This window comes from Shewanella mangrovisoli, from assembly GCF_019457635.1.
Taxonomy (GTDB): Bacteria; Pseudomonadota; Gammaproteobacteria; order Enterobacterales; family Shewanellaceae; genus Shewanella; species Shewanella mangrovisoli.
This window is the reverse complement of sequence record NZ_CP080412.1, coordinates 3,974,867-4,436,239: the sequence shown is the minus strand read 5'-3', so window position 1 is coordinate 4,436,239 and position 461,373 is coordinate 3,974,867. Positions and strand designations below refer to the sequence as shown.

Here is a 461,373-nt window from a genome sequence, read left to right as displayed (position 1 = left end):
GCGTTATGCTTACAACAACCGATAGGCTGATACCTAAACCTACGCAAACGATTTCACGCTCGGTCGATTTTGCCTGGAATGCGTTATTGCACAGCCTTACCTTGGAGCTACCCACGTCGGTGCAGATGCATTATTTAGCCGCCTTGCTGCTCAGTCTACCGCAGCAAGCGAGCGTCAATTGGCTCTACAGTCATAAACCTGTGAATGTGAGTCAAGCTGTGCTGGGCTTATTGGGGCAGCATCCTTCAGCCCCATGGCAGCAAGAGGAAATCGCCGATAAGTTGCATATGAGCAGTGCCAGTTTAAGACGTAAACTGGCGCAGGAAGACACTAGCTTTAGGCAATTGCTCGCCGAAGTGCGTTTGTGTCAGGGCCTAACCCTATTGCAAAAATCTACGGATTCCGTGCTGCAAATCGCCTTGGCCTGCGGCTATTTGTCGGCAGAAAAATTCTCGGCGCGCTTTAAACAGGCCTTTGGCCTGACACCCGCCGCGTATCGCCGTACACTGTGAGCAACGTTAATCGTCATTACAAGGAGTCGACATGGCAGAAGAACAATTCACTGAAACTGGTTTTTGGAACAAAATCAAACTGTTTGGTCGCCAAGCTGGGCGTGAAGTGGTTGAGCGTGCCCTGTGGCTTTATTATGCGGCGCAAAAGCCTAATACGCCTAAGTGGGCCAAGTCGGTGATTTTTGGAGCCTTGGCTTACTTTATCTCGCCCTTGGATGCGATCCCGGATTTGACACCTTTGGTGGGCTTTACCGATGACTTGGGCGCCTTAGCGGCGGCGCTCACTATGGTTATGCTCTATATTGATGATGAAGTGAAATCCCAAGCGGCGGATAAGTTGGCGCTGTGGTTTGGCGATGAGCCAGCTGAGCCTAAGCCTTAGTCGCGAAAATGGTGGCATCTTTTAGGCTAAAAATATGATTTTATTAGTGGTTAATGAATAGGCTTTACCCACGTTTTTTAAGGGTAAAAATTTTTTTTGTGAAACGTTTCACTATTGGTTAATTGCGCTATATGCTAGCGCTGTTTTGTGAACCCATTGTGTGTGTTTAGGCAATTAAATGAAAAATATTATGGCGGTGATCCTGTGGTTTTTAGGAGTCTCTGCCGCCACCCCCGTGTTCGCCGATAAGGCCTCGCCAGAACAACTCGCCCGCCTGTACCTCGATTTTATGGCTCAGACCAGTCGCCAGAGTGAAGCCCTGTGGCCAGGATTTCGTCTCGACGATAAAGTGCACCTCTTCAGCTATGCAGGCAATGTGTGGTTACGCCAACCCGGCGGCGAAATTATCCAAGACAACAGCGTGTTAGAGTCGGTTAACTTGCACTCTGGGTTGTCGATTAACTTTGGTTTCCCGCAATATCAAGGGCAAGCGGGTGTGCTTATCCAGCTCGAGTCGCCGACGATTCAATTCGATAGTACGACTAAAACCGCCGATTTACCTTTTGTGATTTGGGCTGGCAACAGTGTGCACGAGGCGTTTCATTTTTATGCCCAATCCGAGTGGCGGGTGTTAGAGGATGCGCGTCGATATGAAGGCGAGGTTTATCCACTTAACCTAGATGCTCGCTATTACCGTTTACAACTGTTTAATGCCTTGATGGCGGCCTTAAAACAACCCGAGCAGCAGGCGCAGTATTTAGGCTATGCCGCTTACTGGTTGCAAGTGTGGCGGCAAACGGCGCCTAACGAAGATAAAGTCAGTTATGTAAATGACTTAGTCGAAGGCAGCGCGCGTTATGTCGAGTTAATTGCGGGTGCGCGCTTCTTAAGTCAAAACCAGTCCTACCTCGGCTATCAGCAAATCCTGTTGCAGTACGTGCAGGATTATTATCAACAGCAGCAAATGCTTGGTGGCTGGACCGCCGAGGCTGAGAATATCGGCGCGCTGGCTGGCATATTGCTTGATAGCACTCAAGATGCCTATGTGTGGAAAGAGTCGGTGATGTCGGGCATGTTGCCCGTGGATTTACTGCTGAGCCGCATCAAGCCGATTGCTCCGCCCGTTGCCCAGAATATGGCGCAGAAGAAACGGCTGCAGGACATGCTGGCCTACTATCCGGCGACGGAGCAAAAACTGACCCAGTTACTTAAGGATGTGCAAGACCCGAAAGTGCCGTTATTGGTGATGCCGAGTGTGAGCGATAGCAGCAGTTTTATCGACGTGGGTGAGGTGCGTTCTGGGTTTTATGTGGTGCCCTATCAAGAGGAAATGACCCAAGCCTATTTAGGTATGAGTTCACAATTCAGTAACTTAAATGTGAGTGGTAGTCCGTTGTTGGATGTGCCATTACAGAATTATTGTGAGGGCATTGAAGCCGCAACTCTGTTACCTTTGGGGTTCACCTTTCAGCGCGAAGGTCAGTATTTGGTGTTCAATGAGCCGGAAATCCATGGCACCATCCGGGTTTCTGCAAGTGTTGTTGAGGGAAGAACCCTCTACTGTGCGATGAATTAATATGAGAAAAAATCAGCTCGAATTTACCTACATGCGCGGCATCGCGATTATTTTTATCGTGCTTGGCCACAGTATTTATAACTCTGGGGAAGGGTTTCCGTTATTGCTGGAAAATTTACTCAGGGGGGGCACGGCGTTGTTCGTGTTTATCTCTGGCTATTTTTTCCATCGGATTTTTTATAAGGACTTCGATTACGGCAAGTTTATGAAGAATAAAGTGCAAAACGTACTTTATCCCTTTTTGGTCGTCTCTGCCGTTGGCTTGTTCTTCTTGTGTTTACGTTGGTTTTTCTTGGAACATCAGTCGCTTGATAAGCTACTGTTGAGCGTTTTCTATACCGTGCGTAACGGCTATATCCTGTATCCGCACTGGTATATCCCTTTTATCATGGCGGTGTTTTTATTCTCGCCAGTGTTTTTGTGGTTTATCCGCTGCTCGCAGCAGATGCGTTGGACCCTATTCGTGCTGAGTTGTGTGGTGGCGATTCTGCTCCACCGACCCATAGGTAACGTCAACTTTATCCACTCGGTGGTGTATTTTATGCCTTTCTATTTGATTGGTATTTTATATTCCCAAGATGAACATATTGTGACGCGCTATGGCTCTATTTTCAGTGCGTTAGCGGTGATCTTCCTGATTGTGAGTCTGGTTGAGCAAAGTTACATAGTGCAGCACATTGGTAACTACCATAAGGCGCCGTTTGAATATAACGGTATCGATTGGCAGTTTATCCAAAAGCTGAGTCTGTGTGTGCTAGTGCTTAACTTCTGTGATTGGTTGTCGAAACGCAGCCGCATCCCTTGGTTAGTGGAAACCGCCGAGATGAGCTTTGCAATTTTCTTCATCCACCCGTTATTCGACATGTTGTTTAATACAGTCGCCACAGTGTTACGTTATCGCTTACCGCCGGGGTCTTGGGTCACCAGTATCCTGTTCTCGGCGGCGATTTTTACCTTCCTGATGGTGGGCAGTATTATCACGGCTCGCTTTATCAAAAAACGTTTAGGCAACCGTTCACGTCTGTATATCGGTTGGTAACGCCTCTAAGCTAAACAGGGGAATTAAGTTTAAATTTATTCCCCTGTGTTAGCGTGTTTTTCATCGAATTTTCCATGGAAAACATAATGAAAACTATCACCCTACCACGCCTTGGAATCGTCGGCCTTATGATGGCTACGCCGGTATTTGCTCATGCGTCGACCGAACCTGCACTTGCCATGGCGCAAGAGACTTTCTTCAATCAATTAGCATCCCATTGCGGTAAAGCCTTTGCGGGTAAAGTAGTGTCAACGGACAGTGCAGATGCGGCTTTTCGTGATAAAGCACTGGTGATGCATGTGCGCGAATGCAGTGATACTGAGCTGAAAATCCCGTTCCATGTGGGTGATGACCACTCCCGTACTTGGGTGATCACGAAAACGACTCAAGGTTTAAGGTTAAAGCATGATCACCGCCATCAAGACGGAACGGAAGATAAAGTGACTATGTATGGCGGCGATACGGCGAGTGTCGGCAGCAGCCAAAAACAGTCATTCCCTATCGATCAGGCATCGATTGATAACTTTATGCAAAATGGCCTGACTCAGTCTGTCACCAATGTGTGGCATATGGAGGTTACGCCAAGTACCTTCAGCTACCTGTTGACCCGCGAGAATCGTCATTTTCAAGTAGATTTTGACTTGAGCCAACCGCAGCCGTTGCCGCCGACCCCTTGGGGACATGAGTAATCGCTATCGGGGATAAAAGAAAACCTCCTAATCCTATGGAATAGGAGGTTTTTTAATGGGGACGACATGGACTAAAACTTAGTTGCCTCTGGGCTCGAAGGAGAAGGATTGTCCCGCCAGCGCCGCTTCAAACATTAATCCACCCTTGGCAACGGTAAATACCGCCATACCATTGATATAGGCGGCAGTTGCCGATTGATTACCACCCGCTTGGCCTGCGCCTGCCGAGTTGCCTGTGGTGCCTGCTTTAGCATTTGCGCCCATGTTAATCGCAACAGCCGAGGCCTGTGCATCGAACTCGAAACTGCCACTGGTAAACTCGTTGTAGGATTTGGCATCCTTAAAGAAGATGATTTCGCTATAGGCTTGTCCGCCTAGCTGAAAACCAATGGAGAGCTGGGTCAGGCTAGAGTCTCCCATATATTGACCTGCTTGAAAGACGCGACCTTTGCCGTAGGCGGCGCCAATACCTATTCCGCCTTTACCGACAGTGGGGAAAAGGGCATAACCATAGGCGGTATTAAAAAATTTGCGGGTTTCCTTTGCTTGGTGAAAATTATTTAAAGCCTCGGTGTAGCTATCGTCGGCCTGAGCTGCGGGTGCCATAAAGCTGGCAATCAGACAGGTTGATGCGACGATAAGGGATAAAAATGATTTCATGGCGTTCCTCCTTAATGCTTAGGTTCCATCAGACTACCCTTTGTTTTAACAAATGACAGCCTAAAGCTGAGTTCATGTCAGCTGGGGTTCAGTTTTTACTGGGTGACAGTGTGCCAGTTTTGAGTGTTTTAGGGTGAATTAGTTCTTCGAGCGAGAGGGCGTATTGGTGATTTTTTCAGAGCCTTCATTCGATTCCTGCTGTAGTTGTTGAATAAATTCAAATTCTTCAGGAGTGAGTATCTCTCCCGCCTGAGGCTCTGCCTTTGGCTGCGGGGCCGACATATGTCCCCTGAGATAGGCGGTGCGGGTGATTTGCTTGAGGCCATAAGCTGCCAGCAGGTAAAAGCTTAACAGCAGGCTTAAGCGTGGCAGCGCATGGGATAGGGTCGAGAGTGAATCCCCAAGATAAAAGGGGAGTACTACCACAAATACCCTTAACAACCAGTTAAATAGCATGGCTAAGGTCAGGCCGAACAACCAGCGGAAACGGATCAGCTTTAAGGTTTGCTGCGGTGCATCGTTATTCTGTTGCTGGCGTAGTTTATGCCGTTGGAACAGTCGCCAGAGCGCAACAAAATAGGTTGCCGTTTGGATAAACAGCAGCAGAGGCAAGGCCAGACTCCAATGGCTGAAATCGATATCTTGCCGATATTTAAAGAATTCTGCCTGAAACCAAATCGCATTTTTGTGTAGATTCAACCGCACCGCGATATCAATCATGGCCAAGCATAGGGTGACTAGTGCTGGCCAATAATGCCGCGAAAAGCCAATGGGTGAGGTGTTTTGTTCTAGACTGCGTTTGCAGTAGAGGTAGAGCAGCGGCATGAGTAAGAAGTAAATTGGGGTGATCAGGTTAAATAACACATGGATAGGGATCGGCGTGTTATCGCGATTGAGCATACCCGTCAGGAAGTACAAGCCGATAAGACTCAAGAAGCCAGCAAGCAGTTTTTGGTTATTGTTTGAGTGGTAGAAGTAGCGAATATAAATAGCTAGCGCGAGGCAATGTAAGCCACCAAATAGGGATAACCACCAATAGGCTTGAGCAAAAAACGTATTAAATTCGTTCATTTTAAGCACCTCGACGCCTTGTTATAACAGGGAATTTCGAGGTGCAAAAGTGTTACTAAAGGTTTTTCTGTGAAATTGCGATGCGTTGATGGCGATTAGATGCCGCCTCAGGTACAGATGCGGGTACAGGCTGACGCTCTGCCAGTAAGTGTTTGATTGCGCGAATGGGATGCGGTAACAGCATTCGTGGGCCGGCGAAAATCATGATCTCTTTGACCTGCGCCTTTTGCGCCGGTTTATAGCAGTGCACTGGGCACTTACTGCAGGTGGGTTTATCTTGTCCGTAGGGGCAACGATCGAGGCGAACGGCGGCATATTCTAGCAGCGCTAAACACTCTTCACACAGGCCGGATGCCGTTTGGCCTTGGTGCTTAGCTTTACAATAAATCTTCGCCATCGCGCTAATGGTTTCATGTTCGTAGCGCAGTTTACCTGTGAGTAGTGCCGCTGAGTCCATGGGAATACCTTAGTCTGTTACTCGGATAATTCCATCATAAGCAGCGGCGCGGGCTTGTTCAAAATTGAAGTGTCAATTTATGAAGGTGCGCACAAAATGAGACTTTAAATATGCATCACCTTATCGGCGGCCAGCGTCCAGCGGGTGAGATCCTGTAAAGTGCCAATTTCGGCGCCCTCGAGCAGCATCTCGGGGTTAACGCCCCGCGCTTGGGCGCAGGTTTTACAGAGTAAAATCGGGACTTGCTGAGCGCTTAGGATCTCAAACATCTGTTGTAGGTTGTAACTGAGGTCTGGAGTCGTTTGATGCTTAAGGGCGCCAAACACCGCATCTGACATTAAAAAGATTTTTAAATCAACTTGTTGCTCGGTTTGGTCCTTCAGCGCCAACGCGATACGTAGGCTATTGAAGAGCTTTTCTGTGCCATAGGGGCTGGCGTGGGCAACGATCAGAATGTTTTGCATTAGGCTTTCCTTAATTTTTGCAAATGGTCATAAACCCTAACAGTCTAGCCGAATTGCGCCTATCGATTTGCGTGCAAGATCGGATAAAACGGCATAAATACTTGATTTACACAGACACTATGGACTTTAATAGCGGTTAATCTCTGCTCAACTTTTGGACAGAATCCCTTGTCAGCTTCAGGTTATTGAGTCGCCCTGGCAAGCCAACTGCAATCGCTTCTGATGGGAAGCAGCCATTAAAGGTGAAGAAGAATGAAGGTCGTTGTCGTTTTTATACTGATCGCTATCGGAGTGTTTTTATTTCGTCGTGCCCAGCGCTTGGCGAAGGAAGAACAAGAAGCAATGATGGCGAAGAAATCAACCGAAAAGACAAGGGATACAAGCGCTTCGCCCGATGAGGCTGAACCTACGCCTGACATTGCTCCTGCTGCGACGAACGAGTCAGCGGCCGATTCTGCGGCCAAAGCACCCGAAGTTGAATTAATGCCAAGGGACGTTGAGCCAGCGAGTCGGGTCGAGATAAGCGAAGATATTATCGATGTCGAGCTCCCCACTGCTAGTAATGAAAAGAGTGTGATTATCCTTGCCGATGTCCATTCTGCCGATGCCGATAAAGACTCTGCAATCCCTAAGGATGAAGCTCCGGTCACCCAGGCGAGTGAGGCCCAAGAAGAGCCGGTAGTCGTCGACACCCCAGTTAAGGCAAAAGAAAGCGCCGAGAGTTCGCCTGAGGTGGCAAGCACTCGTTTGGCAAAAGACGAACCACTTGCAGCACTTGGTTCATGGGCGAATGTCACACTGCAACGCGCAGCAGAAGAATACCAAAGTGCAGAGACGGCGCAGGCGCGCTATAACGCGTTACAAAACGTGATTGCCGAGTGCTACAAGCAGCGAAAATCGACCGAATATTTAACCTATGGTGCAGCGCTGCATGGGTTGTATCTTGCGTTATTCCACAGTGTGAATGCCGAAAAGTCCAAAGATCTTGAGCTTAAAACCCCTGGTTTTATGCAGCTTGCGACCTTGTTAAACGATACCCAAGACTTTGATAAAGCGATTGCACTCTGCCAAGAGGCGATCAAATTTGGTTTAACCGATGGCACAGTCACGGGATTTGAAGGGCGAATTAGCCGTATAGAGAAGGCGCAGGCGAAAGCGGCAACGGCCTAAGGTCGTTGTCTGCTTGCGATTGTAGGATTCTAGCCTTTGGCGCTCCAACGCGATTAACACTGCGCTTGAGATACCCTTAGCCGAAAAGCGGTTATTTAACCGAGTAAAGCCGTGTAGAATCTTGATACTTACCGCGCAAAAGGCGAACTAAGGTTCGCTTTTTTTATGGGCTATTTTTATGAAGTGTGTTGCGAGCTGTTTTAACCGAATTGTCAAAATGAAATTATCCTTGGCCATCTTGTTTGCCTGCCTCAGCCTTGGCTTGAGTGGTTGCACTAAAACCCCCGAATGGACGCTATTCTATTATCCAGCGGCGACCTCACTGCCAACGACGCCATTACAAACCGATGATATCAATGGTTATTACGACACCCTCGAACAATGCCAACGCAAAGCCCAAGGGTTACAACGCTTAACGGGATCGGGTGTGAGTGGCTTCGAGGCCAGCGGTGCCGGCGTCTATCAATGTGGCCTGCAGTGCGAGTTTAACGACAAGTCCGTGCTCGTGTGTAAGCAGCTCGTTCAATAGGAAAAGCATTGATGAAGTTTAAACAGGATTTTTTTACCCAGTTGCCTGAGTTTTACGCTCAAGTCTATCCGCAGGGGATAAGCAATCCCCATTGGCTGGCGTGGAGTGAAGATGCCGCCAAGTTAATCGACTTACAGCAGCCGACGGATGCCTTATTGCAGGGATTATCGGGTAACGCGGCCGTTGAGGGCGCAAGTTATTATGCGCAGGTGTACAGTGGCCATCAGTTTGGTGGCTACACGCCCAGATTAGGCGATGGTCGCTCGATTATTTTGGGTGAGGCATTAGGTCCCCAAGGCGCTTGGGATGTGGCACTAAAAGGCGGCGGGCCGACGCCCTATTCTCGCCATGGCGATGGCAGAGCCGTGATGCGCTCTGCGGTGCGGGAGTTCCTTGTCTCCGAAGCACTGCATCATTTAGGTGTGCCGACGACTCGAGCCCTGGCGGTAATCGGCTCTGATATGCCCGTCTGGCGTGAGAGCCAAGAAACCGCAGCCATTACCGTACGTTTGGCGCGCAGCCATATCCGTTTTGGTCATTTCGAATTTTTCTGCCATAGCGAGCGTGGCCAAGCCGATAAGCTCACGCAGTTACTCAACTTTACCTTGAGGCAGCATTATCCACATTTGAGCTGCGATCTGGCGGGCTATAAAGCCTGGTTTTTGCAGGTGGTGCAAGATACCGCTAAGCTCATCGCCCATTGGCAGGCTATTGGCTTTGCCCACGGGGTGATGAATACCGACAATATGTCGATTCTGGGGGACAGTTTCGATTTTGGCCCGTTTGCCTTCCTTGATACCTTCCAAGAAGACTTTATTTGCAATCATTCCGACCCAGAAGGGCGTTATGCCTTTGGTCAGCAGCCCGGCATTGGCCTGTGGAACCTGCAACGTTTAGCGCAGGCGTTGACGCCTGTGATCCCCTCCGATGATTTAATTGCCGCCTTGAATCAATATCAACATGCTCTGGTGCAACATTATTTGATGCTGATGCGCGCTAAGTTGGGATTGACTGAGCGAGTGGATTCGACAGCCGAGCAGGATCAGCAGGACTTAGAACTGATTGGCCGCTTTACCGTGCTGATGGAGAAAAATCAGCTGGATTACAGCAACACGTGGCGCCGCTTCGGTCAACTTGACCCAAGCAGTGTGCACTCGTCGCTGCGGGATGATTTTATCGACCTTAATGAATTTGATGCTTGGTATCAGACCTATCAGGCGCGGCTGGGTAAAGTTACCGATATTGAGGCCTGGCAACAGGCGCGTAATAACGTCAATCCCAAGTACATTCTTCGCAACTATTTGGCTCAAGAGGCCATTATTGCCGTGGAGGAGGGAAATCTTGCGCCGCTAGAGCGTTTGCATCAAGTATTGTGCCAGCCATTTGCCGAACAAGTTGAGCATGAAGATCTAGCCAAGCGTCCACCCGATTGGGGACAAGGGCTGATTATGTCGTGCAGCAGTTGATGGAAGTAAAGATGAAATTAGAAGCCATTCAGTTAGATAGAGCCGCGTTAAGCTTAAGTGTGAGCGGCGATATCGATTTTGACCATTTCGAGGCCTTTGCCGAACCATTAGCCCATGCCTTAGACTGCCGAGTGCGCGAGCGCCAATGGGGCGCGGATCGCCATCAATGGCTATTGGAGTTTGAGGGTACCTCGCTTTGGCTCAATTATGAGTTTTACGGCAATATCTGTTGGCTGAATGTGGAACGTGAGGCCGATTTTGAGGTGCTGGAATACCTTGCCACACTGTTAAAGTCCTATGTATGAGAGAGTCACAATGAGCCAAGATAAGTTAGCCCCATCTCAGGGCGTCGTCGATGATACGCATTCGGGCGCAGCCTTTGACTTTCAAGCCTTAACGCCGGATTTGATTTTAGATGCGATCGAGAGTCTTGGGGTGTATCCAGAGACAGGTCTACTCGCGCTCAATAGCTACGAAAACCGCGTGTATCAATTTCGCAGCGATGAAGGGCAACGTTATGTGGTGAAGTTTTACCGCCCCGATCGTTGGACCGATGCGCAGATCCAAGAAGAACACGACTATGCCATCGCGCTTGCCGAACAGGAAATCCCAATGGCGGTGCCCGCATCTGTGCAAGGGCAGACCTTACATCATTTCCATGGCTTTCGCTTTGCACTGTTTCCCTCCATCGGCGGTCGTCCCTTTGAAGTGGATAATTTAGAGCAGTTGGAATTTGTTGGGCGTTTTATCGGTCGTATACACCAGTTCGGTGCTCAGTCGACGTTTAAGGCCCGTGAGCCACTGAATCCCCAGATCTTAGGCGATGAACCTTTCGCCTGGTTAAAGCAGTCAGACTTAGTACCAAACACACTGCGCCCCGCGTTTTTTACCGTGGTAGAGCAAGTGCTGGCGAAGGTGAATCAGCTTTGGGCGCAGCAATCCTTTACGGCTATTCGTCTGCATGGGGATTTACACCCGGGGAATATTCTTTGGACACCCGATGGGCCGGGGTTTGTGGATTTAGACGATGCTCGCATGGGACCGGCTATTCAAGATTTATGGATGATGCTGACGGGCGATAGAGCGCAGCAGCAACTGCAACTCGAGGTATTACTCGAGGCCTATGAAGAGTTTTGTGAGTTCGATACTCGGCAGTTGGCGTTGATTGAACCCCTACGCGCATTACGGATGGTGCACTATAACGCTTGGATTGGCAGGCGTTGGCAGGATCCTGCTTTTCCTATGCATTTCCCCTGGTTTGGGGATGAAAAGTATTGGGAGCAGCAGATCTTGGCTTTTAAGGAGCAACTCGCGGCACTCGATGAACCGCCGCTGAGCCTGATCCCCTACTAAATGTGTGAACAGGGTGGAATTACGCGCCTATTAGCCCAAACCGATTGAACTCTCGGCTTGAGTTACACTCAAAAAATGAAATATGTTAGGCTCCAGCTAGTTTTGAAAATTGATTTAAGGAAAATTCATGAAAAAAGCATTACTTATGGTGGCAGCGCTGTTATTGGCTCCATTAACTGTATCGGCAGTTGAGTACAAAGAAGGCGTACACTACACAGTGATTAACGACGGCCCAGCGACAGCTAAGCCTGAAATCACCGAGTTTTTCTCTTTCTATTGCCCACATTGCTTCAACTTCTCTAAAACTGTGGTGCCTAAAATTTTGGCTGAGAAGCCAGAAGGTGTGGCATTTAACCAAGCCCACGTTGACTTTATTGGTAAGGAAATGGGCGTAGAAATGTCACGCGCTTTTGCCGTTGCACACCAATTGAACGTGGACGAGAAAATGGATGCAGCTCTATTTTCTGCCATCCATGAGAAGAAACAACACTTCACTAACCGTGATGACGTGCGCGCCTTGTTCGTGGCTAATGGCGTAGACGGCAAGGCCTTCGATGCGGCCGCTGACTCTTTTATGGTGAAAGCGCAAATGGCAAAAATGAAGCGTGATACTGAAAACGCGAAGATTTCAGGTGTGCCTGCCTTAGTGGTGAATGGCAAGTACCGCGTCGAAACCGGTGCCATCAAGTCTTACGATGAACTGTTAGATATCGCTTACTACTTAGCCAAGAAACAGTAATGATCACCAGATTGCCGCCGTTTTATCATCATTTTGTAATCTAACTGATTGATACTTCGAACATAAAATTAAAGGAGCCTAGCGCTCCTTTTTTATTGGCTGAAGCTTGAGCCCTTGGTAGTGACAGTTAAACTCGCCGCTTGCGGACTTAGGTGTTTGGCAAAAAAGAGTAAAAAAAAACCGTACTTCCGATAATCGGAAAGTACGGACTTGAGCCAGAGGGCTCATTTTTACCCTGAGTAACCTGACTAATCTAACAATGCGTCAAAATAATGTCAATAGTCAATTTTTTGACGATTGTTTATTGTGAAATAAACTGAACTGATTATTTAATTAAATCATTTGGTTAAGCTGTTTGAATTGTAAATCTTGAAAAAAATCTATCAGAGATGAAACTCAATAGGTAATGCTTCTGTCAAACAACTGTAATCAATAACAACAAGAATGCATGTAGGGGGTTGTATGAGAGTTTTCCCTGTATACGCACCGAAGCTTATTGCAAAGCATGCGCGTATTTTTCTCACTGGCGTGATATGGGTTAAAGACTTAGGTCGATTAGAATTTGAAAAGGGGCGTTTTTTATTGCCAAGAAAAAGCCTGCCAAAAGTGAAGCAGGCTATCTTAGAGCTGAACGAACTGATTGAATCGCAGAATCATCAAACTAAAACAGCTTAGATTTCACTGTTGAGCAGGCCAACAAGTCCAGTGACTTTGTCGTTCCAAGAAGCGAGTTCTTGTTGCAGTTGTTGGTTCTGCTCAGATAATTGTTGATTTTGCTCATTCAAGGTCGACGTCTTTTGCTTCTCTTCCTCTAGCTCCATTTTTAGAAGCTCGATGGTTTCGAGTGTAGCCTGGATCTTGGTTTCCAGTTTGGACAGTAATTCAAGGCTCATCTGGAGAGTCCTATAGTTTCTGGATGGGACTGTGATTCTAGCAGTGCCAAGAGCATAAGGAATAGCAGTCTTTTTCGTTTGGTCAAAAAATGCCCGATAACCGCGTGCGAATTTAAGTTTTTTTGCATTTGTTACTAACTCGTTAGTATTCTTGGGTTTATTTATTATCGGAAAGGCCCATGTCGCCGAATCTGCTTGCGATACTTCCCCTGTTATTAACCCTAGTGTTAGCCCTTTGGCTGCGGCGTACCTTAGTGGCGCTAGGTGTCGGTATCCTCTCGGGCGCCTTAATCATTACCCACTTCGATATCCTGCAAAGCTTGGGCTATCTGCTGGAGATTGGCGCTAAGCAGTTTTACAGCCAAGACGCTTGGCAGTGGTGGCATTTAAACGTGCTGATGGCCATGTTACTGCTGGGCAGCATGACGCAGCTCCTCGCCAGAAGCGGTGCGGTCGAGCAATTTGGTGATTGGCTATATCGACGTATTCGCACGGGGCGACAGGCGCGTATTGGCGTGGTGCTGCTGGGCTGGCTGGTCTTTATCGACGGTATTTTTAGTTGCCTCGCCGTGGGGCATGTGTGCCAACCTTTGAGCCAGCGTTATGGCATCCGGCAGACGCAGCTGGCCTATTTAGTCGACTCTAATGCGTCACCGCTCTGTTCACTCTTGCCTTTTTCTAGCTGGGGTCCCTATGTGATGGCACTGTTGGCGGGACTCAGTTTTTTACCCGTTTCCGCCCTTGAAGCCTTTATCGACGTCGCCTTATTCAATTTTTATGCGATAACCACCTTAGGCTTGTCGCTGATTGTTGCTTGGTTTGGGATGGGGTTTCACCCCATCGAGAATGCGCTATTGGCGGCTGAGCCCGTTGAGCCAAATTTAACGCCCTCACAAGGGAATCCTTGGTTGCTTGCGATCCCTATGCTGACCTTGCTGGCCGCTTCAGTCGGTTTAACTCTCTGGTCTGGCGCGCAGCAGGTGCCGTCATGGGATATTTCGGCTTGGTTAACCAAAGCCGATATTGGCGCAGCGATGCGCGATGCCTGTCTGTTATCGACCTTAGTGACGCTAGTGTTGTTGATGCTGTCGGGTCGAAGCATAGGGAAACTGCTGGCGGATTTGGCGCATGGGGTGCGGATGATCGCCTTTGCCATCGCGATTTTACTCTGTACTTGGATGATAGGCGCGGTGATCCAAGATCTGGGCGTGGCGAGCTTGTTAGCGAGTTGGGCTAAATTGTATTTATCCCCGAGTTTGCTGGTGGCGGGGATGTTCCTGCTCTGCGCTATCATGGCCTTTGCCACTGGCTCAAGCTGGGGCACCTTTGCGATTATGATCCCCATCAGCGGGGAAATTGCCCATAACATGGATGCTAGCTTGCTGTTACCTGTATTGAGTGCAGTGATGGCGGGCTCGGTGTTTGGCGATCATTGCTCGCCGATTTCCGATACTAGCGTGCTGAGCGCGACGAGCTCAGGCTGCTTACCCCATGACCATGTGGTGACTCAACTGCCCTTTGCGTTAATCGGGGCGGGTGCGGCATTAGTGGGATTTCAGTTAGTTAACTTATCCGTTGCAACCCTATTCGTGTGGTGTGGGGTTATAGGTACTGCGCTTGGGTTATTGGCTTTAATGACACGCTTTTATCCACCTTGGGTGAGCGCACGTTCGCAGACAAACTGAGCCTTTCGGGTTAGAATGCCCGCAGAATTAACCATTTGATGTAAGAGATTATCCCTATGAGCATTACCCGTTTAGATGTTGGTACACGTATGAGCAGCATAGTGATCCACCAAGGCACAGTGTACTTATGTGGCCAAGTGGCAAAGGATAAGTATCAAAACATCACCGAACAAACGACGACTATGCTAGAGGAAGTCGACACCCTGTTAGCGCAGGCGGGCAGTTCTCGGGAGCACTTGTTGTCAGCCACTATCTATTTAAAAGATATGAATGACTACGATGCCATGAATGCCGTTTGGGATGCTTGGGTGCCACAGGGTCATGCGCCAGCCCGTGCCTGTGTGCAGGCGGCGATTGCCGAGCCAGAATACCTGGTTGAAATTTCTGTGATTGCCGCAGTCGCTAAGGCGTAACTCGCTATCTTATCTCAGTAAGTAGTAAAGCTAAGTTGAACTTGGCTTTACTCGTCCTCAACCATTGCAGCCTCAAATGATGCTGCACATCTATCGTGACAAAGTGACGCAACGCAACCTTCAATTAGAACGCGATCTTTAGTTATAACAATCGCTTCAGTTAGAAATAGCGGGCTAAGTTTGCCGGAATATTGGGGCTGTGCGAGGGATACTGCGCCTGCAAGCCTTGGGAAATGGCCTCAATATCCAGCGTTGGTAAACTTTGCTCTATGATGCTCGCAGCCCAAGGTGCGTGGAGCTTGAGTTGATGATAATCCTCAGTTTCGACAAACCGTGCCAACGAATAACGGCTGCCGCCTAATCCGTGTCCCCAACCTTCGCTAACATCAAAGGGGGAATCGAGTCGCTCGCTATCAAACTCCACCAAGTAGGGGGACTGACCGTGGTGACCTCCAGCCCAATCGCCTAATTCCAGTAACAGTATCATCCTTGTCATTTATTTATGCTCCTTTACTACCAGCTCGCAATCATAACACGGCCAAAACTGGCATGGGGATCCGTGGGCGTGATGGCGATAATGCTATCTAGCCGCAGTGTTTGCTGGCCAGCTTGATGTTCGACGACCAGCCATTCAGTCTTATCGGCGTGGGTCTGGGTCGTAATTGCCCGTGCTTGGCATAGGCTGCCGTCCTGCAGCTCAATGTCGAGGCGATAGCCGTGCATACAAGCTAGCTCAAGGTAGTCGTAGTGGGCACAGGGGATCATTTTGTAGTCAGACATCATCTTTCCTCTGGTGTGAATGATTTGGATGCGATTCAAGGTCTTCTTCTCTATTGAGGGAGGAGAAATTATGAAACGCATCCTATTAGCGAGTATTTTTTTCTGGCAGCTGTTGCAACCCGTGCTTGCTCAAACCTTGGCACCTTTTGAAGCGCAGAGTACCGTGGCTCGCCCCTATATTATCGAACTTTATACGTCACAGGGCTGCAGTAGTTGCCCGCCCGCTGAAGCTTGGTTAGCTGAGCAATTTAATAAGACCGACCTATGGCAGAAATATTTTCCGTTAGCCTTTCATGTGACCTATTGGGATTACCTCGGGTGGAAGGATATTTTTGGCCAAAGGGCTTTCAGTGAGCGCCAATATCAGCATTTAAACCAAAAGCATACGCGGCAAGTGTATACGCCACAGTTTGTGATTAATGCTAAGGAGTGGCGTGGTTGGTTCTCGGGTGAGTTAAACGGGATATTTGCTATGCCTCAGCCTGAGGTCGGTGTGCTTAAGGTGCGCATCGCCAATCAGCAACTTGAGGCGAGTTTTGCACCGCAGCCCAGTTGGGCGCAGGATAAAGACTTACATCGAGCGCGTTTGCACTTGGCCTTGGTCGGTTCAGGTTTTACGACTGAGATCAAACGCGGCGAGAATCGCCATAAACAATTACCCCATGATTTTGTGGTGCTGAGTTTGCAATCTTTGCCCGCGACGGCTTTGTTTGCGGGCGCCACAGACCCAGCGCTACAGTTTACCCAATCCCTCGATGCCATTCCCGCATCAGCGCTTAACGCGCCCCGTTTGGCGTGGGTGGTCTGGTTAACGCTAAATGAAGAACCCGCACAAGCCGTGGGCGGCTGGCTTGAGGCGCCGCAGGGCTAAATCCAAAGTCAATAAGGGGAGGTGAATGAGGCGATTTGCCTTAACGGCAAGTTGTTAAGACATCTTTTTAACAGCTTATTTTATCGGCTAAGACTTTTAGATGAATCTCACCTATTGACTTTATTCCTGCCGCTACCTAGTCTGCTTGTTCAGTAATCAAGGTGGTATGCGATGGAAATAAAATACGATTTAAAACCTGCGTCCGAACGCCGTACTGAGCAATTCAAGCCCGAAGGAAATGTGGGCTTCGGTAGCCTCAGAACCGATCATATGTTTTTAATGGATTATCGCGATGGTGAATGGCGCGATCCGCGTATTGTGCCCTACGGTCCGTTTGAAATGGCACCGGGCGCGATGGCCCTGCATTATGGTCAGTCAATCTTCGAAGGCGCCAAGGCCTTTATGCATGAAGATGGTGAAATTTACACTTTCCGTATCAACAAAAACGCTGAGCGTATGAATCGCTCTGCGGATATTGTCTGTATTCCTAATATCGATGAGCAGATGCAAATCGATGCGATCAACGCCTTGATCGACGTAGACCGTCTCTGGTTCCCGATGCAAGAAGGTGCTTGTTTATACATTCGCCCCTTTATTTTTGCGACTGAAGATCGTCTGTCTGTGAGTCCAAGTGCGCGCTACACCTTCTGCGTGGTGTTAAGCCCAAGTGGTGCTTACTACGCGGCGGGTGTGAATAAAGGCATTCGTCTGCTGATCAGCAAGACTTACCATCGCGCCGTGTCGGGTGGTACTGGTGCCTCTAAAGCGGCGGGTAACTATGCCGCCTCATTGCGTGCCGGTAAGGCTGCCGCGCAGTTTGGGGCTTCGCAGGTGCTGTATTTAGATGCCAACAACCAACAGATTGAAGAAGCTGGCGCCATGAACCACTTCCACATTCTGAAAGACGGCACAGTGATTATTCCAACCTTCACCGATACCATCTTAAAATCCATTACCTCGCAATCCATTATGGAGCTGGGTGAGTTACTCGGCTGCGAAGTGCGCCAAGAGACTGTTATGCTGGATAAGTTTATTGCCGATATCGAGTCCGGTGAGATTATCGAAGCAGGTGGTTTTGGTACGGCCGCCGTAGTGTCTGCTGTCGGTTCCTATATTTTTGAAGATGGTCGAGTGGTGACCGTGGGCAACGGTGAAGTGGGTGAGCATATTCAGCGCATCTATAAGCTGTATACCGATATCCAAAAAGGCCATATCCAGGGCCCGGATGGCTGGGTGAAACGTGTTGAGCGTGTAGCACCTTAATCGTCAGATTAATCAATAAAATAAGGCTCCTTTAGGGAGCCTTATTTTTTATCTGGTTTTATTTTATCCGTTGTTGCAACAGCGCTAAGCAATCTTGGGTACTGAGCGGTTTACTCAGCAGGAAGCCCTGTACCTGATCGCAACCTTGTAGCGCTAAGAAGTTTAGCTGCTCTTGGGTTTCTACCCCTTCCGCCACCACATTTAACTCTAGGCTGTGGGCGAGGGCGATAATCGCACTGGTAATGGCAGCATCATCTGGGTCATTAGTAATGTCGCGCACAAACTCACGGTCAATCTTTAAGGTGTCGATGGGGAAACGTTTTAGGTAACTCAAGCTTGAGTAACCTGTACCGAAATCATCCACGGCGATGGTTAAACCTAACGCCTTGAGTTTAGAGAGGATATTTACCGATTCCTGCGGATTACCCATGATCATCGACTCGGTTAATTCCAGCTCGAGCGCCTTGGCGGGCAGGCCCGATACCGCAAGAGCGACTTCGATGGTCGAGATAATATCGGCCTTCAATTGCCGCGCAGACAGGTTCACTGCCATGCTGATATCGCCAAAACCTAACTCACTCCACTCGGCAAGCTGTTGGCAGGCGTGGTTGATCACCCAATGGCCAATCTGGTTAATAATGCCGGTTTCCTCCGCCAGCGGAATAAACTCGGCGGGCGAGATCGGGCCTAATTCGGAATGATGCCAGCGTAGCAGCGCCTCGAGTCCGGTCAGAGAACCTTTGCGCAGGCAGAATTTGGGCTGATACACCAAGCTTAACTCGTTGCGAGAAATAGCCTGCTTAAGCCCCGCCTCGAGTTGCACATGGCGTGTTGCCATCTCATTGAGTTTATTAGTATAAAACTGGAAGTTATTCCGCCCGAGCGCCTTAGCGTGGTACATGGCTGTGTCGGCAAATTTAATCAGCGAATCCACATCTTCCGCATCGTTGGGATAGAGGCTGATACCAATCGAGGTTGAAATGGTCAGGGACTTATCATCGAGTAAGAAGGGCGCCTGAAAGGCCTTGAGCACTTTCTCGGAGATCAGCGTCGCCGCTTTGGTTTTCGCCACGCCTTCTAAAATAATAGTAAATTCATCGCCACCTAAGCGGGCCACAGTGTCCCCTTCGCGGACGGCATTTTGCAGTCTGTGGGCCACGGCTTTGAGGAGCAGATCGCCAATATGGTGCCCCATGGAGTCATTGATATGCTTAAAGCGGTCGAGATCTAAAAACAGCAGTGCGACGATATTATTCGACCTATGGGCTTGAGATATGGCGTGGTTGAGCCTGTCCTGGAATAAGGTGCGATTCGGCAGTCCAGTCAAGGTGTCGAAACTGGCAAGGAAGCGGAGATCCTCTTCGGCCTTTTTACGCTCTGTGATATCGGTAAACACCGCCACAAAGTGGCTAGTTTCGCCTTTTACATCGATCACTTGGTTGATCTCAAGCCACACCAGAATCGCCTTACGCGCCCTGTTGCGGATCCAAATTTCACCCGCCCAATGTTTATGGCGTAGCAGTTGCTGCTCAATACTGTTGAACAGATCTCGCTGCTGCCGGCTGTAGGCTAAGTGAATTAAATATTTATCACTGATTTGCCGCTCCGAATATCCGGTAATCGCGCTAAAGGCGGGGTTTACCGAGCGGATACGATAGTCTAAACCTGCTACCACAACGGCTTCGTTCATGCTGTTAAGCACTTGGGAGGAGAGCACCAGCTCATTCTCGATCAGCTTGCGGGAGGTGATATTACGGGTGGTGCCCGTCATCCGCATGGGCTGTTCCTGGTTATTGGTCTCAACCACTTTGCCGCGCTCGAGGATCCACAGCCAGTTGCCCGGTGAGTGTTCGATGCGATATTCCATTTCAAAAAACGGTGTGCGCCCTTGTAAATGGTCGGTCAAGACTTGTTTAAATCGCTCTCTATCCTCTGGGTGAGCATTGTCGTGCAGTAGCGTGTGGCTGCTCCACTGGGAAACCGGAATATCCGTATGAGTACGATAGACCTGCTGTTCTTGGATATTCCAGTCCCACATGCCATCGCCCGAGGCCCACAGCGCCAGTTTGAGTCGTTCTTCAGAGGCACGAATGCTGGTTTCAAACTCTTGTTGCTGTTCGCGCTTCTGTTTACGCCACAACACTATCCAGCCCAGTAGACCAAGTGCTAGCAGGACATAGAGTGCATAGGCAATTTGCGAGCGATAGAAGGGCGCTTTGACCGTTAAATCGACCAGCAGCGCATAGCTGCCCTCGCTGTTGTACTCCAAAGAATGGCGAACATGGAGCACATAGTGGCCGGGATTGATATTGGTAAAGGTGATTTCATTCCCCGAGGGCAGATCATGCCATTGGTTATCAAACCCTTCGAGATAATAACTAAAGCGATTTTTCCCCGTGTAACTGAAATCGAGTGAGGTGACCTCAAAGCTGACGAGCTGGTCGTCATAGTTCATCAGGATTTTAGGCGGATGGCTAAGATCGAGGATAGTGTGTCGCTTACCCGCAATTTTATAGGCCGTTAGGGCGACTTTGGCTTCGCTTCTTTGGTCGGGTATCGCCTTAGGACTAAAGCGGTTGATGCCGTTAATGCCACCAAACCAGAGGTCGCCATCGCTGTCTTTGAGTTTGACGCCACCGTTAAACTCTAACGCCTGCAAACCTTCTTGCTCGTTGAAGTTGATGATTTTGCCATTGGTCGGATTCAACTTGCCGATGCCCGCATTGCTGCTGAACCAAATATGGTGCTCATCGTCTTCGAGCAGGGCGTAAATCGTGTCGCTCGGCAGGCCTTGTTCGCGGGTGTAATCCCTAAAAACCATATCCTCGGCTTGAGCCGATAGCCTGCTAATACCGCCGTGGGTCGCGAACCAGACGTCACCATTACTTGCGACTAAAACGTCTCGAATCCGATTGTTAATAATGGTGTTTTTATTTTCTGGGTCATGGTAAAAGGCTTGGCCTTGACCCGTTTGCATATCGAGTTTAACTAAACCATTGAGTGAACCAATCCACAGAGTATTGCCGTCGGCTCTGAGCATCAGCAGCAGGTTTTGTGTGGGATGAAAATTCTCAATATCTGTGAGTGGAACAGAGGTAAACTCATCCTTTTCAAGCGCTTTTCGATACAAGGCGTGGAAGGTCGCTACCCAGAGTTGGCCCTGAGCATCTAGCTCTAAGCTACGAATATAGTTCGCTTCTGAGGCCGGATCTTGGCTTTGAGTAAGCTTAAGCAGAGTAAATTCACCGCTCGGGGTTAAACGTCCTAAGCCATAATTGCTGGCAAACCAGAGTACACCTTGTCTGTCTTGGGTGAGCGCACGCAGGACAAGATTTAAATGGCGCGTTTCTTTACCGAGCGCCTTAGCAAAAGCCGAAGTGTAATGCTCATATTGTTTAGCATTAAAGGCTAAGCGCTTGAGGCCTGCGCCTTCGGTACCTATCCACAGTGCTTTATCCTGACTACGAAACATGGTGCGGATATTATTGCTCTGCTGAGGTAATTCGGTTGTATATTCAAATAGATGTTGGAAGTACTGCCGACGGGTGTTGATCTTGTTCAAGCCAGAATAACTTCCCCCGAGCCAGAGATTGCCGAAGGTGTCTTGCAATAAACAGAGGATATTATTGTCGCTGATACTGTTGGGACGCTGCATATCGTATTTATGATAAGCCGCAACGAAACGCCCCGCCTCACGCTCCAGCTGAATAAGACCCGCTTCGGGGCCGACCACCCAAAACTGTCCTTGGGGTGTTTGAATAAAATCCTTGAGGTAAGGAATATCGTCCTCTGCCTGCCAGAGAATACTCCCTTGGTGTGAAACCAAATCGTAATGCCAAAGCTGATTGCCCAGCGCTAAGGTGATGGCGCGAGTCGAATTCGCTTTAATCTGGTAGGCGGTCAGATCCTGCGGCACATTCAGCCTAGTGATGGCATTTGAACTCAACGCAAAGGTGCCGCTGGCCCTTGTTCCCGCTAGTAGATAGGTGTTTTCAACATTGGCGAGGCTAGTGATATGTGGCTCGACGCTGTTGCCGAGGGAGACTTGCGTGATCCGCTGAGTTTTTATCGACAGTGAAAACAACCCGCCTTGGGTACCAATCCACAACGTATTGCCGACAATATTGAGTTTGGTCACTCTAGGATCGGTTAGGCCCTGTTCAAGGCCAAAGCGCTCAAAGGTACCCGTATTGAGATCGAGCCGATTAACTCCTTGGCTAAAGGTGCCAATCCACAGATAGCCTTCCGCATCTTGAATAATGTCGGAGATAAAGCTTTCTGAAATGCTGCTGGGATTATTTGGCGAATGAATAAAGAGATTGAAATTATAGCCATTGTAACTATGTAGGCCGTCCTGAGTTCCAATCCAAAGCATACCCGCGCTGTCCATAAACAGGCTGGTAATTGTATTCTGATTTAAGCCTTCTTCGCTGCGGATATGTTCAAATTTCAGCTGTGTGTTAGCCGCATTTAAAGGTAATGCTGAGCCTGTGAGCGGCGCCCCGCACAAGCTTAGTAAGCAGAGCGCGCCGAAGAAAAGTTTAAGGACTGGATGGCTCAAAATTACCCCTATCAAAACCCATTAACCCATTACTGGGAGGTATTATGCATTTACCTTGGGGATGCCGCGTGTAGTGCAACGAAAGACGCAGCTCAGTTAAAAGTTCAAAATTAATAATCAGTATATTCACGGATTTATAGGACGCAAAATGCTTGTTGTTATTATTTGCTGTCGGGGGGATTTTAGCAGTTTTTACCGTATGTCGACACAAGCTGGTAACACGATGAGACAAATAAAAAAAGACCTTGCCGGAAGGGGGAGAAGCAAGGTCTTTGGTTGAACTCTTTTCTTGGCTTAAGCCGTAGGTACGCGAACAAAGCCTTCCATTAGCACGCGGGCACTGCGGCTCATAATGGCTTTGACGACAGTCCATTCGCCGTTTGTTTGCATGGCCTGCGCGCCGACGCGAAGGGTGCCTGATGGGTGACCAAAGCGCACTGCTTCTTTTTCACCACCGCCTGCCGCGAGATTCACTAAAGTGCCAGGAATCGCCGCCGCTGTGCCAATCGCCACAGCAGCCGTGCCCATCATCGCATGGTGTAATTTACCCATGGAAAGGGCGCGAACCAGCAGGTCGATTTCCTCTGCTGCGACAGCTTTACCACTCGATGAAACATAGCTTTTCGGCTTAGCCACAAACGCTACCTTTGGCGTGTGTTGGCGTGCGGCCGCTTCATCAATATGCTTGATTAGCCCCATACGCACCGCGCCATGGGCGCGAATGGTTTCAAACTTGGCAAGGGCGGTGTTATCGCTGTTGATATCGTCCTGCAGCTCAGTGCCCGTGTAACCTAAGTCTTCGGCATTGATAAAGATGGTCGGGATGCCCGCGTTAATCATGGTCGCCTTAAAGCTGCCAACGCCCGGTACTTCGAGCACATCCACTAAGTTACCCGTGGGGAACATGCTGCCACCATCTCCGTCTTCATCGGCTGCGGGATTCATAAATTCGATTTGCACTTCGGCGGCGGGGAAAGTCACGCCATCGAGCTCAAAATCACCAGTCTCCTGCACTTCACCATTGGTGATAGGGACGTGGGCAATAATGGTTTTAGCGATATTGGCCTGCCAAATACGCACGGTACAGATACCGTTTTGCGGGATGCGCTCGGCATCAATCAGGCCATTGCTAATGGCAAAGGCGCCGACGGCGGCGGTTAAGTTGCCACAATTTCCGCTCCAATCCACAAAGGGTTTGTCGATTGATACTTGGCCGAATAGATAGTCAACATCGTGGTCTGCTTGGGTGCTTTTAGACAGAATCACGGTTTTGCTGGTGCTTGAGGTAGCGCCGCCCATACCATCAATCTGTTTACCATAGGGATCTGGGCTGCCAATCACGCGCAGCAGCAGGGCATCTCGAGCTGGGCCGGGTACTTGGGCCGCCTCAGGTAAGTCCTGTAAACGGAAAAACACCCCTTTGCTGGTACCGCCGCGCATATAAGTTGCGGCTACTTTAATCTGGGGCGGAAACGGATTCTTGCTCATGCTATTAACTCCAAGGGGAATAGCGAAAAGGTTAGCGTTGATATAGGCGGCAAGCTTGTCGGCATTGCCGCCTTTTAGCGCGAGTCTTACTTCAGATTTGACTCTAAAAAGTCCTGCGCAAAACGTTGCAGCACGCCGCCAGCCGAGTAGATAGACACTTCTTCTGCGGTATCTAAACGGCAGGTCACTGGCACTTCGACACGCTCACCGTTTTTACGGGTGATGATCACAGTCAGATCTGCACGTGGTGCTATGTCACCATAAACGTCAAACACTTCAGTACCATCGATGCCGTAGGTCGCGCGATTCTCGCCCGCTTTGAATTCCAGCGGTAATACACCCATACCCACTAAGTTAGTGCGGTGAATACGCTCGAAGCCTTCGGCAACAATGGCCTCAACGCCCGCTAAACGCACGCCCTTGGCGGCCCAGTCACGGGATGATCCCTGACCATAGTCGGCGCCGGCGATAATGATCAGCGGCTGCTTACGATCCATATAGGTTTCAATAGCTTCCCACATACGAGTCACTTGACCTTCTGGTTCGATACGCGCCAGTGAGCCCTGTTTCACCTTACCATCGACTATCGCCATCTCGTTTTTAAGTTTAGGGTTGGCAAAGGTCGCGCGCTGGGCGGTTAAGTGGTCGCCCCTGTGGGTGGCATAGGAGTTAAAATCTTCCTCTGGCAGACCCATCTTATGCAGGTATTCACCCGCCGCACTGTCCATCATAATCGCGTTCGATGGCGATAAATGGTCGGTGGTGATGTTGTCGCCTAATACGGCTAGAGGACGCATGCCCTTGAGGGTACGCTCGCCCGCTAATGCGCCTTCCCAGTAAGGTGGTCGGCGGATATAGGTCGATTGTGGACGCCAGTCGTACAGTGGCGTGACCTTATCGCCGTAGTCGACGCTTAGATCAAACATCGGCTCGTAGACTTTGCGGAACTGCTCCGGCTTAACGCTTTTCGCTATCACGGCATCGATTTCAGCGTCGCTTGGCCAAATGTCGATGAGGCGAACTGGGTTGCCGTCTTTATCGTGACCTAACACATCCTTCTCGATATCGAAGCGGATGGTACCTGCGATCGCATAGGCCACCACTAACGGCGGGGATGCGAGGAAGGCTTGCTTAGCATAAGGATGGATACGACCGTCGAAGTTACGGTTACCAGATAACACGGCGGTGGCGTAAAGGTCGCGGTCAATCACTTCCTGCTGGATAACAGGGTCGAGCGCGCCGCTCATGCCGTTACAGGTAGTACAGGCAAAACCGACGATACCGAAGCCTAGGGATTCAAGTTCTGGCAGCAAATTGGCTTCTTCTAAATACAGTTGCACTGCTTTAGAGCCGGGGGCTAAAGAGCTCTTAACCCAAGGTTTACGGCTTAAGCCCTTGGCATTGGCGTTGCGTGCCAGTAGGCCCGCCGCAATCACGTTGCGTGGGTTACTGGTGTTGGTGCAGCTGGTGATAGCGGCAATAATCACTGCGCCATCTGGCATTAGGCCGGGTTCGTTTTCAACCACGCCGCTGATGCCGCGTGCGGCAAGCTCAGAGGTTGGCACGCGGGCGTGTGGGTTAGAAGGGCCTGCGATAGTGCGCACTACCGATGACAGATCAAAGTGCAGGGTACGTGGGTATTCTGCATGTTTAAGATCATCGCTCCACAAACCAGTTGTCTTCGCATAGGTCTCAACCAATTTAACTTGCTCGTCGCTACGGCCCGTCAGGGTTAAGTAGTCCAGCGTTTGTTGGTCGATGTAGAACATGGCGGCGGTGGCGCCAAATTCAGGGGTCATGTTAGAGATAGTTGCGCGATCGCCGAGTGTTAAGGCCTCTGCGCCTTCACCGAAGAACTCTAAGTAGGATGAAACCACTTTTTCCTTACGCAGGAATTCGGTCAGGGCTAAAACGATATCGGTGGCAGTAATGCCAGGCTGCGGTTTGCCCGTTAACTCAACGCCGATAATGTCTGGCAGACGCATATAAGAGGCGCGGCCTAACATTACGCTTTCGGCTTCGAGTCCACCCACACCAATAGCGATAACGCCCAGCGCATCTACGTGTGGCGTGTGACTGTCGGTGCCCACTAAGGTATCTGGGAAGGCAACGCCATCGCGCGCATGTACCACAGGTGACATACGTTCTAGGTTAATTTGGTGCATGATGCCGTTACCCTGTGGGATAACATCAATGTTTTTAAAGGCTTTTTGCGTCCAGTTGATAAAGTGGAACCTGTCTTCGTTGCGTCTGTCTTCGATGGCGCGGTTTTTTGCAAAGGCGTCCTTATCGAAGCCGCCGTATTCCACTGCCAGCGAGTGGTCAACAATCAGCTGCGTTGGCACCACAGGGTTAACCTGCGCTGGATCGCCACCCTTAGCGGCAATCGCATCACGCAGACCCGCAAGATCAACCAGCGCAGTTTGGCCCAAAATATCGTGGCACACGACGCGGGCTGGGAACCAAGGGAAATCCAGTTCTTGTTTTGATTCAATAATTTGTTTTAGTGAGGCGGTGAGCGCCTCTGGCTCGCAGCGACGGACTAAGTTTTCAGCGAGTACTCGAGAGGTGTAGGGCAGTTTCGCGTAGGCGCCGGGGCTGATGGCTTCAACGGCTTCACGGGTGTCGAAATAGTCGAGCGCTGTGCCTGGTAAGGGCTTGCGATATAAGGTATTCATGGCTGTGGTCATAACCTAACCTATTACTTCAGTTTTTATTGCTTCAGAGCGTAAGTATTTGTGTTTGCAGAATATTTACGCCAGGGGCTTATATTGAAACTGACGCCTAGGCGCCAGTTTCTGTTGTATCGATTAACGGTCCGAAATTGGCACGACTTTACGTAACGCCACACCCACATAATCAGCACTTGGGCGAATAATGCGGTTATTTGAGCGTTGCTCCATCACGTGTGCAGTCCAACCCGTTACACGCGAACATACGAAGATCGGGGTAAATAACTTAGTTGGAATGCCCATGAAGTGGTAAGCGCTGGCGTGGAAGAAGTCAGCGTTACAGAAGAGTTTTTTCTGTTCCCACATCAGTTCTTCACAGGCGACTGATACGCGGTAGAGGCGATCGTCACCGAAGTCGGCAGCCAGTTTCTCTGACCATTCTTTAATGATGGCGTTACGTGGATCCGATTCACGGTAGATGGCGTGGCCAAAGCCCATGATCTTCTCTTTACGCTCGAGTTTACCCATCAGCACATCACGGGCATCGGCTTCGTCTTTCATGTCTTGGATCAGTTCCATCGCCGCTTCGTTAGCGCCGCCGTGCAGCGGGCCACGCAGTGAACCGATAGCACCAGTCACACAGGAATGCATATCCGACAGGGTTGATGCACACACACGGGCGGTAAAGGTAGAAGCGTTAAACTCATGCTCTGCATACAGAATTAACGATACATCCATCACCTTAGCGTGCAGTGCCGATGGCGCTTTGCCATGCAGCAGGTGCAGGAAGTGGGCACCGATTTGCTCGTCGTTAGTTTCAGTCTCGATACGCACGCCATCGTGGCTAAAGCGATACCAGTAGCAGATGATCGATGGGAACGCCGCCAGTAAACGGTCGGCAATGGCGCTTTGCTCGTTAAAGCTGTGCTCGGCTTCAAGGTTACCCAGCATAGAACAACCGGTACGCATTACATCCATTGGATGGGCGTCGGCTGGAATGCGTTCCAACACTTCTTTTAATGCTTGCGGCAGGCCGCGCATGCCTTTTAATTTGGTTTTATAGGCTTCGAGTTGTGCAGTGGTTGGCAGTTCGCCGTAAAGGATGAGGTGAGCGACTTCTTCGAAGGTCGCGTTTTCAGCCAGATCCTTTACATCGTAACCGCGGTAGGTCAGGCCGCTGCCCGATACACCGACTGTACTTAATGCGGTTTCACCCGCGCTTTGTCCACGTAAACCAGCACCTGATAATTTTTTTGCGTCTGACATAATCCTTCCCTTCCGTTAACTCTATGTGATTATTGCGGGTGCGCGTTTAACGCTGGCCCTCTTTATGGGTTAAAGCTGCAATCTGGGCGGGTGTTCCTGCCTCTGTAGGGTTGCAGCATTGCGGTGATGGTTGCCTGTCCTTTGAGGTCATAAAATAACAGTGGCAATCCATCTGGGTATCAGTAACTACATGAAGCTTGAGCTTCTACTGACCATCCATTGTCTCTTTCTTGCTGTTCAGTTGCCTCAGTATGAGAGGCTTTAGCCGCCTTACTTATCTTGGCTAAACAGTTGATCTAACTTGTCTTCAAAGGCGTGGTAGCCCAAGTATTGGTACAGCTCTTTACGGGTCTGCATGGTGTCGACCACGTTGCGTTGATGACCGTCATTCATCAAGGCTTGCATCACTTTCAGTGCAGCTTGGTTGGCCGCGCGGAAAGTACTTAATGGGTACAGCACCATGTCGGCCCCAGCTTCAGCCAGTTCTTCTTTGTTGAACAGCTGGGTTTGGCCAAATTCGGTCATGTTCGCCAGGATCGGCGCGTTAACATGGGCTTTAAAGTGGCGATATTGGTCAAGTTCAGTTAAGGCTTCGGCGAAAATCATATCGGCACCCGCAGCAATATAAGCCTTAGCACGCTCGATACCTGCTTCTAATCCTTCAACGGCAACCGCATCGGTACGCGCCATGATCACAAAGTTAGGATCGGTACGGGCATCGACGGCAGCCTTGATACGGTCAACCATTTCCTCTGTGCTCACCACGGCTTTGTTCGGTCTGTGGCCGCAGCGTTTTTGCGACACTTGGTCTTCCATGTGAACGGCGGCAACGCCTACTTTTTCAAACTCTTTAATGGTGCGTGCGATGTTAAACGCGCCGCCCCAACCTGTGTCGATATCGACCAGTAATGGCAGCTTGGTTGCAGAGGTAATACGGCCCGCATCGATTAGCACGTCGTTCATTGAGGTCATGCCTAAATCCGGTAAACCGTAGGAGGCGTTCGCCACGCCAGCGCCCGATAAGTACAGGGCTTGAACACCGGTTTGCTCCGCCATCAGGGCGAAATAGGCGTTAGTGGTACCTACGATTTGCAGGGGGTTTGAATTGGCTAGGGCTTGGCGGAAACGGAGTCCGGCGCTTTGAGTCATGGTCTTGTCCTTATCTTTATCAGTATTTGTATCGACGCTCAGCGAGCATCGTGAGTTGCTTTTGCCGCCTATCAGCTGGCGGCATTGGCTTGTAATTCAATCAAGCGTAATTCGGTATTTTTACGGCCTTGCTCAATGTGGCGGCGCATCAGTAGCCCAGCTAATTCGCCGTCTCGTTGGGCGATGGCTTCGACAATACGTCTATGTTCGGCAATCGCTTTTACTGGGCGATTCTGGTTGGTGCATTGGTAGCGGTACATCCGCAGCAGGTGGTAGAGACCACCGATCAGGGTTTCCTGCAGGTGCTTATTGCCGCTGGCTTGAATGATTTGGTAGTGGAAGTCGACATCGCCTTCCTCCTGAAAATAGGTGTCGCCATTGGCTAAGGCCGCTTCTTGTACGGCGAGCAGGTCTTGCAACTTCGCAAGCTGTTCAGGGGTGATGCGGCTGGCGGCGAGTTCACAGGCCATACCTTCGAGCACACTACGTAATTGGTAGAGATCGTTCAGTTCACTCACTGTGAGCTGGGCAACGCGGGCGCCAACATGCGGTACACGTACGACTAAGCGTTGTCTCTCAAGGGTTTGCAGCGCTTCACGGGTAGGGCCGCGGCTGATGCCGTATTTTTCGGCCAGAGCTTGCTCGTTGATTTTACTTCCAGCAGGCAGTTCACCCTTAATGATGCTGGTTTGAATTTGCACCAAAATTTGGTCGGCTAAAGTGGTCGACGATTTTTCGCTGGCGAGGGATTTCACCTTATTCGTTGTGCTCGTCGCGGCATGGGCCACTGAGCTTGGGGTGTCATCTGTGGGGAATATGGTCTCTTGCTTCAACATACTTCGCATCACTCGTTGATTGCTGGATTGTCGACAATGGGTAAAAAATAGTCCCGTTAAAGATTATTGTCAACAATGTGTTTACTTAGACGTAAGTCTATATATTTAGCTTAAATAATGTTAATCGCTGTATTTATTAATTGTTTTGTGGTTTTTTTGATTTTGATTATTTTTTATTCTCTATTTTGTAATTGATAATTGTCGACAATTTTGGTGTTGAGTGATGTCTGATAGTGCTATAAAACGCAGCTTTTACCCCATTGCGACTTATTGAGTACAATGCTGAGAAGGTATTGGTTGGCACTCATAGGGTTAAGGCTCTCGGGGTTAAGGCATTAGGGGGACAATATGGAGAAAATCCTCATTAGCAGTTGTTTGCTCGGGCAGGCGGTACGTTATGACGGTGGTCATAATCTGCTGCAAGACGAGTGGATGCAGCGATGGCAGCGAGAAGGCCGCATAGTGGCGTTTTGTCCTGAATGTGCGGGCGGATTACCCACACCAAGGCCTGCGGCCGAACGTGTCGGCGAGGCAGTGCTAACGGCGCAGGGGGAGGATGTAACAGCGGCCTTTAGGCTGGGAGCACAAAAGGCGCTTGTTCTGGCTCAGGATCAAGGTATTAAGATTGCGATTTTAAAGGCGCGTAGTCCTTCCTGTGGCAATCAACATATTTATGATGGCACTTTCAGTAAACGTTTAATCGCAGGACAGGGAATGACGGCGGAATTACTGCAGGCGGCGGGTGTGAGCGTGTTTAATGAAACCGAATTAGCGCAAGCGGCAACGAGGTTGGCACAGCTTGAGGCGGAATCAGCGGGCTAGGTAAGCCTAACCCGCTATCGACTCACTTTACGTTAGTGAAGCTGTATTCGTAAATCTGTATCAGTGAAGCTGTGTGTGGGTGCTGGTGGCGCTATCCGTCAGCTGTCGATGTTGCAGTAATAACGCATCGATTTGCTCGTCCTTCTCGACCCAAATTTGGTTTAACCAACGCTGAAACTCGACGCGGTACTCGGATTCGGCAAAGTAGCGAGTCGCATCGACTTGCGGCACAGGTAAGGCGCGAACTCGCACTACAATCTTATGCACTTTGCCGTTCATCACGCCGAATAACACATCATCCGGTGCATCGGGATACACTAAGGTCACATCCAACAGATTGGTAAATTGCTCACCCATGGCCGACAGGGTAAAGGCAATACCGCCCGCCTTAGGACGGAGTAAATGGCGGTAAGGCGAATCCTGACGCTGGCGCTTGTCTTCGGTAAAGCGGCTGCCCTCAACATAGTTAATGATCGAGGTGGGCATATTTTTAAACTTCTCACAGGCGCGGCGAGTGGTGGCTAAATCTTTACCCTTAAGCTTTGGATTTTTCTTGAGTTTTGCCGGGCTGGTTCTGTCCATAAAGGGCATGTCGAGCGCCCAGCAACCTAGGCCCATAATGGGGACATAGATCAGCTCTTTCTTGAGGAAGAACTTCAGCATAGGGATATGGTTACGCAGCAGATAGGTTTGCGCGGCAATATCAAAGCCACTGAGGTGGTTACTGATCAACAAGTACCAGCCGTTTTTATCCAATCCTTCGAGGCCTTGGACATCCCACTCGATTTTGGCAATCAAATATAAAATGCCACCATTGCAGCTCGCCCATGCCCACATAAAACGGTTCATCAGTGCGGTCACGGCGTTGCGTGCACTTGGGACTGGCATCAGCATTTTCACTACACCACCGAGGCAAACCAAGGTTCCCCAAAGAGCGGTGTTAATGATCAGCAGGCTCAGACTGAGAATAAACAGCACTGGGCCGGGAAGGAAATTCAACATAGAGGTTTTACCTTACTTCTTGGTCCGCTTGGCCAGCCAGTTGGCTGAGCACTTGGTCTTTAGCGAGCCAAATGTCGTTCAATTGTTCTTGGAAGCCAATTTTGAAATCACGGTCATTCATGTAGTCGCCACGCATGTCCGGCGCGATATCACTCACTTTGATGTGTACTTTAACCTTTGGCAGCTTGCCTGTCAGGTAGTCCCAAAAGCTAGGGACTGGCCCCGGGTAGTAAATCGCAACATCCACTAACTTGTGGATCTGTTCTCCCATCGCCGATAGCGCGAAGGCCATGCCGCCCGCTTTGGGTTTTAACAGATGTTGGAACTGTGAGTTTTGCTTTTTATGTTTAGCCTTAGTAAAGCGCGTGCCCTCGACAAAGTTCATCACACTGACGGGTTTTGTCTTAAATTTCGCGCAGGCTTTACGTGTAATTTCAATATCTTTGCCTTTAAGCTTTGGATTTTTCTTCAGCTGTGCCGTGCTATAACGGCGCATAAAGGGAAAGTCCAATGCCCACCACGCCAGTCCTAATACTGGTACATAAAGCAGTTCCTGTTTGAGGAAGAACTTCAGGAAGGGAATGCGGCGGTTAAACACCCGTTGCAGGATTAAAATATCTACCCAAGACTGATGGTTAGCAATCACCATATACCATTCTTTGGTCGAGAATTGGGTGTCACCCGTGAGTTCGACGTCGACTGGGTGCAGCACACGTTCAATCACACCATTGACGCTGATCCAGGCACTCGCGCAAAAGTCGAGAAAGTAGCTGATGGCCGTTCTCAGTGGTGGCAGAGGGATAAGCTTTATCAGGCTGCCGAGCACTATAGGTATAACCCAAAACAAGGTATTCACGACATAGCCTAAGAAGGCAATGCAGCCTTTTAATTGTGAAAACAGCGTCCCCATTAGTGCCTCCTGATAAAAATTGGAGGCCTATGTTACTCGGTGTCGGCGTTTGGCTCAATCTTACGGCAGCTGGTCGGGGCATTTGTTAACATTTTGAGCCTCAATACTGCTGGGATAAGCGAGCTAATAGCTTGTCCATGGCGCGATAACCTAAGGCTTGGGCGAGGTGGCGCCGTTCGGTATTGGGGGCTTGCTCCAGATCGGCAATGGTGCGGGCAACACGTTGAATGCGATGAAAGCTGCGAACGGATAACCCAAGCTTGACGACACTCTGCTCTAAAAAGCCTAAGTCGGCGTCGCTGAGGCCGCCGAATTGTTTTAGTTGTTTTCCCGAGAGTTCACTGTTGAGCACGCCAGCTCGCGCCAGTTGACTATCGCGGGCGCGTTTGACTCGCTTAGCGATTTCATCACTGGTTTCGCTGGCACTTGTTGGTTGTGTGAGTGTGCCCGCGGGGAGTTTGGGGACTTCGATGGTGAGGTCGAACCTATCTAAGAAAGGCCCCGACAGTCTGGCGAGATAACGCTGAACCTGATCGGGTGTGGCGCGGTTCGCCCCTTCAATATCGCCGCTGGGACTGGGATTCATGGCGGCGATCAACTGAAAGCGGCTCAAAAAGGTTAACTTAGCGGCGGCGCGGGAGATCACTACTTCGCCCGTTTCCATGGGTTCACGCAGGCAATCGAGCACCTTACGGGGGAACTCGGCGACTTCATCCAAAAACAACACCCCGCGATGGGCGAGGGAGATTTCCCCCGGTTTAGGAATGCTGCCACCGCCGACCAAGGAGATGGACGAACTGGTATGGTGCGGCGCGCGAAATGGCCGCTTCAAAAAATCCTGCGGTTTGATATTAATGCCCGCCACCGAATGAATGGCGGCGACCTCTAATGCCTCTTCGTAATTGAGTATGGGCAATAAGGCCATAATTCGGCTGGCTAACATGGTTTTGCCTGTGCCCGGCGGGCCAAGCATCAATAGGTTATGGTTTCCGGCCGCGGCGATTTCGAGGGCTTGTTTGGCTTGATACTGGCCTATGACGTCGCTCAGGCAAGGCGGGGTGGTTGGCGCCTCATCGCTAATCCATTCGAGCTGTTGCTCGAGCATAGGCAATGGCGCCTGTCCGTGGAGAAACGCGGCTAAGCTTTGCAGATGGGAAGCAAAATAGACGCTGTGATAGCCCACAAGCTCGGCATCGTGGCGATTCTCTAAGGGAAGAATTAGCTGATTGTTATGACGTTTAGCCGCAATGATGGCGGGCAGTAACCCTTGGCAATGGCGTATCTGCCCGGAGAGCGCGAGCTCACCGACAAATTCGGTATTTTTAAGGCTGCTGGCGGGGATTTGCTCCGAAGCCGCCAGAATGCCTATGGCAATGGGCAGATCATAACGCCCCCCTTGTTTGGGTAAGTCCGCCGGCGCGAGATTAACCGTTATCCGGCGCATGGGGAATTCAAATCCCGCATTAATCAAGGCGCTGCGTACGCGCTCACGCGCTTCTTTGACCGAGGCTTCGGGTAAGCCCACCAGATTAAAGGCGGGCAGACCATTACTGAGATGCACTTCAACGATGACTTCTGGAGCCTCAACACCGCAACTGGCTCGGGTATGCACGCAGGCTATCGCCATAAACAAATCCTTTTGTTGATCTTTTTGCGCAGAATTTGAGTGTAGCAGTAATTCGCCTAAGGGTTTTCAATTCACATGGCCGTTGTCCGCCTGCGCCGCAAGCGGCTGACTCAGGCGGTAGCGTTAGCGTGACAGCATTGGCAGCTTGAACGGTTAAGCGATAGCAAATATTTGATAGAAATGATAAAAAGCCCATATTGGAGCAGTGAGGTAAATATGGATATGTTGTTAGCAGAAAATTCCCCCATCCGTCAGCGGTTGCTTGAGCAAAAGCTGGCACAGTTTAAAGACCCCAAGCTTGCTAACGTTCTCTCGGCGTTTATTCGCAGTAGTGTCGATCTCTATCCCTGCGCAAATGAAGACTATACCCAGTTAGGTAACAGCCGATTGGGTGGATTGCCGGATTTGCCTGATGGTATGGATTATCCGGTGACTTTGGTCGGACGGGAGGAGATGTTGGATGCTTACGCTGAGGAATTCGACCACACTCGCGAGTATGTCGAGGAGCATTATTGTTGGTCGCAAGATTGGGACTGGGATGAGGCGGCGCAGGCCTTCCGTGTGCCCATGCAATTTATCGCACAGCTCAACTGTAGCGAACTGAAGGCGTTTCAATCTTACTTGCCTCGAGAAGGGCGATTGTTGTTCTTTTTGGAGCGCTGGAGATTCTCGGAAATGCTTCGCGGCCATGTCTATTATGTCGCTGAAGATCAGCAGCTTAACTCTGGGAAAGCGATTGCCGAACCTAAGTTCGACGATGCTATATGTGCAAACTATGAGTATGAAGCGGCTTATCAACTTCAGGGGATTGCCAGCATTAAGATGATAGCCACTGACATGGTTAATAGTGACAACCCGCATTTATTAAAGTTAGCCAAGGCGCGTTTACAAGCGCTACCAGAACCGCAACAAGCCATGGTGCTGGAGGCCCTAGCGGTTGTAGATGATGAATTGGTACCAGAGTGGCAAGATCAGCTCTATTTCTTTGATCTAATGAAAATGAATAAACACGGGTTAATCCCCGGTCAGATTCTTACTCAAACACAATGGTCTGCGCTACCTGACTGGCAGTCATCCAACTTGCAGGCATTGCTCGTCCCCGAGCAGCCGCTGCCGTATTACAATGGTATCGCCAGCATTAATGGTCATGGTGATAGCCGCTATAAAGCCCCGGAGCTCCACGCCGCGGCTGAATTAGGCGGTAATGCCGAAGATTATCTGGTGCTGCTTAAAGTCGTCTATAGTGAGCACTCTATGCAGTTGAATTTTATTATCCACCAAGCGGATTTAGCGCTAGGCAAATTCGATCGCATTTACTGCATTTATGATTATTAGCGTTTTGAAAGGTTGGCTATAACCAACCTTTTTGCTTGGCGATGCGGGCGGCATCGATTCGGTTGCTCGCATTGAGTTTGGCAATGGCTTCGGATAGATAGTTACGTACCGTGCCTTCGGCAATAAACAGCATCTCGGCTATCTCGGCGGTGGATTTGCCTTCACTGGCAAAACGTAGGGCGCGGCGCTCTTTATCATTGAGGGGATCGATATCGCCAATCGCCATGATTGCCAGCTCAGGATCGATAACCCGCTTACCCGCGCTCACCTGTTGGATGGCGTTGACTAAGGTTTCCGAGGGCGCATCCTTCAGTAAAAAACCACCTACGCCCGCTTCAATGGCGCGTTTGATGTAACCTGCGCGGCCAAAGGTAGTGATAACCACGACCTTGGTATGGCTATGTTGTTCTTTCAACCAAGACGCTAATTCCAGGCCGGTGCGCCCTGGCATTTCGATATCCGTCAGGAGTAGATCGAAATGTTGTTGTTTCAGCAGGCTTAAGGCTTCATCGCCATTGCTGGCTTGGGTGATGGTAAAACCACCCGCTAGGGTTAACAGTGCTGCGAGCGCGCCGCGTACCATGGCCTGATCTTCCGCGAGAAGAATGTGCATTAATCTGTTGCTCCCTGCAAAGGTAAACTGACGCTAAAGGCGTATCCCTGTTCAAGATCATAGCTTAAATGTCCCCCAAGGCTAGCGAGCCGCTCGCGGATCCCTGTTAGGCCGTTACCCTCGATAATAGGGCTTGTTGGGGCGTTATCTTGCACATCGACGATAAGGCTATCGGCCTGCTCGCGAAACTGAATGCGACATTGGCTGGCGCTGCTGTGGCGCAGAATATTATTCACCAGCTCAGTGAGCACTAAGCCGAGCTGACTCTCTGCTCTGGCGGATAATTTGGGTAACTCGCCTAGTAGCTCCACTGCGATGCCCTTGTCCCTTAGGGTGTTACATAATTGAGTGACGCAGCTGGCCAGCCCTTTATGTTTATAATCTGAGACCGTATGCCTAATTTGGCTCAAGCTCTCCCGGGCGATTTGTCCTAGCTCCTGCAGCTGAGTGGTCGCTAATTGATATTCTTGTTTGGCGAGCAGTTTTTCCGCTAGTTCAGCTTTTAGGGCAATCGATGACAGACTGTGTCCCATGATATCGTGCAAGTCTCTGGCGATGCGCTCCCGTTCGACCATGGTCGCTAAGGTGCTGATCTCCTGCGCGCTTTGTCGCTCCTTCAATCTATGCTGATAACGTTTTTGCTCGGCAATCCCCAGCATGCCAACGCCGAAAACTAACGCCGAGCCATACACTGGGAAATACAGATTATTGAACTGGCTAAAGTGGTTGAGTAGGAACAGTAAAACCAAAATCCCAAACCAACTTAACAGGCTGACCCTGAGCGGATAGAAGAAGCCAATAAAGAAACTGGCAAAGGTAAAGAAAGAAATAGAACCAGGATTGATGGGGGTGATGGCAATCGCCAACAATAGCATGACGCTGATGGGTCGATAAGCCACTCGAGTATGGCAGCGATAGGCCCAAAAGTAGCTGTAAATAAAGGGAATAAGTACGGCTAAAATGAGTCCTATTTGCCAGCTCGGATAGGGCGTGACAAACAGCGGGATCAGATAAAACGCCAAATTTATCAGGTAAACCCATGCGATTTTTTGTTCTATTTGCACTGAGTGTTGAGTCATAACGCTTCGCCTAAGGCCAATAGCTGGCTACCGATGGCAGGATTGGCCGCAAACGTCAGCCAATCCTTTTGCCTGTTCTGGGGTTATTTTGCACTTATTTGCTGATTTTGTTGAAGTAAAAACTTAGCCCAACCATAATCTTTTTCCACTTGCAGTGCCTGTTGCCAATCTTCGATAGCCCCTTGGGCGTCACCTAACTCCTGTTTTGCGAGTCCGCGCCAAGTGTAAGCCTCAGCCTCACCCCAGCAAATGTTCTCGCAAGGTTGATTAAACCGCTCAATGGCGCTGCTGGCGAGGGTCTTTGCATGCTGCATGCTGCCACCAAACATGGCGGGCGTATTATAGGCGGCAATTGCTTTCACTAATGCCACCCGCGGGTTAAGCGGTGCCAGCTGTTCGGCTTGGGCGATGACATTGGCGGATTTAATCCCAAGCTCGGCACCTTTACTGTTGTCCAAGGCTATTTGCATGCCATACACGGATGATAATAGCGCGAGGGATTCGGCATCGGCTTGGGTATTATTGAGGGTTTCTAAGCTGGTTTGCGCTGAGGCTAAGGCCTGATCCGCTAAGTTTTTTTGTCCCATCACATTGGCGCTGATGGCTAAGCGGTAGTTGGCATAAGCCGCTTCGTAATCCTGTATTGTCGTGCTGAGTTGTTGCAATTTTTCGATATTCAAGGTGCTTGCCGCCTTGTCTACTTCTGCGATATTGAGGCTCGAGTTGGAAGCGGCGAATACCGGCGTGCAGGCGAGGGCAAGACTTGATAATAGTAAGAGTGTTTTCATGGTATTTCCTTATTGAAGTGATAACCCATTGCTTGGGAACGGCTTCATTATCAGAAATAGCTTGGCCTGAGTGCAGGCACAAAGGTCATCAATTGGGCATGACAAATGTCATGTCTTAAGCCTAAAAGCAAAACACCGGAGAAGCTCCGGTGTTTTGTAAGATGAGGCGCAGCGCGTTATACGACCGCTTGGGTGCTGGCTTGGTTGACGAGGTACACCATGTAACCTAAGTAAGCGACAAGCAGTGTGGCACCTTCACGGCGACCGATACGCAGGCCTGACCAAGCGAAGGGTAAAATCACCATGGCTAAGGCGAGCATCACGATAAAGTCGAAGGATTGGAAACCTAGTGCCGATACTGGGTGCACAATCGCAGTTACACCTAAAATACCTAAAATATTGAATAGATTAGAGCCAACCACGTTACCGATAGCAATATCGCTCTCACCTTTGAGCGCCGCTAAAACAGAGGTCACTAACTCTGGCATACTGGTGCCGATAGCGACAATGGTTAAGCCGATAATGACTTCGCTCACGCCAAATACCTTGGCTAAATCGACAGCGCCGTTCACAAATAAAATCCCGCCACCGACTAACATGCTGATACCCACGACAATAAATGCCACTGATAGTAATGGGTTTTTAGGGCCTTCTTCGATGATCTCGCCGTCGGCATCTGTGGTATTTTTCGAGCTGAAATAGCTGAATACGAGGTAGCCAACAAGCAGTGATAATAAGATCACGCCGTCAATCAGGCTGAGTTCGCCATCAAATAACAATCCCCAAAACAGCATAGAGGCGAGGATCATCAAGGGGATATCCCGTCTTACCATTTGTGACTGTACTTGAATCGGGCGAATAAGCGCAGTTATCGCCAAAATCAAACCAATGTTGGCAATGTTAGAGCCAATCACGTTACCCAGTGCAATGCCGCTATTGCCCGCCAGTGCTGACTTTACACTCACCGCAAGTTCGGGCGCGCTGGTACCAAAGGCCACAATGGTTAAGCCGATGATGAGGGGCGTGATGCCAAGACGTAGGGCGATCGAACTTGCGCCACGGACTAAGGCTTCTGCGCCCAAGGTTAAAATGATAAAGCCGCCGATAATTGAAAGTGCAATGAGCATTTTAGACTCTGTTAAACCTGATTGAGTGAATTGATTTAAGGTGTATCAGCTTACGCTGACAGGCGCACATGATACGTGTTTTTTAACCGTTTTGACAGAATATGTCATAAAAAAGCACACCGAAAAGGTGTGCTTTAGAGGTGAGTGTCATTACTTCAAGATTCGATGGGTTATTTTGCAGATAACTCATCTTCCCAGCGTACTTGCGCGCCGCGAATACCGTCGACACGTTCGCTAAACGCCTTCTCCAGCACATGGCGTTTGATCTTCAGCGTCGGAGTTAACACATCGTTTTCGATGGTCCAAGGCTCGTTCACGACCACAATCGCATCCACATGCTCATGGGATTCTAAATGTGGGTTCACGCTATCGAGTGTCGCTTTTAAGGATGCGCGAACTTCTTCGCGGGCTTGTAAGGTTGCGCCCTCGGAAAGTTGCACTAACGCGACGGGATGCGGCAGGCCGGAACCAATGACGCAAATCAGCTCCACATGGGGATCCTGCGCGAGCTTACGTTCAATCGGTACTGGAGCGACGTATTTGCCCTTGGCGGTTTTAAAGTTGTCCTTCACGCGGCCAGTAATTGTCACGCAACCATCGGCGTCGATAGCGCAGAGATCGCCAGTATGGAAGAAACCATCGGGATCGAAGGCCGCCGCTGTCGCTTCGGGTTGCAGATAATAGGCCGTCATCAGGCCGGGACTCTTCAGCAGCAGTTCGCCGTCTTCACCCTGGCGGATTTGGCAATCCTGCACAGGTTTACCCACAGTGCCAATTTTACGCGCATCGAAGGGATAGTTGATGATGGAGTAAGCACAGTTTTCCGTCATGCCCCAGGCTTCACAAATATCCAAGCCAATGCTGTGGTACCAATGAATGAGTGAAGGCGGAATAGGCGCCGAGCCAGAGCCGAGTAAGCGGCAATGGTTGAGTCCTAACCCTTTGTGGATCTTGTGTTTTACTAGGCTGCTAATCAGTGGAATTTTAAGCAGTAGATTGAGTTTACCAACACCAATCTTGTCGATAATGTTCTTCTGGAACAGGCTCCACAGGCGCGGAACCGAGAAAAATACCGTTGGTTTAGCGCGCTGCACATCGGCAACGAAGGAGTCTAAGCTTTCGACGAAGGCGACTGTGCTGCCAGAATAAAAAGATGAGCCTTCGATCGCCACGCGCTCGGTAATATGGGCTAAAGGTAAGTAGGACAATAATCTGTCGTTACCATTGGTACGCAGATCGCGCACCACCGCTTGGCAAGTCCAGCCATAGCTGGCAAACGTCTGAATCGCGCCCTTAGGTTGGCCCGTTGAGCCCGAGGTGTAAATCAGGGTCATGGTCTGATCAAGCTCAGGTAACGGCGCTTCAATCAGAGGGTTGCCCATCTTGAGCAGTTGTTCCCATTGATATTGAGCCGGCATGGTCTCATAGGGCATGGCAAGGCGGAGTAATTCGCCGCCGACGCCGGCTTCTTGATCGGCCCAGTGGTCGAGCTTGCCGAGGAAAATCGCTTTGGCACCACTATGTTGCAACACATAGCGGATAGTATCTGTATTGGCGGTGGGGTAGATGGGAACGCTGATATAGCCGCCGTGCATCAGGGCGAGGTCGGTAATAAACCATTCGGCACAGTTTTTAGAGAGCACGGCAATCTTATCGCCCGGCTCTAGGCCTAAATGGCGCAGTGCACCCGCGAGTTGCTGCACTTTTTCTTGCACTTCATTCCACGTGAAATCAAGGTATTGACCCTTGATGGGCTGGCGCAAATAGATTTCATCCCCACGCGTATTCGCCCAGTGCGCCAACATTTCGATTGGCGTCTTAATCGCATTATCCATAGGCAATTCCCTGTTCTTTATTGTTATTTTAACCCCAACATAGGTGCCCAGTATGGCGAGTTTTGTGAGGCCACGCAAATAGTTTGCAAGATTGTAAAATCTTAAAATTGGCGGACTAGCCTATCGTTTGAGTATGAAATGAAAATGAACTTAATCACAGGTCAGAGCAGGAGCCGCGGGCGCATTAGGCAATAAAAAAGGCGCCTAAGCGCCTCTTAACATCGGTGGAAGCTTACAGCTCCATCACGCCGTCCATTTCGACTTGCGCATCCTTAGGCAGTTGCTTCACACCGATAGCGGCGCGAGCTGGGTAAGGTTGGCTAAAGTAACGGCTCATGATTTCATTCACTTTCGCGAAGTGGCTTAAGTCCGTCAGGAAGATATTGAGCTTAACGATATCGTTGATCGTGCCGCCAGCTGCAGTACAAACGGCGGTTAAGTTTTCAAACACTTGCACTACCTGCGCCTCAAAATCATCGCTCACGATTTGCATTGTGCTTGGCACCAGTGGGATTTGGCCGGATAAATACACTGTATTGCCGACTTTAACCGCTTGAGAATAAGTGCCAATTGCCGCTGGGGCGTTTTCGGTCGCGATAATGATTTTTTCTGCCATGACGCTCTCTCTAAAGTAATGATTAACGATTACGGGATGTACGCAACACCTCGGGGAGTACCCGGATACGGCGCATCACGTTAGCTAAATGGATCCTGTCCTTCACCGAAATCCGCAGGTTAATCAAGTAAACGCGGCCATCGCGCTCTTCGGTGCTAAGGTTGTGAATGTTCGAGCCTTCGGCGGCGATAATCGAGGTGATCTTCGCCAGCGCGCCTTGGTGGTTAACAATTTCCACCCGCAGATTGGCTTGATACTCGACGCCTTCGACATTGTCCCACTGTACGGGAATGTATTTATCTGGCTCGCCCTGGTAACCGCGAATGTTAGCGCAGTTTTCCATGTGGACGACTAAGCCTTTACCTTGGCTCACGTGGGCTATCACCGCATCACCTGGAATAGGGCGGCAGCAGTTGGCGAAGGTTACTAACATGCCTTCGGCGCCACGGATTGGCATCAGGTGAGAATCGCGGCTCTCTTGATTCTCTAAATTATCGCCAATCAAACGTTGGGCGATGACTATGCTCATGGCATTGCCAAGGCCTATGTCGGCGAGTAAGGAATTTAAATTGGCGTGCTTAGTATCGCGCACGACTTTATCAATCTGCTCGGCTGGAATGCTATCGAGTTTGGTTTTACCCAGCGCATGGTTAAGCAAGCGGCGGCCAAGGGCGATAGCATCGTCCGCTTTTAGGCTCTTAAGCACTTGGCGGATTTTGGCGCGGGCTTTACCCGTCACCACAAAGTTAAGCCAAGCAGCATTCGGCCGCGCGCCTTTGGCGGTAATGATCTCAACGGTTTGGCCGGAGATTAATGGTTGGCTTAACGGATAAGCTTGGCGGTTAACGCGGGCGCCGACACAGGTATTGCCCACATCGGTGTGGACTTCATAGGCAAAGTCGACGGCGGTGGCGTTAACCGGTAATTCTAAAATGCGACCTTCGGGGGTAAAGACGTAAATCTCTTCGGGGAAGAGTTCGGTTTTAACGTTCTCCACGAATTCGAAGGAAGTGCTGGCGCTCTGTTGCAGTTCCAGCAAACTTTGCATCCACTTGCGGGCACGCACTTGCGTGGTGGTGCCTTGGCCATCGGCGCCGCCTTTGTAGGCCCAATGGGCCGCAACCCCTTTGTCGGCCATTTGATCCATATCTTCGGTACGAATTTGGATCTCGACGGGCACACCGTGGGGGCCGAATAACGAGGTATGTAGCGACTGATAACCGTTGGCTTTGGGGATAGCGATATAATCTTTAAAGCGACCCGGACGCGGTTTATACAGACCGTGCATGGCACCGAGCACGCGGTAGCAAGTATCGATGGAGTCGACGATGACGCGAAAGGCGTAGATATCCATTACCTCTTGGAACTGGAGTTCCTTGCTCTGCATCTTGTTGTAGATGGAGTAGAGGTTTTTCTCGCGACCTTTGACTTTGCCTTTAATGCCCGCATCGTTTAGGCGAGTGAGTACCGCAGCCTCAATGCCTTGAATGAGCTCTTTACGGTTGCCACGGGCAGCTTTAACCACTTCCTTCAACACCCGATAGCGCATCGGATAATAGGCTTGGAAGCCTAAATCCTCTAACTCGGTCTTGATATTGTGAATACCGAGTCGGTTGGCAATCGGCGCGTAAATCTCTAAGGTTTCGCGGGCAATGCGGCGGCGTTTATCGGGGCGCAACGCACCTAAGGTACGCATGTTGTGGGTACGGTCGGCAAGCTTGATGAGAATAACGCGGATATCCTGCGTCATCGCCATCATCATTTTGCGAAAGTTTTCCGCTTGGGCTTCTTTTTTGTCGCGAAATTTCAGCTTGTCGAGCTTAGACACCCCTTCAACCAGTTCTGCCACGGCTTCGCCAAATTGTTCGGCCAAGTCCTCTTTGGTGACATAGGTATCTTCGATGGTGTCGTGCAACAAGGCCGCCATCAGCGTCTCGTGATCGAGACGCATCTCGGCGAGGATGCGGGCAACCGCAACCGGATGGGTAATATAAGGTTCGCCGCTGGTGCGCATTTGCCCTTCATGGGCATCACGCGCAACTTGGTACGCCTGCTTGAGCAATTCTACCTGTTCGGGTTCTAAGTAACCGGAAGCAGACTCCTTTAGACCTTCAAACAGATACAAGTGGCAGCTCTCCTTTACCCAAACAGGTGTGACTCAATTAGACTTATAGTGAACGGCCTTCAGCGATGGCGGCAACAGCTGCTATTTCAGCTGCTTCACGCTCACGCACTGATTGACGCTCGTCAGCATCTAAAGTGTGAGCATTCACTAAACCTAGTTCGATTTCACGCAGGGCGATAACCGTTGGCTTGTCGTTCATCTCTTCAACCATAGGGTCTTTACCCTGCACGGCGATTTGGCGAGCACGACGCGCCGCAACCAGGATCATATCAAAACGGTTGCCGATTTGTTCTACGGCGTCTTCTACAGTTACGCGAGCCATGTGTTGAAACTCCAGTTTATCTAGGGAAAAAATGACGCAAAATTGTACACTAAGGCAGTTAGCCTGCCAACAGATCGTTAAGCATATCATTTTGCGCGTGGATCTGACTAGCACCCGTTAAGCGTTGGCTGCGAATGATCGCCCGCAGATCCGCCAGTGCTGTGTCAAAATCGTCATTGACGATAATAAAATCATATTCTTTATAGTGCGACATTTCAGAAACCGCCTGTGCCATACGGCTAGCGATCACATCAGCACTGTCTTGGCCACGGCCTGTGAGACGACGCTCTAGCTCATCCCTTGAGGGCGGTAGAATAAATACACCAATGGCCTCTGGCATCACGGCTTTGACTTGCTGGGCGCCTTGCCAGTCGATATCGAGGAAAACATCGATACCTTGGGTCAAAGTGTGCTCTATGACGTGGCGTGATGTGCCATAGTAGTTACCGAAGACTTCGGCCCACTCGAAAAAGGCATTTTGCGCGATCAGCGCTTTAAATTCTTCAACATTAACAAAATGGTAGTGCTGACCATTCACTTCACCGGGGCGAGGCGCACGGGTAGTGTGCGACACTGAAACCTGCATGTCGGCGGGTTTGTCTTTCAGCAGCGCCGAAATCAGCGAGGATTTACCAGCACCACTCGGGGCTGAAACAATAAATAAATTTCCGCGTGCGGTCATGAGCAAAATATCCAGTTGGTTAACGCAAGAAGGGCCCAGAAAGCCGAGCATTATACAGATTTTGACCTTAAAAACGCTAGGGCTAGTTAGTCGGCAATTGTAGTCTATGGCGGTTTTTATTGAAGGACGTTGTCCCGATTGGCGAATTTCACTCTTCACCGTTACTGCGTGGGCCAAGGTTTGAAATCGCAGTGCTTAGACACAGAGCCGTTGACCTGAGATTCAAGCCTGATTTAGTTTTAGATAGATATTATCGGCATTTTTATCCGTCTAGCGCCTTATTGCACTGACAATTGCGGCTAAATTCGTTACGCTCGTGCCTATGCGACATTGAGAGTCGTGTGCGCTAGGATAATTTCACTATAAAGGAAGGGTCGTGCTGTTAAAATCTCTTTTCTGCCTTCATGGGCGTGATTCCCGTCCCCGCTTTGTGGCCATCAGTGTTGGTGTGTATTTGGGCATATCACTGGCTGTCGCCGCGTTTGGGCCGAACTTTTTAATGTATCTTTTAGCGCTAGTGGGCTTACCTTTGCTCGCCCTTACGGCGCTGCGCCGTTTAAATGATGCGGCTAAGCCTAAGGCCTTGGTTGCGGTATTTATTTTGCCGCTACTGATTTTACTGGTGCTGTATATAGTGGCTGCGCCGCCCGTAGTCGCCATTCTAGGGCTGGTTTTGGGCGCTGGCGCGACCTTTTGGGGCACGCGTTTAACCTCTCCCACGTTAGTGGAATACCGTTTGGGCTATTATGGCCCAGCATTAGATACCCCTACCTCGCAGGCTATTCCCCGTCGCCGAGTCGAGCCCGTATTAACACCAAAGGCCGCAGCGGCACAGAATGCCACTGTCTCCCATGCTGCGCCGGATATTCCGGTATCGACAGCGGCCGAAACCTATTCCCATACTGAGCCTACGAGTGCTTCCCCCGTTGTGGACGCCGAGTTGGATGCCTTGCGCCAAGATGAACTACGCTTCGATGCGTTAACGAAAATGACGCAAAATCCAGCTGACTTCGTCGTGCAAGATGCGTTACTCGAGGGCCACGCCGATTTTCGCCCTGCTAATCAGAGCCGAGTAGAGCAAACTCGTATCGACATTGCCGATGTCGATTTAGCCCAAGTCGATTTACAGGGCGCGGAGTTTAAACGGGCACCGCTCGACCCTGCCGAGCACAGTGATGAGCCAGTATGGCGTTTCGATCCCGATGAAGATACCGCAGCCTTTAACGATACAGAGCATGCTGAAGAAGTGCGTCGTCGCCGCGCCGAGGCGAAAGAGTCGGGCTCGATGACAGAGCTGTTTAGAGGTGTGGCTGAGTTTTTTGCCCCCTATAGACGTTTTATTAAGTTGCCTTCTTTACCCAAGCTTGAGCGCCGTTATTGGCTGCCCGTCGGCGGCGGTGTGGGGGCGGTATTGTTAGTGCTGTTAGTGTGGGGATTATGGCCCAATAGTGATGAGTCACAGGCTGAGGAGGCTGTTCCTGTCGTGCCCTCGGCGCCTATTGCTGCAAGCGATCGTGTGACCTTAGATATGCCCGACGGTTTTTCGGTAGCGTTAGAGCAAGATGTGTTAATTATTCGCTGGTTAGGTGAACGTGGTAAGCCGCAAAACCTGTGGTCTATTGCCACGGCCAAGGGCGATAAGAGTTGTAGTGCGCTGGTGTTTAATAATGGTACTGAGTATCGCACTATCAGCGTAGACTTGCTGGATGATTCGGCAACGGAGGCGCGTTTCACGCCGCTGGATACCGCCAGTATTATCACTGATTTGGCCCGTCGTGGCAGCATCGGTTTGTGTGGTTACAAGTTCAGCCTCAAGGGCAGCCAAGCGGTTTTAGAGCCTAATCGCAATTTTGGTAATTATTTAGCCCGTTAAATCGATAAAATTCTAGTCAGGACTAGAGGGGTAGATTACACTTTTGCTCCTCTTTTTCTCCAATCTTGTTTTAAATGTGCTCGCAAAGCCGATTGCGGCGAGGTTCGGGAAAATATCTTTAATACGAACTGAACACTAATCCCACATGAATACAGATTTGACCTTAGTCATTATGGCGGCAGGGCTAGGTAGTCGTTTTGGCGGCGATAAGCAATTGGCCTCCCTCGGTCCTGCGGGCGAACCCATGTTGGTGTTATCGATACAGTCGGCGATCCGCAGCGGGTTTAAGCGTGCCGTGCTGGTGATCCGCCCCGAATTAGAAGCGGAACTCCACGAACTGTTGATACGCTTTTTACCAGCTCACTTTGAGTATCACTTTTGTTATCAGTCACTCACCGATTTGCCCGCCGAAGCGCAGCTTGCGGATGTGAGCCATCGTTTAAAGCCCTGGGGAACGGCACATGCCCTGTGGTGCGCCCGTGATAGTGTCAATGGGCCAATGGCGGTGATCAATGCCGATGATTTTTACGGCGACAGCGCCTTTGCTTCTTTAGCGAAGGGATTAACCGCCAGACCCCATGATTGGATGATGGTGGCTTATCCGATTGAGCTGACGTTATCTGAGCACGGTGGCGTGAATCGTGGCTTATGCCAAGTGGAGCAGGGGCAACTGCGCTCAGTCGCCGAATGGTTGAATATTCAAGCTCAAGATTATGGTTTTATCGGCGAAGGCCCTGAGGGATTGGCACCGCTTCCTTCGCAGTCGCTGGTCTCAATGACCTGTTGGGGCTTCTCGCCAAGCATATTTGATGTTATTAAACGTGAATTAACGGTATTTATCGAACAACAAGGCCAATTGCCTAAATCTGAATGCTATTTGCCCGCCGTGGTTCAGGCGGGAATTGAGCAAGGTGTGCCCGTGTTTGTTGATGTGGCCAGCGAACCTTGGCTCGGTGTGACCTATCCGCAGGATACTGTCTGGGTAAAGCAAAAATTAATGGAGTTATTGAGTGATTAAACTCATCAGGCAGTCAGTGTTGCCTCATTTTGGAATTGAAGCCGACGAAGCAAAAATCTCAGCGTTAGGGAATGGTCATATTAACGATACCTTGTTAGTGCGTTGGCCTACGGGTGAGTTAGTGCTGCAACGTATTAATACCCAAGTGTTCAAGACGCCGCAGGCATTGGTGAGTAATGCCGATAAAATTAGCCATCATTTGTGTGCTAAGGCATTACAACAGCAATATGGCTTGCAGGTTGTGAGTCCTTGCCTTACCCAAGAGGGTGAGCTGGCTATTGACTTGGGTGAGCAGGGATTTTGGCGCGCTATCAGTTATTTGCCCCACAGTTTAAGTATCGAAGTGGTCAAGTCCGAAGCCGAAGCCGAAATGGCGGCTAAGGCCTTTGGTCATTTTGCCTGTGCCTTGAGTGATTTCGACGCCACTCAACTTGAGGATGTGATCCCGCAGTTTCACCATTTGCCGGGACGGATGGAAATGCTGCGCCAAGCGGTACAGCAGGATAAAGCTAAGCGGTTGGATTTATGCCGTAACTGGGTCGATTATGCCCTGTCACAGCAGAGTTTATTGGATGAGCTGGCTGATATTTCGCCACAGCTTCCGCTACGTATTTGCCACAACGACACTAAAATCAACAACATGCTGTTTGATAAGCGCGACATGTCGAGCATGGCAATTATCGACCTCGATACTTGCATGAAAGGGCATTTGATGTATGACTTTGGCGATATGGTGCGTACCTTCTGCTCGCCTGAAGCCGAAGATTCGACCGCCCTCGAGAATGTTAAAGTGCGCCAATCCATCTTTGCCGCCATTTGCCGTGGTTATTTAAGTGAGCTGGGTGAAGTGTTAACTGAGGTTGAAAAACGTAGCCTCTGGCTCGGGGCGCGGGTGATTTGTCTGATGATCGGCGTGCGTTTTTTAACGGATTATCTCAATGGCGACGTGTATTTCCATGTGCACCGTGAGGGCCATAATTTGGATAGGGCTGCGAATCAATTTACCTTGTATCAAAGCCTGTTAGATCAAGAAGCCGAGTTGAAGGCTTACTTCTAACCCTGAAATGTCAACACACCCTAATCAAACGCCCCATTTGGGGCGTTTTGTTTTTGGCTTATATACGACATAATTGCAACATCAAAACCCCTCAGTCTCATATGGATTTGGCTTGGAATGGGCACCCTCGAAGCTCCCACAGCATTAACGTGTTCGCGCCGTAGCGCTAGAAATCTCTGGTTAAGATGCACTCTGCGCCGCTCGCAGCAGGAAGCCGTGGCTTCGTCGATGATGACGGCGACGAGTGATAACTTTTTCAATGCTTACGCAATTTTTCTCGGTGCCAGTCTTGCACAAATGGGCTTTGTTACTGGTTTACCGCAGCTTTTTGGGGCGATGTCGCAGCTGGTTTCTGTATGGTTAGCGAGTCACTTTTCCCGCCGTAGTTTTATCGTTTACTGCGCGGCTTTGCAGGCGTTGGTGGTATTGGGCATGGGCGCGTTAGCGGCCTTTCGTCCCGATAACTCAGTGTGGATATTTATCGGGCTCGCCGTGGGATATCACGGATTTATTAATCTTATCCAACCCCATTGGCGTGCGTGGATGGGGTCTATTGTGCCCGAGCGTCGTCGTGGTGCCTTTTTTGCGGCGCGCACTCGCTTAACCATGGGCGCATCCTTAAGCGTATTTTTTATTGGAGGTGGGATTCTTACCTTTACCGATTCGCTTCAAATGGCCTGGTTAGGCTTTACTTTACTGTTTTGGATAGCGGCCATGGGACGTTTTGTCTCGGCTTGGTTGTTATTGCAAATGCACGACCCGGATCCGCGCGAAGCCAAGCAGCGGGGCGTATTTATCCAAACCATCCGCAATTTTCGCGGAGCATGGAAGGATAAAACTTTCCGCCAATACAGCCTATTTGTGGCCAGTATGCAGGCGATGGTGGCCATCTCGGCACCGTTTTTCGCCGTGTATATGCTGGAAGACTTGAAGTTTAGCTACATCGAATTTGTGCTCGCGAGCGTGGCATCGATAGCCACCCAGTTTGTGACGCTGAAGTTTTGGGGGCGATTTAGCGATCAATTCGGCAATCGTTTGGTGATGATTATCACCAGCTGCATGATCCCAAGCCTGCCGCTGCTGTGGTTGTTCTCGGATAACTATCTGTATATTCTCCTCATTCAGGCATTTTCGGGCCTAGCGTGGAGCGGCTTTACCCTAAGCACCGCCAATTACCTTTATGATATTCGTCCCTTTCGCAGTGATTTTGCCACCTATGCGGCGCTGCAGGCATCACTGAGCGCGGGATTGGTGTTTGTTGGGGCCATGGTCGGTGGCACGATAGCTTCCCATGCGGCAGACTTTTTAGTCTGGTCAGGTTGGAATACTTGGCTCAGTAGCCCGATTTTTGTGGTGTTTTTAGTGTCGACCATACTGCGCGCATTTGTGACACTATGGTTTATTCCGCGTTCGGTCGAACCCAAAGTCAGGCCTCGGCCGCAGTTACTGCAGCTTATCTTCCGTATCCGCGGCTTTAACGCGATCTCGGGCGTGAGTCTTGACTGGTTAACTGTGGTAAAACGCCGAAATACCCCTGATTAGCTTTACTATCCGTTAGGGGGTTAAAGCTTATAATCGAAGAACTTACGTTTTTCAGGCCCCGAGGCATTAGCGCTGATCTTATTTGGGTGTTTATATTCATCCCAACTGGCGACATTGCGGCCGACATTGAGTTTAGGAAAGTTCTGTTGGTTTGTGGCGCTGGCTAATCCCATAAATGTTAATAGCTGGCCGAGGGCGCCTTGGCGGCTGACATCGATACAGAGGAAGTTGTGTCTACCCGCAAAGTAGTCCAATACCTCTGTTTTATGGCGCTGATAGCAATCGATAAGATGTTGTTCATCTTGCGGGTTTTCAACCAAACCGACACCAAAGCTATGGCGAAAACTGCGCTTCATGATTGGGTGGAATCGACCGGTTTTGGCATCTAAATGTGGCAGCATTCGACTCAGTAACATCTGCATCGATGGCACCCAAACGCTTAACTCACGGTCAAGATAAACAAATTTGGTCTCGGGGAATAATCCATCCAACTGTTTGAAATCGCTAAAACAAGGTGCATCGGAAATCGCATCAGCCTGCATAAAGGCCTCTTTGGTAAACGCCATATGCGCCACTTTTAAGCCTTGTTCTAATAGTGCCACACTCACGCTCGTCGTCCCTGTACGGGGCAAGCCGATAAAAATAACCTTCTGTTTTTGCTTGGCAGCCACCGATTCATGCTTAACTGCACTCGGCTCGATTGCACTCGGCTTAATTGCATTTGGCCTGATGTCATTGGGTTTAGTCGAATCGCACTGTGGCTGATTGAGCTGCACATCTTCACTATGGTTATGCCCTTGAGAATCGGGAAGGGTGGCAATAGTTAGGTAATCAGGCATGGATTGGGCTCAGCATTCTTGTCAGCGTGGTCGTGATGGCTGTGTAAATGGGGTTTTAACATTAGCGTTTTATCAACGTTGGCAGTATATCGCAGCCAGCGGGTTTTGGCTGCGTAAAGCTGGAGTTGCGTCGGTATTGCTTTGTAGAGGCAATCAACAGCATAAATCCCTTTATGCTAGAAGCATTTGGGCAAGATGAGGCGATTACTTGTATTATTTGCCTCGTCTTGTGAGGCAAATAGGTTTGTTAATTGACTCATTGTGTGAGTAGAATAGGCTTGTTATTTGACTCATGGGGTAAGATATGTGGATTTGGCAGCAAGTCGATTGGCCTAAATTTCATTGGAATATCAGCAGAGTTGATGCCCTGATACGTCAGGTATATTTCAATCAGGGCCAACTGCTCGGCAAGCAAATGCTAAGTCACGACGACAGCCAGTTAACCTCAGCGGCGGCACTCGACACCTTACTCGCTAACATTATCCACTCCAGTGCCATTGAAGGTGAAAAGCTCAATGCGGCTTCGGTGCGCTCATCCTTGGCTAAAAAACTCGGTGTGTCCGAAGACAAACCGTATCCGACCACTGCGCAAACCGATGGTTTGGCTGACATTATGCTCGATGCCTTAAAAAATTTAGATACAGAGTTAACCCTTGAGCGGATATTAGGTTGGCATAAACAGTTATTTCCCCAGGGTTATACGCTCTTTAACCCCGTTATTGGTGGAGTGCTACGTGGCGATACGCCTATGCAGGTTGTCTCAGGCCGGATTGATAAACCAACGGTACATTTTGAGGCACCTTCTCGAGCGACTTTGGATGCTGAACTCTCACAGTTTATTGAATGGTTTAATGCATCAAGGCAAGATCTGGGTTTAGATCCGCTTATCCGTGCGGCGATAACTCACCTATGGTTTGTGACTCTACACCCGCTTGATGATGGAAATGGACGCATCACGCGTTTATTGACTGATTTAGCTTTGGCGCAAGCGGAAAAACGCTCAATTCGCTTTTACGCTATGTCGGTCAGTATTCTGGCCCGTCGCCAAGCCTACTATGACATTTTAGAGTCCACCCAAAGGGGCGATGTCGATATTACTCCTTGGTTAGTATGGTTTTTTGAAACCCTCAATGATTGCTTACTCAATGCGATGGGAGAGGTGAACAAGACTCTTCGGAAAACGCAGTATTGGCAAAATCTCGATCAATCCTTATTGAGTCAAGAGCAAGCCAAAGTGCTCAATCGGATGTTAGATGGCGATTTTGAATTAGGGATGAATAGTAGCCAGTATCAAAAGGTCGCTAAGGTGAGCCGCGCCACAGCCACCCGTCACCTTGCGCAAATGGTCGAGCAAGGCTTTTTAGTAAAAGCCGACGCCGGCGGCCGAAGTACGAGGTACTTATTGCCGAGTGGGCTGTAGAGGCTAGTTTGCCTTGTGGAGAATATGCTCACCTGCCGAACATATTTACCGCGTGGAATTACGGCCTTTATCGTAAGTAATCGATTAGTTTAAAGCCTAGGTTGTATTAACTCTCTATCGTAAAAGATAAAGCCATCCCACAAATCGCAATTTGAATCAAATTGTTATGTGATATATTCGCTACAACTTTGATTGTTAGTGTTGGGGTATATCTGGCTATGGAACAGGTCGGGATTTACGAAAAGCTTATTACTCAACTCGTTGAGCAGCGCTTAGATAAGGACATATTTTTTGTTGGAGAAAGGAAGCTAGAAGTTGCTGAGGCAAGTATTTGGCTCTCACGTTTTCTGACTAAAGTAATTGAATATGTGATTAATTCAGTTCCCGCCGATGAAAACCAAGTCTTCAATCAAATCAGTTTGGCTAACCGGTTAGTGATGTGGCTCAAAGAGCACATTAACGATGATGATTTTATTAATGAAAATCTTATCGATAGCCAAGGTCGAATACTCACGGCTCTTTTTAACAAACAAAACCCGATAGCGACTGACTTACCTAAATATACGGCCGCCATATTTCCATTAACGGGGCTAACTCAAAGCGAGCTTTTTTGCGGGAGTAATGCGGGATTATCACTTGAAAGTGAGCTTAAACGTGAGATCCGTTCATCGGATAAAATCTATTGGCTGGTGTCATTTATCAAGTGGGCGGGGATTCGCATCTTCAAGCATGAACTTGAGGAATTTACACGTAGTGGTAAAGAGTTACGCATCATCACTACATCGTATATGGGCGCGACTGATGCGAAAGCCGTCGAGTTTCTAGCTGGTTTACCTAATACCCAAGTCAAATTAAGTTACAATACTAAACGCGAAAGGTTGCATGCAAAGTCCTATTTATTTCTACGAAATACGGGTTTTCATACCGGTTACATCGGTTCTTCAAATTTATCGCATTCTGCATTGACTAGTGGGCTTGAGTGGAACCTTAAGATCACCACCCAAGAAATTCCACACATCATTGATAAATCGCTCAGTACCTTTGAAACTTACTGGGAATCGAACGAATTTGAGCTTTTTAGCGGTGATGTGAGCAGCAAAGAAAAGTTAAACAATGCGCTCAAAGAAGCGAAAGGCAGTGGCACTGAACCGAGCTCATTTCATTTTGACATTAAGCCGTTTGCGCATCAGCGAGAAATCCTCGAACAGCTTGCAGTAGAACGAAGCGTTCATGGTCGTTTTAAAAACCTTATTGTTGCAGCAACCGGCACGGGTAAGACGATTATTTCCGCATTCGATTTCGCGCAGTTTTATAAACAACATCCAGAAGCAAATTTCCTATTTGTTGCCCATAGGCAAGAAATTTTACAGCAAGCCCTCGGCGCTTATCGCGGTGTGTTAAAGAACAATCAATTTGGCGAGCTATGGGTGGCAGAGCATAAACCTAATAGTTACAAACATTTATTTGCATCTATCCAAAGTTTGAATCTGCAACTTGATAACTTGCCATTAGCAACTGATTTTTATGATTATATTGTTATTGATGAAGTCCATCACGTTGCTGCGAATAGTTACCGTGGGCTATTAGAACATTTTGAGCCGACGATTTTACTTGGGTTGACGGCTACACCAGAGCGTCATGATGGTGTTGATATTTTAGTGGACTTTTGCGGTGTGATTGCCGCAGAAATACGTTTACCCGAAGCCATCAATCAACGGCTTTTATGCCCTTTTCAATATTTTGCGATCGATGATGAGACAGATCTTCGTAAGTTAAGTTGGAGCCGTGGCCGATACGACGTTGCTGAACTGAACAATTTATATACTCACAATGAACAGCGTGTGACGCGTATTATTCGCAGCCTAGCTGAAACCGTAACCGATATAGACAATATTAAGGCGTTAGCCTTTTGCGTAAGTAAGGAACACGCCGAGTATATGGCGAAAAAGTTCAAATTATCAAAGATTAGCGCCGATGTTCTGACCAGTGATAATAGTGAAGAGCGCCACGAAAAGCGGCAGAACTTAGTTAGTGGCAAATTATCCATTTTGTGTGTGGTGGATATTTTCAACGAAGGTGTCGACATCCCAGAGGTGGATACTTTGTTATTTTTACGGCCAACGGAAAGTTTGACCATATTCCTGCAACAACTTGGCCGAGGTTTGCGTCTCACCGATGATAAGCAGTGTTGTACTGTATTAGATTTTGTTGGCAATTCACGCGATGAATACGATTTTTCTCAGAAATTTAGAGCGTTAGTCGGTAAAACCAATCAGTCGATTAAAGATGAAATTCTCAATGATTTTCCGCATCTACCGCTAGGGTGCCGAATTGAACTTGAAGAGAAAGCGCAGTCGATGATTTTGCGTAATATTAGCCGCGCAACGCTCAATGCCAATCGATTAACCAGTCTAATGGCAAACTTTAAACATCAAACTGACTTGTCGCTCACGCTAGGCAATTTTTTACGCATGAACCCGCAAGTGAGCCTTGAAGATATTTATCGCATAAAGATTAATGGCCAAAGTGGATGGACCTTATTAGTCGAGGCCGTACAGGGGAATAAGATTGCAGAACCTGCAGTTCAGCCCGATTTAGCCAAGGCATATTATCGCGCGATTAACTTCCACTTACTCAGTTGCACGTCATTATCCTATTTAAAATTTATCAAGCAGTTATGCGAAAATGATTTTGTCTTTAATGGGTTGGATCCTATTCAAAATCAGTTTGCTTTGATGTGTCATTACAACTTTTGGGATAAATCAGGTACGGCTTTAAACGTTAACAGTTTAGCGGCTAGCTTGCTGATGTTACGCAATAAGCCGTTGCAAGAAGAGTTGTTGTCTGTCTTGGCGATACTGATTAACCGGATACACCATCAAGAAATGGATTTGGAATTACTCCAACCCACAGCGTTGAAAGTGCACTCTCGTTATACTCGTGAGCAAATTTTAGCGGCGATGGGTGCAAGCACATTTGCAGCTAAATCACCTTCAAGGGAAGGTGTACTTGCGATTAGTGAGCAAAACCTTGAGTGTTTATTTGTTACGTTAAATAAATCAGAGAAGCAGTTTTCACCGACAACCATGTATCACGACTATGCGATTAGTGAACATCTATTCCACTGGCAATCGCAAAATAGTGCACGGCCAGAACGTGGTCGAGGTCTGAGTTATATTAAGCAACAAAAGCTGGGGAAAACCGTGCTGTTGTTTGTTCGAGAGCAATCAAAAGATGAAAATGGCCGCACTATGGGATTCGTGAATTTTGGCAAAGTGCATTATGTCAGCCATAACGGTTCACAACCCATGAATGTTACATGGAGATTAGAGCAGCCAATCCCTGATGTAATGTGGCATGACGCGGCCAAACTGGCAGTGGGTTAAATATTACTTCCTAGATTTTTCCCAACTGCTCCATCAAAAACTCAATCAATACCGTTACTTTGGTTGGGAGATATTTTCGCTGTGGATACACAGCATAAATACCATGTTCGGGGAGTGGAAAGTCAGTCAGTATCGTTTGTAAACGCCCAGCCTGTAGGTCGGACTCTACGATAAAGCGTGGCAGATTGGCAATACCAAGGCCATCAAGACAGGCTTGGTGGATAGCATCGCTATTATTCACCTGATAATTGCCTTTGGGTTGAACACGTTGCACGCCATAGGGACTGTGGAAACTCCATTCCACACCATCTTGAAAGTAACTGTAAAACAAACAGTTGTGCTGAGTTAACCCGCTAGGAGTCATGGGTGAACCGTGCTGCGCTAGATAGGCGGGGGATGCGCAAATCACGCTCAAACAAGGGGCAATTTTGCGGGCTATAAGGCTGGAGTCGGGCAGTTCGCCGATGCGAATGGCTAAATCGAAGCCGCCTGCGATTAAATCCGTGGTCTTATCATCCATTTGCATTTGCAGCTGAATATCGGGGTAACGTTTTAAAAACTCAGCGATTAAAGGTGCAATATACAAGCGGCCAAACACCATAGGCACGGAAATTCGCAGATTGCCTTTAGGTGTTTGCTGCAATTCGGAGATGGCATCCAATCCTTCTTGGGTGAGCTGTACCGCCGGGCGAATATATTCGAAATAGCGCGCGCCAGCACCCGTTAGGCTCAAACTGCGAGTGGTGCGTTGTAACAATTGAATCCCTAAGTGTTGCTCCAACTGTGTGATTCGTTTGCTGATGGCTGATTTACTCAGCCCAAGTTTTTGTCCCGCAGCGGAAAAGCTACCGCATTCCACCACGGTGACGAAAATGGGCAGGGCGGAAAAATGTTCCATGCAGGGCTTCCTTTATCAAACGATGATGTAACAGCCGAGACTTGGCTGTAGGTCTTGTTTATATCACTTTAAGCTGAGTATGAGGGGATTTAGGGCCTCACTTGCATCTCGCTTTTCGCTTAAAGCGGAAATCATCAACATTAATTGTCAGCTAAAGCTCAACAATAAGTTTCTATTACGGTGGATTATAAGGCCTAAACTATCACTGTAGACTATTTTGCAACAAAAATGGATGGACTGTTTTGATGCAAACGTCAAACAAACTGACCTTATTTATGCCCTTTGTGGCGCTCTGTTCCGGCGTTTTACTGGCATTAATGATTAAGCTCAATAGTCAGCTTGCTATGTATAGCTCACCGCTTTTGGCATCTTGGATGGCTCATGGTATTGGCGCAATAACAGTGTTGTTGGTGCTGTTTTTACTGAGAAAAAAGCTGATGAGTAAAGAAGCCAAGTTGGCTTTGAATGCCGATGCGAGTCGATCATTATTACCTTGGTGGGCGTATTTAGGTGGTGTTACTGGTGCTGCGACGGTTGTGTTGGCCGCTGTCACAGTCAACAGTGAATTAGCCTTAGCTGGCACCTTAGCCTTGATGCTCGTGGGGCAGTTAATCTTGAGCTGTATATTTGACTGCTGTGGTTATTTCGGTGTCGTTAAACGGCGCATTCGATTCACAGAAGCTATTGCTATGGTAATGATTTTGTTGGGAGCCATGTTAGTGATTTATTCACATTAGCTGGCGTAGCAGGGGAAATTGAATGGAATTGATGGTACTTATCGCACTGCTTAATGGCGGTTTAATTGCCTTAAGCCGAACCTTTAATGGTGCTTTGGCAAAACATAGCCATGCGTTAATTGCATCTTGCTGTAATCATATTGTGGGCTTTGTAGTCTTGAGTGCATGGATAATCTGCCTAGAGAGTGGCGCAAATCAGCTACAAGGGCAGCCGCCAGTGTATTTGTACCTTGGTGGAGTCATTGGTGCTTTATTTGTCGTGCTAAATAGTTGGGCATTGCCATCGTTAGGGGTGATGCGTTGTACTTTGCTGGTGATATGTGGGCAGATGCTGACAGGCGTTGTTCTGGATATAATATCTCGCGCCAGCGGTATTCATTGGGCGTCGCTCGTTGGAGTATGTTTGATGTTAGCGGGTGTCGTGTTCCTTAATCGAGCGAAGCAATCTACGCCGAAGGTAAAGCATGCGAATTGGTCGTTGTGATATGGCGTTAATCGCCGTTCAACCTCATCATATCGTAGCGAACAGGTTGCTTTGTCATTCTCGGGTATGTGAAAACCGAGCCAAGTTGGGATTGGCTGTTGTGTTGATCATTTTTGGGGTTGTCGCATCGTTTTTTCATGCTTAGCATTTGATTTTTTTGTTTGTTATTAGGAGTGTTATGTCGTTCTCAAGCCAGACTAATTCTTCGGCCGCACCTTACTCTTGGGTGCTTTTCGATGCCGATGAAACCCTCTTTTATTTCGATGCTTTCGAAGGACTGAAACTGATGTTTTCAGGCTTTGGGGTCGATTTTACTCGGGCTGATTTCGAAGAATATCAAAGTGTAAATAAGCCGCTGTGGGTTGAGTATCAGGATGGCAAGATCAGCGCCGCCGAACTGCAAACCATACGCTTCGAGCCTTGGGCGGCAAAGCTTACTGTGACCCCACAAACCCTAAACAGTGCATTTTTAACGGCTATGGCCGAGATTTGTGCGCCCTTGCCCGGCGCCCGTGAATTGTTGGCCGCGCTGCAGGGAAAAGCCAAAATGGGGATCATCACCAATGGTTTTACCGAGTTGCAGACAGTGCGTTTAGAGCGTACTGGTTTACAGCATCATTTTGATATTTTGGTGATTTCAGAAAAAGTGGGTATCGCAAAACCCGATGTCGGTATTTTTGAATATGCCCTTGAATTGATGGGTCAGCCTGCGCGCGAGCAAGTGTTGATGGTGGGCGATAACCCACATTCAGACATTCAAGGCGGCATCAATGCGGGATTCCACACCTGTTGGTATAACGTCCATGGACACGCGGCCCCCGCAGGTATTCGTCCCCACTTTCAAGTCGCCTCCCACCATGAGCTACAGCAGAAGCTAATTTCATTACTCGGCTAGCCTCCAGAAACCAAAAGCCCTTAAAAAGGGCTTTTGGTTTTAGATAACACAAATATCACTATTCCACGTTTTGGATCTGAATATTGATTTCTTTTATTTTTATTTTAAATACATATACTTGTCTTTTGCTATTTAGTCTGTTAGTTGTTTTAGTCACCAAGTTAGTCCCGTTTTGATTGGTGTCTACGAAGCATTAAAGTTGGTTTCAATCTTTTGGTTTTAATACGTTTCGCGTTTTTGTCGTAAAGGCATTCTTCTTTGTGCTGCTTCAAAATACCAGTTTTACCTGTTATAGCGTGTAACTGTCATTTTACCGGCTATAGCGTGTAAGTGTTGAATTACCGGTTATAGCGTGTAATATGTGATTGTTGGTATCTAAGTTAATGAAGGGCTTGATATGAAAGTGACAACAGCTAAACAGCTAAGTAATTATCTTAAAGATACTCGTCTATCCTTGAAGCTTTCTCAAAGCAAAGTGGCTAATAAAGTTGGCATTCGCCAAGATACAGTATCAAGCTTCGAGCAAAACCCCGATTCCACAAAGCTGGAGACGCTTTTTAAGCTCCTGGCGTCGCTCAATCTTGAATTAGAGGTTAAGAAGAGAGGAGTTAGCATTGATAATATTCGCTTGGATAACACCTCATTAGATGGCCAAGACTGGAAAGAGGAGTGGTAATGGCGGCGTTAGATGTCTACATGAATGGTTATCTAGTTGGCGAATTTATCAAAACTCCGACAGGTGCCCACCAATTCAAGTATCACGAGGATTGGCTTGCATTGGCAGGTAGCCGCCCCATATCACTATCAATGCCACTACGAAGGCAAGCTTATATCGGCGATGAGGTTTACAACTTCTTCGATAACCTATTGCCCGATAATCCCGAAGTTCGTAACCGCATTGTTGCTCGCCATCAAGCCGCTTCCTCGCAGCCTTTTGACTTGCTTGCAAAGATTGGACAAGACAGTGTTGGTGCATTGCAATTAATTCCTCAAGGCGAGTTGCCCATTAATGTTAGGCAGATAGATGCTAAACCGCTGTCTTCTGCCGAGCTAGAAAAGGTATTGAAAGGTTATTTGTCTGGTATCCCGTTAGGCATGCTTAGGGAGCAAGATGATTTCAGGATCTCTATAGCAGGTGCCCAGGAAAAAACTGCGCTGCTCAATATAGATGGGAAGTGGTGTTTGCCGCTTCATGCAACACCGACAACACATATTATTAAATTGCCCATTGGTACTATAAAGGGTCATTCGTTTGATATAGATATGTCTGATAGCGTGGAAAACGAATATCTTTGTATGAAGATCGCTAAGGCATTTGGCCTTGCTGTAGCTGGATGTAACATCATGAAAGTCGGTGATATTAAAGCGCTTGTTGTTGAGCGATTTGATCGACGTTTAGCATCCGATGGCAGTTGGTTAATGCGTCTTCCACAAGAGGATTTTTGTCAGGTTCTGAATGTACCACCAGCAAAAAAATATGAAAGCGATGGTGGGCCAGGAATCCAAGCCATCATGGCTCAACTACTGGGGTCCGCAATGCCAGAACGAGACAGATATGATTTCATGAAGGCTCAAGTCTTGTTTTGGTTACTGGGTGCTATTGATGGTCACGCTAAAAACTTCTCAATTTTTATTGATGCTGGTGGCGGTTATCGATTAACCCCCCTTTACGATATTTTATCGATCTATCCGGCTCTTGGGGGTAAAGGGCCTAACATTCGCGATGTAAAGCTGGCAATGGCGTTGAAGGGCAGTAAAGGTAAAAAGGTACTGCTAGAAAGCATATTTCCAAGACACTTTATTCAGACTGCTAAAACTGTGGGATTTGATACTGACAGTATGGTAGGGATTATGACTGAAATGGCCGATATGCTCGATTTTGTGATCATGAAAGTCAGCAGAGAGCTTCCCGATGATTTTCCTGTTCAAATACGCGATTCGATTATCAGTGGATTAAAGAAAAGGGCTCAGCGCCTGGGCATCGAAAATCTTACACGATTTTAGAAAAGCTTGTCCTTAACAAAATGTTATTTATCTCAGAACACATAATTATTGGTGTTTAGAATATCGATAAGCGTAGTCTAGTAAGTCTAAGCTTCATTCCCTTGAATTAAGCTTAGACAGGTTGGGAATTTGACAATCTCAGATGAAAAACATTGTATGAATCGTCCTAATTCACTAGACAAGTTTGAGCATAAGGCCTTTGTGGATCATTCCTGAAGGCTAAAGCATTAATGCTCATACACTATACAAACCCTGATAAACCGGAATGAACAATTTTACAGTTAGGTTGTTTTTTTAGCGGTCAGCACTAGATGTTGGGCAGTGGGATTGTCATAGCTCAAGATTGTCATCGATACTTCAACTGCTTGATTAATGGTTAGATAGACTGAAAATTTTGCAATCAGATATCAATCTAATGTAGTTGAAGTAAAAATAAGGTGCACAATGAATATACCTGCCACTGTCAAATATAGCCGTAGTAGCGACTTAACAAGGGTTTTGTTGCCAGACAGTTCGAGTTAGTGGGTGAAGCACTCTCTGAAGAAATACCTAATCAATTGAACTTTATCAAAGATTGCAAGAATCCGGGGATGGAACTCCTCTTGTTAATTGGTGCAAGGGCTCACCGATTGAGGCAAAGTGGATGCGAGCTTTTTGCAGATAGGGCGTCAAAGCGAAACCCCTCTCAACTTGGATTAGTCATAGATAATACTGACATTTTTGTGAAGCAAGCATCTGCGTTGCTAAGCCTCTTAGAGGGTCCCATAGCAGAAGAGGTATTATCACAAGTTGACCGTATTATTGAGACAAGTTTTCACCTCGGTTATTACGCGGGAAGTAATGATTCACTAGCTATAACTGAACGGTATACTAATTTAGGTTATGCAGCTATAGTCGATAAACCACAGAAAGGTGGTCTGGCAAAAGCTAATGCTGTTGAACCATTGAAAATACTAGTCTGCGACATGGCTAATCACATATATGGGACTCCAAACTTATCAAATACACCTAAATCTATGTTAGCAAAGGCAATCGACGCCATACTTATAGATTTTTCTAAACATGGCGACAATAAAAACATTCCTTCACTAATGAAATTTAGTGCTCGCTCTCCTGAAGCTACAACATTACATTCTTGGCTTAAGACAATTAAGAAACCAGACAATCTCAAGCATCAACCCAAACCAAGTTTTGTAGTGGTACGTCAGGCCTTAAATTCTGCTTATTCGATGCAAAAGATTAAAAAAGCATTAAATGTTAATAATGTTTAAAAACAATTGATTAGACGTCAAAAAAAGTTTCTGCTAAGTAGAGCTACTTTTTTTAGTTTTTAGCCTTTATCACAATCACTCCCGAACAACATTGAACGGGAGTGAGCATGAACTCATTAAATAAACCATCTACAGACCGTATCGTTCGTGAAGCCGAGCGTAAAGCAATCACTTCTATTTCTCGCACTACAGCGTGGTCACTTGAGCGTAAGGGGCTTTTTCCTAAGCGTAGACGACTCTATCCGCAAAGTACTTCAGTCGGTTGGCTGTTATCTGAACTAACGGAATGGGTAGCTTCCCGCCAAACAGCCGAAGGTGGAAAGTACTAATGCAAACATCCAATACCGATCACTTAGCTCATTTTATTGATGAATATCGTGTCGTTAGGAAGCCAGAAATCCAGAGATTACTCGGCATTAGCCGCTCAACCTTGGGGCGAAGAATTAAAGCAGGGAAATTTCCCAAACCAGCCTCAATAGAGAATGGACGTTCATGCTGGCTATTCAAAGATGTGCGTGAGTGGCTATTAAAGTGAATGAGCACGCTACTTTCTGGTGTAAAGCAGGCTTCGCCTGCTTTTTTTAACGAGTGTAGTGACGCAGTTTGACGCACTACACCTACAAATCAAAACCGACTGAAAAGCCTTAAAACCCCTAGGGGCTTAATCGAACACTATCGATCAAGCCCGATAAATCGGCGGATATTAAATATTATATGGCCGCCTGTTTTCAGTATGTCAAAAATAGAAGGTTAAACGATGTTCTGTATCAACAAACATAATTCACTACTAATGACGTATAAGGATCATGCTTACCATGTCTACAAACCCAAATCTCAAGGGCTTAAGCCACAACTCGTGGAGAAAATCATTTCCAGATGTGAAGTCATGTTAAGTCACTATAGTAAAGTCATGGTGATTAGGATTGATTTACACCCAAAGCAGTATTCTGCTGATAACAATCTAATTAATCAGTTCCTTAAGCAGCAGGCCGGTGCACTATCTCAACAATACAAATGTAAGGTGCAATACCTATGTGCTAGAGAGCGGCATCACTCTGAAATACAACACTATCATGTCGCCCTTATGCTCAGTGGACATAAAATTAACTATCCACACAAACTGTTAAGTCAGCTTAAATCACAATGGGAGCGAACTGGTGGAACAGCGTCATTAGTCGATAATCCTTTCAACATCATGTGTCGTGGGAATAAGCCCTCACTCAAGCATGCTATTTACCGTCTCAGTTCCTTTGCCAAAACAGTGACAAAGGAACTCGGTATCAAAGCGCGTTCGTTTCTGAGCAATAAAATCCAACCAGCAGCATCATTTGACGATAGTAAAGATACGCTCTTGGTTGACCCTTTTATTACAGCTCAAATCAATCAGCGCAGAGTAAAGCCCAGCATGCTGAGAGCACGATAAGAGAAGCAGTTAAACCCATCAAGCCTGCCTTTGCTTGGTTTACCGAAAGAAGCCATGCCCAGCAACTGAAAGAATCTATTCTGACTAGGACATCCAGTTTACATCACCTTGTAGATCCACTTTGTAGTGGATCACACCTGAGTACCCCATGAACCGATAAAAACTCAAGATCCATTAATGGCAATTGATCCACCAGCAAAGGGGACTGAAACACACTCAAACACAGAAAAACGTAGGACTTTAGGCGTTTAATGCACTTTGATGACCCGAATTCAAAATGCCTCTCATCAAAATGCAAAACAAAGTCCATGAACCGAAGCAGATCCACCTATTACAGATCCACGCTTGTTGATCAAAAGAGGGAATAGCCATGGGCCGATTTGATTTAGAAACACTACCACGTTGTGGAGCAAAGACTCGCAGTGGTCACCCTTGCCAGCGTTATGGTAATAAAGCTAATGGCCGCTGCAAGCTCCATGGCGGTCGCTCTACTGGAGCCAAAACAAAAGAGGGAAAATTAGCCGTAAGGGTGAATGCTCTTGTTAATGCTTTCATGTGGCATTTCTATAAACGCCTTGACCTAAAAATAAAAAAAATAGACGTAGAAAATGCTCTCCATGCCTATTGGCGGTTGATAGGACTAAGTGAAATGCAAACTCGCAACTTAGATAAAGTTATCGAAATTGTTCGTCAATATCGATTTGAGCTAGAAACCGTTAAATACTATATTGCTGAATATGAAGGACCAGAGGCACTGCTTTTGATCCAGTCCGCACTGGATCATTACTATAAAGACACCGCTGCTGAACACCTCAAATTCCATATCTACTCGGCAGTCTTCCCAACTCCTTATTTCAATAGATTAAGCGGCTCTCATGCGGAGTTAGCACATGAAATGAGGATATTTTCTAAAACTGAACGGAAAAAGGGTTTTGGTTACACAGCCCGAATGCCAATGGACCCAGTCCAAAAAGTGCTCAACAAATACTTAAAGAAGCTCAAAACATCCAATAAAAGCTAATTAATCCTCATACCTTAACGTGACATCCGCGATTGAAGTCACTGCATGTAATGGGCTTAGTTTAGGTTCATGGAATTTCGCCACGCTTTAATACGCTTCTTGGTTTCATCAGTGAACCCAACTCGCGTTTTGTTAATCACAATATTTGCAGAACCATGTGGAGTCTGTAATCCCCACAATTGAGAAGAACGGCACATCACCAATAGAATTTCTTCTCTCAAAGCTTGCGGGATTAGTGTCCGCCTAAGGTATTCTTGTGCCGCCCAAACACTTAGCAAGCTGGTGGCAAAACTTTGTACTTGGTCCATATTGGTAGAGGCATAAGGGACTAAATTAAACACACAGATATGCTTTGATGCCAGTTCACAATTCCCATCAAACAAACTATTGGCAACTGGCTTAAACCATTTATCCCAACCCTGTATCTGATAAGGATAAGACTGTAAACCATCAAGTTGAGCAAACAACTTATCCTTCAATTCCTGCGACGCAACAACCTCAGCGGTTTTTGCATCACGACTAGGGTTAGCATAACAAAGCACAATTTTTGCGGTTTTTAATGGCCCAAAGAATGGTCCCGGCGGTAAACCAAATTCAAATTCACCATCAATATCTATGGACTTTTTCAGCCCCTCAAGCACAACAAGGTCATCGGTATGAGTGTTCGCTTGCTCAGTTAAGCAGGAATACCAGTAACTGAATAGATTCATTTGGGTCCATTCTTCTCTTTTAACTAAGCTTATCTGCTGGTTATTGCTTATCAAACTAACCAGCAACACATTTTAAACAGCCGCAGTCCAACCATCCGCCAGCGCTTCGGCTTGCTCCAATATCAACTGAATGGCGGCGTCGGCTTGGTCAGGTGGATACTTCCAACGGCGTAATAGACGGCGCACAAGGTTGCGCATTCTGGCTCGTACACTCTCCCGCTTCTGCCAATCAACACTCGCAGATTGGCGTAGCTGCTTAGTCAACTCAATGGCGAGCAGACGTAAGTTATCATCACCAAGCTCACGAACCGAAGCCTCATTCACCACCAGCGCGCGGTAGAAGGCGATTTCATCAATAGAAAGATTAAGCTTTGCCGTCATTTCAGCATCAGCTTGCATCTCTTTCGCCCACTTAATCAGCTCTTCAATCACCTGTGCAGTTTCAATGCTGCGATTGTGGTATTTCCGCAGGGTTTCAGTGATCCGCTCAGAGTAGGTTCGCTCTTGAACCACATCATTCTTCATACTGGATTTCACTTCATCACGCAGCAGCTTTTCCAACAACTCTACGGCAAGGTTCTTCTCTTTCATGTTTTTCACATCTTCGAGAAATTCCTCAGATAACAATCCGATATTGGGCTTATCGAGTCCAACGGTTTTGAAGATATCTTCAACACCTTCAGCCACAATGGCGTTATTTAAGATCCGCTGAAGTGCAAAGTTTTTCTCTTCATCACTGCGTTTACTATCTACGTTGGAATGCTTAAGAAACGCAGTTTTAATGGCAGCGAAAAAAGCGATTTCTTCGCGATACTGCTTGGCCTCATCAAGGGTATTACATAGCGAATACGCTTTAGATAAAGCGGCCATTACATCCAAAAAGCGACGCTTGCCATCACGGACTTGTTCACCTTTGCTGGTGGAATGGCTCAGCCCCGCAATATGGTTAACCGCTCCCGGTAAAAGTTGCAGCGGCTTGGTTTCAAACTCTGGCCGATAGTTAAATACATGGCCATCCATCGGTGTCGCAAACATGCCTCGGATGATGTCGATTTTTTCTTCCAGCACGGCAAAGGCTTCAGCCGCATCAACCGTTGGCGCACCTTTACCTTGGCTGTTGGTGTAGGTTTTCAGCGCGTTTTTAAGCTCATTGGCAATACCGATGTAATCCACGACCAAACCGCCGGGCTTATCTTTAAACACGCGGTTAACACGGGCAATCGCCTGCATGAGGTTATGGCCTTTCATCGGTTTATCAACGTACATGGTGTGGCAACATGGGGCATCAAACCCCGTTAACCACATGTCACGTACAATCACCAATTGCAGCGCGTCGTTGGTATCTTTAAATCGCTTCTCAAACAGCTTTTTGGTTTTCTTGTCATAGATGTGCGGTTGCAACTTGGCTTTATCGGCCGCACTGCCAGTCATAACAACTTTGATAGCACCTTGCAGCGGATCCTCGCTATGCCATTCCGGTTTAATCGCCACAATGGCATTGTATAAATCCACGCAAATTTCGCGGCTCATCGCCACTATCATAGCTTTGCCGGGGAAGGGTTCGGTACGGGTAGTAAAATGCGTCACTAAATCTGCTGCAACTTGATCAATTCGCGGCTTAGCACCGACCAGCTTCTCTAATGTTGACCATTGCGATTTGAGTTTTTCGCGCGCCGAGGTTTCTTCCTCTTCACCGATTTCCTCTTCCACTTGGTCATTAAGCGCCTCAATCTCATCTTGATTGATGGTCAGCTTGGCCAAACGAGATTCGTAATAGATGGGCACGGTCGCGCCATCGTCCACCGCATCTTGAATATCATAGATAGACACGTAATCGCCAAACACACCACGAGTGTCTTTATCATCTAGTGAAATCGGCGTTCCGGTAAAACCAATAAATGCAGCATTGGGTAAAGCATCACGCATATATTTGGAATAGCCGTAAACATAGCGTTGGCCAATCACATTGCCCTGCTCGTCCTTCACATTGCTTAGGCGCGCTTTATTACCGTATTGGCTACGATGGGCCTCATCCGAAACCACCACAATGTTACTGCGTGCTGACAATGTTGGATGTTCCGTTTCATCATCCAGCAAGGCAAATTTCTGTACTGTGGTAAAAATGATGCCGCCCGACTGTCTATTGAGCAACAAGTCGCGCAAGGTATCTCTATCAGTGGCTTGCTGGGGTATCTGTTTAAGCGTGTCTTGCGCCATCATAAAGGTGTTATACAACTGGCCATCTAAATCGTTACGGTCAGTCACAATCACTAACGTGGGGTTATTCATTTCCGGCTGTTGCAGTAATTTGCTGGCGTAACACACCATCGAGATACTTTTACCACTGCCCTGCGTATGCCACACCACCCCAGCTTTTTTACTGCCGGGCACCACCTTGTTGGCGTAATTCGCGCGTGGTTCTTTTATGCCCTCGCCATTGGCGGCAGCAATCACTGTCGCTTTAACGGCGGCCCGTACCGCATGGAATTGGTGATAACCGGCAATCTTTTTGATCAGCGTTTCGTTATCGTTCTCAAACAAAATGAAGTAACGAATGTAATCCAGCAGCAACTCCGGCTTAAAAAAGCCACGTACCATGGTTTCTAGCTGCATCTCTAACAGCGGTTTATCGTCTTCACTGTTAATGGTCTTCCACGGCAGGTAGCGCTCTTTATTCGCCGTGAGTGAGCCTACGCGCGCCAACCAACCATCACTCAGCACCGTCGCCTCGTTAAACACAAACAGATCGGCAATTTCTTCTTTGTAAGTCTGGATCTGGTTATAAGCTTGCCAAATATCGGTGTGCTCATTTGCGGGATTTTTCAGCTCAATCACCGCAATCGGCAAGCCATTGATAAACACCACCACATCAGGGCGACGATTCCCTTTAGTGCCAATAATGGTGAATTGATTAACCACTAAAAACTCGTTGTTCGCCACATTATCAAAGTCGATTAGGCGCACATGAGTATGTTTGGTTACCCGCTGATCCTCTTCAATCACCGAGTACTCTAATGGCACGCCTTCAATAAGGTATTGATGAAAGCAGCGGTTATTTTTGATCAGCACCGGCGTATCGGGCGTTGCTACGGTATTAGCAATTTCCAACAGCGAATCTGCTGGAATTTCTGGATTTAATAACGTGAGCTTGTCGAGCAGCCGCTGCTTGAGGATCACTTGGTGGAAGTTTTCTCGTTCTGGAGTATCGCCATCTGGCGCTATGTCATAGCCATTTTGATACAGGTAGCCCAGATCAATAAACCAGTTAATAGATTGCACTTCCAATTGTTCTTCACTGATCACGAAACACTCCTCAAACTATATTTTTTAGAAGCGACATCAAGAGCCAACTCTAAACATTTTTCTAGCATCGAATGGTCATGTTCCTTGACCTCATACCAAATCGGCTTGATATTGAGGCTTAAGAGACGACCTTTTTTATCAGCTACATCGCTTGGTTTTGGTAGAGGAAGAAAAGCAAAATGATCAGGAATTTCAAAATGACCTTCCTGCTTAACAGATTCAAATAATTCTAGTGTTCTATCTTTTTCAAGAGAACATCCGAGAAACAATAAAGAATGGCTGATATAAATTTGACGTAGAGATCGTGGAAGTTGCTTGGAAAAGTCGATACCATTAATTCCATAAGCCTCATCATACTGCGACTCGGTAAACACATATGACTTAGGTTGCGCTGCATCACCGTGTAGCTTCATCAAACAACGCTCGCCTTTTAGCAGTTGGCTTATAAAGCCATTTTGTTCCTGCTTCCCATACATATAACCATTTAATGAACTCCCCTTTGTCTGATCGAATTTTTTCTCTATCAACCGATCAAAGTTAGTAGTTATCACACATGACGACGCCAACGTTGGCAACAAGTCGATAACAGGGGGAAAAAGAGGCCTATCATCTTCCTGTGCTGCTTTTAAACGAAATTCTGTTTGAACAAAATTGTCAAAATAAGCTTCATTTTTTTGATACAGTAACTCAGCTACTTCAAGGTAGTGATTGTTCGATAACTCGTGCTTTATTTGAGCTAGCAATTCTTCGCCACCTATCTGTTTGGCAAGCCTTTCTAATGCCTTTCCCCATAGAGGATAACCAGCAGCTAAAGCGACTCCCGCACCGACAAAAGGTGCAACACGTTGTCGTTTGATAGCATCGATTAAATCCAAAAACAAAGGTACTTGTTCAGTTTCCTTCAAAAATTTAACGGCCAAATAATGCTTTTCTTCGAGCTTTATACCATTCCACTTTTCTAATTCATCAAAATATGTATCTCGCTCAACCCAATATAATATGTCACTAACATCATACTGATAAACAACTGAGGAATCATTCATGCTATGAATACTGACTTTAGGTCCTTCTGACTCGACAGTAACAGTCGCACTTAAATTTAATTCATTATTAAAGTCAGCATACTCACCTAACTTTGTACTTAAATACTGCTCCACTCGTTCAATAACAAAGTGACTATCCTGAAATAGCTTACTCATTGTCGCCCCCTAATTTTTTCAGCTCAATTTCGCCGGAAAGCAAATTAGGAAGCAGTGTGTCACGGAGTGTTGCAAGCTCTATATTTTGTCGTACATTCGCCTCAATTTTTTGAAGAAGAGGAGCGACTATCGCGTCAAATTTATTTGCAAGCTCTACTCCACTAAATGCCATAGAATAGGTGTCAAATGTCTTTGTGGTGATCGTGTCAAAGACACCTCCGTGAGTATTCCGTTGAAGGGTGCTTACCGCTTCCTTTAGGTTGAAGTAATTGTAGTAATCGCCAATATCTTTACCTCGAATCCCGTAACACGATTGGTTCATGCACATGTCCGTACCAACAAGGGCTAATTTACCAACAGTACCGCGAGCCGTAATAATTGTTGTTCCTTTTGGAAGTAGCTTCGTCGATGATTTTTTTAGACCAAGTTCAGTAATCTTCTCCTCAGTATCGACAACAAATACGTTGCTTGCTGATGGCACATCTCTAACTGAAAACCAAGGAATATCGCCATTCCAATATGTTTCTTCCGAACGTTTTGGAGTTCCGCCACCAGTAAGTTGTATCAAGCTAGATAAGGTGCTTACTTCCCAACCCTCAGGAATCAAACCTAGCTCAGATTCAACGAACTTTTCGGGGAAAAGTGAGGCAGTCGCAGCATCCATGCCTTCCGGTTGCTCGCCATTCATTTTGGCTTTCACTGGTTCGAAGTCGACAAACCATGATTTGAAGATAGCTTGCGCCATTTGTTCTAGGGTTTGGTTGGTTTCTGAATTCAACGCCACCTTATACTTAAAGCTATTGAGGATATTATTGAGTTTTATCCTCTCATCTTTAGGAGGGATTGGAATCTCAATTTTATCTAGGTTAGCTTTATTTAACTTCGGCTGAACCGCCCCGGTGATATACGCACCAATGTTCAATACAGAGAAATAGTATTCTAAGTAGTCAAGAATACCTTCCTCTTTTTCAGACAGTATGTGAGCATGGTTGTTGACCCAAAACTTACCACTAGCTTGGAAAGCAATTGGTGTATTTCTTGTGCGAAGATTTTCTCCATCTTCTGAAATCAAAAGATAGCGACCATCAAAAATGAAATCGTCTATATGATCAACAACACCTGATGCCCCATAGTATGGATAAATACCTTGCCTTTTTTCTCGGTCAAGGCTCTTCAAAGGGATCCGTTTGTTATTTTCAAAGTTGGCAACTTCAGAGATGCGTTTTAAAGGCCAATTACAACTCATAGCCTAACCCCGCTAGGTTCTTTTTGATTTCAGCCTCTAGCATTGCTGACTCAGCAAACTGCTCACTGAGTTTGTCGGTCAAGGTCGCCATCTTTTCCGCAAACGGAATGCCGTCATCTAGCTCTTCAGTTGCGCCAACATAACGCCCCGGCGTTAGCACAAAATCGTGCTTTTCAATCAGCGCTAAATCGGCTGACATACAGAAGCCTGCTTGGTCTTGGTAAGCCACACCATTTACTTCAACGCCAGTTTTCCAGGCATGAAAAACATCAGCTACCTTCTGGATATCATCCATGGTGAAGTCACGTAGCACACGGTCTTTCATATAACCAAGGTTACGCGCATCAATAAACAGCACTTCGCCTTTGCGGTTGCGCAGTTGACGACCGGCTTTATCGGTTCGTGCACCTTTGTTGTTGGTTAAAAACCAGATACAGGCGGGAATTTGGGTGTTGGTAAACAGTTGCCCCGGCAGTGCTACCATACATTCCACTAAGTCGTTGGTGACCAGATTTTTACGGATTTCACCTTCGTTATTGGTGGTGGAACTCATGGAGCCATTCGCCAGCAATAGCGCTTGTGAGCCGTTGGGTGCAAGGTGTGACAGCATATGCTGCAACCAAGCAAAGTTAGCATTGCCTGATGGCGGCTTGCCGTATTTCCAGCGAGGGTCGTTATCATCCACACCGGTGTCCCACTCTTTCATGTTGAATGGTGGGTTGGCCATAATGAAGTCGGCGCGTAAATCAGGGTGTTGGTCATGGGTATAGGTGCTGGCGGGCTCTTTACCAAAATCGTAATCGAGGCCACGAATGGCCATGTTCATTGCAGCCAATTGCCATGTGGTGTAGTTATATTCTTGGCCGTAAATGGAGATTTTTTGCTTTTGTGTGAGCGGGTCAATCGCGTGTTTACCGGCGTAACGCTCAATAAACTTTTCTGACTGCACAAAGAAGCCGCCAGAGCCCATGGCTGGGTCATACACGCGGCCTTCAAATGGTTCAATCATTTCAACGATAAGGGTGACAATAGAAGCTGGGGTATAGAACTGACCGCCTTTTTTACCTTCAGCAAGCGCAAACTGGCCGAGAAAATACTCGTACACATGGCCAAGAATATCTTTACTGTTGAGGGTCTTGTGATTAAACGGAATGGTGGCAATTAAGTTAATCAGCTCCACCAGCTTGGCTTGGTCGATACGCAGGGCTGAGTAGCTTTTGTTAAGCACCCCTTTCAGTTTGGGATTATCGCGCTCAATGCCTTCAAGGGCGGTATCAATCAAGTGACCGACTGAAGTGATTTTTTTCGGTTTACCAGCAATGGTGAGCTCGACAGAACCAATCGCTAGCGGCGCGTTGTTTTGCAAGAACTGCCAGCGGGATTCAGGCGGTAACCAAAATACGTTTTTCTCGGTGTAGTAATCGCGCTGTTCTAACTCTGCGGCGATTTCTTCGGCTAGGTCTTCAGCGCTTAAGCCTTGTGGGTCGAGGTAGTATTCGTGCTCAGGATTGGCGAGCTCGGCTTTGATGTCATCTTGGCGCAGGCTAAAAGAATCCGACACATATTTAACGAAAATCAGCCCAAGTACGGCGTGTTTGTATTGTGCTGCATCTAAGCTGGCGCGCAGTTTGTCAGCGGCATTCCTAACTTGTTTTCAAGTTGCTGCAAAAATTGTTGTTCGAGTTCGTTCATTGCAAGGTGATGTCCGTTTATTGCTGAGCCAAGACAGGTATTCGCTAGCTCAGCGTGTCCTTAAAGGAAGATAACTTTGTGCTATGGCGGGCCAATGGTGTTAGCACAAGCCACAGTAATGCACTGATTCTGCCACGCATTATGGCGGCATATCTATAAAAACTAATTGAAGTGTATCAAGATTTGAGGATTTGGGATGGTTTGCGAGCGATTGGCTGGATTTAAGCGGGTCTTAGCACCTAACAAGGCGGAAGTCCACCACCAACATGGCTGGTGGACTCTAGCTTTCACCAAGGCGGTTAACTGTTTTCTAAGATTCGGCGTAACAGTGCGGGTGAATCCAGTTTGATTTTGCCATCGTAAATATATGACTGGTACTCTTCAGTATCTTCAATCTCATCTTCGATAAGATCACAAACCGACATATAAGTGTTTAACCAAAGTTTTTTGGTGCCAGCGCTAATTCTAAAGCCACTATAGTTTCTACCTTGGAAACTATCAGGCAAAGCCCATCCCATTTTTTGAAGTTGGGCTACAGTTAAAATCAGGTGTGCTAACACTGGTTGTTCTGGTGCAATGTTTTCATGAAAATTAGTCCAGTAACTCAAATCACCATCTTCGCCTGATGCCTCCCAACCGCGAATGTCGTTTACTTCATCTAATGAATCGTAAGGATGAGAGTGGAATGTGCCAACCAATTCCAAATGTGGCCAATATTGTTGAATAAGCGCTTTCTTAGTCTCAATACTTTCGATATCTGGTTGGACGTAGTTTTCATGACGGATTGCAGAAGTCTCAATTGTCGCAGAGGTAACGATGACTTTGTTCTCACCATCCTCACTTTTTGCAGGAACAACATATCCCCACAGCAAACCATATGTTTCTATCTTTTTCTTGCCTTTGGAACGTTCAGTAGCTTTGTGAACGATGTCGTAAGCCTCAATGGCTGCGGACATTAGCACTGGCATAACATGATCTTCAATAACCACTCTCATTGATGTAACTCCTTGTGTGAAAGACCCTTTGTTCTGTTTGCCAGTATACATGAAGTGGTGGATACGCATTATGTAGTAGTTCAAGAATAATCACTTTAAGATGACTCAAGTGAAACAGTGGCTATTCACATTAGAACGCTAGGATGTGGACGATGCCAATATGGAATTAGTGGGCAATTAGTTCATTTATGATCATTACTCTGTGACAGAGTGTCACCGTGATAAATAGCCACTTACACAGGTCTCCATTAGACTTTGGAATCGCTCATGGGATGTTTTTTGTCATTGCTCATATATGAACTTAAGCCCGTCGACTAAATGGAGTTATATTGTTACTGGTGCCATCAATAATTGGGCTTAATAACCCTGCTAAAAGGGACAAAGCTTCTCTACGCTCTTCTAAGTAATCGTGCTTGTTATACACAGCCTCAATTCCTTTCAGTTTGTGGTTTAGGCAGCGTTCAGCGATGTGTGGGAGTACCTTTAGTTCGGCTAACAAACTGCGGCAGGTTCTGCGTAGATCGTGGATAGTAAAGTGTTCAATGCCAGCTTGACCTAAAAGGTTATCTAAGGGTTGTTTATTACTATCAACTTTTTGGCCGAACATTTTTGATAGAGCATGGTTTAAAGTGTCACTAGATATATAGCCCCTACGTTTACTGGCTCGACGATTTGGGAATACGTATTTAGAACCTCCTGCCCGTGAATGAAGTTCTTCAAACCAAGTGATTGTTTGAGGCGGCAGAGGGATAGTGATAGGTACTTGAGTTTTAGTATTGCCTTTGGGCAAGCGCCACTCGAGACATTCAAAATCAAAGTCACTCCATCTAGCGGAAATCAGTTCTCCTTTGCGAACTCCCAATGTCAGTAATAAAGCAAGTGCTAAATAATTATCTCGTGTGAAAACCGTACTGTAATTCCTTAATACCTCAAAGAGTTTAACTAATTCAGAAATCTTTAGCGCTCGATCTCTACTCTTCTCGACGCCTCCGGCATCAACTGGCTTAAATGCGGTAGCGGGATTTCCTGACACGAGATCTAACTTACACGCATGATTAAAGAGTTGTTTGCACAGTAGCAGTGTTTTATTCGCAACGGTGGGGCGATTGCTCTTTGCCACTTTGTGAATAATTGCTCTTATGTCTCTGGCGTTAACATCTACAACTTTTAATTGACCAATCGTAGGCTTAATCTCTTTTTTATACATTCGCATGGGAATTTCAGGATGTTTCAAGCGAGCGGATGTGCATTTGTACCAATCGTCGAAAAGGTCATTGACAGTTTTGATTGTTTCTTCTTGTTGCCGTTCTCGTTCCGCAAGGGGGTCTATTCCTTGTTTTGCTAATAGTTTGATCCTTGCAGCTTCTGCTTTAGCCTCAACTAAAGGCATTGCAGGGTATATCCCACCATCAAGCATCATTGAGCGGCGTTTACCGTTAACGCTGTATCTTACTTCCCAGTATGCGACGCCCTCAGTTTGCACGCGGAGATACAGCCCATCACCAATTGCTTTGCGTCCTAGTTCCTTGCTCTTTAAAAAAGCCTTAATTTGCTTGTCATTCATACGGTTAAGTCCAAATTGGTGACTAAACTTAAAAATGGCCTATTTTTGGCCATTTTTAGTGGTTTCAAGCGATTTTAGTCACCACTTTAGTCCCACTTTTTCATAAACAATAGCAAACAATGGCGAACATGTAAAAACATAAAACCATGCAAGTGTATGGTTTTATAATGGTTTTTAAACGGTATTAAACCCCTGAAAACACTATTCAACGTTCTGGATCTGCTCGCGCATTTGTTCGATGAGCACTTTGAGCTCGACAGCGGCGGCGGTGATTTCTGTGCTGATGGATTTTGAGGCGAGGGTGTTAGATTCGCGGTTAAATTCCTGCATCATAAAATCTAAGCGACGGCCTTCGCTGCCGCCTTTTTTGAGGATGCGGCGCGCTTCGTTAACATGGGCTTCGAGTCTGTCCATTTCTTCGGCCACATCTTGTTTTTGTGCTAACAGGATCATCTCCTGCTCGATGCGGGCAGGGTCGAGTTCACCTTTGATTTCCGCGAGGCGATTGGTGAGTTTATCACGTTGATATTCCATCACTCTAGGCATGTGTTCGCGCACGATAGCGATTTGCTCTTCGACGCCTTCTAAACGGCTTAACAACATTTCTTTAATCGCTGCACCTTCGCGGCCACGGGCTTCGATAAACTGGTCTATTGCTAAATCGAAAGCCGTTAATAGCTCGGCGCCAATGGCATCCATATCTTGCTCAGAGCTTGAGAGCACTCCTGGCCAGCGCAAAATGTCAGTCAGGCTCACTTCGCCTTGGCCGGCTTCTTGTTTTAACCAGCTGGCGGCGTCGAGCAACTGCTTGGCTAGCCCTTGGTTTAATTTGAGTTCGTTATTGCTGTTGTCGGCTAACTCATAGCGTAAATTGACCTCGACTTTACCGCGGCTTAAACGTTTACGCAGACGGTCGCGCAGTACGGGCTCGAAGCTGCGGAATTGTTCTGGCAGACGTAGGTAAGTTTCGAGGTAACGCTGGTTGACTGAGCGAATTTCCCAAGAGGCGGTGCCCCATTGTGCTTTGTGCTCGATGCGAGCGTAGGCTGTCATGCTTTGGATCATGGGATTGTCCTAATGGTTGAATCGTCATATTGATAGGCGATTATAGAGTCAATGGCTTTAGGATTAAAGGCATACAATATACTGCTAGGGGTTAAGCTAGCATTTAAAGATGGGGAGTTTGTCAGAGAATGGCCCTAGGCATGGCATCCTCAGGCACAAATCCCTATAATATGCAGCCAAAATCGGTCAATGACTCAGAATACAGGAATCTCGCATGCGTCCAAGTAACAGAACGCCAGCACAAACACGTCCCATCACTATCACTCGCCAGTTTACGGCCCACGCCGAAGGTTCTGTGTTAGTGGAGTTTGGCGAAACCAAAGTACTTTGTACCGCCAGTTTTACTGAGGGTGTGCCACGTTTCCTAAAAGGTCAGGGACAAGGCTGGGTGACGGCAGAATACGGTATGTTGCCACGTTCAACCCACAGCCGTATGGACCGTGAAGCGGCTCGCGGCAAGCAATCTGGCCGTACTCAAGAGATCCAACGTCTGATTGGTCGTGCACTGCGTGCTTGCGTCGATATGAAAGCTCTTGGCGAAAACACTATCGTTATCGATTGCGATGTGATCCAAGCCGATGGCGGTACTCGTACCGCGTCTATCACAGGTGCCTGTGTGGCTCTAGTGGATGCGCTGAACTGGGCCCGCGGTAAGGGCATTATCAAGTCTAACCCGCTGAAGTTTTTGATTGCGGCGGTCAGCGTTGGTATCTACAACGGCGAAGCGATCAGCGATCTCGAATATGTGGAAGACAGCGCGGCCGAAACCGATATGAATGTAGTCATGACGGAAACCGGTAAGATTATTGAAATTCAAGGTACGGCCGAAGGTGAGCCATTTAGCCATGAAGAATTGATTGAGCTACTCGGGTTGGCGAAGAATAGTATTCGTGAAATCGTCGATGTGCAGAAAGCCGCATTGAATTAATTGTTGTTGATAAGAAGCCCCGTTATGGGGCTTTTTATTAAATCAATATTGCTATAACCCAATAAAAATACAACGTTAAAGTCGTAAGGAGAGATTGTGAAAGCCTATCAACGAGAGTTTATTGAATTTGCCCTAGAGCGTCAGGTACTGCGATTCGGTGAGTTTACCCTTAAATCGGGCCGTATCAGTCCTTATTTCTTTAATGCGGGTTTATTCAATACAGGACGGGACCTTGCGCGCTTAGGGCGTTTTTACGCTGCGGCGTTAGTGGATTCAGGCATAGAGTACGATCTGTTGTTTGGCCCAGCTTACAAAGGTATTCCGATTGCGACCACGACAGCGGTGGCCTTGTGCGAACACCACGATATCGATATTCCCTACTGCTTTAACCGTAAAGAGAAAAAAGATCACGGTGAAGGCGGCAGCTTAGTCGGTAGCGAGCTTAAAGGTCGTGTGATGTTGGTGGACGATGTGATCACTGCGGGTACGGCAATTCGTGAGTCGATGGAAATCATCGAGACCCATCAGGCGCAGCTGGCTGGCGTATTAATCGCGCTGGATAGACAAGAGAAGGGCAAGGGCGAACTGTCGGCCATCCAAGAGGTTGAGCGTGATTTTGGCTGCGGTATTGTGGCGATCATCAAGCTTGCGGATCTGATCAGCTACTTGTCAGAAAAACCGGGTATGGAAGCGCAATTGGCGGCGGTAAGCCAGTACCGTGAGCAGTATGGCATCGAGGCCTAATGAGGCTTAAGCGGGTTATAAACCGCTAAAACAAAAACGCTGCGATTCAATAAGAATGGCAGCGTTTTTTTATGCCCTGATTAAATCTAACAGCTTATTTGGATTGATTTAAAAACTCGGCACGGGTGGCGGGGTTAGATTTAAAAATGCCCCCTAAGGCGGTGGTCGTGGTGGAGCTGGTGGAGTCCATCACGCCGCGTGATTTGACGCAGTAATGCACCGCATCCATTTTCACTGCTACGTCTTTGGTTTCGAGCAGGGTTTGCAAGGCTACTAACACTTGCTGAGTTAAGCGCTCTTGCACCTGTGGACGCTGGGAGAAGAAACGCACTATGCGGTTAATCTTTGATAAACCTATAATTTTCTTACGAGGAATATAAGCGATCGTCGCTGTGCCATCGATAGTGACTAAGTGATGCTCACAGGTACTGGTCAGGCTGATATCCTGCACGCGCACCATCTCATCGAAACCCATTTTATTATCAATGACAGTGATCTTCGGGAAGTTTTCATAGTCGAGGCCTGAGAAAATCTCATCGACATACATTTTGGCGATGCGGCGTGGAGTATCGGCAAGACTGTCGTCGGAAAGATCCAGTGACATTAGCGTCAGGATTTCCTTCATATGGAATTCAATCTTGTCCTTACGCTCTTCAGGCGTAAACACATTGGGGAGCATGGGGGTTTCAAGTCCGCGTTCTTGTAGGGCGGCTTGTACTTTTACTGCTGCTTCACTTAATGCCATCTTATCCTCCACTACTGCAGTAGCGGCTATCACTGAAAACCTAGCACCCTAAACTGAGTTTGTACAATGGGTGAACTCAGGTACAAATCGACTGGTTCTTATCTGGGTAAGAACAAGGTGGGGGAGAATAGCGCGAATTGCGGATAATTCATACCAAAAAACGCTCACGCTGAAGATGAAAAAGCCGATAGTCCTTATCGATTATCGGCTCATCGGGGCGCCAAAACATCATTATCTTGATGAAGATAATGGTTATTTTAGTGAGTACTAAAGTTTTAAGTTGGTTTTTAAGAAACTCAGCATCTGATCGTAATACTTGGCTCTATGCTCATCGTTATAAAAACCATGGCCTTCGTTATCCATCACCAGTTTTTGATAGGGATAATTATGGGCTTTGAGGGCTTTTTCGAGTGATTCGAGCTGTTCAATCGGCGCTCGCTCATCGTCACCACCGTGCACCAGTAAGAGGTTCGCTTTTAATTTAGCAACGTTCTCTGAGGGAGACATGGCTTTTAGGATGGCTTTGTCTTGGCCGAGTACGTCCTTAAGATAGCTTGTGCCTGAACGTGTTCTAGCGACGTCACCTTCATCAAACATCAACTCTAGATCATAAACACCGGCAAACCCAACCGCGCATTTAAACATATCGGGCGCTAATACGGCGCTTTGTAGTGCGCTATAGCCGCCAAAGCTACCGCCTGCGATACACACCCGTCCCTTATCGGCAAAGCCTTGATCAATCACATATTGAGTTGCATCGATAATGTCGTGCTGAATATCCGATCCCCACTTTTGATAGCCTGCTTGCTCGAAACGCTCGCCATAACCACCTGAACCGCGGAAGTTAACCTGCAACACCGCCATACCATTTTGAGCAAGTAGTTGGTTTTGTGGGTCAAAGCCCCACCAGTCACGAATGCCGTGGGGACCACCATGGGGATTGACGACCAAAGGGAGATTTTTGGCTTCTTTGCCGAAGGGTAAGGTTAAGTAGCCATGGATTTTCTGGCCATCACGGTTGGTGAAACTAATAGGTTTAACCTCCGCCATTTTTTCGGGGTCGAGCCATTTGCGGGCGGCGGCTAGATACTCTAGCTTGAGCTTTTTCGTATCAAACACATAGTAATCACCAGGATTGCGATCGTTAAATGCAATCACCACCAGTTGCTCGCCATTACGGGTTTCGCTGACAATTCGTACTTGATGCCCGGGTAGAGCTGCAATTAAATCCTTAAGTAGTTTGGCGTGGTTGTCGTTATTATCGACAAAGGCATAACTGGGATAGCCATTTTCAAATTCAACGGCATAGAGCTGCTTATTGGTGCCATTGATCCAGAAGTTGCTGGGATCAACCACCTCATCTTGAATGATCTCGGCCTTCTCGCCTGTTTCGAGATTGATGCGATAGACGCCTAAGGTTTCGTTACCCACTCGGCCTGCGGCGTAAATACTATTTTTATTATCAGCAAAAGAGATAGGTGTAAAATCACTTAAGCCAAGGTTAAGTTTATCGGTGTTTATCCATTCGCCATCTTTGCGGTAAAAGACTTTAGTGATGTTTTTGCCATCTTCCCCTGCCACAAAGCGGACTTCACCATCATGGTCAGTCATAAAGCGTGCTCGGCCAATGGGGGAGCCAGTTATGCGTTTACGAACCCCGCTAAAAAGGTCAACGCGGTAGACATCCTGAGGAGTTTCACTCAAGTCTGGGGCACCAGTCCACGGGAGCGCATTGACCAGCATATAGCGTTCATCATCCGGTAGAGGATCCAGAATGAATGCTGTGGCACTTATGGCTGTGTTTTTCTTGATATTTGAGCCTGTCTGTTGCTCGCCGCTGTTATATCCAAATAGATATTTAGGGCGAGAACCATCGGCGTTGACCGCCATTAATTCGCCGTAGTATTGGGGTACATCGGTCCAACCCTTAAGGTATTCTTTGGCCAGTACAATGCGCTCGCTATTGGCCCATTCATAGGTGCCTACCTGTGCGTTACCTGGGAAGCGGATCGCATTCAGCAGTTTTTTGGTTTGAGCATCCAATACTATAAGTACATTTTTCCCCTCAACACTGGTAATTGCACTTAAGTATTTGCCGGTAGGTGAGATCTTGACGTTAGAGTACTCGTTACCGCGACTGAATAATTGGGATTGTGACAGGGCATTTGCCGCCGAGGTTTCGGCCGCGAATGTGCTGAAAGGCATAATAGGCAAGCAAATTACGGCCAATGCAGCAAATGGCAAAGATTTCATCTGACATCCTTGTAATATTATTGTGGTTTTTGTTTTGAAAATGTTTACTTGAGATTAAAACAAAAGAAATACCGATACAAGGCGTGGGGGATAAAAGAAAGGACGGTGATTACCGTCCTTTGTATTGAAAAATCATTAGCTTTGTAACAGCTGATGCTGAATAAAGCGCCACTGTTCATCGAAGTGCTGCGTTGGTTTGAGTTTAAACTCGCTGCGGACAAATTGAGCAATTCGTCCCTCAGCGAAAGCTAACAGCAAATTAGCTAAAATAGCCTCATCTAAATTAAAGCCTTTCCCTTCACGTAGGGTTTTTTCTCGCAGAATTTGCTTGAGTTGAGTTTCAATTTTGGCAAATAGGGTGCTGATACGACTGCGTAGACGCTCGTTTTCACCTAAGAGTGCATCGCCATTGAGTACCCGAGAGATCCCAGGGTTGCGCTCGGCGAAAATCAACAGCAGTTGTAGCACTAATTGGCAACGTCTCATGGTGTCTTTTTCATCGTCCATGATGATATTGATGCGGGAGAGTAATGACTCTTCAATAAATTCAATTAACCCTTCAAACATCCGCGCCTTACTCGGAAAGTGGCGATAGAGGGCCGCTTCCGATACACCGACCTCAGAGGCGAGTTTAGCGGTGGTAATACGTTGTCCTGGGCTGGTTTCTAGCATTTGCGCTAGGCATTGCAGTATGTGTTCACGACGATTAATTTTTGGGCTTACAGCCATTGCAGTATCCTTGCTCAATATCGATGCCGGTTATTTAGTGCCAGAATGGCCAAATCCACCTTCACCACGATCTGAGCTGTCGAACTCATCAACGAGTTTGAATTGTGCTTGTACCACTGGAACAAACACGAGTTGTGCGAGACGATCACCAATTTCTAACGTAAATGGGGTATCGCTGCGGTTCCAGCAAGAAACCATCAAGGGACCTTGATAATCTGAATCGATAAGCCCAACTAGATTGCCGAGTACGATACCGTGCTTATGGCCAAGGCCTGAACGGGGCAGGATCACGGCGGCAAGTCCAGGGTCTGCCACGTGGATGGCGATGCCTGTAGGGATTAACTGAGTCTCACCTGGGGCTATCGTCATTGTGGTATCTATCATGGCGCGAAGATCCATTCCCGCGCTGCCAGGCGTGGCATAGGCGGGCAGGGGAAATTCAGAGCCAATACGGGAATCGAGGATCTTTAATTCAATCGGTGTTTTCATTTATTTTGTTTTTTCTTTCACTATCAACGAAAGTAATTGCCGAGCCAACGTGAGCTTATCGGTAGCAGGCAAATCTTGACTACCCTGCGGCCAGAATACACGCAGGGCATTGGCATCGGCATTAAAGCCAAGGCCAGCAACGGATACATCGTTTGCGGCGATCATATTCAAGTTTTTGCGTTTGAGTTTATCGCGGGCGTAGGTTTCTACATCATGGGTTTCGGCGGCAAATCCCACCACAAAAGGACGGTTTGCCAAGCTTGCGACCGTCGCTAAGATATCAGGATTCCTCACCAGCGCAAGTTGCATTTCTTCGGCGGACTTTTTGATCTTACAGTCCGCAATATCGCTGACGCGATAGTCGGCAACCGCCGCGCAGCCAATGAAAATATCTTTTTTATCAACATTATCCATCACAGCGTCGAGCATGTTTTGCGCGGATTCGACATTGATTCGCGTCACCCCCTCAGGGGTTGCTAAATTTACTGGACCTGAGACCAAGGTCACAGCGGCGCCCATGTCGGCGGCGGCTTTTGCTAAGGCGAATCCCATCTTGCCTGAGCTGTGATTAGAGATATAACGCACCGGATCGATGGCTTCGCGGGTTGGTCCTGCGGTAATGAGCACCGACTGGCCCGCTAGCGGCTGAGTTTCCTGTTCAGCATAGACATCTTTTGTTGCAAAAAAGCGACTGGCTAATTCTGCGATTTCTAACGGTTCGAGCATACGACCAGGGCCTACTTCGCCACAGGCTTGGCTGCCGCTGGCGGGGCCCCACAGGGTATAACCTCGGCCTTGTAAACTCGCTAAATTGGCTTGAGTGGCCGCATTGCGATACATCTGCTGATTCATCGCGGGACACAGGGCTATCGGCGCTTCGGTCGCAAGGCAAGTGGTGGTGATAAGCTCATCCGCCATGCCCGTATTGATACGGGCCAGCAAATTCGCGGTGGCGGGGGCGATAATCATTAAATCCGCCCAGCGCGCGAGCTCGATATGACCCATTGCCGCTTCGGCAGCCGGATCGAGTAAACTTGATGCCACGGGATGGCCTGATAAGGCTTGCAGAGTGAGAGGGGTAATAAATTCCATGGCGCTTTGGCTCATCACCACGCGCACATCAAAGCCGCGTTCTTTTAAGCGGCGCACTAAATCCGCACTTTTGTAGGCCGCTATGCCGCCACCAATACCCAGTAGGACGTTTTTCGTTATCAGGCTCACAGACATCATCCGAGATTGAAATAATGTTGCCAACCATACCACAAAGCGACTAATTGGCGTGACTGTCCCAGTTCAAAAAATCTCGTCCATACTTGTCTAAAGTGAAAATTCGCGCTGACAGGGAGGTCGTATGGCGATTAAGGATTGGCCCGAGGGTGAAGGTCCGCGGGATAAATTATTGGTAAAAGGCGCCGCCCATCTCTCGGATGCAGAATTACTGGCCGTTTTACTGCGAAATGGGCTGAGCGGTTTGAATGCGGTCGACCTTGCACGCTCACTCATTCATGAATTTGGTGGATTAAGAAGCTTACTTTGCGCACCAAAGCATCAGGTGTGTCGACTTCCGGGCGTGGGGCCTGTAAAATACGCCCAGCTTCAAGCCGCGGCTGAATTAGCGAGGCGTGTGGCACAAGAAAACCTGCAGAGAGGTCAGGTTTTGACAAATCCCGATTTAACTCGGGATTATTTAATGAGACAATTAGCTGACCGCTCCTATGAAGTGTTCGCAATTTTGCTGCTGGATAGCCAGCATAGAGTGATTCAATTCGTCGAATTATTCCGCGGAACAATAGATTCAGCTTCGGTGTATCCACGTGAAGTGGTGAGCCTAGTGCTGGAGAAAAAGGCTGCTGCCGTCATAGTGTGTCACAATCATCCGTCTGGTATTGCCGAGCCCAGTCAGGCTGACAGACGAATAACTGAGCGATTAAAAAATGCGTTAGCAACCATAGACGTATCCTTACTGGACCATATGGTTGTTGGTGATCGAGAGATAGTTTCCTTCGCGGAACGAGGCTGGATTAATTAATCTAACGCTTGATCTTACCTCTATGATCGTGTATAAAATGCGCCCTCTTTGTGCCTCGGGCGACGGCCATACGAGGTACATTAATGCTCGAGCGTTAAAATTGTTTTTTGGAGAAGACTGACATGTCAAGAGTATGCCAAGTTACTGGCAAGAAGCCGATGGTTGGTAACAACCGTTCGCACGCAAAAAACGCGACCCGTCGTCGTTTTTTACCTAACCTGCAAAACCACCGTTTCTGGTTAGAAGAAGAAAAACGTTTCGTACAGTTACGTGTATCTACTAAAGGTATCCGTCTGATCGATAAGAAAGGTATTGAAGTTGTTGTTGCTGAACTTCGTGCCCGTGGCGAGAAGGTGTAATAGATCATGGCTAAAGCTAAAGGTAATCGTGAGAAGATCAAATTAGTTTCTACAGCTAAAACTGGTCACTTCTACACAACTGAAAAAAACAAGCGTAACATGCCAGAAAAAATGGAAATCAAAAAATTTGATCCAGTTATTCGTCAGCACGTTATCTACAAAGAAGCAAAAATCAAGTAATCCTTGTTTAGTGTTTCGAGAAAAGCCCCTTATCTAAGGGGCTTTTTTTTGGTCTTTTTTCGGCTTCTCGTCATCAAGTTGAGATAAATCTGTCCCATGCTCGGCAGTGCTACGAAATCGCATTTGGTTAAAAAAATGTGATCATTTATCAAAAATGCAATTTTTTGAAAATATAAGCACTTTATTGTATTAAAACTGCATTTTAATGAGAATAAATTCTTTATTGGTGAATTAAAATGCAATACTATACGCGTGATTTAGTCATTCATTCCTGGTGTGCCATATCGGCTTTGCCAGCTCAAATATGAGGTGTAAACAACGCGTGCGTACCACTGAACTGGTTGATGGATTTCGTCATTCTGCCCCTTACGTCAATGCCCATAGAGGGAAAACCTTTGTGGTGATGTTGGGTGGCGAGGCTTTAGCACAAAATCAATTTCGCGGCATTTTAAATGACGTGGCCCTGTTGCACAGTTTAGGCATTAAAGTGGTGTTAGTGTATGGTGCGAGGCCGCAAATCGATGCGGCATTGGCAGCCAATGGGATTGAACCCGCCTACCACGAAGGTGTACGTATCACCGATGAAGACTCGCTTAAAGTGATCAAACAGGTCGCTGGCGCATTGCAGTTTGATATCACCGCGCGTTTATCGATGAGCCTCAGTAATACGCCGATGCAAGGCGCGCAAATCAACTTAGTCAGCGGTAACTTTGTGATCGCCCAGCCTCTGGGGGTCGATAATGGCGTGGATTTTTGTTTAAGCGGCAAAGTGCGCCGTATCGATACTCAAGGGCTTAAGCGTCAGCTCGATAACCACTGTATCGTGTTGATGGGGCCGATTGCCGCATCGGTCACTGGCGAAAGCTTTAACCTCACCGCCGAAGAGATTGCCACTCAAGTCGCGATCAAGCTGAAGGCCGACAAGATGATTGGCTTTAGTTCGCAAAACGGCATCCTCGATCGCAATGGCGATGTGATTGCCGAATTAATGCCAAATGACGCGCAAAACATTCTGACTAAGCTTGCTGAGCAAGGTTCGGCCTGTGTGGGCACTATGGCTTTCCTCAAGGCGAGTATTGATGCGTGCCGTAATGGGGTGCCACGTTGTCATTTGGTCAGTTACCTCGATGACGGTGCTTTGCTGCAGGAGTTGTTCTCCCGTGAGGGCATAGGTACGCAAATCGTAACAGAAAGCGCTGAGCGTCTGCGCCGCGCGTCGATTAGCGATATTGGTGGCGTACTAAACTTAATTCGTCCATTGGAAGAACAAGGCATTTTGGTGCGCCGCAGTCGTGAGCAGCTTGAGATTGAGATCGAGCAGTTTATGTTGATTGAGCGTGATGGTTTAGTGATTGGCTGCGCTGCCCTGTATCCCTTCGAGGAAGATAACGCCGGGGAGTTTGCCTGTTTGGTAGTGCACCCAGATTATCGCGATGCAGATAGGGGTAGTTTACTGCTGAAAAACATCATAGGTCAGGCGCGTAGCCGTGGTTATTCCCGTTTGTTTGCCTTGACTACCCGCAGCATTCACTGGTTCTTAGAGCATGGCTTTGTGATTGAAGATGTGGAAGCCTTACCGCAGAAGAAAAAGCAGCTGTATAACTATCAGCGCCGCTCTAAAATTCTCGCCCTCGATCTGTAAGCATTTCACGCTTGATAAGATGCCAGCCTAGCGCTGGCATTTTTGTTGACATAATATGTCTTTGTTGGCAGATTAAGCTTTTCTACCTTAAGGACTGCCCACCATGGTGACTCAGTTTTTCTCCCTCGCGCCTCTGACTCAAACCTCCATTTTAAGCTTTATTATCTTGCTGCTAGGTTTGGCTGGTGTGCTGTGGATGTTGTGGGTTAAACCTATGCCGAAAGTGGCGAAATCGGCGAGCTTAGGTATTTTGTTCGTGATGATTGGCGGATTTTCTTGGGTGTTTTATCAATCCCATAATGCTGAAATCGCGCTAACCGACACAGAGCTAAAACTCGATATTCCCTTCTATAAAGTGCAGTTAGCGCGCTCCGAGCTGCTGGTCGAGCAGGCACGCATTATCGACTTGAAGCAGGAACAGGATTTAACGCCCAGCTTTAAAACCAATGGTATAGGTATGCCAGGGTTTCAACTCGGCTGGTTTAATCTAAAAGGGAAGTGTAAGGCATTTGTGGCTGTGACGGATAAATCCGAGCTAGTGCTAGTGCCAACGAAGCGAGGCTACAATCTGCTTTTGTCTGTGCCCGAGGGCGAAAGGTTTATTACCCAGCTACAAAAATAGCTGTTAAGTACACGCTCACTTAACCACTATTTTTGCAACTGTCGGCTGCGGCGTGATGTTATCGCGCCGTTTTGCGTTTATAGGCCATATCGAATGTGAACACCAACAGGGCGCTCCAGATAAAACCAAAGGTGATGCTCTTCTCGGCATCGAAGGGTTCATTGAATAAGGTTACCGCGAGGATAAACATAATACTCGGGCCGATATATTGGAAAAAGCCGAGCATAGACAATGGAATGCGTACCGCTGCACCGGCAAAACACAATAGTGGAATTGTGGTAACAATCCCCGCCGCCATCAATAACAAATTAAGATGCCAATCGTTGGTGAGCATATTCGCCGTGGCGCTATCTAAAGTCGCGACCAGATAAACCAATGCGACCGGTAGCAGGATAGCGGTTTCGACTAGCAGACCCGATTTTGCATCCACGTTGACCTTTTTACGCAGCAGCGCATACACCCCGAAGGTGCCCGCCAAGGCGAGGGAAACAATGGGGATTGAACCGAATGAAATCAACTGAATAAGCACGCCAGCACTCGCCAGCGCGACGGCAAACCATTGCAACTTGCGTAATCTTTCACCTAAAAACAGCATGCCGAGCAGCACATTCAGTAGGGGGTTAATAAAGTAACCCAAGCTGGCATCGAGCATATGATCGTTATTCACGGCCCAGATAAAAATCAACCAGTTGGCGGCAATCAGCAGGGAGGTGATGGTGAGCACGAGTAACTGCTTTGGCTGTTTAAACAGTTGGCGCAGCTTTCCAAAGCCACCGATAAACAGCATGATGATCACCATAAACACAAATGACCAGATCACCCGATGCAGTAAAATTTCGGTCGCCGAAACATGGTGGAGTAGTTTGAAATATAAGGGCGCAAATCCCCACATACAGTAAGCACTGACGGCGAGTAGGATCCCTTTGCGGTATTCAGTATCAGGCATGAGACATCTTCGAAGGACAACAGGACGGCGATTGTAGGAGGCTATGGGAATTGACTCAAGGTGTGTGCGGTCGCCTTTTTCGTTACAGGATGTCTCTAATAACCTGTGCTCAGCAAAAAGCAGAGGGAAACACCTGAATAATCAAGGTGTTTTCCTTTAACTTATCGATGATGAATGCGGTAAAAAATTTCTAAAAAACGATGTGTGACAACGGACTAGCCAACCATATAAGTGCCAGTGCCGAAGGCGATATGGGTTCCTTGCTCGTTGTGAAGCTCCATGCGACACACTGAGACGCGATTGCCGGCACGGATCACGCTGCCCGTGCCAGTGAAAACCTGTCCACGTCCAGGACGCAGATAATCGACGCGCATATCGATAGTGCCTAAGGTCTGCAACCGTTGTTGTAACTCCTCCACAGTCCAATCATCACGACTAGCGACCAGTCCTGCAAAGGCGGTGAGCCCTCCGACCACATCGAGTACAGTGGCGGTGACCCCACCGTGGAGAATTTGTTGGTGAATATTGCCAATGAGTTCTGGCTTCATATTAATCACCACTTCGACGCCATCTATGTCGTAGCGTTTGATATCTAGACCCAATAAATTATGAAACGGCACGTGTTGATCAAATACTTCGGCAACACGTTTGAGTACTTCGGCTTGAATTGGGTTTGTCATGCTGTTCGTCCTTGTAGGCTGTAGGGCTTCTTAGAATAGGGTTGAAGCGTGCGCAATGGCGTTCGACTTAGAGCAATTAATCTACAGCCAAGCCTATGCCTAATGCAACTTAAGCCTTTGTGCGGGCAAATCGTTTTAGGTGTTGCAATGAGCCCTGGAGCAGGCTAAGCCTACCCCTAGTTGTTAGCGTGAGTCAGTTTGGGAAAGATGGCGCAAGACAGGAGCGATTCTGTCCTTTAGAATAGGCGCCCTTACTTTTTAGCTAGAAGATCCATGGAAACTCAGTTACTCGACATACATGATGATCCGCTGTCGCAACGCCTAGCGCAGGTGTTTGGTTACCGTGACTTTAGGGACGGTCAGCGCGAGGTTATCGAACGTGTATGCAGTGGTGAGGACTGCCTTGTGATCATGCCCACTGGCGGCGGTAAGAGCCTGTGTTACCAGTTGCCCGCACTGCTGATGCCTGGCATCACCATCGTGGTATCACCGCTGATTTCATTAATGAAAGATCAGGTCGACAGCCTATTGCAGACGGGTGTCAATGCCGCCTATTTAAACTCCTCGCAGCCGCGGGAGCAGAGTGTAGAGGTGCTGAGGCAGTTGCATCGAGGCGAGCTAAAACTGCTATATGTGTCTCCTGAGCGGTTACTTACTGGCGATTTTATCGAGCGCATGCGCTCACTGCCGTTATCAATGTTTGCCATCGATGAGGCGCACTGCATCAGTCAATGGGGACATGATTTTCGTCCCGAATATGCCGCTCTTGGTCAGTTAAAGCAGCTCTTTCCCCATGTGCCCATGATGGCGCTCACCGCCACAGCGGATCAGGCGACGCGGCAAAATATTTGCGAGCGCCTAGGGATTAATCCATTTAGGTTACTATCGAGTTTCGATCGACCCAATATCCGCTATACGGTTGCCGAAAAACTCAATGCCGCGAATCAATTACGACAGTTTTTACTGCAACAAAATGGCAGTAGCGGCATTGTCTATTGCAGCAGTCGTCGCCGTGTGGATGAGGTGGCAGAAAGACTCACCCTGCAAGGGTTTCATGCTAAGGCATACCATGCGGGCATGACGCCACAGGAGCGTGGCGAAGTGCAGGATAGCTTCCTTAAAGATCAAATTGATATCGTCGTTGCCACCGTGGCCTTTGGCATGGGGATTAACAAATCTAACGTGCGCTTTGTGGTGCATTACGATATCCCTAAGAGCATCGAAGCCTATTATCAAGAAACTGGCCGAGCGGGGCGCGATGGACTCGAGGCCGAAGCCTTTATGCTGTTCGATCCTGCCGATATTGGGCGGGTGCGCCATCTTATCGAGCAGTCGGAGCCAGGGCCGCAGCAACAGGTGGATTTCCATAAGCTCACTACCATGGCTGCATTTGCAGAGGCACAAACCTGTCGTCGCCAAGTGTTGCTGCATTACTTCGATGAGAGCGCGTTAGAGCCCTGCGGTAACTGTGATATTTGTCTCGACCCGCCTAAACGTTATAACGGCACCGAGGATGCGCAGAAGGTGCTATCTTGCATCTATCGTCTTGGGCAGCGCTTTGGTATCAATCACTTGATTGAAGTCTTGCGTGGCTCCAAGGGCGCTGCGATTGTGGATAGAGGGCACGATAAACTCAGCACTTGGGGCATAGGCAAAGACAAAAGCCATGAATATTGGTTGAGCGTGATCCGTCAGCTGATTCACTTAGGGCTTGCGAGCCAAGATATTACGCGGGGCTCGTCCATCACCTTAAACCCTTCGGCAAGGCCGATCCTTAAGGGCGAGGTGGCGCTAATGTTGGCAGAGCCACGGATTCAACTGACCAACATTAAGCGCAAAGTCACTCAATCGCGGGCACCGCTGAATTACGACCGCAAACTGTTTGCGAGGCTAAAAGCCCTACGTCGTACTATTGCCGAGGAGCAGGATGTGCCGCCCTATCTGGTGTTTAACGATGCGACCCTAGCGGAAATGGCGGCCATGATGCCCACCAGTCCCGGTGAAATGCTGGCGGTTAACGGCGTTGGTGAGCGCAAACTCAGCCGATTTGGCGACGATTTCCTCGATGAAATTGCCGCCTATTTAGCGGGGGAATAATCGCTTTGTGGGTCGCTCCCCTTGAGTTTACCTAATTGATTGATGCTCGCGCGTTTAACCAAAGAATCCAAAGTATCAAACTGTTGCATCACCGCAACGCCAATATTCACCTTGCTTGTTCCTTGTAAGGTTTGGATGGTGGGGGTGATTTGATCGACGACTTTCTGTGCGCCCACGGCAGAGGTATAAGGTAGCACTATGACTATCTCATCTATCGAATAGCGTAATAGTTTGTCCTGCTCACGTAGCTTGTCTTGTAACTTATCCATTAGCGCGGGCAGATCGACTTGGCGAATTTGGCTGGCATTGAGCAGCAACAGCGACAATGGATAATCGCCTTGCTTAGCGCTGTGAAGTGTCAACTCGAGTAGTTGCTGTGGTGGCAGATTTTGGCTGTCTGATCCAGCTGATGGTGCACGATTATTTTGTTTATCAATGAAATACCAAATGGCACCGCCCAAGAAGGCCATGGCGACTAAAAATAACGTGCTATAGGCCCAATCGATATTGAGCTCTTTCAGTACCGAGTTGTGAGTTGGCTGATTCTCCTTGCTCGCCAGTTGTAGTCCTTGCTGATTTAATCTGGCCTTAAATTGCAGGATACGGGTGTTATTCATCGACTCGTTAGCAAGTTCTGTCGCATCGAAACGTTTTTGCAAATACTCGTAGGCAAGTTTGTAGTTGTCGTGGGTTTGATAATAATCGCTCAAAATGCCATAAAACCATTTTAGATCAGAGTATTGCTTTAATGACTCTCCCTGTTCTATGGCGGAATTCATAAGGGCTAACGCTGCTTCATCTCGATGTTGAGCAAACCGGATTTGTGCCAATAAACGGGTGGAGCGCATCATAGCTGCCCGTTGGTTTTGCAGCTTAAAAGTGTTCATGGCAATGGAGATGTATTCTTCGGCAGTGTCCATTCGTCCCTTGTCGAGGGCGATTGAAGCCAAAACGGCATAACTATAGGCCAGTTCTAAGGGAGAGCCGATTTCAGGTAACAAGGCTTTTGCCTGTTTCTCCAGTTGGTCGCTGTATTCTCTATCTTGATTATCTAACGCGAGACGCGATGCGTTTAGTAGTAACACATGCCGTGCCTTCCCCTTAGCATCGGGACTGTTGAGTGCCAGATTGGTGTAATACATGGCTTGGGGTAAATCATGGGTTGCGTAGAGCAAACTGCCCATAGCGGCATAGACATAGGCCTGCGGTGGCCACACCCAATTTTGTGTCTGGGTATGAATATCGGGATAAATGTCGATAGCGATGCGTAAATCTTCGATGGCGGAGGAGAAGTTATCCGTGTTGGTATCCAGTTGCCCCCTTAACCGCAGTGCATCGATTAAGGCTTGAGGTTGCTGATAGCGTCTCGCGAGGGTAATCGCGGAATCGAGCAAAGGTAAGGCATCTTGGACATTATCATAATTGAGATAGGCATCGGCCTGACAATTCAAAAAGTAGGGACGTGCCTGATCGAGTTTTAGCTGTTTGGCACTGGCCTCGCCCATCTGAGCAAGGTTGATTGCCGCTTCATTTTCCCCTAATTGCAACAAGTTTTGGCACTTGAGCATACTGAGGCGAAGCCTATCAATATCACTAGAGTTATCAGCGGTTTGTTGTTTCTCTAGTGTGCTAATTTGCGTCAAAGCCTTGGTCGGATACTGATAAATCAGTTCTGCAAGTGCATCGAGTTGGTCGTTAGCACTGACCCCAAAAGGGAATAGCCATAACAACAGGCTAAGCGCTAAGACGCGAAAATCCATTTTTTGCTCCATACCATGCATTAATTCTAATATCCGTAACCGCGGGCGAGGATTATAACGTGTCTCAAGGCTTTTTTGCATAAAAAATGATTTTTTTGTTCAAATTTTGACTTGAGCCATTTTGTGGATTTTTCTCTACTGACAAGGGATTAACGAGAGTCTTGTCGAGTGAATATGGGTAAATTTTGCTATTTTGCAGCAAATAACTCGAAGAACATGAAAAAAATTGGGGTTGACACACTTAAGCAAGCGAGTTAAATATTAACCGTCCTTATTTTGAGTCAATAGAATAAATATTTAATTTAAATGAATAGAATTAGCAGCAAACTCGACCTCCTCCTTCTCTCTCTCGCGCCACAAACGCGGAGGTCTTAGTGTTGCTCGCTCGATAGATAGGCAAAACACTCATAAACCCCGCACCAATGTTGCGGGGTTTTTTGTATCTGAATACGGCAAAAGTTAAATAATGAACGGTGACGTTCCATGGAGAAGCGAGATGTCTAACAGAGTAATTATATTTGATACCACCTTACGTGATGGCGAGCAGGCGTTAGCGGCAAGCCTGTCGGTCAAAGAAAAGTTACAGATCGCCATGGCGTTGGAACGTCTCGGTGTGGATGTAATGGAAGTCGGGTTTCCCGTGTCTTCCCCCGGTGATTTTGAGTCGGTGCAGACCATTGCCCGTACCATCAAAAATAGCCGTGTGTGCGCCTTATCCCGCGCTTTGGAAAAAGATATCGATGCCGCCGCCCAAGCATTATCGGTTGCCGAACAGTTCCGTATTCATACCTTTATCTCCACCTCGACTATCCATGTGGAGAGCAAGTTAAAGCGCTCATTCGAGCAAGTGTTGGAGATGGCGGTGGGCGCGGTGAAATATGCCCGCAGGTTTACCGATGACGTGGAGTTTTCCTGCGAAGATGCGGGACGCACACCAATCGACAACCTGTGCCGTATGGTAGAAGCGGCGATTCACGCGGGCGCTCGTACCATCAATATCCCCGATACTGTGGGTTACACAGTGCCAAGCGAGTTTGGGGGCATTATTCAAACCCTGTTTAATCGCGTACCGAATATCGACCAAGCCATTATCTCGGTTCACTGCCATGACGACTTAGGCATGTCGGTCGCCAATTCTATCACCGCCGTACAGCATGGTGCTCGACAAATCGAATGTACCATGAACGGTATTGGTGAACGTGCAGGTAACTGCTCCCTAGAAGAAATCGCCATGATCTTAGCGACACGTAAGAATCTGTTGGGAGTTGAAACTGGGATCAATGCCAAGGAGATCCACCGCACGTCGAATCTGGTCAGCCAGTTATGCAATATGCCTATTCAGTCGAATAAGGCGATTGTGGGCGCGAATGCCTTTACCCACTCTTCGGGGATTCACCAAGATGGTATGTTAAAGGCACAAAACACCTATGAAATCATGACGCCAGAGAGCATCGGCCTAAACCGTAACAACCTGAATATGACCTCGCGCTCAGGCCGTCATGTGATTAAGCATCGCATGGAGGAAATGGGCTACTGCGAGCAGGATTTCAATCTGGATGCCCTGTACGAACAGTTTTTACATTTGGCCGATAAAAAGGGCCAAGTCTTCGATTACGACTTAGAAGCCTTAGCCTTTATGGAAGCTCAAGCGGCGGAAGATAACTTCTATCAATTACAACAGTTAGTGGTGCAGTCCGACTCCACCGAAGGTGTTGCCACGGCTACGGTGCGCATCGATGTCGGCGGTGAAATTAAAACCGAAGCCGCGACCGGTAATGGCCCCGTCGATGCCGCCTATAACGCCATTGCCCGTGCGACGGACCGTCGTATCGATATCATCAGCTACAAATTGGGTGCTAAGGGCGAGGGGCAAAATGCCCTGGGCCAGGTCGACATTACCGCGGTTTACCATGAACAAAATTTCCACGGTGTTGGGTTAGCGACCGACGTGGTTGAGGCATCAGCCCGTGCGTTAGTGCACGTGATGAACCTGACTTGCCGTGCCGATAAGGTCGCAGATTACAAACAGAATATGCATAAAAACAGAGAGCTGGGCGGCGTATAACCCAAGCAATATCGAGCATAAAGTTTTCACATTGAAGGAGTGAGCGGGCGTATGAGTTATCAAATTGCAGTATTAGCCGGGGATGGTATTGGGCCAGAAGTGATGGCCGAGGCGCGTAAGGTGTTAAAGGCGGTTGAGGCACGTTTTGGTCTTAATATTGAATACACTGAATATGATGTCGGTGGTATCGCTATCGACAATCATGGCTGTCCATTGCCTGAGGCAACACTGAAAGGTTGTGAAGCGGCCGATGCCATTCTATTCGGTTCAGTCGGTGGTCCTAAATGGGAAAAACTGCCGCCCAATGAACAGCCAGAGCGTGGTGCATTATTGCCATTACGTGGTCACTTCGAACTGTTTTGTAACCTGCGCCCGGCAAAATTGCATGATGGTTTAGAGCATATGTCACCGCTGCGCAGCGATATTTCTGCTCGAGGTTTCGATGTTCTTTGCGTGCGTGAGTTAACGGGTGGGATCTATTTTGGTAAGCCTAAGGGGCGCCAAGGTGAAGGTGAGAGCGAAGAAGCCTTCGATACCATGCGTTACAGCCGCCGCGAGATTGCCCGTATTGCGCGTATTGCCTTTGAAGCCGCCCGCGGCCGTCGTAAAAAAGTCACTTCGGTCGACAAGGCAAACGTCTTAGCTTGCTCGGTACTGTGGCGCCAAGTGGTAGAAGAAGTGGCGGTGGACTTCCCTGATGTTGAACTGGAACACATCTATATCGACAACGCGACCATGCAGTTGCTGCGCCGCCCCGATGAGTTTGACGTCATGCTGTGCTCTAACCTGTTTGGCGATATTTTATCGGATGAAATCGCTATGCTGACCGGCTCCATGGGCTTGTTGTCTTCGGCGAGTATGAATAGCACAGGCTTTGGTTTGTTTGAACCTGCTGGTGGCAGTGCGCCGGATATCGCGGGTAAGGGCATCGCTAACCCGATTGCACAAATTCTGTCGGCTGCACTGATGCTACGCCACAGCTTAAAGCAAGAAGAGGCGGCAAGTGCGATTGAACGTGCCGTGAGTAAGGCGCTGAATTCTGGCTATTTAACCGGTGAGCTATTAAGTAGCGACCAACGCCATAAGGCCAAATCGACAGTCGAAATGGGCGACTTTATCGCCGATGCAGTTAAGGCAGGTGTGTAATGACGAGTCCTTCAACATCAAACGCTCCGAAAACCCTGTATCAAAAAGTGTGGGATGCCCACGTTGTGGCAATCCCAGAGGGCGAAGCGCCGATCATTTATGTCGACAGACATTTGGTTCACGAAGTGACATCGCCCCAAGCCTTTAGTGGCTTAAAAGTGGCTGGGCGTAAGTTACGCGCTCCAGAGAAAACCTTCGCGACCATGGATCACAACACTTCGACGCGCAGTGCTAGCCTAGATGCTTTAAGCCCTATGGCACGCACTCAGGTCGAGACCTTGGCGCAAAACTGCAAAGACTTCGGCGTGCGCTTATATGACATTCACCATCCTAATCAAGGCATTGTGCATGTGATGGGACCTGAGCTTGGCATTACCTTACCCGGCACTGTGATTGTGTGTGGTGATTCCCATACGGCGACTCATGGTGCCTTTGGCGCCTTGGCTTTCGGTATTGGCACTTCCGAGGTGGAGCATGTGCTGGCGACGCAAACCCTGCGACAATTAAAAGCCAAGACCATGAAAATCGAAGTCCGTGGTCAGGTCACCGATGGCGTCACCGCTAAAGATATCGTATTGGCGATTATCGGTAAGATTGGTATGGATGGCGGCACTGGCTATGTGGTTGAGTTTTGCGGCAAGGCCATTGAAGCGCTGTCGATGGAAGGGCGCATGACAGTCTGCAATATGGCGATTGAAATGGGCGCTAAGGCGGGCATGGTCGCGCCGGATCAAACCACTTTCGATTACCTAGAAGGCCGTGAGTTTGCACCAAAGGGTGAAGATTGGGCGCAAGCTGTCGCCGCCTGGAAGGCGCTGAAAACCGATGTTGGCGCTGAGTTTGATGCCACCGTCGTGTTAGATGCGGCCGATATCGCGCCGCAGCTGACTTGGGGCACTAACCCTGGACAAGTGGTTGCCATCGATGCGCCTGTGCCGAATCCTGCCGATGAGGCAAATCCGACGATTCGCGCTAGCATGGAAAAAGCGCTGGACTATATCGGCTTAACCGCAGGCACGCCGATGACAGACGTCGCGATTAACAAAGTCTTTATTGGTTCTTGCACTAACTCGCGGATTGAAGATTTACGCAGCGCGGCGAAACAGGCGCAAGGACGTAAAGTGGCTTCGGGCGTTACGGCAATCGTAGTACCGGGTTCTGGCCAAGTGAAGGCACAGGCCGAGGCCGAAGGGCTAGATAAAATCTTTATCGAGGCCGGATTCGAATGGCGTTTACCGGGATGCTCTATGTGTTTGGCGATGAACGACGACAGATTAGAAGCGGGCGATCGCTGCGCCTCGACCAGTAACCGTAACTTCGAGGGGCGCCAAGGTCGTGGTAGCCGTACCCATTTGGTGAGTCCAGCGATGGCGGCAGCGGCGGCGATTGCTGGGCATTTTGTCGATATCCGTAAACCTTACTAACCGTAATCCCAAGAGGAGAAGTTAATGCAACCTTTTACTAGCCATACCGGGCTTGCGGTCATGATCGACAGCGCCAATATCGATACCGATCAAATTATCCCGAAGCAATTTTTATCTAAGGTGACACGGGATGGATTCGGTGTGCACTTATTCCACGACTGGCGTTATCTCGATGATGCCGGGGATGTGCCCAATCCTGATTTTACTCTAAACAAACCTCGCTATAGCGGTGCGTCGATTCTGCTGGCACAGGAAAACTTTGGCTGTGGCTCCAGCCGTGAACACGCACCATGGGCGCTGGCGGATTTTGGCCTGCGCGCCATTATTGCCCCGAGCTTTGCCGATATTTTTTATGGAAACTCCATCAATAACGGTTTGTTGCCGGTGAAGCTGAGCGCGAATGAAGTGCGTCAGTTAATGGATGAGGTGGCGAGCGAAGAAGGCGCACAAATCACCGTGGACTTAACGACTTGTAAAGTGACATCGCCTTCGGGAGCTGAGTTTAGCTTTACGTTGGCCGAGTCGGCGCGGCATAAATTGCTGAATGGTTTAGATGCCATTGGCTTGACCTTATCCCACGGGGCGCAGATAGGCGAGTACGAATCACAAATCCCAAGCTGGCGATGCTAAGCATTCGGCGAACACTTGTACCTTAATGGAAGTTAATCTTAAACGCCTAGTTCGAAAACTAGGCGTTTTTATTATCTACGCTTAAGCGCTTAAGTCTAATTTATTGTATTTATTGATTTAAAGTGAAGGCATTCTTTCCTGTCTCGCACTCAAAATGAGCGGTAGTGATTTATGCTGAATTTTAATAGGTAAAATAGCTTACAAGTGTTTATAGGTTTTACGTCTATTAATACATTGTTTTTAAATTGATTTAATTGTATGCGCAGTCACTTGAAAAATGTTTTCAGCAAATGATGCTTCGCGTTTTCACTTATTATTCTTGTTTTAAAAGTGATTTATCTCACTAAAAATATTGAATGTCTTTTGATGGCTAGTTTTTTTGTCTGTTTTATTCCCGCTTGTTGCAAACATCTTCTGCATCGGTAAACTCCCTCGCATTCAATATGGAGTGTTTGCTCTATTTTGTGTGAACGCCATTGTGACCAAGTTACTGGCACAGATAACAATAATATTTTCTGAGAATAACAATGCAAAAACGTCTTCTGACTTTGGCTGTGACTGCGGCCTTATTAAGCACAACGACTCAAGTCCATGCAGCGGGTTTCCAACTGGCTGAATACTCAGCGACGGGCTTAGGCCGCGCCTTCGCCGGTGAAGCCGCAATTGCCGATAACGCTTCAGTTCAAGGCCGCAACCCAGCAATGCTGACCTATTTAGAAGGCCGTCAGCTGTCTGCGGGTGGTATCTATGTGATGCCTAACGTGGATGTTAAAGGTGATGTGAGCTTAAGCTCACCATTACTGGGCCCAAACCCCGTTGAAATGAAAGGCGGCGATGCCTTAGATGTGGCCGATGATGCATTAGTGCCTAACTTCTATTATTCCAACCAGTTAAATGACCAATGGACTTGGGGTCTGGCGGTTAACTCTAACTATGGTCTGTCAACCGAGTTACCTAAAACCCACGCTGCGGCGATTTTCGGTAATAAAACTGCGGTGACTACTGTTGAGTTTAACCCTAACATCGCTTACCGCGTAAATGATGCTATCAGCGTAGGTGGTGGTGTACGTATCGTTTACGGTGAAGGTGAAATCGGTGCCTCGTTACCGGGTTGGGTCGATGGCATTAAGCCCGCATTACCAGCACAAGTGTCTGCCATGCTACCGCCGGGTGGTACTGAGCTGAAAAGCATGAAAGGCGACGACATTGGCTACGGCTGGCAATTAGGCTCGAGCTGGCAGATTAATCCTGCACACCGTGTCGGTCTGGCCTATCACAGCGGCGTAAAGCTTGATTTAGAAGGTCATGCATCAGGTGTGATTTACGATGGCGGCCAAAATCTGTCGATTGAAGGTTACATTCCGCTCGAACTGCCTGCATTTGCCGAGCTGTCGTCTTATCACCAATTAACCGATAACTGGGCAATGCATGCCAGCGTTAACTGGACCGATTGGAGTGTATTCGATCAGCTAGTGGCTTACTTCCCTGGCGAAGTTAAACCAAAGGGTGACTTAGAGTCTGACTTAGTCAAAGAAGAGCACTTTGAAGATAACTGGCGCTTTGCCTTAGGTACCACCTATCAAGTCAGCAATGAATGGTTAGTACGCGCGGGTGTGGCCTTAGATAAAACGGCGGCCACTAATGAATGGCGTACTACGACTATCCCTGACTCAGACCGTCTGTGGTTCTCTGTTGGTGCGGGCTATCAGGCGACTAAAAACCTGAATGTTGATTTTGCACTGACCTATATCCGTGCCACGGGTGATGCGCCAATCAACGAACAGCAAAATCTGCTTAACCTAGCCACAGTGAGCTTCAACGGTGAAGCGAGTGGTGATGTTTGGTTAGCCGGTATCCAAATGAGCTACAAGATGTAATCATCTAGTTGATGAAAAAGCCCTGAATCTTCAGGGCTTTTTTGTGCCTAAATAACGTGGCTTGATGCGCATTTGCCAGATGTTGGCTAGTCATGGCCGCCAATTGCGAATATATTCAGAGCATAATCAATGAGTCATTAAGAATCTGCCGATTTGAATATGGCAGAGGACAAATAGGATAGTCGTGTGCAGAAAAAATACGTAGTGGCGTTAGACCAAGGCACAACCAGCTCAAGGGCGATTGTGTTTGACCACGATGCCAATATTGTTAACGTCTCGCAGCGGGAGTTTACTCAGCTTTATCCAAACCCCGGCTGGGTGGAGCATGATCCCATGGAGATCTGGGCGAGCCAAAGTTCGGTGTTGATCGAATCCCTTGCCAGAGCGGGTATTCACAGCGATGAAGTGGCGGCCATTGGGATCACCAATCAGCGCGAAACCACCATTATCTGGGAAAAGGCCACAGGTAAACCCGTCTACAATGCCATTGTGTGGCAGTGTCGTCGCAGCTCAGAGATCTGTGAGCAACTCAAGGCCCAAGGCTTAGAAGATTATGTGCGAGAGAATACGGGACTCCTGCTCGACCCTTATTTTTCAGGCACTAAGATCAAATGGATCCTCGATAATGTGCCGGATGCGCGTGCGAAAGCCAAACGAGGCGAACTCTTATTCGGCACGGTCGATACTTGGTTGCTGTGGAAACTCACCGAAGGCAAAGTGCATGTGACCGACCCCACCAATGCCGCTCGCACGCTGCTGTTTAATATCCATAGTTTGAGTTGGGATACTAAACTGCTCGAGGCGCTCGATATTCCTGCGGCCATGCTGCCCGAAGTGAAACCCTCCTGCAGTGTCTATGGCACAACCCGTATTGCCGGTGAGGGCAGCGAAATTCCACTCGCGGGGATCGCGGGCGACCAACAGGCGGCGCTCTTTGGCCAGCTTTGTGTCGAGCCGGGAATGGCTAAAAATACTTATGGCACTGGCTGCTTTTTATTAATGAATACAGGCAATAAAGCCGTATGTTCATCCCATGGGTTATTAACCACAGTGGCGGTAGGTGCTCAAGGTGAAGTGAATTATGCCCTTGAAGGTTCAGTGTTTATGGGCGGCGCGACTATTCAATGGTTGCGGGATGAGCTGGGGCTTATCCGCGATGCTAGCGATACCGAATATTTTGCCTCTAAAGTCGCGGATACTAATGGGGTATATTTGGTGCCTGCCTTTGTCGGGCTTGGCGCTCCCTATTGGGATCCTAATGCCCGTGGCGCACTGTTTGGGTTAACGCGTGGCGCTAATCGCAATCATATTATCCGCGCGGCATTGGAGTCGATTGCCTACCAGAGTAAAGATTTACTCGATGCCATGATTAAGGACAGTGGTGAGCGGCTTAAATCCCTTAAGGTGGATGGCGGCGCGGTTGCTAATGACTTCCTCATGCAATTTCAAGCGGATATCACCGACGTTGAAGTCTTAAGACCGAGAGTGTGTGAGACAACAGCGCTTGGCGCAGCCTTTTTAGCGGGACTGGCAGTTGGCTTTTGGACATCAGTGATCGAACTTGAGCATAAGGCCTGTATCGATAAACACTTCAAACCGAATATTGATGCGAGTCAAAGGGAGCGGTTATATGCGGGCTGGCAAGATGCGGTGGCCAGAACTCGTTCTTAGTTTCTTTTAGGCTTTAAACACATAAGGCGCGCCCTCAGGTTGCGCCTTATTTACTAACGGCCAGCACGTTAAACTTCGATATCGATGATGTGCTTACTGGGCGATTGCGCTGTGTCAGCTAAATCGTCAGTGACTTCGAGCACCACACCCTCTTTTAAATCCTGCTGTTTGTCCGATGCGCGGCGTTTTTTATTGCGACTGGCGTTGTCGTTTTTGCGTCTTTCTCTGACTTTCACATCTAAGGTGGGCGGTAATTGCGACTGCGGGGTTTCATGGCTATCGGGCGCATTGGCGGTCGCACCGCTCACCTGATCGACGACCCGCTTGGGGGTAAATACGGGTTTTGCTGGCTGTGCCAGCATAGCGTAAAGACTGTCCAATCCACTCATAGCGCCTCCTTAATTGATGACCTCTTAGCTGCTTATCGGCCGGAGTTGCTTAATATTTAGACTATACGCCGATTTAAGCCTGTACGCGACACTCCTTTACTGTTCTGACTGTGGCCAATATCTGTGCTGGGCTTTGGTGGCTAATTCAAGTTTGCCAGGATGTGCCTCGTGTTGGCAGCTCAGGCGAATACCTTGTGCTAGCTCAGTGGCGGTGAGTTTATCCAGATCATAATCATTGGGGCTGGGCGGTTGCTCGACAAACCTGAGTTTACACAGGCCACAACGTCCGCCACCGCCGCATTGGGTTCTCAATCTTTCACGCCCTCGATTAATGCTCTCTAAATAAGTGCCATTGAGATCGGTGAATTCGGCGAGCGGCTGAGCGTCTTGAGTAAAAAGCGCCAGTTTTCCTATGGCGGTTTTGCGCCTCAAGAATGGCAGGGATAACTGACCTTGATGGAATTTATGCCCAAGGATGTAAATCCCCGAAAGACCTAAAAACAGCGCCGCAATGCTGACAACTTGTACCAATAAGTGATTAAAACCAATGCCATTATCGGGAGCATAATCCATAAAATGCAGCATAAAGAGCAGATCCTTGAGATCCGATTGGCGATTTTGGTGGGCAAGAACCGCACCCGAAGCCGTATCGATATAAATTCGCGTTCCGACTTCATCTGCGGCTGTCAGCATGGCAACTGGGCCACTGGCATCGAATGGTGTTTCGCGGGTGAGGATTTGCGGTGCGCTGAGTTCACCTGAGCCCGAGTAGCTCTGTTTGGCAATCGCGACTATCTCAGCATCGTTCAAGGATAGCGGCTTGAGTGATTCCGCCCAAAACCAGCGAGTTTGCTGAGTTGTAGTGAGCGCATACACGGCGCGTTCGAGCACAGAGGTTAGCTTAAGTTCGATAATGCCTTCTGCTTGATATTGTTGCAGTAGGTTTTCCGTGGGGGCGAGTGCAGTAGCGGGACTCGCGGTTTTATGAGTAGTGCGATATGGGTTAGCGTCCAAAAACCTCTCGTCAATTAGGTTAAAGGTGAGTCCTGTCACGACCCAAATCAATAATTGCAGGCCAACGATAAGTCCGAGCCACTTATGTAAGGTTTGCTGCAGTAAGTTGATGGAATGCTTGCTGCCAACGTTGCTGGTATGGCTCAGAGTCGAGAAGCTCATACAGCCTCCTCTGGGTTTTGGTTTCGAAAACTGATATAGGTCAAGGCGATACCAAAGAGTGCGGTCAACAGGGCGAGGCTAGTCATTAGCGTAAGTAACGGATTATGCACATTCTCCCGCGTCTCGTAGTCCATAATATGCAGCATCCACATCACATCGAAGAGTCGCCAATAATCATGGCGCGCGCTGACCACTTGTCCAGTGACTGCCGAGATATAGAGTGTCGAATGCATGGCATCGTCTAACGTCAGTTGCCAAACCGGGAGCACGCGGGCAGGGATTTCACTCGGAGCGTTCTGCTCAATGAATGTCGAGCCGATAAATTTAGCCTGACCCGTATAGACTCGCTGCGCAGCCTCGAGCGCCTGCTGTTTATCGAGCAGCGGTAATACTTCTCCCGTCTCACTGCTAAAGCGCTGCAATTTTCCCGCGATATTGGCGCGATAGTAGAGTGCTCCTTGATTCGCGTACAAACTGATATCCGTCGCGTCGGGATGTGCTTTGATAAAGTCAGTAAAACTGAAGGCGGGCGAATCCACTTGGTACATAGCCGTGTTTGCTTTGTTTACCAGTGGCTTACCGCGAATAAATTCGATATCCATCCACACCATATAAGCGCCGGTGGCTAGCCAAAACAGCAATTGAATGGCGGTTATCAATGCAAACCACTTGTGGCAGGTACGGATCTGAGTCGCTGTCATAACGTTATTCTTTGAGTTTATCCCGCGGGAGTTTTGATCTTCCTCGCAATCGTGAAATAAAAGCCTTCCTAAATTGCAGAATAAATCCGCAATCAAAAATAATATTTCAGCGATTTATGCTAGAAATTGACGCTCTATAAGCTTATGCGAATGTAAAAAATGAGTCTATTTTGTTGTGCTTTGTGAGTCTAGCGTGATTTGTCTAACGGGAAAATCCCACATTTAGCGAAACGTTATGGCAAATATTGCATTGCAACTGCCTGAAAGCAAAAGGCTGCTGCTTTTTTGTTCGCATTTTATTCCTGCGCTTTCCATCGTTTAGCTGATTTTTCGCTGATCTTTTTGTCAAAACTTTGTCGCTAAGTTATGGGCTCAACATGCTGCTAACCCGCTTGCCGACTGGCTTTATAAAAGGATCCCATCCCTTGACAATGCTTGTCTACTATCCCTAAACTTAGCATTTGTGGGAAATAGTGGATATTTGTGGATCAAAAATCAAAGGATAGGATGAATTAGCGTGTTTCGTGGAGCCAGTGCTATCAACTTAGATACAAAGGGACGGATCGCTATTCCAGTGCGATACCGCGAACCTTTGCAGCTAGAGCACCAAGGCCGCATCGTCATCACAGTCGATATTCAATCTGCGTGTTTACTCCTTTATCCCATCCACGAGTGGGAATTGATCGAAGCTAAGTTACTCAAGCTTTCAGATACCGACAAAACCCAACGATCCCTTAAGCGCATGTTGCTGGGTTATGCCCATGAGGTCGAACTCGACGGCAACGGGCGCATATTACTGCCACCGCCGCTAAGGCAATACGCCAATTTAGATAAGCGCATCATGCTGGTGGGACAGTTAAACAAGTTTGAGCTGTGGGATGAGCAAGTTTGGCTGCAGCAAATTGATGAGTGTCAGGAAACGATTCGAAGCGAGGAGCTCGCGAATAACGAGCGTCTGGCGGATTTTTCACTCTAACGAGTCGCATAACTAAATAAGAAGAGAGTAATGAGTCAAGAATTTGCCCATTTATCCGTTCTGCTCGAAGAAACGGTCGGCGGTTTGAACATCAAAGACGATGGCATCTATATCGATGGCACGTTCGGCCGCGGTGGTCATTCAAGACAAGTACTGCAAAGACTGGGTGAAAACGGACGTCTGATTGCGATCGATCGTGACCCTCAGGCCATTGAAGCTGCAAAACAATTCGCCGATGATCCCCGTTTTCAAATCGTACATGGTGGTTTTGGCCAGCTAGCCGATTACGTCGAAGAGCTTGGTCTCGTTGGCAAGATTGATGGCGTGTTACTCGACTTAGGTGTGTCTTCACCGCAGCTCGATGATGCCGAACGTGGTTTTAGCTTTTTGCGTGATGGCCCGCTCGATATGCGCATGGATAACAGCCAAGGCGAAACGGCGGCCCAGTGGTTAGCGCGCGCCGAAATTGAAGATATGGCGTGGGTATTTAAAACCTATGGCGAAGAGAAAAATGCTCGCCATATTGCCCGTTGTATTGCGGCTGACCGCGATAAAACCCCGTTTTTACGTACCAAAGATTTAGCCGATTTGATTGCGCGGATCACTAAAAATAAAGAGCGTAACAAACACCCTGCAACCCGGGTGTTTCAGGCGATCCGTATCTATATCAACAGTGAATTAGATCAAATTGATCAAGCGCTTGAAGGTGCATTAACTGTACTCGCGCCACAGGGACGTTTATCGATTATCAGCTTCCACTCTCTGGAAGATCGCATCGTAAAACGTTTTATTCGTCGCCATAGCCAAGGTGAGAGCGTGCCCCACGGTCTGCCAATCACCGAAGATCAAATTAACAAGTCGCGTAAATTGCGCGCCATAGGTAAGGCGATTATGCCTTCCGATGAGGAAATTGAACGCAATGCCAGAGCGCGCAGCTCAGTGTTACGCATTGCCGAGCGATTAGATTACTAGAGGGCAAACAAAGTGAGTAAGCCCTCATTAAATCTGCCACGGATTGTGTTAAACGACCTGTGGCAACACAAATGGATCTTGTTACTCGCACTGCTCGTGCTCAGTAATGCTGTGGCTGTGGTGTATACCAGCCATGTGAGCCGTAAGCTCACCACCCAATGGGATCAGCTACTGCAGGAGCGTGACAGATTAGATATCGAGTGGCGCAATTTATTATTGGAAGAGCAATCCCAGACCGAGCATAGCCGGATCACGCGGATTGCATCAAAGGATCTCAACATGAGTCGACCCTTACCCAGCGAAGAAGTTGTGGTAAAGGTGCCGTGAACATAGGGAAGATATGACTAGGCAAGCAAAAACCAAACAGGCCAGCAAAAAGCAAAAGCCACAACTGATCCACTGGCGTTTATACGTCGTGGTTGGCTTTGTATTTGCGATGTTTTCGAGCCTTGTGGGTCGTGCTGCTTATATTCAAATTATCGAGCCCGATAAGCTGCGTCACGAGAGCGACATGCGTACCTTGCGTACTACCAGTCGTGAGGTGCAGCGTGGCTTAATCACCGACCGTAACGGCGATATGCTGGCAGTGAGTGTGCCGGTGCGTGCCGTGTGGGCCGACCCTAAACAAGTCAATGATAACAATGGTTTTACCGATATGCGCCGCTGGCAAGCGTTGGCGGACGTATTGCACGAACCCGTGGAAGATGTGCTCGAAAAGGTGCGTAGCAATCCAACCAAACGTTTTACCTACCTGAAACGCCAAGTCACGCCTGCGGTGGCAGACTACATCACTCAGCTTAAATTGCCTGGGGTGTTTTTAAAGTCCGAGTCACGCCGCTACTATCCCGGTGGTGAGATTACCGCCCAGCTAATCGGCATTACCAATATCGACGATGTCGGTATTGAAGGGGTCGAAAACGCCTACAACAGTTGGCTTACTGGTACACCATCTAAACAAAAAGTGCGCAAATCCCGCGATGGTCATGTAGTTGAGCGCCTCGATATCGTTCAGGAAGGCGAGAGTCCGAATGATCTTGTGCTGAGTATCGACCAGCGTATTCAACAACTTGCCTACCGTGAGTTAAAGCGCACTACTGAGATGAACCAAGCGACCTCTGGCTCGATTGTGGTGCTCGATATCCACACTGGTGAAGTCTTGGCTATGGTGAATACGCCATCCTACAACCCCAACTCGCGCGACAATCTGCAAACCTTCAGAATGCGTAACCGCGCCATGACGGATACCTTTGAGCCAGGCTCGACCATTAAACCTTTTGTGGTTGCTGCGGCGTTAGAAGCGGGCACGGTTAAATCGACCGATGTGATCCCAACGTCACCTGGCTGGATGCGTTTAGGCGGCCGTCAAGTTCGTGATGCAACTAACTATGGCGATATGACACTGGCACGTATTCTGGCGAAATCCAGTAACGTGGGGATCAGTAAACTCGCCCTGTCGATTCCTGTGCAGCAGTTATTAGGCACCTATCAATCCATGGGCTTAGGCAGCTTCTCGGGGATTAACCTCACGGGTGAGAGCGCAGGTTTGATCCAAGACCGCCACCGTTGGTCTGATTTCGAACGCGCGACTTTATCTTTCGGCTATGGCCTAACGGCGACCACGCTGCAACTGGCGCGGATGTACGCCACTTTAGGCAATGGCGGCACGTTATATCCAGTATCGATTTTAAAACTGAAAAAGCCGCCCGAAGGTGAGCGAGTGATCTCACAAGAGGTCGCTCACGATGTGCTGCAAATGATGGTGGGCGTAACCGAAAAAGGTGGCACAGGTACGCTGGCGCATATCGATGGTTATCCCGTTGCGGGTAAGTCGGGCACCAGCCGTAAGGCGGTAGCCGGCGGTTATGGTGATGATTATGTTGCGTTATTTGCTGGCGTCGCGCCCGTCAATAATCCCAAACTCGCGATTGTTGTCGTAGTGAACGAGCCGAAAGGCGATCTCTATTATGGTGGTTCAGTGGCAGGGCCGGCATTCGCGAAGGTGATGTCAGGCGCACTGCAAATGTTAAATGTCGAACCCATTTCCGATAAAGAGCAGGTGCAATTGGCGGGACTCGCCGGGAGAACTGAATGATGTTGTTAAGGGATCTATTAGCGCCTTGGTTCCCCTACGCGGGCGAACAAACCTTCTTAGATTTGACTTTAGATAGCCGCGCAATACGTCGCGGCGATGTGTTTTTAGCGCTGCCTGGGCATAAGGTCGATGGTCGTCAATTTATCGATAAGGCCTTAGCTCAAGGTGCGACTGCGGTATTAGTGCATACGGATAGCATTGAAGAGCAGGGCAAAGTTATTGCGACTGAGCAAGGCGTGCAGATTTATTTTTATCAGTTAGCTAAGCAAGTGTCTGCGGTCGCCGCAGTGCGCTATCCCGTTGTCCAGGGCCAGTCTATGGGCATTGTGGGAATTACCGGCACCAACGGCAAAACCTCGACCAGTCAGCTCTGCGCGCAATTAGTGACGCTACTTGAGGGTAAAGCGGCGGTGATGGGCACGCTCGGTAATGGTCTGTGGGGCGAGTTAGTCGATAGCGGTAATACCACCGCCGATGCCATTACCCTGATGCGCCAACTGCATGAGTTTGCAGATAAAGGTGTTAATACCTGCGCGATGGAAGTCTCAAGTCATGGTTTAGTGCAAGGTCGAGTCGATGCCGTGCCCTTCGATGTGGCGGTATTCACTAACTTGACCCGTGATCATTTGGACTACCACGGCGATATGGAAAACTATGCCGCGGCCAAGCAAATGCTGTTTCGCTTTGACGCTTTGCGCCACGGTTTAGTAAATCTTGATGATCCCGTTGGCGCTGCTTGGTTATCCGAGCTGGCAAATGCTCCCGCGAAGATGTGGGGCTTTAGCATTGAAGCGCATACCGAGGCGGCGTTTTACACTAAGAATGCCCAATTTAACGATCAAGGCGTGCAGGCGACATTAGTCTGGCCCGAGGGCGAAATTGACATTCGCTCTCCTTTATTAGGCGCCTTTAACCTCTCGAATTTACTCGCTGCTTTATCCGCCTTGTATTTACAGGGCATGGATATGCGTGCACTGGCTGCCAAGGTGCCTTATTTGTTGCCCGTGGCTGGCCGCATGGAACGTTTCACCACCGCTGATAACATCACCTTAGTCGTCGATTATGCCCATACCCCGGATGCGATTGAGCAGGCGCTTAATGCCCTGCGTCGTCACTGCGCGGGCGAGTTGTGGTGCGTGTTTGGCTGTGGCGGCGACCGTGATAAGGGCAAACGTCCGCTGATGGGGCAAGCGGCGGAGCAATTTGCCGATCGCATTATGGTGACTAGCGATAATGCCCGTAGCGAAGATCCTAATCAAATTATTACCGATATTATCCAAGGGCTGACTCACCCAGAGCGAGCGCTGACCGAAGTTGACCGTGTGGCTGCGATTAAAAGCGTCGTTGTACAGGCTAAACCTGGGGATGTGATTCTGCTTGCGGGCAAAGGCCATGAAACTTACCAAGAGGCGGCAGGTGTGCGTCATGACTATGATGAGCGCGCCCTGGCACGTCAGTTATCGGAGCAAAGCCAATGATCCCAATTTCCCTCGAGGCGCTGAGCCAACACTTAAGTGCGCATCGAGTCGGTGACGATGTCACCATCCAAGCATTAAGCAGCGATAGCCGTAAAATCGGCCCTGCGACCCTGTTTGTCGCCTTAAAGGGCGAGCGTTTCGACGGCCATGATTTTGCGGCCACGGCAATTGAAAATGGTGCCGTAGCACTAATGGTTGAACGTCAATTGGCCTTCGATGTGCCACAGCTTATTGTTGCCGATTGCCAAAAGGCCATGGGCGCGATTGGCGCTTATGTACGTGACCAAGTGGACCCCATTTGTGTGGCCTTAACTGGCTCCAATGGCAAAACCAGCGTGAAAGAAATGATCGCCACAATTTTATCGGCGAAGCATCAAGTGCTTTACACCGCCGGTAATTTTAATAATGAAATCGGTGTGCCACTCACTTTGCTGCGTTTAACGCCTGAGGATAAATACGGGGTGTTTGAGCTTGGCGCTAACCATAAAGGTGAGATTGATTACACCTCGAGTTTGGTGCGTCCTCACGTAGCCTTAGTCAATAACGTTGGCAGCGCCCACTTAGAAGGCTTTGGTTCACAGGCGGGGGTCGCCCAGGCCAAATCGGAAATCTACAACCATCTGCAACCCGGTGGCACGGCGATTATCAATGCCGATGATGCCTTTGCCGATGTGATGCGGGTGAAAGCGAAACAATATAAGCAGTTAAGCTTCTCCCAACAGGAGGGCGCGGCTAAACGTCAAATCGATGTGATTGCCACTGGCCACAAAGCCAATAGCGAAGGTTGCTATCGCTTTATCCTCAATTACGCGGGAGAGTCCTGCGAAGTGACTCTGCCCCTCGCGGGTCGTCACCAGGTTAGCAACGCGCTAGCTGCTGCAAGTGTTTGTATTGCTTTGGGATTGAGCCTGAAGGAAATCGCCGAGGGCTTGAGCCAGTTGACCCCTGTTAAGGGACGTATGCAACCCACTCAATTAGGACGCGTTCGCTTAATCGATGATAGCTATAACGCCAATCCGGTATCAGTGGGGGCGGCTATCGCTTGGTTAAAGGAAATTTCTGAAAATCGCTGTTTGGTACTGGGAGATTTGGGCGAATTAGGCGACAATGCGCCCCTTTTACACGCTGAATTGGGACAGCTGGCTAAGCAACAGGGCATTGATGCTCTGTTCTGTACCGGCACCTTAACTCAGCACACTAGCCAAGCTTTCGGGGCGGAGCACCATGACAGCGTGGCGACGTTAGTAGAAAAACTCATAAAACACATCAACCAGTTGCCGGGACAGGTGACGGTTTTAGTTAAAGGTTCACGTAGTGCCGCGATGGAGCGGGTCGTGGATGGCCTAACAGTAGCCTTCGGGCGTGGGGAGTTAGTGTAGATGCTGGTGTATCTGGCCGAGTATTTAACCCGTTTTCATACTGGGTTTAACGTATTTTCCTATGTGACATTTCGAGCCATTTTAGGCTTGTTAACCGCATTAATGTTTAGTTTATGGTGGGGTCCTAAACTGATTGAGCGTTTGCAATTAATGCAGATTGGCCAAGTTGTGCGTAACGACGGGCCAGAGTCGCATTTCAGTAAGCGTGGTACGCCGACTATGGGCGGTCTGATGATCTTAGGCGCCATTTTTATCAGTGTGCTGTTGTGGGGCGATCTCGGTAGCCGTTATGTGTGGGTGATGCTGTTTGTATTGGGCAGCTTCGGCATGATCGGTTTTATTGATGATTACCGCAAAGTCGTGCGTAAAGATACTAAGGGACTGATCGCGCGTTGGAAGTATATTCTGCAATCCTTAGCGGCGTTGATCATTGCTTTCTTCCTCTATACCACAGCGTCTAACCCTGGTGAAACCCAGTTAGTCGTGCCTTTCTTTAAGGATGTGATGCCACAGCTTGGCGCTGTGTTTATCGTATTGGCCTATTTTACTATCGTGGGTTCGAGCAACGCGGTGAACCTAACCGATGGTCTCGACGGTTTGGCGATTATGCCAACGGTGATGGTGGCCGCGGCATTCGCCTTGATTGCCTATCTGTCTGGCCATGCTCAATTTGCTAACTACCTGCACATTCCGCATTTACCCGGTTCGGGTGAGCTAGTGATCGTCTGTACTGCGATTGTGGGCGCAGGCTTAGGCTTTTTATGGTTTAACACTTATCCAGCACAGGTCTTCATGGGTGATGTGGGCTCGCTGTCTTTAGGCGCTGCCTTAGGCGCGATTGCGGTACTGGTTCGCCAAGAGATCCTATTAGTGATTATGGGCGGTGTGTTTGTGATGGAAACTGTGTCTGTGATCCTGCAGGTTGGTTCTTACAAGTTACGTGGCCAGCGTATTTTCCGCATGGCGCCTATCCATCACCACTATGAATTGAAAGGTTGGCCTGAGCCACGCGTGATTGTCCGCTTTTGGATTATCTCGATTTTCTTAGTGTTACTCGGCTTAGCCACGTTGAAGTTAAGGTAATCGCCCATGCAAAGTCAGTATTCACACATAGTGTTAGGTTTGGGGGCAACCGGGCTCTCGGTAGTGCGCTATTTGTGTGGAAAAGGCATTACGCCCTTGGTGATGGATAGTCGTCGCCAACCTCCCGGTGCGGACACCCTTGCCAGCGCATTCCCTGAGGTGCAGCTGATTGCTGGCGGATTCGATTGCCGTTACTTAGTGCAAGCAAAGCAAATCATTATCAGCCCAGGCATTGCGATTGATACACCTGAGGTGCGCGCTGCACTGGATATGGGGATTGAAGTCATTGGCGATGTGGAGCTATTTGCCCGTGAGATTGCCGACCGTAAACCTTGTGTGATTGGGATTACTGGCTCAAACGGCAAGTCGACCGTCACCACCTTAGTGGGTGAAATGCTGCGTGAAGCAGGCATGGCGGTGGCTGTGGGTGGCAACATTGGCATTCCGGCGCTCGATCTGCTTACGGAAAATGCCGATATTTTTGTGCTTGAGTTATCGAGCTTCCAGCTCGAAACCACCCATAGCTTGAATTGCGTGGCGTCGACCTGTTTGAACGTGACCGAAGATCATATGGACAGATACAGCGATATGGATGCCTATCGTAAGGCCAAGCTGCGTCTGTACCATCAAAGCCGCTCGATCATCTTTAACCGTGATGATGCGCTGACTATCCCGACTGAGCCGATGAACCAAAACAGCTTTGGTTTAGCGCCGCCAGAGGGCGATGAGTGGGGCATTTGTGATAGCAAGATTTACCACGGTCACAGTGAAATTATGCCGATCACCGAAGTATCGCTGATTGGTAGTCATAACCATGCCAACTTACTCGCTGCCATGGCGCTGGTGTATGCCGTGGGCGTTGATAAGCAAGTCATGGCTAAAGTGGCTCGTACCTTTACAGGTCTTTCTCACCGCTGTGAAGTGGTCGGTGTGAAAGCGGGCGTGACCTATGTGAACGATTCGAAGGCGACCAATGTTGGCGCCACCGTCGCGGCGCTCGATGGGTTAAGCGATCACTTAGGTGACATTATTTTGATTGCCGGTGGTGATGGTAAGGGCGCGGATTTCAGCCCGCTAGTCGAGCCGTTAACGAAAGTGACACACCTCATCACCTTAGGTCGCGATGGTAATAAGATAGCTGCATTGAAGGAAGGGGCCATCAAGGTGGACTCTATGGCTGCTGCAGTGGCTAAGGCCGCCGAGTTAGCCACCTCGGGCGATATCGTACTCCTATCGCCAGCCTGTGCGAGCCTAGATATGTACAGCAATTTTATGGCTCGTGGGGATGATTTTAGAAGCCAAGTGGAGCAACTCGATGGCGAGTGATGCAAGACAGCTCAGCCTGTTTGGGCGAGTGCTGAACGCACTGCCTAACTGGCAACGTGATAACGAGGTGCCGGGCGTGCAATTGTACGACCGGGCTTTGCTCACGGCCGTGCTGTCTTTGATTGGCTTTGGTTTTGTCATGGTTATGTCGGCCTCTATGCCTGAGGCGCAAACGCTGACGGGCAATCCCTTCCACTTTATGACTCGCCATGTGGGTTATCTGTTGGGATGCTTAGTGATTGCCGCTTTTGTGCTGAGGGTCGAGATGCAAACTTGGCAGCGGATGAGCCCCATCATGTTGCTAGGCGTATTTTTGATGTTGCTGGCGGTGCTGGTTGTCGGTACCACAGTCAACGGTGCGACCCGTTGGTTATCCATAGGTCCCATTCGTATTCAGGTGGCCGAGGTCGCTAAGTTTGCGTTCTCTGTGTATATGGCGGGTTATCTGGTACGTCGGCATCAGGAAGTGCGTGAAAATGCGAAGGGCTTCTATAAGCCGATTGCGGTATTTGCGATCTACGCGATTTTGATTTTGATGCAGCCCGACTTAGGTACCGTGGTGGTGTTATTCGTCGGTACTGTGGGGCTGTTGTTCCTCGCGGGGGCGCGTCTGCTGGACTTCTTCGCGCTGATTTTTGCCGGGGTGTTGGCTTTCGTGGCGCTGGTTCTGCTCGAGCCATACCGTATGCGCCGCGTGACCTCGTTTTTAGATCCTTGGCAAGATCCGTTCGGTAGTGGCTATCAGTTAACGCAATCGCTGATGGCCTATGGTCGGGGCGATTGGTTTGGTCAGGGCCTAGGTAACAGTATTCAGAAGTTGGAGTACCTCCCCGAGGCGCATACCGACTTTATCTTTGCCGTGATCGGTGAAGAGTTAGGTTTTATCGGCATTATCGCAGTGTTATCTGTGCTGCTGTTTGTGGCATTGAGGGCCATTCGCCTCGGCAATTTATGTTTGGCGATGGACAAAGCCTTTGAAGGTTATCTGGCCTATGCCATCGGGATTTGGATCTGTTTCCAGACCGTCGTTAATGTGGGCGCAAGCATTGGTATGTTACCTACTAAAGGGTTAACACTGCCCTTTGTGAGTTACGGCGGTAGTAGTCTATGGGTCATGACGGCGGCGGCAATGACATTGCTGCGCATCGATTATGAGCGGCGCATGAGTTTAGTTCAGGCCGTGCAAGGGAGATTGAAGTAATGACCGACGCGGGTAAACGTATTTTAATCATGGCAGGCGGCACAGGCGGGCATGTGTTCCCGGCGCTCGCGGTGGCAAAATATTTAGCGCAGCAAGGTTGGCAAGTGCGTTGGTTAGGTACCGCCGACCGTATGGAGGCGCGTTTAGTGCCCCAGTACGGTTTTGATATCGACTTTATCGATATTAAAGGCGTGCGTGGTAATGGCTTAGTGCGTAAGTTAGCAGCCCCATTTAAAGTACTTCGCTCGATTTTACAGGCTAAGGCTGTCATTGCTGAATTTAAGCCCGATGTGGTGTTGGGCATGGGCGGATTTGCCAGTGGCCCGGGCGGCGTGGCGGCGAAATTGGCGGGCGTGCCCTTAGTGCTGCATGAGCAAAATGCCATTCCGGGAATGACCAACAAGTTACTCTCGCGAATTGCCAATCAAGTACTGTGCGCCTTTAAAAATACCTTCACTCAGGTGAAGGCCAAGGTGGTGGGTAACCCCATTCGTCGCGAGCTTATTGCTTTAGGTGCCGAGCCTAAGCAAGCCGCGGATGATGCTTTAAAAGTCTTAGTGGTGGGCGGCAGTTTAGGCGCCAAAGTCTTTAACGACTTAATGCCTGAAGTGGTTGCCGCGCTGAGTAAGCAGCAGTCGATTACGGTTTGGCATCAAGTGGGTAAGGATAATCTGACGGGCGTTAAGTCGGCTTATCAACAGCAAGGACAAGAGGGCGGCGTTAACGTTGCCGAATTTATTGATGACATGGAAGCCGCCTATCGCTGGGCGGATGTGGTATTGTGCCGTGCCGGCGCGCTGACGGTATCCGAGTTAGCGGCGGTGGGACTACCAAGTATTCTGGTGCCTTATCCCCATGCCGTGGATGATCATCAGACCCGTAACGCCCAAGTATTGGTTGAGGCTGGCGCTGCTTTCCTATTGCCGCAGGCCATTTTGGACGTGAATAAGCTGGTGAGTAAATTACAGTTACTCGCCAATGACAGAGCAGAATTAGCTCAAATGGGCCAAAGAGCAAGAGATGTTGCCGTGTTGGATGCGACCGAGCAGGTGGCCCAAGTGTGTATTGCTCTCGCCGAGAAAGGATAGGTATGACTAAGACAGAAAGATACTTACAGCTAAGAAGTATGATCCCAGAAATGCGCCGGATTAAGCGTATTCATTTCGTCGGCATTGGCGGCGCGGGCATGGGCGGGATCGCTGAAGTATTAGTAAACGAAGGTTATGTCGTCAGTGGTTCAGACATAGCGCAAAACGCCGTGACTGACAGACTCTGCCTGCTAGGTGCGAAAATTCATATTGGCCATGGCGCCGATAACGTGCAACAAGCCGATGTAGTAGTGGTCTCGACCGCGATTAATCCTGAGAACCCAGAGATTATTGCGGCGAAGGAATTGCGTATTCCTATCGTGCGCCGCGCCGAGATGTTGGCGGAATTAATGCGTTATCGTCATGGTGTGGCGATTGCGGGGACTCACGGTAAAACCACGACCACCAGTTTGATTGCCAGTTTGTATGGTCAAGCGGGTCGCGATCCGACCTTTGTGATCGGTGGCTTGCTGAACAGCGCAGGCACTAATGCCCGCTTAGGCACGAGTCGTTATCTTATCGCCGAAGCCGACGAGAGTGATGCCAGCTTCCTGCACCTGCAACCTATGGTCAGCGTGGTGACGAATATTGAAGCCGACCATATGGACACCTACGGCGGTGACTTTGAAAAGCTCAAATCGACCTTTGTGGACTTTCTGCATAACCTGCCGTTCTATGGTGTGGCGGTAGTGTGTATCGACGATGCAGTGGTGCGCGAGATTATGCCGCGTATTGGTCGCCATATGATCACCTATGGCTTCAGTGACGATGCCGACGTGCAGGCGCTGAACTTCCATCAGCAGGGTCACCAATGCCGCTTTACCGTCAGACGTAAAGGCAAAGAAGATTTAGATCTGCTGCTTAACCTGCCGGGTCAGCACAATGTATTAAATGCGCTCGCGGCGATTGCCGTGGCGACAGAAGATGAAATCGATGATAACGCCATCATTCAAGCCTTGGCTGAATTCCAGGGTATTGGCCGTCGTTTCCAACACTTAGGTAAGTTCGCAACGCCAAAGGGCGAAGTGATGTTAGTGGACGACTATGGTCATCATCCCAGCGAAGTGGCGGCGACCATTAAAGCGGCGCGTGCAGGCTGGCCAGACAAACGCTTAGTCATGGCCTATCAGCCACACAGATACACTCGTACCCGTGACTTGTACGAAGACTTTATTGAAGTGTTATCTCAAGTGGATTGCTTGTTGTTACTCGAGGTGTATAGCGCGGGTGAAACGCCGATCCCCGGTGCCGATGGCCGTGCACTGTGTCGCTCGATTCGCTTGCGCGGACAGTTAGATCCCATCTTTATCGCCAGCCCAGATCAGTTAGCCGAAGTGCTACCCGATGTGTTGCAGGAGGGGGATTTATTGTTGACCCAAGGTGCGGGTAATATAGGCGCCCTGTCGCGCCAGCTAGCCGCCTCTGAATTGGGCTTTAGCGCTGCCGCGACAACCGAGGTAAAACCTTGATGTATTGCGGAACAACTCGGGTTTAAAGGAAATTTTGACCCGAGGCTTTAGCTCTATATAATGGCCGATTTTCTGTGGTTTTTAGTAGTGTCGTTGAAAGGTGGAAACAAACGTGTCTTGGAGTGATAAGAGGCGACACTGGTGGGCGAGGATGTCACGGGTTAATTGGTACCTGTGGAGCGGAATTGGTTTTTTATGGCTAGTCATTGGGAGTTTTGTTTTTGGTGGCTACCAACTGCATAAGTTTTTAAATGATGCCAGCACGCTGCCCATTGAGGCTGTGGCCATCAAAGGTGAACGGACTTACACCACAGATAGAGATATACAAATTGCACTACAGGATTTAATGCAGCGGAGTTTTTTCAGCGCAGACATCACTTTAGTGCAACAGGCCTTAGAAGCCTTACCTTGGGTGTATCGCGCGTCAGTGAGGCGTGAATGGCCAGCGAAACTCAGGGTGTATTTACAGGAGCAACAACCGGTCGCCCATTGGAATGGTACCGCTTGGCTCAATGTGCATGGTGAAGTGTTTGAAGCGCCATCGCATCCTGAGCTAGAGCATCTGCCTTATTTATCTGGGCCAGATGATATGGGGACCGAAGTGTTAACCGCCTACGCGCAGGTTAACTCGCTACTGAAGATTAATGGCTTTACCTTGGCCAATTTGAGTTTAACGCCACGTCATGCGTGGCACGCGACACTGGGTAACGGTATTGTTTTAGACCTAGGTCGAGAAGATAAAATGGCAAGGATACAAAGGTTTATCACTGTTTATCCGTTACTGGCGAAACAAGATAAACCGATTGCCAGAGTGGATTTGCGCTACGACACAGGGTTGGCCGTAGGCTGGGGCGATGCACAAACAAGAGAGCCGATAATTAATGACCAAAAACCAAGATAGAAATCTGATCGTCGGATTGGACATAGGAACCTCTAAAGTCGCAGTGATCATAGGCGAAGTTCTGCCCGATGGCGAAATCAGCATAGTCGGCCTTGGTAACCACCCTTCAAGGGGCATGGATAAGGGTGGCGTTAACGATTTAGACTCCATCGTGCGCAGTGTGCAACGCGCGCTCGATCAAGCGGAATTAATGGCAGACTGCCAAGTATCATCGGTTTACCTGAGCATCTCCGGTAAACATATCGCCTGCCAAAACGAAAATGGCATGGTGTCGATTAACGATGAAGAAGTGACACAGGAAGACGTCGACAACGTGATCCACACCGCGCGCTCGGTGAAGATCCCGACCGAACGTCGCATTCTGCATGTGTTACCACAGGAATATGCGATTGACGTACAAGACGGCATTCGCAGCCCTATCGGCATGTCAGGCATGCGGATGGAAGCCAAGGTACACATAGTGACCTGCGCCAACGATATGGCGAAGAACATCACTAAGAGTGTTGAACGCTGTGGCTTGAAGGTCGATGACTTAGTGTTCTCCGGCATTGCGTCGGCGGATGCGGTATTAACCTTCGATGAAAAAGACTTAGGTGTGTGTATCGTCGATATCGGCGGTGGCACGACGGATATCGCAGTGTACACCAATGGTGCGCTGCGTCACTGCGCGGTTGTGCCGGTTGCGGGCAACCAAGTGACCAATGATATCGCGAAGATTTTCCGCACACCTTCGTCACATGCTGAACAAATTAAAGTGCAGTTCGCCTGTGCGCGCAGCTCCATGGTGAGCCGCGAAGACAGTATCGAAGTGCCTTCTGTCGGTGGTCGTCCATCGCGTAGCATGTCACGCCATACTTTGGCCGAAGTGGTTGAGCCGAGATATCAAGAGCTGTTTGAGTTAGTGCTCAAGGAGCTGAAAGACAGTGGTTTAGAAGATCAAATCGCCGCAGGTATCGTGCTCACAGGCGGTACTGCTTCGATCCAAGGCGTGGTGGACATCGCGGAGGCAACCTTTGGGATGCCGGTTCGCGTCGCCTCACCATTGCCGATTAAAGGGTTATACGAATACGTGGATCAGTCTATTTACTCCACTGGGGTTGGATTGCTTCATTACGGTGCAAGACGGGTGCTTGAGCGTCAATTCGAGCGTCCTGAGCGTCAAGGGGTTACCAGTGCTTGGAATCGGGTCCAAAGCTGGTTTAAGGGTGAATTTTAATAACGCAGGCAACACGGAGATCAGACAATGTTTGAGATCATGGACACTCACTCAGACGACGCGGTGATTAAAGTCATCGGCGTTGGCGGCGGCGGCGGTAATGCTGTCGAACATATGGTCAAACACAACATTGAAGGTGTTGAGTTTGTCGTTACCAACACAGACGCACAGGCGCTACGTAAATCAGGCGCTGGCTCAACGATTCAATTAGGTCGCGATGTCACTAAAGGTCTTGGCGCTGGCGCCAACCCAGAAGTGGGTCGTGCCGCAGCGGAAGAAGACCGCGAAAACATTCGTGCAGCGATCAAAGGCTCAGACATGATCTTTATCGCAGCCGGTATGGGCGGTGGTACGGGTACAGGTGCTGCGCCAGTCGTTGCTCAAATCGCTCGCGAAGAAGGCATCTTAACGGTTGCTGTCGTGACTAAGCCTTTCCCTTTCGAAGGCAAGAAGCGTATGGCTTATGCTGAGCAAGGTATTAGCGAACTGGCCAAGCACGTGGATTCGTTAATCACTATCCCTAACGAAAAATTATTAAAAGTATTGGGCCGTGGTACGTCATTACTCGATGCGTTTGCCGCAGCGAATAACGTGTTACTCGGTGCAGTACAAGGTATTGCCGAGCTTATCACTCGTCCTGGTCTGATTAACGTCGACTTTGCGGACGTGAAAACCGTTATGTCCGAAATGGGTAATGCCATGATGGGTACCGGTGTTGCGCGTGGTGAAGACCGTGCGGAAGAAGCGGCCGAAGCGGCAGTTGCCAGCCCATTATTAGAAGACATCGACTTAGCCGGTGCCCGTGGTGTGTTAGTTAACATTACCGCAGGTATGGACATGAGCATCGAAGAATTCGAAACCGTGGGTAACCATGTTAAAGCTTACGCTTCTGACAACGCGACAGTGGTTGTAGGTGCGGTGATCGACCCTGAAATGAGCGACGAGCTACGTGTTACCGTGGTTGCTACTGGTATCGGTGCTGAAAAGCGTCCTGATATTCAACTGGTTTCTAAGCCAGCACCACGTCCAGAGCCAGTGGTTGTGGAACCAAAAGTCGAAGCCTATGTCGAAGAAGCAACTCATGTGAGCTATGCGGCGCCAAAGGGTAACGTGTTACCTGCTACGCCCGCACCGGCTCCAGCGCCAGCACCTTCAACAAAGCATGAATTGGATTACTTAGATATCCCAGCGTTTTTGCGTAAGCAAGCTGACTAAAACAGGTATTTGAGTCCAGCGTGTCGGGTGGTGCCTTGCTCTGCGAGGCTGTACCACCCAATGACTACATTTGTATGACATGGTCAACTTATGTTACCATGTAGCACCTATGTGGTCGTTTTGCCGCCGCTGTGTGTGCAAATATTAGGCTTAATTATAGAAATCTAAACGGGTAACTGAATGATATTTCAAAGAACTGTTCAAAAAATGGTGAAGGCTACTGGAGTCGGTTTGCACTCTGGGAATAAGGTCACCTTGAGCATTATGCCCGCACCAGTCAATACAGGGATCGTACTCGTGCGTACCGACATGAATCCTGCCGTTGCTATTCCAGCAAAGGCGGAACAAGTTCGCGAAACCACTATGTGCACGGCACTTGTCAATGACGAAGGTATTCGTATTTCGACTATTGAGCATTTATTTGCAGCCTTAGCGGGTTTAGGCATTGATAACGCCGTAATCGAAGTGGACGCGCCTGAAATCCCAATCATGGATGGTAGTGCGAGCCCATTTGTCTTCTTACTTCAGTCTGCGGGTATCAAAGAGCAGGCTGCGCCTAAGAAGTACTTAAAGATTAAACGCCCTGTGCGTGTTGAAGACGGTGATAAGTGGGCCGAGCTGAAGCCATTCAAAGGCTTTAGAGTCAACTTCAAAATTGACTTTGCTCACCCTGAAATTGCCCGTAGTCAACAGCATGTGGTGATGGACTTCTCTACTTCTGCTTTTGTTAAAGACATTAGCCGTGCCCGTACTTTTGGTTTTATGCGTGATATTGAGTATCTGCGTGCGAACAACCTAGCATTAGGTGGCAGCATGGAAAACGCGGTTGTACTTGATGAATATCGCGTCCTCAACCCCGACGGCCTGCGTTATGAGGATGAGTTCGTTAAGCACAAAATTTTAGATGCGTTTGGTGATCTCTACGTGGCAGGACACGCCATTCTTGGTGAATTTACTGCCTATAAAACGGGTCATGCACTGAATAACCAATTAGTGCGAGCCTTATTGGCGCAGCAGGATGCGTGGGAGCTGGTGAGCTTTGAGAAAGAAGCCGATGTTCCCGTCAGCTTTACTGTGCCAGGTGGCGCGGTTTACGCTTAATAGCGCTTGATGTTTACTTATTACGGCTGGCCAATGTGGCCAGCCGTTTTAGTTTTTCGCCTAGTGTTCCGCTCACATTTTCTGCAAGCGCAGCAATATGTTCTGCCGCAGCTGGACTGAGTTGCTTGTGCGCCTGTTTCGGCTTTGCGTCATACAATGCTAATCTCGGGTTGACTTTAACTTCAATTGCGGTAAGGATTGGGAGCGTTTCTGCTTGAAGCTGCGCTAGTAGTTTCGGCTTTTGGAAATTAATTCGTGCAGCCCATGCTGCCGAAGTGGTTTCAACCACAAGAACACCCTGGCGGAAATTGGCGACTTTCAGCTGCTCCGCAACAGGACCTGCGACAATCTGCTTCACGTGCTGATCCAGATATAAAAGTAGTTCCGCTTTCTCAGCTATATCGGGCAATGTGCCTGACTGGTGTAGTAATTGGCTGAGATCCTGAGGGGGCTTTTTCATATGATAATAAGATGGCTGAATTAGGCTATGAGTGTAACAGTATTTATTCAAGGTCGGAATGGCGTCACGCGCTGGCAACCCAGTAAACGCTGGTTGCTACTTCCCATGCTATTGTTGGCGACTGGTGCCGGTATTTATCAACACAACTCTGCTAAATTTGAAAACCAGCAAGCCAGTGTCGATAACGATCGTATCCAACGCGAACAACAAAAGAAGCAAGTCTTAGAATTAAAGAGTGCCACAGAGTCACAGCTAGCCATGCTGGCGACCCATGTTGCACGTATGCAAGCTAAAATCACCCGTCTCGAGGCCTTAGGTCAACAAGTCGCTAAACAAAACAAATTGGATGAAGACTTTGATTTTTCCTCTGAAGTGGGTGTCGGTGGCTTGAGCGAATTAGGCTCGAATATCGAACTTGGTCAGCTTATCGATGATATGGATAAACTGGCGTCACGAATTGACAACAATAATGTTCAACTATCACTACTTGAAACAGTGTCATCTAACCACCATATAGATGCTGAACGTTATGTATCAGGGCTCCCACTCGATAAAGGTTGGTTATCGTCGCCCTACGGATTACGTAATGACCCCTTTAACGGTCGTCGAACCATGCATAAAGGGATCGATTTTACCGGTCGAGAAGGGGCTAAAGTTGTCGCGACTGCTGCAGGCGTGGTGACTTGGGCTGGGAATATGTTTGGCTATGGCGAATTGGTCGAAATCGACCATGGTAACGGTTTACGTACTCGCTATGGCCATAATAAAGCTTTGTCAGTAGCTGTAGGTGATGTGGTCGCGAAAGGCGAAACCATCGCCAGTATGGGAAGCACTGGGCGCTCAACAGGGGCTCATGTGCATTATGAAGTGTTGCGTGGCGGACAGCAGATAGATCCACAGAAGTTTGTCTACCGCAAGGCAGGTTAATTGAAACATTGGCTTCTAGTTTCCATCATGGACTTGGCCTACAGAAAATAAGTGATTCAGATGTTTGGTAAATTACTGACAAAAGTATTTGGTAGTCGCAACGACCGTACCCTCAAAGGGTTACAAAAAGTAGTTAATAAGATTAATGCGCTTGAAGCCGATTATGAAAAATTAACCGATGAACAGCTTAAGGCGAAAACCGCTGAGTTTCGCGAGCGTTTAGCGGCCGGAGCGTCGTTAGAGAGCATTATGGCGGAAGCCTTCGCGACCGTGCGTGAAGCATCGAAGCGCGTGTTCGAGATGCGCCACTTCGACGTGCAATTACTCGGTGGTATGGTGCTCGACAGTAATCGCATCGCCGAAATGCGTACCGGTGAAGGTAAAACCTTAACCGCGACCCTACCAGCCTATCTAAATGCCTTAACCGGTAAAGGCGTTCACGTTATTACCGTCAACGATTACTTAGCCCGTCGTGACGCGGAAAACAACCGCCCACTGTTCGAATTCTTAGGCTTAACGGTCGGCATTAACGTCGCAGGTTTGGGTCAGCAGGCGAAAAAAGACGCCTACAACGCCGACATCACTTACGGTACCAACAACGAATTTGGTTTCGACTATCTGCGCGACAACATGGCGTTCTCGCCACAAGAGCGTGTACAACGTCCATTGCACTATGCACTGATCGACGAAGTCGACTCAATCCTTATCGACGAAGCTCGCACGCCACTGATTATCTCTGGTGCTGCGGAAGACAGCTCTGAGCTATACATCAAGATCAACACCTTAATCCCAAGTCTTATCCGTCAAGATAAAGAAGACTCAGAAGAGTATGTGGGTGAGGGTGACTACAGCATCGATGAAAAAGCCAAACAAGTGCACTTCACCGAACGTGGTCAAGAGAAGGTTGAGAACCTGTTGATTGAGCGCGGCATGTTAGCCGAAGGCGACTCACTCTATTCAGCGGCAAACATTTCTCTGCTGCACCATGTGAACGCGGCGCTTCGTGCGCATACCCTGTTTGAGCGTGACGTTGACTATATCGTTCAAGATGGCGAAGTGATCATCGTTGACGAACACACTGGCCGTACTATGCCAGGTCGTCGCTGGTCAGAAGGTTTACACCAAGCCGTTGAAGCCAAAGAAGGCGTTCGTATTCAAAACGAAAACCAAACCTTGGCATCGATTACCTTTCAAAACTACTTCCGTTTATATGAGAAGTTAGCGGGTATGACAGGTACGGCCGATACCGAAGCGTTTGAGTTCCAACACATCTATGGTCTAGATACTGTGGTTGTGCCAACCAACCGTCCTATGGTGCGTAAGGATATGGCGGATTTGGTTTACCTCACCGCCAATGAAAAATATCAAGCGATCATTAAAGACATCAAAGATTGCCGTGAACGTGGCCAACCTGTATTGGTGGGTACAGTGTCTATTGAACAGTCTGAATTGTTAGCGCGCTTAATGGTGAAGGAGAAGATCCCGCACCAAGTGCTTAACGCTAAGTTCCACGAAAAAGAAGCCGAAATTGTTGCCCAAGCGGGTCGTACTGGCGCTGTGACTATTGCCACTAACATGGCGGGTCGTGGTACCGACATCGTGTTAGGCGGCAACTGGAATATGGAAATCGAAGCCCTCGAGAATCCAACCGCTGAGCAAAAAGCTAAAATTAAGGCCGACTGGCAAGAGCGCCACGATGCCGTGGTCGCCGCCGGTGGTTTACACATTTTAGGTACTGAGCGCCACGAATCTCGCCGTATTGACAACCAGCTACGTGGTCGTGCGGGTCGTCAAGGTGATGCGGGTTCTTCACGTTTTTACCTTTCTATGGAAGATAGCTTAATGCGCATCTTCGCCTCGGATCGTGTCTCAGGCATGATGAAGAAACTGGGGATGGAAGAAGGTGAAGCGATTGAACATCCATGGGTTTCCCGTGCGATTGAAAACGCACAACGTAAAGTAGAAGCGCGTAACTTCGATATTCGTAAGCAATTGCTCGAATTTGACGACGTCGCAAACGACCAGCGTCAAGTGGTTTACGCACAGCGTAACGAGTTGATGGATGCCGAAAGTATCGAAGACACCATCAAAAACATCCAAGACGATGTGATCAGTGCGGTGATCGATCAATACATTCCACCACAATCAGTGGAAGAGTTATGGGATGTGCCTGGTTTAGAGCAACGTTTACAGCAAGAATTTATGCTGAAACTGCCAATCCAAGAATGGCTAGATAAAGAAGACGACTTACACGAAGAAACATTACGTGAGCGTATCATCACTTCTTGGTCTGATGCATATAAAGCAAAAGAAGAAATGGTCGGTGCGCCAGTACTGCGCCAGTTCGAAAAAGCAGTGATGCTACAAACCCTCGATGGTCTGTGGAAAGAACACTTAGCGGCGATGGATCACTTACGCCAAGGTATCCACTTACGTGGTTACGCGCAGAAGAATCCAAAGCAAGAATATAAGCGCGAGTCTTTCGAACTGTTCCAACAATTACTGTCGACCTTAAAGCATGATGTCATTAGCGTGCTATCTAAGGTACAAGTACAAGCACAGTCAGACGTAGAAGAGATGGAAGCGCGTCGTCGTGAAGAGGATGCCAAGATCCAACGCGACTATCAGCATGCAGCAGCCGAAGCCTTAGTCGGTGGGGATGATGGTAGCGACGAGATGATGGCTCACACGCCAATGATCCGCGATGGTGACAAAGTCGGCCGTAACGATCCTTGTCCTTGTGGCTCTGGCCGTAAATATAAGCAGTGCCACGGCAAGCTAAGCTAATAAACACGTAAACTCATTTTAAAAGGCGACTATGATAGTCGCCTTTTTTATACCTGCTTCTTTATCGGTGCTTTAACTCTCGACCGGCTCTAAAACCCTTCGGCTATAAGTCGTAATCATTATTGCTGCACTAAAATTAACCGCTTTAATTTGTTTTGTGGATAAGTTTGAGGATAAATAGTGGGTATTTTGTGACTAACTGAAACTATTGAAAAAAGATCAAAAAAACCGAAAAAAGCCCTTGCACAAAAAGTTCTGCTCCCTATAATGCGCATCCACTGACACGGCAGACAGCGATACGCAGTTTCAAGTGCCAGTTCATCGAGTGATTCACTCCTCGATGAGCGAAAAGAAAGTTGCAAAAACTACTTGACGCAAAAACGGGAATGCGTAGAATACGCAGCCCTGACCCGCTGAAATCAATTACGATAAGGCGATGGTCAACGCTCTTTAACAATTTATCAAGCAAATCTGTGTGGACACTCACAGGTGTTGAGTTAATCGAAATTACTCTGTCGTTTGGCGAGTAATCAAAATTTACATCAATGAATGAGTGTTCATAGCAATATGTACAGTTTGTTTTGGCTTTTGAGTTGAAACGACAAATCAGAATTCATTGAGCCGAACCTTCGGGTTCACAAAACTTTTAATTGAAGAGTTTGATCATGGCTCAGATTGAACGCTGGCGGCAGGCCTAACACATGCAAGTCGAGCGGCAGCACAAGGGAGTTTACTCCTGAGGTGGCGAGCGGCGGACGGGTGAGTAATGCCTAGGGATCTGCCCAGTCGTGGGGGATAACAGTTGGAAACGACTGCTAATACCGCATACGCCCTACGGGGGAAAGGAGGGGACCTTCGGGCCTTCCGCGATTGGATGAACCTAGGTGGGATTAGCTAGTTGGTGAGGTAATGGCTCACCAAGGCGACGATCCCTAGCTGTTCTGAGAGGATGATCAGCCACACTGGGACTGAGACACGGCCCAGACTCCTACGGGAGGCAGCAGTGGGGAATATTGCACAATGGGGGAAACCCTGATGCAGCCATGCCGCGTGTGTGAAGAAGGCCTTCGGGTTGTAAAGCACTTTCAGTAGGGAGGAAAGGTTGTAAGTTAATACCTTGCAGCTGTGACGTTACCTACAGAAGAAGGACCGGCTAACTCCGTGCCAGCAGCCGCGGTAATACGGAGGGTCCAAGCGTTAATCGGAATTACTGGGCGTAAAGCGTGCGCAGGCGGTTTGTTAAGCGAGATGTGAAAGCCCCGGGCTCAACCTGGGAATTGCATTTCGAACTGGCAAACTAGAGTCTTGTAGAGGGGGTAGAATTCCAGGTGTAGCGGTGAAATGCGTAGAGATCTGGAGGAATACCGGTGGCGAAGGCGGCCCCCTGGACAAAGACTGACGCTCAGGCACGAAAGCGTGGGGAGCAAACAGGATTAGATACCCTGGTAGTCCACGCCGTAAACGATGTCTACTCGGAGTTTGGTGTCTTGAACACTGGGCTCTCAAGCTAACGCATTAAGTAGACCGCCTGGGGAGTACGGCCGCAAGGTTAAAACTCAAATGAATTGACGGGGGCCCGCACAAGCGGTGGAGCATGTGGTTTAATTCGATGCAACGCGAAGAACCTTACCTACTCTTGACATCCAGAGAATTCGCTAGAGATAGCTTAGTGCCTTCGGGAACTCTGAGACAGGTGCTGCATGGCTGTCGTCAGCTCGTGTTGTGAAATGTTGGGTTAAGTCCCGCAACGAGCGCAACCCCTATCCTTATTTGCCAGCGCGTAATGGCGGGAACTCTAGGGAGACTGCCGGTGATAAACCGGAGGAAGGTGGGGACGACGTCAAGTCATCATGGCCCTTACGAGTAGGGCTACACACGTGCTACAATGGCGAGTACAGAGGGTTGCAAAGCCGCGAGGTGGAGCTAATCTCACAAAGCTCGTCGTAGTCCGGATTGGAGTCTGCAACTCGACTCCATGAAGTCGGAATCGCTAGTAATCGTGGATCAGAATGCCACGGTGAATACGTTCCCGGGCCTTGTACACACCGCCCGTCACACCATGGGAGTGGGCTGCAAAAGAAGTGGGTAGCTTAACCTTCGGGAGGGCGCTCACCACTTTGTGGTTCATGACTGGGGTGAAGTCGTAACAAGGTAGCCCTAGGGGAACCTGGGGCTGGATCACCTCCTTACCTATACGACTAACTCGATGTTTGTTGAGTGTTCACACAGATTTGCTTGATAGAAGATAGAGTAAACGATGGGTCTGTAGCTCAGCTGGTTAGAGCGCACCCCTGATAAGGGTGAGGTCGGTGGTTCAAGTCCACTCTGACCCACCAATCCTTTGAGGGTTGGGACATCTGATACTCGCACTGCATGTAAATGGGGCTATAGCTCAGCTGGGAGAGCGCCTGCCTTGCACGCAGGAGGTCTGCGGTTCGATCCCGCATAGCTCCACCACTTACTGCAATCTGGTTAGAGATGCCAAAGATAAACTGAAAAATTATCTTTGGCTTTTTTAAGCCCGCTCTTTAACAATTTGGAAAGCTGATAGTAATTAATACAATGATGTCTGTCGTTGTGTTAATACGAAAAAATTGAGTTCTTAAAACACTTTTTAAGTGTCTTGAATATTCAAGTCTAAGGCGAGTCCATCTTCTTGGTCGAAGATGAGACAAGTAAAACCAGCTGGTCGCAACGGCTCAAGTGATGTGAAACTCATTTGGGTTGTATGGTTAAGCGACTAAGCGTATACGGTGGATGCCTTGGCAGTCAGAGGCGATGAAGGACGTAGTAACTTGCGAAAAGCGTTGGCGAGCTAGTAACAAGCATTTGAGCTAACGATGTCCGAATGGGGGAACCCGGCCGCATAAGCGGTCATCGTAACGTGAATACATAGCGTTGCGAGGCAAACGAGGGGAACTGAAACATCTAAGTACCCTTAGGAAAAGAAATCAACCGAGATTCCCCTAGTAGCGGCGAGCGAACGGGGATTAGCCCTTAAGTCAGAGGGGTGTTAGTGGAATGGTCTGGAAAGTCCAGCGGCACAGGGTGATAGCCCCGTACACGAAAACTAACCTTTGATGAAAACGAGTAAGGCGGGACACGTGATATCCTGTTTGAATATGGGGGGACCATCCTCCAAGGCTAAATACTCCTGACTGACCGATAGTGAACCAGTACCGTGAGGGAAAGGCGAAAAGAACCCCTGTGAGGGGAGTGAAATAGAACCTGAAACCGTATACGTACAAGCAGTGGGAGCGGTTCTTGAGACCGTGACTGCGTACCTTTTGTATAATGGGTCAGCGACTTACGTTTTGTAGCGAGGTTAAGCGAATAGCGGAGCCGTAGGGAAACCGAGTGTTAACTGCGCGTTTAGTTGCAAGGCGTAGACCCGAAACCCGGTGATCTAGCCATGGGCAGGTTGAAGGTTGAGTAACATCAACTGGAGGACCGAACCGACTAATGTTGAAAAATTAGCGGATGACTTGTGGCTGGGGGTGAAAGGCCAATCAAACCGGGAGATATCTGGTTCTCCTCGAAAGCTATTTAGGTAGCGCCTCGGACGAACACCTTTGGGGGTAGAGCACTGTTAAGGCTAGGGGGTCATCCCGACTTACCAACCCTTTGCAAACTCCGAATACCAAAGAGTGCTATCCGGGAGACAGACGGCGGGTGCTAACGTCCGTCGTCAAAAGGGAAACAACCCAGACCGTCAGCTAAGGTCCCAAAGTGTATGTTAAGTGGGAAACGATGTGGGAAGGCTTAGACAGCTAGGATGTTGGCTTAGAAGCAGCCATCATTTAAAGAAAGCGTAATAGCTCACTAGTCGAGTCGGCCTGCGCGGAAGATGTAACGGGGCTAAACATACCACCGAAGCTACGGGTGCAATTCATTAGAGTTGCGCGGTAGAGGAGCGTTCTGTAAGCCGTTGAAGGTGAAGGGGTAACCCACACTGGAGGTATCAGAAGTGCGAATGCTGACATGAGTAACGATAAAGGGGGTGAAAAACCCCCTCGCCGAAAGACCAAGGGTTCCTGTCCAACGTTAATCGGGGCAGGGTGAGTCGACCCCTAAGGCGAGGCCGAAAGGCGTAGTCGATGGGAAACAGATTAATATTTCTGTACTTCCGCTAACTGCGATGGAGAGACGGAGAAGGCTAGGCTAGCGCGGCGTTGGTAGTCCGCGTTTAAGGTGGTAGGTGGGTGACTTAGGCAAATCCGGGTCACTATACACTGAGAGCTGATGACGAGGTCCTAAGGGACTGAAGTAGTTGATGCCATGCTTCCAGGAAAATCTTCTAAGCTTCAGGTTAGCGGGAATCGTACCCCAAACCGACACAGGTGGTCGGGTAGAGAATACCAAGGCGCTTGAGAGAACTCGGCTGAAGGAACTAGGCAAAATGGTACCGTAACTTCGGGAGAAGGTACGCTGCTGTTGGTGATGGGACTTGCTCCCTGAGCTGACGGCAGTCGCAGATACCAGGTGGCTGCAACTGTTTATCAAAAACACAGCACTGTGCAAAATCGCAAGATGACGTATACGGTGTGACGCCTGCCCGGTGCCGGAAGGTTAATTGATTGGGTTATCGCAAGAGAAGCTCATGATCGAAGCCCCGGTAAACGGCGGCCGTAACTATAACGGTCCTAAGGTAGCGAAATTCCTTGTCGGGTAAGTTCCGACCTGCACGAATGGCGTAATGATGGCCACGCTGTCTCCAGCCGAGACTCAGTGAAGTTGAAATTGCGGTGAAGATGCCGTATACCCGCGGCTAGACGGAAAGACCCCGTGAACCTTTACTATAGCTTGGCACTGAACATTGACCCTACATGTGTAGGATAGGTGGGAGACTTTGAAGCGGGAACGCTAGTTCTCGTGGAGTCGTCCTTGAAATACCACCCTTGTAGTGTTGATGTTCTAACTTGGGCCCCTAATCGGGGTTAAGGACAGTGCCTGGTGGGTAGTTTGACTGGGGCGGTCTCCTCCCAAAGAGTAACGGAGGAGCACGAAGGTTGGCTAAGTACGGTCGGACATCGTACGGTTAGTGCAATGGCATAAGCCAGCTTAACTGCGAGACAGACACGTCGAGCAGGTACGAAAGTAGGTCATAGTGATCCGGTGGTTCTGAATGGAAGGGCCATCGCTCAACGGATAAAAGGTACTCCGGGGATAACAGGCTGATACCGCCCAAGAGTTCATATCGACGGCGGTGTTTGGCACCTCGATGTCGGCTCATCACATCCTGGGGCTGAAGTCGGTCCCAAGGGTATGGCTGTTCGCCATTTAAAGTGGTACGCGAGCTGGGTTCAGAACGTCGTGAGACAGTTCGGTCCCTATCTGCCGTGGGCGTTGGATGATTGAGGGGAGTTGCTCCTAGTACGAGAGGACCGGAGTGAACGAACCGCTGGTGTTCGGGTTGTCATGCCAATGGCATTGCCCGGTAGCTATGTTCGGAATCGATAACCGCTGAAAGCATCTAAGCGGGAAGCGAGCCCCAAGATGAGTCATCCCTTGGACTTTAAGTCCACTAAAGAGCCGTTCGAGACTAGGACGTTGATAGGTCAGGTGTGTAAGCGTTGTGAGGCGTTGAGCTAACTGATACTAATGACTCGAGAGGCTTAACCATACAACCCAGATGGGTTTTGCTAAGAGTACTTAGCTTGAATACAAACACTTAAGAAGTGCAACTCAAACAGCTTTCTGAATTCATTTACTGCCTGCGACGATAAGACGGGTAGTGAATAACAAATTTGCTTGGTGACAATAGCATTGTGGTCCCACCTGATCCCATCCCGAACTCAGAAGTGAAACGCAATCGCGCCGATGGTAGTGTGGGGTCTCCCCATGTGAGAGTAGGTCATCGCCAAGCGCCTAATTAAATCATCAATGATGATAAAGAATTGCTGATATGGCTCAGTCGGTAGAGCGCATCCTTGGTAAGGATGAGGTCCCCAGTTCGATTCTGGGTATCAGCACCATACAATCTAGTGTGTTGTCCTAGAGCAAAATTTGTTTGGTGACAATAGCATTGTGGTCCCACCTGATCCCATCCCGAACTCAGAAGTGAAACGCAATCGCGCCGATGGTAGTGTGGGGTCTCCCCATGTGAGAGTAGGTCATCGCCAAACACTAAATTAAGAGAGGCCACCTAATAAGGTGGCCTTTTTGCTTTCCTAGAGTTTATTTCCATAGTTTGCTCATCTCCTCCAGCTAGATATGCCATGTAATAAGACTTGGTTAGCTAAGCAATCAATATAGCTCTATTTCTACGATTCTTTCCTATTCACTATTCCTTCCTCAGATATGCGTTATTAGCGCCTAGATGTGCATTAAGCCGCTTATCAATAATTATTGAGTGAACATCCTAATTTTGTTTTCCATTCTCCTACCCTCTCTAAATCATCCGTTACCCTACATCTCGACTACGACAAATTAAGTGAGGGCGCTTATCTTTGTAGGTTTTGAAATTACTAATTTCTTAATAATAACTATCCACTTATTTAAATCATCGCGTCGAATAAATCGCTGATACAAGGTGCTACGACTAAAACTATTCGTAGAATACCGTAACCAATGAACTTTAACGCACTAAAAAGCGGGTGATTAAAAGGCGACGATGATTAGGAAATCTGGCGCAATGTGGATAACTATGGGTATAACTCGTGGGTAGCTTGTGCCTAGCTTGGGTGTAAAAAGGCATTTGAAAAATAATGCAAAAAACCTGAAAAAAGCCCTTGCACAAAAAGTTCTGCTCCCTATAATGCGCATCCACTGACACGGCAGACAGCGAAAGCGAATGCGGTTACAGTGCGAATCGAATGCAAAATGTGCAGTTGATTCGAAAGCGCCAAGAAGTTTTTAAAAACGCCTTGACGCGACAAGGGAAATGCGTAGAATACGCAGCCCTGACCCGCTGAGCGGTAACGTGAAGTGAATGGTCAAATGCTCTTTAACAATCTAAACAAGAAATCTGTGTGGGCACTCACAGGTGTTGAGTTAATCGAAATTACTCTGCCATTTGGCGAGTAATCAAAATTTACATCAATGAATGAGTGTTCATAGCAATATGTACAACGACTTATTAAGTTAAGTCGATTCAGAATTCATTGAGCCGAACCTTCGGGTTCACAAAACTTTTAATTGAAGAGTTTGATCATGGCTCAGATTGAACGCTGGCGGCAGGCCTAACACATGCAAGTCGAGCGGCAGCACAAGTGAGTTTACTCATGAGGTGGCGAGCGGCGGACGGGTGAGTAATGCCTAGGGATCTGCCCAGTCGTGGGGGATAACAGTTGGAAACGACTGCTAATACCGCATACGCCCTACGGGGGAAAGGAGGGGACCTTCGGGCCTTCCGCGATTGGATGAACCTAGGTGGGATTAGCTAGTTGGTGAGGTAATGGCTCACCAAGGCGACGATCCCTAGCTGTTCTGAGAGGATGATCAGCCACACTGGGACTGAGACACGGCCCAGACTCCTACGGGAGGCAGCAGTGGGGAATATTGCACAATGGGGGAAACCCTGATGCAGCCATGCCGCGTGTGTGAAGAAGGCCTTCGGGTTGTAAAGCACTTTCAGTAGGGAGGAAAGGTTGTAAGTTAATACCTTGCAGCTGTGACGTTACCTACAGAAGAAGGACCGGCTAACTCCGTGCCAGCAGCCGCGGTAATACGGAGGGTCCAAGCGTTAATCGGAATTACTGGGCGTAAAGCGTGCGCAGGCGGTTTGTTAAGCGAGATGTGAAAGCCCCGGGCTCAACCTGGGAATTGCATTTCGAACTGGCAAACTAGAGTCTTGTAGAGGGGGTAGAATTCCAGGTGTAGCGGTGAAATGCGTAGAGATCTGGAGGAATACCGGTGGCGAAGGCGGCCCCCTGGACAAAGACTGACGCTCAGGCACGAAAGCGTGGGGAGCAAACAGGATTAGATACCCTGGTAGTCCACGCCGTAAACGATGTCTACTCGGAGTTTGGTGTCTTGAACACTGGGCTCTCAAGCTAACGCATTAAGTAGACCGCCTGGGGAGTACGGCCGCAAGGTTAAAACTCAAATGAATTGACGGGGGCCCGCACAAGCGGTGGAGCATGTGGTTTAATTCGATGCAACGCGAAGAACCTTACCTACTCTTGACATCCAGAGAATTCGCTAGAGATAGCTTAGTGCCTTCGGGAACTCTGAGACAGGTGCTGCATGGCTGTCGTCAGCTCGTGTTGTGAAATGTTGGGTTAAGTCCCGCAACGAGCGCAACCCCTATCCTTATTTGCCAGCGCGTAATGGCGGGAACTCTAGGGAGACTGCCGGTGATAAACCGGAGGAAGGTGGGGACGACGTCAAGTCATCATGGCCCTTACGAGTAGGGCTACACACGTGCTACAATGGCGAGTACAGAGGGTTGCAAAGCCGCGAGGTGGAGCTAATCTCACAAAGCTCGTCGTAGTCCGGATTGGAGTCTGCAACTCGACTCCATGAAGTCGGAATCGCTAGTAATCGTGGATCAGAATGCCACGGTGAATACGTTCCCGGGCCTTGTACACACCGCCCGTCACACCATGGGAGTGGGCTGCAAAAGAAGTGGGTAGCTTAACCTTCGGGAGGGCGCTCACCACTTTGTGGTTCATGACTGGGGTGAAGTCGTAACAAGGTAGCCCTAGGGGAACCTGGGGCTGGATCACCTCCTTACCTATACGACTAACTCGATGTTTGTTGAGTGTTCACACAGATGGCTTGTTGAACTTCTCGAAAGGGAAGGGAGAGCGAAATGCACCGCTTGCCGGTAAGCATTGTTCTTTAACAATTTGGAAAGCTGATAGTAATTAATACAATGATGTCTGTCGTTGTGTTAATACGAAAAATTGAGTTCTTAAAACACTTTTTAAGTGTCTTGAATATTCAAGTCTAAGGCGAGTCCATCTTCTTGGTCGAAGATGAGACAAGTAAAACCAGCTGGTCGCAACGGCTCAAGTGATGTGAAACTCATTTGGGTTGTATGGTTAAGCGACTAAGCGTATACGGTGGATGCCTTGGCAGTCAGAGGCGATGAAGGACGTAGTAACTTGCGAAAAGCGTTGGCGAGCTAGTAACAAGCATTTGAGCTAACGATGTCCGAATGGGGGAACCCGGCCGCATAAGCGGTCATCGTAACGTGAATACATAGCGTTGCGAGGCAAACGAGGGGAACTGAAACATCTAAGTACCCTTAGGAAAAGAAATCAACCGAGATTCCCCTAGTAGCGGCGAGCGAACGGGGATTAGCCCTTAAGTCAGAGGGGTGTTAGTGGAATGGTCTGGAAAGTCCAGCGGCACAGGGTGATAGCCCCGTACACGAAAACTAACCTTTGATGAAAACGAGTAAGGCGGGACACGTGATATCCTGTTTGAATATGGGGGGACCATCCTCCAAGGCTAAATACTCCTGACTGACCGATAGTGAACCAGTACCGTGAGGGAAAGGCGAAAAGAACCCCTGTGAGGGGAGTGAAATAGAACCTGAAACCGTATACGTACAAGCAGTGGGAGCGGTTCTTGAGACCGTGACTGCGTACCTTTTGTATAATGGGTCAGCGACTTACGTTTTGTAGCGAGGTTAAGCGAATAGCGGAGCCGTAGGGAAACCGAGTGTTAACTGCGCGTTTAGTTGCAAGGCGTAGACCCGAAACCCGGTGATCTAGCCATGGGCAGGTTGAAGGTTGAGTAACATCAACTGGAGGACCGAACCGACTAATGTTGAAAAATTAGCGGATGACTTGTGGCTGGGGGTGAAAGGCCAATCAAACCGGGAGATATCTGGTTCTCCTCGAAAGCTATTTAGGTAGCGCCTCGGACGAACACCTTTGGGGGTAGAGCACTGTTAAGGCTAGGGGGTCATCCCGACTTACCAACCCTTTGCAAACTCCGAATACCAAAGAGTGCTATCCGGGAGACAGACGGCGGGTGCTAACGTCCGTCGTCAAAAGGGAAACAACCCAGACCGTCAGCTAAGGTCCCAAAGTGTATGTTAAGTGGGAAACGATGTGGGAAGGCTTAGACAGCTAGGATGTTGGCTTAGAAGCAGCCATCATTTAAAGAAAGCGTAATAGCTCACTAGTCGAGTCGGCCTGCGCGGAAGATGTAACGGGGCTAAACATACCACCGAAGCTACGGGTGCAATTCATTAGAGTTGCGCGGTAGAGGAGCGTTCTGTAAGCCGTTGAAGGTGAAGGGGTAACCCACACTGGAGGTATCAGAAGTGCGAATGCTGACATGAGTAACGATAAAGGGGGTGAAAACCCCCTCGCCGAAAGACCAAGGGTTCCTGTCCAACGTTAATCGGGGCAGGGTGAGTCGACCCCTAAGGCGAGGCCGAAAGGCGTAGTCGATGGGAAACAGATTAATATTTCTGTACTTCCGCTAACTGCGATGGAGAGACGGAGAAGGCTAGGCTAGCGCGGCGTTGGTAGTCCGCGTTTAAGGTGGTAGGTGGGTGACTTAGGCAAATCCGGGTCACTATACACTGAGAGCTGATGACGAGGTCCTAAGGGACTGAAGTAGTTGATGCCATGCTTCCAGGAAAATCTTCTAAGCTTCAGGTTAGCGGGAATCGTACCCCAAACCGACACAGGTGGTCGGGTAGAGAATACCAAGGCGCTTGAGAGAACTCGGCTGAAGGAACTAGGCAAAATGGTACCGTAACTTCGGGAGAAGGTACGCTGCTGTTGGTGATGGGACTTGCTCCCTGAGCTGACGGCAGTCGCAGATACCAGGTGGCTGCAACTGTTTATCAAAAACACAGCACTGTGCAAAATCGCAAGATGACGTATACGGTGTGACGCCTGCCCGGTGCCGGAAGGTTAATTGATTGGGTTATCGCAAGAGAAGCTCATGATCGAAGCCCCGGTAAACGGCGGCCGTAACTATAACGGTCCTAAGGTAGCGAAATTCCTTGTCGGGTAAGTTCCGACCTGCACGAATGGCGTAATGATGGCCACGCTGTCTCCAGCCGAGACTCAGTGAAGTTGAAATTGCGGTGAAGATGCCGTATACCCGCGGCTAGACGGAAAGACCCCGTGAACCTTTACTATAGCTTGGCACTGAACATTGACCCTACATGTGTAGGATAGGTGGGAGACTTTGAAGCGGGAACGCTAGTTCTCGTGGAGTCGTCCTTGAAATACCACCCTTGTAGTGTTGATGTTCTAACTTGGGCCCCTAATCGGGGTTAAGGACAGTGCCTGGTGGGTAGTTTGACTGGGGCGGTCTCCTCCCAAAGAGTAACGGAGGAGCACGAAGGTTGGCTAAGTACGGTCGGACATCGTACGGTTAGTGCAATGGCATAAGCCAGCTTAACTGCGAGACAGACACGTCGAGCAGGTACGAAAGTAGGTCATAGTGATCCGGTGGTTCTGAATGGAAGGGCCATCGCTCAACGGATAAAAGGTACTCCGGGGATAACAGGCTGATACCGCCCAAGAGTTCATATCGACGGCGGTGTTTGGCACCTCGATGTCGGCTCATCACATCCTGGGGCTGAAGTCGGTCCCAAGGGTATGGCTGTTCGCCATTTAAAGTGGTACGCGAGCTGGGTTCAGAACGTCGTGAGACAGTTCGGTCCCTATCTGCCGTGGGCGTTGGATGATTGAGGGGAGTTGCTCCTAGTACGAGAGGACCGGAGTGAACGAACCGCTGGTGTTCGGGTTGTCATGCCAATGGCATTGCCCGGTAGCTATGTTCGGAATCGATAACCGCTGAAAGCATCTAAGCGGGAAGCGAGCCCCAAGATGAGTCATCCCTTGGACTTTAAGTCCACTAAAGAGCCGTTCGAGACTAGGACGTTGATAGGTCAGGTGTGTAAGCGTTGTGAGGCGTTGAGCTAACTGATACTAATGACTCGAGAGGCTTAACCATACAACCCAGATGGGTTTTGCTAAGAGTACTTAGCTTGAATACAAACACTTAAGAAGTGCAACTCAAACAGCTTTCTGAATTCATTTACTGCCTGCGACGATAAGACGGGTAGTGAATAACAAATTTGCTTGGTGACAATAGCATTGTGGTCCCACCTGATCCCATCCCGAACTCAGAAGTGAAACGCAATCGCGCCGATGGTAGTGTGGGGTCTCCCCATGTGAGAGTAGGTCATCGCCAAGCGCCTAATTAAACAATGAAGCCAGCTGCATAAGCTGGCTTTTTTGTTTTTCGCGTTTGCCACTTCAACATTCTATTCCTTCTATTCGCCTCTGCGAAGACTATATTCATTGCCTGCTTATCGATTTGAACGATTAAAAGTAGTTCCAAGAGCTTTGTTCGAGCCAATAAAAAGGGCAGCGTATGGCTGCCCTTTATGCTTAGAATTAGTTTCTAAACTCGATTATTTAGCTTCTTTTAGCCACTGTGCTGCACGTTTGGCAAAGTAGGTTAGGATGCCATCTGCGCCAGCGCGTTTGAAGCATAGCAGCGATTCCATGACGATGGCCTTTTCTGCTAACCAACCATTTTGAATGGCTGCCATATGCATGGCATATTCGCCACTTACTTGGTAAGCGAAGGTAGGCACAGCTAATTCGGTTTTTACGCGGTGAACGATATCTAGGTAAGGCATACCAGGCTTCACCATCACCATGTCTGCGCCTTCTTGGATGTCTAGCGCAACTTCATGCAGCGCTTCATCGCTGTTGGCCGGATCCATTTGATAGCTATGTTTATTCCCACCTTTTAGGTTGCCTGCTGAACCGACGGCATCACGGAAGGGACCATAGTAGCTTGAGGAGTATTTGGCTGAATAAGCCATGATTTGGGTGTTTACATGCCCTGCTGCTTCGAGCGCTTGGCGGATTGCACCAATACGACCATCCATCATGTCCGATGGGGCAACAATGTCTGCGCCCGCTTCGGCGTGGGACAGGGCTTGTTTCACTAAGATCTCCGTGGTGATGTCATTCAGGATGTAGCCTGTTTCATCGATAATGCCGTCTTGACCATGGGTGGTGAAAGGATCTAAGGCCACGTCAGTCATGATACCCAGCTGTGGGAAGGCCTTTTTCAGTTCACGCACGGCGCGCTGCACTAAAGCATCGGCATTGTAGGCCTCTTCTGCCATCAGCGATTTCTTCTCTGCTGGCGTAACTGGGAACAGGGCAATTAACGGAATACCGAGCTCGACGAGCTCTTCGGCTTCTTTTAACAGTAAGTCGATAGAGTAGCGCTCAACCCCTGGCATAGAGGCGACTTTTTCACTGCGATTAGTGCCTTCAAGCACAAACATGGGATAGATCAAGTCATTGACTGTTAGATGGTTTTCAGCCATCAGGCGACGGCTAAAGTCATGTTTACGCATGCGGCGCATTCTGCGCTGAGGGAAGGCACTGGTAATGATGTTCACATTAGACTCCTAAGTAGGTTCTGTTTGTGCTGGCGCATACAATTTGACTTGATTGCGTCCGCTATTTTTTGCCTGATAGAGCGCCTTGTCGGCTTGCTCTAATAATTCGGTACTGTGTTGGTCGTTACTGATCACGTCGGCACTGACACCGATACTCACGGTCAAGGGAATGGGCTTTCCTTCCCATTCTAGGCCGATGCTAGTCACTGCATCTCTTATGCTTTCAGCGACTTGAATGGCGCCGTCCGCAGTTGTATTGGGGAGAATAATAGCAAACTCTTCACCACCAAAACGTGATACTAGATCGGTTGGTCGTTTTAAATGTTGCTGCAAGGTTGTCGCAATCACTTTTAAGGCCTGATCCCCTGCTAGGTGGCCGAATTGATCGTTAATCGATTTAAATCGGTCGATATCCAGCATCAGTAAGGCGATGGGGGTTTCTTGGCGACGGCTGATCCGGCTCTCGGCGAGTAGTCGTTTATCAAAGGCGCTGCGGTTTTTCACGCCGGTTAAGCTATCGATAGTGCTCTGTTCGGTAAGTTTTTGATTAACTTCATGCAATTCGCGCAGAGTGATCTCAAGCTCTAATGTGCGCTCCTGCACCATCTGTTCGAGTCTTTCATTGGTTTCCGCTTCCACTTTCAAGGCTTCCTCACGGGCACTACGGATCTTTTGTGCTTGCTTGAGGGCTTCCTGTTGAATGCGGAGCTTAGATTTGCGCTCATCGTTATAGCGGATAGCGAGGACCAGCGACATAAAGATGATTTCGAAGGTGAGCCCAAGCATCACCGGCGTTTGCGGCTTGATATTGAACTCGATAACACTCAAATAGAGTAGGCTGCTGATGCAGGCGCCAGTAAGCATACTCACCCAGCCGATGGTATAGAGCTTTGCCAGCTTTTGGCCGTTAATGGCTTGTATGATGGCGAGTATCATCATGATGATGCTGAGTATCGCTACCGAGATTATCTCGATATACAGCACGGTTCCGTAGCGCAAAAAGGGGACTAAAAGCCCAACAAGAATAATGTAGACCGCGCTGTAGCGGCACATTAATAACATCCGACGGTTATAGTATTTCAGTTGCAGGATTTTCTCGGTGAACATTAAAGCAAAGGCCATCACCAGAGGTAACAGCACGGGAACCATCAGTTGCTGTAACGCTGGCCAATTGGGCCAGAGAAAACGGAATGCATAACCATTGATCGTGGCCACTAATAGCGTCATGCACAGGACATAACCTGAGTAATAGCTATAGCTGAATGAACCAGAGGCCAAGGCGATAAACAGACTGAAAATCCCTATCGCGGCGAGCACGCCGAGCTGAAAGCCATGCTCAACGGCTGTCGATTCGGCAATTTGAGCTAAATCATTGGCTGACCAAAGGCTGAGAGGTACTGCCGCACTGCCTTCGGTAACGATATGCAGATAGAAGGTATGTTGCTCATTGCTGCTTAGTTTAAAAGGATACAGAAAGATATTGCTCGGCAGTGGGCGGTTCTTATAGAGCAGTGTATCCCCCATCTCTGTGGTGTTGATGAGCTGATTATTCACCAAATGGAAGATGGTCACTCTATCCAATAACGGATTATCGAGGGCGAGAATGCGTGCAAGACTCTCATCACCACTCGTAAGATTTACTCTCAGCCAAAAATCATGTTGGCTGAGGCGTTGAATATCATCACTGGTAAACTTGTGCCATTGCGACTTGGGTAACGCCTGAATATCGCCTAGCTGAGGGTTAGCATTGGAGTGCGTCACCATCAACCACGGGGTTAGGTTTAGTGGTGTAGGCGTGTGCTCATCTATGCTCATCGTATTGGCAAAGCTGCCAAATGATATGAGCATACCGAGTAACAAAACCAATAGGCTGCCGAACTTAGCCATTCGCTTGACTCAAATTAAAAAAGGCTAGGCTATTTTGATAGCACTGTCTGGCAAATTCGGCCGCATTTTCACCCCGCAGATTTGCAATATATTGCGCGATATAGGGCAAGTACTCGGGTTTATTTTTACTGGACTTAGGTTTGGGCCGCATACTGCGTGGCAGCAGGTAAGGGCTATCCGTTTCAATCAATAAACGCTCTTTCGGAATAAACGGGACGAGCTCGGCAAGTTCCTGGCCGCGCCTCTCATCACATACCCATCCTGTAATGCCTAGATGTAGATCGAGCTCAATATAGGCTTCCATCTGGGCATGTGTGCCAGTGAAGCAATGCAGTAATGCTCCGCTGAGATGGGGGCGGTATTCTTTAACAATACTTAAAAAATCAGCGTGGGCATCTCGTTCATGCATGAGTACCGGTTTTTTGAGTTCAACCGCGAGTTCGAGTTGGTCGATAAACGCTTGGCGCTGGGCTGGGCGAGGGGAAAAGTCCCGATTGTAGTCTAGTCCACATTCACCGACGGCAATGACTTGTGGCGCTTGGCAGAGTGTGGTTTGTAACTGTTTGGAGTTCGCCTGCCATTCGCTAGCATGGTGGGGATGTACGCCTGCGGTGCAGTAAAGCTGTTTGGGATACTGTTGGCATAATTGAATGGCGGCGGCGCTTTCTGTTAAATCGCTGCCAATAACAATTAACGGCGAAACCCCTTGGTCCGCCGCTGCTTGTACGATTTGCGCTATGTCTGGTTCGAGTGCGCTGCCAAGCAAGTTGACAGCGATATCTATATAAGATGACATTATTTTAGGCGCTTTACCCTCACCTTAGCATTACGACTTTCAGTGCCCATTAAGAAAGATCCAAGCGCGGCTTTTTCGATAAATACTTTTTCACCGACTTTTAGATTGAATTTACGGTTTTCGGTTTGTTTCCAAATTTGGCCATTGGTAAAGGTAATCTTTAACGCGCCGTAGGCATCTTCTGCAATTGACTCCACATCGAGATAAATCTTGTCGGTCGTATTCTCTTGGACGCGTTTAACTTCCATACCGAAATTATCTTCGACATTGGTCGCAGCAGCTGCAACTGCAACAGGAGCAGCACTCGCCACAGCTGCAGGGGTTGCTGCTGGTGTGACAACGGGGGCGACCGCTATCGGTGCCGTAGTGTTATTGGTCACTGTGGTGACTTGAATGCTTGCCGCGAGGTTGTCATAACATACCAAGCGCTCGAGCTTGTCCGTTATCCCTGCGCATTGAGTTAATTGCTGCTCAATCGCGGCATTAGCCTGTGCAGATATCAGTAACACTGCACCAGTCAGTAGAGTAAAACGCATCCCAGTTTCCTTATTATTTTCCTCTAATGCCGATTAAGACATTAGTCGTTCGTTGATTCTTCTTCGTCGGATTCGTCATCAGGTTTACTGTAAAAACGAGCCGCAAATAATCCGCCTTCGAACAATAACAGCATTGGTACGGCAAGCATAGTCTGGGAGATAACATCCGGTGGCGTTAACAGCATGCCCACTACGAATGCGCCGACAATGATATAAGGGCGTTTTTGTTTGAGATCTTCAGGCGTGGTGACGCCCGCCCAGCAAAGCAGGACTACGGCAACCGGGATTTCAAAGGATAGGCCAAAGGCAAAAAACAATTTCAGCACAAAGTCGAGATAGCTGCTGATGTCGGTTGCTACCTGCACTCCCTCGGGGGCCGTGTTGGCAAAGAAGCCAAATACAACAGGGAATACAACGAAATATGCAAAGGCGATCCCTAAGTAAAACAGCACTGTGCTACTGAAGAGTAGCGGCATGACTAAGCGTTTTTCATGCTTATACAAACCGGGCGCCACGAAGGACCAAATTTGATAGAGCACGTAGGGTACTGCCACAAAAAAAGACAGGACTAACGTCAGTTTGAAAGGGGCGAAGAAAGGTGCGGCGACATCGGTCGCAATCATGCTGCCACCTAAGGGCAAAGACTGCATTAAAGGGATTGCCATGTAGTGGTAAATATCATTTGCCCAATACACGCTACAAATGAACACGATTAACACACTGGCAATGGATTTAAGCAGCTTGGACCTGAGTTCAAGCAAATGGCTGATAAGTGGCTGCTGTTGCGACATGAATTATCCGTTAGCTTTCGGGTTGGAACGGGTATCCTCGCCCTGATTGGATTCGCTAGTGGGGGCGGAGGAAGCCATAGGACTCGCCTCTGTAGAAACACTCTGGCTCGCAGGGTTGTGGATCTGGTTTTCCGGTGCGGGAACATCTTGCACTTGGTAAGGACGATTCACAGACTGTGCTGCTTGCTTTAACTGGTCGATCGACTCTTGCAGTTCAGGTGAGAGGTTAGATAGACCTTTACTCTCTGCTTTTTTGAGGTCGGCGTGCAACTGCTCGATCTTTAGCTCTTGCTCAAGTTCTTCTTTGACTGAGTTGGCCATGCGTTTCATCGCGCGGATCCAACCTGTTACTGAACGTACTGCAACCGGTAGACGTTCGGGGCCAAGTACCACAAGCCCCAGAACACCGATCAGCAGCAGCTCCATAAAGCCGATACCGTCAAACATAAAGAGTTACGCCTGTTCTTTGTTAGACTCAGGTTTCTTTTCAGTCGCCTGTTGGGTTGGTTGTGCAGTTTGTGCTGTTTGCACTGATTTTGCTGCTTCAGCATCTTCTAACGCTTTTTTATCTTCGTCTGAAGACATAGCGTTTTTAAAGCCCTTAACAGCACCACCTAAATCACCACCCAAAGAGCGTAATTTCTTTGTTCCAAACAATAAGACAACGATTAACGCGATGATAAGAAGTTGCCAAATACTAATGCCACCCATGAAGGTATCCTCTTAATTGATATCGGTTCTATTATGAACCTCTGATTAATTAGTGCTAGCTAAAATTTACGATTCTTTGGCCTAGATCGCCATCCGATAATCCACAACACCGCGCCTGAAATCAGACACACGTAAGGGCTCCACAGTGTAGCGTCTTGGTTGAACAATAACGTGCCGCAGATCAATAAAATTGCAGAAGTGATGAGCAAGTAATTACTCTTGTGTGCTTGCTGCTGATATTTCAGATACTTATCTAGCATTTGTTGCTGAGAACTCAGCAATTTCCTGCCTAATTTAAGGTTATCGTAAATTAGCTCAGGGAATTCCGGAAGCTTATCAGACCAATATGGCAGTTTTGTGGATACCTTTTTAAACATTGCCTTAGGGCCCACTTGCTCGGCCATCCACTGTTCTAAAAAGGGTTTCGCCGTTTGCCAGAGATCCAGCTGCGGGTAGAGCTGACGTCCTAAGCCTTCGATATAGAGTAATGTCTTCTCCAGCAGCACGAGCTGCGGCTGCACGACGATATCGAAGTGGCGTGCGGTGCGGAACAGTTCTAATAACACATGGCCGAAGGAAATTTCATCTAAGGGCTTGTTAAACATAGGTTCACAAACGACTTTGATGGCTTGTTCGAAGGCTTGTAGATCGGTTTTTTCCGATACCCAACCCGATTCGATATACAGCTGCGCGATACGATGGTAATCACGATTGAAAAACGCGAGGAAGTTTTCCGCTAAATAGCGCTTATCGACTTCGCTGAGTGTGCCCATAATGCCGCAATCAAGGCCGATATAATAAGGATTCTCGGGATGCTCGCGGGAGATAAAAATATTCCCAGGATGCATATCGGCATGGAAAAAGTTATCGCGGAACACTTGGGTGAAAAACAGCTCCACGCCACGCTCGGCCAAGAGTTTAAAGTTAGTGCCCTGTGCCTTCAGTGCGGCGATATCCGACACCGGAATACCGTAAATGCGCTCCATCACCATTAAACGTGGATAGCAAAACTCTTCGTAGACATACGGAATATAAAGCGCATCTGAGTCGAGGAAGTTATTGCGCAGCTTAATGGCATTGAGTGCCTCAAGCTTAAGATTGAGCTCACCTAGAATGGTCACACGGTAATCTTCAATCACCTCAGAGGGGCGCAGACGATTCCCCTCACCGAGGAGATAATCGATGACCTTAGCCGTTTGCGACATCAACAGCAGATCGGCTTGGATTTTAGTTTCTACATTCGGGCGCAGCACTTTTAAGACCACGGCCTTGCCGTTGGATTTGAGCGTGGCGGTATGCACTTGCGAAATCGAGGCTGAGGCTAAGGGGGTTTCGTCAAAGTCGTCGAAGTAGCTCTCGATGGGGGCTTTAAGTTCGGCTTCAATCGCCTGACGCGCCAAGGCGCCATCGAAGGGCGGGACTTTATCCTGCAACATGGCAAGTTCATTGGCCCACTCATCGCTGAGTAAGTCACGGCGGGTTGACAGCATTTGCCCGAGCTTAATATACACAGGGCCAAGCTCTTGCATCGCCAGCTTTAAACGCTCGCCACCGGATTTACCTTTGTGCTTATTGCGGATCCAAAACAGGCTGTTGCGGGCGAGTTTAAAGTACCAAGGGGTCATCTTTGGCGGTAATACGTCATCTAACCCATATTGCAGTATGGTTTTAATGACATGATAACCGCGGCGGATACTGGCAAGGGTCATGGCTTAATTTGGTCTCTTAATTTGGCAATCCGTTGTTCGAGCGCACGAGTGTCGTCAACTAAGTCATCCATTTGATCGCGAAAATGAATGAGTTCAATCCGGTGTGGCGCAAGGCGATATTCTTCGATAGCGAGTTGCCCCAAATGCGAGCGGGTCTTACGCAGCACTTCAAGAGCTAAGGTTTTGGCCTGTAGTCCCGTGCTCAGCAGTTTATGGGTTGGCCCATCGCCTAAATAGCGCGACAGTGGCTCGGCAAAATCAAACTCTATGCTACGCAGATAATGGCTGAAGCTTTGTAACAGATTGAGGTCACCTTCGAGGCTGAGCTTATCCTGTTTGATGAGTTCGGTGAGGTTAGCACCTTCTGTCACGCGGTAGAGCGTCGTAGCATCGGCATGCAAACTGACATCCACATCGCCTTCATAGCGACTCAGCACTTGGATTTCTTTGGCGAAGACCAAGTAAATTGGCCAGCTGAGTTGTGATAATTGAATGCGAAAGACTTTGCCATGTAACTGACGCTGGCGAGCATAGGCGTCGCCAGCTTGGGTCTGAAGTTGCTTCAGACCCGTCTCAATGGCGGCGCAGGCAAGTAACACCACTTCTTGCGGCATCATTAGAATTTATAACCGCGGTGCAGGGCAACAATACCGTCGGTCATGTTGGTGTAATCGACCTGTTCAAAGCCCGCATCGACCATCATTTGCTTGAGGGTCTCTTGGTCTGGGTGCATACGAATCGACTCGGCTAAATACTCATAGCTGTCGGCGTCTTTAGTAATGATTTCACCCATTTTCGGCAGTACTTTAAAGCTATATAAGTCATAGACTTTACGCATCAACTCGTGCTGTGGCTTAGAAAACTCTAACACTAACAACTTACCGCCTGGCTTAAGCACGCGGTTCATTGAACGCAGCGCCGCGTCTTTATCGGTCACGTTACGCAGACCAAAGGCGATAGTGATGATATCGAAGTGGTTATCGGGGAAGGGCAGCGCTTCGGCGTTGGCTTGCACATAGCTCACATTGCCAACGATGCCGCGGTCACGCAGTTTAGTGCGGCCCACTTTCAGCATAGAATCGTTGATATCCGCTAATACCACTTCGCCTTTTTCGCCCACTAAATGGGAGAACTTAGCGGTTAAATCGCCAGTTCCACCTGCAAGGTCGAGTACTTTCATGCCGGGGCGCGCGCCAGAAACTTCGATTGTGTAACGCTTCCAAAAACGGTGAATACCGAAGGACATAACGTCATTCATGATATCGTACTTGGCGGCAACCGAATGAAACACGCCGGCAACGAGATCGGCCTTTTTATCCGCCTCTACGGTTTTATAACCAAAGTGGGTATTTTTAGATTCGCCCTCAGACATCAATGTATTCCTATTGTTTTGCAAAGTATTAGTGGCGAGTGTAAGCCATCGCCTGCATTTGCTGAATCTTTGATCTATCACTCTGTGATCGAGTTAGTAAACTCTCCTCAAGGCGTTGGCTTGAGGCGTTTGGCATTGGCCAATGTTGAGCGCGCCGACCCGATAAAATGGACAGGCATTAGACCACAATATCAGGATTTGGTGAATAGCTTCGCGCCCATGAGGGCGCAACCACAGTATTCAATTAAGCTAGAAATTGGCTGCGAGCCTGCACATAGGCGTAAATTAGCTCGCTGATACTCTGGCCGACATCCCTAAATCCGGCCTCTATGCCTGCCTCGTGGCAGCTTGGCGCTGCTTCTGCTAAGTGCAAATAGGCGCAGGGGCAGTGACTTGCAATATAACTGACATAATGGGCGGCATCGAGCAGCGGAATACCCGCCGCAGTCGATGCACTGCTGGGCATTTTTGCAATGGCATCGACATCGAGCTCTAATCCAACGGGCAGGGCTGTATGATTGAGTTTGCCGGCAATCTCCTGCAGCGCCTCAGTGAGGCTCACTTCGCGGCGCACCCAGATCTGTTGCAGGCTATGCCAAGTGCCACCAAAGTCAGACAGTTGCTGTAAATTTGCCTCGCTGTTTTTCAGCTCGTGTAAGCCGAGCACATGGTAATAACCCAGCGCGCCGCGATCGGCGGCATAACTAAAGCCGTTACCGCTGTGGCGCCCTTCGAGTAGACGGAAATCACTGTGCGGATCTAAATTCACCGCGGCAACTTGGCGTTGATAATGGGCCGAAGTCGCCATTAACAGGCCATAGGCATTGTTGTGGCCGCCGCCAATCACTATGGGCTCAAGCCCTGCGGCTTGTATGGCGCTAACGATGCTAATCACCCGTTCATCGAGTTGCTCAACCGCTTGGCGTAAATGGGGTAGGCTTGCGCCTTCGCCGTCCTGCGCCTGTAATTGCAGATCCGCCGTATGAACTTGCCCTAAAATCAGGCATTCGGCGCCCGAAAGAAAACGATTCGACTGTAAATTCAACCATTGGCGCATGCTGGTGGTAAAGGCATCGGTGGCACCGCCTCTGCCTAAGTTTGCCCGTGGACCGATATCTTCCCCGACACCCAGAATGGCAAATTGCGCCCCGTGGGCTTTGGCTGTGGCAAGTATCGCCTCGAGCGGATGTTCGTGATTGGCCAAATGCACACATTGACCAATTTTGGTTTCACCCGCTCTTGGGCTCACTAAGCTGGCCACATCGGCTTGAGTAAATGGAATAAATTCAGACATGGATTCGTATTCTTATCGGTAGGGACTGGGATATTGTGGCGTACCCAAGGACGAATATTCAATGGGACTTAGCGAAAAACAGCCAATAAAAAAGCCAGCTTAGCTGGCTTTCTTGATAGGTAATTTGTCATTACTCAATGTCGAGTGGTTCTGGCGACAGGATAATGCCAGTGTTGTCGGCATAGATATGATCGCCAGGGAGGAAGGTTACGCCGCCAAAGTTGACCGGAATTTCCACTTCGCCCACAGAATTGCCATCGGCACCTACTGGAATCGAGGCAAGGGCTTGAATGCCGATGTCTAACTCTTCCAGTGCATCCACATCGCGTACTGAACCGTAAACGATAATGCCTTCCCAGTTGTTGTTGACTGCGATTTCAGCGATAGAAGCATCAATCAGGGCGCGGCGTAATGAGCCACCACCGTCAACCAGTAAGACTTTACCTTGGCCATCTTCTTGTAAGACCTCGGTGATTAGGCCGTTGTCTTCAAAGCACTTAATCGTGCTGATAGAACCGCCAAAAGAGCTACAACCACCGTAGTTACTGAACATGGGCTCGACTACATCTACGACATCTAAGTACATGTCACATAGTTCTGAGGTGTTGTATTCCATATTTACACTCCTATTGATCCGCGTTGCGTACAGTTTAGCGAGTTTACGCCAGTATAAAAGGGATTACTGAAAAGAAAAGTGTTATCAATCACGGTATTGTTGCACTTGGGGGTTAACACTTCTGTTGTAAACTTTCGTCACTTAACAGGGGTTTGTCCTCAAAACTTGATATTGGTCATTAAATAACGGTTTTTTATTACAACTCTGTTGCATGTTTTGGTATTATATCCCAAGTTTAAATTAACTTACTTAACTTAATTTGCTTTAGGGGCAAGGACCCCCCGTTACGCTTATGGACGGTAGAGGGCCTTCGAGAGGTGCCTATGGAAGCTGTAAACACAATTGAAATTATTGGTTATTTTGCCTCAGTGATGGTGGCAATTTCACTTATGATGAAGAACATCATCTGGTTAAGATGGTTAAACTTTGTCGGCTGTACCCTGTTTGTAATCTACGGCGTATTTATTTCAGCCTGGCCAGTTGCAGGTATGAACGCTTTCGTAGCCTGTATTAATATCTATCATCTGACGAAAATTTACCGCGCCAAAGCGTTGGAACAAGCCGTCGCTTGAAGGTTTTCTGACAGTGTTGCCCGAGCTTAGCATCAGGGCAGCACTGTATCTCCCGGCACGTTTTCCTTAATCTTTGCAGTCATTACTTCATCCCTCGCGATTCATTCCCTCTGCGCTAGTGTCATAAAACTTTAGGCCTGATGTCACTTTGCCGTCATCGGGAGTTCTTAGTCTCACCTTAACACTGAGTACTTAAGCAATATCTGTTTAAGTCGCCATAGGGTTTAGCGTGGGGTTCTATCGTGAAATAGTCGTCTGACAGGGCGTTAAAATATGCAGACGCTAACGGTTGTCGAGAGAATGCACTCATTAACATCGCCATGATACTCGCTGGCATGCCAGCAAGGAGCCTGTTTTATGTTGAGTTACATTACAGACTTAGATAAGCGCATGTTTTATCGCATTGTAGGTTTGAGCCAACGTCACGGTGTTTATGACTGGGCGAAGCGGATATCGGCAACTGGAGATGGGCATGTGTATTTGTATCTTGCCGTCGGGTTGATGCTGACACACTCCCAAGGACAGAGCCTGTTCAATCTGCTGTTGGCGAGTTTTTTGATTGAATTGCCGCTGTACTTATTACTCAAAAATAGCATTCGCCGCACTCGGCCCTGCCACGCCTTGGTTGGGTTTGAGAAGGGATTCGAACCTTCAGACCGATTCAGCCTACCTTCGGGGCACACGGCGGCCGCCTTTGTGATGGCCACGAGTGTGGCGCAGGTGTATCCCGTGGCTGCGCCTCTTGCTTACCTGTGGGCACTTTGTATTGGTGCCTCACGCATTGCGCTAGGGGTGCATTATCCTTCAGATATTGCTGCCGGCGCCCTGTTAGGCGCAGGGGCTGTGCTGCTGGTACATCCCGTAATTTAACCTAAATCAGGCGCTTATTCGTTGGATATCTCCTTGATTCACCACTCTTTCATTCACAGTTAAAGGATAAGCAATGCGAATACTCTACGGAGTTCAAGGCACAGGGAATGGCCACCTAAGTCGTGCTCGAGTGATGGCAAAAGCCTTAATTGAGCACAATATTCAAGTCGACTTTTTGTTTTCAGGGCGTAAGCCTGAGCATTTTTTCGATATGGAGTGTTTTGGGGAGTATCGCGTACAGGCGGGAATGACCTTTGCAACCTACTCTGGGCGGGTGAATGTGCCACAAACGGTAAGACAAAATTGCTCCTTGTCATTGCTTAAGGATATCCAAGCATTAGATTTGAGTTGCTATGACCTAGTACTGAATGATTTTGAACCCGTATCCGCATGGGCGGCGAGGCGCCAAGGAGTCCCCTCCATTGGGATAAGTCATCAAGCGGCCTTGACGCATCCTGTGCCTAAGTTGGGAAGCACTTGGTTTAATGAGTTACTACTCAACTATTTTGCGCCAGTAGATGTGGCTCTGGGGTGTCATTGGCATCATTTTGGTTTTCCGATCCTACCTCCCTTTGTTGAAGTCGATGCTAGTCCGATTGAACATACCCATCAAATCTTGGTGTATTTACCCTTCGAAGAGGCGGATGCGATCGCCGCATTTTTTAAGCCATTTACGGATTATCAGTTCTTGGTGTATCACGCTAAGCAGCCGACGGCACCGCTCGCCGACCATATTCAATGGCATGGTTTTAACCGTGACGGCTTTAAACAGCACTTAGCTAGCTGCGGTGGGGTGATTGGTAATGCCGGATTTGAGCTGGCGAGCGAGGCGCTGACCTTAGGGAAAAAATTGTTGGTCAAGCCGCTGATTGGTCAATTTGAACAGTTGTCGAACGTGGCCGCGCTCCAATTATTGGGCGCAGGTGACAGTATGATGAGTCTGGATACGGGCGTGGTCAAACGTTGGCTCAAGGCGGCATCGCCAAATCCAATTGCCTATCCACAGGTGGGCGATGCCTTAGTGAAATGGATTTGCAGCGGTCAGTGGCAACATACCGCGCCATTGTGTGATGACCTTTGGAGTCAAGTGAAGCTGCCCGACACCTGGCGCTAACTCGAGCTAAGCTTGATGATAAAAGGCGTCCTCGGCTCTAGCTGGAAATTTGGGGTTAGCGTATAATTTGGCCAATTTTGCTGTTAGCCCCAGCAGCGTGTCTATATTGGCCTAGTCTGGCCACAATTTAGTTGTCATAAATGAGCCTTAAGAAGTTTACTCAGTACAAGCTACTGTTTTTAATGTTGTTGTCCCTCGGTATTTTACTTCCTTTTATTCCTGACCAAGCCTATCACATCCCCGGCCCTGATATTGCTACGCAAAATCTGCATGTGATTGAATTTAACGATCAAGGTCAGCCACACAACGATGGACAATGGCAAGGGCTCAAGGCGCGGATTTTACAACCCAATAATGGCACGGCCCCCGAACTGCTGATTTTTGTCCACGGCTGGCACCACAGTGCAAATCCGACGGACGAAAACTTTGTCGCGTTCGAGCAGTTTTATCAGCAGATGGCGGCATCCGACTCCCAGCGAAATCTATTGGGTTTATACATAGGCTGGCGAGGCGACAAGCTGGACCCCTTCTGGCTCGATGGCTCAGAAGATGCTACCAGTTGGATTGAACCGCTGGATTTTCCGACCATTTTACAGCGTAAAGCCGTGGCCAAGCGCATAGGGCAAACTGGGCTATCGCAGTTGCTGGATAAGCTGGATGTGTTAGTCGCTGAGCATCAATTACTGCGTTATACCGTGATTGGTCACAGCCTTGGCGGCTTAGTGGTGTTACATGCCAGTAAAGATAGAATCAAGGCGGCCATCGATAATGAGCAGGATAACCCGAATCTTTTCTTACTGTTAAACCCCGCTGCGCCAGCGCAGGATTTTAAGCCACTTGATACTCTGATGAGCCTAGATAGACAAAAACCGAGTATGGTGGTGCTGCAATCTAAGGGCGATTTTGCGGTAAAAGAGGCCTTTAATTACATCAAGGACGGCGAGCGGGCGCTGGGTAACTCTTGGGCTATTACCCACGATATCGATAAATGCTCTGGCGGTAATTGTTCGACCCCGATGAAGATGCCCTCTGCATTAATGGCTCACGATCAAATTCCAGGTTGTATGATGACCTTGCCGCATTCGGGCTGGAAAATTCGTGCTCGCCTGCAGGCGCGGCGCAGCGTGCAAACCTGTCCTGACGCCAATATGCAGGCAGTATGGGTGCTGGCCGTGTCCGATGAAATTGTCTCTGGGCATAATGGTATTTTAACGCCTGACCACGCCAAGGCGCTGTCCGAGGTGATGGGCATGATTGATTTGTATCGAAATCAACTGCCTAAACATGCGGTTGAAAGCCCTGCGAATGAAGATTTAGCGACGTTGGCGCCCGACTCTGAGGCAAAAAATACCAGCGATACACAAACCAGTACCCCAGCAGAACCCGTGGTGTTAGTCGAGCCATTACCTGAAGGCGAACAACCTAAGCCACAAGAGGCTCAAGCACCGAGTGAGGTGAGTCCCCCAGTTACGCCGCCACAAGCCGATGAACAAACACAGCCGCAAGCGACAGATGGTAAACCGAGTGAAGTTGATGATAAGACCAAACAAGAGATAACTGAGTCCACGGACAAGCAATCAATAATCAATGCCGAACCTCAACCTCAGAAAAATACTTCTAACGAGATTCAGTCGAATGAACCGACTCAGCCTCAACCTAAGGTCAAGACTGAGTAAATCGGGAGATGTGATTGCCTGCTCATGCAGCGAGAGCCGTTAACGCTGGATAAATTTAGCTACAGGCGAGCTGAGCTTGTTGTTTACATTGTTTTTCTGACTCAGCGGAAGAAATCTCTCCAAGGCAAAAGTCCAGTCTGACAGTGCGTTTCTCGGCGGTTTTTGCTGTGGACGTGGGCGTCCATTTCCACTCTTTAAGTATTTGTCTTGAATATCTGCCAATCGCATTATTGGGGATAGAATTGATGACTTCGATATTTTCAGTGTCACCCGTCTCGGAAATGTCGAAAGACAACACAGTACAACCCGCTATGCGTGAACGCGCGAGTTCTATTGGGTATTGGGGTTGCTGTGTATTGTCGCGTTCCCAAACAAAATCGCTGCTTGGGCTAATATTGGTGACTTGTACATCGCCATAAATATGCTTAGTTAATGCTAAGCATGGGGGAGTAAGCAGTAAAAGGGCGAGTGCGCCCCAAGCTGAAGATTTCATCTACGCTCCTTGTTTATTCACTATCCGTTTGGTTTAGAAGGGAAACCTAGCAGCCTCACTTTATCTGAAAAAAACAGCGTTTGTCATATACTTTTTACTGATTTTTAACCTGCCATTTACGCCAGCTAAAATGAAGGAAAAGGACTAAAAGCAGGCTAACGATCGCCCATGTAGGGTATTTATGTTGATGATAAAACGTGAGAATAGGGGCGATTTCATCGCGGATTAATACTGGGCCTAAGCCAAAAAGCGTTACCCAAATGCTGGTGGCGAGTAGGTTGCCCATCACGAATTGCTTAAAGGGCATCTTGGCTAGGCCGCAGCCAATAAACATAAACTGCTTAAGCCCTTCGACAAAACGGCTGAGCACTAAGGCTGCAATGCCATACTGGCCAATCACACTGTGGATCTTGTCCTCAAGCTGCGGCTTTATCCAACCTTTTCGCAGTAATACCTCACCGAAGCGGCGACCGATAAAGTAGCCCAAACTGTTGCCACTCAGGGCGGCTGCGTAGGCAACGATGAGGACTAATGGCAGCGACATTTGCCCCGTAGCAGCGAGTAAACTGGCAACAATCAGTAAGGATTGTCCCGGTGCAGGAATCCCAAATCCCTCGACGGCAATGGCCACGAACAGCAGTAGATAACCGTATTGCTGCAACCAAGGTGTCATTTCGGTGATCAGGTGTTGTAAGGCTTCTGGCATGATGAAAACAGAGTGCGAGAATGAATCATCCCATATTACTCGGCACAGCCAAATTTAGGATAGCTTTATGAGCAAAGTTTCATGCCGATTTTATGGTGGTGACTAAATCGAAGGCACAAAACAAAAAAGCCGAACTGAGCTCGGCTTTTTATGCATGACAACTTAATGGTCGCTTAAGCGAAAGCAGCCTGCAGTTGTGGCACAACTTGCTTCTTACGGCTTAATACGCCGTCTAACCATACTTTACCATCGACTGGGGTTTTGCCGTAGGCACGGTTAACCAGATCGGCATCGTCAGAAACTACTAACAGCTCTGAGCCTTCTTTCATAATGTCGGTCAGCAGTAACAGTACGCTGTGACGGTTGCCTTCAACCTTCAGGGCTTTGATATCGGCTTCCAGCTCGGCTTTGATTGAGTCAAATACTGACAGATCAATCACTTCTAACTGGCCGATACCCACTAAGTTACCGTTCATGTTGAAGTCTTTAAAGTCGCGCATCACGAGATCGCGTGCTGGCGTGCCTTCAACAGCCGATTTTACCTTGAACATTTCCATGCCCAGCGCTTTAAAGTCTTCAACGCCTGCGATTTCGGCCAATGCTTCAACGCAGCGAATGTCAGCTGTAGTGCAGGTTGGTGATTTGAAGATCACTGTGTCGCTCAGAATGGCGCACATCATGATGCCAGCGATATTTTTGGGGATGGCAACTTGGTGGAAGTCGTACATCATCTTAATAACTGTGTTGCTGCAACCAACAGGGCGGATCCAGCACTCTAAAGGCGTGTCGGTCGTCAGATCGCCTAATTTGTGGTGATCCACAATACCTACGATAGTCGCTTGAGCGATATCGTCCGGTGCTTGAGTCAGTTCAGAGTGGTCAACAATGTAGACCTGCTCGCCAGCATAGCTGGTTTTGTATTCTGGCGCTTCAAAGCCAAAACGCTTCAGAATGAAAGCAGTTTCGGGTGATAATTCACCTAAACGTGCGGCAACGGCTTCTTCACCGATTTGGTTTTTTAAATAAGCTAACGCGATAGCACCGCAGATTGAATCAGAATCGGGGATTTTGTGACCGACAACGTACATAGGCATTTCAGGGACTCTCCTTTAAATTTGTGGCAATTTTAACAATATTTCGCCCGATTCGGAAATAGCCAAAGCGCATATCACTGCGCCCTTAAGTCGCTATTCCACTAAAAACCGACCGCTGGCTGTGGTCATCATTCACACAGCTGTTAGATCTTCACTTTAATCACGACTTTACGCACCGCAGTCGGTGTATCACTCGTGCCGGGCATATGCATATCGCCGGGGAAAAATAATGCGAACATACCCGCCTTTAGTTGTATGTAGGAGGCGTTGGCTTTATTCGACTCGTAATCGAACTCGGCGTAATCGTGCTTTTCGAAATAAGGTTTTGATGGGGTTTGGTCGACCAATGGTAGATAGCCAAACTCTTCTTCGCCGCTGACCACATACTGCACATCGATGTATTTTTGATGCACTTCAAAGGGTTCGGTCGATTGTGGTTTGGTGTGGTAATCGTTGACTATCACGAAAATATCTTCGCCATCGAGGGGATAATTGCCAACGGGCAATTGGCTAAAGTCAGTGCTGGCAAGATGCGCTAATGCCGTGGCAATGCGTGGGCTGAGTGATTGATAAATATGGCGATTAGCTAAGGTATCGACAATCATGGGGTACTCGATATGGCGTAAGTAAATGAGTGAATTGTAAAGATTATAATCAGTTCACCGCCGTTAGAACATAAGCGATAGACATAAAAAAACAGGCCATAAATGGCCTGTTTTCATTGTTTGCGGCTTAGTAAGTGTACTTGGCCTCGAGGAAGTAGTATCCCCCATTAAATCCAAACGGTGTGTTGGTTAACGGATAGACGAAAATACCATTGAAGTTATTGTCATCAGGGCGTTTTTCAGGATACACATCAAATAAGTTTTGTACGCCAGCAGTGAAGCTTAAGGCATCGGTTGCGGCGTAGCGCACGGATAAATCCATCACCCATTGGTCGCTGTAATTCACATCACCCGTTGAGTAACCCACAGTGTAATCGCCGAAATAGCTGAGGCGAATGTTCGTCTTAAAGTCACCTAATTCATGGGTCAGACCTAGGTTACCCGTATTGTGCGGCGTGGCCGAGGTCATGCGGGTTTGTTCGATATTATCGAAGAGTTTAGGGCCGAGTCCGTCCAAAATTTCAGGGAAATGAATATCTTGGATTTCAGTTTTGTTATAGGCGTATGCCAGGTTGGCGCGTAAATCGCCCCAGTTGCCGAGATCAAAATCTTGGCTCACCACTAAATCAACACCGCGAGTACGAGTATCGACGGCGTTAATAAAGAAGCGCGCCGATTCTGCATTGGTATTGGCTAGCGCCGCCGCAACAGCCGGTGAGTCGTTTGGCGTCACTGAGCTTGAGAGGATAATCCTGTCATCGATTGAAATCTGATAGGCATCCAAGGTTAGGGCTAGGCCCGTATCATTGGTGTACACCAAGCCTAAGCTGAAGGATTGCGACAGCTCTGGGTCGAGCTCGTTAATGCCTAGCGCCTTAGTCACTGGCGATAAGGTGTTGAAAGTGCCTGATTCTGTTGGCACTAACTGGCCCGTAGTCGGATCAGGATTAAACAGGGTCGAGATATTGCTGAAGTACAGTTGTTGTACGCTCGGCGCTCTAAAGCCTGTGTTCACTGTGCCGCGCAGGGCTAAATGGTCGGTGAAGTCGTAACGGCCTGCGAGCTTCCAGCTGGTGTTGCCGCCAAAGTCAGAATAGTTTTCGTAACGCAGCGCCGCCGCCCAATAAAACTCTGTGGTTAATTGGTTTTCAAGCTCAACATAAACACCGGTATTGTCGCGAGTTTCATCGACTTCTGATTCAGGCGTAAAGCCGGTGAAGCCTTGGCTGCCTGCTGCACGGTTATCATAACCGCCATTGATATAAGAACCCGGTTCGCCCGCCTCAATCTGATAACCGTTTTGGCGCCAAGAGACACCCGTTGCCACTAAGATCTCTGAATCATTGGCAAAGTTATAGTAGCGCGAGGCATCGATATTCAGGTTTGCTTCGCTGGTGGACAGTGTGCCCGCATCGAATTCCGTCGGGCTATCTGGGCCGAGTGATGCGTTTAGGGTGTTTACAATGTTGTATTCGAAAGAGTTTCCGCCATAGCCCGCTGAGGTATCGATATTCCATTCACCGAGGGTGAACTCATAGCCTAGGACTAAGGATGAATCGATGATCTTAGGATTGATCTGCGGTAAAAAGCCGTCGGGATACAGCTCGGTCAAGTTACGGGCATCGAGCGCGCGGCGATAAAATGCGCCGGATTTGGTTTCACGCTGGCTAATGCCACCAAAGGCATAGAGTTTGCTGTCGTTTGAGAAAGGCTGCGCCGCGTTAATAAATAAGCCTAAGTTATCGTATTCGGCGTCGCCCACTTGGTGGCTCTTGCGGTTGAATGTTGCTTCGCGCGGATCATCCGAACCGTCTGGCAGCTTAGGATATTGTTGGCGTGGATCTAAGCCTGCGCGGTTGGTGCTGTCTTTATGGTGAGCTTCGACGCCAATATTCACAAAACCGTCGTTGTTTAGGCTGATCCCGTGGTTCACGCCAACGCGCCATTGTTCACCGTCACCCAGATAGGTTTGACCCGCTTGAGCCGATACACTACCGCCTTGGTCGTTATCTTTTAAGACTACGTTGATAACACCGGCAATCGCATCTGAGCCGTATTGTGCCGAGGCGCCATCACGGAGGATTTCGATGCGTTTAATTGATGTCATCGGGATCGCGTTCAAATCGACGTTAGATGAACCCTTACCGACAGTGCCGCTTAAATGCACCAGCGCCGAACCATGGCGGCGTTTACCGTTTACCAGTACTAGCGTGTGGTCTGGCGACAGGCCGCGTAAGCTAGCAGGGCGCACCGCATCTGAGCCATCGGTTACCGATGAGAAGGGGAAACTGTAACTTGGCGCGGCAAATTGCAGTGCCTTAGCGGTTTCGGTCATACCGGTTGATTCGAGTTGCTCCGCGGTAATGATATCGACGGGGGCAACGCTGTCGGTTGCGGTGCGCAGGGCTATCCGCGAGCCGACGACTTCAATTTTCTCAAAGCTGCTGGTCTGTTCTTCTGCGTGTACGACAGGAAAAACCAAAGTTGAAGATACTGCTAATGCGATAACGGCTGGACGCATAAAACCTCTCAATGTGGAGTAACCTTTAAGCTGGAACGAAAACATTGAACCAACGAAAGTAACAATTCGATAGGGTGAAGGTTATCACTGTAACAATTGTTACATCTAGACAGAAAAGAACTAACTCAGAGCTTACTGTTCTAGATAATTCTTTAAAGCCAGTCGAATATGTCGCCATAGGAGAAGTGATGGGCTAAGTGAATAAAATCATCTAGATCCATTAAGCATGCTGAAGGTTTATCGCGCTTGGCGGCTGTGTTTTAATGGCACGAAACCTCAGATTTGAGGCACCTTAAGGAGTTAAGTTTTGCCCGCATTACGCTTTCTTGCAGGTCCTACGGCCTTTCACATCATCAGGGAACAAGGTCTGCATCCCGATGCTTTTACACAACTATTGGCCGCATCCGGTGGACCCAAATGGTTAGGGATTGCGGGTCTTGATAAGTATCTCTTCACGGAATTTTTTAAGCAGCGTAAGACACCGCTTTATACCTTAGGGGCTTCTTCTGGGGCGTGGCGTTTAGCCTGTTTGGCGCAGCAGAATCCACTACAAGCCTACGGACGTTTAGAGGATTACTATATTGGCCAGCGGTATGAAACCATACCGACACCGCAGGAAGTAAGCGAACAGGTGAAGGGTATAGTTCAAGGTATTCTCGGCGAGACGGGCGGGCGCGAGATAGTCAATCATCCCTTTATTCACAGTCACTTGATTGCATGCCGGGCTAAACATATCAATCGCCTTAGCCATAAATTGCCCTTGGCAGCAGGGCTCGCGATGACGGCCGCGACCAACCTCATTAGCCGCAAAACCTTGGGCTGGCATTTCGAGCGGGTGGTCTTTAGTCAGCAAGTGGCATCATCGCCCTTTAGACAACTTGCGGATTTACCCAGCCAGCAGGCACAGCTCACCGAAACCAATATGAATTCAGTGATGTTAGCGACGGGATCGATTCCCCTAGTGCTCGCACCTGTGTCTCAAATTGAGGGCGTTGCTACAGGGCAATACTATGATGGTGGCATCACCGACTACCACTTCGATTTGCCCTTATCCCATGCCACGGGGCTGACTTTGTACCCACATTTTTATCCCCATATGAGCCCTGGATGGTTCGATAAATCCTTAACCTGGCGCCGTGCACGCACCAATTACCATAACGCCTTGGTACTGGCGCCTTCGGCGGAATTTGTGGCTTCGCTCCCCTTTGGTAAGGTGCCCGACCGTGAAGACTTTAAGCAATTGGATACGGCGCAGCGGATGCAGTATTGGCGCCGCTCTGTTGCCTTGAGCGAGCGCTTAGCCGATGAATTTGCCGAGGTGTTCGAAAAAGGAAATATCGCCGAACACTTAGCACCGCTGTAAGGCGAGAGCGGCAAGCAAGCCTAAATTCTTTTTTGCTGTCAGCGACTTTAGGAAGGAAATTATTTCTCCTGCTACACTCTAAACTAATAAGGGATGCGGCTAGTTTTTGAGCGTTTCCTTCTATGAGTGGGCAGGAGGTTGCTATGCAAACACGAGAAATGGCGTTAATTATGCGCGATGCCTTGTTGCTGCCACAGGGAAGGATTGAGGTTCGCGTGGTAGAGCCGGGTCAATTACGCATGGTCGCGGATGTGTTAAAAGGCAAATACGATTTGGCCTTTGCGGCGATGAAACCCAGTGGTACTCCGCCCTGTTATCCCACTGCCACTCAGTGTGACATCATCGATTTTAACCAGCTGGAAGATGACTCCCTCAGCATAGTGTTAGAGGGGCGTCAAAGAGTCAGTATTCTCTCGGCGGCACAGACGAAAGATAAGCTGTGGATGTCCCGCACTTTGCCTTGCCAAAATTGGCAGGAAGAGCCGATAGAAGGGGAGTTCGAACTGATCAGTGCCGCCCTAGAGCAATTCTACGAGGTGAATCCTGACTTGCTGGAGCTGTATTCCCAAGTGCATTTAGAGGATGCGGCTTGGGTGAGCCAACGTTGGTTAGAAGTGTTGCCCATGTATAACCGCGATAAGCTAGTGCTGGTGAATCAACCCGACTGCCATAAAACCATGGATTTTGTCCTGCAACTCATCAAGTCCCATGTGGACTGAAAAACCACACAGAGGCTAAAATAGCGGCTCATTATCGCCGCTAGTTGTTTTTATGACTCAAACCGCCCGTGCCGCCCAACCTTCTTTTGTAGTGCTCCCCTTAGAAGTGGTTGATAAACCAACCGTATTTTCTTTTTTGATCGAGCATTATGCCCATATTGGCGAAGCGGTTTGGCGCCAGCGGATCCTCGATGGCAAAGTGCATTGGCAAGACGGTAGCTTAATTGGATTAGATACAGCCTATCGGCCGACGGCGAGGGCTTACTACTACCGTGAAGTCCCCGTCGAAGCCCAAGTCCCCTTCGCGTCGCCGATTTTGTTTCAAGATGACAATCTTATCTTGGCCTACAAACCGCATTTTTTACCCGTCACCCCGAGCGGCGATTATGTGAATGAATGCCTAGTGCACAGATTACGTTTAAGTACAGGGATAGACACTATCGCTCCTGCCCATAGGTTAGACCGGGAGACCGCAGGCGTGATCCTTATGACGACTCGTCCAGAGACGCGGCATATTTATCACCAATTGTTTATCGATGATGCGATCCGTAAAGATTATCAAGCGATTGCCAAACTCACCCCAGAGATTATGGCGCAATATGCCTGTGGCGAATTAACCTTGCCACTGCATTGGACGGTGAAAAATCGCATGCAACGCAGCGAACCGAGTTTCACCATGAAGATAGTCGAAGGTGAGGCAAATACGCACTCTGAAATCAGCTTAGTGTCGATTCATGGGGAGTTTGGTTTATTCGAGTTAAGCCCGATTACGGGTAAGACGCACCAGCTGCGGGTCCATATGCAAAGCCTTGGTATGCCATTGTTAAATGACCGCTTTTATCCGACCTTATACCCTAAAGGACCGGATGATTTTAGCAAGCCGCTACAACTCTTGGCGCAGCGATTACGTTTTGTCGATCCTGTCAGTGGTCGTTCGCACGATATTGAATGTGATGGATTAACGCTTTAGTCAGCGGAAAGCATTATTGCCACAGTGGAAAACCTGGGGTGCTGCTAGATGATTGTGTGAGTTCCTCCTCAATGGTAAGAATACAGACTCTGTTATGCTCATGAGCTGTAAGGAGTCTGACACTGATTGTTTGAGGAACTCAATAGAATGACCAAATCTGCAATCGTTTCAATTTTACTCTGTGCCGCGGTGTTGCTGGGCGCCATGTATTTTGGCGGCTGGACTAAGCATCCCTATGTGCAAGAGCTGACGACGGAAATCCGTAAAGCCAGCGCGGTGATCGAGCCGAAGAAACCGAGTGCCGAGGCGATGCAGGATGCTGACAATCAAACCGATGTGTCGTTACAGCCCAAGGGTGTTTGGGACCAGATGCGTGATGATGCAACGCCGCAAAAACGCCTTGAGTCCCAGCTATTTAAACAGAGCTTGCCTAATCAAGAAGCCACCGCTAAACCTGTGGATTCAGGTGCGGGTGTAACCAGTTCTGAAGCGGCAAAACACAACCCAGTTTAAGCTATTCCTGCCTCGGTGGTTCGAACCGAGTCTCGGTCATATCCCCATGTAAAACAGCAATTTTTGTCGGTTCACCATCTTCAGCTAACGCCAAAATTCCGATCCCACTTTGGTTGACTAAACGCTTGCTGCGCTCGCCATTAGGGCGCCGACCACGCAGCGACATTCGCTTACGTTTAGTGAAGAGATTTAACGGCGAGAAGTGGCCGTAAAGCCAGCCATTGAGCTTATCGAAAAGTGGCAGTAGCTTCTCGGGGAACTGGTTTTTAATCCCGCTACAGGTAATTTGATAAATATTCGGGCTGCTACGACGAAAGCGAATGCTGATGTCATAGGCGAAGGAGTAGTGCACATCCCCCGAGAGGATCACAAATTGCTCTGGGGTCCTGCGGTGCATAAAGATACTCAGTAGGGCATTGGCGGCGCCAGGATGTGCCATCCAGTTTTCGGCATCAACCAGCAGCGAGGCGCCCATTAGTGTCGCCATGCGTTGCACGGCTTCTATCACCTTGACCCCAAACATGGGCGCAGGGGAGACAATAATCACCTTAGATTGGCCGAGTAGCGCCTGTTGTAAATCCATCAAGGCTTCCCAATCCATTAACCCCGAGGGTTTAGCGAGATTGGATTCACTGCGCCAGCGGCGGGTGCGGGTATCTAACACGACCAGCTTAGGCGAAGTGTCTAAGGTGTAATGCCATTGCTCGAATTTGAGTAATAGATCGATTAATTCATCTTGAGTGTCTGGCGCAGATCGAGTGAAACAACCATCTAACAACGGCCGAACCTCGGCATCAAACTGGCTCGGTGCGTTGCCTAAACCTTGGAATAAGGTATAGGCAATCAAAGCATTACCAATAATGCGCTTCGAAAAGGCATGGCCGTAGGCCGACTGCTCCCACTTGGCGGTAAGGTTCCAATCGTCGGTGATGTCATGGTCATCGAACATCATATACACGGGGATATGCGCCATCAGGCGCCTAACCTGTTTGAGCCCCGCCTTAAAGGCCAATAGATTTTGCCATTCGCGCTGCCAGCGCAGTTGATTCGCCGCCGAGAGCCCCTCGACCTCCTTGGGTAAGTCGATAAGCTCCCATAATTCCGGCGACCAAGTGAGCAGATACAGGGCAATCATCTCATTGAGACTGACTAAATGGTTTTCGGCAATCGATGAGGTAAAAATCGGATGATTGATATACCAGCGCCAGATCGCGGTTTTGGCGGGATATTCGGTGCGTGGCAGCAGATTCTTATGGCGTAAATATAAATGCTCGGGTTGGTAACTTATGTCCTCGCTTCCCGCAATATTGGCGCCGTGGAAGGCTTCATGGTGCAAACCTAGTTTTTCAATCACTTGGCCTATGGCGCATAGCATGGGGCCCGCCACATCATCCACATAGACCTGATCGCCGCTGAGCATCAATAACGCTGGGCGCTCATTCGCGCCTTTATCGATAAGCTGCGCGAGTTTAGTATCGGCGGCGACTAAGGCATCCTCACTGTGATGATGGGGATTGCGGCATGAGCCATGCCATACCTGTGTCAGTGTTTGGCTAAAGTAAAGATGGGGCGAGTTAGCATCGCCATAACCTAACGCTTCGACATGATTAAATAGGTCATCAATGCCCTTGGCTGACACGCGATATTGGATAACCGTTTGAGGCGCAAGCAGTTCAGGACGCGATAGGCGAAGTAAATACTGAAAGGCATGCTGACCGAGCGGCACACAGTGCACTTCTTCCTCTGTTAACGGGTAACTTTGCCCCCCTAAGGTAAGCTGTAATTCGCTTAACGGCTCGCGGCTTACAAACCAGAGAGTAAAGTGTGAGGCGTCGCAGTGGCGCAGCATGGGGCCTGCAAGAATAAGGGGAAGTGCTTGAGTCAAATTCAGCCTTTAGGTCGTTAATCGGGTTAAGTGGTACAAACTCGATGCAGTTGAGCACAGGCAAATAAGAGTAAACAAGTGCGTTGAATATGAAAAGCTTTTAGAATTATGAGCCAAATGAATGGCTAAGGATCGCGGGGCAATATGGCAAACATTATGGTAACGGGCGCAACCGGATTACTCGGCAGGGCGGTCGTCAAACAGTTAACCGCCGCGGGTCATAGGGTGATTGCCACAGGTTTTAGCCGCGCCGAGGCGGGGATTCATCGGCTCGATTTAACCCAAGCCGCCGAGGTCGAAGCCTTTATTGCCCGTGAGCAGCCCGAGGTGATAGTACACTGCGCCGCCGAGCGTCGCCCCGATGTGTCCGAGCGCTCGCCTGAGCATGCCTTAGCGCTGAATCTCAGCGCCAGCCAAACCTTAGCCGAGGTCGCTAAAACTCACCAAGCTTGGTTGCTTTATATTTCCACCGACTATGTGTTTGATGGCACAACGCCGCCCTATGCCGAAGATGCTGCGCCCAATCCGGTCAACTTTTATGGCGAGTCTAAATTGCAGGGCGAAACTTGTGTACTGAACACCGACAGTGGTTTTGCGGTGTTACGTTTACCTATCCTCTACGGCGAAGTGACTCAGCTGAGCGAATCTGCGGTATTGGTACTAATCAATCAATTGTTGGATAGCAGGCCACACCGGGTCGACCATTGGGCCATTCGTGCGCCAACATCGACGGCGGATATTGCCAATGCCATTGCTAAGCTCATTCAGCGGCAGTTACATGCTGCCGATGTGTCAGGGATTTACCATTTTAGTGCCACGCAAACCATGACTAAATACCAAATGCTGCTCAGCTTAGGTGAACTGCTAGGGATAGATAGCGCGCATTTACTTCCTGAGCAAACCCCCATGGATAGCGCTAAAAGGCCGCAAAATTGCACCTTAAGTTGTGGACGTTTAGCGGCGCAGGGGATTTACTCTGAGCTTGATTTTAAGGCTGGGCTTAGTCAGGCGCTTAGCCAATCCTACGCGGCATTGGCGGCGGTAGGCTGTCGTTTAAGGAATCACCATGGTTAAGATTTTAGGCACAAATTTGCAAGCCGCCGACCAAGTGGCGCTGCTGCGAACCTTAGGCTTATTGCTGCAAATCGGTTTGACGTTATTTGCCGCCGACACCTTTGGCCTGAGTTTGCAAATGGAGCCCCTAGTGCATGTGTTTGTACTGGAGGTGTTGTATTTGTCGCTCACCTTGGCATTACGTAAGCCCTTGTTTGCGAAAGAGCGTGGTCTGTTTATCGCCTTAAGTCTCGATACCTTGTTTTGGATCTCTTGGCTGTATTTTTCGGGCGGGGCGACCAATGCGTTTATCTCCTTACTGTTATTACCTATAGCGCTCGCCGCCGTGACTCTGCCGATTTGGGCGCCTTGGAGCCTGACGGCGATCTCTACGCTTGCCTATAGCCTGATGATTTTTACCGTGCCTGAGTCGCAAATGCATCACCACGGTATGGATATGAGCTCCCACTATCTCGGCATGTGGTTTAACTTTGTGATTTCGGCACTGGTGTTGACCACGAGTGTGGCGTTAATTGCCAAGCGCATGCGTCGTCAGGATGCGCAGCTTGCCTATATGCGCGAAGGACAACTGCGGCAGGAGCAATTGTTGGCACTCGGCACCGTTTCGGCACAAATGGCCCATCAATTGGCGACGCCGCTATCGACACTACGATTATTGCTCGACGAATTAAGGGAAGAGCAACCCGAACCTTCGGTCACGGTTGTAGAGATGGAGGCTGCATTAGGTCGCTGCGAACATACCTTAACCGAGCTGCGGCTGGCGACTGAGTCGATTCGCGACCGCCGTCAGCGGCCGCAAAAGGTCACTGAGCTGGTGGCCGGATTAAAGCAGAAAACCCAGTTGTTGATGCCGCAGACCGAACTCAATTGGTTGATCACCTGTGCGCCTAAGCAGTTGGAAGAACAACAGATCTTAACCGATATGAGCTTAACCCCCGCCATTATGGCCTTGATTGAAAATGCCGCCCGCGCCAGCGCCGAAACCTTAGGCGTCGCCCAAGTGGATATCAGCCTAGATAGCGCGCCAAGTGAAGGGCAGATCTATTTGCAGATCCGTGATTATGGCGCGGGTATCGCTTCCTCGTTATTGCCACAATTGGGTACCTTATTAATCGAGAGCCCCAAAGGTTTAGGTGTGGCCTTGCTGCTGAGCCACGCTAGCCTCGAGCGTTTGGGGGCGGAGTTGATCCTCGCCAATCATCCTCAAGGGGGCACAGTGGCGCAAATTCGTTTTACCCTCTTGCAGCCTAATGCATCGGCCACGACGACGGAGGCGCTATGAAACGGCTATTGATTATTGAAGATGATCAAGCGCTTGCGGGCGTGCTCGCACGGCGATTGACTCGCCATGGTTTCGAATGTCGCTTGAGTCACGATGCCAGTAATGCGCTGCTGGTGGCGCGGGAGTTTTGCCCTAGCCATATTCTGCTGGATATGAAACTGGCCGAGGCCAATGGCCTGAGTTTGATTGTGCCTCTGCGTAATCTGTTGCCTAAGGTCACCATGGTGCTGCTAACGGGCTATGCCAGTATTGCTACTGCGGTAGAGGCGATTCGCCTCGGCGCGGATAACTATCTTGCCAAACCCGTCGATACCCAAACCTTGTTGGCGGCCTTCGAGGTCAATAGTCAGGCGAGCGCGCTGCCAGAAGATGAAATCGACGACTCGCCGCTCAGCCCTAAACGGCTGGAATGGGAGCATATTCAGCAAGTGCTTAATGCCAATCAAGGCAATGTGTCAGCCACCGCCCGCCAACTGGGTATGCACCGTCGCACCCTGCAACGTAAATTATTAAAGAAACCCGTGAGTGAAACCGGGCCGATCAAATAAGGGCAATGCACTTAAGAAGGGAGTCGTCGTATGCGTGAGTATGATGGTATTGAGGTGCGTTATCGCAGGCCCGATGCCGATTTAGCCAAAAGCTTGCAAGTGATTGAAAACCTGTTGGGCTTTGCCCCCGAGTTGCAGCAGCTAGACTTTGATTTATCCTTTTGGGCAGGTGGTGCAGGGGTGCTTGATAAGCTGGCAATCTCCTGCAATGTTTCCCCCGCGCAGTGGTTAACACTCAAGCAAAAGCTGGACTTATATTCACCCGAAGAGATGATAGCTAGGGAAGATTGTCGCGAAGACTTTATCTGGTTAGTTGCCGACGATGAGGAATGCGGTGATATTTTGGCGGCTTCGGCACAATTTATTAATGACAACAAGGCACCGTTTCAAGGGACATGCGATATATCGCAGTCAATCCACTTTGGTTATATGAGCGATGTGAATACTTGGACGGCAGTATGGAGGAAAGGCAGCCGAATAAATTATGCCTACTTTTGCCAAGGCTAAGAGTTGTCAGGGCTAAGCGCTGTCTGTACTGAAAGCTGCCAAGGTTTCTCTGTATTAGTGCTAAACGCTTGTATCGCTACCAAGGCAGCTCAGTACCATCGTAGGCCAAAAAGCTGCCCGTTTGTGCAGGTGTGGCATTGGCGATAATACTCACCAAACATTGGGCAACATACTGCGGTGTAAACAGCTTTTGTTTGGGCACGTTCTGCTGAAAAGGTTTGGATAATTGCGTATCCGTAGTGCCGGGATGCAGTGATAGCACCACGCAGTGTTTCATCGTTCTTTGCCATTCAACCGATAGCGTTTTAAGAAACATATTCAGCGCCGCTTTCGAGGCGCGATAGCTATACCAGCCACCTAATCTGTTATCACTAATGCTACCGACTTTGGCCGACACTACGGCAAACCTTGCCCACGCACTGCGTTTTAACGCCGGTTCAAAGTGTTTTGCCAGCATCATACTGGGAAGGGTATTTAGCTTGATATTGTGCAGGAAAAAATCCCCATCGACAGCCTGCAGGCTTTTTTCTGGCCCCTTATCCTCTGTCCGCAGTATCCCAATACAGTTGATTAGCCAATCTAACTGGGGAATATTTTGACTCAGTTGCTTCATCTCCTCCTCAAGGGTGATATCCAGCTGATGCCAAATCACTCCATCGTCTCGCCCTGTATCGGGCCTATGATGTTTATAGGTCGCATGGAGAGTGGCCTCGGGATAGATTTCGCGCAGCTTATTCACCATGGCGTGACCTATGCCACCGCTACCACCTAACACTAAAATATTCATCGCGTTTCTCCCATGCGAGTGAGCCTTTATAGCCGCTCAATTTGCGCGAGATGTTGTTCGGCAGTGGCCAAAATTGCCTGTTTAACCGACTCATCGGTTTTATCCCAAGTGCGGTACAGCATGGCAATGCGTGGATTATGGATGAGCTGCGCGCGGTGTTTATCCATAAAGCGCCAGTACAGGCTATTTAATGGGCAGGCGAGTGCGCCGCTACGTTCTTTTATCTTGTAATGACAACCACCGCAATAATCACTCATTTTATTGATATAACTGCCGCTCGCGGCATAGGGTTTAGTGCCGACTATGCCGCCATCGGCGAATAACGCCATACCGCGAGTGTTGGGCATTTCGACCCACTCAATCGCATCCACATACACGCCTAAGTACCACTTATCCACCTCATCGGGGGCGATTTCGGTCAATAAACAAAAGTTGCCAATCACCATTAAGCGTTGAATATGATGGGCATAGGCATAATCGAGTGACTGAGATAAGGCATGGCGCAGACAATTCATTCGAGTCTTGCCATGCCAAAAATAGTCGGGCAGCTTGCGCGTGGCCTCGAGGGCATTAATGCTGGCGTAGTTGGGCATATTGGCCCAATAGATGCCGCGCACATATTCACGCCAGCCGAGGATTTGTCGAACAAAGCCTTCGACCTGGGCTATCTCAATAAAAGGATTGGCATGATAGTGCTCAATCACCGCATTGATTACTTCTAATGGGCTGATAAGTTTGGCATTTAGGCTAAAGGACAGCCGACTATGGTACAGGCTCCACTGCGAGGGATGTTGCTGGGTCATCGCATCTTGAAAGCGGCCAAAGGCGGGCAGGCAATACTCACAAAAATGTTTTAGTAATTCGAGGCTTTGTGCGCGGTTTATTGGCCAGAGTAAATGCGTATCCGCCTTGCCCATAGTATTAATCCCATGGCGCGTAAGGCGCTCGAGAATAGCTTGAACATTGTGTCCAAACATCAAGGGTGTTGGGAGCGATTTAATATCTTGGGATTTAAGCTTTTGCCTGTTGCTCGCATCAAAGTTCCACTGCCCACCAACGGTCTTGCCATCTGTCATTAAGATATTGAATCTTTTGCGCATGCGCCGATAAAAATGCTCCATCAGCCTGTGTTGCCCTTGAGGAAACTCCCTATCAATTTCGTCAAAGGGCAATAAAAAGTGCTCGGTATCGACGCAATTTACAACGGCATTGGCCAACTTCAACTGGCTTAATTGCGCGAGGAGTCGATATTCGTCAGGCCGTTGATATTCAAACTTAATCGCACCTGTTTTGGCGGCATAGTGTTGGAGCAATGCATTGAGATCGGCAAAGCCTTGGGTATCGTCGAGGGTGAGGTAACGCACTTGATGCCCTGCAGCGCCAAGCTCGCTGGCAAACTGCGCCATGGCACTAAAGAATGCGCAGATCTTTTGCACATGGTGAGTCACATAGGTGTTTTCTTGATGCAATTCTGCAATTAAATACAGTACCTCGGGAGCGACTTGCTGATACCAAGTATGCTGGGCGTTTAGCTGATCGCCTAAAATCAGCCTAACCGTATGGAAGTGCTGTAATTGCTGCTGTAATTGCTGCCGTAATTGCATTAGATGGACTCTGGTGGATGATTGTTGCGATTACACATTTCGCGATGGGATATTGGTGAACATTACGGATTACAGCACTGTGAGGATCACAAGGCGGGGGATTTGTCGGGATTCCGACAATAAGGTTTATCTAAGCTCGGTTTGATTGCTTTTTAAAAGCAAAGTCAAAGTCGTGGGGCTTCACCCCACACCCGACCAAGGAGGACTGCTCGTCCTATCCTCCTTGGATTCTCCAAGACGCCCCTAACGGAGTTGAAAGCCCCTTGGGCATTAAGCGTTCTTATGCTATCGCGTCAGACGCTCGTCCCTGATTCGACTGACGCTATCTCGGCATCCATGCCTCGCTCACGCAACGAACGCAAATGCCCTGCGGCAACTCCGAGGGGAGTGAACTCCTTCAGCTTTTGTGTTGTTTGCAAGTCATACAAAGCAAACCGAGTAATGCTTACTACCACTTTTAGAAATTTAACAATGGGCGGCTCATTAAATTAAATTGCTTTTGATGACTTTCATTTAAGCAATTTTAGCTGGCACAAGTTGTAGGCAAACCGAAAGTGAATTATGTTGTTGATCTAAAATGGATCTCCTTATTTTTCTTGCTGTTCTAATGAGGTAAGCGTGTATTCTAACCATACAAATGCGCAGTGGGGCTAGATATAGAATGGAAAATTACATCTCAGAACTACAAGTAAGGCTTAGTGCATGCAAAGCCAGAAGTAGGGATAGGCTAGAATATGCCTTCTATCTAACTATCAAATGTGATGATCTTTGTAACTTGTACTTTGAGCACCTGAATAACACCGACATTCGAAACAAGATAGTCAGGCAATAAAAAAATAGGGCAGGTGCAAACCAAGATAAAATTCCGTCCTGGTTTTTAGATAAGCTTATGCAAGATTTCTATGGCGCCGAGGGGCGCCACCGAATATCTCTAGGCACGGCAATCAAAGAGCTCTCAACGTTATATAGCCAAGACAAAGTAAAGGTTTTTATCGAGTGGCAAATTCTATCGCATAGCATTCTCGACAGGAAACGAGCATTTGCCCTTACCGCAGTGCATTATGACCCAGACCTCGAAACCCTACTGCTAAACTCGTGGTCTAAATTTGGAGATGTAGGTTCGTTGGATGTGTTAGTAAAGCATTGCTCAGACGAACAGCTAGCTCAACTTTTCCCTACTATATGGGCTTCAGTGCCTATCAAATCCTATATCCGCCATATTGCTTTGAAGCGTGTGGCTAAGTTTGACTTCTCAAAGGTTGAATTTATAAAAATGGAGAGACCTGTTTCTTATTTATCTGCTTGTGTTGCGGCAAGCAAAGATATCAGTGACGATTTTATCCTAAATGCTGCCAGAACGGTTGATTCAATCAATGAGCTTGGATATATAGTTTGGTGCGCAGGTAAGCTTGAAAAAAGAAATGTACTTGATCATCTAATGGACGAAATCGAGACTATTGAAGCAAAGCTTCCACTAGAGTTTTGGGAGCCGGAGTTCTATGACGTCACTTAATTAAGCCAGACAAGGTGATGAGGCAGACATAACTTTTTTAGGATTAATGGCCTGTAAGAAAGAAAGTCTATGCAAGACTTCTTTTTGATTTAAAGCCAGCACAGTAGTTGCAGGAGTTCACTTCCCCCTCGGAGTTGCCGCAGGGCGAATAGACAAATTGTGTGAGTCTTGCCATGGATGGCAAGCTAGCTTTCGCAGGTGCAGGGACGCATCCTTCGGAAGCGATAGCAAATTTGGCTATGAGCACAAGGGGCTTTCAACTCCGTCGGGGACGCCGAGGGATATCCAAAAGGGGAACAGGCGCTTTTCCCCTTTTGGTCGGGTGTGGGGGGAAGCCCCACGACGTTAAGCTAAAGAAATACAGAACGTTTAAGTAAAGTATTCATAATAAAACCGCAATCATTCGATTGCGTTAACCAATCCCGTTTGTAGTGCATAGCTCTCTAGCTTGATATCAAGATTATCCAAATCTTTATAAAACTCATCATCGAGTTGATTGAGTCGGGCTTCGGCTACTGGATTATCAGTTGCGGCGAGGCGTTGGTCTCTGTCGATAGGGACGGGATGGCCGCCAAATACCGCCTGTTTAGCCTGTTGTAGTAGGGCTAACGAGTGCAAAGCGCCAATTTGCTGAAGGCCGCGCTCGGCAACAGCATAATGCTCACCCGATGAGTTATCGAAATACTGGATAAAGCCGCCGTTGTAGACTTCGCCCGAAAGACAATTGACTGCGTAATAGTGCTGCGCCGCTTCGCTTAGCGTGTGAAAGCCCTGCTTATCGTCGTGCACCTGCACCACTATATCTCGCCACAGCGCTCTAAAAGGGCAGGTTTTATCTAATTCCCGCTCCTTTTGGTAATAGGCTTTTGCCTGTTCGATATTTGCACGATTGCCATTTTTACAGGGCATACATAAGCCTGCATTGCGCTCGGCGGTGCTGGGCATGATTAAGGTTTGGCAGGCTGTGCAGGGGACTTTTTCCGACATTATCTTTCCTTAGATACTCAGGTCAGCAAGAGAAGTAACAGATTCACAAACTACCCATGGAATGAATCGAGACACCCATTGTTAAATTTTGCAATACCGATGACTCTCTTGAGGTTAACGGCCAACACCGAAGTTACAGAATACACTTTCCCCTCGGAGTTGCCGCAGGGCGAATAGACAAATTGCGTGAGTCTTGCCATGGATGGCAAGCTAGCTTTCGCTGGTGCAAGGATGCATCCTTCGGAAGCGATAGCAAATTTGGCAATGAGCACAAGGGGCTTTCAACTCCGTTGGGGCGTCTTGGAGCATCCAAGGAGGATAGGACGAGTAGTCCTCCTTGGTCGGGTGTGGGGTGAAGCCCCACGACTTTAATTCGATTAGTTGTACTTTATATTCATCGCGATCAGCGGTTCGCGTGAGGCCTTTTCGGCTCTCAGGCGAGCTAAGTATTTTTCCCATAATTCCACTTGGTGAGTGGCGAGATCGTAAAGCACTTGCCAGGAGAACAGCCCGGTATCGTGGCCATCGTCGAAGACGATTTTAACTGCGTAGTTACCTACGGGTTCGATGCTGGTGATATTCACATTTTTCTTGTGGGTGACCAGCTTAGGGTTACCGTGACCGTGCACTTCGGCGGAGGGGGAATAGACGCGTAACATCTCACAGCTGAGTTGATACTGCTCGCCGTTATCGAAGCTGATTTCTAAAATGCGCGATTTACGCTTGAGCTTAAGATCGGTGACATTGGGTGTGCTAGTGGTCATAGGTAGTGCCAAGAAAATACGGGGAATGGACAAGCTGTAACATAACAATTTGTGGCTAAGGTTACAAAGTGTAAGCCTTAGCCACAGTCACTATTTTGCACGAATGTTCGGTATCTTGGATAGCGAACATTGCAGGCTGGATAACAGCCCTAGTTACAGGATAAAGCGGCTTAAGTCTTCGTCTTGAACCAGATTATCTAAGTGAGCACTCACATAATCGGCATCAATCACAAATGAGCTACCAGACTTGTCGGACGCCTCATAGGAGATATCTTCCATCAGCTTTTCCATCACGGTATGTAGACGACGGGCACCAATGTTTTCGGTGCGCTCGTTCACTTGCCATGCCGCCTTGGCAATGCTTTCGATACCCGACTCGGCAAACTCAATGGTCACGCCTTCGGTGGCCATCAGCGCGATATATTGCTCGGTCAGTGAGGCGTGTGGCTCAGTTAAAATGCGTTTAAAATCTTCGGCCGATAACGCATCTAGCTCAACGCGGATCGGTAAACGGCCTTGTAGCTCGGGGATTAAATCCGAGGGTTTTGCCATTTGGAACGCGCCCGAAGCGATAAACAGAATATGGTCGGTTTTCACCATGCCGTGTTTAGTGGTGACAGTGCAGCCTTCGACTAAAGGTAACAGGTCGCGCTGTACCCCTTCGCGGGATACGTCTGGGCCAGAGGTTTCGCCACGCTTACAGATTTTGTCGATTTCGTCGAGGAACACTATGCCGTGCTGTTCAACCAATTCAATGGCTTGCTCTTTTAAATCTTCTTGATTAACCAGTTTGGCCGCTTCTTCTTCGATCAACAGCTTAAAGGCTTCTTTGATCTTCATCTTGCGACGTTTGGCCGGTGCTTGGCCCATGTTTTTAAACAGGCTTTGCAGTTGGTTAGTCATTTCTTCCATGCCGGGTGGCGACATGATTTCGATACCTACTTGTGGCTGGGCCACATCGATATCGATTTCTTTGTCGTCTAACTGGCCTTCGCGCAGCTTCTTGCGGAAGATTTGACGAGTATTGGAGCTGGTATCGCTATCTGTGTTGTCCCACTCATTTTTCGGCTTGGGCAGCAGGGCATCGAGAATACGTTCTTCGGCGTGTTCTTCGGCGCGTTGGCGGCACTTGCCCATTTGTTGCTCGCGGGTCAGCTTAATGGCGATGTCGGTTAAATCACGGATGATTTGCTCGACTTCTTTACCCACGTAACCCACTTCGGTGAACTTAGTGGCTTCAACCTTGATGAACGGCGCATTGGCGAGCTTTGCCAAACGGCGGGCGATTTCGGTTTTACCTACGCCGGTTGGGCCAATCATCAGGATGTTTTTTGGGGTGACTTCTTGACGGAAGTCGGCATCCAATTGCATGCGGCGCCAGCGGTTACGCAGGGCGACGGCAACAGAACGTTTGGCCTTTTTCTGGCCGATAATATGGGCATCCAGCTCGTGGACAATCTCACGGGGGGTCATTTCAGACATAATATTCCTCACGGGCTGTTAGTAGTTAAGTTCTTCAATTGTCTTGAATTGATTGGTGAATACGCAGATATCGCCTGCAATAGTCAACGACTTTTCTGCAATTTCCAGCGCCGATAATTCGGTATTTTGTAGCAGGGCTAACGCCGCCGCTTGGGCATAGTTACCGCCCGAGCCAATGGCGACTAAATCATGTTCAGGCTGCACTACGTCACCATTACCAGTGATGATCAGTGACGCTTCGGCATCGGCGACCACAAGCATAGCCTCGAGTTTGCGCAGCATGCGGTCGGTACGCCAATCTTTGGCAAGTTCAACGGCCGATCGTAATAGATGGCCTTGGTGCATCTCGAGCTTGGACTCGAAACGCTCAAATAGGGTAAAAGCGTCGGCGGTGCCGCCAGCAAAACCTGCCAACACTTTGTTGTGATATAAGCGACGCACTTTCTTGGCGTTACCTTTCATCACGGTATTGCCTAGGGAGACTTGGCCATCGCCGGCGATGACAACTTGGTTATTACGGCGTACTGATACGATAGTGGTCACTTTTGAATCCTCTTCTCTTGCCCGCAATGAAAATCCTGCGGTGGATGATGGAATAGATATGGGGATTGATGGGCAGATTTCAAGTGAAAGCGGAAAAAGCCACAGGGCGTTGGGGATTTTATACCCTGTGGCTGATAACGGATATTACTGCGATAAGGTGGAGCGGCCGACAACCGTACGGCCATCGAGGGGATAGTATTTTAGCTCCCAATTTTCGCTGCCAAGGCGGCGATCATCCGACACATAGTTAAAGTAACAATAAGTGTTAGAGTCAGTTATCGCGCCGCCGCTGTACCAATAGACGATATCGACATTGGGGGTTGTTTGCCAATCGAAGTGAGTGGCGAGGACTGTGTCCGGATTATCGAGTAAGGATTGCCACAGTTCGCCGCAGAAAGCGCCTTGTAATTGCGTGCCTTGGTTTCCGCTTTGGGCTGTGTCTCTTCCGAGGGGAAAGCCGGTAGTGGTGGAGTCGACAGTGCCATCACCATAGCAGGCAAGATCTTGGGTATAACCCGAGTGTCCGCCCGTCAGCCAACAACTGTGATACAGCTTTACGCCAGAGGTAAAAGCGGCGAAGGCGGCTTTTGCCCGCGCATCGTGGGCATCTTGGCTGAGATTCATAAAACGAGGCGCAACGACCACGGCAAGAATGCCTAAGATGATAATCACCACCACCAGTTCAATTAGGGTAAATCCTTTAGATGTGTGTAGACGGCTCATACTGCTCACCTGTTGCTAAGATGGCGTTATTCTAACGTATCTTTGATAGATGATCATTAAGCTATTGATAGTATTTAAATTAGCAACATAAGATTTACATTAGCCTCAGGCTAAATCTTTCGTCGTATTCTTTGATTGAGCAATGATTTAACGGGAATATGAACAGAATGGGGAAATAAAAAAGCCCCGAGAACACTGGCCGTTCTCGGGGGAAGGTTCTAAAGCTGTGGATCTTTAATGCCTACGGGACATAAAGGAGAGAACCTGAGCCGAGTGTGGCAGTTTATTGCTTAAGCGACAAAGCCAAAGTGACAAACTGCGACAGCTTGTCGCAGGGGGCTGTTTTGTGTCTCTTTAGCTAAGGAAGAGATGAGTTATCGAGTGCTACAGTCGGTAAGTCAGGCTTGCGAGGTTCGTTGTGGCTAGGGCAATAGGGCATTGAGGTGAGCTAAATGCTGTACCAGTTCTGCCATATTGCTAACTTCGAGCTTTTTCATAATCTTAGCGCGATGGACTTCGATGGTTCTTAGGGATAAATACATGGCTTCGGAGATCTGTTTATTGGTCATGCCTTGAACCACATGGGCTAATACTTGTTGTTCGCGCTCGGTTAGTTGGGCAAATTTTTGCTGCAGATGCTGTTGCTCAAAATTGGCTTGGCTTTCTTTATGTGCTTTTTCAATCGCTTGAACCAAAGCTTTGCCGGATACAGGTTTTTGAAAAAAGTCGCAGGCGCCCTTGCGAAAGGCGCTTAATGCCATGGGCAAATCGCCGTGGCCCGTTAGAAAGATCACCCCTAGCGGACTTTGGGTCTCGAGCAACTTTTGCTGGACTTCTTGGCCGGTGATCTCCGGCATTCTGCTATCTAAAATCACGCAGCCCGCCTGCGTTAATGGGCATTGAGTTAAAAAATCCCGACCACTGCTAAAGGTTTGCACTTGATAGCCAAATTGTCCGAGCATAAAGCCTAAGGAATCGAGAATCGCCTCATCATCATCGACTAAATACAGTGGCAGCTTGGTGGACATGGTTTCCCTTGCGGTGGTTTGTTACTCCATTAGCTTAAGTCTGCTGGAGAGCTGGCTCAATTTTAAGCCGAGGTCTTGGGAGGTGTATCACTAAATTAGCCGAATCCCATGGGCTGGAGCCGAGAGTTTGGCGTTATTCACAGCTTAATTTTTGCCGAGCCTATAGAGTGTCCCGAAGACAAAGGCATATAAGGCAATAGCAATGGTAACTTGGTATAGGGCGCTAGTATTAAGTTGCATCTTGAGTCTGATGGGGCTCAATTTGTCCTATGCCGATGAAGACATTACCCTCAATGAATTTAAAGTGGGTGTATTGGCCAATCATGGCGTGTTACAGGCGAAACAACGCTGGCAGCCAATGATGGATTATCTCAGCGAAAAAGTCCCTAATAGCCGTTTCGAAGTGGTGCCAGTGGATTTTAATGGCATGCGTAGCCAGTTACTTAGCCACGACTTGCAATTTATTGTGACTAACCCTGGCCAGTATCTGCACTTGAGTAATAACTTTCCGCTCTCGTGGTTGGCGACCATGAAGAGTCGTAAGCATCAGGGCAGCACTTTTACCATAGGCGCGACCATTATTGTGCGTGCTGATAGTCCAATCCGCAGTTTGCAGGATTTACGGGGTAAGAATGTGGTCGCCAGCGATCCGCAGGCACTCGGTGGCTATCAGGCGGCGATGGGACTGCTGCATAAAATGGGTTATCTGCCGGAGCAGTTTTTCGGTGATGTGCGATTCTTAGGTTTTCCCCTCGAGCCGTTAATCTACCAGGTGCGCGATGGCAATGCTGACGCTGCTATTGCGCCTTTTTGTACATTAGAGGAGATGATTGAAACCGGGCTTATCAATCAGGCCGACTATCGGGTTATTCATCCAACCAATCCGCCTGGGTATGATTGCGAGGTCAGTACCCAGCTCTATCCCAACTGGTCATTTGCGGCGGCGGATACCGTATCGCCGCGCATTACCATGCAAATCACCCGTGCTTTGTTTGACTTGCCCGCCGACCATGTGGCGGCGATTACCGCCGATACCTTAGGTTGGACGGCGCCAGTGAGCCAGCTCAAGGTGATTGAGTTATTTAAAGAATTACAGCTTCAAGGCGCGTCGCCGCCCCTGTATCAAACCGTCTATAAATGGATGGAGAAAAACAAAGAGTGGGGCGGGGTACTGCTGCTGATCTTTATCGTATCGACCATTTATCACCTGTGGCTCGAGTATAAATTTCGCCAAAAGAGCGAGTTTTTGGTCAGCACCGAGCGGCAGTTAAAGGATAAAGCCTTGCAGCTAGAGCGGTTGCAGAGTGCGGCGATTCTCGGGGAGATTGGCGCTGGCCTAGCCCATGAGTTAAATCAACCCATAGCCGCCATTACTCAATACAGTGAAGGCGCCATGATACAGCTAGAAAGGCTGGGACAGGATAATCCTGAACTCTATGATATTTTGGGTAAAATCAATGCGCAATCGATACGGGCGGGGGCTGTTGTGCACCGTATTCGCGGTTTGCTTAAGCGCCGTCAGGCCAAGGCTGAATCGCTGAATGTCACCTTAGTCGTCAAAGAGGCCCTCGCTCTGCTACGACGTGAGTTAGACCGCGCCGAGGTACAAGTGACACTACAAGTCGAAGGTCATCCCTTTGAGTTGATGGGTGACAGTGTTGGCCTCAGCCAAATGTGGGTCAACCTAGTGAAAAACAGTCTCGATGCGCTGGAGGCCCGCAAGGATAACCGAGCACGGCAGCTAAGGATTGAGATCTATTACCACTCCAGTGAAATCAAAGTATTAGTCATAGATAATGGCGAGGGTTTACAGCGCCAAGCCAGCGAGTTAATGGCCTCGTTTGCCTCCACCAAGGATGCGGGGCTCGGCTTGGGCTTAGCCATTTGTAAGGATGTTGTCAGCCGCCACCATGGCAGTATTCAAATTGAAAATTGTCAGCAATCGACACATGCCAGATTACCTTGGCAACAGGGTTGTGTGGTAACTGTAATATTACCAAGCGAATAAGCATTCTATAATAGAATTGTCGAGAAAACGCTTATGCTTATTGTGTGCCGAGACTGTCAGTTAAACAAGGTTGTAAAGCCAACAGTTGTATTGATAACAGTTGTATTGATAACAGTTATTTTGATGGCGTTATAAGGTTTTGTGGATTTTCACACTGAGTTTTAACTTCTGATTTATTTTTAGCGTTACCAATCATGAAGTCCATCTGAATAGTAGTTAATACTGGTACTTTAGCACTATTTTTATCAGTAGCTTTCCATCTCCAGTGAGCTAATGCTGCCGCCGCGTAATTATCAAATACGCCTTCCGGATATGATTTTTTAACTTTATAACCGCCTGACCGACCATTACTTTTTATACCCACAACTAATTCAACACATCCAGATATACCATCTCTGGCTGCGTCCATGGGATATTGAGGCTCTTGTCTTTTTAGCGTAACCCAGTATTCATTAAGTAATTTACTTTTATCATTGGAAGTTAAATCTAAATACTGAATGGGTTCATCATTTGCTTTTACATCTAGAATGCTCAAAGCTCCAGCTAGTAAGAAGATATTAAAAATGGATATTTTTACAGTCTTTAACATTACTAGTTCCTTGCAATCCATGGCAGAGTGGTTTCTTAGCTTTGATTTAAAATAGTTGAAACATAATATTTTCAAAAATTAACTGTGTAAAGAGGGTGGTGTTGAAGTGTTGTAAATGTGAATTGGTCGGGTGGAGGTAGAGCATTGCCAGTATTGTATTGAGGAAAAGCAAGAAATGTTGCAATTGGTTAAGATTGATTCTATAGGTTGATTTCAATGATAGTTAAGATGTGCTCAACTTGCTTAATTGGGCACATCCTAGGGGCGTTCATATTGATCCTAAATAAAGAAAATCAACTAGGAGTTTTTAGGCGCTGGATATTCCAAGCTAAATTGCTGCAGCTTTTGAGCTAAAAACTCAATGGTGCGGCGTATTTTATGGCTCGGGTAGTCGGTTTGCAGGTAGACCAATTGCAGTGGCACCGCAGGCGCGAGTTTATCGGCTAAGATAAGCTTTAGCCTGCCTTCGGTGACATCCTGCGCCACATCGAGCCAGCTCTTATAGGCGATACCTCGCCCCGCCAGAGCCCAATCGCGTACTACGGCACCGTCGTTACAGAAGCGTTTTCCTCTGACTTCAATCTCTACGGCTTCACCATTGTGGCTAAATTTCCACTTCTGCCACGGCTCACCGCCACGATTTAAAATCAACACTTGGTGCTGACTCAGTTCGTTCAGTGTTTGCGGCTCACCATGTTGAGCAAGATAAGCGGGGGAGGCGACGAGCACTCTTGGCGTCATCGACAGTTGGCGCCGTTTTAGATTGGAATCTTCAAGCTGGCCATAGCGTAGGGCTAAATGGATATTTTGATCGATAAGATCCGCCATATGGTCGCCAAAATAGAGTTGGATCGACAGATCTGGCGCGCTATCCATCAGTTCATCTAACCAATTGCGGATCCGGCTGCGACCTATATCAGAGGGCAGGGCAATGCGTACTTCTCCTTTCAGCTCGCCCCTATGTTCGGCCAAATTGGCGGAAGCGGTTTCGAGTAAGGCCAGAGCAGGTTTAGCGGCATCGAGAAAAATCCGCCCTTCTTCCGTGAGCTGCAATCGCCGTGTCGAGCGCGCAAACAGCTGACAACCTAGCTTTTTTTCCAGCCGTTGTAGGGCGGCGCTGGCGGCTGCGGGAGTCATGCCGACCTCTTTACTGGCGGCGGACAGGCTTTCGAGCGCCGCGATACGCAGGGCGAGTTGCAGATCGTTTATATGGTACATATCAAATTATTTTTGAAAATGATTTAAATATCTGGCGGATTATCAATATAGATTAATTAATGCACTATTGCACTCAGATATTCAAACTTCATTTATGGTTCGGAGTGCATATGAGTTTATTTACAGCCTATGAGTCAGCGGCACTGACACTGCAAAATCGTATCGTGATGGCGCCGATGACACGGGCGCGTACCACACAGCCTGGGAATATTCCCAACGACTTAATGGCGCAATATTACGCCCAGCGTGCTTCGGCAGGTCTGATCATCACCGAAGCGACCCAAATTTCGGACGACAGCCAAGGTTACTCTTTTACCCCCGGCGTTTATACCGAGGCACAAATTGATGGCTGGAAGAAGGTCACCGCGGCGGTTCATCAAGCGGGTGGCAAAATCTTTAATCAAATCTGGCATGTGGGCCGGGTGTCCCATCCGATTTTTCAGCAGGGGGCTGTGCCCATTGCACCTTCGGCGATAACCCCTGTAGGTACTAAGGTATGGATTGTCGATGAGCAGCACCCCGAGGGGCAAATGGTGGATTGCCCCGAGCCGAGGGAAATGACCCAAGCGGATATCGACCGCGTAGTGGCCGACTTTGCCAACGCAGGGGCAAATGCCGTTGCCGCAGGTTTCGATGGTATCGAAATCCACGGTGGCAATGGTTATCTCATCGACCAATTTCTGCGAACGAATTCTAACCATAGAACCGATGCTTATGGCGGCACGCCTGAAAAACGTATTCGCTTTTTATTGGAAGTGGTTGAAGCGGTCAGTGCCAAGATTGGCGCCGATAAAGTAGGCGTTCGCCTCGCACCCTATGTGACTTTTAAGGATATGGCTTGCCCTGAGATAGTCGATACTATCCTGTTAGCCGCTAAGCATTTATCGGCGTTGGGCGTAGCGTATTTGCATTTGTCGGAAGCCGATTGGGACGATGCGCCGCAGGTACCTGAATCTTTCAGAATCGAGCTACGCAAAGTGTTTAAAGGCAGCATTATTGTGGCGGGGCGTTACGATGTCGAGCGTGGCAATGAGGTTATCGAAAAAGGTTATGCCGACTTAGTGGCCTTTGGTCGCGCCTTTATCGCTAATCCCGATCTGCCCTATCGATTAGCCAATCAATTACCCCTATCACCCTTCGATAAGGGGCCATTATTTGGTGGCAGTGCGGCTGGATATACGGATTATCCAAGTTATCAAGCGGCGCTGCGAGCAGTGGTCCGCTCTAGTGATGATGAGGTGGCATAATGCAACATCGTACTTATTGCGCCGTTGCGCCTTGGATAAAAGTCGGTTTATGGAGCTCAGGATTACTCGGTTTAGCTATTTTGGGCTTTGCGCTTGCAAGTCTTAGCTTGGCGGCGTTTGCCGCTCAAGGAGGTTCTACCCAAGCCAGTGTTGATGTCAAAACTGCTCTTACTCCTAAGGTGACGGCAATGGAGCTGATCAGTGATGGTTCACCACTCTCTGAATCTATTGCCCACACCGCTTTGTTATACGCTAGTTTTTGGGATACCGGCGACCCAACATTTGCCCGCTGGGCATTAGCGACTGGTTTCATTGACCGCACCTTGCCAGAAGGTCGTGCACAGGGGATTACTGGTCCGCTCGAAGCCTCTAAAACCTTTAGGGCGGCGGTGCCCGATCTCTCTGTAACCGTTGAGCATCTGCTGGTGGTCGGTGACCGTGCGGTTGTGCGTCTCCGCTTTAATGGCCATTTTACTGGTGTCTTTGGTGAACTGCGTGGACAAGGGCAAAAAATTGATTTTCGCGCCGTAGATATGTACCGAGTTCGTGAGGGTTTTATCACAGATAACTGGCACCTTGAGGATTATCAAACGCTATTTAGCCAGCTTGCCGCTAAAGCTGTGACCACAGGAGTCAAGTCATGAGCCCACGTCGACAATTTTTAAAGACCAGTTTACAGGCGGGCGGTGCCTTGATTGCGGGTGTAGGGCTAAGTCAGTCAGCCTTTTCCATGGGATTACCGGGTTTAGTGGCACTCGATGAGCAAACACAAACTTCAGTAGGAGGCAGTATGAATAATCGTTTTTGGTCTAATGGCGAACAACTAGTGATCTCTATATCCATGCAGTTTGAGGCTGGCGCGCAGGATAAAAACGCCGAAGGTCCGTTTCCACCAATGGAGCAGGGTTATCCAGATACTATTACCCCCAGTTGGTACGACTACGGGATGAATGAGGGAATACCGCGTTTGCTACGTTTATGGCGTAAGCACGATATTCATGTGACATCCCACATGGTGGGCCGCGCCGCCGAATTACATCCATTGCTGGCAAAACAAGTGGCGGATGAAGGCCATGAGATTTCAGGCCATGGGCAGACGTGGACGCCGCAATACAGTATGTCGTCAGTGCAGGAGCGTGATTCTTACATCCAGAGTATCAATACTTTAGAAAAGATCTCTGGCCAGCGTCCCATAGGCTTTAATGCGTTTTGGATGCGCCACAGCACTCAAACCTTAAATATCCTGCAGGATCTAGGTTTTATCTATCATATTGATGATTTATCAAGGGATGAACCTTCAATTATCCCTGTGCAGGATAAACCGTTTGCCGTGGTGCCTTATACTTTGCGCAACAATGATATAGGTCGCTTTGGTGGTAACACTGCGATGACGGCTGCCGCCTTCTTACAAGAGCTTAAAGATGAATTCGATATGCTCTATCAAGAAGGCGCATCCCAGCGGCGGATGATGTCGATTAGTGTGCACGACCGTATCGGGGGGACGCCAGGTCTTGCCAATGCCTTAGACAAGTTTATTCAATACGCTAAAGCACACTCGAAAGTGGGTTTTATGCGTAAGGATGCGATAGCGAAATGGGCGCTGGCACAAAAGGATACGCCCACCAATCCGGCAAGAACATTTTAAGGGATAAAACCACAGCACTGAGATGTGCTGTGGTTTTTACTTTCAGGGAGATATCGGTGCTTAACGCATGGCGAGCATGGCCCAAGTGCGGCGACCCTGCTCGAGAAGAATCCCAACAGCCAGCCCTGCGGCGGCGTTGACAGCCAAGCAAGTGACTGCAGTTGCGAGGATCACAAAGATACAGAAGGGTTTACCATCGATAAGGCGTTTTGACCACGCCAGTTGCAAGCCGCCGATGGAAAGCAAACTGCCGAGAATTGCCACAGGAATAAGCCCGAGCAACCATGCAATTTGGCTATCCCAAAACAGGGCAATAACCACACAAGTACCACCGAAGATTAAAGGCGCAAGGTGAGTGCGCGCGCCAAAGTGGTATTGCACCGCAAGACCTCCCGCGCCGTGGCACATGGCCGCCGCACCAAAAGGCGCGAGTAACAAATTGGCGAGACCAGAGCTAATGGCCAAGTTTTTGGGCGTGAGTTTGGCGGCGTCTTCGGGGAATTTTTCCTGCGCCATTGCTGACGTGGCTATCACTGCATTGGTTAAGGTGAGGGCGAGCTGTGGCAATACAAGTAAAATCGCCGCCGAGCTCCACTCATTGAGGCTAGGCCAAGCCAAATGCAGTGAGGCGCTCAAGGCGGGAATATTCAGGCTGCTAGTTATTTCGGTTTGGCTGTTGGCTTGCCACAACATGCCCACTGCAATAACCTGTGGCATAGCAAGGTAACGTAACGGTAAGAATTTACTCACAAATAGTAAAGCAAACGCGCCGAGTCCGAGCAGCCAAAAGTCGCTCATCATCTTAGTGCCCATCCACATCAACTGTAGGCCAATGGCAAGCTGGATACCGACACTCACGGCTTGGGATAATTGTTTGGCAAGCCAAGTGATGGCGCCACTAAACGCCAAGATTAACAGTATGATACCCATCAGCATGGCACTGGCTTGCAGCATCCCGGGCGTTAAGCCTTGGGCGATGACGAGGGCGGCGATGACCTTCATGGGTTGGACGGGAATAGGACGGCGATAAAATAAGGCGCTTAAGATCGCGAATAAGCCAAAGCCTAAAAATATCCCTTGGGGCGAAAATTGGTTTAGGGCAATTAAGCCCAAGACTAAGGGTAAAAAAGTGCCTAGGTCGGCAAAGGCGCCGCTGGTTTCACCGAGCAAACGGTTAAGCGGTTGAGTCGGGTGCTGTGTTGGGGTTTTGCCCGCGGTCATAGAGGTTGCCACAATTGAACATTGCCTGATTAGGCAAAATAAATGCCATAAAAATCAGTTAATTTGACTTATAAACAGAGCCAAAGTCCTTTTCACGCCTGTAGGTTGAGACAAACTGGGACAGTATTGTTTTTTAACTGCGGCGATTTGTCTTTGTTGGCAGAGTATAGCTGATAAAAAAGAGAGCTTAGCCAGCGGGTACTAAGCTCTCAAAGGTTTGCAGGGGAGCGATACTCGCTATGCCTTAAGTTCGGTTAGGCGATAGCGAGTGGAACAGCTTATGGTTGTTTATGCTTAGGGCCTTGCTTGTTTTTCATAGGGTCGCCTTGATAGCCCAAGGCTTGCCAATCGAGACGAGTGCCTTTGTTGTGGCAGTCATTACAGTTAAGCGCTTGTTCCTTTGGGGACACCATGTGGTTGATACGCCACCACATTTCAGTGGCAGCAAAGTCATATTCACCACTGTATTTGATGCCTTTTTCTAACATGGTTGGATTGGCTTCCATACCCAGTTTCGCCGCTAAATTCCAATCAAACTCGCTCCAATATCCGCCTTTGCCATAGGTTTTTGGGGTGATAAAGATGTTGAGTTTTTTGTCGTAAATCTGCTTACCTGTGTGCACCTTAAAGGGATAAATCTTGGCTTTAGCATCGTTAATGTCGCCCATAGGGTAGGTTAGCTTAGTGACGACATTCGGGTCCATCTTGTCCCCCGCCATATAAGCGTTTGCGGTGCCGTTGTACCAAGCGTACTGGGGCTTGACCATTTTCTCCCACACAAAGTCACCCTTTTTCTTCTGATAGGTGTGTTTGCCATATTGATCAACGGTTTCAGGTTTATCATCACCCGCAGTTGACCAATCCCAGTGCATCTTGGTGGGTTCATTCTTAGCGAAGAAGGGAATATGGCAGGTTTGGCAGGCCACGGTTGCGGTATGGGTATTGAGCTTTTTGTTGCTATGCGGCGCGCTCTCGTGGCAGTTCTCACAACCTATATGGTCGATACCGCCAGGGGAGACCCCCATTGCATTACCCGATATTTGATGTTTTTCAGTGGTATGACAGTTTTGACATTGGAAGTTATTGCCGTCGCTGTCCATGTGCACATCGGTGGCTTTATCAGGGTAGGCCATGGAGGAGTCGAGATCCCCGTGTTTGACTGCATCACCACCGCCACCATAGAAATGGCAGCTACCGCAGTTATCCCGCACGGGTTCACCCACGTTTTGGGCGATCTTGGCCAGATCGAGTTTTGCCATGGGCTCGCCTGCACCGGCAGGGTCTTTTACATAGGTGCCTGTGGTGTCGTGGCAGACTAAGCAGTCCACTTTGGTTTTATCTTTAAAATCAAAGTTGCTGTCCTTCCAACCATAACCAGCGTGGCAGCTAGTGCAGCGAGGCTCGTTGCTGGAAATCGACACACAGAAGTTATTGATACTGTTTTTCTTACCGCGTAATACGGTTCTATCGGGTAGCTTTTGTTCTAACTCCCATGTCCAGTGGGAGGTTTTCATCATGTCTGTGGCTTGGTCTTCGTGGCAGGTTAGGCACTGAGTCGTCACCTCAGAACCTGTGGCGAAGGGGCCTTTGAGGACGTCTTTATGGGGATTGGCAGCCTGCGCTTGCAACGCCATACCCGCTAAGGCAATAACAATGAGTTTTTTCATTCTGTACTCCCGCCCTCGGCGATACCGAGGGCTGAATGGCATTTAGGTTAGAAGTTAATGGTCAGCGAGGCGTTCACATCGAAGGCCTTATCGACCACTGGCAGCATTGAATAGGCTGAGCCCGCTAACACCTCATCGATTTTTTGTGGTGCGCCCACAGGCGTGCCGCTACCTGTGTATTCGTAGTCGTAGTAGAGCCCTGCCAGTTTGATAAACATTTTGGGATTGATATCAAAGATGTAATAGGCTTCGCCGACGTGGCCACGGGTGGCTAACTTGCTACCGATTGGGTCATCTTGGGCTTGAGTGAAAGGCGTCCAATATTTAGAACCGTAGTTATATTCCAAGCCAAACTTGCCGTAGGGCGCTGGGATTTGAATACCTACATAGATGCCATAACCATCTTTGGTATCGGCATCATCGCTGGTTTTCGGCACCATAATGATTTCGGTGCCTGTGCTGTTGAGCTCTGCTTCGAACACCGCATCGGATAACATGCCGCCGAACATGCCGGCATTGCCATTTGGCTCTGCGCGCGTCCAGCCTAGTGAGGCAAACCATTTGATATCGTTAGCTTCTTCCCGTGCAAAGCCAATACCGCCGAGGTACATATCACCAATGACGCCGCTAGGTTGCACTCGGGTGACAAAGTTAAAGTTGTCGAACTTTTGCATATCTTGATACATGGTCGGGGCTAAAATGCCTGCCAGTTGGGTCGGGAAGGCCATAGTGCCTTTAAAGCCGTCGTTGATGTCTTTGGCACCAAACAGGGTAAATTGCAGGAAGTTAGTGCCGTCGTTGATGGCATCGATATTAAAGCCGCCGAGGTGAGTATCTTTGGTGACTATGTCGCCAAACATTTCGCCATTACCCCATTGGGATTCAAAGCCTTGGCCATAACAGAAGCGAACCACTTGTCCCTCAACGCCAGTGATTTCCCCTAGGTTGTAACCTAAGGTGGCACCGTCGAAGTTAAAGTTAACTAAATGGCCCGAAGGTGTGCCGCCACGCAGTTCGTTTTCACGGTAGTGGCTTGGTGGGCCATAGGTGGATGGACGGCGACCAATCGAAAGGTAAAACTCGGAGCCATTGATTTTTTTCCAGTCGAAATAGGCGCGCTCTACCCGCAGCCAGTCACCACTGGTGTTGCCGCTGCTGGTGCCATCCATAGTGAATGAACGCCAGGAGTCGAACACTTGCACGCCGGTGGAGTCGCCCCAGTTTTTGTACATGCTCAGACGACCGGCAAAGCTGACGTTATCCCATACCTTTGCCTTAAGATTTAACCGCAGGCGAGTGGTGTAAAAGATATCGTTATCAATATCTTGGATATGTTGCTGCGCGAGTACATAGGGCATCACGCCCTGTAACATGCCATTTTGAAAGGCGGCGGCCAGATCAGGATTGGCTTGCATCATCTGTCCGAGAGGCGAGTTAGGATCGTTTGGCATCCCAAAGGCGCCGGACATGGCCTTGGCGCCAAAGTCATTAAAGTTCACCTTAATGGCGGGGTTCCAAACGACATCGCGGTAATGCAGTGAGTGAGCCTTGGTTCTAAAGTCGCCAGTGATTTCAAGGCGGTCTAACGAGGTGTGGCGTTCGGTTTTATCGACACGGCTATTGAGTTCATCGAGCTGTTCGGTGATATCGGCCAGCTGTTGTTTCAGCTCGGCCATTTTTTGGGTGTCGGCTGGTGTTTCGTTGGCTGCGGCAAAGGTTTGGCCTGACATAAACAGCGCATTTGCAACCAATATCGAAATGAGTGTAGGTGTACGCATAGGGTTTCTCCCTGAGTGTTCCGCTGGCACTGGCTCAAGGCCCTGTGCCAAATTTACCCAACAGGAGGCCCTGAGGTGTGCTCCCCATTTTTCTCTTATTGGGCTTGGTTTTATTTCAATGGGTTAACTTACAGTTGCAGGCCTGTGGTTATCCCTTTGATTTAGGCTCGGCAGCGATTAACCGCAGGTTTGCGGTTGCTCCGAGTCGGCGGCATGGTCATACAGGAATTGCTGTATATCTTTGAGATCTTGCTCGGTGAGGCCATTGAATACCTCAGGTTTGAGTTTGTGTTTATCTTTGTCGAAGAAGCGGTCCCATTGGCTCATGGTTTTGCTCATTGGGGTCAGCTCGCCACCTTCACCATTTTGGCTATGGCAGGCTTTACATTCTTTTTTATAGAGGTGTTTTCCCTTTTTGGGATTGCCTCCATCGGCGGCGTAGGCTTGAAGTCCCAAACTGCTGATTAGCGCGACGGCGATTGCGATCTTAGTTGAAGTTTTCATCATCTCATCCTTTCTCACTTAATTGTCATTCACATGACTTTGTTGGTGGAATGTGGATATTGCTTCCACCTTGTGAATAAATTTATCAAAGCTGATGGGATGTTTATTTGAGGTGTATCACTTCCATTAAAAAAATCTAATTGATAAAAATTTCATTGATAAAAATCTAATTGATTGGTGGTGGATTGATTTGGGTGGGAATTTACATTTTCAAAAACAATGATTTGTTTTTATTGCTAAATTAGCTTGTTGTATCGCAGCTAGGGTTTTAAGTCGGAGAGGGCGAAAAAATGAGAGTGATCGAGTTAACACTTTGTAAAATTTGCGATCGCTAAAGTAGTCGTTCGGAATGATTTAGCCTGATTTTCACTGTATTTAGGGGGCGGTTTTGTACTGCTCGGTGTTGAGGACGCTCGGTCGATTTCTAAGTTTTTAACGCAGTGGCACTCGCACACTGCGTTTCACCCATGACTATAGCGAGGTCGCGCCAAGCAAGTCGCTTAAGGCTGTTGGCGTGTCGGCGCTAGCACTATCTCACGCACACAGACATTTTGTGGTTGTTGCCAAGCAAATAATGCCGCGGCCGCAACGTTTTCAGGGGCAATCACGCCGCCCATTTGTTGCTTCCAATCATGGTAACCGGCTTTGATAGCATCATCCGTGGTGTGGCTTAAGAGTTCTGTCTCGACCGCTCCCGGCGCTATGGTGACCAGGCGTACATCGTCCATTGCGACTTCTTCGCGGATGTTTTCGGTTAAGGCATGCACGGCAAATTTAGTCGCGCAATAAGCAGCATGGTTGGGGAAGGTCTTACGTCCCGCGACCGAACTGATATTGATAATGGTGCCGGTTTTGCGCCCCTTCATTCCGGCTAAAACCGCATGGATACCATTGAGTACGCCCATCACATTGATATTGAGCATGCGGCTCCATTCGTTGGGATCTTGGGTATCGATTTGCCCAAGCAGCATGACGCCAGCGTTGTTGATAAGGCAACCGACTGGGCCAAACTGTGCTTCCGCTTGGTTAATGGCGGCCTTGATGGCGGTGGTGTCGGTCACATCGACACCTATGGACAGGCTATTGGGTAACTCAAGGGCTTGCATTGGTTCTACACGGCGCGCCAGTAGTAATAGCGGGTGTCCTGCGGCGCTAAATTGTTTAGCGATGGCGGCACCTATGCCCGATGAGGCGCCAGTGATCACAACGAGGGACTGAGTGGGTTTTGTCATTTGTCATTCCTATCTTTAGATGCGGTAAATAAGGTGGATTGATAGATCTCTAACTTGGGAGTCAGTATAAGTAGCGGTTTATAGACTGAAAAATACTTATTTCCACTGAATATGATAGGCTTTGCCTATGACAGGATTTTGGGCGTACAAGGTGAAGGCCTATGGTAGATTTACGCTTATTGCGCTTTTTTATCGCGATTTATGAAGAAAACAATATTACCGCGGCGGCAACGCGCTGTTATGTCAGCCAGCCCTCGCTCTCGGCTGGGCTTAAACAGCTAGAGGAAGAGCTAGGCGGCGCCTTATTCGAGCGCAGTAAAAAGGGCGTAAAAGCTTTGGATAGCGCCCACTATCTGTATCCGCTGGCGGTTAAGTTGGTGGAGGAAGCCAGTAAATTACCCGCTCTATTTATGGCAAAAGCGAGTCGGCAAAAGTTGCGTTTAGCCGTGATGCCCGATCTGAGTCAGCGTCGCCTTGCTGGGTTATTAACTCAAATCAATCAGGCGATTAGCCATTTAGATTTAGAGCTGGTGGATTATCAAAGTCCTGCGGATTGCCGATTAACCCTAGACAGTTTACGCCATGAGGATGAAGTGTTTTTTCCGTTATGGGAGGAGGACTATGTGCTGTGTGTGCCAAGGGAGCATAGGCTTGCGCAGCTCAGCAGTATTCGCCCCGAAGAGTTAAGTCAGTACGACTTTATTGAGTGTCCACCCTGCGAGGCGCACCAGCAAACCATAGGCTTACTCGCCTGCAGCAATTTGTCGCTCAATTTGGTGGCGAAGGCAGAATCTAAGTCTTTGGTGATGTCACTGGTACTGGCGGGATTTGGGGTGAGTTTTCTCCCCGATGGATTAATCGAAGACGAGCCTCGACTTAAGCAGATTAAACTCGATGGTCCTCGGATGTTTCGCCGTATTGGTTTGTGTTATCCATCCCATCAAACCGTTGCGCCAACGTTGGCAACATTGTTGCGGCATTTGAGCAAAACCACGGCTTAAGCCGTGGTTTTAAGTGCAGGGGTTGGCCAAGCGGCTAAACCCTAGCAATCAGCTGTTTATCCCTTATTCGTTGCTCTGTAAGTAAGGCGCTAGTTGGGTTTCAATCCTCTCGATTTCATCTTGGGCATACAACAGCTCGGACTCCGTTAAGCGGGATAGGGCCTGTTGTTGATACAAGAGTTGATCGCTATTCATCCCGTATTGACCAAAGTTGCGCAGTAATATGCTCGACCAAATATATGTTTGTACCGGTTTATCAATCGACTCATGGCGGTTGATGTCAACGAGGGCTTGCATGCCATCTTGGCTGCCTAAATCAGCGGCTTTGCGGTACCAAGACTCTGCGGTTTGCAGCGCTTCGCGGCTCGGATGCTCGCCCTTGCGGCAGGTTTCTGCTTGGTTAAGATGGTAATACGCCTGCTGCTGATTGGGGATAGGGTGTTGATGCAGAAAGTTATTACACAGGTTCTGGGCTTCGCGGATCTCTAAGGTGCCCAAGCGCTTACTGAGCTTCTCGTATGCGTCTTGATAGTCACTGATATGGCTCATGGCCGCCAGTTGGTAATACATTAAGGCTTTAATCGGTTGGCGAGAGACGCCTAAGCCTTCCTCGTAGATTTTACCAAGGCCGAATAGGGCTTCTTCTTGCCACTGGGACGCCAGCGTCTCGAATTCTGCTCTTGCCTGCTGGTAGTCATTATCCGTTTGTGGGTCGAGTAGTTTAAGGTGTGCCAGCGCTAACTTAGCAAAGACATTGTCAGCGGCGCAGGATTTTTCTAACCAATAGCGAGCCTTGCTATAGTCGACGGCAAAATCTTCACCGTAGAGGAAACGTTTACCTAGGTAATACTGGCGAAAATCATTTTCTGCGGCATATTCGCTGAGTAAGGCTTCGGCACGGACGAGATCCTTAGGGCCACCTTGGCCTGCGGCCAGCATATGGCCTAAGTTATCTTTTGCGAGTTCATCACCGGCGGCGACGGCTTTCTCAAAGTATTCCCGCGCTTTGCTATAGTCTGGCGTGACACGTTCATCGTGCCAATATAGGGTGCCTAGGTGGTAATAGGCATCTTGGTTGCCTTGGGCGGCCACCTTTTCGAACCAATAAATGGCTTGGCTAGCATCGGGATCGAGAAAGGGTTGTCTGAGATACAAATAGGCGAGCTCATATTGAAACTCGACTTGCCCCGCTTCAGCACTGGCTTTGAGTTGTTCGACCTGTTCGCGTAATTGCTCGGGGGTTTGCGCCTCAGAGGCTACCAAGCTCGGCAGGGTGATCATGGGTAAAAATTGCGGATCGATCTCGGCGGCTTTTCGATACCAATATTCAGATGCCTTGGGATCGGCGGGGACTTGTTGGAATCGACCCGAATACAACTCGGCCATAGCAATGGCGGCTACGGCGAAGCCTTTATCGACGGCCTGCTGAATATAGTCTAGGCCCGAGTTGACTTCGCCCTGATTGATTAATGTAAGTCCGTGATTGAGTAGCGCCGAGGGTTCCCCCGCGGCAAGCGCTTCGGCTTGTATCTTCTTTTTTTGGTATTTGGCAAAAAGAATAAACAGAACGACAAAGGCTATAATGATAAGTATCAACGACATAGTATTCCATCACTATCGATATTTGGGCTGCACAGTAAACGCGTATCCCGACAAAATTGCAAGTTAACTGTGTCAGATGAGGCGAACGGTGGAAGCCATTCACCTCGGCGGATGCGCTTACTTTTCTTGCAGATGAATTTCTCGCACTGGGCAAGCCATTTCGATTCCAGCCTGTTTGAGGGCGTTGTAAATCGCTAGATTTATCTTGTATTTATGCTGGAAGTAACTTTGGGTCGGTACCCAGTAACGCACACCAATCTCAATACCGATGGCATTAAAACCATTGATACCAATATTTGGCGTAGTGTCCTGACTGACATTGGGGTTTTGGCTCAGCAGCTCAGTGATGAGGCTTATCGCCGCCTCTGGGTCATTGTTATAACTCAGGTTAAATTGGGTTTCGACCAGCTTATTACTGAAGGAGTTATGTAAGATCTCGCCGACGATGTGCTTGTTAGGAATACTAATTTGCTCGCCTTCCTCATTGGTTAAAATCGTCATCCCCAAATTAATCCGCGTGACGACACCGCTTTCACCTTTGATTTCGATGGTATTTCCAACCACAAAAGGGCGAGTCACAATAATAGTGACCCCTGCTGCATAGTTCGACAGCATGCCCTGTAGGGCTAAACCTGCACCGAGGGAAGCCGCACCAATCGCTGCTACCATGGGGGTGACGCTAATGCCTATCTTGCCTAGGGCTATAATCGCCACCATGACAATGATCAGGATACGGATCAGATTGCTGACAAAGTTACTGAGGGTGATGTCGATTTGGTGTTTTTCACACTGTTTGGCCACTAAGCGCGAGACTTTGCTGGCGACCCACAGACCCAACAAAAAGACCAAAGCGGCACCGAGTAATTGGAAACTATAATTGACTAAAAACTCGGTGATCAGCTGGTAAACGCCCTGCAGTTGTTGCAATTCTTGATCGAGCCCTGGTGTTATCATTATGATATCCTTGCAATAAATTTAACCGCCCTAGTATAACGCACAATTGCTTTGAAAGGCGTATTCGTCATGCATTGTGAAGCGTATCATGTAATGGTTCGGATTAAATGAGCCGATTGCGAGACTCGGGTATGCTATTGCCCGTATCAAAAATGGAGTTAAGTGTTTATGAGAAAGCTGTTGTTGTGCCTGTCCTTCCTTTTCACTCCCATGATGGCCTTGGCGGCAAGTTATGTTGCTGGGGATGCGATCAATCCTATTTCATTACAGGATCAAAACGAGCAAGCGGTCAGTGTGACCGACGACACCAAAGTAGTGCTCTTTAGCCGCAGTATGAAAGGCGGCGATATTATTAAAGAAACCCTGACGCCATTGGCGGGAGATAAGTTTCCGCAGCATTTAGTTTATGTGGCGGATATCAGTGGTATGCCATCACTGATCGCCAAATTTGTCGCCGTGCCGCAAATGCAGGAGTTGCCCTTCGCCATTGGCTTAGACAGAGAGGGCGAGATCAGCCGCCTGTTACCCGATACTAAAGATATGGCGACGATGATTTTACTGGATCACCGCAATATTCAGGACATCGCCTACTTCGATTCGAGTGAAGCCTTAAGCCAAGCCTTAGCGAAATTAAACGAGTCGCAATAGTCCGTTCTTCGTGGTCAATGTTGAGGGGGCTATGTTGATGTGCTCACCCCTCAACTCATTTCATCTCGTTTAGAGTGGTGATTTTGGGCTCGTGTGGATTGAGCTTGAATCGCTCATCGGCCGACGAGTGTTACTCAGTATTTTTCCTCAGATCATCCTTAGCTGCATAAGCTTGGATTGTCGTCGTAAAAAATTCATTTTTCCTACCTCAAAAACGTCAAGATTCTCTGTTGTGCTCTTATGCATAATTATATGTTTTGATAGCAGTTTTTTTACGTTTGTCATCGCTTAAAATTTCACGGAATAAAAAGTTAGTTATTAAGCATAAAAATTCGTTGCGTTAAATAAAAAAATAGCGTTTACTGCGCACGTTTTTAAGACAGATAAGCCAATTTTTTACCATTTGACCCAAAGGAGACTCTGGCCCAATGAGCCAATTTCAATCTATTGATGTTGCTGACTATTATGATGCTCAAACCTTCAAACGTATCGAAGAGTTTGCTAAAGATAAAGCGACCCCGTTCGTGGTGATTGATACCAGTATCATTGCGAAACAATACGATGACATGGTTAATAGTTTTCCTTATGCCGATGTTTATTATGCAGTTAAGGCAAACCCTGCGGCTGAGATCCTGACGTTACTGAAAAACAAAGGGTCAAACTTCGATATTGCGTCGATTTATGAATTAGATATGGTCACTAACGTGGGCGTAACGCCTGACCGCGTGAGCTATGGCAATACCATCAAAAAGCGTCAAGATGTGCGTGCGTTTTATGAGCGTGGTGTGCGTATGTATGCATCGGATTCTGAAGCCGATTTACGTATGATCGCCGAAGAAGCGCCGGGTTCACGCATCTATGTGCGCATCCTGACCGAAGGTACAGACACCGCCGATTGGCCACTGTCTCGTAAGTTTGGTTGCCAAAATGAGATGGCTTATGAGCTGCTAGTTCTGGCGAAGGAGTTAGGCTTAGAGCCCTTTGGTATTTCATTCCACGTGGGTTCACAGCAACGTGATATCGGTGCTTGGGATTCGGCGATTGGTAAAGTGAAGAGCATCTTCGATCGTCTGCGTGATGAGCACAACATCGTCCTGAAGATGATCAACATGGGGGGCGGTTTCCCTGCTAACTATATCGACAAAACCAATCAACTCGGTGTGTATGCTGAACAAATCACCCACTTCCTGAAGGAAGATTTTGGTGACGATTTGCCACAGATCATTCTGGAGCCAGGTCGCTCACTGATCTCTAACGCTGGGGTATTGGTGTCTGAGGTGGTGCTGATCAGTAAGAAATCCTACACCGCACTAGAGCGTTGGGTATTTACCGATGTGGGTAAGTTCTCTGGTTTAATCGAAACCATGGATGAGGCGATTAAATTCCCAATCTTCACCCATAAACAAGGTGAGTTGGATAAATGTGTTATCGCCGGCCCGACCTGCGATAGCGCCGACATCATGTACGAACACTACAGCTATGGCCTGCCGAATGACCTAGCAATTGGAGACCGTATGTACTGGTTAACTGCCGGTGCTTACACCACCACTTATTCAGCGGTGTGTTTTAACGGTTTCCCACCTCTGAAGGATTACTACCTGTAATCTTGGCCGCAAGGCAACAAAAAGGGCGCTTAGGCGCCCTTCGTTTTTGGCGTCACCACTTAATTGTGGGATTTGAGAATTTGATAGATCTCTTCTTTTAAATGCAGTTTTTTGCTTTTGAGTTCTTTCACTGTGGGATTGAAATCACTGCCAACGCGTTTTTCCAGTTGTTTGATTTCTTCATCTAATTGATTGTGCTCGTTGAATTTGCGTTGAAAATGAGCATCTTGAGTCTTTAAGGTAGTAATGAGATCTCGATATTCTGGAAACATTGGCGTTCTCCTTGTCGTCTTTTATCGTGCTTTGGTCTCGTCTTAACCCTAACCTTAGGCACGATGATGAAACGTGATATGGATCAATATTTGTCCTCCTACAGATTAATACTAAAGGGTGATTTCAGCAAACTAGCTATAAATCAATAACCTATATCTTTTATATTGCTCTGTGTGGCGAGTGAGTCAGATCTGGCTCACACTTACTTTCACCTGATTGACGAGTGCCCACAGAAACATCACAGATTTGCTATCTTTGTGATCAAGCTGTAATAGGTTTGGTAATTACATTACGAATGAACAATTCTTCTTGCCGATAATTCTGTGATCAAGTTAACCTTCACCGCTTCGATACTAGGTTAAAGTCGATTCAATAAGAATTTTATTATCAAAAATGAAAGGGGTTTTCACGATGGCTGATGTATTTCACTTAGGTTTGACCAAAGCGATGCTCGATGGTGCCACTTTGGCGATTGTGCCGGGCGATCCAGAGCGTGTAAAACGTATTGCCGAGTTAATGGATAATGCTACATTCCTTGCAAGCCACCGCGAGTACACCAGCTACTTAGCGTATGCTGACGGTAAGCCAGTGGTGATTTGCTCTACCGGTATCGGTGGTCCATCGACTTCTATCGCTGTAGAAGAGTTAGCGCAATTAGGCGTGAATACCTTCCTGCGTGTGGGTACCACAGGTGCGATTCAACCCCATGTAAATGTGGGTGATGTAATTGTGACTCAAGCGTCAGTGCGTTTAGATGGCGCGAGCTTACATTTTGCACCTATGGAGTTCCCAGCGGTTGCTAACTTCGAATGTACCACAGCTATGGTTGCTGCGTGCCGCGATGCGGGCGTAGAGCCTCATATCGGTGTTACCGCATCTTCTGATACCTTCTACCCAGGTCAAGAGCGTTATGACACTGTGACTGGCCGTGTGACCCGTCGTTTTGCTGGCTCAATGAAAGAGTGGCAGGATATGGGCGTGCTGAACTATGAAATGGAATCAGCGACCCTATTCACTATGTGTGCGACTCAAGGTTGGCGTGCGGCGTGTGTGGCTGGCGTTATCGTAAACCGCACTCAACAGGAAATCCCGAACGAAGCGACAATGAAACAAACTGAAGTCAGTGCTGTGTCTATCGTTGTAGCTGCGGCTAAGAAGCTTCTGGCTTAATTCGCCGACGCGCTCCCCTGCAAAGCGAGTGTTGCGTGCGTAATAAAAAAGGTGCCCTAGGCACCTTTTTTATTCGCTGTATCCGCCAAGGCGGGCTGTATCACTTAGACTAGAAGTGGTACTGAGCAATCACAGAGTAAGTGTCTTGGTCGACACCCTTCACGCCGTATTTGTTGGTCCACAGATCGTACTCGATACCCACAAGCAATTTATTTGCCTTATGGTCACCAAATAGGCTCTTACCTAAATCGTATTTCAGCTGCGGGTTGAAGTGGAAGTTCTCTTCATAACCACTGTTATCCGTTGCAAATACCCAATCGATAAAGCCATCGAGCACGATATTGGCAGACCCTACTGGGATATCGATTCTGAAGACTGGGGTGAACTGCCAGCCATCACTGATATTGCCAGAGCTCATCGCATCGCGACGATAGGTGTTGAAGTTAAGGTAGGTAAAGTAAGGTACGGCAACATCGACCCCTAAGCCATAGAGCAAGCTATGCACAGGGCCTTCACCTTCTTCGTAGGTGAGGGCTAATGAAAGATCGGTAATTGGGCCGAACGCAATTTTTTCGCCGAGGATTTTGCTCGCGCTAAAGCGAGGTGAAATCTCTCCGTAGGTGGTGCTATCCATGCCCGTGTGGTCGCCTTTGAAGTAGATAAAATCTTGGAAGGCAAACCAATCACCGTATTTCCATGCACCAGCGGTTTCGAGTGTGACTGTCGCTTGCTTGTCCGAAGGAGCCAAGTCGTAGTCTTCGCCATAAAGAGCGGTTGCACTGAAATCCCACCACTGTACTAAGTCACCAGCAAATGCTTGAGGTGAAAGCATTAATGCTAGACATAGGCATGTCTTTTTCATTGTTATTTCCTGTTGTAGGGGTAGAGGCTAAATAAAGTTGTACTCAGTTCCTGCTCCGAGGGCAGAACCTACAAACGGCTAGGGTGGAGCGGCTTGTATGGGTGCTGGTTGAGGGCAAGGTAAAAAGTGCGGGCAATATATGCAAAAATTTACAATTATTCAAAGTTTTTTATCGAATGTTGTTGTGAAAATCACATAATCAAATTGTGGATGTTATGATGTTTAATTTATTGATTTTTAGTGGTTATTTTATTTGTTGATACGTTTTTGATGATATTGTGAGCTAACTTTTTGAATTGATTGCGCTTAATTTTAGAACAACTCGAGTCGATATTTTGCCGCGAGTCAATTCATCCCCTCATTTTCCCAAGTTAATTGTCTTGCCGTGCTTTTTAAATCGGCGTATAACTTTATGACATATTATGTCGCAAATCTGTCACTCTGCTGCTATAGTGCTGCACAGGATGCTCTCATTTCAGGGGGGAATATGGAGTTTTCGAATCTGATTTTAGTTTGGTCTATTATCGGGATTATCTTGATGTTAGCCGAGCTGGTGATACCTGGAGGTATTGTCGTGCTACTCGGCGCCGCCTGCTTAGTGGTGGCTGGCGCCTTAGGAATTGGCCTAGTGGAAGGTGTGGTTCAGAGCCTGACATTGTGGTTTATTTCCGCCATCGTCTTATTACTCGCCTTTCGGCAAGTCACTCAAAAATTGGTTGGTGGAGATTCCCATGTGGATAACACCGATGAAGAACTTGATATCTACAATCAAATCGCCCGTGTTAAGCAAACCATAGGTCCAGGACAAACGACGGGAAGAGTCGAGTTCCAAGGGAGCGAATGGCCCGCATTGGGGGATGGTAGTATCATTGCTGCGGGCACTGAGGTCAGGATTATCTGCCGTGAAAACATTGCCCTAGTGGTTGAGCCTGTTGATCAGGCAACGTCTCAAAACTAAAGGATGAGTCTATGTTTGTGTTTACCTTAGTCATTTTATTTGTCTTGTTTATTCTCTATAAGCTGATGCTGATAGTGCCGATGCGTGAGGTGCATGTCATCGAGCGTTTAGGGAAATTTCGCACCGTACTGCAACCGGGATTCCACTTCTTAATTCCTTTCTTCGATCGCGTCGCATATAAACACGATACCCGTGAGCAAGTGCTCGACGTGCCGCCACAAAGCTGTATCTCAAAGGACAACACTCAGCTTGAGGTGGATGGTTTAGTGTATCTCAAGGTCATGGACGGCAAATTAGCTAGCTACGGTATTGAAAACTATCGCAAAGCTGCCGTGAATCTGGCACAGACCACTATGCGTTCTGAAATCGGTAAGCTCACCCTTAGTGAGACTTTTTCCGAGCGTGATCGCTTAAACGAATCCATAGTGCGCGAGATTGATAAGGCGTCTGAGCCTTGGGGGATCAAAGTGTTACGCTATGAGATCCGCAATATCACGCCATCGCGCCATGTGATCCATACCCTTGAAAAACAAATGGAAGCTGAGCGTCGTAAGCGCGCCGAAATCACCTTAGCCAATGCCGAAAAGGCCGCGATGATCAATATGTCTGAGGGTGAGCGCCAAGAGGCGATTAACATTTCTGAAGGCCAAAAACAGAAGCGTATCAACGAAGCTAAAGGTACGGGGCAAGAGATTGCCATTATCGCTAAGGCAAAGTCCGAAGGCATGGCGATGATTTCCCAAGCGTTAGCAGTCAATGGCGGTAACGATGCGATGAATATGCTGTTAAAAGAACAGTTTATTGCTCAGGTCGGTAAGATCCTCAACGATTCGCAAGTGTCGGTTGTCCCCGCGGAAATGGCAAAACTCGAAGGATTCTTCGAAGGAATGGAACAAGTCACCCAAACCGTGGGTGGCCATAATGCAACTAGCAAAGGAGCACGTTAATGCAAATCCCATTGAATACTGATGTCGCGGTAATGGCCATTTGGGGACTGATTTTCGCCATATTTGTGATTAAGCTGTTCCAATCCATCCGCTTAGTTCCGACTAAATCGGCTTATATTGTTGAACGTTTAGGTAAGTACCACTCGACGTTAGATGCGGGTTTCCACACCTTAATTCCTTTTGTCGATAAAGTGGCTTATATCCATGACTTAAAAGAGGAAACTATCGACGTACCACCACAGGAGTGTTTCTCCAGTGACGAAGTGAATGTGGAAGTCGACGGGGTGATTTATATCTCTGTTACCGATCCTGTGAAGGCCAGCTATGGCATCACGGACTATCGCTATGCGGCAATTCAATTAGCGCAGACCACCACGCGCTCAGTGATCGGGACCTTAGATCTTGACCGCACTTTCGAAGAGAGGGATGTGATTTCGGCTAAGGTAGTGGAAGTGCTCGACCAAGCGGGCGCCATGTGGGGGATTCGCGTACACCGCTATGAGATTAAGAACATCACGCCGCCCGAGACGGTGAAAAACGCCATGGAAATGCAAGTGAATGCCGAGCGTGAGCGCCGTGCATTACTGGCAAAGAGTGAGGGTGATAAGCAGAGTAAGATCAATCGCTCCGAAGGGATTAAAGCGGAAACCGTAAACCGTTCAGAAGGTGAAATGCAGCGCCGTATCAACGAGGCCGAAGGTAAAGCGGAGGAGATTTTAACCCTGTCGCGAGCCACTGCGGAATCGATTGAGCGTTTAGCGACTGTAATTGCGGCGCCTGGTGGTCATAACGCACTGCGGATGCAACTTGGTGAGCAGTACTTTAAGCAGCTCGATGGCTTAAGCCAGAAGTCCAGCCGTGTGGTACTGCCAGGTAATATGGTCGATTTCGATTACTGGATGAATAGCATAGGCTTAAAAGAGAAAGCTTAATGCACATACACCATGTTGCGGCTTAAATATTCATCAGTTTAAGCCTCATAAACCTAAGGCCAAATAGTGATATTTGGCCTTATTTTTTGTGGTTTAGCATGGGATTAATGATAAAAAAGCGGGTTATAAATATCAGTTAACTGGCGCGGCGAATAGGGAACTCAATGCAGCCGTCCATTGGCGTATCGCGTAGTCTTCAGCCGTAATTAATAGGCCAGACGCTCGGAAATTTCAGAGTGGGAATGGGTTTCGATAAGGCGCGCAATGGTGTCTTGTTCGAGTACCGCTAAGGCCGAAATCTCGTTGTAAATCTTATCCTGCACATCTAGAGGCATGTGCACATGCTCCATATACATCCGGATGCTTAAGGCGTCACCGCTTTTGAACAGTTGGCTGAATTCAGAGGCTTCAATCTCGATTAATGCATTCATAATACTTCACCCTGAGGTTGGATTTTTGATGAGTAGACAACAGGTTTTGCTGTTACCTAAGAGATACGCCTAAGTTTGATCTAGGTCAATTAAACGCCATATTAATCTTTCTTAATAAACAACTTTACTCTTTAAAAATAGATGGTTATAAATTTCATAAAATGAAATTGTGACTTGGCTCAATGTTTGAAACGGGGTGAAAGAGGGGCGTTGGGAGCGGAGTTCAGTTGGCAAGAAGATAAAAAAATCGCGGCGCGTGATGAGTCACGCGCCGCGATGCTTAGACTGATTTTGCGAGCGGAATTACTTTGGAACGGCTAACAGCTGGCAGCCATTGATCCCCGCATTTTGCAAGGTGTGGCGTTTACGCTCGGCATCACGTCTACGTTCGTAGGGGCCGAGGATAACCTTGTACCACGTGCCTGAGGTGCCTTCAATTTGTCTGACCTGCGCCTCTAATCCTTGGAACGCAATCACAGCCTTCATCTGGTTAGCCTGAGACTCCTGACGGAATGATGCGCACTGCAATTGATATTGCTGTGGTGCGCGCGTCGACACGACATCGGGAATATCCACTTCGACGTTTTTATTCTCAAGTTCGTCCAGATAGGTCCATTCTTCCTTAGGCTTAGGTGGCAAGGCGTTCGGATCTTTCTTCGGCGCTTCAACGACGGGCTTTTCCTCCACCGGCGCAGTCACTACCACGGCTTGGCGCTCGGCTTCTTTCACCTTAGGCGTCAGAATCGTTGCCGATTCTTTTGCCTTAGTCGGCTTCTCGGTTTTCACCTCGACAGGCACTTCCTGCTTGGCGGTATCTTTAATGCTAAACAGAAAATAGCCAAAACTGCCGACGGCAATAAAGGCGAACAGGATCAATGGGATAGGGAGCTTACGGCGAGGCGCAGCCTTTTTAGCCGCAGGCCTCGCCCGTGTTGCGCGCATGGGGCGCTGTTTCGCGCCCGCTTGCGGTCTTCTGTTGGCATAGTCACGATTGCTCATGGCTTACATCCGTTCTAGGGTTTCGATACCTAGTAGATTTAGGCCTTTTTGCAGCGTGTTGGCCGTCAGTTGTGACAGCAGTAAACGGCTATGCTTTTGCTCGTCGTTATCGGCGGCAAGTACTGGGCAGGCCTCATAAAAGCTAGAGAAGGCCCCCGCTAATTCATAGAGGTAACCGCAAAGTACATGTGGTTGGCCCTTGTCGATTACGCGGCTGAGGATTTCACCAAACTGCGCCAGTTTGTTACCTAAGTCTTTCTCTTTTTCGTGTTCGAGTACAATCTTGGCTTGGCTTAAGTCAATATCGGTCGCACGTTTGAAGATACCAGCAACGCGGGTGTAAGCGTAAAGCAGGTAAGGCGCGGTATTGCCTTCAAAACTCAGCATTTGCTCGAAGCTGAAGATGTAATCGCTGGTACGGTTTTTCGACAGATCGGCGTATTTGACTGCGCTGATCCCCACAACACGGGCAATTTCAGCTAAGGTCGCTTCATCCATATCTGGGTTTTTGCTGCGAACCAGCTCAAGTGCGCGAGTATTGGCTTCATCCAGTAGATCAACCAGTTTCACCACGCCACCGGTACGAGTCTTGAATGGACGACCATCTTCGCCATTCATGGTACCGAAGCCTAAGTGCTCCAGTGACATATCGTTACGGACAAACTTGGCCAGCTTGGCAAGGCTAAATACTTGTTGGAAGTGCAGCGCTTGGCGTAAATCGACAAAGTAGAGTACGCGGTCGGCTTTTAGCACGCTTGAACGGTAACGCATAGCCGCTAAGTCGGTAGTGGCATAGAGGTAACCACCATCGGCTTTTTGAATGATAACAGGCAGCGCTTCGCCTTCTTTATTACGGAATTCTTCTTGGAAGACCACTTTGGCGCCGTTGCTTTGGGTCAGTAAACCTTGGGCGTCTAAATCTTTGACTACTTGTTCTAAGTCGGCGTTATAGGCGCTTTCACCGTGCACGTCGGCGCGGGTTAAGCTCACCCCTAAACGCTCGTACACTTCGTGGCAGTGACTTAGGGAAATATCGTTAAATTCACGCCACAGTTTGTTGCAGTATTCGTCGCCTGATTGCAGTTCAACCACGAGCTGACGGGCACGAGTCGCGAACTCTGCCGATTCGTCAAAACGCAGTTTGGCGGCACGGTAGAAGGTTTCGAGATCCGATAATTCTAATTGGGCTTGTTCGCCATTTTGCGCGCGCAATTCTTCCATGTAAGCCAGCAGCATACCAAACTGGGTACCCCAGTCGCCTACGTGGTTTTGGCGGATCACTTTATGGCCTAAAAACTCGAGGGTACGCACCACGCTGTCACCAATGATGGTCGAACGCAGGTGGCCGACGTGCATCTCTTTGGCGAGGTTAGGTGAAGAGTAGTCCACGACGATAGTTTGTGGCGTTGGTAGCTTAATCCCTAAATGCTCATCGCTAATGGCAGCCTGTAATTGGTTCGCTAAGGCGCTGTCATCAATGAAGAAGTTGATAAAACCAGGGCCTGCGATTTCAACTTTCGCCACATAGGCTGAGGCGGGTAGGTTGTCGATGATCAGCTGCGCCAATTCGCGGGGATTTTTACCCGCCGCTTTGGTTAGCATCATGGCTAAGTTGGTTGCCAGATCGCCATGGCTCTTATCCTTGGTTCGATCTACTTGAATTCGCGCCTCAAAATCCGCAGGCAAAATACCTTGTTGTTTAAAGGATTCGATAGTTTGTTCAAGTAATGATTGGATATGTGATTTCATGGGTTAATTAGCTACTAACTTTAAGAATGAATACAGGGAATAACCGCGTATTTTAGCCGTTTGTGGTGACTAATTGCTATCTTCCCGATGATTTTTTATCAAATTATTGAATCACAACAGATCCTGCGGATCCCTGTCTAGGCTCCAGCGACAACGTTTGGCCTCTGGCAGCTGTTCGACAAGGGGATAAATCCGCTCAAATTCCTGTTGTAATCTATGTCTGTGCTTGGCTTGAAACATCAATTGGCGGCGAAACTTGCCAGCTTTTCTGTCGAGTGGTGCTGGCATTGGGCCGATGATTTCAAACTCTTTATCTTGGGGTAGTAGCGCTGCAAATGCATTAAGAAAGTTATCGGCATCCAAAGCGGAGTGGGCTTCTGCGCGCACCAGCACCATGTGCCAAGCGGGAGGTAGCAGCGCCATTTGCCGCTCCTTTAATTGGCTGCGGGCAAACTCGCCATAACCCCGGTGGAGCAAATCCCTCAGTATCGGGTTATCGCTTTGGTGGGTTTGCAGCAACACAGTACCGGGTTTGTTAGCGCGACCAGCACGGCCAGCGACCTGAGTATAGAGCTGGCCGAAGCGCTCTGGCGCCCTAAAGTCGGCGCTAAAGAGCGCGCCATCGACATCTAATAAGCCCACTAAGGTCACATCTGGAAAGTGGTGCCCCTTTGCAAGCATTTGAGTGCCGACCAAGATCTTGTATTCGCCCTTATGGATTGCGCTTAAGTGGCTTTCGAGCGAGCCTTTAAGGCGGGTGGTATCACGATCGATTCGCACCACGGGATATTTCGGGAATTCCTGCTGCAATGCTTCGGCGAGTTGTTCTGTGCCTATACCTTGGCCCATCAACATGGTGCTGCCGCAATTGTGGCACTGCCTTGGAATGGCATATTGGTTGCCACAGTGGTGGCAGCGGATCTCGCCAAGGGATTGATGCACAGTAAAAAACGCATCGCAGCGGTCGCACTCGTGTAAGTGCCCACACTCGTGGCACAGCAGTGCTGGGGCAAAGCCGCGGCGGTTCAAAAACAGTAATACCTGATTCCCTGCCTCTAAATGGCTGCGGATTTCGTTGATGAGTGGCGCCGACATTCCTGCCTTGAGGGGCAGGTTTTTAATATCGATAATCCCTTGGCGCACTTTTTTCGCATTACCCGCTCGCTCCCCAAGTTGCAGGTGATGATAACGACCACTGAGGGCATTTTGCAGGGTTTCTAACGAGGGGGTCGCCGAACCTAAAATCACCGGGATCGATTCTAAATGTCCGCGCATCACGGCGAGGTCGCGGGCGTGGTAGCCAACGCCTTCCTGCTGTTTAAAGCTGCTGTCGTGTTCTTCGTCGAGGATAATTACACCGGGAAAAGCCATGGGCGTAAACAGGGCAGAGCGAGTACCAATGATGATGGCGGCTTGGCCGCAACGGGCCTGTCGCCAAGCTTCGAGGCGCTGGTTGTCGGTCAGTCCCGAATGCAGCACGGCCACATTAACCTTGAAGCGGCGCTTAAAACGATTAATGGTTTGCGGTGTTAAGCCAATCTCAGGTACCAGGATCAGCGCTTGCTTGCCTTGTTTGAGAATATGTTCGAGTACGGCTAAATAGACCTCGGTTTTACCCGAACCGGTAATGCCCTCTAGCAGGGTGCAGTGGTATCCTTGCTGTTGGGTGAGCAGGGTGACGGCAACTGCTTGTTCCTTATTGAGTCTATGGGGGGCTTCATCGAGTTCCAGTTGGCTGCGCCAATCGAGATTGAGCTCGGCGAGTTTCTCGTGTCTAGCAATCCAGCCCTTATCCTCTAAGGTTTTGAGCGCGGCTTTATTCAGTTCTAAACTGATGACGTCTTCCTGCGTCAGGCTGGTTTGCTGTAAGCGTTCGAGTAAGCGTTTTTGAGCCGGGGCGCGTTTTAATGTCTCAGGCGCAATATTGCTGCCCAGCTCTGTGATTTGCCAGTACTGAATTTTTTGCGGCGCGGCATCGAGCCCTTTACGCAGCGCCACGGGGAGCGCCTGTGTCAGCATTTGCCCTTGGCTGCAAAAGTAATATCTTGCGGCCCAGAGGGTTAATTTATAAAGCGATTCTGGCAATAAGGGCGCGTCATCAATAAACTCTATGACAGATTTGAGTTGCGTAGGTGCTAGATCGCAGCTGTCGGTGATGGCGGTGACAAGGCCAATCAGTTGCTGGCGTCCAAAGGGGACTTTTACTCTTATACCAATCTGAGGCTGTTGAGCGCTTTCCTCACCTTGCTCAGCGGTATCGACTCGATAGGTAAAGTTTTGCCGCATAGGCACAGGTAACGCAACTTCAACAAACAGTGACATATGCAGGTCGAGTCTTAAGGGAAATGAGGTTTAGTGTACTCAGCACGGCTAGCGAGGGCTAGTCCTAATGACAGTTTATCCAAGGATAGTTGAGAGTAAGTAAATGACTAAAATAGCGAAATCATTAGGACTATTCGCCTTAGTGTGTAGCGCATGTGTACAGGCGCAAGTTTCCCATGTGAGTGTCAATAGCCGCATGTTTGAATTGGGTGCTTACCCCAAAATGCGCGTCAATGTGATCACCGATAATCAGGATATGACCCGGCTTGAATTTGTGGTGCAGCAGTCAGGCGGTGAAGAAAAACTTATGGCCGAGCAGCTTAACCGTTTCTTGGTTTTGCTAACGGGTGTGGAGGATGTGACCGACCCTAAGGCGCGGCTATTGGTACGTGAATATCGTGTCGACCGTTGGTATGAAGTGAAAAATCTGCCACTGCTTGATAATACTTCCTCTGCGACGTCTTCAGTATCGCAAGCAAAAACGGCGGTTGTGAAATCAAGCAAAGCAGCCAAAGCCGAGACCAGTCTGCTGGCGGCAAGTTCTGCTGTAACTGATAAAGCCGCAGCTGTTAAATCAAGTAAACCAGTGCAAGAGGTGAATTTAGTTACCGCTGAAGCTGATGTTGCTCCCGTTGTTGTGGCTGCGGTGACGACAGAAGTTGCCGCGACGCCTCGCACCTCTGGATTTACCTTCCCTGAGGATAAGTCTGAGATTAAAGCATCCTCCACCTCGAGTTCGTCTGTAGTGGCATCTGATGAAGCTAAACCTAAGGCTGTTAAATCAGAAGTGACCAACTCTGATCCATCTAAATCTGATATGCCTACACCTGAGCCGTCGACAACAGAAGTCGTAAGCGTGCAGGCCGTTGCACAAGCGCCATCCGCTAACGCTGATACGGTAAGAATTGATAAGAGTACGACTACTACTGATTCGCCCGAAGTTAAGGCAGCCGAAGCAACTGCTGTAGAGGCTAAGCTTGTGAGCTCGATAAATGCTAATGCAACAAACTCGGGTGAGTGTATGTTGGATTATCACAACGAGACGTTGTGGCGTATTGCCAATCGCTATGCCCCTGAATGGAAAGTGAATGTTTATGGCGCCATGTTGGCGATTCACGATGCCAACCCTAAGGCATTTTCGAAGAATCGGATTAACGCGTTGAAGAAAGATGCCACGCTCTATTGCCCATCGGCCGAGATACTTTCGCGTTATCCCGATGCGCAGGCGGCAAGGATGAGTTTCGAAGATCGGGAAGCGGGGAGATAACTGCCAGCGAGCGAGTAGATTATCGTGAAAATGCTCAGATAATCTACTTGTGTCTGCGTGGGTGATACTGTAGTATTCTGCGCCCTAACATATCGTTATTAACTGCATGTGGTGTCCGACTTCGGGTTGGAAGAGCGACATGGCCTTACATTTGAGGTAATCCCAATGAAACCAGGTATCCACCCAGAATATGCAGTAATCACTGCAAACTGTACTTGTGGCAACGTAATCAAAGTAAACTCTACTGCTGGTAAAGACCTGCACTTAGACGTTTGTGGTGCATGTCACCCATTCTACACAGGTACACAAAAAGTTGTTGATACAGGCGGTCGTATCGACAAGTTCAACAAGCGTTTCGGTATGCTTGGCAAGAAATAATTGCGTTAGCAATGTTTCTAAAAGAGGCGCCTATGGCGCCTTTTTGCTTTTTGGCCTTCTGGCACAAAATCGCTACTTATCTGCCTTTCTGGTACGACTTCACTTAAAAAAGCATCAAAGTCACTGTATAGGGGCTTAAAGTCGCCTAAATCGACTTATTTATAGCAATTAACTATAAGATAACTGAGTTACTTATCTCTATTGTAATTTAATCAACATTTTTCGCTTTGTTAGGCGTTTTTTCATTGCTTTAGCGGGTTATGTTCGTTTGTTTCCTACAAATTTAAACAGATAATCATCCTTTATTGGGTGAGATAAGTTTATAAAACTTGGCTTAGAGAGATAAATCTGTCGCAAAGGCGAAATTTCTCAATATCTTATTTAAAAATTAACCCAATTGGCGTATCTTACCCCGACCTGCCACACTGTTTAAATCGCCCGTAAATGAGGTGATCTTGGGTTGGTCGGCCTTACTTCCATACTTATAAATGTCGCATTTCAGGATGTTAAAATGTCAGATATTCGTCAACAAGCACTCGATTATCATGAATTCCCCGTTCCCGGTAAAACCGCAGTCTGCCTCACTAAACCTGCTGAAACCAGCCATGACCTCGCACTAGCCTATAGCCCTGGTGTTGCTGAACCAGTACGTGAAATTGCTGCTAATCCTGACAATGCATATCGTTACACCAACAAAGGTAATACAGTCGCTGTTATCACCAACGGCACAGCGATTCTGGGTTTAGGTAACTTAGGTCCATTGGCATCAAAACCGGTGATGGAAGGTAAGGCTCTGCTGTTTAAACACTTTGCAAATATCGACTCGACCGATATCGAAGTGACCCACAACACCCCTGAAGAATTTATTAACACAGTTGCGGCTATCGCTGGCACCTTTGGTGGGATTAACCTCGAAGACATCAAGGCGCCTGAGTGCTTTGTTATCGAGCGCGAATTGATTAAGCGTTGTAATGTGCCTGTGTTCCACGATGACCAGCACGGCACCGCCATTGTGACCGCAGCGGGTATGATTAACGCCTTAGAAATCCAAGGTAAACTGATCAGCGATGCGACCTTTGTATGTATGGGTGCTGGCGCAGCGGCTATCGCCTGTATGACCATGTTGGTTAAGTGTGGTGCAAACCGTGCCAACATCTATATGTTAGATACCAAAGGCGTTATCCATGCGGGTCGTAACGATCTGAATGAATATAAAGCCCTGTTTGCAAACGATACCGACAAGCGCACCTTGCAAGATGTGATTAAAGGTGCCGACGTATTCTTAGGTTTATCTGGCCCGAACGTGATTGGCGCTGAAGAAGTGGCCATGATGGCGGATAAGCCTGTGATTTTTGCCTGTTCAAACCCAGATCCTGAAATCAAACCTGAGCTTGCCCACGCGACGCGCAGCGATTTAATCATGGGTACTGGCCGCAGCGATTATCCAAACCAAGTGAACAACGTACTGTGTTTCCCATTCATTTTCCGCGGTGCCTTGGATGTACGTGCATCTTGCATTAACGACGAGATGAAAGTGGCCGCGGTTCACGCGATTGCTGCCTTAGCAAAAGAAGAAGTCCCCGCGAGCGTATTGAAGGCTTATCCAAAGGTGAGTTCATTAAGTTTTGGCCCTGAATATGTGCTGCCAAAACCAATGGATCCACGCTTGTTACCTCGTGTTGCCCGTGCGGTTGCACAGGCTGCGATTGATTCGGGTGTTGCGGCAATCACTACGCTGCCACAATATGCGGATTAAGCGCTAAGTTGATTAACAAAAAAGAGGCTAATTAGCCTCTTTTTTGTTTTAACCTCGGATGAAATTTCTGCGATCAGAATTAGTTTTAGAGGCTTTGAAAACCAATCCTTAGTTGCCTTTTAGCGTATGCTACTGAATAATCTTGGCAGCATTTGTTGAACTCGTGTTAAGAGTGCACCGATAATTATAATAATCCAGCAGGATAGCGGATCGATGAAATTCACTCGAATGTTAACTACAAAATTAACCAGTTTTTGGTTAATGTCTTTGGCCGCTATCGCCTTCGTCTTTTTACTCAGCGCCATGATGAGCTTTGTGCAGTTGACCTATAAGTTTCAACAGCAGAAAGTGTCTGAGCTTGAATCCCTACTTATTGAGCATTATCAAACGCAGCCCGATTGGGAATTAGAGTCTTGGTTGCCGCCTATGTTGCTGGCGTACAACGCCGTCGAATTCCGTTTGACCATGAAGAGCGAAGTGCTTTTTGCCTATCAGGGCAATGTGCAGACGCAAAATGCCATGGTGTATACCCATTTGCTCGATCCCAAGTCGGGACTGAATATGACCCTCACGCTGCCACAGCCCTTTGAGCATTACAGCGTCAGTTGGTATGAGTTGCTCATTTTAGGCGTGGGCTTGATGGCAGTCATTGCGCTGGTGCGTTTTGGCCATGTGTGGTTTTCGCAGCAGTTGGATGGTATTGAAGAACTTGCCCAGCGTAGCCGACTGATTTTGCAAGGCAAGCACGAACAAGCACTCGCGACACCGGGCAATGGTAAGCCGAGGCTGATCAACCGAGCCTTAACTAAGCTGCTCGAAGAGTTGCAAGACGCCCACAAAGAACGTGGCCGTTTCGATAAGTTTATTCGTTCCAACACTTTTTTAGATGCACAAACCCGTATCGGTAATCGACTGTTTCTAAACAACCGTCTGGATGCCTTGAGCCATGATCAAGGCATGGTGGCCCACGGGGTAATTTATCTGTTGGAGATGGACGACCTCGATTTACTGCAGCAGGCGAAAGGGGAGAGCGCGGTTAAAGAGTTGCTCCATGCGACAGTCAACAGCATTAACTCTATTTTACAGACCTTACCCAACAGCATCTTTGCACGCCGCTCCCATAATCAATTTGCGATTGTCGTGCCCCATGTGTCTTTGATTGAGGCCGACCAACTTGCCAGTAAATTACTCAAAGTCTGTCTGAGCCAACCTTTGCCCGATGATGTGGAGAATCAAGACAACTTTTATCACTTGGGCTGCGCTTACTTTACCGCCGGAGATAATGTTAATCAGTTGCTCGATGAGGCCGATATGGCATTACGTGCCGCGCAATTACAAGGTAACAGTAATTGGTTTATGTACGATAAGGGCGCGATTGATGAGGAGTTTGCCAAAGGCTCAGTGCGTTGGCGTAGCTTCTTGGAGAATGCCTTAGTTCAGCGGCGTTTTTATCCCTTTAGCCAACCAGTGATGGATTCTGACGGCGTTGAGCATCACAAGGAAATCTTTACCCGGGCGCGGGATAATCAGGGCGCGTTAGTTAGGGCGACACTCTTTATCCCTATGGCAAACAAATGCGGTTTGATGCCTCAGGTAGAACGGCAGATGATTGAGCGTGTGTTGGGTCTATTGGCGCAGGAACAACATAAAAATCAAGTTTATAGTGTGAACTTGAGCCTAGATACCTTAATGAGCCGTGCCTTTACTCAGTGGCTTAAAACCACTCTGCTCGAATATCGCCACCTGACGCCACAACTGATTTTTGAGGTGTCCGAGGACATCGTTATCCAGCACCAGGATAAGCTTAAGCCTAAGCTGGATATGATCCGTAAGATGGGCGCACGACTGTGCGTCGACCATGTGGGTCAGCAGGTGGTAGGTACTTACTATATTCGTGAATGCCATTTCGACATGATTAAACTGCATAGGTCGATTGTGCGCCATATTCATTTACGCCCAGAAAATCAATTATTTATCCGTAGTCTTATCGGTGGTTTATATCGCACCGAAGTGCAAGTCTGTGCCGAGGGCATCGAAGTCTTTGAGGAATGGCAAACCCTACAAATCCTCGGTGTAGGTATGGCGCAGGGCATGTATTTTAGTGAGCCAATTGAGGTGCAATAACGGGGAATTATTTCCTCAGCGTATGTGATCGCTGTGGAAGAATAGGGCCAAAATGTCGGATTTCTCTATAAAATTCACTGATTAGCGGCTAAACTAGCCTGTGCCAAAATTATGACGCTGGATATGATGGGTTTCACATTTTGCAGGTGATGCGCATTATCCTTATTTCAGTTTTGGACGTTTGTTATTCGCGCTCTTATGACTCAAGCTTTAACTTTATCGGAAGACAGGCATTTTTATGGATAAAGGACTTTTTGCTCGGTTGGCCTTTTGGCGAGCCAAACAGGCTGGCGCGGCGCTCGGTGTCTATGTCTGTGCCGATAAGCTTTGGGTCTATGCTCCCGCGACTGAAAGTCTTGCAGAACAATGGGTTTCCTATGAGCTGCAACAGGAACAATGGCAACAGGCCTTTGCCAAACTTGCCAATGCCTTTCCCCACGCTTCCTTACAAATTGTCCTTGGCAGTGGCCGCTATCAATTGCTCGTGGCCGACAAACCGAATGTCGATAGCGACGAATTATCCCAAGCTTTACTCTGGTCTATCAAAGACATGGTGAATATCCCTGTGCCGCAAATCCACTTGGATTACTTTGAGTCACCCCTGCCGAGCAACAAGCTCAGCGTGGTTGTGGTCGATAAAGAAAAGTTGCGCGCTATGGTGCAAGCCATCAGCGATCAAGGTTTAAGCGTGCTAGGCATTAGCATTGAAGAATTAGCCATGACCAACCTGTTTGATGAGGATAATCAGGCGAGATTGGTCGTGAGCCATCATACAGGGCAAGACTTATTGCTGACTGTGGTCAAGCAAGGTCAGCTCTATATGCAGCGTCGAGTGCGGGGGTTTACCGAACTGGATAAGGCCGAAGTGGATGAGCTTAATTACGGACTGGCGGATAACTTAAGCCTAGAAATTCAGCGTTCTATGGATTACTTTGAAAGCCAATTGCGTCAGCCTCCGGTCGCCTCAATTGAATTATTTGCCGACGGTGCAGTGGATGCTTTGGCTAAGTTGGTATCGGCTAACTTTAACCAAGCCGTTAATGTCGTTAATAAGCGTGCCGTGGGCGCGAGCATGGCGGGATTAGCCTTTAGTGAACTTTCACGAGGTGCCGAGTGATAAAATCGAGAGTCAATCTATATTCTGCGGCATTATTACCCCCAAAGCAGAGCCTAACCTTTTCGAAATTAATGAGTTATACCATAGGTTTGGTACTGGTCTGTGCCATACTTGCGGCCTTTAGCTATTGGCAATTAGCCGAGTCTCAGCGGGCACTGAGCCAAGCCTCGGCGCAAAAACAGCAATTCGATCAGCAAAAAGCGGAACTTGAAGCGCAAATCGCCGCCCGCAAACCCGATGCTGAGTTAGTTGCGCGCGTCGAGCTAGAGTCGCAGCAGCTCGAGTTAAAACAATTATTGATGAATGAGCTGGCACTGCGCTCATCCCTCACCAGCCGAGGTTTTGCGCCTGTGCTGAAGGATTTAGCTATGGTGGCCGATGCGAGTGTTTGGCTAAACCATATTGTGATTAACGAGCAGCACTTTATGTTTGAAGGCTTTGCCGATCATCCGCAGAGCATTCCGCAATGGGTGGGCAAGTTAAAAACAACGAACACTTTAAAAGGTCAGGCTTTTTCGTCTATGACCATGGATCGCGGTGAGGATAAACCGCTGGCTTTCACGCTGACGAGTGAGACCCCAGAGGAGCAGGCGCGATGAAAGCCCGATTTGAACAGTTAGCGCAAAAGTTTGATGTTCTTAGCCAGCGTGAGCGCGGGCTTATCGCTCTCGCCGTGTTAGTGCTGGTCGTCATGTCGGCCTATATGCCTATCGAGTCGCTGTGGAAACAACAGCATTCGATGGCGCAGCAAGTGAAGGCGTTAGAGCAAGAAAACAAGATTTCGATGCAACAGATTGATTTATATCAGCAGCGATTGGCCATGGATCCTAATCAGGACTATCGCCAGCGTTTAAACTTGTTGCAGCAACAGAATCAAGAGATTGATGCTCAGCTCAACAAGCAGATGGTGGACATGGTGCCCGCCGATTATATGCCTGAGCTATTAGGTAATCTGCTTGGGCAGGTTCAAGGCATTAAATTACTTAAGTTTACCTCGGTTACGCCCGTGCCACTCCTTGCCGTAGGTGAAGAGAAAAAGCTAAATCTCTATAGCCATGGAATACGCATGAGCTTGGAGGGGGATTATTTTTCTGTGCTGCGCTTTGTTGAAGCGGTAGAGGCTATGCCCGACAAACTTTACTGGAAACGACTCGACTATAAAGTGGCCGATTATCCTAAGGGGAAAATCGATATCGAGCTTTATACCTTGAGTATCAATAAGGACTTTATCAGTGTCGCTAAATAAGCCTTATATTTTCATCGCATTATTGGGGTTGTCGGCGCAAGTCTCGGCTGAAGCCTTAAGGGATCCGACCTTGCCCGGCAAAGGCTACTCGGCCGCTGGCGCCGTGACTCAGAACCAAAATCAAGCCCTAGTGCTCAATAGCATCGTCAGCTCGGGCAACACGGCCTATGCCGTAATTAATAATAAAATTGTGTCCGTGGGAGACAGCATTCAAGGGGTCAAAGTGGTGCGTATCACCCCCTCGTCGGTCTCCTTGTCTGACGGACGGAAATTAGCATTATTTCAAGCAATAATAGAGAGATAGGGAATAACACTCAGATGACAGCCATTAAATATATTACGCCTCTACTCTCACTTTGCCTTATGGCCTGCCAAACCACGGATAGACCGCAGCCCGTCGCCTCAAAAGAAGCGCTGGCCACCTCGATGCAAACCGCGAGTCAGCCAACGCCTCCACCACCGGCCACTATGCCCGATGCGGTGCAGCGTGAGCTGAACGCCAATGCCATGATGGGCGGGTTAACTCCGCCAATGGAGACCGAACGTCGTATCGATGTGTCTGCCCATGACGTGGATGCGAGGGTGTTTTTCCCCAGTCTAGTGCAGGGCACGCCTTTTAGCGTGGCGGTGCATCCCGAGGTGCAGGGCACGATTTCATTGTCACTCAAAGGTGTGACCCTGAGTGAAGCCATTCAAGTGGTAGAAGATATTTATGGTTATGAGGTGAGCCGTGAAGGGCGCATCCTACGCGTATTCCCCGCGGGCATGCGAACTGAGACTTTCCCATTAAATTACTTATACATGGAGCGCGATGGTCTATCGCTGACCTCTGTAAGTTCGGGCCGGATCTCCGACAATAACAACTCGAATAACAATAACTCCAATAACAACAATTCGAACAACGGCAACTTTGGCAATAACAGCAACAATAACAATTCGAACAACGGTAATTACGGCAACAATAACAGCAGCGATAGCACCAACGGCACCTTTATTCGCTCGCGCACTAAGACCGATTTTTGGGGCGAATTGAAAGAAACCTTGAGCGCCATTATCGGTGACACTGGCGGTGGTCGTCAGGTAGTTGTGACGCCACAGGCGGGATTAGTGACGATTCGTGCTTATCCTAATGAGCTGCGCCAAGTACGTGCCTTTTTAAATTCCGCCGAAAGCCATTTGCAACGCCAAGTGATCCTCGAAGCGAAGATCCTTGAAGTCACTTTGTCTGATGGTTATCAGCAAGGTATTCAATGGGATAACGTATTGGGCCACGTAGGTAATACCAATATCAATTTTGGCACCTCTGCGGGCGCAGGCTTGAGCGATAAAATTACCGCTTCCCTCGGTGGCGTGACGTCCTTAAGCATTAAAGGCTCGGATTTCAATACCATGATTAGCCTGCTCGACACCCAAGGCGATGTGGATGTGTTGTCCAGCCCAAGGGTGACGGCATCGAACAACCAAAAGGCGGTGATTAAAGTCGGTACCGACGAGTACTTCGTCACCGACGTGTCATCGACCACAGTAGCGGGCACTACGCCTGTGACCACGCCTCAGGTAGAGTTAACGCCGTTCTTCTCGGGCATCGCATTGGATGTGACGCCACAAATCGACAAAGACGGTAATGTGTTGCTGCATGTGCATCCTTCGGTTATCGATGTTAAAGAGCAAACCAAGGACATTAAGGTCAGCAGTGAATCCTTAGAACTGCCGCTGGCACAGAGCGAGATCCGCGAATCCGATACCGTTATCCGCGCAGCTTCTGGCGACGTGGTGGTGATAGGTGGTTTGATGAAGAGCGAAAATACCGAAGTGGTTTCTCAGGTGCCGCTGCTCGGTGATATTCCGCTCGTCGGCGAATTGTTTAAAAACCGCAGCAAGCAGAAGAAGAAAACCGAGTTGATTATCATGTTAAAGCCGACCGTAGTAGGCAATGATACTTGGAAAAACGAGTTAGAGCGTTCTAAGACCTTACTCGACCGTTGGTATCCAGAAAATAAGTAAGCTTTCATGTATTTGAAGCACTTTGGACTCAGCCAAACGCCATTTTCGTTAACACCTAATACCGGATTTTTTTTCGGGTTATCCCCGCACGTAGAGGCGCTGCAAGTATTGCAGACCGCCCTACAAACCGGGGAAGGTTTTATCAAAGTCACTGGCGAAGTGGGCACGGGCAAAACCTTAATCTGCCGTAAGTTGATTAACGAGCTGCCGCAGGGCTTCCATTGTGCGTATCTTCCCAATCCTTATCTCACCCCCGCCGAGCTGCGCTGGGCGGTGGCCAATGAGCTTGGGTTAAAGTACACCAGCGAAATCGATCAGCAGCAACTCACCGGACTTATCCAGCAACAATTACTCGCCCTGAGCGCCCATGGTCACGCCATTGTATTAGTGCTGGACGAAGCGCAGGCCTTGCCCGATGAGAGCCTCGAAGCGCTGCGACTGTTTACCAATCTTGAAACCGAGAGTCGTAAGCTGTTGCAAGTGGTGCTCTTTGGTCAGCCCGAGTTGGATGAGCGATTAAAGCGTCAAGCCTTTAGACAATTACGGCAGCGCATCACCTTTAGCTACAGTCTGCGACCGCTAACCTGGGACGAAACCGATGCCTACATTCGCTATCGCTTAGCGGTGGCAGGCTATGCGGGACAAGCCTTATTTGGCCCAAAACTGACCCGTAAAATAGCCGAGGCATCACGTGGCATTCCAAGATTAATCAACATTTTAGCCCATAAGGCCCTGATGCTCAGTTTTGGCGAAGGCGCAACGCAAGTGCGTATGGCCCACATTAAGGGCGCGATACAGGATACTGAAGATGCTAGTCGCGGCTCGCAAAGATGGCCAGCGTATATGGCGATCGCACTGATAGCATGTGCAGCGGCAATAGGGGCATTACTGATCTCTGGTGTTAACCTGCAACAGTTGTGGGGAGGCGTCGCATGAGTGTGATCAACAAGATGCTGCAGGATCTCGATAAGCGCCAGCAGGGGCATGCTCTCAGCAATGTGGCTGTGCATCAGGCCCAGTATTTAGGGCGTCCCAACCCATCACGCAAATGGTTAGTCATCAGTTTAGTATCGCTGCTGGTGGGCGGATTATCGGTATATGCCTTTCAGGCGACCAACGGTGCAAGAAGCGTCGTGGATAAGCCTGCAAATCCTGTAGCGAGTTCGCAAACTCAGCCGGATAATGCCCGCCCACAGACTGATACGAGTCCTCTGGAAACAGAAACGACTACACCAAATCAGCCAACAGCTGAGATGGAGCAAGTGAGTCAGTCGTCGACAGAGGCTCCTGCAAAGGAGATGTCTGCGTCAGCAGAATCTTCCTCAAGTGTGGCTCAATCTCCCCGTGTAAATACGGCGCCCTTAGAACCAAGGAGTGAGCAGACAAGGAGTGAACAGGCAATAGCGTCAGTTGCGGCAAACACCTCACCTGATACACCTAACAAGGCGGCATTAACCCAAGAGTCGGTGCTGGCACAAAGTGAGCCACTACTAGTTACTGCTAAAACAAATCAAGCAGACGTTACCGCAAGCCAGAGCGAAGTAAAAATAACTCAAACAGACCCTAAGGCGAGTGAGCCCGTCGTGCCTGCTGCGACTCAAGCTTCGAGCCAAGCTTCAAGCCCAGCTTCGGCTCAGGCTCAGTCAACGGGGCAAATGGCGATTCGAGAAGTGAAGTTGTCCCCAAGCCAACTCGCGCAAAAGCAGTTAGTGTTGGCGGCGGATGCCGAAAAGCAGGGGCAGTTGGTTAAGGCGATGGATTACTATGCTAAGGCACTCAAGCTCGACCCAAGCTTGCACGAGTCGCGCAAACAACTGGCGGCGTTGCACTATGGTCAAGGCGAGCTGGCTCAAGCGGTCGAAGTGTTAGCGCAGGGGCTATTACTCTATCCGCAAGAGTTTGAATTTGCTTTGCTATTGGCAAGGGTGCAACATGCTATGGGCGAGACAGATCTGGCTCTTGCTAGCCTTGCTCAAATTCCCGATAGTCATCCTTTAGCTCGACAAAAGTGGTTAGCGCAAACGGATTTGGCTCAAAAACAAGGCCAATATTCGTTAGTTGAACAGGCTTACCGTAAGTTATTGCAGCAGGAGCCGCAGCAGGGGAAATGGTGGATGGGATTAGCCTATGCCCTCGATTCACAGCAGCAATTCGGTCCCGCCAGTCAGGCCTATCGCACCGCCTTAAGTTATTCAGGCCTGTCGACCCAAGCCACGGCTTTTATTGAACAACGTTTACAACAACTAGGAGATAGCCAATGAAACCCAGATTAAAGATGCGTTTGGGCGATCTGTTAGTTCAAGAATCGATTATTACCGAAGAGCAGTTACAACAAGCCTTGGGGGAGCAGCGCAAGACAGGGCATAAGCTCGGCCGAACCCTGATTGAGCTGCGCTCTATTACCGAAACCCAACTGCTGCAATTTTTGTCACAGCAGCTCAATCTGCCACTGCTGGATATCAGCAAACGCCCCATCCCCGCCGAAGTAGTGAGCCTTATCCCCGAGGTGCAAGCACGGCGTTTTCGCGCCCTTGCGGTGGAAGATAGGGGTGATACGGTATTAGTGGCCATGAGCGATCCGGCGGATTTGCAGGCGCTCGACCATTTAGAAATTTTAATCGCACCGAAAAAGCTCAGTGTCGCGGTCGCCCCCGAGCAGCAATTACTGCAAGCCTTCGATAACCTGTATCGTCGTACCGACCAAATCGCGCAAATCGCCGGTAAGCTCGAAGAGGAATATGCCGCAGATCAAATGTTTGATCTGGCGAGCCTGACCTCGAGCGATAGCGATAATGAAACCACCGTCGTTAAGCTGCTGCAGTCGATTTTTGAAGATGCGGTGCAAATGCGCGCCTCGGATATTCATATTGAGCCCGGCGAAAAAGCGCTGCGGATCCGCCAACGTATCGATGGCCAGTTACACGAGACCATTCTAAACGAGGTCAATATTGCTGCGGCTTTAGTATTGCGCCTTAAGCTTATGGCTGGGCTAGATATTTCTGAAAAACGTCTGCCGCAGGACGGGCGTTTTCATATGGAAATCAAGGGCCACAAGATTGACGTGCGTATGTCGACCATGCCGATTTACCACGGCGAATCTGTGGTGATGCGTCTACTCGATCAATCCGCAGGCTTGTTGACCTTAAATGAGACTGGGATGCCGCCGCATATTTTGGCGCGTATTCGTAAACAGATTAAACGCCCCCATGGCATGTTGCTGGTGACAGGGCCAACGGGTAGCGGTAAAACCACCACCTTGTATGGCATCTTAAGTGAGCTCAATACTGCGGATCGCAAAATCATCACGGTAGAAGACCCGGTCGAATACCAATTGCCAAGGATCAACCAAGTTCAAGTTAACCATAAGATTGGACTCGATTTTTCGAACGTGCTGCGCACAACTTTGCGTCAAGACCCGGACATTATCATGGTCGGTGAGATGCGTGACCAAGAAACAGTGGAGATTGGTCTTAGGGGCGCACTCACGGGTCACTTTGTGTTGTCCACCTTGCACACTAACGATGCGGTGACCAGCGCGCTACGTTTGCTCGATATGGGCGCGGCCAGTTACTTAGTGGCGAGTGCGCTAAGGGTGATTATTGCCCAGCGTCTAGTGCGCCGCGTGTGCCATAACTGTGGCGTGGAATATCAGCCTACGGCGCAGGAAAAAGCCTGGCTGAATAGTGTGAGTCGTCAGGACTTTTCATCGGCTAAGTTCCGCATTGGCACTGGCTGCCAAAGCTGTAACGGCAGTGGTTATCGCGGCCGTATCGGTATTTTTGAGATCCTTGAATTGGATGAGAAGATGATCGATGCGATGCGTACCGGTAATCCACAGGATTTTGCCCGTGCAGCCCTGCAAAGCCCGAATTTTACCCCGTTGGCCGAGTCGGCACTGCAATATTTGAGCGAGGGCATGACGACCATTGAAGAGGTGGCTAAGCTTGTTGAGGATGTGAGTGAGTCACAGGTGCCACTCTCGCGGGATATTATCAGTCAGCAAGGCGTTGAGGCGTAATTATGCCGGTTTATCAATACCGTGGACGCAGTGGACAAGGTCAGGCCGTAACGGGTCAGCTCGATGCTGCCTCCGAGGGGGCAGCGGCCGATATGCTGTTAGCCCGCGGCATTATCCCGTTAGAAGTCAAAGTCGCGAAGGAAGCTAAGTCCTTTACCTTGGCGCAGCTGTTTAAGCGCAAAGTCGGCTTGGATGAATTACAAATTTTTACCCGGCAAATGTACTCGTTAACGCGCTCGGGGATCCCCATCCTGCGCGCCATTGCAGGCTTATCCGAAACCGCTCACTCCCAACGAATGAAAGATGCGCTGAATGATATTTCAGAGCAGTTAACTGCGGGGCGCCCACTGTCATCGGCCATGAACCAACATCCAGATGTGTTTGATTCTCTGTTTGTTTCTATGGTTCATGTGGGCGAAAATACCGGTAAGTTAGAGGATGCTTTTATTCAGCTCTCGGGTTATATCGAGCGTGAGCAGGAAACCCGCCGGCGGATTAAAGCCGCGATGCGTTATCCCATATTTGTATTGATTGCCATCGCGCTGGCGATGGTGATTTTAAATATCATGGTGATCCCAAAATTCGCCGAGATGTTTGCCCGCTTCGGTGCCGACTTGCCTTGGGCGACTAAGGTGTTAATCGGCACATCAAACTTGTTTGTCAACTATTGGCCCTTGATGCTGATAATACTGCTTGGGACCATTATTGGGATCCGCTACTGGCACCATACGGAAAAAGGCGAGAAACAATGGGACCAGTGGAAGTTACACATTCCCGCCGTGGGGTCGATTATTGAGCGCTCGACCCTCTCCCGTTATTGCCGCAGTTTTTCGATGATGTTGAGCGCGGGCGTGCCGATGACGCAGGCGCTCAGTCTAGTGGCCGATGCGGTTGATAATGCCTATATGCACGACAAAATTGTCGGGATGCGCCGCGGCATTGAGTCCGGCGAATCTATGCTAAGGGTGTCGAACCAGAGTAAATTGTTTACGCCACTGGTGTTGCAAATGGTCGCGGTAGGCGAAGAAACCGGACAAATTGACCAGCTACTAAATGATGCTGCCGATTTTTACGAGGGTGAGGTCGATTACGATCTTAAAAATCTCACCGCTAAGTTAGAGCCGATTTTGATCGGGATCGTAGCTGTGATTGTATTGATTTTAGCGCTGGGTATTTACCTGCCGATGTGGGACATGCTCAACGTGGTTAAAGGCGGGAAGTAATGCCGAGTCGAGAATTTAACTCAATTAGGATCAAATAGATGCAGAGCCAGCAGAAGGCCGAAAGCGATCTATTACGTGTGTATGGGCGGCTCGTTAGCTTGACCTTGATCTTGATTATTCTCGCGGTGATTGGCGTTAAATATTTTGCGACTATGCCACAACTTGCCGCCCGCAGTGTGGAGCTCGAACATACGCGCTTCTTAAATGTGTTGGCTATGGTGCGTTCCCAATGGTTATCCCTTGGCAAACCACAACAAATGCGACTAGATTGGGAAGTGTTTAACGAGCAAAGCGCAAATAATGAGCAAACTTCTGTGCTCATGAGTGTGCAGGGTTGGCCACAACCGAGTCATCTTGATGACCAAAGTTGTCAGCTATTATGGCAACAATTAATGGGTCAAGAGGCTGGGGATGAATCCCTTACCGGTTCGTATTTTGCTAAGGATAATAGCTGCCGTTATCGCTCAAAAAATGGGGACAGTATCGGCTACCAACTAAACTCTGGCAGGGTCATTTTTTTGACGTCTTCCTAAAATATTGTTAAGTAACGGGCTTTTTTAAACTGATTTAGCTGTTAGAATGGACTTTCATCAAGATAGGGAGAGACGAATGAAGACTAAGCAAGATGGTTTTTCATTGATTGAACTGGTCATAGTGATCGTAATTTTAGGTCTGTTGGCCGCCACCGCGATCCCTCGTTTTTTAAATGTTACCGATGATGCTGAAGATGCCAGTGTGGACGGAGTCGCGGGTGGTTTATCCACCGCAGTGAGTTTTGTGCGTTCGCAATGGGAAGTCGATGGTCGCCAAAATAGCAGTGTGATCTTAGATGGGACTTCAGTATCCCTCGATCCGCGTTTTGGTTATCCAACGGGCACCTCTGGTACCGATGCGACGGCGATGACCGATGCAAGCTGTCAGCAGGTATTTAATACTGTGTTGCAAAGTGCGCCGCGTAACGTGCTTTATTCGCAAGATGCGCGTAATCAACGTTATACAGTGCGCGTTATCGATGGTGCTGGTGGCAGTTCAAATTCGATTAGCGGAACAGCCGTAACAGGTCTCGATTTATGTGTTTATCACCAAGTGGCTTCACTGGTGCTAAACCAAACCACAGGTGTACCGACTCCTGCGCCAGATTTATCAACTACGGGTGCAAAAGGGGTGGTTTATAACCCTGGTACGGGTAAAGTATTAAGTTTCACTCAAACACCATTTACGCCTTAATTTAATGTTTTAATTGGTTTATCTTTTAAGTAGTTTATTTTTAACTGACTAAGTTACTTGGTTCTCAAAGAAGGGTAGTTTTATATGAAAAGACAACAAGGTTTTACCTTAATCGAATTAGTCGTAGTGATCATTATCTTAGGTATTCTTGCTGTCACAGCAGCACCTAAGTTTATTAATCTACAAGGCGATGCACGAGTTTCTGCGCTGAATGGTCTGAAAGCCTCAATCCAAGGAGCGAATACTTTAGTCTATTCAAAAGCAGCATTAGCTGGCTTAGAAAAATCTACAACTGCTACACTGGTTGACATTGCTGGAACAGCTGTGACTACTGATGATGTGTCAACTATTTTTGGTTATCTTGATGATACTGCAACTAATTTTCCAAGAGCATTGGATATTAGCATTGAGACAGTAAGTGCAGATATCACGACCGGTAGTGCGGCATCAACTAATAACTCTGATTGGGTTCTTTTCTCCGACAACGGTACTGTCAAATTCTGGCAAAATGGCGCACCTGCTGCGTGTTTTATTCAATATACACCCGCTACAGCAACAGCTGCGCCAACATTTACTGCAACACCAGCAGCTTCAGCTTGCTAATTTTAGTTATACGAAAAGGCCTGCCTAGCAGGCCTTTTTTTTAGGTCAGCAATCTATCGGAGTGTTGGCTGTAATAAAATGAATTTGCTAATTATTTCTTTTGTTTAGGCGAAATATTTGCCTTACGAATCAAGTTGGCAGAAACTGAACCTAGAACCTAGAACCTAGAACCTAGAACCTAGAACCTAGAACCTAGAACCTAGAACCTAGAACCTAGAACCTAGAACCTAGAACCTAGAACCTAGAACCTAGAACCTAGAACCTAGAACCTAGAACCTAGCATCACGGCAAAGCGGACAATGCGTAGATTTTCCAGCAGCAGACAGTTTGGGTTTACCTTAGTCGAACTCGTGACCACTATTATCCTGATTGGGATTCTATCGGTGACGGTATTGCCGCGCTTATTTAGCCAGTCATCCTACAGCGCCTTTAGTCTGCGCAATGAATTTATGGCCGAGCTGCGCCAGGTTCAGCAAAAAGCCTTAAATAATACCGATAGATGTTACCGCGTTGTCGTGTCGGCGACGGGTTATCAGGTGAGTCAGTTTGCCAGTCGCGATAGCACTGGCTGTACGGGCTCGCCATTGTCTCCTAACCCTTTATCCAGCCAAGCTTTTCAAGGTGGCGCGCAGTTAGTGCTTATCAGCAACAATGCCAAGAGCTTTTACCTTGACTTTGATATCAATGGTCGAGCATCGCTTGCGTGTAATGGGCCATGTATCAATGTGATCGCCAATGACACTGTGGCGATCAATATCTCCAGCGAGGGCTATATTTATGCGAATTAATCCTCCGCTGTTTTCAATCAGTACCTCAGTAAAAGTATCTTCAAAAGCTAAGCCACAACAGGGATTTACCTTAATTGAGTTAGTGGTTGGCATGTTAGTTATAGCCATCGCTATCGTAATGCTCAGTAGCATGTTATTTCCGCAGGCGGATCGTGCCGCCAAGACCTTGCATCGAGTCAAGAGTGCCGAACTTGCCCACTCGGTGATGAATGAGATTTGGGGTAAGCGTTATGATCAAAATACCAATGCCAATGGCGGTGTGCCTGCTTGCGGGAGCCCATTAGGCAGTAGCTGCTCGGCCGTATTAGGGCCTGAGGCTGGCGAAGGGCGTAACGATTTTAACGATGTGGATGACTATCACGGCTTAAGCCAAAACGCCACTATGCTCAATTCCAGCCAAACTTACGCGCAGGCGTATCCTAACTATCAATTAAGTGTCTCTGTCGCCTATGGAACAGCGCCCAATACCAAGTTAGTGACCATTAATGTGACTACCCCAGATAACGAAGTGATCACTTACAATCTGGTGAGGAGCAATTACTAATGGGCGCTTTCTCCAGCACGCGTATGCCACGTTCAGCACTGGGTTTTACCTTAGTCGAAATGGTCACTGTGATCCTTATCTTAGGCATTCTGGTGGTGGGCGTGAGTAGCTTTATTATTTTCGGCACGCGGATTTTTGTGGAGTCGAGTTCGGTTGACCAAGTGCTAAGCCAGAGTCGTTTTGCAGTGGAGCGTATGACCCGTGAGCTGCGCAGTGCCGTGCCTAACAGTGTGCGGCTCAATAGTAATGGCTTAACCTATCAGTGTGTTGAATTTGTTCCTATTGAGGCGAGTACCACTTATTTATCGATGCCGATTGCGCCGAGTACAGCGGCGCTAACGGGCACTGTGATTTTAGACAATGTGACCAGTAAGATTGCGGCTAACCAATATGTGTGGGTTTACCCCTTAACCGACCGAGATGTGTATGACAGCACTAAGCTAAAGCGCTCGCAGATTAACAGCATTAGCAGTGCCGCGAACCAAGTGACTTTAACCTTTACGGCCAATGCGAGATTTGCTGAAGCGTCCCCGCGGCAAAGGATCTATTTTGGTTCGAGTCCTGTGAGTTATTGTTTTGAAAAAGCGCCATCCAGCAATGAGTTAACTCTTAAGCGTTATACTGGCTATGGATTGAATGCCAGCCAGCCAACGCCTGCGGATATGAGTTCGGGCGTGCTAATGGCCCAAGATGTGGCCAATGAGTTGAGTAATAACGCCGATTTACCGCTGATCTTAACGCCATCGAGTCTAGTCAATAATGCGATGGTGCATTTACAACCGCGATTTAATGTCAACGGCGAGACATTTCAATATCGACATCAAGTGCAGGTGATTAATGTCCCCTAACTTATTTAGCCTCTCGCGCTCAGCATATCGTCAGTGTGCGGCTCATCGCCAAGGTGGCAGCGCCTTGGTCATCGGTATTTTTGTTATTACCGTGATGTTTTTATTGGCCGCCGCCTTAATCAACATAGTCGAAGATGCCGATACCGGATTAACTCAAGAGGTGTGGGGGACTCGCGCCTTAGCGGCGGCGAACAGTGGTGCCGATGCGGCGCTGGCGCAATTATTCCCATTAAACGCCCCCGCCAATGCGACGGCGACCTGTACAAGTGTTGCAAACTCTTGGACGCCGCCCAATGTGGTGGGTTTTCATGCCTGCAGCGTGAGTTTAAGTTGTACATCCTATGCGGTCGGCACCGTCACTCAGTTTCGCATTAATAGCAAAGCGATATGCGAGAGTGGCGATACCCGTGTAAGCCGCCAAGTAGAGGTAGAAGCCCGTGGCAATTAACTGGTTATATCGGATTGTGCTCACTGGCACGCTGTTAGGTGTGTCAGGCGCAACATATGCGTTTGATTATGTTGACCAGAGTGCCATTTTCCCTAATGTTGCGCAGGGGCACCATGGGGATAACTCGAATGTGTGCCACCAGATTTCCTCTCCACAGCTTACGATCTATAACAGCGGCATTATCAATGGCACGGGTGGCGGCAGACTGGATTATTGCTCTGTGAATTCTGGCAGCCTTCCCAATACCAGTTGTGATGATGGTGCGGGCGGTACTCGTCGATGTACTGTCGATGGTAGTGATATTCGCGGATTAAAGTTAACTGGATCTAATGCCTTCCAATGGAGTAATGGTTACGGTGGTGGCATAGATTATTGTAGCAATGGTCAGCAGCTTACTTTAGGTTCGGGGAACTATAATCAGTACTCTAATATTTCCCTCTACTCTGCTTGTACTCTGACGTTATCGCCAAATTACAATGAGTACCGATTTGACTCTATCGCAGTCGGTGGTGGTGCCACCTTGGTTCTGCCCGAAGGGGACTATTGGATCAATAGTTTTACCTTAAATCAAAATGCCAAAGTAGTTTTGCAGGGCAATGTGCGCATTTTCACTCGGCAGGAATTTAAGATTAATGGTGCCACTTTTAACGAATCGAATAACGCCAATGCGTTGATCATTGGCTACGATAATGTGCATTTAACTGGTTCATCGCTCGTTAATGCCTTGGTGTATAGTGATGACACGCTCACCCTAGATAATAGTTCAGTCATTAATGGTCGAGTGACGAGTCGCTACTTAGTGATCAACTCGAATGGTCAAATCAATGAAGGAGCGCCACCGCTCCAGTGTTTTACCGATAATTTCTCCCAGAGTGCCTTAAGTAACGATTGGGTGGTTTCCCGTAGTAGCGGTTCTTTTACTCCTGCCATTGTCAGCGGTCGTATGCGCTTAACCGAGGCAAAATCGAATCAATCCACAGCCTCGACCTATCAGAGATTATTCCCTGCTGCAAATAACTTAGTTGAGATCCAATTTGATCACTATGCCTATGGTGGCAATGGCGCCGACGGTATCGCGCTGGTGTTGTCTGATGCCTCGATTACCCCCCAGCCTGGTGCCTTTGGTGGGCCTTTAGGCTATGGCTTTAAACCCGGCATTAATGGCTTTGCTGGTGGTTGGTTGGGTATCGGGATCGATGAGTTTGGTAACTTCTCCGGCGAAGGCGGCAGTTACAATATTGGCCAGCGCCGTCAGTCGGTTGCGGTGCGTGGTTCTGGTGCTGGTACTTCGGGATACCGCTATTTACGGGGCACCTGTAACAACGGCACCAGCAATACCAGTGGTAACTGTTTATCTCCCACGGTCGATGGCAATAATGTCTCACCTGCGCACCGCTATAAAATCACTATCGACTCGCAGGTATCCGGTCAGTCGATGGTGAAGATTGAGCGTAATACGGGGTCGGGATTTGTCACCTTAATTCCTGCTTTTAATGCCATCGCGCAAACGGGTCAAGCGGCGACGCCGAGTGATTTCTTGTTGTCGCTTACCGGGTCAACCGGGGGCTCGAATAACAATCATGAAATTGATAACGTTCAAATTTGTGCCTTGAGGTCGAATCCCGTTGGCGCACAAATCGATCATTTTGAGTTTGACCATACGGGGCAGGGATTAACCTGTAATCCCGAAACCGTGACGATTCGCGCTTGTGCCAACGCCAGTTGTAGCCAGCTCTTTACCGATCCTTTAGCGGCGACCTTGTTACCCGAATCCGCCTCCGAAGGCATCTGGATTGGCGGCAATCAGGTGAGCTTTAGTAACGGCAGCACTCAGTTACAGCTAAGACGTAACACCCCGGGCGTTGTAACTTTGGGGGTGAAAGGGTCGAGCCCGACAACCAAGCCTTTAAGTAAAACCCTTTGCCGTATCGGTAATGGAGGCTTGAGTGAAAACAACTGTTCACTTACCTTCGCTGACAGTGGTTTTGTCTTCGATGTGCCTGATAAGCGTGCAAATCGCCCCGAGCAAGTGTTAGTCAAAGCGGTGAAAAAATCCGATGTGACTCAGCAGTGTGTTCCAAGCTTCCAGAGCCAGACTAAGACATTGAATTTCTGGAGCAGTTATCACACTCCGAGTGCGCCTATCTCGCCAAAAGCCGTCACCATCAACAATACGGCTATTGGCAGTTCAAACGCCTCGCCTACGGCGCTGAATCTGGTGTTTGATACTAACGGACAGGCAAGCATTTCAGTGAATTATCCCGATGCGGGCAAATTACAACTCGATGCCCAATATATCGGCAGTGGCAACGAGCAAGGCCTAGTGATGACAGGCTCGGACCAATTTGTCAGTGTGCCTGCGGGTTTGTGCGTCAAACCCGTGGACGCCAGCGCCAGTTGCTCGAGTGCGGATATGAGCTGTAATGCCTACCGTAAAGCGGGACAGAATTTCGGTATGACAGTACAGGCTATGGCCTGGGAAAAGGACGGCGATACGGACTTTTGTTCGGGCAACGTATCTACGCCTAACTTTAGCGACCAAGCCATGACACTAACCAGTAAGGTTGTTGCGCCAAACATTGCCAGCGGCGGCCATGATGGCGCATTAGGTGTGGCATCCTATAGTCATACTATCCAAGCCAATAACCTTAATAGCATCACTAATCAAACGATTAGCGAAGTGGGGGTGTTCCAAATCGCGGTGCAGGCAAGTCCTAATTATCTCGGGGCGGCCAGCAGCCTAAATATTCCGATTGGCTATTCAGTCAATATTGGCCGCTTTGTGCCCGATAGATTTTTAGTGGGTGATATTTCCGTCTTACCCGCCTGCGGCAGTTTTAGTTATATGGATCAACCCTTCCCGATGTCGATGAGCCTCACAGCCTTAAATATCGGCGGCGCGGTGACGCAAAACTACTTCCCACCATTCTCCCTCGCGACCGCCAAATTGGTGGGAGAGAACAATAACAATGGTATCGACTTACAGAGTCGCTTAAGTGCCTTGCCCGTCAACGCGGCGAGTTGGGTTCAAGGTGTGGCGACGGTCGATGGCGCTTATCGGGCTAATTTGAGCCGAGTAACCCCGAATGTGGCGACGAATCTGTATCAAGACGGTCCCTTCGAGCTGCTCGATATTGGCGTGCAGTTGATGGATAACGATCCTCGGCCAAATGGGCTTTACAGCTATGTGGCCTCGCCCGATATGGATGCGGCAACCACGGGTAATTGCACCAACTGTAATGCCAAGAAAATCACCACACAGATCCTGCGCCATGGTCGAGTGGTGATGGACAATACCTATGGTCCAGAGACTGAAATCCTCAGGATGCCGACCCGAGCCGAATATTGGAATGGGGCTAATTGGGCATTAAATGGCGATGATAGCTGTACGATTGCAACCTATGGCCTTGCGTCGCAGGTGGATAATGCAACCCTTGGCTATCACTTTGACCCAGATTTGACCACAGGGCAGAGCATTAATCGCTCCGGCGCTTCATCGGCTTTTCAAGCGGGACAATTTGATTTGCTGTGGCGAGCGCTCACCTCGAGTGGCAACTTATATCGCGGCCAAGTCACCGCGCCTTTAGATGTGCCGACCTGGTTAGAATGGTATTGGAACTGGAATGGGGTCTCTCCAACCAGCTTATCCGATCCCCGCGCGAGTGCGTTTTTTGGTCGTTACCGTGGCCATGACAGAATCATCTACTGGCGAGAGGTCAATTAAAGCGGTTTTCAATTTGATTTTGCTGAATTGGGTTTCTGCTTTGGTGATTGATCATGATGCTATGGTTTTTGAGGCGACGTTGCAAAGTGTGATACAGAGGAAAAATGCAAGAAACAGGTTTTACTAATGTTGCGAACTTGTATTGAGAGTGGTTTTTAACTGTTGGATTTTTCATCAATAAAGCGCATTTTTCGATTAAATAGTGTTTTTGAGCGGCACATTTGAAAAAAAATCACTCCATTAGCGATTGTTAACCTCAACGGTCTTGTGGAATCAGGGTGGCATTGATAAAGTTAGCTGATTTTTCTTTTCTTCTGACTCCACAGAATACAGGCTAGTTACATGTTCAAGAAGCTGCGTGGCATTTTTTCTAATGATCTATCGATCGATTTGGGTACAGCTAACACCTTAATTTATGTTCGTGATGAAGGCATAGTCCTCAATGAGCCTTCTGTTGTTGCTATACGTGGTGAGCGTAGTAGTTCTGGTCAGAAGTCTGTTGCCGCTGTCGGTACAGAAGCCAAACAAATGTTAGGCCGTACCCCAGGCAATATTCAAGCAATCCGTCCGATGAAAGACGGTGTGATTGCCGACTTTTATGTGACAGAGAAAATGTTGCAGCACTTTATTAAACAAGTGCATAACAACAGCTTTTTTCGTCCAAGCCCACGCGTTTTAGTCTGTGTTCCTGTTGGCGCAACCCAAGTTGAACGCCGCGCGATTCGCGAGTCAGCCATGGGCGCAGGTGCCCGTGAAGTTTATTTGATTGAAGAGCCAATGGCCGCAGCAATTGGTGCGGGTTTACCTGTATCTGAAGCCACAGGTTCTATGGTTGTGGACATCGGTGGTGGTACCACCGAAGTGGCAATTATCTCCTTGAACGGTGTGGTGTATTCCTCTTCTGTACGTATCGGCGGTGACAAGTTTGATGATGCCATCATCAACTATGTACGTCGTAACTACGGCAGCTTGATTGGTGAAGCAACGGCTGAGCGCATCAAGCACACTATCGGTACTGCTTACCCAGGTGATGAAGTATTAGAGATTGAAGTCCGTGGTCGTAACTTGGCCGAAGGTGTGCCTCGTAGCTTCACGCTGAACAGCAACGAAATTTTAGAAGCACTGCAAGAGCCATTATCAGGCATTGTGAGTGCCGTCATGGTGGCATTAGAGCAATCGCCACCAGAATTAGCGTCTGATATCTCTGAGCGCGGCATGGTATTAACCGGTGGTGGTGCCTTACTGCGTGATTTAGACCGTTTATTGATGCAAGAAACTGGAATTCCAGTCATGGTGGCGGACGATCCTCTGACCTGCGTAGCGCGTGGTGGTGGTAAAGCCCTTGAAATGATTGATATGCACGGCGGCGATCTGTTCTCCGAAGAAACCTAATCTAACTTCGGTATGGGGCGGTTAATCACCGCCTTAGCTTTCCTATGAAGCCTATTTTTGTTCGTGGTATTTCGAACCAGTTCCGTTTAACACTGGCAATTATCCTGTCGGTGATTTTGCTCGCCGCAAATCACCGCCTCGATCCTGCCCGTGAATCCCTTTCATCAGCCTTAAGCCCCATCCAATACCTTGCGAGTGTGCCCAGTGCGATCCTCGATTGGTCATCGGAGAGTTTTGCTACCCGCAATATGTTGGCATTGCAAAATAAAGAGTTGTTAAGGCAACAATTATTAATGAGTGAGCGTCTGCAGCGCTTCGAACATCTGCGTCAGGAAAACGAGCGTTTACGCGCTCTGTTAGGGTCGCCAGCCTATCAGGATTCCCGCAAGATGGTGGCCGAAGTGATGGAGGTGGCCAGCGACCCTTCCCATCATTATGTGGTGCTGAACCACGGTTCGCGCAGTGGGGTATTTGTCGGTCAACCCGTTGTTGATGCCCAGGGCGTCGTCGGCCAGGTTGTACAGGTCAGTGAGATGACGAGCCGCGTGCTCTTGCTCTCCGATGTGTCCCACGGTTTACCCGTGCGAATTACCCGTAACGATGTGCGTTTAGTGGCTAACGGTACTGGTGAACTCGATGAGATTGAACTACGCCATGTGGCCAAGAGTACCGATATTCGGGTGGGCGATTTATTGGTAACCTCAGGCCTTGGTAATCGCTTCCCCGAAGGTTATCCGGTGGCGCGGGTCATGGAAGTCTTAACCGAAGACGGTCAGAGTTATGCGCGTGTCACGGCTCAACCGTTAGCGGCGCTCGATAGGATTCGTTATCTGCTGTTGATTTGGCCATCCCCAGATTCTGGCGTGACTTTGCCAAATCAAATTCCTGTGCCAGCTGCGGATCATCCTGCGGAAGAGGCTAAACCCGATGCGGGTAATGGCAATGCGAATCCTCAAGGCACGACTTCTAATGCAACCGTGCCTAGTACCGCAGCACCTAATAGCACTGTACCTAATACGACCGCGCCGAACGCCGCTGCGGCGCCAAGCAATGCCAATGGTGCATCGAACGCTGCTACCACTCAACCGCCAGCCGAGGTGCACTAATGAGTTTACAAGCTGCAAATGGCAGACTCGTAGTATGGCTGACCCTATTTGTCGGGCTGTTAAGTCAGATTATGCCGCTGCCTTCGATTGTCGAAGCTTGGCGCCCTGACTGGTTATTGATGATCCTGATCTACTGGTCGATTGCGTTGCCCCACAGATATAACATTCTCACGGCTTGGCTGATGGGATTGGCCCTCGATATTCTGCTTGGCGCCACCTTAGGTGTGCGCTCGCTCGCCATGTCATTAGTGATTTATATGGCGATTTTGCACTGCCAACGTTTGCGTAACTTCCCTAAGTGGCAACAGGCGCTGGTGGTGATGGTGCTGATCGTTATCTATCACCTGATTATCTATTGGGTCGAGTTTGTGATGGATGGCGCTAAGTTCCATACGGATCTGTTTTTACCCGCGTTATCGGGCCTAGTGTTTTGGCCGTGGATTTTTTGGATTTTGCGTCGAATTCGACGTCATTATAAGGTGCGTTAGTCGTGAATTTAGTCTTAGCCTCAACCTCGCCGCGCCGTAAAGAGTTATTGACTCATATTGGTTTGGGCCGCGCTGAGTTTCGTTTTACTCAAGTGGCGCCGGATATCGACGAAACCCCGAGGGCAGCTGAGTTACCACGCGACTATGTACAGCGCCTCGCGGCCGAAAAAGCACAGGCAGGGCTTGCATTATGCTCAGGCATGTCACAGCCTGCTGTATTAGGTTCTGATACTATCGTGGTGCTTGAAAACGAAATATTAGGTAAGCCTGTTGATGAGGCCGATGCCAAGCGGGTATTGCGCGCACTTTCTGGCAAGGCGCACACTGTGATGACGGCAGTCGCCTTAGCCAAGACAGAGCATACCTCAGTGCGTTTAGTCGAAACCTTAGTGCGTTTTTGCGTGCTGTCGGACGCTGACATTGATGCCTACGTTGCCTCACAGGAGCCAATGGATAAGGCTGGCAGTTATGGGATCCAAGGTTTAGGCGGTTGTTTTGTCGAATCTATTGAAGGGAGTTACTCCTGCGTCGTGGGCTTGCCCTTAGTGGAGACACGTGAGCTGTTATCCGAGGCGGGAATACGCTAATCGGAGGATTGAGCGGCTCGCTAACGGAAGCAATACTAGGCCTTAGTTGAGTATCCGCAAGACAAACATCTGTGATATTGGTTTTCAGGCTTCAAACATACTGAGATTAATTTAATTTCCCTAATGGGGTGAGTCGTGAATACCGGTCGCTTAAATCCGAATAAAGTTCAGCGCAAGATGGGTTCAGAATTACTGATTAACGTAACCCCATCTGAGGCACGTGTGGCTCTGGTTGAGCATGGCGTGCTGCAAGAAGTCCATATCGAGAGGCGCATGAAGCGCGGTCTGGTGGGCAATATTTACAAGGGCAAAATCAGCCGTGTGTTGCCCGGCATGCAAGCCGCCTTTGTGGATATTGGCTTAGATAAAGCCGCGTTTTTACATGCCTCCGACATAGTGCCGCACACCGAATGCGTAGCCGATGTGGAAAAAGGCCATTTTGTGGTCCGCGATATCGCCGAGTTGGTTCGCCAAGGGCAAGATATTATGGTGCAGGTGGTAAAAGATCCGCTCGGCACTAAAGGTGCGCGCCTGACAACTGATATCACTCTGCCTTCCCGTTATCTGGTGTTTATGCCAGGCTCAAGCCATGTTGGGGTATCTCAGCGGATTGAGCAGGAAGAAGAGCGCAGTCGCCTTAAGAAAATCACTCTGCCTTTCGTCGATGAAGACGGCGGCTTTATTATCCGCACCGCCGCCGAAGGCGTGGGTGAAGATGAGCTTGCCCAGGATGCGGCCTTTCTGCGCCGTGTATGGTCTAAGGTCTCCGAGCGGCGTCAGCGCCGTGGTGTGGCACTCTTGTATCAAGATCTCGCCCTGCCAGTGCGCATTGTGCGCGACTTTGTCGGAACCGAATTAGATAGAATTCAAGTCGATTCGCGCCGCACCTTTGCCGAGTTGCAAGCCTTCGCCCAAGAGTTTATGCCGGAAATCGCCGACAAGATTGAGCACTATTCAGGGCCTGCACCGATTTTCGATCTCTACGATGTGGAGAATGAAATCCAGCGCGCCCTGGGTCGCAAGGTCGAGCTCAAATCGGGTGGCTATCTGATTATTGATCAGACCGAGGCCATGACCACGGTCGATATCAACACCGGTGCTTTTGTGGGCCACCGTAATCTTGAAGAAACCATCTTCAACACTAACCTCGAAGCTACCCAAGCGATTGCGCGGCAATTGCGGCTACGTAATCTCGGCGGCATCATCATTATCGACTTTATCGATATGCTGAGCGACGAGCATAAAACACGGGTACTCAATAGCTTAAACAGCGCGCTCGCCAAGGACAGAGTCAAGACGAATGTCAGTGGCTTCTCGGGGCTAGGCTTAGTCGAAATGACCCGTAAGCGCACCCGCGAAAGCTTGGAGCATGTGCTGTGCGGCGAATGCCCTGCCTGTCAGAGCACGGGCAGCATGAAGACGGTTGAAACGGTTTCCTACGAAATCTTCCGCGAAATCATTCGCTTGAATCGAGCCTATGATGCCGATGAGTTTTTGCTTTACTGCTCGCCCGCTGTGTATAACAGCTTAAGTGGCGATGAAAGTCATCTGGTCGCCGAGCTTGAGGTCTACATAGGTAAACGCATTCGCCTGCAAAATGAGCCCATGTATTCCCAGCACAAATACGACGTGGTGATGATGTAGTGGCAACGCTTTTTACTGCGAAAAAACTCAGCCGTTTTTGCTGGCAATTATTGGCGCTGATCTTAGTCTTGTTTGCCCTGACGGTAAGCTTGATCCGCGGATTATTGCCCCAAGTCGACGGGGTGCGTCAGCAGTTAGTTGAGTATGTAAAAAGCGAGTATCAAATTGATGTGCAGGTCGGTGAGTTATCCGCCCAGTGGCAGGCCTTTGGCCCAGCCGTGACGGTCGATAATCTGGTGATCCCGCCGCAGGAAAAACTCCCCGTTACCGTGCTGGTCAAGAACGTCCAAATTAAATTGGATTTTTGGCAATCGCTGCTAACGACCAGCCCGCGCATCGAAGATGTGAATTTCGATGGCGTTCATATTGCCCTCGATATCGATAAATTATCGGGTAATAAGGCGTCGGGCGCGGCAAATCAAACGGCGCAAACCGATTGGCTGTATAAGTTACTGTTAAAGCAGCTCGAACGTTTCTCGCTGACGGATGCCTCGGTGCAACTGTTGAGCTTGCAGCATGAATATCGACCCATCCATATTCGCCACCTAAACTGGCGTAATAGTGGTGAGCGCCACCGAGGCGCGGGCGAAATTTACCTCGATAACAATGCTTCGGTAAACGAGTCCCTCAGTTTACAGCTCGATATTCAGGGCGACGCAACTGCGCCAGATACCCTGAAGGGACAAATCTATCTGGCCGCTCAGTCCTTAGATTTGGGTGAATGGGCATCGCGTCAACCTAATCCCTATGATCCTAGCCAAAAGTTACCCTTAGAAGGGGTTGTCAATCTTAAAGCGTGGTTTGATTTTGCCCACCGTAGTTTAAGTGCTGGACTGGTGCAGTTTGAACCCAGTTGGTTGCAGTGGTCGATGGAGGATGAACCGCAAAAGTTTGAAATCCAGTCCGGCAGTATTAGTTGGCTACCTAAGGATACGGGCTGGGAAATCAGCAGCACAGATCTTAACTTTATTACTAACGGTGAGCATTGGCCCGATCTTAAGCTCGCGGCCAAGCAGCAAGATGATGCCTTTTATGCCTATGTGAGCCGCTTGGATTTACCGACCTTATTTCCACTCTTACCATTATTTCCGGGTGTCGATTTAGCCGTACTTGAGCAATGGTTCCATCTCGCGCCCGAAGGCAGTGTTGGGCCGATCCGTCTCTATCAAAGCGCTAAGCAACCCTTGCTCGCCAGTACACATATCAAGCAATTGCATTGGCAGAAAGTTGAAGGCATACCTAACACCAATCCATTAGATTTAGCATTGCAGTGGCAGAATGACAGCTTAGTGTTTTCGCTGCCAGAGCAGACCTATACCCTCGATTTTGGCGATCAGTTTTCAGCGCCTCTAGTGCTGCATGGCGCTGAGTTAACCGGCGCCTTCGATACTCAAAGGGCGACCTTATCTGTGCCAGAGGTTCAGCTCGAAAACGACGATATTGGCGTTTCCGCCGCCCTAAAACTGGATTTTAGTGCCGAAGCCAGCATGTCACTTGCCGCCAATGTGGCCGTTAAAAATGCCGCCAATGCGGACAGATACTTCCCCGTCAAAGCTATGGGCGAGGCGTTGGTGGAGTATTTAGATGGCGCTATCAAGGCGGGTCAGAGCCAAAATGCCCAAGTGTTATGGCAGGGCGCCCTAGCGCATTTTCCCTTTGAGGATAATAGTGGGGTCTTCCAAGCGGCCTTTACCTTAGATAACGCCGAGTACCAATTTCAACCCGATTGGCCCGCAGTCACTGAGCTTTCCCTCGATGCCTTATTTGAAAATGCCCGCATGGATATCTGGGTTAACCAAGGCAAATTGATGAATGTGATGGCCGATGGTGCCCATGTATTTATCCCTGAATTAGGCGAGCATTCGCTGTTAAAAATTCAGGCCGATCTCGCGACTAATGGTAGCGCCGCCACCCAAGTGTTGCAGGCATCGCCGCTCGCCGATACTGTGGGCAAGACCTTAAGTGTTGTGCAGGTGCAGGGTGCGGTGACGGGGAATTTAGATATCAGCATCCCCTTGTACGAGGGTGAGGCCGAGGATATCCGTGGTCAAATTGCGTTTGATAATACGCCCGTATTTATTGCCCAGCCCGGGTTACAGCTCAAGGCCGTGACGGGCACAGTGCAGTTTGCGAATGAGATTGTTGAAGGCAAAGGCATCAAATCCCGCCTATTTGAGCAGCCCTTCGAGTTTAGTTTTGCCACTAAACCTGAGGGCAAAGATTTTGCACTCAATGTGGATATGAAGAGCCGTTGGGATCTCAGCCGTTTACCACAAGAGTTGCAAAATCCCTTGAGTGATTTTTACCAAGGTAAAGTCGCTTGGGGCGGCAACTTGAATATGGTGTTCGACGACCAAGGCTATCAAATTCAAGCCAATGTCGGCTCAGATCTGGTTGGTGCCACCTTGAAATTGCCGGGCGCCTTTGCCAAACCCGAAGATGAACCTAGACCCTTAATGGCGGAGTTTTCTGGCGATCAGCAAACGGCAACGCTAAGGGTAAAACTGGATAAACAGGTCGAGTTTATTGGTGGCTTCGAGGCCGAAAAGGGTACTCAATTCAGCTATTTTGACTTGTTATTGGGCCGACTCTTCGATGCGGCCGAAGTACCCAATACCGAGCAAGGGCATATCAAGATTGATGTGACCAGCGGCAAGCTTGCCAATTGGTTACCTGTAATTAATGCCTTTGTCGGCACAGACAACAAGCCCACCCGTACCGGTATTTTAGTCGAAGAGGCGAGTCACTCGGCCTTATTCCCCTCGGTGGTTGGGATAGATGCCAATATCGGCAAGTTTGATTTATTAGGCCAAGGACTGACCGAACTTAGATTGAGCGCTAAGCCGAACGAACATGGCTGGCGCTTCGATGCTAAGGCCAGCGAGTTTGAAGGCTGGGTCGATTTTTATCCCAACTGGATGACCCAAGGATTAAAAGTTAACGCCAGCAAATTTTATTTCTCCCCCGAAGTGAAACCCGAAGGGGAAGCCGATTTCGCCGCGGATCAGGTGCTCACTAATTTACCGCCGGTTGCCGTGAATGTGGAAGATTTTCGCTTCTTCGACAAAGCCTTCGGTAAGCTGGTATTGCAGGCGAGCCCGCAACCTTTGGGCTATCGTATTCAGACCCTATCGTTAACGACGCCAGAGGTGTCCTTACAGGGCAACGGCATTTGGCAGCAGCAGAATGGTCAAAACCAAACAGAATTAACGGTGAGCTTAAACGCCAGTCAGTTCAATTATTTGAGTCAGCAATTGGGCATCGACCCAGGTGTGAATGAGGCGCCTTTGAAGGTGAATGCCGAGCTTAAGTGGCAAGGTGCGCCCTATGCTTTCTCCCTCAATACCTTAAACGGCAAAGTAAAGTTTGAGCTGGGTAAGGGGCATTTATCCCAGGTGAGCGATAAGGGCGCGCGGATTTTCTCCCTGTTCAGCCTCGACTCATTAGTGCGTAAGTTATCCTTAGATTTCAGTGATGTATTTGGCCAGGGCATGTACTTCAACTCCTTTAGCGGCAATCTGCAAATCGATAATGGCGTGGTTAAAACCACGGATACCGAAATGGATGCGATTGCGGGCAATATGAAGGTGCGCGGCTATACGGATCTCACTAGCGAAAGCTTAAATTACGATATCCGTTTTGTGCCGCAATTGGCGTCGAGTGTGCCGACCGTGGTGCTGCTCAGTACCAGTGCGTGGACGTTAGGGCTTGGCGCGTTTGCGCTGACCAAAGTGCTCGAACCTGTGATTGAGGTGATTTCGGAAATCCGCTTCCGAGTCACAGGCACTATGTCCGATCCTGTGGTGGAAGAACTCGAGCGTAAGAGTAAAGAGATTGAGATCCCAGAGTCGATTCTGCCTATGGTGGGGGGCGAATTGCCTGCGCCTACCGAGGGCGCTGAGCCTAAGACTAATGCAGTGCCCGTCAAGAATAGCGCCCCGACTAAGACAGACGCTACGCCGCCCGTCGAGCCTGAAAAAAACAATGAGCAGCCTGCGCCAGGTGCTGATAAACCTAAAGAGGAACCAGTAAAAGCGGTCGAGGAAGAGGCATTGCCCCAAGCGCCGACGCTTCCCAAGGTTGAGCCTGCTGAGCCGCCCCAAGTCGAACCCGAACAGCCTAAGCCTGTGAGCCCCAAGGTGGCATTGTCGATAAACACAATTCAAGGAGATAGTCATGCGCATCAGCCTGTTGCAATGTCAGAGCAGTCGCGACGTCAGCGCGAATCTGTTGTTTATCGAATCGCAGCTTGAGGAATTAACCCGTGAGCGCCTGCAATGGGATAAAGATGCTCCTCATTTAGTGGTGCTGCCAGAATGCAGCCTGCTGTTTGGTGGCCATGAGAGTCAGCAACTCGCCTATGCGGGCGACAGTCATCTTAGCCCGTTAAAATCCGCCTTAAGTGCCTTAGCCGCCCGTTACTGCGTGTATATGGTGGCGGGAACCATCCCCGCGCTGGCGGAGGATGGACGCGTCTACAGTCGTTGTTATCTGTTTGATGATAAAGGTGATACCTTAGGGCAATACGATAAACTGCATCTGTTTGATGTGGATGTCGCCGACGGCACTAAGCAATACCGCGAGAGTGAAACCTTCTGCCCAGGCAATCATATCAGCGTCATCGACACCCCTTTTGGCAAAATTGGCTTGACCATCTGTTATGATTTACGCTTTCCGGACTTATTCAGGGCGCTGCGCCTCGCGGGAGCTGAGATCATTACCGTGCCTTCGGCTTTTACTAAGGTCACGGGAGAAGCCCATTGGCAGGTGTTATTACAGGCCAGAGCCATTGAAACCCAATGCTTTATTTTGGCAGCCGCCCAATGGGGCGCCCATAACGAAGGCAGTCGCGAGACCTGGGGGCAGAGTATGGTGATAGGCCCTTGGGGCGAGGTGATTGCCGAGCAGAAAACCGGTACAGCTTGGGTGCATGCCGATATCGATGTGGCCGAGGTGCACAACATTCGCAGTAAAATGCCCGTGGCGCAACATAATCGCTTTACTGCACCGAACCTTAAGCCTTGAACAGATTAAGCCTTCAACAGATTAGATGAAATAGACTCACAGCGAATTTAAGTGATTTTAAAAATGAGTGAGTTGCCAATTTTAGCCAAGCTTTCAGAGAGAACCGCGATGCCTTTTTTAGCACAAGTAGAGCAAAGTTTATTAAAGGGTGGCTTAGCCCTAGATGGGTTACAGAGTTATTTAAACACCATACATCAACATAAAGTCGATTTTTCCGATCTCTATTTCCAAGGTAGTCGCCACGAATCTTGGGTGCTCGAAGATGGCATTATTAAAGATGGTAGCTTCCACATCGAACGCGGCGTCGGTGTGCGTGCCATCAGCGGCGAGAAAACCGGTTTTGCCTATGCAGATGATATTACGCCAGCAGCATTAAGCGCAGCGGCCGAGGCGGCGCGTGGAATTGCTGGGGCGGGTGAGCAGGCCAAGGTGCAGGCTTTCAAACGTCAACAAGCCTTGGCGCTGTACGATAGTCTCGATCCTATCGCCGCTATGGAAGAAGTGAAAAAAATCAATCTGCTGAAAGAGGCCGATGCCTATATCCGTAGCCTCGACAGCCGCATTATCCAAGTGGTGATTAGCCTCGCGGGTGTGCATGAAGAAATTCTGGTTGCCGCCAGTGACGGCACCTTGGCCGCCGATATTCGCCCGTTAGTGCGCTTTAATTGCAGCGTCATTTTAGAAGAAAATGGCAAGCGTGAACGTGGCAGCGCCGGTGGCGGTGGTCGTCACGATTACAGTGTGTTTATGGTGACGGATGAAACCGGTTTGCCTATGTGCTTTGCCTTCGCCCGTGAAGCGGTGCGTCAGGCGCAAGTCAACCTGAATGCTATCGATGCGCCAGCCGGAGAGATGCCTGTGGTACTCGGTAATGGTTGGCCGGGTGTGTTACTGCACGAGGCCGTAGGCCATGGTCTGGAAGGTGACTTTAACCGCAAGGGCAGCAGCGCCTTTAGTGGCATGGTCGGCGAGCAAGTGGCTTCGAAGCTCGTGACTGTGGTGGACGATGGCACGCTCGCGAATCGCCGTGGCTCACTGAGCATCGATGATGAAGGGGTACAAACCCAGAGAACCGTGTTAATCGAAGACGGTATTCTCAAAGGCTATATGCAGGATAAATTAAATGCGCGCCTGATGGGTGTGGCACCGACCGGGAATGGCCGCCGTGAATCCTATGCGCATCTGCCTATGCCTCGCATGACCAACACTTATATGACGGCGGGCGAGTCAGATCCGAGCGAGATCATCAAGTCAGTGAAGAAGGGCATTTATGCGCCTAACTTTGGCGGCGGTCAGGTGGATATCACCTCGGGCAAGTTCGTGTTCTCCGCTTCTGAAGCCTATCTGATTGAAAATGGTGAAGTGACTCAAGCGATTAAGGGCGCTACCCTGATTGGTAATGGCCCAGAAGCCATGAGCCAGATTTCTATGGTGGGCAACGACATGGCGCTAGATAAGGGCGTTGGTGTGTGTGGTAAAGATGGTCAAAGCGTGCCTGTGGGTGTCGGTCAACCGACCCTCAAACTTGACCGTTTAACCGTTGGGGGTACGGCGTAACCCGCTTGTTTACTGTCTAGGCAGCACTTAAGGCGGTGGGTTCTAGCCGCCTTCCATGATGGATGTTATCATTTGCAAAGGAAATTAGAGTAACTACTCTAGAGGTGTTAATGAAACTATCACGTTTGGCATGGCTGTGTTTATTGCCTTTGCCCTCGCTATTGCCGTTAGCGGCCAATGCCCAGCCCAGTAGCTTTACTGAGGCTTGGCAGCAAGTGCTTAAGGTGAGCGATAAACTCCAGGCCCAATCCCAAGAGGTGAATCGCGCCAAGGGTGAGCAAGAGGCGGGAGAGAGTTTAAATCTGCCGTCCCTCAGCCTGAATGGCAGCTATACCCACCTCGAAAAACCAATCGAATTAGATTTAAGGGATCTCAACCCCTTAGCCTCGCTTGACCCCGCGACCTTGCCACCCGCTCTCGGCGGCGCCTTGGCGAGTATTCCGGGTTCATTATTTGTCACGCCCTTTACCGAGCAAGATATTTTTCGCGCCAGCTTACAGGCGATGTGGCCGATTTATACCGGCGGCCAGATCACCGCGGCTCAAGGCATTCATGCGGCCATGGTAGCCGAGAAGCAACAGGAATTACAGTTAGCGACCCGCGACTTATTCACTCAGTTAGTTGATCGTTATTATGCCGTCGATGTGACTCAATCCCTTGTCAGCACCCAAACCGAGCTGGTGGCCTCCTTAACTAAGCACGTTGACCACGCGCTAGCGCTGGAGCGCGAAGGGCAAATCGCTAAGGTTGAGCGCCTGAATGCTCAAGTGGCCTTAGACAACGCTAAGGTCAATTTAGGCAGCGCCCGCCGTCAACATGAAATGGCCGTTATCGCCCTGTCGCGCATGTTGCAGCTGAGTGATGTCAGCACTAACTCGCCATTATTTGTGTTGCCACAGGCGCCTTCATTGGGGGATTTGACCCAAGTGACCCTGAGCCAACATCCCGCACTTAAACTGCTCGAGGCTAAAGAGGCGCAGGCAAATGGCTTGGTTTCCCTAGAGAAAGGCAAATACCACCCAACGGTTTTCCTCTTTGGTAATTACACCTTATACGAAGATGACAGCTTATTTTCTAAAGTGGAGCCGGACTGGATGGTCGGTGTCGGTGTAAAAGTGCCCTTGCTGAGCCGCGATGGCCGCAGCGGTAAAGTGGAAGCGGCTAAGAGTGCCTTGCTGCAAGCCCGTTACACTAAGGCGCAGACCCGCCAAGACTTAAGTTTGTTGCTCGACCAAAGCTATCGCCAGTTATTGCAGGCTGAGGAAGAGGTTAAGGCATTGAATACCTCACTTGAACTGGCCAGCGAAAACCTGCGTTTAAGGGAAATCGCCTTTAACCAAGGGCTTTCGACTTCTATCGACAGGGTCGATGCCGAATTAAAACTGAGCGCCGTTAAAACCCAACAGCTCGGTGCCAGTTATCGCTATGTGCAAGCCTATGCCAGATTAATGGCCATCAGTGGTCAATTAGATGAATTTATCGGTCGCAGTGCCACGGGCGCTCAATCGCAGGAGACTATCAATGCGCGCTAACAGAATCCTTGCCCTAACGGCGTTGGTCGCATTAGGCCTTATCTTAGCCTATGGGCTCAAACTGGCTTACAGCCCGCAGCCGAGCCTATTACAGGGGCAAATCGAAGCCCGTGAATATAACGTATCATCAAAAGTGCCAGGGCGTGTCGAGCAGGTCCTTGTGCGCCGTGGCGATAGCGTCAGCGAAGGCGATTTGTTATTTGCCATTCATAGTCCAGAGCTGGATGCCAAGTTGATGCAGGCCGAAGGCGGCCGAGATGCGGCTAAAGCCTTGCAACAGGAGGCGAATAACGGCGCCCGCACCCAAGAGGTGATGGCGGCTAAGGAGCAATGGCTCAAGGCGCAAGCGGCGGCAACGCTGGCGAAAACCACCTATACCCGAGTGGAAAATCTCTTTAACGAAGGGGTTGCCGCAAGACAAAAACGTGATGAAGCCTTTACCCAGTGGCAAGCGGCCAAGTACACAGAGCAAGCCGCATTAGCCATGTATCAAATGGCCGAAGAAGGCGCGCGGGTCGAAACCAAAGCCGCAGCGGCGGGTAATGCTCGCATGGCTGAAGGGGCGGTGAAAGAAGTCAGTGCCATTATGGCTGACAGCCAAATGCGTGCGCCTAAGTCTGGGGAAATCAGCGAAGTATTGTTGCAAGCGGGAGAGTTAGCACCGAGCGGCTTCCCAGTGGTCAGCCTTATCGACATGCAGGACGCTTGGGCGGTATTCCAAGTGCGTGAAGATCAGCTAAAACGTTTTAAAAAGGGCGACAAACTGCCATTAACCATTCCCGCGCTGGATAAAACTGTGGAGTTTACTGTCTCTCATATCAGTGTGATGGGCGACTTTGCGACTTGGCGTTCAACCGAAAGTGGCCATGATTTTGATATGCGCACCTTCGAGGTTGAGCTGCGCCCAACTGCGCCGATCCCCGATCTGCGTGTCGGTATGTCTGTGCTACTCAGTGCTGAGTAACCATTGTGGCCAAGTTACCGAGCGAGCTTCAGCCGTTGAATGGGGCTCAGAATGCAGCGCAGCCTGTATCTTCAAGCATCATTGCATTAGTGCGGCGCGAGCTTAGGGCGCTATGGCGCGATCCTTGGCAACTGGCCCTTATCAGTTATATCCCGCTGCTGGGCATCTTGTGTCTCTGGTGGTTATTTAGTGCTGGACTACCACGGCAATTACCCGTGGCGATTGTTGACCAAGACCACAGCCAGCTGAGCCGAATGTTGACCCGTCAACTCAAAGCTAACCCTGTCACCGAGCCGCGCAGTTTTACCGATCTCCCATCGGCCGTCGCGGCCATGCAGCAGGCGCAGGTCTATGCCGTAGTGGTCTTTCCCCATGATATGAAAAAGGATTTACTCACTGGCCATAAACCAACAATCGACGTGCGTTACAACAGCCAGTTTTTGCTGGTGGGTAAGCTGCTGTCGAGTCAAATTCAGTTGAGTCTTGGCGATGGATTGTTGCAAGTCGCAGGCCTTAAGCAACTGATGACGGGCACGCCGAAATCCCAAGTCGCGGTGAATTTAAGCCCAGTAAAGAGCCAAACGACCGCGCTGTTTAATCGTAATAACAACTACATAGGTTTTTTAGTGCCGCCGGTATTGGTCGCGCTGTGGCAGTTATTATCTATGTTGGTGATGGCCAACAGCTTAAATCGCGAGTTGCACCTTAATGCCGCGCAGTCAGAGGAGGGGATCTCCAATCGATTGACCGAGCATTTTTGGCCTAAGGTGTTGGCTAAGATCCTGTTATTTACCCCGATATTGATGCTGCAAGGCGGGTTTATCCTCGCTTGGTTGTATCTGTATCTGGCTTTGCCTTTTGCGGGCAGTTTAGCGCTGCTGCTGTTTGCTCAGTTATTCATGTTGCTGGCGGTGTGGAGCCTCGTGTTGTTTATCTTTGTGCTGATGCGCGATAGCGCGCGGGTCATCAGTTTTTGTACTGCGCTGTTTGCGCCAGCCTTCGCCTTTATGGGGATCACTTTCCCCACCCATGAAATGCCGCAACTCGCTCAGTGGTGGCGACTCATCATGCCATCGAGCCATTATATTGAGTCCCATGTGAGCGTGGTGAGCTATGGCGCGACTTGGTCGACGGTGGCGCAGCAACTCAGTAGTTATTGGGGTTTTATCGGTTTATTACCGCTGATTTATCTTTTGGCGATTAAATTACTGCCGATGACGGTAAAAGCTCAGGCTGAAGCGGCGGAATACGATGCGGCGCCACTGGCTGCGAAGGGGCAATAGCATGAGTTTATGGCAGTTAGTGCTAACAGAATTAAAGGCGATTGTGAGCGACAAGGCGATTGCCGTGACCCTATTCGGCGGAGTGCTGTTTTATTCGGTGCTCTATCCCTTGCCTTACTTGCACCAAGTCCCAACAGAACAACAGCTTATCGTGGTGGATTTAGATCATTCCTCCCTGAGTCGTCAACTTATTCGCCATGCGGATGCCAGTGCTAAAATCCAGGTCATAGGCCAAGTTGGCTCCATCACCGAGGCGAAGCGTTTTATCGAAACCGGTAAGGCCCATGGCTTATTGGTGATCCCCGAAGGATTTCGCCGCGACTTGCTGCTGGGCAAGGGTGTAACCTTAAGCTACGGCGGTGATGCCAGTTACTTCTTGATTTATTCGGCGGTGGCCGAGGGGCTTGTCAGCGCGGGAATGGATGCGGGTAAGCAAGTGCAATTAATTGGAATGCTCGCGCAGGGGAAAAATCCGAAAGAAGCCGAGCAAAACCTGAATTCGCTGCACTTAAACAGCGTGCCAGCCTTTAACCCTAGTCTGGGTTATACCCCCTACGTGGTGCCTGGACTCTTCCTACTTATCCTGCATCAAACCCTGTTGATTGGGACTGGGATCTTAGGCGCGGGTCAGTGGCGCAGCCGCAGCTATTGGCAGCAGGTTTCGCCGCTGCAATTGGTCTGTGGCCGCATTCTTGCCTTTATGTTGATTTATATGGTGTTTACCAGCTTTTATGTGGGGTATTGCTACCACTGGTATAAGGTGAGTATTCAGGCGAGTCTTGGCCAAGTGGCGCTCTGGTTGCTGCCGTTTTTATTGGCGACGGCCGCGGCTGGGGTTGCGATGAGCACACTATTTAGCCGCCGTGACCTACCGACTCAAGTATTGCTGCTGATTTCTATGCCGATTCTGTTCGTCTCAGGCTTTGTCTGGCCAATTGCCTTGATCCCCGAGCCTTTGGTGCTGGGCTCGCAGATTATCCCTGCGGTGCCTGCCATTATGGGGATGTTGGAGCTGAACCAAATGGGCGCAAGCTGGGCGAGTGTGCTGCCAAAATGGTTACAGCTTTGGGGCCTGTTTGTGCTGTTTTTTGGCCTTGCGATTTTAGGGATTAAACGTCGTGCGCGGGCATTAGCTGAACTCAGTACCTCTTAGGCGACGCTGTTATTCGTACCGACAAAACACTGATTTTTGCGTTTGTATTAAATTTGTTATTGGATATTAGGCAGATATAGATATAATCGTCCGGCAAAAAATTAAACAGGGGCCGTTTAATTTCGAAGCAGTTGCTTCATTTTTTTATCGCATCAAAAGGAAGATGAAATGCGTAAAATTACTTTACTCTCTTTGGCCATGGGTTCTTGTCTGTTGGCCGCCTGCGCCGCTAAACCTCCCATCGTTGCACAAGAAAAAACCGTTGAAATCGATGGTATCAACCTCGTTTTTGGCGGTAGCTACGATACTGAACGCAAAAATATTTCACTGTCTGTGAATGGCGACTCAGTGATGAAAGGGACTTTCCCTCCTTACACGCCAACCCAAAACCTCAGCGGTAAATACAAGGGGTACACCATCTCTAGCCAATGCTATTTCGGTTCAGTGTTAGGTAGCCAAGGTGGCGCATTTGGCGCGATTGCTGGCGTGATCCAAGCAACGAAATCCAGCTCGGGCGATAAATGCGACATGCTGGTTAACGGTAAAATCGTCGAAAGCCTTTACTTCTAAACATTTCTCATATCGCTATCTGGCCCCTGTATCTTGAATTTTTACCCTTGTGGATAGTTGTATCGAACTCGGTAGGCTGTTTAAAAAAGGGAGTACCCAAATAAGCGAGGTACTCCAAGAAAATAATGAGGGAGAAAATACTGTTAGAACTTGTAGTCTAAGGTGAGGTAAACCTGCTGACTGTTGTTAATTTCATTGCCGTTTTCTTCATAGTCTTGGGCTAAATAACGGTAGCCAAGATCCGATGAGAAATGCTCGCTCCATTTGTATTGCACGCCAACTTGACCGCCATACACAAAATCGGTTGCCGATTTGCCTGAGACCTTGTTGTCGTTGGCGCCAATGCTGACACCGGCGAACAGGTTAACGTCTTTATGCACGGGTAACAGGTAGTCATAGGACACTAACCAGCTGTACTGTTCCTGTTTGAACTTATCGTTGGCAAAGTTGAACTTGTCTTCCATATAGCCAAACGTACCGGTAATGCGGTGGTTTTGCTCAATCAGCATACCAACGCGGGCTTGGTAGCTTAGATCTTCGGTATCTTTATTGATCACACCTTCAATTTCATCGGCTTGATAACCTAATCCCATACCCGCGAAGTAATCGATTTCGACGGCTTGAACGCTGCTACACAGTAAGGCTGCACCTGCTGCCATCATCATGGTTTTATTTAGTTTCATCATGGACTCCTAAGACTGCTAAGTCGTTTTATCAAAATAATATCGGGTTGATGGAACATACTTTACGGCAACCCCTTGGTGTGGATAAGCCCATAACAGCGTGTCTCTTTGTCTCAAAAATCGCGACAATCGGAGCTGTCTCACAGTGATAAGTACAATATTTGCGCGCTTTATTCGAGGCGGAATCGTTTCACTCCATGTCTGCCTTCATCTGCTTAGACCCGCTTTACCGTACAGACGACACAGATAGGCAACTTAATGTCCTTATTGGGTTGTCTTCGACGCTGTTTTGGGGGAGAATGCGCGCCGCAAAAATAACCGGGGTATTCAGTATCCCGGTTATTTTCTTTTTGAGTGTATGGGTTTTAAACCAATTGAGGCCGGTAAACATCCGGAAATGATATGAGGTTCGTTTGAACCTACTTTACTGAGGACAATTCAATGGGGCTGTTGTTTACCGGATGTTCGGTAGTTGCCGTAAATCAAGCTGTTGCGTTTGCAATTCCACCTGCTTCAAAAGGAGGTTGGATATGAGCCAACAAAATCCAGGCTTAAAGCAAAGCCTGAGTCTGTGGCAAGTGGTGGTGATGGGATTAGCCTATCTCACGCCTATGGCCGTGTTTGACACCTTTGGCATTGTCTCCGAGATCACCTCAGGCCATGTGGCCACCTCATACCTGCTCGCGTTAGCGGGGATCCTGTTTACCGCCTTTAGCTACGGTCACTTAGTACGTAAATATCCCTATGCGGGCTCGGCCTATACCTATGCGCAAAAAACCTTTAGCCCGAATGTGGGCTTTATGGTGGGCTGGTCATCGCTGCTCGATTATATGTTTATGCCGATGATCAATATGTTGCTGGCAAAGATTTACCTCACGGCCATGTTCCCTAACGTCGAGCCGTGGATTTTTATCTTTGGTTTAGTCGCTGTGATGACGGTATTAAACCTGAGGGGCATAGATTTAGTGGCGAATTTTAATGGCGTTATCGTATTCGCTCAGATAGCCATTATCTTAGTTTTCATTGGCTTAATGGCCCACAGTCTGTCCCTTGGCGAAGGTGAAGGTGTGATTGCCAGTGTGCGTCCATTCTATTCCGAAGAGATAAGCCTTGCGCCGCTGTTTACTGGCGCGACCATTCTGTGTTTCTCTTTCTTAGGCTTCGATGGCTTAAGTTCTTTGAGTGAAGAAACCAAGGACGCTAAGCGGGTGATCCCCCGTGCTATCGTGCTGACGGCGCTGATTGGCGGCGTGATTTTTGTCAGCGTGTCTTATTTCTTGCAGCTGTTTTTCCCGGATATTTCTCGTTTCCAACAGTTAGATGCTGTGCTGCCGGAGATTGCCCTGTATGTGGGCGGCAATTTATTCCAGTCAGTGGTGCTAGTGGCAACCACCATTGCGGTTTTAGCCTCGGGCATGGCCGCCCATGCGGGCGTGGCACGTATTCTCTACGTGATGGGTCGCGACAATATGCTGCCCAATAAAGGCTTTGGCTATATTCACCCCAAATGGCGCACGCCGGCATTTAACGTGATTCTGGTGGGATTACTGGCGCTTTCGGCGGTGTCCTTCGACCTCGAAATGGCACTGGCGCTCGTCAACTTCGGCGCGTTGGTTGCCTTTACCTTTGTGAACCTGTCGGTGATAGTGCAGTTTTATATCAAAGAGAAACGTAACCAATCCTTGAAAGAACACTTTCAGTATTTCGTCTTACCCTTGTGCGGCGCGGCGACTATTGGCGTGCTGTGGATTAACCTTGAGCCCGAGTCCTTAGAGCTTGGCTTAATTTGGGCGGCTGTTGGGGTCTTGTACTTGGCGCTGCGAAGCCTGCGTTTACGCAAGGCGGTAGAGTTACAGAATTAGCCAATAAATTGAGTTAGAAAGTAAAAGACCCGCCTTGGCGGGTCTTTTGGTTTTTACAGTGTCGGCACGGTAAAGCTGAGGGTGGTCTTAACTTGCTTGGGCGTAGTGGCCACAACGCTGATTTGACTCCCCGCAGAGGCGGTGAAACTGAGCGGTGTGCCTAAGCCATTCTTGCCAGTGATAGTGTTGGCTACCTCAATGATATCTGGCGTACTGTTACAATCGACGCAGAGCTCGATTTGAGTCTTAGCAGGCATAATTTGTTTGGCACTGTCATGTACAAACACCACAAACTTAGACTCGGTACCTGCGGCAACGGGTTTAATATCATTAACGCTTGCGAGTAACACACCGTCTTGCTGCACACTGATATAAGCTTGCGAACCAGACATGCTTAACACCAAAGCCTTACGCACATAGGTTTTGTTGGCTTGACCAGTGCCACAGAGGCTGCCTTCACATTGAGGGCCGTTAAACTTGCCATCCGCGACGGGATAGGTATCTCGGGCGAGGTTATCGAAATAAGGTTCACCGCTGTCGCGGCTAAAGTTTTCATTATCATCACGAAACGCAGTCGGTAAGTCGCTAAAACCGCTACTGTAGAAGGTTTCTACATCCATTCCATTGCCGCTGCAGTGAGTTGCTACACCATTGAATAAGCAGGCGTTAGTGATAGCGCCACCATCGGCACTATCAAACTGATTGTTGCCGTTAGTGTCGAAGAAGGTTTCGTGACCCAAGGCGTAGGCCAAGATGGTAATACGGTGATCTTGAGGGCGATAATCGCTGGATGTCCAAGTCACGCTACAGGCGCCATTTTGTGTCAGGCAGCTGGGGGTGATTTGGCCACCTTCGGTGGTGAAGTTCACCGTGGTATCATCGGGCGCGGGGTTACCAAAACTGTCCGACAGTCTGGCGGTAATAGTCGCGGTTTCACCGTTATAATCGCCCGCTTCGGGGTTAAATATCGTCGTCGAAAGACCAAAGCCAAGCTGTTGTGGCAGGCCAGTATTAACGGTTAATTGCTCAGATTGGCTAGTGATCACTTCCTTGGTATCGGCATCCACTGCGCTGGCGACCACGCGAACGGGAGTCGGCACAGTACCTGAAAGCACGCGTACACTGGCGATACCTTGGGAGTTGGTTAGACTCTCAGCGCTGGTACCACCATTGGCAAAACTTAAGCCGCCAACCACAGTATCTAAACTAAAACTGACCTTTTGCTGCGCGGCTGGCTGGCCATTGGCGCTGGTGACTTTAAAGCTTACCAGTGATGATTCGCTCGACCCAGTTCCGCCAGCGCCTTTAATGCGAATTTGGTTAGGTTCTGCCGCTTCAAAACTCAGGCTGGCTAAGGTTTGACGCTGTAGCGTAAAGGGGAAGTTCGCCGTCAGCGTTTGATTACCTACCACTGTGGTCGCGACGATTTGATCGTTACGCTCGCTATTTCCGCTGCAGCTAGTGTCTTGGAAGGTCGAACTGGCATTGCCCGATAGGGTCGTGACAGGCGTGTCTAAGCTCGCACTATTGCTGGCAGTACAGTCAGAGCTAAAACTGATGGATGACGGCGTCTGTATGCGAGTGATAGTGCCATCGCTGGCCTCTAACACTAAGCTTGCGGTCACACCAAAGCTGCCGCCCGCACTGATTTTATAACTGCCATCGGCTTGCGCCGTTAACGTACTGGCCAGTTTTCCTTCGGTAAAACTGTTGCCAGTAAAGGAGCCTAACTTTAAGGTACCGGCTTCGTTAACGGCATCTTTGCTGAGCACTTCATATAAACTGCTGCTTTGTAGCGATTGCCCTTGGTAATCCACTGTTACCGTTAAGGCGTTTGCGCCTAACTCGGTGGCACTTGGGGTATAACTGACTTGGGCAATACCTTGGCTATTGGTTAGCGCACTGGCTGGGGTTAAGGTTGCCGAACCCGCGCTAAAGGTGACCTTAGCATCGGCAATGCCGTTACTCTCGGCATCGAGGAAAATGGCTTGCAGTTGTACGGCTTCATCCACTTTAAAGCGGGTCACTACATTCACGCCGCTTTGAATACTGGCACTCAGTTTTGGAGCGATGGATGCACCAGTACCGTCGATAATCCCTGTAAATTCAAAGTTACGAGTCGCCGATAGCGCTGTGCTTGAATCATTCGGAGTGGTGGTTGCTGTAATAGTGCCAGCATTGATAAGCAAATCTGGATTATTCACAATAACAACGGCTTCACCATTGCTATCAGTGAGTTTGCTTTCCGGTGTTAACGCCCCAAGGTCGCTCGTAAAGTTAACTCTCTGATTGCTGACCTTAGCCGAACCTTTGTTTAACTTGGCGACAGCACAAAAACCTGCGTCTTTAGGGAAACTTTGAAGTGAGGTAAAACTGCCACATTGACTACCCGATAGGGTTTTAAAGTCGATAGACAGTTTGTAAATACCGTCGCTGGCATCTGTGCCACCGTTATCTTCGTCAGAAGGGCCGTTACAGCCCCAAAGTCCAAATAAGCCAATAGAAAGCAAAGTAAGATTGCAAAACGTGTTGCTAAATCGCATAAGCAAACATCCTTGTTGGGCTGAATTGTTAGTCTTGGATTTCGCTGCGTAGGTATTTAAACAGCTCTTTTGATGATTTGGACTCAGGGCCTTTTGCCAACTCTTTTGTGGCTTGGCGCACTAAGGTACGCAGCTTCTGTCTGTCCAACTGTGGGTAATGTTCCACTAAGGTTTGAATTTCGCTGTCGCCTTGGCTCAGTAAACGCTCACGCATTTTCTCGAACATTTGCAGCTTAGCGGTTTCGTTGTTGTTTTTGTTCAGTACGATAGCGAGCGCGGCTTTAATCGGCTCCACATCGACGTTACGCATCAACTTACCGATATATTGCATATGGCGGCGATAGGCTTCGGTCTTTGGCTTAATCTTATGAGCTTGCTGGATGCTGTCGTATAAGTGCTCGTCCAGCTCGATTTTATCTAGCTGGGTCTTGCTGAGCGACACCAATTCCATACCGACTTTTTGAGCAGCTTCGCAGTCACGCTTATCCTCGGTTTTGCTGACATACTCTTCGTCACTGTCATAGGGTTGTTTAAAATGCTCTGAATCACCAACAATCTTCATATAGATAAAACCTCAGTTAAATAACGGCCTAATAATAACATCTCCCGCCAAAAATCGCCTAACGAAAGCGCGTGCGCCATGGCTGAGAATGACGAAATAAGCGCGCAATAAATAATGAGAATGGCATGGGTGTTTGTTATGCTAACGCCATTGCCGACAACGAAAGAGTAGCTTTGTGTCTTTGAACAGAATCGATAGTGAATTGGCCGCGCTGAAAGATGCGGTTGCCGTGGCCCTCGAATATGCCAATAAATTAGGGACAAATGCCGCCGAAGTGGCGATCAGTAAACAACAGGGATTATCGGTTTCAACCCGCTTAAAAGAAGTGGAAACAGTTGAATTTAATAAAGATGGCGCCCTAGGGATTACGGTTTATCGTGATGGTTGCAAGGGCAGTTCATCGACTTCCGATCTCAGCCCTGAAGCCATTGCTCTGGCGGTGAAAGCGGCGGACGATATCGCCCGTTATACTTCTGCTGACCCCTTTAGCGGTTTAGCCGACAAAGCCCTAATGGCGACCGAGATCCGCGATCTTAAGCTCTATTATCCTGAAGAGATTTCCCCCGACGAATTAGCTCAATTGGCGATTCGTGCCGAAACCGCGGCGCTCGATGCAGACTCGCGCATCAATAACTCCGATGGCGCCAGCGCAAACGCCCACACTTCGGTCAAGGTTTACGGTAATAGCCACGGCTTCTTAAATGGTTATTGCAGCTCGCGCTACAGCTTAAGTTGCAGCGTGATCGGCGAAGACAGTGATGGCAGCATGCAGCGGGATTACGATTACACTATCGCCCGTAAATTCAGTGAGATGCTATCTCCCGAATCCGTTGGTTTGAAAACCGCACAAAAGACAGTGAGCCGTTTAGGCGCGCGTAAGATTGCGACTTCGCGTTTACCTATTCTGCTTTCGCCTGAAATCGCCACAGGGCTTATCGGCCATTTAGTCGGCGCGATCAGTGGTGGCAGCCTATATCGTAAATCCAGCTTCCTATTGGATGCGATTCACACCCAAATCTTCCCCGATTGGTTCAACATTGAAGAACAGCCGCATCTGCTGGGCGCGCTTGCCAGTGCCAACTACGATAGCGAAGGTGTGGCGACACAAGATCGACGCATCATCGACCGTGGTATGTTAGAAAGCTATTTGCTGACCAGCTATTCGGCGCGCAAACTAGGCTTAACCAACACAGGCCATGCGGGCGGTATCTACAACTGGACGCTGGCGCACACGGGCCAAAGTTTCGATGAGCTAGTCAAAGGCATGGGCACTGGCTTAATTGTCACTGAGGTGATGGGCCAAGGCGTGAATATGGTGACGGGGGATTATTCCCGCGGCGCCGCCGGATTTTACGTGGAAAATGGCGAAGTGCAGTTCCCCGTCGAAGAGATCACTATCGCTGGCAATTTGAAGGATATGTTCCGTGGGATTCAGGCGGTCAGTAAGGACTTCGATTTACGTTCGTCTATCCGCACCGGCGGGATTTTATTATCCGAGATGAAGGTCGCGGGTAACTAGCTATCGGCGCATAACGGTCGAGTCAATCGAAAAGCAAAAGGGCAAATGCGAATGCATTTGCCCTTTTTGATTTAATTGCACCGTGCTAAATAGCGCCGCCACATTTTAGCGGCGGTGCTCATTAGAATTTGTAGCTAGCACCTAATTCAAATGAGCGACCCGAGCCCGCGACTTGGCTAAAGCCACCCGTACTATCGGCCTTAAATTCGGCAAGGTTGACACCACCCAGCGGTAGTTCGTAGTAAGTATCAAACAGGTTGTTGATCGCAAAGGTTAAACTCAGCTCTTGCCATTTGATACTGCTGCTTAGATTTAACAGCGAATAGCTGTCGGTCTCATTTTCTAAGCGGCGATCATCGACCTTATCCTTAGTCGCTACCCATTGCCATGACAGGCGGTTTTCCCAATCACCCAGTTGATGGCTAAGGGCTAACTCGGTTTGTAGCGGTTTGATTTGATAAAGCGGCTCGTTACCCTCATCGCGCTCGCCACGGGTGATATCGAGCTTACCTTGCATCTGCCATTTACCGCTGTCGGTATCGGCTAATAGGTAGTTCGCACTCAACTTAGCGCCATATAAATGGGCATCTTCGTTGGTGAATTTAAGGATATTGCGTTTACCGTTGGCTAGGCCTGTTCGGTTAAAGCTGCCAATTACCTCGGCATCAATATAGTCGGTCACTGCGCTATACCAAGCCGTGGTCGAGAATTGCCATTCATCGCCCGCAAACTTGTAGGCCGCGCTCAGGGTGTGCGCCGTTTCGGGCTTAAGATCGGGGTTGCCCACATAGCCGTTACCGTCGCCATACCAGCCAATCATAGTGGTTGCCATCACGCCACGGCCCCAGCTGTAACGCTCATACAGGTTTGGCGCGCGGTTTTTACGGGCTAAGCCAAATTCCAATTGTTGTTTGGCCGACAATTGATAGCGTGCCAGCAGAGTGGCGTCGATGAGATTATCGTCTCGGCTTCTATCCATAGCATTAAAGGCTTTTGCTGCCTCGGCATCCACATTCGGCATGCCCATCATGGGCATATTGCTGTAAGCCTGCACTTCGCCCGTATCAGTGGTGACATATTCATAACGCACCCCTGCAGACAACCACCATAGTGGCGTGAGGTTTTGCTGCCATTCGCCATAAACTGCGGCGCGGCGGCGTTCACCGTCGTTGATATTGATATAGTCATTGGGTGCCATCATAGTGCCGGGCACGGCTGGCCAAGTATCATCGAGTTGATAATTATAATATTCCTGACCGACGAGTAGCGTGCTGTTATCGCCCATAGGTAAGCGCCAATGCAGTTGGTAGCTGTAATCGCTACCCTCTGTATTCATTGGCATCTTGCCGGTTTTTTCTGGGGTGAAGAAGCCCATTTCATGCTTCACACTGTGCCAGTTTAACTGGGCACTAAATTCACCATCGTTGTCTAAATCCCGCAGATAGCGGACTAGGGCGCCATAACTCTTGTTATCCGTCATATCCATGTATTGGTTCGGAAAACCTTGGAACGGGATAGCTTGGTGCGTTAGCTTAATCGCCAGTTGTTGAGTGTCATCGCGCCATGCCGCTGTTAACGCATGGTTTTGGGCGCGATAGAGGGTATCGAGCACTTTATCGCCGTGACCATCCTGGTAGCTATTGGCATCTTCATAGGCGCCTTGATAGCTGAAACTTAAGTGCTTACTGGCAATCCCAGTTTTAGCCCCGAGTAAGAAGGCATCGCTGGTGCTGCGGTATCCCGATGAGATTTCGCCGCTTTCGAAGCTGAGGTTGTCGCTGTCGCTAAATTTAGGGTTGAGGCTATTAACCTTAATCACCCCGGCGATATTGTCGCCGCCCGCACTGACGGGGGACACACCGGCAACCACTTCTACTGAGCTGATTTGGTTAGCGGAAACGTAGGAAAGTGGTGGGTTCATTTGGTTAGCGCAGGAAGCGGTGATATCCGCACCATCGACTAATACTTTAATGCGATCGCCCATCATGCCATTGAGGACGGGCAAGGCGGAAACGCCGCCCGCTTCGGGGAAATCGACGCCTTGCTCTTTCAGCAAAGCATCGGCCGAGCCTAAGGCGTTACGACCAATACTTTGCTCGCCATGGACTTGAATACGTTCGATTTGAGTCTGATTGGTCTCGTCGGCCATGGCCTGTGAGGCAACCGAAGCGCCTAATGCTAAGGTCAGCGCGCTGGCGATTGCGGAGCATTTAAAGCCGTGGGGGATAGTTGAAGGGTGTGCAGCCATCGTTTTGTCTTCCATTCACTCGGATAAATTGCGCTGCATTATAAAGATCATCGAAGTGTGACAGGTGCGGCATATTGTCGCAGAGCTTATAAAGATAAAACTGAAATAGCGGCCGCAGTGCTAGCTAGCACCAAGATGAAGATAAGCTAGCAGCAATGTGAGGATAAAAAGCGGCGCGGTTTAACACGCTTTTGGATTAACCGAAGTGATTGAAGTAAATACGTTGGGTTTCCCCTTCGGCATCCATGGCGGCGAGTGCCTTGGCAAACTCATAGGCCTTTGAATCTTCGGCGAGTCTGTTGGGGCTGTTATCTGGGCTGACGGGTAAGTCTGCTCGGTAGTTAGGGTTATGTTGCCCACGAAAATGGCGGCTTTTTTTCGAAAACCCCAGATACATGACCTGAGGCTGCTGGCAGCAATTAGGGTGCAGCTTAAATTGGCTCATGTCCCGCTGTTTCAGGTAGTAGCTGATGGTGGCCTGATCGTAGATAAAAAAATCCCCTTGGCTGGCAAGCAGGTAATCTAAGGCCTTAGGCACATCGAGTTCGGGCGGTTTACGTACCGACATGGTTTCGGGCAAGCCGTTAAAGTCGTAGCTGCCGGGGGCGATTAATAGTGTCATCCCACTATGGGACAACTGCTCTAACGAACTGATATTAGCGGCTCCCGCACGGCTAATGCCGATGGCGCGCTCCGACAGGCCATTAGGGATAAAATAGGCAAATTGGGCGCGCTCTTCACTAAAATTCAGGCCTGGATAAAAGTCGATATTACCGAGTTTTAGATCCCGCAAAATCCGCATCTTAGGCGCCCGCGTGATCCTGAGTTTGCAACCAATCCGCTCGGCGGCGGCCTGATAGATGTCGTGGTAAAAGCCTTGGTTATTTGGGTCATGCTCGATAAAGGGAAGGCGCTCACTGGTGCGATACCCCATGGTAATGATGCACTCAGAGCTTGAAAAAGCCTGCGCTAGGCTGGGGAAGAAGCTGAGTAACAAGAAAACGAGGCTAAGCAAAGGCCGATAAATAACTGCAAATTGCAAAATGATCTCCTTATCCCGTGATTACAAAGGGTAATCTTGCCGCCAATGGGCGAGCTAAAAGTACAACTAAGGCGAAGGCTTGTTAGCCTAATGTATTATTTTTATTGAATTAATCTATCATACTTTTTGATAATAAAAAGAGAGATTCTTTGCACTACTGCACAAACTCTGTACATCCTGTCATATTGCGCTATAGTGTCGCCGCAGGTCGGGTGAGGTGCATTTGGCCTGTATGAAATTAATTGAGGAGTTCCTATGGCAAAGCTTAAAGAGACTAGCGTGCTCGAGCATGAAAATGGTCGCGGCACTATTACCGACAACGCACTCAAGGCAGTGGTGACAAGTTCACTGTTTAGAATGCGAACCGAAAAGCCGAAAAAGGGCAAAGGGTCTTACAACCGTAAAGCAGCAAACCGAAAGGGGTATCAGCACAGGGGCGATACCCCTTTCGACTTTATGGGGCTTGCCTCGCTGGTGCCTAGTGTTAAAGCTTTAAGTTTGCTCGCCTTGTAACTTGTTTTTCCCTTATCTCTGCTCGATTTCTCTTTGATTCTTATCCAGTAAGCCTCTTAACGCACCATTCCTGAACTTATTCCTGAGCTTATTCCTCAACTTATCTGCTCTGCCATTGGCAGCCTATTTCCTTCAATACCTATCACTAGGCTGGTAACGATTGCCCATAAAAAAGCGAGCCCTTGACTATTAGTATTAATATCAAGGGCTCGCTATTTATGTTTTTAATCCGGCTAATCGACTGCTTAGGGCAAGCGCTTTAGTAGCACGCTTAAGTCGAGTGCTTAAGCCTCGATATCATCTTCAGCATCGGCGTCGACTAACTCGGCCCACAGATCGTGCTCGTCCGAGTGAGTGATTACAGCGCGAACTAACATGCCGGGTTCGAGTTCGGTTTCACCGTTGATAAAGACCATGCCGTCGATTTCTGGAGCATCGGCGAAACTGCGGCCAATCGCACCTTCTTCGTCAACGTCATCGATCAGAATATCCATAGTACGGCCAACGAAACGGGCTAAACGCTCGGCGCTGATCTCGGCTTGGACTTCCATAAATCTGTGGTATCTGTCTTCCTTCACGTCTTCGCTGATAAGTTCAGCTATGGTGTTGGCGACTGCGCCTTCCACTTCTGAGTACTTGAAGCAGCCTACGCGGTCGAGGCGCGCTTCACGCAGGAAGTCGAGCAACATTTCGAAGTCTTCTTCGGTTTCGCCAGGGAAGCCCACGATAAAGGTTGAGCGGATCACCAAGTCTGGGCAGATTTCGCGCCAGCGTTGAATCGCTTCTAACTGACGGTCAACACGGCCTGGACGCTTCATCATTTTCAGGATGCGAGGGCTGGCGTGCTGCATTGGAATGTCTAAGTAAGGCAGGATTAAGCCTTCGGCCATTAATGGGATCAGATCGTCAACCCATGGGTATGGGTAGATGTAGTGTAAACGTACCCAAGCGCCCATCTTGCCCAATTGGCGGGCAAGGCTAGTGATGTCTTGCTTCACAGGCATACCGTTCCAGAAATCGGTGCGGCCGCCCTTGTCTTTACCGTAGGCAGAGGTGTCTTGGCTAACGACTAAAATCTCTTGTACGCCCGATTCAACTAAGCGTTTCGCTTCGTCTAATACGCTACCCGCTGGGCGGCTATCTAAATCGCCACGCAGTGCTGGGATGATGCAGAAGGTACAACGGTTATCACAACCTTCTGAAATCTTTAAATAAGCATAATGCTTAGGCGTTAACTTAACCCCAGTTTGTGGGATTAACGAGGTAAATGGGTTGTGCGCTGGTTTTGGCACATACTTGTGTACATGCTTTAACACGGCTTCGTAGCTGTGTGGGCCGGTGATTTCGAGCACGTCTGGGTGCACTTCACGGATTTGGTTTTCCTTGGCGCCTAAACAGCCGGTGACGATCACTTTGCCGTTTTCTTCTAGGGCTTCGCGCACCGCATCTAAGGATTCTTCAACCGCCGCATCGATAAAGCCACAGGTGTTGACGATAACCAGATCGGCATTGTCATAGCTGTTGGTGACTTCATAGCCGTCGATGCGTAATTGGGTCAGAATGCGCTCTGAGTCCACTAGGTTTTTTGGGCAACCCAAAGACACGAAACCGATGCGATTCCCGGTAGCACTTTCTGCATTAGCTAAGTCAGCACTCGCTGCTTCTAATGTCTTGGCTGGGGTCTCAAGCGTGGTTGTTTGCTTAGGATTAAAAGTTTCAACTGTCATGGTGTCTCGCTGATGCTGATAAAAGAGCGCCGTAAAAAGAGCGCGGATTATACCTGAAGTGATTAAAAGGTACAGTGTCTTTGGGTGAAAAGTGTACAGCCAAGAGGGCGTTTCTACCAGTTGTGGCGCGGTTGAGTCCGCTGCTCTGTTATCCCGCCGCATTTCATCTTGGGTGAATGGCTTTAAGGATTGAATGAGGCTGTGCACTGCCGCTCGGCGCTGATTTAAAAAATTTTCAAAAAAATTAACCCTTTTTATTTTTGCCCGCGTTTATAGGGGTAGTTTGCATGATGCGCGGCTATCACAACGGACGACAAATCGTGCTGTTACATATTGGTACAGTGAGTCGTACTTTTAGCCGATAGCCGCCGCGTTAGAACCACGGCAGTCTCGCCTTAAATGATTTAGTTGGAGTTAATAATGAAGCATTCTCTTTTAGCTGTATTAGTGGCTGGTGGTCTTTTTTCTGGTGTATTTACCGCTAAGGCGATGGCCGCCGACGTGGATTTTCCCCATATCGAAACCATGGGAGTAAGCCAAATTCAGGTTGAGCCCGATATGGCCGAGCTTAATGTCGAAGTAGCCGTTACCGAGAAAGAGGCTAAGGCCGCCAAGGATAATTCGGATGCCGCAGTGGCGAAATTTATCGCCCGTTTAACCGCTGCGGGGATTACCAAGGAGCAAATCCAAAGCGCTAACTTAAATCTGCAACCGCAATATGTGTATGCCCAGGATAAGGCGCCCGAGCTGAGTGGTTATACCGCGAGTCGCCAAATCACAGTCACCATTAGTGATTTAGCTCGCTTAAATACCATTTTGGACTCCGCCTTAGAGGAGGGGATTAACAGGGTCAACAATATCGCCCTTAAGTCGAGCAAAGAGGCCGAGTATGTGGCCAAGGCGCGCCAAGCGGCGATTGTCGATGCTAAACAAAAAGCTGAAAGCTTAGCCAAGGGATTTGGGGAGAACTTAGGTAAGGTGTGGCAAATTCGTTATTACGATCAACGCCCAGTGCAACCCGTAATGTTACGTATGAATGCCAAGGCTGATGCCATGGGCGCCGCCGAAAGCTACCAATATGGCCAAGTCACTATCGAAGATAGAGTCGAAGTGGTTTATAAACTCAAATAAAACCGCGATGCGGGTATGACTCTCTATCGCAATGGGCTGCTCAACTGAGCAGCCCATTTTTATATGCTTGGCCGTGAAGGCATATTCCACTTAGCGAACCGAATTGAAGAAAACACCTGCCCCATCTTTTATCCTAGTGGACTGTTTATTGAATAAAATGAATTCACGCGTCTTGTACTCGTCTCTAGGGCGGAATTGCGTGTATCGGTTCTTAGCCAACTGATATATCATGCGCCACCCTTAATTGCCTATGGCTCCTGTTTGCCGCTATGTCTTCTAACGCGCTTTATACCGATCTATCCGGTTATTACGATCTCATGTGCTCCGATATCAACTATCAACAACAGAGTGCGAGCATCCATCGATTGCATCAGTTCTTAGGGAATAATGGAAAGCAACACCTCGATCTAGCCTGTGGCACAGGCCCGCATGTAAGGCATTTTATCGATCTAGGCTATCAGTGCCGTGGTCTGGATATTAATCAACCCATGCTCGATATGGCTATGCGCCGCTGCCCTGAGGCCCAGTTTAATCTGCAAGATATGACCGCCTTTTATCTCGAGCAGCCAGTCGATTTAATTACCTGTTTTTTATATTCCATCCATTACAGTGCGGGCATCGAGCGCCTTAAGAGTTGTATTGCTAGCGTGCACCGCGCCCTAAATGACGGTGGGATATTTTGTTTTAACTCGGTTGATAAGCACCGCATCGATAACCGTTTATCGATTAAGCATTTTGCTGAGTTTGAGGGGCATCATTTTGCCTTTGAATCTGGCTGGCATTACAGTGGTCAAGGCGAAAACCAGTCATTAAACCTGAGTATTGCAAAGAGTCACCAGCCTTTTACTCAACAGGCTGATGTAGACGCCGATGCCGATACATCTGCGCATCAGACTGAGTTATGGCAAGACCAACATACAATGGTCGCGACCAGTTTTGCGGAGCTACAAGCCTTACTCGCGCCATATTTTGAAGTGCATATCTTTGAACACGATTATGAAAAAATCGTCCCATGGGATTTAAGTTCAGGTAATGCGCTGTTTGTCTGTGTGAAGATTTAACCTTGGGTTGAAGGTGGCAACTTTCTTACTTTCATCAGTCTTCTTTAGCTTATTTAGACTGTTGATGGTTTCTTTATAAAATCAAAAGCCAAACCAAAGTCAACGTCGTGGGGCTTCATCTCACACTTGTTTATGTAGATGTATCTTCATTGCGGCCTAACGGCCGAGGTGAATCAAAGTCGTGGGGCTTCACCCCCTGATTTTTAATCAAGAGTCGACCAAGGAGGACTGCTCGTCCTATCCTCCTTGGATGCTCCAAGACGCCCCTAGCGAAGTTACATGCATTAGTTAGTGGCTTCGTGCTTATTCGAAAATCGCTAACGCTTCCGATGGTACATCCTGTACCCCGAAAGCTAGCGAGGCATCCATGCCTCGCTCACGCGATTTTCTTCAACGCCCTTCAGCAACTTCGCAGGGGATGGTGAACTTCTGTCACTTCTGCGTTGGCTGTTTATCCCCAAGAATTGTGTCTGCCCCAAAATTTCACGTTAGAATTCACTGGTGGATATATTTTGTTTACATAAAGCAGTAAGTTCTTTACGTTATAGACTTGTTGTCATATGTCGTTTTATATGATTATTTGGATCTATTTTTTACTTAGATGTATGCAATAATTTCAACCGTGGCAATTTTTATTGATAGATATAAGAATGATGGAATGGAGTGTCTATGAAGTTAAATGTTATTTCCTATCTAATTAAAGATGGTGTCACTGAAAGTGAAGCACTAGATTTTGATAAAGCACCTCAAAAAATATCTTTGAATATTAATGATGTGCAATGTAGTTTGTATCTGAAGAAGTCTCATTCTAAACCAAAATGGTCTGATATCTTTTCTGGTGTAAATGGAGTGAACGAAAGTATATTTTATACTGAAAGTGTCAAAGGACTTCTTATAGTTAAAGTATACGGAAGATTACTTGCGTTTACTTTCGGTCATGGTAGGTCAATGATCAAATCATACATGGTCGAAAGAGGCTTTGGGTTGCGAGTTGCACTAAATCTGGGTGATTCTGAGAGAATAAAGTCAATTGATAAATCAACGCTTGAAAAAGTGTCATTAAATACGCGTTCTCAAACATCAAAAAATACAAATGTCAATGATTTTGATTTTGAATTTGATCAAGAGATATTGAAATCAATATCAGCTATTGTTGAAGATGGTGAATCTGACGAGTTTGAGATTATTTCTGGTTGCGATTCCGTTTCTATATACACAAACATTGAGCTAGATCAGTTTCCTGATTTGGCTAAAAGATTGCTTACATCATACAATGATAAAAAATATCAAGAAAAATATCCTTGGGTTGATTTTATACAAGCAATAACTGATCAAACAGTTCAAAGTATTTTAAATGAAAAGATGTTGGAGAAAATAAATTCAGAACAGTTTGATGATGTATGGATTTCACCTCCTGAAATAATTAACTATGATGATTTTTCAGGTTTTATATACAAGTTTAAAAAAGGGTGTTGTCAATGCTTTCATAGTGAATTAGATTTGGAAGTATATATTGCAGAGGCAAAAATTAAAAAGCCTGTTAATGTCGAATCTTTGAAAAGGAAGGAAATAAGAATATTTAATTCAAACGAGCAAGATATTGGTGGTTGGCCTATATATCAGTGTATGAACTCAGAAGTTGTATATGAAAATGAAACCTACATTCTAAATGATGGACGTTGGTATAGAGTAGACAGTGAGTTCTCGAATGCAGTTAATTCATTTTTTAACAGTTTAAATAATTGTAATATTAAATTCCCTCCATATAAAGGTATGCATGAAGGGAGTTACCTTAGAGCTATAGCCGATGGTGAAAATTTTGCTCTCCTTGACCAGCAGTGGATATATCCTAAAGGTACGGGTAATAAAATAGAATTTTGTGACTTACTTTCACAATGTAATGCATTTATTCATGTTAAAAAATATGGTTCATCTTCTGTTCTTAGCCATTTATTCTCTCAGGCTTCAGTTGCAACAGATTTTTTAATGAACGATCCAAGTGTACAGGAACAAGTTAATAACTATTTAGATGAGACATATTTGAGTGTGAATTTTAATAGTGATGAAAGTCCACGGAAATATAGAATAGTTTTAGCAATAATGCAAAAGAGTCCTGGTGATTTGCATCTTCCTTTCTTTTCCAAAGTTAATCTCCGGCACCATGGACGTCGACTCATTAATATGGGATTCAAAGTTGAGTTGGCAAAAATTTATCTAAATTAGGTAGTTGGTAAAATAATATACTTAATTTTTCTATGTAATTGCTGGTTATGTGTAAAATTTTGAATTCTTATGTTTGTCGTTAACGCTGAAGCTAAAGGACTACTCCACCCTCGGAGTTGCCGCAGGGCATTTGCGTTCGTTGCGTGAGCGAGGCATGGATGCCGAGATAGCGTCAGTCGAATCAGGGACGAGCGTCTGACGCGATAGCATGAGAACGCTAAATGCCCAAGGGGCTTTCAACTCCGTTGGGGCGTCTTGGAGCATCCAAGGAGGATAGGACGAGCAGTCCTCCTTGGTCGGGTGTGGGGTGAAGCCCCACGACTTTGACTTTGATTTTAAAAACAGCAAACGAAGTTTGGAGTATCTATTGCTTTGCTTGCTCAGCCCTAATGCAAAGTATTCTTGTATGACCAATATGAATACAATTTTGTGCAAACAAAAAGGCGCCTAAGCGCCTTTTTCAATTTAGGTTGAGGGTAACACCCTAACCACAGCAGAGCTGATTAAACAATCAGATCATACTCTTCCCGTAGGATCTTAATAATATCTGCCTTTGGATTGGCTGGTAGCGGGATTGCCGCGCCAGTCACCTTCTCGGCGATGCCGGTGTAAGTGCGTGACACTTGCATCATGGCCTCTAATGGCAGGGCGTTATCGCGGGCGAGGGCTTCGCGCTCAGGCATTCTGTCCTTGTTAAGCAGAATATCAGGATCAGGGAAATGATTTAACAGGAACTGACGGAAGCCTTCCTTAGAGTTTTCAAGGATTTTACCATCGCGGTAGGCGGCGCCGTCCCAAATGCGGGATGAGTCTGGGGTGCCCACTTCATCCATATAGATCAGTTTTGAGTTGCCGTTTTTATCGGTCACATAACCAAACTCGAACTTGGTATCCACAAACACTTGGTCAAGGTCGGCTAGCGCCTTTGAGATCACCTTAAAGCCATCTTTTAACAGCTTCTCGTACAGGTCGATATCTTCTACCTTTTCAAAACCAAAGGCTTGGTAGTTCGCTTCGATATCGCTGCGGCTGATGTTCACATCGTCCTGCGCGGGCACACCGGGGATTCCAGTTAAGATGCCTTTGGTCGAAGGGGTGATCAGTAAATCAGGCAGCTTTTGATCTTTCTCTAAGCCTTCTGGCAGTGTGATACCGCAGAATACGCGCTCGCCCTTAGAGTAGGCGCGCCACATTGAGCCTGTGATGTATTGGCGGCAAATGGCTTCGACTTTAATCGGACGGGCTTTTTGGACTATCCAAACGAAGGGATGCGGAATATCTAAAATATGGCTGTCGGCTAAACCGTTTTCGGCAAATAACTTAAACCAATGATTAGAAATGGCATTTAATGCCGCGCCTTTACCTGGAATGCCTTTTAATCCGCCTTCACCGTGGAAGATGCAGTCGAAGGCTGAGATACGGTCGCTAATCACCATGATGGCAAGTGGCGTATCTTCGGGCACATTGTAGCCCTTGGTTTGAATTAAACGGCGGCTGTCGGCGTCGGTTAGCCAGTAAACGCTACGTACCTTGCCGCTATGGACTGGGCTGTCGGTGCGGATGGGTAAATCGTTGTTTACGGCTAATACGGAATCAGCAAGACTCATGACGAGTATTCCTTTGGATAGAGAGTGTAGGGACGAGTTTTTTATTCGTTGCGGTGTGCTTAAGCCGTAAATGCTTTGCCACCTTTTTATTATTGACCAATAGCTTATCGCTAAATGCGCACAAGAGATTGGTGAGGTTAAAACGTAAAGCGAATAGGATATTTTCGGGCGATAGGCAGGAGAGAGAAAGTCGGGATAAGGGGTAAAAATAGCACGCAGAGCAAGGTTGGCGCCAGAAGGAATCTGGTCTGTTCAAGCGGGGATACCCCGTGCCATTTTGCTCGAAAAGGCTAACCATTAATCCGAGAGAACCTTGTTAGACAGCCGCGAAAAGTGGCGCCATTTTACCTTTATTCACAAAATTTTCCATGGCTATTTATGCACATCTGTGCGGCGTGTCGGTGTAAATTTGGTCAGGAATCAATGTGGCAGCAGAAAATACTTCCCATAAAACTCGAGCCGAGGAGCAGGGAAGTTGAGTTTAAAGTGTGACTCGCTAAGCCTTAGAATGGTATTAATCCCAATATAGGCATGCAGTTAGCTCAGTAAATCGGGGTAATATAGGTGGCCTGAATAAAGCGTGTGGCTAAGCACCTATACCGCGTGGCCTTTTGTGTTAATGGCCATTTTTTCTGAATTGAAAAACACAGTTTGCCCATCAGCCCTTAGCCTATAGCAGGGGTGCACACATAGAGGTAGTCAATGACAGATGTAAAAACGCCGATGATGGCGCGCGCCACTGCCGAGGGGCGGTATTTTTTCTCAAAGCAATTTATCGCCTTAGCCGAGAGCCAAACCCTGTGGCAGGATCTGGAGTTTGAAGAGTGTGAATTCCACGATTGCCAATTTAGCGACAGCACATTCCGTAACTGCAAGTTTATCGATTGCCGTTTTGTGGGCTGTAATTTGAGCCTGCTCAAGGTGCCCTTAAGCCAATTTAACGGCGTGCGTTTTGAAGAATGTAAGTTGGTGGGCATAGATTGGACTCGTGCCGCTTGGCCGAGATTATCCTTTGCGGCGCCTTTTAGTTTTAGAACCTGCATCTTAAACGACTGCTCTTTTATGGGGCTGCAACTCGATGAAATGGTGCTCGAGGGCTGTAAGGCGCAGGATGTGGATTTCCGTGAGGGCAAGTTTAATCGCGCCAACTTTAGTTACAGCGATTTTCGCCACAGCTTATTCGGCCGTACCGAGTTGATGGAAGCGGATTTCTCCGAGGCGACCGACTACGATATCGATATTTTTAACAATAAAATCAAGGGCGCTAAGTTTAGCCGTGACGAAGCCATTCGTTTACTCAATGGCTTAGAGATCACCCTAGTCGATTAAGCCGTCATTTTACCGAGCTTGTTTGGTCAATTTTTAGATTTTTTTAGCCTGTTTTTTATCTCAAAATGTTGGCGAGTGGTTCCCCAAATGGCTCGCCAATTCTATTGATCCTATTCACGAATTTTTAGGCCATTTTTAACTTTTAGTTGCCGCAGATCACACTCAACTTGCCTATGTGGTTTACCACAATATCCGCTTACCCCTTTAGGGATAACAATCACTCTGGAACAGCAAAATGCCTGCGTGCCCAAGGTCATTGGTGCAAGTGCATTGGCGTAAATAACTAAAAACCTGTGAGCGAATTTAGCCTTTAACCGCAGCGGTGACAAAAGCCTAAGTTTGCGTGTGCCAAGTGGCGCATTAGGGTGGATGAGTGTGATGGAGGTAACCATGATTGAGCTTAATAGGCGAACCTTTTTAAAGGGCGCAGGGGCCAGCGGTGCAACGTGCGCCTTGGCTAGCCTGTTGCCAGGCAGCTTAGCGGCATTAGAGAGCAAGCAGCTAAAAGGAATGGGCAAAGACATTGCCAGTATCTGTGAGATGTGTTCGACTCGCTGCCCGATTTCGGCGCGGGTGATTGAGGGTAAAAACGTCTTTATCAGTGGCAATAAGGCGGCCAAATCCTTTGGTGGTAAAGTCTGTGCCCGGGGCGGCGCTGGGCATAGTTTACTTTACGACCCACAGCGGATTGTGAAGCCACTCAAGCGGGTTGGCGAGCGCGGCGAGGGTAAATGGGCCGAGATCTCTTGGGATGAAGCCTATCAACTGATTGCCGATAATCTCAATAAAATCAAGCAAGCTCACGGCCCTGAAGCCGTGGCATTTTCCTCAAAATCCGGTTCGCAAGAAAAACACTTATTCCATCTCGCTACCGCCTTTGGCAGCCCGAATACTTTTACCCATGCTTCAACTTGCCCCGGTGGTTACGAGATTGCCGCTAAGGCCATGTTTGGCACTAAGGTGAAGCGCGATTTAAGCAACTCCAAATACATCATTAATTTCGGTCATAACCTTTACGAAGGCATCAACATGTCCGAAACCCGCGGCATGATGGCGGCGCAAATGGATAAAGGCGCCAAGCTGGTGGTGTTTGAGCCAAGATTCTCCATCGTCGCCGATAAGGCCGATGAATGGTATGCGATCCGCCCCGGCACCGATGTGGCGGTGGCTTTAGCGCTTTGCCATGTATTGATTGAAGATAATCTCTACGACAAGGCCTTTATCGAGCGTTATGTGGAAGGGTTTGATGCCTTCGCCGCCGAAGTGAAAGCCTACACCCCTGAGTGGGCCGAAACCGTTTCCGATGTGCCCGCCAAAGATATTCGCCGCATCGCCCACGAATTTGCGGCCAAGGCGCCCCATGCTGTGGTGGATTTTGGTCACAGAGCCACCTTTACCACTGAAGAGTTTGAAATGCGCCGCGCCTTGTACGCTGCCAATATTTTGATTGGCAATATCGAGCGTAAGGGCGGTATCTACCTAGGTCAAAAGCCTGGAGACTATAACAAGTTGGCGGGAGAAAGTGTGGCGCCCGTATTGGGTAAGCCCGGCGTGAAAGATATGCCTAAGCCTGCGGCGAAACGTATCGACCAAGTGGAAGAGCAGTATGCCATGATGTGGTCGTCGGGCGGGATTTATCAAACCATCCTCGATGCGACCTTAAGTGCCGTGCCCTACCAATTACACGGTTGGGTGATGTCCCGCACCAACCCTATGCAAACCATGACCGACAGGGCGCGTGTGGTTGAAGCCTTGAAAAAGCTCGACTTTGTTGCCGTGTGCGATGTCTATATCAGCGAAACCGCCGCCTATGCCGACGTGATTTTACCCGAATCGACTTACCTTGAGCGCGATGAGGAAATCGCCGACAAGTCGGGTAAAAATCCAGCCTACTATGTGCGCCAACGTGTGGTGGAAACCCTAGGCGACACTAAGCCCTCATGGCAAATCTTTAAGGACATTGGCCATAAGCTCGGGCTAAGTGAATTCTACCCTTGGGACAATATGGAAACCCTGCAACTGTTGCAGGTAAACCGTGACACAGACCTGCTTCGCCGCATTAAGGACGAAGGTTTTGTTAGCTTCGGTAAGCCCATCATGCTGCGCGAACCTAAAATGGTGGCCGAGTTTACTAAGGCCTACGCCAATGCTAAACCCGTCGATGAAGACGGCACCTACGGCAGTTTACTCAGCTTTAAAACCCCAAGCGGCAAGATTGAATTGACCTCAGCCAAGGTTGAAGCCATGGCGCCAGGACGCGGGGTGATTAAGTTCCGCGAAGTGCATTTGAAGAAAGCTGACGAGCTGTACTTTATCCAAGGCAAGGTCGCCGTGCATACCAATGGCGCGACTCACAATATCCCCATGCTGGCTAACCTGATGTCGGATAACGCCATTTGGGTGCATCCCGTTACGGCGGGCAAGTTAGGCATCAGCAATGGCGACCCAATTCGGTTAACCAGCAGCGTGGGTAGCGAAGAAGGCCACGCCTTAGTCACCCCGGGCATTCGCCCCGATACCGTGTTTGCCTATATGGGCTTTGGCTCTAAAAACAAAGAGTTGGTTAGAGCGACTGGTAAAGGTATCCACTGCGGAAACTTACTGCCCCATCAAACAGCACCTGTGTGTGGCATGAATATTCATACGACAGGCGTCACGCTGGCAAAACGCTAATTGGAGGCTCAAATGACGAAAAGATATGTGATGGTGCACGATGAGAACAAGTGCATCGGCTGCCAAGCCTGTAACGTGGCCTGTCGCAGTGAAAACGGCGTCCCCGAGGGCGTGACTCGCTTACAAGTGCGTGTTGAGGGCCCTTTCGGCGAGATGCCACACCTGCACTTTAAGTACCACAGGGTGTCGTGTCAGCAGTGTGAAGATGCGCCCTGTGTGAAGGTGTGTCCAACGGGGGCGGCCTACGTAGGTGAGGATGGCATTGTCTCCATCCATGGCGATAAGTGTGTGGGTTGTATGTACTGCGTGGCGGCGTGCCCCTACAAGGTACGTTTTATGAATCCCGAAACCAAAGTGGCAGACAAGTGTAACTTCTGTAAGGACACGCGTTTGGCCCGGGGTGAAGAGCCCGCCTGTGTGACGGTGTGTCCGACCGATGCCTTAGTCTTTGGCGATGCCAACGATCCACAAAGTGATGTGGCAAAACTGCTTAACACTAAGATCACTTACCAAGATAAGACCCATTTAGGCACCAAGCCTAGGGTATATCGCGTTCCTACCAAAAGAGGGGGGATTTGATTATGAACAATACTTGGGGCGATATGGCGCAATATGATCCCGTCACTTGGCATTGGATCATCGCCGTGTATCTGTTTATGGCGGGCTTATCCGCCGGAAGTTTGCTGATTGGCATTGGCCTGCGTTGGTTTAATAAGGATCAAGCGCAGGGGGAGACCAGTATTCTCAAGGCCGCTGCCATTATTGGCCCAGTGGCCATTTGCCTAGGCTTGGCATGTTTAGTGTTTGATTTAACGAAGCCTTTCCACTTCTGGCTGATTTTAATCAACTATAACTTCCAGTCCGTTATGGCGATTGGGGTATTAGCGCTACTGGCTTACTCACCCTTGGCATTTGCCTACGCGATTCTTGTGCTGCGTGACGAACTGCCAAAGTGGGGCTTAGGTTTCCTCGTGCCTATTGCTAAGCTGCTGATGCCCTTTAGAAAGCTGATTGAAGTGTTGCTGTTTATCCTTGCGATTGGCGTGGGCGCTTATACAGGCTTCTTAATCTCGGCCATGAATGCCTATCCGATGCTGAATACCGCGGTATTGCCGGCGCTGTTTTTAGTCTCTGGTTTATCGGCGGGCGCTGCTGCCAATGCGGTGCTGGCGCTGGTGATGTTCAAGACTGATAGCCACGACAAGACCTTAGCCAAAATGCATGGCTTAGAGCTGCCAGTGATGGCCATCGAAATCATGTTCCTGTTTATGTTGTTTTGCGCCTTGTACTTTAAGGGCGGCGCGGCTGCTGTGGCGCTGGCATCACTCACCTCTGGCGTGTGGGCGAGCGTATTCTGGATTGGCGTGGTTGGGGTTGGTTTTGGTATTCCATTGCTGTTTATGCTGTTGCCTGCCGCGACTCGCCACAGCAAGGGCGCGATGATCATGGTGGCCTGCGCCAGCTTAACCGGCGTGTTAGCACTAAGACACTTTATTGTGTATGCGGGACAAAGCTATCTAAGTTAGTGCTCTGGTGAACTGCAATCTCGATGGGATAAGTCACACATCCCCTGCAAGCAAAAAGCACCGGTAACGGTGCTTTTTTATGGCGGCAATTGGCAGCGATTGGAAGGGGATTATTGCGGTAATTATTGCGGCAATAGCTCAATCACAGATTTCACCGTAAGCACTAAGGCGCTGATAGCGCAGAGGGCTAAGGTTGCCATCTTGGTCTTATGCTTATCCACATTCCCCACCAGTTTACCCGCCACTAAATAGCCTAAAAAGACCGAGGGCAGCAGCATCAGGGATAACCATAAATGCTTGATTTCGAGCAGGCCCGTCACCCCAAGGATGACCAGCGCTATGGTTGAGCTGAAGATAAAGAAGGCTGAGAGTGCGGCGCGAAATTTTGAGGCATCCTTACCCGCTAACAAAATCGCCATCGGTGGGCCACCAATGGCGGCAATATTACCGAAGATCCCCGATACCACGCCCGCGCCAAACAGAGTCGCTTTATTCACTGGCAGGCTGAATTTATACAGGCTCAGCACCACGGCGACCGCCACAATGCCAGCAATCGCCAGACCAAGAATCGGCTGCGGCGCAAACAGCAACAGGCTGGCACCGATAAAACCTCCGGGCACTCGACCAATCAGCGCATATTGCAAGCCGTTGAATTCTAAATGGCCGCGCTCACGCAGTAGGGTGAGCAGGGCGATGGAAAAACCCATCACAATCACCGGGGCTGGCACTAATTCGGGGTCGACAATATACAGCAGCGGACTCGCCACCACAGCAAGACCAAAGCCAATCAGACTCTGGGTGAGGGCACCTAAAAACACAATCACAGACGCAATGGCGAGCGTTTGTGGATCTATCAAGGAGAACATAGGATTCCATCAAAAACAAAATAGGGATCGTTACTCTAACCCATCAGGCAAGATGAGTATTAACGATCCCTAATAATTAGTTACGGCAGGATTATGGACGCCTGAGCGTTATTCCATATCTTCCCACTCGATCCCCATTTCGTCCATCAACCGTTTCGCTTCGGCGGGAATGCTGTCTGGGCTATCTTTCGACAGATCGGCATCATTAGGCAGAGGCTGGCCGGTGTAGGCATGCAAAAATGCTTCACACAAGAGTTCGCTATTGGTGGCGTGGCGCAGGTTGTTCACCTGACGACGGGTACGTTCATCCGTGAGGACTTTTAGCACTTTGAGCGGAATAGACACAGTAATTTTCTTTACTTGTTCATTCTTCTTGCCATGTTCAGCATAGGGGCTGATGTATTCCCCATTCCATTCAGTCATTGACTCACCTGTTATAACGCTAAATTCGGGGCAGATTTTAAACCCTTACAGATAACAGTCAAATTATTGCTACTATTTCTTAGTGATTGCAAACAGATTTCTTTATGTTTAGACGTCTAAACGTCTTAACGCCTATTGACGATGCCACTGGGCTTAGGTACATTTAGACGTCCAGACATCTCTTTGCGAACTTAGGAGTTCCCGATGACCGCAGGCAAATTAGTGACCGAACGTCAATTAGCCACATTAGCAGTGCGTCAGGGTATCGAAAGCGATACTCAGTATGGCGCTGTGGTGCCGCCAATTTACCTGTCGACGAATTACGCCTTCGATGGTCATAAAAATCCTCGCGAATTTGATTACAGCCGTTCCGGCAATCCTACCCGCAGCATCCTAGGTGATGCCCTAGCTAAGCTGGAAAAGGGCGCAACTGGTGTGGTGACTTGCACTGGTATGGCGGCCATTACCTTAGTGACTACGTTGCTTGGCCCTGATGACTTGCTGGTGGTGCCCCACGATTGCTACGGCGGTTCGTACCGTTTATTCACTAACTTGGCTAAAAAGGGCCAATTTAAACTGCTGGTGGTCGATCAAACCGACGCTCAAGCGCTCGAGCAAGCTATCGCCCAGCAACCTAAGATGGTGTGGATTGAAACCCCCTCTAACCCTCTGCTGCGAGTCGTCGATATCGAAGCTATCGCGAAGGCGAGCCACGCCGTGGGCGCTTTAGTGGTGGTGGACAACACTTTCCTCTCGCCAATTTTGCAGCAACCGCTGTTACTGGGTGCCGATATCGTTATCCACTCCACCACTAAGTACATCAATGGCCACAGCGATGTGGTGGGCGGCGCTGTGATCGCCAAAGATCCTCAACTCGGTGAGACCTTACATTGGTGGTCGAACACCTTAGGCTTAACGGGGTCAGCTTTCGACAGTTATCAAACCCTGCGTGGCCTGCGTACCTTAGCCGTACGCATTCGTGAGCACCAAAGCAATGCCCAGCGTATTGTGGATGTGCTGACAAGTAGCCCAGTGGTGAGCAAAGTGTATTACCCAGGCCTTGCGGAACACCCCGGCCATGCCATTGCCGCCAAGCAGCAAAAAGGCTTTGGCGCTATGCTGAGTTTTGAGCTTAAGGGCGGCGAGGCTGAAGTGGTCGCCTTTTTAGATGCCTTAAGTTTATTCAGCGTGGCCGAGAGCTTAGGTGGCGTTGAGAGTCTCGTGGCCGTGCCCGCGACTATGACACACAGGGCGATGGAGCCCCAAGCGCGTTATGAAGCTGGCATTAAAGACACCCTATTACGTTTGTCGGTTGGTATTGAAGATGCCGACGACTTAGTTGCAGATATTCAAGCAGGATTGGCCGCCGTCGCGGCTTGTCAGTAGAGGAATTCGAGATGGCACGTTGTCACTTACATAAATTTGGTGGTTCCAGCTTAGCCGATGCCGATTGTTATCGCCGAGTCGCCCATATTCTGTTAACCCATGGTCATAGTGATGATCTGGTGGTGGTGTCTGCCGCGGGTAAAACCACTAACTTTTTATATAAATTATTGTCCCTGCGCGATAGCAACCAATTATGGCAAGAAGAGTTGCAAGTCCTTATCAGTTATCAGCAAGGCTTGATTGAGCAGCTGTTATCCAATGAGCAAGCGCGGGATCTGCGTGAGCGTTTAACTACGGATAAAGCCCAGTTAATCAGTCTATTATCTTTAGATTCCCGTAACGATTACCAAATTAGCCATGTGGTGAGCTTTGGTGAACGTTGGTCGGCGCGCCTGATGGCCGCGCTGCTGCGTGAATCGGGTGTCGCCGCAAGTCATGTGGATGCCTGTTCGATTCTCGTGGCCGACGAGGCCGCCGTGCCGCAAATTCGTGTGCAAGAATCCCGTACCAAAGTGCAAGCTTTACTGGCCGCGCATCCTAACGAGCGTTTAGTGATCACAGGTTTTATCTGCGCCAACGAGCGTGGCGATACCTTGCTATTGGGTCGCAATGGCTCTGACTTTAGTGCCAGCTTAATTGCTAGCCTTGCCGACATTGAACGCGTGACCATTTGGACCGACGTTGAAGGGGTATTTAACGCCGATCCGAATAAGATCAACGATGCGAAATTACTCAAGAGCATGTCCCTCGCCGAAGCCGACCGCTTGGCGCGTTTAGGCTCGCCCGTGTTGCATTCACGCACTTTGCAGCCGCTATTTAACACTGAGGTGAGCCTGGCCGTGCGCTCAAGCTACGCCTCCCATACCGACTTTACCCTGATTGCTCCCCACAGTTCCTCGGCGAGTGCGCCCGTGGTGACCAACCTGAATGCCGTGGTGTTATTTGGCTTTAAGATTGCGGGCGATGTGGCCAGCCTGCTCGAGCAATTAGTCGAAGCGGGGTTAACGCCGCTGGCCCATTGGGTATCGGCGCATCAACGACTCGAACTTGCCTACACCGCTGAAAACCAGAAACAAGTACAAAAGTTATTGGATGCACAGGCCGAAGCCCTCGGCATTAAGGAGCTGCAAATTAATACCGAACTCGGTTTAGTGGCGCTTGTGAGTGCCGATGCCGAGCATTATCGCCGCAGCTTTGCCCGTTTACTGAGCCGCGACGCTAAGCCTTTGTTCAGTGGTGACTTAAGTCTGGTGACCTTAGTGCCACAGTCGCAGGTTAATCTGCTGACGCAAAAAGTGCATCGCCGCTGTGCTGGTCCACGTAAACGCATTGGTGTATTACTGCTGGGTGTGGGCAATATTGGCGAGGCGTGGGTGAAGCTGTTTAAGTCAGTTTCTCCCTCGTTGAATCAAGAGCTTGAAGCACGTGTCGAACTCGTCGGTTTAGTGAGTTCCAGCAAAGCCCTGATCAAGTCTGTGGCTGTGGATTTAGAAAACTGGCAGCAGGAATTCGATGCCGAGGCAACACCTTGGCAATATGATCACTTATTCGAACAATTAGAACAACTTAACTGTGATGAACTGATTGCATTAGATATCAGCGCCAGCGCCAGTTTAACCCTGCAATACCCAGAGTTTTTCGAGCGCGGCATCCATATGGTCAGCGCGAACAAGCTTGCGGGTTCAGGCCCGCTGCCGTTCTACCGCGAGCTGAAGGAGCAACTCGGTTATCGCCGTCTATTCTGGCGCTATAACGCCAGCTGCGGCGCGGGTCTACCTATCCAGCACGCCTTAAACGATTTGCGTAACAGTGGCGATAGCGTTGAAGCTGTTGGCGGGATTTTCTCTGGTACCCTGTGTTGGTTATTCGAGAAATACGATACCAGCAAACCCTTCTCGGAATTAGTGGTTGAAGCGCGTGGCCTCGGCATTACCGAACCCGATCCCCGCGACGATCTTTCTGGCCGCGATATGCAGCGCAAGCTGCTGATTTTAGCCCGTGAAATCGGTCTTGAAATCGAGCTTGAGGATATTGAGCTGCGCTCCTTAGTGCCAGCCCATTTAGCGGATATTCCGCTGGAACAATTCCTTGCTCGTATCGGTGAGTTGGATGATGAATTGCAGCAACAATACGGCGCTGCGGCAGAGCAAAATAAAGTGCTCAGATATGTCGCCTCCTTGGACAATAGTGGCGCGACCCTAAAAGCCGAGGTGGGATTACAGTGGATTGATGCGAATCATCCCTACGCTAATCTCACGCCCGGGGACAATGTGTTTGTGATCCGCTCTGCTTTCTACCAAGGTAATCCTCTGATTATCCGTGGACCGGGTGCGGGCCGTGAGGTAACAGCGGCGGCGGTGCAATCGGATCTGACGCAGATCTGTCGTGATCTGCTGCAAGAATAGTGATAAACCCAGACACTTGAATCTCGTATCTTCAAGTTGATTCGACCTATATTCATAGACTTAAAGGACTCATTCGAGTCCTTTTTTGTTGGCTAAAATTAGGTCTAGGATCTAAGCGGCAAACAAGGGATAAGAAAATGCCAAAAAGGGAGATTTTTTGGCTTGACTTAACCGCCAGTTTCTCTAGTATATGGACATATAGACGTCCAAACGTCCATATGGATTAAACTACTGCATTAATAAGTCGTACCAGCGCGATGGAGCGTCGCACTCGGGCGGTTGAGGAAATACACATGGCTTTTCATCACGCACAACATTCACATTCGCTAAACCAAAGTTTGTCTGAACTTAATGGCGATATTAATGTTTCTTTTGAGTTTTTCCCGCCATCAACCCCCGAAATGGAACAGATCCTGTGGAACTCTATCCGCCGTTTAGAGCCGCTGAATCCTAAGTTTGTTTCAGTGACCTATGGTGCCAACTCGGGCGTACGTGACCGCACCCACGGCGTGATTGAACGTATTCAAAAAGAAACCAATCTGGTTGCCGCGCCGCACTTAACCTTAGTGGATGCCAGCGACGAGGAACTGTTAGATCTGGCGAAGCATTACTGGAAATCGGGGATCCGCGACATAGTTGCACTGCGTGGCGATTTGCCTGCGGGCAGCCCGAAACCGACTCGCTTTGCGGCGGATTTAGTGCGCTTACTGCGCTCAGTGGCCGACTTTGATATTTCGGTTGCCGCTTACCCTGAAGTACATCCAGATGCGGCTAATGCTCAGGCCGATTTGATTAACCTCAAGCGTAAAATCGATGCCGGTGCTAGCCGTGCTATTACCCAGTTTTTCTTCGATGTTGAATCTTACCTGCGTTTCCGCGACCGTTGCGTTGCGGCGGGAATTGATGTTGAAATCGTGCCCGGTATTTTACCCGTGACTAACTTCACCCAGCTAAAACGTTTCGCGGGCATGACCAATGTGAGCTTGCCGAGCTGGTTGCATAAGCAGTTCGATGGCCTAGAGAATGATGCGGGCACTCGTCAGCTGGTGGGCGCTAACGTGGCGATCGATATGGTCAAAGTGTTATCCCGTGAAGGTGTTAAAGATTTCCACTTCTACACCCTTAACCGCGCCGAGCTGACCTATGCGATTTGCCATACCTTAGGGGTTCGCCCAAAGGCGGTATAACGCAGTCAACGCCCATAAAAACGCCGCTACTGAGCGGCGTTTTGTTTTTGGCTAATTACTAAATCCTAAATTGGGAGAGCAGAGTCGTTAAGCGCATTGAAAGCTGCGCGAGTTCATCCCCCGCCCGCGCGGTTTGCACGGCACTCTCGGTCGCGTTGGTCGCAATATCATTAATATTATTGACGTTTTTATTAATTTCCGCCGAAACGGCGCACTGCTCATTGGCGGCGCTGGCTATTTGAATGTTCATTTGGCTGATGGTGGATACCGCTTGGGTAATGGCCTCGAGGGCTGAACCCGCCTCATGCACCAGTGATACGCAGCTCTGTGTAGTGGCCGTGCTGGTATTCATGCTACTGACCGTGGCCTTAGCACTCTGTTGCAACGTTTCTATCATCTGCTGAATTTCTGTGGTGGAAGCCTGAGTACGGCTGGCGAGTGTGCGTACCTCATCCGCCACCACGGCAAAGCCACGGCCTTGTTCTCCGGCGCGGGCGGCCTCAATCGCGGCATTGAGGGCGAGTAAGTTGGTTTGATCGGCAATATTGCGGATAACGACTAATACCGAATCAATTTGCGTGGTATTGCGCTCTAGATCGTTAATGGCATTGGCCGCCAAGGCAATCTCATCGGCGAGTAAGCTAATGGTTGATATGACTTTTTCGACTAATTGTTTGCCCTGCTCGGTAGACTCGCTGGCATGGGTTGCTGCATCGGCGGCGTCGGTGGCATTGTGGGCGACCTCTTGCACTGTTGCCGCCATCTCGTTCATCGCGGTGGCAACCTGTTCGGTTTCTAGGTGTTGCCGATTCGCCATTTGCTGGGTTTCATGGGTGATGGCGGACATTTCCTCGGCCGATGTCGCGAGCAAGCTGGTCGAGTCTGATACTTGGGCCACTGTGGCGTGGATTTTCTCAGCGAAACGGTTAAAGGCCTGGGCAAGTTGGGCCATTTCATCCTTGCTCTTCACTTCGATACGGCGGGTTAAATCGCCTTCACCCTCGGCAATATCATTGAGTGCGTCAGTGGTTTCGGCAATTGGACGGGTAATACTCTTAGCGATAAACCACGCAATGACAGTACCGATTAAGAGGGCTATGACCCCTATCATGATGAGTTTCAAACGAATATCGGACATTACTTGCTCAGAATGGCTTCTGTCCAGCGCAATATCTAATACCCCGAAGGTTTTGCCCGAATAGTCCTTTATTCCATGGCGATAGAGCGCAAAGCTCTTGCCGTTTAAATCTATGGTGCGGATCAATTCGTCGCCTTGCATAACGCTCTTAAGTTCGCTGGCGGCGCTGGTGTCTGTGGTAAACGTGCCTCCGAAGGGGACAAAGCCGCCATCTTTTGGAAGCAGAAGACTGATCTCGGCCTGATAAGCATTTTTAAAATGATCGAAGAAGGTTTGGCCAAAGGACATGCCAAATTCCACCGAGCCCGTGTGCTGCCCTTGGTAATTCATCGGCACTAGCCCGCGGATCCCTAAGCCTTCCACGCCATATTCTAAGCCGCTAAGCGGTTGTTTTTGTGTGTTAGTTTCGACAATGGTTTTACGGATCGCGGTGAGGTCGTCACCATATTTCTCAGGGCGGTGTAGGCGTAAAAACGACGTGGCAGGCGGGGTGTGGAACTGAAACTGCTGCACGGCAAAATCTTGTTTCAGATGGGTAAATAGCGGCAATGTGCGTTGCAGTAATTCATCACGGTCGCGTGCGGCAAAGCTGCTTTGGATCTCAGGGGTTAAGGAGATTAATGTCGCCATTGCCTGCGCTCTTTGGCCCGATGAGGCGATATTGGCGACTGCGGTTTCGTACAGTTTGTGCAGTTCCCGCTGCTCGGACTCGCGAATTTGGCGACTAAATTCCGATAGCACCAGCGGCATGATAAAGCTCATCACCGCAAATAGTAGTAGGCTGATCCCTAACACTATCCTAGTGCTAATGTTTAAATTCTTCACAGTTAACCTCCAAATATCCGTATGCCTGCCTAATTATCTTTTTGAATATTATAGAGATACTGCTTTTTAGATTTGGGAGCGGCTTAGCCTTTTTCAGTTGTTTTCCGTTTTTTTGCAGATTTCGTGGCAGCGTGCACAGATCTTTTTTCGTGACGAATATTTACTTAGCCTGCTAACTAAGTATAATGCTTAGCAGGCTAAGTAAATGAGTAAGCATGATGCAGAAAGAATTAGAGCGATTGAAGGAGTTATCCCTGGCGGAACATTTGGGCCGCTTGCACCGACTATGGCGCACCGTGGCGGATGTGGAATTAGCGCCACTCGGGTTAACTCATCCTCGCTGGACGGCATTGTGGAAGTTATTGCGTCTGGGCGACAACGTGAGCCAGAAGGTGTTGGCGGATGCGCTGGAAATTGAATTGGCTTCTTTGATGCGCACTTTAGGGCAGCTTGAGGAGCAAGGTTTAGTCGAGCGTCACTGCTGCACTAAAGATAAGCGCGCCCGAATCGTGTCGTTAACGCCCGCGGGAAAGGATGTATTAAAGCAAGTCGAAGCGCGGATTATTCAAGTGCGTGCTGAGTTGTTGGCTGGGATCAGCGCCAGCGAGCTTGGTGAGTTTGAACGCATCATTAGTCTAATCAGTGATAACGCCTTAGCCAAGTTGGCTAAGAGCACAGAAATTCTTGAGTGAGAAATAAGATGACACCGGATCAACAATTTGCCCGCCTCGTAAAAATCGCCATGCTCGGTTTTGTGGCTGTGTTTGGCTATTTTATGTTTGCCGACGCTATGATGCCCTTGACCCCACAGGCCATGGCAACCCGTGTGGTGACTAAGGTGACTCCGCAGATCAGCGGTAAGATTCAAACCATTAATGTGAAGAATAACCAAGTGGTCGCCAAGGGCGATTTACTGTTTCAAGTCGACCCCGCTCCCTTTGAGTTAGCCGTGTCTCAGGCCAAGTTGGCCCTAGAGCAAGTGCGTCAGGACAATGCCGAGTTAGATGCTTCGTTGCTAGCCGCCAAGGCGGAAGTGAATGCCAGTACCACTACGGCTCAACTTAAGCGCCGTGAAGCTAAACGTTTAGATGCGCTGTATGCCACCCATGGTGTGTCGCAGCAGCAACGGGATCAGGCCGATAGCGATGCGGATGCTGCCGAGGCGAATCTGTTAGCCGCTAATGCTCGCCTCGATAAACTCAAAGTGAGCCGTGGCCTCTATGGCGAAGAAAACCTCAGAGTGCGGCAAGCGAAAAATGCCTTAGAGCAAGCCGAGCTGAACCTGTCTTACACCCAAATTCGTGCCGACCAAGATGGGGTGGTGACCAACCTGCAACTCGAAGTGGGTAGTTTTGCCGCTGTGGGCCAGCCGCTACTCGCCTTAGTCTCTGATAAATTAGATATTATTGCCGACTTTCGTGAAAAGACCTTACGTGGTGTTAACGCATCTTACCCTGCATTAATCGCCTTCGATGGCGAGCCTGGCCGTTTATATCGCGCCCAAGTGAGCAGTGTGGATGCCGGTGTGAGTGCGGGGCAGTTTGATGCTAATGGCCGTTTAGCGGCGCCGCAGGAGTCGGACCGCTGGGTGCGTGATGCGCAGCGCCTAAGACTGCATTTAGTATTAGACGACAATGCGATGAACAACCTGCCAGCAGGTGCGCGTGCCACTGTGCAATTGCTGCCTGACAATACGCTGTTTAGCCTGCTAGCCAAGGTGCAGATTAAGGTCATTAGCCTGCTCCATTACATCTATTAATCTCAAGGCCATTCGCATGTTGTTACGCCACAACCCTTTAACTACCAATGATTTACGTCAGTGTTTGCGCATTGCCACTGGTGGCACCATTGGCTTTACCCTGTGTAAGCTCTTTGGGTGGAGTAATGGGGTGTTTTTTACGGTAACCCCAATGTTATTGCTGGGACTCGTCCCTGTGATGAGTGGCCATGCGATGCGGCAGTTACTGGCCTCATCGGCCATGGCGGGGCTTGAAGTCGGTCTGCTCGGAGGTTTCTTCGGTAGCCACCCCGGATTGATGACGCCGATTGTCTTTTTACTGTTTTTATATCGTTTTGCGGCTATGTCCCGCGGTAGCCTATTTCTGTTTGGCGCCAATGGCGTGCTGAGTTTAAGCATTATGCTGCACTTTGCCAGCTATCCGGGCACAGATCTCAATGACTTAATCTTCAGTAATTTCTGGGCGACGGGATTGTCTGTGGTTATCGCCTATCTGATGACGGCACTCTGGCCGGATGTCGAGCCTCGTCCAGCCTACAAACCCGGCCCTAAGGCGCCGCACCGTATGCGCCACGAGGCTTTACTCGGTGCCAGCATTGCCACGCTCTCTTTCTTAGTGTTTCAGATTTTCGATTTGCGTGATTCTATGTCGGCGCAGGCGACCACCTTGTTACTCCTGTTCCCTATGCATTGGAACGGGGCGCTAGATTATGCCCGCAAACGCGCGTTGGGCACTCTACTTGGGGTGTCGTTTGGGGTAATGGTGCAACTCTTTCTCTACGATTGGTCTGGATTGCTGATCCTGATTGTGCCGCTGCTGTGGATTGGGCTTATGTTGTTTGCTCAGGCCCATGTGAAAGAGGCGAGTGGTTCTGGTGTGGGGTTTGGTGCCATGACCACCCTAGGGATTTTGTTTGGCCAATACTTAACCCCTGGCAACGACCTGATTTTTAGTGCGCTGTACCGGGTGAGCAGTATTTTTGTGGCGATTGTTGCGACGTTATTCCTCTGTTATCTGCTTCATAAGTTATTGAATAGCTTTGAAGCGACTCGATTTGGTTATTAATAACTTAATATTAGATTCTTTTAATACTTGTTCAGTGGAGATTCGAGGAGTAAGGTACAAACTCGTTTAGTGTGGGCTAAACGTGTGAACGCAAAACTCAATTATCTCTTTTTAACGACCTAGCTTTAGGACTTGGCTATGCACTTGAGCCGTTTAAGTTCTACTCAAGGTATGTTCAAGGATAGAAAATGAATATTAAAATTAGAACATTAGCCAAAGGCATCGCGCTGATCTACGGCTGTGCCTTGACCTCTGTAGCCATAGCCAATCCAACCCCAGTCCCGCCAGCGGGACAACTCTGCGTGACCTGTCACGGCGCCGAAGGCGAGGGCATTGAACCCCTCGGCCCCCGTCTCGCTGGACTTTCGAAAGAATATATCAGCACCCAATTACAACATTTTCAGGCCGGTGTGCGCCAAAACGCTACCATGATGCCAATGGCGATGACACTGCAAGGTGATGGCATCGAGCAGGTGGCCAGTTACTTCTCCGCCAAATCACCTAAGACTGAGGTCAAGCCCGTGATCCGTGGTGAGCAGGTGACCTTTAGCGACGATACCGCGCGCTTAGCCTATCAAGGCGATTGGTCTCGCGGCTTACCTGCCTGCGTGACTTGCCATGGCCCCTCGGGTTTAGGTGGTGGCCTGTTCCCTCGTTTAGCGGGTCAACAGGCCAGTTATATCAAGACGCAGCTCTTGGCGTGGCAAGCGGGCACTCGTAAGGGAGATGTGGACGGCATGATGGCCAATGTGGCTAACAAGCTGACCGCCGCCGAGGTGGATGCCTTAGCGAACTACTTTGCGAATTTGAAATAAGGAGCCGGCCATGAAATCTTCTGCCATCTTACTATTGGCCGCAATGGGCGTGCTAACAGCTCAAGTGCAGGCTGCGAATGAGTTACCCGACAAACAAGCGCCATTGCCCTCAGTCCCTAAAAACCCTGATCAAACCTATCTTACGCCAAGACCCTTAAGTGCGATTCCCGAAGGTGCCTTCGGCGATAAAGTACGCTTGGGTTATCAGTTATTTGTGAATACCCAGCAGCTGAGAGATAAGTATGTGGGTAACGAGCTTAACTGTGCCAACTGCCATATGGATGCGGGCCGTAAGGCGAATGCGTCACCGCTTTGGGGCGCCTATTTTGCCTATCCCGCGTATCGTAAAAAAGACGATAAAGTAAATACCTTTCAAGAAAGGGTACAAGGCTGTTTTAACTATTCGATGAATGGTAAAGCCCCCGCAGCGGGCAGCCCCGAGCTGGTCGCGCTATCGGCCTATGCCTACTGGTTAGGGATGAGTGGCTTGATGGATGCGGCTAATCTTGATGGTCCAGTACCAGAACTTAGTGATGCCGAATTGGTTAAAGGCGCCAAACGTGAGGATTTCCCGCTGCCAGACACACTAGCTAAAGCCATGACAGTGGAACAACGCGCGAATCTGCCTGGCCGTGGTTATCCTGAGATCCCCAAACCTGAACTCGCGTTTTCACCTGAGCGTGGCAAAGCCGTGTATACCGCACACTGCCAAGCGTGCCATGGCGCCGATGGTCAAGGCCAAGCGATTGCGGGAGTTTACTCTCTGCCGCCATTATGGGGTCCTAAGAGCTACAACTGGGGCGCTGGTATGCACAGGGTCAATACGGCCGCATTCTTCATTTATGAAAACATGCCCTTCGCTAAGAGTATTCAGCTGACTAACCAACAGGCTTGGGATGTTGCGGCTTACATTAACTCCCATGAAAGGCCACAGGACCCACGCAATAAGGGCGATGTGAAACAAGCGCAGGAAAAATACCATAACGACAATGACTACTACGGTGTCGAAGTCGATGGCAAAGTGCTTGGCACCGCTTCTTATCCGGTGTTTCCGAAAAAGTCTTAGTTGAGTCGCTTTGATTGACTGTTCTCGCGGTGAAATAAAGCGAGTGAATTAGTTAGGCAGAAAGCCAGCAAGCTTAAAGTTTGCTGGTTTTTTATTGGTCAATTGTACTGACTAGCTATAGGACTTACGTTGTAGGGGAATTCGTGTGTTTGCTGATATCAACGTATAGGTGAGTCATGGCATTCGCTCACCGACTCGCAGCGAGTCTATCCGTGGATGCTCGACCGCCCCGTCCTTGGGGCGGACGGTCGTCTCGCTAATCACCATGACTCGCCTTTCGGGCATCAGTGTGGTCTGTTGATTTCAAAATCGATCTTGAATACATGAAACGTAGCGAGGGAGTAGAACCCTCTCTACGTTTTCTAAGAAGCTGATTTACGCTGGTTTTTGATCAAAGGAAACAGAGTGTTGTTACACCTTACTGTATTTCTTTAGTAAGAGGAAATCTCGAGCGTACTAACCTCAAGCAAAGTCTAAACACAAGGTATAATGGGAAATCTATAAAATGACTTCAAGGCGAGCCTAAAAATGTATGGGGTTTTGCTTGGGTGTTTATGTAATCAATTGAATTTATAACTCTTTCACTTTGCCTAATACTATTTACCGCGCTAAAACGTTTATCGGTAAATAAGCTCTCGATTTTTCTGGATGAAAAATGTTGATAGCCCACTGATACTAATGCTAACTTATTGTCATTATTAAATTATTTTCTTGTTTATTACCATATTCAACTCTATTCGGGTTGGGTTTTATTAGAAGAGCAGGTAATACACTGTATTAACTCAAGGACAGTTCGGTGAAATATAAGAACTTCAAGCCACTGGTTCACAATTTTACCCACTCGTTTGTGGGAGGTTGTAACTATCTTGATGGAAAATTTATATTTGAAGACCTTTTCGAGTTAGCTGAACAACGCAGAGGTCGAAAGGTGGTTGTGCAATGGCTACCTTTCTCAGAACAGCAAGATCCTGAACTCTCAGAACGAGTTAAAAGTTCGATAGGTTTTTACTTAGCTTGGTTACCTAAAATGGCATCAAGTTTGGGTGTAGAATTGGAAAAACTCACAGATTACCGAACTGAAGTGTATGTGACACTTCTCCGAGACATTTGTGTTAAAGCTATTGCGCACGATGATCGTGGGAAAGAATATTCATACATCATCAGCAATTGAGTTATAAGTTGCTTAAGCTGGACAAATTTAAGCGCGGCTTCGCCGGAAATTTGCCCCTTAACAAAGCGTAGGTATGCCTAGTTGACCATGGAAGATTTAAGAATAATAAACGAGTTTGCTAATAGAGAAAGGTGACCATAGCTGTGTTGGTTGCCTTTGTTATCTTCGGTGGGGTTATCGCAATCAATTACTTTGCTGATATTTATATCAATCCAGCGATTCCATTTTTCGTTGGATTGGCTATTTGCATTACGGGATTCTACAAATGGTATCGGTGTCCTAAGTGCAATTCCGTACCAAGAGCATTAGGACGAGCAGGTGTCCAAATATCGCCACATTATTGTGGGGAATGTGGAGCTAAATTACGGTGAAAGCATTCCGCTAATAAATACTTCATCTATTCAAGCTTCGGATTAACATCAAATTGCATTCAGCATGTATGAATCCATGAATACATTTTTCATAACGCAGGAATGCGGCTCACTGAGCTAAATAAACACACAAAATATGATTTTAGTTAGACACCACTTGATGAATACAGCTAATTAAAGGGCAATAAATCCCTAGGCATTTATTGGCATGCTAAATCGATATGAGTATCTTGATGATGGAATGATTGTTCCAACGTTAATGAAAAAACCATTATTATTTCTGCGTTATCACTCCGATGCCATAAGGATTACCGTGCCCAAGCATTTACCCGAACATCAGTTCGATACAGCGCAAATTTGCCCTTTATGCCAAGGGGCGAATCAGTGCGCAATGACTCTTGGGGCTGATATAAGTGACTGTTGGTGTGCTAAGCAGAGGTTTCCTAATTTGACTCAATTGCTATCTAGCGATTTGGCGGTGGGTTTATCGACATGCGATGCAGCAGGGTTGAGTGCTGATAAGTTAGCGCAACTATTATCGCAACCTGCGATGGCTTGTATTTGTGAGACTTGTTTAAGCCGGATAAAGCGAGAGCTAACTGCTTCCGCTATATTAGAGGATAAAAACAGCCCATCGGGATTAGGCGATGGGCTGGGATATGAGGTGAAGTAAGCGATTAAGACTTATCGGTGAAATAGTCTATACGCACAGTCGTTTGTGCTGGCACGGGCTTGCCATGTTCAAACTTAGGGGCATAGCGCCATTCTTCGATCATTTTCAGTGTGGATTTTTCAAATAGCACACCGCCTTTGGATTCGAGCACTTCAGGATTTTTCACAAATCCCATCTCATCAACAGTGAAGTTAAGGGTCACGTAGCCGCTTTTACGTTGTATGAGGTAGGACTTGGGGTATTTGGGTGTCGTACGAAACAGCGGTTGTTGTTCCTGAGTGTCGGCCCATGGGCGCATCTTGCCGATGGCGATACAGTGGGCGGTGGACTCTTCGCGTTTTCCTTGGCGTTCATAAAGTTCGACTAAATAAGCGTGGGCACTTAAGGCGTAGGGATGGCTAAACTTAAGGGCTTCAAACTGCTTAACCACTTCTAACAGTAATGGAATCGCCTTGTCATCATGCTTTTCAGCATATTCAACTGCACCCACTACATAGGTAGCTTTGACTCTGTCTAGGGCATTTTCGGGAAGGATCTCTTTGTAAGTTTCATAGGCCTCGAAGGCATAGTCCCTTACCTGAGCCGTGTACAATCCTGTGTTGGTGAGGCGATCAAAGGTTGCTATCTTTACATCGGCCAACAGCTTTTTATTTGCTGTTTTTTCAGCAATTTCAATAGCATTTTCAAAAAGCTCTTTCGCCACGGTCAGTTTAGGTGAGGTTTCCGCTGCGCCGAGTAGCGGGTCGATAAGCTCAGCTGCATGCTCGCCGTAATGCTTTTTATAATTGCTTAATGCGAGTTGATATAACTCATAGGCCTTGGCCGTTTTCGCCGCATTATCTCCCTCAAAGAGATTCGGCATAGCCACTGTTTTTAGCGCGCCAGCCCAGTTCATGGCGAGGTTCGCTAAATCGACACTGTCCTTGGCATATTGAGCTTCACCGAGTTCGAAGGCCCTTTTGGCACTGGCTTCTATTTGGGCGTCATCACCCTGTTTGAGTGCGGTTTGGTAGTCACTGTAGGCTTGGGAAAAAGTGTTTTCCGAGGCATTTAAGGGTAACGAAGTATTTAAGGCTAAGGCAAATAGACTTGCTAAAGGCAATATTTTTCCGTCTAACATCTTGTATATCCTTATATTTAGTTCTATCGGATAGTACAAATGTTTCACTCTTGATACAAGCTTGTTTTCGCTCTGTTGGTCAGTAGGGGGATTGTAGAAGGTAAGCATTTGCCTACCTTCTGATTTTGCTGGCTAGCTTGGCACACTTTAGGCTGTACTTATTTAGCCACAAACTGCAAACCAAACTGGCCTAAGTCGCCGTAGTGGAATTGACAGTGCTGATTGAGTGGCAAATCTAATACCCCCGCATAGGAGCCTGTGATCACATATTGCCCTCGGGTTAAGCCAATTCCTTGGGCAGATAAGAAGTTGACCAACCAATAAAGTCCAGCTTTAGGGAAACCATTTGGATGAAGCGCGGCTTTTTGCAGAGTTTCACTTGCTTGCTGTCCGCTTGTGGCGATTTCAACATTTAGAGCGAAATGGCCTGTTTCTATCTCGGCAGGAGCAAGCAGTTCAGGCCCTAACCATAGGCCTTGATTGACTAAGCCATCGGCGAGGGCATCGAAGTGATTGGCTTCGCCTGGGTTTTGATAACGACTTTTGATAAGTTCCAAGGCGAGGCGCGTTTTACCGAGGGCGGCGTCGATTTCGGCTTGCGAATAAGGCGTGGCTCGTGGTGGTAAATCGCTGCCAATTTCAAAGGCGAGCTCGGGTTCGACGCGGGCAAGCCCTTTGCTCGAAGGATAAAGTGGACACTCGGCGGTTTCGACATACACATCATGTTGATAGATGGGCGCTACCACGGTTTTTTCGGCGGTTGGGAGTAGGCACTTCCACCCCGCAATCGGGTTGCCTTGGGCGCTAAACTGCTGCGCAATAGTCTGCTGGATGGCAAAGGCCTGGGGGAAATCTTTCGGTCTTAGCGCTTCTTGTAACAGCGCGCCCGCTTCACCCTTGTCGCGGCGCTGCGCGAGTTCTTGTGCTGCTGCGTGAATGGACTCAAGCTGTGTTTTAGCGTCTGTCTGTGACATGTGTAATCCTAACTAACTTATTTAAAAGGCTTATACAGAGTGGTTGATGCCGCAAAAACTGAGCGCAAAAGGCATAAATCGACTCTGTAAATCCAATTTGAGCTAAAAGAGAAATTGCGCTCAATATACCTTTTTGTGCTGCTAAAGGCTTGATAAAACTTAGCTTGAAATGCTCTGCATTTATCGCTGGTAAGATTGATTTAGTGTCAGTTTAACTATCCAATCCGGCGGATAAGTTAATCGCTTTTTAGGCTAGATCTTAGCGCGCCGCGGTGCCAGAATGGCGTTCCTTTCTGCGGTACTACTGGGACTTTTCCGTGAATCAAAGCCATTCTGGATCCTTGGCAACTAATCATGCTCAATTAGGATTGTTGTTTATTTCTGTTGCCGTGCTGTTTTGGGGCATGTTACCCATAGCGCTTAAGCTGTCGGGGAGTTTTATCGATCCTGTGACTTTGACTTGGTTCCGTTTTTTAGTGGCGCTCCTTGTCAGTATTTTGGTGCAGTGGAGTGCGGGGAGTTTGAAACAGTTTGCAGCGCTCGATGCCAAGGTTTGGCTCAGGCTTATCCTCGCCGGACTGTTTTTAATGCTTAACTATGTGTCATTCGTGTATTCCCTCGATTATCTGGCGCCGGGGGCGGCGCAGCTTAATTTTCAAACCTCGCCATTTTTCCTCGCCTTTGGCGGCGTATTGTTTTTTAAAGAACGCTTGAATGCGGTGCAGCTCAGTTGTTTTGCTAGCTTAGCTTTAGGGATGTTGATGTTTTTCCATCCCTATTTAGATTTTTCCGCCACCGATAACCATGAGATCTGGCTTGGGGTGATGATAGTGCAGTTTTCAGCATTGTCATGGACTACCTATGCATTACTTCAAAAGTCACTGTTGAACCGTTTGTCCCCCGCCAACGTACTCTTAGTTATCTATGCCTTAGGGATCTTTGCGATGGCGCCCTTTAGCGACTTTAGCCAATTTGCACAAATGGATAGCTTTGACTGGCAAGTGGCGCTGTTTTGCGCCGCCAATACCTTGATTGCCTACGGTTGCTTCGGACAATCGATGAAGTACTGGCCGACGGCACAGGTGAGCGCCATGCTGGCGTTAACGCCGGTATTTAGCTTTAGTGCCACAGCATTAGTGGTGAGTATTGGTTGGTGGCCAGATGTATTTAAGGCCGATAAATTAGATGCGCTATCGCTATTAGGCATAGGTGTGATTATTGTGTCAGTGATGGTGGTGCAGTTACTGCCCATGTATCGCCAGCGCCGCGCCCGACGTTTGCAACCCGCTTCACAGACCACTGAATAGGTACCCGAGTGATCACACGCCTGACCGATATTCAACTTGAACAGATCCGCGGGGTGATTTTCGACCTCGACGGCACGCTTGCCCATTCAAACCCCGATTTTAAAGGCTTAAGGGCGGCATTAGGTATTGGCTCTGGTACCGATATTCTCGAGCATATACATAGCCTCGACACCACAATGGCCAAGATGCAGGCGCTGGAAATTGTCCATGACTATGAGCTAGAAAGTTCGCGTCAGGCGAGCTGGATTGAAGGTGCGCAGGCGTTGATTGCGTTTTTAAAGACGCGGCAACTGCCGCTGGCGATTTTGACCCGCAATATGCCCGAGGCGGCCAAAATCACCATCGAAAAACTCGGTATTGATATCCCTTTAGTGCTGACCCGTTACGATGCCGAGCCTAAACCTCACCCGCAGGGGATCCACTTAATTTGCGAGCAATGGCAGTTGAATCCGGCGGATATCTTGTATGTGGGGGATTATCTATTCGATCTGCAAACTGCGCAGAATGCTGGTAGCCGCTGCGCCCTCTATTGCCCAGAAGAGGTGCCCGACTATGCCCAAGCGGCGGATTTGCTTATCGCCAATTATCAAAGCTTTATCGACGCTTGGGCATTAGAAACTAAAGGCTAACTATGGTGTGCCCGAATTAATCCCAATGTGGGGCAAAGTCAGGATTTGCGACCCTATGATTGCGATCCAGCTGATTAATTTGCTCGATTTCTGCTGGCGTTAAGTTAATGCTTGCGGCCGTTAAGTTGCTGCGAACATTGTCTCTTTTGGTTGAGGAGGGAATGGTGGCAAAACCTAATTGTCGTAACCAGGCCAACACAATTTGTGCGGGAGTGGCTTGATGCACTGATGCTAAGTTGACTATGGTTTCATCCTGCAACACTGCGCCATAGGCAAATGGCATGTACCCAGTTACTAATACATTGTGTTGTCTGCAAAAATCCGTCACTTTGCGATTGATGAGATAGGGATGCACTTCTACTTGATTGGTATAAATAACACCTTCGCCTAAGATGGCAATTGCTTGCGCGAGTTGTGCATTGGTAAAGTTTGATACGCCAATGCGACGAGTCAAGCCTTTATCTAATACTGCTTTCAGCTCTGAGAGATACTCGACCATACTCGGCTCATCGCTGTTCAATGGCCAATGAATGAGTAACAAATCAAGATACTCAGTTTGTAGCGCCGTTAGGCTATCGACAACACTAGTCTCAAAGCGTTCCTTGGTCAGGTTCTCAGTCCACACTTTGGTTGTGATAAACAGTTCTTCACGTGGGATCCCTGAGGCGTTAATCGCATCCCCGACCGCTTGTTCATTGCCATAAATCTGCGCCGTATCGATATGACGTGAACCTTCTTCCAGTGCCATCAACACTGCATCGAACGCAGCTTTATCTTTAAGCCTGAATGTTCCTGTGCCCAGCATCGGCATAGCCGTCATAGGCGCTTGGTTAGATGTTGTCGCATTGGTTTGAGTCATATTCTTCCCCTTATTCTGTGGATGGGGTAACTGTCGCCGATCGTGCTTTGTCGATAAAGAGGCTAAAGCACAAATGATTTTTGCTATTACCGCAACAATCGACTGCACTTAACGCCCTAATCACATGCATATTTATAGGGTTAGCCGAGGTTGAATAAAATCGATAAAGGCGGAGATCCGCCGAGCTACGGTTGAGGCCTTGTAGTAAACGGCATTGACTTGTTCCCGCTCTATGTTTGCGACTCGCTCGTTTTCCAGTAAAGGCAATAAACGCCCGCTAGCAATATCATCGCTGACCATAAACCCAGATAGGCAGGCGATGCCGTTACCCGCGAGGGTTAATTGACGCACGGTTTCGCCATTGCTTGCCCGCATAGTGGGGACGATTTGCTCCAATCCTTTGAGTGGCCATTGATTCAAGACCTTAGCGCCCGTAAAACCGATAAGACTATGGTGGTTTAGCTCGCTGACGCTTTTAGGTAAACCGCGTTTTGCGAGGTATTCCTTAGAGGCGACGATATGCAGTTTACTCTTGCCTAAGGGCCTAGCGTGCAGGGTTGAGTCGGTGAGTTTTCCGATACGAATCGCCACATCGGTACGCTTTTCAATCAAGTCTACAAAGCCTTCATTCGAGGTGAGTTCTAGCTCTATCTCAGGATAAAGCTTTTTAAACTCATGCACTAAGGGGACTATTTGATGTAGCACAAAAGGGCTGGCGGCATCGACTCTAAGCTTACCCTTAGGTTGCTCCCCGCGGCTCATAAGCTCTTCTTCTGCTAACTGTATGGTTTGCAGCCCAAGCCTAACTGCATCGACAAACAGGCGTCCCTCATTGGTTAATTCGACTCGTCGAGTGGTGCGGTTGAGTAGGGTAACTTGTAGTTGGCTCTCTAGTTTGGTCACGGCTCTTGAAACCCTCGCGACTTGAATATCGAGCGCTTCGGCCGCTGCGGAAAATCCACCACTATCAACCACTGTGAGCAGTATCTGTAAGTCATCTGAGCGAGTCAGCATGTCAGTCTCCAACGAGGTAATTAGTCACGTTTATAGCAAAAATCATTTGTAAAAATCACTCTTTTTGACAATAAACTTTATCGTCAAGATAGCGCCATCTGAAGTTAAGCGAGCTGGTTTAACTTCAGCTCTATTAGCCCTTATCGAGCTTGTCGCTCGTTTAATACAGGATGGACGCCATCATGCCTTTAGCTTTACTTGCATTGACGCTCAGCGCCTTTGCTATTGGAACAACAGAGTTTGTCATCGTGGGGTTAATTCCCACAATGGCGCAGGATTTACAGGTTTCTCTCCCCTCGGCGGGATTATTAGTGAGCCTCTATGCCCTTGGGGTAGCCGTCGGCGCCCCAGTATTAACGGCGTTAACGGGGCATTGGAATCGTAAACATGTGTTGTTGGCGGTAATGACGCTATTCGTTGCGGGAAATGTGCTCGCGTGGCAAGCCCCGAGTTATGAAACTCTCATCGCGGCGCGGGTAATCACTGGTTTAGCCCATGGGGTGTTCTTTTCGATTGGCTCAACCATTGCCACAGGACTGGTACCAAAGGAAAAAGCGGCCAGCGCCATTGCGATTATGTTTACAGGACTGACCGTCGCACTGGTAACTGGTGTGCCCCTAGGGACTTATATTGGCCAGAGTCTTGGTTGGCAGTCGACCTTTTTAGTCGTTGCTTTGCTTGGCCTTATCGCCCTGATAGGCAGTGCATTCTTAGTGCCGAACAACCTTAAGCAGACCCGTGCAGCCAGTTTACTGACCCAAGCGAAAGTGTTGACCGAGCCAAGGCTGCTGTTGGTATTTGCCATTACAGCAATTGGGTATGGCGGTACTTTTGTTGCCTTTACCTTTCTCGCACCGATTTTACAGCAGATCAGTGGTTTCGATGCGAGTGCGATAGGGGGGATCATGTTGGTGTATGGTGTCTCGGTCGCTATAGGCAACATCTGGGGCGGTAAGATGGCCGATAACATGGGGCCAATCAAAGCGCTAACTTATATTTTTACAGGGTTAGCCGCAGTGCTGTTTATCTTCCACTTTACGGCGTTAAACCCTATTACCGCTGTGTTAACCATACTCGTTTGGGGCGCTTTCGCCTTTGGTAATGTCCCTGGATTACAGGTCTATGTTGTCAAACTGGCTGAAACCTATGCTCCAACCGCAGTAGATGTGGCCTCGGGACTCAATATAGCCGCCTTCAACATAGGGATTGCCTTAGGTGCTTGGGGCGGCGGACTGATTGTCGAGCAGATGGGATTAATGCAAACCCCATTGATTGGTGCGCTAGTGGTGATTGCGGCGCTGCTACTAACTCGCCTGAGTGGCTATTTGGATACTCGAACTGAGGCTGTTGATACGTCAGTCGATGGTGTTAAGCAATAGGTTATCGTTGCAATATGGGTTTGCTGGCCACACAGTGCTTGCAAGCCCATTAAAGTATCTAGTGAATCTAATACCCTGCTGTATTCGTAGTTAAGGCATCTTGTTTATCTTGCTTGAGCCCAAGGCGAATACTGTCGAGCAATGCCACTAACCAGCAGAGCAAAAAGCCATAGAGCAGTTCATTGGCATTGGCCATTGTGCTTTGGGTTTGTTGGGTGATTTCGGCGGATATCACCCCGACATCTAGGGGTAAGGTGCCATTTTGGATCTCCAAGGCGATCACTTGTGCCACTTGATAGATTTGCATAAGTAGCAGCACAAGGCTGATGACAGCTAAGCAGAAAAACACCAGCGCCGAACGTTTATGTTTAAGGTAAAAGTGGCCGCTGCCGGGGGCGACAAAGGCGGATAACAGGCCTGCGGTAAGGGCTTTTTTCATCGAAATACACTAACTGTGTTGCCAAAGACTAAGGCGACACTAATAGACCTATTGGCTTAAGTGCAAGTTAATTTGCCATGGCGACTAACATTCCAATAAAGCTGGCAAACAGAGTACAACCGACCAGGACCATAATTAATAAGGTTTTATCTTGGCGGCATGAGTTAGCCAGTGCTGGAAGTGTTGGGTTAAATAGGTCGGCTATCAGTACTAAAAAATCCATTTAATGTCCTTAACTTAGGCATCCATCGACTGACTATACCTGCTCGAAATATCAACTGGCCAGTGAAGTTTGAGCGGGAGCGATTTTAAGACAACAAAAAAGGAGCCTAGGCTCCTTTTTAATGCGTTTGTTTAAATCTGCTTAACCTAATGGCTTAGGTTTGGCGATTACTCTTCGCGTGGTTTACGTGGTCTACGCTCGCCTGCAGGCTTGTCCGAACGTGGTTTGCGGTCAGCAAACGGCTTGTCACCAGAGGCTGAACGTGGTTTACGCTCGCCCATTGGACGGTCACCACGTGGACGACGGTCGCTACGTGCGCCACGGCCAGAGTCTACAAATACTTGATCGCCAGCTTCACGGATGTTCAGTGGCTTGCCACATACGCGCACTTTCTTCAGGTGTTGCAGCACTTCTTTTGGCATGCCGTCTGGCAGGTCAACGGTAGTCACCGCGTCGTATAACTGGATAGCACCAATGTAACGGCTGTCGATGTTAGCTTCGTTTGCAATAGCGCCAACGATGTTGCCCACACCCACGCCATTGTCACGACCTACGTCGATAACGTAACGGCACATCTTCAGATCTGGGTTATCTTTTAACGCTTCAGCACTACCAAGGCTTGCTGGCATTGGACGTGATTCACGGCTACGACGTTCACCGCGCTCGCCACGTTCAGCACCACGTTCACTGCGCTCATCACGAGTACGTTCTTGAATCGCAGGTAATTGCAGTGGGCGCTCTTGCTGTACTTGGTGCAGCAGGGCTGCAGCCAGCAGATCGGTATCCACTTCCAGTTGTTGACATAACTGGGCAACCGCTTCGCGCATAAAGTCCAGATCTTGAGTCATGGTTTGCGCTAACTGCTCACCTAAGCGAGACAGACGACGCTCTGCAACTGTCTCTGGGCTTGGCACTTTCATTGGCGAAATACGGCTGTTAGTTGCGCGCTCGATGGTGCGCAGCATACGCATTTCACGGCTGGTGACGAACAGAATCGCCATACCTGTACGGCCAGCACGGCCAGTACGACCGATACGGTGTACGTAAGCTTCAGTATCGTAAGGGATATCGTAGTTCACTACGTGGCCGATACGCTCAACGTCCAGACCACGGGCCGCAACGTCGGTCGCGATCAGAATGTCTAACTTACCGCTTTTCAGCTGTTCAACCGCGCGCTCACGGGCTTGCTGGTTCATATCACCGTGCAGTGGTGATGATGCGTAGCCGCGGGCTTCGAGTTTTTCTGCTAATTCAACGCATGAGTTACGGGTACGAACGAAGATGATGATACCTTCGGTATTTTCAACTTCTAATACGCGTACTAAGGCTTCTAACTTGTTGTGCTGAGACACTTGCACGAAACGTTGCTCGATAGAGTCAACTGTGGTGTGGCTCGCAGCGATGCTGATGTTAGTCGCATCTTTTAAATGCTTGTTAGCAACACGCTTGATTTGTTCTGGCATAGTAGCCGAGAACAGTGCCAGTTGACGCTGCTCTGGTGTGTGTTCCAGAATCCATTCGATATCGTCGATAAAGCCCATTTTTAACATTTCGTCGGCTTCGTCGAGAACCAGCGCTTGCAGGGTTTCCAGCTTTAAGGTGCCACGGCGCATATGGTCCATAACACGGCCCGGTGTACCCACGATAACTTGTGGGCCACGCTTCAGGGCGTTTAATTGCTGATGCATGCTCTGACCGCCATAGATTGGCAGTACATGGAAACCTTTCATAAATTTCGCGTAGCTGCTGAAAGCTTCTGCTACTTGCACCGCTAATTCGCGGGTTGGCGCTAATACTAAGATTTGTGGAACAGCTTGGCTGGTCACTTTGTTGAGCAGGGGCAGGGCGAAGGCGCCAGTTTTACCTGTACCTGTTTGTGCCTGACCTAAAATATCTTTGCCAGCCATTAATGGGTCGATACTGGCTGATTGGATTGGCGTTGGGTTTTCGTAACCTAGCTCGTCAAGAGCACGCAACAAATTCTCGGACAAGCCGAGTTCACGGAAAGTTCTTTCACTGGATGACATTGGGTTGTAGCCTTGTGGATGCGCCCGGATTGGCGCTTAAGTTTCACAGACAGAAAATCAACCCCGTGTCGATTTCCCGCACCGAAAACGCCAGATTATAGCAGCATTTTAGCCGCTTTACCAAGTGACTCTCGGATAAATACAGGGTTTTGCGTGGATTTTTTTGCCAAAACTGAGCAAGAAACGCGCCACTTCGCTTAATTTTTCAAAAAGCCGCCATGGAGTCGTAGGATTTCGAAGGCGGATTCCGTCACCGCCGCGAGAAACACATAATCCAAAGTGTCGGGGGTATCTTCCGGGGTGTGATATTGCGGATGAGTCGGGACGCCAAAATAGAGCCAAGGGATCTTAGCTTTATGGAAAGGATAATGATCCGAGGCTCTGAGCCAATCTGTGCTCTGGATGCTTCGTCCCACGGGTTTGGGATGGCTTAACTTAATGCAGAGGCGATTATTCGCGTTTAGCATCGGTCTAAATTGCTGAAACTGATAGAAGTTGCGGCTACCCTCGAGGTAAATGGCGTAGGGGCGGCTCGGGTGGCCAATCATATCGAGATTGAGCATCAGTTCAAATTGCGCCTCGGGCATGCGTTGCTTGAGTTGCTGAACGAGTGCCGTACTGCCAAACAACCCTGGCTCTTCGGCATCGGTGGCGACAAACATTAAGTTAATGTTGGGCAGCGAATCGGGGGCGGCGCTTAGCTGCGCTTGCCAGTGGGCGGCGAGAGCCAACAGGGCGGCAACACCTGAGGCGTTATCATCGGCGCCGTGGTAAATTTTGCTGCCACTCATACCGAGATGATCGTAGTGAGCCACCACAATGCGCCATCGATGAGTGGATTGGTGTGCGGGGATTAACGCCACCATATTGCTTCCCGTCTCTTGGCTAAAAAGCGTGGCATATTCGAAGGGTACCTCGAAAGTATCTCCCCAAGGATTGAGCCCAAGTTGTTGATACTGGCTGTGCAGATAGTCGCGTGTCTTGGCGGCGCCTTCGGTTTGGGTTTTACGCCCCATTAATTCTGCGGCGCTGAGGATTGCTACTGTTTGCTTAAGAGCTTCTGGTTCGGCCCAATTCAATCGAATTGCCTCAGGTGAGCAAGTGTATTCGGCGGGTTGATTGGAACAGGCGGCAAGGCTTAAACATAAGCTAAGGATAAACAAGCGCAATAAGCTCAAGCCTATGCGGTGAGGCTGGGGGCGAGTGATTGCTGTGAATGGGTGCGCCAAATTGCCCATGGCGATCCTTAAAATTGGCAATAGGATGATCAATCCTAAGCCTAACAGGGATTTAGCTTGGCTGCATTGGCCGTAATGCTGAATCAGTCTAGGACGCGGATCTCGGGGGAGAGTGTCGCCTCTTGATGACGGCTTAAATGAAAGTGCTCTAAGCCAGAGACCAAACGGGTTCGTGAGCAAATAGTGACTTGGGCGTTTTTGGTGAGTCCGCCTTGATCTAAGGTGGTGATCCGGCCATCGGGCAAGGCGAGCAGGCTGCTATTGGCTGAGCTGTCTAACACTGTCACTTGTAAACGTGTGGGTTGACCGATAAGCGGATCGACAGCGGCAATAACCAGCGCCACAAGCGTTAACCCTAAGCAGGCAATCAGCAATACATTAGCGCGACTTAAGCTCGTCAAACTCGGGCGATGCGTTGGCAACATGTTCTCCTCTATTGATAACGGCGAATGGCCGACCTAGGATGGTTCTATACAGCAATAGGGTGTAATCACAGCGCCTTGGTGATGCCCAAGGCGCTGTTGACACTTAACATTATGACTGCTTGGCTAGCTTAGCATCCCGCTCCAGTAGCGGCTTTAAGAAGCGCGCGGTATGGGATGTCGGATGCTGCGCCACGTCTTCTGGCGTACCAGTTGCTAGGATAGTACCGCCGCCACCGCCGCCTTCTGGACCTAAGTCGATAATCCAGTCTGCGGTTTTAATCACATCCAAGTTATGCTCAATCACCACGATAGTATTACCGTGGGATTTGAGGCGATGCAGTACATCGAGCAGCAATTGGATATCGGCAAAGTGTAAGCCCGTTGTCGGTTCATCCAGAATATACAAGGTCTTACCCGTATCGCGCTTAGAGAGTTCCTTGGCGAGTTTCACCCTTTGCGCTTCACCGCCTGACAGTGTGGTCGCACTCTGGCCTAGACGCACGTAGGACAAACCTACATCCATCAGTGTTTGCAGTTTACGGGCAATGGCTGGCACGGCATCGAAAAATTCCCGCGCATCTTCCACTGTCATTTGCAGCACTTCGTGGATGTTCTTGCCTTTGTAGCGTACCTCTAAGGTTTCGCGGTTATAGCGTTTACCCTTACAGGCGTCGCAGGGCACATACACATCGGGCAGGAAGTGCATTTCGACCTTAATTAAGCCATCGCCCTGACAGGCCTCACAGCGACCGCCTTTCACGTTAAAGGAGAAGCGGCCCACCTGATAACCACGGGTGCGGGATTCCTGCGTCGCGGCAAAAATCTCCCTGATAGGCGTAAAGATGCCAGTATAAGTGGCGGGGTTAGAGCGCGGTGTGCGGCCAATCGGGCTTTGGTCGATATCGACCACTTTATCGCACTGCTCCATGCCGACAATGCGATCGTAGGGCGCGGGCTCATCGACCGTAGCACCGTTGAGTTGCTTATGGGCAATTCTAAAGAAGGTATCGTTAATCAGGGTCGATTTGCCCGAGCCTGATACCCCGGTCACGCAGGTAAACAGGCCTACCGGAACCGTTAAGTCGACATTGCGCAGGTTATTGCCGCGGGCGCCGTAAAGCTCAATCACTTGTTTTGGATCGTAAGGCGTACGTGGTGTGCTGATATGGATATTGCGTTTGCCCGAAATATATTGGCCAGTGACGGACTCGTCGCAAGCGACAATTTTCTCAATCGGGCCGTCGCAAATCACTTCGCCGCCGTGTACGCCAGCGCCGGGGCCGATATCGATAATATGATCCGCGATGCGAATCGCATCTTCATCGTGCTCAACCACGATCACTGTATTACCTAAATCCCGCAGGTGGATTAAGGTCTGCAATAACCGCTCGTTATCCCGTTGGTGCAAGCCGATAGATGGCTCGTCGAGCACATACATCACACCGACGAGGCCTGCGCCGATTTGGCTGGCGAGACGAATACGCTGTGCTTCACCGCCTGAGAGGGTTTCTGCCGAGCGTGACAGGCTTAAATAGTTGAGGCCGACGTTAACGAGGAAGCCTAAGCGATCGCGCACTTCCTTCAGTACCTTCTCGGCGATCTGTGCCTTTTGGCCGCTGAATTCGAGTTTGTCGAAGTATTCGAGGGCTTCACCTATCGACCAAACGGTAAGTTTCGGCAGGTTAAGATCGCCAATAAACACGTTACGGGCTTCTTCACGTAGGCGTGAGCCGCCACAGCTTTGGCAGGCTTGAGTGTTGATAAACTTGGCTAATTCTTCGCGCACCGCGTTACTTTCGGTCTCGCGGTAGCGCCTGTCCATATTATTTAAGATGCCTTCGAAGGGGTGGTTACGCACCACCACATCGCCACGGTCATTGATGTATTTGAAGGCGATGCTGTCTTTGCCTGAGCCGTAGAGGACGATTTTTCTCACCTTATCCGACAGCTGTTCGAAGGGGACTTCGACATCGAACTTATAGTGGTCGGCGAGCGAACTCAGCATCTGGAAGTAATAGAAGTTACGTCTATCCCAGCCGCGAATCGCGCCACCCGCAAGGGATAACTCAGGATTAGTGATCACTCTGTCGGGGTCGAAAAATTGTTGTACCCCTAAACCATCACAGGTGGGGCAAGCGCCGGCCGGGTTGTTAAAGGAGAAAATCCGTGGCTCGAGTTCCGCCATCGAATAACCGCAGTGCGGACAGGCAAAGTTTGCCGAGAAGATTAATTCTTCCGTGGTGCCTTCATCCATGCTGGCGACTACGGCAATCCCGCCGGAGAGTTCGAGCGCGGTTTCAAAGGATTCGGCGAGACGCTGCTGAATATCGCTGCGGACTTTAAAGCGATCGACCACCACTTCGATGGTGTGCTTAACGTGTAAGTCGAGTGCTGGTGGATCGGTTAAGTCGCAGACTTCGCCGTCGATTCGGGCACGGATATAACCCTGCGCCGATAAGCCCTCGAGTAATTTTACGTGCTCACCCTTACGACCGTTGACCACGGGCGCCAGCAGCATTAAGCGGCTGTCTTCGGGCATTTCTAACACTTTATCGACCATCTGGCTCACGGTTTGCGCCGCAAGCGGTTGACCGTGAGTCGGACAGCGTGGTTCACCCACGCGCGCAAACAACAGACGCAGATAGTCGTAAATTTCGGTGATCGTCCCGACGGTGGAGCGCGGATTATGGGACGTCGATTTTTGTTCGATGGAAATCGCCGGGCTCAAACCTTCGATATGGTCAACATCGGGCTTTTCCATCAAGCTTAAGAATTGGCGGGCATAGGCAGAAAGAGACTCAACGTAACGTCGTTGGCCTTCGGCATATAAAGTATCAAATGCTAGGGAAGATTTGCCTGAACCAGATAACCCTGTGATAACGATTAACTTATCCCTTGGGATAGTCAGGTTGATATTTTTGAGATTGTGGGTCCGTGCGCCGCGTATTTCAATCTTATCCATCTATCGCTCAAGTCTTATGCTTAAAAAAATGAGCCTAAGTATCGCACAGTTCGGCGGCCGAGTTTAGTCGATTCTGTGATCTTGCTGACATGCCGATTGGGCGCGGTTGTAGGGCTGGTATTGCTGATAAAAGGTGATGCAGTTAGCGGATTAACTAAGATTAATCCGTATAACGACTTTGAACTTACCCAACTTCTGTAAGCATCGAGTTAACTATTTGTAGCCAATGGGCTTTTAGATAAGTCTTAAAAATAAAGGCCTAAGCGTACGCTAAGGTGCGAGCATCCGCATTGGCGCGGGGCAAAATCCACTGTTTTACACTATTGGCGTGGGCGGTTTTTCCTTTTGAGCAAACGCTTTGGGGTGTGTTAACATGCGCCCCCTAAAAGACTTCAATCCAGGGCAAAATCATGGGTAACAACGGACTTTCAGGAACCGAGAAAAAAGTCGCGTTTTCTTTAGCCAGCGTATTTGGTTTACGTATGATGGGCTTGTTTATGATCATGCCCGTCTTTGCACTCTATGGTCAGCATTTAGAAGGTTTTTCTCCCCTTTGGGTGGGGATTGCCATTGGTGCCTATGGCTTGACTCAGGCCGTTTTGCAGATCCCTATGGGGATTTTATCCGACAAGTATGGTCGTAAACCTGTCATCCTCGCTGGATTGGTATTGTTCGCCATCGGCAGCTTAATTGCCGCCAATGCCGATACCATTTACGGTGTGGTATTTGGCCGCGCCGTGCAAGGTATGGGGGCGATTGCCGCCGCCGTGTTGGCCTTAGCGGCGGATTTAACCCGAGATGAGCAGCGCACTAAGGTGATGGCCATTATCGGCATGTGTATCGGCGGCTCCTTTGCCCTGTCGTTACTCGTCGGCCCGATTGTGGCGCAGCATTTAGGCTTATCGGGTTTATTCCTGTTAACTGCAGGCCTTGCCGTACTTGGCATGTTGATTGTGCAGCTATTAGTGCCGAATCCGATTTCCCATGCACCTAAGGGCGATACCTTAGCTGCGCCCGCCAAGCTTAAGCGTATGCTGACCGATCCGCAGCTGTTTAGGCTCGATGCGGGCATTTTTATTCTGCATTTAGTATTAACCGCAGTGTTTGTCGCCTTGCCGCTCGATTTAGTCGATGCGGGTCTGGTGAAAGAAAAACATTGGATGCTGTATTTCCCCGCATTTGTGGGCGCATTCTTCTTGATGGTGCCGTTAATCATCATCGGGGTGAAGCGTAAGAATACTAAGGCGATGTTCCAAATTGCTTTAGTGATCATGATGTTTGCCCTTGCGGCCATGGCGATTTTTGCCAACAACCTCTGGGTGTTGAGCGTGGCCGTGCTGCTGTTTTTTACCGGCTTTAACTACCTAGAGGCGTCGCTGCCGAGTTTGATTGCGAAATTCTGCCCAGTGGGTGAAAAAGGCTCGGCCATGGGCGTCTATTCGACCAGCCAATTCTTAGGCGCCTTCTGTGGCGGTATGCTCGGTGGCGGTGCGTTCCAATTAGTCGGCGCCGTGGGAGTGTTTATCGTCGCGCTGGTATTGATGGGTGTTTGGTTATTATTGACCCTAGGAATGAAAAATCCTGTGCTGCTTAAGAGTTACACCTTAGAGGCCGAAGTGAAAGACAAAGCCCAAGCGCGGGATATGGCGTCGCAGTTGTCACAATTGATGGGGGTGGTCGAAGCGATTGTGGTGCTAGACGAGAAAGTTGCTTATCTCAAAGTTGACGAGCATTTCGATTTAAGAGAAGCCCGAGCTGTGTTAGGCTCTGCTCAATAATATGTGTTATTGCCGCGAGTTTTAGGGAAGCGGATTTTCCCTTGCGGCAACAATTATAAACAACATACTGAATTAATAGATTATTTAAAGAATCGCAGGAGATTTCAATGGCCAGTCGTGGTGTTAACAAGGTAATTTTGGTTGGCAATTTGGGACAAGATCCAGAAGTACGTTACATGCCAAACGGTAACGCAGTCGCTAACATCACAGTAGCGACCAGCGAATCGTGGAAAGACCAACAAGGTCAACAGCAAGAGCGTACTGAATGGCACCGTGTGGTTCTGTTTGGCAAGTTGGCTGAAATTACGGGTGAGTACCTGCGTAAAGGTTCACAGGTTTACCTCGAAGGTAAACTGCAAACGCGTAAGTGGAAAGACCAAAGCGGTCAAGATCGTTACAGCACTGAAGTGGTTATCGACCAAAGCGGTAGCATGCAAATGTTAGGCGGCCGCAATCAAGGCCAAAGTCAAGGTCAAGGCCAAGGTGCACCTATGGGTGGCATGCAACAAAACGCGGGTTACCAAGCGGCTCCGGCTCAAACTGCGCCAGCGCAAAACCAATACGCGCCAGCACAGCAAAGTTACCAAGCACCTGCACAGCAACCACAATCTGGCTACAATCAGCAGCCTGCCCAGCAAAGCTATGGCCAGCAACAGCAATCCCATGCTCAGCCACAACAGAGTGGTTATGCGCCTAAGCCTGCTGCACCAGCCTATCAAGCACCAGCGGCACCAGCACAACGTCCAGCGCCACAGCCACAACAAAACTTCACCCCAGATTTGGATGATGGTTGGGACGACGATATCCCGTTCTAAGCTTGATTATCTAGCATAGTGCTAAGATTCAAAAACAAGGCCCCGTTTACGGGGCTTTGTTTTAATTGAAATTTTTCCGTAGATAGCAAAACGTTGAGTTGCTTTCAAACTATTTACAGGATGTAAAGATGGAACGATTTTATGAGTTGCAGAGTTTTTACCATCGAGATGTGTATTTTGTGTATGGCGAGCGAAATGTACAGTCTTATGCTGACGCCTTGACTCAACCATCGAATGGCGTTGGCACCTTTTACTATGAAGTAGATGTCCTTGATGATGAGATAACACAATACGACATTTTACCCACCCTTGGGCCTGAGCTGGTAAGCGCAGCATTTGTTGAGCAATTTCGAGATGTTATAGGTCAAGCGGTTCAATTTATTCCCGCCGAAATTTGTGATGCACAGGGGAATATCAATCGGCAGTTTTATGGGATGCAAGTGCTTAATCGTTATGCCTGTGTGGATTTTACCCGATCGCAGATAAGCCATCGCACCTATGGGCAACACCGTTTTTTGCAGATCCATTCCTTGGTGATTGATGCTAGTCAAGTGATTGAACCATCGATATTTTCTTTACAGGAAAAGTTGGGCTATATCCTAGTGAACCAAGCTCGCTATCACTTGTGTCAGCCGCTGCGGGGCGTGGAGTGTTTGCCGTTGGACTAGGCATTTAGATCGAGGTTTTGATGAAATTATTTCTAAAGATATTTTGCTAAATATCAAAGTGATAATTGCTTTTAGTACGGTGTAAGGTATTGATTTTGTGACTTAAAGCATTTTAGCGGCTATAGTAAAAAGTCAATTTATCAGTACTGAGGTAAGCATTTTCTCCGGTTAATGAACCCAATTGGGGGGAGAAAATGAATTTTTATGAATAATTTCAAGCGAATCCAGTTTAAACACCTGTGGTTATGGCTGCTATTTATCAGCGTGGCCTTCCCCTTAAGGGCGGTTGAAGCGCCGCTGTGGCCTGAGTCGGCCGATTTACCCTTAAGTCCGCGAGTACACACAGGCACCCTGGCTAATGGGTTGCACTATCTGTTGGTAAACAACAAAACTCCTGAACAGGCGGTTATCGTCCGTATGCGGGTGGATGTTGGATCTGTGATGGAAACGGATGCCGAGCAAGGTCTAGTGCATTTCTTAGAGCATATGGCATTTAATGGCTCTACCGGACTCGCGGCGGGGGAGATGATCCCGACCTTACAACGCTTAGGTTTAAGTTTTGGGGCCGATACCAATGCGGTGACTGAATTCCAGCAGACGGTTTATCAGTTTAATTTACCGAGCAATAGCCAAGATAAAGTCGATACCGCTTTGTTTTTAATGCGCGAAATCGCCAGTAATCTGTTGCTGGATCCCGCCCTTATCGAGCGTGAAAAGGCGGTGGTCTTGTCTGAACTGCGTGAGCGCAGTAGCGCCGATTTAGAAAACTATCGCCATCAGTTAACCTTTTTAATGCCGCAAACCTTGCTGTCGCAGCGCTTTCCTGTGGGAGAGGCGACGAGCATTCAAAATGCGAATCGTGACAAGTTATTGTCTCTCTATCAGCGTTTTTATACGCCATCCCGCACCACCTTAATTGTGGTGGGGGATATTGATGTTGATCGTATCGAGCACAAGATCAAACAGCAATTTACCGACTGGCAAGCCGCGCCGCAGGCTGTTGGGGTGAAGGCACAATCCATAGGCACGGTACAGGCTAAAACCACTGTTGAGGCGGCGGCATTTTTTGACCCAAGCCTGCAAACCTCGGTTTCCCTCGGGCTGTTAAAACCGCAAACCCCTAAGCCAGATACGATTGCGCTGCGTGAGCAGGAGATTTTATTAGAGCTTGCCCATGGTATTTTGTATCGCCGCCTAGAATCACAGTTGCTACACAGCCAAGGCTTATACGGCGTAAGCTTACAAATCGGCCCGCAATACGATATTGCCTACGGCACGCAAATGACCTTGGGGACGCAGGAAAACAACTGGCAGCAAGGACTTGCACTATTAGAGCAAACCCTGCGTCAGGCGCTGGAATTTGGTTTTAGCCAACAGGAAATTGACCAACAGCTTAAGCGGATGCACAAGGGCTATCAGCTCAGTGCCGCTGGCAGTAGTACCATCCATAGTGTCAATATTGCCGAAAGCCTAGTGAATACAGTGGCGAGCCGACGTGTGCCTGTGGAACCCGCATGGCAACTGGCGCTGTTTGAAAAGCTGATGCCAAGTATCACGCCGCAAAAACTGCAGCAGTCGTTTAAACAGGCTTGGGAAGGGATACCTTATCTGTATCTCACCAATAACAAACCCATTGAAAATGTTGAAAAACAACTCTTAGCCGCCTACGACGCGAGCCGAAAGCAAGCCGTAAAAGCACCCGAAACCAAGAGCATTGCCGAGTTTGCCTATAGCCAATTTGGTGAGCCGGGACAGATTGTTGCCGAACAGCGCGATGCCGCAACTGGGATTCGTAAGCTAGAGTTTGCTAACGGTGTACGCCTCAATGTAAAACCTACCCCCTTTAATCAGGGGATGACGCTGGTGAGTCTCAATATCGGTTTTGGCGAGGTGCCATTCCCCGAGCTAGATGGTTTGTCTTACCTGTTTAATAGCGCCTTTGTGCAGGGTGGTTTAGGGCTGCACGATTGGGACAGTTTGCAGGATATTTTTGCTGGCCAAGATATTTCGGTGGGCTTGAGTCTGCGTGAACAGAGTTTTGGCGGCGAGATCAGCACCAATGCTGCCGAACTTCGCACCCAATTAGGCGTGCTAACGGCCTATTTAGTCGACCCGGGGATGGATCAGCAGGCCGAGCAGTTATTCCGTGAGCAAGTGATTGCCGAGCAGCAGAGCATTCATAGCAATCCGCAACTGGAGTTTTCGAATCAGTTTGCCCGTATTGCCCATAATGGCGACAAACGTTATGGCTACGGTAATCCTGATGAAATCCTCAAGCGGCAGTTTGCTGAACTCGCGCCTAGCTTCCATTCTGCCGTTCAGCAGGGGGCGATTGAGCTGGCGATTGTTGGGGATTTTGATGAAGACAAAGCGATTGCCGAGGTTGCACAAACCCTAGGAGCCATTGCGCGACAGCCGATCCCTAAGGGGCAGACGATTGTGCCTGTATTTCCCAAAGTGCCGGCACAAATGAGCCTGACCCATTATGGTCAAGTCGATATGGCGGCACTAGCGCAGGTATGGCCGACGACGGATATGAGCAATCCCCGTGAGCTGGTGGGGTTAGGTTTGCTCGAGCAGGTACTAAACATCCTACTCACTGAAAATGTTCGCGAAAAAGCCGGTGCGAGTTATTCACCCTCGGCATTTTCATACAGTGACTTAAACCCAACGGGTTATGGTTATCTTGGCTTATTTAGCGTGACAACTAAGACCATGTTGCCAGAGGTGGCTAAGTATTACGCCACCGCAGTTAAGCAGGTTAAAACGCCTTCGGGGATCAGTGAGGATTTACTCAATCGCGCCCGCCAACCAGTGTTGGAGTGGATGCAGATGGCGCCGCAAAGCAATAACTTTTGGTTAGATTTGGCCTCTACCGCCCAAAGCCAACCAGAGCGTTTTGCGGGCTTTAACCAACGATTGGCTCTGGTGCAGCAGATCACGCCTGCCGAGTTAAGCCAATTGGCGCAGAAATACCTCAAGGATGATAAGCGTTTGACCATCGAAACCTTACCTGCACCCATCACGGCTCAGTGAGCGATTAAATCATAATCCCTTTGAAGAGCTCCCTTCTGTGATACTCGTGTCACAGGAGGTTTGGTTTATTTATCATTGCAATACCACTCGGTCGCAATTGGAAATCGCTGTTGTCGAAAATGCCACTCACGTTTAAGCCGCGCTCACATTAGGCTAAACGCAACTTTTTGCAGGGTGTTCATGTCATGTTTCGATATCTTTTATGTTGCTTTGGTTTAGTCCTAATGTACCCGACAGGGATAGATATGTACTTGGTGGGATTGCCACAAATCGCCAATCAACTTGGGGCGACTGAGGCGCAGCTGCACATTGCGTTTTCTGTGTATCTTGCGGGCATGGCGACGACTATGCTGTTTGCGGGCAGTTTAGCCGATAGGATTGGGCGTAAACCTATCACGCTCTTTGGCGCCTTACTGTTTGCGTTAGCTTCCTATTTTGCGGCGCGCTCGCAAAGCAGTGATCTGTTTTTAGTCGCTCGCTTTGTGCAAGGAGTCGGGGCGGGGTGTTGTTATGTCGTCGCGTTCGCGATTTTGCGTGATGTCTTAGACGATAAGCGCCGCGCTAAAGTGCTCTCAATGGTGAATGGCGTGACCTGTATTATCCCTGTGATCGCGCCTGTAATTGGGCATTTGATCATGCTTAGGTTTCCGTGGCCGAGTTTGTTTTACACTATGGCGGTAATGGGATTGCTGGTGTTTGGACTATGTCTGTTCGTCTTGCGTGAGACTTATTCTAAAGCGTCATTTCACAGTCAAACTTTGCCTAGAGTGCAAACTGAATCCTTTAAACAAGGCTTTTTTATCAGCCGCGTGGTTATAACGACCTTAGGCGTAACCACGATTTTAAGCTATGTGAATGTGTCTCCCATGCTGATTATGGGGCAGATGGGGTTTGACCGAGGTCAATATTCCAACACTATGGCGATGACTGCATTGGTAAGTATGCTGGCCTCATTTTCGACGCCCTTTTTGCTTAACCAGTTTAAAGAAAAATCGCTAATTATGTTCTCTCAGACATTATTTGCCGCAGCAGCGCTTGTGTTCATCTTGACCCAATTGGGCTGGCTGGGTCAGTTATTCAATCTGCTCGGTTTTGGTTTGGTATGTTCAGGGTTTGCGATTGGATTTGGGGTGACCATGAGTCAGGCGCTCAGCCCATTTGTGGCGAGGGCTGGGGTGGCTAGCTCATTACTGGGGATAGCCCAAGTCTGTACTTCGGCCTTGTATATTTGGGTGATGGGGCAGCTCGAAGTGAGTGCGATTAATATATTATTCGTTATCCTCGCCGTTGGAGCGCTGATAAGTATCACGCTAATATTAGCTGTGCCTAAATTGTCGGAAATGGTAGCGAATGAGCAAATCCCTGAGTCGGCTTGACCTCAATCTGTTGTTTACTTTTCAGTTGTTATCGCAGGAGCGGAGCGTATCTAAGGCCGCCAAAAAGCTCAATGTTACGCCATCGACCGTGAGTAAATCGTTGGCGAAGTTGCGCGATTGGTTTGACGATCCGTTATTCATTAAAACGCCTCAAGGATTGCAGCTCACGCCATTAGCCCAAAGCATGGAGCAGGACTTAGCTGATTGGTTGCAAATGGGCAAACAGCTCATGGGTAAGCGCGGGGATGATATGGCGAAAGGGCTTAGCTTCGAGCTGATGCTTGAGTCTCCTTTGTCGCTCATTATGCTTAATCAATTAACGCAGGCCATTTACCAGCACTACCCTGATGCAAAAGTGAAGGTGCGTAATTGGGATTATGATTCGCTCGAGGCCATTATTCGCGGAGAGGCCGATATGGGGTTTACTGGCCGAGAGAGTCATCCCCGCTCGAAGGAGTCCCTTGATTTACTGCCTTATTTTATCGATTTTGAGGTTTTATTTACCGATCTCCCTCGGGTGTACTTACGCCGCGATCATCCTGCCTTGCAGGAAGAGTGGAACATAGACACTTTTCTTAAATATCCGCATATCAATATCTTGTGGGAAAAGAGTGAAACCTGGGCCTTGGATGATGTGCTTATCGAACTTGGGTTAACTCGCAATATAGTGCTGACCTTAGCCAGTTTTGAGCAGTCACTGTTTGTCGCGGCAGAGCCTCACCACAGCATGATGGCGGTAGCGCCGCAATATTGTGAGCAATATGCTCGTCAACTACACCCAGATTTAGTGAGTCGCCCGATCCCGATAAGTGGCGAATATCTTGATAAACTCGCCATTCCTTTTACCTTAATTTGGCATAAAAGAAACAGCCATAACCCCAAAATCACTTGGCTGCGAAACAGGATAAAAGCCATTTTCCAGCCACAGACGCAGGATTAAAGCTGATATTTACCGTGTTTACTTTATTGAGCAATGTCTAACTGCTGGCACAAAGGTTGTTTGGAGAGCATTAATTGTTGGTGCCGCTGACGGGGATAAATTCTATCTCGGCATGCAGCAGGCGTTTATAGATATCAATATCGAAAGTTCGCCGACAGCCCTGATTGGTCGGTTAAATATTGCTCAACAGTGGCTAGCATCACAGCACTAGCATCACAGCATATTCAATTCACATGCTGAAATAACATAGGCACATCAGACGATACCGCCTTTGTCTTCAATATTATTTGTATCAATTCAGCGCTTAAAAAATGTGATTTGTATCAACTTTGATATCGTTATTGAAATGTTTGTTAAGTTATTGAGTTTGTGAAATATTTGTTTTTGTTTTGAGTGGAAATTGCCATTGTTGTCATTGTATAACTGCGTAGACTGAACTGAATTTTTTGTCTGCTAATGAGGGATACGATGCTTAACAATAAACTAAAAGGATTCGCGGTTTTGACTTTCGCCTGTTTGGGCGTGACCGCTTGTGGTGGCTCCGATAATAAAAAGGATGAGGACACCTCGAAGACCGATACCTATGTGCAATTTTACAATGCTTCGGCTGGAAGTACGGCTACCGCACTGAAGATTGGTGATAAAACCTATGAGAGCGTGAGCTACGCCGATGCGATGCCAAGGTTCACTTCAACGCCTGGCGTCAGTGCCGTCGAGGTGATGGGTAAAGATGCGTCGAACAAGGATATCTCGCTCTATAAAGAGGATATCGATTTAAAAACCGCGACAGACCATTTCTTTGTCTTGCATGGGGATTTTGCCTCGCCATCGCTGCTGAATATCAATTACTCCCGTACTGAACTCGATAAGCAAAACGCCGAAGCGGACAAGAGTAAAATGCAATTATTGATCGCCCATACGGCGATGAATGCGCCCGCCTACGATGCCTATATTGCTAAAGCCGACCAAAGCTTTGCCGATGCGGTGATGCTTGGCAGTGTCTCCTACGGTGAGGTCTCAACACCGCAGATTTTGGACACTGGGGATTACAAGGTTTACCTCGCGCCAGCGGGAACCACTAATGTGAGCTACACCACGGCAAGCATTAACTTTAAAACTAAGGTGCCCTATAAGTTGGTTTTACGGGAAAGCTTTGGTGCTTCGGATGCCAAAATCAGCTTAGATAGCGTCGATTCGACCACCAATGTGCGTAATCATGTCGCCCTCGAAAGCAGTGTCGATTTTAGGGTATTCAATGGGTTGGCAACGCACAATGTCGATGTCAAAGTGGTGAGTAATAAACAAGAAGCCCTATTTAGCAATGTGGCTCCTTTTGGCGTGACTGCCTATCAAGGCGCTGAGTTTAATGACTTTGGCGTGAGCGTTTTTGACCATACTAGCCAAGCCAAATTGCTCGACAATGTGTTGATTACCCTTAATCAGGACGATATCAAAACCATCTTCATCTACGAGCAAACTACCGAAGAAGGTAGCCAAGTGAAGGCGATGGAGATGAAACAAACGCAAACGCCGAGTCCCTACAGCTTTAAGTTTGATATCGTCAGTTTTGCCGACAAGAGCAACCTGACGTTGTACTTCTTAAAGGCGAATGACACCATCGAAACTGCAGCCTATAAGATCAGTGCGGTTAACCCTACGGCGCCGCAGTCCTTAGTGGTGCCAAAAGGTGAGTATTCTATCAAGGTGATCGCGGTGGAAAATGGCACTAAAACCGTGGTTTATGCATCAGAGATGATGGATTTTAATAACGAAGATAATGTTACTATGGTGCTGAATAAGGACGCTTCAACCAGCTTTGGCTATAATCTCGTTAAGCTTTAATCGCTTAGGCTGGGCAATAAGCAGTCAATAGATTGGGCAATAAAAAAGCACTACCTTGGTAGTGCTTTTTCGTATTATGCGGCGTTATTCCGACAGTTTTAGCTCTTGGCCAGGCTTAATAATGCTCTTGGCATTCAGTTGATTCCACTTCATTAAATCCGCGAGTTTCACTTTGTTTTTACGCGCGATTTTATCTAACGAGTCACCGGACTTTACCTTGTATGTGCTGGCTTTCGCCGCTGGCTTATCTGCGGTTTTACTGCTGGTTTTAGCCTTTGCCGCTTGAGGCGTTGTTTGAGCTTTGCTCTGTTTTGGCGTCTCGGTCGAGGCGTTATCTTCGCTGCTCATCGGCGTTAACAGGGTTAACTCTTGACCGATTTTAATTCTATCTGAGCTGAGGTTGTTTGCCTGCTTTAACTCTTTGACTGAAATGTCAAATTTCGCGGCAATTGTGCCTAGGCTATCGCCGGATTTCACAATATAACTTTGGCTGTCGTAACGTTTTTGCGCGGACAACTGGTGCTGATTCTCTTGATATTGGCCGATGTTTTCAATCGGCAGGGCGATTTGGTATTTGCCCTTACTTGGGATCACGCTTTGACGATAACCTGGGTTATAGGTTTTAAACTCCACCTTAGTGATCCCTGCGGCATTGGCGATTTGACTGAGCTCGACCCCGTTAGGTGCTGGCAAACGCTCTAAAAATGGGCGGTTGGCAATCGGCATTACTTTGAGATTGTAATGGCTAGGGGCACGGATAATTTGAATAAAGGCGAGCCATTTAGGCACGGTTTGTACTTGGCGCGCAGGAATATTCAGCGACCAAAAATCCGTAGGTTTGCCCTTAGCTTTGTTTCTATCGATAGCGGCTTTGATCACTAGCTCGCCACTGTTATAACCCGCAACGGCGTTGATCCAGTCGTTACCTAAGGTGTCGTGCAAGTGCTGTAAATAGTCGAGCACGGCATCGGTCGAGGCTAGTGCATCTTTACGGCCATCGTAGGCCGAGTTGATGGTCAGGCCAAAATTACGTCCCGTCGCAGGGATCATTTGCCAGAGTCCTGCGGGGCCATTTGCCTGGGCAAGTGGGTTATAACCACTTTCGACAATAGGCAGGAGTGCCAGTTCGAGCGGCATATTACGGGCTTCGAGCTGGCTGACAATATAGTACAAAAATGGCTCGGCGCGCTGGGTCACTTGAGTCATAAACTTTTGCTTATCATCGAAAAAGTTACGCTGCTTGCGGACTTCGGCATCGTCATGCACATCAATAGTGCGGGCGTGTTGGATTTTTTCCCACACATCGGTATAGCGCTCGTCGATAACGTCCTTTTCAACATGCTGAGGTTGTGTTGTGTGTTCGCTATTGCCTTCGGCTTCTGGCAAGGCTGCGGCGTATTCCGTAGGCGAAGTTTGCGCCGACGTGGTTGCACAGCCGCTGAGCTGGCCCATGAAGATGGCGGCCACGAGTGCAGCTAAGGCATGGGGTTGGCGAAAGGTTTTCCGCATGATTGTCCTGTAATCAGTGATGACTTGGTATTCCATGATTTGGCACATGCTAATCTGTTTTCGCATTCGTGAATAGCTTTGCTGGAAATTTGACCACCTGGGTTACATTTAGATTTAGCCTCAAATGGGCTAAGATAGCGGTGATTTTTCATAGCAGTGGGTTACAGAGTGCAGACGTTAGCGCAGTTAAAAGCGGGACAATTACAAGGGATTACTCGTTTACAATTGGTTGAAAACTTAACCGAGTTTCCGCGGGAGATCTTCGACTTAGCCGATACGCTCGAGATCCTCGAATTATCCAATAACCAGCTCAGTTCACTGCCCGAAGATTTACCTCGCTTAACCCATTTGAAGATTTTGTTTGCTTCCAATAACCGCTTTGAAGTGCTGCCAGAGGTGTTAGGCCAGTGTCCGAAACTGGAGATGATAGGCTTTAAAGCCAATCAAATTCATTCAGTTCCTGAGGCGTCATTGCCCTTGCATACCCGTTGGTTGATCTTAACGGATAACCAAATTACCGCCTTGCCGGAACGTATGGGGCAGTTGTATCGCCTGCAAAAATTAGCCTTAGCGGGCAATCGCTTAACCTCGCTGCCAGCATCCATGGCCCAATGCCATAACTTAGAGTTAGTGCGTTTATCGGCAAATGCCTTAGCCGCGCTGCCGAGTTGGTTGCTTAAGCTACCTAAACTCACCTGGCTGGCGTTTGCGGGTAATCCCTTTAGTCATACGCTGGTCGATCCCCATGCCGATGTGCCCAGTGTGCCCAATGTGACACTAGCGGACATTGAACTCGGAGAAAAACTCGGTGAAGGTGCCTCCGGTATTATTTACCAAGGACGTTGGTTAAATCCTGCAATGGTTGCCGCAACTGGGTGTGAGCAGATCGCGGTGAAGTTATTTAAGGGTGAGGTGACCAGTGACGGTTATCCGGCCGATGAATTGGATTGTTGTTTAACCACGGGCGAACATCCAAATCTTATCAAAGTATTAGCGCACATCAGCCAACAGGATCAGCTAGGGCTAGTGATGGCGTTAATTCCCCAAGGATTTTATAACTTAGGTTTACCGCCCTCCCTCGAATCCTGCACCCGCGATACCTTTAAGGCGGGGACTGAATTCAGCCTTAAGGACATAGTTAAGATAGCCTTGCAGTTGGCCGAGACTCTCGCGCATATGCACGCCCAGCATATCAGCCATGGTGATGTGTATGCGCACAATATGATGATTAATCAACAAATGTCACTGCTGTTCGGTGACTTCGGCGCCGCCTCAAACTTAGCAAAATTATCTACATCGGAGCGTAGTGCCATGCAGGCCATTGAGGTGCGGGCGCTGGGTTGTTTGATTGAAGATTTATTGCCCTTTGCTGGTGCTGATAGAGCCGACGCGCTGCGAGCTCAACTGCGACAGTTAACAGAGCTATGTATGCAACCTGAGTTATCTTGCCGTCCATCTTTTAGGGATATCGCGAAGTTATTAGCCAGATTGTGGCAAGCTCAAGCATGCGAAGTGTAGGAAAACTCAAGGGGTGGTTCCATTGGTGAAAACCGATGCAGAGACATTACAGCAAGAGCGACTAAATCTCATCAGCAATGGTGAGCTGGCATTATGAGTTCGATTTCAAAACTGTTTTGGCTAAGCCTATGCTTAAGCGCGTTGCTCTCTGTATCTGTTTGGTTGGGATTTTCGGATAAGTTATGGCAGCAGGAATTGCCCGCCGACCAAACTACGCCGCCCAAAACAGCGCAGCGTTTCGAGTTTACAGGGACTTTACCCGCCCACACTCAGCTCGAATTAGTGGGTTATTACACTTCCTCCGTGTGTACCCGCAAAGAAATCCGTTTTCCGAGTGGTGATATTGCTAACCCCTATCGCGCTACGCTGAATAAGAGTTCGGTTCTGCGACAACCCCTCGATACGACCGATAATGCCAAACCTTTCACCCTGACGTTAGCCCTGCAAGGTGGTGGAGATTGCGACTGGCAATTAGAGGATTTAGTCCTCGACCTTACTCTGCTGCCAAGTCATCCCATCTGGAAACATGTTAAGTCATTAAAAGATGAATATTTACATACTTCACCGCTATTAACATCGAGCAAACCCGCGACCAAAGCCTCGCCCCATGATGGGTTTTATTTGAGTCAGGAACTGACTATCGAACCCGTGCTTGCTGGCAGCGAAGAAGATACCAATCTGGTTGCGGGATTGCCGCTTGCCCTCAATCCCGTGTATTACCCAGTAGTGATTTACAGCCCTAAGACCGACAGCCCCTTTGAGGTGAAGCTTAAGAGTAATCTGCAGTCGACTAGCCGTTTATGGTCGAGCACTGTGACACAAATGGTGCGTTTCGATAAAGAGGCCGTGCTGCAGGTGCAGTTTAATCCTGAAATTCTATCTGATTATCAAGTGAATGTGTGGCGACAGCCTGAGCAGATCTCGGTTCATTATCCCGATGGCACTGAGTATCGTTATTCGCGCGGGGATGTGCACCTCTATGCCTATGGTAAGCCTGAATCTATGCTCAATACCTTAAGTGCGAGCACCAAGGCTGAAGATAAGCGATTGTTAGCACACATCTATTGGGCAGGTCATGCGCTGGCGAAGGATGAAGAAAAAGCGCGCAAATACTACCTAGAGGCGGCCGAGGGCGATGACTTGATTGCTATTCTGTGGATGCAATCACAGGCAGCCTATGCGGGCGAGGTTGAGCAGAGCCGTTATTGGCTACAACGCGCGGCAAGGCTTGGGGATGTCGAGGCCACATTGGAACTGATTCGTCAGCCATTTGAGACCATACTGCAAGGTAAGCCGAATACGGCCGAGGCGAAAAGCGTCCAAGCCAGCGCTTGGCAACAGTTAAATCAGCTGGTTAATCAAGGTGTTCTCGAGGCCATGAGTATGATGGCGCTGTACCAAGCATTGCCTTGGTCGCCCTACCATGATGCAACGGCTGCATTAACTCACTATCGTATGAGTGTGCAGGCTGATCCGGCCTTAGCCCATAGCGCGGCCAGTGATTACTATTATTTGCTCGAGGATTTTGCGCAAAGTCAGGAGTTTTGGCAGATTGCCGCCGAGCGCGATCTCTATGTCGCCGCTGAGTATGCGGATATTCTGTTAAAACCCGATACGCGCGATGCGCACAAAGCGCGTACCTGGCTCGAAAAAGTGGTTTCGCAGGGTGATAAACAAGGCATGCAGCGGGACGTGTTGGGTCGTGCCTATTTTCAGCTTGCGAGCCTACTCGATGCGGGCGAAGGTGGCAGCGTTGAGCCAGAGCGTGCCCTTGTGTTCTATCAGCACAGCATTGAACTGGCTAAATCCTTTACGAATGATTACGAAGCTAAGGCCAAGGCTAGAGCACAAGCGTTGGAAAAGCTTTGAGAGTCATGTCTGTTTTAGTGTTTGAACTTGGGATAGTCTAGCCCTATCAAAGCTTTGATTATCGTTTATCCCCATATCCAGCTATGCCTGAAATGGCCGCTAACACGTGCAATCTAGACTGCTTTGTTAGCGGCAGTATTCTGTTCTATCGATAGGACCCGACTAGGAGCCCGTTATGTCCGAATTACCCCATGATTACACGCATATTTATCTTGAGCAGCCCGGCGAGCCTGATGTGATGCAGCTGACACGCTCGCCATTGCCTGTACCGAGTGCTGGCCAAGTCTTAATTCGTAACCGCGCCGCCGGGGTGAATGGACCCGATATCAAACAAAGGATGGGAGTGTATCCGCCACCACCTGGGGCATCGCCGATTATTGGACTAGAAGTCGCGGGGGAGATCTGCGCCTTAGGCGAGGGTGTAACCCAATGGCAGTTGGGGGATAAGGTTTGCGCCTTAGTGCCCGGCGGCGGCTATGGCGAGTACAGCTTAACCTATGCCGAGCATTGTTTACCTATCCCACAGGGCTTTTCTGAGGTGCAAGCGGCGGCGTTGCCCGAAACCTTTTTCACTGTGTGGGGCAATCTCTTTATGCGCGCGGGACTCAAGGCGGGTGAAACCGTGTTGATCCACGGTGGTTCGGGTGGCATCGGCAGCACGGCGATTTCCCTTGCCAAACATCTTGGTGCGACCGTGATTGCGACCACGGGACAAGATGCCAAGCGCGACTATTGCGCCGGATTAGGCGCCCATTTGGTAGTGAACTACAACACCCAGAACTTCGTGGAAGAAGTCATGGCCTTTACCCAAGGTAAGGGCGTCAACGTGGTGTTCGATATTGCTGGTGGCGACTTTATCAACTTGAATCTTCAAGCATTAGCGCTAGATGGCCGTATGGTGTCAGTGTCGACCCAACGTAGCGGCAAGGCAGAGGTGAACATTCTGCAGTTGATGGCCAAACGTATTGTGTGGACGGGGTCAACCTTAAGACCGCAGAGCGTTGCGGCAAAAGCCGAAATCGCCAAGCAATTACGTGAGCGTGTTTGGCCTTTGCTCGATAGCCAGCAAATCGTGCCGCATATCTGTGCCACTTTTCCATTGGCCGAGGCGGCCAAGGCCCATGCGTTGATGCAGTCGGGAGAACATAGAGGCAAAGTCGTATTAACCTTGTGATCCCGCCTAGCTACATCTGTGTAAACGCACTCGCCTCAATCCTTTGATGGAGGCGGGCTGCCGAATTAAAACTTGCTGTGATGTTTTTTTAGACTAAAGTCGTTAATGACAAAATTTTTTAGAGACTTTGGCCGAAATTAATGCGTAATAAGTGAAAATTTCATGGTATGAGGCATTGATTATCGGAAATATTCTGTAAAAATACCCAGTTGAAAACGTCAGAGACTTTCCGGCGCGATTCGTGGATCAAAGCAAGCGACGCTTCGCTTATTCAGACTAAAAAACTCATAGTGTATGTGTTGATTTAAGGGTATTGGCATATATGTATAACACAGCAAAGAAACAGGTTTGGTATGGTGAGCTGAGAACATCGAAGGGCACCGCGATTGTCGTCCATGACAACCAGCTGCCAGAGGCTTCCCCTGGACGAATCTACCTCTACAATACCGAACGTGATGCTATTGTTGAGTATGTAGAAGACATCGTAAAAGTGAACCTACATGACTTAGATGATGCAGCGGTAAAAGCGGCTGAAGCTAAGTTTAGCGGCGCATGGAAAGCAGCTCGAGCTCAATTTATGGGCAAGCATCAAGCTCGTATCGATCTGAACAATGTGAAAGATTCAGGCCCTGTTCGTAAGGCTAAGGCCGAAGTTGAGCCTGAAATTGAAACCGATGCCATTGGCGCCGATTTTGATGAAGATTGGGGCGATGATTTCGACGATTAACACTGAGTTTGCCTAGGGCAAATTGGGTTAGGGTAAGGAATAAACCATTTTATTCCTTACCAGCTTTTCCTTCCTTTATTCGACAAACTTATCCCCAAGCGCATTCATTTTAGCCTTCAATATCAAATTGATAGCGGCTGATATGATGGTAGATTTTCCCCGGTACTAACCAAGCGTCATCACCCAATTGGGGTTGATTCGGTGAGTCAGGCAATTTTTGCGGCTCAATACACACGCCTTGATACTGATCCAAGCTTTGTTGGTTTCGCCCTAGGGTTCCCGCTAAAAAGTTAGCGCAGTAGAGCTGTACGCCGGGTTGATTGGTAAAGACTGTCATGGCGCGGCCACTGACGGGGCTCGATAGGCAGCCAAAGCGGCGTAGCGCGCCATCGGGATTATCCAGCAGATAACAATGATCATAACCTTGGGTGCTGGCCAGCGCCGGATCTTGGAGTTTGTCCCCAAGAGTAACGCCCTGAGTTAAATCGAAAATACTTTTTTTGACTTCGGCAATCCCCGTAGGCACGCCTACCTCATTCATGGTGAGGTAGCGCGTAGCATCGATTTGCATCCGATGCTGATGATTATTCGGCAGGCCATCTAGGTTGAAGTAGGAATGCTGCGTCAGACTGACGGGGCAAGGTTTATCCACCGAGGCGAGGATTTCCACATAGAGATTATTGGCGGCGAGGCGATAGTCTAACTGGACAGTGCAATTGCCGGGGAAACCCATGTCGCCATCTGGGCTGACTAACGATAAACGCACACCGTCGGGAAGTTGGCCTAAGTGCCAGTTTTTTCGATTGAAACCTTCGCGGCCACCGTGCAAGCAGTTGCTGGCCTGATTGATATCCAGTTGATACGCTTGCCCTTGATATTGCAGCTTGCCCATCGCAATACGGTTGGCAAAGCGCCCAGCGATAGCGCCAAGGTGGGCGTTTTGAGTTAAATAATCTTCGGCACTGTCGCAGCCAAGCACGATATTGGCACGCTCTCCCTGTTTATCGGGCGTCCAAAGTGAGCGAATGATGCCACCTAAACTGAGCACTTCTAAGGCGATGATGCCATTGTCTATCCGCACACGTTCGATTTCACCGCCGCGGGGATCGGTCCAAGGATCTAGTACACTGAAACGCACCATTTAGCTTCCCTCTAATGTGATTTAACCGCTTGATTTTGCCTCTTAAAAACAACAAATACCATAGGATTCAAGGTTGAATTCGTATGGTATTTGTCTGGAAGAATGGATAGAGGGTGATTGACGGACTAGCTGTCGATGCGCCCCGCGCCCGCACTCGCCGAGCAGAGATACACAGTGGCATCGATTCCGGTCTGCTCATAAAATGCATGCTCGACCGCCGAGACCACGGCATCGGTGAGTTCGTGATCCACTAGGGCGACAACACAACCGTCGGTCATACGAATGCCGCCACGCTCTCCGATCACTTGGCTGACGATATCCACCAAGGTATCAAATTCGGGCAACGTCACCTCAAAATCATCCCGTAGAGATTGATGGGACAGTGCCATTAACAAACTGAATTTAGATAGATTACTTTGCTCTAGCGCCCGAGCGGCACTCTGGGTGCGCTTGTTTTCGGTGACAACGTGTTTGGCACGGCGATACAGGGTGTCATCCAATTGATCTTTAGCACTTTCGAGCTGGCGCAGGTCGAGGTGGCGCAGGGCATCGAGGCCAAAAAAGTCGGCGGCCTGTGCGCATTCTTCGCGGCGTTGTTGATTTATCGCCGCTAAGCGTTGTTTCTCGATATGGGCATCGATAATGATAAGGCTAAGGTTTTCAGGGATGGCAATAGGTTCGCTATCCAGATCCAGACAATCGATGAGCAAGGCATGATCCGGTTCGCCCATGGCGCAGACCATATGGTCCATAATGCTGCAAGCCGATGAGACATAGCGATATTCACCGCGCTGAGCGAGTTGTGCCACCGCCATAGGAGATAAATGCAGTTGGCTGCTGTCGCTGATAGCAGTACCAAAGGCGACGACTAAGGCGCCGGAGGAAGACAGACCCGCGGCTAGCGGCACATCGCCCACGACCGCTAAGTCTAACCCTTTAGCGATAAGGCCAGTATTGGCCATGGCCACCGTCAGGCCCTTGAGATAATTGACCCAGCCATCTTCGGGATTGATTTCGGTGTCTTTACCGAAACTCCATTCCTTGATTTGTCCAGGGAAGGCGTCGGCAACGGCGCGAAACTTATTGTCCTCTCGGCGTTTTACTGCAATAACCGTATGAAAATTAATGGCGGCGGGCAACACGAAGCCGTCGTTGTAATCCGTATATTCACCGATCAAATTAACCCGACCTGGGGCTTGGTATAAATCATCGGCTTTAGTGCCAAAGGTTTGGACAAATAACTTAGTGGCGCGCTGCGCAGGGTTCGACATGCTGGGAAGACTTCCAAAAAAGCTGGGCTAAATTGCGTTCTTGTCTTCGATTTATATCACGACTAACTCAGTGTTGTAACTGAGATTTTGTAGGGCATAGACGATAGTCTTGTCAGGGAAAATCGATACAGAACAAGCAACCAATTATCTCCCGCTATCGCATACTTGCAATTGGTTGATTTTGATTGTTTTTAACATTTTAAGGGGAGAGGTAAGTTGGCTCCGGAGGTTTGATTTCCTGAGCCAACATCTGCCTAAATAAGATGAGTTTTATTCATCACTAAAATGAGTGACTGCTGAACTAAAGCCTATTCAGCGACGCCGTTTTTAAGCGAGGGCAGAGCCTTGTTTTTGAGTCTCTTCCTGAGCTTCGGCATCGGCCTTAGTTTCAGAGTCTGGCAATAGCTCATGAACCACATGGTCGACAAAACCCGCACCTGCCGCTTCGTACAAGTTATACACGCTGTGTACGCCTGAGCTTCTCAGTGACGCGGCATCATCGCCGTATTGCACTATGGCGCTGAGTTTGCCTTGATAATTCAGCTTCTTGAGCTGCTCAACGGCGAACAGATTCCCCGCATGGTGTGGCATCGCCAGCAGCACTAACTCAAGGTTTGGTGCTCTATCGAGTTTCTCCCAAAAGTCGGTATCCGAAGCATCCCCTTGCACCACGTTGCGGCCATTGGCGCGGTGTAAATCGACCAATTCCTGCTTGTGTTCAATCCCGAGGATTTCACCGTCGAAACGAGCGCGCAGTTCATCGTAGGCACCGCTACCAATACGACCCATACCTAAGATTAAAAAGCGCGGATTGCCAATGGCAATTGGTCTGTCTTCAGGGTGCAGTGGTGGCTTCTCGAGTCGTACCAGACGTTGTTGGAATCGTTGGTAAATATTCCCCACAGCCGTATTGAGTGGCGCGGCAAATAGGAAGCTGAAACTTAAGGCAACAGCGATAATCACCAGCCATTGTGGTGGTAGCCAACCTTTGCTGGTGGCGACCGCTGCGACGATAAGGCCGAACTCAGAGAAGTTACCTAAGTTAAATGAGGCCAGCATAGAGGTGCGCGAACGCAGTTTAAATCGCGTCAGAAGGTAGACGAACAACAGGATTTTTAACGGCACTAACAGCACTAATAAGGCCGCGAGTACCACATCGGATACCGTAGGTAAGCCATTGAGGCCAATGGTTAAGAAGAAGGCGACAAGGAAGAGTTCTTTAAAGTAGAACAAGGATTTAGCCAGCTCGGAGGCCTTTTTATGCCCCGCGAGTAAAATGCCTATGATAAGCGCGCCAAGATCCGGTTTGAGGCCGACGGACTCAAACAACCAAGCGCCGACAACCAGCGCCATCACTAATCCGAATAACACTAAGAGTTCGCCGTGACCAACACGGTCAAAGGCTTTGTAAATCAGTGGTTTTGCTAGAGGTAATAGCAATAACGCCAGTGCCCAAACCGATGGAACTGCGCCCTTAGAAATGGTTAAGAAGATGACGGCAAAAATATCCTGCATAATCAGGATACCAATGGCAACACGGCCATAGAGGGACTGCACGTCGCCTTTATCTTCCAATACCTTAATCGCGAATACCGTACTGGAGAAGCTGAGCGCAAAGGCGATTAATGACAGTTGTGCAATACCTAAACCATCGAGTTGGCTAAGGCCAATAAAGCCGAAGATTTTGAGGATAGGAATAAACAGCACCATAGATAGCACTAAATGTATGCTCGACCCGGCCCAGACTTCGGCCTTAAAGAGGCTGCGAATATCCAGTTTAAGACCAATGGCAAAGAGTAATAAGGTGACCCCGAGGTTAGCGAGTTCTTGCAGCAGGGGCAGGCTTTCTTTCTCAATACCAAAAACAAAGAGTACAAAGCCTGCCACTAAGTAGCCGATCAGGGGAGGCAGCCCTATGCGGCTAACCAGCATGCCGCAGATAAGTGTAATGATGAGAATAGCCGGTTCCATAATGCTCCAATCTAAAAAGTCCACGTTAAACAGGGATTGTATAAGAAATCGATGACAGCGTGATAAAAAAGCGGACTTTTAATGAAAAAAGTCCGCTTTTTATTGGTTTTACGCTAAAACGGCGCAGAGATAAATTGGCGTTTTAGCTGAGATTATTTCACTAAGTGATCTAAATGGGCGGCAAATTCCTTCGGTCCCATAAAGCCAGTCACTCTTAAATCTTCCCTCTGCTCGCCTTGCTCGTTAAACATCAGCAGCGTCGGTAGGCCCAGCACATTGTATTTCTCTAGCAGTGCCACATCCACGGCATCGCTCTTAGTCACGTCGGCCTGTAATAACACTATCTTGTTCATTCGCACTAACACTTCGGCGTCCTTAAAGGTGATGGCCTCAAACTCTTTACAGGCCACACACCAATCGGCGTAGAGATCCAGCATCACTGGCTTACCCGCAGCGGTCGCTGCGGCGATTTCACGGTCTAAATCTTCAATAGATTTAATGCGTTTAAAGCCGTGCTCCTGTTCGGTTGTCGCCACAGTGCCCATTGGCGCATGGGTAAAACCAAAGTGCCCCATAACCGCTTGGAAACCGTAGGAAAAACTGGCCAGCAGTGTGAGCGTGAGCAGCACTGAGCGCACGGTTTTTTTCCAGTTGAAGGCACTGAGTTTGTTTTGGTGCATCAGATAGCCGGTGAAGCTAATGCCCCAGAGTGACCAGAGCACATCGGAAACCACACCCGTCCAAATACGGCCAAGCATCACAATCGATACCGCAATCAGGAGGAAACCGAACACGGTTTTAATGATGTTCATCCAAGCGCCAGCGCGTGGCAGTAACTTACCACCTGAAGTACCAATGATAAGTAGCGGCGCTCCCATACCCATGCTCAGCACGTAGAGCGCGAGGAAACCTTGCAATAAATCACCGGTTTGCGCCACATAGACTAAGGCGCCTGAGAGCGGGGCCGTTGTACAAGGTGAGGCCACTAATCCCGAGATCACCCCCATCAAAAACACGCCAACTAAATTGCCGCCCTTTTGATTGTTTGAAATCGAGTTCATCCTCTCCTGCCAGCTTGAAGGCAGTTTGAGATCGTACAAGCCAAACATGGATAAGCTGAGTACAAAGAACAGGATAGCTAAAAAGATCAGCACAGCGGGATGTTGCAGCGCCGCTTGATATTTCATCCCCGCAGAGGCAACCACTAGACCTAAAATCGAGTAGGTGATCGCCATACCTTGCACATAGGCCATCGACAGGGTGAAGGCCTTAGCGGTCGAGAGTTTTTGCCCTTGGCCAACAATAATGCCCGATAGGATCGGATACATAGGGAAGACGCAAGGCGTGAGCGCCAGACCAATCCCTAGGCCGAAGAAGATCACTAAGGTCCAGAGCAAACTGTCGTTAGACAGCATCTGGCTTAGGCTATCCTGCTGGGTAATAGGTTGGCTTGGTGCACTGCCTATTTGCTGAGCGTCAGCAGTGGCGGCAGACTCAGTATTTTCGCTGCTGTCTGCACCAGTCGCGATTTGCCCATCATTGGCCGCGACAGCTTTTAGGGTGACATCGCGCTTGGTCGGTGGATAACAGAGTTTACCCTCGGCGCAGCCCATAAAGGTCACGGTTAAGGTGCCGTTATCATCGGCTTGTTTCAGGCCAACGGGAATATCGATATAGGTGTAGTACACCTCTTGCTCACCGAAATATTCGTCGTTGTGGGGTTTGCCCTTTGGCAGGTCTATGGTGCCAAGTTCGGCGCCATTGACACTAAACTTAAGCTTATCTCGGTACATGTAGTAGCCGTCGGCAATGACCCAATTGAGGGTGACCTTATTGCCTTCCTGCTTAAAATCGAAGGCAAAGGCTTGATCGACAGGCATTAACTCTGGCTCACTTTTTAGAAAACCGAAGCTATTGGCGAAGACATTGCTACTTTGAGTTAAGGGCGCAAGCAGCAGTAATGCAGTGAAGATAAAGCTAAGTAGTTTTTTCATGGCTGAGTGTTATCTTTTATCCAATCTAAATAGGCTGGTAGCCCGTGAGTGACGGGTACGGCAATAATTTCAGGCACTTGATAAGGGTGGAGTTGAAGCACAAGCTGTTCTAACTCGGCATAGCGGCTTTGTAAACATTTAATGTGTAAGCTAATTTCTTGCTCCTCACAGATTTTTCCTTCCCATGCATACACTGAGCGGATCGGCGCCGAGATATGCACGCAAGCGGCGATACGCGCTTCCACTAAGGCGTGGGCGATGCGCTTTGCCTGAACTTCATCTGGGCAACTGGTGCTGACCACTAAATACTGAGCTTGCATGGTGTGAGGTATCGTCCCTTAACAATCTTAAACTTCGCTTAAGCCTATTAGGCTAAGCTACTTTACGTGCTTTTATGGTCTCATACATTAACCGGGTAACAAAAGAGTGAGCTAAATATCAGAAGTTTCACTCCTTTACAGACAGCTCCTTCCGAATGACTTGAATTAAGACCGGATAGCCCCCATTTAGTTTTCAAGTAAGTGTGATAAATCTGAGGTCGGTATGTTTTTAATCCTGTTTTTATTATTTGTGCTGATCCCAGTTGTCGAACTGTCAGTGTTAATTCGTGTGGGCGAAGTGCTCGGCACTTGGACCACCATTGGTCTGGTATTATTCACCGCCGTATTGGGTGTGTCCCTCGTGCGTAGCCAAGGGCTGAGCACGCTTATGCAAGTACAGCAAAAACTCACGCGAGGCGAGGCGCCAGGGCAGGAAATTGTCGAAGGCATGATGTTGGCTATGGCGGGGGTATTGCTGGTTATCCCAGGCTTTGTAACTGATTTTATTGGCCTACTGTTACTCACACCTTTAACGCGTCGCCTGATTGCCGCTTTAGTGTTTAAGCGTATGCAGCTACGGGTGGTATCCGGTTTACAGGGCGGAATGCACGGCGGTTTTGGTGCTGGCCCATTTGGACCGCATTCTGGCTCGCAATCGAATCCATTTGGGCAGAATCCCTTCGAGCAACATACGCACTCCGACGGCAATGTGTACGAAGGGGACTTTGAGCATAAGGCTGATCCGAGCGATAAACGTCCCGAGAGTCATCAATTAACGGAGAAAGACGGTGACGCGAAAGTGCATGAGCCTAACGACACTCAGCCCAAAGATCCAAAATCTTAATCATTTATCCAGACAGATTAAGCCGTTACTCACGCAATATTCTACAAGCTCCCACTGGTGCAAACCTCTGGGAGCTTGTTTTTATGCGCGTTGTCGCATGGGTAGCTTAAGTCGGTTTGCTTCAACTTAACGACGTACTATAGTAAAGCTCGAACATATTATTCATGGAGGTTGAATATGAATCTGACTAAGTTAAAGCTGATTTCGGGATTGTTGTCTGTCGTAACTTGCTCGCTGATTACCTATAGCGCAGTCGCAGGGCCCTTAGATCCTAATTGCGACCCTGAAAAAGTCGCCAAGAATGCGGCGGTTAAGGCGACTACGGGCGTGAGTGGCCGCTGTACACCGGAAAAAGCCGCCGAACGTACGGCGAAAGATGCTAAAGATGCCGTTGGTGATGCCAAGGATAAAGTCACTGATTCGGTCAGTGATAAGGTCGATGATATCAAACCCGACGATAAGTTATCCGACAAAGCCGCCGATGCGTTAAAGCAAGACAAGCACGATAAAAAAGAGGGTGTCGATGCCAAGAAAGTGGTGAAAAAGGTCGTCAACTAATACCTAGCACTATCGTCATCCGCCCTTACTGCGCCTAGATTTTGTCGATAACCAAGATGAAATCTAGGCGTTTTTGTTTTTGAGGTTAAGTGGTTAATTGAAGGGAAGAAAGGGCCAATCGATGAGTAATACCACATCGATCGGCCACGCCGGGAAGCGTTTAGGGGGAGTGGCGGGCTAGTGCTGCTCGCTCGCCACCGCATTCGGTTTGATATTGAAGGCTAAGCTGTACATCACTGGCAGCACGATAAGGGTCAGCAGCGACGCAAAACCTAAACCAAAGATGATAGTGATTGCCATGGAGCCGAAAAAGGCGTCTGGGATCAACGGGATCATCCCGAGCATGGTGGTGATCGCTGCCATCATCACGGGGCGTACACGGCTGACGCTCGAATCGACTAAGGCGATATAGGCAGGCTTGCCTTCATCGAGTTCTAGGTTGATTTGATCGACTAACACAATGCCGTTTTTAATCACCATGCCCGACAGACTCAGCAGCCCCAGCAGTGCCATAAAACTAAAAGGTGCGTCGAAAATCAGTAATCCCGCCGAGACACCAATCAAGGCAAGTGGCACGGTAAACCAAATCACTAAGGGTTGGCGTACCGAGTTAAACAGGAACACTGTGATTAAAAACATCGCCAAGTAGCCCAATGGAATCGAGCTAAATACCGCAGTTTGGGCTTCGCCAGCGGTCTCATACTCGCCGCCCCATTCGAGGTGATAACCAGCGGGGAGACTGATGGCTTCAACCTTATCCTTCACTTTACGCAGCACAGAATCGGCGGTCTCATCGCTGCCAAGCTTAGGATCGGCCAGAACCGCTAACATCCGCATCCGGTCACGACGTTTCACTAAGGGGTTTTCCCACTGGGTTTCAAACTGGCTCACCACTTGGGTGGCGGGCACAAAGGTGCTGTGTTCGCTACTCCAGATTTGCAGTTTCCACAGGCTGTCCGCCTGCAAACGCTCTTCGGCGGGGGCTCGGGCAACGATGGGCAGTAAATGGCTGGTTTCGCGGTAAAGGCCAATCTGTTTGCCGCTAAAGTTAATTAACAGCGCATTATCCAGATCCTGTTTACTGATCCCGGTTTCCCTCGCCTGCGCATTTTGCAGCTGTGGACGAATTAACGGCACTTGGTTGCGCCAATCATGGCGAACGCCATCCATACTTGGCTCAGCATGGAAAATCGCTTCGGCTTGAGCGCCCAGAGCTCGCAGCACTTCAGGATCATCGCCGTAGAAGCGCGCCTCAATCTTCGCGGCGGGAGACGGGCCGTTTTCCATATTCTTGAATCGATATTGCGCCTGTGGGAATCGTTGATTTAGCTGTCTTTCTAATTCAGACATATAGACTTTGAGCGACGCTAGATCCTCCATTTCGATGATCAACTGGGCAAAGGCAGGGTAGCCTTTCTCCGGTTGATAGGGCAGGACGAAACGCTGCGCACCTTGGCCAATCACTGTGGTTAAGTGTTTGAGGCCGCTGTGTTGCTCCTCCGCTTGCTTGAGTAGCAGCTGCTCAATATCCGCGGTAAAGCGTTCTGTACCTTTGATATCCGTGCCTTCAGGCATCCAAATATCGACAAAGAAGATGGGTGTGTTTGACGCTGGGAAGAACACATTTTTGATATGGCCAAAGCCAATTACCGCAGTAACGAGCATAGCGCCGACCAGGAGAATGCTGGCGATCCTAAAACGTAGGGCAAAGGTTAAACTCGCGCGGTATAAGCTAAAGAACCAGCCCTTGTAAGGATCCTGCTCTTCATCGTCTGCTGGGGCGTCTTTAAACAGTAAATGGCAGAAAAAAGGTGTCAGGGTTATCGCGGTAATCCAACTGATAAATAAAGAGATCATCAACACTTGGAACAGCGAGCGACAAAACTCCCCCGCGGCATTTTGCGATAAACCAATCGGCGCGAAGGCGATAATCGCGATCACTGTGGCGCCAAGCAGCGGCCACTGGGTTTGCGTCACAATTTGTTTAGCGGCTTCGAGGCGAGTCTTACCCCGGCGCAGGCCAATCAAAATACCTTCCGTCACCACAATGGCGTTATCGACTAACATACCAAGTGCAATAATCAGGGCGCCGAGGGAGATCAGTTGCAGCTCAATGCCCAGTACTTTCATCACGATAAAAGTGCCGAGAATCGTCAGCAGCAGAATTAACCCCATCAGTAAGCCTGAGCGCAGGCCCATAAACAGCAGCAGTACGGCAATAACGATGGCGATTGATTCTAATAGGTTGATCAAAAAGCCATTTACAGTGTCATCCACCGCCAGACTTTGGTTATAGACCGTATCTAAGTTCATCCCAATTGGGCGTTGTGACTCCAACTCGGCAAGGCGCTCGCTAACGCTTTTACCCACTTCGACTACGTTGACGCCACTCGAAAACGAAATCCCTAGGGAGAGGGCGGCTTCGCCACGGTTGTGATAGAGCACATCTGGGGTTTCATCGTAATCTTTTTCTATATGGGCAATGTCGCCAAGATAGATAAGCTCGGTGCTGCCGGGCGGGCTGACGATCAGACGCGCAAGATCCTGCACACTGCTAAATTCGCCCGTGGGATGAATGCGGATCCGATTATCGCCAACCACTAAACTGCCCGCATTAGAAACCACGTTCTGATTGTTAATCAGGCCGTAGATATAGCTTTGATCTAACCCTAATGCAGAGAGTTTTTGTTGTGATATTTCAATCACTACCTGTTCGGTTACGCTGCCCGCGACAGAGACTTTTTTGACCCCTGGCACCAGTACCAGTTCGCGGCGCAAATAATCGGCATAGTTGCTTAATTCGCGGTTGCTATAGTCAGGCCCTGAGAGATTAAATAAAATGCCGTACACGTCGCCAAAGTCGTCATAGACCTTGGGCGTGCTAGTGCCGGGAGGCAGTTGTCCTGCGGTGTCGTTCACCTTACGACGCACCTCATCCCACACCTGTGGCAGGCTGGTTTTATCGTAGGTTTCTTTAATCTCAATTTGGATCTGCGACAAGCCCGCACTGTTGATTGAGGTCACGTGCTTAACCGCATCGAGTTGCTGCAATGCATCTTCGAGGGGAAGGGTGACTTCTTCTTCCACTTGCTCGGGTGAGGCCCCAGGATAGGCGGTGATCACTAGGGCTTCTTTAATGGTAAATTCGGGAAATTCTAATTGCCCAAGACCAGTAAAACTCACACCCCCGCCCACGAGCAGCAGTAGCACAAACATCCAGCTAATCACTTTGTGGCGGATGGAATACTCAGCAATGTTCATGAATTACACTCCGCGTTGCCAGCGTAGTGGCTTCACTTTCATCCCGTCAGATAATTGGGATACCCCCGCGCTGACAATCAAGTCGCCCTTATTGATGCCGCCTAAGACTTCAATGCCTTCGGTGGTGACTCGGCCTAAGGTCACTGCCGTGGGTTTAACCTCGCCCGATTGCGCTTGATAGACCCAGACTTGAACTTGGCCATCCTGATCGCGTTTATCGATGGCGGTGACAGGCACTATGGCCGATGCGGTTTGATCTGGGGTTTTCACTAAGGCGAGGGTTAACTCGGCGCTCATGCCCGGAAGTAATTGAATATCTTTGGGTTGAGGTAAGGAAAACACCACTTCATAGGCCTGAGTACCCGGGGTTACTTGGGTCGAGTATTCTTTGAATTTCGCATCAAACTCCATCCCTGCTAATGCGCTAAAACGCACCTTAGCGGTAAAGTTTTGCTGCTGAATATAGTTGTTTAAGCTTGCCGCCATCGCCTCGGGGACTTGAATGCTGACATCGAGCAAGCTGTTGTTTTGCAGCGTTAAAATCCCTTGGTTGGCCTGTACGATTTGGTGGTTATCCACTAAACGTTTGGCCACAGTGCCACTAAAGGGAGCAATAAGCTTGGTATAACTTAACTGATCACGGGCGGCGGCCAAGGCCGCTTTGGCCGATTTAAGTTGCGCTTGGGCGCTATCAAACTCGGCTTGGGAAATTAACTTGCGCTTGAGGAGTTCGGTTTTACGCTGAAAATCCGCCGCCAAGAGTTCATGCTCGGCTTCGCGAGTCATTAAATTGTTATAGGCATCCCTGTCGTCGAGCTTAGCCAATAGGCTGCCTTGGCGGATCTGTTGCCCTTCCACTAATGCGAGATCTGTCAGCTCGCCTGAAATCCTAAAGGATAACTCGGCGCGGCTATTGGCACTGACGCGCGCCGGAAATGTCCTAAAATCTCCCCCTTCGAGCTGCATCACCTCAAAGAGTTTTACTGGACGAATAGCACTCGCCTGTACTGAGCTTTCCGCGGGGGTACAGGCCGTCAGTAGGGCTGGCAACAAAGCCGCCAAGGGGAGCAGTCGATATGATTTCATGGTAGGGGAGTCCTCGATAACAATTTATCAGCATTTCAGGGGCGCGAAGATAACAGCTAAATTTGTTGCAATAAACGGGATACTTTGGGATTATGAATCCCACATAATGAGATTGAAATTAAGTTAAAGATGAAGACAGAGGACTTAGCGTTATTTCACCGCATAGCCGAAACCGGTAGTTTGATTGAAGCTGCTGATTTGCTTAACTTACCTAAATCGACCGTGAGTCGCCGCTTGCAGGCGTTGGAAGATGAACTGAATATCAAGCTATTCCACCGTCAGAGTCGTTCGATGACGCTCACCTCCGCGGGGAGCCATTTTTATCAGCGCTCGTTAAATATCTTGGCGCAGCTCGATGAAACCCTGTTCGAGATGACCAATGACGATGCCGAGATCAGCGGTCATCTGCGGATCCAAATGTTTCCTATCCACAGTATGAATGTGTTGATGCGGGCGATTTTCCGCTTTATGGATCTGCACCCAAGATTGACGGTGGAAGTGATCAACAGCGCCGAATCCGTCGATATGGTGAAGAACAACCTCGATGTGGCCTTTGTGGTGGAGCCTGCGCTAGATACCTTAGATCTTGTGGTGCGGCCTATCTTCACCACGGATCTGCGCTTCTATGCCAGCCCTGAATACCTCGCCGAGCACGGCACGCCGAGAACACCGCAGGAGATTGAGTCCCACAATGTGTCCTTGTTTAGGCTCTCAAATGGCAAAATCTTCAATGAGTTATGGATAGGTGCCGAGCAGGAAGTGAGAGTGAGAGGCAATTTTTGCTCTAACAGCGTCGAAGTCGCGGTGGAGTTTGCCCTGCAAGGGCGCGGAATTGTCTATGCCCCGACCGAAGTGGTGGCCGAGTATGTGGCAGCAGGGCAGTTAGTGACCCTGTTACCTGAGATTGACCCACATCCTGGTGAGTGTTATTTAGCTTATCCATCAAGACGTTATGTTAGTCTTGCCAGCCGTCGATTTATTGATTTTATCTTGCAAGAACTCGCGCCTGGCGGCGTGCCCACCAATATGAGTCAAGAGGGGATCGCCACTCGCCGAGTCTGTAAGGCCTCCGAAGAACCCTTCCTGCAAAATGATTTGCGCTTTCGCCAAAAAAGCACGTCTTAAATAGCGTCGGCGGTTGTGACCTTAGCGGGTTCGCAAATGCGCTGCGCCAGATAATAACAAGCAATCCCCATCAAGAGGTTGGTGATGGGGAGTGCGAGCAACAAGCCTTTCACCCCATCGATATAAGACCCCAGCGCCGCCAGTGGCAGCATCAGCAGCACTAAGCGGCACAGGTTAATCACTAACGAGCTCATGGGTCTGTGGTACGCATTCAGCGCCGTGGCAAAGATGATCACTATGCCGAGCGGGCCATAGGCGCAGGGTAAGACCAGAATATAAAAACTTAACCACTCTAGCACCTGCGGATCGGTACTGAATAAATGGGCTAGTGGCTGGGCGAAAAATGCCAGCGGAATATAGAGTAAGGTTTGGAATACAAAGATAAATTTAAGCGATAACAGCAACGCCTGTTTCGCCCTTTGAGTTTGGCCTGCCCCTAGGTTTTGCGCGATAAACGGCATCAGGCTCGACGAGAGCGCCATCACCACGATTAACAGCACCGATTCTAAACGGGTGCCCGCACCAAAGGCTGCGACGGCGCTGTGGTCGATATGCGCCAGCATCGCCATAATCACCGCATTGGCGAGAGGGTTGATTAAATTCATCAATGCCGCTGGCTGGGCGATATGGGCGAGTTTACTCCAGTTGGCGCGCATTCTGTCGATATCAAATGCCGCCCATTCCAACATATTGCGCTTTATGATCAACAAATAACCCGAGAGCGACAGAGCTATCAGCCAAGAGAACAGGGTTGCAATCGCCGCGCCTTGGATCTCTAAGCGTGGGAAAGGCCCAATGCCGAAGATTAATAAGGGATCGAGAATTAAGTTAATGATCGCCGCCAGCGCCATGATCATCGCGGGGGATCGAGTATCCCCAGTCGAGCGCAGGCCTTGATTGCCCACCATCAGTAGCACCAACAGCGGCGCGCCCACATACCAATACACCATATAGTCGTGGATCAGCGGCAAGCTGGTGTCATTGGCGCCAAGCAAACTAAAGAGCGGCTTAATAAAAATGCTACCTAGGGCGGATAAGCTGGCGATAAGGATAAAGGTCAGCAGCAGTGCATCGTGCAAAAACACCTTGGCACGTGGGGCATTGCCCGAACCTATCAGCCTGCCAAGGTTAGTGGAAACGCCGGCGCCAATCCCAATGGCGATACTGGAAATAATCAAAGTCACCGGAAAGGTAAAACTGATCGCCGCTAAGGCTTCGGTCCCTAACTGACTGATAAAAAAAGTGTCAGCGAGGCTAAAACCTAGAATGGTCATAATGCCAATCAAGTTGGGGAGGCTCATGTTGAGCAGTACACGACCAATTGGCGCGCTAAGCAGCCCGTGTCTGTCTTTCATGGGGAAAATGGTGCCTTGTTTGCGAGCGGAGGCCGAATTCTAGCAGGATTGTGCCCGCTTGAAAAAACTGACATCAAAAATTTGAATTTTTTTTTGTAAAGGCACTTGGATCTGACGCGGGCTAACCCCATATCACAGTCATCAAAGGGGACGGCGAAAACGCTTCCTCTTTTTCATCACAAAATCGCCTCGATTGTTGGGCATTAAATCATTAGGAGAGTTCATAGATGAATATTCGTCCATTACATGACCGCGTAATCGTTAAGCGTTTAGAAGTTGAATCAACTTCAGCGGGTGGCATTGTATTAACCGGTAGCGCCGCTGAAAAATCGACTCGCGGAGAAGTACTGGCAGTAGGCAACGGCCGTATTCTCGAAAATGGCACTGTAAGACCACTGGATGTGAAAGTAGGTGATGTAGTGATCTTCAATGAAGGTTACGGTGTGAAGAAAGAAAAAATCGACGGTCAAGAAGTCTTGATCCTGTCAGAAGCTGACCTGATGGCCATCGTAGGTTAATCCACGACATCAATTCGACATTCCAATTAATCATCAAAAATTTAAAGGATACTCAATATGGCAGCTAAAGAAGTTGTATTTGGTAATGACGCACGCGTAAAAATGCTGGCTGGTGTAAACATTCTGGCTAACGCAGTAAAAGTGACCTTAGGCCCTAAAGGCCGTAACGTGGTATTAGACAAGAGCTTTGGCTCACCACTGATCACTAAAGACGGTGTGTCTGTTGCAAAAGAAATTGAATTAGAAGACAAGTTCGAAAACATGGGCGCGCAAATGGTGAAAGAAGTTGCTTCTAAAGCCAACGACGCCGCCGGTGACGGTACCACTACTGCAACCGTTCTGGCACAAGCCATTGTGACTGAAGGCTTAAAAGCCGTTGCAGCGGGAATGAACCCAATGGACTTAAAGCGCGGTATCGATAAAGCCGTTGCTGCAGCCGTTATCGAGCTGAAAAACCTTTCTCAAGATTGCGCCGACTCAAAAGCTATCGCTCAAGTAGGTACTATCTCTGCTAACTCTGACGAGTCAATCGGCCAAATCATTGCTACTGCAATGGAAAAAGTCGGTAAAGAAGGCGTGATCACCGTTGAAGAAGGTCAAGCACTGGAAAACGAACTGGACGTAGTAGAAGGTATGCAGTTCGACCGTGGTTACCTGTCTCCATACTTCATCAACAAGCCAGAAACTGGCAGCGTTGAATTAGATCACCCATTCGTACTGTTAGTAGACAAGAAAATCTCTAACATTCGCGAACTGTTACCAATCCTTGAAGGTCTGGCAAAAACTGGTAAGCCATTACTGATCGTTGCCGAAGACGTTGAAGGCGAAGCCTTAGCAACCTTAGTTGTGAACAACATGCGCGGTATCGTGAAAGTGGCTGCGGTTAAAGCACCAGGCTTTGGTGATCGTCGCAAGGCAATGCTGCAAGACGTGGCGATTTTAACTGGCGGTACTGTAATCGCTGAAGAAATCGGCTTAGAGCTTGAAAAAGCAACCTTAGAAGACTTAGGTACTGCTAAGCGTGTTGTGATCACTAAAGACAACACCACCATCATCGATGGTAACGGTGAGCAAGCGCAAATCGAAGCGCGCGTTAGCCAAATCAAGCAACAAATCGAAGAATCAACTTCAGACTACGACAAAGAAAAACTGCAAGAGCGTATGGCTAAATTAGCTGGCGGTGTTGCGGTAATCAAAGTCGGTGCTGCTACCGAAGTTGAAATGAAAGAGAAAAAAGCACGCGTAGAAGACGCGCTGCACGCAACCCGTGCTGCGGTTGAAGAAGGCGTGGTACCTGGCGGCGGTGTAGCTCTGGTACGTGTTGCTTCTAAGATTGCTGACGTTGAAGTGGCTAACGAAGACCAAAAACACGGTGTGGTTATTGCCCTACGTGCAATGGAAGCGCCACTGCGTCAAATCGCAACCAACGCAGGCGAAGAAGCCTCTGTTGTGGCTAACACAGTGAAGAACGGCAGCGGTAACTATGGTTACAACGCGGGTAACGACACCTACGGCGATATGTTAGAAATGGGTATCCTTGACCCAACTAAAGTGACCCGTAGCGCACTGCAATTTGCAGCGTCTATCGCAGGCCTGATGATCACCACCGAAGCAATGGTAGCTGAACTGCCAAAAGCTGATGCGCCAGATATGGGCGGAATGGGTGGAATGGGCGGAATGGGCGGCATGATGTGATCCTAGCTGGTTAAAATCGTTTATAGCTGCGTTACTTTGTTACTCGTGTAGAAAAACACTACACGTCGCAACAAAAAGCCTTGCTCTAAAACGATTTTTCCTGCGCTAGATTAGCAAAAGCATCTGTGGTCTTTAGCTTATCGCTTAAAACCCAAATAGTGATAAAAGAAAATGAAAACCCCGATACTGGCGCCAGTATCGGGGTTTTGTTTTTTGGCGCTTACAGCGCCAGAGTGTTTGATGTTATCTCGGCAGAGATAGAGGCTGCGAAAGGACTACTGCAGCGCAGCAAGGTTCTGTATTCCCTAATTGCCTGCCGCAGGCTCTTGCACTGTTACACCAGTGACTCGCCGTAGATACATCCCTGTAGGCTCTGCTAAAACATCCATGTTTTAGAAGGTCACTGGTGCAACAATGCCAGTTTTGGTGTAACCATTGAGTGAAGAGTTACGCCGGTCTCAGGTGTTCGCATTTGGAGTGGATATAAGTTTAGGCTTATATCCACTGATAAATAAATCCGAACGATTTAAGTTCATCTGCCCTAGAGGATTACTAACAATCGCTTCTATAGCTCATAGTGATTCATTGGTACTTGGCTTAGGTTGTCCAGTCGCCATGCGCCTTGCTCATAGATAAAGCTTAGGCTCTGTAGATCATCTTTAAAGTCATAGCGTTCGTTGGAAGGACTGAGCCTGTCCTTAAACTCAATTTGGATATTTTTATAACCATCGGCCAATTTCTGCTGACCTAAGTGATTAGGGAGTGTGATAAGGCGAGAGAGGGCGCTATCCAGTGCCTTATCTTGTATTGGCAACCGTTCTTGTTTAAAGCGCTCGCTAAAAAGGGCGGAGAACTTTGGTTTATCTTTGCTATGACTGTAGGCGGCTAGCGTCCAGTTGGCGAGCACGAGTTCAAACGTGCTGTCGGCTTGGTTAAGCGCTGCAAAGGGCGTTTTATCCTTGTTCGACAAATAATCTTGGTAGATAGGGGATGCATTTTGGTAGCTGTCTTTAAGGATTTTGATGATTTCGTCGAGTTTCGGCTGATTGTAGGTTTTAAACTGTGCGGCCAGCGCGTCGATAGCCTCACCTTTTTGCTCCCAGCTTAAGCGGCCTTCTGCAATTACTCTTAAATCTTTCTTGTGGGGGGTGACTAGTGGTTTGAGATCGGGGTTTTGATTCATGATGTTGCGGATGTTGTCACCAATCCCTTCCATAAATGCTGTGGATTGTAAGTTGGCTTTACTCTCAAAGAATAATCCCGCGCCGCTATAAGGGTCGACCCAGAGATCTGGATTGTTGATTTCGGTCATGCGGTTTGCATCGAGTGCTTTTATATCAGCCACCTTAGTATACAGCTGGCTGAGTGCTGCTTGATGTTTAAGGGTGAAAGCGGAGCGTTCGGCTTTGGCTTTTGCATCAATTTGGCTGTATTGCTGAGCGAGTGATATTAGTGCTGCATCATCTTGGACCCTTTGGTGTGAGTAGTAACCGCAGCGGCTATCGCAGGCGTAGTTAGCCAGTGTTGAAATGCTGTCTAACTCTATATGCTTGGTTTGCACAAACACTAGGCTGCTATAAAGGTAAAGTGGTGTATCCATGCTCTTATCGACCAGATAAACCTTATTATTGGGGTTATGTTGGCCTGTGACATTGAGATCTTTCTTGGTGGCACAGACACTAAATTGATGTGCACTTACGGGAATATCCCGCTGATAGACTGAGACAAACAGTTTATCTAGGCTGATGTGAGCCGGAACTTCACCTTTGATCTCGACATCGCATGTCTGTGCGAGGGCCAAGTGAGAAGAGCTGCCAAGGAGTATGGCTGAGAGAATCAGTCCTTTGTTCATAGAAAGCATCCTTATTTCTACCAATTTACTGTGTATCGGCGAGTGTAATGTCGCGTTGTTAAAAATGGTTCGTATCTTGTTAATCGCATCCCAATCAAGACTGGGACTAGGTGGAAACTGAGCTTATTGTGCGGGGGCTTTATCAGCAGAATCCATTCATAACTTGATAATAAACAAACCCATAGTACCTAAGAAACGGCAAAAAGTTAAACTTGAGATTGAATTTATGTAAAGGGTAGCGTTATAGATTCATCTGCGACGCTCATACTGCAACTGTATTTCTGGGAAGTGTTTTACGGGTGCAATGGTTACATTGACACCCATTGTTGAAGCTCGAATTAGCAATTATTGCCTATGTAAAGCCTTTATCTTGGCTTTTATTTCTTCTCTAATTTTTTTATGTAGGGGATTTTTAATTTGTCGTTTGTGATAAACCAAATGATAGGGAATTAAATCGGTATTAATGGGGCAAGTTAATATTTGCAGATTTAATTTTGCGGCCCATTGTTCGGCAAAGGAGCGGGCGATAACGGCAATTGAATCACTCTGAGAAATATTCAAGGCAATACTGGCAATCGAATGACAGATTAATGCCATTTTGCGTTCTTCAATGGGTTCGTTGGCAAAGAGTTCAAAGCCGCGGATCTTTTCCCACGTGCCGCTATAAAACACATGCTCTTCACGATAAAAGGCGTCTTTGGTGATGCTTTGCTGAATTCGTGGATGGTCTTTTCGGCAAATCACCACTAAGGGCTCTAAGAGAATTTCCTCCACCATAAATGCACTGTCTCGGGTCAACATACTATCGACAATAATGTCGGTTTTCTCTTGGCGTAGGTGTTCAAACAGCTGGTTTTTCTCCGGCGGAGATTCTTGCAAATTAATGTTATCAATGGGGAATAAGGTGTTTATCAGCGACTCATTACAGTAAACATTAAACTGCTTTCGCATATTCATCGCATTTTCGATAATACTGACAGCTTGACGAAATGCGGGGATAAGTTGCTGCCCTTTACTGGAGAGTTCTATGCCTCGCCCTTGCTTGATAAAGAGATTTTCACCGTAGAGTTTTTCTAGTCGTTTAATGGCCGCGCTAATAGCGGGCTGGGTTAATTGCATACGTTCGGCAGCCTTGGTATAGGACTGGCACTCTGCCACCACTAAAAATGTACGTACTAAATTTAAATCCATAATCTTCAATTCATAAATTTGATTTATGTATCGTAAAACATTTTGTTGATTGTTTCTTGTGCATTTTGCGCCTAATCTGGATGGGATGTTTATATTTTGTGCGAGATGAGATAACCACCCACCGTAAAAAATGGAGTCTTTATGAGTACAGGAAAAAAACCGCGCTCAAATAAGTTTGTGCTAAATGCTTGCACATTGGCTTTGGGCGCCGCGTCAGTGACAGCCTATGCTGCAGATAAACCAAATATTCTAGTTATTTTTGGTGATGATGTGGGTTACTGGAACTTAAGTACCTACAACAATGGAATGTTGGCATATAGCACGCCCAATATTGACAGTATTGCCGCAGAAGGAACTAAGTTTACTAACTTCTATGCCCAGCAGAGTTCTACCGCGGGTCGTAGTGCTTTTATTACAGGCCAAATGCCTAAGCGTACAGGTCTCTCTAAAGTCGGTATGCCAGGCGCGCCTGAAGGGATTAGCGAAAAAGATCCCACAATTGCCACTATGCTAAAAAATTTAGGTTATGCCACGGGCCAATTTGGTAAAAACCACTTAGGCGATCGCGACGAGCATTTGCCGACTAACCATGGTTTCGACGAGTTCTTTGGTAACTTGTACCACCTCAATGCCGAAGAAGAGCCCGAAAACGTTGATTATCCTAAAGATCCTGCCTTCCGTAAGAAGTTTGGCCCTCGCGGCGTTATCCATTCCTATGCCGATGGCAAAATCGAAGATACAGGCCCACTAACCCGTAAGCGTATGGAAACCGTCGATGGCGAGTTCCTCGATGCGGCTGGAGCCTTTATCGAGAAGCAAGTTAAGGCCGATAAACCCTTCTTCACTTGGTTTAACACTACTCGTATGCACAACTATACCCACGTGCCAGACTCCTATGCCGGTAAAACCGGTGCCGGATTCTATGCCGATGGTATGAAGCAGCACGACGATGAGGTGGGTAAATTACTGAAGAAGATTAAAGATCTGGGTATTGATGATAACACTATCATCATCTACACCTCGGATAACGGTCCAATGGTCGACATGTGGCCTGATGCGGGTGTGACGCCCTTCCGCAGTGAGAAAAACACCGGTTGGGAAGGTGCATTCCGTGTGCCCGGCATGATCAAATGGCCTGGACACATCAAGCCGGGAACCACTAAAAACGGTATTGTCTCCTTGGAAGACTTTTTCCCAACCTTAGTCGCCGCAGCGGGCGGTGAAGGGGTTGAGAAAGAATTACTCAAGGGTAAAAAGGTCGGTAAACAAACCTACAAAGTGCACCTCGATGGTTACAACCAACTGCCTTATTTCACCGATAAGACCCAAGAATCGGCTCGTAAAGAGTTCGTTTACTGGAGTGATGACGGTGACTTATTGGCATTGCGTTACAACCAATACAAGTTCCACTTCATGATCCAAGAACATGAAACGGGCTTTGCGGTTTGGCAATATCCATTCACTAAGTTGCGTGTACCTTTGATTTTCGACCTCAGTGTCGATCCATTTGAGAAGGGTGACAAAGGTATGGGCTACAACACTTGGATGTACGAACGTGCATTCTTGATGGGCCCCGCCATGGCTAAGGTCGGTGAAGTCATGGAAAGCTTTAAAGAGTTCCCACCGAGGATGGAAGCTGGTACGTTTGTTCCAAGATAAACAAGCTGTTTTTTAAATAGAAATTGGCTGACGTTTATCTAAACGTCAGCCAATACAAGGAAGTCTGCATGGCAAAAACTTCAATGCGAGCATCAACAATACTCGATGTCGTACCGTTAAAATCAGCTGCAAAGGCGCTTGGAGAGCATCCCGATTACCAACGTCGTTTCCACGTGATGGCAAAGCCCGGTGGGGCGAAATGTAACATCGATTGCCAATATTGTTTTTATCTGCACAAAGAAGGCTTATTGCATCAACCTAAGCAACCAGAGATGGATGATGCGACCCTCGAAGCCTTTGTTAAAGGTTATATCGAAAGCCAAGATGGCGACGAAATCGTATTCTCATGGCAGGGTGGCGAGCCGACCCTGTTAGGCGTGGACTATTTTCGCAAGGTAGTTCAGCTACAGGAAAAATATCGGCCCCTAGGCGTTAAGATTGAAAACGATCTGCAAACCAACGGCATTCTATTAAACGATGAATGGTGCCAGTTTCTTGCCGAGCATAATTTCCTCGTGGGGTTATCCATCGACGGTCCCGAAGAACTCCATAACAAATATCGTGTGACCCGCAGCGGCAAGCCTACCTTTCATTTAGTGATGGCCGCGGTCGAAAAACTCAAACAATACAAGGTGCGTTTTAACGCCTTAGTGACGGTTAACCGCCACAATGTAAAGTATCCGCTCGAAGTTTACCGCTTTGTCACCAAAGAGTTGGGTGCGACCTATATCCAGTTCAATCCTGTGGTCGAACCTAGCGATTTTAAAACCACGGCGCCACAGTTTTGGAACAGCAGCATGATACCCACGGTCGGCAGTGAGCTGGCGAAACCTGGGCATCCTATGTCGGTGGTGACGGATTGGTCAGTCGATGCCGATGACTGGGGCAAGTTCCTCATCGTCACCTTTGAAGAGTGGATCAACAACGACCTTGGCCGAGTGCTGGTTAACCTGTTTGAGACGGCGGTCGCCCAAGTGATGGGCAAACCGGCGCAGCTTTGTATTACCGCTGAGTTTTGCGGTAAGGGCTTAGCCATTGAACATAATGGCGATGTCTTTAGTTGTGACCATTACGTTTACCCCGAATATAAGATTGCCAATGTGCACGAGCGCCCACTCAATGAAATGGCGTTCTCGACCCGGCAATTAACCTTCGGCTTAGCCAAGCGTGATTCGTTACCCCAATACTGTAAAGACTGCCCTTATCTCAAACTCTGTTGGGGCGAATGCCCTAAAAATCGCCTGCTGAAAACCCCAGATGGGGAAGAAGGGCTCAATTATCTGTGTCCAGGGATTAAAGCATTTTTCGATTATTCGTTGCCGATTCTCACGGGATTGGCCGTATTGCTAGGACAACCACATGGAACCAATGGCTAACACACAAACACGTGCCCACGGGGATATTCTCGCCTTAATTGAACAGGTTGAATCTCAAGTCGTTGGGCAACGCACAGTGATCCGCAGTCTGATTTTGGGCTTACTTTGCAGCGGTCATGTGCTGCTCGAAGGTTTGCCCGGAACGGCCAAAACCCGCTCGGTTAAAGCCTTGGCCAATGCCTTGGCGATTTCCTATGGCAGGATCCAGTTTACGCCGGATCTCTTGCCCTCCGATGTCACGGGCACTGAGGTGCTCCACGAGGCTGAGGGTAAATCGACACTCAGGTTTCAGCCGGGGCCAGTATTTAACCAAATTGTGCTGGCCGATGAAATTAACCGTGCCCCCGCAAAGGTGCAGGCGGCACTGTTAGAGGCTATGGCCGAAGGCACTATTACCGTGGCAGGGCAAACCCATGTGCTGCCTGAACTCTTTATGGTGCTGGCAACACAAAACCCCATCGAGCAGGAAGGCACTTATCCGCTGCCCGAAGCGCAGATGGACCGTTTTCTGATCAAAGCGTCGGTGGAATACCCCACAAAAGAAGCCGAGCGTGACATAGTGCGCCTCGTTCGCAGTGAGGAGAACGGCGTTTTTAGCGCCGATAAACCACAAACCATCACAATCGATCCCGCCAGTATTCTCAAGGCGCGGCAGCAAATTGCGGCCGTGACGCTATCGGATATGGTGGAGAACTATATTATCGATTTAGTGATGGCGACGCGCCAGCCCGAGCAATATCCCCAGTCTAAGTTAGCCAGTTGGCTGATGATTGGTGCCAGCCCTCGGGCATCTATTGCGTTGGATAAATGTGCCCGTGCCTTGGCTTGGCTCAATGGCCGTGACCATGTGCTGGTGGACGATGTGCGTGAGGTGGCGATTTTAGTGTTGAGCCATAGGTTGAGCCTCTCCTATGAGGCATTAGCGGACGGGGTCAATCAGCGCGATCTGGTGCACGAACTGCTCGATGTGGTCAGTATTGGATAACGGCTATGGCGCTCGCATCTATTGCCGCATCCTCTCGATCTCAGTCGTCCCTATCCTCTGCTAAGCAAGAGGATCCCCGTATCTATGCCAGTTTGCAGCAACTGGTGCGATTGCAGGGGCAGACGACGCAAATCAAACTGCTTAGCCTGCGTTACTCGCGGGCGCATCTTTCTGGCCGTTATCAATCGCACCAACGGGGACGCGGGCTGAACTTTGAGGAGCTGCGCCACTACCAACTGGGTGATGATATTCGCCAAATGGATTGGAAAGTCACCCAGCGCACGGGTAAGCCCCATGTGCGCAGTTACACCGAAGAGAAAGATCGCCAAGTGATCCTCTGCGTCGACCAACGTAGCTCCATGTATTTTGGCTCGGTGAGCCATATGAAATCCGTCGTGGCTGCCGAAATTGCGGCCTTAATGGGCTGGCTCGCGCTGGCAAATAACGACAGGGTTGGGCTATTGATATCCGCGACTCAGCAGCTGCATTGGTGCTCGGCAAAGCGTGGTACGGCGCATTTTTTAATGGGATTAGATAGGCTTATCCAAGCCAATCATTCCCTGAGTGCGGCGAGCCGAGATAGCAAACGGGTGAGCTTCGCCCTGTGGATGCAAATCTTAAGTCAGCGCAGGCTCAAGGCCGCAACGCTAGTGATTGTCAGCGACTTTGCCGATGCCGATAACCAATCCCTCAAACAGTTAAAGTACCTGCAGCAGCATAATGATGTGCTGTGTATTTTTATCTCGGATCCGATGGAAACCCATGTGCCCGAGGACAGTGTCAGCAGCACTTGGGTGGTGGGTGATGGCCAATATCAGTTGGCATTACAGAAGGGGCAACAAACGGCCGAGGTAAACAAGGCGCTACAAAAACAATATCTTGAAAAACAAACCCAACTCAAAAATCTGATGGCGATGCAGCGTATGCCCTTTATTGAAATCGGCACTCAGGGCAATCATCTGCTGCAACTTGCTCGTACCCTGAGTGATATCCAATGACAGCAATCTTACTGCTTGGCGCAACTCAGTCTCCTCCTAGTAGCTATATGCTGAGGGAGTTAAAAGATGTGGCTCAGCCCGATCCTGTGAGCTGGTGGCCACAGACTCTGGGCTGGCAGATATTGCTGCTGGTATTGCTGCTGTATCTGGGTTATCGACTGTATCTCAAGGGGATTTTCTGGTGGCGTAACCGTTACCGCCAAGAGGCGATAACGGCCTTGCAGAGTCTGTCGGCGGAGGATCCGCATTGGCCGACGCAGATGATGAAGATTATTAAAATCGTGATGGTTTACTTGGAGCCGAAAAACGCCTCCCTCTACGGTGCTCCCTTGCTCGATCAGATGGGGCGCTACCATGCAAAAGCTCACTTAGCGAACGATGAATCGTTTCAGCAGTGGCTAAAATGCCTTGAAGATCCTCATGCCGCTCGCCCTGAGTTTAGCGCTGTGCGCCAAGGGCTAAGCCAGTGGTTAAGCGGGCATCAATTGCCGGAGGCTCGCCATGGATCAGCTTGAGTTTGCCTATCCTTGGGCGTTTATCCTGTTGCCGCTGCCCGTGCTGGTGTACTGGTTTGTGCCCGCGTACCGCAGCCGCGAAGACGCAATCAAAGTGCCGTTCTTTACCGAAATCCTACGGGCATTGAACGAGACTCCCAAAGTTGCCGCTGGCCTGCTTAGCCCAAAGCATTGGCAGCGGGGCATGCTGATCCTCTCTTGGCTGTTGATTGTCACTGCATTGGCTAAGCCTAGCATCTTAGGTGAAGTGCAAACCCGCGAAGCCTTCGGGCGTGACGTCCTGATGTTGGTCGACTTGTCTGGCTCCATGGATGAGGCGGATTTTACCACCGCCGATGGCAATACCTTAACCCGCTTAAATGCGGCGAAAAACGTCTTAAAAACATTTATCGCCAAACGCAGTGGCGATAGGTTTGGACTGATTTTGTTTGGGGATGCCGCCTTTATCCAAACGCCATTTACCGCCGATCAGCAGGTGTGGTTAAGCTTGCTAGAGGAGGCGCAAACGGGGATGGCTGGGCAGAGCACTCATCTTGGCGATGCGATTGGTCTTGGCATTAAAGTGTTCGAGCAAAATCCACAGCCATCGGAGCAGCAGGTGATGATAGTGCTGACCGATGGTAACGATACCGGCAGTTTTGTCGAACCCGTGGATGCCGCCAAGATTGCCGCCGCAAGGGGCATCAAGATTTACACTATCGCCATGGGCGATCCAACCCATGTGGGCGAGCAGCCAATGGATATGGAGGTGGTCCAAAGGGTGTCGCAGCTCACTCAGGCGCGCGCCTTTATCGCTATCGATCAAGCGGAATTGGATAAGGCGTATCAGCTGATCGATAAGCTGGAGCCGCAGCAATACAGCAGTGCCAGTTTCCGCCCGAAAATTACCCTGCATTACTACCTGATTGCCATCGTACTCGCCCTGCATTTGTTGATTTTCAGTTGGATGACGCTGCGGCAAATGTTTAGCCGCTCCGAGGTGGCCAATGAGTGATTGGCATTTAGAACTGCAAATGTTGGCGCAGTTTCATTTTATTCGGCCACTCTGGTTATTAACCCTCATTCCACTCGCCATTGTGCTGATGCTGCGTTGGCGCCGGGATGATGTGCAGCAACGGCTGGTGTTTTTCCCCAACCATTTACGCAGTGCGCTTACACTGAATCAAGGCGGTTGGCGTAGTCAGTTACCTTTGAAAATCTTAATGTTATTGCTGTTATTGGCGGTGATTATCTGTGCGGGACCGACCTGGGAGCGCGAAGCGTCGCCCTTCGGCGAGGACGATGCCGCGCTGTTGGTGTTACTCGACAGCAGTGAGAGTATGAAACAGCAAGACGTGGCACCGGATAGACTCAGCCGCGCTAAACATAAGATCTTGGATTTAATCGCGGCGCGAAGCGGCGGTAAGACGGGGTTGATGGTGTTTGCGGGCAGCGCCCATGTGGCTATGCCCGTCACCAGCGACGCTAAGGTGTTGCAGCCTTACCTTGAGGCGATCAGCCCTGAGGTGATGCCGTTATCGGGCAAGGCGGCGCAAACAGCACTGAGTCAGCTCGCTGAGCAATTACCCGCAAATGCGGGCAACAGTGTCTTACTGCTCACGGACGGCGTTGACCAACTCACTATCGATGCGTTTGAGCGGTATTTTACCGAGCAGTTTGAACAGCCTCCCTATCAACTGTTGATCTTGGCGATCGGCGATCCCGATGTTCAATCGCAGGTGCCAGTGGATGTTGACTCCTTGGCCAACTTGGCCGATAGCACGGGCGGTAGTCTGTATCGTCTAACGATAGATGATGCGGATATTCAGGCACTTGAGCGCAAAATTGAACGCTTTAGCATGCTCAATAGTGACTCCAGCATGCCTTGGTTAGATGAGGGCTATTGGTTACTTTGGCCCTTAGCTTTGCTCAGTTTGTTGTGGTTTCGTCGGGGCTGGTTGGTGAAGTGGAGCCTAGTGTTAGCCTTAACGCTACCAAGTATTGCGCCGCAACAGGCCTATGCCGAAATCACCGTTTCTAAGGCGGCCACCGAGATCCAAGTGACACAAGTCAGCTTTGCCGAGCGGAGTTGGCAATGGTGGTTGGATCTGTGGCTAACGCCGGATCAACAAGGCGCATTCTGGTTTAATCAGGGCGAATTTGCTAAGGCGGCAGCGGTTTACCATTCGGTGCTCAACAAGGGCATCGCCTACTACTATGGCGGTGAGTATAAGCTTGCCCATTCGGCCTTTATGCAGGTCCAAACCGATCTTGGCGCCTATTACGCCGCCAGCGCATTAGCGCGGCAGCGGGAATATATTGCGGCGCGTAAGCTCTTGAGGACGCTGGCGAAAAAGCAGGATATTGCTCCCGAACTCAAAGCCGATATCGAACATAATCTTAAGGTTATTGAGGGGCTTATAGATGAAATCAATCAAGCGAGTGCCTCCCAAGCCAACAGTATGGACGATCAGGAAACCTCCATCGAGTTGCCGGACGATCAGCCGCAGACCGCCGAAGGCGCCGATGAACAAACCTCACAGGATAAAATGCAGTCGCAAAACCTGACGGCGGAGCAGATGTTGGGCGATCCTAAATTGGCTGAAGTTTGGCTTAAGCGAGTCGAGGCCAATCCCGAACAATTTTTGCGGGCGAAGTTTCAGCTGCAAAATCTGCAACCTAAGGGCGAACAAGGTACCGATAACGCCAAGGGAGGATTGCAGCCATGAGTTATGCAATCAGTGCACTGAGCCGCGACAAAACGCTATCTGGCAGCAGAGTGCGAGTGCCGATAAGGCCTGTCATCGACGGTGTGAGATTGATGGCCAGAAGAGTCATCGCTTTGATGTTCATCAGCTTGATACTGAATGGTTTGCTGCTCGCAACCCATGCCCATGCGCAGATGGACGATGCCCTACCAACCGAGCCGGCCACAGCGGTCAAAGTGAAGGCCTGGTTGGGTGAAAAACCGGATGGAACTGAAAAGCTATGGGCGCCCACGGAGCAGATCTTGTTGCAGATTGAGGTGTCGACCAATCGTTGGTTTACCTCGGGCACTCAGATAAAGGGCATTGAAATCCCCAATGTGTTAGTGAAGCAACGCAATACCTTTGCCGTTAACTATACCGAGCAGGAAAACGGCCAAACTTGGTCACGGCAGCGCTGGGAAATCGCCCTCTATCCACAAGCCAGCGGTGACTTTAGCGTGCCAGAAGCTACAGTTATCACTCAGGTGGCTGGCGTCAATGGCGACAAACAAGCCGTCACGTTCACAACGCCTGCAATGGGATTTCGGGTGGCTCTGCCCAGTGCCGAGCTTGGGAGTCACAAAGCCTGGTTTGCGGCATCGAATGTCAAAGTGCTGCAGGAATGGAGCCCAAATGAGGCTGAGGTGCTCAAAGTAGGGGACAGCCTAGTGCGCACCATTAACATTGAGGCCAATGATTCACTATCTGTGTTGCTGCCCAATCTTATGCCGACGCAAGCTTCTCCCGATTGGAAGCTGTATCCCAGTTCGCCCGAGCTTGTGGATAAACAAAGCCGTGAAGGTTATGTGTCGAGCCGAATCGATAGTCAAACCTATGTGTTGCAACATGGCGGCGATGTGAGCTGGCCCGAGTATCGACTCTGGTGGTGGAACACTCAAAGCGGTCAGTTGGAGCAGATAGTGCTGGAAGGGAAGACGATTAAGGTCAAGCATACCCTGAGTTCTTGGTTGAAGTACCACGCATGGACACTGTTCACCCTGCTGTTAAGCGCGGCGATATTGGGGTTATTGATGCGCAGGGGGAGAGTGTATTACCAAACCCATCCCATTCCCGTGTGGTTAGTGTTTTACCGCGCTCTGCGCCGAGGTGAGTGGCAAACCTGTCGAGTACTCTTGTACCGACGCTTACGTCGGCGCAAACACTTACTGGCGATGACGGCGGTATCGACAGAGCCAGATTGGCAAGCTGCGGCTTTGAGGCTACAAACCAATGCGACTCGTCGGGCGGATTTTATCTACCTGTGGAAGCGTATTAAGCGAGCCAGAATGGGGTTAGCCTTACCTAAGGCGCTCGTCGAATTAGAGAAACAACCCTTCCTAACTGAAAAAGTAGCAGCAGGAAAAGCGTTATCTGAACCCAAAACCTCTGAGTCATAGAGGGACATTACAGATCGTAATAAGGAGATACCCTGTGAGAATCATACGACTATACCGCAATTGGATATTGTTACTCGTTAGTATGTTGCTGGTGGGGCAAGCTTACGCGGCCCAAAGCGACCCTTTGGCATCCTGGAACGATGGCAAGGCCAAGGCAGCCATCACGGAGTTTGTGCTGCAAGTGACGGATAAAAACTCCCCACATTTTGTGCCAGAGACCGAGCGGATCTCGACCTTCGACAACGACGGCACCCTATGGTCTGAACAGCCCATGTATTTTCAGGTGTTGTTTGCCCTCGACCGCCTCAAAACGTTGGCCCCAAGCCATCCCGAATGGCAAACCGAGGAGCCTTACGCCAGTGTGCTTAAGGGCGATGTGAGTAAGCTGCATACCGATGATCTGATCAAGATCCTCTATGCGACTCATACGGGCATGACTACGGATGAGTTCGACGCCATAGTGAAAGACTGGATTGCGACGGCCAAGCACCCGACAACAGGGAAAAAGTACACCGAAATGGTGTTCCAACCTATGTTAGAGCTGCTGGATTACCTGCGTGCTAACGGCTTTAAGACCTTTATTGTCTCCGGCGGCGGTACTGGTTTTATGCGGGCTTGGGTGGAGGGCGTTTACCATATTCCCCCCGAGCAAGTGGTGGGCAGCACCTTTGAGACCGAGTTCAGCTTGGTTGACGGTAAGCCGACATTAAAACGCATGCCAAATTTCTTAGTGAACGACGATAAAGAAATGAAAGTGCAGGAAATATATGAACGTATAGGCCGCAGACCCATAGCCGCCTTTGGTAACTCGGATGGCGACTTGGCCATGTTGCAATGGACCGCGGCAGGTGACGGCCTACGCTTGCCTATGTATATCCACCATACCGATGACAAGCGTGAGTGGAAATATGACCGTGACTCCCATATTGGTCAGTTAAACAAAGGCTTAGATGAGGCTGCGGCCAAAGGCTGGCCCATGGTCGATATGAAAGCCGATTGGAAGCGTATTTATCCCTAAAGCCTCACATTGGCAGATGGGCTTTTAAACTCATCGTTTGAAAAAAGTTCGTCGTGAATGGGTTTATCCAATCGGAATAAACCCATTGTTATTTTTGCGCCCTAGCATCCACCTAAGGAGTATGGCGTGAACGCGCTATCTTCCCTAGAGTAGGCTAACTGAGATTGGATAATATGGGGATTGAATAGATGAATGATGAACAATACGAGAAAGGGTTAGAGGTGCGCCGCGCAGTGATGGGCGATAGCTTCGTCGATAAGGCCTTGAGCAGCGCGACGGATTTTACGCGTCCATTACAGGAGTTGGTGACGGCGAACTGTTGGGGCGAGGTTTGGGTGCGTGAGGGGCTTTCTCGGCAAACTCGCAGTCTAGTGACCATAGCGACCCTCGCCGCATTAAAAGCGCCGACCGAATTGAAAGGCCATGTGCGCGGCGCATTGCGTAACGGTTGCACTGTGGAGGAAATCCAAGAAGTGCTTTTACATTCAACCCTGTATTGCGGTATGCCATCGGGCATTGAGGCCTTTCGGGCGGCAAAAGAAGTGATTGAAGAGTGGCAGGCTGAGCAGGCCAAGGTGGCGGGGCAGTCTTAGTATTTAACCCGTTTGGCATGTATCTTTTGAGCAATCGGGTGTGAATCCATCGCCTTATCAGTGCGTACTTAAGGTGCCTTGCCTGAACGCGGGGATGCTATTTGTTCGATGTTCAATGTTCAATAAGTGTGGCCTGAATTTTTGGGTGTAGCTTGTGACTCACGCTCAGGCCAACGCTTGTTAGAGTCGTGGATCCGCCGATTGACTCTCCACTTGGCCGATAACCGTGATGTCACTCAAACTCGACAGTGTACCCCACTGCTGAATGGTCATCATGCCTGTGATTTCCTGTGCGGTGAAACTGAGGCGTAATCCGTCTTTGCGGTAGTCCTGAGGCAGATTTTTAGGTAATATTTTCTGGCCGTCGTCGGCGATGATGCCCCAAAATCCACCTTCTAAATTCATATATCTCACAGTGCCTTGCAGCATTACGCCTTCTCCTTGTGGTGAAATACTTGGCTTGATAAAACCTTTGTCAGTAGAACTATGAAGCTGCGGACTATCGCGCTTATCCACAGTGACCGTTTTTTCTTCGGAGGTCACTTTTTGGGGCGTGTCAGTTTGAGCTGCGCTTGTTTGTGCAGTGTCTGTTTTGGCAGAGCTTTGCGCGGCGGGTTCCACACTCGGCGGATTTTGCGCCTGAGTCTGCTCTTGGCAACCGAGCAACAATACGGGCAATAGTAGTGCTAATAGGGGAGTATGTGGGCGCATCTTGCTTCCTCGTTGTCACTTTTAACCACTATGGCATGTCACAACACTCTAGCAAAGATTGTCCGCGAGGGGCGATAAGGTTTTTATATCTTTATGTAACAGCGTGGGATAGGAGATAAAGGTAAAGCGAATGTCGCTTTACCTTTTTAAGCCGATTGGCTGGGAGATATTACTTTTGTAGCTGCGCCTTGGCGGCTTCAACCTTAGCGAAATCGAGACCTAGCTCGAGTACGGCTTCTTTGATTAACGCAGGATTTTGCATTACCAACGCCATCAGTTGCTGCAGTTTTTCGGGCGGGATCCCAAGCTGACCAATAATGCCCATCGCCATGAGAGGATTATCGGTTAATGCTTGAAAAAGCTCGTTAATTTTTGCATCAGTGACATTGTGTTCTTTTAAGATGGCAATAATGGGATTCATTGCAATACCTTGTCGAAGTTAACAGAAAACGGCGGCCATTTTATCACAGTTACGCCTAAGTGGTGGTACGGCCGTAACGTCACGGCTTATTTGCTGTAAACCTGATACCGCATGGATTGCCCTAAGCTGGTATTTTGATAATCCTTTCATAAATTAACAATCGTTAATCTATTTTGGCGATTCCAATCATCGATTTTAATCATTTCATATAGTTAGCACGCAGCACTACACTTTCTGACATCGATTGTGGTGACGGTTTCATGCATTACCCGAGATTTACACAACGAGACATGGGGTTGATGTTTGCCCTAATGCAGCAAACAAACGACACACATCTGTGCAGGCAGATATGTCCTTAACGAGAAGAAATAGGTAATTATCATGAAGAAAAGCACTATTCCAAGCTTGTCAGCGCTGACTTTGGCGATGTCGTTGGCATTTGGTGGCACCGCTATCGCACAAGAGCAAGTCACGGGTAATCAATTTTGGTGGCCTGAACAGCTAAACTTAAGCCCGCTACGTCAAAATGCAGTTGAATCAAATCCTTATGGTAGTGATTACCACTACGCCGAAGCCTTTAAATCCTTAGATCTCGACGCCGTTAAAAAAGACATCAAAGCCCTGATGACTGAATCTCAGGATTGGTGGCCATCAGACTATGGTCATTATGGTCCTTTCTTTATTCGTATGGCGTGGCACAGCGCGGGTGTTTATCGGATTTTTGATGGCCGCGGTGGTGCAGCCGGTGGTCAGCAACGTTTCGAGCCATTAAACAGCTGGCCGGATAACGTGAACTTAGATAAGGCGCGTCGCCTGCTGTGGCCTATCAAACAAAAATACGGCAGCAAGATTTCGTGGGGCGACTTAATGGTGCTTACGGGTAACGTGGCGCTGGAGTCTATGGGCTTTAAAACCTTTGGTTTTGCCGGTGGTCGTGTCGACGACTGGGAAGCGGAACAGGTGAACTGGGGTTCAGAGAAAGCGTGGCTCGATAGCAAACGCCGCAATGAAAAGGGCGAACTGGCTAAGCCAATGGGCGCGACCCAAATGGGCTTAATTTATGTAAACCCTGAAGGCCCGAATGGTGTGCCAGATCCATTAGCCTCGGCGAAGGAAATCCGTGACACCTTTGGCCGTATGGCGATGAATGATGAAGAAACCGTGGCGCTGATCGCGGGTGGTCACACCTTTGGTAAGGCACACGGCGCGCATGATCCCTCTAAATGTGTCGGTGCCGATCCCGCCGCTTCCGGTGTTGAGGCACAAGGTTTAGGTTGGAAAAACAAGTGCGGTAAAGGCCACTCAGAAGATACAGTTACCAGCGGTTTAGAAGGCGCTTGGTCTGTTAATCCAACGGCGTGGACCATGCAGTATTTAGAAAATCTCTATGGTTTCGATTGGGTACAAACTAAGAGCCCAGCAGGCCATATTCAGTGGATCCCTAAAGATGGCAAAGGGGCTAACTTAGTACCGGATGCCCACGATAAATCCAAGCGCCATGCGCCAATTATGTTCACTAGCGATATCGCGCTGAAGGAAGATCCAAGCTATCGCGAAATCACTACCCGTTTCCTTAAAAATCCAAAAGAGTTTGAGCTTGCCTTTGCTAAGGCGTGGTTTAAGCTTACTCACCGCGATATGGGACCCAAGGCAAGATACTTAGGTGCCGATGTACCAGCAGAAATGTTGATTTGGCAGGATCCGATCCCAGCTCTTGATCACCCAGTAATCGATAACGCCGATATTAAAGCCTTAGGTAACAAAATCTTGGCTTCTGGCTTAACGGTCCCCGAATTAGTGAGAACCGCATGGGCGTCGGCCAGCAGCTTCCGCGGTACCGATATGCGTGGTGGCGCAAACGGCGCGCGCATTCGTTTAGAGCCTATGATGAACTGGCAGGCGAACAATCCTAAAGAGTTAGCTAAGGTGCTGGCTAAATTGGAGAAAGTTCAAAAGGACTTCAACGGTTCACTGAAAGGTGGCAAGAAGGTTTCTTTGGCCGATGTGATTGTTCTCGGTGGTAGCGTGGCGGTCGAAAAGGCTGCGAAAGAGGCGGGTGTGGCTGTATCTGTGCCATTTACTCCAGGACGTATGGATGCGACTCAGGCGCAAACCGATGTGTCATCCTTTGCGGTACTTGAGCCAACGGCCGATGGTTTCCGTAACTACTACTCGAAGGACAGCAGCCATTCTCCCGCCGAGATGTTGATTGAACGTGCGAACATGCTTAATCTGACCGTGCCGGAAATGACTGTGCTGGTGGGTGGTCTACGTGCCTTAGATGCCAACAGCGCAGGCGTGAAACACGGGGTGTTTACCGACAAACCTGGCACCTTAAGCAATGACTTCTTCGTTAACTTGCTCGATATGTCGACCAAGTGGAGCAAGTCAGAGAAGCAAGAAGGCATCTACGAAGGGCAAGATCGTAAGAGCGGTAAACTGAAATGGACCGCAACTCCCGTCGATTTAGTCTTTGGTTCGCACTCAGAGCTGCGCGCCGTGTCTGAAGTGTACGGTGCCCAAGATGGACAAGACAGATTCGTGCAAGACTTTATCAAAGCCTGGAATAAGGTGATGAACGCCGACCGCTTCGATATCTAAACGGCATTGACTCTGGGTTTTATCACCCGTGAGTTCAGCTCTCGTAAGTCCATCCGTGCCCTGTGCATGGGTGGACTTTTATCATTCTATCCTCACTTAACTTGAAATGAGTTTTCGCTGAAGACCTCGCTTGTTGGCCTTAGGCGTTTCCTTATGCCGCTTAGCCAAGTAGTATCGGGGGAAATCTCTTTGCAGCGAAACGAATATGCTCTCAACATCTCGCCCCCATTTGGCAAGGCCACAGTACCGCTCACGTAAGCCCATTAGTTTGGGGCTGCGGCAACAGGGTTTTACCGGTGTTCAAGTCTTGTTGATGATACTGGTGACCATAGTGCTCACCGTGGGAATTACCTTTTTTGTAGTTCGCAGTTATATCTTCCCTAAACCGTTGACGCCTGTGAGTTTATCAACCAAAGAAGAGGCCAAGCTTGAGGATAAACTGAGTCAATTAGGTTGGCAGCCAGAGCGTAAGGCCTCGACTCATACCAAGGATTCGGCTAAGTCGTCCTCGAGTGACGATTTACAACCCGAGCCCTACCGCGAGCGCGCTGAAGATCGGCAAGTGAGTTTTAGCGAGCGTGAGGTCAATGCCATTATTGGCCGCAACCCTGACTTTGCCCAGCGCATTGCCATTGATTTTTCAGATAATTTAGCCAGTGCCAAAATCCTCGTGCCGATCCCAAGGGACTTTCCTGTGATGGCGGGGGAAATTTTACGGGTCAATGCCGGACTTGATATCCATCTCGATGCCAATCGCCGCCCGAGTGTGTCTTTAGTGGGCGTAAGCTTGATGGGCGTGCCTATTCCTAACGCTTGGCTAGGCAATATGAAGAATGTCAATCTTGTCAGTGAGTTCGGCGACAGAGGCTTTTGGAATGCCTTTGCCGACGGCGTCGAAGATATTCAAATTCGCGAGGGCGAGTTGTATATCAAATTGCGCCCCTGATCCCTGTTTATATCTGTCCCTTTGCATAAAGTCGAAGGGACAAAAACGATAACAGCTTGTTAGACTTGGTTAAAAATCATCCCAAAGGACGTATTCAATGCAGCATCACACCACAGACTCTCAGGCGATAGCCGTTAAGGGATTGCGCTACGGCCGCGGTAATGAACTGTTAGTGGTTGAAGATTGGCAGTTAATGCCTGCGCAGCATTGGGCGATTTTTGCGACCGACAGCTATAGCGGCTCACTGCTTGGGCGAATATTGGCGGGGGATATTCAGCCCGATGCGGGACAAATTACCGGCTTGCCCGCGCGAATTGGCTGGGTGTCACTCGGTTTGCAACAGGCGTTGCTGGAGCGGGAATTAGAAAAGGATGAACTCGATTACGGTTCGACGGTCGAGTCACTGGTGCAGGAATGCTGCCTAAACGATGAACACTTGGCGCCCATTTTACTGAAAGTCGAATTAACGCATTTAAAGCATCGGGGATTTCGGCAGTTATCGACCGGTGAAACCCGGCGGGTGATGTTAGCGCGGGCGCTGGCAACTGAGCCCAACTTGCTGATTTTAGATGACCCCTACGCAGGGCTGGATATAGAACATCAGCTTAGCCTGTCGCAGCTGCTGGTGGAGGTTGCTAAACATACGCAGCTACTCATTATCACCTCACGCCAAGAAGAATTGCCGCCCTGTATTAGCCATGTGGCGCTGTTTAATAGCGATATGCTCAAATCGGGTCAGCATGTGCATCAACTCAGCGCGCCCATGTCGATTGAACAGTGGCAAACACATCCTGTAATGGCGCAGCTTAATGCGCTTTCGGCCAGCCGCAGCGCCGAACTTTTGGCATTGATGGAGTGTCAACGCCACAATGCCGAGGCGTTTGATCCCATAGTCGACATTAAAAACGGCAAGGTCGAATATGTCAGCGGCTTGATTTTTAAAGGGGTGAATTGGCAGATTCGTGCCGGCCAGCATTGGCAAGTGCGAGGACCCAATGGCTGTGGCAAGAGCACTCTGCTCGGGCTGATTTTGGGCGACCACCCCCAGTGCTACAGCAATGATATTACCCTGTTTGGCCGACCCCGAGGCAGCGGCGAGAGCATATGGCAGATTAAACAACGGATTGGCATAGTGTCGTCGGCATTGCATTTACAGTACCGCGTCAGTTGCTCGGCGCTCGATGTCTTGTTGTCGGGCTTTTACGATTCCATCGGCCTGTATCACAAGCCCACTAAGCCCCAATTGGATCTGGCCAAGGAATGGCTGGCGATATTGCATATGAGCGAGTTTGCCAGCACGGGCTTTAAAAAACTGGATTACGGCCAACAGCGGCTATTGCTCATAGGTCGAGCCTTGATTAAACAGCCGTTATTATTGATTTTGGATGAGCCATATCAAGGGCTCGACTTTATCAATCGCACCTTAGTGATGCGGGCGTTGGACATGATTGCCGAGCACCATCTTAGCCAATTGCTCTATGTTTCCCACCATAGGGAAGATGCTTTACCCGCCATCAAGAACTTTGTCGATTTTATCAAACAGGATGAAGGTTATTCGGTGAAGGTGAGTTATGGAGCTGATTCATAAGCGATCATTTAGCGAAAGGTGGATGCTGTGGTTGCAGCGGTAAGGCAAACCCATTCAGTACCGTGGCTTTAGACAGTTACAAAAATAGCGCTAACCTAAGGCTGGTTCTCATCGATTAATCCATAGGGGCGGGCAATCGCCCCTTTGAGCTCGCCGAGGGAAAACACCTTCGAAAAACGTCCAAAGCTTTTGCCGTAAAATACCGTTTCTACCACTGGCAAACTAAAGACATGGTAGCCGGCGGCAATCTCACCTTGGGCTTCACAATCGATATACGCCAGCACCATTTGGGGAAACTCCCTCGCCAACAAATCCGCAATCTGAGGCTTAAGGACCTGACACACGCCACAGCTTGGCGCCCCAAATAACAAAAGTACGGCGTTGTAGTTATTCAGAATTGAGTCGAGCATGGATCTAGATTCAATATGGTACATGGTTGGATGGTTCATCTACTTACTCGCCTACAGTGTTTATTACTATATTTTTAACATTTTCCTGTGTTTGGCATTATAAATACCCAATATTTCACTAAGTTAAATATCGTGGCGAAGCTGCTGTATTTTATTTAATGCATTGTTTTATAAGTAGCATTTTGTAGCAAATGCCGTTATCAAATTGACGCTTTACTCCCTAGGAGTAATCATTCGCGATGTTTTAAATTTGTTTCCATTTGGTGGCAAAAAATGATTTTTATCGTGAAATTATAAGGGCAAGTCATGCTTACAATGAATAAAGTCGCCGTTATGGTGGCTACTGCTTTGTACGTTGGTAGCGGTGTCGCTTCGACTACAACAGTTGCGCCATCTAATGAGCTAAACGCCGTCTGGGCAACGCAACCTGCGGATTATGCTCCAAAGCCACTAGCGGAAGAAACCTTTACTTGGGAAAACCAAGTAAACAAAACCATTAAAAAACAGCGTGAAATCTTCATTGCTGAAGATGATGTTCATGGCGTACAGAAATATATTGTACAGCTCAATGATGCGCCAATTGCTACCTACGAGGGTGGTATTGCCCAACTCGCGGCAACCCAACCTACTGTTGCTAAAGTTCGTGGTACAAGTTCGCCTCTGAATCTGAATCAACCTCAGCTAAAAGCTTATAACAACTATCTTGCTGAGAAGCGTGCTAACTTTGTGGCACAGGCGCAGGCATTACAAGGGGTGGATGTTAAAGTAAGCCGTGCATTTTCGGTCGCACTTAACGGTTTCGTGACTGAAATGACCCAAGAACAGGCACAACGTCTGGCAAAAGTGCCTGGTGTTAAGCGTATTACCCGTGAAAAAATCTATGATTTAAAAACCTTCAGTACGCCAGCACAAACTGGTGCAACTAGCGTTTGGAACACAAGTGCGTTAAATACCTTGTCTAATAAAGGTGAGGGCATGGTGGTCGGTATCATTGATACTGGTATTAACTATGATCATCCTTCATTTGCTGCCGTGGGTGGTGACGGTTATAAACACATTAATCCTCTGGCAGGTAAATACTTAGGGGATTGTGCTGATTCACCAGAGTACTGTAACGATAAGCTGATTGGTATCTATTCATACCCAGAGATCACACAGGCATACACAGATCCTGTGTTTAGTGAAACCCGCCCAGCAGTGGGTGTGGACTATAACAACCATGGTTCGCATGTCGCGGGTACCGTTGCAGGTAACATCCTGAATGATGTTGCGCATACGACCACTGATTTCATCGCTCAGAGTAAAGGGACTGAAACAGGCCTTAAGTTTGACCAAGTGTCGGGTATGGCGCCACACGCGAATATCATTGCATACCAAGTATGTTGGCCTGGTGGTTCGGGTGACCCTTATGCTGGTTGTCCGAGCTCAGCCATTATTGCCGCGATTGAGCAATCGGCAATCGATAACGTTGACGTTATCAACGCTTCGTTAGGTTCGCTTGAGGAGGACCCATGGTTAGATCCAATGGAGCAAGCCTTTTTAAACGCGGCAGCCTCGGGCGTATTTGTTGCGGTTGCTGCGGGTAATTCTGGGCCTGACTTGATGACGGCTGACCATTCATCACCTTGGGTAACCACAGTTGCAGCTCACACAGCAGACCAAGTTGTTGGTTTCAAAAAGAATACTGTTGAAGATATGTCTGGTGGCGCGACTGCTGCACCAGCGGATATTGTCGGTGCAACTCGTAACTTCAATTCAGTAACGGGTCTAATGGTTGATGCGAGTAAATTCAAAAACGCCAATGAACCTGTTGCATCCTACGTTAAGAACTGTGATAAGCCGTTCCCTCAAGGCACGTTCGATCTGGCTGATAATCCAGATACAGAGATTGATGAAAGCGCGCAGGACGTCATAGTGCTTTGTTCTCGCAGTTCATTCCCATTGATGACTAAAGCGGCAAACGTACAGGCGGGTGGTGCGGAAGGTATTATTATTTCGAATCTTTCATCAGTTCAAGATTCTAGCGCGCCAGAAATCCCTTATTCGGTCCCCGGTTCATTGATCAAGTATGCCGATGGTGCGAAGCTTCGTACTTGGTTAGCATCTGGTTCAGGCCATATGGCGACGATCACGGCTGGTGCTGCTGAAATTAAAGAAGTTGATAAAGAGCGTGTCGCTAACTTCTCTGGCCGTGGTCCATCTTATTTTGGTATCGATACCCTATTTGTGGATATCGCAGCTCCTGGTGTGGATATTTTTGCTGCCGCCTCTGATGACCAACCATTTACCAAAAATCCTTCAACTGGCGATTGGGCGACCCTATCTGGTACCTCAATGGCGAGTCCTCATGTTGCTGGTGCGGCTGCATTATTACGTCAGTCACACCCCGACTGGTCACCGATGCAAGTTCAATCGGCGCTATTGATGACGGCATCTAACGATCTGACAAGTGCAGGATTTTTAGACAACTACTCAGATTATGGTGATATGTCAGCCCTGCAAGATGTGGGTGCGGGTCGTATGCACGTTGAGTTAGCCGATAAAGTCGGTTTAGTACTCGATGAGTCAATGGACAATATGGCTGCAGCTAACCCAAATGCGGGTGGTCGTCCTAAGAACCTGAACACGGCTTATATGGTCGATAATGAATGTCCTACGGAATGTTCATTTGTGCGAACCTTTACTGCTACTGAAGATGCGACTTGGAACGTCAGCACTGAAACTTGGATTGGCAACTTTGATATTAGTGTTTCGCCACAAAGCTTTACGATTAAGGCGGGCGAAACCCAGTCTATCGTAGTCACCGCTAAGACGAAAAAGAACGTAGCCGGGACCACTGTAATCGATTTAACCGGTAACCAAGGTCAGGTGGTTCTTGCTTCAGATGTACCAAACTCGCCAGTGCTTGAACTGCCAGTATGGACTTATGAAGGCGAGACTGGGTTACCTGAGTATTTGAAAATTAACGCTCACCGTAAATCATCAACCCTAAACGTAGGCCCATTCAATACCGCCGAAATCACCGATTTCACTGCGCGTAGTTTTGGCTTAGTAAAAGGTGAAGATAAGACGGTTCACTTGTATACCGACAAAACGAGTGGTGATCCATTTGACACCGTTGAGGTGGATGGTAAACAAGTCGTTAATGCGAACCACGTAGAATGGACTGATGTGCCAGAGGGCGCCAAGTTACTTGCGGCTAGCGTAGGTGGAAGTGAATACGCCAGAGTGCTGGTATTTATGGGGCAAGACACCGATGGTGACGGTTTACCATCAATGGATGAAACCCTATGTATGTCTACCACTTATACTATTGCTAACTTCTGTACCATCACAAACCCACAGGCGGGTCATTACTTTACCGTCTATATGAACTTGGCGACCATCTCAACGGGTCAAACAGATATGGGGCGTGATGTTACTTTCTCAACTGCGGTTGTGACGGGAGATAACGGTAACTTAACCGTTAAAGCGCCTTCGCAAATCCCTGGTTACGAAGAGTACAACGTAGAACTGGCTTACCATCTTCCAGATATGGAGGTTGGTAACACTTACTTTGGTGGCTTCGATATAGGCACTAATGCCAATGATGCGGGCAACGTAGGTTTTGTACCTGTGATTGTTAACCAAGTCGATAAAGATGTGACCTTCACCGCTAACCGTGAAACGGCCCGTGCTGGCGAAGTGGTTGAGTTCCAAGTAAATGTCATCGCTAACAATGAAGCGGCTGCTAGAGATTTTGTAATCAAGACTCAATTCCCTGACAGCATTCAAATTATCCCTGATAGCATTGTTGCATCTAATGCCACACCTGGTTCAGCGATATTCGAAAACAACAACTTCAGTGTATCAGGTGTACAGGAAACCACTAAGGATGTTGTCCGTAACTATAAGATCACTAATAACCAGAATGATCCTATGTGTTCCCTTAAAGCGGCGAACTCTCCTTACCCAGGTTATCTGGAGCTGAAGGAAGGTTTAGGTTGGAGAACCTTAGAGGGCGTGCAAGGTACCTATAGAAACCAGTTCACGTACTCGCTTAAGGATCTGATGAATACCAGTCAGGATATTAGTTTCCCATTGTTTAACAAATACTTTGTTGACACTATCACCTTGAGTCCTGCGGGTATTATATCCTTCAACTCTGCACGTAGATTGCCGTTCATGCATGTTGAGTTTCCTAAGGATGTCGCTGGGTTACCAATGCCGGAATATGCTATCGCACCTTACTGGGTGGGTGATAACACCATTCCAGCTCGTTACGACGGCGGTTCTGGTCAGTATCACCTGAACGCAGGTATTACCCCAACTTATACTTCTTCACGTGAGTGGTTAGTACTGGAGTGGGATAACGTTGAGCGTACAGGCACACCGGGTCAACTTGTTGACTTCGAAATGTTCCTACGCATGAATGTGAACTTCGAACCTGGCAAATATGAAATGTTATTTGCCTATGACAATCTACAAATGGTGGATGGCCAAGGTGCTATTGGCTTTAAAGCGGCCGATGGTCGTATCTTAGTTGATGGTGATATGCCTGTGGATATAAACCTTGGTGCTTCAGTTGCCTACAACAACTTAGATAAAGTTCTCAGCGATGAATATGTGGTTTGTATGGATTATACCGGTCCAGAAGAGTCACAGTTTAACGTGAAGTTCAGTGCCTATGTATCTGAAAAGGCAGCGGGTACAACTCAAACACTCAAAGTTGAAAACCACTTAGTGGGTGCCGACAGCGAAGTGCTTGAGCTGCAACTTGAGGTGGCGGGCAACATTCAACTGGCTGCCATTACCAATAAGACGGTTAAAGAAAATGAATCCATTAGCTTCGACGTGCTCTACTCGGATGAAAACCAAGTGAGCAATGTGATTGAAGTGATGGGAGATAACTTTACGGCAACCGTGAATGGTAACAATGTGACATTAACTCCAACGGCAAACTTCCATGGTGAAACCTTAGTCACAGTTAGAGTAAAAGACCGCGTGAATCCAGAAGATGCTGCATCGACTAGTTTCAGCTTAATGGTTGAGTCCGACGGTATTGAGTATGGTTGTACTAACAGCAGCGCCACTAACTATGACGCTTCGGCCAATACTGATGATGGCAGTTGTAAGATGCCGGTTGTCACCATCGAACCTGAAGCGAAAAGCTCGGGTGGTGCCTTAGGTTGGTTAGCCTTAGGCTTGCTTCCTTTAGCTTACAGACGAAATCGCAAAATACATTAAGACGTTTTAGGCTGAAGCGCGCAGCTGACGGTATTAACTGTACCTGATGCTGTCACTTCATCCGAGGTAAAAGCCCCTGTTAACCAACAGGGGCTTTTATTTCGTTAATAGCCATTACACCACTGGCGCTCACAGGGGATCCCATCTCCATCACCGTCCATTTGCGTGTTCGGACAGTTCTTGATGTAAAACGTGGCTTCGGCGCAGGAGCCCATATGGCTGCAATGGGTTTTGCCTGCCTCGCAGTGAAATTGAGTTTGAGGCGCTGATAGCGGCTGGGTTTGAGGCTCATACAGGGGCGTTGTTTCTATCTCTGTGTTATTAGGGGCCTGAGCTATCTCATATTCGGTATATTTTTTAAAACCAAATATTCCGATGCCAAAGATTAATAACAGTGGCAGCAGGGTATTTGATAGGGAGCGACTCGGGGGATTTGTATTGCGGCGTGGGCTTTTATTGGTGTTAGCTAAGACGGCGACCCCTTCGATAGAGGCCTTGATGGCTTTCACTTTGCCATCATTTTGTACTTCGGTGCGATACAGAATGCTATCGCCAACCCGAGGTTTTCTCGCCATGTGCTTAAGCACGGTAATATGGATAAAGACGTCTTTACCCTGTTGTTCCGGTTGAATAAACCCGAATCCCTTTTCATCGTTCCAACGAACTAGAATGCCTCTTTCCATGAGTTTGCTCTAAGTGCTTAATTTACGTTCTTTATATGTGGGATTGGCATTAAGGTCAATGGTGATATTTGGGATGTGACAAAGATTATTGCACCAGCTTGTTGGCTTTTTTAACTACATACATGGCTTGATCCGCATAGTTGATCAGGCTCTTAGCATCGGTGCCGTGGCAGGGATAAATGGCCGAGCCTATGCTGACCCCAATGTGCAATTGATGTTTATGGATAATGTAAGGTGCCGTGAGTGCTTGGGTGATTTTGCGGATCAAAATGGGCACACTTTCCTCATTGGGTAAGTGTTCCAACAGAATCACAAATTCATCACCGCCGAGACGAGTAATGGTATCGATTTGCCGAATGCTACCTGTGAGCCGCTTCGCCACTTCCTGCAATAACTTATCGCCAACATCGTGGCCAAATTCATCGTTGACTGGTTTGAAGTTATCTAAGTCGAGAAACAGAATGGCAAAGATCCCATCGGCTCGCTGCGCATGGACGATCGCCTGCTCCAATTTGGTATGGAATAACACCCGATTCGGAAGATTGGTGAGGGCATCATGGTGGGCAATGTGGCGTAAATGTTCTTCTTCGGCTTTGCGCTCCGAAATATCGGTTATCACAATCACGAAGTGAGTCAATCGGTTATGCTCATTCCTTACCGTGTTTATCCGCACACTTAAGGGCAGATAACCCGATGCGGTTTCCTTGATAAGTTCACCCTGCCATTGCTCTCCTTGTTGTAGCAGATTGCACATGGCCTGATAGGCATCTTCATTCGGATGACCCGTATTGATAAAGCGTGAGGCATCTTGATGCAAATTCTGCTCAGTTAATCCGGTTATATCGGTAAATGCCTGATTGATAGAGATAATGCTCATCAGTGGATCTGTGATTATGATGCCGTCCGTGCTGGCATTAAACACGGTTGCAGCCAGCCTCAGTTTATCTTCGGCCTGCTTACTGCTGGTCAAATCCATAAAATAGGCGACCCCTTCTTGGGTGCTGCTATTTAAAAAGCTTGCACCTAGCATGACAGGAACATGGGCACCCGTTTTGCTAATAAGCTGTTTTTCATACTGATGACAGTGGCCAAGTTCGATAAGCTCGGCGATCGCGATGTTATCCCTCGCCTCAAACTCAGGTGGCGTGAGTGAGCGCCAGTTGATCAGACCCGCGGCTAAGTCTTCACAGTCAAAACCTAACATATGGAGAAAATGATCATTGGCATCGTGGATGGTGCCATCGAGCTGCCATGAAATAATGCCTATGGTGTCGGAATTTTTAAGGCTGCTAAAGCGTGACTCACTGATTAATAGCTGTTTTTCAGATTTTGCAATGTTGCGAATGATCTGCCTGCTGACCAAAATACCTATGCTGATAAAGAGTAAGACGACTCCTAAGCTGATTAACCAGGTAATGCGTTTTACCCAGCGAGCGCCTTCGCTCAGCACTAAGGAGAATTCAATTTCTAAACTGAGCAGTTCTTCATTTAACTGGATAAGCTGCTGGCGATATTGGCTAAGGTCTGGTGGACTGCCACCAAATTGGGATACCTCATCGTGCATCGAGTCTGCCAATAACATCATAGTGTTAAATCTTTCGTCGGCGAGGGTCCAAATCTCTACAGCCCGTTGCATATAGTGAGTGCGGTTAAAATGCCGAAAAAACCAAATTAAAGACTCAGTATCCCTTTCATCATTCAAACCTTGGATAAAGCCTTCTTTGGCCTTTAACTCATCGATTGGCGAGGCGAGTAGGGCCTCGCGAGCTTGCCTGTCGCCTAGCATCACAGCCGTTGCCGCTAGATAACGTTGATAGTCGACTTCGTTTTTGTTGTAGGAATAGTGGATAAGGTAAAACGTGGCATCTTTTTGCGCTTTGGCCCAGAGTCCTTCGCCCCTGACATAGGTGCGCACACCATCGAAAATATTGCCCTGAATATAGACGAGGACGACGAGGGTGATGCAGATCCCGATAAACATGCCAATAATCAACAGTACCTTAGCGACGGTAGAGCGCGACTGTTGCTGCAATGTACCTATGAGTTGCCTTAACTTGCCACTCATCCTGAACTCCTAGCGCCACGGCTAGGTTGGCGAGGAAAAGATAGGCGCATGTTAAGTTGAAGATGGTTATTAACCTGTTGGTTTTTCATCTGTTCCTTGGATAGTCTTTATCGCAGTAGGCGATAGTGGTCCCCATAATTAACTAATTTGGTCTCCCTATTTCGCAGAATTAAGTATGACTGTAGCAAAGGCTAAAGCACTTTCAAGTTAACCAAATGAAATACTGTAATTTATAAGCGAGTTACCTATTGTTCGTGGGCAATGCTTTGGTCGATTTCAGTATGGGCCTGCTGTTTGTAGCGTTCGAACAGACCTTCCTGTTTCATTTGTTTGAGGGTCGCGCTGAGTTTCACTGTCAATGCTTTATGGCGTTTATGCAGGTAACCGAAACTGATGAGTTCCTCCAACTCACCCACGGGGTGAATTTTACTGTGTTGGAATTCAGCATGTTGCAATACGTTTTCCCCAATTGCTTCGGTATCTATGTAGATGTCGATTCTGTCTCGCTGCATACGGCGAAAGGAATTGATGGGGGAAGAGGAAGTGGTTAGCCGATCCGCTGGTACTAGTCCTTCAAGTTTCTGCTCGATATAGAAAATTCCTCGATAATATTCAATTCGGTAAGGATGGTTGAGCAGTGAGCCCCAGTCAGTTAGTTGGATATTGGGGTTGATGGCATAGGCGGTGAGTTTACTTTCGAGTATGGGTTCTTCTACACGAATTAAATTCTTATATTTCAACCCGTAGGCAAATACTCTGGCGGGTTCCCCATCGACTTTCCCTGTATCGGCCATCATGCTGGCGCGTATGGGCGGAACCACTTGATAACGAAATTGATAACCTAGGCGAGCAAAGGCCTCGGTATAAATTAATTCGCCCCAGCGAAAATACAGGTTATCGGAGGGATCTTCATAAAACGCCATGGTGATAGTGGGCAGATTGCCTGTGGTGAGTGTCTCGGCGCTGGTGTCGTTCGCCTTAATTGGCAAGCACAAGGCCAGACTCAATGATATCCCCAGCAGCATCTTTAACAGATAAGCCATGTTTCCCTCGGCGTGACTAGGTGTATCCATACGGCATCCTTAACCTTTTTAATTGCTTAAAGTATAGCCAGTCCTACTTTTTCGGTTCAGGGATTTTTACCTCTTGTTGATTGCCTCCATGGCCGAAGCAATGGCGCGAGTGGCGCGAAGCAGGTAATAACTGTGATCTCGATACGGACATTTTGTCCTTTTGCTCATAATAACGTGCGATATGGCACATAAATTTGAAACATAACTGCTGGCGGTGATTTTTTATTCAGCAGAGTTTGAGCTCGATCCGCTTTTTATCTGTGAAGACAGCGTTAAATCCGCGTCATCAATTCGTTGACTCGGGAAGGAAAAATGAAGCCGCTCCAGACAGTAGCAGGAAAGCGAGCCAAGGTTTATTTATCAGGGATTTGGTTATTACCCCTCTGTGGTTTATCAAACCTAGCCATGGCCGACAGCGCGGATAATATCGAGCGTTTAGAAGTGCGTGGCAGGCAAATTAATACCTTAGGCCATAGTACTTCGGCATCGGAAGGGATAGTGGGTGCGGCGGAAATCGAGAGTCGCCCGCTACTGCGCACGGGTGAGATCCTCGAGTTTGTCCCTGGAATGATCGTCACTCAGCACAGTGGTTCGGGTAAGGCGAATCAGTATTTTCTGCGCGGCTTTAACTTAGACCATGGCACAGATTTTAATACCCGTGTCGAAGGTATGCCGGTCAATATGCGGACTCATGGCCATGGTCAAGGTTATACGGATCTTAACTTTTTAATCCCCGAGTTGTTAGGGGAAATCCGTTACGCCAAAGGAGCTTATTATCCTGAAGTGGCGGACTTTTCCGGCGCGGGTGCGGCGCAAATTCTGCTCGCCGATGAACTCGCTTATCGCCAAGTTGGGGTGACCTTAGGGGAATACGGTTATCAACGGCTGGTGGCGACTCAGGATATGAAGGCCGAGGTCGGCCGATTTATTTTAGGAACAGAATTGCAGGCTTACGATGGCCCTTGGAGTGATATTAAGGAGGATGTCAGCAAGATCAATGTGGTAGGTCGCTATCTTACCAAGCTCAATGGCGGGGACTTTAGCCTCACCATGATGGCCTACGACAATAGCTGGAATTCGGCGGATCAAATTCCTGCGCGGGCGGTGGAGTCTGGGCTGATTGATTTTTACGGTTCACTCGACACCGATGTGGGCGGTGAGGCCAGTCGTTACAGCATTTCGGCCAATTATGACGCCGGCAACTGGCAGGCCAATGCCTATGCCATTCGCTCGACCATGGATCTGTTTTCAAACTTTACTTACTTCTTAAACGATCCCATTAATGGCGATGAATTTGAGCAGGTCGATGAGCGAACCATTTGGGGCGGCGATATTAAACGCGACTGGCAAATGAGTCTGGCGGGGACACAAATCAATTACAGTCTAGGTGCCGATGTGCGCTACGACGATATTGGCGCTGTGGGTTTATATAACACTAAAGCACGGGAACGCCTCAGCACTGTGAGGCTCGATGAAGTGCAGGAACTCTCTACGGGATTGTTTGGCAAGGTGGAGTGGTTGCCTGCTGACCAATGGCGTTTAAATTTAGGCTTGAGATACGACTATTTCGATGTGCAGGTCGATAGTGATAATCCCCTCAATAGCGGTGATGCTTCCGATGGCATGTTGAGCTTAAAGGCGGGCGCTTCCTACCTAGTGAACGATAATTTGGAACTCTACATGAATGCGGGGCAGGGATTGCATTCTAACGATGCCCGCGGTGCAACCATTAAGGTTGACCCTGTCACGGGCGATCTGGTTGAAAAGGTCGATTTGTTAGTGCGCTCCAATGGCGGTGAGTTTGGGGTCAAATACTATGATCGCGACTTTATTAACTTCTCGGCGGCGCTTTGGTATTTGGAACTCGACTCTGAACTACTCTTCGTCGGCGATGCGGGCAATACCGAACCCAGCCGCGCCTCTGAGCGTTACGGCGTTGAAGTCACGGCCTATTATTGGCTTAACGATGATTTGAGCTTAGATATGGAACTGGCCTGGACCCGTGCCCGTTTTACCGAAAATGAACTCGATGAAGGCAAATATGTCGATGGCGCAGTGCCCTTTGTTGGCAGTGCGGGCATTACCTATCGTCCCGATAGCGATGGTTGGTATACCAGTGTCAGGCTGAGATATTTAGGTGAGCGGATCCTCGATAGTTTTGATGAACATAAAGCCGATGATACTACCTTAGTGAACTTTGCCCTGGGTTATCAGATATCGGGCTTCGATACTAAGCTCGAGCTATTGAATATATTTGATAGCAAAGACCACGATATCGATTATTTCTACGAGTCTCGTCTAGCGGGTGAGCCAGCTGAAGGTGTGGAAGACTTGCATTATCATCCTGTTGAGCCGCGCATGGTGCGGGTGAGTGTCAGTTATCGTTTCTAACTCGAGTGACCATTCTTGAGTGACCATTGCTAGCGCCAATCGATACGCTAAGTTTGTTCCGCACCTAGGATAAACTTAGCGTTTTCTATTCTGTTTACTGCAATCATTTCGACATCTAGTTGCAATAAAAACGCCATTAAAATCACGCCAGTTCGTCATATAAAGCATTGAAAATGTGGGCGCCTCTTAAGGGAATACCCTCATACACTCAATAATAAAATCGGTGATGAACGTGATGAATATTAAACGGATCGCTGCAGCTATCTCCTGCAGTTTAATGACGGTTGTAGCCCACGCTGCAGTCTTACCCGCAACTCAAACTGACAGTCAGTGGTTTAAAGACAGTGCAGCCAATGTTGCGGCTAAAGCGCAGGTTGAAACCAAGAAAACAGCTAAAAACGTGATTCTTTTTGTCGGCGACGGCATGAGTATTTCAACCTTAACTGCCGCCCGTATTCTGCAAGGACAGCAGCAAACGGGTAACCAAGGCGGTGAAGAAAACTTCTTAAGTTTCGAGCAGTTTCCTCACACGGCGTTAGTGAAAACCTACAACACTAACCAGCAGACGCCCGACTCCGCAGGTACCATGACCGCCATGGCGACTGGGGTGAAAACCAAAGCCGGTATCATCTCGATTTCTGACACCAGTTTACGTGGTAACTGTTTGTCTTCTAAAGGCAATGAACTCGTTTCTCTGGTCGACCTTGCCAATGCTAAAGGCTTATCGACGGGGATCGTCACGACTGCCCGTTTAACTCACGCGACGCCTGCTGCGACTTACGCAAAATCACCAGAGCGTGATTGGGAAGGCGATTTTAACCTGCCTGCCGAAGCCGTTGCTAACGGCTGTACCGATATCGCCAGCCAACTGGTGATGCGCGATGAGGCCAACTCACTTAGCGTGGCACTGGGTGGTGGTCGCAGCTACTTCTTGCCAAAAGAAGTCACTGACGGTGAGAACAAAGCCGGTAAACGTAAAGACGGCAAAGACCTGACTAAAGCGTGGGTCGAAAACTTCAGCAAAGCGGCTTACGTGTGGGACAAAAAAGGCTTCGATGCTATCGATGCCGCCAATACCGATCACTTACTTGGCCTCTTTAACCCATCCCACATGGAATACGAAGCAGACCGCGCCGATGACGTTGGTGGTGAGCCATCACTTTCAGAAATGACCGCGAAATCCCTCGAGATTTTAAAGAAAAACGATAAGGGCTTCCTGCTGATCGTGGAATCGGGTCGTATCGACCATGGTCACCATGCGGGCAACGCTAGCCGCGCCTTGACCGATGCGGTTGAGTTATCTAACGCCGTGAAAGCCGCAGTGGATGCAACCAGCAGCGATGATACCCTCATCATGGTAACCGCTGACCACAGCCATGTATTTACCATTGCAGGCTACCCCAAACGCGGTAACCCGATTTTAGGTTTAGTCCACGATGTGGATGGTTCGTTAGCCCTCGCTAACGACGGCAAGCCTTACACTACGCTGGCCTACACTAACGGCCCAGGCGCTGTGGTTGGCGTGCGTGACGACTTAACCTCAGTCGATACTCAAGATAAAGACTTCATGCAACAAGCACTTATCCCAATGGAAAGTGAGACTCACGCCGGTGAAGACATCAGCTTACACGCAATGGGCCCAGGTTCGAATCTGGTGCAGGGCGTGATTGAGCAGAACGTGATCTTCCACATTATCAACCAAGCCCAGCAGCTTGGCGGCACTAAGTACTAATAGGTCGTCTGCGACCTACAGTTCTCACTTTTGGAGTTAAAAATGAATAAGAAATTACTGGTACTCGCAATCTCTGCCATGCTGGGTTTAGCCGCATGCGGTAGCGATGGTGACAATGGCGCGGCAGGTACGCCGGGTTCGAATGGTTCTAACGGTTCCAATGGCAGCGACGGTAAAGACTGGACCGCAGTCAACCAATGGTATGTCGATGCACAGGCACGTGTGACTAAGGCCGATGGCCTGAGCGTGAACAACGATGTGGGCGCGGCGAAAAACGTGATCCTATTTGTCGGCGATGGCATGGGTGTTTCGACTATCACTGCAGCGCGTATTTTAGAAGGTCAATTAAAGGGCAAGACGGGTGAAGAAAACTCTTTATCCTTCGAAACCTTGCCTTATGTCGGTTTATCTAAGACCTATAACGTCGATGGTCAAACACCAGATTCTGCGGGCACTATGTCGGCGATGATGACTGGGGTGAAAACCGATGTCGGCGTGATTTCACAGGCCGAAGGCGTAGTGCGTGCTAACTGCGCATCGACTAAAGATCAAAACTTAGTGACATCACTGGAACTGGCCGCCATGGCGGGCATGTCTACTGGTGTGGTGACTACGGCGCGTTTAACCCACGCAACGCCTGCGGCAACCTATGCCCACGTGCCTGAGCGTGACTGGGAAGCCGACTCAAACCTGCCAGCCGAAGCCGTGACCAATGGTTGTAAAGATATCGCCGCGCAAATGCTCGACTTTAACTATGGCAATGGCTTAAACGTGATGATGGGCGGTGGTCGCCGCAGCTTTATCCCCAAAACCTTGATTGATCCAGAAGGTAAAGCGGGTAAGCGTAACGATGGTCGCGATCTGACTGCCGAATGGTTAGCTAAGTACACTAATGCGGCTTACGTTCAAGACAGAGATGGTTTCCTCAATGTGGATGTGAAGAGCACTGACCATTTATTGGGTCTGTTCAACTCATCCCATATGGAATACGACTACGACCGCACCGAAGCGGGCGTAACGGGTGAGCCATCGCTCGCAGAAATGACTGCCAAGTCGATTGATATTCTGAAGAAAAACACCAAAGGCTACGTGCTGATCGTCGAAGCGGGTCGTATCGACCATGCGCACCATGCCGGTAACGCCGCTCGTGCCCTGTACGACACAGTTGCGTTATCTGAAGCAGTCCGTGTTGCGATGGAAAAAACCTCGGCAAACGACACTCTGTTAATGGTGACGGCTGACCACAGCCATGTGTTTACCATCGCAGGTTATCCAACCCGTGGTAACCCAATCCTTGGCTTAGTGAAAACCAACGATGCTAATGGTATTGCCGAAGTGACTAACTCTACCGATGCTAACGGTTTACCTTACACGACAGTAGGTTATGCCAACGGTATGGGTTATGCGTCATTAGCGACGGGTGGCGATGAGCGTTATAACTTCCCAGTGGATGCAGGCCGTAAGGACTTGAACTTTGTAGATACGCAAAGTGCTGGTTTCCATCAAGAAGCCCTAGTGCCATTAAGCGATGAAACCCATGCGGGTGAAGACGTGGCGATTTTTGCCCGTGGCCCCAGCTCGGATCTGGTCCAAGGTACGGTTGAACAAAACCATATCTTCCACGTGATGAACCGTGCGGCAGACTTAGTCGCGAAAGCGGAAGCTGCAATGGCGGCGAAGTAAGCCAAATGCCGATGGCGGGCAGTCCTGCCATCGGCTTTTATCTAACTGTCTGTAAAGACGTTAGTCAGTAATGCGAGTCATAAAATTAGCGTGTAAGTGAGAAATAACATGAACAAACTCCTCTTAGTCACTCTGGTATCGACGTTAGCCTCCCCTGTGATGGCCTTAGCCACTCCCGTTAGCGCTGCTTCTGCGTATCAGGCCAATGCACAATGCGCAACACTTGAGGCCAGCCATTTAAAAGCCCAGTACCAAGTCACTAATGCTAAGGGGCAAAGTTGGCAGATGACCCTGCTAAGAGACGGACAAGATTTTATTATTCAACGGGATAACACCACCTTTGAACAATGGGCACCCAATGGCGAATATGTGCGTTATTTCCCCGCTGAAAAACGCTCAGTCACCTATCGCAAGGGTGACTTAAGGGCGCTAAACATTCAGCACGACCGCGATCAGTTGTACCATGTAGTGTCTCCGGCATTGCCTGCTAACTTGGCAAAAACTGAGCTAAAACAATTGCCTTGTTTTGCGGCTCAAGGCTTTGCGGGTAAAGTGAATGGCTTGGACAGCCAGCTCGACTGGATTGCCAGCATTGAACTGCCACAGCAATTTAATTTAGGTGAAGTTTTAAGTTATCAGTTGCTCAAGGTTGAGCCTTACAGCCACGAAGCATTCGCTGCTTTAACCCAGAATTATCAAGACATTGACTTTGCTGATGTGGGCGACAGTGAGTCCGACCCCTTTATCGCCAAGATGATCAACCAAGGCTTTATCGAACACGGTAGCAGTGGTTTTTATAACAGCGAAGGCCATGCCATTGAGGCGCAAGGCGGCCACGGCAGTCATTCGCACTAATCCAGCATGTTGGTTTTCACAAAACGCCCGCATTCGGGCGTTTTGCATTTTTGGGGAGGACGCTGCAATAATTTACTATTCGAGCCAAGATCTCGGCGGCTAGAATGAGTAGTATCTAAAGTTGTGTTTGCCGAGTGAGATTAAGCTTGCCCTATGAGCCGTGTGACTCCCGTTGAAAATATCAATTACTGGCGCCATCCCAGCCTCTCGGGCATTGAACTGAGTCAGGCGGAATTTACGCATTTCAGTTTTGATAAACACGTGCATCTGGATTATCACTTAGGCGTGGTGACTCAAGGGGCGCAGCAATTTATCAATAAAGGCAGTCGTTATCAGCTCGGGCAACATGGGTTATCGACCCTCAATCCCGATGAAACCCATGATGGACAAAGCCGCGATGCCGAAGGTTATCGGGTTAAGGTGATGTCGATCCCCGTGGAGTATATGAACAACATTAGCCAAGAGATGGGGCTCAAGGCTCATTTCTTTAATGCGCCCATGGTGGATGATCCCGCTTTATATCAATACTTTATCCAGTTACATGATGTGCTTATCCAAGGCCAATGCTCTGAGCTTGCGGCCGAGTCGCACCTGCTGAACTTTATGCAGCTGTTATTGACGCGCCACCCCACTGGAATGCTGAATTTACGGCAGGATAGGGGGTTATCATGGCAGCAGTTAAATCGCATCAAACAGAAAATTCACGATGAGCCGTGGCAAAACACTCAGCTCGAGGCGTTGGCCGATGAGGTTAACCTGAGTAAGTTCCAGTTTTTACGCCAATTTAAACTGGCGACTGGAATGACACCCCACGCCTATCTAAAGCGAGTGCGATTAGAGTTAGCGAAAAAGTCCTTAACCCATGGCGCCTTAGTGGCAGATGTGGCGCAGCAGTTAGGCTTTTTCGATCAGAGTCATCTAAATAAGGCGTTTAAGCAGGCCTTTTTACTCTCACCCGTCCAATTCCAGCGGCGCATGCTTTAATAGCATTGGTATAATTTGTCTCGGTAAATTAACCGCGTGCAATTTCTTACAATGCAGTTGCAGCAGGCTTGGGCATACTGGTGTTCTTATCTGTTTTTGCGGAGTCCTATTGATGGATGTATCCCTGTTAGTCACCTTAGCCGTTATTCATTGTGTAGCCTTAGTCAGCCCTGGGCCGGATTTTGCCATTATGGTGAAGGTTGCTACGTCGCAGCCACGAAACACCGCAATTGCCACGGCGGCGGGAATATCTGTGGCGATTTTAGCCCATACCATTTTGAGTTTAACTGGCGTCAGCTTAGTGATTAAAAGCTCCCATACCTTGTATCTGTTAGTGCAATTGCTGGGCGCTTCGTATTTGGCGTGGATGGGATTTGGTGCGCTTAAGGCTGCTGTGACCTTTTTCAGTAAACCCAAAACCGTATTGAACGGCGAGGGCGCAAATCCCTTTGGATTTGCAACAACCTCTGAAAACAGCGTTGATATGCCCACGGTGGGTGCGGTAAACGCCTTATCACCTAAACAGGGTTTTATGAGGGGGCTTTATACCAATTTATTGAATCCAAAAGCCTTAGTGTTTTTCTTAACCTTGTTCTCCGCCTTGATCACCCCGAGCGTGACACCCGTGACTAAATTTGCCGCCGCGCTGATGTTATTTGTGTTGTCACTGCTCTGGTTTGGCTTTCTGGCGCTGATGCTCTCAAAAGCCAAGGTGCAGCAAAAGCTGCAACGACTCACGCCTATTATCGATGGGGTGATTGGGGTGATCTTTATGTCGGTAGCTGTGGCGATAGTCTCGAGTTTGCTGTTGGCTTAAGGTGCTGCTAGCGAGGCTGTGATTCGACTTTTAACACATAGGCTTGGGTGGGATTGTGTGTGTTTATCCCTCCTTAGCTATGGTATCCTTGCCAAGTCTTAATTTGGATGTTTTTGACTTTAAAGGAATAAATCATGTCTTGTCGCCCGTTTTATCAAGGTTTTTCAGCGGTTAATCGACTTTCGCGTTTAGGGCTTTATACGGGCTTGCTGCTAGGGAGTCTTAGCACTGCCCCCCAGGCTCTGGCTGCCTTAGAGGCGGAATACGTGCCGCAGGTGCAAGCCTTGATTGATGCGGCCAAGGCGGGTGATCGTCAGGCGATTGCCGAGCAAATTTCTTATCCCCTCCAGCGGGAATACCCGCTCCCCGATGTGCAAAATCCACAGCAATTGCTGACGAGATTTCAGCAAGTCTTTGATAGCAAGTTGCTGAGTCAAATCGCCAATTCGACCACAGAGAATAACTGGGAGACTATGGGTTGGCGCGGCATCATGCTCGATCACGGCAGTGTCTGGTTGGATTTCGATGGCAAAATCTCGGGCATTAACTACCAAAGCCCAGAGGAAGCTAAGTTAAGGGATGAACTGATCGCGCAGCAAAAAGCGATGCTACACGAGAGTGTACGCGAGTTTGCTAGCCCTGAGCTGGCGTGGGAAACCGCGCGATTCATCATTCGTGTCGATGCCCTCGACCGTCAGCAATACCGTTATGCCGCCTGGGCAAAGGGCAAATCCATGAGCGAGAAACCTGATTTAGTCCTCAAAAAGGGGAAGTTAGTTCTCGATGGTAACGGCGGTAATCATTCCTTCCAGTTTAAAAGCGGCCCCTATCTCTATGTCTGCGATGTAATAGTGCTGAGCGCCGAAGAAAGGCCCATAGGTGAGCTGTTGGTTTACAAGAACGACCAACTGCTGGTGCAGGAAGCCGTGGTTAAAGCGCTATAGCCTAATCGAGCCAATCACTTAAGGCTGATCCGGGAGGCAATTCTGGATTAGCTGTACTGTCTTTTTATCAACACTGGATTAAGGTTTGTTGTCATGATTAATCCCACTAAAATCGCCATTATCAGCAGTGCCATAGTGCTGTTGTTTTTACTGACAGAATGTCGCCAAAAAGAGCAAATTTCCCTGTGTGGCCACGTCGAAGGTACGCCAATCGATACTAGTTTTGATGGCGGCCTCGATAATAACGACCGTACTCTGGCATCAACCAATTGCTTAAAAATCAAAGCGCTTTACGATAAAAGTGATCGTCAGACGAAATGGTTTAGCAGTTCGCCCTCCATCGCCGTGATGAACGCCTTGGGTTATCTTAAACAAGATGATGCCAACAACAGTGGCGATAGCTATGCGATGACGTTTAACGTGCCGGAGGAGTTTGTATTTGGCCCGAGCCGAGGCGAATATGCTCTGTTCCGTCAGGATGGTAAAGGCGTCATCTTACCCGGCACCGAAGCGGCAAAGGGTCATGAGGCCAAGGTTGGCGTCGACGGTCAGTTTGACCGCTGGTGCCAAAAATTGGCTTCACTCGAGTTTGCCGGTAAAGATAATTGGCGCAGGCCAACGGAGCAGGAGTTAAATACCCTCTATGGGTACGGCGAGAGTCGCGCAGCCTATCAACGTGCGCAGTGGAGCTCGACGATTGACTCTTGGTCTAGTACTGTCAATGAGACCGAATTCTTGGCTGGCATTATCTCTGTCGCCCCCAGCGGCTATAGTTCTCGCAGCTATGCTAATAGTGCCAACTATGCCGTTTGTGTTGCCGCATTTTGAATACTAAAGAGAGCTTGAACAAGCTCTCTTCTCACCTTATTTAATCAACCTTATTTAATCAATTTAATCAGCGCCTTAAATCTATCTCCCTGAGCTTCATGTTGCAGTTCAAATAACAGTGACTCCACATTGGTGAGGGTTGCTCCCTTGGCTGTCATCATTTGGATGCCCAGCTGTTTATTGTCAACGCTGCGGGAAGACACCGCATCGGCGACAAGGTGCACCGAGTAGTGCTGGTCGAGCAGATCGCGGCAGGTTTGGTACACGCAAACATGGGTTTCTATCCCCGCAAGCAAGACCTGTTTGCGCCGAGTTTGGGTTAATGCATTGGCAAATTCATCACAATACCAACCACTAAAGTGCTGCTTGGCAATGGGTGAGCCAGTTCTTTCGAGCAAGGTTTTTAACTCTTCTGTGGTCGAGCCAAGTTTGGCGGGTAATTGCTCGAGCCAGAGGATGGGGATTTCAAACAGCTGTGCGCCTTGGATAAGTGTACTCAACTGCTGATGAAGCTTGGCTGAGTTATCCATGATCTGAGCGAGCTTTCCCTGCACATCGACGATAACGAGTACACATTCTTCGGGTTTTAACATCGGGCGTTCCTTCTGCGCGGGTGGAATAAAGGCATCGTTTAGCGATTGCTCTGCTTATTTTGTGAATTGTTTGTTTTTTGCACTGTTAGTAAACCCTAATTGGGCAGCCTCACCAATAGGGCAAAGGTCGAATATGGCGTGCACTTAAATTGCTCACTAAAAGAGTGCGTCGCTCTTCTGCTTGCACAAGTCTGGTGCATTTTTAATCGAACTATTCCTGGCTAATCTTTGTTATTTCTTTTAAATCAATAAATTAAAATTCTGGCCTGATGATTGAATTATCTTGGCTACAAGTTAATAACAATCGCGTTTTTTGGAGGTCAGGATGAAACTAGTCAGCGCTATCATCAAGCCATTTAAATTGGATGATGTCCGTGAAGCTATCGCCGGTATTGGTATTGAGGGGATGACGGTGACCGAGGTTAAAGGTTTTGGCCGTCAAAAGGGGCACACGGAGTTGTATCGTGGCGCCGAGTATCAGGTGGATTTTTTGCCAAAAGTAAAACTAGAAATTGCCACTAAAGCAGAAAATCTCGACATGCTGATTGAGGCGATTACCAGTGCGGCTCATACGGGAAAAATTGGTGATGGAAAGATTTTCGTTATCGACTTAGAACATGCCATCCGTATTCGTACGGGTGAACTCGACACTGAAGCGCTATAGGGGGCGGAAGATGGAAGAACTAACAAAATTAGGCGTGACAGTCTCTGAACTGCGCTTTGCACTCGACACCTTTTATTTTTTGATTTCAGGCGCTTTGGTTATGTGGATGGCGGCGGGTTTTGCCATGCTCGAAGCTGGCCTAGTGCGCTCTAAAAATACCACCGAAATTTTAACTAAAAACGTGGTGTTATACGCGATTGCCTGTGTGATGTACCTATTGATTGGCTACAACATTATGTACGTCGACAATGCCGAAGGTGGCTGGTTGCCTTCACTCGGTACGCTGATTGGCTCACAAGCCGACGATGCAAACCATGCTTTGGAATCTGATTTCTTCTTCCAAGTGGTGTTTGTGGCAACGGCGATGTCGATTGTCTCTGGCGCCGTAGCGGAGCGAATGAAGTTATGGGCTTTCCTGTTCTTCTCCGTGGTGATGACAGGCATTATCTACCCAGTTGAAGGCTACTGGACTTGGGGTAAAGGCTTTATCTCTAGCTTAGGCTTTGTAGACTTTGCGGGTAGCGGTATTGTGCACATGACAGGTGCTGCTGCGGCTATCGCCGGGGTGTTACTGCTCGGTGCTCGTAAGGGTAAATATGGCCCTAACGGCCAAGTCAACCCTATCCCAGGCTCTAACCTGCCAATGGCGACCTTAGGGATGTTTATCCTGTGGATGGGCTGGTTTGGTTTCAACGGTGGCTCACAATTAATGGTTTCAGATGCGGCCAACGCTAGCTCTGTCGCTAAGGTCTTCGTAAACACTAATACCGCAGCCGCTTTTGGTGCTATCTCTGCCCTAGTTGTGTGCAAAATGATTTGGGGTAAAGCGGACTTAACCATGATCTTAAACGGCATACTGGCGGGCTTAGTGGCGATTACTGCCGATCCGCTGTCGCCTTCGCTGCTGATGGCAGGGGTGATTGGTGTGGTGGCTGGTGGTTTAGTGGTGTTCTCTATCGTGGGTCTGGACAGAATCAAGATTGACGACCCTGTGGGCGCGATTTCTGTGCACGGTGTTGCGGGTTTCCTTGGTTTGATGTGTGTCCCCTTATCGAATGCCGACGCGACTATCACAGCGCAATTAACTGGCGCAGCGATTATCTTCGCATGGGTATTTAGCGCGTCGTTTGCGGTGTGGTTTGTACTCAAGATGACCATGGGCATCCGTGTTACAGAGGAAGAAGAATATAACGGTATGGATGCGTCTGACTGTGGAATCGACGCTTACCCTGAGTTTGTGACTGTCAAAAGTGCAGGCTAACAGGTGTTGATATGACTTGATGCCTCTAAGGGATAAGAGGATAGTAAAGCAGAGCCAAGTGCTCTGCTTTTTTTATGGGTCTTCGACTGCCACGCTGATACCACAAGGAGCGAATGATGCGCTTAATCTCTTATCTCACAGTGAAAATCAGACGTACCTGCTTGCTTGGGGGCATTCTGAGTGCACTCTTAGCCTTGCCCGCTTTTGCGGGGCAAGTCGTAGTGACTCGTTCGGATGAGCCATTCGATGCCTTTGCTGTGCGCGACCAAGTGCTAAAAGATTATGAATGGCAGGAATCCTTGAGAAGACAGGAGCAAATTCAAATTCTGCAGGCTCTGCCACTCGGTTGTATCGCCCAGGTAAAGCCTTACCGCTACTTTACTTGTGGTCAGGATAACTACCGGCCTTATCGTTATCAGCAGCAGGATGTGTATATCAAGGTAGACCCTCCGGCGCAGCGTTAACCCTTAAGCTGCCGCAATCCTTTGTGGCAGGCCGTTATTTTTTGTAACCATTTTATGACGTCTTTTTGGCCAAGTGTAATAAGCTCAAATAGGAGCCTTATGGTCTGGGGGACATCTCATGATACAACTGCGCACCATCTCAAGCGGCATAATCTGCTCATTATTACTTTTACTCTTATGGGGTTGCAGCTCAACAGCCCCAAAACCTAGTGATGATGAAATCGATGCCCTATTTGCAGATTCGTTGTTTAAATCTGTCAGTAATATTCCGAGCGTCGAGGATATTTTTAGCCTTCCGCCTTCTGTGGCGGCCGATGTTAGGCGAGCCTACGACCGTTACAGCTTATCGACGAAAAATCCCGTCGCGGTACACGAATGGTTAGCCAGTTATATCAATGCTAACCAAGATGGCGGCCACAGCGATTTTCACTATCAAGATAATTTGACTCAAACCGCCAGCGAAACCTATGCCCAGCGCGCGGGGAATTGTATGTCGTTGGTTGTGATGACATCGGCTTTAGCGGATGTGTTTAAAATTGGCACTGAGTTTCAAGATATTGCGATTGAACCCGTGTGGGACAAACAGGGCGAGTTTTATCTGATCAACGGCCATGTCAATCTACGCTTGTTACCCGCCGAGAGCGTGCACACTGTGTATCTGTCGGCCCATGCGATTCTGGTCGACTTTATGCCCGAGCGAGCTCTGCGAGGCTACAATAAAGTGCAAATCAATCGCCAGACCTTAACCAGCATGTTTTATAACAATATGGCCGCCGAATCCTTGGTTGAAGGGGATTTAGACCGCGCCTATGCGCTGATTAAAGCCGGCTTAAAATCTGGACACTTTATCCCTGCGCTCAACACCTTAGCCGTGATTTATCGCCACAAGGGCGATGAAAAGCGGGCAGAGCAAGTCTATCGCTATGCACTCAAATACGATGCCGATGATATGACGACCCTCTATAACTTGGCGGTGATTTTAGGTGATCAGGGCCGTTTAGAAGAGTGGGCGCAGGTCAATAAAGTGTTGGAGTTAGCGCGTATTCGTAATCCTTATTACTACTATGATATGGGTGAACAGGCCTATGATGAACACCAATACAGCGAGGCGCTCGCTTGGTATCAAAGGGCCGTGGATAAAGCCGATTATCGCCATGAGTTTTTCTTTGGTTTGTCACGTACCTATTGGGCGCTGGGCGATGAGAAGCGCGCCAAACTCAATATGGAAAAGGCCATGGCACTTAGCCGCGAAGCCACAGATAAGCATCGTTATCAGGCAAAACTGCAGGCCATGCAGCAACATTAATCCTTTACTCAACCTCCTTTGTTTGCGTTTGATTACTGGCAAAGGAGGTTTTTTATTTCCGCTCTCAGTATCGTTTGCTTCCTACCCAAACATTCGGTTGGCTTTAGTTTGCATATCATATTGAAATATTTGAATTTGTATTTTTTAAAAATATGTTAAAACAAGACGTTATAGCTGATTTTTTGAAATGGAGACAACTTGGTTGCATTAACGGCGCAGACTGGATAAATTGAACTCAGTATTGCAGTTGAGATCCCCTATTGCAGCGATAAAAATAGCCTAAACACGAGAGTTGGAGCAGTAAATTATGTATTACCAAAATGATGACGTTCGCATTAATGAAGTCAAAGAGTTACTTCCACCGATTGCGATTCTAGAACGATTTCCTGCTTCCGAAAACGCTGCTGCAACTGTGTTTAACGCCCGTCAAAGCATCCATAACATTCTCGCTCGCCAAGATGATCGTTTGTTAGTGGTCATTGGTCCTTGCTCAATCCATGATCCTAAGGCCGCATTGGAATACGGCCAGAGACTGGTTGCGCTAAGAGAACGTTATCAAGATCAGCTCGAAGTGGTGATGCGTGTTTATTTTGAAAAGCCGCGTACCACAGTGGGTTGGAAGGGACTCATCAACGATCCTTATATGGATAACAGCTTCAAACTGAACGATGGTTTGCGTACCGCGCGTAAACTCTTGGTCGATTTGAATGACTCTGGCATGCCTACCGCGGGTGAATTCCTCGATATGATCACCCCGCAATATGTGGCGGATATGATGTGCTGGGGCGCCATCGGTGCACGCACCACAGAATCGCAGGTGCACCGTGAATTGGCCTCGGGGCTGTCTTGCCCTGTAGGCTTTAAAAATGGTACTGACGGCACGATTAAGGTGGCAATCGATGCTATTGGCGCCGCGAATGCGCCGCACCACTTCTTATCGGTAACCAAATTTGGCCATTCGGCGATTGTGTCGACCAAAGGTAATCCCGATTGCCATATCATTCTGCGAGGCGGCCGTGAGCCAAATTACAGTGCCAGCCATGTGGCGCAGATCAGCGAACAACTGAAAAAGGCCAAGCTGGTCGACAACATTATGATCGATTTCAGCCATGCCAACAGCAGCAAACAATATCAACGCCAAATGGAAGTCGCAAACGATGTGGCCGAACAAGTGGCCGCGGGTAATAAGGCGATTTTCGGTGTGATGGTCGAAAGCCACTTAGTGGAAGGGCGGCAGGATCTGATTGAAGGTCAAGCGTTATGCTACGGTCAGAGCATCACAGATGCCTGTATTGGTTGGGACGATACCGAGCGTTTACTCGCAGTGTTAAATCAGAGTGTTATCGAACGTCGTCAGCGGGTTTAATCGGGTTTAAGACCAAAAATAAAGGCGCTATCCCGGCGCCTTTATTTTTATTATTTCTTGCTCATTTCGGCTAAGTATTCGTTAGCTTTGGCCAAGCTACCAAAAGCAGCAATCAGGTTATTTCTGCCTTTGTCCTGAATTTCTGGATTGCCTGATTCGATCATCATCCACACCCAAGTTTGGATCAGTGGTAATGGCGGGTATTGAACTTTAGCTGAATCCAACATAAAGCATCCTTTGATCTTGATTTATTTGAGTTATCTTTAATGTTATCGCAGAACGAGTGCGGAACTTGTTTGTACGCACGGATCTGCGGCCAGATGTTTGCAAATCCTGCTGCTTGAAATCTTTAGTCCGAGGGACATTTTGGGTAAAACCGACAAAATAATCAACAGTCGAACCCTTGATGTTCTGGCCTATTTTAACGGTTACTGTTCTGATAAAGCCAAGCTTGTTTCAGAATTTTTTCACCTTAATATTCGCTTTGCGAACTCTTTGAGCGTAAGTCGTTAGCATGACATTTTTATTTCGGTAAGCCAGAGATATTTTGCCAAGCGGGCCGCTTTTTGTCTGTCAGAAAAATCTGATTGATTTTATTCAAACTTTCCCTGTTTGGTTTCGCCTTAACGTGCGCCATGCTGCTACAATTGAGCGACTTTGGCAAAGGTTTAGACATATGCGCCCAACACTGTATTTTGAAGGTCCCATCGATAAGCTCAATTGGCACGTGGTTAAGTTGCTCTGGCCTTATTTGCTCGAATACAAGGGCCGGGTGGCGCTAGCCATGTCTTGCCTTATCGTCGCTAAGCTTGCCAGCGTGGGTTTGCCTTTTATTCTGAAAGACTTAGTCGATACCTTAGATGCGAATAAAACCGCGCAGGCCTTGAGTGTGCCCATCGGATTAGTTTTAGCCTACGGCGCAGTGCGGCTGTTAACAGTGATCACGGGTGAAATCCGCGACACCCTATTTGGCCGTGTCACTGAGCGGGCCATTCGCCGATTGGGTCTCGCGGTGTTCGACCACCTGCATCGACTCGATTTGGATTTTCACTTAGAGCGGCGTACGGGCGGTTTGTCGAGGGATATTGAACGCGGCACCAGTGGTGTGAGCTTTTTGATGCGCTTTATGGTGTTTAACATAGTGCCGACCCTGCTAGAAATCGCCATGGTTATTGGTATTTTCTTTTTTAATTATGGGATTGCCTTCGCCGCTATCACTTTTACCTCAGTGATGGCCTACATTTGGTTTTCGGTGGTGGCGACTGAGTGGCGCACTGAATACGTCCGCGATGCGGCTAAGGCTGATTCCCTGTCCAACACCCGCGCCATCGACAGCCTGCTCAACTATGAAACCGTGAAGTATTTTAATAATGAGAAATATGAATCGGACCGTTATGACCAAGCCTTAGACCAATGGGAAGTGGCTAAACGTAAGAATCGTTTATCACTATTTGCCCTCAACGGTGGGCAGGCGATGATTATCGCGTTAGCGATGACGGCGATGATGGCGTTAGCCGCCTATAAAGTGACTAATAATGAGATGACCTTAGGTGACTTTGTACTGATCAATGCCTTTATGATGCAGCTCTTTATGCCGCTAAACTTTTTGGGATTTGTCTACCGTGAAATCCGCGGAGCCCTAGCCAATATTGAGCGGATGTTCAGTTTGCTCGATAAGCACCCTCGCATAGTAGATAAACCCGATGCCTTAGACTTTGAGCCTAAGCGCGGCGAGCTCAGTTTTGAGCATGTGAGTTTCAGCTACGATGACAGACCGATACTGCGCAACGTCAGCTTTAAGGTGGCGGCGGGGAAAAAAGTCGCGGTGGTTGGGGATAGCGGTGCGGGTAAATCTACGCTCATCAAATTGCTATTCCGTTTTTACGATGTGGAGCAAGGGCGCATTTTGATTGACGGGCAGGATATTCGTCAATTAACCCAGGATGCACTGCGCCGAGCTATCGCCATAGTGCCGCAGGATACAGTGTTATTTAATGATTCCTTAGTGGAGAACATTCGTTATGGTCGTCCCGATGCGACGGATGAAGAAGTGCGCCATGCCATCAAACTCGCGCATTTAGAGCATTTTATCGCGTCGCTCTCCCAAGGTTGGGATACCAAAGTGGGTGAGCGGGGCTTAAAGCTCTCGGGCGGGGAGAAACAGCGCGTGGCCATTGCGCGGGCGATTTTAAAAGGCTCTCCAGTGCTAGTGTTTGATGAGGCTACATCCTCCCTCGACAGCCGTTCGGAACAAGCTATTCTGTCGGCACTGCGCGAGGTCGCGAAAGGGCATACCAGCTTAGTCGTGGCACATAGGCTATCGACCATAGTCGACGCCGATCAAATTGTGGTCTTAAGCCAAGGGGAAATTGTCGAGCAGGGGAATCATCAGTCCTTACTGGCTCAGGATGGTCTCTACGCTAAGTTGTGGCGCATACAAAATGAGCAACAACAGCTTTCGGTTGAAGTGTAACAGCGTTGGGACAATTCAGTTTTTATTCAGGTTCGGCTCTCTATACTCGAATCCAAGCAAATAACGATAAGAGGTGCTTGGCATGGAAAATATGGCATTAAGAGTCAATATTGAAGGCAGAGAAGAGAAAGTAAGCACAGATTGGTTTGCGATTATGGCAACCCTTAAAAAGCGCGGTGTGGATTATGATTCGCTACAACGCATTCACGCAGAGTTAAACGCAGGCCTTAAAGTGACCACAAGACGTTTAACGCTGGCAAAAATGAATCAAGAACTTGAATTAGCAGGGATTATTCGTAGAACTAATGAATGTAATGCGGATGTTCGAGGTCTGAATTAAGCGATGAGATAAACGAAATAGGGAATATAAGAAATTATATTCCCTTTGGTTTTCCAGCCTTCCAACCTTCACATAACAAATTGAATTTGGTGGTCGATTCGTCAATTTTAGTGAGTCGAATCACTTGGCCTTCACGAAAACACACTAATTCGCCTTCGATCTCAGTCAAGCGATTACAGCTCTTACAGCTAGTGCTGGCAGTTTTACTGTCTGGCATATGGCTTACAAAGCTTGCTTTCACAGTGTTTCCTTAACTTAATATGCAGTTGTTTAATCTCAAGCGCGTATCACGGATCTTACCCCTTTTGTGATACGCGTTCAAATTACCTTTTGCTAAATTAACTTTAGACGAAAGTCGTACGAAATGCATACAGTGTCAAGTTAACTATTGATTGATATGGGAATAGTACTTATCCAGCGAAACCGACAAGCCACTCTCGAGCACAATCCTCACATGGGACGGTTTGAGTTGCCTTGGCTCTGTCACGCCACAGGAGTGGGCGATCAGGGCTAAATCGTGGTGTAGGTTATGATTATAATTAGCGACGCGAGTCGATTTGTCTCTAGGATCAAGGCCTTGCTGGAGTTTCTTATTATGAGTCGTGATACCCGTCGGGCAGGTATCCTTGTTGCATTGCAGCGCTTGAATACATCCGAGAGCAAACATATTGCCACGGGCCGAGGCGATAAAGTCCGCACCCAAGGCCAGCGCCCAAGCGACCCTCGATGGCACTATGAGTTTGCCTGAGGCAATCACTTTAATGCGTTTACGTAGCCCACGCTGAATTAAGATATTGACTAATATGGGTAAACTCTCTTTAAGGGGCAAGCCCATATAATCCATTAAGGGTTGAGGGGCGGCGCCCGTGCCGCCGTCAGCACTGTCTAAGGTAAAAAAGTCGGGGGCAGAGGCTTCGCCACGGCGCTCAATTTCATCGCAAAAATCTTCGAGCCATTGCACGTCCCCAAGTACGGCCTTAATGCCTGTGGGTTTACCCGTGACCTCACGTACTCTGGCAATCATATCCAGAATATCGCCCACATTTTTAAACTCGATATGACCATTGGGGCTTATGGAATCATGGCCCTGCGGGATACCGCGAATTTTGGCTATCTCCTCGGTGACTTTTATCCCCGGCAAGATACCACCCTTGCCTGGTTTGGCTCCTTGGCCCATTTTGATTTCAAACATTTTAACTTCGGGGTGGGTGGCGATTTCTTTGAGCTTGTCATCGTCTAAATGGCCGTGCTCATTACGTACACCGTATTTAGCGGTACCAATTTGAAAGACTAAGTCGCAGCCGCCTTTTAAATGGTAAGGGCTTAAGCCACCTTCACCAGTATTTAACCAACATCCCGCCTGCGCTGCGCCGTGGGATAAGGCGGTGACGGCAGGGCGTGACAGGGCGCCGAAGCTCATGGCGGAGATATGGCAAATGGCCTTAGTGGTGTAGGGCTCGCGGCAATGGGGGCCAATGGTTTGAGGCAGAATTGGCGTGATATCTTCATCTTGAGTAGGAAAGGCGGTATTCATAAACATGATGGCGCCTGTGCTGTCTAGCGGGCGCGTCGAGCCAAAGGCGATGGTTCTGTCGACGTTTTTCGCGGCTCGATATACCCAGCTTCGCTCGGCGCGGTTAAAGGGCAATTCTTCCCTGTCCTGTGCGAAAAAGTATTGTCTAAAAAACTCGCCTTGTTTCTCAAATAAATACCGAAAGCGACCTATCACAGGGTAGTTGTGGCGCACGGCCTGTTTGGTTTGTAGCTTGTCGGCGATATACATATAGACAATCGCCAGAACGACAAAGCCCGCTAGGATTAAAAACAGCCCTGAGAAGAGATCCAGTCCCCACATAAACCAATTCAATTCTTGCATCTTGTTATCCTCTATTCGTGTCCATAACGGGTGGAGATAAGGCTCGCCGGCTGTCCATCATGGATGGAGAGTAAAAACAGCTGGCTGTAATCATCTTCAGCGATGGTGGGGATTTCTGGGCCGCCAAGAGCTTTGATGATCAGTGGGACGGTATTGGAATGCCCCGCAATTAAGCTGTTACCTTTAACAGCATGTACTTGTGCAACAATTTGCTGGATATGGGCTGCGAGTGGTTTTTCGGCCGCGACCACGGTAATAGGTAAATGCCGCTCCGAAGACATAGGCAACAAGGTTTGCTGGGTTCTTTGATATTGGGTCGCGATCAGTTGCGAGATTTGCGTTCTTTGCAAGGCGCTGACAAGGGCTAGGGCACGTGCGTGGCCATCATCTGAAAGGGACGGATCGCCTGCTGGAGCATCGGCTTTTTCGGCATGCCTTACCAAAATAATCAATCGATTATCGGCAAAAGCTTGATTGATGGGGCTGAGTCCCATGCTAGTAAAGAGTAACAGGCCTAATAGCAGAGTGTGTAATAGCCGAAGTTTATTTAAGCGGATGGTTCGCAAGGAGTGAGTAACCACTGCTAGCCATTGGGGAGTTGCCATGCCGTATATCCTTATCTGATGGGCGCATGCAAGTGCGATGCTGAGGCGAATAGATTCATTATGGGTATCATTGCCTTAGATTGTGATGGTACTGCAATTGAGAAAAATACTAAAGTTGCTTAAATTTTGGTCGATAATAGAGTCACCCCAAATTGAATGGATTTTGTATCATGGAAATCAATAACCCTGCACAGGTACAGAGCGCTTCTTCGTCCCACCGCAAGTATGCCGAAAACGTGCCTGCCAATGCTGAAAAGACGAAAAATGTGGAAGCAGCATCTAAGCAAACTGCACAACAAACCAGTAAGCAGTTAATGAATCAGGCGATTCTGTCGGCGCAGGAAGATGTGAGTTTAAAATCCGGTGATCAATCCATGGCGTTACTTTATCGCGCGGCAATTGAAGCGATAAACAAAGAGTTAGCCCCTTCGATGGGCGAAAATGCCATTCAAACCGCCTATGACAATAACGTCGATACTTCCCCCGAAGCGACTGCCGATCGGATTGTGAGTTTTGCAACCCAGTTTTTTAGCATTCACCAACAGCAAAATTCAAATATGAGTTTGGATGAGCAGCTCGACAGTTTTATGAGCATTATCGGTGGCGCTATCGACAATGGTTTTAAGGAGGCTCGAGATATTTTGTCCGGCCTTAAAGTGTTGCAAGGGGATATTGCCGATGGCGTCGATAAAACCTATGGTTTAGTGCAAGAAGGATTGCAGGCCTTTAGGGATAGCTTCAATAAGAAACCTGATGAGGCGCAAACGGCTAGCGCATAATGTCCCGCGCTTAGTACTCTATCTTGTTGCCATTTCCCTTGTTTTAAGCCCCTTGCAATAAGGGGTTTTTGTTGCGCAGATAACAGTCTATGCTAGGGATCTATTTAACGTTTTGCTTGAGGGCGAGTTATGTGGACTAGGGGACGGGTTATCGAACGTATTGATTGGAGTGATAAATTATTTTCGCTGCGGATAGCGGCCGAACTGGCGCCCTTTATTCCGGGTCAATTTATTAAACTCAGCCAGATGCAAGATGATAAGCGTGTCGCCAGAGCCTATTCCCTCGTGAATTCCCCCGATAAACCCTATGCTGAAATCTTGGCTGTCGCCGTAGAAGAAGGGCAGTTATCCCCACAATTACAAAATCTTGCCATAGGGGATGAAATTGAGATCACCCCAACCGCCACAGGCTTTATGACCTTGGATGAGATCCCTAAGGGAGCAGGGCAAGGCCGGCACTTATGGTTGTTAGCCACGGGCACGGCCGTGGGGCCATTCTTATCTATGCTAGATACGCCAGAGCCTTGGCAGCGTTTCGAAAAAGTCGTGCTTATCTATGGTGTCCGCGAAGCTAAAGACTTAGCCTACCTCGATAAAATAAAGGCTTATGCAGTGCAATATCCTGATCAGTTTATCCTGTGTTTAACCGTCACCCGTGAAAAGGTCGACGATGCACTGCAATGCCGTATTCCCGATGGTCTCGTCTTGGGCGAAATTGAGCGTAAAGTGGGGTTAACTATCAATGCTGCGGATTCGCAGGTGATGATTTGTGGTAATCCGGGGATGATCAGCGGCGCGCAGGCTGCGTTGCTCGACAAGGGATTAGCTAAAAACCTACGCCGCGCTCCGGGACAAATTACCGTCGAGAAATATTGGTAATCGGTTGAGTGTTAATGATAGATAATTAGTCTTAATCGTTTTAATGTCAGTCATATAGAAGGATTTTTTGATGAAGTTGCTCTGCTCCCTCGCTTCACCCTATGCTCGCTGTGTTCGCACATTAATCCGTTATTTAGGGATTAAGGATATCGAAGAAGTCTTAGTCAATCCGATGGAAAACACCGCTGAGCTGCTCGATGTTAACCCGCTTGGGCAGATCCCTTGCCTCATCACCAACGATGGTGTGCCTATCTTCGATAGCGAAGTGATTATGCGCTATTTAGACGCCGAATTAGGTGAGCAGCAGATGTTTGGCGGCCAAGTAAATAATTGGGTATTGCAATGCCAGTATTCGATGATCAAAGGCCTGATAGACAGTGCGGTAAAATTGCGCCAAGAACAAATGCGTGAAGAGGAAGGGGTGAGATCGGCTTTTTGGACATCGCGTTTTGAGCAAGCGCTGCTGCGCGGTTTGATGCAAATGGAACATCAGAGTGTGATTACTCAGGCAACGATTCAGGCGCCACAATTAGCTTTGATTTGTTTGCTGGATTATGTGGATTTCAGACATCCAGAACTCGATTGGCGTAAAGTGGCTCCCGCGACCTCGCTCTGGTTTAGTGAGATGCGCGATCTCCCCGCGTTTGTGGAAACTCGCCCAGCGTAAAAGGCATTAGTGGTCTGTTGAGCGGCGGCCTCTATGGGTCTCACGGCGATTATGTTCACCAAACGCGCCGTAGAGATCCTTAGTTATGCCGTAATCGACTCTACGGTCGTTACCCGTTTGGCGTCTATCATCATAGTGTTGATAGCGGCACTGACAATTGGCCATAGTGCATTCTTCCATTGGGAGTTCAGGGGCTTCTTTTGACAGAAAACGTTTCCCTTTGAGCTCATCTACCTGATCACAACAACTGCCGTCATTTTCGATGCTGACGCAATGGAAGCGCCTTTCTTGCCCTGCAAGCCGTTGATTTTTCTTTTTCGCGTTATCCATGAGTTTGACAAAATGCTTGCGCTTTTTAGGCCCCCGTTTGAGCACCATAAACGCGAGTAGCGCTATCACGACGACAAGCAGCAGTAACGCGCCTAACATAACGCCTCCTCATGTATTTTAAGCGAATTAAGGTTCAGTTTAGTTTGGTTTGAGATAATCTCCAGTTTTAAGTTTAATTTCATTAAAAACAAAAAGTTAATCAATCTATTGCCCTAGTTCATTTGATCTATTACTCTTGCGCAACTGATAACTATTATCATTAATAGTCTTAAGAATTGACTCACGCTTGCTGTCATCATTTTGAGGAGAAATCGCTAATGAAATGGGTAACTTGTGCCGCTTTACTTGGGTTAATGTCGGTTGCGCAGTCTGCACATGCGGATGAAAAATTAACGGTTTATTCCTATCGCCAAGCGTTTTTGGTTGAGCCTATTCTGAAGCGTTTCACCGATGAAACTGGCATTGCTGTGAATGTGGTATTTGCGAAAGACGGTATTGCCGAGCGTATCGCCCGTGAAGGCCGTTTATCCCCTGCGGATTTAGTGTTAACTTCGGATTTCTCTCGCTTGGTCGAATTAGTCGACAAAGACCTGACTGCTCCCGTGAAAAGTGAGCAGCTCAATAGCAATATCCCCGCGCAATACCGCGATCCTGATGGACAATGGTATGCCTTAACAATGCGTGTACGTAATCTCTATACGGCAAAAGATCGCCTCGGCCCACAAGCCATCAGCTACGAAGAGCTGGCCGATCCTAAGTACAAAGGCAAGATCTGTACGCGCAGTGGTAAGCATCCTTACAACATCGCCTTAGTCGCGTCTATGATCGCCCACCACGGTGAGGCCGACACTAAGACTTGGTTGCAAGGTGTGAAAACCAACTTAGCACGCAAGCCTCAAGGTAACGATAGGGCGCAGGTGAAGGCGGTTAAAGAAGGCTTGTGTGATATCGCCATCGGCAATAGCTACTACTACGGCAATATGCTGCAAGACCCTGAGCAAAAGAGCTGGGCAGAGGCTGTGGCGATTAACTTCCCGAATCAAGCCGATCGCGGTGCCCATGTGAACGTTTCTGGTATGGTGCTGACTCGCTATGCGCCGAATAAAGACAATGCTATCAAGTTGATGGAGTTCCTGTCTGCGGATGTGGCACAAAAAGCCTATGCCGAAGTGAACATGGAGTATCCGGTGAAAGCCGATGTTGCGCCATCAACCTTGGTCGCCTCCTGGGGCGAGTTTAAATCCGACCAATTACCGATTTTCAAGCTGGCGGAATACCACCAAGCGGCGGTGAAATTGTTAGATGAAGTTCAGTTCGATCTCTAGTTGAGCGGTTATAGCAACTAGAAATAGTAAAAGTGAAAAGTGCGCCTTAATTGGCGCACTTAGGTTAAAGGATCCACATGATTTTAGGATTAGCCAGAAGCTGGTCGCTTACTGGTTATGCCATAGCCGCGCTACTGGTGTTACCCCTCTTTGCGTTAATCCTTCAGGCTGCGCAGCCCGATGAGGCCGTATTTGGTCATCTGCTCTCCACTGTACTACCCACCTATATCTCCAACAGCCTATGGTTGATCCTGTGGGTGAGTATTGGCTCACTGTTGCTGGCATTGCCCTGCGCTTGGTTGATGGCGCGTTGTGAGTTTGTCGCTAGGCGTTATCTGCAATGGGCATTATTGCTGCCCTTGGCCATGCCAGCCTACATTGTTGCCTACGTGTATACCGATTTACTCGATTACGCAGGCCCTGTGCAAACAGGGCTTCGCTCAGTGTTTGGTTGGAGTTCGCCGCAGGATTACTTTTTCCCCGATATCCGTACCTTAGGCGGCGCGGCGTGTGTGTTGTCGCTGGTGCTCTTTCCCTATATTTATCTGTTGGCGCGCACCGCGTTTATGGAGCAATCCCTAAGCTTGGCCCACGCTTCGAGGATTATGGGCTGCTCGCCGTGGCAGAGTTTTTGGCGTTTATCCTTACCTATGGCAAGGCCAGCTTTGGCCGTGGGAGTGGCCTTAGTGGCGATGGAGACCGCGGCGGATTTTGCCACGGTTAACTACTTTGCCGTGCCTACCCTGACCACAGCCGTGTACGACACTTGGCTGGGTTATGGCAATTTGACGGCTGCGGCTAAGCTTTCGGCCATAATCCTCTTGGTAGTGTTTAGTTTGATTGGGGTAGAGCGTTTTGCCCGCCGCAAGCAGCAGTTATTCCAAAAGCAGTCTCGCATTCAAGCGAGCGATTTATATCGGCTCTCACCGATGCAAACCCTGCTTGCCCTCGGTTATTGCATCACCTTGTTACTGCTGGCCTTTGTACTGCCAAGCGGCATTTTGCTCTCCTATGCCATCGATTATTTTGAGCAGAGCTGGGATCCGATTTTCTGGCAATTGAGCGTGAACAGCTTGAGCCTCGCACTTATAACTAGCTCTGTATGTTGTGTGATTGCATTGATATTGATGTTTATTCGCCGCGTGAGCCCAAGGTCGAGCGATGCGCTGCCATCACGCTTGGCATCGACTGGCTATGCCTTGCCTGGCACAGTGCTGGCGATTGGCGTGCTAGTGCCGTTAACCCTGCTCGATTTTGCGATCAATGATGTAGCCGATTGGTTGGGAATGACAGGCCCTGGGCTCCTGCTTACGGGCAGTACGGTCGCACTGGTTTTTGCCTTTTGTGTGCGCTTTGTGGCTATCGCCATTGGCAGTGTGGAGACCAGCTATAAACGCATCTCTCCGTCACTGGACATGGTGAGTCTGACTCTGGGGCAGAGCCCAAGACGACTATTGCAAAGAGTGCATCTGCCGCTGCTCACTAAGGGATTATTTGCTGGGGCGCTACTGGTGTTTATCGAAAGCATGAAAGAATTACCGGCGGCATTGTTGCTGCGGCCCATAGGGTTTGAGAATCTCGCCACCTATGTATTTCAGTTTGTCTCAGACGAAAAGCTTGAACATGGCGCCTTGCCCGCTATTGTGATTGTGCTCGTGGGGTTAGTCCCACTGATTTATTTAAACCGTTCCTTGGAGCAAGATAGCCGATGACCAGCACCCTCAATCTTCATCAAGTCCATAGCGATTATCAGGGCCAACAGGTACTCAAAGGCTTAGATTTAACCCTGGCACAAGGGGAAATCCTCGCGCTGTTAGGCCCAAGTGGCTGCGGCAAAACCACCTTGCTCAGGGCGGTGGCTGGATTGCAGGCCATCAGCCAAGGTGAGATCCAAATTAATGGCAAGACGGTCAGCGGCGCGGGGCAATTTGTGCCGAGTGAGCAGCGGGGAATTGGGATGATCTTCCAAGACTACGCCTTGTTCCCCCATTTGACCGTCGCCGAGAATATTCTCTTTGGCGTAGCAAAATTAACGGCTACGCAGCGCAAGGCGCGCTTGGATGACATGCTTGCCCTAGTGAAACTCGAAGGCTTAGCCAAGCGTTATCCCCATGAGTTGTCCGGCGGGCAGCAGCAGCGGGTGTCGATTGCCCGCGCGCTTGCCTATGAGCCGCAATTACTGTTACTCGATGAGCCTTTTTCGAATATCGATGCCCAAGTGCGCCACAGCATGATGGCGGAGATCCGCAGCATTCTCAAACAACGTAATGTCAGCGCGGTATTTGTGACTCACAGTAAGGACGAGGCCTTCGTCTTTGCCGATACCTTGGCCATTTTTAACCAAGGTGTGATAGTGCAGCATGGCCGCGCCGAAGACTTATATGCCGCGCCTAATAGCCGTTATGTGGCGGATTTTCTGGGCAGTGGTAACTACTTACCCGCTGAAGTGCTCGATGGTCATAGCGTTGTCACTCCGATTGGCGAGCTGCGCAGCCTGACGCCCTTGTCACAATCCCATGCTTTCAATGGCCAAGTGTTTTTGCGGCCACAGCAATTGGCGCTCAGCGCAGATGATGCGGGTGTGGGCACTATTACCGAGCGGCGCTTCCTCGGGGCATTTTGCCATTACTGGGTGAAAGTCGAGGCGGCGTCCCATGCCCATTATGTCGAAGTGCGTAGCCAAATCATGCAGTTGAATGTCGGCCAGCGGGTGGGATTAAGCACTGAGCCGCATTCCTTAGTGCTATTTGAATCTTAAGCAGACCGCAGAGGATATGTCACTGTATCAGCATAAAGTATGACATTTTTGCTTACGTTTAACTTGGTCAAAAAAATTCTAGATTGCTGATATTTTCAGCCTTCCTTGTTACCTTAATTCCTCCAGAGTGGGAGGAATTATGATAAAAACAATAAAATCAATTTGTACCTTAGTCACAGTGGCGACAGCAATGTCGTCATCAGGAGTGTTGGCCATGGATAGGATCACGGGTAAAGCCTTTGCGACGCGCTCAGAAGTGTATGCCACCCATGGGATGGCGGCGACCAGCCAACCGCTAGCGACACAGGTGGCGATTGATGTGTTAAAACAGGGCGGCAGTGCCGTGGATGCGGCGATTGCGGCCAATGCCATGCTGGGCTTAGTCGAGCCTACTGGTGCCGGGGTTGGCGGTGATTTATTTGCCATTGTCTGGAGCGCTAAAGATAAAAAGCTCTATGGCCTCAATGCTTCGGGTCGTAGCCCCAAATCCTTAACCCTAGAGAAGCTTAAATCCCTCGGATTAGATTACTTACCGCCCTTTGGGCCGCTGCCCGTGTCGGTTCCCGGCGCGGTGGATGGATGGTTCGAGCTGCACAACAAGTTCGGCAAACTGCCTATGGCCGATAATTTAGCCCCAGCCATTCGTTATGCCCGCGAAGGTTTCCCCGTTTCTGAGCTGATTGCCTATTACCTTAATGGCAGTGGTAAAAAACTCGGTCAATTCCCCGGTTTTAAAGAAACCTATATGCCCAATGGTAAAATGCCTGCGGTAGGGGAAATATTTAAAAATCCTGCATTAGCAAACACCTACGAGAAAATTGCCAAGGGCGGTCGCGATGCATTTTATAAGGGCGATATCGCCAAGAGCATTGATAAATACATGAAGGCGCAAGGCGGTTACCTCAGTTATGAAGACCTAGCCAGCCATACTAGCGACTGGGTTGAACCCGTATCGGCCAACTACCGTGGCTACGATGTGTGGGAACTGCCGCCCAACGGACAGGGGATTGCTGCACTACAGATCTTAAAAACCATGGAGCCCTTCGATGTCGCGGCCATGGGCTTTAACAGCCCCGAATATGTGCATCTTTTCGTAGAGGCTAAGAAACTCGCCTTTGCCGACCGCGCAAAATTCTATGCCGATATGGCCTTTAACAAAGTGCCAGTGAAGGAATTGATTTCGCAGCAATACAATTACGATCGCGCCAAACTTATCGACTTAAACAAGGCGGCTAAGAGTGTCGATGCGGGGAATCCTGCGTTGCAACATGGGGATACTGTGTATCTCACTACTGCTGATAAAGACGGCAATATGGTGTCGCTGATCCAGAGTAACTATCGCGGCATGGGCTCAGGTATGACGCCACCGGATCTAGGCTTTGTGCTGCAGGATCGCGGGCAGATGTTCGATCTCACCGAAGGCCGTTTCAACACTTATGCGCCGGGTAAGCGTCCCTTCCATACCATTATTCCCGCCTTTGTGACTAAAGACGGTAAACCTTGGTTGAGTTTTGGCGTGATGGGCGGTGCAACACAGCCGCAAATGCACGCGCAGATCATTGTTAATCTGATTGATTTTAAAATGAACTTGCAAGAAGCGGGCGATGCCCCCAGAATTTTGCACACAGGTTCGACCGAGCCTACGGGTGAGGTGATGAATGACGGCGGCTATGTGAGCTTAGAATCAGGCTTCCCCGTTGAAACCCGCCGTGAGCTAATTAAGAAAGGCCATGTGCTACGCGATGGGCTCGGCGATTTTGGTGGATATCAAGCCATTGGTTTTAATGCCGAAACGGGCGTTTACCGCGGCGCCTCCGAGAGCCGTAAAGACGGTTATGCCGCAGGTTACTAAGGCATAATTCGCCTTTGGCGTTATGAGCGCCGAAACTTGCGTAAGACGAATTGACGAGGCGTAATAGCCTCGTCAATTTTTATATTCCAGTCTACAAACGTGTTTACATTACAAAGACGGACAAACTGTGCGTTACTTAATGTCATTTTCAGGTAAAGTTGCGGATAATATTGCCGAAAATGAATCGACAAAAGGGTGATAACCAGATGGATATTCAAAATATGCCGCGTGAACAGTTGGGTGTGTGTGCAGAGGGAAACTTACATAGCGTCTATTTGATGTTTAATGCGAGCGACAACGATAACGTTGAATCGCAATTGCGTCCCTGTATTGCCAACGTTGCGCAGTATATTTATGAGTTGACGGATCAATACTCCGACAGCGCATTCAATGGTTTTGTGGGCATCGGCGCCAACTATTGGGACAGCCTCTATCCCGATGCTCGCCCTGAAATGCTCAAGCCATTCCCTGCAATGCAAGCGGGTAACCGTGAGGCGCCAGCGATCGAATACGATCTGTTTGTGCATATTCGCTGCGACCGCTACGACATTTTGCATTTAGTCGCCAACGAAATCAGCCAAATGTTCGAAGATTTAGTCGAGTTAGTCGAAGAGGAACGCGGCTTTAGATTTATGGATAGTCGCGACTTAACAGGCTTTGTCGATGGCACCGAAAATCCGAAAGGGCGTCATCGTCAAGAGGTTGCCTTGGTCGGGGATGAAGATCCTGAATTTAAGGGCGGCAGCTATATTCACGTGCAAAAGTACGCCCATAACTTGAGTAAGTGGCATAGATTACCGCTTAAAAAGCAAGAAGATATTATCGGTCGTACCAAGCAAGACAACATCGAATACGAGTCGGAAGATAAGCCATTAACCAGCCATATTAAGCGGGTAAACCTCAAGGATGACAACGGCAAGTCGATTGAGATTTTGCGCCAGAGCATGCCTTACGGTTCGCTCAAGGAGCAAGGGCTGATGTTTATTTCAACCTGTCGCACCCCAGAGCACTTTGAGAAGATGCTCCACAGCATGGTGTTTGGCGATGGTGCGGGTAACCACGATCACTTGATGCACTTTACCAGTGCCTTGACGGGGTCTTCTTTCTTCGCCCCAAGCTTAGATTTTTTGATGCAGTTCGATAATTAAGCCTTTGTAAACCGCGACTCAACGCACTGAGCCTTAAAGCCTCAGTGCGTTTTTGTTTGTGGGCTTAACTCGCCGTCGTCCACTTGCTGAGATCCTGCTGCCACTGCTGGGCGGTAAAATCGATAAAGGCGCGCACCAGCGCTTGTTGATAACTGCGGGAGAGGTACACCGCCCAGAGGGTTTGCCCTGGCGCCGTGTATTCGGGGAGCACTTCTTGCAGTTGGCCGCTGGCGAGATAGGGATTAGCTAAGTCACAGGGCAAGTAGGCAATGCCATGCCCGCGCAATGCGGCGCTAACCAGCACTCCCATTTCATTCGCCATCAGATTCCCCATTGGTTTAATCAGCTCACTCTGTTGCTCCTTGAGGAGCTGCCAGTGTTGCTGCGAGCTATGAATAAGGCAATTATGGCTGAGTAGATCGTTAGGGACGGTTAGCGGCTCGGCTTGAGCTAAGTAACTGGGCGCGGCGCACAGCACGGCATCTATGCTCATCAGTTTGCGGGCAATCAAATTCTCATCGGGCTGCTCGGTATAGCGCAGTGCCACGTCCACCCGCTCATCCACCAACTGGGCAAAACTGTCCGACATTAACAGTTGAATATTGACCTTAGGGTGCAATTTTATAAAGCGATCGACCACATCAAACAGACTGTGTTGCCCAAGCCCGACGGGCGTAGCAATCCGAATACTGCCAACTAATTCGGTGTTATGACTATGGGCGCGGCTTTCCATCGCGGCGACTTCGCTCAGCACCCGCTGGCAATATTGCAGGGCTTCTTCCCCCTGCAGAGTGAGGCTGACGCTGCGGGTCGTGCGGTGCAATAAACGTAAACTCAGCCACTGCTCAATTTCTTGAATATGACGTGATACCTGTAGGCGACTGAGATCGAGGTGTTCTGCGGCCTTAGTAAAGCTGCCACAGTTGGCCACTTCGATAAAGCTGCGCATGGCGGCGATTTTATCCATTAGTATCTCAATCTGAAACAATCATGCTCATTTATCGATATTTATCACGTGAAGTGTCGCAAGTAAACTGGTCTCAATTTAAATCAGTAGCGAGACTTATCAAATGAAAATTGCAGTATTAGGTGCATCAGGTTGGATTGGCGGAACCATTTTTAACGAGGCGCTGAGCCGTGGTCATGAAGTGGTTGCCTTAGTGCGTGACCCAAGCAAGCTTGGCGAAACCGCGGCAGAAGTGCGTAGTGTTGACCTGACTCAGCCATTGGAAGCCGACACATTTGCGGGTGTCGATTTAGTGATTGCCGCAGTCGGTGCGCGCGCCGAGCAGAATCACGGCTTAGTGGCAAAAACGGTCAATAATCTACTAGCCGTGTTACCACAAGCAAAAGTGCCTCGTCTACTTTGGGTCGGTGGTGCAGGGAGTTTAGAAGTGGCGCCGGGAGTGACCTTGGTTTCAAGCCCAGATTTCCCACCGGCCTATAAGGACGAAGCCTTAGCTCAAGGTGAAGCATTAAAGGCATTTCGCGCCACCAACACCATGGTTAACTGGACTTTTGTTAGCCCAGCGGCAGAAATTTATCCAGGCGCCAGCGAAGGTCCTTACCGTTTAGGTGGCGATAGCTTCTTTACCGATGCGAATGGCCAGAGCAAGATTTCAGTGGCCGACTACGCCAAAGCGATGCTCGATGAAGCGGAAAACGCGGCGCATCCTAATCAAAGGATCAGTGTGGCTTACTAAGGCCATAGACTCTGGTCGACGACTAATGTCGATGAGTTAAGGTCAATAAGCTATGGTTTGTGAGTTTGGGGTGACGAGTCTTTGTTCTAGATGTGCGTTATCCAAGCCAACAGATAGGTCTTATGCTGTAACGTAATCGGGACACTAGCCCTGAAACGAGGGCAATGTTGGACTGAAAAGCGTACAGATAAAAGAGAACAGGTCAGCAAGCTGACCTGTTTTTTTATTCTGCGTAGTTGAATAAAGATTTGATGGTTTCCAAGGTATCGGCGATATCTTGGATGCTGGATGGACAAATAAAGATAGTGTCGTCTCCGGCAATGGTTCCCAAAATCCCTTCTGGCTTACCGATGGAATCCAATAAACGGGCAATTAATTGCGCGGCGCCAGGGCTGGTGCGAACGACAATCATGGCTTGGTTATGGTCAACATCGAGTACTAAGTTCTTTAACGGGCTGCCTGCGGTAGGCACGCCTAGTTCGGCGGGTAAGCAATAAACCATCTCCTGCTTAGCGTTACGGGTGCGCACTGCACCGAACTTGCTGAGCATCCGAGACACTTTCGATTGGTTAATATTGCTAAAGCCTTCTGCTTGTAAAGCGGCGACAATTTCACTCTGGGAGCCAAAGCGCTCCTCTTTTAAAATCGCCTTAAAAATTCTAACAAGGTCATCCTGATTCTTGGTCGTTTGCATAGTCTTATTCTTTATTCAAAAAAACAGGCGTATTTTGAATAGTTTTGGTCAAAGTGTCAACAAATAACCATTATGACTGAATAAAAATGCAATTTACGGATGGCTAGATAGCCGTGTTGTCGCTATTGATATTGAACTAGAGTAAATATTCAACATTGGAATGCTCAGTTTCGCTAAAACTTTGTCTCCACGACTAAGGGATAATTGAAATTAACGTGACATTCCAGTAATGTGACGCCAACGGAAATTAGATCCATGTCACACATATCCGAGAAATAACGGAGATAACTATGAAAGTTGCTGTACTTGGTGCTGCTGGTGGTATCGGCCAGGCTCTCGCCCTACTGTTAAAAACTCAATTACCTGCGGGTTCTAAACTGTCTCTATACGATATCGCACCGGTTACTCCGGGTGTTGCGGTTGACTTGAGCCACATCCCTACTGCGGTAGAAATCAAAGGTTTTGCTGGTGAAGATCCAACGCCTGCACTGGAAGGTGCTGACGTTGTTCTAATTTCTGCTGGTGTTGCGCGTAAGCCTGGTATGGATCGTTCAGATCTGTTCAACATCAACGCAGGTATCGTTCGTAATCTGATCGAAAAAGTGGCAGTAACGTGCCCTAAAGCCTTAGTGGGTATCATTACTAACCCAGTAAACACTACTGTTGCTATCGCAGCTGAAGTGTTGAAGAAAGCGGGTGTTTACGACAAGAACCGTCTGTTCGGTGTGACGACTCTGGACGTTATCCGTTCTGAAACTTTCATCGCTGAATTAAAAGGCTTAAACGTTGCTGACGTTAAAGTGAACGTCATCGGCGGCCACAGCGGTGTGACTATTCTGCCATTACTGTCTCAAGTTGAAGGCGTGACTTTCTCTGATGAAGAAGTCGCTTCTCTGACCAAGCGTATCCAAAACGCGGGTACTGAAGTGGTTGAAGCTAAAGCCGGTGGCGGAAGCGCGACTCTATCTATGGGTCAAGCGGCTTGCCGTTTCGGTATGTCTCTGGTTCGTGGTCTGCAAGGCGAAGCTAACATCGTTGAATGTGCTTACGTTGATGGCGGCAGCGAGCACGCAGAATTCTTCGCTCAACCAGTGCTGTTAGGCAAAAACGGTATCGAAAAAGTACTGCCTTACGGTGAAGTGAGCGCATTCGAAGCTAACGCCCGTGATTCTATGTTAGATACGCTGAAAGGCGATATCAAACTAGGCGTTGATTTCGTTAAGTAATCTATCTGGATTATGAGAGAACGGAGCCTAATGGCTCCGTTTTTTATGCGCTAAATGTGAGCCCCTACTTGGGACAAAACTACTTAGGCAGTTGGCATTGATTGTCGCAGCGCGTCTTGCCCGTCAGTAAGTAAGAGATGCGGTATCTGTGCTTGGCGAATCTCAGGTAGCACCAATCCGCGATAGGTTTGATAAGTGGCAACCGTAGCATCTGCACCCAAGGGCGCGTACCCGTTAATCCCCAAGCTTTGCAGGTTACATCGAGCCCAAGCAAAATCTCCCCCGACGCCGTTTCACCATGAAGAATGGTATTGGCGTACTCTTTATCGATATAGCCGAATCGAGCGCCAAAATGCTCGGCATTAAGATCCACAAGTTCGATGCGATCATCGGGATCGCGCGCTTTAAGCTGACGCATTTCGGCGCTACATAAAGGGCAATTACCGTCGTAAAAAATCCGCAGTTCCATAGGGCTTCCTCGATTAAGCTGGCCTTGAGTATACGCGGGCGCCATCATTTTAGAGCTAAATCATGCAGCCTTTAATGCCTTTATGATTAGGCGCAGGATGATAAAGACAGTAACATTCTGCGTATTACACTGTTTTATTGATGATTTGGCTAATAAGATTTGCCCTACATTGAACCCATAAGCCCGTACTCGGCAAATAACAGGATGAATATGACAGCTCCCATTATTATCACAGGTGTGGGTAAACGCATCGGCTACGCCCTCGCGAAACACTTGCTCGCCCAAGGGCACAAGGTGATTGGCACCTATCGCAGCCATTATCCCAGCATCGATGAGTTGCAGTCTTTGGGTGCGACTCTAATCCAATGCGACTTCTACGATAATGCGCAGCTGCAAACCCTGATTGAGCAATTGAGCCAATACCCTAAAATCCGCGCCATTATCCATAACGCCTCTGACTGGCTGCCAGACAACAGCCCAAGCCTTGCCGCCCATGAAGTCATGCAGCGCATGATGCAGGTGCATGTGAGCGTGCCCTATCAAATGAACTTGGCCTTAGCCCAGCAGCTGCGAGCGGGAGCCGAGGGCGAGATTGGTGCCAGCGATATTATTCATTTCACCGATTATGTTGCCGAAAAGGGCAGTGCCAAGCACATGGCTTACGCGGCCAGCAAGGCGGCACTGGATAACTTAACCTTATCCTTTGCGGCGCAATTGGCACCTGAGGTCAAAGTCAATGCGATTGCGCCGGCAATGATCCTCTTTAATCCAAGCGATGATGAGGCCTATCGGCAAAAGACCTTGGCTAAGGCCATCTTGCCAAAAGAAGCTGGAAATCAGGAGATTATCGCCTTAGTGGATTATCTATTGGCGAGCCGCTACGTCACAGGGCGTAGCCACAATGTCGATGGTGGGCGGCATTTAAAGTAAAGCCGCTTGATAGCAGTGAACTTAATCAAGTACTGGGTTTAAAAAAGTCACTGGATTTAAACGATTAGCAGGGTTTAAACGAATAACTGGGCTAAGTTGAGTCATAGGGCTTAGCCGAATGACTCGGCTGATTCAACTAAACGACCTAGTCGAACCGCCATTCGCGGCTTGGGGTGATAATCGTCGGTAAGGGCACATCCCAATGCTCGCAGGGCAGGGCTGTGACTTGCTGGCAATCATGGGCGTAACCCATAGGCAGAGGTTTACCTTTGGCGTGCCAATTGGCAAGCGTTCTGTCGTAATAGCCGCCGCCCATGCCCATGCGATTACCTTTGATATCAAAGGCAACCAGTGGGGTGATCACCACATCGAGCCGTTCAATCGGCATCACAGCGCGCACATCCAACTTAGGCTCTAAAATGCCAAATTGATTCGGCAGCATTGGCGAGTCGGCGTGGTAATGCAAAAACAATAATTGCCCTGCATTAAAAGGGTGGAGCCGTGGCAGATAGGTGTGAATCCCCTGTTGCCAAAGCGCTTTGATAAGCGGAGCGGTAGCCAGTTCACCATCGTGGGTGAGGTAAAGTGCTACATGCTGGGCATTCAGCGTGCTCAGTTTTTCGAGCATTCGCTGACCTGCGGCAAGGCTTGCCTCTGCCTGCTCTTCTAACGAAAGCGAGCGGCGAGCCAAGCGGATCTGTTTACGCAATTCGGCGCGACTTAGTGTTGGGCTTAGCGTTGGGCTTAGATTTGGGCTTAGCGACTGGGTATCAATTGCAGACTGATTGCCGTGTGGCCCCTTGACTGTTGGGGCCGAAGTGTTCGAGACAGGTGAAGTGATAGACATGAATAAGATGCTCCCCAGAATGCCGCTACCGGTGTAGCCCTTGAACCGTAGGTTCAAGGCGGGTAAATGATTACCTCCTAAGGCTTCTCGGTACGAGCCGAGCATGCTCAATGTCAGTAAAGCATTCACCCTGAGATCAAAATTATCGGCACAGGGACATTACCAGTTGGCCTGCACCCCAGGGAGCAAAAACGGTATTGAATCGCTAAAATCTTGGCTTAAAAAGTATAGGCCAGTTTAGCCATTCACTGTGCAACTCTTCTCAGATAGATGGTGCTTGGCACCGAGTGGCACAGTCTAAATCTATTTGGTTGAACGCTCAACTAAGGCGTTTTCCAAGGTTGACTGCAACAGGCTGATGCGGTCATCCATTTGTTTCATATAGTGCTTATTCTTTTGTTTTTCTTGGTACAACTCGTGTCCAATATTCAGCGCCGCCATAATGGCAATTTCTTCGCGGCTTAAGCTGTTGGTGCGATTTTTCATCGAGATGAGCTGTTGCTCAACACCTTGCGCCACAACGCGTAGGGCATCTTCCTGACCTTTCGGGCAGGCGATAGAGTAGGTGCGCCCTAGCAGGGTGATTTCAACTGCACTATTACTCATTCGAAGATGATCCTTTCGTTGGCATCGATAGGGCGGACTATATAGGGCTGATATTAAAAGTGCAAGGTGAGCCGCCGATGGATTGCACATTCGCCGTTTTGTTTGCTGCTTGTGTGAGCAGTTGCCGGAATTTTTATCTTCGCCCCCAAGAATGCCGGATCAGAGTTGGTTCAAGTCTTTATCTCTGCTAGCATTGCTGCTGGAAAATTCTGATTGGAACCTGATATGGCGACCCCTCCTTCGTTACGTATCGACAGCTTAAAAATCGCCCTCGATGCGGCTGAAATTGGTCAGCATCCCGTGGAAGTGCACGGTGCCCTTGTGGGGTTAATCTGCGGTGGCGTAGAGCAAACTGGCGATCTGTGGATTAAACCTTTATTTGACCTGATGAATGATGGTCAGCCTTTACCGGCGCCTCTGCATCAATTGGTGTGTGAGCTATTCCAAGACTCGGTTGCTCGTTTAGGTGATTTTGAGTTTGGCTTTATGCCACTGCTTCCTGAAGAGGAAGAGCCTTTAAGTCAACGGGTTGAGGCCTTATCCCTGTGGACGCAAAGCTTTTTAACCGGCATCGCGATTATCCAGCCTAAGCTGAATAAAGCCTCGGCCGAAGTGCGTGAAGTGATTAAAGATCTGGCCGAGATCGCTCAGGTCGAATTCGATGTGGCTGATGATGAAGAATCGGAAACGGCTTATATCGAGCTACTAGAATTTGTGCGTATCGCCGCCATTATGTGTTACTCCGAGTTTGGCCCCGAGCCGAGCCACGGTGAAGGCGACGATCCAGCGGTGATCCATTAATCACTAACGAGAGAGGCGGAATCATTCCGCCTTTAATGAGTTTCAAATCTAACATCCTGATGGCGAAACGCTTTTAGCCATGCCATAGCTTGAATGAGAACCCCATGACGGTAGCAGAGCACATGGATAATTCAGTTCAAAATGTCGATATTGCCATTGTTGGTGGCGCCATGGCGGGGGCGACCCTGGCGCTGGCCTTAGCGCGTTTGTCTGGCACTGAAAAACCTTTATCTATTGCCTTAATCGAGGCGCATCTTCCCGATAACAGCCATCCCGGCTTTGACGCTCGCTCCATCGCCATTGCCCATGGTTCCATCTTCGAGTTATCCCGTTTAGGTTTATGGCCGAAACTGGCGCATTTAGGCACGGCGATTAAGGATATCCACGTATCCGATCGCGGCCATTTTGGCATGACGGAACTCAACGCCAGTCAGTTTCACTTAGATGCGCTGGGGCAAGTCGTCGAGCTTGAAAGGGTCGGCCAAGTGCTGTTTAGCGAGCTTCACAAGACTCAGGTTAAGCTCTTTTGCCCTGCCAAACTGTCAGAGTTAATCCCCGATATCGACAGCCACATGTTGGTGCTGGATTCCGGCGAGCGGATTTGCGCTAAGTTGGTGGTCGCCGCCGATGGCTTGCAGTCTAAGGTGCGCAGCAGTTTTAATTTGCCCATCACCCAAGTGGCGTTTGAGCAAACCGCGATTATCGCTAATCTACAAACCGATAAGCCGCATCAGCACTGGGCCTACGAACGCTTTACCGAGACGGGCCCACTGGCATTATTACCGATGGCAGATAGCCAAGGCCAACCGCGTTTATCCCTCGTCTGGGCACTCGACGATAGCCGTGCCCAAGCGATGCTCACTGCGCCCAAGGCCGAGTTTTTAGCGGCGCTGCAGCATGCCTTTGGCTATCGCGCCGGGCAGTTTATCGACGTCAGCGAGCGCCATGCTTATCCGTTAAACCTGTCCTACATGCCAAGGCCAATTCACCATAGATGCGTGTTTATCGGCAATGCCTCCCAGACTCTGCATCCGATTGCGGGGCAAGGGTTTAACTTGGGTCTTCGGGATGTCGTCAGTCTGCTCGATGTGCTGCAACGCGCGCTGGCGCAGGGTGAGGAAATCGGCGGTGTCGCCGTCACCCATGGCTATTTACAGGCGCGTGAGGTGGATAGAAACAGCACTATTCGCAATATTGAATTTTTAGTCCGTGGCTTCTCTAACCAATATTGGCCCTTGGCCCTTGGACGTAATCTGGGATTGCGTCTGTTATCTTGGTTCCCGCCACTGAAAACCCCCGTCGCGCAGAAGGCGATGGGCTGGAAATAATCATTACTGGTATCGCAACGCGAAAAGGATGTACCCATGTTAAGTTCACAAGCCTATGACATTGCCATTGTGGGTGGCGGCATGGTGGGACTCGCCACCGCGATAGGATTGGCGCAGGCCAACTTGAATGTCGTCGTGATCGATGCCCAAAGCACCCAAGCCGTGAGCGGTGAGCCAAGGCTTAGGGTCAGCGCCATCAATAAGGCGAGCCAACGTTTGCTCGAGCACCTCGGCGCTTGGCACTATGTCGATGCCAGCCGCGCGACGCCCTATCAAAAAATGGCGGTATGGGATAAAGACGGCTTTGGCAAAATTGCCTTCGATGCCAGCAGCATCAGTGAGCCTAGCCTTGGCGCGATTATCGAAAATGATGCCATCAGCTACGCCCTCGCCAAGCGTGCCAGTGAATTTGATAATATCACCCATATCGAAAACCAACGCATAGAGCGTATCGCCTTTGGTGAACGCGAAGCTTGGTTGACCTTAGCCAATGGTGCCGATGCTGAAATCGAAAGTGTCAGCGCCGCACTCGTGATTGCCGCCGATGGTGCTAATTCTTGGGTGCGCGAACAATGTAAGATCCCGTTAACCTTCTGGGATTATGGCCACCATGCGATCGTGGCGACCATTCGCAGCGAAATGCCGCACCTTGCCACTGCCCGACAAGTATTTTTGCAGGATGGCCCGCTGGCCTTCTTACCTTTATATGAAGAAAACCTCTGCTCGATTGTCTGGTCAGTGCCGCCTGAGCGCGCCAACGAGTTACTCGAGATGGCGCCAGAGCAGTTCGAGCGCAATCTCACCGCCGCCTTCGATGGCCGCCTTGGCATTTGCAAGCTTGAAAGTGAACGTCATGCCTTCCCGCTGCGGATGCGCTACGCTCGTCATTTTGCCCGCCACCGTTTGGTGCTCGCGGGGGATGCGGCCCACACCATCCATCCATTAGCTGGCCAAGGGGTAAACTTAGGCTTCCTCGATGCCGCCAGCATTATCGAAGTCATCGGCGAGCTACACGATGCGGGTAAAGATATCGGTGATTATGCCCAGCTGCGCGCCCTTGAGCGTTGGCGAAAGGCCGATGCGATGGAGATGATTGCGGCGATGGAAGGCTTTAAGCGTCTGTTCGAGGGGAGCAATCCCCTTAAAAAAGCCATTCGCGATCTGGGACTCAACCTGGTTGATAATGTCGCTGGGCTGAAAACAGTGTTCATGCAACAGGCCATGGGCAATAAGTCCTCACTCCCCAAGTTATGTCGCTAGCCTCGGTTGCGCTAATGTAATCATAATTGCTGATAATATCAGCGATTTGATTGCAGGCTGCGCAAATCTCGCTTTCGTATGTAAAAAAATTACATGTTGAAGATGAGAAAATCTAATGACACTGGCTTCGGATTAGAAAAATCTCCTGTATACAAATTTGTGACGCAAGGTATAATTTCGCCGCATTTTAGACCCTAGTACTTATACCAATCACGATAAATATCTGATCAATTCAGAGCGAATCAGGCGTTGCAGTGACAGACGCATTGAGACCGAAAGAACCCCTTTCAAATTGATGCATCGTGGAAGTGAAATGCCGATTAGCCAGATATTTAGCCGGATTTGTATCACCCTACGCTAGGCAGAGACCTGAAAAAGGCCGCAAAAAAGGGATAACAATGGCTAATAAAACTGTTCTGTTTAACAAGCACTTAGAATCAAACGCTAAGATGGTCGACTTCCACGGTTGGGATATGCCCCTCAACTATGGTTCACAAATCGAAGAACACCACGCCGTGCGTCAAGACGCAGGTATGTTCGACGTGTCCCACATGACTGTGGTTGATGTGACCGGAACCGACGCTTGTGCATTCCTCCGTAAGTTGCTGGCAAACGATGTGGCCAAACTTAAAGTTCCTGGTAAAGCCTTATACGGCGGCATGTTAGATAACAATGCCGGCATCATCGACGACCTGATCACTTACTACCTGACCGACACTTTCTACCGTGTTGTCGTCAACAGCGCGACCCGCGAAAAAGACTTAGCGTGGATCGCCAAACAATCCCAAGGTTTTGATGTCACTGTGACTGAGCGTCCTGAGCTGGCGATGATCGCCGTTCAAGGTCCTAACGCTAAGGCCAAAGCCGCCGCCGTATTCAGTGCCGATCAAAATGCCGCTATCGAAGGCATGAAACCTTTCTTTGGTAAGCAAGCAGGTTCTCTGTTTATTGCGACCACAGGTTACACAGGTGAAGTGGGTTACGAGATTATCGTGCCAGAAACTGAAGCCGAAGCCCTGTGGCAAGCTCTGTTAGATCAAGGCGTTAAACCATGTGGTTTAGGCGCTCGCGATACATTACGTCTCGAAGCTGGTATGAATCTGTACGGCTTAGATATGGACGAAACCATCAACCCGCTGGCCGCCAACATGGGCTGGACTATCGCATGGGAGCCAACTGACCGTGACTTTATCGGTCGTAAGGCACTTGAAGCCCTGCGCGATGCGGGTACCGACAAATTAGTCGGTCTGGTGATGGAAGAAAAAGGCGTGTTACGCCATGATATGCCAGTATTTTTCACCGATGCAGCGGGTGTTGAGCAGCAAGGCGTGATCACTAGCGGTACTTTCTCGCCAACATTGGGCTATTCTATTGCGATGGCGCGTGTTCCTAACTCGATTGGGGATACGGCGGAAGTCGAAATGCGTAAAAAGCGCGTGGCTGTTAGAGTAGTAGCGCCAAACTTTGTGCGCAACGGTAAACAAGCATTTTAAAAAAACGGAACAAGGAACAAGAACAATGAGCAATATTCCGACAGAACTGAAATACGCCTCTTCACACGAATGGATCCGCAAGGAAGAAGACGGTAGCTACACTGTGGGTATCACTGAGCATGCTCAAGAGCTGTTAGGTGACATGGTTTTCGTTGAGCTGCCAGAAGTGGGCGACACTGTGACTGCAGGCGACGACTGTGCAGTGGCAGAATCAGTGAAAGCGGCTTCTGACATCTACGCGCCAATCTCTGGTGAAGTGATTGCCGTCAACGAAGCACTGGAAGATTCTCCAGAGCTCGTAAACAGCGACGCTTACGGCGAAGGCTGGTTCTTCCGCGTTATGCCTTCTGATGAATCAGAAGTTGACGCTCTGCTCGATGCAGAAGGTTACCAAGCTGTTATCGACGAGGAATAATCGTCGACGCTAACGAAGCCCCAAGGGGCTTCGTTTGTTTTAGCGCAAGTTTGACATAACAATAGCCCGTTTATCAGTACCCTACAGTCCTGAGCTACGGCAAATCTGGAACAAGGTTTATCATGACCAAGCAAACCCTCACTCAGTTAGAACAGCACGATTTATTCTTACGTCGCCATATCGGCCCGGATAGCAGCCAACAACAAGAAATGTTGAACTACGTTGGTGCTGAGTCTCTGGACGATCTGACTGCGCAAATCGTGCCTGAGTCGATCCGTTTAAGCCAAGAGTTGAGCATTGGTGATTCCTGCGGCGAAGCCGAAGGCATTGCTTACATTCGTGGTTTAGCCAAACAAAACCAAGTCTTCAAAAGCTACATTGGTATGGGTTACTACGGTACCCAAGTGCCTAATGTGATTTTACGTAACGTCTTCGAAAATCCAGGTTGGTACACGGCGTACACACCATATCAGCCAGAGATCGCCCAAGGCCGTTTAGAAGCCATTCTAAACTTCCAACAAGTGTCTATGGATTTAACCGGTTTAGATTTAGCCTCTGCTTCACTGCTGGACGAAGCGACTGCCGCCGCCGAAGCGATGGCGCTGGCTAAGCGTGTGTCTAAAGCCAAAAAAGCCAACATCTTCTTCGTAGCCGATGACGTATTCCCACAAACCTTAGACGTAGTGAAGACTCGCGCTGAGTGTTTTGGTTTTGAAGTGGTGGTAGGTCCTGCCCATGAAGCAGTAAATCACGAACTGTTTGGTGCCCTGTTCCAGTATTCAAACCGTTTCGGTCAAATCACTGACTTCACAGACTTATTCGCCGAGTTACGTGCGAAGAACGTGATTGTGACTGTCGCTGCCGACATCATGGCATTAGTGTTACTCAAGTCACCTGGTGCCATGGGCGCCGACGTGGTCTTCGGTAGCGCGCAGCGTTTCGGTGTGCCGATGGGCTTTGGTGGTCCACATGCGGCCTTCTTCGTGGCCCGTGACGAGCACAAACGCTCTATGCCTGGCCGTATCATCGGTGTGTCAAAGGACACCCGTGGTAACCGCGCACTGCGTATGGCGATGCAAACTCGCGAGCAACATATCCGCCGCGAAAAAGCCAACTCAAACATTTGTACCGCACAAATTCTGTTAGCGAACATGGCGTCTTTCTACGCCGTATTCCACGGCCCACAAGGCCTGAAAACCATCGCATCACGTATCAACCGCTTCACCGATATCTTAGCCGCAGGCTTACAAGCTAAAGGCGTGAGTTTAGTGAACAACACTTGGTTCGATACCATCAGTATCAAAGGCTTAGACGTTGCAGCAGTGAATGCGCGCGCGCTGGCCGCTGAAATGAACCTGCGTTTCGATGCTGACGGCATCGTCGGCGTGAGCTTAGATGAAACCACTATCCGCACCGATATCGAAGCCCTGTTCGATGTGATTTTAGGTGCTGGCCATGGCTTAGACGTTGCTGCTTTAGATGCGCAAATCGTGGCGCAAGGTAGCCAATCGATTCCTGCTTCTTTAGTGCGTCAAGATGCCATCCTGAGCCACCCAACTTTCAATCGCTATCAAAGCGAAACTGAGATGATGCGTTATATCAAGCGTCTCGAAAGCAAAGACTTAGCACTGAACTACTCAATGATTTCATTGGGTTCGTGCACCATGAAGTTAAACGCTGCGGTTGAAATGATCCCAGTCAGCTGGCCAGAATTTGCTAACATGCACCCATTCTGCCCACTGGATCAAGCCAAGGGTTACACTCAACTGATTGAAGAATTGTCTTCATGGTTAGTGAATGTCACAGGTTACGATGCCGTGTGTATCCAACCTAACTCTGGTGCACAGGGTGAGTACGCGGGTCTGCTGGCGATTCGTAAATACCACGAGTCTCGCGGCGAAGCCCACAGAAACATCTGCTTAATCCCACAATCTGCCCACGGTACTAACCCTGCATCGGCGCAATTAGCCGGTATGCAAGTGGTTGTGACTGCCTGTGACAAGCAAGGTAACGTGGATTTAGAAGATCTGAAGGCCAAAGCGGCTGAAGTGGCAGAAAACCTGTCATGTATCATGATCACTTACCCATCGACCCACGGTGTGTACGAAGAATCTATCCGCGAAATCTGCAACATAGTGCACCAGCACGGTGGTCAAGTTTACTTGGACGGCGCCAACATGAACGCCCAAGTTGGCTTAACCTCACCAGGCTTTATCGGTGCCGACGTATCGCACCTTAACCTGCACAAAACCTTCGCGATTCCACACGGCGGCGGTGGTCCAGGTATGGGCCCAATCGGCGTGAAAGCGCACTTAGCGCCGTTCGTAGCGGGTCACGTTGTAGTGAAACCAGGCCGCGAAAGCGATAACAACGGTGCAGTCTCTGCCGCGCCATACGGCAGTGCTGGCATTCTGCCAATCAGCTGGATGTACATTAAGCTGCTCGGTTCAAACGGCCTGAAAAAGTCGACTCAAACCGCGCTGTTAAACGCTAACTACGTGATGAAGAAGCTGTCTGAACACTACCCAGTACTGTTCCGTGGCCGTAACGATCGCGTCGCACACGAATGTATTATCGACTTGCGCCCCATCAAAGAAGCCTCTGGCGTGACCGAAATGGATATCGCTAAGCGTCTGAACGACTACGGTTTCCACGCGCCAACCATGAGCTTCCCAGTTGCGGGCACGCTGATGATTGAGCCAACCGAATCTGAGTCTAAGGTTGAACTGGACCGCTTTATCGACGCTATGGTGTCAATCCGCGCCGAAATCGCTAAGGTTGAAGCGGGCGAGTGGCCAGCGGACAACAACCCGCTGCACAACGCGCCACACACTATGGCCGATATTATGGATCCAGCGTTCGATTCACGCCCATACAGCCGTGAAGTCGCCGTGTTCCCAAGTGCCGCAGTGCGTACTAACAAGTTCTGGCCAACCGTGAACCGTATTGATGACGTGTACGGCGACCGTAATTTGTTCTGTGCGTGTGTGCCGATGGAAGACTACGAGTAATTGCTGGTTTGGGCTTGCGACAGCAAGCCCTTGCTAAGAGTTAGCTTCGGCTACGACGCAATTATGAATGTTAAAAAGCGACCCCAAGGTCGCTTTTTTATTACCTAAAATCTTATTGCGGATTGCATAAGGCGCTAATTAACTTTTAAGTTGCGGATAGCACTGTGCTGCTAATTGCCTGCCGCAGGCTCTCGCACTGTTACACCAGTGACTCGCTGTAAATACATCCCTGTAAGCTCTGCTAAAACATCCATGTTTTAGAAGGTCACTGGTGCAACAATGCTAGTTCTGGCGTAACCATTGAGTGAAGAGTTATTCCTGCAAATTTTAAGCTTTACATTTATTAGGTAGCCACATCCTAATATATTGGTCTAAAAGTTTGCTTATTTCTTTACTAAGTTCGTCATGTTTTTGTGGGCTTCTCATTTTTGATAGTTGTTTTTCTAGAAATTTAGATGAAATTTTTATAATCAATTTGTTATGGTCGTTGTAGAGTTCTCTAACCCAATTTAATTCTTTATGTTTTGATAGGTTGTTATTTATGTCTCTGCAAACAATGAATGCCATCCTTCCATATTCTTTAGATAGATATGTGTTTGCTTGCCTATAATCTGACGAGGTTAAATCTTTATAGTTTTTTACTTCAAAAATTATTTGCCTGCTATTATAGTCATCCAAAATTCTTTTCCATAATGGAGTCGAGCCTAAGTTTGTTGCTACAATGTCTCGCTGTTGTAAATTATTCTTGTTAGGGTGTAATTCCAAATTCTCTAAATCAGTTGCAAATAGTAATGTTAGTGCTCTTTTTGTCCATGACTCGAAATCTGATGCACCAATATGTCCCTCTGGAATGCTATTTAATTCTGCCATAAGAGCTCCGATCCTTTTTGAGCGGAATTCACTATCAACAGCACTAACTTCAATGTCATATTCATCATGAATATCTTCTGCCTGCTCTAGCTTTATCTCTTGATTTGTTATTCCGAGAGCTAGCCAATAGCAGGGGTGGAGTAATATTTTTGTTGATGGTAAAAAGTCTCTATCAGGTTCTTTTCCATCATGGCAAAAAACAAATGATGAAGATGATTGATTGTAAACGCCAATAAATCCAATACTATATAGTCTTTGTATTACTTGTTTTGGTTCATCACTTAAAATAATGTCTTGTGCTGTTAATTTTGATATTGATTGTAAACTATCAAGTTGATTTTCGATTAATGTTTCAGCTTCAGAGACAAACATTTCAGGCTTAGTATTTTTAAAGCATGATGTAAAGACATCTAATGCTGGGAATACAGTTTCATATTCTTTAAGTAAATCGTTTAATCTATTGTTAGATATTTGCTTTGCCGTGCAATCAATATCATCATAAATGATAGTGTCTCTATTCTGAGTTCCAGCTCTCAAAAAAGCATCATTCAATAATACTAATATATCTCTTGGTCTATACAATGTTAGCTTTAGTGCTATTCTAAATCCTTCTCTCGCTCTAAGTGCATCTGCTGTGTGTGCGTTCCAAACCCTAGTGTTATTTTCGATGGTAGAGTTGAAGGCCGCTCTTAATCTATTACATACTAAATTAAATAAATTGTATTCGTCCCAATGTAATCTTAATGTCTGACCTTCAATATTTCTCGTGAAATCAGGATCATTTTTTGATATTGCTCGATATATATTGTCCCGGATGAATGCAAAAGCTACCACTTTTTCCTCTAAAGAGTGCTTTATGTCTATTATTGATTGTACAAATCCATCAACTATGGCTACTCCCATGTTGTCAGGAGTATATCCTTCATCAAGCTTGTCTGAAAAAATTACGACTTGATAGCCGCTTTCATTCATTGCTTCAAGAATTACCTCTTCTAATAATTCAAGTTCAAACTCATCAGAAAGATCCGCTATTCTGGATTCTGGAGTTCTATTCCCTTTTTCATTTTCAATAATGTTTAATAATTTTTTTCTTATTTTGCTTGTAATATTTTGGCGTTTAGCGCCCCAACTTGTAAGGTGTTTTTCAATAGACTTAGTGTCGATAAAGTTTTTTAACTTGTAGTGATTTGCTAAATCAACAATAACCTCCATGTATAAAGCATATCGCCATGCTAGTTTACTACCTGCTTTTATATGCAAGTAATTGTCTCCAAATAATTTAAGGACATCTCTTAGCCCAATTATTTGCTCTTCAACAGGAGTAATGACGAGCACTCGTGTCTTTGCTTTTTTCTCCCAATGCTTAGATAGCATATGTACTAAGGCACTTTTCCCAGTCCCCCTTCTACCTACTACAATTGGCCTATCATATGATTCTAGTAATGCTTTGTAATCAGTGGTTTGCCAGAATGTCATTTCGAGCATGCTAATATCATTTTCTGCTCTAATATCTCCGAGTATATTGCCTTTCATATATATTCCATCGTAATTATTTCTTAATATATTATTTGTAATTGTTCATTAATTCTTATCTAATTTTATTCCACCTTACTCAGGCATCTTTGGGCGACTTGGTAGATGATGGAGTCTACTTGTTGCTGGGTAAGATCTTGGGTTTTCAGTTTCGGGATCGTTCCGACTAATTGTTTGTGGTTGAGGATCGGGAACGGTGGTTTCGATTGACTGGTGACATACCAGCCGGGGAATACTAGGGCTGGGGTGGCGGCGACGGGGGAGCCTGTGGCTTTGGTTAACCATTGGCTGACCCATTGAGCTTGGCGCTGCGCTTGTTCTATGGGTTTGGTTTCTGTCCATGAGGGGAAGTTTAAGCGCCCGTCTTTGTAAAATACTTCATAGCCTTTCTTACCAGAACTAGAGCCAGAGTTTGAGCCATTGCCATTGGTTTGGCGTAGGTCTTTATTGCGCTTATGGCGGCCTTTGGTTTCAATCGCGAATACGCCATTTTTGCCGATTACGAGGTGGTCGATATTAAAGCCGTCGGCTTGGACATCGTGAAACACTTGATAACCCAAGGCTTGTAAGCCGATAAGCTCATTGGCGGTGGCGATTTCTGCCGTATGCCCTAGGCGTAATTTGGTGAGTTTGGAAAAGTTTTTCCACGTTTTAAAGCTGCAATAGCTTAAGCCCATTAACGCTGAAATACTTAACATCCAAGGGAATTTACCTGCTGCGATATGAGCTTGAATGCTGTTAAGTGCAAAGGGGAAGCAAAAGATCATGGCTCCCATCATCATGTAACCCATTAAATCTAATTGCAGATCTTGGATTTGCTTTTGTAAGCCATAGGCGGGAATGCGGGTTAGCTGCTCACGGTCAACGGGCAGGGTTAGTGTTGCATCGCGGTATCGAAGAAACACATGCAACACTCCTGCTCCGACAAATAGGCTGGATAGAATAATTACAACGGATAATAGATTGCTGCCGAAATTTGCCATTTACATCCTTGAAATAGAAAGGTTTATCGTTAATTCCATAACACACACATGTTGAATGTGCTTGATACCTTGGTGGCAGAGGAGGCTGTTAAGAGTGGGGCGGCATGGTACAGATTGGCTGCTTTGTCCTTAAATAGCGTGCTCGATAGTGGCGTTCGAGTGTCTGCATTTCCCTTAGTGGTCACACTTTAACCCGCGCTATGCGGTTTAATCAATGCGTTTTATCACAAAAGCTTATTTTAAATAACAACTTGTGAATGCTTGGGGAGATGAATTGGTGGTCGTTTTGGGGTTATGCTGGGCAAATAAAAACGGCCAATCGAATTGGCCGTTGTTATTATCCATAAAGCTGCGGGTGCTTAACGGTAAAATGCTTCTACTGTGCCTTTGATGGTTAACAGTAGAGGTTGACCGCGACGGTCTAAAGATTTGCTTGGTACTTTAACCCAGCCTTCGCTGATGCAGTATTCTTCAACATCGAAACGTTCTTTACCGTTCACGCGGATACCCACATCGTATTGGAAGACTTCAGCTACATGGTGGCGGCTGCGTGGGTTAACCGAAAGACGATCCGGTAATGCGGGTTGTGAAGTTGTGTCAGTCATGGTCGTTATCTGTAGTGAACAAAAAGTGCGTTATTGTAGGCAATCCCGCCGCCTTGCTCAAGGACTGTTGTTGTCAGTCTGTGACGCCTGAGCCGCTATCTTGGGCGAGCGGCGCTTAGCGTGAGTTGATGCGTGAGTTGTTGCATGGGTCTGTATCGTCTTTTGTTCGCACCCGCCGCAGGGTAAACTCTGGCGGCGTTGGCTTAAGGCATCTCGCAAAATGCTTAGTGCTTTGCGCTTACGACTTAGCGCCGCGCTCCGTTATTCACCCATATTCGACCCAAGGCCCGATAGTTAACTTGCCATGCACGATGATATTAGTATTCCCTTGCCATCCCTTATCCATCGCATCGGCCGCGAGGCGGTTAAGCGGGCGCAGGCGATTGCTGTGCAAAAGGGCTGTGAGCTTAAGCGGGTGCGCCGCTCCCGTAATTGGAGCATCACAGGGCAGGCTATCGCGATTCAAAGCTGCTGCGTCGAGTTAAAAGCGCAGAGTGATACTGCCGAATTTGCCTTTCTGATCAAAAAGATCGACAGCGGCTTATTACAACATGCCGATAAGCTTGAACCACTCGGCGCAAAGTTGGTTCGCCTGATCAACCAAAACCCCGCCATTACCTTGGGCGAACTGATGCAACAAACCCAATGCACGATGAGCGAGGCGCGCCTTGCCCGCTTCGAGGCCGAACTTTGATGCCGAGCGTGGATGCCGAACTTTGAGGCTGAGTTCTCATACCGAGCCTGAGCGTATGTTGGGTTATTCGCTGGCAGCCACCAAGAAAAAGGCCTCAATTGCTTGAGGCCTTAGGTGGTTAAGATAGCTATTGATACCGCATCGACTATCACAGAATCGACGTACGCCGACCGCCAATATCACGCCTGAGGCGTTAAATCTTAAATTGGCCGACGAGTTTGCCGAGGTTAAGTCCTTCCTGCGACACGGTTTGGCTCACGTTCGCCGCCTCTTCGCTGGAGTGCAGCAGCTCATTCACAATCTCTTGGATGGCGAACACATTGCGGTTGATTTCTTCGGTCACTGAGCTTTGCTCGGTCGCCGCCGTGGCAATTTGGGTACTCATATCATTGATGGCGGTGACCGCCGAGGTCACTGAGCCTAAGCTTTCGGAGATGGCGCGGGACGAATCCACCGAGCGTATACAACTCTGCTGACTCTCTTCCATGGTTTTAACCGCTAAGCTCACCAGCTTGTGCAGTTCAGATAGCATCTCGTTGATTTCTAATGTGCTTGATTGAGTACGGCTGGCTAAGTTGCGTACCTCATCGGCCACCACGGCAAAGCCACGACCCTGCTCGCCAGCGCGGGCGGCTTCAATCGCGGCGTTTAATGCCAACAGGTTGGTTTGCTCGGCAATGCCGCCGATCACCGAGAGCACGCTATTAATTTTTTGCGACTGTTCACTCAAGGATTGAATATTGCTGGCGGCATTGTTGATTTGCGCCATCAGCGCCGAAATCTCCTCTAACGAGGCATCGACGCAGCGCTGGGCATTGGCCACATCGCCCGTGGCGGCGTGGGTCGCTTCGGCCACTTGGGTAGTGTTTTGCGCCACTTCACTCGCGGTGGCAGACATCTCAGTAATGGCGGTAACCACTTGATCTGTCTCATTGTTATGGCTGATAAGCTGGCGCGACATCACCTTGGTTTGGTCATGAATCGCATTGGCTGCGGTTTTAACCTTAGCGGTGGCATGGGCCACATCGCCGATAATGGTTTGCAGTTTATCGACAAACAGGTTGAAGGAGCGGCCAAGTTGAGCGATTTCATCGTCGCCCTTCACCGCAAGGCGTTTGGTTAAATCGCCTTCGCCTTTGGCGATATCGTTTAAGTTATCTGCCATGTTTTTAATCGGTGTGACCATGCGCTGGGCAGTCACTAAGATCACGGCGGCGGTAATGGCCGCTAATAACAGTGCAATCAATAAAATCGCGTAGGACTTATCGATCATCTGCTCGGTCACTGTGGTGCGGTAATCCTCAACTACGGCATCGATATCGTCGATATAGGCGCCGGTGCCGAGCATCCAATCAGTGCCTGGGATCATCATGGAGTAGCCGATTTTTTCGATTTGCTCGTTGGTATTGGGTTTCTGGAAATAGAACGAGAAATTACCGTCACCGTTTTTGGCGGCATTGAGCAGGCCGACAATGATCTTGGTGCCGCGGGGGTCGGTCATATCGATTTTATTCTGCCCCTCGAGGTTGGGCATGACCGCATGGAACAGGTTTTTACCTTGGGAATCATAAATAAAGAAGTAGCCCGAACTGCCAAAGCGAATATCACGTAGGGCTTGGTTAACATTGCCCTGTTCTTTTAACGATAGCTGGTATTGCACTATGCCTGCGGCGATTTGGGTGGCTTCCTTGATTTGGGTTTTACGCTCACCGATTAACTTTTCTCTAAATGTAGTGACTTCATCGGCAAGCGCCGATTGCTCGACATGGTAGGAAACTGTCATCAGCACTATGAGGGTCAGAATCAACGGGAACAGTGCGAGTAGGAGCAATTTGTTACGTAAACTGAAATTAGACATGTTCAACAACTCCGGAATAAGCCGCTTTATTATTGCAGGGCAGTATAACGAATCCCCAATATTCTTAAGTGCTTAAGTTAACAAAAATCTAATGTAACCGACAAAAGTGCACAATGGTATTTGACTTAAGGATGAGGACGACAGGCTGAGTCACTTCGTTGATCTTAATCAAAGCCTAAATAAGCCAATGCGCTCATTATATTAGCTAATCTTTATACATAGGCGGCGCTTGTTTGTTTGAGCTTAAACAAGACGCGCAACTAAAGGCAGGACTGTGACTAATCAAAGGCTGATCACGCTGTTAAAAATCTGCATTGGCCTTGGGCTGTGCCTGATTATGCTTGGGATTTATCTGCATAACTTTAATCAAACCGTCGAAGCCATGGGCGTAAAAGGCATTATTATCAGCGCCGTTTGCGTTGCCGTTGGCATGGCGTTATCCCTGCCGACAAAGATGTATCTCACCTTTTTACTGGTCAAACGCGAGGCGGATAAGCAAGGCAGTGCCGAGCATTAAGCCTTGGCTAAACCACAGTGGATGCTGCAATAAATCTTACTACTCTGCTTGCAACCCATGGCATAAAAATCCCGCTGGTGTTTTTTTAACATAATTAACCCAAGACTAATGGGCGAAAAACACCGATAATTCCCCCCAAGACGATAGCGCCCAAGGGCAATGCTGTGCGGTAACGAATGCGATTACCGCGTTTGAGCATATTGAGTGGAAAAATTCTAATGGAAATCAAAGTTAATTTTCTCGACAACCTGAGACTCGAAGCCAAGTTCGACGATTTTACGGTAACGGCCGATCAGCCCATCCGTTATAAGGGCGATGGCTCGGCGCCGAGTCCCTTCGACTACTTCTTAGCTTCTTCGGCATTGTGCGCCGCCTACTTTGTGAAGGTATATTGTAAATCCCGCGATATTCCGACGGACAATATCCGTCTGTCGCAAAACAATATTGTCGACCCAGAAGATCGCTACAACCAGATTTTCCAGATCAATGTCGAATTGCCCGACGATATTTCGGATAAAGATCGCGAAGGTATTTTGCGCTCTATCGACCGCTGCACAGTGAAGAAAGTCGTGCAGACTGGCCCAGAATTTAGAATCGAAACCGTTGAAAACCTCGATGCCGACGCCAATGCCATACTGATGGGCCATCCAGGCGACGACAGCAGCACCTATATCTTGGGTAAAGACTTACCGCTAGAGCAGACCATTGCCAATATGACTGGCATTTTGGCTGAGCTGGGGATGAAGATTGAGATTTCCTCATGGCGTAATATTGTGCCCAATGTGTGGTCACTGCATATCCGTGATGCCGCATCGCCCATGTGTTTTACCAATGGTAAAGGCGCAACCAAAGAGAGCGCGCTGTGCTCGGCTCTCGGTGAGTTTATCGAGCGTTTAAACAATAACTTCTTCTATAACGACCAATTCTTTGGGGTTGAGATCGCTAACAGCGAGTTTGTGCATTATCCCAACGAAAAATGGTTTGCCCTCGAGGAAGACGACGCCCTGCCAGCGGGCCTGTTAGACGACTACTGCCTAGAGATTTATAACCCCGATGAGGAGCTGTGCGGCTCGCATCTTATCGACACTAACTCGGGCAATCGTGATCGCGGTATTTGTGCAATTCCGTATACCCGTAAATCCGATGGCGAGACTGTGTACTTCCCATCGAATCTGATTGAGAACCTGTTCTTAAGCAATGGCATGAGCGCGGGTAACAACATCAAAGAAGCCGAAGTACAGTGTCTCTCTGAAATCTTCGAGCGCGCGGTGAAACGCCAAATTATCGAGCAAGAAATCGTTCTGCCAGACGTGCCTATGTCGGTGTTAGAAAAATACCCTAGCATTCTTGCGGGCATTAAGGGCTTAGAAGAACAAGGCTTCCCTGTGGTAGTGAAAGACGCCTCCTTAGGTGGCCAGTTCCCAGTGATGTGCGTGACACTGATGAACCCGAAAACCGGCGGGGTATTTGCCTCCTTCGGTGCCCACCCAAGCTTTGAAGTGGCATTGGAGCGCAGCCTGACCGAATTACTCCAAGGTCGCAGTTTTGAAGGCTTAAACGATGTGCCAAAACCGACCTTTAACAGCATGGCGGTGAGCGAGCCTGAAAACTTTGTTGAGCACTTTATCGACTCAACGGGGGTGATCTCCTGGCGCTTCTTTAGCAGTAAGCATGACTATGAGTTCTGCGAATGGGATTTCTCTGGCACTAACCAAGAGGAAGCGGACCGCTTATTTGGCATTTTAGAAGAGCTGGGTAAAGAGGTGTATGTCGCCGAATTTACCGAATTAGGCGCATCGGCTTGCCGTATTTTAGTGCCTGATTACTCAGAAGTTTATCCAGTAGAAGACCTGATTTGGGACAACACCAACAAGGCGCTGGATTACCGTGAAGATATTCTGAATCTGCATTCTTTAAGCACTAAGCAATTGGTTAACCTAGTCAATCGTTTAGAGGAAAGTCAGCTCGATAACTACACCGATATTCGTACCCTGATTGGTATCGTCTTCGATGAAAATACCGTCTGGGGTAAGTTGACGATTATCGAACTTAAGATCCTGATTTATCTGGCACTCGGCGCGCATGAAGAGGCGCTGGAATTAGTCGGTGAGTTCCTGCAATTTAACGACAACACCGTGAAGCGTAATCTGTTCTTCCAAGCAATGAGCGCGGTACTGGAAGTGACGCTGGATGAAGACCTTGAACTCGAAGACTTTAGCCATAGCTTTACCCGCATGTTTGGCGAGGAAGTGATGGAACAAGTGGTCGGCAGCGTTACTGGTAAAGTCCGTTTCAGCGGTTTAACTAAGACCAGTATGCAGCTCGAAGGGATTGAGCCACATTTACGCTTAATCGAGAGCTATAAGAAACTGCACGCCGCCCGCAAGGCCAAAGCGGCGCAATAATCGCAACTCATAGCGTGTGAAGTACAGAAAAAAGCGAACCTAGGTTCGCTTTTTTATTGGTGCTTTACTGGGTCGATGCGGCATCAAGCACTATTGGCGATAACGCGGTTTTTGCCATCCCGCTTGGCTTGATAGAGCGCGGCATCGGCGCGTTTTAGAGTGTCTTCATAGGATTTATCGCCCGCTTCTATGCTGGCGACACCTATGCTGACGGTGGCAAATAATCCCTTTACCGAGAGTTGCTGCAATGCCTTGAAGCAGCAGTCACAGAGGTATTCGGCAAACACTATGGCTTGGTCATGGTTAACCCCGGGCAGGGCAATCACAAATTCATCGCCACCAAAACGGTAGGCGCTGTCGGTCTTGCGAAATTGTTGTTGGCAGGCTTCGGCGACCGCCATGATGACGCGATCGCCCGCTTGGTGACCCAGTTGATCGTTAATAAGCTTCAGGTGATCCAGATCGAGCACTAAGATCGAGGCCGGAATATGGTGGCGGCTAAAAGTGTCGAAGAGAAAGTGTAAGTCACGGTCTAAGCGGCGGCGGTTATAGAGTCCAGTCAGTTGGTCGGTATCACTTAATTGCCGCAGTTGTATTTCTAGCTTATGGCGCTTGGAAATATTACTGGCGACCCAGAGGACGACGGGTTCGTTATCCACCAGAAAATCTAACGCCTGAATGCGCCCCTCAAACCAGATGGGTTCTGAAGGACCTTGATCGGATAAGCCTTTGACATCCTTATTACTGAGCTCATATTCCTCAATCAGTAATTTACGGCTGTCTAAGGCTTGCTGAATAATCTTGAGGTAGTAAGTGGTTTTTTCGTGGTTGAGTACATCGCTCAGGTAAAGGCCGACTAATCCACTGCCGTCGTGGTAATAACGCGCATCTTTACCACCAAATACGGCAACATAGCGGCCGCTTTGGGACAGGATAAACGCCGGATCGGGTAGCGCGTCCAGCACTAAAGCCATTTGCTCAACACTGACCATCAAACAAGCTCCCATGTAAGGTGATATGACTCAATACTCGCCTTGACAATGGCGACGAATGTTGGAATTTGCAACCCAGTCTATGGTTAGAATTTAGCTTTTTTTAGGGCGAAAACAAATCTTAATCCTATGTCTTAGATGTTTATTTTCTACTGACGGGATTGAACTGTGCAGGTAAGAGTTTTGGGGCTGATAGGATTCATGAAATTAGACTTAGAGTGTAAACTCCGCGCAGATGAATTGAATTAAGGGAATACTATGCACACGGCAGATGATTTTATTCAGTATTTAGAACTTGAGCAGCATGTTGAAGGCGGATATTACCGTTCTTCCTATCGCTCAGAATCGGCTTTTGATCCGAGTCGTCAGCTGTGGAGCAGCATTTATTTCTTACTGCGAACCGGCGAAGTGTCGCATTTTCATCGACTCACGGCCGATGAGATGTGGTATTTCCATGCGGGTCAATCGCTGACAATTTATATGATTTCCCCCGAGGGCGAGCTGACCACGGCGCAGTTGGGGCTGGATTTAGCCGCTGGCGAAAGGCCACAGTTTTTAGTGCCTAAGGGCTGTATTTTTGGCTCGGCCATGAATCAACCGGGGTTTTCGCTGGTGGGCTGTATGGTGTCACCGGGTTTTACCTTCGATGACTTTGAATTGTTTAGCCAAGAAGCTTTGCTGGCCATGTATCCAAAGCATCAAGACGTGATCCACAAACTGAGTCGGCCAGAGGCGAAATAGCGTCGCATTATCATGCAATGAGTTGTTCGTTGAATAGATTCGATAGCCGCATGCCAAGCATTAAGGCATGCGGCTTAAGCAGGTTAATCGCGAATAATATGGGTTACCTGCACCATGGCATCCCGCGCCGATTGACTGACGCCAGCGAGTTGGAAGAAGCCGTGGATCACCCCTAAATAGCGGCGGCAATGGGCATTTACGCCCGCATCTAACAGGTTACGGAATAGCTGTTCACCCTCATCTAGCAAGGGATCGAACTCGGCGGTAATGATATGGGTTTCGGGTAAACCTTCTAACTCTTGGCTGCGAAGTGGGCTGGCTTCGACATCGGTTCTGGGGTGCCAATCGAGGTACATGTCAAAGCCCGTGAGCAGGGTGTCGCGGGTGATGATGTACTTGTCGCCATTGTCGATATAGCTCTGACTCTTGGCGGTCGCATCCAACATAGGATAGATTAGCACTTGTTTTTTAGGTAACCATTGCCCTTTTGATTTTAACCGCAGGCAAGTGACTAGGGCTAAATGACCACCGGCGCTGTCGCCCATTAGGGTGATATTGGTGTTATCGCCGCCCCATTGCTGGCAATGTTGCTGCACGAGATTGGCGGCATTGAAGGCATCGTCATGGGCGGCTGGGTACACATGCTCGGGGGCGAGGCGATAGCTGACCGCCACCACTAATGCGCCAGAATCATTGGCGATTTTACGCAGTTGTTGGTTATGGGTAGCGATGCCGCCACTGACAAAACAGCCGCCGTGATAGTAAATGACCACGGGTAAGTTGTTGTCCGCCGAGGGCTTAAATAAGGTTAATTCGATGCCCTCAAGGGATAAGGTTTTGACCTCAAACACCGCTTCAGGCTCGCCAGCCAATACCGTGCTGGCGATGTAACCTTGACGTCGTTCCTCAAGGCTTTGCTCGCGCACCGAAGGGCAACCTGCGGCGATAAACTCGCTCACCAATTGTTTAATTCCGTCTTCTAAATAGAGTTGGTTCATGTGCAGTTTCCCTGAATATATTCGGTGAGCGCTTATCGCCCCTTGTGGTCGGCAAAGTGTATCGGCTCAATGTTGAAAAGGGTAGTGTGTATTGGTGATATGGTATTAATTCCATCTATTTCAGTTGATTAGCACTTGTTTATAAAACTTGTTGATGGAAGCGTCGCGAATGAATACGGTTGCAGCGGTCGGTTTGGTTGTAATGAAAGATTGAGCACAATCTAAAAATGTAAGAAAATTACCGTTCGCCAACCTTGGCGTGTTATTGCTATTTCACTTGTCTTCCAGCGGTAAGGATAGAACGTGGCCAAATCAGCTAAAACCCTGCAACAACGCATGGGCATTGTCGCCCTTACTTGGCCGATTTTTATCGAAACCTTGCTGCAGTCCTTACTCGGGATCAGCGATATTTTTATGCTGAGCCATTATTCCGATAATGCCGTCGCCGCAGTGGGGCTCACCACCCAATTGATGTTTTTTATGATGGTGATGTCCATGATGGTCAGCACGGGCGCCAGCATTCTGATCAGCCAAAATAATGGTGCGGGGCAGACGCAGCAAGCAACCGATATTGGTGTCGCCAGTGTGGCCTTAAGTTTAGGCTTAGCCGTGATTATGGGCGCATCGATGTTTTTCGGTGCCCACGGCATTATCGGTTTGTTTGCCCTAGAGCCTGAGGTCGCAGGCTATGGTTATGACTATCTGCTGATCTGCGGCAGTTTAAGTATTGGGCTGGTGATGAACATCGCCTTTGCCGCCATCTTACGTAGCTACGGTTTTACCCGCTCGGCCATGTTAGTCACCTCCAGTACGGGATTGATGAATGTGCTGGGTAACTATATTGCCCTCTATTCTCCCTTTGGTTTGCCGGTTTATGGAGTGACTGGGGTGGCGATTTCGACTGTAACCAGCCAGATTATCGGTGCCTTGATTATGCTGGCGGTGATCCACCGTAAAGGTATCCCGCTGCCGATGCCAAGGTTGAAGTTATTGCCGCGCAGCACCTATTGGAGTGTGATGCGCATAGGTTTGCTCAATGCGGGCGAAATGCTGTCCTACAACGTGGCACAGATGACCATCATCTATTTTATTAGTCAGATGGGCACACTCTCGTTGACCGCCTATACCTATGGTTTGAATATCAGCCGCTTTATTTACTGTTTTGCGGTGGCGCTTGGGCAGGCATCGCAAATTCAAACCGGTTACTACGTCGGTAAACAATGGTTCGATGAGATTACTGTGCGGGTGCAAAAATATTGCCTTGTGGGCTTTATTGCTTCCCTCTCCATAGTGTTAGCCTTTTATTGGCAGCGCTTTACCATAGTGGGCTGGCTGAGTGAAAACCCTGAGGTCATTCAACTTACCGCACTCCTGCTATTGGGTTCCATCGCGCTCGAAACTGGCCGAGTCTTTAATCTGGTGATTATTTCGGCATTAAAAGGCGCGGGGGATGTGGCGTTTCCGGTGCGCGTGGGCCTGTTTAGTATGTGGGGAATTGGCGTGCTATTGGCTTGGTTCTTTGGGCTGCATTTAGGTTATGGCGTGCTCGCCGCTTGGCTTGCCGTTGCCGCCGATGAATGGGTGCGAGGCTTGATTATGGTGCACCGTTGGCGCTCGGGTCGCTGGCAGCGTTTTACCCGTATTTCGCCAGCAACGCCTGTTTCATCACGTTAATAGCTTGGCTTTAAGCGCTCTAATTAAAGACAGAACGGGGCCTATTGCTGGCCCCATTTACCCGATTTGAGCTGTTCATTTTTAAATTGTAGATACCTTGAATGCCCTGCATCGGTTTCGATTTCCATTGTGCTGTAGGGGGCAAAAATAGCCCCTGGAATTTGGCATCCATTCGTGAGGACGTCCTCTAATGAGGGCATAAAACATTCTTTAAACGGATCAAAATGGATTCTATAACTGGCATAGCCGCGCGCAACAAATCGTTCGGTGATGGTTTTGAATAGCTGTCCAAAAGGCGTGTCGAGCCTCTGTGGCGTGGAGTAATAAAAGCCTTGTCCGTACCAGTAAAGCAATAAGGCGGTACCCGCATCGCAGAGTGGGTGTTCGATAATCGCCCTCACCATATCGGGATCATGGTCATCCCAATTCAAGTTGCCCGCGACAAAATGCAATTCCTCCATACTTTGTAAGTCACTGATACAGATGATTTGTGTCGCCGCTTTGCCAAAGTAGGCGCTGTATTCATGTAAAGCGTCATAATCGGGATTGGCGAGCAATTGGGTGAGGCGATCATGGTTGGTGATACAGCCTAATTCGGCGCATTCATAGGCGCGGATAAATTGTTCTTGGGTTAATAACTTGGCCACGGGCGTCCTTGGAGTTTTTAAATAATGACTCTCGCCAGCCCTGATAACCGAGGGCCAGCGAGAAAGAGTGAGGATGTTAGGCGTTAAGCTTGCTGTTGCAGCAGGGTGCGGCAGAGCTTAATAAAGTCGGAAGAGGTGACAATCCCTAATACTTTCTTATCGTTATCTACTACTGGTAAGCAGCCGAGTTTGTTGTCGATAAAGTATTCCACTACCACGCTTAAGGGCTCATCGGCGGTTAAGTGCTGGCAGTCTTTGTCCATCACAGTCGCTATGGGTGTGTAGCGTTCCTTGCGATCCAATGCGCCTTGGCCGTATTTGTTCAACATAGACAATACGCTGGCGATCATCTTCTTATGGGTGAGTACGCCGACTAAGGTGCCGTCGGTTTCAGATATCACAGGTAAATGGCGCACGCCGCGGGTTTGCATTAAATGGTGGGCATCTTTCAGGCTAGCACCATCGCTAATGCAGATGACCTCAGTGCTCATAATATCGCTGACTTTCATCCTATAAATTCCTTTTTTAACAAGGCTCAGGTTTGACGTTCGACGAGCCAAAATCTGAGCGATTTGCCACTGATCCGATGTTAGCAGCTTACTCATGGCTTGTGCCAGTGCTGTACAAATAAAGTACGTCATCCAGTATAAGCTTATGAATTAAAAGAAATCATAAAAGGCTGACAAAGATGTCACAAATGTGTAACAGTGATGTCTCACAATCGGGGCCTCATTAGACCTCATACCAGTGAAACCTCATCTTATAAGGGAATAATAATAATGAAACGAACCGTGACTCGTCGTGATTTTTTAGCCATGTCGGCCAAAGGCATTGGTGCAGCAGTGATCTCCTACGGCCTAATGGGGTGTAGTGACAGTGATGATGATAAATCTGTTCCTGCGCAGTTTTTACATGGGGTAGCCAGTGGTGACCCTGCGCAAGACGCGGTGATCCTATGGACCCGTGTGACGCCTGATTCTGCTGGGGATGTTAAAGTCAGCTGGCAAGTGGCCAGTGATGCAGCATTCTCACAATTAGTGACCACAGGGGAGATGGTCACCAACGCTAACCGTGATTACACGGTTAAAATCGATGCCCGCGGTTTACGTGCGGGACAAACCTATTTCTACCGCTTTATGACGGGCGGAAAAACCTCTGAGGTGGGCAAGACCCGCACTCTACCCGAGGGTGATGTGAGTTCGGTTAAACTTGCCGTCATGTCATGCGCTAACTTTCCAGCTGGCTATTTTAACGTGTATGAATTAGCTGCGGCGCAGGATGACCTCGATGCCGTGGTGCATCTAGGTGACTATATCTACGAATATGCTCGCGGCGGCTATGCCAGCGAACATGCGGCAGAGCTTGGCCGTGAAGTGTTACCCGCCAACGAACTGCTGACCCTCAGCGACTACCGTACCCGTTACGGCCAATATCATACCGATGCCAGCCTGCAAAAATTGCACGCGAAAGTGCCATTTATTACGGTATGGGACGACCACGAAGTAGCAAACGATACTTGGCGTGATGGCGCCGAGAACCACAACGAAGGCGAAGGGGATTTTGCGGTTCGCAAAGAAGCCGCACTGCAGGCTTACTTCGAGTGGCTGCCAATCCGTCCATGGCGCGAGGGTAACCATGAGGAGATTTATCGCAGCTTCAGTTACGGCAACTTAGTCGACTTACATATGCTGGATACGCGAGTGTTAGCCCGCGATAAGCAGCTCGATTATGCCGATTATATGGATGCCAGTACGGGCGCCTTCGATGGCGAGCGTTTCCGCGCCGATGTGACATCGACTTCGCGCACTATGTTAGGGCTGACCCAGTTACTTTGGTTACAGGGCACCTTATTGCAAGCCACGGGCACTTGGCAGGTGTTAGGACAACAGATCCTTATGGGTAAGATGTCTCTACCTGCGGCGATTGCTACCCAGCAAATGAGCATTCCACAATATGCCATGCTTGGTGCGTTGGCGAAGTTAGCCGCTCGCGCTGCGGCAAATGATCCAACCCTAACGGCGGCGGAATTACAGTACTTGCAGGCCAATCAAGCCCTGTTAACGCCAGAAGTGATTGCCCTGCTGCAACTGCCATCAATTCCCTATAACTTAGATGCATGGGATGGTTATGCCTATGAAAGGGAAGTGATTTTAGGCACGGCTAAATCGAAAAATCACAACCTAGTCGTGATTGCCGGTGACACCCATAATGCCTGGGCGAATGAGCTTAAAGATGTCAACGGCGATACCGTTGGGGTCGAGTTTGCCACAAGCTCAGTGTCATCACCTGGTTTGGAATATTACTTAAATCTCCCTGCGGAACAGATCCCCGCGACCGAGGCGGCGATCGTCGACTTGGTGCCAGATCTTAAATACACCAACCTTAAAGACCGCGGCTTTATGACCTTAACCTTCACCAAGGAAGCGGTGCGTAGCGACTGGCATTATGTCAGTACGATTCTGTCGAAGGAGTTTGAAGAGTCGAGTAGCCGCAGCTACAGCGCCATGACTAAGGTCGGTGAACCTATTATCAACCCTGTGAGCTAACTTAAGCGTCAAACTTAAGCGTCACACTTTGCTTTGAGCCTGTGCTCGTTCCTTGTTGGCCACCTTTGGGTGGCCTTTTTTGTCCGCTTTTTGTTAGTTCCGTCCTAAAAATGCAAAATAAACGGCCGTTCACCTGCAACTTATGACTATAACTGCAGCACGGCGGTTTTTTTTGGTATAAAATTCGCTCCCAAAATTCGGCGGCTGCCTACACTTGCTAGGACTCTTATGAAGAGAATGCTGTTCTCGTGTTTTGGACGCCGAACAGACCTTACAGGGTAAAAGCTCGCGCTTTAACACCTAAAATCAATAATTAAGATGGGGATCGGTGTCATGTCTGAAAAATATTTCGTTACCGCACAACAACTGCTCGAAGATTCATTTTTATTAGCTTCACAGGTTTATGAGAGTGGATTCCGTCCGCAGTTTATCGTGGGTATTTGGCGTGGCGGTGCTCCAATCGGGATCGCGGTACAAGAGTTTTTCGACTTTAAGAAGGTTGAAACCGACCATATCGCCGTGCGTACCTCGTCTTACTACGGTATTGGTACCGACAAGCAAAGCAAAGAAATCAAAGTACATGGCCTGCATTACATTGTTGAAAATGCGAATGCTAGTGATAGCTTACTGATTGTGGACGATGTGTTTGACTCTGGCCGCAGCATCCACGCGCTGAAGGAAAAGTTAAGCCAACTGATGCGTTTAAACATGCCGCAGGATATTCGTATCGCTTGCCCTTATTACAAGCCAAAGAATACCGCGGTGCCTTTAAAGCCTGATTACTATATCCATGCCTCTGAAGACTGGTTAGTGTTTCCACACGAAGTGACGGGTTTAACGCCGGAAGAAATTGCCGAAGGTAAGGGCGATTTAAAAAATATTCAGCATCTTTTTAAGTAAAAAGAATCTGTTAATAAAAAGCGTTAGCAGTTTTTGCTAACGCTTTTTTGTTTCTCGGTTTTGAAATAGAGCCTATTGTTTTGGCCTATAAATCCATGCAGTTGGCATAGTAAGTGACAGTCGCCGGCCAGTCCGAAAACACGCCAATCACGCCGACATCTTTGGCGAGCACATCGAGCAGCTCATAGGTATCGCCTTCATTATCAATGGCATCTGTGATGCTTTGATAATACCAACCGCCGCCATCTTTCAATAATCCTGAGCGCTCTAAGCTCCAAGTGATGATCTTAAGTCCCGCTGCTTTCGCGGCTTTGGCATATTCCGATGGAATGATTTTTTTATCCGCATCTAAGGTCACTAGCACCCAGAGTGGTGGCGCGATAATCTCTACGCCCTGGGCTTTAAGTTCCGCCATTGAAGGCGACCAGCTGGAGGAGTCCTGTGGGTCGAACCCAGTGTGAATATCATATCTATCATCAAGATATACCGCTTGTTTGCCAAACTCGGGGGCGTTAGCAATCCAGTATTTTACATCTTCTAAATTAAAGGATTGGGGGAAGACTTGAGAGGCATCGACACCCGCTGCGGTATATTCATCGAGCATCTTCTGGGCGTACTCCTGCTGAGTAAAACCATCGAAGGGCATAGCCACGCTGGCGGCTTTTAGCTCTGGGGTCATTTTGACGCCAGCCTTTTTAAACATCTCAATACTCTCTGCGTGGGTCATCAGGGTACCGTTGCCCGCATAGAGATCGGTGCGCCACTTAGGCGTGGCATTGATAAATTCCTCGACATTGGTCGCCTTGGGATTCTCACCCTCCATCTTACCCTTTAACATTTTAAATTCGGCGAGGGTGATATCGCTGGTGCAGCAAGTTGCTGTGGCGGCGACGCCATTGGCCGCATCGGCGGGGGTAAAGGGGACTGAGCATTTGTTGGCAAGTTCGGGAATGGCCAAAATATTGGTTGTGCTGGCGAGATCGCACTGGGAGTGGCGACAGACTAAGGCTTTATCCGCGGTAAAAGTCACATCACACTCGACGATACCCGCGCCAGAGTCGATGGCCGCTTGGTAGGATTCTTTTGTGTGTTCAGGGAATTGCATCGCCGCGCCGCGGTGACCAATGGAAAAATCACTACGGTAGAAATGATCGGTTTCGCACTGGGCTAATCGGGTCTTTAAGCTGCTGTCCTGCATTTGGCGCACTAAAAACAGTGGTCGCTCACCGACTTGGGCTGGCACCATTTTCGCTGGTGGCGGTGTAGTCTCGCTATCTTTGTTATCGCTGTTACAGCCTGCTAGCAGGGCCGTGCTTGCCAATAGCATGCAGAGTGTTACTGAGGAGGTATTCATCATCTATCCTAAATTATGAATGACTTATTAATAGGGGCCCTCACACTCTAAAATTGCTATATGACTAAATTTACTTATTTTTATGACCAAAACAAGAAAAGATACCGTCCGCCAGCCGCTTTTGCGCTAGCTTGATACTGAGCTTAGGACTAAGATTAGGGCGAAAAATCATCTGGCAGGCGGGGTTATATTGGGATGCCTCGACTCACTGAGCCAGTTGAGCATGAAAATTTTCTCGTAAGCGATCTTTCTTTGCCGAAATCAAGTAAACTGCGCTCCTTTTGTTTTATGATGGCGTTTGTATCGCTTGATAAGACAAACGTGGCAAGCATCATTTAGGAAATAGAGCAGAATGAGCAAGGGTAAAAAATACGATTTTCGCGTCACTCAAGCTGAAAATGGTTGGAAGACAGAAATCACCCGTCGTATGACGTCGACTAAGACGGTAGTGTCGAAAAGCCATGACGGTTTTGCGACCGAGGCCGAGGCACAAGCTTGGGGTCAAGCCGAGCTGCAAGTGTTTTTAGGCACGCTGGCTGAGCGCAACAAGCGTCGCTCAGAGAAACAGGCTAAGGCCAAATTAGCGGCGGCTTTAGCGGCTGAAGCGGCAACCGATGCCGATGATTTTGATGATGAAGACGAGTTCGGCGAAGAATAACTCGCTCGAAGAAGACATCTCGAAACAAAATCCTCGAAGGCAAACTGGCTTGTGAGCCAATCAGCATTCAACAAAAAAGCGGACCCGAGGTCCGCTTTTTTGTTGTCTCACTTAAGATATTCCCTTAAGCGAGCATTAGGCAATGGAATTAGCCTTGGATCTTAAAGCTACCTTGCATAATCGCCCAGTGACCTGGGAAGCTGCAGAAGAACTGGTAAGCTTCAGTCGCGCTCATGCCCGCAGTGCTAAATTTTACAGAAGTTGATTCACCGCCACCCACTAACGCAGTGTGAGCGATAACACGGGTATCACCGGCTTTAACGTAAGCTGCATCGGCGCCAGCGCTCATACCATCGGTCGCAACGGCAGACATATCAGCGGCTTTTGTTAACACCCAGTTGTGGCCCATCGCCGCTTTTGGCAGTGTGCCAGTGTGCGTTAGCGTCAGGGTCACTTCTTTACAAGTAGCGGGAACAGACAGCTCTTTAGTGTCAAATTGCATAGCGTCAGTCGCAGCAATTTTGAGTTCACATTCGTTAGCACTCGCTTGGCTGGCGACTAATAATCCTAGGCCAAGTAAGCTAGCGCTAGTCATATTACGGAAAGTGGTGCTTTTCGCTTTCATCTGGTACTTCCTTATTCTGAACAAGGTGGATCGAGCCGATGTGACTCGAGTATTCGCTTGCCAGCATAGGCTTAATTCATTAAATGGGAATGAATTCGATATGTAAATTATGTATATACAACTTTAGGGTGAAATAGGCTGAGTGCGACAATTTGCCGCACTCATGGGGAATTAACGCGGCAGTTCGTGGCGGTAGGGAATGGCACGCTGAGCGCCGTCGCGGGTCACTGTGATCGCGGATGCGGCATTGGCAAAGCCGACGGCAGCGGCAATCGACATGCCCTCACTTAAGCCCACGACTAGGGCGCCATTGAAGGTATCACCAGCGGCAACCGTATCTATGGCTTGTACTTCAAGTGCCGGAATTAACCCGGTAAAGCCTGCGCTACTGATAAACGCACCTTTACTGCCTAAGGTAATTACCACAGTCGTCACCCCTTGTTGATGCAGCAGTTGGGCGGCTAAGTTGGCATCTTCTTCACTATTGACCTCAATACCCGTTAACGCTTCGGCCTCGGTTTCATTCGGGGTAATAATGTCGACCCACTTAAGGTAATCTAGTTGTGAACTCACGGCAGGCGCGGGATTCAGCACTGTGGTAATGCCTAGGCGTTTGGCAGTTTGTAACGCATGGCTCACCGTATCCATGGGCGTTTCGAGCTGGATCAGCATAAATTGGGCATTGGCAAACAGGGCATAATGCTGCTCTAATTCGCTCGGGGTGAGATGGGCATTGGCACCCGCGGCGATCCCGATGGAGTTCTCCCCATTATCGCCGACAAAAATCAGCGCCGTGCCCGTACTCATATTGGCGACTTGGGTAATACCTTCGGCCTTAATGCCATCCTTGAGCCAGCTTGTACGCATGTCATTGCCGACACTGTCTTGGCCGAGATGGCAGATAAATGCCACTTCCGCATCCCCTTGGCATAAACGGGCACAGGCTACCGCCTGATTCGCTCCTTTGCCACCGTGTTCCAAGCGATAGGCTCGGCTCATTAAGGTTTGGCCGGGAACGGGCAAATACTCAAAGTTCATCACATGATCGGCATTCGCACTGCCGATAACGAGGATCTGGCTCATGGAAGGTTCACTCTTAAGTTTATCTGCGATTGAGATAGGTTGGTGTGTAGGCCGCTAAGCTGTCAACTAACAAGTCAACAAAGCCCTGTCTATCAATGCCGAAAAGCACTGTCGCATTGGCGAGTTTGCCTGTCAGTTGATAGCGGTCGACTACCGTCATCCCCAGTGTTAACTCGCTTTGGGTTTCAATGCCGACCCAGCAGTCTTGGGCATCAAACAGTGCGGGGTTGAGTAACCAAGCGATAGTGCAAGGGTCGTGCAGCGGTGCACCGACAAAGCCCCATTTAGGATCTCTATGGTAAATCATAAAGAAATCCAGCAACTCGGCGACACACTTAGCCACGGGATTAGGAATAGCACGAATACGTTCGATATCTTCATCCATGATCTGTGCCTGATGGGTGACATCGAGGCCGCACATGGTGATGGGAATACCGGATTTAAAGACGATATCGGCCGCCTCTGGGTCGACAAAAATATTAAACTCGGCGGCGGGCGTCCAGTTACCAACCCCTGCGGCACCACCCATTAACACTATGCGCTCAATCTTGGCGTGTAACTCGCCGTGGCTGGCGAGTAGCAGCGCGATATTGGTGAGCGGCCCAGTAGGCACTAATGTTACTGACTTATCGCTTTGGCGGATTTTCTCGGCCATCAGCTCGACCGCATTCACGGCTTGAGGTTGAAAACTCGGTGCAGGCAATGCCGGGCCATCGAGCCCAGTTTCACCGTGAACGTTGTCGGCAATCATCAATTCACGGCTTAAGGGTTTAACCGCGCCGCCCGCGACCGGAATATCGCTGCGATTGAGCAGAGTTAAGATCCGCAGGGCGTTATTGAGGGTTTTATCTGGGGTTTGGTTGCCGGCGCTGGTGGTCACGGCCAGTGGGTTTAGCTCTGGATGGGCGAGGGCTAAAATGAGCGCGATAGCATCGTCATGGCCGGGATCGCAATCCAAAATAATCGGGCGACTCATACTGTTACTCCTTTAAACAGCGGGAATGGAAACGTAGAATAGCATGCTCAAGTTTGCAGGCTAGGATGTGGCCGAGTCTTTCGGGCAAACTGTGAGCTTTTTCTGATTTCTATCAATAAGCTGCTACAATAGCGCCCCGCTTTAGGCAGAATCAAGTTCTCTAATGCCTTACCGATCATGGAATGATAAGGAAGTTCTGGCGTGTTGATGAATCGCAGTCAATTAACCTCGAGTGCACCCACGCGTTTTTGGGGTTGGTTAACAATACTGTTGACCTGTGTCCCTCTCCTTTTGATGAGTGTTGCCGCGCTGTTCCTCTGGGAAGGGGCGCAAAAGTGGTTTCTGGTCAATCAGTTGCTGGAGCGTGGCGATGTGGCCATAGGTAGAGTGATTGAGACCGCCTATCGCAGTGAGCGCAGTTCGACAGGCGTTTATAACCAAAGATTGATTTGCTTGGTTGAGTATCGCACCGCCGAAGGCAAGCTCGTTCGTCAATGGGAGCTCGATGGCGTGAATTGCCAAGCGACCTATCAATTACGGCCGCCGCAGGGCGACACCCCTGGCGCATTAGTGCCCAACTACGGGCAAAGTGTTGTGCATTATCTTCCCGAGGCGCCAACACGGGCGAGCGCCGATCTCGAATTAACCCGCGATCGCGCCAAATTGGACTTCGGCTTTGGCATCGCAGGTATATTAGGCAGTTTGCTGGTCGGTTATTTCTGTTTGACGCTATTAAGGATCCGCTGGGCCGAGTCCCGTTATGTGCCAACACTCAAGCGGTTAGGGCAGCAACAGGATTACACCGGGATCATTTGTTTGCTTGAAACCTATCGCCAGCATCCTGCTGCGAATATCCTAGTCTGGGAAGCGGCTGAGCATATAGGTCATTGCCCTGAGCTCTATCCGCGTTTGGTCGATTTATTCGAGCAAATGCAAACTTCACCGAGCAAAAAAAAGCTGGAGTCGGTAGATGAATCTATTGCGATGATAAGCTTTTATCGCTTGAGTTCATTAGGATTTCACGACTTAGCGCTGGCGATGCTCGCCCGTAATAATAAACAGGCGCTGTCGGCTAAAACCTTAGCCAGCTTTGTGCTGATGACGCGCACTAAGCAGTTGCCCTTTGCATTGGAATTAACCGCAGAAAAGTTAGCGGTATTGAAGGCGCTGTGTGAGGCCAAAGCGCTCAAATTCGGCTTGGCGGATGAAAAGCAATGCCACGTCGATTTTACTGTGCACCTCGATTATTTACTCTACTTAGTAACATTAGTGCTCGACAATACCGCACTGAACCGCCAAGTGGGGCAGGCTATCGGCCCAGTTCAACGGTTGATCTTAACAGCCTTAAAACAGGCAATGCCATTTGACGCGCTCAGCCAAGACTGTGCGCAGACACTGGATAAACAAATTCAAGTGCTCTTAACCCGTTTAAATACGACTCTGGGTTTTGAATACGAACTCAAGCCGCTACTCGAGTCGATATCAGGCAAATTAGCACAACCCAATCAGCAACCCGCGTTTTCAGTAACCAAAGTATCAGCAACCAAAATTTCAGCAAATACAGGGAAATAAGTAATGCAGTCTTATCCTATATCACGCCCCTTGGCATTGGTGGCCGCCTTAGTGGCGTTACAATTAACCGCCTGTAGCCAACCTAAGCCCGTCGCCGTAGTCGAAAATGAAAAGGAATCCTTGCTGCAATTTGATAACGGCAAGCTTATCCAGTTTAAGGAAGAGGCAAATCCGAATTATCGCCATATTCCCTGCGATTTACCCGCAGTTGAGACTGTGGTGACCAACAGCACGGCCTTCGCCGCATTAACTCAGTCGGGTGAGGTGATCACTTGGGGCGATAGTTTTGCTGGTGGTGATAGCCGTGAAGTGACTGAACAACTTAAGCAAGTGAAGCAAATTGTCCCGGTTAAAGACGGGTTTGCCGCGCTGCGTAAAGATGGCACTGTGGTCTATTGGGGCAATGCGGGCAAGTTGAGTCTGGACAAGGCATTGCAAGCGCGCATGACCAATATCACTAAGTTATTCGCTAACCGAGAGGCCGTAGCCGCCCTCGACGCCAATGGTAAGGTGCATACTTGGGGCTACGGGCCTTACGGCGGCAATAGTTTGCAGGTGCAGGATGAGTTAGTCGATGTGGTCGATATCTTTGCTAAAGGGCGCAGTTTTATTGCCCTGAAAAAAGACGCCAGCGCCGTAGTTTGGGGGGAGGTTGAAAGTTCGACCAATATGAAGAAGTTGCAGTCGCAGCTGACGGATATTAAACATATCGAATATTTTCAAAATACCTATGCCGCCTTAAAAAAAGATGGCTCAGTGGTGAGTTGGGGCTGGCGCAGTGATGCTTATCCTATCCGCAGCGCGCTTAAGGATGTGGCGAGTCTCACGGCAAACAGTTGCGCGTTTGCGGTGTTAAGTCCAACGGGTGACGCGCATTTCTGGGGCGATGGCATTAACTGTGGCGTCGATTGGATCAAGAAAACCGATATCACAGGCGTGAAAGAGATTATCAGCGTCGGCACGGGATTCTTGCTACTGCGTGACAACGCCACGCCGCAAATTCTCGCCGACGATACGGATTACGCCTATCTGTTTGGCTTTCATCAGGCTCAGGAGATCCTCGACAAGTATTGGCAGCAGGGCAGCAAAATTACCCTAGGTAAGTCCTCCTTTGCCTTTACCCGCCCCGACGGCAAAGTGGTACCCGTCGGTTATCGGGCAAACCTTAAAAATGTCGAGCAACTGATTGAACGCATTCCGCGCCTCACTTGGTTAGCGCAGGCAAATGATGGTTTTGTGGGGATCAGTGAAAAGGGAGAATGGGTCTCTTGGTCGATGAATCTCGGAATGTTTGATAAATCGCCGGTACAACCTGCAGATTCCTTGGTGGTTAAGCCGCTGGAATTTACCCTCGCTGCCCAATGTGAGACCCCGGAGCAACGTCAGGCGATTTTGAGTCAGGCAAGGCCGCAGCGGAAAATCAATTGGTCATTTGAATAATTCATTGTTGGGCATGTAGGGCATACCTCAGCTGGTGAAGATCCATTCACCAGCTTTTTTAATCCCTCATAGCCCCTATCTTCAGCTGCTATTTACTGTTTTACAGTTGTTATGACTGTATAAGTATCATTTTGTTTCGCTTTTTAACTGTTATCTTATTTACATCTTCGCTAGAATGCTGGATGTTTTCTATGCAATTTCATATGTCGTATTAACCCATAACAATGCGATACAAGGATGATAATAATGAAATGTATACCCCATATGCAGATGAGGTTATGGCAGGGTGTGAGCGTATTGATGCTATGCAGCCTAATCGGCTCCGAATCCGTTGAGGCGAAATTGGATATGCCTCGCCATGAGAGCAGTGCTTCCCATTCCCATGTGCTCCCCGTTTTTAGCCAGCAATTAGGGTTTAACCTGCCAGAGGGGTGGCGCAAAGCCTACCATGAAGAACGTGCTGGCATGTTTATGGCGGAATTTGTGCCGGAGCAGGAGGCGCTCAATCAATGGAGTGCGCTGTTTTGTGTGCAAGGCTTTAAGGATATGGCCGAAAGCGTCAGCCCCGAGCAGTTTTTAGATGCGATGGCCGAGACTTACCAAGCCTCCTGTGACGGTGAAGTGGTTTATCAAAAGCTGGGGGATACCCAAGTGGACGGTCACGACGGATTTCAAGCCATTCTTGGTTGTACTACTATGCCGAATGTCCATGGCGCGACTCAATTTAATCCGACTGCCTTTACCTCTCATCCCCAGGGCGAAATTGGTTATTACACAGTAGTGAGTGGCGACAAAGATTTGTATTTGCTGCATAAATCGATGCGTGGTGAGGTGTTTTCTGCCGATAAACCTCCTCTACAAGCGGCCAACAGTGCCGACTTTATCTCAGCCTTGGCGCCCTTTTCCTTAAAGTAGTTGTCAGTCGATAGACGGATGATCATGGACTTTCATCCGTATAGACGTCTATAATGCGCGCGCTCAGGCTTGATATGCCACGAGCCTTGTTGGGCGTTAACTGGTTTTTTCGCCCTATGAACCTCATTTTTAGTCAACCTTCTGTGGTGCTTGCGATGCATTCGTCGCGAGATAATCGGGAAGCCAGTGAAATTCTGGCACTGCCCCCGCAACGGTAAAAGGTGAGAGACGACCGCATTCGTTAGATAGCTCAAGATGAGCCAGAGAATCGAGTGTGCAAAGGTCAGTTTCGCGTTTATCTCTCGTTGAGATAGGCATAGCCTAAGTCCGGAGACCGGCCCTAAAGGTGTTTTTGAGATTTCGGTGGGCAGATCTCAAAATGCGATAGTGACTGTCAGTATTTGTTACTGAATCAACGGTATCGTGGCGCCAATGCCCCGTTTTCCTTGCAGGAGTTAAAGGTAAAATGGGAACACATCCAACTAAAATCGCGCTGCTGATCGGCAGCCTTTGCAGCTTTTCTGTTATCGCCCCCGCCGTGGCGGCCGATGATGCCAGCGTCGCCAAAGTCGATGAGCATATTGTCGTCATTGGCCGTTCAGACAAGACCCCCTTAAATATTGCCGCCAATGTGAATGTGATTGATGCCGCTGCGATTGAGCAGAGTGGCGCAACCAGCTTGACCGAAGTCTTACGTGGTCAAAGCGGTATTCAGCTGTCCGACAATAACATTGGTACTAGCTTTGCGATGCGCGGCTTTAGCGCGAGCTCTGCGGTTAATAACACGCTGATTTTGCTCGATGGTCGTCGCTTAAATAATATCGATATCGCCGCCCCGAGCCTGAATGCGATTCCACTCAATTTAATTGAGCGTGTTGAAATTCTATCTGGCAGTGCCGGCGTGCTCTATGGCGACCAAGCGGTAGGCGGGGTGATTAACATTGTGACCAAGTCGCCTGAGAATACGGGCGGCAGCGTGCAATTATCCGGCGGCAGCTTTAATACCTACGAAGGTCGCGGCGATGTGTCGGGCGCCATCAATAAAGATTGGCACTATTTCCTGACTGGTAGCTACAACCAAGGCGATAACTATCGTAAGCATAATGCCAATGAAACTGGCTCTATCCTTGGCCGTATTCAATATAAAACTGCCACAGATTCTTTCTTCGTTGAAACCAGCTATTACGATGATGACCGTGAGAATCCAGGTTCGTTGACGGTAGAACAGTTCAAAGAAAATCCACGTCAGTCTTCTAATAGCAGCGAATATGTTCATGAGATGACCACTGCGGCGCGCAGCGGTTATCAGCATCAGCTTAACCCAAACTGGGCCTTGGCGGCGGATCTGGATTACAGCGATACCTTAGTGAGCTCATTAAACTGGGGAGCGGGCAGCCATAATACTCGCTCGCTGCTGATGTTTAGTCCTAAAGCGCTCGCAACCTACAGCACTCGTCAAGGTGAGCTAAACCTAGTCACAGGTTTGGATATTAGCCGCGGTAAGGCCGAGTTTGACTCTATGGCGCGCAGCAACGTGCAGGAAATGCAAAGTGCTTACCTGCAAGCCACAGTGCCATTAAGCCACACCTTAAGCTATGTGGTGGGCGGACGTTATGCGCGGGTGACCGACGATTTGGTCGATGGCAATGTGTATCCAAACGGTATCGATCTAGATGAAGATGCGACCGCATTCGAGTTCGGTTTAAATTACCGCCCGAGCGCCGAGCACAGATTCTATCTGCGTGGTGATGAAAACTTCCGCTTCGCTAAGGTCGATGAGCAAGCTTACACCCCGAAAGATGTGTATGGTTTAAAGCCGCAGACGGGCCGCTCCTACGAGGCGGGTTGGGATTGGACAGTCGCTAGCCAAAGCCTGCATGTCAGCCTATATCGCCTCGATTTAGAAGATGAAATCGTCTTCGACCCAAGCGCTGAAAAACCTGTTGGTGGCAGCTTCCAAGGCGCCAACGTCAATGCCGATGCTTCACGCCGCTATGGCGCGAGTGCCGATTGGGATTGGCAGGTCACTCAAGCCCTAACCCTAGGCTTGGAATATAACTATATCGATGCCGAATTTACCGATGGGGTGAATGATGGCAAGCAATTGTCTTGGGTGGCTGAGCATACGGGACGCGGTTATGTCAGCATGGATTTTGCCGAGCATTTCCAAGTGTTTGCCGAGGCGATTTACACGGGTGATCGTTTTATCGAAGGCGATAACGCTAACGAAGGCGATAAATTATCTAGCTATGTTTTAGGTAATCTGGCCCTGAACTATACCCGTGACGCTTGGTTAGCGAGCCTGCGTATCGATAACCTGTTTGATAAAGAGTATGTTAGCTCGGGTTATTACGGTGGCATTTGGGGTGATAGCTATTACGCTGGTCGCGGACGTGATATTCGCTTGACTGTGGGTTACCGCTTCTAAGCTTGAGAGTAATCGTTCATTTATATAAGGCCAGACTTAGTCTGGCCTTATTATTTCTGTTGTTTGGCTATACGCAGAGAAAAATCCATTTTCTCGGTGTATTCTTTATAAGTTCGCCCTATATTCAGATAGCCTAAGTCGTTGCTTGTGCTGTAGATCACTGCATCTAAAGCATAGTCACAATTATTCTACGACTTAGGGCTGAAATTCTTTGTAGTTTGGGTATGATGTGAGCGGTATTCGAATCATCTTATAGCAAATTAACAGGTGTAAAGTGTCTTATGACAGATCTTGAGCAACAGGTTTTTACTCAAGTGAGAGCCATCATAGCGAATGAAGAGCAAGTGATCGGTCGCCGTGGGATCTTAATTCCACTCAAAAAAGCGATCCTTGCCGAAGGCGACATTCGTAATGTGATCGATATTATTTCGAGCGATCCCGCATTAGCTGCCCATATGTTGATGCGCAGTAATTCGGCGCAGGCTTCAGGCGTCGTAAATCCTAAATCTCGTTCCTTAAAAGACGCCCTGATCCGTTTAGGCCAGGTCAATATTTATCGTTATGCCTTCACCTTCTATTTGAAAGAGCGCCTCGATGAATTACCCCAACCCTATAAGAAATTAGTGCAAGGTTATTGGAAACTCACGGAAAATATTGCTACCGATGCGGTCGACAGCTTAGTCGATATGCCGGATGTTGAAGTTGATCCCGATGAAGTACAAACCTTGGCGCTGTTTAGCGTATTCGGGCAAATCATTGCCTTAACGGCCTTTGCATACTTAAATGCCAGCTCTGAGCAATCTTTCCCGTTAAGCGTGATTAAGTCATTGATTGATAATCAGCAGCAGACCTTAACCATCGAAGCCTTTGAGGCTTTAGATCTCGATCAGGATCTGCGCCAAGAGTTTATGATCGCCCATAATCTGCGCCAGACCCGTAATCAAAATTCTCCCGGGTTGATTCTACGCCGTGTGCTCTCGATGCGCGGCATGTTACTCAACCCGCTCTAGGCATGTGCCTTTAATAAAAAAGCCTGCGATTGCAGGCTTTTTTTATTACTGTTTTTACGACTTAATTGGATTTCTGCTGACGCGCTAAGCCTTCGCTTGCCACCAGTTGCAGCCAGTTTTGCACTAAGGCCGAGTTCGCGCTGTGGCGGCGGTAGGCACCGAATAGTGGGCGTTTTAAGCCTTCTTGGCCGAGTTTAACGGCGGCGAGGCTCAAGCCATGTCCCTCATTGATTGACCAGTTGGGCAGGGCGGCGATACCGTCCTTACAGGCGATGCGTTGCAATAACATCATGGTCAAATCGCAGGTCTTTTGTTCACCCGCCTCAACACCTGCAGGTTCTAAAAAGTGGCGGTAAATATCTAAACGCGCCAGTGGTACTGGGTAGCTGATAATGGGTAAGCGAGCCAATTGCTTAGGCGTAACATAGGCTTCTTTCGCTAAGGGATGATCCTTGGCAACCACTAACTTCACTTCAAAATCAAACAAATGCTGATAGGCGAGCGAGTGCCCCGGCACGGGATCCGAGGTCAGCACTATATCGAGTTCGCCCATTTCTAAGGCATTGAGCGAATCGAACAGATGACGGCTCGACAGATCTAACTCGGCCTGCGGATGATCTTGCCTAAATTGTTCCATCACTGGCATTAACCAGCGAAAACAGCTGTGGCATTCAATCCCCACTCTGAGTTGATTGGTCTCTGTCTCTAGGCCATTTTTCAGATCCGTTTCCGTCTCTAACACCTTAGGCAGGATTTCTTCGGCGAGGTGCAACAGGCGTGCGCCTTCTTGAGTAAAAGAGAGCGGTTTGCTTTTACGCACAAAAATGGGCGAGTTAATTCGTTGCTCTAACTCCTTAATTTGATGGGAGAGAGCCGATTGAGTGACAAAACGTTTTTTGGCTGCGCCCGCCAAGCTGCCACTTTCCTTCAGTGCCATTAAGGTTCGCAGATGTCTTAGTTCGATCATGATCACTCCAAGTGAATTTCGCTCATGTTGTGCTTGAAATCAATTCGGTTGCTGGCATAGAGACTATCACAATAAACTTCTAGACGTCCAGACGCCCATTGTGATTTATCTAGGCTTAAATGCGAAAAATTGCCAAGAAAACACCATCAGCTGGGTGCTAGTGCCGAATATGGCTTATCTCAAATAAAGGAAGATATGGTATGCAATTAAACAGTCTTGGTTTTCCCCGTATCGGGCGTCGTCGTGAACTGAAATTTGCCCTCGAAAAATACTGGCGTGGTGAGAGCACTCAAGCTGAACTGCATGAGGTGGCCAAGGAGTTACGTCGTACCCATTGGCAATGGCAAGTGGCCGCAGGGATCGAGCAAGTGCCAGTGGGTGATTTTGCCTTTTACGATCAAGTGTTAACCCTGAGTGCGACCCTTAACGCTATTCCAGATCGCCACCGCGGCGAGGGCGCTATCGATCTTGATACCTTATTCCGCGTTGCCCGTGGCCGTGCGCCAACTGGCACCGATGCGCCAGCCTCTGAAATGACGAAGTATTTCAACACTAACTATCACTACTTAGTGCCAGAGCTTAAGCAAGACCAAGTGTTCTCTATCGCCTATGAGCAGTTTTTTGATGAAGTGGCCGAGGCACAGGCGCTGGGTTATCAAGCCAAGCCCGTGTTGTTAGGTCCTGTGAGTTACTTGTATCTGGCCAAAACCGTGGGTCAGGATTTCGATAAACTCAGCCTATTGCCCAATCTGTTAAAGGCCTATGCCGACATTCTTGCGCGTTTTGCCGCGCAGGGCGTGACTTGGGTACAGCTTGAAGAACCTATTCTGGCGCTTGAATTAACCGCCGATTGGCAAGCGGCGATTAGCGAAGCTTATCAAGCGCTTAAAACGGCTCAAGTGAAGATTTTACTCACTAGCTACTATGGCAGCATTAGTCATCATCAGGCGCTGGTTTCCGCGCTGCCAGTGGCGGGGCTGCACCTCGATTTAGTGACTGCCCCTGAACAATTGGCCTTGTTTGCCAATGCCTTAAGATCAGACCAAATTCTCTCTGCAGGCGTAGTAAATGGTCGCAACGTGTGGGCGGCAGAGGTTGACCTGATTGTCGAGCGTATCGGCAGTGTTGCCAGAGACTTAGGTGCGCGCCTATGGATTGGCTCTTCCTGTTCACTGCTTCACAGCCCTGTGGATTTAGAGGTGGAGACAACGCTCACGCCGGCACTACGTCAACAGCTTGCGTTTGCTAAGCAAAAGCTGTTGGAGCTGGCTAATGTGCGCCAATTGTTACAGGCTCCTGAGTCTGTCGCCGCCAAAGAGATAGTTAACACTTGTTTGGCACGTCGTGAGGCTAAAGCACTGGCGGCGGATGCAAAAGTCATCGCCCGTGTGACTGCGCTGACCCAAGCCGACTATGAACGTGTGAGCGAATTTACTGAGCGCCAAGCGGTACAGCAGCGCAAGTATCGTTTGCCATTACTGCCCACGACCACAATTGGCTCATTCCCACAAACGCCTGCTATCCGTGGCTTACGTAGCCGCTGGCGCAAAGGGGAGCTAAGCGATGCCCAATATACCGAGCAGTTGCAGCAAGTGACCCGCGATACCATCGACCGCCAACTTAAACTCGGTATCGATGTGCTAGTACACGGTGAGGCCGAGCGTAACGACATGGTGGAATACTTCGGCGAGCAGCTCGAAGGCGTGGGATTTACCAAAAATGGTTGGGTGCAGAGTTATGGTTCTCGCTGCGTTAAGCCGCCATTGATTTATGGTGATGTGAGCCGCCCGAAAGCGATGACGGTAGAGTGGGCCGAATTCGCCCAAAGCCTGACGGACAAACCGGTCAAAGGCATGCTAACGGGCCCTGTGACGATTCTACATTGGTCGTTTGCCCGTGAAGATATCAGCCGCGATACCATTGCCACCCAATTGGCGCTGGCTATTCGTGATGAAGTGGTGGATTTACAAAATGCGGGTATTGGCATTATTCAAATTGATGAACCAGCCTTCCGCGAAGGTTTGCCATTAAAGCAAAGCGAGTGGCAAGCTTACTTAGATTGGGCTGTGAATGCCTTTAAACTGAGTGCAGCGGGTGTTGTGGATGAAACCCAAATCCACACCCATATGTGTTACAGCGAGTTTAACGACACGATCGCCGCCATTGCCGCCATGGATGCGGATGTGATCACCATCGAGACCTCGCGTTCACGCATGGAACTGCTCAACGCCTTTGAAGATTTTGAATATCCAAATGAAATTGGCCCAGGCGTTTACGATATCCATTCGCCAAATACGCCAAGTGTGGAGGCCATGGTGCACCTTATCGAAAAAGCGGCGCAAAAAGTGCCAGTACGCCAGCTGTGGGTTAACCCCGATTGCGGCCTTAAGACCCGCACTTGGGATGAGGTAGAACCTGCGCTGAAGAACATGGTGGATGCGACCCGCGAACTGCGTCGCCGCCTTGGTTAATTAAATCAACAAATGAGAGGGTGATGTCTTATAGACAGTGGAGAGGGATACTAAGGTATCCCTTTTAATCAATGAGTTGTGAGTTATGCAGTCGCTACTTTAGTAATAGCGCCACACTGAATAAGGCCCAATCGTTGATTATGTGTGCACCTGTAGATACTAAGATGTTTTTTGTTTTCAAGTAGGCGAGTAACAGTACGATTCTCGCTGTACCGATCACAATCAGGCATTGAACCCAATTCCATTGATACGTGGGTAAATGCGCCATGCCAAACAATATTGCTGAACCTATCCAAGCGATAATAATGGCGGTCTTGCGTTGAACGCCAAAATGAGTGTGGAGCAACCACATTAAGGCTAAAAATGGAAAGACAGTGATAAGCTCTTCACCGAAAAGTTGCGGAATGGTGCGCAAAAAGAATTGTAGTTTTTCCCATATTTCCTGATGACGGAGCAGTTCAAAGGCGGGATTGGCTGTTGCGCCCACTGTGTCGACGACTATCTTGCCGATGACTACAGTGATCACTATGTTGAGGATGGCAATTAAAAACATCCATCTAACCGCTTTTAAGTCAAGCTTGTCAAAAATTAATCGCCAATGTTTACCCACAATAAAGTAAAACATACAGAGAGGAATACCTGGAAAGAGAAAGGCATTTACCCAATCTCTCCCAGGATATTGGCCGAAAGGATAAGGAATTACCAAAGTGATAAAACCTAGTATTGTCCCTAAGACTAACAACGCCCATTGACCAGCTGTTAAGCTGATTGGCTTGCCATTATAAAATGGGAAGTCATTCATCGCCTTCATACTTTGTTCCTGCACGCTGGTTAATATCATTTGCTACCCTTTATTTGATTACAGCTGTGGTTATTTACGTCCACAATCGAAAGCGGGCGAGTCAGTGATTGTTTCGTATTTACCATCAAAAGTGACTACTGTAAGGCACTTATGCTGTGACTTATTCCACCAGTAACCCCAGATGCGGTCTTTACCTTTTTGAGATTTGATGAACTCGTAACCATGATTTTCCAGTGCTCTCTCTCCACCGCTAGCTCTTCCCCCAACAAGATTTTGAATATCATTTGAGTTGTTAGCATTGTGGCGCTCACTGTGGTGCCTTGCTTCATCTGTATTCTCGTCATCACAAAACTTGTTGTTCTGGTGATTCGCATAAGAAGTGTAGTGGCCGTCCTTAGTTGTGACAGCTATACAGTTTTGCTTCTGTGGGCTCCACCAATAGCTGACTTTACTCGAACCGAGAGTTTTAGTGCTACGGTGGAAATAGCCTAGGTCTTTGAGCTCACTCTCTCCTGCATTAGCGCGCAGTCCAACAATGCCATCTAAGCTATTTGAGTGCCTATTGTGCTCATGCCTATCCTGTTCATGTCTATTATCGTGCTCGTGTTTATTATCACTCGAGTGGTTAGATGATGAGTTACCGCATACTGCCGAGGGTTGATTCATTATGGCACTATAACGCCCGTCTTTTGTGGTGACGGCTATACACTGTTCCCTATGTTCATTCCACCAATAGGTAATAGAGCTGTTCGAGATTTTTACTGTTTTTTTATAGGTATAGCCGCGTTCTTCTAGCTGGTGTTCACCGCTGCTTGCTCTTATATCAATGAGATCATCTAAGTGTGAGGTTGAAGCCGCTTGAGCCCCGAGTGAAAGCAAGATTAAACCACCACAGCCTATGCTCTTTAACTTTTTCATTTTGCTTATCCTATTAATATCCAAAATATTTTATGAAAACTGATGCCTTGCCGACAGCGGTAAATCTTTGAGTCTGACGTAATCATGCATGAATTTTCAAAAATATCAGGGTTAGTCATCGTTGATTGAATATCTATTCGTAATTATCGATTAATTACCTGGTAACTTTAGTTCTTAAAAAACTTTTTTGTAGTTTATTTTCACAAAAATCAGCATTTGTTCACAATTTAAGCTGAACTGTGTAATTTTGAAACATTTTCGCTTGAGCAGTTTAAAAAGTATACGTATGGTTTGCTTGGTCAGATATTCAATAAAGGTAATTTATCATGCAAAAACAAACTGGATTTACCCTGATAGAGTTGGTCGTTGTGATCATTATTCTTGGGATCCTTGCCGTCACGGCTGCACCAAAATTTATTAATTTACAATCTGATGCGAGAGAATCAACTCTTCAAGGGATGAAGGGGGCATTGCAAGGTGCAAATTCATTACTCTATTCAAAAGCAGCAATAGCGGGACTAGAAAAGGCTAAGGCTCAGATCGTGACATTAGAGCCAGGGGTTATTGTCATCGCCGATTATGGTTACTTAGCGGGTAACAGTTCTGTTGGAATTATTGCAGCAGACTTACAAGATATATTAGATGTGAGCTTGCAGGAGTTAAGTGATGATACCACTACAGTGTCCTCGGAAGATTGGGGGATCCGTACTATTAACGGAACAAGTTTTAAACTGGTTACAAAGGGAAAAACCGCTGATAGCACAGTATCTAATGCATGTTATTTAGTCTATGAGGCCGCAACAGCAACTACTTTACCTCAGTATACGGCAGTTGACAGCGGTTGTTAGAACCTGGTGCCTTTTAAAATTGCGTTGCATATTTATTCATCTTGGTGCTGAGTGAAGTTTTTGTGGTAAGTCAGTTTTTTGATGGTTATTTATACAGTTCCAAGGAGTGGAAATGAGTTAACTATGGGATGTTATTCTTCTTTTGGGGTTCCAAATGCAAACACGTTATTTATCTATTCTACTGTTACCTATTGGCATCATATTAGGAGGATGTGGTGGCAGTGAAACAGGCGCTGATCCAGTTAAGCCTGCTCTACAGGACGTTGCTTATGTTGTTAGTGATGCAGCCCTTCGCGCGTCTAAAGAGTTGGCCGAGCGTGTCAATATAGGACTCTCGCTCTATGCTGCATTTGGCCCTTCAATCGAAGAACACAATGGTAAAGCGATTCTTGACCAAGCTCCCTACGACAGCGGCCTAAAGTCACCTGTAATTTACAACACTAATGGTATCAAAGTGATTACGGGAGTGGAGTTGCCATGTGATCGTGTGACAGAAGATTGGAGTGATGACAGTAATATTATTACTTGCCTGGACAGCAAAAATAACAATATAGGTCGGTTAGTTGTCGATGGTCAGTGGGGGAAAGTAAGGGCATCAATAGAAGGCGCTCAAATTGTGCAAGACTATCAATTCGTGACAGACATTGAGTGGGTTGCAGGCACCCTTGTAGATGATTCACAGATTGTCCTCACCGTTGACTTAGGTGGAATTATCCTAACGGGTGATGAGATTCCACAGGTCAGCGAGTTATATGGCCGAATCATCAATCTTAAAGATGGCCAGCAAACGGAGAAGTTCGATGAGAAGTTTGAGTTCCAAAAGACTTAATCAACCGAGTTCATTAAGGCGCTATTTTATTGTTCTTCGCACACCTTCTCTGACGGAGATTTTAGGATTTAAAGCTGCGGGTGTTAGTTTGCTAGCAGGATTCATATTCTTAACATGCGTGTACTAGGCCATGCGTTTAATGCTTAACCTTAAGCTAGCGTTAGATATTTTGGATTTAAATCAGCTCGCTATATTTACGTAGCTGCAGAGAGGCCTGTTCATGAGAATGCTCCATTTGATGGTAAAGCCTATACCGCAAAGCAATTCACCAGCGACTTCCACTATGTGAATAGAGCTGCAACAACATGACTTGTAAGAGTTATGTCGTTCGATTCATCAATAAATACAGAGATATCATTATGAAAAAATCAATTGAGAGCCTCATTGTAGGCTTAGTTGTTGCCTGCTCGATTTTGGGCTCATTTCTAGTCAAAGCTCAGGAGCTAGACACGTCAAAAGAGATAGGAGAATGCATTCTCTTAGCAGCTGCTTTGGGGATGGAGATAGATAATCAAACTGAATCAGACTCTTATGGAGTCATGGTAGGTGAGTTGGTTTATCTGCATTATTACTTTGAAACAGGCAGAGCATTGACTCAGTCATACAGTGACAACCTGTACTATGAAGAGACTATCCAAGGAGCCATTAAAGTTGGCGCCGATATTTCAATTCGTTCATCAGAAGATCTATTGCTCAAGATGTTCTATCAAGATATTAAACCAGCGATAGATAGTACCTGTGGGGATTTAGCCGTAAAGGCACACAAACAATTTTTGCCGATAAATAGGAGTTAGCTATGACGAGAAAATCTCGATATAACTCAAAATCAGCGATGAATATTGTAGATATGGGGATGGCAAAGCAATCCCCCCTTTCAACTTTGACCTTTTCTATACAAGTAGTGATAGATTCAACCGATGGACTTGGTATTTAATCCCTTTAAGGCCAGTCTTTATGCTCCGCATAACTTATTATTCAAAGGCTGTTAGTTAAACATCATCTCGGGCACATGCTCAGGTACCACCAATTCGCCTGCGGTGAGCTTGATAATCTCCTCGACACTCACACCTGGCGCACGTTCTAGTAGATGAAATTTGCCTTCTTTGATTTCGATAAAGGCTAAGTCTGTCAGTACTTTTTTGATACAGCCCTTACCCGTTAGCGGCAGGGTGCATTCAGTTAATAGCTTAGATTCACCGTGTTTTGAGGCGTGGGTCATGGTCACAATAATATTGTCGGCGCCGGCAACAAGATCCATGGCGCCGCCCATGCCCTTGATCAGTTTGCCCGGGATCATATAAGAGGCGATATTGCCCTGAGTGTCGACCTCAAAGGCGCCTAATACGGTGAGATCCACATGGCCGCCGCGGATCATCGCAAAGGACTCGGCCGAGTCGAAGAGGGCGGCGCCCCTTGCCATAGTCACGGTTTGTTTTCCTGCATTGATTAAGTCGGCATCGACCTCTTCCATGGTCGGAAAAGGCCCCATCCCTAACAGGCCATTTTCGGATTGCAGCATCACTTCAATGCCTTCGGGAATATAGTTGGCCACCAGTGTGGGGATACCAATGCCGAGATTCACGTAATAGCCATCTTTGAGTTCTTGGGCTACGCGCTGGGCGAGTTGTTCTCTTGAAAGTGCCATAACCAAATCCTATTTGCTGGAGGGACGGGTGGTCAGTTGCTCGATACGTTTCTCGAAGCTGCCTTGGATAAGCCGGTCAACATAGATGCCGGGTGTATGGATTTCATCGGGATCTAATTGACCCGGCTCGACAATTTCCTCCACCTCCACCACGGTTATCTTGCCCGCGGTGGCGGCAAGCGGATTGAAGTTACGGGCGGTTCTGCGAAAGACTAAATTGCCGAAGGTGTCGGCCTTCCAGGCTTTGACTATGGCAAAGTCGCCTGTAATGGATTCTTCAAGAATGTAATGGCGACCATTGAATTCTTTGACTTCTTTACCTATTGCGACGTCAGTGCCATAGCCTGTTGCGGTATAAAAAGCCGGAATGCCCGCGCCCGCCGCCCGCATTTTTTCCGCCAGCGTGCCCTGCGGTGTGAGTTCAACTTCCAGTTCGCCAGACATCATCTGCGCCTCGAAGTTGGCATTTTCACCCACATAGGAGGCGATCATTTTTTTGATCTGTTTATCGAGCAATAAGATCCCAAGTCCATATTCCGTGGTACCGCAGTTATTGGAGACGACGGTCAGGTTTTTGGTGCCCTTGTGTTTGATTTCTTTGATGAGATTTTCAGGAATACCGCAAAGGCCAAAGCCGCCCGCAATCACCGTCATCCCATCTTCGAGTCCCGCTAACGCATCGGCGTAGCTGGTAACCACCTTATTCAATCCAGACATGGAGTGCTCTCTTACGCTTGCTGAAAGTGTGGCGCTTACTATTACCCAATTTCTCGGGCGCTCCTATGGTACTAAGGTGCCAAATAAAACCGCGGCCAATTGCCATATTCTAGTGACATTGAGTCTGGGGCGTTGAGGATGGGCGACCCGCTATGCCTGTGTTCAAGGCATGGATAAAGGACTGTGACTGGATTTTAAAGCATCGGGAGACAAGCAATATGGCGGTTGAACACTCAAGCTTAAAGGGCAAGGTAGGGCTGATCACCGGCTCCACCAGTGGTATTGGTTTAGCAACGGCCCATGTGCTGGCGGAGCAAGGTTGTCATCTGATCCTGCACGGGTTAATGCCAGAGGCCGAAGGGCGGCGCCTTGCGGCGGAGTTTGCCGAGCAATATCACATCCACACTTTCTTCAGTAACGCCGATCTGCGGGATCCCGAGAGCATCCATGCTTTTATGGATGCTGGCGTTAAGGCGTTGGGCAGTATTGATATTTTGGTGAATAATGCTGGTATTCAACACACTGAAAATGTCGCGCATTTCCCGATTGATAAATGGAACGACATTATCGCCATTAACCTATCCTCGGCATTTCATACCATTCAACAAGCCGTGCCTGCGATGGCCGAAAAGCGTTGGGGCCGAATTATCAATATCGCCTCGGTGCATGGCTTAGTGGCCTCGGTCAACAAGGCGGCCTATTGTGCGGCTAAACACGGGATTGTCGGCTTAACCAAAGTCGTGGCTATCGAGTGCGCCGAGCAGGGAATTACCGTCAATGCGATTTGCCCTGGCTGGGTGGATACGCCGCTGATCAACAAACAGATTGAGGCCATCGCCAGTAATAAGGGCTTAAGTTACGACGAGGCTAAATATCAACTCGTCACGGCAAAACAACCCCTGCCAGAGATGCTCGACCCACGTCAGATTGGCGAATTTGTGCTGTTTTTATGTAGCAGTGCGGCGCGGGGAATTACGGGCGCATCGCTGGCCATGGACGGCGCCTGGACCGCGCAATAGGTTAACGCAATCGTTTTTAGCTCAACAGGTTAGTATTACTTTAGCGTCTACTTCTAAAGACCCATATCCGTTTTAAGGCGATTCACCTAGGTTTAGTTTGATGTCTATTTTCAAACAAAAATAACCTTAAAGGTGATAACAATGAAATGGAACAAATCGTGTCTCGTCGCCCAATTTCTACTCCTTGTAATTGGGCTTTTTTCATCTCTGACGTACGCCGGAAGTTGGCAACAGAATGTGGCCATTGGTGGTTTTAACAAAGTACATATCTACACTCCGGATACTGACGCTAAGGTGGGCGACGGTAAGGCCTTGATGTTAGTGCTGCATGGCTGCGTGCAACCCATCAACAACTATCTCACTGCCAACCTTGAACAGGCCGCAGAGGCTCACGGTATGGTCATTGCCGTACCCGATGCGATGAATAAGGCGGGCTACAGCTGTTGGTCCTATTGGCAGGGCAGCATTAATCGGACATCGGGGGATTATAAAAATCTGATTAATTTGGCCAATGCCCTGTCGGGTGATGTAAACCGTCATATCGACCCGAATCAGGTGTATATTGCAGGACTCTCCTCGGGCGCGGCGATGGCAATGCAAACTGCCTGCGTGGCACCCGATGTGTTTGCAGGGGTGGCCTCAAGCGCGGGGCCAAGCATAGGGACGAGTTCGAATGGGGCGATCTCTACCTGTGAAACCGTATCGACATCTACCTTTAAATCACGCTGTGAATCCTACGCGGGTAGCTATAAGAGTTATTTGGGGACTCAGTTAGCCGTGATTGGTCATGGTAAGGCCGACACTACGGTCAACACTTGCTATAACCAGCAGAATGCCGATGGTTTTGCCACGGTTTATGGCGTGACTAAGTTAAGCGGAACTAATGCGTTATCTGAAGGCGCTGGACATACGGCATCGGAAACCCTGTGGAGCAACAAACGGGTGGCAATGTTGTGGTTCGATGGCTTAGACCATTCATGGTCAGGTGGGGCGGGCGCATCGGGGGATTATGTCGCCGACGACAGCATTAACTTTGCCACCTATTTAGGGAAGTTTTTCGCTGATAATAACCAAAGGGTAAACCGTAATGCCTTGCCTACCCTTGCCAATGTCACTGGCGCGGATAACGCGGGCGTGCTGACTGTTTCTGGCATGGCTAATGATAGCGATGGGTATGTCGCGCAGGTAACTATGGGCATTTATTTGCTCGACGGTGCGGGCCAAAGCCTGATCGGCAATGTGAGTACCACAAGCCTTGGTAGCGACGGCAGTTTTCAGCTATCTAGCCAGAGCTTGAGTGATGGCCTGTACAAGCTGGTGGTACAAGCAAGTGATGATGTGTCTGCGCTTAGCGCGCCAGTGGAGTTAACCGTACGTGTTGGGCCTGAGCCTGCGAATGCTGCGCCAGTACTGAGTAATATTCAGGTGAGTGTTTCAGGACAATGCGCATCGGTGACAGGCTCGGTTATCGATGCAAACCAAAATTTAGCCTCGGTGACCGTTGGTTTTAGTTCTGGTCAGCAAGTCAGCGCGAGCATTAATGGCACTCAATATAGCGCTCAAGGTTGTAATTTACCGGGCGGTGCGAATCTTGCGACCGTGATTGCGATGGATAGCACGCAACTCTCTAGCCAAGACAGCATTAACTTTACTATCGATGCGGGCGTGACGGGGGATTACAACACCCATATTAATCTTGGTCATATCACTTGGGGTGTAGGTTATTCCGCCTGTTATCTTGCCTTCGGTACAGGGCAATTTACCATGCGCGAATATGCGGTGGGCAGCTCGCAATGTCAGTGGGTTGCCGATGGCAATACTAGCTGCGCGGGGCCTTCGCAGGTATGTACAGGTAGCACCGGTGGCACCACTGAGCCTACAGATAGCGACAACGATGGTATTAGTGACAGCATAGATAACTGCCCTAATGTCGCCAATGCGGATCAGGCGGATAACGATGGTGATGGTATCGGCAATGCGTGCGATACCACGCCTAATGGCGATACTTATCAATGTACCCAAGTCACGGCGACAAACTATGCCCATGTCACGGCGGGGCGCGCGACCAGCAGTGGCGGTTATGCCTACGCTAAAGGGTCGGGTCAATTAATGGGGCTTTATAACACCTTCTATAGCAGTACTTTGGCCAATACTGCCGCCAATTACTATGTGGTTGGTAGCTGTCCTAACTAAGTGAAAAGGTTGATTAGGTGAAAGCCCTAACTGGGTGAGCTCGGCTTGATAACAAAGGCGAACCTTATGGTTCGCCTTTTCGCATTGGCTTGGGTGGATGACGGGAGCGACTACTGACAGCAAATAGCGCATTATCCTGTAAATTCTAAGCAATGCCCTGCATAGCACTATTCAGCGAAAGCCGTCTTAAATGATAAGATAGGCGCCAGAATTTTTATGAGGTGAAAACTCACCTAGTGAAGACGTGGCAATTTTGACCTAACGCGCCGCGTGATGAATGCGGTTATTCGATGTATTTATTTGATTATGTTAGGTGTATTTCTATTCTGTCGTCCTAAATGGGGCGTACACCCTTATAGATTTGAGCATTACTGGAGACAAAACTCATGACAAACGCGAATGTGGATGCCACGCAGTTAACGACTAAGCCATCACAAGATGGTTTTTACATGCCCGCCGAATGGGCGGCGCAGCAAGCCGTATGGATGATTTGGCCATATCGTCCTGATAACTGGCGCTCTGCAGGTGCTTATGCTCAAGCGACCTTTGCTAAGGTGGCCGATGCCATTGGTGGGGCAACTCCCGTTTATATGGGTGTTCCTCAAGCCTTTTTAGCAGAAGCTCAAAAAGTGATGCCTTCCCACGTGACTCTGGTCGAAATCGACAGCAACGACTGCTGGGCTCGCGACACTGGACCTACTGTGGTGGTTAATGCCGAGGGCGAATGCCGTGGTGTGGATTGGGGCTTCAATGCTTGGGGTGGTCACAATGGCGGTCTGTATTTCCCATGGGATAAGGACGAACAGGTTGCCGCACAAATGCTCAAGCAACATGGTTTTGCTCGTTATAGTGCACCGCTGATCCTCGAAGGTGGCTCCATCCACGTCGATGGTGAAGGCACCTGTATGACCACGGCCGAATGTTTACTGAATGCCAACCGTAACCCAGACCTGACGAAAGAGCAGATCGAAGCCTTACTGCGTGACTATTTGAATGTTAAGCAGTTTATCTGGTTGGAAGAGGGCGTTTATATGGACGAAACCGACGGCCATATCGACAACATGTGTTGTTTTGCGCGCCCTGGTGAAGTGATCCTGCACTGGACCGACGATGAAACCGATCCACAATACCCACGCTCGAAAGCCGCGTTGGACGTGTTGCAAAACACGGTTGACGCCCAAGGTCGCAAGTTAAAAATTCACCTGCTGCCACAACCGGGTCCTCTGTATTGCACCGAAGAAGAATCAAGAGGCGTGACAGAAGGCACTGGCGTACCGCGCACTGCGGGCGAGCGCTTAGCGGGTTCTTATGTGAACTTTTTAATCACTAACGACCGTATCGTCTTCCCACTGCTTGACCCTGCAACCGACGATATCGCCGCGCAAAAACTGCAGGAAATTTTCCCTGAGCACAAGATTGTGGGTGTGCCCGCGCGGGAGATTTTATTAGGTGGCGGCAATATCCATTGTATTACCCAGCAGATCCCTTCTGGAAAGTAAGTACACCAAGGAGAACAGTATGACGCTTGATGTCACTGTTATTGCACCACAATTGGTTTTCTGCGGGAGGGCGTAAAATGTTTGAAGTGACTGAAGTTTCCATTGCCGAGCTGCGTGAAGCGCTCGAATCCGGCCGCACGACTGCGGTTGAGTTGGTGAAATCCTATTTGGCTCGAGTGGCGGCTTACGATGGCCCTGCCACTGAGACTAAGCTGAATGCGTTAGTGGTGCACAATCCCGATGCGCTGAAAGAAGCCGAGGCTTCCGATGCGCGCCGTGCCCGTGGCGAAACCTTAAGCCCGCTCGATGGTATTCCTTACACCGCTAAGGACAGCTATTTAGTGAAGGGATTGACGGCGGCGTCTGGCAGCCCAGCATTTAAAGATTTAGTGGCCCAGTACGATGCCTTTGCCGTCGAGCGCCTACGCGCCGCGGGTGCTATTTGCTTAGGCAAAACCAATATGCCACCCATGGCGAATGGCGGCATGCAGCGTGGTCACTATGGCCGCGCCGAAAGCCCCTACAATGCGAACTATCTGACGGCGCCCTTTGCTTCGGGCTCATCCAACGGTGCGGGCACTGGAACGGCGGCAAGCTACTCGGCGTTCGGTCTTGCCGAAGAGACATGGTCGAGTGGCCGTGGCCCTGCGTCCAACAACGGTTTGTGTGCCTATACGCCGTCTCGTGGCGTGATTTCGGTGCGTGGCAACTGGCCATTGACCCCAACCATGGACGTGGTCGTGCCTTATACCCGCACTATGGCGGATATGCTCGAAGTGCTGGATGTGATTGTGGCCGATGACCCTATCACCCGTGGCGACCTCTGGCGCCTGCAACCTTGGGTTCAAATCCCTAAGGCTTCTAGCGTTCGCCCAGAATCCTATCTGGCACTCGCCGCCAGTGCCGACACCCTTAAGGGGAAGCGTTTTGGCGTACCACGCATGTACATCAACAAAGATGAACTAGCTGGTACCAGCGAAAACCCAGGTATCGGCGGACCAACCGGCCAACGTATCCATACACGCCAATCGGTTATCGATTTATGGGAAGCGGCGCGTAAAGCCCTAGAAGCCGCTGGTGCGGAAGTGATTGAAGTCGATTTTCCGCTGGTGTCTAACTGTGAAGGCGACCGCCCAGGCGCGCCGACCGTGTTTAACCGTGGCATAGTGACGCCCCAATTCCTCCATGATGAATTATGGGAACTCTCGGGTTGGGCGTTCGATGAATTCCTGCGGGCGAACAACGATCCTAAACTCAACAAGCTTGAAGATGTGGTGGGGCATTTGATATTCCCCCATGACCTCGGCACCTTGCCAAACCGTGAGGGTGACTTAGCCGCGGGCATGGAAGAGTATGTCAACATGGCCAAACGCGGCCTGAAATCCTATGACCAGATCGACAGTATTCCCGATGGTCTGCGTGGTTTAGAAAAGACCCGTAAGCTGGATCTCGAAGACTGGATGGACGGACTTAAGCTTGATGCCGTGCTGTTTCCGACCGTGGCCGATGTTGGCCCCGCCGATGCCCATGTGAATCCGGCCTCAGCCGATATCGCTTGGAGCAACGGGGTTTGGGTGGCAAACGGTAACCTTGCGATTCGCCATTTAGGCGTGCCGACTGTGACTGTGCCTATGGGCGTAATGGCCGATATTGGCATGCCTGTAGGATTAACCTTCGCGGGCCGTGCCTACGATGATAACAATCTGCTGAAGTTTGCCGGTGCGTTCGAGTCGACGGGCAATAAGCGTATGATTCCGCCGCGTACACCGCCGTTGAGTCAATAAGCTCTAAGCCGTAAGACTGAGAAATACAAAACGGGATGGGTAACAATACCTATCCCGTTTTTTTCGCGTTAATCTCTCATGCGTTATTTATCAAACCTATTCCAGCGTTAGGATTCTACTTTAACCATGTACCGCACTATCGAACTCATGCCTTTTGGTGTACTCAGAGCTAAAGGAAAGTCCAAAGTTTGGCAAACCTCATTGTCGATTCCCTACCTCGGGGGAGACTTTCAACTGGTTATTCATGGTGATGTTAATGGGCCTTCGGCCAGTCAACGCATGGCCCTCACATTACTTATCGAGCCAAGTGAGACGTTGCGCGATGAAATATCGACTAAAGTGGTCGAGTTTATTCATGCATGTAATATCGTGCCTGTTGATTTCAAGGTTGATGTTGTCACTGTATGGTCATTGCTCACTCCTGAGCTGATTGAGGTTCACACTAGTCACGAGTACGCCTATGGTGAGGGTGAATTGGGTACTAATGCTATATCAATTGGTTACCTTACACCTTGGACGAATGAACAATTAATCCAAGTGCCATTTTTAAATGGGAAAATTGGCGTGATTTATAGCGAGTAATTTGGGGCATAGCTGTATTTTTTAATGATGTCCACCCGCTAATGACTACTTAAAAATAAGCACCTACAAGCATATCTTGGGTGTAGGTGCTTCGAGGGAGAGTCTGAATAGGCGAGCTAGCGAGTGTTAGCGATTATGGGCTCAGCTAAAAACGCGGCAATCATACGGTAGGTCGCAAGGCATTCCTCCGAAACCAAATCCTGCAGCAGCATATAGGCGTGGATCATGTCTTCAAATTGATGGTGCTGCACCTTCACGCCAGCCGCCGTTAAGGCGTTGGCATAGGCAATGCCCTCATCCCGCAATGGGTCGCAGCCCGCGGTAAATATCAAGGTGCTGGGCAGTTTGGCGTTGAACTCGCCATGTAAGGGGGAAGCTTGTTTAACGCGCTCGGCATCCTTAGCCACCTCTTGAAAATACTGCTCGAAGTACCATTGCACCCTAGGGGTTTCGAGCAAGAAACCTGCGCCATTACTCTGATAGGAAGCGCTCGCCATAGTGTAATCCACGCTGGGATACACCAAGATCTGCTTGGCGATATTAAGCGTGTTGTCGCTTAGGCTGCGTTGGCTAAGGCTTGTGCAGAGCGCGCCACCTGCACTGTCGCCCATGATGCTGACACCTTGTTGGTATTGCACTTCAGTCAGCACACTTTGATAGTGGCGCAGGGCGTATTCGCAGTCTTCAAGTCCCGCCGGATAGGGATGTTCGGGCGCGAGGCGATACTCGATACTGATCACCACACACTGAGCGATGCTGGCAAGGTGACGACAGATAGGGTCGTACAGCTCCACACTGCCGCACATATGGCCGCCGCCGTGAAAATGTAACACCACGGGCAGGGCTTTGCTGGGCGCAGGGCTGTAAACACGGCAGCCAATTTCCCTGTCGCCATGCAGCGCATCTTTCACTTGCCATGCCTTATCGGCGATATAACTTACCTCAGGTTTAGCGCTCATCAGGGCGGCGAGTTTGTTCAAGTTTTCCCGCAGCAGCTGTGGGCTGTATTGAATATTTTGCTGTTTCGCGAGGGCGATATTCTGGTTCGCTAACTCAAGAAAATCCCTTAGCTTTGCTGAAGCGGTACCGCGTGGGGAAACTTGCATGCTTACTCCTTAGCTTGTCCGGTTTCGGGGAGAAAATAGCTGCCAACAAACACTGTGGCGCTTAACAGGGTGATCAGCACAAACGAGGCGAAGTAACTGCCTTGGTTGATATCCACGAGCTTGCCAAACAGCCATAGCACTAAGGTCGAAATCAGATAGCTGATGGACCAAAACAGGCTAAAAATCACTGTGATTTTTTGACTGGTCATCTTAGGTAGCTCGTGGGGAATCGAGACTAAAGCGGTGACGGGTAAAAAGATGCAAAAGCCTAAGACGATGGCGCACAGGGTTTGTAGCCAAGGCGCCGAGCCAAAGGAGAGCCCTAACACAGTCAAGAAAATCAGTAGGCCGCTGAGGCGAATAATCGGTAGGCGCAGGGGCTGTTTACGGCTATAGAGTATCCCCGCTATGGTGCCGACAATCCCAAAGCCAATCACCCACTTACTCTGGCTGATGCCCGCCAGCGGATAAAAGGTAAATAGGCAAATGTAAAAGGATAATAATCCCGAGTAGGTGAGGGCATAGGCCCAGTTAAAGCCGTCTTTTAAGCCATCGAGATAGGAGTATGAGGTGATGGCATCTTGCTGTGCATTGGCTTGATGGCTGGGGGCTTGTTCAAACTTTACCAATAACCACAGCAGCGCCAGTACCAGACTGGCCAGGGAAAACACCAACAGGCTTTGTTGCCAACCGCCGCTGATGGCATTGATGCTCGGCATGCCCCAAAGCACGATAGCCGTGCCCACATTAAAGGCCACTGCGTTTAATCCATTGATCACAGGGCGCTCTTCGGGGGCGAACCAGTGCATCACAATCGGGTTGAAATAGACAATCATAAAAGCGCCGCCCAGCCCCATTAAAAAGCGGCTCACCAGCAGTAACTCATAGTTCGGGGCGTAGGGTGTCATGATGCCCGTGACTATCAATAATGCCGCGACTAAAAACGCATACTTCACCCCAAATTTGAGGGTGAGATAGGCCGCGGCAAAGGTGCCGACAATTTTGGCTAAGGTGACTGCACCGCTCAGTAAACTGGCGGAAGCATAGCTCTCGATATGCATCGAGGCCATGATGTTATTCATACTCGCGGTGCCGCCAACCCATGCCATTGCAAATAAGACGTAACTGGTAAAAACCAAGCCTTCTACGAGATATTTATGGGTAATTTTTATCGGCATAGTTGTTTAAAACCTCGAGTCAATATTGGCCGTAGGTTAGCCGATGGGGTGGGATAAATAAGTACTACCTTAGTGCACCGTGCTGTTATCAAGTGTTTAACAATTTGTTTGTCTAGTGTAGTTTGGCTGGGTGTATACAGGTTGATTGGGGAATATCTTGCTGGCGTGGTTGTCTGTTGATACTTGGTGGATCAGCGTTATATCGATTGCCTATTTGGCTGTGCTGTTTATTGTCGCCCAGTGGGGGCAAAATCAGGCGATAGATCAATGGCGTAAACGGCCTTGGGTGTACAGTTTGTCCTTGGGGGTGTGTTGTACTTCGTGGGCGTTTTACGGCACGGTTGGGCAAGCGGCGACCACGGGTGCTTGGTTAGCGCCCATCTACATAGGTTCGATAATCTGTCTCGTGCTGGCGTGGCCTATGTTGATGCGCACGCTGCAGATCATCAAAAGCCAAAACCTGACCTCGATTGCCGACTTTATCGCCTGCCGCTTTGACCGCTCGCCTAAAATTGCCGCCAGTGTTGCCATGGTGTCCCTCTTTGGCACTATTCCCTATATCGCGCTGCAACTGAGGGCGATAAGCACCAGCTTCGACCTTTTAACTGGCACTTTTCAATCAGGGATCAGCACTGCGTTTATTGTTACTATCGTGTTGATTATCTTTAGTATCTTATTCGGTACTCGGCAGCTTTCGGCCAGTAAACAAAATCAAGGCTTGGTTCTGGCGATAGCCTTTAGCTCTATCGTAAAACTGTTTGCGCTCACCATGGTCGGGTTGTTCGCGACTTTCTATGTGTTTGATGGTTTTAGTGATTTGCTCGCTCGAGGTCAGCATTTGCCGCCGAGCTCTGAGGGCAATTCACTCTATTTTGTGCTGTCACAAATTCTGCTGGGTGCCATCACCATCTATGCGCTGCCACAGGAATTTCACATGATGATGATTGAAAATCATCATGCCAAAGAGTTAAAAGCCGCCCGTTGGATGGTGCCGCTGTATCTGCTGCTGATTAATGCCTTTGTATTGCCTATCGCGCTTGCGGGGCAGATTAGCTTTCCCGGCGGCAGTGTCGATGCCGACACCTATGTGCTGACCTTACCACTCTTCTATCAGCAGGCTTGGCTGGGGGTCTTGGTGTATATTGGCGGCCTTGCGGCGGCAACCGCCATGGTGATCGTGGCGGCGATTGTACTCAGTACCATGATTTCAACCGAGATTTTAACTCCATTGCTGCTGAGGTTGCCGAAATTTAGCTCGCAGCAGACGCCACAGCTCGCGGGGATATTGCTCAATTTACGGCGGATATCGATAGCGGCGATTCTGCTATCGGCCTTTGCCTTCGAGCGTTATATCGATCAGCAGAATCACTTGGCCAGCATTGGCTTATTATCCTTTGTGCTGCTGTCGCAGTTCTTTCCCGCCGCCGTAGGGGCGCTCTATTGGCGCCGCGCCACCACTCAAGGTGCCTTTTGGGGCATGTTGATGGGCAGTTTAGTCTGGCTTTATACCTTGCTGCTGCCCGCGACCTTCCCCGATGCTCTCTGGGTCACTCAAGGGTTGTTGAATATTCCATGGCTAACCCCAACCGCGCTATTTGGTCTAACAGGGCTGGATAATATCAGCCACGGCCTACTGTATAGTTTGCTTGCGAACGTCGGTTGTTTTGTGCTGATTTCGTTGCTGAAAGAGCAGAGTGTGGGGGAAGTGCTTCAAGCCGATGTGTTTGTTAACCGCAAACAGGTGGCGCTGGAACGGCACCTCTCGGTTGAGGATCTGGCGAGCCTATTACACCGCTTTATCAATAAGGAAGAAGCCGACGCCCTGCTGGCTAGGGCGAAGGTACTTGGTTCTGAATTGCAATTAGCCACACGGCGCGAGGAGCTGGTGGATTACACCCGCCTTAAGTTGTCGGGGGTGTTAGGGTCTGCCTCGACGCGGATGGTGATGAATGCCGCCTCACGCTCGCAGCAGGTGCCGCTGGAGGATGTGGTCAGCATAGTCGATGAGGCCAACCAGATCTTCGAGTTTAACCGCGAACTGCT

386 protein-coding genes, 3 tRNA genes, 7 rRNA genes, 1 other RNA gene and 1 riboswitch (2 of these 398 only partly in view) are annotated in these 461,373 nt (G+C 48.8%); of the genes, 241 read left to right on the top strand and 156 right to left on the bottom strand.

Annotated elements, in window-relative coordinates; genetic code table 11:
• The 5 genes from K0H60_RS19305 to K0H60_RS19285 all read left to right on the top strand — a co-directional run.
• Positions 1–512 carry the 3' portion of a helix-turn-helix transcriptional regulator gene (locus tag K0H60_RS19305; protein WP_220056746.1) on the top strand. Its footprint begins 247 nt before the window's first position, so the window shows 512 of its 759 coding nt (coding positions 248–759); its start codon lies off the left edge, out of view; it ends in the stop codon at positions 510–512.
• A 31-nt stretch (positions 513–543) separates the two neighbouring features.
• Positions 544–894: a YkvA family protein gene (locus K0H60_RS19300; protein ID WP_011718601.1), complete on the top strand. Its 351-nt coding sequence runs from the start codon at positions 544–546 to the stop codon at positions 892–894.
• A 178-nt stretch (positions 895–1,072) separates the two neighbouring features.
• Positions 1,073–2,470: a hypothetical protein gene (locus K0H60_RS19295; RefSeq protein WP_011718600.1), complete on the top strand. Its 1,398-nt coding sequence runs from the start codon at positions 1,073–1,075 to the stop codon at positions 2,468–2,470.
• 1 nt (position 2,471) lies between these two features.
• Positions 2,472–3,509, top strand: coding sequence for an acyltransferase family protein (locus tag K0H60_RS19290; RefSeq protein ID WP_220054088.1), 1,038 nt, complete (start codon positions 2,472–2,474; stop codon positions 3,507–3,509).
• 86 nt (positions 3,510–3,595) lie between these two features.
• Entirely contained in the window at positions 3,596–4,198 is a 603-nt protein-coding gene (locus K0H60_RS19285) for a hypothetical protein (RefSeq protein ID WP_434086662.1), read from the top strand.
• A gap of 78 nt (positions 4,199–4,276) precedes the next feature.
• On the opposite strand, the gene K0H60_RS19280 is transcribed toward K0H60_RS19285, so the two are convergent.
• The 4 genes from K0H60_RS19280 to K0H60_RS19265 form a co-directional block, all read right to left on the bottom strand.
• Positions 4,277–4,858 (bottom strand): YSC84-related protein, encoded by a 582-nt coding sequence (locus K0H60_RS19280; RefSeq protein ID WP_220056744.1) that lies wholly within the window; start codon positions 4,856–4,858, stop codon positions 4,277–4,279.
• Between the two features lie 138 nt (positions 4,859–4,996).
• Positions 4,997–5,929 carry a hypothetical protein gene (locus tag K0H60_RS19275; RefSeq protein WP_220056743.1) on the bottom strand — a complete coding sequence of 311 codons (933 nt, stop codon included), beginning with the start codon at positions 5,927–5,929 and terminating at the stop codon, positions 4,997–4,999.
• A 55-nt stretch (positions 5,930–5,984) separates the two neighbouring features.
• Positions 5,985–6,386 carry a nitrous oxide-stimulated promoter family protein gene (locus K0H60_RS19270; protein ID WP_220056742.1) on the bottom strand — a complete coding sequence of 134 codons (402 nt, stop codon included), beginning with the start codon at positions 6,384–6,386 and terminating at the stop codon, positions 5,985–5,987.
• Positions 6,387–6,490: 104 nt separating this feature from the next.
• Positions 6,491–6,850, bottom strand: coding sequence for a DsrE/DsrF/TusD sulfur relay family protein (locus tag K0H60_RS19265; protein ID WP_086903021.1), 360 nt, complete (start codon positions 6,848–6,850; stop codon positions 6,491–6,493).
• Between the two features lie 252 nt (positions 6,851–7,102).
• On the opposite strand from K0H60_RS19265, the gene K0H60_RS19260 reads away from it, so the two are divergent.
• The 7 genes from K0H60_RS19260 to K0H60_RS19230 all read left to right on the top strand — a co-directional run bounded on the left by K0H60_RS19260 (position 7,103) and on the right by K0H60_RS19230 (position 12,782).
• Positions 7,103–8,020 (top strand): hypothetical protein, encoded by a 918-nt coding sequence (locus K0H60_RS19260; RefSeq protein ID WP_220056741.1) that lies wholly within the window; start codon positions 7,103–7,105, stop codon positions 8,018–8,020.
• A gap of 217 nt (positions 8,021–8,237) precedes the next feature.
• Positions 8,238–8,549 (top strand): hypothetical protein, encoded by a 312-nt coding sequence (locus tag K0H60_RS19255; protein WP_023266006.1) that lies wholly within the window; start codon positions 8,238–8,240, stop codon positions 8,547–8,549.
• Between the two features lie 11 nt (positions 8,550–8,560).
• Entirely contained in the window at positions 8,561–10,015 is a 1,455-nt protein-coding gene (locus K0H60_RS19250; RefSeq protein WP_220056740.1) for a protein adenylyltransferase SelO, read from the top strand.
• An 11-nt stretch (positions 10,016–10,026) separates the two neighbouring features.
• A complete protein-coding gene (locus tag K0H60_RS19245) occupies positions 10,027–10,320 on the top strand; it encodes a DUF3630 family protein (RefSeq protein ID WP_258405768.1) in 294 nt (97 codons plus the stop codon).
• 10 nt (positions 10,321–10,330) lie between these two features.
• The gene (locus K0H60_RS19240) at positions 10,331–11,368 is read left to right on the top strand and encodes a serine/threonine protein kinase (protein ID WP_220056738.1); all 1,038 of its coding nucleotides are present in this window, start codon (positions 10,331–10,333) and stop codon (positions 11,366–11,368) included.
• 127 nt (positions 11,369–11,495) lie between these two features.
• Entirely contained in the window at positions 11,496–12,107 is a 612-nt protein-coding gene (locus tag K0H60_RS19235; RefSeq protein WP_086903027.1) for a thiol:disulfide interchange protein DsbA/DsbL, read from the top strand.
• Between the two features lie 462 nt (positions 12,108–12,569).
• On the top strand, positions 12,570–12,782 hold the full coding sequence (locus tag K0H60_RS19230; protein WP_011624366.1) for a DUF1107 domain-containing protein: 213 nt from the start codon (positions 12,570–12,572) through the stop codon (positions 12,780–12,782).
• Here K0H60_RS19230 and K0H60_RS19225 read toward each other — a convergent pair.
• On the bottom strand, positions 12,779–13,000 hold the full coding sequence (locus K0H60_RS19225) for a cell division protein ZapB (RefSeq protein ID WP_086903028.1): 222 nt from the start codon (positions 12,998–13,000) through the stop codon (positions 12,779–12,781). The two genes, K0H60_RS19230 and K0H60_RS19225, sit on opposite strands and share 4 nt — an antisense overlap.
• A gap of 179 nt (positions 13,001–13,179) precedes the next feature.
• On the opposite strand from K0H60_RS19225, the gene K0H60_RS19220 reads away from it, so the two are divergent.
• Both K0H60_RS19220 and K0H60_RS19215 read left to right on the top strand, forming a co-directional pair.
• Positions 13,180–14,685 carry a Na+/H+ antiporter NhaC family protein gene (locus K0H60_RS19220; protein WP_220056737.1) on the top strand — a complete coding sequence of 502 codons (1,506 nt, stop codon included), beginning with the start codon at positions 13,180–13,182 and terminating at the stop codon, positions 14,683–14,685.
• A 56-nt stretch (positions 14,686–14,741) separates the two neighbouring features.
• Entirely contained in the window at positions 14,742–15,098 is a 357-nt protein-coding gene (locus K0H60_RS19215) for a RidA family protein (RefSeq protein ID WP_220054082.1), read from the top strand.
• A 160-nt stretch (positions 15,099–15,258) separates the two neighbouring features.
• Here the strand turns inward: K0H60_RS19215 and K0H60_RS19210 are convergent, their stop codons facing one another.
• Positions 15,259–15,594, bottom strand: coding sequence for a hypothetical protein (locus K0H60_RS19210; RefSeq protein WP_220056736.1), 336 nt, complete (start codon positions 15,592–15,594; stop codon positions 15,259–15,261).
• Between the two features lie 17 nt (positions 15,595–15,611).
• Positions 15,612–15,878 carry a Rho-binding antiterminator gene (locus K0H60_RS19205; RefSeq protein ID WP_011718569.1) on the bottom strand — a complete coding sequence of 89 codons (267 nt, stop codon included), beginning with the start codon at positions 15,876–15,878 and terminating at the stop codon, positions 15,612–15,614.
• A 70-nt stretch (positions 15,879–15,948) separates the two neighbouring features.
• On the opposite strand from K0H60_RS19205, the gene K0H60_RS19200 reads away from it, so the two are divergent.
• Both K0H60_RS19200 and K0H60_RS19195 read left to right on the top strand, forming a co-directional pair.
• Positions 15,949–16,749, top strand: a complete 801-nt coding sequence (locus K0H60_RS19200; protein WP_258405767.1) for a DUF1223 domain-containing protein — start codon at positions 15,949–15,951, stop codon at positions 16,747–16,749.
• Between the two features lie 171 nt (positions 16,750–16,920).
• Complete coding sequence (locus K0H60_RS19195) at positions 16,921–18,012, top strand: branched-chain amino acid aminotransferase (RefSeq protein WP_220056734.1); 1,092 nt, start codon at positions 16,921–16,923, stop codon at positions 18,010–18,012.
• 58 nt (positions 18,013–18,070) lie between these two features.
• Here the strand turns inward: K0H60_RS19195 and K0H60_RS19190 are convergent, their stop codons facing one another.
• The 6 genes from K0H60_RS19190 to K0H60_RS19165 form a co-directional block, all read right to left on the bottom strand.
• Positions 18,071–22,588 (bottom strand): EAL domain-containing protein, encoded by a 4,518-nt coding sequence (locus tag K0H60_RS19190; RefSeq protein ID WP_220056733.1) that lies wholly within the window; start codon positions 22,586–22,588, stop codon positions 18,071–18,073.
• 279 nt (positions 22,589–22,867) lie between these two features.
• The gene (prpF, locus tag K0H60_RS19185; protein ID WP_220056732.1) at positions 22,868–24,061 is read right to left on the bottom strand and encodes a 2-methylaconitate cis-trans isomerase PrpF; all 1,194 of its coding nucleotides are present in this window, start codon (positions 24,059–24,061) and stop codon (positions 22,868–22,870) included.
• A gap of 86 nt (positions 24,062–24,147) precedes the next feature.
• Positions 24,148–26,751, bottom strand: coding sequence for a Fe/S-dependent 2-methylisocitrate dehydratase AcnD (acnD, locus tag K0H60_RS19180; RefSeq protein WP_220056731.1), 2,604 nt, complete (start codon positions 26,749–26,751; stop codon positions 24,148–24,150).
• Between the two features lie 120 nt (positions 26,752–26,871).
• Positions 26,872–27,999 carry a bifunctional 2-methylcitrate synthase/citrate synthase gene (gene prpC, locus K0H60_RS19175; protein WP_220056730.1) on the bottom strand — a complete coding sequence of 376 codons (1,128 nt, stop codon included), beginning with the start codon at positions 27,997–27,999 and terminating at the stop codon, positions 26,872–26,874.
• A gap of 270 nt (positions 28,000–28,269) precedes the next feature.
• Entirely contained in the window at positions 28,270–29,148 is an 879-nt protein-coding gene (prpB, locus tag K0H60_RS19170) for a methylisocitrate lyase (protein ID WP_220056729.1), read from the bottom strand.
• A 71-nt stretch (positions 29,149–29,219) separates the two neighbouring features.
• Positions 29,220–29,984: a GntR family transcriptional regulator gene (locus K0H60_RS19165; protein WP_220056728.1), complete on the bottom strand. Its 765-nt coding sequence runs from the start codon at positions 29,982–29,984 to the stop codon at positions 29,220–29,222.
• A 348-nt stretch (positions 29,985–30,332) separates the two neighbouring features.
• On the opposite strand from K0H60_RS19165, the gene K0H60_RS19160 reads away from it, so the two are divergent.
• A complete protein-coding gene (locus tag K0H60_RS19160; protein WP_220056727.1) occupies positions 30,333–30,806 on the top strand; it encodes a 2-thiouracil desulfurase family protein in 474 nt (157 codons plus the stop codon).
• Positions 30,807–30,866: 60 nt separating this feature from the next.
• Here the strand turns inward: K0H60_RS19160 and yihG (K0H60_RS19155) are convergent, their stop codons facing one another.
• The 3 genes from yihG (K0H60_RS19155) to K0H60_RS19145 form a co-directional block, all read right to left on the bottom strand.
• Positions 30,867–31,808: a 1-acylglycerol-3-phosphate O-acyltransferase, YihG family gene (gene yihG / locus K0H60_RS19155; protein ID WP_220056726.1), complete on the bottom strand. Its 942-nt coding sequence runs from the start codon at positions 31,806–31,808 to the stop codon at positions 30,867–30,869.
• 7 nt (positions 31,809–31,815) lie between these two features.
• Entirely contained in the window at positions 31,816–32,718 is a 903-nt protein-coding gene (yihG, locus tag K0H60_RS19150) for a 1-acylglycerol-3-phosphate O-acyltransferase, YihG family (RefSeq protein ID WP_088212274.1), read from the bottom strand.
• 100 nt (positions 32,719–32,818) lie between these two features.
• Positions 32,819–34,345 carry a YifB family Mg chelatase-like AAA ATPase gene (locus K0H60_RS19145; RefSeq protein ID WP_220056725.1) on the bottom strand — a complete coding sequence of 509 codons (1,527 nt, stop codon included), beginning with the start codon at positions 34,343–34,345 and terminating at the stop codon, positions 32,819–32,821.
• Between the two features lie 216 nt (positions 34,346–34,561).
• Between K0H60_RS19145 and K0H60_RS19140 the strand changes: the two genes are divergently transcribed.
• Positions 34,562–35,680 (top strand): DUF1963 domain-containing protein, encoded by a 1,119-nt coding sequence (locus tag K0H60_RS19140; protein WP_220056724.1) that lies wholly within the window; start codon positions 34,562–34,564, stop codon positions 35,678–35,680.
• Between the two features lie 16 nt (positions 35,681–35,696).
• Here K0H60_RS19140 and K0H60_RS19135 read toward each other — a convergent pair whose 3' ends face one another.
• From K0H60_RS19135 to gmk, 9 genes are all read right to left on the bottom strand, one after another.
• Positions 35,697–36,293, bottom strand: a complete 597-nt coding sequence (locus tag K0H60_RS19135; protein WP_220056723.1) for a response regulator transcription factor — start codon at positions 36,291–36,293, stop codon at positions 35,697–35,699.
• Entirely contained in the window at positions 36,293–37,372 is a 1,080-nt protein-coding gene (locus tag K0H60_RS19130) for a sensor histidine kinase (RefSeq protein WP_220056722.1), read from the bottom strand. Before K0H60_RS19130 ends, K0H60_RS19135 begins: the two co-directional genes overlap by 1 nt.
• 83 nt (positions 37,373–37,455) lie before the next feature.
• Complete coding sequence (locus K0H60_RS19125) at positions 37,456–38,160, bottom strand: tetratricopeptide repeat protein (protein ID WP_220056721.1); 705 nt, start codon at positions 38,158–38,160, stop codon at positions 37,456–37,458.
• A gap of 176 nt (positions 38,161–38,336) precedes the next feature.
• On the bottom strand, positions 38,337–39,287 hold the full coding sequence (locus K0H60_RS19120) for a calcium/sodium antiporter (protein WP_220056720.1): 951 nt from the start codon (positions 39,285–39,287) through the stop codon (positions 38,337–38,339).
• 170 nt (positions 39,288–39,457) lie between these two features.
• Entirely contained in the window at positions 39,458–41,122 is a 1,665-nt protein-coding gene (locus K0H60_RS19115; RefSeq protein ID WP_220056719.1) for an AMP-binding protein, read from the bottom strand.
• 232 nt (positions 41,123–41,354) lie between these two features.
• Positions 41,355–41,738, bottom strand: coding sequence for a RidA family protein (locus K0H60_RS19110; protein WP_011624341.1), 384 nt, complete (start codon positions 41,736–41,738; stop codon positions 41,355–41,357).
• 22 nt (positions 41,739–41,760) lie between these two features.
• Positions 41,761–43,863, bottom strand: a complete 2,103-nt coding sequence (spoT, locus tag K0H60_RS19105) for a bifunctional GTP diphosphokinase/guanosine-3',5'-bis pyrophosphate 3'-pyrophosphohydrolase (protein WP_011624879.1) — start codon at positions 43,861–43,863, stop codon at positions 41,761–41,763.
• 43 nt (positions 43,864–43,906) lie between these two features.
• On the bottom strand, positions 43,907–44,185 hold the full coding sequence (gene rpoZ / locus K0H60_RS19100) for a DNA-directed RNA polymerase subunit omega (protein WP_011624339.1): 279 nt from the start codon (positions 44,183–44,185) through the stop codon (positions 43,907–43,909).
• A 58-nt stretch (positions 44,186–44,243) separates the two neighbouring features.
• Positions 44,244–44,867 (bottom strand): guanylate kinase, encoded by a 624-nt coding sequence (gene gmk / locus K0H60_RS19095; protein WP_220056718.1) that lies wholly within the window; start codon positions 44,865–44,867, stop codon positions 44,244–44,246.
• A gap of 376 nt (positions 44,868–45,243) precedes the next feature.
• Between gmk and K0H60_RS19090 the strand changes: the two genes are divergently transcribed.
• From K0H60_RS19090 to K0H60_RS19075, 4 genes are all read left to right on the top strand, one after another.
• On the top strand, positions 45,244–46,740 hold the full coding sequence (locus tag K0H60_RS19090) for a hypothetical protein (RefSeq protein ID WP_220056717.1): 1,497 nt from the start codon (positions 45,244–45,246) through the stop codon (positions 46,738–46,740).
• A 145-nt stretch (positions 46,741–46,885) separates the two neighbouring features.
• Positions 46,886–47,758: a nucleotidyltransferase family protein gene (locus K0H60_RS19085; RefSeq protein WP_220056716.1), complete on the top strand. Its 873-nt coding sequence runs from the start codon at positions 46,886–46,888 to the stop codon at positions 47,756–47,758.
• Positions 47,751–48,815: a phosphotransferase enzyme family protein gene (locus K0H60_RS19080; RefSeq protein WP_220056715.1), complete on the top strand. Its 1,065-nt coding sequence runs from the start codon at positions 47,751–47,753 to the stop codon at positions 48,813–48,815. The genes K0H60_RS19085 and K0H60_RS19080 overlap by 8 nt, the downstream gene beginning before the upstream one ends.
• Positions 48,816–48,932: 117 nt before the next feature.
• Positions 48,933–50,357, top strand: a complete 1,425-nt coding sequence (locus tag K0H60_RS19075; RefSeq protein ID WP_220056714.1) for an MFS transporter — start codon at positions 48,933–48,935, stop codon at positions 50,355–50,357.
• A 20-nt stretch (positions 50,358–50,377) separates the two neighbouring features.
• On the opposite strand, the gene K0H60_RS19070 is transcribed toward K0H60_RS19075, so the two are convergent.
• Complete coding sequence (locus K0H60_RS19070) at positions 50,378–51,196, bottom strand: sulfotransferase (protein WP_220056713.1); 819 nt, start codon at positions 51,194–51,196, stop codon at positions 50,378–50,380.
• Between the two features lie 304 nt (positions 51,197–51,500).
• Here K0H60_RS19070 and K0H60_RS19065 point away from each other — a divergent pair, with 304 nt between their 5' ends.
• Both K0H60_RS19065 and K0H60_RS19060 read left to right on the top strand, forming a co-directional pair.
• Entirely contained in the window at positions 51,501–52,616 is a 1,116-nt protein-coding gene (locus K0H60_RS19065; RefSeq protein ID WP_220056712.1) for a Fic family protein, read from the top strand.
• Positions 52,617–52,834: 218 nt separating this feature from the next.
• Positions 52,835–56,002, top strand: coding sequence for a DUF3427 domain-containing protein (locus tag K0H60_RS19060; RefSeq protein ID WP_220056711.1), 3,168 nt, complete (start codon positions 52,835–52,837; stop codon positions 56,000–56,002).
• Between the two features lie 10 nt (positions 56,003–56,012).
• Here the strand turns inward: K0H60_RS19060 and K0H60_RS19055 are convergent, their stop codons facing one another.
• Positions 56,013–56,900 carry a LysR family transcriptional regulator gene (locus K0H60_RS19055; RefSeq protein ID WP_220056710.1) on the bottom strand — a complete coding sequence of 296 codons (888 nt, stop codon included), beginning with the start codon at positions 56,898–56,900 and terminating at the stop codon, positions 56,013–56,015.
• A gap of 245 nt (positions 56,901–57,145) precedes the next feature.
• On the opposite strand from K0H60_RS19055, the gene K0H60_RS19050 reads away from it, so the two are divergent.
• The 10 genes from K0H60_RS19050 (at position 57,146) to K0H60_RS19005 (ending at position 64,735) form a co-directional block, all read left to right on the top strand.
• Positions 57,146–57,637: a DMT family transporter gene (locus K0H60_RS19050; RefSeq protein ID WP_220056709.1), complete on the top strand. Its 492-nt coding sequence runs from the start codon at positions 57,146–57,148 to the stop codon at positions 57,635–57,637.
• Between the two features lie 22 nt (positions 57,638–57,659).
• The gene (locus K0H60_RS19045; RefSeq protein WP_220056708.1) at positions 57,660–58,121 is read left to right on the top strand and encodes a DMT family transporter; all 462 of its coding nucleotides are present in this window, start codon (positions 57,660–57,662) and stop codon (positions 58,119–58,121) included.
• A 178-nt stretch (positions 58,122–58,299) separates the two neighbouring features.
• Positions 58,300–59,016, top strand: coding sequence for a pyrimidine 5'-nucleotidase (gene yjjG, locus K0H60_RS19040; RefSeq protein WP_220056707.1), 717 nt, complete (start codon positions 58,300–58,302; stop codon positions 59,014–59,016).
• A gap of 397 nt (positions 59,017–59,413) precedes the next feature.
• Positions 59,414–59,692 carry a helix-turn-helix domain-containing protein gene (locus tag K0H60_RS19035; RefSeq protein ID WP_220056706.1) on the top strand — a complete coding sequence of 93 codons (279 nt, stop codon included), beginning with the start codon at positions 59,414–59,416 and terminating at the stop codon, positions 59,690–59,692.
• Positions 59,692–61,020, top strand: coding sequence for a type II toxin-antitoxin system HipA family toxin (locus K0H60_RS19030; RefSeq protein WP_220056705.1), 1,329 nt, complete (start codon positions 59,692–59,694; stop codon positions 61,018–61,020). The genes K0H60_RS19035 and K0H60_RS19030 overlap by 1 nt, the downstream gene beginning before the upstream one ends.
• Positions 61,021–61,541: 521 nt before the next feature.
• Positions 61,542–62,291 (top strand): hypothetical protein, encoded by a 750-nt coding sequence (locus K0H60_RS19025; protein ID WP_220056704.1) that lies wholly within the window; start codon positions 61,542–61,544, stop codon positions 62,289–62,291.
• Positions 62,292–62,398: 107 nt separating this feature from the next.
• Positions 62,399–62,620 carry a helix-turn-helix transcriptional regulator gene (locus K0H60_RS19020; protein WP_220056703.1) on the top strand — a complete coding sequence of 74 codons (222 nt, stop codon included), beginning with the start codon at positions 62,399–62,401 and terminating at the stop codon, positions 62,618–62,620.
• Complete coding sequence (locus K0H60_RS20655) at positions 62,578–62,826, top strand: helix-turn-helix transcriptional regulator (RefSeq protein WP_350354848.1); 249 nt, start codon at positions 62,578–62,580, stop codon at positions 62,824–62,826. The genes K0H60_RS19020 and K0H60_RS20655 overlap by 43 nt, the downstream gene beginning before the upstream one ends.
• A gap of 222 nt (positions 62,827–63,048) precedes the next feature.
• Positions 63,049–63,714, top strand: coding sequence for a YagK/YfjJ domain-containing protein (locus tag K0H60_RS19010; protein ID WP_220056702.1), 666 nt, complete (start codon positions 63,049–63,051; stop codon positions 63,712–63,714).
• A gap of 370 nt (positions 63,715–64,084) precedes the next feature.
• Positions 64,085–64,735 (top strand): HGGxSTG domain-containing protein, encoded by a 651-nt coding sequence (locus tag K0H60_RS19005; protein WP_220056701.1) that lies wholly within the window; start codon positions 64,085–64,087, stop codon positions 64,733–64,735.
• 56 nt (positions 64,736–64,791) lie between these two features.
• Here the strand turns inward: K0H60_RS19005 and K0H60_RS19000 are convergent, their stop codons facing one another.
• The 8 genes from K0H60_RS19000 to K0H60_RS18965 all read right to left on the bottom strand — a co-directional run bounded on the left by K0H60_RS19000 (position 64,792) and on the right by K0H60_RS18965 (position 76,509).
• Positions 64,792–65,445: a hypothetical protein gene (locus K0H60_RS19000; protein ID WP_220056700.1), complete on the bottom strand. Its 654-nt coding sequence runs from the start codon at positions 65,443–65,445 to the stop codon at positions 64,792–64,794.
• Between the two features lie 72 nt (positions 65,446–65,517).
• The gene (locus K0H60_RS18995) at positions 65,518–68,748 is read right to left on the bottom strand and encodes a type I restriction endonuclease subunit R (protein WP_220056699.1); all 3,231 of its coding nucleotides are present in this window, start codon (positions 68,746–68,748) and stop codon (positions 65,518–65,520) included.
• Positions 68,745–69,947, bottom strand: a complete 1,203-nt coding sequence (locus K0H60_RS18990; protein WP_220056698.1) for an SIR2 family protein — start codon at positions 69,945–69,947, stop codon at positions 68,745–68,747. Before K0H60_RS18990 ends, K0H60_RS18995 begins: the two co-directional genes overlap by 4 nt.
• Positions 69,940–71,193 carry a restriction endonuclease subunit S gene (locus tag K0H60_RS18985; protein WP_220056697.1) on the bottom strand — a complete coding sequence of 418 codons (1,254 nt, stop codon included), beginning with the start codon at positions 71,191–71,193 and terminating at the stop codon, positions 69,940–69,942. The genes K0H60_RS18990 and K0H60_RS18985 overlap by 8 nt, the downstream gene beginning before the upstream one ends.
• Complete coding sequence (locus tag K0H60_RS18980; protein ID WP_220058208.1) at positions 71,183–72,820, bottom strand: type I restriction-modification system subunit M; 1,638 nt, start codon at positions 72,818–72,820, stop codon at positions 71,183–71,185. Before K0H60_RS18980 ends, K0H60_RS18985 begins: the two co-directional genes overlap by 11 nt.
• 364 nt (positions 72,821–73,184) lie before the next feature.
• Complete coding sequence (locus K0H60_RS18975) at positions 73,185–73,880, bottom strand: hypothetical protein (RefSeq protein ID WP_220056696.1); 696 nt, start codon at positions 73,878–73,880, stop codon at positions 73,185–73,187.
• A 301-nt stretch (positions 73,881–74,181) separates the two neighbouring features.
• Entirely contained in the window at positions 74,182–75,444 is a 1,263-nt protein-coding gene (locus K0H60_RS18970) for a tyrosine-type recombinase/integrase (RefSeq protein ID WP_220056695.1), read from the bottom strand.
• 201 nt (positions 75,445–75,645) lie between these two features.
• Positions 75,646–76,509, bottom strand: coding sequence for a YicC/YloC family endoribonuclease (locus K0H60_RS18965; RefSeq protein WP_220056694.1), 864 nt, complete (start codon positions 76,507–76,509; stop codon positions 75,646–75,648).
• A gap of 214 nt (positions 76,510–76,723) precedes the next feature.
• Between K0H60_RS18965 and rph the strand changes: the two genes are divergently transcribed.
• Together rph and pyrE are read left to right on the top strand one after the other, a co-directional pair.
• A complete protein-coding gene (gene rph, locus K0H60_RS18960; RefSeq protein ID WP_011624329.1) occupies positions 76,724–77,437 on the top strand; it encodes a ribonuclease PH in 714 nt (237 codons plus the stop codon).
• Between the two features lie 96 nt (positions 77,438–77,533).
• Positions 77,534–78,181 (top strand): orotate phosphoribosyltransferase, encoded by a 648-nt coding sequence (gene pyrE, locus K0H60_RS18955; RefSeq protein WP_220056693.1) that lies wholly within the window; start codon positions 77,534–77,536, stop codon positions 78,179–78,181.
• Between the two features lie 94 nt (positions 78,182–78,275).
• Here pyrE and folE read toward each other — a convergent pair whose 3' ends face one another.
• From folE to coaBC, 5 genes are all read right to left on the bottom strand, one after another.
• On the bottom strand, positions 78,276–78,926 hold the full coding sequence (gene folE / locus K0H60_RS18950; RefSeq protein ID WP_011624327.1) for a GTP cyclohydrolase I FolE: 651 nt from the start codon (positions 78,924–78,926) through the stop codon (positions 78,276–78,278).
• Between the two features lie 267 nt (positions 78,927–79,193).
• A complete protein-coding gene (locus K0H60_RS18945; RefSeq protein ID WP_220056692.1) occupies positions 79,194–81,179 on the bottom strand; it encodes a S9 family peptidase in 1,986 nt (661 codons plus the stop codon).
• Between the two features lie 135 nt (positions 81,180–81,314).
• Positions 81,315–81,908, bottom strand: coding sequence for a nucleoid occlusion factor SlmA (gene slmA, locus K0H60_RS18940; RefSeq protein WP_011624325.1), 594 nt, complete (start codon positions 81,906–81,908; stop codon positions 81,315–81,317).
• Positions 81,909–81,938: 30 nt separating this feature from the next.
• On the bottom strand, positions 81,939–82,397 hold the full coding sequence (dut, locus tag K0H60_RS18935) for a dUTP diphosphatase (RefSeq protein WP_011624324.1): 459 nt from the start codon (positions 82,395–82,397) through the stop codon (positions 81,939–81,941).
• On the bottom strand, positions 82,398–83,627 hold the full coding sequence (gene coaBC / locus K0H60_RS18930; protein WP_220058207.1) for a bifunctional phosphopantothenoylcysteine decarboxylase/phosphopantothenate--cysteine ligase CoaBC: 1,230 nt from the start codon (positions 83,625–83,627) through the stop codon (positions 82,398–82,400). It abuts the gene before it with no gap.
• A gap of 121 nt (positions 83,628–83,748) precedes the next feature.
• Between coaBC and radC the strand changes: the two genes are divergently transcribed.
• From radC to K0H60_RS18905, 5 genes are all read left to right on the top strand, one after another.
• A complete protein-coding gene (gene radC / locus K0H60_RS18925) occupies positions 83,749–84,426 on the top strand; it encodes a RadC family protein (protein WP_011624904.1) in 678 nt (225 codons plus the stop codon).
• Positions 84,427–84,548: 122 nt separating this feature from the next.
• Entirely contained in the window at positions 84,549–84,785 is a 237-nt protein-coding gene (gene rpmB, locus K0H60_RS18920) for a 50S ribosomal protein L28 (RefSeq protein ID WP_006079870.1), read from the top strand.
• Between the two features lie 6 nt (positions 84,786–84,791).
• A complete protein-coding gene (gene rpmG, locus K0H60_RS18915) occupies positions 84,792–84,965 on the top strand; it encodes a 50S ribosomal protein L33 (protein ID WP_006079871.1) in 174 nt (57 codons plus the stop codon).
• Between the two features lie 322 nt (positions 84,966–85,287).
• Entirely contained in the window at positions 85,288–86,607 is a 1,320-nt protein-coding gene (argA, locus tag K0H60_RS18910; protein ID WP_041412827.1) for an amino-acid N-acetyltransferase, read from the top strand.
• Between the two features lie 103 nt (positions 86,608–86,710).
• Positions 86,711–87,229, top strand: coding sequence for a PH domain-containing protein (locus tag K0H60_RS18905; protein ID WP_220056691.1), 519 nt, complete (start codon positions 86,711–86,713; stop codon positions 87,227–87,229).
• A 58-nt stretch (positions 87,230–87,287) separates the two neighbouring features.
• Here K0H60_RS18905 and rarD read toward each other — a convergent pair whose 3' ends face one another.
• Together rarD and K0H60_RS18895 are read right to left on the bottom strand one after the other, a co-directional pair.
• Positions 87,288–88,175 (bottom strand): EamA family transporter RarD, encoded by an 888-nt coding sequence (gene rarD / locus K0H60_RS18900; protein WP_011718514.1) that lies wholly within the window; start codon positions 88,173–88,175, stop codon positions 87,288–87,290.
• Positions 88,176–88,390: 215 nt separating this feature from the next.
• Positions 88,391–88,855 carry a thioesterase family protein gene (locus tag K0H60_RS18895; protein ID WP_011624318.1) on the bottom strand — a complete coding sequence of 155 codons (465 nt, stop codon included), beginning with the start codon at positions 88,853–88,855 and terminating at the stop codon, positions 88,391–88,393.
• 273 nt (positions 88,856–89,128) lie between these two features.
• On the opposite strand from K0H60_RS18895, the gene recQ reads away from it, so the two are divergent.
• Positions 89,129–90,952 carry a DNA helicase RecQ gene (gene recQ / locus K0H60_RS18890; RefSeq protein ID WP_220056690.1) on the top strand — a complete coding sequence of 608 codons (1,824 nt, stop codon included), beginning with the start codon at positions 89,129–89,131 and terminating at the stop codon, positions 90,950–90,952.
• Here recQ and K0H60_RS18885 read toward each other — a convergent pair.
• Positions 90,934–92,712: a diguanylate cyclase domain-containing protein gene (locus tag K0H60_RS18885; RefSeq protein ID WP_220056689.1), complete on the bottom strand. Its 1,779-nt coding sequence runs from the start codon at positions 92,710–92,712 to the stop codon at positions 90,934–90,936. The genes recQ and K0H60_RS18885 overlap by 19 nt on opposite strands.
• Before the next feature lie 496 nt (positions 92,713–93,208).
• On the opposite strand from K0H60_RS18885, the gene leuA reads away from it, so the two are divergent.
• The 6 genes from leuA (at position 93,209) to glpK (ending at position 101,525) form a co-directional block, all read left to right on the top strand.
• Positions 93,209–94,777 (top strand): 2-isopropylmalate synthase, encoded by a 1,569-nt coding sequence (gene leuA, locus K0H60_RS18880; protein WP_220056688.1) that lies wholly within the window; start codon positions 93,209–93,211, stop codon positions 94,775–94,777.
• Positions 94,778–94,828: 51 nt separating this feature from the next.
• Positions 94,829–95,923, top strand: coding sequence for a 3-isopropylmalate dehydrogenase (gene leuB / locus K0H60_RS18875; RefSeq protein ID WP_011624912.1), 1,095 nt, complete (start codon positions 94,829–94,831; stop codon positions 95,921–95,923).
• Positions 95,923–97,347 carry a 3-isopropylmalate dehydratase large subunit gene (gene leuC / locus K0H60_RS18870; protein WP_220056687.1) on the top strand — a complete coding sequence of 475 codons (1,425 nt, stop codon included), beginning with the start codon at positions 95,923–95,925 and terminating at the stop codon, positions 97,345–97,347. Before leuB ends, leuC begins: the two co-directional genes overlap by 1 nt.
• A gap of 24 nt (positions 97,348–97,371) precedes the next feature.
• Positions 97,372–97,977, top strand: a complete 606-nt coding sequence (gene leuD, locus K0H60_RS18865) for a 3-isopropylmalate dehydratase small subunit (RefSeq protein WP_220056686.1) — start codon at positions 97,372–97,374, stop codon at positions 97,975–97,977.
• 527 nt (positions 97,978–98,504) lie between these two features.
• Positions 98,505–99,854 (top strand): outer membrane protein transport protein, encoded by a 1,350-nt coding sequence (locus tag K0H60_RS18860; protein ID WP_220056685.1) that lies wholly within the window; start codon positions 98,505–98,507, stop codon positions 99,852–99,854.
• Between the two features lie 186 nt (positions 99,855–100,040).
• The gene (gene glpK / locus K0H60_RS18855) at positions 100,041–101,525 is read left to right on the top strand and encodes a glycerol kinase GlpK (RefSeq protein WP_220056684.1); all 1,485 of its coding nucleotides are present in this window, start codon (positions 100,041–100,043) and stop codon (positions 101,523–101,525) included.
• A gap of 68 nt (positions 101,526–101,593) precedes the next feature.
• On the opposite strand, the gene K0H60_RS18850 is transcribed toward glpK, so the two are convergent.
• The 3 genes from K0H60_RS18850 to K0H60_RS18840 all read right to left on the bottom strand — a co-directional run bounded on the left by K0H60_RS18850 (position 101,594) and on the right by K0H60_RS18840 (position 103,791).
• Positions 101,594–101,914: a hypothetical protein gene (locus K0H60_RS18850; protein WP_220056683.1), complete on the bottom strand. Its 321-nt coding sequence runs from the start codon at positions 101,912–101,914 to the stop codon at positions 101,594–101,596.
• Between the two features lie 96 nt (positions 101,915–102,010).
• The gene (locus K0H60_RS18845; RefSeq protein WP_220056682.1) at positions 102,011–103,090 is read right to left on the bottom strand and encodes a PepSY domain-containing protein; all 1,080 of its coding nucleotides are present in this window, start codon (positions 103,088–103,090) and stop codon (positions 102,011–102,013) included.
• A complete protein-coding gene (locus K0H60_RS18840) occupies positions 103,087–103,791 on the bottom strand; it encodes a peptidase (RefSeq protein ID WP_220056681.1) in 705 nt (234 codons plus the stop codon). The genes K0H60_RS18845 and K0H60_RS18840 overlap by 4 nt, the downstream gene beginning before the upstream one ends.
• A gap of 517 nt (positions 103,792–104,308) precedes the next feature.
• On the opposite strand from K0H60_RS18840, the gene mraZ reads away from it, so the two are divergent.
• The 15 genes from mraZ to lpxC all read left to right on the top strand — a co-directional run bounded on the left by mraZ (position 104,309) and on the right by lpxC (position 121,288).
• Positions 104,309–104,767, top strand: coding sequence for a division/cell wall cluster transcriptional repressor MraZ (gene mraZ / locus K0H60_RS18835; RefSeq protein ID WP_220056680.1), 459 nt, complete (start codon positions 104,309–104,311; stop codon positions 104,765–104,767).
• 30 nt (positions 104,768–104,797) lie between these two features.
• Complete coding sequence (rsmH, locus tag K0H60_RS18830; protein ID WP_011624305.1) at positions 104,798–105,739, top strand: 16S rRNA (cytosine(1402)-N(4))-methyltransferase RsmH; 942 nt, start codon at positions 104,798–104,800, stop codon at positions 105,737–105,739.
• Between the two features lie 12 nt (positions 105,740–105,751).
• Entirely contained in the window at positions 105,752–106,066 is a 315-nt protein-coding gene (ftsL, locus tag K0H60_RS18825) for a cell division protein FtsL (protein WP_011624304.1), read from the top strand.
• Positions 106,067–106,079: 13 nt separating this feature from the next.
• A complete protein-coding gene (locus K0H60_RS18820) occupies positions 106,080–107,831 on the top strand; it encodes a peptidoglycan glycosyltransferase FtsI (protein WP_011624303.1) in 1,752 nt (583 codons plus the stop codon).
• The gene (gene murE, locus K0H60_RS18815; RefSeq protein ID WP_220056679.1) at positions 107,828–109,309 is read left to right on the top strand and encodes a UDP-N-acetylmuramoyl-L-alanyl-D-glutamate--2,6-diaminopimelate ligase; all 1,482 of its coding nucleotides are present in this window, start codon (positions 107,828–107,830) and stop codon (positions 109,307–109,309) included. The genes K0H60_RS18820 and murE overlap by 4 nt, the downstream gene beginning before the upstream one ends.
• Positions 109,306–110,688, top strand: a complete 1,383-nt coding sequence (locus K0H60_RS18810) for a UDP-N-acetylmuramoyl-tripeptide--D-alanyl-D-alanine ligase (RefSeq protein WP_220056678.1) — start codon at positions 109,306–109,308, stop codon at positions 110,686–110,688. Before murE ends, K0H60_RS18810 begins: the two co-directional genes overlap by 4 nt.
• Positions 110,689–111,771 (top strand): phospho-N-acetylmuramoyl-pentapeptide-transferase, encoded by a 1,083-nt coding sequence (gene mraY / locus K0H60_RS18805; protein WP_011624300.1) that lies wholly within the window; start codon positions 110,689–110,691, stop codon positions 111,769–111,771.
• A 6-nt stretch (positions 111,772–111,777) separates the two neighbouring features.
• Positions 111,778–113,097 (top strand): UDP-N-acetylmuramoyl-L-alanine--D-glutamate ligase, encoded by a 1,320-nt coding sequence (gene murD, locus K0H60_RS18800; protein WP_011624299.1) that lies wholly within the window; start codon positions 111,778–111,780, stop codon positions 113,095–113,097.
• Positions 113,087–114,298: a cell division protein FtsW gene (gene ftsW, locus K0H60_RS18795; RefSeq protein WP_011624927.1), complete on the top strand. Its 1,212-nt coding sequence runs from the start codon at positions 113,087–113,089 to the stop codon at positions 114,296–114,298. The genes murD and ftsW overlap by 11 nt, the downstream gene beginning before the upstream one ends.
• Positions 114,298–115,386 carry an undecaprenyldiphospho-muramoylpentapeptide beta-N-acetylglucosaminyltransferase gene (gene murG, locus K0H60_RS18790; RefSeq protein ID WP_220056677.1) on the top strand — a complete coding sequence of 363 codons (1,089 nt, stop codon included), beginning with the start codon at positions 114,298–114,300 and terminating at the stop codon, positions 115,384–115,386. Before ftsW ends, murG begins: the two co-directional genes overlap by 1 nt.
• 2 nt (positions 115,387–115,388) lie before the next feature.
• Positions 115,389–116,855, top strand: coding sequence for a UDP-N-acetylmuramate--L-alanine ligase (gene murC, locus K0H60_RS18785; protein ID WP_220056676.1), 1,467 nt, complete (start codon positions 115,389–115,391; stop codon positions 116,853–116,855).
• Between the two features lie 151 nt (positions 116,856–117,006).
• The gene (locus K0H60_RS18780) at positions 117,007–117,756 is read left to right on the top strand and encodes a cell division protein FtsQ/DivIB (RefSeq protein ID WP_011718495.1); all 750 of its coding nucleotides are present in this window, start codon (positions 117,007–117,009) and stop codon (positions 117,754–117,756) included.
• Positions 117,737–118,972, top strand: a complete 1,236-nt coding sequence (ftsA, locus tag K0H60_RS18775) for a cell division protein FtsA (RefSeq protein WP_011718494.1) — start codon at positions 117,737–117,739, stop codon at positions 118,970–118,972. The genes K0H60_RS18780 and ftsA overlap by 20 nt, the downstream gene beginning before the upstream one ends.
• A gap of 27 nt (positions 118,973–118,999) precedes the next feature.
• On the top strand, positions 119,000–120,187 hold the full coding sequence (ftsZ, locus tag K0H60_RS18770) for a cell division protein FtsZ (RefSeq protein ID WP_011718493.1): 1,188 nt from the start codon (positions 119,000–119,002) through the stop codon (positions 120,185–120,187).
• A gap of 180 nt (positions 120,188–120,367) precedes the next feature.
• On the top strand, positions 120,368–121,288 hold the full coding sequence (gene lpxC, locus K0H60_RS18765; RefSeq protein WP_011624293.1) for a UDP-3-O-acyl-N-acetylglucosamine deacetylase: 921 nt from the start codon (positions 120,368–120,370) through the stop codon (positions 121,286–121,288).
• 13 nt (positions 121,289–121,301) lie between these two features.
• On the opposite strand, the gene K0H60_RS18760 is transcribed toward lpxC, so the two are convergent.
• Positions 121,302–121,748, bottom strand: a complete 447-nt coding sequence (locus tag K0H60_RS18760) for a DUF721 domain-containing protein (protein WP_011718492.1) — start codon at positions 121,746–121,748, stop codon at positions 121,302–121,304.
• Positions 121,749–121,775: 27 nt separating this feature from the next.
• On the opposite strand from K0H60_RS18760, the gene K0H60_RS18755 reads away from it, so the two are divergent.
• From K0H60_RS18755 to rrf (K0H60_RS18700), 12 genes are all read left to right on the top strand, one after another.
• Entirely contained in the window at positions 121,776–122,675 is a 900-nt protein-coding gene (locus tag K0H60_RS18755) for a M23 family metallopeptidase (RefSeq protein ID WP_011624932.1), read from the top strand.
• A gap of 60 nt (positions 122,676–122,735) precedes the next feature.
• On the top strand, positions 122,736–125,462 hold the full coding sequence (gene secA / locus K0H60_RS18750; RefSeq protein ID WP_011718491.1) for a preprotein translocase subunit SecA: 2,727 nt from the start codon (positions 122,736–122,738) through the stop codon (positions 125,460–125,462).
• A gap of 647 nt (positions 125,463–126,109) precedes the next feature.
• A 16S ribosomal RNA gene (locus K0H60_RS18745) occupies positions 126,110–127,651 on the top strand.
• A gap of 70 nt (positions 127,652–127,721) precedes the next feature.
• A tRNA-Ile gene (locus K0H60_RS18740) sits at positions 127,722–127,798 on the top strand.
• 45 nt (positions 127,799–127,843) lie between these two features.
• A tRNA-Ala gene (locus tag K0H60_RS18735) sits at positions 127,844–127,919 on the top strand.
• Positions 127,920–128,192: 273 nt separating this feature from the next.
• Positions 128,193–131,085 (top strand): 23S ribosomal RNA (locus K0H60_RS18730).
• Positions 131,086–131,212: 127 nt separating this feature from the next.
• Positions 131,213–131,328 (top strand): 5S ribosomal RNA (gene rrf, locus K0H60_RS18725).
• Positions 131,329–131,361: 33 nt separating this feature from the next.
• Positions 131,362–131,437, top strand: a tRNA-Thr gene (locus tag K0H60_RS18720).
• A 34-nt stretch (positions 131,438–131,471) separates the two neighbouring features.
• A 5S ribosomal RNA gene (gene rrf, locus K0H60_RS18715) occupies positions 131,472–131,587 on the top strand.
• 1,009 nt (positions 131,588–132,596) lie between these two features.
• Positions 132,597–134,138, top strand: a 16S ribosomal RNA gene (locus K0H60_RS18710).
• A 309-nt stretch (positions 134,139–134,447) separates the two neighbouring features.
• Positions 134,448–137,339 (top strand): 23S ribosomal RNA (locus K0H60_RS18705).
• 127 nt (positions 137,340–137,466) lie between these two features.
• Positions 137,467–137,582: ribosomal RNA gene (gene rrf, locus K0H60_RS18700) — 5S ribosomal RNA — on the top strand.
• The 16S, 23S and 5S rRNA genes sit together here with 3 tRNA genes alongside, the layout of an rRNA operon.
• Positions 137,583–137,802: 220 nt before the next feature.
• Here the strand turns inward: rrf (K0H60_RS18700) and hemB are convergent.
• The 12 genes from hemB to rraA all read right to left on the bottom strand — a co-directional run bounded on the left by hemB (position 137,803) and on the right by rraA (position 148,525).
• Positions 137,803–138,813 (bottom strand): porphobilinogen synthase, encoded by a 1,011-nt coding sequence (gene hemB, locus K0H60_RS18695; protein ID WP_011624289.1) that lies wholly within the window; start codon positions 138,811–138,813, stop codon positions 137,803–137,805.
• A gap of 9 nt (positions 138,814–138,822) precedes the next feature.
• Positions 138,823–140,700 carry a sensor domain-containing diguanylate cyclase gene (locus K0H60_RS18690; RefSeq protein ID WP_220056675.1) on the bottom strand — a complete coding sequence of 626 codons (1,878 nt, stop codon included), beginning with the start codon at positions 140,698–140,700 and terminating at the stop codon, positions 138,823–138,825.
• On the bottom strand, positions 140,693–141,496 hold the full coding sequence (locus K0H60_RS18685) for a TatD family hydrolase (RefSeq protein ID WP_220056674.1): 804 nt from the start codon (positions 141,494–141,496) through the stop codon (positions 140,693–140,695). The genes K0H60_RS18690 and K0H60_RS18685 overlap by 8 nt, the downstream gene beginning before the upstream one ends.
• Positions 141,496–142,032 (bottom strand): hypothetical protein, encoded by a 537-nt coding sequence (locus K0H60_RS18680; protein ID WP_220056673.1) that lies wholly within the window; start codon positions 142,030–142,032, stop codon positions 141,496–141,498. Before K0H60_RS18680 ends, K0H60_RS18685 begins: the two co-directional genes overlap by 1 nt.
• 41 nt (positions 142,033–142,073) lie before the next feature.
• Positions 142,074–142,823 (bottom strand): twin-arginine translocase subunit TatC, encoded by a 750-nt coding sequence (gene tatC / locus K0H60_RS18675; protein ID WP_220056672.1) that lies wholly within the window; start codon positions 142,821–142,823, stop codon positions 142,074–142,076.
• Between the two features lie 3 nt (positions 142,824–142,826).
• The gene (tatB, locus tag K0H60_RS18670; protein ID WP_220056671.1) at positions 142,827–143,270 is read right to left on the bottom strand and encodes a Sec-independent protein translocase protein TatB; all 444 of its coding nucleotides are present in this window, start codon (positions 143,268–143,270) and stop codon (positions 142,827–142,829) included.
• A gap of 6 nt (positions 143,271–143,276) precedes the next feature.
• Complete coding sequence (tatA, locus tag K0H60_RS18665; RefSeq protein WP_011718485.1) at positions 143,277–143,534, bottom strand: Sec-independent protein translocase subunit TatA; 258 nt, start codon at positions 143,532–143,534, stop codon at positions 143,277–143,279.
• A 59-nt stretch (positions 143,535–143,593) separates the two neighbouring features.
• On the bottom strand, positions 143,594–145,243 hold the full coding sequence (gene ubiB, locus K0H60_RS18660) for a ubiquinone biosynthesis regulatory protein kinase UbiB (RefSeq protein ID WP_220056670.1): 1,650 nt from the start codon (positions 145,241–145,243) through the stop codon (positions 143,594–143,596).
• The gene (locus K0H60_RS18655) at positions 145,240–145,860 is read right to left on the bottom strand and encodes a ubiquinone biosynthesis accessory factor UbiJ (protein ID WP_109287961.1); all 621 of its coding nucleotides are present in this window, start codon (positions 145,858–145,860) and stop codon (positions 145,240–145,242) included. Before K0H60_RS18655 ends, ubiB begins: the two co-directional genes overlap by 4 nt.
• On the bottom strand, positions 145,860–146,615 hold the full coding sequence (gene ubiE, locus K0H60_RS18650) for a bifunctional demethylmenaquinone methyltransferase/2-methoxy-6-polyprenyl-1,4-benzoquinol methylase UbiE (protein ID WP_011624280.1): 756 nt from the start codon (positions 146,613–146,615) through the stop codon (positions 145,860–145,862). Before ubiE ends, K0H60_RS18655 begins: the two co-directional genes overlap by 1 nt.
• A gap of 244 nt (positions 146,616–146,859) precedes the next feature.
• Positions 146,860–147,909, bottom strand: coding sequence for a formimidoylglutamase (locus K0H60_RS18645; RefSeq protein ID WP_220056669.1), 1,050 nt, complete (start codon positions 147,907–147,909; stop codon positions 146,860–146,862).
• A 130-nt stretch (positions 147,910–148,039) separates the two neighbouring features.
• The gene (gene rraA / locus K0H60_RS18640; protein WP_011624278.1) at positions 148,040–148,525 is read right to left on the bottom strand and encodes a ribonuclease E activity regulator RraA; all 486 of its coding nucleotides are present in this window, start codon (positions 148,523–148,525) and stop codon (positions 148,040–148,042) included.
• Positions 148,526–148,848: 323 nt separating this feature from the next.
• Here rraA and K0H60_RS18635 point away from each other — a divergent pair, with 323 nt between their 5' ends.
• From K0H60_RS18635 to K0H60_RS18620, 4 genes are all read left to right on the top strand, one after another.
• Positions 148,849–149,097 carry a YgjV family protein gene (locus K0H60_RS18635; RefSeq protein WP_011073879.1) on the top strand — a complete coding sequence of 83 codons (249 nt, stop codon included), beginning with the start codon at positions 148,849–148,851 and terminating at the stop codon, positions 149,095–149,097.
• A 357-nt stretch (positions 149,098–149,454) separates the two neighbouring features.
• Complete coding sequence (locus K0H60_RS18630; protein ID WP_220056668.1) at positions 149,455–149,967, top strand: phosphatase PAP2 family protein; 513 nt, start codon at positions 149,455–149,457, stop codon at positions 149,965–149,967.
• Between the two features lie 73 nt (positions 149,968–150,040).
• Positions 150,041–151,081 carry an MJ1255/VC2487 family glycosyltransferase gene (locus K0H60_RS18625; protein ID WP_220056667.1) on the top strand — a complete coding sequence of 347 codons (1,041 nt, stop codon included), beginning with the start codon at positions 150,041–150,043 and terminating at the stop codon, positions 151,079–151,081.
• A 140-nt stretch (positions 151,082–151,221) separates the two neighbouring features.
• A complete protein-coding gene (locus tag K0H60_RS18620) occupies positions 151,222–152,757 on the top strand; it encodes an alpha/beta hydrolase (protein WP_220056666.1) in 1,536 nt (511 codons plus the stop codon).
• 55 nt (positions 152,758–152,812) lie between these two features.
• On the opposite strand, the gene K0H60_RS18615 is transcribed toward K0H60_RS18620, so the two are convergent.
• The 5 genes from K0H60_RS18615 to K0H60_RS18595 form a co-directional block, all read right to left on the bottom strand.
• Positions 152,813–153,250 (bottom strand): energy transducer TonB, encoded by a 438-nt coding sequence (locus K0H60_RS18615; RefSeq protein ID WP_220056665.1) that lies wholly within the window; start codon positions 153,248–153,250, stop codon positions 152,813–152,815.
• A gap of 94 nt (positions 153,251–153,344) precedes the next feature.
• Positions 153,345–153,956, bottom strand: a complete 612-nt coding sequence (locus K0H60_RS18610; RefSeq protein WP_220056664.1) for a DedA family protein — start codon at positions 153,954–153,956, stop codon at positions 153,345–153,347.
• A 173-nt stretch (positions 153,957–154,129) separates the two neighbouring features.
• On the bottom strand, positions 154,130–155,050 hold the full coding sequence (locus tag K0H60_RS18605) for a manganese-dependent inorganic pyrophosphatase (protein ID WP_220056663.1): 921 nt from the start codon (positions 155,048–155,050) through the stop codon (positions 154,130–154,132).
• Positions 155,051–155,193: 143 nt separating this feature from the next.
• Positions 155,194–155,655, bottom strand: a complete 462-nt coding sequence (locus tag K0H60_RS18600) for a NanQ anomerase/TabA/YiaL family protein (protein ID WP_188871644.1) — start codon at positions 155,653–155,655, stop codon at positions 155,194–155,196.
• Positions 155,656–155,782: 127 nt separating this feature from the next.
• Positions 155,783–158,176: a TonB-dependent receptor plug domain-containing protein gene (locus K0H60_RS18595; RefSeq protein WP_220056662.1), complete on the bottom strand. Its 2,394-nt coding sequence runs from the start codon at positions 158,174–158,176 to the stop codon at positions 155,783–155,785.
• 307 nt (positions 158,177–158,483) lie between these two features.
• Here K0H60_RS18595 and K0H60_RS18590 point away from each other — a divergent pair, with 307 nt between their 5' ends.
• The 4 genes from K0H60_RS18590 (at position 158,484) to K0H60_RS18575 (ending at position 161,741) form a co-directional block, all read left to right on the top strand.
• Positions 158,484–159,539: an alpha/beta hydrolase gene (locus tag K0H60_RS18590; protein WP_220056661.1), complete on the top strand. Its 1,056-nt coding sequence runs from the start codon at positions 158,484–158,486 to the stop codon at positions 159,537–159,539.
• Positions 159,540–159,682: 143 nt separating this feature from the next.
• Positions 159,683–160,258, top strand: coding sequence for an LON peptidase substrate-binding domain-containing protein (locus K0H60_RS18585; protein ID WP_011718472.1), 576 nt, complete (start codon positions 159,683–159,685; stop codon positions 160,256–160,258).
• Between the two features lie 52 nt (positions 160,259–160,310).
• Positions 160,311–161,228: a pseudouridine synthase gene (locus K0H60_RS18580; protein WP_220056660.1), complete on the top strand. Its 918-nt coding sequence runs from the start codon at positions 160,311–160,313 to the stop codon at positions 161,226–161,228.
• Between the two features lie 147 nt (positions 161,229–161,375).
• Entirely contained in the window at positions 161,376–161,741 is a 366-nt protein-coding gene (locus K0H60_RS18575; protein ID WP_220056659.1) for a hypothetical protein, read from the top strand.
• A gap of 1 nt (position 161,742) precedes the next feature.
• Here K0H60_RS18575 and K0H60_RS18570 read toward each other — a convergent pair whose 3' ends face one another.
• Positions 161,743–163,590 carry an alkaline phosphatase D family protein gene (locus tag K0H60_RS18570; RefSeq protein ID WP_220058206.1) on the bottom strand — a complete coding sequence of 616 codons (1,848 nt, stop codon included), beginning with the start codon at positions 163,588–163,590 and terminating at the stop codon, positions 161,743–161,745.
• A gap of 180 nt (positions 163,591–163,770) precedes the next feature.
• On the opposite strand from K0H60_RS18570, the gene K0H60_RS18565 reads away from it, so the two are divergent.
• From K0H60_RS18565 to K0H60_RS18550, 4 genes are read left to right on the top strand one after another with little or no spacing between them, the layout of a single operon-like run.
• Entirely contained in the window at positions 163,771–164,700 is a 930-nt protein-coding gene (locus K0H60_RS18565) for a dTDP-4-dehydrorhamnose reductase family protein (RefSeq protein ID WP_220056658.1), read from the top strand.
• Positions 164,693–165,982 (top strand): ATP-binding protein, encoded by a 1,290-nt coding sequence (locus K0H60_RS18560; protein ID WP_220056657.1) that lies wholly within the window; start codon positions 164,693–164,695, stop codon positions 165,980–165,982. The genes K0H60_RS18565 and K0H60_RS18560 overlap by 8 nt, the downstream gene beginning before the upstream one ends.
• On the top strand, positions 165,979–166,530 hold the full coding sequence (locus K0H60_RS18555; RefSeq protein ID WP_220056656.1) for a response regulator transcription factor: 552 nt from the start codon (positions 165,979–165,981) through the stop codon (positions 166,528–166,530). Before K0H60_RS18560 ends, K0H60_RS18555 begins: the two co-directional genes overlap by 4 nt.
• Before the next feature lie 30 nt (positions 166,531–166,560).
• Positions 166,561–167,037: a hypothetical protein gene (locus K0H60_RS18550; protein WP_220056655.1), complete on the top strand. Its 477-nt coding sequence runs from the start codon at positions 166,561–166,563 to the stop codon at positions 167,035–167,037.
• A gap of 76 nt (positions 167,038–167,113) precedes the next feature.
• On the opposite strand, the gene K0H60_RS18545 is transcribed toward K0H60_RS18550, so the two are convergent.
• Positions 167,114–167,824, bottom strand: a complete 711-nt coding sequence (locus tag K0H60_RS18545; protein WP_220056654.1) for an SDR family oxidoreductase — start codon at positions 167,822–167,824, stop codon at positions 167,114–167,116.
• Between the two features lie 26 nt (positions 167,825–167,850).
• On the bottom strand, positions 167,851–169,428 hold the full coding sequence (locus K0H60_RS18540) for a cryptochrome/photolyase family protein (protein WP_220056653.1): 1,578 nt from the start codon (positions 169,426–169,428) through the stop codon (positions 167,851–167,853).
• 889 nt (positions 169,429–170,317) lie between these two features.
• Between K0H60_RS18540 and K0H60_RS18535 the strand changes: the two genes are divergently transcribed.
• On the top strand, positions 170,318–170,941 hold the full coding sequence (locus K0H60_RS18535; protein ID WP_220056652.1) for a hypothetical protein: 624 nt from the start codon (positions 170,318–170,320) through the stop codon (positions 170,939–170,941).
• 399 nt (positions 170,942–171,340) lie between these two features.
• Here the strand turns inward: K0H60_RS18535 and K0H60_RS18530 are convergent, their stop codons facing one another.
• The 6 genes from K0H60_RS18530 to K0H60_RS18505 all read right to left on the bottom strand — a co-directional run bounded on the left by K0H60_RS18530 (position 171,341) and on the right by K0H60_RS18505 (position 176,468).
• Positions 171,341–171,928 (bottom strand): DMP19 family protein, encoded by a 588-nt coding sequence (locus tag K0H60_RS18530; protein ID WP_220056651.1) that lies wholly within the window; start codon positions 171,926–171,928, stop codon positions 171,341–171,343.
• A gap of 377 nt (positions 171,929–172,305) precedes the next feature.
• Positions 172,306–172,692: a gamma-butyrobetaine hydroxylase family protein gene (locus tag K0H60_RS18525; RefSeq protein ID WP_011624252.1), complete on the bottom strand. Its 387-nt coding sequence runs from the start codon at positions 172,690–172,692 to the stop codon at positions 172,306–172,308.
• 153 nt (positions 172,693–172,845) lie between these two features.
• A complete protein-coding gene (gene hslU, locus K0H60_RS18520; RefSeq protein ID WP_220056650.1) occupies positions 172,846–174,174 on the bottom strand; it encodes an ATP-dependent protease ATPase subunit HslU in 1,329 nt (442 codons plus the stop codon).
• A gap of 18 nt (positions 174,175–174,192) precedes the next feature.
• Positions 174,193–174,717: an ATP-dependent protease subunit HslV gene (gene hslV, locus K0H60_RS18515; RefSeq protein WP_011073856.1), complete on the bottom strand. Its 525-nt coding sequence runs from the start codon at positions 174,715–174,717 to the stop codon at positions 174,193–174,195.
• A gap of 144 nt (positions 174,718–174,861) precedes the next feature.
• Positions 174,862–175,440, bottom strand: coding sequence for a type II secretion system protein (locus K0H60_RS18510; RefSeq protein ID WP_220056649.1), 579 nt, complete (start codon positions 175,438–175,440; stop codon positions 174,862–174,864).
• A 422-nt stretch (positions 175,441–175,862) separates the two neighbouring features.
• The gene (locus tag K0H60_RS18505; protein WP_220056648.1) at positions 175,863–176,468 is read right to left on the bottom strand and encodes a response regulator transcription factor; all 606 of its coding nucleotides are present in this window, start codon (positions 176,466–176,468) and stop codon (positions 175,863–175,865) included.
• A 202-nt stretch (positions 176,469–176,670) separates the two neighbouring features.
• On the opposite strand from K0H60_RS18505, the gene K0H60_RS18500 reads away from it, so the two are divergent.
• Positions 176,671–178,476 (top strand): sensor histidine kinase, encoded by a 1,806-nt coding sequence (locus K0H60_RS18500; protein WP_258405766.1) that lies wholly within the window; start codon positions 176,671–176,673, stop codon positions 178,474–178,476.
• A gap of 115 nt (positions 178,477–178,591) precedes the next feature.
• Here the strand turns inward: K0H60_RS18500 and K0H60_RS18495 are convergent, their stop codons facing one another.
• A complete protein-coding gene (locus K0H60_RS18495; protein ID WP_220056647.1) occupies positions 178,592–179,065 on the bottom strand; it encodes an energy transducer TonB in 474 nt (157 codons plus the stop codon).
• A gap of 297 nt (positions 179,066–179,362) precedes the next feature.
• Positions 179,363–180,283 carry a LysR family transcriptional regulator gene (locus K0H60_RS18490; protein WP_220056646.1) on the bottom strand — a complete coding sequence of 307 codons (921 nt, stop codon included), beginning with the start codon at positions 180,281–180,283 and terminating at the stop codon, positions 179,363–179,365.
• 110 nt (positions 180,284–180,393) lie between these two features.
• Between K0H60_RS18490 and K0H60_RS18485 the strand changes: the two genes are divergently transcribed.
• From K0H60_RS18485 to K0H60_RS18475, 3 genes are read left to right on the top strand one after another with little or no spacing between them, the layout of a single operon-like run.
• On the top strand, positions 180,394–181,530 hold the full coding sequence (locus tag K0H60_RS18485) for an alkene reductase (RefSeq protein WP_220056645.1): 1,137 nt from the start codon (positions 180,394–180,396) through the stop codon (positions 181,528–181,530).
• On the top strand, positions 181,530–182,174 hold the full coding sequence (locus K0H60_RS18480; protein WP_220056644.1) for an ester cyclase: 645 nt from the start codon (positions 181,530–181,532) through the stop codon (positions 182,172–182,174). Before K0H60_RS18485 ends, K0H60_RS18480 begins: the two co-directional genes overlap by 1 nt.
• Positions 182,171–183,175, top strand: coding sequence for a polysaccharide deacetylase family protein (locus tag K0H60_RS18475; RefSeq protein ID WP_220056643.1), 1,005 nt, complete (start codon positions 182,171–182,173; stop codon positions 183,173–183,175). Before K0H60_RS18480 ends, K0H60_RS18475 begins: the two co-directional genes overlap by 4 nt.
• A gap of 60 nt (positions 183,176–183,235) precedes the next feature.
• On the opposite strand, the gene K0H60_RS18470 is transcribed toward K0H60_RS18475, so the two are convergent.
• From K0H60_RS18470 to K0H60_RS18450, 5 genes are all read right to left on the bottom strand, one after another.
• Positions 183,236–184,396 (bottom strand): putative sulfate/molybdate transporter, encoded by a 1,161-nt coding sequence (locus K0H60_RS18470; RefSeq protein WP_220058204.1) that lies wholly within the window; start codon positions 184,394–184,396, stop codon positions 183,236–183,238.
• A 278-nt stretch (positions 184,397–184,674) separates the two neighbouring features.
• Entirely contained in the window at positions 184,675–186,063 is a 1,389-nt protein-coding gene (locus K0H60_RS18465; protein WP_109287489.1) for a tetrathionate reductase family octaheme c-type cytochrome, read from the bottom strand.
• A 47-nt stretch (positions 186,064–186,110) separates the two neighbouring features.
• The gene (locus K0H60_RS18460) at positions 186,111–187,841 is read right to left on the bottom strand and encodes a DUF3373 domain-containing protein (RefSeq protein WP_220056642.1); all 1,731 of its coding nucleotides are present in this window, start codon (positions 187,839–187,841) and stop codon (positions 186,111–186,113) included.
• Positions 187,842–188,018: 177 nt separating this feature from the next.
• Positions 188,019–188,348 carry a c-type cytochrome gene (locus K0H60_RS18455; RefSeq protein ID WP_220056641.1) on the bottom strand — a complete coding sequence of 110 codons (330 nt, stop codon included), beginning with the start codon at positions 188,346–188,348 and terminating at the stop codon, positions 188,019–188,021.
• A 497-nt stretch (positions 188,349–188,845) separates the two neighbouring features.
• Positions 188,846–189,577 carry an SDR family oxidoreductase gene (locus tag K0H60_RS18450; protein WP_220056640.1) on the bottom strand — a complete coding sequence of 244 codons (732 nt, stop codon included), beginning with the start codon at positions 189,575–189,577 and terminating at the stop codon, positions 188,846–188,848.
• Between the two features lie 161 nt (positions 189,578–189,738).
• Here K0H60_RS18450 and K0H60_RS18445 point away from each other — a divergent pair, with 161 nt between their 5' ends.
• Positions 189,739–190,578 (top strand): LysR family transcriptional regulator, encoded by an 840-nt coding sequence (locus K0H60_RS18445; RefSeq protein WP_220056639.1) that lies wholly within the window; start codon positions 189,739–189,741, stop codon positions 190,576–190,578.
• A gap of 63 nt (positions 190,579–190,641) precedes the next feature.
• Here the strand turns inward: K0H60_RS18445 and K0H60_RS18440 are convergent, their stop codons facing one another.
• Together K0H60_RS18440 and K0H60_RS18435 are read right to left on the bottom strand one after the other, a co-directional pair.
• A complete protein-coding gene (locus K0H60_RS18440; RefSeq protein ID WP_220056638.1) occupies positions 190,642–192,180 on the bottom strand; it encodes a tetratricopeptide repeat protein in 1,539 nt (512 codons plus the stop codon).
• 117 nt (positions 192,181–192,297) lie between these two features.
• Positions 192,298–193,134: a mechanosensitive ion channel family protein gene (locus tag K0H60_RS18435; protein WP_220054002.1), complete on the bottom strand. Its 837-nt coding sequence runs from the start codon at positions 193,132–193,134 to the stop codon at positions 192,298–192,300.
• 168 nt (positions 193,135–193,302) lie between these two features.
• Here K0H60_RS18435 and K0H60_RS18430 point away from each other — a divergent pair, with 168 nt between their 5' ends.
• Both K0H60_RS18430 and K0H60_RS18425 read left to right on the top strand, forming a co-directional pair.
• Entirely contained in the window at positions 193,303–193,782 is a 480-nt protein-coding gene (locus K0H60_RS18430; protein ID WP_088210021.1) for a hypothetical protein, read from the top strand.
• Positions 193,783–194,210: 428 nt separating this feature from the next.
• A complete protein-coding gene (locus K0H60_RS18425; RefSeq protein ID WP_088210022.1) occupies positions 194,211–195,386 on the top strand; it encodes a type III PLP-dependent enzyme in 1,176 nt (391 codons plus the stop codon).
• Between the two features lie 59 nt (positions 195,387–195,445).
• Here the strand turns inward: K0H60_RS18425 and K0H60_RS18420 are convergent, their stop codons facing one another.
• On the bottom strand, positions 195,446–195,658 hold the full coding sequence (locus K0H60_RS18420) for an HP1242/YdcH family protein (RefSeq protein ID WP_011624237.1): 213 nt from the start codon (positions 195,656–195,658) through the stop codon (positions 195,446–195,448).
• 412 nt (positions 195,659–196,070) lie between these two features.
• On the opposite strand from K0H60_RS18420, the gene udp reads away from it, so the two are divergent.
• Positions 196,071–196,829, top strand: coding sequence for a uridine phosphorylase (udp, locus tag K0H60_RS18415; protein ID WP_011624236.1), 759 nt, complete (start codon positions 196,071–196,073; stop codon positions 196,827–196,829).
• 109 nt (positions 196,830–196,938) lie between these two features.
• Here the strand turns inward: udp and K0H60_RS18410 are convergent, their stop codons facing one another.
• The gene (locus K0H60_RS18410; protein ID WP_011624976.1) at positions 196,939–197,691 is read right to left on the bottom strand and encodes an outer membrane protein OmpK; all 753 of its coding nucleotides are present in this window, start codon (positions 197,689–197,691) and stop codon (positions 196,939–196,941) included.
• 487 nt (positions 197,692–198,178) lie between these two features.
• On the opposite strand from K0H60_RS18410, the gene K0H60_RS18405 reads away from it, so the two are divergent.
• Genes K0H60_RS18405 through K0H60_RS18395 form a run of 3 tightly spaced genes read left to right on the top strand, consistent with a single transcriptional unit; the run spans position 198,179 to position 200,528 of the window.
• The gene (locus tag K0H60_RS18405) at positions 198,179–198,649 is read left to right on the top strand and encodes an NfeD family protein (protein ID WP_220056637.1); all 471 of its coding nucleotides are present in this window, start codon (positions 198,179–198,181) and stop codon (positions 198,647–198,649) included.
• Positions 198,650–198,660: 11 nt separating this feature from the next.
• Positions 198,661–199,596 carry an SPFH domain-containing protein gene (locus K0H60_RS18400; protein WP_011624233.1) on the top strand — a complete coding sequence of 312 codons (936 nt, stop codon included), beginning with the start codon at positions 198,661–198,663 and terminating at the stop codon, positions 199,594–199,596.
• Entirely contained in the window at positions 199,596–200,528 is a 933-nt protein-coding gene (locus K0H60_RS18395) for an SPFH domain-containing protein (RefSeq protein ID WP_011718443.1), read from the top strand. The genes K0H60_RS18400 and K0H60_RS18395 overlap by 1 nt, the downstream gene beginning before the upstream one ends.
• 206 nt (positions 200,529–200,734) lie before the next feature.
• On the opposite strand, the gene K0H60_RS18390 is transcribed toward K0H60_RS18395, so the two are convergent.
• From K0H60_RS18390 to priA, 4 genes are all read right to left on the bottom strand, one after another.
• Positions 200,735–200,959 carry a hypothetical protein gene (locus K0H60_RS18390; protein ID WP_011624229.1) on the bottom strand — a complete coding sequence of 75 codons (225 nt, stop codon included), beginning with the start codon at positions 200,957–200,959 and terminating at the stop codon, positions 200,735–200,737.
• 303 nt (positions 200,960–201,262) lie between these two features.
• Positions 201,263–201,958, bottom strand: coding sequence for an SPOR domain-containing protein (locus K0H60_RS18385; RefSeq protein ID WP_220056636.1), 696 nt, complete (start codon positions 201,956–201,958; stop codon positions 201,263–201,265).
• A 3-nt stretch (positions 201,959–201,961) separates the two neighbouring features.
• The gene (gene argS, locus K0H60_RS18380) at positions 201,962–203,707 is read right to left on the bottom strand and encodes an arginine--tRNA ligase (RefSeq protein WP_011624227.1); all 1,746 of its coding nucleotides are present in this window, start codon (positions 203,705–203,707) and stop codon (positions 201,962–201,964) included.
• 111 nt (positions 203,708–203,818) lie between these two features.
• Positions 203,819–206,029: a primosomal protein N' gene (priA, locus tag K0H60_RS18375; protein WP_220056635.1), complete on the bottom strand. Its 2,211-nt coding sequence runs from the start codon at positions 206,027–206,029 to the stop codon at positions 203,819–203,821.
• A 103-nt stretch (positions 206,030–206,132) separates the two neighbouring features.
• On the opposite strand from priA, the gene K0H60_RS18370 reads away from it, so the two are divergent.
• The 34 genes from K0H60_RS18370 (at position 206,133) to K0H60_RS18205 (ending at position 246,645) form a co-directional block, all read left to right on the top strand.
• Positions 206,133–207,296 carry a FimV/HubP family polar landmark protein gene (locus K0H60_RS18370; RefSeq protein ID WP_220056634.1) on the top strand — a complete coding sequence of 388 codons (1,164 nt, stop codon included), beginning with the start codon at positions 206,133–206,135 and terminating at the stop codon, positions 207,294–207,296.
• A gap of 165 nt (positions 207,297–207,461) precedes the next feature.
• Entirely contained in the window at positions 207,462–207,674 is a 213-nt protein-coding gene (rpmE, locus tag K0H60_RS18365; protein ID WP_011624224.1) for a 50S ribosomal protein L31, read from the top strand.
• 511 nt (positions 207,675–208,185) lie between these two features.
• Complete coding sequence (locus tag K0H60_RS18360) at positions 208,186–209,430, top strand: malic enzyme-like NAD(P)-binding protein (protein WP_220056633.1); 1,245 nt, start codon at positions 208,186–208,188, stop codon at positions 209,428–209,430.
• Positions 209,431–209,643: 213 nt separating this feature from the next.
• Positions 209,644–211,554 carry an RNase E specificity factor CsrD gene (gene csrD / locus K0H60_RS18355; RefSeq protein ID WP_220056632.1) on the top strand — a complete coding sequence of 637 codons (1,911 nt, stop codon included), beginning with the start codon at positions 209,644–209,646 and terminating at the stop codon, positions 211,552–211,554.
• 238 nt (positions 211,555–211,792) lie between these two features.
• On the top strand, positions 211,793–212,671 hold the full coding sequence (locus tag K0H60_RS18350) for an MSHA biogenesis protein MshI (RefSeq protein ID WP_220056631.1): 879 nt from the start codon (positions 211,793–211,795) through the stop codon (positions 212,669–212,671).
• Positions 212,668–213,270, top strand: coding sequence for a DUF2681 domain-containing protein (locus K0H60_RS18345; RefSeq protein ID WP_220056630.1), 603 nt, complete (start codon positions 212,668–212,670; stop codon positions 213,268–213,270). Before K0H60_RS18350 ends, K0H60_RS18345 begins: the two co-directional genes overlap by 4 nt.
• The gene (locus K0H60_RS18340; RefSeq protein ID WP_220056629.1) at positions 213,267–213,917 is read left to right on the top strand and encodes an MSHA biogenesis protein MshJ; all 651 of its coding nucleotides are present in this window, start codon (positions 213,267–213,269) and stop codon (positions 213,915–213,917) included. Before K0H60_RS18345 ends, K0H60_RS18340 begins: the two co-directional genes overlap by 4 nt.
• Positions 213,904–214,221 carry an MSHA biogenesis protein MshK gene (locus K0H60_RS18335; RefSeq protein WP_088210033.1) on the top strand — a complete coding sequence of 106 codons (318 nt, stop codon included), beginning with the start codon at positions 213,904–213,906 and terminating at the stop codon, positions 214,219–214,221. Before K0H60_RS18340 ends, K0H60_RS18335 begins: the two co-directional genes overlap by 14 nt.
• Positions 214,222–214,235: 14 nt before the next feature.
• A complete protein-coding gene (mshL, locus tag K0H60_RS18330; protein WP_220056628.1) occupies positions 214,236–215,921 on the top strand; it encodes a pilus (MSHA type) biogenesis protein MshL in 1,686 nt (561 codons plus the stop codon).
• Between the two features lie 6 nt (positions 215,922–215,927).
• A complete protein-coding gene (locus tag K0H60_RS18325) occupies positions 215,928–216,857 on the top strand; it encodes an ExeA family protein (RefSeq protein WP_220056627.1) in 930 nt (309 codons plus the stop codon).
• On the top strand, positions 216,854–218,182 hold the full coding sequence (locus K0H60_RS18320; protein WP_220056626.1) for a tetratricopeptide repeat protein: 1,329 nt from the start codon (positions 216,854–216,856) through the stop codon (positions 218,180–218,182). Before K0H60_RS18325 ends, K0H60_RS18320 begins: the two co-directional genes overlap by 4 nt.
• Positions 218,179–219,939 (top strand): GspE/PulE family protein, encoded by a 1,761-nt coding sequence (locus K0H60_RS18315; RefSeq protein WP_011624214.1) that lies wholly within the window; start codon positions 218,179–218,181, stop codon positions 219,937–219,939. Before K0H60_RS18320 ends, K0H60_RS18315 begins: the two co-directional genes overlap by 4 nt.
• 2 nt (positions 219,940–219,941) lie before the next feature.
• Complete coding sequence (locus K0H60_RS18310) at positions 219,942–221,162, top strand: type II secretion system F family protein (protein ID WP_220053986.1); 1,221 nt, start codon at positions 219,942–219,944, stop codon at positions 221,160–221,162.
• A 38-nt stretch (positions 221,163–221,200) separates the two neighbouring features.
• Positions 221,201–221,695, top strand: coding sequence for an MSHA biogenesis protein MshF (locus K0H60_RS18305; RefSeq protein ID WP_220056625.1), 495 nt, complete (start codon positions 221,201–221,203; stop codon positions 221,693–221,695).
• A gap of 76 nt (positions 221,696–221,771) precedes the next feature.
• Positions 221,772–222,389 (top strand): prepilin-type N-terminal cleavage/methylation domain-containing protein, encoded by a 618-nt coding sequence (locus K0H60_RS18300; protein WP_126512030.1) that lies wholly within the window; start codon positions 221,772–221,774, stop codon positions 222,387–222,389.
• Between the two features lie 84 nt (positions 222,390–222,473).
• On the top strand, positions 222,474–222,992 hold the full coding sequence (locus K0H60_RS18295; protein WP_220056624.1) for a prepilin-type N-terminal cleavage/methylation domain-containing protein: 519 nt from the start codon (positions 222,474–222,476) through the stop codon (positions 222,990–222,992).
• 299 nt (positions 222,993–223,291) lie between these two features.
• Entirely contained in the window at positions 223,292–223,780 is a 489-nt protein-coding gene (locus K0H60_RS18290) for a prepilin-type N-terminal cleavage/methylation domain-containing protein (RefSeq protein WP_220056623.1), read from the top strand.
• A complete protein-coding gene (locus K0H60_RS18285; RefSeq protein ID WP_220056622.1) occupies positions 223,770–224,324 on the top strand; it encodes a prepilin-type N-terminal cleavage/methylation domain-containing protein in 555 nt (184 codons plus the stop codon). The genes K0H60_RS18290 and K0H60_RS18285 overlap by 11 nt, the downstream gene beginning before the upstream one ends.
• Positions 224,324–225,172, top strand: a complete 849-nt coding sequence (locus K0H60_RS18280; RefSeq protein WP_220056621.1) for a PilW family protein — start codon at positions 224,324–224,326, stop codon at positions 225,170–225,172. The genes K0H60_RS18285 and K0H60_RS18280 overlap by 1 nt, the downstream gene beginning before the upstream one ends.
• Complete coding sequence (locus K0H60_RS18275; RefSeq protein ID WP_220056620.1) at positions 225,162–225,620, top strand: MSHA biogenesis protein MshP; 459 nt, start codon at positions 225,162–225,164, stop codon at positions 225,618–225,620. The genes K0H60_RS18280 and K0H60_RS18275 overlap by 11 nt, the downstream gene beginning before the upstream one ends.
• Positions 225,610–229,344: a DUF6701 domain-containing protein gene (locus K0H60_RS18270; RefSeq protein WP_220056619.1), complete on the top strand. Its 3,735-nt coding sequence runs from the start codon at positions 225,610–225,612 to the stop codon at positions 229,342–229,344. Before K0H60_RS18275 ends, K0H60_RS18270 begins: the two co-directional genes overlap by 11 nt.
• 342 nt (positions 229,345–229,686) lie before the next feature.
• Positions 229,687–230,736, top strand: coding sequence for a rod shape-determining protein (locus tag K0H60_RS18265; RefSeq protein WP_011624203.1), 1,050 nt, complete (start codon positions 229,687–229,689; stop codon positions 230,734–230,736).
• Positions 230,737–230,780: 44 nt separating this feature from the next.
• Positions 230,781–231,842 carry a rod shape-determining protein MreC gene (gene mreC, locus K0H60_RS18260; RefSeq protein ID WP_220053978.1) on the top strand — a complete coding sequence of 354 codons (1,062 nt, stop codon included), beginning with the start codon at positions 230,781–230,783 and terminating at the stop codon, positions 231,840–231,842.
• Positions 231,842–232,330, top strand: a complete 489-nt coding sequence (gene mreD, locus K0H60_RS18255) for a rod shape-determining protein MreD (RefSeq protein WP_011718418.1) — start codon at positions 231,842–231,844, stop codon at positions 232,328–232,330. Before mreC ends, mreD begins: the two co-directional genes overlap by 1 nt.
• A 2-nt stretch (positions 232,331–232,332) precedes the next feature.
• Positions 232,333–232,917 (top strand): Maf family protein, encoded by a 585-nt coding sequence (locus K0H60_RS18250; RefSeq protein WP_220056618.1) that lies wholly within the window; start codon positions 232,333–232,335, stop codon positions 232,915–232,917.
• A 177-nt stretch (positions 232,918–233,094) separates the two neighbouring features.
• The gene (rng, locus tag K0H60_RS18245; protein ID WP_049764552.1) at positions 233,095–234,561 is read left to right on the top strand and encodes a ribonuclease G; all 1,467 of its coding nucleotides are present in this window, start codon (positions 233,095–233,097) and stop codon (positions 234,559–234,561) included.
• The gene (locus K0H60_RS18240; protein WP_220056617.1) at positions 234,561–238,814 is read left to right on the top strand and encodes a YhdP family protein; all 4,254 of its coding nucleotides are present in this window, start codon (positions 234,561–234,563) and stop codon (positions 238,812–238,814) included. The genes rng and K0H60_RS18240 overlap by 1 nt, the downstream gene beginning before the upstream one ends.
• The gene (locus K0H60_RS18235; protein WP_220056616.1) at positions 238,738–239,586 is read left to right on the top strand and encodes a carbon-nitrogen hydrolase family protein; all 849 of its coding nucleotides are present in this window, start codon (positions 238,738–238,740) and stop codon (positions 239,584–239,586) included. The genes K0H60_RS18240 and K0H60_RS18235 overlap by 77 nt, the downstream gene beginning before the upstream one ends.
• A gap of 108 nt (positions 239,587–239,694) precedes the next feature.
• Positions 239,695–241,143, top strand: coding sequence for a metalloprotease TldD (gene tldD / locus K0H60_RS18230; protein ID WP_041408898.1), 1,449 nt, complete (start codon positions 239,695–239,697; stop codon positions 241,141–241,143).
• Between the two features lie 110 nt (positions 241,144–241,253).
• The gene (locus K0H60_RS18225; RefSeq protein ID WP_039978447.1) at positions 241,254–242,675 is read left to right on the top strand and encodes a TolC family protein; all 1,422 of its coding nucleotides are present in this window, start codon (positions 241,254–241,256) and stop codon (positions 242,673–242,675) included.
• Positions 242,665–243,639 (top strand): HlyD family secretion protein, encoded by a 975-nt coding sequence (locus tag K0H60_RS18220; RefSeq protein WP_055648022.1) that lies wholly within the window; start codon positions 242,665–242,667, stop codon positions 243,637–243,639. The genes K0H60_RS18225 and K0H60_RS18220 overlap by 11 nt, the downstream gene beginning before the upstream one ends.
• A gap of 35 nt (positions 243,640–243,674) precedes the next feature.
• Positions 243,675–244,922: an ABC transporter permease gene (locus K0H60_RS18215; RefSeq protein ID WP_220058203.1), complete on the top strand. Its 1,248-nt coding sequence runs from the start codon at positions 243,675–243,677 to the stop codon at positions 244,920–244,922.
• A gap of 1 nt (position 244,923) precedes the next feature.
• Positions 244,924–246,075 carry an ABC transporter permease gene (locus K0H60_RS18210; RefSeq protein ID WP_220056615.1) on the top strand — a complete coding sequence of 384 codons (1,152 nt, stop codon included), beginning with the start codon at positions 244,924–244,926 and terminating at the stop codon, positions 246,073–246,075.
• A gap of 168 nt (positions 246,076–246,243) precedes the next feature.
• A complete protein-coding gene (locus K0H60_RS18205) occupies positions 246,244–246,645 on the top strand; it encodes a hypothetical protein (RefSeq protein WP_220053972.1) in 402 nt (133 codons plus the stop codon).
• 143 nt (positions 246,646–246,788) lie between these two features.
• Here K0H60_RS18205 and K0H60_RS18200 read toward each other — a convergent pair whose 3' ends face one another.
• Positions 246,789–247,328: a porin family protein gene (locus tag K0H60_RS18200; RefSeq protein WP_220056614.1), complete on the bottom strand. Its 540-nt coding sequence runs from the start codon at positions 247,326–247,328 to the stop codon at positions 246,789–246,791.
• 530 nt (positions 247,329–247,858) lie between these two features.
• Between K0H60_RS18200 and K0H60_RS18195 the strand changes: the two genes are divergently transcribed.
• Positions 247,859–249,190 carry an APC family permease gene (locus tag K0H60_RS18195; RefSeq protein ID WP_220056613.1) on the top strand — a complete coding sequence of 444 codons (1,332 nt, stop codon included), beginning with the start codon at positions 247,859–247,861 and terminating at the stop codon, positions 249,188–249,190.
• Between the two features lie 53 nt (positions 249,191–249,243).
• Here K0H60_RS18195 and K0H60_RS18190 read toward each other — a convergent pair whose 3' ends face one another.
• Positions 249,244–251,733, bottom strand: a complete 2,490-nt coding sequence (locus K0H60_RS18190; protein WP_220056612.1) for an Ig-like domain-containing protein — start codon at positions 251,731–251,733, stop codon at positions 249,244–249,246.
• 28 nt (positions 251,734–251,761) lie between these two features.
• Complete coding sequence (gene yjgA / locus K0H60_RS18185; RefSeq protein ID WP_011625015.1) at positions 251,762–252,295, bottom strand: ribosome biogenesis factor YjgA; 534 nt, start codon at positions 252,293–252,295, stop codon at positions 251,762–251,764.
• Between the two features lie 175 nt (positions 252,296–252,470).
• Here yjgA and pmbA point away from each other — a divergent pair, with 175 nt between their 5' ends.
• Positions 252,471–253,814, top strand: coding sequence for a metalloprotease PmbA (pmbA, locus tag K0H60_RS18180; protein WP_220056611.1), 1,344 nt, complete (start codon positions 252,471–252,473; stop codon positions 253,812–253,814).
• A gap of 121 nt (positions 253,815–253,935) precedes the next feature.
• Here pmbA and K0H60_RS18175 read toward each other — a convergent pair whose 3' ends face one another.
• Together K0H60_RS18175 and K0H60_RS18170 are read right to left on the bottom strand one after the other, a co-directional pair.
• Positions 253,936–256,077, bottom strand: coding sequence for a TonB-dependent receptor plug domain-containing protein (locus tag K0H60_RS18175; protein ID WP_220056610.1), 2,142 nt, complete (start codon positions 256,075–256,077; stop codon positions 253,936–253,938).
• A gap of 181 nt (positions 256,078–256,258) precedes the next feature.
• A complete protein-coding gene (locus tag K0H60_RS18170; RefSeq protein ID WP_434086676.1) occupies positions 256,259–257,077 on the bottom strand; it encodes a substrate-binding periplasmic protein in 819 nt (272 codons plus the stop codon).
• Between the two features lie 282 nt (positions 257,078–257,359).
• Between K0H60_RS18170 and K0H60_RS18165 the strand changes: the two genes are divergently transcribed.
• Positions 257,360–257,617, top strand: coding sequence for a ribosome alternative rescue factor ArfA (locus K0H60_RS18165; protein WP_011718403.1), 258 nt, complete (start codon positions 257,360–257,362; stop codon positions 257,615–257,617).
• Positions 257,618–257,901: 284 nt separating this feature from the next.
• Here the strand turns inward: K0H60_RS18165 and rimO are convergent, their stop codons facing one another.
• The gene (gene rimO, locus K0H60_RS18160) at positions 257,902–259,344 is read right to left on the bottom strand and encodes a 30S ribosomal protein S12 methylthiotransferase RimO (RefSeq protein ID WP_039978462.1); all 1,443 of its coding nucleotides are present in this window, start codon (positions 259,342–259,344) and stop codon (positions 257,902–257,904) included.
• Positions 259,345–259,764: 420 nt separating this feature from the next.
• Here rimO and K0H60_RS18155 point away from each other — a divergent pair, with 420 nt between their 5' ends.
• The 3 genes from K0H60_RS18155 to K0H60_RS18145 all read left to right on the top strand — a co-directional run bounded on the left by K0H60_RS18155 (position 259,765) and on the right by K0H60_RS18145 (position 263,759).
• Complete coding sequence (locus K0H60_RS18155) at positions 259,765–260,475, top strand: oxidative stress defense protein (RefSeq protein WP_011624181.1); 711 nt, start codon at positions 259,765–259,767, stop codon at positions 260,473–260,475.
• A gap of 269 nt (positions 260,476–260,744) precedes the next feature.
• A complete protein-coding gene (locus tag K0H60_RS18150; RefSeq protein ID WP_220056608.1) occupies positions 260,745–261,536 on the top strand; it encodes a class I SAM-dependent DNA methyltransferase in 792 nt (263 codons plus the stop codon).
• A 669-nt stretch (positions 261,537–262,205) separates the two neighbouring features.
• Positions 262,206–263,759: a TIGR04141 family sporadically distributed protein gene (locus K0H60_RS18145; RefSeq protein ID WP_220056607.1), complete on the top strand. Its 1,554-nt coding sequence runs from the start codon at positions 262,206–262,208 to the stop codon at positions 263,757–263,759.
• A gap of 503 nt (positions 263,760–264,262) precedes the next feature.
• Here the strand turns inward: K0H60_RS18145 and K0H60_RS18140 are convergent.
• A complete protein-coding gene (locus tag K0H60_RS18140; RefSeq protein ID WP_023267761.1) occupies positions 264,263–265,366 on the bottom strand; it encodes a phosphoribosylaminoimidazolesuccinocarboxamide synthase in 1,104 nt (367 codons plus the stop codon).
• A 702-nt stretch (positions 265,367–266,068) separates the two neighbouring features.
• Here K0H60_RS18140 and K0H60_RS18135 point away from each other — a divergent pair.
• From K0H60_RS18135 to nrfD, 4 genes are all read left to right on the top strand, one after another.
• Positions 266,069–266,695, top strand: coding sequence for a pentapeptide repeat-containing protein (locus K0H60_RS18135; RefSeq protein WP_220056606.1), 627 nt, complete (start codon positions 266,069–266,071; stop codon positions 266,693–266,695).
• 390 nt (positions 266,696–267,085) lie between these two features.
• The gene (gene phsA / locus K0H60_RS18130) at positions 267,086–269,368 is read left to right on the top strand and encodes a thiosulfate reductase PhsA (protein ID WP_220056605.1); all 2,283 of its coding nucleotides are present in this window, start codon (positions 267,086–267,088) and stop codon (positions 269,366–269,368) included.
• Between the two features lie 12 nt (positions 269,369–269,380).
• Complete coding sequence (locus tag K0H60_RS18125) at positions 269,381–269,947, top strand: 4Fe-4S dicluster domain-containing protein (protein WP_220056604.1); 567 nt, start codon at positions 269,381–269,383, stop codon at positions 269,945–269,947.
• Between the two features lie 2 nt (positions 269,948–269,949).
• Positions 269,950–270,894 carry an NrfD/PsrC family molybdoenzyme membrane anchor subunit gene (nrfD, locus tag K0H60_RS18120; protein WP_220056603.1) on the top strand — a complete coding sequence of 315 codons (945 nt, stop codon included), beginning with the start codon at positions 269,950–269,952 and terminating at the stop codon, positions 270,892–270,894.
• A 122-nt stretch (positions 270,895–271,016) separates the two neighbouring features.
• Here the strand turns inward: nrfD and K0H60_RS18115 are convergent, their stop codons facing one another.
• A complete protein-coding gene (locus tag K0H60_RS18115; RefSeq protein WP_088210071.1) occupies positions 271,017–271,760 on the bottom strand; it encodes a sulfite exporter TauE/SafE family protein in 744 nt (247 codons plus the stop codon).
• Between the two features lie 108 nt (positions 271,761–271,868).
• Complete coding sequence (gene metJ, locus K0H60_RS18110) at positions 271,869–272,183, bottom strand: met regulon transcriptional regulator MetJ (protein ID WP_011718393.1); 315 nt, start codon at positions 272,181–272,183, stop codon at positions 271,869–271,871.
• A gap of 222 nt (positions 272,184–272,405) precedes the next feature.
• On the opposite strand from metJ, the gene metB reads away from it, so the two are divergent.
• The 3 genes from metB (at position 272,406) to metF (ending at position 277,161) form a co-directional block, all read left to right on the top strand.
• Positions 272,406–273,569: a cystathionine gamma-synthase gene (gene metB / locus K0H60_RS18105; protein WP_220058202.1), complete on the top strand. Its 1,164-nt coding sequence runs from the start codon at positions 272,406–272,408 to the stop codon at positions 273,567–273,569.
• Positions 273,570–273,580: 11 nt separating this feature from the next.
• On the top strand, positions 273,581–275,974 hold the full coding sequence (locus K0H60_RS18100; protein WP_220056602.1) for a bifunctional aspartate kinase/homoserine dehydrogenase II: 2,394 nt from the start codon (positions 273,581–273,583) through the stop codon (positions 275,972–275,974).
• 293 nt (positions 275,975–276,267) lie between these two features.
• Complete coding sequence (gene metF, locus K0H60_RS18095; protein ID WP_011624168.1) at positions 276,268–277,161, top strand: methylenetetrahydrofolate reductase; 894 nt, start codon at positions 276,268–276,270, stop codon at positions 277,159–277,161.
• Between the two features lie 58 nt (positions 277,162–277,219).
• On the opposite strand, the gene K0H60_RS18090 is transcribed toward metF, so the two are convergent.
• The gene (locus K0H60_RS18090; protein ID WP_220056601.1) at positions 277,220–279,124 is read right to left on the bottom strand and encodes a methyl-accepting chemotaxis protein; all 1,905 of its coding nucleotides are present in this window, start codon (positions 279,122–279,124) and stop codon (positions 277,220–277,222) included.
• Between the two features lie 218 nt (positions 279,125–279,342).
• On the opposite strand from K0H60_RS18090, the gene slyA reads away from it, so the two are divergent.
• The 7 genes from slyA (at position 279,343) to K0H60_RS18055 (ending at position 286,024) form a co-directional block, all read left to right on the top strand.
• On the top strand, positions 279,343–279,816 hold the full coding sequence (gene slyA / locus K0H60_RS18085) for a transcriptional regulator SlyA (protein WP_086902296.1): 474 nt from the start codon (positions 279,343–279,345) through the stop codon (positions 279,814–279,816).
• An 8-nt stretch (positions 279,817–279,824) separates the two neighbouring features.
• Positions 279,825–280,883: an HlyD family secretion protein gene (locus K0H60_RS18080; protein ID WP_088210075.1), complete on the top strand. Its 1,059-nt coding sequence runs from the start codon at positions 279,825–279,827 to the stop codon at positions 280,881–280,883.
• Between the two features lie 16 nt (positions 280,884–280,899).
• Positions 280,900–281,928 carry a DUF2955 domain-containing protein gene (locus K0H60_RS18075; protein ID WP_011624164.1) on the top strand — a complete coding sequence of 343 codons (1,029 nt, stop codon included), beginning with the start codon at positions 280,900–280,902 and terminating at the stop codon, positions 281,926–281,928.
• A 188-nt stretch (positions 281,929–282,116) separates the two neighbouring features.
• Entirely contained in the window at positions 282,117–282,743 is a 627-nt protein-coding gene (locus K0H60_RS18070; RefSeq protein WP_220056600.1) for a c-type cytochrome, read from the top strand.
• 10 nt (positions 282,744–282,753) lie between these two features.
• A complete protein-coding gene (locus K0H60_RS18065; protein WP_220056599.1) occupies positions 282,754–283,809 on the top strand; it encodes a c-type cytochrome in 1,056 nt (351 codons plus the stop codon).
• 796 nt (positions 283,810–284,605) lie between these two features.
• Positions 284,606–284,980 (top strand): hypothetical protein, encoded by a 375-nt coding sequence (locus K0H60_RS18060; RefSeq protein WP_220056598.1) that lies wholly within the window; start codon positions 284,606–284,608, stop codon positions 284,978–284,980.
• A gap of 579 nt (positions 284,981–285,559) precedes the next feature.
• A complete protein-coding gene (locus K0H60_RS18055; RefSeq protein ID WP_434086661.1) occupies positions 285,560–286,024 on the top strand; it encodes a cysteine-rich CWC family protein in 465 nt (154 codons plus the stop codon).
• 4 nt (positions 286,025–286,028) lie between these two features.
• Here the strand turns inward: K0H60_RS18055 and K0H60_RS18050 are convergent, their stop codons facing one another.
• Both K0H60_RS18050 and K0H60_RS18045 read right to left on the bottom strand, forming a co-directional pair.
• Positions 286,029–287,144, bottom strand: coding sequence for an energy transducer TonB (locus K0H60_RS18050; protein ID WP_220056597.1), 1,116 nt, complete (start codon positions 287,142–287,144; stop codon positions 286,029–286,031).
• Between the two features lie 158 nt (positions 287,145–287,302).
• Complete coding sequence (locus K0H60_RS18045; protein ID WP_220056596.1) at positions 287,303–288,118, bottom strand: hydratase; 816 nt, start codon at positions 288,116–288,118, stop codon at positions 287,303–287,305.
• Positions 288,119–288,435: 317 nt separating this feature from the next.
• Here K0H60_RS18045 and K0H60_RS18040 point away from each other — a divergent pair, with 317 nt between their 5' ends.
• Positions 288,436–289,425: a DMT family transporter gene (locus tag K0H60_RS18040; RefSeq protein WP_220056595.1), complete on the top strand. Its 990-nt coding sequence runs from the start codon at positions 288,436–288,438 to the stop codon at positions 289,423–289,425.
• An 8-nt stretch (positions 289,426–289,433) separates the two neighbouring features.
• Positions 289,434–290,054, top strand: coding sequence for an HAD family hydrolase (locus K0H60_RS18035; protein ID WP_220056594.1), 621 nt, complete (start codon positions 289,434–289,436; stop codon positions 290,052–290,054).
• 16 nt (positions 290,055–290,070) lie between these two features.
• Here K0H60_RS18035 and dkgB read toward each other — a convergent pair whose 3' ends face one another.
• Both dkgB and K0H60_RS18025 read right to left on the bottom strand, forming a co-directional pair.
• Positions 290,071–290,913 carry a 2,5-didehydrogluconate reductase DkgB gene (dkgB, locus tag K0H60_RS18030; RefSeq protein ID WP_220056593.1) on the bottom strand — a complete coding sequence of 281 codons (843 nt, stop codon included), beginning with the start codon at positions 290,911–290,913 and terminating at the stop codon, positions 290,071–290,073.
• 132 nt (positions 290,914–291,045) lie between these two features.
• Complete coding sequence (locus K0H60_RS18025; protein WP_220056592.1) at positions 291,046–291,927, bottom strand: LysR family transcriptional regulator; 882 nt, start codon at positions 291,925–291,927, stop codon at positions 291,046–291,048.
• A gap of 182 nt (positions 291,928–292,109) precedes the next feature.
• Between K0H60_RS18025 and K0H60_RS18020 the strand changes: the two genes are divergently transcribed.
• On the top strand, positions 292,110–293,306 hold the full coding sequence (locus K0H60_RS18020) for an MFS transporter (RefSeq protein WP_220056591.1): 1,197 nt from the start codon (positions 292,110–292,112) through the stop codon (positions 293,304–293,306).
• 67 nt (positions 293,307–293,373) lie between these two features.
• Here K0H60_RS18020 and K0H60_RS18015 read toward each other — a convergent pair whose 3' ends face one another.
• The 6 genes from K0H60_RS18015 to uvrA form a co-directional block, all read right to left on the bottom strand.
• Positions 293,374–293,745, bottom strand: coding sequence for a DUF6677 family protein (locus K0H60_RS18015; protein WP_220056590.1), 372 nt, complete (start codon positions 293,743–293,745; stop codon positions 293,374–293,376).
• A gap of 67 nt (positions 293,746–293,812) precedes the next feature.
• The gene (locus K0H60_RS18010; RefSeq protein ID WP_220056589.1) at positions 293,813–293,968 is read right to left on the bottom strand and encodes a hypothetical protein; all 156 of its coding nucleotides are present in this window, start codon (positions 293,966–293,968) and stop codon (positions 293,813–293,815) included.
• A gap of 167 nt (positions 293,969–294,135) precedes the next feature.
• The gene (locus tag K0H60_RS18005; RefSeq protein ID WP_011718375.1) at positions 294,136–295,995 is read right to left on the bottom strand and encodes a DEAD/DEAH box helicase; all 1,860 of its coding nucleotides are present in this window, start codon (positions 295,993–295,995) and stop codon (positions 294,136–294,138) included.
• 197 nt (positions 295,996–296,192) lie between these two features.
• Entirely contained in the window at positions 296,193–297,233 is a 1,041-nt protein-coding gene (locus K0H60_RS18000) for a M28 family peptidase (RefSeq protein ID WP_220056588.1), read from the bottom strand.
• Between the two features lie 83 nt (positions 297,234–297,316).
• Positions 297,317–297,658 (bottom strand): hypothetical protein, encoded by a 342-nt coding sequence (locus K0H60_RS17995; protein ID WP_220056587.1) that lies wholly within the window; start codon positions 297,656–297,658, stop codon positions 297,317–297,319.
• Between the two features lie 109 nt (positions 297,659–297,767).
• Entirely contained in the window at positions 297,768–300,620 is a 2,853-nt protein-coding gene (gene uvrA / locus K0H60_RS17990) for an excinuclease ABC subunit UvrA (RefSeq protein ID WP_011718372.1), read from the bottom strand.
• A gap of 410 nt (positions 300,621–301,030) precedes the next feature.
• Here uvrA and K0H60_RS17985 point away from each other — a divergent pair, with 410 nt between their 5' ends.
• The 7 genes from K0H60_RS17985 to K0H60_RS17955 all read left to right on the top strand — a co-directional run bounded on the left by K0H60_RS17985 (position 301,031) and on the right by K0H60_RS17955 (position 311,075).
• Entirely contained in the window at positions 301,031–302,398 is a 1,368-nt protein-coding gene (locus K0H60_RS17985) for an MFS transporter (protein ID WP_088210090.1), read from the top strand.
• Between the two features lie 107 nt (positions 302,399–302,505).
• The gene (ssb, locus tag K0H60_RS17980; protein WP_011718370.1) at positions 302,506–303,213 is read left to right on the top strand and encodes a single-stranded DNA-binding protein; all 708 of its coding nucleotides are present in this window, start codon (positions 302,506–302,508) and stop codon (positions 303,211–303,213) included.
• 128 nt (positions 303,214–303,341) lie between these two features.
• A complete protein-coding gene (locus tag K0H60_RS17975; RefSeq protein WP_220056586.1) occupies positions 303,342–303,881 on the top strand; it encodes an imm11 family protein in 540 nt (179 codons plus the stop codon).
• Positions 303,882–304,085: 204 nt separating this feature from the next.
• Positions 304,086–306,917 (top strand): M16 family metallopeptidase, encoded by a 2,832-nt coding sequence (locus K0H60_RS17970; RefSeq protein WP_220056585.1) that lies wholly within the window; start codon positions 304,086–304,088, stop codon positions 306,915–306,917.
• A 185-nt stretch (positions 306,918–307,102) separates the two neighbouring features.
• Positions 307,103–308,293, top strand: a complete 1,191-nt coding sequence (locus tag K0H60_RS17965; RefSeq protein WP_220056584.1) for an MFS transporter — start codon at positions 307,103–307,105, stop codon at positions 308,291–308,293.
• The gene (gene yidZ, locus K0H60_RS17960) at positions 308,268–309,233 is read left to right on the top strand and encodes an HTH-type transcriptional regulator YidZ (RefSeq protein WP_220056583.1); all 966 of its coding nucleotides are present in this window, start codon (positions 308,268–308,270) and stop codon (positions 309,231–309,233) included. Before K0H60_RS17965 ends, yidZ begins: the two co-directional genes overlap by 26 nt.
• Positions 309,234–309,701: 468 nt before the next feature.
• Positions 309,702–311,075, top strand: coding sequence for a DUF4397 domain-containing protein (locus tag K0H60_RS17955; protein ID WP_220056582.1), 1,374 nt, complete (start codon positions 309,702–309,704; stop codon positions 311,073–311,075).
• Between the two features lie 84 nt (positions 311,076–311,159).
• Here the strand turns inward: K0H60_RS17955 and K0H60_RS17950 are convergent, their stop codons facing one another.
• Positions 311,160–312,584 (bottom strand): LysM peptidoglycan-binding domain-containing protein, encoded by a 1,425-nt coding sequence (locus K0H60_RS17950; protein ID WP_220056581.1) that lies wholly within the window; start codon positions 312,582–312,584, stop codon positions 311,160–311,162.
• A 168-nt stretch (positions 312,585–312,752) separates the two neighbouring features.
• On the opposite strand from K0H60_RS17950, the gene K0H60_RS17945 reads away from it, so the two are divergent.
• The 4 genes from K0H60_RS17945 (at position 312,753) to K0H60_RS17930 (ending at position 317,872) form a co-directional block, all read left to right on the top strand.
• Complete coding sequence (locus K0H60_RS17945) at positions 312,753–314,102, top strand: leucine-rich repeat-containing protein kinase family protein (protein ID WP_220056580.1); 1,350 nt, start codon at positions 312,753–312,755, stop codon at positions 314,100–314,102.
• 93 nt (positions 314,103–314,195) lie between these two features.
• Entirely contained in the window at positions 314,196–315,971 is a 1,776-nt protein-coding gene (locus K0H60_RS17940) for an SEL1-like repeat protein (RefSeq protein ID WP_220056579.1), read from the top strand.
• Between the two features lie 175 nt (positions 315,972–316,146).
• Positions 316,147–317,145, top strand: coding sequence for an NAD(P)H-quinone oxidoreductase (locus tag K0H60_RS17935; protein WP_220056578.1), 999 nt, complete (start codon positions 316,147–316,149; stop codon positions 317,143–317,145).
• Positions 317,146–317,467: 322 nt separating this feature from the next.
• Positions 317,468–317,872, top strand: a complete 405-nt coding sequence (locus K0H60_RS17930) for a hypothetical protein (RefSeq protein WP_011718360.1) — start codon at positions 317,468–317,470, stop codon at positions 317,870–317,872.
• A 109-nt stretch (positions 317,873–317,981) separates the two neighbouring features.
• Here K0H60_RS17930 and K0H60_RS17925 read toward each other — a convergent pair whose 3' ends face one another.
• The 5 genes from K0H60_RS17925 to cutA form a co-directional block, all read right to left on the bottom strand.
• Positions 317,982–319,013: an aldose epimerase family protein gene (locus K0H60_RS17925; RefSeq protein WP_220056577.1), complete on the bottom strand. Its 1,032-nt coding sequence runs from the start codon at positions 319,011–319,013 to the stop codon at positions 317,982–317,984.
• 125 nt (positions 319,014–319,138) lie between these two features.
• Positions 319,139–320,284 (bottom strand): galactokinase, encoded by a 1,146-nt coding sequence (galK, locus tag K0H60_RS17920; RefSeq protein ID WP_220056576.1) that lies wholly within the window; start codon positions 320,282–320,284, stop codon positions 319,139–319,141.
• A 327-nt stretch (positions 320,285–320,611) separates the two neighbouring features.
• Positions 320,612–322,255: a cation:proton antiporter family protein gene (locus tag K0H60_RS17915; RefSeq protein ID WP_011718357.1), complete on the bottom strand. Its 1,644-nt coding sequence runs from the start codon at positions 322,253–322,255 to the stop codon at positions 320,612–320,614.
• A 152-nt stretch (positions 322,256–322,407) separates the two neighbouring features.
• Positions 322,408–324,249 (bottom strand): protein-disulfide reductase DsbD, encoded by a 1,842-nt coding sequence (locus tag K0H60_RS17910; protein ID WP_220056575.1) that lies wholly within the window; start codon positions 324,247–324,249, stop codon positions 322,408–322,410.
• Entirely contained in the window at positions 324,246–324,569 is a 324-nt protein-coding gene (gene cutA, locus K0H60_RS17905) for a divalent-cation tolerance protein CutA (protein WP_011718355.1), read from the bottom strand. Before cutA ends, K0H60_RS17910 begins: the two co-directional genes overlap by 4 nt.
• Before the next feature lie 223 nt (positions 324,570–324,792).
• On the opposite strand from cutA, the gene K0H60_RS17900 reads away from it, so the two are divergent.
• Both K0H60_RS17900 and K0H60_RS17895 read left to right on the top strand, forming a co-directional pair.
• The gene (locus tag K0H60_RS17900; RefSeq protein ID WP_220056574.1) at positions 324,793–325,413 is read left to right on the top strand and encodes an FxsA family protein; all 621 of its coding nucleotides are present in this window, start codon (positions 324,793–324,795) and stop codon (positions 325,411–325,413) included.
• A 177-nt stretch (positions 325,414–325,590) separates the two neighbouring features.
• Positions 325,591–325,971: a hypothetical protein gene (locus tag K0H60_RS17895; RefSeq protein WP_011718353.1), complete on the top strand. Its 381-nt coding sequence runs from the start codon at positions 325,591–325,593 to the stop codon at positions 325,969–325,971.
• A gap of 177 nt (positions 325,972–326,148) precedes the next feature.
• Here the strand turns inward: K0H60_RS17895 and K0H60_RS17890 are convergent, their stop codons facing one another.
• Both K0H60_RS17890 and K0H60_RS17885 read right to left on the bottom strand, forming a co-directional pair.
• The gene (locus tag K0H60_RS17890) at positions 326,149–329,232 is read right to left on the bottom strand and encodes an efflux RND transporter permease subunit (protein ID WP_220056573.1); all 3,084 of its coding nucleotides are present in this window, start codon (positions 329,230–329,232) and stop codon (positions 326,149–326,151) included.
• Positions 329,233–329,235: 3 nt separating this feature from the next.
• The gene (locus K0H60_RS17885) at positions 329,236–330,318 is read right to left on the bottom strand and encodes an efflux RND transporter periplasmic adaptor subunit (protein ID WP_011718351.1); all 1,083 of its coding nucleotides are present in this window, start codon (positions 330,316–330,318) and stop codon (positions 329,236–329,238) included.
• 129 nt (positions 330,319–330,447) lie between these two features.
• Between K0H60_RS17885 and K0H60_RS17880 the strand changes: the two genes are divergently transcribed.
• Entirely contained in the window at positions 330,448–331,443 is a 996-nt protein-coding gene (locus tag K0H60_RS17880; RefSeq protein ID WP_220053923.1) for a LysR family transcriptional regulator, read from the top strand.
• Here K0H60_RS17880 and K0H60_RS17875 read toward each other — a convergent pair.
• A complete protein-coding gene (locus K0H60_RS17875) occupies positions 331,440–332,798 on the bottom strand; it encodes an MATE family efflux transporter (protein WP_220053922.1) in 1,359 nt (452 codons plus the stop codon). The genes K0H60_RS17880 and K0H60_RS17875 overlap by 4 nt on opposite strands.
• Before the next feature lie 227 nt (positions 332,799–333,025).
• Here K0H60_RS17875 and K0H60_RS17870 point away from each other — a divergent pair, with 227 nt between their 5' ends.
• A complete protein-coding gene (locus K0H60_RS17870; protein ID WP_011071021.1) occupies positions 333,026–333,316 on the top strand; it encodes a co-chaperone GroES in 291 nt (96 codons plus the stop codon).
• A gap of 57 nt (positions 333,317–333,373) precedes the next feature.
• Entirely contained in the window at positions 333,374–335,011 is a 1,638-nt protein-coding gene (gene groL, locus K0H60_RS17865) for a chaperonin GroEL (RefSeq protein ID WP_011718348.1), read from the top strand.
• A gap of 565 nt (positions 335,012–335,576) precedes the next feature.
• Here the strand turns inward: groL and K0H60_RS17860 are convergent.
• Together K0H60_RS17860 and K0H60_RS17855 are read right to left on the bottom strand one after the other, a co-directional pair.
• On the bottom strand, positions 335,577–336,863 hold the full coding sequence (locus K0H60_RS17860) for a hypothetical protein (protein WP_220056572.1): 1,287 nt from the start codon (positions 336,861–336,863) through the stop codon (positions 335,577–335,579).
• Between the two features lie 345 nt (positions 336,864–337,208).
• On the bottom strand, positions 337,209–338,054 hold the full coding sequence (locus K0H60_RS17855; protein ID WP_220056571.1) for a LysR family transcriptional regulator: 846 nt from the start codon (positions 338,052–338,054) through the stop codon (positions 337,209–337,211).
• Positions 338,055–338,195: 141 nt separating this feature from the next.
• Between K0H60_RS17855 and K0H60_RS17850 the strand changes: the two genes are divergently transcribed.
• The 10 genes from K0H60_RS17850 (at position 338,196) to K0H60_RS17805 (ending at position 349,321) form a co-directional block, all read left to right on the top strand.
• Positions 338,196–339,713: an arylsulfatase gene (locus K0H60_RS17850; protein ID WP_220056570.1), complete on the top strand. Its 1,518-nt coding sequence runs from the start codon at positions 338,196–338,198 to the stop codon at positions 339,711–339,713.
• 68 nt (positions 339,714–339,781) lie between these two features.
• Entirely contained in the window at positions 339,782–341,089 is a 1,308-nt protein-coding gene (locus K0H60_RS17845; protein ID WP_220056569.1) for an anaerobic sulfatase maturase, read from the top strand.
• Positions 341,073–342,074 carry an AAA family ATPase gene (locus tag K0H60_RS17840; RefSeq protein WP_220056568.1) on the top strand — a complete coding sequence of 334 codons (1,002 nt, stop codon included), beginning with the start codon at positions 341,073–341,075 and terminating at the stop codon, positions 342,072–342,074. The genes K0H60_RS17845 and K0H60_RS17840 overlap by 17 nt, the downstream gene beginning before the upstream one ends.
• 5 nt (positions 342,075–342,079) lie before the next feature.
• Positions 342,080–343,072 (top strand): DUF58 domain-containing protein, encoded by a 993-nt coding sequence (locus K0H60_RS17835; protein WP_220056567.1) that lies wholly within the window; start codon positions 342,080–342,082, stop codon positions 343,070–343,072.
• Positions 343,069–343,587, top strand: a complete 519-nt coding sequence (locus K0H60_RS17830; protein ID WP_220056566.1) for a DUF4381 domain-containing protein — start codon at positions 343,069–343,071, stop codon at positions 343,585–343,587. Before K0H60_RS17835 ends, K0H60_RS17830 begins: the two co-directional genes overlap by 4 nt.
• The gene (locus tag K0H60_RS17825; RefSeq protein ID WP_220056565.1) at positions 343,574–344,581 is read left to right on the top strand and encodes a VWA domain-containing protein; all 1,008 of its coding nucleotides are present in this window, start codon (positions 343,574–343,576) and stop codon (positions 344,579–344,581) included. Before K0H60_RS17830 ends, K0H60_RS17825 begins: the two co-directional genes overlap by 14 nt.
• Complete coding sequence (locus K0H60_RS17820) at positions 344,574–346,295, top strand: vWA domain-containing protein (RefSeq protein ID WP_220056564.1); 1,722 nt, start codon at positions 344,574–344,576, stop codon at positions 346,293–346,295. Before K0H60_RS17825 ends, K0H60_RS17820 begins: the two co-directional genes overlap by 8 nt.
• Positions 346,292–347,710 carry a hypothetical protein gene (locus K0H60_RS17815; protein WP_220056563.1) on the top strand — a complete coding sequence of 473 codons (1,419 nt, stop codon included), beginning with the start codon at positions 346,292–346,294 and terminating at the stop codon, positions 347,708–347,710. Before K0H60_RS17820 ends, K0H60_RS17815 begins: the two co-directional genes overlap by 4 nt.
• Positions 347,711–347,744: 34 nt before the next feature.
• Positions 347,745–348,728 (top strand): HAD family hydrolase, encoded by a 984-nt coding sequence (locus K0H60_RS17810; RefSeq protein ID WP_220056562.1) that lies wholly within the window; start codon positions 347,745–347,747, stop codon positions 348,726–348,728.
• A gap of 188 nt (positions 348,729–348,916) precedes the next feature.
• Positions 348,917–349,321 (top strand): carboxymuconolactone decarboxylase family protein, encoded by a 405-nt coding sequence (locus K0H60_RS17805; protein WP_220056561.1) that lies wholly within the window; start codon positions 348,917–348,919, stop codon positions 349,319–349,321.
• Positions 349,322–349,501: 180 nt separating this feature from the next.
• On the opposite strand, the gene K0H60_RS17800 is transcribed toward K0H60_RS17805, so the two are convergent.
• Both K0H60_RS17800 and K0H60_RS17795 read right to left on the bottom strand, forming a co-directional pair.
• Positions 349,502–350,032 carry a hypothetical protein gene (locus K0H60_RS17800; RefSeq protein WP_220056560.1) on the bottom strand — a complete coding sequence of 177 codons (531 nt, stop codon included), beginning with the start codon at positions 350,030–350,032 and terminating at the stop codon, positions 349,502–349,504.
• Positions 350,033–350,201: 169 nt separating this feature from the next.
• Positions 350,202–350,453 carry a DUF2999 family protein gene (locus tag K0H60_RS17795; RefSeq protein ID WP_007650566.1) on the bottom strand — a complete coding sequence of 84 codons (252 nt, stop codon included), beginning with the start codon at positions 350,451–350,453 and terminating at the stop codon, positions 350,202–350,204.
• Between the two features lie 381 nt (positions 350,454–350,834).
• Here K0H60_RS17795 and katG point away from each other — a divergent pair, with 381 nt between their 5' ends.
• The 3 genes from katG (at position 350,835) to K0H60_RS17780 (ending at position 355,588) form a co-directional block, all read left to right on the top strand.
• The gene (gene katG / locus K0H60_RS17790; protein WP_220056559.1) at positions 350,835–353,054 is read left to right on the top strand and encodes a catalase/peroxidase HPI; all 2,220 of its coding nucleotides are present in this window, start codon (positions 350,835–350,837) and stop codon (positions 353,052–353,054) included.
• Positions 353,055–353,259: 205 nt separating this feature from the next.
• A complete protein-coding gene (locus tag K0H60_RS17785) occupies positions 353,260–354,000 on the top strand; it encodes an arginine N-succinyltransferase (protein ID WP_220056558.1) in 741 nt (246 codons plus the stop codon).
• Between the two features lie 97 nt (positions 354,001–354,097).
• Positions 354,098–355,588, top strand: a complete 1,491-nt coding sequence (locus tag K0H60_RS17780) for an ATP-binding cassette domain-containing protein (protein ID WP_220056557.1) — start codon at positions 354,098–354,100, stop codon at positions 355,586–355,588.
• 95 nt (positions 355,589–355,683) lie between these two features.
• Here K0H60_RS17780 and K0H60_RS17775 read toward each other — a convergent pair whose 3' ends face one another.
• Positions 355,684–356,037, bottom strand: a complete 354-nt coding sequence (locus K0H60_RS17775) for a thioredoxin family protein (RefSeq protein ID WP_011718329.1) — start codon at positions 356,035–356,037, stop codon at positions 355,684–355,686.
• Positions 356,038–356,304: 267 nt separating this feature from the next.
• Between K0H60_RS17775 and K0H60_RS17770 the strand changes: the two genes are divergently transcribed.
• Positions 356,305–361,224 carry a S8 family serine peptidase gene (locus tag K0H60_RS17770; RefSeq protein WP_220056556.1) on the top strand — a complete coding sequence of 1,640 codons (4,920 nt, stop codon included), beginning with the start codon at positions 356,305–356,307 and terminating at the stop codon, positions 361,222–361,224.
• A gap of 104 nt (positions 361,225–361,328) precedes the next feature.
• Here K0H60_RS17770 and K0H60_RS17765 read toward each other — a convergent pair whose 3' ends face one another.
• The 3 genes from K0H60_RS17765 to K0H60_RS17755 form a co-directional block, all read right to left on the bottom strand.
• On the bottom strand, positions 361,329–361,907 hold the full coding sequence (locus K0H60_RS17765) for an excalibur calcium-binding domain-containing protein (protein WP_220056555.1): 579 nt from the start codon (positions 361,905–361,907) through the stop codon (positions 361,329–361,331).
• Between the two features lie 85 nt (positions 361,908–361,992).
• The gene (locus tag K0H60_RS17760; protein WP_220056554.1) at positions 361,993–363,972 is read right to left on the bottom strand and encodes a sensor domain-containing diguanylate cyclase; all 1,980 of its coding nucleotides are present in this window, start codon (positions 363,970–363,972) and stop codon (positions 361,993–361,995) included.
• Positions 363,973–364,217: 245 nt separating this feature from the next.
• A complete protein-coding gene (locus K0H60_RS17755; protein ID WP_220056553.1) occupies positions 364,218–365,045 on the bottom strand; it encodes a type 2 periplasmic-binding domain-containing protein in 828 nt (275 codons plus the stop codon).
• Between the two features lie 312 nt (positions 365,046–365,357).
• Between K0H60_RS17755 and K0H60_RS17750 the strand changes: the two genes are divergently transcribed.
• The 8 genes from K0H60_RS17750 to K0H60_RS17715 all read left to right on the top strand — a co-directional run bounded on the left by K0H60_RS17750 (position 365,358) and on the right by K0H60_RS17715 (position 375,279).
• Entirely contained in the window at positions 365,358–367,436 is a 2,079-nt protein-coding gene (locus tag K0H60_RS17750; protein WP_258405763.1) for a TonB-dependent receptor, read from the top strand.
• Between the two features lie 235 nt (positions 367,437–367,671).
• Positions 367,672–369,168, top strand: coding sequence for an alkaline phosphatase family protein (locus K0H60_RS17745; protein WP_088210392.1), 1,497 nt, complete (start codon positions 367,672–367,674; stop codon positions 369,166–369,168).
• A gap of 42 nt (positions 369,169–369,210) precedes the next feature.
• On the top strand, positions 369,211–370,851 hold the full coding sequence (locus K0H60_RS17740; RefSeq protein ID WP_220056552.1) for an alkaline phosphatase family protein: 1,641 nt from the start codon (positions 369,211–369,213) through the stop codon (positions 370,849–370,851).
• Between the two features lie 108 nt (positions 370,852–370,959).
• On the top strand, positions 370,960–371,706 hold the full coding sequence (locus K0H60_RS17735) for a hypothetical protein (RefSeq protein ID WP_220056551.1): 747 nt from the start codon (positions 370,960–370,962) through the stop codon (positions 371,704–371,706).
• A gap of 153 nt (positions 371,707–371,859) precedes the next feature.
• Positions 371,860–372,690 carry an AraC family transcriptional regulator gene (locus tag K0H60_RS17730; RefSeq protein WP_220056550.1) on the top strand — a complete coding sequence of 277 codons (831 nt, stop codon included), beginning with the start codon at positions 371,860–371,862 and terminating at the stop codon, positions 372,688–372,690.
• A gap of 112 nt (positions 372,691–372,802) precedes the next feature.
• Entirely contained in the window at positions 372,803–373,507 is a 705-nt protein-coding gene (locus K0H60_RS17725) for a LysE family translocator (RefSeq protein ID WP_220056549.1), read from the top strand.
• A gap of 134 nt (positions 373,508–373,641) precedes the next feature.
• On the top strand, positions 373,642–374,451 hold the full coding sequence (locus K0H60_RS17720; protein WP_088210136.1) for a hypothetical protein: 810 nt from the start codon (positions 373,642–373,644) through the stop codon (positions 374,449–374,451).
• A 93-nt stretch (positions 374,452–374,544) separates the two neighbouring features.
• The gene (locus K0H60_RS17715) at positions 374,545–375,279 is read left to right on the top strand and encodes an Lcl domain-containing protein (RefSeq protein WP_220056548.1); all 735 of its coding nucleotides are present in this window, start codon (positions 374,545–374,547) and stop codon (positions 375,277–375,279) included.
• Positions 375,280–375,329: 50 nt separating this feature from the next.
• Here K0H60_RS17715 and K0H60_RS17710 read toward each other — a convergent pair whose 3' ends face one another.
• Positions 375,330–375,872, bottom strand: a complete 543-nt coding sequence (locus tag K0H60_RS17710) for a hydrolase (protein ID WP_220053894.1) — start codon at positions 375,870–375,872, stop codon at positions 375,330–375,332.
• A gap of 325 nt (positions 375,873–376,197) precedes the next feature.
• Between K0H60_RS17710 and K0H60_RS17705 the strand changes: the two genes are divergently transcribed.
• The 5 genes from K0H60_RS17705 (at position 376,198) to aroG (ending at position 380,933) form a co-directional block, all read left to right on the top strand.
• A complete protein-coding gene (locus tag K0H60_RS17705) occupies positions 376,198–376,536 on the top strand; it encodes a P-II family nitrogen regulator (protein WP_011624095.1) in 339 nt (112 codons plus the stop codon).
• Between the two features lie 10 nt (positions 376,537–376,546).
• Entirely contained in the window at positions 376,547–377,797 is a 1,251-nt protein-coding gene (locus K0H60_RS17700; RefSeq protein ID WP_011718316.1) for an ammonium transporter, read from the top strand.
• 116 nt (positions 377,798–377,913) lie between these two features.
• Entirely contained in the window at positions 377,914–378,261 is a 348-nt protein-coding gene (locus K0H60_RS17695) for a hypothetical protein (protein WP_220056547.1), read from the top strand.
• 118 nt (positions 378,262–378,379) lie between these two features.
• On the top strand, positions 378,380–379,567 hold the full coding sequence (locus K0H60_RS17690) for a tetratricopeptide repeat protein (protein WP_220056546.1): 1,188 nt from the start codon (positions 378,380–378,382) through the stop codon (positions 379,565–379,567).
• Between the two features lie 307 nt (positions 379,568–379,874).
• Positions 379,875–380,933, top strand: a complete 1,059-nt coding sequence (aroG, locus tag K0H60_RS17685; RefSeq protein WP_220056545.1) for a 3-deoxy-7-phosphoheptulonate synthase AroG — start codon at positions 379,875–379,877, stop codon at positions 380,931–380,933.
• A gap of 50 nt (positions 380,934–380,983) precedes the next feature.
• Here aroG and K0H60_RS17680 read toward each other — a convergent pair whose 3' ends face one another.
• Positions 380,984–381,160 (bottom strand): hypothetical protein, encoded by a 177-nt coding sequence (locus tag K0H60_RS17680; RefSeq protein ID WP_011624090.1) that lies wholly within the window; start codon positions 381,158–381,160, stop codon positions 380,984–380,986.
• Positions 381,161–381,609: 449 nt separating this feature from the next.
• On the opposite strand from K0H60_RS17680, the gene K0H60_RS17675 reads away from it, so the two are divergent.
• Positions 381,610–383,406, top strand: coding sequence for an ABCB family ABC transporter ATP-binding protein/permease (locus tag K0H60_RS17675; protein ID WP_220056544.1), 1,797 nt, complete (start codon positions 381,610–381,612; stop codon positions 383,404–383,406).
• Positions 383,407–383,488: 82 nt separating this feature from the next.
• Complete coding sequence (locus K0H60_RS17670; RefSeq protein WP_220056543.1) at positions 383,489–383,746, top strand: hypothetical protein; 258 nt, start codon at positions 383,489–383,491, stop codon at positions 383,744–383,746.
• 34 nt (positions 383,747–383,780) lie between these two features.
• Here K0H60_RS17670 and K0H60_RS17665 read toward each other — a convergent pair whose 3' ends face one another.
• The 3 genes from K0H60_RS17665 to K0H60_RS17655 all read right to left on the bottom strand — a co-directional run bounded on the left by K0H60_RS17665 (position 383,781) and on the right by K0H60_RS17655 (position 386,227).
• Positions 383,781–383,987 (bottom strand): hypothetical protein, encoded by a 207-nt coding sequence (locus K0H60_RS17665; protein WP_011718310.1) that lies wholly within the window; start codon positions 383,985–383,987, stop codon positions 383,781–383,783.
• A gap of 144 nt (positions 383,988–384,131) precedes the next feature.
• Positions 384,132–385,622, bottom strand: a complete 1,491-nt coding sequence (locus tag K0H60_RS17660) for an FMN-binding glutamate synthase family protein (RefSeq protein ID WP_220056542.1) — start codon at positions 385,620–385,622, stop codon at positions 384,132–384,134.
• Between the two features lie 11 nt (positions 385,623–385,633).
• Entirely contained in the window at positions 385,634–386,227 is a 594-nt protein-coding gene (locus K0H60_RS17655) for a phosphoglycerate mutase family protein (RefSeq protein ID WP_220056541.1), read from the bottom strand.
• Between the two features lie 170 nt (positions 386,228–386,397).
• Between K0H60_RS17655 and K0H60_RS17650 the strand changes: the two genes are divergently transcribed.
• From K0H60_RS17650 to K0H60_RS17640, 3 genes are all read left to right on the top strand, one after another.
• Positions 386,398–387,006: a DUF5610 domain-containing protein gene (locus tag K0H60_RS17650; RefSeq protein ID WP_220053887.1), complete on the top strand. Its 609-nt coding sequence runs from the start codon at positions 386,398–386,400 to the stop codon at positions 387,004–387,006.
• A gap of 129 nt (positions 387,007–387,135) precedes the next feature.
• Entirely contained in the window at positions 387,136–387,885 is a 750-nt protein-coding gene (locus tag K0H60_RS17645; protein WP_220056540.1) for a ferredoxin--NADP reductase, read from the top strand.
• 70 nt (positions 387,886–387,955) lie between these two features.
• Positions 387,956–388,552, top strand: coding sequence for a glutathione S-transferase (locus K0H60_RS17640; protein ID WP_011718305.1), 597 nt, complete (start codon positions 387,956–387,958; stop codon positions 388,550–388,552).
• A 6-nt stretch (positions 388,553–388,558) separates the two neighbouring features.
• Here the strand turns inward: K0H60_RS17640 and K0H60_RS17635 are convergent, their stop codons facing one another.
• Positions 388,559–388,981 (bottom strand): hypothetical protein, encoded by a 423-nt coding sequence (locus tag K0H60_RS17635; protein ID WP_011718304.1) that lies wholly within the window; start codon positions 388,979–388,981, stop codon positions 388,559–388,561.
• Positions 388,982–389,199: 218 nt separating this feature from the next.
• On the opposite strand from K0H60_RS17635, the gene K0H60_RS17630 reads away from it, so the two are divergent.
• The 5 genes from K0H60_RS17630 to K0H60_RS17610 all read left to right on the top strand — a co-directional run bounded on the left by K0H60_RS17630 (position 389,200) and on the right by K0H60_RS17610 (position 395,965).
• Positions 389,200–390,207, top strand: coding sequence for a Fe(3+) ABC transporter substrate-binding protein (locus K0H60_RS17630; protein WP_220056539.1), 1,008 nt, complete (start codon positions 389,200–389,202; stop codon positions 390,205–390,207).
• A 77-nt stretch (positions 390,208–390,284) separates the two neighbouring features.
• Positions 390,285–391,919 carry an ABC transporter permease gene (locus K0H60_RS17625; RefSeq protein ID WP_220056538.1) on the top strand — a complete coding sequence of 545 codons (1,635 nt, stop codon included), beginning with the start codon at positions 390,285–390,287 and terminating at the stop codon, positions 391,917–391,919.
• The gene (locus K0H60_RS17620; protein ID WP_220056537.1) at positions 391,916–392,965 is read left to right on the top strand and encodes an ABC transporter ATP-binding protein; all 1,050 of its coding nucleotides are present in this window, start codon (positions 391,916–391,918) and stop codon (positions 392,963–392,965) included. The genes K0H60_RS17625 and K0H60_RS17620 overlap by 4 nt, the downstream gene beginning before the upstream one ends.
• Before the next feature lie 139 nt (positions 392,966–393,104).
• Positions 393,105–394,817, top strand: coding sequence for a gamma-glutamyltransferase (gene ggt, locus K0H60_RS17615; RefSeq protein WP_220056536.1), 1,713 nt, complete (start codon positions 393,105–393,107; stop codon positions 394,815–394,817).
• Positions 394,818–395,023: 206 nt separating this feature from the next.
• Positions 395,024–395,965, top strand: a complete 942-nt coding sequence (locus K0H60_RS17610; RefSeq protein ID WP_011624076.1) for a Dyp-type peroxidase — start codon at positions 395,024–395,026, stop codon at positions 395,963–395,965.
• A 64-nt stretch (positions 395,966–396,029) separates the two neighbouring features.
• Here the strand turns inward: K0H60_RS17610 and K0H60_RS17605 are convergent, their stop codons facing one another.
• Positions 396,030–396,932 (bottom strand): LysR family transcriptional regulator, encoded by a 903-nt coding sequence (locus K0H60_RS17605; protein ID WP_011718298.1) that lies wholly within the window; start codon positions 396,930–396,932, stop codon positions 396,030–396,032.
• Between the two features lie 103 nt (positions 396,933–397,035).
• On the opposite strand from K0H60_RS17605, the gene K0H60_RS17600 reads away from it, so the two are divergent.
• Complete coding sequence (locus tag K0H60_RS17600; protein WP_220056535.1) at positions 397,036–397,668, top strand: NAD(P)-dependent oxidoreductase; 633 nt, start codon at positions 397,036–397,038, stop codon at positions 397,666–397,668.
• A gap of 223 nt (positions 397,669–397,891) precedes the next feature.
• Here K0H60_RS17600 and argR read toward each other — a convergent pair whose 3' ends face one another.
• A complete protein-coding gene (gene argR, locus K0H60_RS17595) occupies positions 397,892–398,362 on the bottom strand; it encodes a transcriptional regulator ArgR (protein WP_011624073.1) in 471 nt (156 codons plus the stop codon).
• Between the two features lie 290 nt (positions 398,363–398,652).
• Here argR and mdh point away from each other — a divergent pair, with 290 nt between their 5' ends.
• The gene (mdh, locus tag K0H60_RS17590) at positions 398,653–399,588 is read left to right on the top strand and encodes a malate dehydrogenase (protein WP_011718296.1); all 936 of its coding nucleotides are present in this window, start codon (positions 398,653–398,655) and stop codon (positions 399,586–399,588) included.
• Between the two features lie 79 nt (positions 399,589–399,667).
• Here the strand turns inward: mdh and K0H60_RS17585 are convergent, their stop codons facing one another.
• The gene (locus tag K0H60_RS17585; RefSeq protein WP_220056534.1) at positions 399,668–400,057 is read right to left on the bottom strand and encodes a thiol-disulfide oxidoreductase DCC family protein; all 390 of its coding nucleotides are present in this window, start codon (positions 400,055–400,057) and stop codon (positions 399,668–399,670) included.
• Positions 400,058–400,267: 210 nt separating this feature from the next.
• Here K0H60_RS17585 and folM point away from each other — a divergent pair, with 210 nt between their 5' ends.
• Entirely contained in the window at positions 400,268–400,987 is a 720-nt protein-coding gene (gene folM / locus K0H60_RS17580; protein ID WP_220056533.1) for a dihydromonapterin reductase, read from the top strand.
• Positions 400,988–401,132: 145 nt separating this feature from the next.
• Here folM and K0H60_RS17575 read toward each other — a convergent pair whose 3' ends face one another.
• The 3 genes from K0H60_RS17575 to K0H60_RS17565 form a co-directional block, all read right to left on the bottom strand.
• Positions 401,133–401,834 (bottom strand): 5-formyltetrahydrofolate cyclo-ligase, encoded by a 702-nt coding sequence (locus K0H60_RS17575; RefSeq protein ID WP_220056532.1) that lies wholly within the window; start codon positions 401,832–401,834, stop codon positions 401,133–401,135.
• Positions 401,835–401,841: 7 nt separating this feature from the next.
• Positions 401,842–402,022: non-coding RNA, 6S RNA (gene ssrS / locus K0H60_RS17570), on the bottom strand.
• A gap of 115 nt (positions 402,023–402,137) precedes the next feature.
• Entirely contained in the window at positions 402,138–402,440 is a 303-nt protein-coding gene (locus tag K0H60_RS17565; RefSeq protein WP_089066961.1) for a cell division protein ZapA, read from the bottom strand.
• A gap of 225 nt (positions 402,441–402,665) precedes the next feature.
• Here K0H60_RS17565 and K0H60_RS17560 point away from each other — a divergent pair, with 225 nt between their 5' ends.
• The 6 genes from K0H60_RS17560 to gcvP all read left to right on the top strand — a co-directional run bounded on the left by K0H60_RS17560 (position 402,666) and on the right by gcvP (position 410,748).
• Complete coding sequence (locus K0H60_RS17560; protein WP_011718291.1) at positions 402,666–403,241, top strand: UPF0149 family protein; 576 nt, start codon at positions 402,666–402,668, stop codon at positions 403,239–403,241.
• A 104-nt stretch (positions 403,242–403,345) separates the two neighbouring features.
• Entirely contained in the window at positions 403,346–404,569 is a 1,224-nt protein-coding gene (ubiH, locus tag K0H60_RS17555; protein ID WP_220056531.1) for a 2-octaprenyl-6-methoxyphenyl hydroxylase, read from the top strand.
• 36 nt (positions 404,570–404,605) lie between these two features.
• Positions 404,606–405,829: an FAD-dependent oxidoreductase gene (locus K0H60_RS17550; RefSeq protein WP_220056530.1), complete on the top strand. Its 1,224-nt coding sequence runs from the start codon at positions 404,606–404,608 to the stop codon at positions 405,827–405,829.
• Between the two features lie 398 nt (positions 405,830–406,227).
• Positions 406,228–407,322 (top strand): glycine cleavage system aminomethyltransferase GcvT, encoded by a 1,095-nt coding sequence (gene gcvT, locus K0H60_RS17545; RefSeq protein WP_220056529.1) that lies wholly within the window; start codon positions 406,228–406,230, stop codon positions 407,320–407,322.
• Between the two features lie 25 nt (positions 407,323–407,347).
• A complete protein-coding gene (gene gcvH, locus K0H60_RS17540; RefSeq protein ID WP_011071083.1) occupies positions 407,348–407,737 on the top strand; it encodes a glycine cleavage system protein GcvH in 390 nt (129 codons plus the stop codon).
• 122 nt (positions 407,738–407,859) lie between these two features.
• Positions 407,860–410,748 carry an aminomethyl-transferring glycine dehydrogenase gene (gcvP, locus tag K0H60_RS17535; RefSeq protein ID WP_220056528.1) on the top strand — a complete coding sequence of 963 codons (2,889 nt, stop codon included), beginning with the start codon at positions 407,860–407,862 and terminating at the stop codon, positions 410,746–410,748.
• 327 nt (positions 410,749–411,075) lie between these two features.
• Here the strand turns inward: gcvP and K0H60_RS17530 are convergent, their stop codons facing one another.
• The 3 genes from K0H60_RS17530 to K0H60_RS17520 form a co-directional block, all read right to left on the bottom strand.
• Positions 411,076–413,151, bottom strand: coding sequence for a P-loop ATPase, Sll1717 family (locus K0H60_RS17530; protein ID WP_220056527.1), 2,076 nt, complete (start codon positions 413,149–413,151; stop codon positions 411,076–411,078).
• A gap of 65 nt (positions 413,152–413,216) precedes the next feature.
• Entirely contained in the window at positions 413,217–414,134 is a 918-nt protein-coding gene (locus K0H60_RS17525) for a nuclease-related domain-containing protein (RefSeq protein ID WP_220056526.1), read from the bottom strand.
• A 359-nt stretch (positions 414,135–414,493) separates the two neighbouring features.
• Complete coding sequence (locus K0H60_RS17520; protein WP_011624059.1) at positions 414,494–414,739, bottom strand: DUF3297 family protein; 246 nt, start codon at positions 414,737–414,739, stop codon at positions 414,494–414,496.
• Positions 414,740–415,043: 304 nt separating this feature from the next.
• On the opposite strand from K0H60_RS17520, the gene K0H60_RS17515 reads away from it, so the two are divergent.
• The gene (locus K0H60_RS17515; RefSeq protein ID WP_220056525.1) at positions 415,044–415,433 is read left to right on the top strand and encodes a ribosome recycling factor family protein; all 390 of its coding nucleotides are present in this window, start codon (positions 415,044–415,046) and stop codon (positions 415,431–415,433) included.
• Positions 415,434–415,626: 193 nt separating this feature from the next.
• Here K0H60_RS17515 and K0H60_RS17510 read toward each other — a convergent pair whose 3' ends face one another.
• Positions 415,627–417,291, bottom strand: a complete 1,665-nt coding sequence (locus K0H60_RS17510; RefSeq protein ID WP_220056524.1) for a methyl-accepting chemotaxis protein — start codon at positions 417,289–417,291, stop codon at positions 415,627–415,629.
• 274 nt (positions 417,292–417,565) lie between these two features.
• Here K0H60_RS17510 and K0H60_RS17505 point away from each other — a divergent pair, with 274 nt between their 5' ends.
• The gene (locus K0H60_RS17505) at positions 417,566–417,808 is read left to right on the top strand and encodes a hypothetical protein (protein WP_126511924.1); all 243 of its coding nucleotides are present in this window, start codon (positions 417,566–417,568) and stop codon (positions 417,806–417,808) included.
• Positions 417,809–418,026: 218 nt separating this feature from the next.
• Positions 418,027–420,213 (top strand): OsmC domain/YcaO domain-containing protein, encoded by a 2,187-nt coding sequence (locus K0H60_RS17500; protein WP_220056523.1) that lies wholly within the window; start codon positions 418,027–418,029, stop codon positions 420,211–420,213.
• Positions 420,214–420,296: 83 nt separating this feature from the next.
• Here the strand turns inward: K0H60_RS17500 and K0H60_RS17495 are convergent, their stop codons facing one another.
• Positions 420,297–421,205: a GGDEF domain-containing protein gene (locus K0H60_RS17495; protein ID WP_220058199.1), complete on the bottom strand. Its 909-nt coding sequence runs from the start codon at positions 421,203–421,205 to the stop codon at positions 420,297–420,299.
• A 258-nt stretch (positions 421,206–421,463) separates the two neighbouring features.
• Between K0H60_RS17495 and K0H60_RS17490 the strand changes: the two genes are divergently transcribed.
• Positions 421,464–421,946 carry a cupin domain-containing protein gene (locus K0H60_RS17490; RefSeq protein WP_220056522.1) on the top strand — a complete coding sequence of 161 codons (483 nt, stop codon included), beginning with the start codon at positions 421,464–421,466 and terminating at the stop codon, positions 421,944–421,946.
• Positions 421,947–422,029: 83 nt separating this feature from the next.
• On the opposite strand, the gene K0H60_RS17485 is transcribed toward K0H60_RS17490, so the two are convergent.
• A complete protein-coding gene (locus K0H60_RS17485) occupies positions 422,030–422,944 on the bottom strand; it encodes an alpha/beta hydrolase (RefSeq protein ID WP_220056521.1) in 915 nt (304 codons plus the stop codon).
• Positions 422,945–423,247: 303 nt separating this feature from the next.
• On the opposite strand from K0H60_RS17485, the gene K0H60_RS17480 reads away from it, so the two are divergent.
• A complete protein-coding gene (locus K0H60_RS17480) occupies positions 423,248–424,618 on the top strand; it encodes an MATE family efflux transporter (protein WP_220056520.1) in 1,371 nt (456 codons plus the stop codon).
• A 41-nt stretch (positions 424,619–424,659) separates the two neighbouring features.
• Here K0H60_RS17480 and K0H60_RS17475 read toward each other — a convergent pair whose 3' ends face one another.
• Together K0H60_RS17475 and K0H60_RS17470 are read right to left on the bottom strand one after the other, a co-directional pair.
• Positions 424,660–425,265, bottom strand: coding sequence for a DUF4274 domain-containing protein (locus K0H60_RS17475; protein WP_220056519.1), 606 nt, complete (start codon positions 425,263–425,265; stop codon positions 424,660–424,662).
• 83 nt (positions 425,266–425,348) lie between these two features.
• Positions 425,349–425,774 (bottom strand): CBS domain-containing protein, encoded by a 426-nt coding sequence (locus K0H60_RS17470; protein ID WP_011624048.1) that lies wholly within the window; start codon positions 425,772–425,774, stop codon positions 425,349–425,351.
• Between the two features lie 270 nt (positions 425,775–426,044).
• Between K0H60_RS17470 and K0H60_RS17465 the strand changes: the two genes are divergently transcribed.
• Positions 426,045–427,811, top strand: coding sequence for an alkaline phosphatase D family protein (locus K0H60_RS17465; protein ID WP_220056518.1), 1,767 nt, complete (start codon positions 426,045–426,047; stop codon positions 427,809–427,811).
• A 333-nt stretch (positions 427,812–428,144) separates the two neighbouring features.
• Positions 428,145–428,711: a phosphoribosyltransferase gene (locus K0H60_RS17460; protein ID WP_011624046.1), complete on the top strand. Its 567-nt coding sequence runs from the start codon at positions 428,145–428,147 to the stop codon at positions 428,709–428,711.
• Positions 428,712–428,796: 85 nt separating this feature from the next.
• Here the strand turns inward: K0H60_RS17460 and K0H60_RS17455 are convergent, their stop codons facing one another.
• Positions 428,797–430,065 carry a glycerophosphodiester phosphodiesterase family protein gene (locus K0H60_RS17455; protein WP_220056517.1) on the bottom strand — a complete coding sequence of 423 codons (1,269 nt, stop codon included), beginning with the start codon at positions 430,063–430,065 and terminating at the stop codon, positions 428,797–428,799.
• A gap of 352 nt (positions 430,066–430,417) precedes the next feature.
• Between K0H60_RS17455 and K0H60_RS17450 the strand changes: the two genes are divergently transcribed.
• A complete protein-coding gene (locus K0H60_RS17450; RefSeq protein WP_011625141.1) occupies positions 430,418–430,723 on the top strand; it encodes a DUF3622 domain-containing protein in 306 nt (101 codons plus the stop codon).
• Positions 430,724–430,871: 148 nt separating this feature from the next.
• On the opposite strand, the gene azu is transcribed toward K0H60_RS17450, so the two are convergent.
• The 3 genes from azu to rihA form a co-directional block, all read right to left on the bottom strand.
• Positions 430,872–431,348 (bottom strand): azurin, encoded by a 477-nt coding sequence (azu, locus tag K0H60_RS17445; protein ID WP_126511915.1) that lies wholly within the window; start codon positions 431,346–431,348, stop codon positions 430,872–430,874.
• Between the two features lie 171 nt (positions 431,349–431,519).
• Positions 431,520–432,431: a ribokinase gene (rbsK, locus tag K0H60_RS17440; RefSeq protein WP_220056516.1), complete on the bottom strand. Its 912-nt coding sequence runs from the start codon at positions 432,429–432,431 to the stop codon at positions 431,520–431,522.
• Between the two features lie 19 nt (positions 432,432–432,450).
• Positions 432,451–433,407: a pyrimidine-specific ribonucleoside hydrolase RihA gene (gene rihA, locus K0H60_RS17435; RefSeq protein ID WP_220056515.1), complete on the bottom strand. Its 957-nt coding sequence runs from the start codon at positions 433,405–433,407 to the stop codon at positions 432,451–432,453.
• 207 nt (positions 433,408–433,614) lie between these two features.
• On the opposite strand from rihA, the gene K0H60_RS17430 reads away from it, so the two are divergent.
• From K0H60_RS17430 to K0H60_RS17410, 5 genes are all read left to right on the top strand, one after another.
• Positions 433,615–434,979 (top strand): hypothetical protein, encoded by a 1,365-nt coding sequence (locus K0H60_RS17430; protein ID WP_258405762.1) that lies wholly within the window; start codon positions 433,615–433,617, stop codon positions 434,977–434,979.
• A 3-nt stretch (positions 434,980–434,982) separates the two neighbouring features.
• Positions 434,983–436,419, top strand: coding sequence for an RCC1 domain-containing protein (locus K0H60_RS17425; protein ID WP_220056513.1), 1,437 nt, complete (start codon positions 434,983–434,985; stop codon positions 436,417–436,419).
• A gap of 246 nt (positions 436,420–436,665) precedes the next feature.
• Positions 436,666–437,334, top strand: coding sequence for a hypothetical protein (locus tag K0H60_RS17420; protein ID WP_220056512.1), 669 nt, complete (start codon positions 436,666–436,668; stop codon positions 437,332–437,334).
• A 127-nt stretch (positions 437,335–437,461) separates the two neighbouring features.
• A riboswitch (cobalamin riboswitch) is annotated at positions 437,462–437,691 on the top strand.
• 109 nt (positions 437,692–437,800) lie between these two features.
• Positions 437,801–439,762, top strand: a complete 1,962-nt coding sequence (locus K0H60_RS17415; RefSeq protein WP_220056511.1) for a TonB-dependent receptor — start codon at positions 437,801–437,803, stop codon at positions 439,760–439,762.
• 281 nt (positions 439,763–440,043) lie between these two features.
• Positions 440,044–440,772 carry an HDOD domain-containing protein gene (locus tag K0H60_RS17410; RefSeq protein WP_011718263.1) on the top strand — a complete coding sequence of 243 codons (729 nt, stop codon included), beginning with the start codon at positions 440,044–440,046 and terminating at the stop codon, positions 440,770–440,772.
• 61 nt (positions 440,773–440,833) lie between these two features.
• Here the strand turns inward: K0H60_RS17410 and K0H60_RS17405 are convergent, their stop codons facing one another.
• Positions 440,834–441,739 carry a LysR family transcriptional regulator gene (locus K0H60_RS17405; protein ID WP_088210175.1) on the bottom strand — a complete coding sequence of 302 codons (906 nt, stop codon included), beginning with the start codon at positions 441,737–441,739 and terminating at the stop codon, positions 440,834–440,836.
• Positions 441,740–441,939: 200 nt separating this feature from the next.
• On the opposite strand from K0H60_RS17405, the gene metE reads away from it, so the two are divergent.
• Positions 441,940–444,210 (top strand): 5-methyltetrahydropteroyltriglutamate--homocysteine S-methyltransferase, encoded by a 2,271-nt coding sequence (gene metE / locus K0H60_RS17400; RefSeq protein ID WP_220056510.1) that lies wholly within the window; start codon positions 441,940–441,942, stop codon positions 444,208–444,210.
• Between the two features lie 94 nt (positions 444,211–444,304).
• On the opposite strand, the gene K0H60_RS17395 is transcribed toward metE, so the two are convergent.
• Both K0H60_RS17395 and K0H60_RS17390 read right to left on the bottom strand, forming a co-directional pair.
• The gene (locus K0H60_RS17395) at positions 444,305–445,051 is read right to left on the bottom strand and encodes a CPBP family intramembrane glutamic endopeptidase (RefSeq protein ID WP_220056509.1); all 747 of its coding nucleotides are present in this window, start codon (positions 445,049–445,051) and stop codon (positions 444,305–444,307) included.
• 30 nt (positions 445,052–445,081) lie between these two features.
• The gene (locus K0H60_RS17390) at positions 445,082–445,930 is read right to left on the bottom strand and encodes a hypothetical protein (protein ID WP_220056508.1); all 849 of its coding nucleotides are present in this window, start codon (positions 445,928–445,930) and stop codon (positions 445,082–445,084) included.
• 326 nt (positions 445,931–446,256) lie between these two features.
• Between K0H60_RS17390 and K0H60_RS17385 the strand changes: the two genes are divergently transcribed.
• The 3 genes from K0H60_RS17385 (at position 446,257) to K0H60_RS17375 (ending at position 448,401) form a co-directional block, all read left to right on the top strand.
• On the top strand, positions 446,257–446,778 hold the full coding sequence (locus tag K0H60_RS17385; protein ID WP_220056507.1) for a type II secretion system protein: 522 nt from the start codon (positions 446,257–446,259) through the stop codon (positions 446,776–446,778).
• A 154-nt stretch (positions 446,779–446,932) separates the two neighbouring features.
• Complete coding sequence (locus K0H60_RS17380) at positions 446,933–447,607, top strand: hypothetical protein (protein ID WP_220056506.1); 675 nt, start codon at positions 446,933–446,935, stop codon at positions 447,605–447,607.
• Between the two features lie 359 nt (positions 447,608–447,966).
• Positions 447,967–448,401: a hypothetical protein gene (locus K0H60_RS17375; protein ID WP_220056505.1), complete on the top strand. Its 435-nt coding sequence runs from the start codon at positions 447,967–447,969 to the stop codon at positions 448,399–448,401.
• A 191-nt stretch (positions 448,402–448,592) separates the two neighbouring features.
• Here the strand turns inward: K0H60_RS17375 and K0H60_RS17370 are convergent, their stop codons facing one another.
• Together K0H60_RS17370 and K0H60_RS17365 are read right to left on the bottom strand one after the other, a co-directional pair.
• Positions 448,593–449,252 (bottom strand): 3-oxoacid CoA-transferase subunit B, encoded by a 660-nt coding sequence (locus K0H60_RS17370; RefSeq protein WP_220056504.1) that lies wholly within the window; start codon positions 449,250–449,252, stop codon positions 448,593–448,595.
• 9 nt (positions 449,253–449,261) lie between these two features.
• A complete protein-coding gene (locus tag K0H60_RS17365) occupies positions 449,262–449,969 on the bottom strand; it encodes a CoA transferase subunit A (RefSeq protein WP_220053854.1) in 708 nt (235 codons plus the stop codon).
• 152 nt (positions 449,970–450,121) lie between these two features.
• Between K0H60_RS17365 and K0H60_RS17360 the strand changes: the two genes are divergently transcribed.
• From K0H60_RS17360 to K0H60_RS17340, 5 genes are all read left to right on the top strand, one after another.
• Positions 450,122–450,988 (top strand): 3-hydroxybutyrate dehydrogenase, encoded by an 867-nt coding sequence (locus K0H60_RS17360; protein ID WP_286670295.1) that lies wholly within the window; start codon positions 450,122–450,124, stop codon positions 450,986–450,988.
• Between the two features lie 141 nt (positions 450,989–451,129).
• Entirely contained in the window at positions 451,130–453,181 is a 2,052-nt protein-coding gene (locus tag K0H60_RS17355; protein ID WP_220056503.1) for an extracellular catalytic domain type 1 short-chain-length polyhydroxyalkanoate depolymerase, read from the top strand.
• 386 nt (positions 453,182–453,567) lie between these two features.
• Positions 453,568–454,680 (top strand): agmatine deiminase, encoded by a 1,113-nt coding sequence (aguA, locus tag K0H60_RS17350; protein WP_220056502.1) that lies wholly within the window; start codon positions 453,568–453,570, stop codon positions 454,678–454,680.
• A 77-nt stretch (positions 454,681–454,757) separates the two neighbouring features.
• A complete protein-coding gene (locus tag K0H60_RS17345; RefSeq protein ID WP_086902839.1) occupies positions 454,758–456,464 on the top strand; it encodes an amidase in 1,707 nt (568 codons plus the stop codon).
• A gap of 126 nt (positions 456,465–456,590) precedes the next feature.
• Positions 456,591–457,046 carry a hypothetical protein gene (locus tag K0H60_RS17340; protein ID WP_220056501.1) on the top strand — a complete coding sequence of 152 codons (456 nt, stop codon included), beginning with the start codon at positions 456,591–456,593 and terminating at the stop codon, positions 457,044–457,046.
• Positions 457,047–457,162: 116 nt separating this feature from the next.
• Here K0H60_RS17340 and K0H60_RS17335 read toward each other — a convergent pair whose 3' ends face one another.
• Both K0H60_RS17335 and K0H60_RS17330 read right to left on the bottom strand, forming a co-directional pair.
• Positions 457,163–458,152 carry an alpha/beta hydrolase gene (locus K0H60_RS17335; RefSeq protein WP_220056500.1) on the bottom strand — a complete coding sequence of 330 codons (990 nt, stop codon included), beginning with the start codon at positions 458,150–458,152 and terminating at the stop codon, positions 457,163–457,165.
• A 2-nt stretch (positions 458,153–458,154) separates the two neighbouring features.
• Complete coding sequence (locus K0H60_RS17330) at positions 458,155–459,330, bottom strand: MFS transporter (protein WP_220056499.1); 1,176 nt, start codon at positions 459,328–459,330, stop codon at positions 458,155–458,157.
• A gap of 145 nt (positions 459,331–459,475) precedes the next feature.
• Here K0H60_RS17330 and K0H60_RS17325 point away from each other — a divergent pair, with 145 nt between their 5' ends.
• Positions 459,476–461,373: the 5' portion of a hybrid sensor histidine kinase/response regulator gene (locus K0H60_RS17325; protein ID WP_258405761.1), read on the top strand. 1,621 nt of this gene lie beyond the right edge of the window; 1,898 of the gene's 3,519 nt are visible here — the first part of the coding sequence; its start codon is at positions 459,476–459,478; the stop codon falls past the right edge of the window.

Bases quoted from the DNA above. Each gene is read 5' to 3' on its own strand.
- K0H60_RS19300 (WP_011718601.1), top strand. From the start codon at position 544: ATGGCAGAAGAACAATTCACTGAAACTGGTTTTTGGAACAAAATCAAA.
- K0H60_RS19295 (WP_011718600.1), top strand. From the start codon at position 1,073: ATGAAAAATATTATGGCGGTGATCCTGTGGTTTTTAGGAGTCTCTGCC.
- K0H60_RS19290 (WP_220054088.1), top strand. From the start codon at position 2,472: ATGAGAAAAAATCAGCTCGAATTTACCTACATGCGCGGCATCGCGATT.
- K0H60_RS19285 (WP_434086662.1), top strand. From the start codon at position 3,596: ATGAAAACTATCACCCTACCACGCCTTGGAATCGTCGGCCTTATGATG.
- K0H60_RS19280 (WP_220056744.1), bottom strand. From the start codon at position 4,858: ATGAAATCATTTTTATCCCTTATCGTCGCATCAACCTGTCTGATTGCC.
- K0H60_RS19275 (WP_220056743.1), bottom strand. From the start codon at position 5,929: ATGAACGAATTTAATACGTTTTTTGCTCAAGCCTATTGGTGGTTATCC.
- K0H60_RS19270 (WP_220056742.1), bottom strand. From the start codon at position 6,386: ATGGACTCAGCGGCACTACTCACAGGTAAACTGCGCTACGAACATGAA.
- K0H60_RS19265 (WP_086903021.1), bottom strand. From the start codon at position 6,850: ATGCAAAACATTCTGATCGTTGCCCACGCCAGCCCCTATGGCACAGAA.
- K0H60_RS19260 (WP_220056741.1), top strand. From the start codon at position 7,103: ATGAAGGTCGTTGTCGTTTTTATACTGATCGCTATCGGAGTGTTTTTA.
- K0H60_RS19255 (WP_023266006.1), top strand. From the start codon at position 8,238: ATGAAATTATCCTTGGCCATCTTGTTTGCCTGCCTCAGCCTTGGCTTG.
- K0H60_RS19250 (WP_220056740.1), top strand. From the start codon at position 8,561: ATGAAGTTTAAACAGGATTTTTTTACCCAGTTGCCTGAGTTTTACGCT.
- K0H60_RS19245 (WP_258405768.1), top strand. From the start codon at position 10,027: ATGAAATTAGAAGCCATTCAGTTAGATAGAGCCGCGTTAAGCTTAAGT.
- K0H60_RS19240 (WP_220056738.1), top strand. From the start codon at position 10,331: ATGAGCCAAGATAAGTTAGCCCCATCTCAGGGCGTCGTCGATGATACG.
- K0H60_RS19235 (WP_086903027.1), top strand. From the start codon at position 11,496: ATGAAAAAAGCATTACTTATGGTGGCAGCGCTGTTATTGGCTCCATTA.
- K0H60_RS19230 (WP_011624366.1), top strand. From the start codon at position 12,570: ATGAGAGTTTTCCCTGTATACGCACCGAAGCTTATTGCAAAGCATGCG.
- K0H60_RS19225 (WP_086903028.1), bottom strand. From the start codon at position 13,000: ATGAGCCTTGAATTACTGTCCAAACTGGAAACCAAGATCCAGGCTACA.
- K0H60_RS19220 (WP_220056737.1), top strand. From the start codon at position 13,180: ATGTCGCCGAATCTGCTTGCGATACTTCCCCTGTTATTAACCCTAGTG.
- K0H60_RS19215 (WP_220054082.1), top strand. From the start codon at position 14,742: ATGAGCATTACCCGTTTAGATGTTGGTACACGTATGAGCAGCATAGTG.
- K0H60_RS19210 (WP_220056736.1), bottom strand. From the start codon at position 15,594: ATGACAAGGATGATACTGTTACTGGAATTAGGCGATTGGGCTGGAGGT.
- K0H60_RS19205 (WP_011718569.1), bottom strand. From the start codon at position 15,878: ATGTCTGACTACAAAATGATCCCCTGTGCCCACTACGACTACCTTGAG.
- K0H60_RS19200 (WP_258405767.1), top strand. From the start codon at position 15,949: ATGAAACGCATCCTATTAGCGAGTATTTTTTTCTGGCAGCTGTTGCAA.
- K0H60_RS19195 (WP_220056734.1), top strand. From the start codon at position 16,921: ATGGAAATAAAATACGATTTAAAACCTGCGTCCGAACGCCGTACTGAG.
- prpF (WP_220056732.1), bottom strand. From the start codon at position 24,061: ATGAGCAAGAATCCGTTTCCGCCCCAGATTAAAGTAGCCGCAACTTAT.
- acnD (WP_220056731.1), bottom strand. From the start codon at position 26,751: ATGACCACAGCCATGAATACCTTATATCGCAAGCCCTTACCAGGCACA.
- prpC (WP_220056730.1), bottom strand. From the start codon at position 27,999: ATGTCAGACGCAAAAAAATTATCAGGTGCTGGTTTACGTGGACAAAGC.
- prpB (WP_220056729.1), bottom strand. From the start codon at position 29,148: ATGACTCAAAGCGCCGGACTCCGTTTCCGCCAAGCCCTAGCCAATTCA.
- K0H60_RS19165 (WP_220056728.1), bottom strand. From the start codon at position 29,984: ATGTTGAAGCAAGAGACCATATTCCCCACAGATGACACCCCAAGCTCA.
- K0H60_RS19160 (WP_220056727.1), top strand. From the start codon at position 30,333: ATGGAGAAAATCCTCATTAGCAGTTGTTTGCTCGGGCAGGCGGTACGT.
- yihG (WP_220056726.1), bottom strand. From the start codon at position 31,808: ATGTTGAATTTCCTTCCCGGCCCAGTGCTGTTTATTCTCAGTCTGAGC.
- yihG (WP_088212274.1), bottom strand. From the start codon at position 32,718: ATGGGGACGCTGTTTTCACAATTAAAAGGCTGCATTGCCTTCTTAGGC.
- K0H60_RS19145 (WP_220056725.1), bottom strand. From the start codon at position 34,345: ATGGCGATAGCCTGCGTGCATACCCGAGCCAGTTGCGGTGTTGAGGCT.
- K0H60_RS19140 (WP_220056724.1), top strand. From the start codon at position 34,562: ATGGATATGTTGTTAGCAGAAAATTCCCCCATCCGTCAGCGGTTGCTT.
- K0H60_RS19135 (WP_220056723.1), bottom strand. From the start codon at position 36,293: ATGCACATTCTTCTCGCGGAAGATCAGGCCATGGTACGCGGCGCGCTC.
- K0H60_RS19130 (WP_220056722.1), bottom strand. From the start codon at position 37,372: ATGACTCAACACTCAGTGCAAATAGAACAAAAAATCGCATGGGTTTAC.
- K0H60_RS19125 (WP_220056721.1), bottom strand. From the start codon at position 38,160: ATGAAAACACTCTTACTATTATCAAGTCTTGCCCTCGCCTGCACGCCG.
- K0H60_RS19120 (WP_220056720.1), bottom strand. From the start codon at position 39,287: ATGCTCATTGCACTTTCAATTATCGGCGGCTTTATCATTTTAACCTTG.
- K0H60_RS19115 (WP_220056719.1), bottom strand. From the start codon at position 41,122: ATGGATAATGCGATTAAGACGCCAATCGAAATGTTGGCGCACTGGGCG.
- K0H60_RS19110 (WP_011624341.1), bottom strand. From the start codon at position 41,738: ATGGCAGAAAAAATCATTATCGCGACCGAAAACGCCCCAGCGGCAATT.
- rpoZ (WP_011624339.1), bottom strand. From the start codon at position 44,185: ATGGCTCGCGTAACTGTAGAAGACGCCGTAGAACAAATCGGCAACCGT.
- gmk (WP_220056718.1), bottom strand. From the start codon at position 44,867: ATGACCGCACGCGGAAATTTATTTATTGTTTCAGCCCCGAGTGGTGCT.
- K0H60_RS19085 (WP_220056716.1), top strand. From the start codon at position 46,886: ATGAATACAGATTTGACCTTAGTCATTATGGCGGCAGGGCTAGGTAGT.
- K0H60_RS19075 (WP_220056714.1), top strand. From the start codon at position 48,933: ATGGGCACCCTCGAAGCTCCCACAGCATTAACGTGTTCGCGCCGTAGC.
- K0H60_RS19070 (WP_220056713.1), bottom strand. From the start codon at position 51,196: ATGCCTGATTACCTAACTATTGCCACCCTTCCCGATTCTCAAGGGCAT.
- K0H60_RS19065 (WP_220056712.1), top strand. From the start codon at position 51,501: ATGTGGATTTGGCAGCAAGTCGATTGGCCTAAATTTCATTGGAATATC.
- K0H60_RS19060 (WP_220056711.1), top strand. From the start codon at position 52,835: ATGGAACAGGTCGGGATTTACGAAAAGCTTATTACTCAACTCGTTGAG.
- K0H60_RS19055 (WP_220056710.1), bottom strand. From the start codon at position 56,900: ATGGAACATTTTTCCGCCCTGCCCATTTTCGTCACCGTGGTGGAATGC.
- K0H60_RS19050 (WP_220056709.1), top strand. From the start codon at position 57,146: ATGCAAACGTCAAACAAACTGACCTTATTTATGCCCTTTGTGGCGCTC.
- K0H60_RS19045 (WP_220056708.1), top strand. From the start codon at position 57,660: ATGGAATTGATGGTACTTATCGCACTGCTTAATGGCGGTTTAATTGCC.
- yjjG (WP_220056707.1), top strand. From the start codon at position 58,300: ATGTCGTTCTCAAGCCAGACTAATTCTTCGGCCGCACCTTACTCTTGG.
- K0H60_RS19035 (WP_220056706.1), top strand. From the start codon at position 59,414: ATGAAAGTGACAACAGCTAAACAGCTAAGTAATTATCTTAAAGATACT.
- K0H60_RS19030 (WP_220056705.1), top strand. From the start codon at position 59,692: ATGGCGGCGTTAGATGTCTACATGAATGGTTATCTAGTTGGCGAATTT.
- K0H60_RS19020 (WP_220056703.1), top strand. From the start codon at position 62,399: ATGAACTCATTAAATAAACCATCTACAGACCGTATCGTTCGTGAAGCC.
- K0H60_RS20655 (WP_350354848.1), top strand. From the start codon at position 62,578: ATGGGTAGCTTCCCGCCAAACAGCCGAAGGTGGAAAGTACTAATGCAA.
- K0H60_RS19010 (WP_220056702.1), top strand. From the start codon at position 63,049: ATGTTCTGTATCAACAAACATAATTCACTACTAATGACGTATAAGGAT.
- K0H60_RS19005 (WP_220056701.1), top strand. From the start codon at position 64,085: ATGGGCCGATTTGATTTAGAAACACTACCACGTTGTGGAGCAAAGACT.
- K0H60_RS19000 (WP_220056700.1), bottom strand. From the start codon at position 65,445: ATGAATCTATTCAGTTACTGGTATTCCTGCTTAACTGAGCAAGCGAAC.
- K0H60_RS18990 (WP_220056698.1), bottom strand. From the start codon at position 69,947: ATGAGTAAGCTATTTCAGGATAGTCACTTTGTTATTGAACGAGTGGAG.
- K0H60_RS18985 (WP_220056697.1), bottom strand. From the start codon at position 71,193: ATGAGTTGTAATTGGCCTTTAAAACGCATCTCTGAAGTTGCCAACTTT.
- K0H60_RS18975 (WP_220056696.1), bottom strand. From the start codon at position 73,880: ATGAGAGTGGTTATTGAAGATCATGTTATGCCAGTGCTAATGTCCGCA.
- K0H60_RS18970 (WP_220056695.1), bottom strand. From the start codon at position 75,444: ATGAATGACAAGCAAATTAAGGCTTTTTTAAAGAGCAAGGAACTAGGA.
- K0H60_RS18965 (WP_220056694.1), bottom strand. From the start codon at position 76,509: ATGATCCAAAGCATGACAGCCTACGCTCGCATCGAGCACAAAGCACAA.
- rph (WP_011624329.1), top strand. From the start codon at position 76,724: ATGCGTCCAAGTAACAGAACGCCAGCACAAACACGTCCCATCACTATC.
- folE (WP_011624327.1), bottom strand. From the start codon at position 78,926: ATGGCATTAAGTGAAGCAGCAGTAAAAGTACAAGCCGCCCTACAAGAA.
- K0H60_RS18945 (WP_220056692.1), bottom strand. From the start codon at position 81,179: ATGAAATCTTTGCCATTTGCTGCATTGGCCGTAATTTGCTTGCCTATT.
- slmA (WP_011624325.1), bottom strand. From the start codon at position 81,908: ATGGCTGTAAGCCCAAAAATTAATCGTCGTGAACACATACTGCAATGC.
- dut (WP_011624324.1), bottom strand. From the start codon at position 82,397: ATGAAAACACCGATTGAATTAAAGATCCTCGATTCCCGTATTGGCTCT.
- coaBC (WP_220058207.1), bottom strand. From the start codon at position 83,627: ATGATGTCTGTGAGCCTGATAACGAAAAACGTCCTACTGGGTATTGGT.
- radC (WP_011624904.1), top strand. From the start codon at position 83,749: ATGGCGATTAAGGATTGGCCCGAGGGTGAAGGTCCGCGGGATAAATTA.
- rpmB (WP_006079870.1), top strand. From the start codon at position 84,549: ATGTCAAGAGTATGCCAAGTTACTGGCAAGAAGCCGATGGTTGGTAAC.
- rpmG (WP_006079871.1), top strand. From the start codon at position 84,792: ATGGCTAAAGCTAAAGGTAATCGTGAGAAGATCAAATTAGTTTCTACA.
- K0H60_RS18905 (WP_220056691.1), top strand. From the start codon at position 86,711: ATGGTGACTCAGTTTTTCTCCCTCGCGCCTCTGACTCAAACCTCCATT.
- rarD (WP_011718514.1), bottom strand. From the start codon at position 88,175: ATGCCTGATACTGAATACCGCAAAGGGATCCTACTCGCCGTCAGTGCT.
- K0H60_RS18895 (WP_011624318.1), bottom strand. From the start codon at position 88,855: ATGACAAACCCAATTCAAGCCGAAGTACTCAAACGTGTTGCCGAAGTA.
- recQ (WP_220056690.1), top strand. From the start codon at position 89,129: ATGGAAACTCAGTTACTCGACATACATGATGATCCGCTGTCGCAACGC.
- K0H60_RS18885 (WP_220056689.1), bottom strand. From the start codon at position 92,712: ATGGATTTTCGCGTCTTAGCGCTTAGCCTGTTGTTATGGCTATTCCCT.
- leuA (WP_220056688.1), top strand. From the start codon at position 93,209: ATGTCTAACAGAGTAATTATATTTGATACCACCTTACGTGATGGCGAG.
- leuB (WP_011624912.1), top strand. From the start codon at position 94,829: ATGAGTTATCAAATTGCAGTATTAGCCGGGGATGGTATTGGGCCAGAA.
- leuC (WP_220056687.1), top strand. From the start codon at position 95,923: ATGACGAGTCCTTCAACATCAAACGCTCCGAAAACCCTGTATCAAAAA.
- leuD (WP_220056686.1), top strand. From the start codon at position 97,372: ATGCAACCTTTTACTAGCCATACCGGGCTTGCGGTCATGATCGACAGC.
- K0H60_RS18860 (WP_220056685.1), top strand. From the start codon at position 98,505: ATGCAAAAACGTCTTCTGACTTTGGCTGTGACTGCGGCCTTATTAAGC.
- K0H60_RS18850 (WP_220056683.1), bottom strand. From the start codon at position 101,914: ATGAGTGGATTGGACAGTCTTTACGCTATGCTGGCACAGCCAGCAAAA.
- K0H60_RS18845 (WP_220056682.1), bottom strand. From the start codon at position 103,090: ATGAGCTTCTCGACTCTGAGCCATACCAGCAACGTTGGCAGCAAGCAT.
- K0H60_RS18840 (WP_220056681.1), bottom strand. From the start codon at position 103,791: ATGACAGCGACTCAGATCCGTACCTGCCACAAGTGGTTTGCATTGATA.
- rsmH (WP_011624305.1), top strand. From the start codon at position 104,798: ATGAGTCAAGAATTTGCCCATTTATCCGTTCTGCTCGAAGAAACGGTC.
- K0H60_RS18820 (WP_011624303.1), top strand. From the start codon at position 106,080: ATGACTAGGCAAGCAAAAACCAAACAGGCCAGCAAAAAGCAAAAGCCA.
- murE (WP_220056679.1), top strand. From the start codon at position 107,828: ATGATGTTGTTAAGGGATCTATTAGCGCCTTGGTTCCCCTACGCGGGC.
- K0H60_RS18810 (WP_220056678.1), top strand. From the start codon at position 109,306: ATGATCCCAATTTCCCTCGAGGCGCTGAGCCAACACTTAAGTGCGCAT.
- mraY (WP_011624300.1), top strand. From the start codon at position 110,689: ATGCTGGTGTATCTGGCCGAGTATTTAACCCGTTTTCATACTGGGTTT.
- murD (WP_011624299.1), top strand. From the start codon at position 111,778: ATGCAAAGTCAGTATTCACACATAGTGTTAGGTTTGGGGGCAACCGGG.
- ftsW (WP_011624927.1), top strand. From the start codon at position 113,087: ATGGCGAGTGATGCAAGACAGCTCAGCCTGTTTGGGCGAGTGCTGAAC.
- murG (WP_220056677.1), top strand. From the start codon at position 114,298: ATGACCGACGCGGGTAAACGTATTTTAATCATGGCAGGCGGCACAGGC.
- murC (WP_220056676.1), top strand. From the start codon at position 115,389: ATGACTAAGACAGAAAGATACTTACAGCTAAGAAGTATGATCCCAGAA.
- K0H60_RS18780 (WP_011718495.1), top strand. From the start codon at position 117,007: ATGTCACGGGTTAATTGGTACCTGTGGAGCGGAATTGGTTTTTTATGG.
- ftsA (WP_011718494.1), top strand. From the start codon at position 117,737: ATGACCAAAAACCAAGATAGAAATCTGATCGTCGGATTGGACATAGGA.
- ftsZ (WP_011718493.1), top strand. From the start codon at position 119,000: ATGTTTGAGATCATGGACACTCACTCAGACGACGCGGTGATTAAAGTC.
- lpxC (WP_011624293.1), top strand. From the start codon at position 120,368: ATGATATTTCAAAGAACTGTTCAAAAAATGGTGAAGGCTACTGGAGTC.
- K0H60_RS18760 (WP_011718492.1), bottom strand. From the start codon at position 121,748: ATGAAAAAGCCCCCTCAGGATCTCAGCCAATTACTACACCAGTCAGGC.
- K0H60_RS18755 (WP_011624932.1), top strand. From the start codon at position 121,776: ATGAGTGTAACAGTATTTATTCAAGGTCGGAATGGCGTCACGCGCTGG.
- secA (WP_011718491.1), top strand. From the start codon at position 122,736: ATGTTTGGTAAATTACTGACAAAAGTATTTGGTAGTCGCAACGACCGT.
- K0H60_RS18690 (WP_220056675.1), bottom strand. From the start codon at position 140,700: ATGGCTAAGTTCGGCAGCCTATTGGTTTTGTTACTCGGTATGCTCATA.
- K0H60_RS18685 (WP_220056674.1), bottom strand. From the start codon at position 141,496: ATGTCATCTTATATAGATATCGCTGTCAACTTGCTTGGCAGCGCACTC.
- K0H60_RS18680 (WP_220056673.1), bottom strand. From the start codon at position 142,032: ATGCGTTTTACTCTACTGACTGGTGCAGTGTTACTGATATCTGCACAG.
- tatC (WP_220056672.1), bottom strand. From the start codon at position 142,823: ATGTCGCAACAGCAGCCACTTATCAGCCATTTGCTTGAACTCAGGTCC.
- tatB (WP_220056671.1), bottom strand. From the start codon at position 143,270: ATGTTTGACGGTATCGGCTTTATGGAGCTGCTGCTGATCGGTGTTCTG.
- tatA (WP_011718485.1), bottom strand. From the start codon at position 143,534: ATGGGTGGCATTAGTATTTGGCAACTTCTTATCATCGCGTTAATCGTT.
- ubiB (WP_220056670.1), bottom strand. From the start codon at position 145,243: ATGACCCTTGCCAGTATCCGCCGCGGTTATCATGTCATTAAAACCATA.
- K0H60_RS18655 (WP_109287961.1), bottom strand. From the start codon at position 145,860: ATGATGCCGCAAGAAGTGGTGTTACTTGCCTGCGCCGCCATTGAGACG.
- ubiE (WP_011624280.1), bottom strand. From the start codon at position 146,615: ATGTCTGAGGGCGAATCTAAAAATACCCACTTTGGTTATAAAACCGTA.
- K0H60_RS18645 (WP_220056669.1), bottom strand. From the start codon at position 147,909: ATGTCTGAATTTATTCCATTTACTCAAGCCGATGTGGCCAGCTTAGTG.
- rraA (WP_011624278.1), bottom strand. From the start codon at position 148,525: ATGGAATACAACACCTCAGAACTATGTGACATGTACTTAGATGTCGTA.
- K0H60_RS18635 (WP_011073879.1), top strand. From the start codon at position 148,849: ATGGAAGCTGTAAACACAATTGAAATTATTGGTTATTTTGCCTCAGTG.
- K0H60_RS18630 (WP_220056668.1), top strand. From the start codon at position 149,455: ATGTTGAGTTACATTACAGACTTAGATAAGCGCATGTTTTATCGCATT.
- K0H60_RS18625 (WP_220056667.1), top strand. From the start codon at position 150,041: ATGCGAATACTCTACGGAGTTCAAGGCACAGGGAATGGCCACCTAAGT.
- K0H60_RS18620 (WP_220056666.1), top strand. From the start codon at position 151,222: ATGAGCCTTAAGAAGTTTACTCAGTACAAGCTACTGTTTTTAATGTTG.
- K0H60_RS18615 (WP_220056665.1), bottom strand. From the start codon at position 153,250: ATGAAATCTTCAGCTTGGGGCGCACTCGCCCTTTTACTGCTTACTCCC.
- K0H60_RS18610 (WP_220056664.1), bottom strand. From the start codon at position 153,956: ATGCCAGAAGCCTTACAACACCTGATCACCGAAATGACACCTTGGTTG.
- K0H60_RS18605 (WP_220056663.1), bottom strand. From the start codon at position 155,050: ATGCCTATGTACGTTGTCGGTCACAAAATCCCCGATTCTGATTCAATC.
- K0H60_RS18600 (WP_188871644.1), bottom strand. From the start codon at position 155,655: ATGATTGTCGATACCTTAGCTAATCGCCATATTTATCAATCACTCAGC.
- K0H60_RS18595 (WP_220056662.1), bottom strand. From the start codon at position 158,176: ATGCGTCCAGCCGTTATCGCATTAGCAGTATCTTCAACTTTGGTTTTT.
- K0H60_RS18585 (WP_011718472.1), top strand. From the start codon at position 159,683: ATGCAAACACGAGAAATGGCGTTAATTATGCGCGATGCCTTGTTGCTG.
- K0H60_RS18580 (WP_220056660.1), top strand. From the start codon at position 160,311: ATGACTCAAACCGCCCGTGCCGCCCAACCTTCTTTTGTAGTGCTCCCC.
- K0H60_RS18575 (WP_220056659.1), top strand. From the start codon at position 161,376: ATGACCAAATCTGCAATCGTTTCAATTTTACTCTGTGCCGCGGTGTTG.
- K0H60_RS18570 (WP_220058206.1), bottom strand. From the start codon at position 163,590: ATGCTGCGCCACTGCGACGCCTCACACTTTACTCTCTGGTTTGTAAGC.
- K0H60_RS18565 (WP_220056658.1), top strand. From the start codon at position 163,771: ATGGCAAACATTATGGTAACGGGCGCAACCGGATTACTCGGCAGGGCG.
- K0H60_RS18560 (WP_220056657.1), top strand. From the start codon at position 164,693: ATGGTTAAGATTTTAGGCACAAATTTGCAAGCCGCCGACCAAGTGGCG.
- K0H60_RS18555 (WP_220056656.1), top strand. From the start codon at position 165,979: ATGAAACGGCTATTGATTATTGAAGATGATCAAGCGCTTGCGGGCGTG.
- K0H60_RS18550 (WP_220056655.1), top strand. From the start codon at position 166,561: ATGCGTGAGTATGATGGTATTGAGGTGCGTTATCGCAGGCCCGATGCC.
- K0H60_RS18545 (WP_220056654.1), bottom strand. From the start codon at position 167,824: ATGAATATTTTAGTGTTAGGTGGTAGCGGTGGCATAGGTCACGCCATG.
- K0H60_RS18540 (WP_220056653.1), bottom strand. From the start codon at position 169,428: ATGCAATTACGGCAGCAATTACAGCAGCAATTACAGCACTTCCATACG.
- K0H60_RS18535 (WP_220056652.1), top strand. From the start codon at position 170,318: ATGCAAGATTTCTATGGCGCCGAGGGGCGCCACCGAATATCTCTAGGC.
- K0H60_RS18530 (WP_220056651.1), bottom strand. From the start codon at position 171,928: ATGTCGGAAAAAGTCCCCTGCACAGCCTGCCAAACCTTAATCATGCCC.
- K0H60_RS18525 (WP_011624252.1), bottom strand. From the start codon at position 172,692: ATGACCACTAGCACACCCAATGTCACCGATCTTAAGCTCAAGCGTAAA.
- hslU (WP_220056650.1), bottom strand. From the start codon at position 174,174: ATGTCTGAAATGACCCCCCGTGAGATTGTCCACGAGCTGGATGCCCAT.
- K0H60_RS18510 (WP_220056649.1), bottom strand. From the start codon at position 175,440: ATGAGCCGTCTACACACATCTAAAGGATTTACCCTAATTGAACTGGTG.
- K0H60_RS18505 (WP_220056648.1), bottom strand. From the start codon at position 176,468: ATGTCCACCAAGCTGCCACTGTATTTAGTCGATGATGATGAGGCGATT.
- K0H60_RS18500 (WP_258405766.1), top strand. From the start codon at position 176,671: ATGGTAACTTGGTATAGGGCGCTAGTATTAAGTTGCATCTTGAGTCTG.
- K0H60_RS18495 (WP_220056647.1), bottom strand. From the start codon at position 179,065: ATGTTAAAGACTGTAAAAATATCCATTTTTAATATCTTCTTACTAGCT.
- K0H60_RS18490 (WP_220056646.1), bottom strand. From the start codon at position 180,283: ATGTACCATATAAACGATCTGCAACTCGCCCTGCGTATCGCGGCGCTC.
- K0H60_RS18485 (WP_220056645.1), top strand. From the start codon at position 180,394: ATGAGTTTATTTACAGCCTATGAGTCAGCGGCACTGACACTGCAAAAT.
- K0H60_RS18480 (WP_220056644.1), top strand. From the start codon at position 181,530: ATGCAACATCGTACTTATTGCGCCGTTGCGCCTTGGATAAAAGTCGGT.
- K0H60_RS18475 (WP_220056643.1), top strand. From the start codon at position 182,171: ATGAGCCCACGTCGACAATTTTTAAAGACCAGTTTACAGGCGGGCGGT.
- K0H60_RS18470 (WP_220058204.1), bottom strand. From the start codon at position 184,396: ATGACCGCGGGCAAAACCCCAACACAGCACCCGACTCAACCGCTTAAC.
- K0H60_RS18465 (WP_109287489.1), bottom strand. From the start codon at position 186,063: ATGAAAAAACTCATTGTTATTGCCTTAGCGGGTATGGCGTTGCAAGCG.
- K0H60_RS18460 (WP_220056642.1), bottom strand. From the start codon at position 187,841: ATGCGTACACCTACACTCATTTCGATATTGGTTGCAAATGCGCTGTTT.
- K0H60_RS18455 (WP_220056641.1), bottom strand. From the start codon at position 188,348: ATGATGAAAACTTCAACTAAGATCGCAATCGCCGTCGCGCTAATCAGC.
- K0H60_RS18450 (WP_220056640.1), bottom strand. From the start codon at position 189,577: ATGACAAAACCCACTCAGTCCCTCGTTGTGATCACTGGCGCCTCATCG.
- K0H60_RS18445 (WP_220056639.1), top strand. From the start codon at position 189,739: ATGGTAGATTTACGCTTATTGCGCTTTTTTATCGCGATTTATGAAGAA.
- K0H60_RS18440 (WP_220056638.1), bottom strand. From the start codon at position 192,180: ATGTCGTTGATACTTATCATTATAGCCTTTGTCGTTCTGTTTATTCTT.
- K0H60_RS18435 (WP_220054002.1), bottom strand. From the start codon at position 193,134: ATGATAACACCAGGGCTCGATCAAGAATTGCAACAACTGCAGGGCGTT.
- K0H60_RS18430 (WP_088210021.1), top strand. From the start codon at position 193,303: ATGAGAAAGCTGTTGTTGTGCCTGTCCTTCCTTTTCACTCCCATGATG.
- K0H60_RS18425 (WP_088210022.1), top strand. From the start codon at position 194,211: ATGAGCCAATTTCAATCTATTGATGTTGCTGACTATTATGATGCTCAA.
- K0H60_RS18420 (WP_011624237.1), bottom strand. From the start codon at position 195,658: ATGTTTCCAGAATATCGAGATCTCATTACTACCTTAAAGACTCAAGAT.
- udp (WP_011624236.1), top strand. From the start codon at position 196,071: ATGGCTGATGTATTTCACTTAGGTTTGACCAAAGCGATGCTCGATGGT.
- K0H60_RS18410 (WP_011624976.1), bottom strand. From the start codon at position 197,691: ATGAAAAAGACATGCCTATGTCTAGCATTAATGCTTTCACCTCAAGCA.
- K0H60_RS18405 (WP_220056637.1), top strand. From the start codon at position 198,179: ATGGAGTTTTCGAATCTGATTTTAGTTTGGTCTATTATCGGGATTATC.
- K0H60_RS18400 (WP_011624233.1), top strand. From the start codon at position 198,661: ATGTTTGTGTTTACCTTAGTCATTTTATTTGTCTTGTTTATTCTCTAT.
- K0H60_RS18395 (WP_011718443.1), top strand. From the start codon at position 199,596: ATGCAAATCCCATTGAATACTGATGTCGCGGTAATGGCCATTTGGGGA.
- K0H60_RS18390 (WP_011624229.1), bottom strand. From the start codon at position 200,959: ATGAATGCATTAATCGAGATTGAAGCCTCTGAATTCAGCCAACTGTTC.
- K0H60_RS18385 (WP_220056636.1), bottom strand. From the start codon at position 201,958: ATGAGCAATCGTGACTATGCCAACAGAAGACCGCAAGCGGGCGCGAAA.
- argS (WP_011624227.1), bottom strand. From the start codon at position 203,707: ATGAAATCACATATCCAATCATTACTTGAACAAACTATCGAATCCTTT.
- priA (WP_220056635.1), bottom strand. From the start codon at position 206,029: ATGTCACTGTTTGTTGAAGTTGCGTTACCTGTGCCTATGCGGCAAAAC.
- K0H60_RS18370 (WP_220056634.1), top strand. From the start codon at position 206,133: ATGACTAAAATAGCGAAATCATTAGGACTATTCGCCTTAGTGTGTAGC.
- rpmE (WP_011624224.1), top strand. From the start codon at position 207,462: ATGAAACCAGGTATCCACCCAGAATATGCAGTAATCACTGCAAACTGT.
- K0H60_RS18360 (WP_220056633.1), top strand. From the start codon at position 208,186: ATGTCAGATATTCGTCAACAAGCACTCGATTATCATGAATTCCCCGTT.
- csrD (WP_220056632.1), top strand. From the start codon at position 209,644: ATGAAATTCACTCGAATGTTAACTACAAAATTAACCAGTTTTTGGTTA.
- K0H60_RS18350 (WP_220056631.1), top strand. From the start codon at position 211,793: ATGGATAAAGGACTTTTTGCTCGGTTGGCCTTTTGGCGAGCCAAACAG.
- K0H60_RS18340 (WP_220056629.1), top strand. From the start codon at position 213,267: ATGAAAGCCCGATTTGAACAGTTAGCGCAAAAGTTTGATGTTCTTAGC.
- mshL (WP_220056628.1), top strand. From the start codon at position 214,236: ATGACAGCCATTAAATATATTACGCCTCTACTCTCACTTTGCCTTATG.
- K0H60_RS18325 (WP_220056627.1), top strand. From the start codon at position 215,928: ATGTATTTGAAGCACTTTGGACTCAGCCAAACGCCATTTTCGTTAACA.
- K0H60_RS18320 (WP_220056626.1), top strand. From the start codon at position 216,854: ATGAGTGTGATCAACAAGATGCTGCAGGATCTCGATAAGCGCCAGCAG.
- K0H60_RS18315 (WP_011624214.1), top strand. From the start codon at position 218,179: ATGAAACCCAGATTAAAGATGCGTTTGGGCGATCTGTTAGTTCAAGAA.
- K0H60_RS18310 (WP_220053986.1), top strand. From the start codon at position 219,942: ATGCCGGTTTATCAATACCGTGGACGCAGTGGACAAGGTCAGGCCGTA.
- K0H60_RS18305 (WP_220056625.1), top strand. From the start codon at position 221,201: ATGCAGAGCCAGCAGAAGGCCGAAAGCGATCTATTACGTGTGTATGGG.
- K0H60_RS18300 (WP_126512030.1), top strand. From the start codon at position 221,772: ATGAAGACTAAGCAAGATGGTTTTTCATTGATTGAACTGGTCATAGTG.
- K0H60_RS18295 (WP_220056624.1), top strand. From the start codon at position 222,474: ATGAAAAGACAACAAGGTTTTACCTTAATCGAATTAGTCGTAGTGATC.
- K0H60_RS18290 (WP_220056623.1), top strand. From the start codon at position 223,292: ATGCGTAGATTTTCCAGCAGCAGACAGTTTGGGTTTACCTTAGTCGAA.
- K0H60_RS18285 (WP_220056622.1), top strand. From the start codon at position 223,770: ATGCGAATTAATCCTCCGCTGTTTTCAATCAGTACCTCAGTAAAAGTA.
- K0H60_RS18280 (WP_220056621.1), top strand. From the start codon at position 224,324: ATGGGCGCTTTCTCCAGCACGCGTATGCCACGTTCAGCACTGGGTTTT.
- K0H60_RS18275 (WP_220056620.1), top strand. From the start codon at position 225,162: ATGTCCCCTAACTTATTTAGCCTCTCGCGCTCAGCATATCGTCAGTGT.
- K0H60_RS18265 (WP_011624203.1), top strand. From the start codon at position 229,687: ATGTTCAAGAAGCTGCGTGGCATTTTTTCTAATGATCTATCGATCGAT.
- mreC (WP_220053978.1), top strand. From the start codon at position 230,781: ATGAAGCCTATTTTTGTTCGTGGTATTTCGAACCAGTTCCGTTTAACA.
- mreD (WP_011718418.1), top strand. From the start codon at position 231,842: ATGAGTTTACAAGCTGCAAATGGCAGACTCGTAGTATGGCTGACCCTA.
- rng (WP_049764552.1), top strand. From the start codon at position 233,095: ATGGGTTCAGAATTACTGATTAACGTAACCCCATCTGAGGCACGTGTG.
- K0H60_RS18235 (WP_220056616.1), top strand. From the start codon at position 238,738: ATGCGCATCAGCCTGTTGCAATGTCAGAGCAGTCGCGACGTCAGCGCG.
- tldD (WP_041408898.1), top strand. From the start codon at position 239,695: ATGCCTTTTTTAGCACAAGTAGAGCAAAGTTTATTAAAGGGTGGCTTA.
- K0H60_RS18225 (WP_039978447.1), top strand. From the start codon at position 241,254: ATGAAACTATCACGTTTGGCATGGCTGTGTTTATTGCCTTTGCCCTCG.
- K0H60_RS18220 (WP_055648022.1), top strand. From the start codon at position 242,665: ATGCGCGCTAACAGAATCCTTGCCCTAACGGCGTTGGTCGCATTAGGC.
- K0H60_RS18210 (WP_220056615.1), top strand. From the start codon at position 244,924: ATGAGTTTATGGCAGTTAGTGCTAACAGAATTAAAGGCGATTGTGAGC.
- K0H60_RS18205 (WP_220053972.1), top strand. From the start codon at position 246,244: ATGCGTAAAATTACTTTACTCTCTTTGGCCATGGGTTCTTGTCTGTTG.
- K0H60_RS18200 (WP_220056614.1), bottom strand. From the start codon at position 247,328: ATGAAACTAAATAAAACCATGATGATGGCAGCAGGTGCAGCCTTACTG.
- K0H60_RS18195 (WP_220056613.1), top strand. From the start codon at position 247,859: ATGAGCCAACAAAATCCAGGCTTAAAGCAAAGCCTGAGTCTGTGGCAA.
- K0H60_RS18190 (WP_220056612.1), bottom strand. From the start codon at position 251,733: ATGCGATTTAGCAACACGTTTTGCAATCTTACTTTGCTTTCTATTGGC.
- yjgA (WP_011625015.1), bottom strand. From the start codon at position 252,295: ATGAAGATTGTTGGTGATTCAGAGCATTTTAAACAACCCTATGACAGT.
- K0H60_RS18175 (WP_220056610.1), bottom strand. From the start codon at position 256,077: ATGGAAGACAAAACGATGGCTGCACACCCTTCAACTATCCCCCACGGC.
- K0H60_RS18165 (WP_011718403.1), top strand. From the start codon at position 257,360: ATGGCAAAGCTTAAAGAGACTAGCGTGCTCGAGCATGAAAATGGTCGC.
- rimO (WP_039978462.1), bottom strand. From the start codon at position 259,344: ATGACAGTTGAAACTTTTAATCCTAAGCAAACAACCACGCTTGAGACC.
- K0H60_RS18155 (WP_011624181.1), top strand. From the start codon at position 259,765: ATGAAGCATTCTCTTTTAGCTGTATTAGTGGCTGGTGGTCTTTTTTCT.
- K0H60_RS18150 (WP_220056608.1), top strand. From the start codon at position 260,745: ATGTCTTCTAACGCGCTTTATACCGATCTATCCGGTTATTACGATCTC.
- K0H60_RS18145 (WP_220056607.1), top strand. From the start codon at position 262,206: ATGAAGTTAAATGTTATTTCCTATCTAATTAAAGATGGTGTCACTGAA.
- K0H60_RS18140 (WP_023267761.1), bottom strand. From the start codon at position 265,366: ATGAGTCTTGCTGATTCCGTATTAGCCGTAAACAACGATTTACCCATC.
- K0H60_RS18135 (WP_220056606.1), top strand. From the start codon at position 266,069: ATGACAGATGTAAAAACGCCGATGATGGCGCGCGCCACTGCCGAGGGG.
- phsA (WP_220056605.1), top strand. From the start codon at position 267,086: ATGATTGAGCTTAATAGGCGAACCTTTTTAAAGGGCGCAGGGGCCAGC.
- K0H60_RS18125 (WP_220056604.1), top strand. From the start codon at position 269,381: ATGACGAAAAGATATGTGATGGTGCACGATGAGAACAAGTGCATCGGC.
- nrfD (WP_220056603.1), top strand. From the start codon at position 269,950: ATGAACAATACTTGGGGCGATATGGCGCAATATGATCCCGTCACTTGG.
- K0H60_RS18115 (WP_088210071.1), bottom strand. From the start codon at position 271,760: ATGTTCTCCTTGATAGATCCACAAACGCTCGCCATTGCGTCTGTGATT.
- metJ (WP_011718393.1), bottom strand. From the start codon at position 272,183: ATGACTGAATGGAATGGGGAATACATCAGCCCCTATGCTGAACATGGC.
- K0H60_RS18100 (WP_220056602.1), top strand. From the start codon at position 273,581: ATGGCACGTTGTCACTTACATAAATTTGGTGGTTCCAGCTTAGCCGAT.
- metF (WP_011624168.1), top strand. From the start codon at position 276,268: ATGGCTTTTCATCACGCACAACATTCACATTCGCTAAACCAAAGTTTG.
- slyA (WP_086902296.1), top strand. From the start codon at position 279,343: ATGCAGAAAGAATTAGAGCGATTGAAGGAGTTATCCCTGGCGGAACAT.
- K0H60_RS18080 (WP_088210075.1), top strand. From the start codon at position 279,825: ATGACACCGGATCAACAATTTGCCCGCCTCGTAAAAATCGCCATGCTC.
- K0H60_RS18075 (WP_011624164.1), top strand. From the start codon at position 280,900: ATGTTGTTACGCCACAACCCTTTAACTACCAATGATTTACGTCAGTGT.
- K0H60_RS18070 (WP_220056600.1), top strand. From the start codon at position 282,117: ATGAATATTAAAATTAGAACATTAGCCAAAGGCATCGCGCTGATCTAC.
- K0H60_RS18065 (WP_220056599.1), top strand. From the start codon at position 282,754: ATGAAATCTTCTGCCATCTTACTATTGGCCGCAATGGGCGTGCTAACA.
- K0H60_RS18055 (WP_434086661.1), top strand. From the start codon at position 285,560: ATGCTAAATCGATATGAGTATCTTGATGATGGAATGATTGTTCCAACG.
- K0H60_RS18050 (WP_220056597.1), bottom strand. From the start codon at position 287,144: ATGTTAGACGGAAAAATATTGCCTTTAGCAAGTCTATTTGCCTTAGCC.
- K0H60_RS18045 (WP_220056596.1), bottom strand. From the start codon at position 288,118: ATGTCACAGACAGACGCTAAAACACAGCTTGAGTCCATTCACGCAGCA.
- dkgB (WP_220056593.1), bottom strand. From the start codon at position 290,913: ATGACTCAAACCAATGCGACAACATCTAACCAAGCGCCTATGACGGCT.
- K0H60_RS18025 (WP_220056592.1), bottom strand. From the start codon at position 291,927: ATGCTGACTCGCTCAGATGACTTACAGATACTGCTCACAGTGGTTGAT.
- K0H60_RS18020 (WP_220056591.1), top strand. From the start codon at position 292,110: ATGCCTTTAGCTTTACTTGCATTGACGCTCAGCGCCTTTGCTATTGGA.
- K0H60_RS18015 (WP_220056590.1), bottom strand. From the start codon at position 293,745: ATGAAAAAAGCCCTTACCGCAGGCCTGTTATCCGCCTTTGTCGCCCCC.
- K0H60_RS18010 (WP_220056589.1), bottom strand. From the start codon at position 293,968: ATGGATTTTTTAGTACTGATAGCCGACCTATTTAACCCAACACTTCCA.
- K0H60_RS18005 (WP_011718375.1), bottom strand. From the start codon at position 295,995: ATGTCATCCAGTGAAAGAACTTTCCGTGAACTCGGCTTGTCCGAGAAT.
- K0H60_RS18000 (WP_220056588.1), bottom strand. From the start codon at position 297,233: ATGGGCAATTTGGCGCACCCATTCACAGCAATCACTCGCCCCCAGCCT.
- K0H60_RS17995 (WP_220056587.1), bottom strand. From the start codon at position 297,658: ATGTTGCCAACGCATCGCCCGAGTTTGACGAGCTTAAGTCGCGCTAAT.
- uvrA (WP_011718372.1), bottom strand. From the start codon at position 300,620: ATGGATAAGATTGAAATACGCGGCGCACGGACCCACAATCTCAAAAAT.
- K0H60_RS17985 (WP_088210090.1), top strand. From the start codon at position 301,031: ATGGGTAACAACGGACTTTCAGGAACCGAGAAAAAAGTCGCGTTTTCT.
- ssb (WP_011718370.1), top strand. From the start codon at position 302,506: ATGGCCAGTCGTGGTGTTAACAAGGTAATTTTGGTTGGCAATTTGGGA.
- K0H60_RS17975 (WP_220056586.1), top strand. From the start codon at position 303,342: ATGGAACGATTTTATGAGTTGCAGAGTTTTTACCATCGAGATGTGTAT.
- K0H60_RS17970 (WP_220056585.1), top strand. From the start codon at position 304,086: ATGAATAATTTCAAGCGAATCCAGTTTAAACACCTGTGGTTATGGCTG.
- K0H60_RS17965 (WP_220056584.1), top strand. From the start codon at position 307,103: ATGTTTCGATATCTTTTATGTTGCTTTGGTTTAGTCCTAATGTACCCG.
- yidZ (WP_220056583.1), top strand. From the start codon at position 308,268: ATGAGCAAATCCCTGAGTCGGCTTGACCTCAATCTGTTGTTTACTTTT.
- K0H60_RS17955 (WP_220056582.1), top strand. From the start codon at position 309,702: ATGCTTAACAATAAACTAAAAGGATTCGCGGTTTTGACTTTCGCCTGT.
- K0H60_RS17950 (WP_220056581.1), bottom strand. From the start codon at position 312,584: ATGCGGAAAACCTTTCGCCAACCCCATGCCTTAGCTGCACTCGTGGCC.
- K0H60_RS17940 (WP_220056579.1), top strand. From the start codon at position 314,196: ATGAGTTCGATTTCAAAACTGTTTTGGCTAAGCCTATGCTTAAGCGCG.
- K0H60_RS17935 (WP_220056578.1), top strand. From the start codon at position 316,147: ATGTCCGAATTACCCCATGATTACACGCATATTTATCTTGAGCAGCCC.
- K0H60_RS17930 (WP_011718360.1), top strand. From the start codon at position 317,468: ATGTATAACACAGCAAAGAAACAGGTTTGGTATGGTGAGCTGAGAACA.
- K0H60_RS17925 (WP_220056577.1), bottom strand. From the start codon at position 319,013: ATGGTGCGTTTCAGTGTACTAGATCCTTGGACCGATCCCCGCGGCGGT.
- galK (WP_220056576.1), bottom strand. From the start codon at position 320,284: ATGTCGAACCCTGCGCAGCGCGCCACTAAGTTATTTGTCCAAACCTTT.
- K0H60_RS17915 (WP_011718357.1), bottom strand. From the start codon at position 322,255: ATGGAACCGGCTATTCTCATCATTACACTTATCTGCGGCATGCTGGTT.
- K0H60_RS17910 (WP_220056575.1), bottom strand. From the start codon at position 324,249: ATGAAAAAACTACTTAGCTTTATCTTCACTGCATTACTGCTGCTTGCG.
- cutA (WP_011718355.1), bottom strand. From the start codon at position 324,569: ATGCAAGCTCAGTATTTAGTGGTCAGCACCAGTTGCCCAGATGAAGTT.
- K0H60_RS17900 (WP_220056574.1), top strand. From the start codon at position 324,793: ATGTTTTTAATCCTGTTTTTATTATTTGTGCTGATCCCAGTTGTCGAA.
- K0H60_RS17895 (WP_011718353.1), top strand. From the start codon at position 325,591: ATGAATCTGACTAAGTTAAAGCTGATTTCGGGATTGTTGTCTGTCGTA.
- K0H60_RS17890 (WP_220056573.1), bottom strand. From the start codon at position 329,232: ATGAACATTGCTGAGTATTCCATCCGCCACAAAGTGATTAGCTGGATG.
- K0H60_RS17885 (WP_011718351.1), bottom strand. From the start codon at position 330,318: ATGAAATCATATCGACTGCTCCCCTTGGCGGCTTTGTTGCCAGCCCTA.
- K0H60_RS17880 (WP_220053923.1), top strand. From the start codon at position 330,448: ATGAAGACAGAGGACTTAGCGTTATTTCACCGCATAGCCGAAACCGGT.
- K0H60_RS17875 (WP_220053922.1), bottom strand. From the start codon at position 332,798: ATGAAAGACAGACACGGGCTGCTTAGCGCGCCAATTGGTCGTGTACTG.
- K0H60_RS17870 (WP_011071021.1), top strand. From the start codon at position 333,026: ATGAATATTCGTCCATTACATGACCGCGTAATCGTTAAGCGTTTAGAA.
- groL (WP_011718348.1), top strand. From the start codon at position 333,374: ATGGCAGCTAAAGAAGTTGTATTTGGTAATGACGCACGCGTAAAAATG.
- K0H60_RS17860 (WP_220056572.1), bottom strand. From the start codon at position 336,863: ATGAACAAAGGACTGATTCTCTCAGCCATACTCCTTGGCAGCTCTTCT.
- K0H60_RS17855 (WP_220056571.1), bottom strand. From the start codon at position 338,054: ATGGATTTAAATTTAGTACGTACATTTTTAGTGGTGGCAGAGTGCCAG.
- K0H60_RS17850 (WP_220056570.1), top strand. From the start codon at position 338,196: ATGAGTACAGGAAAAAAACCGCGCTCAAATAAGTTTGTGCTAAATGCT.
- K0H60_RS17845 (WP_220056569.1), top strand. From the start codon at position 339,782: ATGGCAAAAACTTCAATGCGAGCATCAACAATACTCGATGTCGTACCG.
- K0H60_RS17840 (WP_220056568.1), top strand. From the start codon at position 341,073: ATGGAACCAATGGCTAACACACAAACACGTGCCCACGGGGATATTCTC.
- K0H60_RS17835 (WP_220056567.1), top strand. From the start codon at position 342,080: ATGGCGCTCGCATCTATTGCCGCATCCTCTCGATCTCAGTCGTCCCTA.
- K0H60_RS17830 (WP_220056566.1), top strand. From the start codon at position 343,069: ATGACAGCAATCTTACTGCTTGGCGCAACTCAGTCTCCTCCTAGTAGC.
- K0H60_RS17825 (WP_220056565.1), top strand. From the start codon at position 343,574: ATGGATCAGCTTGAGTTTGCCTATCCTTGGGCGTTTATCCTGTTGCCG.
- K0H60_RS17820 (WP_220056564.1), top strand. From the start codon at position 344,574: ATGAGTGATTGGCATTTAGAACTGCAAATGTTGGCGCAGTTTCATTTT.
- K0H60_RS17815 (WP_220056563.1), top strand. From the start codon at position 346,292: ATGAGTTATGCAATCAGTGCACTGAGCCGCGACAAAACGCTATCTGGC.
- K0H60_RS17805 (WP_220056561.1), top strand. From the start codon at position 348,917: ATGAATGATGAACAATACGAGAAAGGGTTAGAGGTGCGCCGCGCAGTG.
- K0H60_RS17800 (WP_220056560.1), bottom strand. From the start codon at position 350,032: ATGCGCCCACATACTCCCCTATTAGCACTACTATTGCCCGTATTGTTG.
- K0H60_RS17795 (WP_007650566.1), bottom strand. From the start codon at position 350,453: ATGAATCCCATTATTGCCATCTTAAAAGAACACAATGTCACTGATGCA.
- katG (WP_220056559.1), top strand. From the start codon at position 350,835: ATGAAGAAAAGCACTATTCCAAGCTTGTCAGCGCTGACTTTGGCGATG.
- K0H60_RS17785 (WP_220056558.1), top strand. From the start codon at position 353,260: ATGCTCTCAACATCTCGCCCCCATTTGGCAAGGCCACAGTACCGCTCA.
- K0H60_RS17780 (WP_220056557.1), top strand. From the start codon at position 354,098: ATGCAGCATCACACCACAGACTCTCAGGCGATAGCCGTTAAGGGATTG.
- K0H60_RS17775 (WP_011718329.1), bottom strand. From the start codon at position 356,037: ATGAACCATCCAACCATGTACCATATTGAATCTAGATCCATGCTCGAC.
- K0H60_RS17770 (WP_220056556.1), top strand. From the start codon at position 356,305: ATGCTTACAATGAATAAAGTCGCCGTTATGGTGGCTACTGCTTTGTAC.
- K0H60_RS17765 (WP_220056555.1), bottom strand. From the start codon at position 361,907: ATGGAAAGAGGCATTCTAGTTCGTTGGAACGATGAAAAGGGATTCGGG.
- K0H60_RS17760 (WP_220056554.1), bottom strand. From the start codon at position 363,972: ATGAGTGGCAAGTTAAGGCAACTCATAGGTACATTGCAGCAACAGTCG.
- K0H60_RS17755 (WP_220056553.1), bottom strand. From the start codon at position 365,045: ATGGATACACCTAGTCACGCCGAGGGAAACATGGCTTATCTGTTAAAG.
- K0H60_RS17750 (WP_258405763.1), top strand. From the start codon at position 365,358: ATGAAGCCGCTCCAGACAGTAGCAGGAAAGCGAGCCAAGGTTTATTTA.
- K0H60_RS17745 (WP_088210392.1), top strand. From the start codon at position 367,672: ATGAATATTAAACGGATCGCTGCAGCTATCTCCTGCAGTTTAATGACG.
- K0H60_RS17740 (WP_220056552.1), top strand. From the start codon at position 369,211: ATGAATAAGAAATTACTGGTACTCGCAATCTCTGCCATGCTGGGTTTA.
- K0H60_RS17735 (WP_220056551.1), top strand. From the start codon at position 370,960: ATGAACAAACTCCTCTTAGTCACTCTGGTATCGACGTTAGCCTCCCCT.
- K0H60_RS17730 (WP_220056550.1), top strand. From the start codon at position 371,860: ATGAGCCGTGTGACTCCCGTTGAAAATATCAATTACTGGCGCCATCCC.
- K0H60_RS17725 (WP_220056549.1), top strand. From the start codon at position 372,803: ATGGATGTATCCCTGTTAGTCACCTTAGCCGTTATTCATTGTGTAGCC.
- K0H60_RS17720 (WP_088210136.1), top strand. From the start codon at position 373,642: ATGTCTTGTCGCCCGTTTTATCAAGGTTTTTCAGCGGTTAATCGACTT.
- K0H60_RS17715 (WP_220056548.1), top strand. From the start codon at position 374,545: ATGATTAATCCCACTAAAATCGCCATTATCAGCAGTGCCATAGTGCTG.
- K0H60_RS17710 (WP_220053894.1), bottom strand. From the start codon at position 375,872: ATGTTAAAACCCGAAGAATGTGTACTCGTTATCGTCGATGTGCAGGGA.
- K0H60_RS17705 (WP_011624095.1), top strand. From the start codon at position 376,198: ATGAAACTAGTCAGCGCTATCATCAAGCCATTTAAATTGGATGATGTC.
- K0H60_RS17700 (WP_011718316.1), top strand. From the start codon at position 376,547: ATGGAAGAACTAACAAAATTAGGCGTGACAGTCTCTGAACTGCGCTTT.
- K0H60_RS17695 (WP_220056547.1), top strand. From the start codon at position 377,914: ATGCGCTTAATCTCTTATCTCACAGTGAAAATCAGACGTACCTGCTTG.
- K0H60_RS17690 (WP_220056546.1), top strand. From the start codon at position 378,380: ATGATACAACTGCGCACCATCTCAAGCGGCATAATCTGCTCATTATTA.
- aroG (WP_220056545.1), top strand. From the start codon at position 379,875: ATGTATTACCAAAATGATGACGTTCGCATTAATGAAGTCAAAGAGTTA.
- K0H60_RS17680 (WP_011624090.1), bottom strand. From the start codon at position 381,160: ATGTTGGATTCAGCTAAAGTTCAATACCCGCCATTACCACTGATCCAA.
- K0H60_RS17675 (WP_220056544.1), top strand. From the start codon at position 381,610: ATGCGCCCAACACTGTATTTTGAAGGTCCCATCGATAAGCTCAATTGG.
- K0H60_RS17670 (WP_220056543.1), top strand. From the start codon at position 383,489: ATGGAAAATATGGCATTAAGAGTCAATATTGAAGGCAGAGAAGAGAAA.
- K0H60_RS17660 (WP_220056542.1), bottom strand. From the start codon at position 385,622: ATGCAAGAATTGAATTGGTTTATGTGGGGACTGGATCTCTTCTCAGGG.
- K0H60_RS17655 (WP_220056541.1), bottom strand. From the start codon at position 386,227: ATGGCAACTCCCCAATGGCTAGCAGTGGTTACTCACTCCTTGCGAACC.
- K0H60_RS17650 (WP_220053887.1), top strand. From the start codon at position 386,398: ATGGAAATCAATAACCCTGCACAGGTACAGAGCGCTTCTTCGTCCCAC.
- K0H60_RS17645 (WP_220056540.1), top strand. From the start codon at position 387,136: ATGTGGACTAGGGGACGGGTTATCGAACGTATTGATTGGAGTGATAAA.
- K0H60_RS17640 (WP_011718305.1), top strand. From the start codon at position 387,956: ATGAAGTTGCTCTGCTCCCTCGCTTCACCCTATGCTCGCTGTGTTCGC.
- K0H60_RS17635 (WP_011718304.1), bottom strand. From the start codon at position 388,981: ATGTTAGGCGCGTTACTGCTGCTTGTCGTCGTGATAGCGCTACTCGCG.
- K0H60_RS17630 (WP_220056539.1), top strand. From the start codon at position 389,200: ATGAAATGGGTAACTTGTGCCGCTTTACTTGGGTTAATGTCGGTTGCG.
- K0H60_RS17625 (WP_220056538.1), top strand. From the start codon at position 390,285: ATGATTTTAGGATTAGCCAGAAGCTGGTCGCTTACTGGTTATGCCATA.
- K0H60_RS17620 (WP_220056537.1), top strand. From the start codon at position 391,916: ATGACCAGCACCCTCAATCTTCATCAAGTCCATAGCGATTATCAGGGC.
- ggt (WP_220056536.1), top strand. From the start codon at position 393,105: ATGATAAAAACAATAAAATCAATTTGTACCTTAGTCACAGTGGCGACA.
- K0H60_RS17610 (WP_011624076.1), top strand. From the start codon at position 395,024: ATGGATATTCAAAATATGCCGCGTGAACAGTTGGGTGTGTGTGCAGAG.
- K0H60_RS17605 (WP_011718298.1), bottom strand. From the start codon at position 396,932: ATGGATAAAATCGCCGCCATGCGCAGCTTTATCGAAGTGGCCAACTGT.
- K0H60_RS17600 (WP_220056535.1), top strand. From the start codon at position 397,036: ATGAAAATTGCAGTATTAGGTGCATCAGGTTGGATTGGCGGAACCATT.
- argR (WP_011624073.1), bottom strand. From the start codon at position 398,362: ATGCAAACGACCAAGAATCAGGATGACCTTGTTAGAATTTTTAAGGCG.
- mdh (WP_011718296.1), top strand. From the start codon at position 398,653: ATGAAAGTTGCTGTACTTGGTGCTGCTGGTGGTATCGGCCAGGCTCTC.
- K0H60_RS17585 (WP_220056534.1), bottom strand. From the start codon at position 400,057: ATGGAACTGCGGATTTTTTACGACGGTAATTGCCCTTTATGTAGCGCC.
- folM (WP_220056533.1), top strand. From the start codon at position 400,268: ATGACAGCTCCCATTATTATCACAGGTGTGGGTAAACGCATCGGCTAC.
- K0H60_RS17575 (WP_220056532.1), bottom strand. From the start codon at position 401,834: ATGTCTATCACTTCACCTGTCTCGAACACTTCGGCCCCAACAGTCAAG.
- K0H60_RS17565 (WP_089066961.1), bottom strand. From the start codon at position 402,440: ATGAGTAATAGTGCAGTTGAAATCACCCTGCTAGGGCGCACCTACTCT.
- K0H60_RS17560 (WP_011718291.1), top strand. From the start codon at position 402,666: ATGGCGACCCCTCCTTCGTTACGTATCGACAGCTTAAAAATCGCCCTC.
- ubiH (WP_220056531.1), top strand. From the start codon at position 403,346: ATGACGGTAGCAGAGCACATGGATAATTCAGTTCAAAATGTCGATATT.
- K0H60_RS17550 (WP_220056530.1), top strand. From the start codon at position 404,606: ATGTTAAGTTCACAAGCCTATGACATTGCCATTGTGGGTGGCGGCATG.
- gcvT (WP_220056529.1), top strand. From the start codon at position 406,228: ATGGCTAATAAAACTGTTCTGTTTAACAAGCACTTAGAATCAAACGCT.
- gcvH (WP_011071083.1), top strand. From the start codon at position 407,348: ATGAGCAATATTCCGACAGAACTGAAATACGCCTCTTCACACGAATGG.
- gcvP (WP_220056528.1), top strand. From the start codon at position 407,860: ATGACCAAGCAAACCCTCACTCAGTTAGAACAGCACGATTTATTCTTA.
- K0H60_RS17530 (WP_220056527.1), bottom strand. From the start codon at position 413,151: ATGAAAGGCAATATACTCGGAGATATTAGAGCAGAAAATGATATTAGC.
- K0H60_RS17525 (WP_220056526.1), bottom strand. From the start codon at position 414,134: ATGGCAAATTTCGGCAGCAATCTATTATCCGTTGTAATTATTCTATCC.
- K0H60_RS17520 (WP_011624059.1), bottom strand. From the start codon at position 414,739: ATGACTGACACAACTTCACAACCCGCATTACCGGATCGTCTTTCGGTT.
- K0H60_RS17515 (WP_220056525.1), top strand. From the start codon at position 415,044: ATGCACGATGATATTAGTATTCCCTTGCCATCCCTTATCCATCGCATC.
- K0H60_RS17510 (WP_220056524.1), bottom strand. From the start codon at position 417,291: ATGTCTAATTTCAGTTTACGTAACAAATTGCTCCTACTCGCACTGTTC.
- K0H60_RS17500 (WP_220056523.1), top strand. From the start codon at position 418,027: ATGGAAATCAAAGTTAATTTTCTCGACAACCTGAGACTCGAAGCCAAG.
- K0H60_RS17495 (WP_220058199.1), bottom strand. From the start codon at position 421,205: ATGGTCAGTGTTGAGCAAATGGCTTTAGTGCTGGACGCGCTACCCGAT.
- K0H60_RS17490 (WP_220056522.1), top strand. From the start codon at position 421,464: ATGCACACGGCAGATGATTTTATTCAGTATTTAGAACTTGAGCAGCAT.
- K0H60_RS17485 (WP_220056521.1), bottom strand. From the start codon at position 422,944: ATGAACCAACTCTATTTAGAAGACGGAATTAAACAATTGGTGAGCGAG.
- K0H60_RS17470 (WP_011624048.1), bottom strand. From the start codon at position 425,774: ATGAAAGTCAGCGATATTATGAGCACTGAGGTCATCTGCATTAGCGAT.
- K0H60_RS17465 (WP_220056518.1), top strand. From the start codon at position 426,045: ATGAAACGAACCGTGACTCGTCGTGATTTTTTAGCCATGTCGGCCAAA.
- K0H60_RS17460 (WP_011624046.1), top strand. From the start codon at position 428,145: ATGTCTGAAAAATATTTCGTTACCGCACAACAACTGCTCGAAGATTCA.
- K0H60_RS17455 (WP_220056517.1), bottom strand. From the start codon at position 430,065: ATGAATACCTCCTCAGTAACACTCTGCATGCTATTGGCAAGCACGGCC.
- K0H60_RS17450 (WP_011625141.1), top strand. From the start codon at position 430,418: ATGAGCAAGGGTAAAAAATACGATTTTCGCGTCACTCAAGCTGAAAAT.
- azu (WP_126511915.1), bottom strand. From the start codon at position 431,348: ATGAAAGCGAAAAGCACCACTTTCCGTAATATGACTAGCGCTAGCTTA.
- rbsK (WP_220056516.1), bottom strand. From the start codon at position 432,431: ATGAGCCAGATCCTCGTTATCGGCAGTGCGAATGCCGATCATGTGATG.
- rihA (WP_220056515.1), bottom strand. From the start codon at position 433,407: ATGAGTCGCCCGATTATTTTGGATTGCGATCCCGGCCATGACGATGCT.
- K0H60_RS17430 (WP_258405762.1), top strand. From the start codon at position 433,615: ATGAATCGCAGTCAATTAACCTCGAGTGCACCCACGCGTTTTTGGGGT.
- K0H60_RS17425 (WP_220056513.1), top strand. From the start codon at position 434,983: ATGCAGTCTTATCCTATATCACGCCCCTTGGCATTGGTGGCCGCCTTA.
- K0H60_RS17420 (WP_220056512.1), top strand. From the start codon at position 436,666: ATGAAATGTATACCCCATATGCAGATGAGGTTATGGCAGGGTGTGAGC.
- K0H60_RS17415 (WP_220056511.1), top strand. From the start codon at position 437,801: ATGGGAACACATCCAACTAAAATCGCGCTGCTGATCGGCAGCCTTTGC.
- K0H60_RS17410 (WP_011718263.1), top strand. From the start codon at position 440,044: ATGACAGATCTTGAGCAACAGGTTTTTACTCAAGTGAGAGCCATCATA.
- K0H60_RS17405 (WP_088210175.1), bottom strand. From the start codon at position 441,739: ATGATCGAACTAAGACATCTGCGAACCTTAATGGCACTGAAGGAAAGT.
- metE (WP_220056510.1), top strand. From the start codon at position 441,940: ATGCAATTAAACAGTCTTGGTTTTCCCCGTATCGGGCGTCGTCGTGAA.
- K0H60_RS17395 (WP_220056509.1), bottom strand. From the start codon at position 445,051: ATGATATTAACCAGCGTGCAGGAACAAAGTATGAAGGCGATGAATGAC.
- K0H60_RS17390 (WP_220056508.1), bottom strand. From the start codon at position 445,930: ATGAAAAAGTTAAAGAGCATAGGCTGTGGTGGTTTAATCTTGCTTTCA.
- K0H60_RS17385 (WP_220056507.1), top strand. From the start codon at position 446,257: ATGCAAAAACAAACTGGATTTACCCTGATAGAGTTGGTCGTTGTGATC.
- K0H60_RS17380 (WP_220056506.1), top strand. From the start codon at position 446,933: ATGCAAACACGTTATTTATCTATTCTACTGTTACCTATTGGCATCATA.
- K0H60_RS17375 (WP_220056505.1), top strand. From the start codon at position 447,967: ATGAAAAAATCAATTGAGAGCCTCATTGTAGGCTTAGTTGTTGCCTGC.
- K0H60_RS17370 (WP_220056504.1), bottom strand. From the start codon at position 449,252: ATGGCACTTTCAAGAGAACAACTCGCCCAGCGCGTAGCCCAAGAACTC.
- K0H60_RS17365 (WP_220053854.1), bottom strand. From the start codon at position 449,969: ATGTCTGGATTGAATAAGGTGGTTACCAGCTACGCCGATGCGTTAGCG.
- K0H60_RS17360 (WP_286670295.1), top strand. From the start codon at position 450,122: ATGCCTGTGTTCAAGGCATGGATAAAGGACTGTGACTGGATTTTAAAG.
- K0H60_RS17355 (WP_220056503.1), top strand. From the start codon at position 451,130: ATGAAATGGAACAAATCGTGTCTCGTCGCCCAATTTCTACTCCTTGTA.
- aguA (WP_220056502.1), top strand. From the start codon at position 453,568: ATGACAAACGCGAATGTGGATGCCACGCAGTTAACGACTAAGCCATCA.
- K0H60_RS17345 (WP_086902839.1), top strand. From the start codon at position 454,758: ATGTTTGAAGTGACTGAAGTTTCCATTGCCGAGCTGCGTGAAGCGCTC.
- K0H60_RS17340 (WP_220056501.1), top strand. From the start codon at position 456,591: ATGTACCGCACTATCGAACTCATGCCTTTTGGTGTACTCAGAGCTAAA.
- K0H60_RS17335 (WP_220056500.1), bottom strand. From the start codon at position 458,152: ATGCAAGTTTCCCCACGCGGTACCGCTTCAGCAAAGCTAAGGGATTTT.
- K0H60_RS17330 (WP_220056499.1), bottom strand. From the start codon at position 459,330: ATGCCGATAAAAATTACCCATAAATATCTCGTAGAAGGCTTGGTTTTT.